The organism is Pseudomonas marincola (assembly GCF_900682675.2).
GTDB classification, from domain to species: Bacteria; Pseudomonadota; Gammaproteobacteria; order Pseudomonadales; family Pseudomonadaceae; genus Aquipseudomonas; species Aquipseudomonas marincola.
The window spans coordinates 3,536,121-3,997,493 of the sequence record NZ_LR215729.2 but is presented as its reverse complement, the minus strand read 5'-3'; the positions used below and the strand labels follow the sequence as shown (position 1 = coordinate 3,997,493).

The following is a 461,373-nucleotide window of genomic DNA, read 5'->3' as shown; positions in this document are numbered from 1 at the left end:
CAAGTCATCAAAATAGTCGGGTCTTTTACGCAGAGATGCTGCAAAGCTATTACCTGCCGCTACGTCCTGTTTCACTTCGTCGACTAGCTTGCGCATATTAGGGTTATCCAAACCCTCGCCGATGATATCGAATGATTGAAGCAGTGGCACACCGGCTTTCATCATGGTCGCCATCTGCCGGGTGAACAGAGCGATATCCATGGGTTTAATTTTTTTGCCAGCGCTAAAAATCGAAACCGACTTCTTGCGTACCTTGGTCGGATTGATGCCTTGCTTGCGCAGTTGCGCTTTGACCAGCGCCGGGTTGGTGCCTTTGAGCTCGCCCTTGACCCTGCTGCCTTTTTTATCTTTACCTTCCCAGGTGAATACACTGGTTTTAAGCGCTTTTTCCGCCATGGTTAATCCTTGGTCACCCGGTTGACTTCCTCGAGGCTGGTGACGCCTTGCATGGCTTTCACCAATGCCGAGGTGCGTAGGTCATTAAAACCGTCTTTGCGCATCTGCGCTGAAATCTCGATGGAGTTGCCTTCCTCCATGATAATCCGCTGCAGGGCCGTCGTGTTTTTAACCACTTCATATATTCCGACACGGCCTTTGTAGCCACCGTTGCAATTTTCGCAGCCAACCGGGCTGTAAATCTTGAAACTGCCGATCTTGTCGGCCGGGAAGCCCTCTTCCAGCAACGCCTCGCGCGGTACGTCTACCGCCTTCTTGCAGGTTTGGCAGAGTTTACGGGCCAGGCGCTGGGCAATAATCAGGTTCACCGAGGTGGCAATGTTGAATGAGGCTACGCCCATGTTGCGCATACGGGTCAGGGTTTCAGCCGCGCTGTTGGTGTGCAGAGTCGACATCACCATGTGGCCGGTTTGCGCAGCCTTGATCGCAATGGACGCCGTGTCCAGGTCGCGAATCTCACCGACCATGATGATATCCGGGTCTTGGCGCAAGAAGGCGCGCAACGCTTGGGTAAAGTCCATGCCCTGTTTCGGGTTGACGTTGACCTGATTGATGCCTTCGAGGTTGATCTCGACCGGGTCTTCCGCCGTGGAAATGTTCACATCCGGGGTGTTGAGGATGTTCAGGCCGGTATACAGCGAAACAGTTTTACCTGAACCGGTAGGGCCTGTAACTAGGATCATCCCTTGCGGCTGTTTGAGGGCTTCGAGGTACAGGGCTTTCTGGTCTTCTTCATAACCCAGCGCATCAATGCCCATCTGTGCACTCGTTGGGTCGAGAATACGCATTACGATCTTCTCGCCCCACAGCGTTGGCAGGGTGTTTACCCGGAAGTCGATGGATTTACTTTTCGATATGCGCATTTTAATGCGCCCGTCTTGCGGCTTGCGGCGCTCGGAAATATCCAATGCAGCCATTACCTTGAGGCGCGCAGAAATGCGTGGCGCCAGCTGAATCGGTGGGCGGGCCACTTCATGCAAAATACCGTCGGTGCGCAAACGCACACGGTAAATTTTCTCGTAGGGTTCAAAGTGCAAGTCGGATGAGCCGCCGCGAATTGCGTCTAGCAGCATCTTATTGACGAAGCGCACCACGGGGGCGTCATCATCCTGAGCGGAACCGTCAACAACCTGGTTTTCATCATCTACAGCGGCCGTATCGACATCATCAAAGTCAATATCAGCCATGTCATCGAGGCCGCCGGTAGCCGACTCGAAAAATTTGTCGAGAGCGTGGCCGAGCTTGTCATCCTCAACCAAGATCGCTTCGGTATTCAGTCCGGTGCTGAATTGAACATCGGTCACGGCTTGGTGGTTGGAAGGATCGGATACGGCGATAAACAGCTTGTTGCCGCGCCGCCATAGAGGCAGGGCGCGGTGCTGGCGCGCCAGTTTTTCGCTGATCAAATCTTTGGGGAGAGCTTCTTTATCGATGCTGTTGAGGTCGACAAAGGCAACGCCGAATTGCTCCATAGCCAGTTCGGCCATGTCCTTGCTTTTTACCAGTTTGCTTTGAACGACATAGGTAACAAGAGAAAGCTTGTTGCGCTGGGCCTGTTGCTGGGCATTGAGGGCGGCTTTTTCATCAAGCAACTCGGCAATGACCATTTGCTTGGCCAGTCCGGTGAGGGATACGCGATCGTTCATTACAGGCTCCATAACTATGTCTGCGTTATAGCGCAGTTCGCATGGCGTGCCAAACCTCAACGAAGTAAGTGACGAAATGCGTCACTAAATGCCTTGAAGTAAAACTTTAAATGCAGGGTTTCTTTGATATTTGCCCGCCTCAAGACTTTTGGTAGGTTGGCATGCTATGTGCTTTTGTGTTTTCAGGTCGTTGGACCTATCTATTATTAGGAGAGATTTTATGAAGGCTCAAAAAGGTTTTACCCTGATCGAGTTGATGATCGTAGTTGCGATCATCGGTATTTTGGCTGCAATCGCCCTGCCTGCTTACCAGGACTACACTGCACGCGCTCAGGTTTCTGAGGCGTTCGTAATGTCTGCAGGTCAGAAAACCACCATTTCTGAGTACGCTCAAACTAATGGCGCTTACCCTGGCGCAGCCACTACCCCTTCAGTTGGTGACTTGGCCGTTTCTGGCGAGTACGCCGATTCTGCTGTAACTGCTGATAGTGGCGTAATCACCATCACCATGAAGGCTGCGGGTATCGCTGCTGCCGGTGTTGCAGGTAAAACTATTACACTGACCCCACCAGTTCTGGCGAACGATCCAACTTCTTTTGAGTTTGCTTGCACCTCTGCAAACATGGATCAGAAGTATCTTCCAAAGACTTGCGCTGGTCAGTAATTGATCGCTGGGGTTTCTGTTAACAGAGGCGCTGCTATTTAAGCTATTCCTGCAGGCCTCACAGATAGTTACTCGCTGCAAATGTCAGAAGCCAACGCCTCGCTATATGCGGGGCGTTGCTTTGTCTGGGCTTTGGCGAGCCTCTGCTCAGTTCAGGTCAGATTGAGTTGCAGGTAACTTCGGTCGTTTTGGGGGAGTTAAAGGTGACGATTTATGTCACATAGCGACTCGTTGCAGGGCTTGAAATCGGTGCTTTGCCGCGTTATTGCCAGCAATTCCGGCCTGATGTGTGGCTGGCATGCAATGTGCTGAATGTTAGGTGGGCATGAGGCTCAACCATTGAACAGAAGGGAATCTATGAACACTCAAAAAGGTTTTACGTTAATCGAGCTGATGATCGTAGTTGCGATCATTGGTATTTTGGCCGCAATTGCATTGCCTGCGTATCAGGACTACACGGCTCGAGCTCAGGTTTCTGAGGCGTTTGTCATGACTGCCGGTCAAAAAACTACTCTCTCGGAATACGCCCAGACAAACGGGGCTTATCCAACTGGTTCGACCACGCCTTCAATAACTGACCTTGGTGTTTCAGGTAAGTATGCAGATGCAACAGTGGCAGCAACGTCGGGCGTCATTTCTATAACAATGAAAGCCGCCGGTGTAGCTGCTGCAGGCGTTGCGGGTAAGACGATCACGTTGACTCCGCCTCTTCTAAGTTCCGATCCTACGTCTTTCGAATTCAAGTGCGCATCTGGTGACATGCCAGCAAAATACTTGCCTAAAACTTGCGAGAGTACTGCTAGCGAGTAAGTCAGGTGTATGCACTTGCTCGGCGTTGGTAATCGCCCCTTCAGTGGGGCGTTTGCTTCTTGAGTTTATGAGGTTGATTTCTTACCCTCACAAACTCAACCTCATCGACAAATCCACCGCTTTCACATCCTTAGTCAGCGTACCAATCGAAACATAATCAACCCCAGTCTCGGCGATAGCGCGCAATGTGCTTTCATTTACACCGCCAGACGCTTCCAGTTTTGCCTTGCCTTGATTGATCTTCACCGCTTCGCGCATGTCATCGAGTGACAGCTCGTCGAGCATGACGATGTCGGCGCCGGCGGCGAGGGCTTCGCGCAATTCGTTCAGGCTTTCTACTTCAACTTCTACTGGTTTGCCCGGGGCGATCTGGTGCGCGGCTTTTACGGCGGCGTCGATGCTGCCGCAGGCGGCGATGTGGTTTTCTTTGATCAAGAAAGCGTCGAACAGGCCGATACGGTGGTTATGGCAGCCGCCACAGGTTACGGCGTATTTTTGCGCAAGGCGCAGGCCGGGCAGGGTTTTGCGGGTGTCGAGAATCTTGATCCCAGTGCCTTGCACGATGTCGGCGTAGTGTTGGCAGTGGGTGGCAACTGCTGACAGGGTTTGCAGGAAGTTCAGCGCGCTGCGCTCGCCGGTAAGCAATGCGCGCGCTGGGCCTTCCAGGTGGAACAGGGCTTGATTGGGGCTGACGCGATCACCGTCTGCGACTTGCCAGTGCACGGCCACGCGGTCGTCAAGTTGACGAAAAACCGCATCGACCCAGGCAGTGCCGCAGATGATGGCGTCGTCACGGCTGATAACGGTGGCGTGGGCCAAGCGTTCTGCTGGGATAAGTTGAGCTGTGATATCGCCGCTGCCGACGTCCTCAGACAGTGCGCGACGTACGTTGGCCTCGATTTCGGTGGTGAGGTCAGCAAGTGTGAGGTTGGGCATGGTCGGCTCCTGAGTCTGAGTGCGGCGATTATAGGGGTTGGTGCTTGTCCATGCAGCAGTTGTGCGTTCGCAAGTGTGTTTGTGTGGCAAAAGGCCACCTAATAAGCAGTTTTTCCCATGTGTGATCTGGGTCATAACTGTGATTAAGCGGCATATGGCTAATCCGTAAATGATCGTTATAGTGTATAAATACTGATCGAATATTGACGTCACGCTTTTGGCTTTTTGCCCGATTAGCGTGTAGATGAGGTTGCAAGGACAGCAGCTTTTAGGACTGTTGGGCTTGCAGGAGACCCGCAATGACGAGCGATGCCAACGTGGTTACGCTGAAAAAACAGCAACCCGAGCCATCCCAAGATGTACCGCAAACACGCCTTCCTAACGCCCTTATTGAGGTGCGGGAGCAAGCTGTGCTGCATGTGCGTCAGGCATTGCAAGAACTGTTCGATAACGCCGACGACTCGCTGTTCGCTATTGCTGACCGCGCCTCAAGCGACACCGAGCAGCAAGCCTTTTTCGAGGCCATGCGCGACTTACGCTTGAAGCGCAAAAACATCGAGCGTGCGCTGCTGCAGTCCATGCACGACTCCTTTGCTGGCCTCAATCAGCTGACGCCGGTAAAGATGCCCGAGATTGATTCGGTCAACTACGACAGCCTGTCACTGGTTCAAAACGACGAGCTTGAGCAGTCAGTTGCGATAGATGTGATGGTCGCCAAAGTGACCAATCGCGGCGGCCCGGCGCTGAGTCACTTAACCACGCGCATTAATGCGATGGTCAGTAAAAAAATTGATAACCGCACCAACCCGATGGGCCCTTACGCGCTGTGTGAAGGCTTTGTTGCGGCTAGCGCGATCCTTGGTGTCGAGATTCGCGTCAAACTGATTATCCTCAAGTTGTTCGAGCGCTATGTACTGGCGGATATCGACCAACTCTATGCAGAGGCCAATCGCCAATTGATCGCCGCTGGCGTGCTGCCCGAACTGAAATCGGTGCAGCCGCAACGCAAGCCGGTGCGCGCCTCATCTGCATCAAGTACTTCTGCATTGTCCGGTGACGGTGAACAAGCCGAGGGCGTCAGTTCCGGCTTTGCGGGCGAGAATGTGCAGGAAGTATTCAGCGTATTGCAGGGGCTTCTGTCGCAGGTCCGGGCTGTGCAGCCGGTCGCCCGAGCGGCGCAAACAGATGCGCAGCCGATCAGCTCCAATGATTTATTGCGCCTGCTCTCTTATATGCAGCAGCGTCAGCCCGACTCGGCTGAGCAGGGTGTCGACCTGCGCGGGCAACTCGATACCTTGCTCAGCCGCGCCAGCCAGAAAAGCGGCAAGAACCGCGTGGTGGGTGAGGTTGATGAGGATGTAATCAACCTGGTGTCGATGCTCTTCGAATTTATTCTCGATGACCGTACCTTGCCGGGGTCGCTCAAGGCGTTGATCGCGCGCCTACAAATTCCGATGCTCAAGGTCGCGGTGCTGGACAAGACGTTCTTCAGCCGTGGGAGTCATCCGGCGCGGCGCTTGCTCAATGAAATTGCATCGGCGGCGCTGGGTTGGGTGGAGCATGACAACGCCCGCCGTGACAGCCTGTACAAGAAAATCGAACAAGTTGTGCAGCGACTGCTGAACGAATTTGTTGATGATCCGCAGATTTTTGCCGAGCTGCTCGAAGACTTCATCGCCTTCAGTGACCATGAACGTCGCCGCAGCGAGCGGCTTGAACAGCGCATGCGTGACGCCGAAGAGGGCGCTGCGCGCGTTGAGGTTGCCCGCGGTCAGGTTGAAGAAGTGCTGAACCAGCGGCTGCTGGGCAAAACGCTGCCGCAGGTTGTCGTGCGTTTATTGCAGGAAGCCTGGAGCAAGCAATTGCAACTGATTTGCCTGCGCAGTGGCACCGAGTCTGCTGAATGGCAAGGCGCGCTGACGCTGATGGATGACTTGATCTGGAGCGTGCAACCGCACACCGAAGCGGGCACGCAAGCGCGGTTGATTAAAATGATTCCGACGCTGGTGAAAGCCATTCGTGAAGGCTTGGCCGACTCCGGAGTCGATCCGTTCTCCAGTGGCGAGTTACTGATTCAGCTTGAAGCCCTGCATATTCAAAGCATTCGCCGGGCAGAGAAAACCGTAGAGCGGGCCGCGCCAGCACAGGTGATTGCTTTTGAGCGGGCCACCACCGATACCGGTATTGCGTTGCTCGAAGTGCCGCCACCTGATGAGCCCGCCCCGGTTGAAGCTGAGGCTGAGCAGACGCAAGCCGAACCCGCGCCAGTGCTTGAAGCCGCGCCGCAAGTGGAGCCTGAGCCTGCGCCGATTCTTGAAGCGGTCGAGATGGTTGAGGTCGTCGAAGAAATCGTCTTGTCGGCGCCCGATGAGCCGATCAGCGAAGTGCCGCCGCCCAGCTTGCCAGACGACGATGAAAGCCTTCTGTGGGTGGATTCCTTGCGTGTAGGCAGTTGGTTTGAGCTGGTTGAAGATGACGAACACAAGGTTCGCTGCAAACTGGCCGCGATGATCAAGCCGACCGGCAAGTACATCTTCGTCAACCGCACCGGCATGAAAGTGCTGGAAAAGACCCGCATGGGGCTGGCGGTTGAATATCGCCGTCAGTCGATTCGCATGCTCGATGACGCCCTGTTATTCGACCGTGCGCTTGAGTCAGTAATCGGCAACCTGCGCCGCCTGAAAGACGTCTCCTAAAGCAAGCAAACCCGGCCAGACAGGCTCACATACGTTCGTATGCGAAAAATGCGAATGACGCGGAGGATGGATAGCGGCGCTCCCGCCGCAATCCGTCATTGCGATCTCCGCGAGGTTACTTATCCGTCGTGACGTTTTCCGCGAAGACTATTTATCCCTCATTGCGATTACGCACAAGATTACTCATCCATCATCGTGATTCCCGCCGACAATCTCTGATCGGTCTTAGCAATGCCCGCCGAGATTAACCAAACCGTCGCGATGTTTACCTCATCCGCCACACAATAACCCCAGCCCCGGCACTGATCACTCACCGTCGCCTGTTTGGCTTTTGCTTTGCGCTGCGCTGCTCTAGAGTAGGCCCATCACGCAGATTGCCCAATGTCAGTAAAACTGGCGCGGGTGCCATGGTCTGCTCAGGAGCCCACTATGCAGCTTGACCCCAGCAGTGGCTGGTGCGCCGGTATCGCGCATTGCCCCTCGGACAACTTCAACGAGCGCCCGCTTGGTGAAGTTTCTTTATTGATTATCCATAACATCAGCCTGCCGCCGGGCCAGTTTGGTACGGGCAAGGTGCAGGAGTTTTTTCAGAATCGACTGCAGGCGGATGAGCATCCGTACTTCGCGGACATCGCCAGCATGACGGTATCTGCGCACTTTTTGATCGAGCGCGATGGCGCCGTCACCCAATTTGTCTCCTGTAACGCGCGCGCCTGGCATGCCGGCGTTTCGTGTTTTATCGATCGCGAAAATTGTAATGATTTCTCGCTGGGCATCGAGCTTGAAGGCACCGATGATCTGCCCTTCACAGATGCGCAGTACCATAGCCTGATCGCGCTGACGCGCCAGTTGCAGCGTGAGTATCCGGCGATTACCCCAGAGCGTATTTGCGGCCACAGTGACATTGCGCCGGGCCGCAAGACTGATCCGGGGCCGGCGTTTGACTGGTCGCGCTTGCGTGCAGCACTGGCGATGAGTGAGGAGGATTCATGAGTTTTTTGGTGTTGTTGTTGGCTGTCTGGGTCGAGAAGTTTTCGGCGTGGCGCAGTGCCGTGCAACAGGACGGTTTGTGGCTCGGCTGGCTGCGCAAGGTGCAACAAAAGCCAGACTCCGCGGCTAACGCATGGCTGGCGATTGCTCTGCTGGTGGTGCTGCCGGTGGCCGTGCTTGGGGTTGCAATGAGCTATTTGCAGGCCGTGTTTTACGGCTGGTTATTGCTGCCGCTGCACCTGTTGGTGCTCATTTACAGCCTGGGGCGTGGGGATTTGCAGGCGGCGCTCGGGCCGTTCCGGGATAACTGGCGGCGTGGGGACAGCGAGGCGGCTTATCTGGTTGCGCAGCGCGATCTGGGGATTGATGCCAGTGCGCAAGACAGCTTGCTTAACAGCGTGCAGAACTATCTGATCTGGCAGGGTTTTCAGAGTTTCTTTGCGGTGATCTTCTGGTATGCGCTGCTCGGGCCGATGGCCGCATTGGCGTATCGCCTGATTGCGCTGTTGGCTGAACATGCCGAACAGCCGCTTTTGCAGGCGCGCGCCGAACAGTTGCGCCAGGCTGTGGACTGGTTGCCAGCGCGGGCCTTGGCCCTGAGTTTAGGGCTGGTTGGCAATTTTGTAGGCGTGAGTCGGGCGCTGCTGCATGAGCTGTTGAGCTGGGATATTCATGCCTCAATATTGCTCGGCCATGTAGCCCGTTCTGCCTGTGCCACGCCTGCGCCAGTGCTGGGCGAAGAGGGCGTTGAAACGCTCTACGAGCTTTGGCAATTACTGGTTCGCGCTGCCGTACTCTGGTACGCGGTGTTTGCGATTTTCACGCTATTTTTCTGATGTGTTCAGCGGCGGCCAGCACTGAAGCCGGTCGCCGCGCTCTACCGCGCTACTTTCAGCACCTGCATGCTGCCCGCCCGAGTACGCGTTGCCTGCCTTAAGTTACCAGCCCTCCTGCCGATATACGTTATACCGAACCCTGCTTCGTCGTCTGTTGGGCAGGCCTGTTCAGGCTAAACACAATAATTAGAAAGTGGAGAGCGCTTGTGAAGACCGTGTTGTATCCGGCCATCGCCCTGATGAACCGCCTGAGCTTCGGTATGAAGTTTGGTTTAATCAGCATTCTGTTTTTTCTGCCCATGCTGGTGACCAATTACTACCTGATGCGGGATGTGTATAACCAGTATCAGGCGACCCGCATTGCCCGTAGCAGTATCGAGGTGCTCAACACTGCGTTGCAGTTGCGGCAAAATCTCGAAAGCTACAGCGATCTGTTGCGGGTGGATGCCGAGCTGCGTTCCCGTGCAACCAACAATGAGCTGGCGCAGCGCATCAGCAGCACGCGCCAGACGATTGATGCGCAGCTTGTCAGCCTGCAACCTTTCGTCACTGAGCCCGAGCAGCAGCAAGAGTTTGTTGCCCAGCGCGATGCTCTGCAGGCCAGCCTGCAAGCGGTGGACGCCGAGCCATCGCTGCGCAGCAAAGTCGATCTGAGCCAGGCTGTGTTGGCCAAGACCGGCGTTCTCATCAAACTGATGACCAGTCAGGCGGGCTTGAGTCAGGATCGTGAACGCGCCGTGCTTCAACTCACCGAACTGCTGACCACCAGCATGCCGGCTGTTACGGCCGAGTTGGCGCAGGGCCGTTCATTGGGTTCTTCTGCGTTGATACTCGGCTTGCTCAACTCGGTCGACACCACTTCGTTCTCGAATTTGCTCGAGTCGATGGAGACGCTGGAAGGCGCTTATTCTGTCGATATCCAGCAAGCGCTGAGTATCAATCCGCAAGTGCGCAGCGCACTTGAGGCGCAAGCCGAATTAAGCCAAAAGTCGATCAGCGAAGGTGTCGCCCTGTTTGAAGACAGCGTGATTATTGCCGAATCGCTGGATACACCGTGGATGAGCTTTTATGACCAGACCAGCGAGCTGATCCAGCGCACTTACGCACTCAATGATGAGGTGCTGAAGTTCCTCGATCAGCGCCTGCAAGAGCGCCTGCAAGCCAGCCTTAACCGCATGCTGTTGATGGCCGTTGCCCTTGGCATAGTGCTGGTGCTGATTGTTTACCTCTACAGCGCGTTTTATGTCTCGATTCGCGGCAGCCTGAAAGCGCTGGGGCGGACGATGGATCAGGTCGCGGCCGGCGACATGACCGTGAGTTTTAAATCCTGGAGCAATGATGAAATTGCCGAGTTGGGCCAGGTATTCAATGGCGCAGTGGCGAAGATTCGCGAGCTGATCAAGCGCGTCGGTGAAACCGTGGTTGAGGTCGAGCGTCAGGCTGATCGGGTCGAAAGCGTGTCGGCGCAGAGCAATCAGGCCGTTGCCGGGCAGCGTAGCCAGATTGAACAGGTCGCCACCGCCATGAACCAGATGTCTGCTACCGCGCAAGAAGTGGCGCGCAGCGCAGCGGCCGCAGTGGGCAGCGCTCAGGGTGTGAATATGGAGACCGAGAGCGGCCGTGAACTGGTTGGCTCGCAGGTCAGCAGCATCCAGCGATTGGCAGCAGAGATTGACCAGTCGGTGAGCGTGATTAACCAGTTGGCCAGCGACAGCGCTTCGATCAGTCAGGTGCTGGATGTGATCAAAGGCATTGCCGAGCAGACCAACTTGCTGGCGCTTAACGCTGCGATTGAAGCGGCGCGGGCGGGCGAGCAGGGTCGTGGCTTTGCTGTGGTTGCCGATGAGGTGCGCAGCCTGGCCAAGCGTACGCAGCAGTCCACGGCTGAAATCGAAAACATGATCGACCGGCTGCAAAGTGGTGTCGCCGCAGCGGTCAAGACCATGGGCGTGAGTCACCAGATGGCCGACGGCACTGTCGGTGAGTCCGGTCAGGTGCAGCAGGCGCTGGAGAATATTCTGGCGGCGGTTGGCATGATCGTCGATCAGAACCAGCAAATTGCTGCCGCCGCCGAGCAGCAAACAGCGGTGGCGCATGATATCGACCAGAACATTGTCGAGATCAACAGCGCCGGGGAAACCACCGCGCAAGGGGCCGCGCACACCGAACAGGCCAGCCGCGAACTCAGCAGCCAGGTCTCGCAACTCAAGCAGCTGATCGGTGCCTTCCGGGTTTAAAGCGCAGTGCAGATGAGGCTATTGGCGAACCTTGAGGGTTCGCGCAATAGCCTCAATGCCAGGCGAATAGTGATTCTGTTCTATCGCCTGCAGCGCCCAATACAGCACTTTTTCGGCAATCTGCTGGTGCTGCTGAGCAATGGTGTTCACCCGCCACGGCAAGAAGTCGAGCAATTGGGTATCCCCAAACGTCGCCAGTTGCAGGTCTTGGCTCTGGCTAGGCGCCACGCTTTGCAACGCATCCAGCACGCCTTCGAGCAGAACATAGGCGGTGGTGACGATAGCGTCTGGCAGTCCTTGCTCGCTGTTTATCAGTCTGAGCATTTGCGCCTCGCCGCATGGGCGGCTGAATTGCTCGCCATTGACCACGCTGACTAACGCATCCGAGCCGGCCGCCGCCTGGCGGAAACCCAACTCCCGCGCCTGACTGATGGCCAGCTCTGCGCGCCCCCCAATCAGGGCGATATGCCGTGGCTTGCGTGCCAGCAAGGTGTGCGTTAGTTGCGCGCCTGCGTGCTGATCATCACTGACCACCGAGCGAATTGTGGCGGCATCCAGTGCGCGGTCAACCGCGATCACTGGCATGCCGGATTCAATCAGCTGCGCGAAAATCGGCTCATCCTGCGCCAGGCAACTGGCAACAATCAGTGCATCGCAGCGCCGCGAGCGAAACAGTTCGATCAACTGGCGTTCGCTTTGCGCGTTGTCGTCGGAGCTGGCAATCAGTAACTGGTAGCCCGCGGCTCTGGCGCCTTGTTCGAGCAGCTTGGCGATGCGCGCGTAACTGGGGTTTTCCAGATCGGGGAGGATAAAACCGAGGCACTTACTTTGGCCGCTGCGCAGCCCGGCGGCTTGCGGGTCGGGGCGGTAATCGTATTGCGCAACGACCGCGAGAACGCGCTCAACGGTCGCCGCGGCAATCCGCCGTTTAGCGGCCTGACCGTTGATAACGTAGCTTGCAGTGGTGACGGAAACCTCGGCCAGGCGAGCGATATCGGCAAGTTTCAAGGGGCTGTTCCTGAACGTTGATGACAGGATTATGACTCAGGTGCTTTCAAGAATTGAGCATTTTCGGGTAATGTTCCACATTTAGCTGAAACGATTCAGCAAAATTTCAGGCTGACTATCCTTGCTACATGCATCGAGCGACGCAGCCTACACGCTGGTGGCGCTCGCGTGCCCGTTCCCCGAGGAGCCCTGTAATGCTTGAATTGAATACCGCACAGATCCAGATGGGCCGCAGCGCCGCGAATAAACTGGAAGCGCTGGCCCTGTTGGCGCAGACGTTGAGCGACGACGGGCTGGTTCGTCCCGGCTATCTGAACGGCATGCAGGCGCGCGAAGCGCAAGGCTCGACTTATCTCGGTCAGGGCATCGCCATTCCACACGGCACACCCGACACCCGTGATCAGGTGCTTGAGACCGGCGTGCGCCTTATGCACTTCCCGCAGGGCGTGGATTGGGGTGATGGCCAACAGGTGTACTTGGCAATTGCCATCGCGGCGCGCTCCGACGAGCATTTACGGTTGCTGCAATTACTCACACGGGCGCTGGGTGATGGCGATCTGAGCCAGGCCCTGCATCAAGCCACCGAAGCTGAAACCATCGTCGCCTTGTTGCAAGGTGCGCCGCAGGAGTTGGCGCTGGACAGCCAGTTGATCCGGCTCAATGTACCCGCCGAAGACTTCGACGAACTGGTTTGGCAGGGCGCCCGGCTGCTGAAAAAGTCCGGCTGCGTCGATTCTGCATTTATTCCTCGCTTGATGGAAACCGAGCCGTTGCCGCTGGGCGATGGCTTGTGGTGGCTGAACAATGAACAGGCTGTGCAATTGCCGGGTTTGTCGTTTGTCACGCCGGATCAACGCCTTGAGCGTGACGGCAAACCGGTTAAGGGATTGTTCTGTCTGGCCAGTTTGGGCGAGGCGCATCGCCAATTGCTGGAGCGCTTGTGTGATCTGCTGATTGAGGGGCGCGGAGATACCCTGAGTGGGGCTGAGTCGAGGCGCACAGTGCTGGAGGCGCTGGGCGGCGAAGTGCCGCCGGACTGGCAGCGTGTGTCCATCACCTTGGCCAACTCGCACGGCTTACATGCGCGGCCGGCCAAGGTGCTGAGCGAGATTGCCCAGCAGTTCGACGGTGACATTCGCGTGCGTTTGGCCGAAGAGCCGGGTCTGGGTGTTTCCGCCAAGAGTTTGAGCAAGTTGCTGGCGTTGGGCGCGCGCCGTGGGCAGGTGTTGGAGTTCAGCGCCGAGCCGGGCATCGCCGCCGATGCGCTGGCAGCGCTGCAAACCGCTGTCGAGCAAGGGCTGGGCGAGACGGTCGAGCCGCTGCCGGTATTCACCGAGCCGGCGGTACAGGCAACCGTTGAGCAGGCGCTGGCATCCGAGCGTGCTTATGTGGTTGAAGCGCCCGCTGCCGGTTCGCGTTTGCGCGCTGTGGCCGCATCGCCGGGCATTGCGATTGGGCCCGCGTTGGTGCGTGTGCCGCAGGCTCTGGATTATCCGGCGCAAGGGCAGGGCGAGGCGCATGAGCGTGAGCGCCTGCAGGCGGCGTTAAAGGCGGTGAGCGCCGACATTCAAACAGTGGTGGATTCCTGTGAGGAAGCCAGCGTGCGAGACATCCTCAGCATGCATCAGGCCATGCTCAGCGACCCGGCGCTGCATGATGATATTCAAGCGCGCCTCGCCGACGGCGCCAGTGCCGAAGCCGCCTGGAGTGCCGAAATCGACGCGGCGGCCAAGCAGCAGGAGGCGCTGCATGACATGCTGCTCGCCGAACGCGCGGCCGACTTGCGCGATATTGGCCGGCGCGTGTTGGCCAGCTTGTGCGGTGTTAAACCGCTGGCCGAGCCGGACGAACCTTATGTGTTGGTGATGGAAGAAGTGGCGCCCTCGGATGTCGCCAATCTCAATCGCCAGCGCGTCGCCGGCATTCTCACCGCGCGGGGCGGCGCTACTGCGCACAGTGCAATTATCGCCCGTGCGCTTGGCATTCCCGCCGTGGTGGGCGCCGGTGAGCAGGTGCTGGCGTTGGCGCAGCGCACTCCGTTACTGCTCGACGGCGACCACGGTTCAGTGCGCGTCTCGCCAGACGAGCAGACTTTGCAGCAGGCGCTGCGCGAGCGCGAAATCAGCCAGCAACGCCAGCAGCAGGCGCACGCCGAACGCTACAAGCCCGCCGTTACCCGTGACGGCCATGCGCTGGAAGTGGCTGCGAATATTGGCGCCAGCAGCGAAACCGATATGGCCGTTGAGTTGGGGGCAGAAGGCATCGGCTTGCTGCGCACCGAACTGGTGTTCATGGATCACGCCAAGGCGCCAGACCAAGCCACGCAGGAACGTGAGTACCGGCGGGTTCTGGACACGCTGAATGGTTTGCCGCTGGTGGTGCGCACGCTGGATGTGGGCGGAGACAAACCGCTGGCTTATTGGCCGATGCCGGCTGAAACCAATCCGTTCCTGGGTGTGCGCGGAATTCGTCTGAGTCTGCAGCGCCCGGACATTCTCGAAACTCAGCTGCGGGCGCTATTTGCCTCGGCAGATGATCGCCCGCTGCGGGTCATGTTTCCGATGGTGGGCAGCGTCGAAGAGTGGCGCGCCGCACGCGATATCGCCTTGCGGGTGCGCGCAGAAATCCCGGTCACGAACTTGCAGCTGGGCATCATGATCGAGGTGCCAAGCGCTGCCTTGCTCGCGCCGATTCTGGCCCGCGAGGTGGACTTTTTCAGCGTCGGCACCAATGACCTGACCCAATACACCTTAGCCATCGACCGTGATCACCCGACATTGTCGGCGCAGGCGGATGGCTTGCATCCGGCGGTGCTGAGCCTGATCAGCCAGACCGTGGTTGCGGCGCACGCGCACGGCAAGTGGGTGGGCGTATGCGGCGAGCTGGCCAGTGACATGCTGGCGGTGCCGCTGCTGGTCGGCCTCGGTGTGGATGAGTTGAGTGTTTCTGCGCGTTCGGTGGCAATGGTCAAGGCGCGGGTGCGTGAGCTCGACTGGCGGCACAGCCAGCAATTGGCGCAACAGGCGCTGGTTCAGGACAGCGCCGCGAGCGTGCGCGCACTGGTCGAGGAGTCGAACTGATGGCGCGAATACTCACCATCACCCTCAATCCTGCGCTCGACGTGACTGTAAGCCTCGAAACCCTGGTGCCGGGCAGCGTTAATCGCAGCAAGGGATTGAACACCCACGCCGCCGGTAAAGGCCTGAATGTGGCTCAGGTGCTGGCTGATCTGGGGCACAGCGTAACGGTGAGTGGCTTTCTCGGGGAGGCCAATGCCCAGCCGTTCGAGGCACTGTTTGCTGCACGCGGTTTCACAGATGCCTTTATCCGCGTGCCCGGCGAGACGCGCAGCAACATCAAGCTGGCCGAGCAAAGTGGACGCGTCACCGATCTCAATGGCCCCGGCATTACCGTCGGGCCTGCGCAACAGCAGCAGTTACTGGCGTCGCTTGAGCAAATCGCTCGTGAGCATGACGCGGTAATCGTGGCCGGCAGTCTAGCCCCCGGCATCAGTGTCGAGTGGTTCGCTCAGTTGCTGCAAAGCCTTATCAATCAGGGACTGCGGGTAGCGCTCGATACCAGTGGCGCAGCCCTGCGTGAAGGCTTGAAGCAGCCGCTGTGGCTGGTAAAGCCCAACGAACACGAGCTGGCTGAGGCGTGCACGGTTGACTCGCAGGCGCTGGCCGATTTGCAAGCGGCGGCCAGGGCTGTGCATGCACGCGGCGTCGAGAATGTGTTGCTGTCGCTCGGTGCGGATGGCGTGTGCTGGTTCGCTGAAAATATTGCGCTGCATGCGCAGCCGCCAGCGGTTGCGGTATTGAGTACCGTGGGCGCGGGTGACTCGCTGCTCGGCGCAACGGTTCACGGGTTGTTGAGCGGTTGGCCGCCAGAGCGTTGCCTGGGCCTGGCCACTGCGGTGGCTGCGCAAGCCGTCACCCAGTTGGGCTTTGGCATTCAGGACCGCGAGCAACTGGCCCGAATCGAGGCGGGTGTGCGTGTCACGCCGCTGCCTAACGAATAACAAGAGGCTCTACCTTTTATGAATTTGCTGATTGTTACAGCCTGCCCGAATGGCATGGTCACCAGCGTTTTATGCTCGCGCCTGCTTGAAGCCGCTGCGCAGAAAATCGGCTGGACCACTCAGGTTGAAGTACACGACCCCAAAGCCATTGGTTCACCGCTGACCGAGCAGGCAATTGCCGAGGCGGATCTGGTGGTTGTGGTTAAAACCGGCGAGTTGCCGCTGCAGCGTTTTGTCGGCAAGCGGGTGGTGCAATCGACGCCGTCTCACGCCCTTGAAGACCCGCAAAAATTCTTGCGTGACGCCGAAGCCAATGCACAAATCCTTGAGGTTGTTGCAGAACCTCAAGCGGTCGTGAAGGTGGCTGACGGAGTGCGGATGGTGGCGGTGACAGCATGCCCGACCGGTGTTGCGCATACCTTTATGGCCGCCGAGGCGCTGCAACAAGCGGCTGAGCAACTGGGCTATCAGCTCAAGGTGGAAACACGGGGTTCGGTCGGGGCGAAGAATCTGCTCAGCGAAGATGACATCGCGCAAGCCGATGCGGTGTTGCTGGCAACCGATATCGAGGTCGATACCGAGCGCTTTGCCGGTAAGAAAATCTTCCGTTGCGGCACTGGAGTTGCACTCAAACAACCACGTCAGACCCTTGAGCGCGCGCTGGCCGAGGCGCTGCCGATGGCGGCAGCTGCCAGTTCTGAACAGGCAGCTGGTAATGCTGCATCAGGCGCTGCAAGCAAAACCGGGCCTTACAAACACTTGCTCACGGGCGTGTCGTACATGCTGCCGATGGTGGTGGCGGGCGGCCTGCTGATCGCGTTGTCATTCGTGTTTGGCATCGAGGCGTTCAAAGAGGAGGGCTCATTTGCCGCTGCGCTTATGCAGATTGGCGGCGAGAGCGCCTTCAAGCTCATGGTGCCGATGCTTGCCGGTTACATCGCCTATTCTATTGCCGACCGGCCGGGCCTTGCGCCGGGCATGATTGGTGGCATGTTGGCCAGCTCATTGGGCGCGGGGTTTCTGGGCGGTATCGCAGCAGGCTTCATTGCCGGTTATGTCGCGCGCGGCTTGAACCGCTGGCTGAAATTGCCGTCGAGCATCGAGTCGCTGAAACCGATTCTGCTGATCCCGCTGCTGGCGAGTTTATTCACCGGGCTGGTGATGATTTATGTCGTCGGCAAGCCGGTGGCAGGCATGCTCGCCGGCTTGACTACCTTCCTCGACAGCATGGGCAGCACCAACGCGATTCTGCTCGGGGTGTTGCTCGGCGGGATGATGTGTGTGGATCTCGGCGGGCCGATCAACAAAGCCGCATACGCATTCTCGGTCGGGCTGCTGGCCTCGCAGAGTTATGCACCGATGGCCGCCACCATGGCCGCCGGTATGGTGCCGCCGATTGGCATGGCTATCGCCAGCATGCTGGCGCGTAAACGCTTTGCCCAAACCGAGCGCGAGGCCGGCAAGGCGGCGGGCGTGTTGGGGCTGTGCTTTATTTCCGAAGGCGCGATTCCCTTCGCCGCGAAAGACCCATTCCGGGTGATTCCCGCCAGTATTGCCGGCGGGGCATTAACCGGCGCGCTGTCGATGTATTTCGGCTGCAAACTGATGGCGCCACATGGCGGCTTGTTCGTGCTGCTGATCCCTAACGCGATCAATCATGCGGGGCTGTATCTGTTCGCCATCGCCGCGGGCAGCGTACTTACCGGAGTCGTTTATGCGCTGCTTAAACGTCCGGAAACTCAGGAACTGGCAGTCGCGCCTACGTCGTAGAAGGCTCGTGGGACCAGCCGAATAATTGCTCGGCATTGGCGCTGCTCGCGGCTGCCAGTTGTTCGGCTGAAATACCCAGTCGACTGGCCAGTGCCTGACAGATATCGGCTAAGTGCTCCGGGCTGTTGCGCTGATTGGGGTACATCGCGGGCGGCATATCGGGCGAGTCGGTTTCGAGCACAATCGACTCCAGCGGCAGTTTCGGCAATACCCGGTGCATGCGCAATGCCTGCGGCCAGGTTGGGGCGCCGCCGAGGCCGAGCTTGAAGCCCAGCTTGATATATTCGCGAGCTTCTTCATAGCTGCCGGCAAACGCATGAATGATCCCGCCACGCTTCGGGGTGATGCGTTTGAGCGTGGCGATAGTCGCCGCGTGTGAGCGGCGCACGTGAATCAATGCGGGCAGATTGAACTCGACGGCAAGTTCCAGTTGCGCCTCGAACCAGTGTTGCTGTGCCTGCCGGTCCAGATCCTCGACGAAGTAGTCGAGGCCAATTTCACCCACCGCGCACAATTGCGCATGCCCGTGCAGGCGTTGCAGCCATGCGCGTAATTCGGCCAAGTGCTGCTCTTGATGCTCAGCCAGATAAATCGGGTGCAGGCCGAAGGCGGCGAATAGCGAGCTGTCACTTTCGACCAACTGCCACACACGCTGCCAGTTGGCCTGATGCACGCCCAGCACGACGATACGCTCGACGCCCAGTTCGCGGCTGCGTGCCAATACAGCGGCGCGATCAGCGTCGAAATCGGGGAAGTCGATGTGCGTGTGGGTGTCGATCAAGCGCATGCGCCGTTCACAATTGGCCAGAGTCGTTTTAGCCTAACAGGCGCGGCGCATGAGTGCTCAAGGTGCAGGTGTTTGCGGCGCAGATTGCTGTTCGGCTTCCTGGGCTTTTTTCAGGCGCTCGCTTTCGCGTTTCTGCCGTTTGCGCGTAGTTGCTTCGCGGTCGACACTGAGCACTTGTTCGGCCAGAGCGCGGTACAGCGGTACCGGCGAAATACGTCCTGATATCGCGCTGGCCAGCAGGCTCGCGGCCAGAATTGGCAAAGCCATGTCCTGGCTGTGCGACAGCTCGATGGTAATGACCGTGGCGGTCAGCGGCGTGCGCGTAACCCCGGCGAGGTAGGCGGCCATGCCGAGCAAACCCGCCGCCTGCAGGCTGATGCCCGGCAACAGATCGGTCAGCCACGGTGCGAAGCTGGCGCCTACGGCCAAGGATGGCGAGAACAAACCACCGGGGATCCCGGCCAGATAAGACACCACGTTGGCGATGAATTTCCACAGCATGAAGCTTGGGTCGGTGACCGGCTGGCCTTCGAGGATGGCCTTGGTTTCGGCATAGCCGGTGCCGAAAATATGCTGCCCTGAAATCAGCCCCAGCAAGGCCATGATCAAGCCGCAAATACCGGCAAAAATAACCGGATGCTTGCTGCGCCAATCGGCCATCAATGCCAGCGGCCCGCGTTTGGCAGGCAATACCAGACGGCAGTAAGCGCCGCCAACCAAACCACCCAGCACGCCGCAGGCCAACACGGCCAGCCAGTCGCGATTTAACGGCAGTTCGGCACTGAGTTCGCCGAAGTAGCTGTAATGGCCCATGAGCCCCAGCGTGACCATGCCGCCGATCAGTACGGCAGTCAGCACCAGGCCGTTGAGACTTTGCTCGAAGCGGTGGCTGAGCTCTTCGATGGCAAATACCACGCCCGCCAGTGGCGTATTGAATGCGGCGGCGATACCCGCTGCGCCCCCGGCGATAATCAAGCCCGAACCAGCACTGCGTGCATGCAAGCCCAGGCGTCTGCCGAAGGTGTACATCAAGGCTGCACCGACGTGCACAGTTGGCCCTTCACGGCCAATCGAGGCGCCAACCAGCAGGCCGAGTACCGATAGCACCATTTTTACCGCAGCAATCGGCAGCGACAGAACCTGATTGCGAAAGCGACTGGACGGGCGCTCCAGCGTCGCGATGACCTGCGGTATACCACTGCCCTTGGCGTTGCTGAACCAGCCCTGTGTTGCCCACGCTAGCGCGGCAAAGCCCAACGGCGTCACCAGCCAAGGCCAGTAACTACTGTGTTCGAGCATCAGCTCAAAGTATTCATGCGCCTCATCGGCGAGCCATGCGAACGCCAGCGCGACCAAGCCGACCAGCAATGCACCGACCCAAAAGGCTGCACGTTGGCGGAATACCCGCAGGAATCGACGGCGTGCGCGAAAGCGCTGTGAAGCGGTGGGTTTTGCTGCGAGTGTTTCTTTACTGCTGGGCATTAGCTGTCCGAACCACTTTTTGCGAAGGGCTGACGGGAGGGCAATATTGATTGGAATATGCTGTAACATCTTGCCATAAATTTCACCAAATTACCTTAAAGCAAATGCCGCAAGCCCGCGCCAGAGCTTGCCAACAGTCATAACAGGCGTGCGACCATCAATCCATGTCATCGCCGAGGGCGTATGCAAACAACCAGTGTTGTTTTGATCGTAGCTACATTATTGCTCGGCGTAGTTCTGTTTAACCCAAGGCTGACCCGATTGCCGATGTGGCGGGCGACGGTCACGCCGCTGGCGTCGATCATTGGTTCGGGCTTTCTGGTGGCCGGGCCGATACTCGCGCATGCGGTCGGTATCTGGGCGTGGTTGGCGATGCTTGCGCTCTGCGGGATGGCCTACTGGTTCGGCGCAGCGATACGCTACAACATCGTCTACCTCGAACCGCGCCTTGCCGATCAGCCAGGCAACTTCCAGCTTGGCCTCGAGCGCTTGTCTGATTTGGCGCTGGCGTTGGCCTACTTCGTTTCGGTCGCCTATTACCTCAACTTGTTTGCCGCCTTCGGTCTGCGTTTGGGCGAGATATTGGATCCGTTTTGGATTCGCACCGTCAGCACCGTGGTAATTGCCCTTATCGGCGTGCTGGGCGCGTTTGGCGGGCTTAGCGGTTTGGAGCGCCTTGAGGTGTGGGTTGTGTCGCTGAAACTCACTCTGATTGGTGGTTTGCTGGTGCTGCTGGCGTACGTCAACTTTGAGGCGTGGCAGTCTTCTGAGTTGGTCTGGGCGGTGAAGCGTCACGATCAGGGTTGGGAATCTTTTAGTGTTTTGCTGGGGCTGGTGATTCTGGTGCAGGGCTTCGAAACCTCGCGCTATCTGGGCTCCAAATACAGCGCCAAGGTTCGCGTGCGCAGCATGCATTGGGCACAGTGGATTGCTACAGCGATCTACCTGTTGTTCCTGCTGCTGATCACCAGCCAGTTCAGCGGTGGCTTGCCCAAGCAGGGCAGTGAAACAGCGATTATCGACACACTCAAACCGATTGGCGTTTTGGTTGCGCCGTTGTTGATATTGACGGCCTTGTCGTCGCAGTTGTCAGCCGCGGTCGCGGACATGAATGGTGCCGGCGGCTTGCTCAGCGAAGCCTCGAAAAAGCACGTGTCGGTGCGCGTCGGTAATGTTGTGACGGCCTTGGTTGCCATTGCCATTACTTGGTTTGCCAATATCTTCGAGATCATCACCTACGCCTCGAAAGTGTTCGTCGCCTATTACGCCCTGCAATCTTTGCAGGCCGCATACACCGCCTGGCAAAACGGCCACAAAGGCCGTGCCGCGTTATTTGCCGTTGCCGTGATGATCGGCGTGATCGTGATCATATTCGCCAAACCGGTCGAAGCGTAACGCATATTTTTATACCGCCAGACGGAGGTTGGAATCCGCATCGCGGCTTCCGACATGACGGTGGTGCGGGTTCACGCGGGTTTGGTGGTGTTTCGGGAATTGTTATGACGGATTGCGGTGCTGCGCACGCTATCCATCCTCCGGTTTTTTGGATTTGGTTGTCGTGGAGGTTGGAATCCGCATCGCGGCTTCCGACATGGCGGTGGTTCGGGTTCACGCAGGTTTGGTGGCGTTTCGGGAATTGTTATGACGGATTGCGATGCTTCGCACGCTATCCATCCTCCGATTTTTGGGATTTGGTTTTTATGGAGGTTGGAATCCGCGTCGCGGCTTCCGACATGACGGTGGTGCGGGTTCACGCGGGGTTGGTGGCGTTTCGGGGATTGTCATGACGGATTGCGGTGCTTCGCACGCTATCCATCCCCGGGTGTTCGGTGTTGGTTTTTTATGGAGGTTGGAATCCGCGTCGCGGCTTCCGACATGACGGTGGTGCGGGTTCACGCGGGTTTTGTGGTGTTGTGGGAATTGTCATGACGGATTGCGTTGCTGCGCACGCTATCCATCCTCCGGGCGTCCGGTGTTCGGTGTCCGGGTTCGGTGTTCGGGTGTGCCGTGGGTGGGTGGGGTGTTTGGTGATGCGTTAATGCGGCGGGTGCGGGTGGCGGCTGGTGCCGCCACCCGGGGTGCATCGGGGATTAATGGTGTTCGCGGGTGGCGCGGAATTTGATGTCCGGCCAGCGTTCTTCCATGAGCGACAAGTTGACCCGTGTCGGCGCCAGGTAGGTCAGGTGGCCGCCGCCGTCGATGGCGAGGTTTTCCATGGCCTTGTTCTTGAAGTCTTCGAGCTTCTTCTTGTCGTCGCATTCGATCCAACGCGCCGACCAGACGGTGATTGGCTCGTATGCGCATTCAACCTTGTATTCGCCCTTGAGGCGGCTGGCGACCACGTCGAACTGCAGCACACCAACGGCGCCGAGAATGATGTCGTTGCTGCGCTCCGGGAAGAACACCTGAGTTGCGCCTTCTTCGGCCAACTCCTGCAAACCCTGGCGCAACTGCTTGGACTTGAGCGGGTCTTTAAGGCGCACACGGCGGAACATTTCCGGCGCGAAGTGCGGGATACCGGTAAAGCCGATGCTCTCGCCTTCGGTGAAGGTATCGCCGATCTGAATTGTGCCGTGGTTGTGCAAACCAATAATGTCGCCGGCGTAGGCTTCTTCAAGCTGCTCACGTTCGGAGGAGAAGAACGTCAGCGCATCCGGCACGCGCACATCTTTACCGAGGCGCGCATGGCGCATCTTCATGCCTTTCTCATACTTGCCCGAGCAAATACGCATGAAAGCGATACGGTCGCGGTGCTTGGGGTCCATGTTCGCCTGAATCTTGAACACGAAGCCGCTGAATTTTTCTTCGGTCGGCTCAATTACCCGCTCATGTGCAGCGCGTGGCAGCGGCCTTGGCGCCCAGTCCACAACTGCGTCGAGTACATGGTCGACACCAAAGTTGCCCAATGCAGTACCGAAGAACACGGGTGTTAACTGGCCAGACAAAAACTCTTGCTGGTCAAACTCGTGGCAAGCGCCTTGCACCAACTCGAGTTGCTCGACAAAACGCTCGTACTCGTCGCCGAGATGGGCACGCGCTTCATCGGAATCCAGATTCTTGATGATCTTGGTTTCGGTGCGCTCGTGGCCGTGACCGGCGGTGTAAACGATGATGTAGTCTTCGCTGAGGTGGTAAACACCCTTGAAGTCACGGTAGCAACCAATCGGCCAGGTAATCGGCGCCGCCTTGATCTTCAGAACCGCTTCAATCTCGTCGAGCAATTCGATCGGGTCACGAATGTCGCGGTCGAGTTTGTTGACGAAGCTGACAATCGGCGTGTCGCGCAAACGGCACACGTCCATCAGGGCAATCGTGCGCGGCTCAACCCCTTTACCGCCGTCGAGCACCATCAGCGCACTGTCCACCGCAGTAAGTGTGCGGTAGGTGTCTTCCGAGAAGTCTTCGTGGCCCGGGGTGTCGAGCAGGTTGATCATGTGTTCGCGATACGGGAACTGCATGACCGACGTGGTAATAGAGATACCACGCTGCTTCTCCATTTCCATCCAGTCGGATGTCGCATGGCGGTCGGATTTGCGCGATTTAACGGTCCCCGCAACGGAGATGGCTTTACCCATCAACAGCAGTTTTTCGGTAATCGTGGTTTTACCGGCGTCGGGGTGAGAAATAATGGCGAACGTGCGACGTTTCGCGACTTCGGCGGCCTGAGTGGTCATGGGTACTTGCCTGACTGAATGCGGTTGCGGGCGGGCGGACTACGGCCGGCCCGTAAAACCGCCAATTATAACGTGAAAAGCAGCCGCTTTTGGGGAATCGCCGATCAGTAGCCTGGCGGGGTAGAAAGCCGAGGTTTCGAGTAACGCGCAAACCGATGAAAACACCGTCATCCAGTTGTCATCGCGCAAGGCGATATTTCGTCGAAAAGCCTGATTCGTGCAGCATAAAACACGTTTTGTTTTGAATCTAAAACGTTCAACCAGCAATGCGTCAAATAGGGTCAAAAAAGGCCTTATTTATGATTGATCTGCGTGGCGCATAGCCCTAAAGTTCCGCCCCGAACGTCCATGCTGGCAACGATCCATCCGGCTCAAGTACAGACGACGAGAGGTCATAGATTTTGCTCTAACCTAAAAACAGGGCGAGCGGTGATTCTCGGCGAAATGCCTTGGGAAGTAGGCGACCAAAGTGGGGAGACTGATCAGACGTTCAAAATTGGTCCATAGGCTACTGCGCTTGGCCATACTGCGTTGGAATCGACTTCGAAGTGCTCATTTACTTAATGTAAATTCCGCGCTCTCAGCCGATTCCGCCTTGTCTGGCCCTCGCTCGCTACGCCCATGAACCAATTTTTTGGTTTGTAGGCTACTGCGCTTGGCCATACTGCGTTGGAATCGACTTCGAAGTGCTCATTTACTTATGTAAATTCCGCGCTCAAAGCCGATTCCGCCTTGTCTGGCCTACGCTCGCTACGCCCATGAACCAATTTGGGTTTGTGTGAGGCAGTGGCCATGAACCAATTTTTGGTTTGTAGGCTACTGCGCTTGACCATACTGCGTTGGAATCGACTTCGAGGTGCTCATTTACTTATGTAAATTCCGCGCTCTCAGCCGATTCCCCCTTGTCTGGCCTGCGCTCGCTACGCCCATGAACCCATTTTGGGTTTGTGTGGTAGTCCGCTCATGAACCAATTTGGCTGCTTGGATAAACAGCGCATCGCTCTCACGTCAGGCGTTTGCGTTTATTGAATAAGCAGCCGGCCCCGCCGATTTATTGAACCCTCAAAGGTTCGGTCAATCGAATTTAATGAGTCCCGGTTTAGCCAAGATGGAGTCCACGCATGTCGATCAACGTTGAAGATTACTACCCACGTGCCACCTTTCAGAAGATGAAAGAGTTTGCTGACCAGCACGAAACTCCGTTTGTGGTGATTGATACTCAAATCATCAGCAAGGCTTACGATGATCTGAAAGCGGGTTTTGATTTCGCCAAGATTTACTACGCGGTCAAGGCCAACCCGGCAGTGGAAATTATCGAGCTGCTGAAAGACAAAGGCTCGAGCTTCGACATCGCCTCGATCTATGAGCTGGACAAGGTCATGGGCTGCGGCGTTAGCCCGGATCGTATCAGTTACGGCAACACCATCAAGAAAGCCAAGGACATCCGCTACTTCTACGAGAAGGGCGTGCGCATGTTTTCCACCGACTCCGAGGCGGATCTGCGCAACATCGCCAAGGCAGCGCCCGGCTCGAAAATTTATGTGCGCATTTTGACCGAGGGCTCGACCTCGGCAGACTGGCCGTTGTCGCGCAAATTCGGTTGCCAGACAGACATGGCGCTCGACCTGTTGATTCTGGCCAAGCAGCTCGGCCTCGATCCGTATGGTGTGTCGTTCCACGTGGGTTCGCAGCAGCGCGACATTGACGTCTGGGATGCGGCAATTGCCAAGGTCAAGGTGATCTTCGAGCGTCTTAAAGAAGAAGACGGCATCGTGCTGCGCATGATCAACATGGGCGGCGGCTTCCCGGCTAACTACATCCAGCGCACCAACAGCCTGGAAACCTACGCTGAAGAAATCATCCGTTTCCTCAAGGATGACTTCGGTGATGACCTGCCGGAAATCATTCTTGAGCCGGGCCGTTCGTTGATCTCCAACGCCGGTATTCTGGTCAGCGAAGTGGTACTGGTTTCGCGTAAGTCGCGTACCGCCGTTGAGCGTTGGGTATTCACCGACGTCGGCAAGTTCTCGGGCCTGATTGAAACCATGGATGAGGCGATCAAATTCCCGATCTGGACCGAGAAGAAGGGCGAGATGGAAGAAGTGGTGATCGCCGGTCCAACCTGCGACAGCGCCGACATCATGTACGAGAACTACAAGTACGGCCTGCCGCTCAATTTGGCCAGCGGCGACCGCCTGTATTGGCTCTCGACCGGTGCTTACACCACCAGCTACAGCGCAGTGGAATTCAACGGCTTCCCGCCGCTGAAATCGTTCTACCTGTAAGCGTTCGCTGAACTGAGAAACCCGCCTGCTGGCGGGTTTTTCGTTTAAGCCGTGCGCAACTCAGCGGTGTCACTGTCTGGCAAAGCGCATTACTCAGATGATGCCGTCGCAGGCCTAGTACCCGGCGCGCGTATTGACCTGATTATGCAATGCCAAGTTGTTGTTCAGGCGGCTCACATTGGCGATTACCTGCTCAGCGATGCACTCATGGGTGGCTGACGATGCAATGTGCGGCGTGATGGTGAGGCCAGGTGTTTGCCATAACGGATCATCGGCGGCCAATGGTTCATGCTCGAATACATCGAGCAGGGCAGCGCTGAGTGTGTCGCTGGCTAATGCTTGCAGCAAATCATCCATCACCACATGACCGCCGCGCCCGCAGTTGATCACCACCGCGCCGGAGTTGAGTTGGGAGAAGGTGCTGGCGTTGAGGATTCCGTGGGTTTCATCGGTCAATGGCATCAGGCAGATGAGGCAATCTACGCCATTCAAAAAATCGCCGAACTGTTCAGGGCCAGCCCAAGTGCTGAGGTTGGCTATGGTCTTTGACGAACGGGCCCAGCCGCGCACATTGAAGCTCAGGCTGGCGAGCAACTCCGCTACATGAGCGCCCAGATCGCCCAACCCCATGACGCCGATTGTCCATGAGGAGGCTGGGCGCTGCACCGGCTCGCGCCAGCGGCCCTGCGCTTGATTCGCGAGCATCTGGTCGAAGTGTCGATGATGATGGAGCACGCCCCACAGCACGTATTCCGCCATGCCGCGTCGCAGGTCGGGGTCAACTACCCGGCATACCGGAACATCAGGGCAACTGTTGTCGGTACGCAAATGGTCGACGCCCGCCGCAAGCGAGTGCACCAGACGCAGATTTTTCAGTGCGCCGAGGCTGCCCTGCGGCGGATTCCAGCACACTGCTACGTCGGCCAGATGGGCATCGGCTTCGCCGGGCAGATGGACGCTGATGTCCGGTGCTTTAAGTTGCATCACCCTGCGCAACTCGCTCAGGTCACTGTCCTGACTGAGTAAAACAATGCGCGTCATGAGCAGTAGTCCTCGCGTTGATCTTCGATCAAACGCAGTGCTGCCTCCCAAGCCATTTGGATCATGCGCATGCCGTCATCGTCATCGGTGAACTGGCTGGCGGTGAGCTTGCACACCTGCTCTGACGGATAGCGCAACTTGCTGCCGCCGGCCAGTGCTTGAATCTGCGCCTGGCATGCTCGCTCCAGAAAGTGAATTTCATAAAAAGCTTGCGCCACATTCTGGCCACCGGCGAGCAGGCCGTGGTTGCGCAGAATCATCGCGCGGTGCGTGCCGAGGTCATTAACCAGCCGCTCACGTTCGTCCAGGCACAGGGCGACGCCTTCGTAATCGTGGTACGCCAACTTGCCGTAAAACTTCAACGCATGCTGTGAGATCGGCAGTAAACCGTGATCCTGCGCAGACACCGCAATACCCGCTGCCGTGTGCGTGTGAATCACGCAGTTCATGTCTTCACGGGCCATGTGAATGGCTGAGTGAATGACAAAACCCGCTTCGTTGACTTCGTGATCTTTATACACAGGATCGACGACTTTACCTGCATGATCGATCTTTACCAGATCGCTGGCGCGCATGTGCTGGAACATTACGCCGTAGCGGTTGATCAGAAAATGATGCTCAGGGCCGGGCACGCGCAAGCTGATGTGCGTGTCGATCAGATCGGTCATGCGAAAGTGCGCAACCATCCGGTACAGCGCTGCCAGCTCACAGCGTACTTGCCACTCTTGAGGGGAAATGTTGTCAGGGATATTCATTAGGACCTCCCGAAATTGAGGTGTGTGTTATGCCTGATCTGAAGACTTGAGCACCAGAGAGGTGGTCGCGAAAAGACGTGTAGATGTCGCTCTGAGCGAGAGCTTATTGGCTCGACAGAAGAGGGCGTTGAGCCGCTGATTTCGCGCAAGACCTTGCCGGTTGCAACCGGCGATGTCAATTTTGCCGGGCTGTGCCGGTCATTACTGTGCGGTCTTGGCGTGGGGTGCGATTGAAGCGTTGGCGGTAGCAGCGGCCAAAATAGGACGGTGAATCGAAACCGCAGGCAATGCTGATTTGCAGGATGCTCAAATCGCTTTGCTGCAACAGATGGCGGGCCTTGTCGAGGCGCAAGCGTTGGCGAAAAGCCGCTGGCGATTCATGCAGGTAAGTGCGAAACAGGCGCTCGAGTTGGCGGCGAGTTATGGCCACCCCTTTGGCCAGTTCATCCACATCGATATTTTTTTCAATGTTCAGTTCGATGCGTTCAATCACCGCTTGCAGCTTTGGGTTGTCCAGGGTGTAACGCTGCACAACATCTTCACGCTGGGTGTCACTGCGCGGGCGAATTCGGGCGTGAATGAATTGCTCGGACACGCGCTGAGCCAGCTCGCGGCCGTGGCCCTGAGCGATCAGCTCGAGTATCAAGTCCATGGAGGCGGTGCCGCCTGCGGAGGTGATCCGGCGCCGGTCTATTTCGAATAACGCATGGCGCACATCGAGATCAGGGTAACTCTCGACCAGTGAGTCAATCGCTTCCCAATGCACCGTCATGCGATAGCCGCGCATCAGTCCGGCTTTTGCCAGCACAAAAGCGCCGGTGTCGATTCCGCCCAAGGTTACGCCTGCGCGGTCCTGACGTTTCAACCATTGCATCAGTGCGGGTTGGATGTGGGCGAGGGGTTCGTAGGTGGCAACCACGAACAGGACTTCGTCTTCATGCAGGTCCAGCAGTGGCGCATCCACGGCAATCGACATGCCGTTGCTGGCAACGACGGGAAGGCCGTCTTGGCTGAGCGTGCGCCAACGGTATAAATCTCCGCCCATTCTGTTGGCCGAGCGCAGCGGTTCTGCGGCCGCCGAAAAATCCATCATGGAAAAGCCGGGCAATAGCAGAAAGTTGAAAAGTTGGCTCATCCGCATACTCCGTTGGTGGTGGCTGACAGCCTGCAAAAGGGTTGCCATGTTGGTGTGGCGATGTCGCATTAGTCAGATTCGATGTCGCGAAGCTGCGGTTTTCGTTTCGTGTACGCCCCTAATCTTGCCTCTGCCACCGACAGAGTGGACTGGCTTGCGCACCTTTTGAGCGCACCAGATATAGCGTGCAGACAGATATACCCCCCTAATGCAGCACCTTTTGCGTTTTGACTGTCTCCGATCAGCCTTGCCGGAGTATTAACTTGATAACTACAAAACCTTTCAAATCCCTGATGGGGTGCGCTGCTTTGATTTTGGCAGCTGGTAACGTTCAAGCGGCTGAGCCCGCGCAGTGCAAAAACATCAGCATCGGGCTGATGAGCTGGACCGACGTCATCGCCACCACGGCCGTAACCCGAACCGTGCTTGAGCGTTTAGGTTACACGAGCAAAGAGACCATCGCCGCTCAGCAGATGATTTATTCGGGCATGCGCAACAAGCAAGTCGATGCGTTTATGGGCCATTGGAGCCCGTCTTCAAACGCAATCGTCGGCCCGTTCGTGGACAAAGGTGATGTGCAGATCATGCCCACGCCGAACATGGCCGACGGCCAGATGACCCTCGCGGTGCCAACGTGGTTGGCCGACAAAGGCTTGAAGACCTTTGCCGACATTGCCCGCTTCGAGGATGAGCTCGATGGTCGCATTTACGGCATTGATCCGGGCACCAATATCAATAAGCGCCTGCAGCAAGCCATTAGCGACAACCGTTTCGGCCTGAAAAATTTCAAGCTGATCGAGTCCGGTGAAGCCGGCATGCTGGCCGCGGTCAAGCGCGCCAATCAGCGTAAAGACGCCATCGTGTTCATTGGCTGGAAACCGCATCCGATGAACATCGACATGGACCTCACCTACCTCACTGGCAGCGACGGCCTTATGGGCCCGGAAGAGGGCAAAGCCACCGTTTGGACGGTGACTCGCTCCGGATATGCCGACGAGTGCCCGAATGCCTACAAACTGCTGAGCAACATTCATTTCACCGCTGAGCAGGAAGCAGAAATGATGGTGAAGCTGCTCAAGCGCGGCCAGCCAATGGATGTCGCAAAGACGTTCATCGATGAACACCCGGAACTGGTTAAAAGCTGGCTCGCCGGTGTGACCTCGTTTGCTGGCGATGAAAGCCTCTCGTTGGTGATGAACGAAGCTCCCTGAGCCGTAAATCACCCGTTTTCAGACAATTTTCGGAGACCCCAAATGAATCGTGATGTGATCGTAACCTGTGCAATTACCGGTGCCGGCGACACTGTTGGCAAGCACCCCGCTATTCCGGTGACGCCCAAGCAGATCGCGGACTCGGCAATTGAGGCAGCCAACGCTGGCGCGACCATCGTCCATTGCCATGTGCGCGACCCTGAAACCGGCAATCCGAGCCGCGATCCGGCGTTGTACCGCGAGCTGATGGAGCACATCCGCAGCAGCAATGTCGATGTCATCGTCAACCTGACCGCCGGCATGGGCGGTGATCTGGAAATCGGGCCGGGTGAAGAGCCTTTCAAGTTCGGTTCAAGCACTGATCTGGTCGGCCCGCTGGAGCGCCTGGTGCATGTTGAAGAGTTGCGCCCAGACATCTGCACGCTGGACTGCGGCACGCTCAACTTTGGCGACGGCGACACTATTTATGTGGCCACGCCGGCCCAGCTGCGCGCGGGTGCCAAGCGCATCACCGAGCTTGGCGTTAAGGTCGAGCTGGAGATTTTCGATACTGGCAACCTGCAATTCGCCAACCAGATGCTCAAAGAAGGCCTGATCAAAGATCCGATGTACCAGCTTTGCCTGGGCATTCCGTGGGGCGCGCCAGCGGACACTTCGACCATGAAAGCCATGGTCGACAACCTGCCGGGCGGCCATCAGTGGTCGGCATTCGGCATTGGTCGCATGCAGATGCCAATGGCGGCGCAGGCGATGCTGCTGGGTGGCCACGTACGTGTGGGTCTGGAAGACAACATCTGGCTCGACAAAGGCGTTTACGCCAGCAATGGCAAGCTGGTTGAGCGCGTGATTGAACTCATGCAGCGCATGGGCGCGAGCCCGCAGACTCCAGCCCAGGCTCGTAAAACCCTGAACCTGGTCTGATCTGACCGACTGATACAGAACGTAATGACCTCAGGACTTCCCGGTTTTCCGGGAAGCGCCTGCGCGCACCCGGAGAATGAGATGCTAAGTGAAATCAAGACCATTGCCCTGGTCGGCGGTGGCGTTATCGGCAGTGGTTGGGCAGCCCGTGCACTGGCTTACGGCCTGGATGTAGTGGCGTGGGACCCGGGCCCTGGCGCTGAGCAGAATATGCGCGAGCGGATTGCCAGTGCATGGCCCGCGCTGGAACGTGCCGGGCTCGCCGAGGGTGCATCCCTTGAGCGTTTTCGCATGGTGGACACGGTGGAAGAGTGCGTTGCCAACGCTGATCTGATTCAAGAAAGTGCGCCGGAAAACCTGCAGCTGAAAATCGATCTGCATGCGCGCATCAGTGCAGCGGCGCGGCCGGATGTAATCATCGGTTCTTCGACCTCGGGCCTGCTGCCAACCGACTTCTATCGTGATGCCGTGAACCCGGAACGTTGCCTGGTCGTGCATCCATTCAACCCGGTTTACCTGTTGCCACTCGTTGAGTTGGTCGGCGGTGAAAAAACCTCCGCGGCGACGTTGGAAAAAGCCCGCTGCATCTTCAGCGAACTGGGCATGCGGGCGTTGCATGTGCGCCATGAAGTGCCCGGTTTCATCGCCGACCGCTTGCAGGAATCGATGTGGCGCGAAGCGTTGCACATGATCAATGACGGCGTGGCCACGCCCGCCGAAATCGATGACGCCGTGCGTTATGGCTGCGGGTTGCGCTGGGCATTCATGGGCTCATTCATGACCTTCTCGCTGGCAGGCGGCAAGTCCGGCATGCGCCACTTCATGCAGCAGTTCGGCCCCGCCCTCAAGCTGCCGTGGACCTATCTTGAGGCGCCAGAGTTGAGCGAGACCCTGCTTGATCGTGTGGTTTCAGGTGCCGAAGAGCAGCTGGCAGGGCGTGATATAGCCGCGCTGGAGCGCTATCGCGATGACTGCCTGCAATCCATTCAAGACACCATTGCCGCTGTTAAAGCGCGCCATGGCATCGAAGACTGAGGAGCCAATATGAGCAATCTACCCACGGTGTTCTGGTCGGGCCCGGTGCAAAGCGAATGGACCGATTACAACGGCCATCTGCGTGATGCGTTCTACCTGCTGATCATCAGCTTTGCCGGTGACGAGCTGATGGTGCAGATCGGTCTCGGGCCAGAAGGGCGCGAACAGCTCGGCCATTCGATGTTCACCCTTGAAAGCCATGTGCAGTACCTGCGTGAGGTCAAGGTTGATCAGGTCGTTGAGGTGCGCGGGCAAATCATCGCGTATGACGCCAAGCGCCTGCACCTGAACTTCTCGCTGCATTTGCAGGGCGAACAGCCGCCGTTGGCGACTGCAGAACAGCTTTGGCTCAACGTCGACATGAGTGGGCCCAAAGCCACGCCACTGGCACCGACGGTAGCGTCTGCCGTGGCTCTTATGGCCAAGGCTGATCAAGCCTTGGAAACGCAAGGAAGCATAGGCCGACGCATCGGCCTGCCGGCACCGAAGCCATCCGCCTAACGCCATACGCCGCCGGTTTGGTAATCGGCATCGATACTAGGGAGTGTCATCATGAGCGCAATCGAACAAGCCGAACTTGAAAATTTCTCCGCCGACTGGCGCGACTTTCCCGTGCTTAACCGGGCACTGACATCACGCTTGCAGAGTGATGGCATTGAGGTTGAGTGGGATGATAAACGCGTCAGCCATTACCACTTTCTGTGGTTGCGCGATAACTGCCCGTGCCCGCAGTGCATTCATCCGGGCACGCGTGAGCAGATATTTGAAATCATTGATGTGCCGGAAGACTTGCGCGCCGAGACGGCCGAGTTGAAAGGCGACGAGCTGCTGGTGCGCTGGCAGGATGGCCACGAAAGTGCCTATGGCACAGGTTGGCTGCGTGCCCACAGTTATGACTCGGAGAGCCGCCAGGAGCGCCAACAAACGCTGCGTACTGCAAACGTGTGGAAGACTGATCTGGCGATTCCGACCTTTGATTACAAAGCGGTGATGAGCGAAGACCAGGCACTGTTGCAATGGCTGTTGGCCGTGCGCGACACGGGCTTGACGCTGATGACGGGCATGCCCACCACCGAAGACATCATGGAGCAGGTCGCGCACCGCATTTCGTTCATCCGCGAAAGTAACTTCGGCACCTTGTTCGAAGTGCGCACCAAGGTTGAGGCTGTTAACAGCAATGCCTACACCTCGCTGCAACTGCCGGCGCATACCGATCTGCCGACTCGTGAGTTACAGCCGGGTTTGCAGTTTTTGCATTGCCTAGTCAACGATGCAACTGGCGGCGAAAGCACCTTTGTCGACGGTTTTGCGATTGCCAAAGCTGTTCGCGAGCAGTCCCCGGAAGACTTCAAACTGCTCACAGAAGTGCCGGTGTCGTTCCGCAACAAGGCGCCGCAAAGTGACTACCGCAGCTATGCGCCGATTATTGGTCTGGATGCGCGTGGTGAGATCAGCGAGATTCGTCTGGCCAACTGGCTGCGGGCACCGTTCGATGTGGCCGGTGCAGACATGCCAGCCTTCTACCGTGCTTACCGGCGCTTCTTCGCGCTGACCCGCGACCCTGCATTTATTGTCAGCCATCGTCTGGCTGCCGGTGAAATGTGGTGCTTCGATAACCGCCGCACCATGCACGCACGTAATGCGTTTGACCAGACCAGCGGCATGCGTCACTTGCGTGGCTGCTACATGGATCGTGATGAGTTGTTGTCACGCATTCTGGTCCTGCAGCGCACTTGCTGAACCTGAACCATGCCATTCGCCACTATCGGCAGGAGCTCACCATGAGCAATGTTTCGTTTTCCCACGATGAAGCAGCTGCAACCGTTACGTTCAGTTCGCAAGTCGGTGTATTTGATATTCCGGTTCTGTGGTTGCGTGAGCGCAGCCGCGAGCCGCAGCAACTCGATGAGATGACCCAGCAGCGGCTGTTTAATTCTCATGGCATTGATCCGCTGATCAATCTTACTCATCTCGAACCTGTCGCCGAAGAGCAGGCGTGGCTCGCGTTCACCGACGGACACCGCGCGCTGTATGATTTTCGTGGTTTGGTCGATGAAATTGTCGGTCACTCGATTTTCCCGCAGGCGCAGGCTTGGGGCAGCGATCTGGATCGCAGCGCGGTGCGCGCCAACTGGCAGACGCTGGACCAGCCGCAAGCTTTCCTTGATGCCCTGACGGTCTACCTGAAATACGGGTTCGTGATTGTTCACGATGTGCCCACCGAGCCTGAAAGCATTCTTGATGTGGCGCGCAAGTTTGGTTACGTCAAAGAAACCAACTTTGGCCGCTATTTCGAGGTGTACTCGCGACCAGACGGCAATGATCTGGCGTATCGCTCGGTGCATTTAGGCCCGCATACCGACAACCCATACCGTAATCCGGTGCCTGGCATTCAGCTTTTACATTGCCTGGTCAACCAGACATCCGGCGGCTTGTCGACGCTGGTCGACAGCGTCAATGTGGTCAGCCAACTCGCTGCAGAGGACCCCCAAGGCTATGCGTTGTTGTGCAATACAGCGGTGAATTTCCGCTTTGTCGACAAAGGCACGGAGCTTTGCAGCAAGCGCCCGATTATCAGTACCGATGAACGCGGTAATACCTTAGGCGTGCATTACAGCCCACGTCTGGATGGTTTGCCGTTGTTACCTGTGGCTGAGTTGCGCGCCTATCACCGGGCACGCCAGCGCCTTGGCGAGTTGTTTGTCGACAGCCGTAACGAAATCCAGTTTCGCCTCGAGCCCGGCGAGTTAATGCTGTTTGATAACAGCCGCGTGCTGCACGGCCGGACCAGCTACGACTCGAGCGAGGGGCATCGCCACTTGCAGGGCTGTTACATCGATTTGGATGGCCCCAAGGAACGCTTCGCCAGCACCTACAAGCTACTCTCCAGCACAGCAGGACAAGAATAATGGAACGCGTTAATTTCATTGAAATGAAGGCGGGTACTGCCGAGGAGTATCACCTCCTTGAGCGGCTCGAAACTGACTACAACAAAGGCCTAGTAGACCGGATTCTGCTGGCGTTGGAGCAAACGGCTGAGACCCTCAGCGGTTATCAGGTCAACCGTCTGGAGCACTCGCTGCAAAGCGCTGCCCGAGCTGAGGCTGATGGCGCGGACGAAGACATGATTGTCGGCGCGCTGCTTCACGACCTTGGCGACAGCCTCGCGCCCTACAATCACTCGCAGTATGCCGCGTCGATTATTCGCCCATACGTGCGCAGTGAGGTCACGTGGATTGTTCACCATCACGGCCTGTTTCAAAACTACTACTACGCGCACCACTACGGCGGTGACCGTTATGAGCGGGATCGCTACAAGAATCATCCGTTCTATCAGAGCTGCGTGGACTTTTGCGAAAAGTGGGATCAGAAGTCGTTTGATCCAAACTACCCAACACCGCCACTGAGCCACTTCGAGCCGATGTTACGGCGGGTGTTTGCCAGAGCGCCGTTTGACCCGGCGGTAATCGGTGACGAGGTCGAGGTCAGCTACGCCGTTCGGTAACGGTTAATCCGTCACGCCGGCCTTCACAGCACCACTGATTGGCGACGCGCTATTGGCTGCAAAGGCCTGGGCTAATAGCGCGTCAGCCAGTCAATAAACAGCGCGAACAACTCCGCCTGCGAGTTGACGGCAAGCTTGGTGTAGAGATTTTTGCGGTGCATGCGCACGGTTTGCGGTGAAATTTCCAGCACCTTGGCGCTGGATTTTACCGAGTGCCCCCGCAGCAACAGGTGGGCGATTTCGCGCTCACGATCGGTCAGGCCATCGCCTCCGAAACTCATGAATGCGGCGCGAATATGCCGGCTCAAATTACTTGGTGCATGCTCGTCAGGCAGGCATTGGGCAAGGCCGCCTGTGCGGTCAAACTGCAAACACAATTCGCGCACGAGCGGTTCTGCAGACCTGAGTAAATTGAGTTGCGACTTACTGAAGCGCGACCCACTGCAGCCCTGATAAACACATAACGACAGTTTGCGCTGATCATCCAGGTCGATGATGTAATGGCTGTCTTCTACTGCCCCGCATTTGAGGTAGTAGTTCTTGTAATACTCACTGCTGAAGAAGTTATCCGGCGCAATCTCGGCAAGTGGATAAAAGCCCTGGGCTAAACCGTTTTCAATCGCCAGACAAAAAGGGTCGAGCAAGTAGCCGCGCGCGTAATAACGGCTGGTGAGGTTTTCAAGGTAAATCTCTGGAATGCCGCGTTGATAGATCGGCTGCGGCGGCTGGCCTTTGCATTCAAGGCCCAGAAGTACGCATTCGATGGGCAATAAACTGCTGAGTGCAGCGTCCAGGTAGGCGGGGAAATTGGCCTGCGCAACGTTGGCCACGGCTTGGGCCACGCTGACGTTCCAGGCCTGAAAACCAAGGCTGGGTGTGAGGGAAGGGTGACGCGAGGCTTTAGTGTTCATGCGGGCAGTCTACTGACTGCCCTGATAACCTGCAAAATACTGCTACAAAACAACCTGCCGTATCGCGGCAACAGGCCTGGCAGTGGTTGCTGGCAGGCCTTTACGTGTGACGGTTTAGTTGCCAGCGTAACTGCCGTCTTTAAGCAACTCTTCGGCCGTTTGCTCAATGGCTTCGCGCAGGGTTTCGACAATCTCGTCAACCTGAGCGTGGGTAATGGTCAGCGGCGGCGACATCACGTTGAGGTGCACGATTGGGCGCACTAACAAGCCGCGAGCCTGGCACTTCAAATGGATTTTTTCGCCAATGTTGAGCGCTTCAGGGAACAGTTCCTTGGTGCGCTTATCCGCCACGAATTCGACGCAGGCCATGAGCTTTTTGCAGCGAACGTCACCCACCAGCGGCAGGCTTGCCAGAGTCTGCAGGCGCTCTTCCAGGTAACTGCCCACGTCCTGTACGTGGTCCAGCAGTTTTTCGCGCTGGATAATCTCAATGTTCTTCAACGCGCTGATGCAACTGACCGGGTGTCCGCTGTAAGTAAAGCCGTGGGCGAAGCAGCGCTCCTGACCCGCCTGGGCGATTTCGTTCCAGATTTTATCTGAGAAGATCAGCGCGCCCAGCGGCAGATAGCCACTGGTCAGGCCTTTGGCGGTGGTGATGATATCTGGCTGCATGCCAAACACTTCATCCGAGGCGAAAAATGCGCCCAGACGGCCGAAGGAGGTGACCACTTCATCGGCGACATACAGCACGTCGTAGCGCTTGCAGACTTCCCACATCCGCTGGTGATAGCCGGTAGGAGGGATGATTACGCCGCCCGAACCCATGATTGGCTCGGCGAAGAAAGCCGCGACGTTATCCGCGCCAATGCTGAGAATTTTCTCTTCGAATTCATTAACCAGAAACTCGAGGAAGTCGGCCTCGGTCATGCCTTCGGGGGCGCGATAAGGATTCGGGCAAGAGATGTGGTGAATCTTGTCCTGTAAAAAGTCGAACTCGGCAGGGTGATCCGCCGCTTTGCCGCCCAGCGACATGGTCAGAAAGGTTGAACCATGGTACGCATTAACACGGCTGATGATGTGCTTCTTGTCATGCTTGCCGCGGCAGTTCTGGTAGAACTGAATCAACCTGTAAGCCGTGTCGACCGCGGTTGAGCCGCCGGTGGTCAGAAACACATGGTTGAGATCGCCGGGTGCCAGCTCTGCAAGTTTTTCGCTCAGCTCAATCGCGGTGACATTGGCCATGTCGCAGAACGGGTTGGAGTACGCCAGCTTGCGCACTTGGTCGGCAATGGCATCGGCCATTTCTTCGCGGCCCAAACCAATGTTGGTGCACCACATTCCGCCCACTGCGTCGAGGTAGCGATTACCTTTGGTGTCGTAAATGTAGGCGCCATCACCGGCGGCGATGTTCAGCGCGCCATTTTCGCGATGGTCGTCAAACACATGGTAGCCGTGCATGTAGTGCGCTTTGTCGGCAGCAACCAGCGCTTCGTCGTCAAATTGCTCAAAGAAGGCAGGTGTTGGAGTTGTCATGTCTTTACCTCAGTTCAGCGTGCGGTTAGCTGGAGCTTCTTGCGCAGAAGCTCCGTGGCGATTAGTAACCGGTTTTGATGGTGTTCCACGTACGGGAAATTCGACGTATTTCTGCGGGCGATTTAGGTCGCTGTGTGAATAGTCTGGCGCGTGTTTCGTCGTCTGGATAAATGGCCGGATTATCCCGGACTTCGGCTTTTAGCATCGGCGTTGCGGCCTTGTTGCTATTGGCGTAATGGATGTGATTGCTGACTTGTGCAATGACTTCGGGCTGCAACAAGAATTCGAGAAATTTATGCGCGTTGCCGGGATTGGGTGCGTCGACCGGGATGTAGAAATCATCAAACCAGATCAGTGAACCTTCTTTGGGAATGAAGTAATCCAACTTCACATCGGAGCCGGCTTCGTCTGCGCGGGCCTGGGCTGTGGCGTAATCGCCGGACCATGTCATCGCCATGCACTGGTTGCCATTGGCTAAACCTGTGAGGAAGCTGACTGAGTCAAATTTACGGATATAAGGGCGTACTGCTGAGATTACTTCTTCGGCGGCTTTGAGGTCTTCTTTGCTGGCACTGTTGGGGTCGCGGTTGAGGTACTTCAACGCCAGCGGTAATACATCGGTCGGGGAGTCGGTGATGGTCACGCCGCAGTCTGCAAATTTCGACACCACTTTGGGGTCGAAGATCATGGCCAGTGAGCCAATGGGGGCGTCGGGCATGCGTTCTTTGATTTCTTTGACGTTGTAGGTAACGCCATTGCTGCCCCAGGTATAAGGCGCTGAGTAGGCGACGCCCGGATCGTAGCTTTGCAGATTTTTGAGGACTAGCGGGTCAAGGTTATCCCAGCTTTTGAGCTGGTTTTTGTCGAGCTTCTGGAAGGCTCCAGCCTCAATCAACGGCGGGGTTAAAGCGGCGTTTAGCAGTACCAGATCGTAGCCGGAGCGTCCGGTTAACAGCTTGCCTTGAACCGACTCGTAGGAATCGAACGTGTCATAAACGACCTTGATTCCCGTTTGTTTCTCGAAGTCGCTGATGGTGTTTTCGCCAATGTAATCTGACCAGTTATACAGGTGCAGGGTGTTTGGCTTGGTCTCACTTGCAGCGTTGGTTAGTGGGCTGAAAGCCAGGCCCATACTGAAAATTGCAACGAAGGTTCTATTCAAACTAAGTCCCACCTTTTTCTTTTTTCGAATTGGTTGGTGGGGTCATATTGACCATGACCCGGCCGCTTGCCCATTCCCCTTAAGGGTAGGTCTGCTGTGGCGGGCTGCTGAGCGGGCCTGAAACGCGCAGCCAGAGCCGTCTGCGCCAGCACGTTGTGGCCTGACGGGGCGATGGCCGGGCTAAATCATTTAAGTAGGCTTGGCTGTTGCTGTAGAGTTACTGCCCCACAAAGCTGCAGTGGCAACAAACTGGCTTCACACTGGCGCTCAGCAATTTCAATATTTGCCCGCCGCTAGCGCACGCCTGCCTTTGCCACTGCAATTCGCAGGCGTGGCGCATTGCAGGCAGGACGGTCGCTTTGCGCGCCACTCGGCAAGCTGATGGAACAGCGATACCTTTTATAATCATCGCACCATGAGGCGACGAGGGCGAGATGATGATGGCGACACCCCGTGTCCTGATTGTTGATGACGATCCGGTCATCCGCGAGATGTTAAAGGCTTATCTGGAGCGTGATGGCTATGAAGTGCTTTGCGCCGAAACCGCTGAAGAAGCAGAGACAATCCTTGAACAGCAGATGATTGATTTACTGATGCTGGATATCCGCTTGCCGGGCAAGGATGGCCTGACCCTGACCCGTGAGCTGCGCGCACGCAGTGAAGTCGGCATCATTCTGATCACCGGCAGCGATGATGCGGTGGACCGCATTGTCGGCCTTGAAATGGGCGCCGATGATTATGTGGTCAAGCCCTTTAACCCCCGTGAACTGGTCCCGCGGGCAAAGAATCTGGTGCGTCGCGTTCGCCATGCGCAATCGCTCGAGTCAGAGGCGGCTGGCAGCGAAGAGGGCCGGCAAATCAAATACTTCGGTGACTGGGCGCTGGACATCGACCGCCGTCGCCTGATCGACGCCGAAGGCCATGAAAACCTGCTCACGCACGGCGAGTTTCAATTGCTCAGCGCGTTGCTGCGCAATGCCGGCCAGACCTTGAGTCGCGATCAGTTGATGGACCAGGTGCGTAATCGCGAATGGGTGCCCAATGACCGTTCCATCGACGTGCTGGTGGGTCGACTGCGGCGCAAGTTGCGTGACGATCCGGCGGACCCTCAGTTAATTATCACCATTCATGGCGCGGGCTATCTGTTTAGCTCAGACGTTAGCAGCCGCCAATGAGCCGGCTTTTTATCAGCCTCTCCATGCTCATCGCTTTGATGCCTGCGCTGGCGGCAAACGCGGCTGAACCGGCTCCGGCCGCCGACTCGCCAATGGCGACCATTCGTTACTGTGATTACCCGGTTTATCCACCTATTTCCTGGCGCGACAACTCAGGTGAAGTCCGTGGCCTGGCCCCGCATGCTGTGCGTGAAGTCTTCGCCCGCCTGGGTATGCCGGTTGAAGTGGTTGTATTGGGCAGCTGGAAGCGCTGCTTGACTGACGTCGCTCAAGGGCGAGTCGATATGGTCATCGCTTACCGCACTGAGGGGCGTTCAAAAGACCTGTTATTCAGTCAGGTCGCTTTACTGCGCGAAGAGGTGGCGCTGTTCTACAACAGTGATAAACCCCTCACAGTGAACAAACTTGAAGATCTCAAGGGTTATCGCGGCGGATTGCTGTTCGGTGAAAGCTATGGGCAGGCCTTCGACAAGTTTGTGGCCGAGAACGGCAACATCGAGTGGGTCACCAGCAACCGGCAGAACTTCGGCAAACTCGTGCGCGGCCGAATCGACTTCATTGCCCAGGAACGCAGAACGGGGCAGTTGTTCGTCGAGCACCTTGCTGGCGCCGAAAACATTCAGGTGTTGCCGGTGCCAGTTGCTGTGGATCACTTGTATTTTGCCGTCTCCAAACGTTCGCCGTTAGCGGCGCACATGGCCGAAATTGACCAAGAATTGCAGCGGATTGTGGATGCCGGGGAGGTCGAGCAATGGCTGCAAGACAGTGAAAAGGATTACCGGGCCATGCAGGCAGCACCATGATTGCGCTTGAAGTTACCCCGTCTGGTGGCGTGTCGCAGCGGTTGCTGCGGTTCATCTTGCTGTTCAGCCTGTGCTTCACCTTGTTGGCCAGTGCCGTGCAAATGTACTTCGAATACCAGCGTGAAATGAGCAATATCGCCTCACGTCTGGAATTGATCCGCAATGGTTATCAAGCCAGCATCGAGCGCAGCGTGTGGGACCTCAATCGCAATCAGCTTGAAGTGCAGTTGCAGGGTTTGGTTGATTTCCCTGATATCACCTGGGTACGTCTTTCCAGCAATGACTTCAACATAACCCACGGCAGCAAGCTGGAGCTTGAGTCGGTTCAGGTCGACCAGTTTCCCCTTAGCTTTCAGGTCGAGAACCAGGCGCCGCGCGCGCTCGGAACACTTGAAGTCGGCATTGATATCGCAGCGGTACACCGGCGACTGGTAGCCAGCGGGCTGACCAATCTGCTGTGGATGGGACTGTTCATTTGTGGGCTGGCAATCACCTTGTCGTGGTTGTTCTACCGATTGGTGACCCGGCACTTGCTGGCGATGGCCGAGTTCTCGCGCAAACTCGCCAAGGGCCAATGGCAGCAGCCGCTGCAACTCGACAAGACGCTGAATTCAGTTGAGGACGAAATCGATGCGGTCGCCCGCGCCCTCGATGAAATGCGTCAGGCGATTGTTGAGGATCGCCGCCGTAGCGAGGCAGACCGAATCACCTTGCAAGGCAAGAAGGACGAACTGCTGCGCATGGTCGAGCGGCGTACTGCCAGTTTGTACCGGGCCAAGGAAGAGGCTGAGGCTGCCAACTTGGCCAAGTCACGGTTTCTCGCGACCATGAGCCATGAGTTGCGCACGCCGCTCAATGGCATTCTGGGCATGGCCGAGTTGCTACACGAGGCCACTGTTGGCGAGTTGCCGCAGCGCAGGCTGGGCGCCTTGCAGAAAGCGGGCGAAGGATTGCTGGCGTTGCTCAACGATTTGCTCGACTTTGCCACGCTCGACAGTGGCGAGGCCCGGGCTTCGTCGGTTGAATTTGGTCTGCGCGAATTGTGCGAGCAAGTCTTCACCTTGCTTGAGCCCAACGCACACGCCAATCACAACCGTCTGCAACTGACTATCGACCCGCGCCTGCACAGCAATTGCGTGGGCCCTGAGCAGTTTATTCGCCAGGTGCTGACGAACTTACTGGCCAATGCCATCAAGTACACCGAGCACGGACGTGTGCATTTGCACGTTGAGTTGCTGGGCTGGGAAGATGGCAATCAGCGGCTGGGCTTTGCTGTGGAAGATAATGGGATCGGCATTCCCGAAGCGATTCAAACCCACATATTCGAGCGTTTCGTTCAGGCTGATGAGCGCGTCGGTGGTGCTGGTCTGGGGTTGGCGATCTGCAAACATCTGGTCGAGTTGATGGGCGGTGAAATCACTCTGCAGAGTCGTGAAGGCGAGGGCAGTCGTTTCTACTTTGAGCTGTGCCTGCCGATTACCCGCCAGGCCTTGAGTGAACCGGCCAATTCGCAGCCTGCACAGTCAATTGCATCACTGCATGTGCTGGTGGTTGAAGATGTCGAAATCAACCGTGAGGTGGCGCAGGGGCTGCTGGAGCGTGAGGGGCATCGGGTGACGATGGTGGATGATGTTGTTCCGGCGCTTGAAGCATGCCAGCGCCATCTCTTCGATATGATTCTGCTCGATGAACATCTTCCCGGCGGCAGTGGCATTGGTGTTTGTCAGCAGATGCGCCAAGACCCGCAAGGGCTCAATCAGAACACGCCCATTTATGCATTTACCGCGAGCCTGCAACCGGCCATGGTCCAGCGTTATCTGGATGCAGGCATGCGCGGAGTTATCGCCAAGCCGGTGCAGCTGCCAGGTTTACGCCAGGCGCTGGCCGACGTCGCGCAATGCAAGCCCGCCGGGCCCGATCAGGCCGCGCTGGATTCCCATGTGCTGGAAACCCATCAGCAGTTGCTCGGCAATAAAAAACTGGAGCACTTGTTGGCACTCCTGCAAACCAGCTTGCAGCAGGCCGATGGCCTTCTGGATGCGTTGGCAGTGCTTGATTATCCCGAGATTGTTGCGCACTCACACCGTCTGGCCAGCTCCAGCCAGTCGCTGGGTGCACGACATTTGGCTGATACGCTGCACACGATTGAAGCGGCCGCAGAGCGCGAGGATGGGCCAGCATGCACAACTGCGCGCGAGCCATTGAGGCTGTTGTTGCAACATACGGCAGCGGCCGTTAGCGCTGCACGCAACAAGCTGATGGACTTGTAACAAAGCCGTTACGACTTCTTACATGTCCTTTCATTGCGGTCAATCGGCGCTTACATCTCCCGTGAATACTTGAAGTGGAGGTCAGGCAACAGACCTGACGAGTATTAGGGATAAAAAAATGAAGCTGCGTAACTTTTCTGCGATCGACGCTGTGTTGGTCGCTGGCGTCTTACTGGCGCTGATCGCGGGCTCTCTTAGCCTTTTCGATGATCCCATGTCGGGTCCATTGCAACTCGCGCTGATTATGGTGGGCTGCTTTGCGGCGCTCATCGGCATGAAAAACGGCATCAGCTGGGAGCAGTTGGAACGCGAGGTGATCGCCACCAACTCGAAAACCATTGCACCCATTTTCATCTTTCTTTCTATCGGTGTCCTGATCGGCTCGTTCATCATTGCCGGTACAGTGCCAACACTGCTCTATGCGGGAGTGAGTCTGCTATCTCCCGGCTTTTTTTATCCATTGGCCTGCATCATCAGCGCGATCGTATCGATCTGCATCGGCTCATCCTGGACCACCGCTGCGACCATCGGTGTCGGCCTGATGGGCACCGCGCACGGCTTCGGTCTGTCGCCTGAAATTACCGCGGGTGCTGTGGTTGCCGGGGCCTATTTTGGTGACAAGATGTCGCCGCTTTCGGAAACCACCAATCTGGCGCCGGCAGTGGCCGGAGCGGATCTGTTCGACCATATCCGCCACATGGCCTGGGTGTCGGTGCCGAGCTTGATTATCGCCTTGGTGTTGTTCTCTATTCTGGCGTTGAAAGCCGATGTACACGGTGATTCGGTTGCCAATGTCGAGGCGCTCAAGGCGCAGCTGGCCAGTTCGTTCAATATCGCCTGGTACAACCTTATTCCGCTGGTGGCACTGCTGACTTTGTCGGTGCGTAAAGTCGCGGCATTCCCGGCAATCATGCTGTGCAGTGTGTTGGCCTGTGTGTTCGCCGTGCTGTTTCAGATGCCGGTCATTGAACGCTTTATGGGTGAAAGTGAGCTGGCGCATCCGCTCATGGTGGTTAAAGCGTTGTGGACCGTAATGGCCACCGGCTTTGTCTCACAAACCGGCAACGAGGTTGTCGACAGCCTGCTCAGCCGTGGCGGTATGGCCGGGATGGTGTTTATGGCGTTTCTGGTGTTTTGCTCGATGATGATGACTGCGGTGCTTGAGCGCATCGGTTTCATCCGCTTCCTGTTGAGCCTGATCGTGCGCAGCGTGCATTCGGTCGGTGCGCTGATCGGCGCCACGCTGGCAACCAGCCTTGGGGTCAATGTGCTGACCGGCGATCAGTACCTGTCGCTGGTGCTGCCCGGTCAAATGTGGAAAGAAGAGTACAAGCGCCGTGGGCTGGCAGCCGTGAACCTGTCGCGCACCATCGAAGATGCCGGCACGGTAACGTCTTCGCTGATTCCGTGGAATGCCTGCGCGGTATACATGGCCGCCACCTTGGGCGTCGCCACACTGTCTTACGCGCCGTTTGCGTTCTTCAACTGGATCAACCCCATCATTGCGCTGATCTACGGCATCTTCTGCATCAAGATCATGCCGTTGCACGCGCCGGAAAATGATCGCTCGGATGCGCAGGCGTTGAACAACCCCGCGCTCAGCCCAGGCTAACCACGCGCACATTGCAATGGCCCGGTCATGTTGAGTGTCGGGCCATTGTTGGTTGTGCAGCTTTAACGTCGGGTGCGCTATTCGGTTTAACAGCGGCGCTCGTTTGGCTACGGCTATGCGTAGCAAAGAGGATTTTTTGATGCAAACTCAAGACACATTAACCGGGGGGCAAGCGCTGGTGCGCCTGCTGGCCAACTATCAGGTCGATACCGTATTTGGTATCCCTGGCGTGCATACACTCGAACTTTACCGAGGCTTGCCCGGCAGCGGTATTCGTCACGTACTCACTCGCCACGAGCAGGGTGCTGGATTCATGGCCGATGGTTACGCCCGTGTTACCGGCAAGCCAGGCGTCTGCTTTGTGATTACCGGCCCCGGTGTTACCAACGCCTCGACGCCAATCGGTCAGGCCTATGCGGACTCGATTCCAATGCTGGTGATTTCCAGCGTCAACCATACGGCCAGCTTGGGCAAGGGCTGGGGTTGCCTGCACGAGACTCAGGATCAGCGTGCGCTGACAGCACCTATCACGGCGTTTTCGGCCGTGGCGCTAACGCCGGAAGACCTGCCCGAGCTGATCGCCCGTGCTTACGCGGTATTCGACAGCGAGCGGCCCCGGCCTGTGCATATTTCGGTGCCGCTGGATGTGCTGGCAGCGCCGATTGCCCGTGACTGGACCGCTGAGGTGGTGCGGCGTCCGACGCGCGGCGTGCCGGCGACTGAGGTGCTGGCAGCCGCAGCGGCCAAATTAGCGGCGGCCAAGCGGCCGATGATTATTGCCGGTGGCGGAGCCTTGAATGCGGGGGCCGAGGTACAGCAACTGAGCCAGCGTTTAGCCGCGCCGGTGTTTACCAGCGTTGCCGGCAAAGGTTTGTTGGCCGTGGATGAGCCGCTTAATGCCGGTTCGACCTTGTGCACTGAAGCAGGCTGGCAGCTGATTGCGCAAGCAGATGTCGTGCTGGCTGTCGGCACTGAAATGGCCGACACCGATTTCTGGCGTGAGCGGTTACCGCTGACTGGCGAGCTTATTCGTGTGGATATCGACCCGCGCAAGTTCAACGATTTCTATCCCTGCGCGCTGGCGTTGCAAGGGGATTCGCAGCACACAGTGCGCGCGCTTGTTGAACAACTGCCTGACGCAAACGCTGCCTCTGGCGAGGCGCAGGATGCCGTGGCCACAGTACAGGCGGCGGTCAAAGCCTCGCATGGCCCCTTGCAGAAAATTCATCAGGCTATTCTCGATCGGGTGCAGGCCGCTTTGCCTGCTAATGCATTTATCAGCACCGACATGACCCAATTGGCCTACACCGGTAACTATGCGTTTGCCAGCTCGCAGCCACGCAGTTGGTTGCATCCAACCGGTTACGGCACGCTCGGCTATGGCTTGCCTGCCGGTATCGGAGCCAAGTTTGGCGCCCCGCAACGGCCCGGTCTGGTCTTGGTCGGCGACGGCGGGTTTCTCTACACCGCACAAGAGTTGGCCACGGCGGTTGAGGAACTCGACAGCCCGCTAGTGGTGCTGCTGTGGAACAACGATGCGCTGGGGCAGATTCGTGACGACATGCTCGGGCTGGATATCGAGCCGATAGGTGTGTTGCCGCGTAATCCGGATTTCGCAGCGCTGGCGCGTGCCTTCGGTTGTGAAGTGCGCGAGCCACAAAGCCTGGCGCAGTTGGAAACTGATTTACACAGTGGTTTTGCCCATGCAGGCGTGACCCTGATTGAACTCAAACACACGTGCGCGCAGTAAGCGCAGGCGGGAGAGCATGATGCGATTTTCTGATGTGACTCGACGTATTGCCGGTGAAGGCGCAGCAGCATGGGACATTCACTACCGCGCGCTGGCGCGCCAGGAACAGGGTGAAGATGTATTGCTGTTGTCTGTGGGTGACCCGGACTTCGACACCCCGCAACCGATTGTTCAGGCCGCCATCGACAGCCTCAACAATGGCCACACGCACTACACCGAAGTGCGCGGCAACCAGTTGCTGCGTGAGCGCATTGCCGCGCGCCATAACCAGCGCAGCGGAGCGGATGTTGAGGCTGAGCAAGTGGTGGTTTTAGCGGGCGGCCAGTGCGCACTTTTCAGTGTGGCGCAGTGTGTGCTCAACCCTGGTGATGAGGTGATTGTCGCCGAGCCGATGTATGTCACCTACGAGGCCGTATTCGGTGCTTGTGGTGCCAAGGTAATACCGGTGCCTGTGCGTGCCGAGAATGGCTTTCGCCTGCAGGCCGAAGATGTTGCGGCGCTGATCACGCCACGCACCCGCGCGATTGCTGTCAACAGCCCGCATAACCCGTCTGGTGCCAGCTTGCCCAAGGCTACGTGGGAAGCACTGGCGCAACTGTGTATTGGCAATGACTTGTGGCTGATCTCTGATGAGGTCTACAGCGAATTACTCTACGAAGGCGAGCATATCAGCCCGGCCAGTTTGCCGGGCATGGCTGAACGCACGGCTACGATCAACAGCCTGTCCAAGTCGCACGCCATGACTGGGTGGCGAGTCGGTTGGGTCGTCGCGCCGCGAGAGTTGGCCGATCACCTGACCAACCTGGCCTTGTGCATGCTTTACGGTTTGCCGGATTTCGTCCAGCACGCTGCGTGCGTTGCCCTTGACGCGCAACTGCCGGAGCTGGTCGCCATGCGCGAGGCTTATCGTCAGCGCCGCGATCTGGTGTGTGAGCGTTTGGCAGATTGCCCGGGCATTCGCGCATTGAAGCCCGATGGCGGGATGTTTGTGATGGTTGATATTCGTGAGACGGGTTTGTCCGCTCAACAATTTTCCAATCAACTGCTTGATGAATGCGGCGTGTCGGTGCTGGCGGGCGAGGCATTCGGGCCGAGCGCCGCCGGCCATATCCGCCTCGGTCTGGTGCTGGGCGAAGCGCCTCTGCGTGACGCATGCCAGCGCATCGCCCGCTTTGCCGCTTCACTGTGTGAGAAAAACCTTGAGGCGCAGGTGTAAGGCTCGGTCATCAGGTGATGGGCAGGCGGCGCGCCGCCTGCCCATTGCGCTTGGTGCGAGCAGAGACAGTCGGCAGATTGAGCGACGTCCGCGCACAGTATTTTGTCGCAGTTGAAATGTTTGATTGCGCTGCATGCAGCCTGATCAGGCTTAGATCTTCGGGCTCTGCACAGGTTTCAGACGCTGGACTCTAATTCCGCTGTCCGCTGTGCATAACGCTGGCTGATGTCGTATAACTCAGGATGGTTGAGCCCCTGCAGCGTGCGGCTGGCGCTGCGTAAAAAATTCAAGTTTCCCGTCGCCAGTGCAGTGTTGAACCAGCTGATTGCGCCTGTCAGGTCGCCTTGTTCCAGCAGCCTTCCGGCGTAGCTGAATTGGCCTCGGAAGTCGCCACCTTCTGCCGAGCGGCGGAACCATTCAAGGGCTGTTTGCGGGTCGGCGAGAACAACCGTGCCTTCCTCATAAAAGCGCCCGAGCAGGTTCATTGATTTGGCATGGCCCAGCTCTGCGGCTTGCTGATAGAGGCAGAATGCTTGTGCTAAATCGACCACGCCGGCGCGACCTGTAGCAAGCAAATTGGCCTGGTTGTACATGGCCCAATCCAGCCCCTTTGCTGCCGCTGACTGATAGCAGTTCAGCGCAGCAGGCAAGTCCGTCGCGCCGCCCCAGCCATGCTCATGGCAACGGCCGAGCATGTTGATGGCCATGGAGTGACCGCGCGCAGCGGCAATCGAAAACCAGCGCCGGGCCAATGCCGGATCGCGCTGAATACCATGCCCATCGAGCAATATCTGGCCGAGCAGCGCTTGTGCTTCCAGCTCGCCTTGAGCGGCGCAGGCGAGCAGCCACTGCGCAGTTTGCCGTGGGTTGTCGGCTACTGCTGCGTCAGAGGTGTTGGATGCTTCTGGCTCGCGGCGGCGCAGCACATAGTCCACAGCGTTTAAACCTCGACCCAGCGGCGCAACAGGTTGTGATAACTGCCGGTGAGTTGGGTCAGTGCCGGATGATCGGGCACATCCTGGGTGAGCTGCTGAATAGCGTTATCCATCTCGAACAGCAAGGCGCGCTGGCTGTCTTCGCGGACCAGGCTCTGGGTCCAGAAGAACGAAGCAAAACGAGCGCCACGGGTAACCGGCGCCACCTTGTGCAGGCTGCTTGCCGGGTACAGCACCAGATCACCAGCGGGCAATTTCACTTGTTGCACGCCGTAGGTGTCTTGAATGGTCAGTTCGCCGCCGTCGTATTCATCCGGGTCGCTGAAGAAAAGCGTTGATGACAGATCCGTACGCACGCGTTCAGCAGAGCCCTTGACCTGCCGCACGGCGTTGTCGATGTGGTAGCCGAAATCGTCACCAGAGCGGTAACAGTTGAACAAGGGCGGGAAGACCTTGTTGGGCAAGGCGGCAGACATGAACAGCGGGTTTTGCCATAGCCGCTCAAGCATGGCCTGGCTGATTTCCTTGGCCAGCGGGCTGCCTTCGGGCAACTGGATGTTGTTCTTGGCTTGCGCCGACTGGTAACCCGCCGTGACTTTGCCATCCACCCACTGCGCCGCCTCAAGTGCCTCGCGAATACGCAGGACTTCGTCGCGGGTGAAGACTGCAGGTATGTGGACAAGCATGGAAAGCTCCAGATGGCTGAATGACAACGTGTGCCAATAGGGGATACGGGTATTTGATAGGACGTGATACTAATTTAAATTTCTGTCAAATGCGAATCATTAGTAATTGTAATTCGTTGTGATTGCGATTTAAGATTGGCGCTGAAATTCACAGGGGAGGTTGATTCATGCGTGGTGGAGTTGAAGGTAATCTGTTCAAAACGCGGCTTTTGGTTTCGGCGGTAGGTGCCGCCACCGCGATGTCTGCCGGTTGGGCACAGGCAGAAGAGCAGAAAACATCCGATGAGGTGTTATCGCTGGGGTCAGACACTGTTACTGGCCAACAACAAGGCGAATACAAAGCTGAGTCGGCTTCGTCTAAATACACCGCGCCACTGCGCGAAACCCCAAAAAGCGTTACGGTCATTTCTGATCAGGTGATTAAGGATACCGGCTCGCTGAGCCTTGCTGATGCATTGCGCACCACGTCCGGCATCACCTTCGGTGCGGGCGAGGGTGGCAACCCTGCCGGTGACCGCCCGATCATTCGTGGCTTCAACGCCGAGAGCGATACCTTTATCGATGGCCTGCGTGATGTTGGCTCGCAGACCCGCGAGATCTTCAACGTCGAGCAGATCGAAGTCAGCAAAGGCCCGGGTTCTGCCTACACGGGTGCAGGTTCTACCGGTGGTAGCCTTAACCTGATCAGCAAGTCGGCGAAAATGGATGACTTCGGTGATGCCAGTTTCACCTACGGCTCCGACCAGACTCACCGCTATACGCTGGATGTGAACCGCAAGTTGGCGGACAACATCGCCGGGCGTTTGAACCTGCTCAAGCATGAAGCCAACGTCGCCGGTCGCGATGGTGTCGATGTCAGCCGCTGGGGCGTTGCGCCGACTATCACCTTTGGTTTTGATACGCCGACGCGCCTCACGCTGTCTTACTATCACCTCGAAACAGACGATATGCCTGACTACGGCATTCCGCTGACTGAGGCGAGCGCGAGCAACCCGATCCGCACGCCGGTGAACACCGATGAAGATAACTTCTACGGTATCGACTCGCGTGATTACCGCGAAAGCACCAGTGATGCCGGCACCATCAAGCTTGAGCATGACCTGAACGACAACCTGACGCTGAGCAACAACTTCCGCGCGGCGCGCACCACCCTCGACTACGTGGTGAGTAACCCGGACGACAGCCGTGGCAACGTCGATGATGGTTTTGTATATCGTTCGGCCAAGAGCCGTAACTCAACCAACGAAAGCTGGATCAACCAGACCGACCTCAAGGCCTTGTTCAACACCGGCAGCATCGAGCACACGCTGGTAACCGGTATCGAAATCAGCCGTCAGGGCGTGCATAACCGTCCTTATGTCGTGACTTCAGCGGTCAGCGGCTCTACCTGTAATGCGGCGTTGATTGCCAATGGCGACTGCACCTCGTTGAGCAACCCGAATCCGGATTCGGGCTGGACTGGCACCATCACCGACAGCCAGGCCTATACCGACACTGACACCGACACGTTGGCGGGTTATGTGTTTGATACGCTGAAATTCAACGAGCAGTGGTCGTTGAACCTCGGCCTGCGCTACGACGACTACGAGACCACCTCCAGCGGTTATAGCACTGGCGGTCGCTCTGGGCCGGCGGGTGATTTCAAGTACGAAAACAAGAGCCATTTCTGGAGCTACCAGACCGGTCTGGTGTTCAACCCGACCGAAAACGGCAGTATCTATGTGGCGTGGTCGACCTCCAGCAACCCGGCCGGTGAAACCGCGGGTGAAGGTGCGGACAGCCTGAGCGCTGCTGTTGAATCGCTTGAACCAGAGCGTAACCGTAACTACGAAATCGGCACCAAGTGGGACCTTTTCGACAACCGTCTGGGCTTGAATGCGGCCATCTTCCGCACTGAGAAAACCAACGCCCGTGTCGCCGATGTCGATGGCACCACACGCAATATCGGTGAAACCAAGGTTGATGGTTTCGAGCTGGGTGCAACTGGCCAGATCACCCGTGACTGGCAGGTATTCGCCAGCTACACCTACCTCGATGGCGAGTTGGTGGACGGCGGCGCGGTCAGCGGCGTTGAAGGTGTATACGACGGCAACGATATCCCGAGCACTCCAGAAAACAGCTTCAGCTTCTGGACCACCTACAACATCACTCAAGACCTGAGTGTGGGTGCGGGCGCCAACTACGTCGATTCGCGTTTCGGCAACACAGCCAACACCATCGAAGTGCCTGACTACTGGCGCTACGATGCAATGGCCAAGTACCGTGTCAGCGAGTCGCTGGACCTGCAACTCAACGTGCAGAACCTGACCGACGAGCGTTACTACGATCAGGTTTACGCCAGCCACTACGCCCACGTTGCTGCTGGCCGTACCGCGCTGCTGAGCACCAACTTCCACTTCTGAGTGTCTACGGTGTAACGCAAACGGCCCCAGCAAAAACTGCTGGGGCCGTTTGCGTTTAGAGGGTTTCTAGACCCTGGCGATTAACCCGCCGCCACTGGCGTCTGATCAATAATATTGTCGAGATCGACAATTATTTGTTCGAGTAATTTACCGCCCTGCGTGGTTTGTGCGAGTACAACGGCGATGTACTGGCGACCATCCTTGCGTTCGATGATCGCGCTGTCTGCGTGGTAATCACGCCATGTCCCTGACTTTCTAAACACCTGCGCATCGGGGTGAATGGTGTTCATGCCTTTAACGAATTTATGGTTGATTGCTGAGTCAGCCAGTATGTCTTTCATCACCGGGCAGTTTTCCGGCGAGGCCAACTCACTGCGCTCCAGCATGTAGTAAAAGCGTGCGACTTGCAGGCCACTCGCACCGTGGCTGACGTGCTCCAGCGGATCACGTTTCCACGCACCCTCTTTGCCATATTCTTTGCCGACCCAAAGTCCGCCACCGGCGTCCTGGTCGTAAAGCTGATAGCGCTCAGACTGCAAAATCTCGGCAATGCGGGCAGGGCCCACAAGGTGGTAAAGCCTTGAGGCTTCCACATTGGATGAGTGTTTAATCATTGCATCCAACGAGGTACGCAGTGACGGCGTTATCTCAAGGTTGCCCTGTGAGATTTCTTCGAACACCGCCAGCATGATCGCCAGCTTAGGCAAGCTCGCCGCGTACAGCGTAGTGTCGCCGTTGATATTGGCCATCTTCGGTTGTTTCACCTGGCTGATATCAACCAGCGTGATGGAGATTTTCTTTTGCTTCACCAATTGAGAAATCCCGCGTTTGTCGACCACAGAATCAAGCAATGTCTGCAAGTGTGGGTCGGCTTGCTTGGGGAAATCCTCATCAGCTACAGCCGATGGCGCGGCGTGTGCGGCGCTAATGCCCAAAGTGAGCAGCATGCAGGTGGCGAAAAATAGTTTTTTAAACTGCATATTCAAGCCCTTTAGTAATGAGTAGTCGGGTCGATGGGTTGCAGTACGAAATGGTTATGTGCGCAGAGCCCCGCGTCGTCACTGGCCGTCAGTTTCAGGCTCAGTGGGCTCAAGGCATGCGGTGCCACGCCCCTGAATAGCGCCTCTTTCTCGTGTAAGTTAAGCCAGCTTGGCAGGGCTGAACCGTCTGCCTGTTTGGCGCTCAGGTGTAAGCAGTCACTCGGGTCTGCTGCGGTGAATGTATTGCTGGGGATGCGAAACAACAGCTCTCTGCCTGGCATTACCGGGATTTCATCAAACGGTGCATTCAACTTCGGTGCTTCACCCGGATGTTCAACAATGCGGCGTTGATACTCAGTGCTGATCAGGCGGCTAAACACAATCCAGATAACGCCTAACACAGCGCAAAACATCATCAGTTGAGCGATCCCCCAGCCCAGCCAGTGGATCGATGCGTAGATCAAACCCGCCTGAAATAAATCACCCAAGCGCCAAAATAAGGTGTCAATTGCGGTTTTGCCTTCAAACTTTTCCTCGTGGGTAACAGGCAAAAACAAGGTTTGACGCACGGTGTTAGTTATAGAGTAATCAAGGCTGTTATCCGTTACTTTGAGCAGGTAAATAAAACTGAAAACGGGTAAAAAACCGCCGAGGAAGTAGCCAATAGTCATCAGCACAGGCATGACTAAAATGGCCACTGGCATGTCGAAGTGAATGAATATCCGGCTGACCACAAATAGCTGTAACGCAAGTGCAATTGCTGTCACCCAAAAACTGAATTGGGCATACACCTGACCGATGTAATTTTGTCGCTGATGCAAATCTACAATGCCCAGACTGCGGCGATTTTCAAGGTAGTTGTCGCGTGAGCGTGTCACGCTGCCTTTGATGTTTGCTGCAGTACCGCTTCCCGCTCCGGGTTCAGGCACACGATTGGTGCCAGCACCCAGTTCCTGATGTTGCCGCTCCAGCGCTCCGGGTGCCGTGCACGCGCCGCCTCGTACAGCTCGATACGCTTGCGCAGCAACTCTTCCGCCTGGCCAGTATGTCGCTGCGCCGGGGTCACGAACTTCAGGGCGCTGTGGCGATGTTCATGGTTGTACCAGGCCACGAAGCTGTTCACCCAGTTCCTGGCCTGCTCCAGCGTGTCGAAGGGCCGCTCCGGCCACAGCGGGCAGTACTTCGCCGTGCGGAACAAGGCCTCGGCATAGGCGTTGTCATTGCTCACCCGCGGGCGGCTGAACGAGGGCATCACACCCAGGTTCTGCATGGCCGCCAGCATGGTCGAGCCCTTCATCGCGCTGCCGTTGTCCGAGTGCAGTACCAGCGGCTGGCCTGCTCGCTGTTCACGTAGGCAGGCCTGGCGTAGCAGCTGGGCGGCCTGCTCGGCGCTTTCACTTTCATGCACCTCGTTGGCCACCAGCTTCCGGCTGTAGACGTCCTTGATCATGTACCAGTAGAAGTAACGGCCCTTGACCGTGGTCGGCAGCCAGGTGATGTCCCAGCACCACAGCTGGTTCGGGCCGTCGGCCACATGGGTCGTCAGCGCTCGTTTCACCGGTGGGCGGCTACGGCCGCGCGGATGCTGCTGTTCGGCGTCCTTCAGCAACCGGTAAAAGGTCGACTCCGAGGCCAGCCAGGTGCCCTGATCGGCCAGCCGCGCCACGATCTGCTGCGGCGGCAGGCTGGCAAACTCGGGCTGGTTGGCGACCTCCAGCACGCGGCGGCGCTCTTGCGGGGTCAGCTTGTTGGCCGGCTCAGCTCGCTGTGCCGAAGGACGCCGATCCTCCGGGCAGTGCTGCCAGCGCTGCAGGCTGCGCAGCGACAGGCCCAGTTCGGCGCAGGCCTGCGCCCGCCGCGCTCCGCCGCCACGGCGTCCTCGATCAACTGCAGCGTTTCACGGCGATCCGGGGCGCTGATCATTCGTCCTCGTCCTTCCCCCAGAGCGCCTCGGCTTTTTTTCGCAACACCAGCAGAGCCGCGGTTTCTGCCAGCGCCGCATCCTTGCGCCGCAGTTCACGCTCCAGCTGCTTGATGCGCTTCTTCGCGGCCTTTTCCTCTTCGCGTTCGCGCCGGGTCTTGATCGGCTGAGCCAGGCTGTTGGCCTGCTCGCAGGCTTCGCGCCAGGCGTTGATCTGCTCGACATACAGGCCTTTGCGCCGGCAGTACTCCGCCAGCTCAGCCGCATTGAGGCTGGCGCTTTCCAGCACCACCCGAAACTTGTCCTGGCTCGACCACTGGTCGGCCTGCTGTCCATCTCCCGGCACCACTGCTCCCGCTGCTCTGGCCTGTTTGCGCCAAGCATACAGGGTGGCATCAGTAATGCCTGTCGCTTCCACCAGCTCCGGCACCGTCCGGTTCAAGGGCGGCATCATCTGCCGCACCACCCACTCCCGATGCTCTATCGAATAACGCGCCACACGGCTCTCACTTCCGCCCACCGACCAAGACTCATCGAATCAACTCACACGACAACTATCCTGACGCGGCGGGACTGTCGACATGGTCGAGCAACGCCTGGGCAAAAATATATTCGCCGCTGCTGTTGATAATGTTCAGTATCAACGCGTAGCCGGCAATCAGTAGCAGCAGCTTGGAGTTAAACACCACGCTGATGCCGCCCAGCAGCCCGCTGGCTTTGGGTTGATATAAATGGCAGTCGATACAGCGTGACTCTTCCGGCACGCTGTTACGGGCAAAGTAGGGCAGTGCAGCGGTTGATGCGATCACCAGCGATGCCACCAGCAAGCCGCTGAACACCCCCGAATAGCTCAGCACCCAACTGGCGATTTGTGCGCCCACCAAGCCACCCACAGATGCGCCCATTAGAATGACCGGAAACAAACGCTTGCCGCTTTTGACATTGAACGAGCCGTTGGCGAACACCCAAAACTGCGCCACCATCACCACGCCATAAATCGATACCCAGACGTAATAGGCGTAGCCGATATTCATGCCAACTTGGTAACACGCGGCAAATACCAGTCCCATCGCAGCAAAGGCCAATGCCAGAATCATCACCAGCTTTTCACGCGAGACCGCACGAAACAGCGAGCTGTAAACCGGCATAAACAGCAACAACACCAAAGCCGCCAGTGCAGTTGAATAGGCTTTGGCGTCTGCAGATGCGGACGCAATAACCAAGGGTTCGCGCAGCGTTTTAAAGATGTAATACGAGATAATAATCAGGCCCGCATACAGCGCGAAAACGGCGACAGTGCGGCCCTCGCCAGCCCGTACCCGAGTGAAGAGGTTGAGCGTGCGCTCAAATAAGCTGAGTGTTTGGGTCATGGTTTATAGCCGAGCTGCCAAATGAAAACCGCCAGTGACACGCAGTCAATCGCGGTTAGGGAGATTTGCCTTGTGGTCAACTACGGGGTTTTATCGGGATGCTGTGCTGCCACCAGCTTGGCCACACGGGCTGCCAGTGTTTGGTGTGCAACTGCCGAATTCACGCGCAGTACGTTGGATTGCACAACCACCAGATAGTGATACTTACGCTGCTTGGCGGGTGACTCGACAATCGCCAGTGAGGCGAGCAAGTTGCGTTTATTGCCTTTGTATTTGCCGCAGCTAAAGCCGGCTTCTTTTACGCAGCTGTAGAGCGAGCCAGATTTGAAGTAAATCGCATCGCCATACATATTGGGGTGCGAGGCATAACGAATCCGCCGTTCTGTGAGATACATCAAACGCTTGAGTTCGATACTGGAAAACTGATCAACCAGTTGCCCGGCTTCCATCAGGTAGAGCAGTTTCATCAACTCGCGACTGGTGCCGTAACTGCTGGTGCCGGGAATACGTTGCTTACCGGTTCGGGTAAAAAAGCTGCCTTGGCGCAGTTTGCTGGTATCAATGCCCAACTCAATCAGCGGCGCGTTCATGGCGTTGAGAAACACCTCGCCCAATTGTTTCTTGGGGGTGTTCTTTAGGTATGCCGCGCTTTCGTTACTCGGGGCGGGATAGCGCTTGCCGAAGTGGCTCATCAATACCAGTTCTCGTTGCACCATAGCCGCGGCTGAGTTGGAACTGGGCGACAGCATCCAGTCGAGGTATTCGTAAAGATTGCCGCTGTCACCGGGGCGCAGTGGTGCGCGACGCAAGGTGCGTTTTTCGACATTCCAGAACCGCACAGTGTGACTGTCGCGCAGGCTGAACGAGTCGGCTACCACGCGGGTGTCTTTCAGAATCGCCTGACGCTTGGCCGTGTCGTCGGGGTAGATGTCGCGCAGCTTGGCGAACAGGGCAACTGCGACCAACATCTTTCCTACGCTGCCGACGTTATCGCGAAAGCCTGGATTATGTTCTGCATACAGCGGTTTATCGGGGTCGGATAAATCCAGCAGACTGATGCTGTAACGGCTGGGTTGAGAAGGGATTAATTTGCCCAGCTTTGCACTCAACTGGCGGTCTGCGTTGGGCAATTTAACGGTTGTTTGCTGAGTGTCGAGCAGGCGCGGCATCACTGCTGGAGTGAGGAGTCTGGCGCCCTCATAGAGTTTTTTACCTTTGATTAACCCTGCATCACCCAGGCGGTAATATTCCAAACGGCGGATGCCTGTTTCGGGGTAGCCATCGACGGGATAGGCGTAACTGAGGTCGGCGCTGAGAGTCAGTAAGCAGGCGCTAATACCACGCAAAAAATACTTCATGTTGGGCCTCATTCCTTGAGCGAATTATTCAGTGGGGCGTTTCAGGTCGACGGTTTTATGGGCGCTTTTGTGTAGCGCTTGATCCAGTCGCGTCAGGCGGGCATCTAGGCTTGAAACCTTTGATTCCACCAGCGGGCGAATCTGAAACAGCACGAATTGCTCATTGAGAAAGCCGAACTCGACATCGGCAATGGCGTGCGGATCATCGCTGAACCATTGGCCGACGTTATTGCTGAAAGTGATCAAATCCTTAACATTGCCTGCGCTCAACTGCTGGGCTTTGCCGCTCGCAGGCACTTGTGTGGCCCCACCGGTTTTCAGCAGTACGGTTTTGTATGGGGCGGTGGCACTGGTGTGCAGGTCGACATGGGCGCTGGCTTTATCAATCAGCACGCTTTGCGCGGACAATCCATCGACCCCGCCCGATACGCCCTCGTTGAGAACCACCGTGAGCTTGTCAGGTTGGTGACTGAACACATCTGTTGTGACCAGCACGCCGGATTTATCCGACGCCACACTCTTGTGCAGCAGGATCGCAGTGTAGACGTGCTCCGGCTGGTTCATGCGGGCCTGCCGCCAGCCGAATGCGAGCTCACTGAATGGCGATGCCCAAACTTCGCGGATCGCGTGCAAGATCACGTCGAAGCCAACCGCATTAGTCACGGTTAAATTCAAACCTGCGCCAGTGAAGCCGGGTAAGTCTTCAACATTGGTGTCGCTGCGCACGAATACGCCGTAGCTGCCATCGGGGCCGAACTCTCGGCGCATTTTGCGTTTCAAGTCGGCGACAAATACAGGGTCAAGTTTGACCGTCATAAACCAACTGCGCAGCTCGCTGAGCATCTTTCGCCGTGCTTGCGTTTTGGCGGTGCCGTGCAAGGTGTTAAGCGTTTTATATTGACTGCGAATCCACTCAAACATGCTCACGCCACTGGCATGTTGATTGTCGTCGAGCAGTTTTCTGAAGGTGCCAAATGGAATGGCCAGGCCAGGTGATACCTGGCCTGGGAACTGCTTACTCAACTGCGCCACCTTCGCCGCTTTAGGGCCAACGCTGACGCCAGAGTCGTTGCTGTCTAACTCATTAGTTGAGCGCGCCAGGGTTTGTGTTAAATCGAGCTTGTCGGCATCGACAGTGATGGTCACAGCACTTTTCTGTTGGCCTGCGCTGGTCTGGTTGATCGCTTCATTGGCTGCCAATTGACGAACCTCAACCACGCCGCCCGCACTGGCGAGTAACTCAATACGTTGACCGTAATGCGGTTTCAGCTTGGCTAATAATTGCGGGCCGACGACCACATTGGGCACGCCCAGATTCCGCGCGAGCAATTGCACATGTGACAGTTGGTTGCCCTCAAAAGCGGTGAGCAAGCCGGTGACAGCGGGTAAATCCGGCAACGTTTCGGGCACAACCAGAATCAGCCCTTCAGGTGGCGTGCGTTTAGCCGCGAGCATTTGCGGTGTCAGTAACAGGCCGCGGGCAACGCCGGGATTGAGTACGCGAAATCCGCGGCTAATTGGCGCTTTAAAGAAGCGATGGCTGATACCACTGAGACGTGACGAGTCTTTATTCAGTTGATTGAGCACCGCGGTGTATATCAGCAGCGGCGAGCCGCGTAAGCGATCCGGAATATAGTCATGCGCTTTGGGTTCGATCTGGCTGAAGCGTTGCACTTGGCCTTGGAAAAAGAACTGCAAGCGCCGCTCAGCCCAGACGGGGACGCGATCAAGGTCTTTTAACAAGCGTTGATAGGCGGCCAGGGTTAATTCTTTATCCGCTGATTTCTGTGCTTGTTGGATACTGCTGTCGGCCTGTTGCAGCTCAGCCTCCGTGAGCAAACCGACGCCGTAAAGCATGTCGTGGCTGGCCGCTAGCAGGTTGAGCAAGTCAGCGCGACTCATGCGGGTTAATGTGTCGGGTGAGGCCAGTAATTGGCGACCTTTGGCAAAGACGATCTGCTCAAGTTGGGCGATTTGGTTGAACCGATCAATACGGTTTTTGGGCGATTGCTCAATTTGCTCGCGTAGTTTCTTGCTGGCGCTTGCCAGCACTTGATACTGCTGACTTGATGTTTTGGCTGCAGACCAATGCTGCGCAAGCGCGGCAAAGATCGCCGGTTGGCTCTGGGCTAAATCAGCCACCACTTTGCTGATGCGCTCAAAGGCAAATATTGAGTCGATATTGGCCGCGAGGGTGAGCATCTGCTTGTGCACGCTGCGCCCTTGGTAATCGCGGGCAAACTCGCGCACGCGCTGTGCATCTCTTGCATCAAGTTTGCCGTGGATCTTATTGCGCAGCGTGCCAAAGCGTGGCACTTGGTTTTGTATCGCCACTGCACTGCTGCGCACGGTGCTTAACAGTTGTTGGTCGCCACGGGTCGAGGGCAGATTTTTGACTGCTTCTAAGATCAGGGCGTAGCGCTCGGCGATTGGTTGGTTCGCAGCCGTCAGGCGGGTCAGAATCTGGTTGCCGACGCGCTCCTCGCTTTCTATCTGGAATGCGCCACGATAGAAGCGTGCTTTGCGCAGAATCCATCCGTCATCGACGTTGAGTAAGAATTGCTCGATCAGAATGGCTTGTAATTCACCGTCTGGCGAATAGTGCTCAGCGATGGATTTGGCGTCAGCATCGGCGAGTACATTGGCGATCAGGAATCCAGACTGACGCATCTTTTTAGTTTTAGCGCTCCACTCACCATGCTGTTCACCGCCGCGCTTGCCGCAAGCGTATGGCTTGGGCGGCAGCACTCGGCCGTCGGCGCAAAACCAGCGCAGCCGCGCAAAGGGGCCGCGTGGCAAGGTTTTCATCTGGGTAATCCACGTGCGGTATTGGCTGGCTTGCAGCGCACTAACCTTGGTATCAGCGCTGACAGGTGCAGCATTGAGGCCGCTACTGACCGCTAGAACCAGCGAAATCAGTGCACTCCGAGTGGCGTGGGCGAGCAAACCTGGGGCGTTTTTCTGCGGACGAGCAGATACGTTCATGAACAATCCCTGTTCTATGCAGCCTGACGGCCTGCGTGCGGTATTGCAGGACCGGGCACGCACATGAGAGCCCGGCCATACAGGTGAATCCGGCGTGGCCTTCCTGGCCGCGCAAGCATCTTGGGGTTGCAGCAATGGGCGAACGGTTTGCGGCAGGATTTATCCTAATATCCTGCGCGCACTGCGTTGCGCCATGGTCGCACAGCGATTGGTTACTGCCTATGCAATGGGCGGAGACCTCGTCGAATGGTCTGGAGTGGGCGCTAGCGAGCCAAACGCCCACCGGCTCTTAGCTGTTAATGACCTCGACGTGGTGGCAGGCCACTTGCCGCGAGTCGATCAGACGCAGCTCGGGCAGCGTCTGTTCGCACAACTCGGTCGCATGCGGGCAGCGCTTGTGAAATGCGCAGCCCGAGGGTGGATTGAGCGGGTTGGGCAGTTCGCCGACGATCTTGATTTTCGGTTTGTTCGGGTCAGCGTGAATGGCCGGCGTCGCCGAGAGCAGGGCTTTGGTGTAAGGGTGCAACGGGCGTTGGTAAATCAGCTCGCTCGGGCCCATTTCCGCCGGACGCCCCAAGTACATGACCAGCACATCATCGGCCACATGGCGCACCACGGAAAGATTGTGCGAGATGAACACATAGCCGGTGTTGAACTCCTCTTGCAGATCCATGAACAGGTTCAGCACCTGCGCCTGAATCGACACGTCCAGCGCCGAGGTGGGCTCATCGGCAACCAGTACCTTGGGCTGCAAAATCATGGCCCGGGCCAGGGCAATACGTTGGCGCTGACCGCCGGAGAACATGTGCGGGTAACGTTGGTAGTGCTCGGGACGCAGGCCTACTTGTTGCATCATCGCCTGGACTTTTTCGCGGCGCTCGCTGCGCGACAGTTGGGTGTTGATCAGCAGCGGCTCGGCCAGCTGATCACCAATCTTCTGCCGTGGATTAAGCGAGGCATAGGGGTTCTGGAAAATCATCTGCACGTCGCGGCGCAAGCTCTTGCGTTGTGCCTTGCTTGCACCGGCGACCTCTTGCCCGGCGATTTTCAGGGAACCTGAACTGGGCTCTTCAATCAACGTGAGTGCGCGGGCCAGTGTGGATTTTCCGCAGCCGGACTCGCCGACCACCGCCAGGGTTTTGCCCGCTTCAAGTTCAAACGATACGCCATTGAGTGCGCGCACTTCGGCGCTCGGCTGGAACAAGCCACGGGACACCGAATAGTGGCGCGTGAGGTCACGGGCTGTAAGTACAGTCTGGGTTGGCGTGGTGCTCATTACGCCACCTCCGAATTCAGGTTAAGCGGATAAAAGCAGCGTACGGCGCCGTGGGCATGAGGAACCAGATCGGGTCGTTGGGCTTTGCAATCGGCCTGCGCATACGGGCAGCGCGGCGACAACAGGCAGCCGTGCGGACGGTCGAAGCGCCCCGGCACAATGCCTGGCAATGTGGCCAGCCGCTTGGCGCCCAATGAGTGCTCCGGAATCGCCTTGAGCAGTGCTTCGGTATACGGATGCTTGGGGCTGTCGAACAGCATCGGCACATGGCCCAGTTCCACCGCTTGCCCGGCGTACATCACGCACACGCGCTGAGCAGTTTCGGCGACTACGGCAAGGTCGTGGGTAATCAATACCAACGCCATATTTTGTTCGCGCTGCAAATCGAGCAGCAACTCCATGATCTGCGCCTGAATCGTCACATCGAGTGCGGTGGTTGGCTCGTCGGCGATAAGCAGTTTCGGCTCGGCGGCAATCGCCATGGCAATGGCTACACGTTGGCTCATGCCGCCAGAGAGTTGGTGCGGATAAGCATCGAGGCGGCTGGCGGCAGCGGGTATTTCTACCCGTTCGAGTAGTTGCAGGGCGCGTGCGCGAGCAGCTTTGCCCTTGAGGCCCAGATGCTGCTGCAGCACTTCCTCTATCTGATAACCCACGGTGAAGCTGGGGTTGAGCGCGGTCATGGGGTCCTGAAACACCATCGACAAATCCTTGCCGACAATCTTGCGCCGTTGCTTGCCTTTGAGGCTGAGCATGTCGTGACCATCGAACTGCAGCTGATCCGCCTTGACGATGCCGGGGGCTTCGATCAGGCCCATCAGCGCCATCATGGTGACCGACTTGCCCGAGCCGGACTCGCCGACAATCGCCAGCACTTCGCCTTCGTTGACCTCGATATCGAGGCCGTCGACTACCGGCACTGCGTTAGCGTCACCGAAGCGCACGCTGAGATTCTTGATGTTAAGCAAACTCATGTCGGGCTCCTCAGACTGCGTTCTTGAGTTTCGGGTCGAGTGCATCGCGCAGCCCGTCGCCCATCAGATTGATCGCCAGCACACTAAGCAGAATCGCCAGCCCCGGCAGCGTTACCACCCACCAGGCCCGCTCGATATAGTCGCGTGCCGAGGCCAGCATGGTGCCCCACTCAGGCGTTGGCGGTTGTACGCCAAGGCCGAGGAAGCCCAGCGCCGCGGCGTCGAGAATTGCCGAGGAAAAGCTCAGGGTTGCCTGCACGATAAGCGGCGCCATGCAATTGGGCAGCACGGTGACGAACATCAGGCGCAGCAGGCCTGAGCCGGCCAGGCGCGAGGCGGTGACATAGTCGCGATTCAATTCGCTCATCACCGCCGCGCGAGTCAGGCGTACGTAAGAGGGCAGCGATACAATCGCGATTGCCACCACAGTGTTGATCAGGCCAGGGCCAAGAATGGCGACGATTGCCACCGCCAGAAGCAAGGATGGCAACGCCAGCATGACGTCCATCAAGCGCATGATTGAGGGGCCTAGCAGGCGCGGGAAGAACCCGGCGACAAGGCCGAGCAATATGCCCGGCAGCATCGACATCAGTACCGAAGCCAGGCCGATCATCAAGGACAGGCGGGCACCGTGAATCAGCCTTGAGAGCATGTCGCGGCCGAGCTCATCAGTGCCGAGCAGAAACTGCATCTGGCCGCCTTCAAGCCAGGATGGTGGCGTGAGCAGAAAGTCACGGAATTGCTCGCTGGGGTTGTAAGGCGCAAGCCATGGTGCGAACAGCGCGCATATGATCATGCCAATCATGAATAGCAGGCCGGCAACAGCGCCCTTGTTGTGGGCAAATGCCTGCCAGAATTCTTTTAACGGTGAAGGGTAAAGCAGGCTCTGATCGACTGCTTCCGGTGTCGTTGAGTGAGTCATGTTCAGGCCTCCTTAGCGCTGATGGCGAATGCGTGGGTTGGCCAGACCGTAGAGAATATCCACGATAAAGTTGACCAGAATGACCAGGCAGGCGATGAGCAAAATGCCGTTCTGGACCACTGGGTAATCACGCGCGCCAATTGACTCGATCAGCCACTTGCCGATGCCCGGCCAGGAGAAAATGGTTTCGGTGAGCACCGCGCCCGCGAGCAGGGCGCCAATTTGCAGGCCGAACACGGTCAGCACCGGAATCAGTGCGTTGCGCAGGCCGTGGATGAATACCACGCGCGCCGGCGATAAACCTTTGGCGCGGGCGGTGCGCACGTAGTCTTCACGCAGCACTTCGAGCATGGCCGAGCGGGTCATGCGGGCGATTACCGCCAGCGGGATTGTGCCAAGCACCACCGCCGGCAGGATCAGGTGGCGCAGGGCGCTGACAAACGCGCCTTCTTCATCGGACAGCAAGGTGTCGATAAGCATGAAACCGGTGCGCGGTTCGATGTCGTAGAGCAGGTCGATACGACCCGAAACCGGCGTCCAGCCGAGCCACACCGAGAAGAACATGATCAGCAGCAGGCCCCACCAGAAAATCGGCATGGAGTAGCCCGCCAGCGATATGCCCATCACCCCGTGATCGAATAGCGAGCCGCGTTTGAGCGCTGCGATAACCCCGGCAATCAGCCCCAGCGTACCGGCGAATAATAACGCTGCTAGCGACAGTTCGAGGGTGGCCGGAAACAGCGTGGTGAACTCGTGCCAGACACTTTCGCGGGTACGCAGTGACTCGCCCAGATCGCCTTGGGCGAGGTTGCCGATATAGTCGAAATACTGCGCGTACAGCGGTTTGTCCAAGCCCAGACGGTGCAGGGCTTCGGCGTGCATGGCGGGGTCTACGCGACGCTCGCCCATCATCACTTCCACCGGGTCTCCGGGGATCATTCTGATGAGGGCAAAGGTGAGTAGAGTCACGCCGAAAAAGGTGGGGATCAGCAGTCCCAGACGTCTGGCTATGAAGGACAACATGGTTAGAGGAAACTCCAGCGGTTTATTCGGGCAGCACTGCGTGGTGCAGCATTGTTGTTGTGCGTGTGCGGTGACAGTCGTGGTTTATCAGGTCGTTGCTTTCACGGTGTGCGGCTGACGCGGGCGAAGTTGTTGGAGCCCATGGGGCTCTGCACGAAACCCTGAACATCGTTGCGCAGGGCAGTGAATTGCTTGGGGAAGGCCAGCGGAATCCACGGCGCCTCGTCGTGAAACACCGACAGCGCCTCGCGGTACAAGGCAATCCGTTGCGGGCGCGAACTGACGCGACGGGCTTCGGTGATCAGTGCATCGAAGTGTTCATCACACCAACCCGACATGTTTTCGCCGGACTTGGCCGCGGCGCAGGACAGATTGGGCGTGAGGAAGTTATCAGGGTCGCCGTTGTCGCCTGCCCAGCCCATGAAAATCAAGTCGTGCTCGCCGCGCTTGGCGCGCTTGATCAGCTCACCCCACTCGTATACCCGGATATCGCTGTCGATGCCGATAGCCGCGAGGTCGGCCTGGAGCATTTGTGCGCCGATTCCGGGATTGGGGTTGGTCGGGCCGCCGCCTGGCCGGGTCCAGATCGACAGCTTGAGGCCGTCGCCATGACCGGAATCAACCAGCAATTGCCGCGCGCGCTTGGGGTCGTGTGGCCAGCCCAGCATTTGCGAGTCATGCCCCCAGAGCGTTGGCGGATAAGGCGCGACTGCCGGGCTGGCGCCGCCTTCACCGTATTGCGCACGCAGGTAGGCGCTTTTGTCGAATGCCATGTTCAATGCCTGACGCACGCGTACATTATCCAGCGGTGTATGGCCGGTATTGATGGCGATATAGGCGGTGAGCAATGAATCCAGCGATTGGATTTTGATGTTGCTGTCGGCTTTCAGCGCAGCAATATCGGTTGGGCGCGGATAGAGCGCAATCTGGCAGGCGCCGGCTTTGAGTTGCTGAATGCGCACGTTCGGGTCTGGCGTAATCGCGAACAGCAGCTTTTGGATTGCAGGCACGCCATCCCAGTAATCGGCGTTGGCGTGGAAGCGCACCTGAGCATCCTTGGCGTAGCGGTCAAACACGAACGGGCCGGTGCCAATCGGCAGCTTGTTGAGCTGGCCGGGCTTACCTGCCGCCAGCAACTGGTCGGCGTATTCGGCGGAATAGATAGAGCTGAAACCCATGGCCAGGTTGGCCAGAAACGGCGCTTCGGCATGCTTCAGAGTGAACCGCACGGTGTAGGCGTCTGGCGCCTCGATGCGCTCGATCAACTCGGCCATGCCCATCGATTCGGCGTACGGGAAGCCTCGCACGGCTTTGTCGTGCCAGGGATGTTGCGGATCAAGCTGGCGTTGAAAACTCCAGAGCACATCGTCGGCATTCAACTCGCGGCTCGGGGTAAACCATTCGGTGTGATGAAACTTGACCCCGTGGCGCAAGTGAAAGGTGTAGGTCAGGCCATCTGCGCCAACCTCCCAGCTTTCGGCCAACGCGGGCTCAAGTTCGGTGGTGCCGGGAATGAAACGCACCAGACGCTCGAACAGTGTTTCGGCAGTCGCGTCTGCGGTTGTCGCGGCGGTGTACTGCACCAGATCGAAGCCTTCGGGGCTGGCTTCGGTACAGACCACCAGTGAATTCTTGTCATCAGCCATTGCCGGCGCGGCCAATGGCAGGGCGGCGAGCAGCAGGCTGGTAAGTAGCAACAGTGAGGGCTTGGGCATTGAGTGATACCTGTGGCGACTCGGTCTGCGCAGCGTCACCACGTCGGTAACGAGCGCCCGATTGGCGGACCGGAGGATAACCGGCCCGCCAACTGCTTCGCGGGTTACTTCTCGACGCTTACGCCGTAAAACGAGTTGAGACCGAATGGACTGATTTTGAAGTCCTTGACGGTTTTGCTCATCGGTTGGAACACGGTTGAGTGAGCGACCGGTGTGATCGGTACGTTCTTCTTGAGGATCTGCTGGGCTTCCATGTAGAGGGCGCTGCGCTGATCCTTGTCATTGAGGGTCTTGGCTTTTTTGACCTTGGCGTCGAAGTCCTTGTCGCACCAGCGGCTGTAGTTGTTGCCGCCAATGGCATCGCAACCGTATAGCACGCCCAGCCAGTTGTCCGGGTCACCATTGTCGCCAGTCCAACCGATCAGCAGGGCATCGTGCTCGCCGGCCTTGGCGCGCTTGTTGTACTCGCCCCATTCGTAGCTGACGATCTTGGCCTTGATGCCAATTTTCGCCCAGTCGGACTGCAGCATTTCCGCCATCAGCTTGGCGTTAGGGTTGTACGGGCGCTGAACCGGCATGGCCCAGAGAGTGATCTCGGTGCCTTCCTTAACGCCGGCTGCCTTGAGCATGGCCTTGGCTTTTTCCGGGTCGTAGGCGGCGTCCTTGATGCTGGTGTCGTAGGACCATTGCGTCGGCGGCATGCTGCCAACTGCCAGCTGACCGGCACCCTGATACACCGCGTTTATGATCGCCTGCTTGTTCACCGACATATCAAGCGCCTGACGCACTTCGAGTTTGTCGAACGGCGCATGCTCCATGTTGTAGGCGATGTAGCCGAGGTTGAAACCGGCCTGTTCAGGCATTTGCAGCTTGGGCTCTTTTTGCAGCGATTCGATGTCTGCAGGGCGGGGGAATACCGAGACCTGACATTCACCGGCTTTAAGCTTTTGCATACGCACCGAGGCGTCGGTGTTGATGGCGAAGATCAGGTTGTCGATCTTCACATCCGCAGGGTTCCAGTACTCTTTGTTACCGGTGAAGCGGATTTGCGAGTCTTTCTGGTAACGCTTGAATACGAACGGGCCGGTGCCGATTGGCTTCTGGTTGATGTCGCTGGCCTTGCCCTCTTTGAGCAACTGCGCGGCGTACTCTGCAGACTGGATAGAGGCGAAGCTCATGGCCAGGTTCTGGATGAATGCAGCGTCAACCGAGTTGAGCGTGAAGCGCACCGTCATGTCGTCGAGCTTGTCGATCTTGGCGATGTTCTGGTCCATGCCCATGTCGGTGAAGTAGGGGAATTCAGTTGGGTAAGCTTTGCGGAACGGATCGTCTTTGTTGAGCATGCGCTTGAATGTAAACAGCACGTCGTCAGCATTGAATTCGCGGCTTGGCTTGAAATAGTCGGTGGTATGAAATTTCACGCCGGGGCGCAGGTGGAAGGTGTAGTTGAGACCGTCATCGGTCACTTCCCACTTCTCTGCAAGCCCGGGGATGACTGCGGTGCCGCCGCGCTCAAACTGGGTCAAACGGTTGAAAACAGTCTCTGCTGCAGCGTCGAAGTCGGTGCCGGTGGTGTACAGCGCAGGGTCGAAACCTGCAGGGCTACCTTCTGAGCAAAACACCAGATTGCTGGCTGCCTGAGCGAGTGGCGCAGTGGCGATCAGCCCGGCTACCAGCATCGCTTGTATGACGGCGTTCTTACGCATAAAAACCTCATAGTTGTTGTGGTTATGTATTGAGGGGTCTCTTGTGAAGACCTTGCAAGAAACTATGCAGGGCACGTGCCTGAGGCAAGCCCCCTGATGAAAATAGCTTAGCAACTGTGAGCGGGGTGTAAGGCGTTGTCGCATATTCGACATTTCGCGTCTAACAGCTGGCAAAACGCCGCTATCTTGCGAGAGCGGCGTTGTTTGCAAACGGTGCGTGTTGCGCACGCGTGGTCAAGGCATCTGCACTTCAATGGCGCCATCAGCATTTACCGTTACCTGGCTGCTGCCGCCCTCTATCTCGGGCGTTGGCGCTGAGTCCATCATCATTGCGCCCTTTGCGCGCATCATCATCGGTGGCTGAAAACCTGAAGTATTGAGGTTCAGGCTGACCAGCTTGTAGCCACTGCCACCGAGTGCTTCGGTGGCCAGCTGTGCGCGTGCCTTGAAGGCGTCAACCGCCTCTTTGATCAGCTTGTCCTCTTCGGCTTTACGGGTTTTGTCGGCGATGCTGAAACTCATGTTGCCCATGCTCAGGTTTTGCAGCATTTCGCCCGAGAGCTTCGACAGGGCAGCGAAGTCGGCACTTTCCAGGCGCACTTCACCGCGCTCACGCCAGCCCGTGATTTTCTGGCGTTTCTCGTCGTAAAGCGGGTAACTGTTGCGACTGCCCAGCGCAACCTTCACGCCTTCTGCCTTGCGCGCCTGCTCCAGCGCCTTGTTCAGGTTACGGGTGATTTGCGCCCCTAGTGCGGCGGGATCGGCGTCTTGCGCTTCGCTGTAGAGCGTTACCTGCATGAGATCGTGGGCAATTTCGTGGCTGACCTCGGCACGTAATGAGACCTGGTTGTAACGCGCCTCATCAGCCTGAGCCGCCGTCGCCAGCGTCAGAACGGCGCTGCTCAGCACCAGGCTTTGGGTCAGGCGGGCAAGACGAGAAGATGTTCGCATGGGTATTCCTTGAACAATGGTAATGAGTTGGCTTGCGACGGATCGCAAGGTTCTGCTCAGAGTAGACGGGCCAGGTTTTCAAAACGGGTTAAGCGCCGTTAAAAATAATTTCTGCTCTGCCAGCTTTGCCGGTCAGAGTCTCCGGTAGTCTGGCTGTAAGTACTTGCATGCGGCGTGTTGCCGCATCAAGCAGCGGCGAGCGTTGGTTATACTCGCATTGCTCGGTTGCCGAGCTTTTTGGAGTGCATATGCTCGCCCCGGTTCCACTACTTTCCGCAAGCCGACAGAATCTCTGGCGGCTGATCCTGATCCGCTTTCTGGTCCTCGCCGCACAAGCCGGTTCGGTAGGTCTCGCCTATAAATCCGAGTTATTGCCGCTGCCCTGGTTTGAACTCAGCGTGACGCTGTGCATCTCGTTGATGCTCTGCGTATTCACCATGATCCGCCTGCGCGGCCCCTGGCCGGTTACCGAGCTTGAGTACGCCGTGCAGTTGGGCCTGGATTTAGTGATTCATAGCGTCCTGTTGTTTTACTCGGGCGGTTCGACCAACCCGTTCGTGTCCTATTACTTGGTGCCGCTGACCATTGCTGCGGCCATCTTGCCCTGGCTGTATACCCTGACGCTGTCTGGGCTGGCGCTCGGCGGCTACACGCTGTTGCTGGTTTGGACGCACCCGCTTGAGGTGCCGTCTGAGCCGCGTCAGAGCTTGCTGATTTATGGCATGTGGCTGAGCTTTGCCCTGGCGGCGGCGTTGATCACCTTCTTTGTGTCACGCATGGCCGGTGAGCTGCGTCGTCAGGAAGAACAGCGCGCGGAACGTCGGGAGGAAGGCCTGCGCGATCAGCAATTACTCGCCGTGGCCACGCAGGCAGCGGGCGCGGCGCACGAACTGGGTACGCCGCTGGCGACCATGAGTGTGCTGATCAAAGAGCTGCGTCGTGAGCATCCCGAGCCCATGCTGCAAGAAGATCTGGCGGTGCTGCAAGAACAGGTCAAGCTGTGTAAGGACACGCTGCAGCAACTGGTTAGAGCCGCAGAGGCTGACCGACGTCAGGCGATTGTCGAGCAGTCCAGTGTAGACTGGCTCGAAACCACGCTTAACCGCTGGCACCTGATGCGTCCCGAGGCGAGCTACCGTTATCAATGTCTGGGCCGCGGAACACCGCCCCGGCTGATGCCTCCGGCAGACCTTACGCAAGCGTTGCTCAATTTGCTCAATAACGCCGCCGATGCCTGTCCTGAGAAGTTGGATATACGCCTCGACTGGGATCACCAGTGGCTGCAACTGAGCATCCGCGACTTTGGCGCGGGCGTGCCGTTGGCCATTGCCGAGCAGCTTGGGCGGCCGTTCTTTACCACCAAGGGTAAAGGTTTCGGTCTGGGCCTGTTTCTTAGTCAGGCCAGCGTGACCCGCGCCGGTGGCACAGTTAAGCTTTATAATCATGAAGAGGGCGGCACCCTCACCGAGTTGAAGTTGCCGCGCTCCTACGGCTCAGCCTGAGGCCGACCAGCAAGGAGTATCAAATGTCTGATGAGGCGCTGTTTGAAGGCGACGAGCAACCGCACCTGTTGCTGGTTGACGATGATCCGACCTTTACCCGCGTCATGGCGCGCGCCATGAGTCGCCGTGGTTTGCGCGTGTCGATTGCCGGGTCTGCCGAAGAAGGCCTGACCCTGGCCAGCCATGACTTGCCCGACTATGCCGTGGTCGACCTGAAGATGGACGGCGACTCCGGTCTGGTGTTGCTGCCAAAATTGCTCGAGCTGGACGCAGAGATGCGAGTGGTGATTCTGACCGGTTACTCCAGCATTGCCACTGCTGTTGAGGCGATCAAGCGCGGCGCGTGCAATTACCTGTGCAAACCTGCCGATGCCGATGACGTGTTGGCCGCGTTGTTGACCCAGCATGCCGATCTCGATTCGCTGGTGCCGGAAAATCCGATGTCAGTGGATCGTCTGCAGTGGGAGCACATTCAGCGGGTTCTCGCCGAACACGAAGGCAATATCTCAGCCACTGCGCGGGCGCTGGGTATGCACCGGCGAACCTTGCAGCGTAAATTGCAGAAGCGTCCGGTTCGTCGTTAAGCGATTAAATATTTCACCTGCAGCCAGCTATCCAGATAGTTGGCTTGCTATCATTGGCCTCATTCAGTTCGGCGCCTTCGCGTCTGTTTTTTGAGGCTTTCATGTTCGCAGTCTTTCAGCAAACCATCAGCATCACGGCGCCGGTGTTCGTCATGCTGTTCCTCGGCCTGGGTCTGCGTCGGCTGGGTTGGATTGACGCTGCGTTCATCAATACGGCCTCGGCACTGGTTTTTCGCGCGACTATGCCGGTGCTGCTGTTTCTCGGCATTGTCCAGGCCGATCTTAAAACCGCGTTGCAGCCGGCCCTCATTGCCTACTTCATCGGCGCAACCACTGTAAGTTTTCTGCTGGCTTGGGCGTGGGCACACTGGCGCTGCCCGCAAGAAGACCGCGGAGTTTTTGTTCAGGGCGCGTTCCGCGGCAACAACGGTATTGTCGGCCTGGCACTGGCCACCAGCATGTACGGTGACTACGGTCTGGCGGTGGGCAGTGTGTTGGCCGGTGTGGTGATCTTTTGCTACAACGTGCTGTCGATAATCGTGCTGGCCATCTATGCGCCAGGGGTGAAATCGGACTTCGCGGCAATCGTGCGCAGCATTGTCACCAACCCGCTGATTATCGGTGTCGCGCTGGCAATTCCGGTGGCCTACTGGCAACTGCAATTGCCCGAATGGCTGCTAACGTCGGCGGGCTATTTTGCGCACATGACCCTGCCGCTCGCCCTCATCTGCATCGGTGGCACGCTGAGCCTGGCCGCGCTGCGCAAGAGCAGCTCGATAGCGCTGAGTTCGAGTTTGATGAAGCTGGTCTGGTTGCCGTTGGTGACAACGCTGGGGGCCTGGCTGTTTGGTTTTCGCGATGCTGATCTGGCCATCCTGTTTCTCTACTTCGCCAGCCCAACCGCGGCGGCCAGTTATGTAATGGCGCGCGAAGTCGGTGCCAATCACGAGCTGGCCGCGGCGATTATAGTGATCAGCACGCTGCTGGCGGTGATCACCGTTAATCTCGGGTTATTGCTGATGCAGGCGATTGGCTGGGTTTAAACCTTGTAGTTGCTCAGGATTGCTTGCGTTCACTGACGTAGCGACTGAACGCATCGAAGTCGGTTGTGCAAAGTAGGTGGGCGATGGAGTGGATCTCTTCAGCAGGCCAATCCCACCAAGCCGACGCTTGCAGCATCTGCCTAACAGGTTCTTCAAAGCGCCAGCGAATCAGACGAGCCGGGTTGCCGCCAACCACGGCATAGGCCGGAACGTCCTTGGTGACAACTGCGCCCGCCGCAACTACTGCACCGTCGCCGATAGTGACGCCGGACAGAATCATCACGTTTGAGCAAATCCAGCAGTCATTGCCAATGACTACATCGCCATTGCTGATGATTGAGTCCTGGATGCCTGCCAGCTCTTTTATCTGCAACGGGAACGGATAGTTGCTGATCCAGTCGGCGCGGTGATGGCCACCCAGATAGATATTCACACCCCCAGCGATAGACGTGTAAGCGCCAATGCGCAAGGTTGTGCCGTTATCCCAGTCATGCACCTCGGGGTTGCCATAAGTGCCATCGCCAAAGGTATATTGCGGATAACGCTCTTTAAGGCGTTGAGTGCCTCTGTAGAGTTTTGGCGTGTTGCGGATTCGCTTTCTGGCGCTGCGATTTAATAGTTTTTTTATGAACCTCATCTTGACCAGTCCTTGAGGTGGAATGCTAGCCCGCGATGTAACAGAAGTATCACAAAAGGCAGAGCAGGCTATCTTAAGTCCTTCTGTTAAAGCTTGTGTTCAAAAAAATTAAATTTCAGCGAAGTACACGGTACAAACGCAATTTGATCAGCGCCGGCAAATAAAAAAGCCGGGCATCGCCCGGCTCCTTCAACCACGCTTGAGCATTTACTGTTTCGAGTACTCGTCAATCACTTCTTGGGCTGCGCGAAACGCGTCGACTGCGGCCGGAACCCCGGCGTAGACGGCGCAATGCAACAGCGCTTCGCGAATTTCTTCGACCGTGCAGCCATTGTTAAGGGCGCCGCGTACGTGGCCTTTCAGCTCTTGCGGGCATTTCAATGCAGTCAGTGCCGCCAGCGTGATCAGGCTGCGGGTTTTGCGCGGTAAGCCTTCACGGTTCCAAACGCCGCCCCAGGCGTGATCGTTGACGAAATCCTGCAGTGGCTGGCTGAACTCGGTTGCGTTGTTGAGCGCGCGGTCAACGAAACTGTCGCCCATGACTTCGCGGCGGACTTGCTGGCCATCCAGAGGTTTGTCGGTCATTTAAAGCTGCCTCTTTATTAGTTTGCCGTACGCTGTTTGTGCCAGCTGCGAGCCGCCACTACCAGCAGTGTCAGTGCCGTTAACGGGATTACATAGCCGATCATGGCGTGGCCGAAGGTTTCCACGGCAGGGCGCCCTGTGGCGAACAGCACCAGATACAGGGTGTAGGCGCCGTAGTACGCGAGGAACAGCAGGCCTTCCCAGCGGTTGATGCGGTAACCGGTGAAGAAGATCGGCAAGCAGGCAACTGCTACGGCGATCATTACCGGGAAATCGAACGCCAGTGCATTGGGTGATACCGAAATCGGGCTCGGCGAAACCAGAGCCGCCAGACCCAGCACGCTGAGCAGGTTGAACAAGTTGCTGCCGACAATGTTGCCTACGGCAATGTCGCGCTCACCTTTGAAGGCCGCCAGTATTGAGGTGGCCAACTCAGGCAGGGAGGTGCCAATAGCGATGACGGTCAGGCCGATTACCAGCTCCGACAGGCCCAGTGCGCGAGCCAGCGTAACGGCGCCTTCAACGAGGAAGTGTGAGCCACCCACCAGCAGGACCAGGCCGACTACAATAAGGATCAGATTGATCAGCCAGGCATAGGGTTTGGCTGGCTCGTTAAGGCCAAACTCGGCCGCGAACTCATCGTCCGGCTCGTCGAGACTGTTGCGATTGCTGCGGATCAGGAAAAAGGTATAAGCCACAATGCCGGTGAACAAGATTGCCCCGTCGATCTTGCTCAGTTGGCCATCCCATGCCAGACCAAACGTCAGCAAGCTCGCGCCGATCATCAGTGGCACGTCCATGCGGATTAACTGACGCGAGACAATCAACGGTGCGATCAGTGCGGTTGCGCCGAGCACCAGCAATACGTTGGCGATATTGCTGCCGACCACGTTACCAATCGCCAGATCGCCGCTGCCATTCATTGCCGCTTGTACGCTCACGGCTGTCTCGGGTGCGCTGGTGCCGAACGCGACAACGGTCAGGCCGATAACCAGAGGCGGAATACCGAATTGCGCGGCCAGCTTGGCAGCGCCGCGAACCAAAACTTCTGCACCACCGACCAGTAAAACCAGGCCGGCAATCAGGTACACAAAGGTCATTAACGTCATATCAGCGAGCTCCGAAAAAGTGCCGCTAGTGTAGTGATCCGTTTAGCCTGCGCCAGTGGGCGCAAATGCTGTTTGGTTACCAGATGTAAAGCTTGCAAGTCATTACTCCAATTGTTCAACACGCACCGTTGCAACCCCTTCGCGAAGCATATCCAACTGCTCGGCGGCGTGCTTTGAAAGGTCGATTATCCGACCTCGCGCATAGGGGCCGCGATCATTGATCCGCACCACTACGCTCTTGTCATTGCGCAGGTTCGTCACCCGCACGCGGCTGCCAAAGGGCAGGGTGCGATGTGCGGCCGTCAGGGCGTTTTGGTTGAACGGCTCGCCACTGGCGGTTTTCTTGCCGTGATGCCGCGCGCCGTAATAAGACGCCTTACCCTCTGCGCTGTAGCCACCGGTCAATGTATGGCTGGCGCACCCGCTGAACAGGGCGACTAGTGTCAGCAGCAATGCAAAACGCAACATGGGTTGGACTCCTGAGAACTCAATAAAACGCCGGGCATGCCCGGCGTTTTAACTGCAACGATGGCTTTATCAGCCTTCGAGCTTCTTCTTCAGCAGTTCGTTCACTTGTTGCGGGTTAGCTTTGCCTTTGGAGGCTTTCATGGCCTGGCCCACAAAGAAGCCGAACATCTTGCCGCGCTTGGCTTCTTCGGCCGCACGGTATTGCTCAACCTGCTCAGCGTTAGCGGCGAGCATCTCGTCCAGCATCGACTCGATGGCGCCACTGTCGGTGACTTGTTTGAGGCCTTTGGCTTCGATGATCTGGTCGGCCGAGCCTTCGCCGGCGGCCATGGCTTCAAAGACCATCTTGGCAATCTTGCCGGAGATGGTGTTGTCTTTGATGCGCAGAATCATCCCGCCCAGTTGCTCGGCGCTAACCGGCGACTGTTCGATCTCCAGGTTGTCTTTGTTGAGCAGGCTCGAAAGCTCGCCCATTACCCAGTTGGCTGCCAGTTTCGGGTCGGCGCAGATCTGTTGCACCGCTTCGAAGTAGTCGGCCATCTCGCGGCTGGCGGCCAGCACGCTGGCGTCGTACGCGGACAAGCCGAACTGCGCCTCGAAACGCTCGCGCTTCTGCACCGGCAATTCCGGCAGCGTGGCGCGCAAAGCTTCCAGATAGCTTGGCTCGATGACGACCGGCAACAGGTCCGGGCAAGGGAAGTAACGGTAGTCGTTGGCTTCTTCCTTGCTGCGCATCGAACGCGTCTGATCCTTGTTCGGATCATACAGACGGGTTTCCTGAACCACTTTGCCGCCGTCTTCGATCAGCTCGATCTGGCGCTGCACTTCGTGGTTGATCGCCTTCTCGATGAAACGGAACGAGTTGACGTTCTTGATCTCGGCGCGGGTGCCAAATTCAGCCTGGCCTTTGGGGCGAACCGACACGTTGCAGTCGCAACGCAGCGAGCCTTCGGCCATGTTGCCATCGCAAATGCCCAGATAACGCACCAGCGCATGGATGGCTTTGACGTAGGCAACCGCTTCCTTGGCGCTGCGAATGTCCGGCTCCGAGACGATTTCCAGCAACGGCGTGCCAGCACGATTGAGGTCAATGCCGCTCATGCCCTGGAAGTCTTCGTGCAGGCTCTTGCCGGCATCTTCTTCAAGGTGCGCGCGGGTAATGCCGATGCGCTTGACGGTGCCGTCTTCAAGGGTGATATCCAGATGACCGATGCCGACGATTGGATCGTCCATCTGGCTGGTCTGATAACCCTTTGGCAGATCCGGGTAGAAGTAGTTTTTACGGGCGAAAATATTACGCTCAGCGATGTGCGCATCAATCGCCAGGCCAAACATGCAGGCCATGCGCACGGCTTCGGCGTTGAGCACCGGCAAGGTGCCTGGCATGCCCAGATCAACCAGGCTGGCCTGGGTGTTCGGTTCGGCACCAAAGGTGGTGGCGCTGGCCGAGAATATCTTCGAATTAGTCGCGAGCTGTGCGTGGATTTCCAGCCCGATCACGGTTTCCCATTGCATCTGAGTGATCCTTAAAATCCAGCTGGCACGCGAGTGTGCCAATCAGTGACTTGTTGATATTGATGCGCAACGTTGAGCAGTCGGCCTTCCTGGAAGTACGGTGCGAGCAGTTGCACGCCCACCGGCAGACCGTCGACAAAGCCTGCTGGCATCGACAAACCGGGGATACCGGCAAGGTTGGCGGTGATGGTGTAGATGTCTTCGAGGTAAGCAGCAACCGGGTCGTTGTTCTTCTCGCCGAGCTTCCACGCCGGGTTTGGCGTGGTTGGGCCGAGAATCACATCAACGTCATTGAAGGCGGCAACGAAGTCGTTCTTGATCAGGCGGCGGATCTGCTGAGCCTTGATGTAGTACGCATCGTAATAACCAGCCGACAGGGCGTAGGCACCGACCATGATCCGGCGCTTGACTTCAGCACCAAAACCTTCGCCGCGTGAGCGCTTGTAGAGGTCTTCAAGGTTTTGCGGATTTTCACAGCGATAGCCGAAGCGTACGCCATCAAAACGCGACAGGTTGGAAGACGCCTCAGCCGGGGCGATCACGTAGTACGCAGCAATTGCGTTCTGGGTGTTTGGCAGGCTGATGTCTTTAACTGTGGCGCCGAGTGCTTTCAGTTGCTCGACAACGGTCATCACGGCATCGGCGATGCGGCTGTCGAGGCCAGCACTGAAATACTCTTTTGGCAAGCCGACGCGCAGGCCTTTGAGCGGTTGGGTCAGGGCTGCCAGATAATCATCAAGCGGCTGGTCGACGCTGGTGGAATCTTTCGGGTCGAAGCCGGCCATGGCTTGCAGCATCAGTGCGCAGTCTTCGGCGGTGCGGGCCAATGGGCCGCCCTGATCGAGGCTGGAGGCATACGCGATCATGCCCCAGCGCGACACGCGACCATAGGTTGGCTTGAGGCCGGTAAGGTTGGTCAACGCAGCAGGCTGGCGGATCGAACCTCCGGTGTCTGTGCCGGTGGCTGCCGGCAGCAAGCGCGCGGCCACAGCAGCAGCGGAGCCGCCCGATGAGCCGCCGGGAACACGTTCAAGGTTCCACGGGTTCTTCACCGCGCCGAAGTGGCTTGATTCGTTGGCCGAGCCCATGGCGAATTCGTCCATGTTCAACTTGCCAAGCGTGACGGTGCCAGCCTCGGCGAGCTTTTCGACTACGGTGGCGTTATAAGGCGCCTTGAAGTTGCCGAGAATCTTCGAGCCGCAACTGGTGAGGATGTCCTGCGTGCAGAACAGGTCCTTGTGTGCAATCGGCGCGCCCAGCAACGGACTGGTGTCACCGTCGGCGCGACGCTGGTCAGCGGCCTTGGCCTGGGTCAGTGCCAGGTCTTCGGTGACTGAAATAAAGCTGTTGAGTTGCGGGTCGAGTTGCTGAATGCGCGCCAGCAGGCTGCGCGTCAGTTCTTCGGCGGAAAATTGTTTAGCGGCGAGTCCGCGGGCGATCTCGGCCAGATTCATTTGATGCATGCTGGGCGTTTTCCCTTACTCGATGACTTTCGGAACGAGGTACAAGCCGTTTTCTACGGCTGGCGCAATCTTCTGATACGCTTCGCGATGATTTTCTTCGGTTACTTCGTCGGCTCGCAGGCGCTGAGTCGTTTCGAGCGGGTGAGCCAGCGGCTCAATGCCCGTGGTATCGACTGCCTGCATCTGGTCGACGAGTCCGAGGATGCTGTTGAGTGTCTCTGTAGTTTGCGGAATTTCGCTGTCATTCAAGCTTAATCGTGCAAGATGAGCGATTTTTTCCACTTCGGAGCGATCAAGCGCCATCGGGTTCTCCATGGAAAGGCGGTCGTCAAGACGGCCAGTTGAAGTGTGAACGGGTTGCCATGCATCGGAAAATGCAGGGAACGGATGCAGTGAACTGGCGGTCAAACGCCGCGATGTTGGGCTCTAGTGCCCAGAAAACAGGCAATCTAACACATTGGTGCCTTGCTCAAAATCCCTACCGTTGTTAGAGTTTGCCGCACTTTTTTACCCACGCGTTTCCTAGGGTCCCATATCCCATGTTCAAAAAACTGCGTGGCATGTTTTCCAGTGATCTTTCGATTGACCTGGGCACTGCCAATACCCTTATTTATGTGCGCGAGCGCGGTATCGTCCTGAATGAACCGTCTGTCGTCGCAATTCGTACCCACGGCAACCAGAAAAGCGTTGTCGCGGTCGGTACTGAAGCCAAACGTATGCTGGGTCGTACTCCAGGCAATATTGCGGCTATTCGCCCGATGAAAGATGGCGTTATTGCCGACTTCAGCGTTTGCGAAAAAATGCTTCAGTACTTCATCAACAAGGTTCACGAGAACAGCTTCCTGCAGCCCAGCCCGCGTGTGCTGATCTGCGTGCCGTGCAAATCCACCCAGGTGGAGCGCCGTGCCATCCGTGAGTCGGCCCTTGGTGCTGGCGCCCGCGAAGTGTTCCTGATTGAAGAGCCAATGGCGGCTGCCATCGGTGCCGGCTTGCCGGTTGAAGAAGCACGCGGTTCGATGGTTGTAGATATCGGAGGTGGTACCACTGAAATCGCTCTGATCTCGCTTAACGGCGTGGTTTACGCAGAGTCGGTTCGTGTCGGTGGTGACCGTTTCGATGAAGCCATCATTACCTATGTTCGCCGTAACTACGGCAGCCTGATTGGTGAGTCGACTGCTGAGCGTATCAAGCAGGAAATCGGCACGGCTTACGCCGGTGGCGAAGTTCGCGAAGTTGATGTGCGTGGTCGCAACCTGGCTGAAGGTGTTCCGCGTAGCTTCACACTGAATTCCAATGAAGTGCTCGAAGCGCTGCAAGAGTCGCTGGCGACTATCGTTCAGGCGGTTAAGAGCGCGCTTGAGCAGTCTCCGCCAGAGTTGGCTTCGGACATCGCCGAGCGCGGCCTGGTGCTGACCGGTGGTGGCGCGTTGCTGCGTGATCTCGACAAACTGCTGGCACAGGAAACTGGCCTGCCTGTTATCGTTGCCGAAGACCCGCTGACTTGTGTGGCCCGTGGCGGTGGTAAGGCACTGGAAATGATGGATCGTCACACCATGGACCTGCTGTCCACGGAATAAGCCATCAGTTGTCAGTCTCAAGCTGCAAGTCGGGCCCGCCCACTTGCAGCTTTTTGTTACTGGCTGATGTGTAGAGGAATTTGTTATCAAACCGCTCTTCACCAAAGGTCCTTCGCTTGGTGTGCGCCTGTTGGTGCTGGCCGTGCTTTCGGTCGCCTTGATGGTGGTCGATGCCCGCTTTGCCTTTCTGAAGCCTTTTCGCAGCCAGCTTGGGGTTATCGTCGAGCCGATCTACTGGCTGGGCAATCTGCCCGTCACGCTTTGGGAAAATACCACCCAGGAGCTGAGCTCGCGCACTGAGCTTGCCGCTGAAAACGAGAAGCTCAAGACCGAGCAGTTGCTGTTGCAGCGTCGCCTGCAAAAACTCGCTGCCCTTACCGAACAGAACGTGCGCTTGCGTGAGTTGCTGAACTCGGCTGCGCTGGTGGATGACGACGTGCTGGCGACCGAGTTGATCGGTATCGACCCGAACCCGTTCACCCATCGCATTCTTATCGACAAGGGCGAGAAAGACGGCGTAGTGATTGGCCAGCCGGTTCTTGATGCGCGCGGGTTGATGGGCCAGGTGGTTGAGGTGATGCCTTATTCCGCTCGCGTGCTGCTGCTGACCGACACCAATCACAGTATTCCGGTGCAGGTGAACCGCAACGGCTTGCGCGCCATTGCCAGTGGCACCGGTAACCCGGAGCGCTTGGAGCTGCGTCATGTTGCCGACACGGCCGACATCAAGGTGGGCGACTTGTTGGTAAGTTCGGGGCTCGGCCAGCGCTTTCCGTCGGGCTATCCGGTGGCGACCGTAAGTGAAGTGATTCATGACTCCGGCCAGCCGTTTGCGATTGTCCGCGCCATTCCGACTGCCAGCCTCAATCGCAGCCGTTACATGCTGTTGGTGTTTACCGACACGCGCACGCCTGAACAGCGGGCAACTGAATCGGCCGAGGCCGAGGTTGCCGCCGATCAGAAGGCGCTCGAAGAGAAGGCTGAAACGGCAGCAGGCTCCAATACGTCAGCGCCGAGTCAGTCCACCGCACCTGCGCCTGCGCAAGCCCCTTCAACCACTGCCCCCGCTCCGGTGAGACCCGCTCAATGAGTGCAACCAGCCCGCGCAATGTTTGGGTTATTTGGGTATCCATGCTGTTTGCTTTGCTGCTCAGCGTCTCGCCGCTGCCAGACTTCATGGAGATGGGCCGCCCGCTGTGGCTGGCGCTGTTCATGACCTATTGGTTGCTGGCTTTGCCGCAAAGGGTCGGCATGCTCACGGCCTGGTGTTTTGGCCTGCTGGCCGATGTGCTCAACGGCGCGCTGCTGGGTCAGAATGCGCTGATTTTGACGCTGGTGACTTTCCTGGTGCTGAGCCTGCATCAACGCCTGCGCATGTTTCCGCTGTCGCAGCAGTGCATTGTTCTGCTGATGGTCTTTGGCCTCGCGCAGCTGGTTCAGTTGTGGCTCAACGCACTCACCGGCAACCGCCCGCCGACTCTGGTTTTTATCCTGCCAGCGGTGGTCAGCGCCTTGCTGTGGCCTTGGGTCTCGATGATCCTGCGCTGGTTGCAGCAGCGTTTCGGCGTTAACTAACCCCTCCATCAAGCTCGGGATATCCAAATGGCTTCGTTGTATCTGGCTTCAAGTTCACCGCGCCGCAGTGAGCTTCTGCAACAGATAGGCGTGCCGTTCACGCTGTGCATCGCGCCTGTCGACGAGACGCCGTTTGCTGGCGAATTGCCCTGCGAGTACGTGCAGCGTCTTGCGCTCGCCAAGGCGCAAGCGGCGCTTGCCAGCTTGCCTGAGGGCGACGCGGTCGTGCTTGGCGCCGATACGGCTGTAGTCCTTGGTCAGCAAATTCTCGGCAAGCCTTTGGATCGGGATGATGCATTGGCGACGTTGCGTAGCCTGTCTGGTCGTGAGCATCAGGTATTAAGTGCCGTGGCAGTGGTCAGTGCGCAACGATCAGACGTTCGTGTTGTCAGTACTGCCGTGACATTTCGCGCGCTCAGTGACGCCGAGATCGAAGCCTACTGGGCCACGGGCGAACCCTGCGATAAAGCGGGAAGCTACGGCATTCAGGGGCTTGCAGGGGTGTTTGTGACGCAGTTGCAAGGCAGCTATTCGGCCGTTGTGGGTTTGCCGTTGTGCGAAACAGCCGAGCTACTGGCCAGTTTCGATGTTGCCTGCTGGCAGGACAGCAAGCGCACACTTTGATCACAGATTCTTCAGTGTATGGCGATGATTGAGGCTGTGTATCGCCGACAGTCGCTTTTCTGATTTGTCGCCTGCGCAGCAGATCGCTTACTCTCGTGACATTACGCTGTAAGCTCTCGTCGCCTGCCTCGCGGCATACGTTGCAAGATGCAGCTAGCACCCTCCCGGATGAGACGGACACATGAGTGAAGAAATTCTGATCAATATCACGCCAATGGAATCGCGCGTGGCGGTGGTTGAAAATGGTGTCCTGCAAGAGGTTCATGTCGAGCGTACGCAGCGCCGCGGGATCGTGGGCAATATCTACAAGGGTAAAGTCGTGCGGGTTCTGCCTGGTATGCAGGCCGCTTTTGTCGATATCGGCCTGGAGCGTGCGGCATTTATCCATGCCTCGGAAATCTCCACGCGCGAAGGCGCGGCCGTCGAGAGCATCAGTGCGCTGGTGCACGATGGGCAAAGCCTGGTGGTGCAAGTTACTAAAGACCCAATCGGCAGCAAGGGCGCACGCCTGACCACGCAGCTGTCGATTCCTTCACGTTATCTGGTTTACATGCCGCGCACTGCGCACGTCGGCATTTCGCTGAAGATCGAAGATGAAGTGGAGCGTGAGCGTCTCAAGCAAGTGGTCACCGACTGCATCGCAGCGGAAGGTATTGAGGAAGTCGGCGGATTCATTCTGCGCACGGCGGCCGAAGGTGCCGGCGCCGATGAGATTCTGATAGATATCCGTTACCTGCGCCGCCAATGGCAGCAGATTCATCAGCAGATGCAAAGCTGCCCTGCGCCCACGCTGATTTATGAAGACCTCAATCTGGCCATGCGCACATTGCGTGATCTGGTCAGCTTGCGCACTGAAAAGCTGCGGGTCGACTCGCGCGAAACCTTCCAGAAAATCACCCAGTTCGTCGATGAGCTGATGCCGGAAATTGCCGATCGCCTGGAACATTATCCGGGTGAACGGCCGATTTTTGATCTGTACGGCGTTGAGGATGAAATCCAGCGCGCTCTGGAACGCAAAGTGCCGTTGAAGTCCGGCGGCTATCTGGTGATCGATCCAACTGAAGCGATGAGCACCATCGACGTCAACACCGGCGCGTTCGTGGGGCATCGCACGCTTGAAGAAACCATTTTCAAAACTAATCTTGAAGCGGCGACAGCGATCGCGCGGCAACTGCGCCTGCGCAATCTGGGTGGCATCATCATTATCGATTTTATCGACATGGAAGACCTGGAACATCAACGTCAGGTTCTGCGCACGCTGGAGAAGCAGCTGGAGCGCGACCATGCCAAAACCAACATCATCGGTATAACCGAGCTGGGTTTAGTGCAGATGACTCGCAAACGCACGCGTGAAAGCCTTGAGCAGGTGCTGTGTGAGCCATGTGAGGGTTGTCAGGGTCGCGGCAAACTCAAAACCCCGGAAACCATCTGCTACGAAATTTTCCGAGAAATTCTGCGCGAGGCGCGGGCGTACCAGGCTGAAGGTTATCGGGTGCTGGCGAATCAGCGGGTCGTCGATCGCCTGCTCGATGAAGAGTCTGGCAATGTTGCCGATCTTGAGGCATTCATCGGCCGCACCATCAAGTTTCAGGTCGAGACCATGTACTCACAGGAGCAATACGATGTGGTCTTGCTCTAGCGTGTCGCGCACGCCAAACGAGCGCCGCTAAGTGCTGGCGCTAAGTCGGGGTATCTCGGCGCTGTTGCGTTGGGGGTTGGCGCTGCTTGCCTTGCTGTTGGTGCTGGCAGCGATTTACGTGAGCGTTGGTCGCGTGCTGTCGCCGATGGTGGCCGACTACCGTGATGAAGTGGCGACCAAAGCCACTGAGCTGCTGCAAATGCCGGTGTCGATTGGCCGACTGGAAGGCGGCTGGCACGGTTTCGCCCCGGAGCTTATCGCCCATGATCTGGTGCTGGGCGAGGCGGACGATGCGTTCAAGCTGAGCCGGGTCAGCCTCATTCCTGATTTACTGCAAAGCCTGCTCAGGCGTCAGCCACGCATTGCCCATTTGGTTGTCGAGGGCTTGCGCCTGAGCGCGCAGCAAGACGCCGAAGGCAAATGGAGTGTTGCAGGCTTGCCGCAGCCCAAAGCCAGTGCGCCCGTAGATATGCAGCAGGTGCTGCAACAGCTGAAGTCGCTGGAGCAGGTCTCCTTGCACGACAGCCAGGTGACTGTCGAGGCGAATGCTCAGCCGCCAGTCACCCTCAAAGCGATCAATCTGACCTTGCGTCGAACGCTTCAGGGCCAGCGCCTGGATATGCGCCTGCACCTGCCCAACGGCAAGCCGCTGGAGTTACAAGTCAACGCGGATCTCAACGCGCAGGACTGGCAAGCCTCGAGCCTCGATGCATACTTGAAGGTGGCGCCTGGCGATTGGGCTGACTGGATTCCGCCGTCCTACATCGGCGCCTGGCATTTGCAGCAGGCGCAACTGGGCGGTGAGGCCTGGCTGAGCTGGCGCGATGGCGGTGTACAGCGGGCAGTGACGCGCATGGTCGTGGCGAATCTGCAGGTGGCCCTGGCTGAGCAGGAACCCGTCGCGCTGCAAGACATCAAGCTCAACAGTTATTTCGCTGCCAACGAACAAGGTTTTACCTTGCGCATGGCTGACCTTGGCCTGCGCATAGGCGAGGAGCTTTGGGGCAAGGTCCAGCTCGGCATTACCCGCAAGGTTGCTGATGACACTTGGCAGCTAAGCGCCGATCAGTTCGATGTCACGCCGTTGGTGCCACTGGTAACTGCGCTCGCGCCGTTGTCCGAGAATGGCCGCAAGATCATCGAGACCCTGCAACCGCATGGCAAGTTGAACAACCTGCAACTGGCTTTCAAACCGCAGGCCGAGTTGGCCCGGCGTTTGAGCTTTTCCGCCAATCTCGACAGGGTTGGGTTCTCGGCGTTTGAAGCATCGCCTTCGGTGCAGAACATCAGCGGCAGCGTCGAGGGCGATATCGGCCACGGCGTGGTGCATGTCGATGCCGAAGAGTTCTCCCTGCATCTGGCAACCCTGTTCCCCAAGCCCTGGGTTTATACCAAGGTCAACGGCCAGTTTGACTGGACCTGGGACGATGCCGGCGTAACGCTGCGCAGCCCTTACCTGCAAGCGATCGGCCCGGAAGGTAAAGCGGGCGCTGATTTCATTATCCGTTTGCTGGCTGATCCAGAAGCGGAAGATTACATGGACCTACGCGTGGGGATTCGCGAAGGCGATGCGAGCTACACCAGCAAGTACCTGCCAACCCGCGTGCCGAGTTTCAGCCCGCAACTGGGCAAATGGCTGACTGACTCGATCAAAGGCGGCGCGGTAAGTCAGGGCTTCTTCCAGTATCAGGGCTCGATCAATCACGGATCGCCGCCAACCGCGCACAACATCAGCCTGTTCTTTGATGTTGACGACGCCGAACTGGATTACCAGCCCGGTTGGCCGGCTCTGAGCAAGGCCAAGGCGCAGGTTCGGGTTGAAGACACTGGCGTGCGCATCGACGTTGCCAAGGGCCAAATACTCAACAGCACGGTTACCGATGCGACAGCCAATATCGCGCTGGGCGTTCCCGGCGGCGATACGCATCTGTTGATCGACGGCAAGCTGGCCAGCAACGTTGGTGATGCCATGCAGATCCTTCAGGATTCGCCGTTGCCCACGGCTGAAACCTTTGCCGGCTGGAAAGGCCAAGGGGCGCTCGAAGGGGCGCTGAAACTCGATTTGCCGCTGCAGGACATGAGCAAGGTTGTGGTGCAGGTGGATTTCAGCAGCAAGGATTCATCGCTGACCATCGCCTCGCCAAAGCTTGAGCTGAGCAAGATCAAGGGTGACTTCAATTTTGATTCCCGCAAGGGCCTCAGCGCCGAAGGTTTGAGTGCGCGGGCACTCGGCCACACGGTGACCGGCAAGGCCGTTGCCGGCACGCCAGAAGGCGCTAGCAATACCCTGTTCGACCTGAAAGGCAAGGTTGCGCTGGAGACGTTAACCCAATGGCTGGCGTTCACCCAACCGATACCAGCCAACGGTGTTATTCCGTATCGGCTGAGGATCAATCTGGGCGCGCAAGACAGCTATCTGCAGGTTAATTCCGATTTGCAGGGCCTGGCCATCGACCTTCCTGAGCCGCTGGGCAAGCCTGCTGCAAGCAGCAGCGATGCAGAGTTCAAGATGAGCCTTGGTACAGTGCCCGCGACCTACACGGTGCAATATGCCGACCGCGCCAGCCTGGCTTATACCGCAGGGGCTGAGAACTTCCTGGATGGCGGTGGCCGCCTGGTGCTTGGAGCCGGGCGGGCGCAGCCCGGTCGTAACAAGGGCCTTAATATCAGTGGGCGCATTGCCGAGCTGGATGTCGAAGCGTGGCAGGTCGCGATCAAGCCGTATCAGAATGCCCCGGTGGGGGATGCCAAGCAGCTGCTCAACGAGGCGCGCCTGCGCATTGATCATTTCAAGGGCATGGGCGTCGAGGCGGATAATCTCAACCTCGATTTGAAGCGCACAGGCGCGGCCTGGTCGGTGGGGCTCGACAGTTCATTGGCCAAGGGCCAGGTTAAATTGCCCGATACTTCCAGCACGCCAATCGTGGTCAATCTGGATTACCTCAAGTTGCCCGCACCCAAGCCTACAGCCGACGACGCGCCTGCCCCGGATGTTCTGGGCTCGATTAACCCGGCCGATGTTCCGCCCATAGACCTCAATATCAAACTTGTCTCGCTGGGCGAGCGTCAGCTCGGCAGTTGGTCATTCAATGCCCGGCCGCTGGCCAACGGTGTGCAATTCAGCAATCTGGCCTTGCAACTCAGCGGCGCCACCATGAGCGGCACTGTCGGCTGGCAGGGCGCGGCGGGCAGCGCCAGCAGCTGGTACAAGGGCCGTCTGGAAGGTGAGAATCTGGTTGATACGCTGGTGGCGTGGGGATTTGCACCATCGGCTACCAGCGAAAGTTATCACCTTGATGTAGACGGTCACTGGCCAGGTTCGCCGGCGGGTTTTGCGCTGGCGCGTTTCAGCGGTTCGATGGACGCCTCGCTGAAGAAAGGCCAGTTTGTCGAGGTCAAGGGCTCGGCGAATGCCTTGCGAATTTTTGGCTTGCTCAACTTCAACTCGATCGGCCGACGCCTGCGCCTGGACTTCTCTGACCTGTTTGGCAAAGGCCTCAGCTACGACCGGGTGAAGGGCTTGCTGGTCGCCACCGATGGGGTTTACGTCACCAAAGAGCCATTGGCGCTCAAGGGACCATCGAGCAACGTCGAAGTTAACGGCACCCTCGATCTGGCGCGCGAGGTCATCGACGCGAAGTTGCTGGTGACGCTGCCGGTCAGTAACAACCTGCCGTTGGCGGTGATCATTGCCGGATTCAACCCGGCCATCGGCGGTGCGCTTTTCGTTGCCGATAAACTGCTCGGTGACAATATCGCCCGCTTGGCGAGTGTGCAGTACGACATCAAGGGGCCGCTCAGTGACCCCGAATTCACCTTTGACAAACCGTTTGAAAAACAGAAGTAGCGGCGCAAACGGGCAATCGCCCAGCGCCCACGCTTGTTGTTCTCAGCGCTTGCAGGAGCCGGTATGACACTCGCGGTTATCCAGATGGTCAGTCTGCCTGATGTCATGGCCAACCTGCAGGCCGCGCGTCATTTGCTCGAGCGCGCGGCAGAAGGCGGAGCCAGGCTTGCGGTTCTGCCTGAAAACTTTGCCGCCATGGGGCGTCGTGATCTGGCCACGCTGAGCCGTGAAGAGGCGCTGGGGACCGGGCCAATTCTGCCTTGGTTGAAAAAAGCCGCCAGTGACTTCAACCTATGGATAGTGGCTGGCACGTTGCCGTTGCCACCAGATGGTCAGCCGGATGCCAGACCCAATGCCTGTTCCCTGCTGATTGATGATCGCGGCGAACGTGTGGCCCGTTACGACAAACTGCATCTGTTTGATGTGGATGTTGCCGACAGCCGGGGGCGATACCGGGAATCTGATGACTACGCCTACGGTGGCCAGGTTGTGGTGGCTGACACGCCCGTGGGTCGCCTCGGTTTGACCGTTTGCTATGACCTGCGGTTTCCTGAGTTGTATGGCGCTCTGCGTGATGCTGGCGCCGAATTGATCAGCGCGCCGTCGGCGTTTACCGCCGTGACGGGCGCTGCCCATTGGCACGTATTGATCCGCGCCCGGGCGATTGAGACCCAGTGCTACGTGCTGGCCGCCGCGCAGGGTGGAACCCACGCAGGTGGCCGCGAGACGTTTGGCCATGCGGCGATTGTCGACCCTTGGGGGCGGGTTGTGGTGGAACAGGCCTCTGGCGAGGCGATGCTGCTGGCCCCGCGTGATGCGGTCGAGCAGGCCAGCATTCGCCAGCAAATGCCGGTCATCCGGCATAAACGATTTTTTGCAGCGGCCGAACCGCGGCTGCCAGGTTTGGAGTAGTTATGAGCGATATGTTGTTATCCGTGTCCGAGCATATGTTGAGTCCTGGCGGCATGAGCCTCGACCTGTTGCCGGGTGTGCTGGGCGAATTGGCCGGCCCCGGTATCGATGCGGCGGACCTGTATTTCCAGAGTCAGGTTTCTGAGACCTGGGTGCTGGAAGACGGCATCGTCAAAGAGGGCAGTTTCAATCTCGATCAGGGCGTGGGCGTGCGTGCGCAGTCCGGTGAGAAAACCGGTTTCGCCTACAGCAACGCAATTACCCCGGATGCGCTGAGCCAGGCCGCTCAGGCTGCCCGATCGATTGCGCGCGCCGGCCAGAATGGCACGGTTCAGGCTTTCAAAACTGCACAGATTTCGCCCCTGTATGCGCCACAGAATCCGCTGGACGTGTTGGACCGTGCGCAAAAGGTCGAACTGCTGAAAGAGATCGATCAAGCCACACGTGCGCTGGACTCGCGTATCAAGCAAGTCACCGTCAGCCTGGCTGGTGTCTGGGACCGCATTCTAGTAGCCGCGACTGACGGCAGCCTGGCGGCGGATATTCGTCCGCTGGTGCGCTTTAACGTCAGCGTTATTGTCGAGCACAACGGTCGTCGCGAGCGCGGCGGGCATGGCGGCGGCGGGCGCACCGACTATCGCTACTTCCTTGAGCGCGAAGCCAATAATGAGACCCGGGCAATGGGTTACGCCCGTGAGGCGTTGCGTCAGGCCTTGGTCAATCTTGAAGCCATTGCCGCGCCGGCTGGCAGTATGCCGGTGGTAATGGGCGCCGGTTGGTCTGGCGTGCTGCTGCACGAAGCGGTGGGCCATGGTCTGGAAGGTGACTTCAATCGCAAGGGCAGTTCGGCCTACAGCGGGCGGATTGGTGAGAAAGTGGCGTCGAGCCTGTGCACTATCGTCGACGACGGTACGCTGGCAGAGCGCCGCGGCTCGTTGAGTGTCGACGACGAAGGCACTCCGACCCAGTGCACCACATTGATCGAGAATGGCATTCTCAAGGGCTACATGCAGGACAAGCTCAATGCGCGGCTGATGGGCGTTGGCGCAACCGGTAACGGCCGCCGTGAATCCTATGCGCACCTGCCAATGCCGCGGATGACCAATACCTACATGTTGGCGGGTGAGAGCGATCCTGAAGAGATCATCCGTTCGGTGAAGAAAGGCATCTACTGCGCCAACCTCGGGGGCGGTCAGGTGGACATCACCAGCGGCAAGTTCGTGTTCTCGACCAGCGAAGCCTATTTGATCGAAGACGGCAAGATTACTGCGCCGGTCAAAGGCGCAACACTGATTGGCAATGGCCCGGAGGCGATGAGCCGGGTGTCTATGGTGGGTAACGATCTGGCGCTGGACAGTGGCGTCGGCACTTGCGGTAAAGACGGCCAGTCGGTGCCGGTTGGCGTGGGTCAGCCGACCTTGAAGATTGATGCGATTACCGTCGGTGGTACCGGCGCGTAACAGGGATAAGGGCTTGGGTGGAGTCTGACTCCACCCTGACGATGGCTTAACGCAAACCGCGTTGAGTTTCGTCCAGCTCGCGGATGTATTTAAAGATTTTGCGTGAAGCGGCTGGTGCTTTGTTCTGCGCCAGTTCGTGCTGGGCCTGACGGATCAGGTTGCGCAGGTGTTGGCGGTCGGTCTCGGGGTATTCGATTACGAATTTCTCGAGAATGGCGTCATCGCCGGCAATTAACCGGTCGCGCCAGCGTTCAAGGCCGTGAAAACGCTCGTTGTATTGGCGGGTAGAGGCGTCCAGTTGGTCGAGGAGGGTAAGAATCGCCTCAATGTCCTGGTCACGCATTAACCGGCCAATGAATTGGACGTGGCGTTTTTTGGCCGAGTTGGCCGTGTGCTTGGGTGCCTCTTCGAGGGCTTTGCGCAGGGCATCGGTCAGCGGTAGCTTGTTCAGCAGGTCCGGCTTTAGGGTGGTCAGGCGTTGTCCAAGATCTTGCAGAGCATGCAGCTCGCGTTTGACTTGGGTTTTGCTCTTCTCATCGGAGAAGTCATCAAGGTATTCAGACATGGGGACAATCCAGTGGATAACGTCGTCATGATAGCAGCAAGTTTCTGACTGCAAACGTCCGGCCATAGGCTGATGACGTATGAAGTTGATAAATCAGGAGTGGTTATGAGTGCAGTAGAAGTGGTCGGCCCACAAGGTTTGCCCGCATTGCAGGCGCAAGTGGAGCAAATTCTCGCCGAAGCCAAGAAGCAGGGCGCCAGTGCCTGCGAGGTTGCCGTGTCGGTCGAACAGGGCCTCTCGACCAGTGTGCGTCAGCGTGAAGTAGAAACGGTTGAATTTAACCGTGACCAGGGATTTGGGATCACCCTGTACGTGGGTCAGCGTAAAGGTTCTGCGAGCACTTCGGCGAGTGGCGACGCGGCCATTCGCGAAACGGTAGCGGCGGCGTTGGCGATTGCCAAGCATGCCTCCGAAGATGAGTGTTCCGGTTTGGCAGATGCCGGCCTGATGGCGCGTGAGCTGCCGGATCTGGACCTTTATCACGCCTGGTCAATAAGCCCGGAGCAGGCTATCGAGCAAGCGTTGCAATGCGAGGCCGCGGCCTTTGCTACCGATGCGCGGATTAAGAATGCCGACGGCACCTCGCTCAGTACGCACCAAGGCTGCCGGATTTATGGCAACAGCCATGGCTTTATCGGTGGTTATGCCAGTACGCGTCATAGTCTCAGCTGCGTGATGATTGCCGAGCAGGACGGCCAGATGCAGCGCGATTACTGGTACGACGTTAATCGTCAGGGCGAGATGTTAGCGAGTGCTGAAAGCATTGGCCGTCGCGCCGCTTTGCGTGCCGTCAGCCGCTTGGGCGCGCGTCCGGTGCCTACTTGCGAAGTGCCGGTGCTGTTTTCGGCTGAGCTGGCGACTGGCTTGTTTGGCAGTTTCCTCGGCGCCATTTCGGGCGGCAGCATCTACCGCAAGTCTTCATTCCTTGAGGGCACTATCGGCGAGCAATTGTTTCCGCAATGGCTGAATATTGATGAACGCCCGCATATTCCGCGTGCAATGGGCAGCGCAGCCTTTGATGGTGACGGCCTTGCAACTTACGCCAAGTCATTCGTCGAGAGCGGTGAGCTGTTGAGCTATGTGTTGGGCACCTACTCAGGCCGTAAGCTGGGAATGCCAAGTACTGCAAACGCCGGCGGCGTGCATAACCTGTTCGTCAGCCATGGCGATGAAGACCAGCAGGCGCTGATCAAGCGCATGGGGCGCGGGCTGTTGGTCACTGAGCTGATGGGCCACGGCCTGAACATGGTGACCGGCGATTACTCGCGCGGCGCTGGCGGTTACTGGGTAGAAAACGGCGAGATCCAGTTCCCGGTGCAGGAAGTGACCATTGCCGGCAACATGCGTGACATGTTCAAGCAAATCGTCGCGGTGGGTAATGACTTGGAACTGCGCAGCAATATTCGCACGGGTTCAGTGCTGATTGAGCGCATGACCGTCGCCGGCTCTTAAGTCGCCGTAGCGTCATTTGCCAAAACCAGCACCCAATAAAAAAGCAGACGTTTAGGGCGTCTGCTTTTTTTGTGCGCGTAAAGGGGCTATTCGCCTTCGTCGAAGAAGTTATTGATCAACTCGATCAGTGCTTCAAGCGCCTCTTGTTCCTGCTCGCCTTCGGTGTGCAGGTGTACAGGGGTGCCTTTACCGGCGGCCAGCATCATTACCGCCATGATGCTTTTACCATCGACCAGGCTTTCTGGGCTGCGGCCAACACGAACTGTGCACGGGAAACGGCCGGCCACGCCCACAAACTTGGCGGCGGCGCGGGCATGCAGGCCCAGCTTGTTGATGATGATGATTTCGCAAGCAGGCATCGCGCCTAATCCTTAGCTGAGGTCGCGGTGGCGAACCTGAACATTCTTCAGTTGAGTTTTAAGCGCTTCACTCAGGCGCTGGGCCAGGTACACGGAGCGATGTCGCCCGCCAGTGCAGCCAATGGCGACGGTCACGTAGGCGCGGTTGCTGGCAGCGATACGCGGCAGCCATTTCTGCAGATAACCGGCGATGTCCTGATACATCTCTTCCACTTCGGGTTCGGCGCTCAGGTAGTCATTGATTGGCTGATCCAGACCGCTGTAGTCGCGCAGCTCAGGTTTCCAGTACGGGTTCGGCAGGCAACGCACGTCGAACACCAGATCGGCATCAACTGGCAGGCCACGTTTGAATCCGAAAGACTCAACCAGATAAGCAGTGCCCGGCGCCGGTTGTTTGAGCAGGCGCAGGGTTAGCGTGTCACGTAGTTGGTAGAGATTGAGATGAGTGGTGTCGATGCGCAGGTCGGCAAGGTCGATAATCGGCTCGAGCAACTTGCTTTCATCGCCGATAGCCTCGGACAGCGAGCGATGCTCGGAGGTCAGCGGGTGACGTCTGCGTGTTTCCGAGAAGCGCTTGAGCAGGGTGTCCTGCGCGGCATCGAGGTAGACAATATCGCAGCGGATGTTGCGGTCACGAACCTGACGCAGTAGCTCGGGGAAGCGCTTGAGCTGGCTGGGCATGTTGCGCGCATCAATCGACACCGCCACAAAAGGTTGCAGCTGCTCGGGATGCAGCAAGGCCCGTTCCGCCAACTCGGGTAACAAGTCGGCAGGCAAGTTGTCGATGCAGTAGTAACCGTTGTCTTCGAGGACATCAAGGGCCGTACTTTTGCCCGAGCCCGAACGACCGCTGACGATGATTAAGCGCATAGGGCTATTTCCTACTGGCCGCTTTGTACGTCCACTACAACGTCATAGAGGGCCTGATTGCTGTCAGCATGGCGCAGGCGTTCACGGACTTCGTTGCGGTCTAGCATGCTGGCAATCTGGCGCAGCAACTCGAGGTGCTCGTCAGTTGCCGCTTCCGGAACCAGCAATACAAACAGCAGGTCGACGGGAGCGCCGTCAATGGCGTCGAAGTCGACTGCTGAGTCAAGTCTGAGTACCGCACTCACCGGCGCACTACAGCCTGGCAGACGACAATGCGGGATCGCAATGCCATTACCAAAACCGGTGGAGCCGAGTTTTTCGCGGGCAATCAGGCTTTCAAAAATGTCTTGGCCGTCAAGGTCGCTCAAGTCACGAGCGACCAGATTGGCGATTTGTTCAAGAACACGTTTTTTACTGCCGCCCGGCACGTTCACAAGGGAACGGCCGGGGGTCAGGATGTCTTCAAGTCGGATCATAGGAGGTGAGCGATGTCAGCGGGCCATAGCGCCTTGCTGACGGTCGAGCTGCTTTTCCTTGTGCTTGATAAGTTGTCGGTCAAGTTTGTCTGTTAGTAAATCGATTGCTGCGTACATGTCATCGTGTTCAGCGTTGGCAACGACTTCGCCGCCCGCTATGTGCAAGGTCGCTTCAATTTTCTGCTTGAGCTTCTCGACCTCCATGATGACTTGTACATTGGTGATCTTATCGAAGTGGCGTTCTAATCGACTGAGTTTCTCCTCGATATAGTCACGCAGGGCGTCGGTCACATCCAGCTGGTGTCCACTGATGTTGACTTGCATACCGCTTTCTCCTTGTTGCCGTGTAGTAGTGACAGGCAATTTGCCTGCCGCCGGAACACTGAAGCTTGCTCACTTACCCTGTAGCGGTTCTGCGGTGCTGTGTAACGCTGTTTGACGCGGGTTGTGTTGCCTCAAACATGTCGGACCTGCATATCACCCAGAGTAAGCAGATTGTCTGCCGGGTCGCTTCGGCTTCTGCCGTGCGCTTTGCTCAGCCCTGATATCAGTATGGCTGTTTTGCAGGAAAGCACAGGGTTTGCTTTGGCGACTCCCTCACATTAATCGTTTGCGCTCGCTGGACGGTGCTATGCCGAGTGACTCACGGTATTTGGCAACGGTGCGGCGAGCGACTTGAATACCTTGTGCCTCCAGTAAACCAGCGATCTTGCTGTCGCTCAATGGCTTTTTTGCATTTTCCGCAGCAACCAGTTTTTTAATGATTGCGCGAATCGCTGTCGACGAGCATTCACCGCCTTCAGAGGTGCTTACGTGGCTTGAGAAGAAATATTTCAACTCGTAAATGCCGCGTGGTGTGTGCATGAATTTTTGCGTGGTGACGCGTGAAATCGTCGATTCGTGCATACCGACTGCCTCGGCAATATCGTGCAGAACCAGCGGTTTCATGGCCTCGTCACCGTAGTCGAGGAAGCCGCGCTGGTGCTCGACAATCTGCGTGGCAACCTTCATCAGGGTTTCATTGCGACTCTGCAAGCTCTTGATGAACCAGCGCGCCTCCTGCAACTGATTACGCATGAAGGTGTTGTCGGCGCTGGAGTCTGCGCGGCGCACGAAACCAGCGTACTGCGGGTTGACCCGTAAGCGCGGCATGGCTTCCTGGTTGAGTTCTACCAGCCAGCGGTCATTGTGTTTGCGCACAATGACGTCGGGGACTACATACTCCGGCTCGCCAGACTCGATTTGCGAGCCGGGGCGCGGGTTGAGGCTCTGAATCAGCTCAATGACCTGACGCAGTTCGTCTTCCTTGAGCTTCATGCGGCGCATCAGTTGGCTGTAGTCGCGGCTGCCCAGCAGGTCGAGATAATCATTTGCCAGACGCTGGGCTTCAGCCAGCCAAGGTGTTTTTGCGGGCAGTTGGCGCAGCTGCAGCAACAGGCACTCGCTGAGGGTGCGTGCGGCAATGCCGGCGGGCTCGAACTGCTGAATGCGGTGCAGAACGGCTTCGACTTCATCAAGCTCGATGTCGAGTTCCGGGTCGAATGCGCTGACCACTTCGTCGAGGGTTTCTTCGAGATAACCCTGCTGATTGATGCAGTCGATCAGGGTCGCCGCGATAAGCCGGTCTTTGTCCGACATTGGCGACAGGTTGAGTTGCCACAACAAATGGCTTTGCAGGCTTTCGCCTGTCGAGGTGCGCGTGGTGAAGTCCCACTCGTCATCGTCGTTGCTAGGCAGGCTGCTGGCGCTTGTCTGATAAACGTCTTCCCAGGCGGTATCAACCGGCAGCTCATTGGGAATGCGCTCATTCCACTCGCCATCTTCCAGGTTGTCTACGGTTTGCGACGGTTCCTGATAAGTCGGTTCCTGGAAATTGGCCTCTTCCTGATTCGGTGAGGCAGCCGTTTCCGCTCCGTCAGCCATAGGGTCGGAATTATCGAAGTCGTCGCCATCTTCTTGGCGCTCGAGCATCGGATTGGACTCCAACGCCTCCTGAATCTCTTGTTGCAGATCCAGGGTTGAGAGTTGAAGTAGGCGGATGGCTTGTTGCAGCTGAGGCGTCATCGTCAGCTGCTGGCCCATCTTCAGGACTAGCGATGGTTTCATTGCAGACCTTATTAACCGGCGTCTATGCGCAATCCACTACAGGGCATTTGAGCCACAAGGAGGCAGAGTATATGCCTTTCCCCGTGGCCTTTGCCTAGCACTGCTTTTGAGTTTGGGCATGATTCGGCTAGAGCCTGAACTCATGTCCCAAATAGACTTCTTTTACAATCTCGTTGGCCAGAATGGCTTCGGAGTCACCTTCGGCAATCAGTTGGCCGTCACTGACAATGTACGCAGTTTCGCAAATATCCAGCGTTTCGCGAACGTTGTGGTCGGTGATCAGAACGCCAATACCTTTGGCTTTCAGGTGGTGAATAATCTGTTTGATGTCCCCGACCGAAATCGGGTCCACCCCGGCAAATGGTTCGTCGAGCAGTATGAATTTAGGCGCCGTGGCCAGTGCGCGGGCAATTTCAACCCGACGACGTTCACCACCCGACAAGCTCATGCCGAGATTATCGCGGATGTGGTGAATATGAAATTCTTCGAGAAGGCTTTCCATCTCCGCGTGACGCGCAGCACGGTCGAGCTCCTTACGGGTCTCGAGAATCGCCATGATGTTGTCCGAGACGCTGAGCTTGCGAAAGATCGACGCTTCCTGCGGCAGGTAACCAATGCCGGCGCGCGCGCGGCCATGCATCGGCAGGTGGCTGACATCCAGGTCGTCGATCAAGACGCGACCCTGATCAGCCTGCACCAAACCTACAATCATGTAGAAGCAGGTGGTTTTACCGGCGCCGTTAGGCCCGAGCAGGCCAACAATCTGTCCGCTTTCGATGTTCAGGCTGACGTCACGCACGACCTGGCGGCTTTTATAGCTTTTGGCCAAATGCTGGGCTTTCAGAATCGCCATCGTTATTCGGCCGCCTGTGGTTCAGCTGGTTTGCTTTTCGGCTGGATAACCATGTCGATGCGCGGGCGCGGTGTGGTGATCTGGTTGCCCGTGGCGCGACCGGCATTAACGATCTGACGCTGCGTGTCGTAGACGATTTTCTCGCCTTCGAAGGTATTACCTTCTTGAATGACCTTGGCCTGATCGATCAGGACAATGCGATTCTTGCTGGCAAAGTACTGGATGGTAAGGCCATAGGCTTTAACCAGTTCTTTGTCTTCTGCGGGCTTCTGCTCGTAATAAGCCGGTGTGCCGACAGAGGTGAACACGTCGATATCACCTTGAGCAGTTTGCGTGATCGTCACGGTATTGCCGGTGATCTTCATGGTGCCCTGAGTGATGATCACATCGCCGCGGTACACGGCTACGCCCTGTTTATCATCCAGTTCGGCGCTGTCTGCTTGCACGCGAATGGGCTGATCTTTGTCAGAAGGCAGCGCCCAGGCATTGAAGCTGCCGAATGTGGCGCCCAAGCTGAGCAGAAGGGGAAGGGTTTTAACGAACCTCATGCTGGCCTCTTACTTTGGACAGAAGGAGCATCCTGCTGTCATCCAAATATGCTTTCATTCCGACCGCGGTCGTTACGCCGTTGGCAGCGTCGATTCTAACGGCTTGCTCAGTCTGCGCATATTGTTTATCGGGGAATACTGTCAGTCTGCTGGTATTGAGTATGGTCGGGCGGCCTTTTGCATCGGTGCGCTCGACCTTCACTTTGTCGATCAGCTCGACTTCCTGGCCGCCAGGGCCAATCTCGCCTTTTTCGCTGCGAACGTGCCACGGGTATTCCGTGCCACGGTAAAGCATCAGGTTAGGCAGCGTCACGTTGGTGATGTCGGTCGCCTTGAAGTGTTCCAGCTTGTCGGCCTTCAAGGTGTAGTGGCGGCTACCGTCCGGCATGTATTGCACGGTAGAGGTATTAACCACATAAAAATCGATTGGGCTGTCGGTAGTCGACGCTGGCTGGCGATCCGAGAAGGTTTCCTGGTTGATGTTCCAGTAACCGACGGCCACGAGCAATGCAGCCCCAATGGCGTACAGCAGCAGTGACAGCAATTTACGTGGGTTAGGCATAATCAATTCTATAAGTAAGCGGCTTGAGCAGCTTCGAGGCTGCCTTGGGCTTGCATGATCAGCTCGCAAAACTCGCGTGCTGCACCTTCTCCGCCTTTGGCCTGAGTCACTGCGAAGGCGTGTTCGCGGACAAACGGGTCGGCGCTGGCAACTGCCATACCCAAGCCAACGCGGCGAATAACCGGCAAGTCGGGCAAGTCATCGCCGAGGTAGGCCACTTCAGCATAGTCGAGACCGAGTTCGCCAAGCAGTTCGTCCAGTACCACCAGTTTATCTTCTCGCCCTTGGTACAGGTGCTGGATGCCGAGATTTTGCGCGCGACGTTCAACCACCGGTGTTTTACGGCCGGTGATAATAGCGGTGCGCACGCCGGATTGGATCAGCAATTTAATGCCGTGGCCGTCGAGGGTGTTGAAGGTTTTGAATTCGCTGCCATCAACCAGAAAGTACAGTTTGCCGTCCGTCAGTACGCCGTCGACGTCGAAAATCGCCAGCTTGATCTTGGCGGCGCGCGCTTGCAGTTCGGGGGTTAGTGCTTGTTTAGTCATTACAGAACACCGGCGCGCAACAGATCGTGCATGTTGAGGGCGCCTGTTGGCCGGTCGTTGTCATCGACAACCACCAGCGAGTTGATTTTGTGGTCTTCCATTATTTTCAGGGCTTCCGCTGCGAGCATTTCGGCGCGAGCGGTCTTGCCATGAGAGGTCATGACCTGATCAATAGTTGCAGTGCGTACATCGATATTGCGATCGAGCGTGCGGCGCAAATCACCGTCGGTGAATATCCCGGCCAGTTTGCCGTCCGCCTCAAGGATTACCGCCATGCCCAGGCCTTTCTGGGTCATTACCAGCAACGCATCGCGCAGGCTGGTGCCGCGGTTGACCACCGGCAGGCTCTCGCCGCTGTGCATCACATTCTCTACTTTAAGCAGCAAACGCCGGCCCAGTGCGCCGCCCGGGTGCGAGAAAGCAAAGTCTTCGGCAGTGAATCCGCGCGCTTCAAGCAGCGCGATGGCCAGTGCGTCACCGAGTACCAACGCGGCAGTGGTCGAGGAGGTGGGCGCCAGATTGAGCGGGCAGGCCTCCTCGGCAACGCGTGCGTCCAGATTGACGTCCGCTGCGCGTGACAGTTCTGAGTCCGGGTTGCCGGTCATGCTGATCAGAGTGATGCCAAGGCGCTTGATCAACGGCAGCAGGGTGATGATTTCGGCAGTCGAGCCGGAATTGGACAGGGCCAGGACCGTGTCGTCGCGGGTGATCATGCCCATGTCGCCATGGCTGGCTTCAGCCGGATGCACAAAGAAAGCCGTGGTGCCGGTGCTGGCCAGTGTGGCCGCAATCTTGTTGCCGATGTGCCCAGATTTGCCCATGCCGACCACCACCACGCGGCCTTTGCTGGCGAGGATTAGTTCGCAGGCACGAACAAAATTGTCATCAATTCGCGGCAACAGTGCTTCCACCGCCTGCAGTTCAAGGCGGATAGTGCGTTCCGCGGATTTGATCAGTTCGCTGGGCTGGCTCATGGTATTCAATCATCACGGTTGAACAAAAAGGGGGCGATTATATCGCGAAAGGGCGAGGGACTCACCGTGCAATTCCTCGGGCTGGACTAAACGCCAGTAAATACAAGCAAACCACCCGTGGTGTTGGGTAGGGCCGCGCAGCAGTGATATAGTTCGCGGCTAATTTTGGGTGTCCGCCTGACGTGGTGCCTTCTTGGTGAAGTGGCGCGTCTACGAGGAAGCTTGTAGGTAATGGAGTCCAGATGAACGCCGATGAAAAGTATGCGGTCGAGCTGAAAGGTCTGAGCTTTAAGCGCGGCACGCGCGATATCTTCAAAGATATCGATATTCGCATACCGTGCGGCAAGGTTACCGGGATCATGGGGCCGTCCGGCAGTGGTAAAACCACGCTGTTGCGGCTTATCGGGGCCGAGCTACGCCCCGATGCAGGTGAAGTTTGGGTTAACGGGGTCAATCTGCCCACGCTTTCGCGTACCGAACTGTTCGATATGCGCAAGAAAATGGGCGTACTGTTCCAGAGCGGCGCACTGTTTACCGATCTTGATGTGTTCGAAAACGTAGCCTTCCCGTTGCGGGTTCACACCAAGCTGCCCGAAGCCATGATCCGTGACATCGTCCTGATGAAACTTCAGGCGGTAGGTCTGCGTGGCGCCGTGCAGCTGATGCCCGATGAACTCTCAGGCGGTATGAAGCGCCGCGTAGCCCTGGCGCGAGCGATCGCGCTGGACCCGCGCATCCTCATTTATGACGAGCCATTTGTAGGGCAGGACCCGATCGCAATGGGGGTTTTGGTGCGCCTGATCCGCCTGCTCACTGATGCTTTGGGTATCACCAGCATTGTGGTCTCGCATGATTTGGCCGAAACCGCGAGCATCGCCGACTATCTCTATGTGGTGGGCGACACCCAGGTTTTGGGGCAGGGGACTCCGGAGGAGTTGATGAATTCGGATAATCCGCGTGTTCGCCAGTTCATGCAGGGCACGCCTGATGGACCCGTGCCGTTCCATTTTCCGGCGGACGATTACCGCTCAGACTTGCTAGGGGGGCGCTGATGCGCAGAAAATCACCGCTCGAACGCGTGCAGTTGCTAGGCCGTGCCGGCATTGATGTCGTCACCAGCCTTGGCCGTTCGACCATTTTTCTGCTGGCGGCGCTGTTCGGGCGTGGCACCTCAGGGAAGTTCACTCAGCTTCTGATCAAGCAGCTGTATTCGGTTGGTGTGATGTCGCTGGCGATTATCGTCGTGTCCGGTGTGTTCATCGGCATGGTGTTGTCGCTGCAGGGCTTCAGCATTCTGGCCGCTTACGGCTCCGAACAAGCGGTTGGGCAGATGATTGCGCTGACCCTGTTGCGTGAACTCGGCCCGGTGGTGACTGCACTGTTGTTCGCCGGCCGCGCCGGTTCGGCACTGACCGCAGAGATCGGCAACATGAAATCGACCGAGCAGCTTTCGAGCCTGGCGATGATCGGTGTCGATCCGCTGAAATATATTGTGGCACCAAGATTGTGGGCCGGGTTTATCTCCATGCCTTTGTTGGCGATGATATTCAGCGTCGTCGGAATCTGGGGCGGTTCGATGGTTGCTATCGACTGGCTGGGTGTCTACGAGGGCTCGTTCTGGTCCAATATGCAGAACAGCGTGTCGTTCACCGATGATGTGGTAAACGGCATTATCAAGAGCATTGTGTTTGCCTTCGTGGTGACATGGATCGCGGTCTTTCAAGGTTATGACTGCGAGCCGACCTCGGAAGGCATCAGCCGCGCAACCACCCGAACAGTTGTTTATGCCTCGCTTGCAGTGCTGGGGCTGGACTTTATTCTGACTGCATTGATGTTTGGAGATTTCTGATGCAAAACCGCACACTGGAAGTAGGTGTCGGCCTGTTCTTGCTGGCTGGTATGTTGGCCCTGATGTTGCTGGCATTGCGCGTAAGCGGTCTGGCTGTTGGCGCGGGCGAGGATACCTACAAGGTCTATGCGCATTTCGACAACATCGCCGGTCTGACCGTCCGCTCAAAAGTCACCATGGCTGGCGTTAGCATCGGTAAAGTCACCGCAATCGACCTGGATCGCGACAGCTACACCGGTCGCGTTACCATGGAGTTGAACAAAGACGTGGATAACCTCCCGATCGACTCAACCGCGTCGATCCTCACGGCTGGCTTGCTGGGAGAAAAATACGTCGGTATCAGTGTAGGTGGTGAGGAAGAGCTGCTGGCCGACGGCGGCACCATCCACGACACCCAGTCCTCACTGGTGCTGGAAGAATTGATTGGTAAGTTTCTGCTGAATTCGGTCAACAAAGATTCGGCCAACTAACGAGGCTCAAAATGATTAAGTTGTTGCGTAATAGCGTATTGGTATTGCTGGCAGCGTTGCCTCTGTTCGCCTCTGCAGCGCAGACGGCCACTGAGGTGGTTGAGACGGCGACCAACACATTGTTGGCTGATCTGAAGGCCAACAAAGAACAGTATCGCGCTAATCCGGACGAGTTCTACGCCGCCCTCAACCGTATTCTGCTGCCGGTTGTAGACGTTGAAGGTATCTCGCGTGGCGTGATGACCGTGCGTTTTTCGCGCAAGGCTACGCCTGAGCAAATGACTCGCTTTGAAGAGAACTTCAAGCGCAGCCTGATGCAGTTCTATGGCAATGCGCTGCTTGAGTACAACAACGAAGACGTCCGCGTGCTGCCTGAATCCGGCAAGCCGGGCGCTGATCGTGCCTCGGTGAATATGGAAATCACCGGTTCCGGTGGTGCGGTTTACCCGCTGACTTACACCATGGTGCGTAAAAACAACACCTGGGTCATGCGTAACCTGATCATTAACGGGATTAACGTTGGCAAGCTGTTCCGCGACCAGTTCGCCGAGCAGATGCAGGTCAAGAACAACGATCTCGATAAAGTGATCGATTCCTGGGCTGACGTCGTCGCCAAGGCGCGCAATGCAAAGGGTGATGCGTGAGTCAGGCCAGTATTGAGTCGTTATCGCCCGGCGTTTTGTGCCTGTGCGGAGACATCGACTTTACCAGCGGGCCGTCACTGCGCGAGCAGGGCGGCAAGTTGATTGCCGCCAGCCAGAGCACACAGGTTGTCGTCAATTGCGCCAAAATTGAACGCTCAAGCAGCGTCGGTTTGTCTCTCTTGCTGGCTTTTATGCGCGATGCACAGGCCGCCGGGAAAAGCATTTTGGTGCGCGGCATGCCAAAGGAATTGCATGAGTTGGCCCGGGTTTCGGGCCTGTTGGACATTTTACCTATCGAAGCCTGAGTAGATGTGGCCGGCTCACCGGCTATCACGTGGGGTTCGCAGGGTATGGGCTTTTTTGTATGATGCACGACCCCGCGGGCCCGGGAGCCGTTAATCGGCCCCAAAACTCTGGCGCGCACATGAATTCGTTGATTGAGGTTGAGCATGCAGGCCTTAGAAGTAAAAACTTTCCTAGAGGCGCAGTTGTCAGACACCCAGGTTGAGGTTGAAGGCGAAGGCTGCAACTTCCAGCTGAATGTTATTAGTGACGAATTGGCCGGTTTGAGTCCGGTTAAGCGTCAGCAGCAAGTCTATGCTCATTTAAATCCGTGGATTGCTGATGGCAGCATTCACGCCGTGAGCATGAAATTCTTCAGCCGTGCCGATTGGGCAGCGCGTTCATAAGCCTGCGGGCGACGAGATAACTATGGATAAACTGATTATTACCGGCGGCGTTCGCCTTGATGGCGAAATTCGCATTTCCGGTGCCAAGAACTCGGCTTTGCCGATTTTGGCTGCAACGTTGCTGGGCGACTCGCCGATTACCATTTGCAACCTCCCGCACCTGCACGACATCACCACGATGATCGAGCTGTTCGGGCGCATGGGTATCGAGCCGATTATTGATGAAAAGCTCAGCGTTGAAGTCGACGCGCGCGCCATCAAGACGCTGGTAGCGCCTTATGAGCTGGTGAAAACCATGCGCGCCTCGATCTTGGTTCTGGGACCAATGGTTGCGCGCTTTGGCGAGGCAGAAGTTGCCCTGCCGGGTGGTTGCGCGATTGGTTCGCGTCCGGTCGACCTGCACATTCGCGGCCTCGAAGCCATGGGTGCGAAGATCGACGTTGAAGCCGGTTACATCAAGGCCAAGGCGCCTGAAGGTGGCCTGGTCGGCGCCAACTTCCACTTTGACATGGTCAGTGTTACGGGCACCGAAAACATCATGATGGCTGCTGCATTGGCCAATGGCCGCAGTGTCCTGACGAACGCCGCACGCGAGCCGGAAGTCGTGGATCTGGCTAACTGCCTGATCGCCATGGGCGCAAAAATTGAAGGTGCCGGTACTGACACCATCACCATCGACGGCGTTAAACGCCTCGGCGGCGCTACCTTCAGCGTGATGCCAGACCGTATCGAAACCGGTACTTACCTGGTGGCCGCCGCTGCTACGGGTGGTCGCGTCAAGGTCAAGGACACCGATCCGAGCACGCTCGGCGCTGTTCTCGAAAAGCTTGAAGAAGCCGGCGCTGTAGTTACTTGTGGTCCGGACTGGATCGAACTCGACATGCAGGGCAAGCGTCCCAAGGCGGTAAGCCTGGTAACTGCTCCGTATCCTGAGTTCCCGACCGATATGCAGGCTCAGTTTATCGCGCTCAATGCGATTGCTGATGGCGTGGGCACCATCGTTGAAACGGTGTTCGAAAACCGCTTCATGCATGTACATGAAATGCTGCGCATGGGTGCGCAAATCCAGGTTGAAGGCAACACGGCCACTGTTACCGGTGCCGAGCGACTGGTGGGTGCGCCGGTTATGGCCACCGACTTGCGTGCATCGGCCAGTCTGGTAATTGCCGCGCTGGTTGCTGAAGGCGACACCCTGATCGACCGCATCTACCACATTGACCGTGGTTACGAGTGCATCGAAGAGAAGCTGCAATTACTCGGCGCGAAAATCCGCCGCGTTCCGGGCTGATCAAACGCTATAGACGTCTGCGAGCAGGGTTTTAGAACTGCTCGCAGGGTTGTCCTGTGTTTGCGGTTGCGCTGATTGCAATCGTGCCTGTGACGATACAACCGCTTTTAAAGGTTTGAATAAAAATGCTCACCATTGCGTTGTCCAAAGGCCGCATTCTCGATGACACCCTGCCATTGTTGGCAGAGGCCGGCATTGTGCCGACAGAGAATCCGGATAAAAGCCGCAAGCTGATTATCCCGACGACACAGGAAGATGTTCGCCTGCTGATCGTGCGTGCGACCGATGTACCGACCTATGTTGAGCATGGCGCGGCTGATCTGGGGATTGCCGGTAAAGACGTGCTGATGGAGTACGGCGGTCAGGGTTTGTATGAACCGCTCGACCTGCGTATCGCCCGTTGCAAGCTGATGACCGCTGGGGCTGTAGGTGCGCCGGAGCCGAAAGGCCGCCTGCGTATCGCCACCAAGTTCGTCAACGTTGCCAAGCGTTATTATGCCGAGCAGGGCCGTCAGGTCGATGTCATCAAGCTGTACGGCTCGATGGAATTGGCGCCGCTGGTGGGCCTTGCCGACAAGATTATCGACGTGGTCGATACCGGTAACACGCTGCGTGCCAATGGCCTTGAGGCGCAAGACCTGATCGCCACGATCAGCTCGCGTCTGGTGGTCAACAAAGCGTCGATGAAAATGCAGCACGCGCGCATCCAGGCGCTGATCGATGCCTTGCGCATTGCGGTCGAGTCGCGTCACCCAAGCTGATTCCCTTCGGCATTACGCCGCACTTTGCGCCACGGACGGCGCAAATGCCGAATTCGCAGGAGCGACTCGGTTCCCCTATCCGTGTAATAGCCAGAATTGTCAGGTGCCCGCACGGTGCGGCTGGTATTGTATGGGCGCCTGAAAATCTTCGTTCTCAGGATTACGTACCCGTTTTGTGACCTTGCCAAACAATGAGGCCCGCTATGACCGCTCCCATCGCTATCCGCCGACTCAATGCTGCTGAGCAGGGTTTTGCCCATCATCTTGATCAGCTGCTGAGCTGGGAAAGCGTGTCTGATGACGGCGTCAATCAGCGGGTGCTGGAAATCATTGCCGCCGTGCGCAGCCGCGGTGACGCAGCTCTGGTCGAGTACACCCAGCGCTTCGACGGACTGGAAGTGGCCAGCATGGCCGACCTGATTCTGCCGCGTGCCCGTTTGGAACAGGCTCTGCAGCGGATCACCGCCGAGCAGCGCACAGCACTCGAAACCGCCGCTGAACGTGTGCGCAGCTATCACGAGAAGCAGAAGCAGGATTCCTGGCGTTACACCGAAGCAGACGGCACCGTGCTCGGCCAGCAAGTAACGCCGCTCGACCGCGCCGGTCTTTACGTGCCAGGCGGTAAGGCGACTTATCCGTCTTCGGTGTTGATGAACGCAATCCCGGCCAAGGTCGCGGGCGTGGCCGAAGTGGTCATGGTTGTGCCGACGCCGCGTGGTGAAATCAACGAGATGGTGCTGGCCGCTGCCGCGATTGCCGGCGTAGACCGGGTCTTCACCATCGGTGGTGCGCAAGCCGTTGCAGCGCTCGCGTACGGCACCGAAAGCGTGCCGCCGGTCGACAAGATTGTTGGCCCGGGCAATATCTATGTGGCCACCGCCAAGCGCCACGTGTTCGGTAAAGTCGGCATCGACATGATCGCCGGTCCTTCGGAGATTCTGGTGGTGTGCGACGGCCAGACCGACCCGGACTGGATCGCCATGGACCTGTTCTCGCAGGCCGAACACGATCAGGATGCGCAGTCGATTCTGCTCAGCACCGACGCGGCGTTCCTCGACAAAGTCGCAGAAAGCATCAACCGTTTGCTGCCGACCATGGAGCGTGCAGACATTATCCGCACCTCGCTGGAAGAGCGTGGCGCGTTGATTCATGTTGCCGACAAGGCACAGGCCGTCGAAGTGGCCAACCGGATTGCACCAGAGCACCTGGAATTGTCGGTTGAATCGCCAGAAGAGTGGCTGCCGCTGATCCGTCACGCTGGCGCGATTTTCATGGGCCGTTACACCGCCGAGGCTTTGGGCGATTACTGCGCTGGCCCGAACCACGTATTGCCAACGTCCGGCACGGCACGGTTCTCATCGCCGCTGGGGGTTTATGACTTCCAGAAGCGTTCGTCGATCATTTACTGCTCGGCAGACGGCGCCTCGGTGTTGGGTAAAACCGCCTCGGTGCTGGCGCGCGGTGAATCGCTGACAGCCCACGCGCGCAGTGCTGAATACCGGATCAAGTCATAATCGGCTTCATGCCCGATTGAATTGCCATATTTTCGAGGAGACAAGGGTGATGAGTAAGTTCTGGAGCCCTTTCGTCAAAGACCTGGTGCCTTATGTGCCAGGTGAGCAACCCAAGTTAACCAAGCTGGTCAAACTCAACACCAACGAAAACCCTTACGGCCCTTCGCCAAAAGCCATCGCGGCGATGCAGGCCGAAGTCACTGATGATCTGCGTCTTTATCCAGACCCTAACGGTGACCGGCTGAAGCAGGCGGTAGCCGATTATTACGGCGTGCAGACCAATCAGGTGTTTGTCGGTAACGGCTCGGATGAAGTGTTGGCACATGCCTTCCACGGCCTGTTCCAGCACGGCAAACCGCTGCTGTTTCCGGACATCAGCTACAGCTTCTATCCGGTTTATTGCGGCCTGTATGGCATTGAAGCCAAGCAGATTGCGCTGGATGAGCAGTTCCAGATTCGCATCGAAGATTACGCGCAGGCCAATGCCGGCATCATCTTCCCGAACCCGAACGCCCCAACCGGTTGCCTGCTGGCGCTGGAGGCCATTGAGCGCCTGCTGCAACTCAACACCGAAACAGTGGTGCTGGTGGATGAGGCCTACGTTGATTTCGGCGGTGAGTCGGCAATTTCGCTGGTCGATAAATACCCGAACTTGCTGGTCACCCAGACGTTGTCTAAGTCGCGTTCGCTGGCCGGTTTGCGCGTGGGGCTGGCCGTTGGTCATCCTGATCTGATCGAGGCGCTGGAGCGTATCAAGAACAGCTTCAACTCCTACCCGCTGGACCGCATGGCCATTGCGGGTGCCGCGGCGGCGTTTGCCGACCGCGAGTACTTCGCGCAAACCTGCAAAGCGGTTATCGACAGCCGTGAAACAGTGGTGGCTGGTTTGCAGGCGCTGGGCTTTGAAGTGTTGCCGTCCAAGGCCAACTTCGTTTTCGCCCGTCATCCGCAACATGACGCTGCCAAGTTGGCGGCCAGGTTGCGTGAGCAAGGGGTTATCGTGCGCCACTTCACGCAGGCGCGCATCGCTCAGTTTCTGCGCATTACCATCGGTACACCTGAGCAGAATCAGGCCTTGCTGGACGTACTTGAAGGCGTTTAACACAGCGCTACTGTTCGGCATAAAAAAGCCGGATCATCTTAGGGTGATCCGGCTTTTTGCTGTCTGCACGTTGTGCTTAGTTGGTTGACGCTGGCGGGCGAATGCCGACTTCTGCGGTGAGCTGCATGGCTTCGCCGTTGCGCATAATATCAATGCGAATCTTGTCGCCGGGTTTTGCCCGGGCCACCTGATTCATTGAGCGGCGGCCGTCGCTGGCAGACTCTCCATCAATCGTCAGAATCAAATCGCCGGGTTGCAGGCCAGCCTTTTGCGCCGGGCCGTCGCGGTAGATGCCGGCAACAATAATGCCTGGGCGACCTTCCATGCCGAACGATTCAGCCAGTTCAGGGGTCAGAGGTTGTACTTCAATTCCCAGCCAGCCACGGATGACTTGGCCATGTTCGATGATTGCCTGCATAACATCCAATGCCAGCTTGACCGGAATCGCGAAGCCGATACCTTGCGAGCCGCCGGACTTGGAGAAAATCGCAGTGTTGATGCCGACCAGATTGCCGTAGGCATCAACCAGCGCGCCGCCCGAGTTGCCGGGGTTGATCGCGGCGTCGGTCTGGATAAAGTCTTCGTAGGTATTGAGGCCCAACTGGTTGCGACCGGTTGCGCTGATAATGCCCATGGTCACGGTCTGACCAACGCCGAACGGGTTGCCGATGGCCAGCGTGACATCGCCAATCTTGATGTTGTCGGAGCGTCCGAGGGTGATGGAAGGCAAGTCATCAAGGTCGATCTTGAGCACTGCCAAGTCGGTTTCCGGGTCACTGCCAATCACGCGTGCCAGCGTTTCGCGACCATCCTTAAGGGCCACGACAATCTGGTCGGCGTCTGCGGTCACGTGATTGTTGGTCAGCAGGTAACCTTCCGGGCTCATGATTACCGCCGAGCCCAGGCTCGACTCCATGCGCCGTTGCTTGGGCAGGTTGTCGCCGAAGAACTTGCGGAACTGCGGGTCTTCAAACAGCGGGTGAGCCGGTTTGTTGACGTACTTGGTGGTGTAAAGGTTGGCCACAGCCGGAGACGCCAGCGTCACTGCATCCGCATAAGAGGCCGGGCCTTGCTTGCTGAGACTGTATTTGGGGGATTGCGTGAGTTGCACATCCTGGCTTGGAAGGCCAACCCACTGGGGATAGCGCTGGATAATCAGCAGCGCCAACAACACACCAGCAAGCAGAGGCCAACCGAGAAAACGCAGAGCCTTGGGCATCAATCAAATCCTGAGGGTTGCTAGGGCAAAAAAGGCCCCTTAATGTGGGCATTATAAAGGGCGGGTCGCTAATAAAGCAGCGTTCTGCCGCGTTTGATAGGGAATCTTAATGGCAATTGCACTGTCCACTCTCGTTGATGAAGCTGAACGCTACCTGAATTCCGCCTCTATAAACGATTACTGTCCAAATGGCCTGCAAATCGAAGGTCGTCCGCAGGTGCGTAAAATCGTCTCAGGTGTCACCGCCAGTCAGGCGTTGATCGACGCCGCAATCGAAGCCGAAGCTGATGTTCTGTTGGTACATCACGGCTACTTCTGGAAGGGTGAAAATCCGTGTGTCACCGGCATGAAGCAGCGCCGCCTGAAAGCCCTGCTGGCCAATGACATCAGCTTGCTCGCCTTCCACTTGCCGCTCGACGTTCACCCCGAGGTCGGCAACAACGTTCAGCTTGCTGCGCAATTGGGTATCACCGTCGAAGGTCCGCTCGAGCCGGGCAATCCGCGCACTGTTGGGCTGGTCGGCTCACTGGCGGAAGCGCAAACCGCTGAAGAGTTCGCCCAGCGGGTAAAACAAGTGTTGGGACGCGAGCCTTTGTTGGTTGCCGGGCCGCAGATGATTCGGCGAGTCGGCTGGTGCACCGGCGGTGGGCAAGGCTATATCGATCAGGCGGTTGCTGCCGGCGTTGACCTGTATTTGACCGGCGAAGCCTCCGAGCAAACCTTCCATAGCGCCCGGGAAAATGCCATCAGCTTTATTGCGGCAGGCCACCACGCGACAGAGCGCTACGGCGTGCAAGCGCTGGGTGATTATCTGGCGCGACGCTTCGCCCTTGAACACCAGTTCATCGACTGCCCGAACCCTATTTGATCCGCCCTCCAACCAGCAGTGCTCGCCTCTGAGTGCTGCTTTCGCCGGCATAATGTTAGACCGTTTTGTTCTAGATAGCGCCCTGAATAGACCGTTGTGCTGTGCTAGAGTGCGGCTCTAATCCACGGCCCGCCGGCCCAATGATATAGCCAATCGTGAGTAGCCATGCTCGATAAACTGACGCACCTGAAACAGCTGGAGGCGGAGAGTATCCACATCATTCGTGAAGTGGCCGCCGAATTCGATAACCCGGTGATGCTCTATTCCATCGGTAAAGATTCCGCCGTGATGCTCCATCTGGCGCGCAAGGCATTCTTCCCGGGCAAGTTGCCTTTCCCGGTATTGCACGTCGATACGCGCTGGAAATTCCAGGAGATGTACCGCTTCCGCGAGCAGATGGTCACGGAAATGGGCCTGGATCTGATTACCCACATCAACCCTGATGGCGTGGCTCAGAACATCAACCCGTTCACCCACGGCAGCGCCAAGCATACCGACATCATGAAAACCGAAGGCCTCAAGCAGGCACTCGACAAGCATGGTTTCGATGCCGCTTTCGGTGGCGCCCGTCGTGACGAAGAGAAGTCGCGTGCCAAAGAGCGCGTGTACTCCTTCCGTGACAGCAAGCATCGTTGGGACCCGAAGAATCAGCGTCCAGAGCTGTGGAATGTTTACAACAGCAAGGTCAAGAAGGGTGAGTCGATTCGGGTGTTCCCGCTCTCCAACTGGACCGAGCTGGATATCTGGCAGTACATCTACCTTGAGCAGATCCCGATCGTGCCGCTTTACTTCGCTGCCGAGCGTGATGTGATCGAGAAGAATGGCACGCTGATCATGATTGATGACGAGCGCATTCTTGAGCACCTCACCGATGAAGAGAAGTCGCGGATCGAGAAGCGCAAAGTGCGTTTCCGTACCCTTGGCTGCTATCCGTTGACGGGTGCTGTCGAGTCCGAGGCCGAAACCCTCACCGATATCATTCAGGAAATGCTCCTGACCCGTACGTCCGAACGCCAGGGGCGCGTCATCGATCACGATGGAGCGGGCTCTATGGAAGAGAAAAAACGTCAGGGCTACTTCTAAGGATCGCGCACGATGAGTCATCAATCCGATTTGATCAGCGAGGACATCCTCGCCTATCTGGCCCAGCACGAACGCAAGGAACTGCTGCGCTTTCTTACTTGCGGTAACGTCGACGACGGCAAGAGCACGCTAATCGGCCGCCTGCTGCACGACTCCAAGATGATCTACGAAGATCACCTTGAGGCGATTACCCGCGACTCGAAAAAGAGCGGCACCACCGGCGAAGAAGTGGATCTGGCGCTGCTGGTTGATGGTCTGCAAGCCGAGCGCGAGCAGGGCATCACCATCGACGTGGCCTACCGTTATTTCTCGACCGCCAAGCGCAAGTTCATCATTGCCGATACACCAGGCCATGAGCAGTACACGCGCAACATGGCCACGGGCGCCTCGACCTGTGACCTGGCGATTATTCTGATCGATGCGCGTTACGGCGTGCAGACTCAGACCAAGCGTCATAGCTTTATTGCCTCGTTGCTGGGCATCAAGCACATCGTTGTGGCCGTCAACAAGATGGACCTCAAGGGCTTCGATGAAGGCGTCTTCGAGCAGATCAAGGCCGATTACCTGAAGTTCGCCGAAGGTATTCAGCTCAAGCCAACATCGCTGCACTTCGTGCCGATGTCTGCGCTCAAAGGCGACAACGTGGTCAACCACAGCGAGCAGTCGCCTTGGTACACCGGCCAGACGCTGATGGAAATTCTTGAGACTGTTGAAGTCGCGGGTGATCGCAACTTCACCGACCTGCGTTTCCCGGTGCAGTACGTTAACCGTCCGAACCTGAACTTCCGTGGTTTTGCCGGCACGCTCGCCAGTGGCATCGTGCACAAGGGCGACGAAGTGATGGTGTTGCCTTCGGGCAAGAGCAGCAAGGTCAAGTCCATCGTCACCTACGAAGGAGAGCTTGAGCAGGCCGGTCCTGGCCAGGCGATTACCCTGACTCTGGAAGACGAGATCGACGTGTCGCGTGGCGACATGCTGGTGCATGCCGACAATCGTCCGCAGGTCACTGACAGCTTCGATGCCATGCTGGTGTGGATGGCCGAAGAGCCCATGCTGCCAGGCAAGAAATACGACATCAAACGCGCCACCAGCTACGTGCCGGGCACTATCGCCAGCATTACTCACCGCGTGGATGTAAACACCCTGGAACAGGGCGCTGCGAGCAGCCTCAACCTGAACGAAATCGGTCAGGTCAAAGTGGCTCTGGATGCATCGATTGCGTTGGATGGCTACGCGCATAACCGCACCACGGGCGCGTTTATCGTGGTCGACCGGCTGACCAATGGCACCGTTGGCGCCGGCATGATCATCGCCGATGCTGTCGGTTCGCAAGGCGGTTCGCATCACGGCAAACAAGCTCACGTTTCGACTGAAGAGCGTTCTGCGCGTCTCGGTCAGCAGCCGGCTACTGTGTTGTTCAGCGGCCTGTCGGGCGCTGGCAAGAGCACCTTGGCTTACGCGGTTGAGCGCAAGCTGTTTGACATGGGCCGTGCGGTATACGTACTTGATGGTCAGAACCTGCGTCACGACCTCAACAAAGGTCTGCCGCAAGACCGTGTTGGTCGTACCGAGAACTGGCGTCGTGCCGCACACGTGGCGCGCCAGTTCAACGAAGCGGGCCTGCTGACACTGGCTGCCTTCGTCGCGCCGTCGGCTGAAGGCCGTGAGCAAGCACGCACATTGATCGGCGCCGAGCGCATGATTACTGTTTACGTGCAGGCTTCACCGCAGGCGTGCCGCGAACGTGACCCGCAGGGCTTGTATGCCGCCAATGGCGACAACATCCCAGGCGAGTCCTTCCCGTATGACGTGCCGCTGGATGCGGATCTGGTTATCGACACGCAAAGCGTATCGGTCGAGGAAGGCGTCAAGCAGGTACTCGCGGTACTGCGCGAACGCGGCGCGATTTAACACCACTGACCCACTGCGGCGGATTCGTTGCAGTGGGCTTCGGTTGTTAACGTACTAATCGCAGACAATAAAAAACCCGCATTCAAATGAGTGCGGGTTTTTTATTGTCTGGTATTTATTGACCAGTGTGCGCTTAACGCTTGCTTTTGAGGCCGTAATTCTCGTCGAGCATGCCCGGTACGTCTGCGCCTTTTGGGGCGTAGTCTTTAGGCATCTCATTGTCGCGTGGCGGCGTCAGGCGTTCACGACGCTCGCTGCCTTCACCTGAGTGCAGTGCCGCCAGCAAACTCTGCCGGGTCACGTCATCCAGCGCCAGACGTTGCGCGCCTTCGGCCAGATGCTGTTCAACATCTTCATAGCTCTGGGTCAGTTTCTTGACCAGGCTGCTGGTGGTTCTGAAGTGGCTGACGACCTCACTCTGGTAGGCGTCAAATTTGTCCTGCATGTCGTCCAGCTGACGCTGTGTGCGGCTTGGGGCTGCATTCGGTGCCAGGCGGGCAATCAGAAAACCGATAGCAATACCTGCTACCAGTGCGAGGGCTGGTAACAGCCAGTCGGTTAGCGTCTGTTCCACGAGTCCTTCCTCTCTATACGGCTTTGCATTACGTTAACGGCTCGAACCTGCGCTGTATACTGCTTTGCATTGCCGATGAGTGCAGTGCAGGTTGTCTTTCTAGACGAGTCTATCGAGTTATTGGTCACGGAGCGTAGCGTTGCTTAGTCGAGAAACCCCTTTGTTTATAAACGGCCCGTGCGGTCAATTGGAAGCTTTATCGCTCACAGTAGCTGATGCGCGAGGCGTTGCGTTGATCTGCCATCCGAATCCGGTGCAGGGCGGCACAATGCTCAACAAGGTTGTTTCGACCTTGCAGCGCACGGCGCGTGATCAGGGCTTACATACCTTGCGCTTCAATTATCGCGGAACCGGCGCAAGTGCCGGCAGCCACGACATGGCGTTCGGTGAGGTTGATGATGCCGAAGCAGCCCTCAACTGGCTGCGCGAACAGCATCCGCAATTACCCATCACGCTTATGGGATTCTCTTTTGGCGGTTTTGTTGCAGCCGCACTGGCAGGCCGACTGGAAGAGCAGGGCGTGGAGCTGGCGAACTTGTTCATGGTTGCGCCCGCCGTCAATCGCCTGAGCGCCGATACGCCGCTGTCCTCGCGCTGCCCGATGACCATCATTCAGCCAGAAACCGATGAAGTGATCCCGCCAGAAGTGGTTTATCAGTGGTCGGCTGCGCTTGAACGTCCCCATGAGTTGCTGAAAGTGGCAGAATGCGGTCACTTTTTCCATGGCAAGCTGACCGATCTCAAGGATCTGTTGCTGCCACGTCTTTGAATCCGTATGCAGTCTGACAAGCGATAAGCCATGACCACACGTATCCTTACTGGCATCACCACCACCGGCACTCCGCACTTGGGCAACTATGCGGGCGCGATTCGTCCGGCCATTGTTGCCAGCCGCAGTGACAACTTTGACTCGTTCTATTTTCTGGCGGACTACCACGCGCTGATCAAATGTGATGATCCGGCGCGTATTCAGCGTTCGCGTCTGGAAATCGCCGCTACCTGGTTGGCCTGTGGTCTGGACGTTAACCGGGCGACCTTTTATCGCCAGTCCGACATCCCGGAGATCCCTGAGCTGTGCTGGTTGCTGACGTGCGTGGCGGGCAAGGGCTTGCTTAATCGCGCTCACGCCTACAAGGCCTCGGTCGATAAGAATGTGGAGAGCGGTGAAGACCCGGATGCCGGTATCACCATGGGCCTGTTCAGCTATCCGGTGCTGATGGCCGCCGATATTCTGATGTTCAACGCGCAGAAGGTTCCGGTCGGTCGCGATCAGATCCAGCACGTTGAAATGGCTCGCGACATTGCTCAGCGCTTCAATCATCTGTTTGGTCAGGGCAAGGAACTGTTCGCCCTGCCAGAAGCGGTGATTGAAGAGGATGTGGCCACATTGCCAGGCCTCGATGGCCGCAAGATGTCGAAGAGCTACGACAACACCATTCCGTTGTTCGGCACCGCCAAGCAACTGAAAGACGCTGTGGCGCGGATCGTTACCGACTCCAAGCTGCCGGGCGAAGCCAAAGACCCTGACAACTCGCATCTGTTTACCTTGTATCAGGCGTTCTCGACGGCTGAACAACAGGCTGCTCTGCGCGCCGAGCTGCTCGACGGTCTGGCGTGGGGCGAAGCCAAGCAGCGTCTGTTCGAATTGCTCGACAATGAGCTGGGCGAAGCTCGTGAGCGCTACAACGCGCTGATCAGCAAACCTGCCGATCTGGAAGACATTCTGCTCGACGGCGCGGCAAAAGCGCGTAAAACCGCAACGCCGTTCCTGGGTGAGCTGCGTGAAGCGGTCGGCCTGCGCTCGTTCCGCAGCGCTGCAGTCGATACTCAGGCCGGTAAAAAGAAAGCGGCGAAAAGCGCGCGCTTTGTCAGCTTCCGTGATGAAGACGGCAGCTTCCGTTTCCGTTTGCTGGATGCGGCAGGCGAGCAGCTGTTGTTGTCAGTCGCTTTTGCCGACGGCAAGTCTGCCGGCATGGTCAACAAGCGTTTGCAGTCGGGTGATGAGTTGGATGTTCGCCAGCACAACAGTGGTTTTGCCGTGTGGCTGGATGATGCTGCTGTTGCGCACAGCCCGGACTTTGCCGATAGCGCTAGCTGTGAGTCGGCTATTGCGCGCCTGCGCGAAGCGCTGCAAGGCGAGTAAAGGCAACCTTTACTGCACCGCACGCTGGCTGACGCGCCAGCGTGCGGGCTGCCCCCGGCGATGTGCCGTATTGCCTGATTTTGCGCGCCTCCACGGCCTTTACGGGATGATTTCAGCGTTCACACCACCACTAGACAGATAGCCGATTGCCATTCCAAGCGTTCGTCGCTAAAGTTACGCCCCTATTTTTGTTACCCAGCTAACGAATATGACTCCGCTAGAACGCTATCAAGCCGATCTTAAACGCCCCGACTTCTTCCATGACGCCGCGCAAGAAACAGCTGTGCGTCATTTGCAGCGCCTGTATGACGATCTGGTCGCTGACTCGAAGAGCAAGCCGGGTATGTTCGGCAAGCTGTTTGGCAAGAAGCAGGCCGCGCCGGTTAAAGGTCTCTACTTCTGGGGTGGCGTTGGCCGGGGTAAGACTTATCTGGTCGATACTTTCTTTGATGCGCTGCCGTTCGAGCGCAAGGTGCGCACCCACTTCCACCGCTTCATGAAGCGCGTGCACGAAGAGATGCGTACCCTCAAAGGCGAGAAGAACCCGCTGACTATCATTGGCAAGCGTTTCGCCGATGAAGCGCAAGTCATCTGCTTTGACGAATTCTTTGTTTCCGACATTACCGACGCAATGATTCTGGCGACCTTGCTCGAAGAGTTATTCAAGAACGGTGTGTGCCTGGTGGCAACGTCAAACATCGTGCCTGACGGCTTGTATAAAGATGGTTTGCAGCGAGCGCGCTTCCTGCCTGCGATTGCGTTGCTCAAGCAGCACACCGATATCGTCAACGTCGACAGTGGCGTCGATTATCGCCTGCGTGCGTTGGAGCAGGCCGAGTTGTTCCATTGGCCGCTGGATGCCGAAGCAGAGGCCAGCTTGCACCGTAGTTTCAGCAGCTTGCTGCCGGATTGCACGCATGCAGTCGAAGGCGAAGCGATCATGATTGAGAATCGCGAAATCAAGGCGGTTCGGGTCTGTGAAGACGTTGCCTGGTTCGAGTTCCGCGAATTGTGCGACGGCCCGCGCAGCCAGAATGACTACATTGAGCTGGGCAAGATCTTCCACGCGGTGTTGCTGGCTAACGTCGAGCAGATGGGCGTGGCCAAAGACGACATGGCGCGGCGTTTTATCAACCTGGTTGATGAATTTTACGACCGCAACGTCAAACTGATCATCTCGGCCGAAGTTGAGCTGAAAGACCTATATACCGGCGGCCGTTTGACCTTTGAGTTCCAGCGCACCCTGAGCCGTTTGCTGGAGATGCAATCGCACGAGTTCCTGGCGCGGGCGCACAAGCCCTAAGCTGTTCGCGATTGCTGAAAAGGCTGCCAATGGCAGCCTTTTTTATTGTTCAGCGGATGGTCTTTGCAGTGGCTGCGATTATGCCGGCCCGTCCTTGTGCTGAAACTGGCGACGGTACTGGTTAGGTGACAACTCGGTGTGCTGGCGGAACAAGCGCGCAAAAAAGCTCGCATCGTCATAGCCGACTTCGTAGCTGATGGTCTTGATGCTCTTGCGCGTGGCGCTGAGCAGGCCCTTGGCCGTTTCAATACGCAGGCGCTGTAGATAGTGCAGTGGTTTGTCGCCAGTGGCGCCCTGAAACCGGCGCATGAAGTTACGAATGCTCATGCCATGCTCGCGGGCAACATCCTCGAAGCGAAACTTCTCGGCAAAGTGCTCCTCAAGCCACTGCTGAATTTGCAGGATGATGACATCGTGATGCTGTTTCTGGCCGCCAAAGCCGATACGGCCAGGGCTGTAACTGCGCTGCAGTTCGAACAGAATATCGCGGGCAACGCCTTGGGCGACGCTGGGGCCGCAGAAGCGCTCAATCAGGTAGATGTAAAGGTCGCTCGCTGAGGTGACGCCGCCTGCGCAAAACAGGTTATCGGCATCGGACAGGTGCTTGTCCTGATTGAGCAGAACTTTCGGGAAGCGCTGCTTGAATTCGCTGAAAAAACGCCAGTAAGTGGTCGCTTCCTTACCGTCCAGCAAGCCGGCTTCCGCCATCCAGAATACGCCGGTGGCTTCACCGCAGATCAGGCTGCCTTTGGCATGTTGCTGGCGCAGCCAGTCGAGAATCTGCGGGTAGCGCTTTTTCAGCGCATCAAAATCATCCCAAAAGGCCGGCAGAATGATGAGTTCGGCATCACCCAAACCTGCCTCACTGGTGATCATCACATTGCTGAAGCTTTTTACCGGTTGAGCGTCCGGTGAGACCAGCGAGATCTCGAACGCGGCGGTGAAACCCAGGCCAAGTTGCTTGCCGTAGCGCAAGCTGGCCATGTGGAAAAAATCCTTGGCTTGCATCAGGGTCGAGGCAAAAACGCCTTCGGTTGCCAGAATGCAGACTCGTTTTAGCGGTGTAGTCTGGATCAAACTCATGGTTTTTATTCTTGGTGTTTGGCGCGGGGCGCGTGAAGCACTTCTCTGGGGTAAAGTGGTCAGAGTGCGGCTGGATCGTCCTATTTTTTGGCGCATGTGTCCAGTGCGTTAGCCTCAGCTCTAGCCTACAGTCGCTGCCTGTTTTGTTTTTTCTTCCATTCAACGGTCAAGGTGATAGCGATGATTCCAAGAACAATTTTTAGCTCAGACCACGAATTATTCCGCGATAGCGTTCGCAAATTCCTTGAGCAGGACGCCGTGCCTTTCCATGCACAGTGGGAGAAAGACGGCTTTATTGACCGCGCCCTGTGGAACAAGGCGGGCGAGGCGGGCATGCTTTGCTCGCATATTCCGGAAGAATACGGCGGCATCGGCGCCGATTTTCTCTACAGCACGGTGGTGATCGAGGAAATCGGTAAGCTAGGACTGACCGGCATCGGCTTTTCCCTGCATTCGGATATCGTTGCGCCGTACATCCTGCATTACGGCTCCGAGGCGCTTAAGCAGAAGTACCTGCCAAAAATGGTAACGGGTGAAATGGTCACGGCAATTGCCATGACCGAGCCAGGCGCGGGTTCGGATTTGCAGGGCGTGAAGACCACCGCGGTGCTGGATGGCGATGACTACATCATCAACGGCTCGAAGACCTTCATCACCAACGGCTACCTGGCAGATCTGGTGATTGTGGTCGCCAAGACCGACCCGAAAGCAGGCGCTAAAGGCACCAGTCTGTTTTTGGTCGAGGCCAGCACGCCCGGGTTCACCAAGGGGCAGCGTCTGGAAAAGGTCGGCATGAAGGCGCAAGACACCTCCGAGCTGTTTTTCCAGGATGTGCGTGTACCGAAAGAGAATTTGCTGGGGCAGGCCGGTATGGGCTTCGCCTACCTGATGCAGGAGTTGCCGCAAGAGCGTCTGACCGTTGGTATTGGCGCAATCGCCTCGGCGCAGGCTGCGCTCGGCTGGACGCTTGAATACACGCGTGACCGCAAGGCATTCGGCAAGGCAATCTCTGACTTCCAGAACACGCGCTTCAAGCTTGCTGAAATGGCAACCGAGATTCAGGTCGGGCAGGTGTTTGTCGATCGCTGTCTGGAATTGCACCTCAACGGCAAGCTCGATGTGCCAACCGCCGCGATGCTGAAATACTGGGGCACCGATTTGCAGTGCAAGGTGCTTGATGAGTGCGTGCAGCTGCACGGCGGCTACGGCTTCATGTGGGAATACCCAGTCGCCCGCGCCTGGGCGGATGCACGTGTGCAGCGCATTTACGCCGGCACCAACGAAATTATGAAAGAGATCATCGCCCGCTCGTTGTAACCCGTTCGCGGTCCGGCTCGAAATCGCCATGACGGAAACCCCGTTGGGGGTTCCATCCTCCGATGGTGCGATAGGCATCAGGCGGAGGTTGGAATCCGCCGGTTGGTGCGACAGGCATGAGTTGGAGGTTGGAATCCGCGAAGCGGCTTCCGACATGACGGCGTAATGATCGTGCGCGGTTTGGTTGTTCAGCCTCAGGCCGCGCAATCGACGGCGCCAATGCTGGCGGAACAGCCGATTCGCGGCCCGGCTTGAAATTGTTATGACGGAAACCCCTTTGGGGGTTCCATCCTCCGATGGTGCGACAGGCATGAGCTGGAGGTTGGAATCCGCCGGTTGGTGCGACAGGTATAAGCTGGAGGTTGGAATCCGTGCAGCGGCTTCCGACATGGCGGCCTAATGATCGTGCGCGGTTCGGTTTTTCAGCGCCAAGCCGCGCAATCGACACCGCCAATGCTGGCGGAACTGCCAGTTCGTGGTCCGGCTTGAAATTGTTATGACGGAAACCCCGTTGGGGGTTCCATCCTCCGTTTGGCGCAGCAGGCATAAGTCGGAGGTTCGCCGGTTGGTGCGACAGGCATGAGTTGGAGGTTGGAATCCGCGCAGCGGCTTCCGACATGACGGCGCAATGATCGTGCGCGGTTTGGTTGTTCAGCCTCAGGCCGCGCAATCGACGGCGCCAATGCTGGCGGAACAGCCGATTCGCGGCCCGGCTTGAAATTGTTATGACGGAAACCCCGTTGGGGGTTCCATCCTCCGGTTGGCGCAGCAGGCATGAGTTGGAGGTTGGAATCCGCGAAGCGGCTTCCGACATTGCGGCCGATCGGTCGTGCGCGGTTTACGCTTGCGCGCTGCTGACCATCTGCCTTGCATGTGCCAGAGACTCTTCGGTGAGGTCGACGCCGCCGAGCATGCGGGCGATTTCTTCTACGCGCTGGGCTTCACTCAGGTTGCTTACGGCGGTGCGTGTGGCGTCGCTGCCGCGTGCCTTGTGCACGAATAAATGGTGATGGCCCTGCGCCGCAACCTGGGGCAAGTGGGTAACTGTTAACACTTGGCCGCGTTCGCCTAGGCGGCGCAGCAGTTGCCCGACCACTTCGGCCGTCGGGCCGCCAATGCCCACGTCTACTTCGTCAAATACCAGCGTTGGCACGCGCGATGTTTGCGCGGTAATCACCTGAATCGCCAGGCTGATACGCGACAGTTCGCCGCCTGAGGCTACTTTGGCTAACGCCTTCATCGGCTGGCCGGGGTTGGCGCTGACCAGAAACTCGACGTGCTCCATACCGTTTGGATGGGGTTCATCCAGCTGGTTGGCTTGCAGGGTGATGCTGAATCGCCCGCCTGGCATACCCAGCGTTTGCATCTCCGCTTCTGCCGCGACTGCCAGCTTATTGGCCGACTCCGCCCGGCGATTGCTCAGCTCCAGCGCCTTTTCCTGATAGTGACGCTCATACGAGGCCAGCTCTTCGGTCAGGCGCTCAACAGCCTGATCATCGGCATTCAGGCTTTCGAGTTCTTCAAACAGTTGCTGTTGCAGGGCTTCAAGTTCCTGCGGCTGAGTGCGGTGCTTACGTGCCAGTGTGTAGATGGCATCGAGGCGTTCTTCGAGTATTTGCAGGCGCTCGGGGTCTGCGTCGAAGTGGTCGAGGAAGCGATTAAGCTCACCGACGGCTTCTTCCACCTGAATCTGCGCGCTGCCAAGCATGTTGGCGGCTTCAGTCAGTGCGCCGGGTTGGCCTTTGAAGCTGCCCAGGCGATTGAGACTGGCGGTGAGTGCAGATAGCACGTTGCCAGAGTCGCTTTCGCTGCAAAAGTCGATTACCTGACGGCAAGCGCTGAGCAGGCTCTCGGCATTGGTCAGGTTCTTGTGTTCCTGCTCGAGCTGTTCCAGTTCGTTTTGGCCAAGCCCCAGGTTATCGAGCTCTTCGAGCTGATAGCTGAGCAGTTGGTGACGCGCGCGTTGTTCGTCGCCGATGTTGGCGATGCGGGTCAGTTCGCTGCGGGTTTGCTTCCAGCGTTGCGCGGCCAGTTGCACTTGGCGCGCCAGATCCTGGCAGCCGGCGAACTCGTCGAGCAGGCGGCGATGGGTTTCGGCCTTGAGCAGGGATTGGTGTTCATGCTGGCTGTGGATATCAATCAGCAATTCGCCAAGGGCTTTTAAATCCCCGAGCGGGCAGGGCGTGCCGTTGATGTAGCCGCGTGAGCGCCCTTCGGCGGTTATCACTCGGCGCAAAATGCACGGGCCGTCCTGTTGCAGGTCACGCTCCGCCAGCCAGGCCTTGGCCTCGCTGATGTCGCTGATGTCGAAGCTGGCGAGAATGTCCGCTTTGTCTGCGCCGGGGCGCACCACGCCGCTGTCTGCACGATCGCCCAGCGTCAGGCCCAGCGCGTCGAGCATGATCGACTTGCCCGCGCCGGTTTCGCCGCTGATGACGCTCATGCCGCCGTCCAGCTCAAGATCAAGATGCTCAACGATTGCGTAGTTATGTACGGACAGGTGCACCAGCATGGCGTGGCCTCCCAGAAATTAGGTCTGGTTATTTATACAGTAGTTTATTTGTGCCTTGCAATTACCTTGGGATGAGATTGTGTGCAGTTGGTCGTTTGCGCGTATTAAGGCCTTGAAGCCACACAAATAGCCCCCATATAGACGGCAGACGCGTGAGTTATCGACACCACGCCAGTTATTGACAGGAGGAACGCATGGCTGACGAACAGACCCTGAATACGCAAGATCTCGAGGAACAAGTAGCGCCGGACGCTGCCTCGGGTGATGACCTGGCTGCTCGCGTAGAAGCGCTGGAAGAGCAGTTGGCCGCTGCGCAGGATCAATCGCTGCGCGTAGCTGCTGATTTACAAAACGTGCGTCGCCGCGCCGATCAGGATGTCGAGAAGGCGCACAAGTTTGCCCTGGAAAAATTCGCCAACGACCTGTTGCCCGTTGTGGACAGCCTGGAGCGTGGCCTTGAGATGACCAGCGCCGAAGATGAATCGATCAAAGCGGTTCGTGAAGGCATGCAACTGACCCTCAAGCTGTTCCAGGACACGTTGGCGCGTTACCAGTTGGTTGCTGTCGACCCGCAAGGCGAGCCATTCAACCCTGAGCATCATCAGGCAATGGCCATGCAGGAAAGCAGCCTGGTCGAGCCGAACAGCGTGTTGCAAGTTTTCCAGAAGGGTTACCTGTTGCACGGTCGTCTGCTGCGCCCGGCCATGGTCGTGGTCAGCAAGGCACCGGCACCGGCTTCACCTTCTATTGATGAGCAGGCTTGAAATATTTCCTCAAGCCCCCATTTAACAGTCAAGCGTATTAGAGCTACCGCTGCTGAGCTAGAACCAGCGGCGGAATAATCAAAGTTTCGGGAGAGCAAACATGGGTAAAATTATCGGTATTGACCTGGGGACTACCAACTCCTGCGTCTCCGTTCTTGAAAACGGTAAAGCCAAAGTTATCGAAAACGCCGAAGGCGCACGTACCACGCCATCGATCATTGCTTATGCAAATGACGGTGAGATCCTGGTAGGTCAGTCGGCCAAGCGTCAAGCTGTGACCAATCCGCACAACACCCTGTACGCGGTTAAGCGTCTGATCGGTCGTCGTTTCGAAGAAGAAGTGGTTCAGAAAGACATCCAGATGGTGCCGTACAAAATTGTCAAAGCTGACAATGCGGACGCCTGGGTTGAAGTAAACGGCCAGAAAATGGCCCCGCCACAGATCTCGGCTGAAATCTTGAAAAAGATGAAGAAAACGGCCGAAGACTATCTGGGCGAAGCGGTCACTGAAGCGGTGATCACTGTTCCTGCGTACTTCAACGACAGCCAGCGTCAGGCGACTAAAGACGCCGGCCGTATTGCGGGCCTGGACGTTAAGCGCATCATCAACGAGCCAACCGCAGCTGCTCTGGCTTACGGTATGGACAAGGCCAAGGGCGACCACACTGTCATCGTTTATGACCTGGGTGGCGGTACGTTCGACGTTTCGGTTATCGAAATTGCTGAAGTTGATGGCGAGCACCAGTTTGAAGTGTTGGCAACCAACGGTGACACCTTCCTCGGCGGTGAAGACTTTGACATTCGTCTGATCGACTACCTCGTCGACGAATTCAAGAAAGAAACCGGCATGAACCTTAAGGGTGACCCGCTGGCAATGCAGCGTCTGAAAGAAGCTGCTGAGAAAGCCAAAATCGAGCTGTCTTCGAGCCAGCAGACTGACGTTAACCTGCCGTACATCACTGCAGATGCGTCCGGTCCTAAGCACTTGAACGTGAAAATTTCGCGCTCCAAGCTTGAAGCGCTGGTTGAAGACCTGGTTCAGCGCACCATCGAACCTTGCCGCATCGCGTTGAAAGACGCCGGTGTTGATGTGAGCTCGATCAACGACGTGATTCTGGTCGGTGGCCAGACTCGTATGCCGCTGGTGCAGAAGCTGGTAACCGATTTCTTCGGCAAAGAAGCCCGTAAAGACGTTAACCCGGACGAAGCTGTTGCCATGGGCGCGGCCATTCAGGGTGCGGTGTTGGCTGGTGACGTTAAAGACGTACTGCTGCTCGACGTATCGCCTCTGACCCTGGGTATCGAAACCATGGGCGGCGTGATGACTGCGCTGATCGAGAAGAACACCACGATTCCGACCAAGAAGTCGCAAGTGTTCTCGACCGCTGATGACAACCAGAATGCCGTGACCATTCACGTGCTGCAGGGCGAGCGTAAGCAAGCTTCGCAGAACAAGTCGCTGGGCAAGTTCGATCTGGCTGAGATTCCGCCAGCTCCGCGTGGTGTTCCGCAGATCGAAGTGACCTTCGATATCGATGCTAACGGCATCCTGCACGTAGGCGCTAAAGACAAGGCCACTGGCAAGACTCAGTCCATCGTGATCAAGGCCAACTCGGGTCTGTCCGATGAAGAGATCGAGCAAATGGTTCGTGATGCCGAGGCTAACGCTGAGGAAGATCGCAAGTTCGAAGAGCTGGCAACTGCTCGCAACCAAGGTGATCAGCTGGTTCACGCCAGCCGCAAAATGGTCACCGAGGCAGGCGATAAGGTGACTGAAGAAGAGAAAACTGCAATCGAAGCCGCGGTCTCTGCACTTGAAGTTGCCGTTAAGGGCGACAGCAAGGAAGAAATCGAAGCGAAGATGGCTGCACTCTCCGAAGTGACTGCACCGCTGGCCCAGAAAATGTACGCCGAGCAGCCGCAGCCGGGTGCTGAGGCTCAGCCAGAAAACAACGACAAAGGCGCTGCCGATGACGTTGTTGATGCTGAGTTCGAAGAGGTTAAAGACAACAAGTAAGCGCACGCTTGCTAAGCACGCCCAGCGAATGCTCGCCGGGCGTGCAAGGCTCCAGCCGGTTGTGGTGCTAGCTAGAATCGGTATGATCCGTCGCGCGGGGGCTTGCTCCCGCGTTGGCGTGTCTGGAGAGGATGATTTGCAAGGCGTTAATCAGTGACGCGGGTGCGATGACTTTTTAACGAATTGTTCGAGGTCTTGAGGATTTATGTCTAAACGTGACTATTACGAGGTGCTGGGTGTCGAGCGCGGCGCTAGCGATGCGGAGCTGAAAAAGGCTTACCGGCGCCTGGCGATGAAGCATCACCCGGACCGTAATCCTGACGATAAAGTTTCGGAAGAGAAGTTCAAAGAGGCCAACGAGGCCTACGAAGTTCTGTCCGATGCCAGCAAGCGCAGCGCCTATGATCAATACGGCCATGCCGGTGTAGATCCAAGCATGGGCGGCGCCGGTGCGGGTGGCGCAGGTTTCGGTGGCGCTAACTTCTCCGATATTTTCGGTGACGTATTCAGCGACTTCTTCGGCGGTGCTGCCGGTGGCGGCGGTCGCGGTCGTGGCGGTGCGCAGCGCGGCAGTGACCTGCGCTACACGCTTGAACTGGATCTGGAAGAGGCCGTTCGCGGCACAACCGTGACCATTCGTGTGCCGACACTGGTCAACTGTAAGCCGTGCGACGGTACGGGCGCCAAGAAAGGCTCCGCGCCGGTTACCTGTACCACTTGTGGCGGTATCGGCCAGGTGCGTATGCAGCAGGGCTTCTTCTCGGTGCAGCAAACCTGCCCGCGTTGCCACGGCAACGGCAAAATGATTACTGATCCGTGCACCAGCTGCCACGGTCAGGGTCGTGTTGAAGAGCACAAAACCTTGTCGGTCAAAGTGCCGGCGGGTGTTGATACCGGTGATCGCATTCGTCTTAGCGGCGAAGGTGAAGCCGGCGCAATGGGCGGCCCGGCAGGTGATCTGTACGTGGTAGTGAATGTGCGTGAGCACGCGATCTTCCAGCGTGACGGCAAGCATCTGTATTGCGAAGTGCCAATCAGCTTTGCTGATGCCGCGCTGGGTGGCGAGCTTGAAGTGCCGACCCTCGATGGTCGGGTCAAGTTGAAGATCCCGGAAGGCACGCAAACCGGTAAATTGTTCCGCTTGCGTGGCAAAGGTGTTGCGCCGGTGCGTGGTGGTGGCGCGGGTGACTTGATGTGCCGTGTGGCTGTCGAGACCCCGGTTAAGCTGGATCGTCGTCAGCGTGAGCTGCTTGAAGAGTTCCGTCAGTCGTTGGCCGGTGACAGTTCTCACTCGCCCAAGGCCAATGGCTGGTTCGAAGGCGTGAAGCGCTTCTTCGGCGACCTGTGAGGAATACGCTGACAAGTTGCGATTGAGCGCTTGCAGTGTTGAATGAGCTGCTTGATGTGCAGGCCCGCTGAGGCGGGTTGCACGTTAAGCGGCTTGTTTTATTTTAGCCCCGGCCATCACGCTGTTTATGGGTTATAAAGTGCGCAGGTTGGGTGGGTTATGCGCGCCGCCTGGGCATAGGTTTTCAGTTTGGAGTTGTTTGATATGCAACGTATTGCTGTGATGGGCGCCGCTGGGCGCATGGGTAAAACCCTGATCGAGGCTGTTCAGCAGGCTCAAGGCGTAACGCTGAGCGCTGCGGTGGATCGTCCGGACAGCAGTCTGGTAGGTGCTGATGTTGGTGAGTTGGCGGCGCTGGGCAAGATTGGCGTGCAGCTGTCGGGCGACTTGAACAGTGTGCTCAATGACTTCGATGTGCTGATTGATTTCACTCACCCGACCGTGACCCTGAAAAACCTCGAAATCTGCCGTCAGGCAGGCAAGGCTATGGTGATCGGCACCACCGGTTTCAGCGTTGAAGAGAAACAGCTGCTCAGCGATGCGGGCAAGCAAATCCCGATCGTGTTCGCGGCCAATTTCAGCGTTGGCGTCAATCTGTGCCTGAAATTGCTCGACACCGCGGCGCGCGTGCTGGGTGATGATGTGGACATTGAAATCATCGAAGCTCACCACCGTCATAAGGTCGATGCGCCGTCCGGCACCGCCGTGCGTATGGGTGAGGTTGTTGCCAATGCCCTGGGTCGTGATCTGCAAAAGGTCGCGGTTTATGGTCGTGAAGGGCAGACCGGAGCGCGTGAGCGCGAAACCATCGGTTTTGCCACTGTGCGCGCCGGTGATGTGGTCGGTGATCACACTGTGCTGTTTGCTGCCGACGGCGAGCGCGTGGAAATTACTCACAAGGCATCGAGCCGCATGACCTTTGCCAAAGGTGCCGTTCGTGCAGCTTCCTGGCTGCAGGGTCAGCCGGCAAAACTGTATGACATGCAGGACGTGCTTGAGTTGAATTGAGCCACTCGATCAGTGGTGTGTAATCGATGAATTTTTAGCTTAAGTTGGGTGGACCAAAAAGCGCTTTTCCTGTAAGCTTTTCGCTTTAGTGTGTCCACTAAAAGTTACGCAGAATGAATTCATATAAAAAGCGGGATGACGGTTCACACGTCATCCCGCTTTTTTACAATCTGCGTTTGCTTCAAGCTTAGATCTTCGGAGGTTTTCTTGAGTAAGCCAGCCTATAAACCTGCCATTTTGGCGTTAGCTGATGGCAGTATTTTTCGCGGCGAGGCAATCGGTGCCGACGGCCATACCATTGGTGAGGTGGTTTTCAACACTGCCATGACCGGCTATCAGGAAATCCTTACCGATCCTTCCTATGCCCAGCAAATCGTAACCCTGACCTATCCGCACATCGGCAATACCGGCACCACGCCGGAAGATGCCGAGTCTGATCGTGTTTGGGCGGCTGGTTTGATCATTCGTGACCTGCCGCTGATCGCCAGCAACTGGCGTAGCAAGCAATCACTGCCAGAGTATCTGGTCGAGAATGGCACTGTTGCCATCGCGGGTATCGATACCCGTCGCCTGACCCGCATTCTGCGTGAGAAAGGCTCGCAGAATGGCTGCATCCTCGCCGGTGAAGATGCCACCGAAGAAAAAGCCCTTGAGCTTGCGCGCAGCTTCCCTGGCCTGAAAGGCATGGATCTGGCCAAAGTCGTCAGCTGCACCGAGCAGTACGAATGGCGCTCGACGGTCTGGGACCTGAAAACCGATAGCCACGCTGAAGTGCCAGCCAGTGAGTTGCCGTACCACGTAGTCGCTTATGATTACGGCGTTAAGTGGAACATCCTGCGCATGCTGGTTGCCCGCGGCTGCCGCCTGACTGTCGTGCCAGCGCAAACGCCTGCGAGCGACGTGCTGGCGCTGAATCCAGATGGCGTGTTCCTGTCCAACGGTCCAGGCGATCCTGAGCCATGCGACTACGCAATCACTGCCATCAAAGACGTGCTGGAAACCGACGTACCGGTGTTCGGTATCTGTCTGGGTCACCAGCTGCTGGCGCTGGCCTCTGGTGCCAAAACCCTGAAAATGGGTCACGGCCACCACGGCGCCAACCACCCGGTTCAAGACCTCGATTCGGGCGTGGTGATGATCACCAGCCAGAACCACGGTTTTGCGGTGGAAGAGAGCAGCCTGCCGGACAATGTCCGCGCCATTCACAAGTCACTGTTTGATGGCACTCTGCAAGGCATCGAGCGTACCGATAAAGTCGCGTTCAGCTTCCAGGGTCACCCTGAAGCGAGCCCGGGCCCGCACGACGTCGCGCCGCTGTTTGACCGCTTCATCGAAGCCATGGCCAAACGCCGCTAAGCCTGCTGACTGTGACCAACGGATTCGAGTGAGTAAAAATGCCAAAACGTACAGATATTAAAAGCATCCTGATCCTCGGCGCCGGCCCGATCGTTATCGGCCAGGCGTGCGAGTTCGATTACTCCGGTGCTCAGGCGTGTAAAGCGCTTAAAGAAGAAGGTTTCCGGGTCATCCTGGTTAACTCCAACCCCGCCACCATCATGACCGACCCGAGCATGGCTGACGCCACGTACATCGAGCCGATCAAGTGGGCGACCGTTGCCAAGATCATTGAGAAAGAGCGTCCAGACGCGTTGCTGCCAACCATGGGCGGCCAGACTGCACTGAACTGCGCACTCGATCTTGAGAAGCACGGTGTGCTTGAGAAGTTCGGCGTTGAGATGATCGGTGCCAACGCCGACACCATCGACAAGGCTGAAGACCGCTCGCGCTTCGACAAGGCGATGAAAGACATCGGCTTGGCGTGCCCGGTATCCGGCATCGCGCACAGCATGGAAGAGTCTTACGCGGTTCTCGAAAAAGTCGGTTTCCCGTGCATCATTCGTCCGTCCTTCACCATGGGCGGCACCGGTGGCGGTATCGCCTACAACCGTGAAGAATTCGAAGAGATCTGCTCGCGTGGTCTGGACCTGTCGCCAACTCGCGAACTGCTGATCGACGAATCGCTGATCGGCTGGAAAGAGTACGAGATGGAGGTTGTCCGCGATAAGAAGGACAACTGCATCATCGTCTGCACCATCGAAAACTTCGACCCGATGGGCGTGCACACCGGTGACTCGATCACCGTTGCGCCGGCACAGACCCTGACCGATAAAGAGTTCCAGATTCTGCGTAACGCATCGCTGGCTGTTCTGCGCGAAATCGGCGTGGAAACCGGCGGCTCCAACGTGCAGTTCGGTATCTGCCCGAACACCGGCCGTATGGTCGTGATCGAGATGAACCCGCGCGTATCGCGTTCCTCGGCACTGGCCTCGAAAGCCACCGGCTTCCCAATTGCCAAGATCGCGGCCAAGCTGGCTGTGGGTTACACCCTGGATGAGCTGTCCAACGACATCACCGGCGGCCGTACACCAGCGTCCTTCGAGCCGGCCATCGACTACGTTGTGACCAAGATCCCGCGTTTTGCTTTCGAGAAATTCCCGAAAGCCGACGCCCGCCTGACCACCCAGATGAAGTCTGTTGGTGAAGTCATGGCCATCGGTCGCACCTTCCAGGAATCCCTGCAGAAAGCCCTGCGCGGTCTGGAAGTGGGCGTTTCGGGCTTCGATCCGAAACTCGACCTGAAAGATCCGGAGCTTGAAGGCACCCTCAAGCGCGAGCTGACCGTGCCAGGCGCAGACCGCATCTGGTACATCGCCGATGCATTCCGCGCGGGCAAGACTGTTGAAGAAGTATTCGCACTGACCAACGTTGATGAGTGGTTCCTGGTGCAGATCGAAGATCTGATCAAGGACGAAGAGCTGATCAAGACTCAGGGCCTGACCAACATCGACCGCGATGTAATGTTCAAGCTCAAGCGCAAAGGCTTCTCCGACTCGCGTCTGGCCAAGCTTTTGGGCGTGACCGAGAAGAACCTGCGCAGCCACCGTCACAAGTTGAAGGTGCTGCCGGTCTACAAGCGTGTTGATACCTGCGCGGCTGAGTTCGCCACCGACACCGCTTACATGTACTCGACCTACGAGGAAGAGTGCGAAGCGAATCCGTCGACTCGCGACAAGATCATGATTCTCGGCGGTGGCCCTAACCGTATTGGTCAGGGCATCGAGTTCGACTACTGCTGCGTACACGCGGCCCTGGCGATGCGTGAAGACGGTTACGAGACCATCATGGTCAACTGCAACCCGGAAACCGTATCGACCGACTACGACACCTCTGATCGCCTGTACTTCGAGCCGGTAACACTGGAAGACGTGCTGGAAATCGTCCGTGTCGAGCAGCCGAAAGGCGTTATCGTCCAGTACGGCGGCCAGACGCCGTTGAAGCTGTGCCGTGCGCTGGAAGAAGCTGGCGTGCCGATTATCGGTACCAGCCCGGATGCAATCGACCGCGCTGAAGACCGTGAGCGCTTCCAGCAGATGGTTGAGCGCCTGAACCTGCGTCAGCCGCCTAACGCCACTGCGCGTAGCGAAGACGAAGCGTTTGCAGCGTCCAAGGCCATCGGTTATCCGCTGGTGGTGCGTCCGTCCTACGTACTGGGCGGCCGTGCGATGGAAATCGTTTATCAGGAAGACGAGCTACGCCGCTACATGCGTGAAGCGGTTCAGGTCTCGAACGATAGCCCTGTGTTGCTCGATCACTTCCTTAACTGTGCAATCGAAGTCGATATCGACGCGGTCTGCGACGGTGAGCAAGTGGTGATCGGCGCAATCATGCAGCACATCGAACAAGCCGGTGTTCACTCCGGTGACTCGGCGTGCTCGCTGCCGCCGTATTCGCTGCCAGCGCACATCCAGGACGAAATCCGTGATCAGGTCAAGAAAATGGCCCTTGAACTCGGCGTTATCGGCTTGATGAACGTGCAGATGGCTGTGCAGGGTGAGGACATCTTCGTCATCGAAGTGAACCCGCGTGCATCGCGTACCGTTCCGTTCGTGTCCAAGTGCATCGGCGAGTCGCTGGCCAAAGTCGCGGCCCGGGTAATGGCCGGCAAGACCCTGGCAGAGATTGGTTTCACCACAGAAATCATCCCGCCGTTCTACAGCGTCAAAGAAGCGGTGTTCCCGTTTGCCAAATTCCCGGGCGTTGACCCAATTCTCGGCCCAGAGATGAAGTCCACCGGTGAAGTGATGGGCGTGGGCGACAGCTTCGGCGAAGCCTTCGGCAAAGCTCAGCTGGGCGCCAGCGAAATCCTGCCGAACTCCGGTTGCGCTTTCATCAGCGTGCGTGATGACGACAAGCCGCAAGCGGCTGACGTGGCACGTGACCTGATCGAGCTGGGCTTCGAAGTTGTGGCAACGGCTGGCACGGCTAAAGTGATCGAAGCGGCTGGCTTGAAAGTTCGTCGCGTCAACAAGGTGACCGAGGGTCGTCCGCACGTTGTCGATATGATCAAGAATGACGAAGTCACGCTGATCATCAATACCACCGAAGGGCGTCAGTCGATTGCTGACTCCTATTCGATCCGTCGTAACGCTCTGCAACACCGGATCTGCTGCACAACCACCCTCGCGGCGGGCGCAGCTATCTGCGAGGCGCTGAAGTTTGGTCCAGAGAAGACCGTGCGCCGCTTGCAGGATCTCCATGCAGGAATCAAGGCATGACCAAATACCCAATGACCGTCCAGGGCGCTCGCGCCCTGGAAGAAGAGCATCTGCACCTGACCAAGGTGGTGCGTCCGAAGCTGAGCCAGGACATCGGCACCGCCCGCGAGCTGGGTGACCTCAAGGAAAACGCTGAATACCATGCAGCGCGTGAGCAGCAGGGTATGGTCGAGGCGCGCATCCGTGACATCGAAGGGCGTTTGCAGAACGCTCAGATCATCGACGTTACAGCGATCCCGCACACCGGCAAGGTTATCTTTGGCACTACGGTGGAAATCGCCAACTGCGAAACGGATGAGTCAGTGACTTACCAGATCGTGGGTGACGACGAAGCCGATATCAAACAGCGTAAAATCTCGGTCAATTCGCCTATCGCCCGCGCCCTGATCGGCAAGGAAGAAGGTGATGTGGTCGCCGTTAAAACGCCAAGCGGCCTGGTTGAGTACGAGATTGTCGAAGTTCGTCACATCTAAGCCCAAGTCGCTGACGGCGGGCTCAATCAGCTGGCTGCTGGCCCAGACGTTCTGGGTTGGCGGCCTCTGGTTGCTGCAGTTTGTGTTGCTGCCGGCCATGAGTCATTCCGGCCTGGCATCCATGCTGGTCAGCGATATGTCGGCTGTGCTGGCGCCATTGCTGGTCGGCCTGGCTGCTTGCTGTGCGTTCTTGCAGCTGCTGGTGCTGGTAAGCGCAGAAGGGTTGCGGAGTATGTGGCAGGACATGCGCGGGCAGTTGCTGCTCGCGGTGTTGGGCTTGGCAGCGAGTTATTTGCTGGCTGATCAATTATGGTCAGACCCGCGTCGCTGGCAGTTATTCAGCTATCTGGTGATGGCGCTGTGCGGTTTGCTGCTGGTTTTGCAGCCCGTGCCGGTGTCGGCCAAACGTAAGCCGATTTGAGATTATTTGTGGGCGGCAATGCACGCCCACAAATATCAACACTCAACCGTTATGACGGCTGATGTTGGAAAGGTTTTTATTAGCTTTAGGGTTTTTGCGGTAGATCAGCGCCATTTTGCCGATGATTTGCACCAGTTCGGCATTGCCGGCTTTGCACAATTCTTCGATCGCGGCGATGCGATCTTCGCGTTCGGTGATGCGCAGCTGAACTTTGATAAGCTCGTGATCGCTCAAAGCGCGTTCAAGTTCGGCCAGAACGCCCTCGGTCAATCCATTGTCTGCCACAATCAATACCGGTTTCAGGTGGTGGCCAATAGATTTGTATTGTTTCTTCTGCTCTTGAGTGAGCGGCATAATCTGACCCCTACGTCTGATCTGGTAAAAAATATGGCGCCCAGTTTACCCGAGCGCTCCGTAACTCGCCCAGATATTCACTGTTCACATTTTTTAATATTGATAGAGGTGCCACGTGGCCCGTTCCAAAACAAGCCTGCGTTGGCTTAAAGAACACTTCGACGATCCTTACGTAAAGATGGCGCAGAAGGACGGTTACCGTTCGCGTGCCAGCTACAAGCTGCTCGAAGTGCAGGAAAAAGACCGGATTTTACGTCCCGGCATGACCGTGGTTGACCTCGGCGCCGCGCCGGGCGGTTGGTCGCAGGTGACCAGCCGGGTGATTGGCGACAAAGGTACGCTGATCGCCTCGGACATTCTGGAGATGGACAGCATTCCCGATGTGAACTTCATTCAGGGCGACTTCACTGAAGATGAAGTGTTCGCGCAGATCCTCGAGGCCATCGGTAATAATCCGGTAGACCTTGTGATTTCCGATATGGCCCCCAATATGAGTGGTGTAAGGACAGCGGATCAGGCGCGTGCGATGTATCTGTGCGAGCTGGCGCTGGATCTGGCCAGTCGGGTGCTTAAGCCCGGCGGTGATTTCCTGATCAAGATTTTCCAGGGCGAAGGCTTCGATGTTTATCACAAGCAAGCCCGGGAAATGTTCGAGAAGGTACAGATGCGCAAGCCATTGTCGTCTCGTGATCGCTCGCGAGAGCAGTATTTGCTGGCGCGGGGCTTCCGTGGAAGCCGCGAGCAGTAGTGCAACCTTGGTCTAAATTGCGGGTCAATATTCATTGTGTGCTTGAATAAAGTTTGCTGATAGTAAATAAAGGGTTACAGACCGCGTCTGCCAGTATTGGGCGTTGTGTAGTAAGTTAGATCGGTTAGAAAACTGGTCGTCATGCGAAGCATGCGTCGACAGGGGCTGCTTCAGAGGGTAGGTAATTGAACGACATGGCAAAGAATCTGATCCTGTGGCTGATCATCGCTGCTGTTCTTGTGACAGTGATGAACAATTTCTCCAGTCCGAGCGAGTCAAACAAGCTCAACTACTCGGAGTTCATTCAGCAGGTTCAAGAGGGTGAAGTTAAGCGGGTCACGGTTGATGGCTACATCATCAGCGGTGTGCGTACTGACGGCTCGTCTTTTGAGACTGTGCGTCCTGCGATTGCTGACAACGGTCTGATCAAAGACCTGATCGACAACAAGGTCGATATTGTTGGTAAGCAGCCGGAGCAACAAAGCATCTGGACCCAACTGTTGGTCGCCAGCTTCCCGATCCTGGTGATTATTGCCGTGTTCATGTTCTTCATGCGGCAGATGCAGGGCGGTGCCGGCGGTAAGGGCGGGCCGATGAGCTTTGGTAAAAGCAAGGCTCGGCTGTTGTCCGAAGACCAGGTTAAAACCACTTTTGCTGACGTCGCCGGTTGCGACGAGGCCAAAGAGGAAGTAAGCGAGCTGGTAGAGTTCCTGCGTGATCCGGGCAAGTTCCAGCGCCTGGGTGGCCGTATTCCCCGCGGCGTGCTGATGGTCGGCTCGCCGGGTACCGGTAAAACCTTGCTGGCCAAGGCGGTAGCGGGCGAAGCCAAAGTACCTTTCTTTACTATTTCCGGTTCGGACTTCGTCGAAATGTTCGTCGGTGTCGGTGCTTCGCGTGTTCGTGACATGTTCGAGCAGGCTAAAAAGCATGCGCCTTGCATCATCTTCATCGACGAGATCGACGCAGTCGGTCGTCATCGTGGTGCGGGCATGGGCGGTGGTCACGATGAGCGTGAGCAGACCCTGAACCAGTTGCTGGTCGAAATGGATGGTTTTGAGGCGAATGACGGCATCATCGTTATTGCGGCGACTAACCGTCCAGACGTACTCGACCCTGCATTGCTGCGTCCGGGCCGTTTCGACCGTCAGGTTGTGGTTGGCTTGCCGGATATCCGCGGTCGCGAGCAGATTCTGAAAGTGCACATGCGCAAAGTGCCAATGGGCGACAACGTTGATGCAGCGGTTATTGCTCGCGGTACGCCTGGCTTCTCCGGTGCTGATTTGGCTAACCTGGTCAACGAAGCGTCGCTGTTTGCCGCTCGTTCGGGTAAGCGCACAGTTGAAATGAAAGAGTTTGAGCTGGCCAAAGACAAGATCATGATGGGCGCTGAGCGCAAAACTATGGTCATGTCCGAGAAAGAAAAGCTCAACACGGCTTATCACGAAGCGGGCCATGCGATTGTCGGTAATCTGGTTCCTGAACATGACCCGGTTTACAAAGTGTCGATCATCCCGCGCGGTCGTGCGCTGGGTGTGACCATGTTCCTGCCGGAAGAAGATCGCTACTCGCTGAGCAAGCGTGCGCTGATCAGCCAGATTTGCTCATTGTTCGGTGGCCGTATTGCCGAAGAGATGACGCTTGGCTTCGATGGTGTAACCACTGGCGCTTCCAACGACATCATGCGTGCGACTCAATTGGCGCGAAACATGGTGACCAAGTGGGGCTTGTCTGAAAAACTCGGCCCGCTGATGTATGCGGAAGAAGACGGCGAAGTGTTCCTCGGTCGCAGCATGGGCAGCCAGAGCAGCAACGTTTCGGGCGATACCGCCAAGATGATCGACCTGGAAATCCGTAGCATCATTGATGAGTGTTACGACACCGCCAAGCGTCTGCTGGTCGAGAATCGCGACAAGCTCGAGGCAATGGCTGAGGCGTTGATGAAGTACGAAACAATCGACGCGGATCAGATCAAGGACATCATGAGCGGTAACGCCGTGCGCGAACCCCGCGATTGGACAGGTGGCGGTGGCGGCAATGCTGCACCTATAACCCCTGAAGACAAACCTGATGCGCCTGAAAAGCCTATTGGTGGCCCGGCTGCTGAAGTTTAAGGTCTGAGATGATCGAGCAACATCCCTTCAACCGGCTGCCCTGTGGCAGCCGGTTTCTTGATTTAAGCCGTCCGCAAGTGATGGGCATTCTCAACGTAACCCCGGACTCCTTCTCTGATGGCGGTCGTTTCACGGCGCGCGATGCAGCGTTGCGTCATGCCGGGCAAATGGTCGCGGCAGGCGCAGGTCTGATCGATATTGGCGGCGAATCAACGCGGCCGGGGGCGCTTGTCGTACCTGTTCAGGAAGAGCTTGATCGGGTTATTCCGGTGGTCGAGGCTATCGCTGCCGAGCTTGATGTGATCATTTCGCTGGACACCTCAACCCCTGAAGTCATGCTGGAAGGCGCCGCCAAGGGAGCAGGGCTGATCAATGATGTGCGTTCGCTAACCCGTGAAGGCGCACTGCAGGCGGCGGCAAAGTCGGGGTTAGCGGTTTGCCTTATGCACATGCGTGGCGAGCCCACGACCATGCAGCAAAATCCGCAGTATCCGGACATCCTGGCTGAGGTGCATGACTTTTTGCTTGAGCGCATGGCTCGCTGTGAGGAAGTCGGGATCGGTGCTGACAAGCTGATTCTTGATCCGGGCTTTGGTTTCGCCAAAACCCTTGAGCACAATTTGAGCTTGTTCAAGCGCATGCCTGCACTGCTCGAGTTGGGCAGGCCTTTGCTGGTGGGTGTTTCGCGTAAAAGTATGATTGGTAAGGTGCTTGGCCACGAAGTGGATGAGCGGCTTTACGGCAGTTTGGGTCTGGCTGCGTTAGCGCTGACCAAGGGTGCGCACATCCTGCGGGTGCATGATGTGGCTGAAACAGTTGATGTGGTTCGAATGATCACTGCGGTAGAAGCCGCTGATCAGGCATAAGGATACGATGCGATGAGCAGAAAATATTTTGGTACTGATGGTATTCGTGGTCATGTTGGCCAGTTTCCGATTACCCCTGATTTTATGCTCAAGCTCGGCTGGGCAGCGGGCATGGCGTTTCGCAAACAAGGCAAATGCCAGGTATTGATTGGTAAGGACACGCGCATCTCGGGCTATATGTTCGAGTCTGCGCTGGAAGCTGGCTTGTCGGCTGCAGGGGCAGATGTGCTTTTGCTCGGGCCGATGCCGACCCCGGCCATTGCTTATCTGACGCGTACCTTTCACGCCGAGGCAGGCATTGTTATCAGTGCTTCGCATAACCCGCATGGCGATAACGGTATCAAGTTTTTCTCGGGGCAGGGCAGCAAGCTGCCGGATGAAATCGAGCAATTGATTGAAGAGTTGCTGGATGCGCCGATGACGGTTGTTGATTCGGCCGAGCTGGGCAAGGTTTCGCGCATCAATGATGCGGCGGGTCGCTATATCGAGTTCTGCAAAAGCAGTGTGCCGTCGAGCACCGACTTTGATGGCCTTAAAATTGTGCTCGATTGCGCGCATGGTGCGGCCTACAAAGTCGCGCCGAGTGTGTTCCGTGAACTCGGAGCTGAAGTCTCGGTGTTGGCGGCAGAGCCTAACGGTCTGAATATCAATGACGGTTGTGGCTCGACGCATATGGATTCGCTGCAGGCGGCTGTGGTTGAGCGCAAAGCGGATTTGGGTATTGCCTTTGATGGTGACGCCGATCGGGTGCTGATGGTCGATCATACGGGCGCTGTGGTTGATGGTGATGAGTTGCTGTACATCATTGCGCGTGATTTGCAGGCGCGCGGCAAGCTGGAAGGTGGCGTTGTCGGCACGCTGATGAGCAACCTCGGCTTGGAACTGGCGTTGGCCGAATTGAATATTCCATTCAAGCGGGCCAAGGTCGGTGACCGTTATGTGTTGGCTGATCTGGCCAGTAACCAATGGCAGCTCGGCGGCGAGAACTCGGGTCACTTGGTGTGCTTGCAGCATACGACTACCGGCGATGCGATTATTGCGGCGCTGCAAGTGTTGATGGCCTTGAGCCGTCGCGGTGAGACGCTGGCACAGGCGCGCAGCACCATGCGCAAGTGTCCTCAGGTGCTGGTCAATGTGCGATTTGCCGGCGGCAGCGATCCGCTGGAGCACGCAGATGTCATCGCCGCGAGTGAGCGTGTGACCAAGCTGATGGCGGGTCGTGGCCGGGTTTTATTGCGCAAATCAGGCACTGAACCACTGGTTCGGGTAATGGTTGAAGGTGAGGAAGAATCTGCTGTTCGCGCCTATGCTGATGAATTAGCTAAAATTGTTACGCAAGTATGTGCGTAATTCGGCTTGCCAGCGGTCCTGCTCTTGGGTAATATCTGCGCCCACTCTGACCGACGAGGTAAAGCATGCGTCGCCCAATGGTAGCTGGTAACTGGAAAATGCACGGTACCCGCGCCAGTGTCGCAGAGCTGATCAAGGGTCTTCGCCAGCTAGCGCTGGCGCCTGGAGTGGATGTAGCAGTATTTCCACCTTGCTTGTATATCAGCCAAGTCATTGAAGGACTTGCTGGCAAGTCGATGGCAGTCGGTGCGCAGAACTGCGCAATCGAGCCATTCCAAGGTGCGCTGACTGGCGAGATTGCTGCCAGTCAGTTGCAGGATGCAGGTTGCTCGCTGGTTCTGGTTGGGCACTCCGAGCGTCGTATGCTGCTAGGTGAGAATGACGGAGCGGTTGCGCGTAAGTTTGCGGCGGCTCAGTCATGTGGCTTGACTCCCGTGTTGTGTGTAGGGGAAACCCAGGCGCAGCGTGAGGCAGGTAAAACCCTCGAGGTGGTTGGTCGTCAGTTGGACGGCGTGATCGAGTCTCTGGGTGTAGGAGTTTTTGCGCGGGCAATTATCGCCTATGAGCCTGTTTGGGCAATTGGGACTGGATTGACCGCCTCGCCGGCAGAAGCACAAACGGTGCATGCGGCAGTACGTGCGCAGCTCGCGGCTGAAAATGCCGATGTAGCGCGCGGTGTGAGAATTTTGTACGGCGGCAGTGTCAAGGCCGCCAGTGCTGCTGAGTTGTTCAGCATGCAGGATATCGATGGGGGGCTTGTTGGTGGAGCCTCTCTGAATGCAGATGAGTTCGGTGCGATCTGTCGCGCCGCAGGAAACTGAATAATGCTGGAAACAGTCGTAGTAGTTCTTCATCTGCTGGGTGCAATCGGTGTTGTAGTGCTGGTTCTATTGCAGCAGGGTAAGGGTGCCGATGCTGGCGCGTCTTTTGGTTCGGGTGCATCTGCTACCGTATTCGGTAGTCAAGGTTCCTCTACCTTTTTGAGTCGCGTTACTGCTATACTCGCCACCGCTTTTTTCGTCACTAGCTTGGGCTTAGGCTACTTTGCTAATGAGAAAGCTCAGGTTATCAGCCAGGCTGGCTTGCCAGACCCAGCGGTACTTGAGCAGCAACAAAAACCGGTTGTCGAAGACGTACCGGTGCTCGAAGAGCAAAAGCCAGCAGTTGATGCTGCAGGCGATGTACCTCAAGCTCCAGAGCAGCAGTAAAGCGTAAAAAATGCCGAGGTGGTGGAATTGGTAGACACGCTACCTTGAGGTGGTAGTGGCCATAGGCTGTAGGGGTTCGAGTCCCCTCCTCGGTACCAATTTTCAAGAAAGCCCGCTACATGCGGGCTTTCTTGTTGCTGGAGTGTAGATTGACCTGCAAGGTGGTTCGGTCGTATACTTCGGCCCCAGCTTTGACGCGGGATGGAGCAGTCTGGTAGCTCGTCGGGCTCATAACCCGAAGGTCGTTGGTTCAAATCCAGCTCCCGCAACCAGTAGTAGCTGAGCCCCTTTTCAAGGGGCTTTTTGCTAGCTGAGAGACAGATTTATCCAGCAGCTGAAGCTGGTTCATGGAGTGGGCGTTTCGCCCATTTTTTATTTGCAAAGCATGCGCGAGGGGTTCAGGTGTCGAGCAAGCTAGAACAGTTGCAGGACTTGTTGGCCCCGGTAGTCGAGGCCCTTGGTTATCAATGCTGGGGTATCGAGTTCCTGTCACAAGGGCGTCATTCGCTGCTTCGAGTCTATATTGATCAAGAAAATGGCGTGCTCGTAGAAGATTGCGAGAAAGTCAGCAGACAGATCAGTGGCGTACTTGATGTAGAGGATCCAATTTCGGCGGAGTACACCCTTGAGGTGTCATCACCCGGCATGGATCGTCCACTTTTTACCTTGGAGCAGTTCGCAGCGTTTGCTGGCGAACAGGTAAAAATCAAGCTGCGCATTCCCTTCGAAGGGCGTCGTAACTTTCAAGGTCTCCTCCGCGGTATTGAGGAGCAGGACGTGGTAGTACAGGTGGATGACCACGAATTCCTGTTGCCGATCGATTCGATCGACAAGGCCAATATTATCCCCCGGTTTGATTGAGACGCGGATCCCGCGGATCCAATGGATTGCGAAAGGCGAGGCGTACGATGAGCAAAGAAGTACTGATGGTTGTCGAGTCGGTATCCAACGAAAAAGGCGTACCGGCTGGTGTTATTTTCGAGGCGCTGGAACTGGCATTAGCCACAGCGACCAAAAAGCGTTTTGAGGACGAGGTTGATTTGCGCGTGGCGATTGATCGCCATACCGGAAATTATGAAACCTTCCGTCGCTGGACGATTGTTGAAGATGCTGAGCTGGACGATCCTGCTCATCAGCTGACGCCTGACATGGAGCAAGCGCTCAAAGCCAATGCACAGGTCGGCGAAGTTCTCGAAGAGAAAATCGAGTCGATCGAGTTTGGCCGCATTGCAGCCCAGACTGCGAAGCAAGTTATTGTCCAAAAAGTTCGCGAAGCCGAGCGCGCACAGGTAGTTGAAGCCTACCGTGAGCGTCTGGGTGAAATCATTGCCGGTACTGTTAAGAAAGTGACCCGTGACAGCGTAATCGTTGATCTGGGTAACAATGCTGAAGCAGTGCTGGCACGTGAAGATATTATTTCTCGTGAGACTTTCCGGGTTGGCGCACGTGTACGTGCATTGCTCAAGGAAATTCGCACCGAGAATCGTGGTCCGCAGCTGGTGTTGTCGCGTACAGCGCCAGAAATGCTGATTGAACTGTTCCGCATCGAAGTGCCGGAGATCGCTGAAGAGCTGATTGAAGTCATGGGCGCCTCCCGGGATCCGGGTTCGCGTGCCAAGATCGCGGTACGTTCAAAGGATAAGCGTATTGATCCGCAGGGTGCCTGTATCGGCATGCGCGGTTCGCGCGTGCAGGCAGTATCCGGTGAGTTGGTTGGCGAGCGTGTTGATATCGTGCTGTGGGATGACAATCCTGCCCAGTTCGTAATCAATGCCATGTCACCCGCTGAAGTCGCTGCGATTATCGTTGACGAAGATGCCCATGCCATGGACATCGCCGTTGGCGAAGACAACCTCGCTCAAGCAATTGGGCGTGGCGGTCAAAACGTCCGTCTGGCAAGTCAGCTGACTGGCTGGACGTTGAACGTAATGACCGAGGCAGATATCCAGGCCAAGCAGCAAGCCGAAACCGGCGACATTCTGCAGAACTTCATCGACGAGTTGGAAGTTGACGAAGAACTGGCGCAGGTGTTGGTCGAAGAAGGCTTCACTACCCTGGAAGAAATTGCCTATGTACCGATGGAAGAGATGCTCAGCATTGATGGCTTCGATGAAGACATCGTCAATGAGCTGCGTTCGCGGGCAAAAGATCGCCTGCTGACTCGCGCCATCGCTACAGAAGAAAAGCTGGCAGACGCCCATCCGGCCGAAGACCTGCTCTCACTTGAGGGTATGGAAAAAGGTCTGGCACAGGAACTGGCAGTGCGCGGTGTGATTACCCGCGAAGACCTGGCCGAGCAGTCGATTGACGACCTGCTCGACATCGACGGCATCGACGAAGAGCGTGCCGGCAAGCTGATCATGGCCGCCCGAGCCCACTGGTTCGAGTAAGTTTTACGGCCTGAGGAGAGAAGTGCATGACGCAAGTCACGGTGAAAGAACTGGCCCAAGTGGTCGACACACCGGTAGAGCGCCTGCTGCAGCAGATGCGTGAGGCGGGTTTGCCGCACAGCAGTGCCGAGCAAGTTGTCACCGATAATGAGAAGCAAGCTTTGCTTGCTCATCTCAAGAGCAGCCACGGCGACAAAAAGGTTGAAGAACCGCGCAAGATTACCTTGCAGCGCAAAACCACCAGCACCCTGCGAGTTGCTGGCAGCAAAACTATCAGCGTTGAAGTACGCAAGAAGAAAACCTTCGTTAAGCGTAGCGCTGAAGAGATCGAAGCAGAGAAGCAGCACGAGCTTGCAGAGCAACGCGCTGTGGCTGAAGCGGCGCGGGTGAAGGCTGAAGAAGAAGCCAAGCGCGAGGCTGAAGAAGAAGCCAAGCGTCAGCCGCAAGAAACGCCAGCTGCTAAGACTGCTGAGCCAGCTGCGCCAGCGCCTGCGACTACCGCTGCAGACGTAATTGGTGATGTGCCGGCTGCTGCTGAACCGGTTGTAGAAACGCGTAAAGATGATCGCAAGAAAGACGAGCCACGCCGCCCTGATAAAACTCGCAATGACGATTCCGATCGTCGCGGCGAGCGCAAGGTAGCGCATCGTCCGACCGTCAAGGAAAAGGCTCCGGCACCACGTGTTGCGCCTCGTACTGTTGACGAAGAGAGCGACGGTTTCCGTCGTGGTCGCGGCAAGTCGAAAATGAAGAAGCGCAACGCGCACGGCTTCCAAAGCCCGCAAGGGCCGGTTGTTCGTGATGTTGCCATCGGCGAAACCATCACTGTTGGCGAACTCGCTCAGCAGATGTCGGTTAAAGCGGCTGAAGTTATCAAGTTCATGTTCAAGATGGGCACTCCGGTGACTATCAATCAGGTGCTGGATCAGGAAACTGCCCAGTTGATCGCCGAAGAGCTGGGCCACAAGGTCACGCTGGTAAGCGATAACGCACTTGAAGAGCAGTTGGCAGCATCGTTGAAGTACGACGGTGAGTCGATTTCCCGTGCGCCAGTTGTGACCGTAATGGGCCACGTTGACCACGGTAAGACTTCGTTGCTCGACTACATTCGTCGTGCAAAAGTTGCTTCCGGCGAAGCGGGCGGCATTACGCAGCATATCGGTGCCTACCACGTAGAAACCGAGCGCGGCATGGTCACCTTCCTCGATACTCCGGGTCACGCTGCGTTTACCCAAATGCGTGCTCGTGGTGCCAAGGCGACTGACATCGTGATTCTGGTTGTTGCTGCAGACGACGGCGTAATGCCGCAGACCGAGGAAGCTGTTCAGCACGCGAAAGCGGCTGGCGTTCCACTGGTTGTCGCAGTCAACAAGATCGACAAGCAGGGCGCGGATCTTGATCGCATCAAGAACGACCTGGCTGGCCGCGAAGTTGTCCCGGAAGAGTGGGGTGGCAACACTCAATTCGTACCGGTTTCGGCCAAAGTTGGTACCGGTGTAGACGAGTTGCTTGAAGCCGTATTGCTGCAAGCTGAACTGCTCGAACTGAAAGCGACTCCTTCGGCTCCAGGCCGCGGTGTTGTGGTTGAATCGCGTCTTGATAAAGGTCGCGGTCCGGTTGCAACCGTGCTGGTTCAAGACGGTACGCTGCGTCAGGGCGACATGGTTCTGGTCGGCTCGAACTACGGCCGCATCCGCGCCATGATCGACGAGAACGGCAAGTCCATCAAAGAAGCTGGTCCTTCGATTCCGGTCGAAATCCTCGGCCTCGATGGCACGCCGGAAGCGGGCGACGACATGACCGTGGTTGCTGACGAGAAGAAAGCCCGTGAAGTGGCTCTGTTCCGTCAAGGCAAGTTCCGTGAAGTCAAGCTGGCACGTGCTCACGCAGGCAAGCTGGAAAACATCTTCGAGAACATGGGCCAGGAAGAGAAGAAGACGCTTAACATCGTCCTCAAATCTGACGTTCGTGGCTCGTTGGAAGCGTTGCAAGGCTCGCTCAGCGGCCTGGGTAACGACGAAGTTCAAGTGCGCGTAGTGGGCGGCGGCGTTGGTGGAATCACCGAAAGCGACGCTAACCTGGCACTGGCTTCCAACGCTGTATTGTTCGGCTTCAACGTTCGTGCCGATGCTGGCGCGCGTAAGATCGTCGAGCAAGAGTCGCTGGATATGCGTTATTACAACGTCATCTACGACATCATCGAAGACGTTAAGAAGGCCCTGACCGGCATGCTCGGCAGCGATGTTCGCGAGAACATTCTGGGTACTGCCGAAGTACGTGACGTGTTCCGTTCGCCTAAGTTCGGCGCCATTGCCGGTTGCATGGTTATTGAAGGTGTTGTGCACCGTAACCGTCCAATCCGTGTACTGCGTGACGACGTGGTTATCTACGAAGGCGAACTCGAGTCGCTGCGTCGCTTCAAAGACGACATGGCTGAAGTGCGTAACGGCATGGAATGCGGTATTGGCGTTAAGAGCTACAACGACGTCAAGGTCGGCGACAAGATCGAAGTGTACGAGAAAGTCCAGGTGGCTCGTAGCCTGTAAGGCACCTGCCGCAACATGCAACGCCCGGCCCTGCTTAAGCACGGCCGGGCGTTTGCCGCTTCTGAGTCCGATGCTTTTTCAGGCATTGAGACCGTAAAAGGTAGTAAAAATGGCCAAAGAATATAGCCGTGCCCAGCGTATCGGCGACCAGATGCAGCGCGAGCTGGCGCAGTTGATTCTCCGCGAAGTCAAAGATCCTCGCGTCAGTGGTCTGGTCACAGTTACCGCTGTTGAAGTCAGCCGTGACGCCAGCCACGCCAAAGTGTTTATCACGATCATGGGTTCAGAGATTGACGATGAGAGCATCCGTCAGAGCGTAAAAGTGCTCAACGATGCCAGCGGCTTTCTGCGCATGCAGCTGGGCAAGGCAATGAAGCTTCGCAGCGTGCCGAACCTGCGCTTCCATTATGACGAGAGCGTTATTCGCGGTGCGCAATTGTCTGCATTGATCGAGCGCGCCGTAACTGAAGATCGTCAGCATGACGACGAAGCAACCGACGCCAAGGAGTAAGCACGTGGCCCAGGTTAAGCGTATTCGTCGCAAAGTAGACGGCATCATTCTGCTGGATAAGCCGAAGGGCTTCAGCTCCAATGCCGCCTTGCAGAAAGTCCGCTGGTTGCTGAATGCTGAAAAAGCCGGTCACACCGGCAGTCTCGACCCTTTGGCGACTGGCGTGTTGCCGCTGTGCTTTGGCGAAGCCACCAAGTTTTCGCAATACCTGCTCGATGCCGATAAAGGCTACGAGACACTGATGCAGTTGGGTGTTACGACAACCACGGCTGACGCTGAAGGTGAAGTGATCGAGCGTAAGCCGGTAACGGTAAACGGCAGCGATATTGAGGCTGTATTGCCGCAGTTTCGTGGCGACATCAGCCAGATCCCACCGATGTATTCGGCGCTCAAGCGTGACGGCCAGCCGCTTTACAAGCTGGCGCGTGCGGGTGAAGTTGTCGAGCGTGAGCCGCGTGCAGTGAATATTGCGCGTTTGGAGTTGCTTGGCTGCGAAGGCGAAGTGGCACGTTTGGCTGTCGAGTGCAGCAAAGGTACTTACATCCGCACACTGGTCGAAGATATCGGTCACTTGCTGGGTTGCGGCGCACACGTTGCAGAACTGCGCAGAACCAAGGCTGGTCCTTTCGACTTGACCCAAACCGTCAGCCTTGAAGAGCTTGAAGCTGTTCACGCTGAAGGTGGTAACGAGGCGGTTGATCGCTTCCTGCACCCGGTTGATAGCGGTCTGGAACATTGGCCTTTGCTGCAGTTCTCCGAGCACAGTTCGTTCTACTGGCTGCAAGGCCAGCCGGTACGCGCACCGGAAGCGCCGAAGTTCGGCATGGTTCGGGTGCAGGATCATAACGGTCGTTTCATCGGTATCGGTGAAGTCGGCGAAGACGGCCGCATTGCGCCCCGTCGCTTGATTCGCTCAGAGTGAATAATTCGTAGTAGAATATCCGGCTGAATGAGTGCTTCGGTGCTCAGGTAGCTTCAAAGCAAGATTTAAGTGCCGCTCAGAGCGTCGCGAGCGAAGGCAGAGCAAGGCAAAAAGCCTCGAAGGAGCGGAGTTCACTCATGTGAATGAGCATCTTGAGAGACTTTTCAACGCAGCTATGCCGAGTGCAGCAGCTATAAGGGGTACTTAACAAGAGGGTGGCTGTTAGTAGGCACGGTCATACCTCATTTTAAAACATGGGAAGCAGTTCCCAGCCTATTGCGACCGTTTACGGTTGCTTAATTGAGAGGAAGCCACCATGGCACTCAGCGCAGTAGAAAAAGCCCAAATCGTAACTGACTACCAACAAGCTGCTGGCGATACTGGTAGCCCAGAAGTGCAAGTTGCACTGCTGTCCGCCAACATCAACAAGCTGCAAGGCCACTTCAAGGCCAACGGTAAAGATCACCACTCGCGTCGTGGTCTGATCCGTATGGTTAACCAGCGTCGTAAGCTGCTGGACTACCTGAAGGGTAAAGATGTTAGCCGTTACAGCGCCCTGATCGGTCGCCTGGGTCTGCGTCGCTAAGCAATGCTTGCACGTAGCTGAAGCTGAAGCTGGAAGTGGGTTTATCCCACTTCCAGCTTTTTGCGTTTAAGCTACCCGTGTTTTGGACAGTGCCGGGCCGAATCCCGCAGCTGCCCACGAAAAGTTTGACGCTGTTGCTGCAGTCGAATCTGCATTCAACAGCCGCTACATGGAACCGCCTCATCACGCCGAAATGCCAAGCGCAGGCGTTTTGCAGAGCGTTCCAAAAGGTTTCCCCAAGGGCAATATAGAAAAGGAAAACACCGTGAACCCGGTAATTAAGAAGTTTCAATTCGGTCAGTCGACCGTAACTCTCGAGACGGGCCGTATCGCTCGTCAAGCGTCTGGCTCTGTGCTGGTTACCGTCGATGACGACGTTGCCGTTCTGGTTGCTGTAACTGGCGCCAAAACTGCTGACCCAAGCAAAGGCTTTTTCCCGCTGTCAGTTCACTATCAGGAAAAAACCTACGCAGCCGGTAAAATCCCAGGCGGTTTCTTCAAGCGTGAAGCACGTCCTTCCGAGAAAGAAACCCTGACTTCGCGTCTGATCGACCGTCCGATCCGTCCGCTGTTCCCAGAAGGCTTCCAGAACGAAGTGCAGGTTATCTGCACCGTGATCTCCACCAGCAAGAAGACAGATCCGGACATCGCTGCGATGATCGGTACTTCGGCTGCTCTGGCTATTTCGGGTATTCCGTTCAATGGCCCAATCGGCGCCGCTCGCGTAGCGTTCCACCCAGAAACAGGCTACCTGCTGAACCCTAACTACGAGCAGCTTCAGGCTTCGAGCCTGGACATGGTTGTAGCCGGTACCAAAGACGCCGTGCTGATGGTTGAATCGGAAGCTAAAGAGCTGACCGAAGACCAGATGCTGGGCGCAGTACTGTTCGCTCACGACGAATTCCAGGCTGTGATCGACGCTGTTGCCGAACTGGCTGCAGAAGCTGCCAAGCCGACTTGGGACTGGCAGCCAAAGGCTGAGAACGTTGAGCTGCTGAACGCTATCCGTAGCGAGTTTGGCGCGGCAATCTCACAGGCTTACACCATTACCGTTAAGCACGAGCGTTATGCGCGCTTGGGCGAGCTGCGCAACGAAGTCGTTGCCAAGTTCTCGGGTGAAGAAGGCCAGCCGACTGCCGGCGAAGTTAAAGAAGTCTTCGGCGAAATCGAATACCGCACCGTGCGCGAGAACATCGTTAACGGCCAGCCGCGTATCGACGGTCGTGACACTCGTACTGTCCGTGGCCTGAACATCGAAGTGGGTGTTCTCGACAAGACTCACGGTTCTGCGCTGTTCACCCGTGGTGAAACTCAGGCGTTGGTTGTTGCCACGCTGGGTACTGCCCGTGACGCACAGCTGCTCGACACCCTTGAAGGCGAGCGTAAAGACCCGTTCATGCTGCACTACAACTTCCCTCCGTACTCGGTAGGTGAGTGTGGTCGTATGGGCGCTACTGGTCGTCGCGAAATCGGTCACGGTCGTTTGGCGCGTCGTTCTATCGCGGCCATGCTGCCAGCGGCTGATGAGTTCCCGTACACCATTCGTGTGGTATCGGAAATCACTGAATCCAACGGTTCAAGCTCGATGGCCTCGGTTTGCGGTGCATCGCTGGCTCTGATGGACGCTGGTGTGCCGATGAAGGCGCCGGTTGCCGGTATCGCCATGGGTCTGGTTAAGGAAGGCGAGAAGTTCGCAGTTCTGACCGACATCCTGGGTGATGAAGATCACCTCGGCGACATGGACTTCAAAGTAGCGGGTACTGCTAAAGGTGTTACCGCGCTGCAGATGGACATCAAGATCCAGGGCATCACCGAAGAAATCATGGAAATCGCGCTGGGCCAGGCCCTTGAAGCGCGCCTGAACATTCTCGGCCAGATGAACCAGGTTATCGCCGAGTCGCGTACAGAGTTGTCGGCTAACGCCCCAACCATGATCGCGATGAAGATCGATCAGGACAAGATCCGTGACGTGATCGGTAAAGGCGGCGCGACAATCCGTGCAATCTGTGAAGAAACCAAAGCTTCGATCGACATCGAAGACGACGGTAGCATCAAGATCTTCGGCGAAACTAAAGATGCAGCAGAAGCCGCTAAGCAGCGCGTTCTGGGCATCACTGCAGAAGCTGAAATCGGCAAGATCTACGTCGGTAAAGTTGAGCGTATTGTTGACTTCGGTGCCTTCGTAAACATCCTGCCGGGCAAAGACGGTCTGGTGCACATCTCTATGCTGAGCGATGCTCGCGTTGAGAAAGTGACCGACATTCTCAAAGAAGGTCAGGAAGTTGAAGTACTGGTACTGGACGTGGACAACCGCGGTCGTATCAAGCTGTCGATCAAAGACGTTGCCGCTGCTAAAGCGTCAGGCGTTTAATCGCAGACTGCTGTATGAGTGCTTGATTGAAAACAGCCTTTACTGAGGCATTTGCACACCTCAGGTAAATAGCTGTAGTCACCAGCACTGGAAATCCGATGCCCTAACAGGCATCGGATTTTTTTTGGCTTTCGAAAAGTGGTCCTGGCGTTTTAGCTGGTAGATCAGATCGCCAAGGCTTGTGTGTTGTGAGGGTGAATTAGTGTGCGCCCGGCGCACGCAGATGCCGACTTTGCCCTGCCTGGTACAGCTCAATGACTGCGGCGAAGGCGATAGGGAATAACCCTGATCTAGGCAATAACGCTTGCGCCGCAGGTCGGGCTCGGCCGGGTTCTGTTTTCAAATATCACCTGCGCCTGATCTTTCGGTCTGTGCGGTAGGCAGCTCTCAGTGTTATCAAATAGTTAGCTTTGAATAAATAGCAATAGATGTGCGCTGCACTGCAGTTTCGCACTCTATATAGCCAGGTTTGAGTCGCATGCGTAAGGAATTACTGCAACCCGAAAATAAAAGGTAGACACGTGAAGATCCAACTGCAGGCAGCATTCAGTTTGATCGAGTTGCTGACAACTATTTTAGTGCTTGCGATTTTGGTAAGTATAGCGGCGCCCAGTATGAGTGAGTGGGTACAGCGCGAACGTAATAACAGCCATATGAACGAATTATTAAGCGGGATTCGATTTGCTCGCGCCAGTGCAATTACCCGTAATGGCACAGTAAGTGTTTGTGCTGGTGTGGTGGTGTGCGCAGATAAGTCAGATTGGAAGTCCAACGTTATGGTATTTGCTGATGGCAATAATAACGGTGAGATGGATGAAGGGGATGAATTGTTGCGCATGTTTAGCATTTCACATCTGTATCACTGGAATTGGAGCAACTTCAGAGGAAAAGCCTATTTAAGTTTCAAGCCTAACGGTATGACGCACAGCATGAATGGAACCTTCACTTTGTGTGATGGAAGTAAAGAGGTTAGCCGAGCTGTGATTAATACCGCGGGTAGGCTCAGGGTCGAAAGCACCGCTGCAGCCAACCCGTGTTGATAACGACAAAGGATAAAGTCGTTATGAATTGATTGCCGACTTTCAATATAAGAATGTGAATGAGTCATGGACGATAAATTGTTAATAAAACGACAACGCATCTTTGCACTTGGGCATGTGCATGCAGCGTCTCATGGCGCTTTGCTCTCTGCGCTGTCGAACATAATTTCATACCTGCTTGGTAGTCTTGGCCTGCTTTTCAAACTGCTCTTCGATTGCTCAATAACCGCCGAATGCAGCCCACCTCAGCGCGCAAAGATGGGCCGCAATGATCGGGTTGCGCTTGCTGATGAGCTTGGTGGGATGAGCGGCCTAAACAGCTGCGCAGTGACGACAGCAGGCGCTATACCGCCGAACAACCCCAGCTTCTCTGTAACGTGCGAAAGTCATCAGCCGTCCGGAAGCCTCGACAGTGATGGGCGCAGATTCGGTAAAAGGCCTCTTCTGGCGAAAAGCAACATGCAGCGGGGTGTGAGTTTGATCGAGGTACTGATCACGCTGCTGGTGTTGTCGGTTGGGTTAATCGGCTTGGCCGGGCTGCAAATGGTCAGCATTCAAGCCAATAAGAGCGCGTATTACCGCTCTCAAGCCACCTTGCTTGCTTACGACATGGCCGACCGCATGCGCGCAAATCAGGTGCAAGCGAACACCGATGTTTACTTCCTCAATTTTCCGGCTTCATCAACAGCGCATGAGGTCTCAGGCAACCAGGCGAATAAAGACCTCAGTGAATGGCTTAATGCCTTGGCGCAGACCTTGCCTGATGGAACTGCAGCGATAAGTCGCGATGAGCGACTACTCAGCATATCAATTCGTTGGAACGACAACCGTGGGCGGGTTAAGGCCAGATCTGACACCCAGCCATACACCGAAACATTCGTTTATCGAACTGAAATATGAGCCATTCAGTGATTTCCCGGCAGTATGGGCTTTCGCTCGTCGAGCTGATGGTAAGCATGGTCATCGCCCTGATTCTTATGCTGGGTGTGATGCAAGTATTTCTAAGTACCAAGCAGACGTATTCGACTAACAGTTCATTGTCCCGGATTCAGGAGAGCGGTCGATTTTCAATCGGCTTTCTTGCTGAGGCTATCAGGGGGCTGGGTTTCACCGGATTGTGTTTTAAGCGTGATTCTAACCACCTAACCGCGAGTCAAGCCACCAGCCTGGAATTGGATCAGCCACTTCAGGGCTGGGATGATGTTGAGCGTAAACCTGACCACCTAAATGGCACGCCTATCAAGGGAACTGACGTTCTTCTGGTCAAATATGCTGAGGGCTCAAGCAGTCTTGAGGCTGCCTTAAGCAACACAGCGGCGAGTGATTCCGTGCGCTTGCTTGAGCCTTCTGCAATCGATTATGGCGCCGTTGCACTGATTACAGATGGCCTGGGTTGTGACTTGTTCTTGAATGCAGCAACAACAAGCGACAAGGCAGTCTCAAAGCATGATGCCTCAAAACCTTGGAGTCGCGCTTACTCCGAAGAGGTGGACGTTCTCGGCGTCCACCATGCCACGTATTACATACGTAAGAATATGAGTGGTAACTCTTCACTTTTCAGACAGCGATTGAGCCCTCAAAAATCGCTGGGTGAGTTGAAGTGGACAACTGAAGAGTTGATCGAAAATATTCAGGATATGCAAATTAGTTACGGCTTATCGGGAGACGATAAGCAAGTGACTCGCTATGTCACTGCTGATCAAGTACCTGATTGGCAGCGTGTAGTTTCTGTGCATGTCGAAATTCTAGTTGTCAGTCCGCAGTTAAATGCTGTCACTGAAAATCAAACAATAAAATTTAACGGTGTGGTGTTGGAAATCCCCAGCCGAAAATTAGCTGAGGTTTTTTCTAATACTGTAAGCATCAGGAATCGCCTGCCATGAAAACCCTGCAACAGGTTGAGTTTAATGTCCGCCAGCGTGGAGCGGTCCTTATTGTTGCGCTCATTATGCTATTGATATTGACCGTAATTGCAGTATCAAGCATGCAGGGCACATCGCTGCAAGAAACCATGGCCGGCAGTGCGCGTGATAAAAACCTGGCTTTTCAAGCATCTGAAGCTGCGTTGCGTGAGGGCGAGCGTGCAGCGATTGGTCAGTTTCTAACTGCTGATATAAACGATCTCAGGGATGAGCCGATTACGGGATTTTATGAGGGCTTTCCAGGTGTTGCTCAGCCTCCGGAGTATAAGGTCATTTTAGTTGATGTTGTCGACTATAACACTAAAGCCGGCGAGCCGAAGGTTGCGGACGGCGCCCTAACGCGGATTGAGTCAACCGGTTTTGGAAAAAGTATAGCGGTTGATAACACGCCTGTTTCTCAAGTTGAATTAGTATCTACTTTTATAGTTGAGTTTAAAGATGGAGAGTGAAATCGAACGGATTCGAAGCTTAGTCATTATCATTGCTGCTGTATCACATAGTCGCCGTTCGGTTTTGGGGGTATTGTGTTGTTCTTTATTTTTAAATCCAGCTATTGCTCAGGTCGCTCAGACGCCGCTCATTCTAGGTAGCAATACAGTACCTGGAAATCTTGCTTTGGTGCCATCGGTTGAATTTCCGACAGCTATCAGTGTCGCCAATATAGCCGATAAATTTGTAGAGAGTAATGACTATGTCGGTTATTTTGACAGCGACAAGTGTTATCAATATATTCGGCAAGATTTCAGGCATATCTACTTTGGGTTGATAACGGGGGCAGAGGGAGGAGGATACTTTACGCCCGTAAATCGGGGCCGCTCATGTGCTGGCAAATGGAGTGGTAATTATCTCAACTGGGCAACCACGCAAACCATTGACCCCTTCAGAAAGGCTTTGACGGGTGGTTATCGATCTGTGGATACAGTTCAACAAACCATTCTGGAGAAAGCTACGCGTGATGGACGTAAGTCTCAGTTTAAAAATCGCACCGTTACAGGAAAACAGGTAATCAGTCGCATTTCACCTTATGGATCTAGCTCGATTCGTAGTTCCGTGTTTTCTGCTAACCCCAAGGCAAGTGCGCGTGCTAAGCACTATCAGCGCAATAAGACTTTGGCAATCAAGAGTGGGGATCAAACACACTACTATTCCGTTCGAGTTGAGGTGTGCAAAAACGCATCGCTGCTGGAAGATAATTGTGTGCGTTATGGTAATCATTGGAAGCCGGAAGGTTTAATGCAACGGTATGCGGCTGATATTCGCTTTAGTGCGTTTAGCTACCTTAATATTGATGGCGATAAGCGCAATGGTGGTGTCCTTCGTTCCCAGCAGGCCTATGTTGGCCCTTTAATGCGTGAACCTGGCACGTCAGGGTTCATTAGTAACCCGGATGTGGAATGGGATTCGAATAGCGGTGTCATTTATGTGAACCCACTCCATGCAAACGTGGGCAATAGTGGTTCCATTAATTATATAAATAAATTTGGTGAGTTGACTAATCAGCATAAGTCTAGTGATCCGGTTAGTGAGCTCTATTACAGTGCTCTCCGCTATTTTAAGAAGCAAGGAAATATAGCTGCCTATTCTCAAACATCTGATGACATCCAGAAAGATAAGTTTCCAGTGCTTACCAATTGGAGTGATCCGATCCAATATACATGCCAGAATAATTTCATTCTAGGAATTGGAGATGTGTACACGCACGAGGATCAAGATCTACCTCATAGTGATGATCGCTTGAATGTTCGTACGTATACGCAAAAAGTGTTTGATTTGGAGGGTATTGGTAAGTCGGCTGGTGCTGAATTCACTAAATATAATAACTCAGCTTTCATTGCCGGAATGGCCTATTACGCAAACACGTCTGATATTCGATCGGATTTACCGGGTAAGCAGACTATTTCAACCTATTGGGTTGATGTGCGTGAGAATCAAAAATTGGAGCTTCGATCAAAAAACCAGTACTGGCTAGCCGCAAAATACGGTGGCTTCGACGTACCGGAGGATTTTGGTAATCCACTGTCGCGCGCTCAGCGACTGGACCCTGCTTGGTGGCGCTCCAATAATGAGCTTTTGAGTCCGAACTATTACAGGCCCGATAATTTTTATGTGGCCAGTGATGCTGCCAATATGGTCGCGGGATTAACCCGTGCTTTTGCGCAAATAGCCAACGAGGTCACGAGTACCACGACTTCACTCGCCACCAACTCGACGCGGATTTCCACCGACAACGCTATTTTTCAGTCGCGCTTCAACAGCAAAGCATGGAGCGGTGATTTACTTGCCAAGCGCATCGGCGCGGATGGCCCAGCTTCTGAAGAGCCGCTGTGGAGCGCTGCGCAAAAGTTGGATGCGATCAAGGATATTACTCAGCGCAATATCCTGACTGTCGTCCCGCCGTCCGGGACGGCTAATGTGGGTGGACGTATCGCCTATCAGGGGATCGAGTTTACCTGGGGCGCTTTAAGCCATGAGCAGCAACAACAGCTAACGCTGGATGATGAGAGCAGCGCAACTGCCAAGTTGCGGCTTGAATATCTTCGGGGCGATCGCTCACAAGAGATCACCGATAAGATTCGCAGCCGTCCTTTCCGTCAGCGCGGCAGTCGCTTAGGTGACATCGTCAACTCCGATCCCCAATACCTGCATAATCAAAACTTTGGCTACGCCAACCTTAAATGGTCGAGCGGAACGGTCGGCCAAGCTTATAAAACATTCCGGTCCAGCAATAAGTACCTGAAACGCTCCCCGCTTGTCGTCGTAGGTGCAAACGACGGAATGCTCCACGGCTTTGATGCAACGAGCGATGATAAAGGCGGTAAAACCCTCGGAGGCCGTGAGCTTTTCGCCTATGTACCTGCCAGTCTGTTTGGCAAGTTGCCAGCGTTAAGTGATCCAAATTATACGCACCGCTATTTTGTCGATGGCACGCCAAGAGTCGGCGATGTGTGGCTAGGCTCCCGTTGGGCTAGCGTTGTAGTTGGTAGTGGTGGCGCCGGCGGCAACAGTATTTTCGCCCTCGATGTTACCGACCCGGAAAATGTGGGCCCCAGCAGCGTTCTGTGGGAATTCAGCCATCCGCGTATGGGTTATAACCTAGGGCAGCCCACGCTGGTTGCCTTACCCAATGAGCGATTTGCAGTGCTGGTCACCAGTGGTTACCACGATACCGAGCCCGATACTGACGGCAAACTGTGGGTATTGGATGTTAAGGATGGGCACGTAATCCGCGAGATAAACCTGCCTACCAGCGCCAACCTGGGCACCCCTTTAGCCTCTGACACTAACCGTGACCTTGTTGCCGATCGTGCTTATGTGGCGGATACGGCTGGCAATCTCTGGCGCATCGACCTTGCGGATAAAGATCCTGCGAAATGGGGCATTGCGTCCAGTCTTGCTGATGGGCCGCTATTTGTCGCCAAAGATAAAAATGGCCAACGCCAAGCCATTACGGCGCCTTTAACGTCTGCCTTCAACCAGAAAAATCAGCACATGGTTTTCTTTGGAACCGGCAGTTTCTACCGCACAACCGACAACGAAACTCCCAGCGAGCCTGCGGTAGAGACGTTTTATGGGCTGATTGATGACGGTGAAGCCATTGAGGGTCGAAGTCGTCTTTTGCAGCAAACAATCTTTGAGGAGCAAACACTAGCGGGTGGATTGAATGTTCGGGCAATCACCGACCATGAGCTAACCACTGAGCCCGGTTGGTATATCGATCTGGTTCTGGAGGGTGGCAGTGGCAAGGGTGAACGCGTACTCGCCGAGGCGACAGTGCGCAGTCAGCAGATCATCATCACCACGATGACTCCTTCGGCAGACCCCTGTGCTTTCGGCGGCAATAGTTGGGTCATGGCTGTAAATCGTGACACTGGCTCACGATTGGACTCGGTCTATTTTGATACCAACCATGATGCGCTCTTTGATCACCAAGACATGTTCGATGTAAATGGTGAGCTCATCCCGTGGTCCGGTATTTCCTATGAAGTCGAGGGTGTAATCAAAGGGGTCACGATCACTTACGAGGATGATCAGCCAGTTTTGTATTACGTGGACTCAGATGGAAACCTGAGCAAAATCCTTGTTGCCACTGTACTGGATACTGCCCGCCAGTCTTGGCGCGAAGTGAGGCCATTATGATGCAGTCTCGATTAGCTGCCGGCCCACCGAAGCGTCTTGCGAGCAGTGGCTTTACCTTGATCGAACTGATGATCGTTGTTGCCATTATTGGAATCATCAGCGCTATCGCCTATCCCTCTTATGTCGATCATGTTCGGCGTGCCAAGCGATCCGAAGCGCACACTGCCTTGATGGAATTAGCCCAGCACATGGAGCGTTTTTACACCGCCAACGGCGGTTATCTGGACAGCAACAGCCAACCGCCAGCGCTGCCGTTTAGTTTTGCGCCCAAGGCAGGCAGCAAAATTTATGCGCTCGGTTTCGGAAAGGGCAGCCCCACCGCTAACGGGTATGTCCTGCAAGCGAGGCCGGAAGGGATGATGCGTGATGATATTTGCGGTGTGCTCACCCTGAGCCACACAGGCGTGAAAGGCCATGATGAAGGGGCGGATCTGGCAACCTGTTGGCGGCGTTGAAGGTACACACCACAGCGCCAGAGAAAGCGCTGATCAGTCGACTTTGTCGATTCACTTTAATCTGCGGCCTGTTTTGCAGCGGCTGGCTCTCAGTGTCTGCGCATTCGTGCAAGTTGCCCGATAAAAAATGATCAACCTTGCGAATCGCAAGACGTGCTCGTATTGGTGTTTTTGTAAGTTATTGTTTTATAACGATTTTATATTTTTTAAAAGCTGGCACAGCGATTGCGATAGTAATGGTGTGTCTGCAACGCGGTATCGCTTGCAGGTCTTCTTAAATAAATGGAGTTGTGAATTATGAAACAGCCAATCAATAAGTTCGTCATTGCCGCCGCTGCTGCAACCACCCTGAGCTTGTCGCTGGCGGGTTCAGCTTTCGCCGCTAGCGAGAGCGCTGTACAGCCAACCATGCTGGCAGCTAATACCAGCATGGATCAGGCTGAAGAAGTGGTTACCGATACTTGGATCACTAGCAAGGTCAAGTCGACTCTGCTGGCTGATGACACCCTGAGTGGTCTGGACATTAAAGTCGAAACCAACAAAGGCGTAGTGTCTTTGACAGGTGTTGTTGCCAACGATTCCGAGCGTGATCTGGCCGTTGCCAAGACCAAAGAGATTAAAGGTGTCACAGACGTATCTGCTGATGGCCTGAAAACAGCTGACTAAACGAATTCGTTTATTCGAGCTTCAGCCATTACTTACCTAGAGGGACTTAAGATGAACAGCGATGTTATTAAAGGCAAGTGGAAACAGTTGAATGGTCGCATCAAGGAACGTTGGGGCAACCTGACAGATGACGACGTAGATGTTGCTGAGGGTCACAGTGAGTACCTCGTAGGTAAGCTCCAAGAGCGTTATGGCTGGAGCAAGGAGAAGGCTCAGGAAGAGCTGCGTGACTTCAGCGGTAAGCTGTAGACACTTGGTAGAGAAAGCCCGGCATTTATGCCGGGCTTTTTTATGCGCGCAATTATGGTGTGAGCATCAACGCCTGCGGGCGCTTTTGACTCGCTTTAGGCGTCCGCCTTCAAAGCGCAAATAATGGTACATGCCGTTGGTTGGGCCATAGCTCCATTCTTCAACCTCCAGCTCTTGGCTATAGCCCCAGGCGTCCCGGACTTCGATGTAGCCAAGAAAATCCCGGCTGATCGGTTCACCGCACTTCTGTAGCACCTCGCTGGTGGGGTCTCCGCTTGTGACCAAGGCGCTTGAGCAGCGCATGCTGGCGGCGTGCGCATATCCGCTGAGTAATATCAGCGAGATGAGCAGGCTTGAGCACTTAATTGGTTTGCACATAGGCCGCTCGTATGGCGATTAGCGAGTTCGACGCCGTTCGATGCGCGTCAGCCGATTGCCTTCAAAGGTCAGGATGCTGTGAACGCCGTTAGTGGGGCCGTACACCCATTCCTCAATGAGCATTTCGCGGCGCTCGGAAGGGCCAAGGGTATAGCCGATTTGATCGCGGTATATTGGCCGGCCGCATTTCTCTTCAACTTCAAATGCGCGGTCACCCTCCGATACCAACTGGCTGCCGCAGCGCATTGTGTCCGCCCGGGCAGCAGTGCACAGCAGCAACAGCCCGAGGGTCACGACAGATGAGGTTTTCACGATTAGTCGCTGTCCAAGTGCAGCAGGGTTGCGACTTGATCGCCTTCAGCTTCGGCCAGGCTCACATCAATCAGGTAAACGCGTTCATCACTTAGCTTACCTTTATCCACAAGGTAGGCTTTGACGCTGGCGGCACGTTCCTGTGCAAGCTTGCGCTGCAACAGGTCGCTTTCGGTCCAGGCTTGCAGCACGCCATCGCGAAGTTTTTCAGCGCGGACATCGGAGTCGAGTTCAGCCCATTCCTTCGGCGGCTGCTTTTTCAGGCGCGCCCGATAAATACCTTCGAGCAGCGGCGCTTTGTCGTCATCCGGGACTTCCAGTTGGCTCGCTTCGGCCGGCACTTTGTCGCCCCGGCGTTGCAGTATGCGGTAGTACGTATCCTGATACTCACGTTCTAACCGCTGTTGCGCGAGGATCGGGCCGTCAATGCTCTTGGCGCTGGTGCCTTCGACTTCCAGGCGCAGATTCGGACGTTCGCCAAGGGCGCTTGCCAGGGTGTCGAGAATTTCCTGGCCGTCACCTTCAAGCTCAGCGCTGCCGGCACTAAAGGGCACGTTGCTGAGGTCGAGGTCACTGCCGCCGCTGACCAGGCCGCTGATGAATTTGAACGGTGCCTGCACGGCGCGAACCACCAGATTGCGCAGGGTTTGCCAGACGATTGGCATCACGCTGAACTGCGGGTTATTCAGGTCTCCCTGAACCGGCAAGCTCAGGGCAATCTTGCCATCGGCATCTTTAAGCAATGCAACGGCCAGGCGAATTGGCAAGTCGACAGCGCTTGGGCTGTCGACCGACTCACCGAGTTGTAATTGCTCGACCACAACGCTGTTTTCAGCATTCAATTTGCCGCGATTGATGCGGTAATGAAGGTCGAGATTGAGCCGGCCTTTGCGGATTCGGTAGCCGGCAAACTTGCCGGAGTAGGGCGTGAGAGTGGTCAGCTCGACACGCTTGAACGAGGTCGCAATGTCCAGGCTTTCAAGGGGATCAAATGGGTTCAGGCTGCCCTTGATGCTAACCGGCGCGTAGCGGTCGACTTTACCGGCAATGTTGATTGAGGCCGGTTTTGGCGCACGGCTGTTGATGGTGCCGATCTTGCCGTTGAGTTGCTGGATCGCGGTGGCGAAGTTGGGCCGCAGGCTGAAGTCGGCAAAGTTGGCCGAGCCATCCATGATATCGATTTGGCCAATGCGAATTCCCAGCGGCTTGCCGGCAGGCTCCGCCTTGGCTTTGGGGTCGGCAGGTTGTTCTATCACCAAGTCGCTGACATTGGTGGTCAGGTCTTCATTGATCACGAAGCGGGCGTAAGGCTTGCTCAGGGTGACTTTGTCGATGCTCAGGCTGTCGCCGTGCTGGTAGTTCAAACCGCTGAGGTCAACCTGCTCCCACCGGACAAAATCGCGCTCCTTGATTGTGTCCAGCGTGTGCAGCTGGGTGATTTTGGCGTTGCCGGTGATGCTCAGTTTCAGCGGGTCGACACTTGGCAGCGCAACGTCGAGATCGCTGCCCAGCATGCCGCTGCGTAGCTCTAAGCGCACAAACGGGCTGAGGTAAGCCTGCGCCACGCGCATGTCGATATTCTGCGTCGCCACCTTGAGCTTGGCGGTGGTCGGACTGATCTGTACCTGGCCTTGAGCTTGAAGCTTGCCTTCTTTGCCCAGTCCGGTGTCGAGCCTGAGATCGAATGGTGTGGTGCCCAGGCTGTTGAAGTTTTGGATGTCGACATTCAGCGGGCCCAGCTCAATCGCGACGTCCTTTTCAGGCACGCGATCCGCCAGATGAACTTGATATTCGCGCAGCTGCACATCCTTGAGCGTGACCTGCCAAGGCTTGCCGGGCTCTGCTGGCTGTGCCGGTTTGGCTGGTGCTGGAGTCGAAGCTGGCGCCTTGTTGTCGGTCTCAAGCGTGGCGGTTTTTTCAACCGTGGCCTCAGCCTTCGCAGCAGGCTTGGGTTCGTTCGTAGCCACTGCAGGTGACTGCTCGGAAGCCGGCTCTGCATCGGCTTTGGCCACATCAGGCTGAGGTGACTTGGCGGCATCTGCTGGCGGCGTCTCTTCAGCTTTACTCGGGGCCTTGCTTGCAGGCGCTTTGGCTGGCGGTGGATTGCTGGCAAACAGCTTCTGCCAGTCGAGTTCGCCATCGGCTTCTCGCGTCGCCCATGTTTCGAGCTTTTGGCTGCGAATCTTGCCAACCACAACGGTTTGCTTGGCCAGATCTACCGTGGTTTCACTGATCTCAAGGTTGGCCAGATTGACCAGCGGCCGGCCATCAGGCGCCTGAATCGCGAAGGGTGAAACCTTAACGTTGATATTGTTCAGGACCAATTCGGTGGTGTCCTGCAGATCAAGCTTGTAGTCGGTGTTGAGGTTGAGAACGCCCTGGGCTAAATCCAAGGGCACGGCATCACGAACATAGGGCCAGAAACCCTGCATTTGCGCGTCGGTGACTTTCAGTGAACCGCTGGAGCTAATCGGCACCAGGCTGGCCTGGCCTTTCCAGTCGATCCTGCCGCCATGCGGGCCAGTCGCCGTGAGGGTCATCTCGGCGTTGTCTTCAGGCAGGGTGCTGAGATTGTTCAGTTCGAAATCGAGCTTGTCGTAGACAAAGTTGATCGGCTCGCTGGGGCGCAGATCCTGAAAGTGCAGCGAGCCAGCTGCCAGTTTGATGCTGTCGATGCGCACCGGAAAAGGATCTGTAGCGGCAGGTTCTTCTGCGGGAGGCGGGCTTTCTGGCAGCTTGAACAACTGCGTCAGGTTGAGCGTGCCCTGTTTGTCGAAAGTGACTTCGGTATGCGATTTGTCCAGCTCGATACCGGCCAGGTGCGCGGCACCCGTCCACAGGCTGTCGAGCTCAAGGTCTACGTACAAGCGCTCAAACGCAACTTGCTCTTTTTCCGCCTCGCCCACATGCAGGCCCCAGAGTGTGAGCTGTAACGAATAGGGGTTGAGTTGCAGGCGATCCAGCCTTGCAGGCACTTGCGCGTAGTTGGCCAGTTGCTGGTTGATCACCCGCAAACCGACACCGGGAAGTATCAAAAAGCCCAGCAGTGTGTAGAGGCCAACCAGCACGAATAATGTTAGCGCGACGTATTTCAGTCCTTTGTACATAGCGATGCGTCATCTATCCCGCCAAAAAGTGCTTTCTAGTATGGCACGGCTACTTGCAGGCGACGCATTCTCTGCAGGATTTCTAGCGCACAGACCGACCCTGACGCCTTGCTAGAAGCGTAGCACCAGGGTTTTCAAAGGCGGCTGGCCGTCACTTGAGGGGAAGTCTGCGGCTGGCTCAATCTGCTGCCATTCGCGCACGGGGCGACCCAGTTTGGTCGCGCAACGCAGCACCTGTTCGCGCCAGTCCGCGAGCGACACCTTGGCCAGGTTGTTGCAGCACACCAGCACGCCATCTTCGGCAGTCGCCAGAATGGCGGGCTTGAGCAGGCTCTGGTAATCACGCAGCAGGTCTACCGTGCCGAACGCGCTTTTGGCCCAGGCGGGAGGGTCGAGAAACACCAGATCAAATTGACGCTGGGCCATGCGAATGTAGCTTGGCAGCTTTTGACCACGGCGCTGGGCAATCGGCAAACCGGCGAGCTGGCGGATGGCTGGAAAGTAATCGGACTGCACAAACTGCATGGGCGGCAGGGTCGGATTAAGCAAACCGTTCTCTTTGCCCACCGCCAGATTTCCTTCGGCGAAATCCAGGTTGACCACTTCGCGGGCGCCACCGGCCGCAGCAGCAAGACCGACGCCGCAGGTGTAGGCGAACAGGTTAAGCACCGACTTACCAGCGCTGTGCTCTTTGATCCAGCCGCGTGCATTGCGCAGATCGAGGAACAGTAGAGGATCTTGTCCGGCGTGACGGCCACGAACCCGGTAGTTCAGGCCCCATTCGCGACCGACCAGATCTTCCAGTGCAGCAGGTTCGGCTGCGTAAATCGGATCGCTACGATCAATCCGCGAGTTACCCTGCGAGCGGTCGTTATAGACCAGTAGAAACTGTTTATCGAGCTGCTCACAGCACTGCTCAGCCAGTTGCAGGAGTTCGTCGCGGCTGAGGGTTTGGTGGAAGCTCTGCACCAGTAGCTGGTCGCCGTAGCGGTCGACAGTCAGGCCGCCAGCGCCTTCCTGGCTGCCATGAAACAGGCGATAGCAATCGGTCTGCTGCTGGTGAAGTTGTTCGATCAAGGGTTGGCGATTAGCCATAGCGGCGCGCAGCGCCAGTGTGAGAGCGGACATGCGCGACGACTCAGAAGGGAAGATAGCGCTAGTTTATCAACAAAAACGCCAGCACTGAGCCCACTAATTGCGGGCGGTGCTGGCGTTGCGAGTTGGCGCTGGTGTTTAGTCGCGCTGCAGCGCCAATGCCACACCCTGGCCGCCGCCGATGCACAAGGTTGCCAGCCCTTTCTTGGCATCGCGTTTGATCATCTCGTGCAGCAGTGTCACTAACACGCGGCAGCCTGATGCGCCTATCGGGTGACCGAGGGCGATTGCGCCGCCGTTAACGTTGATTTTCGCCGTGTCCCAGCCCAGTTCCTGATTAACCGAAAGCGCTTGGGCGGCAAATGCCTCGTTGGCTTCGACCAGGTCGAGGTCTTCGATTTTCCAGTTGGCTTTATCCAGGCAACGGCGAGTTGCAGACACCGGACCGATGCCCATGATTGCCGGGTCTACACCTGCGTTGGCGTAGCTGGCGATGCGCGCCAGAACCGGCAGGCCGAGTGCCTTGGCTTTGTCAGCGCTCATCAGTAACACGGCAGCGGCGCCGTCATTCAGGCTTGAAGCATTGCCGGCGGTTACGCTGCCGTCCTTCTTGAATGCCGGTTTGAGTTTGCTCAGAGACTCGGCTGTTACGCCCGCGCGCGGTCCTTCATCCTTGCTGAATGCAACCGGGTCGCCCTTGCGCTGAGGGATCATGACCGGAGTGATCTCGGCATCGAAACGGCCAGCCTCAATCGCGGCAACGGCTTTTTGCTGTGAGGCCGCCGCGAAAGCGTCTTGCTGTTCGCGGCTGATCGAGTACTTGTCGACCAGATTCTCTGCGGTGATGCCCATGTGGTAATCATTGAATGCATCCCACAGGCCGTCGGTGATCATGCTGTCGATAACCTTGGCGTGACCCATGCGCAAGCCTGTGCGAGCCCCCGGCATCACATACGGGGCCAGGCTCATGTTCTCCATGCCGCCAGCAATGATTACCTCGGCATCGCCGCAGCGAATGGCCTGAGCGCCCAGATGCAAAGCTTTCAGACCGGAACCGCAGACTTTGTTCAGGGTCATGGCGGGCACTGCATTTGGCAGCCCGGCCAGAATGGATGCCTGACGCGCCGGGTTCTGGCCTGAGCCTGCGGTAAGCACCTGGCCGAGTATGACTTCGTCGACGTCGGTCGGCGCAAGATTTGTTTGCTCAAGCAGACGACGAATAACGGCGGCGCCGAGCTCTGGCGCCGGAATGTTTGCCAGAGAACCCTGGAATGTCCCAATGGCGGTGCGCGTAGCGGCAACAATTACGACTTCTTGCATGGTTGGCTCCTGATTGAAAGCAGCGTGTCAGGCCGCGAGTAGATCGATGGTTGCGCAGAGGTTCGGCTGGCAACCGGTAGGGCTAAAATTCTGGGCTATTGCTCTATACCCAAACGCTTGCGCGCCCGGTGAATAGCCCCGCTGCGCACGGCCCAACGCAGCAGCGGGGCAAGCTGATTGATGCTGGTGCGGATCAGTCGGCTGCGCTGCGGGCTGACCGGCTGGCCAAGCATACGCTGCGCCCATTCAGGCAGAAGGTCGATACCGCCTTGCATGAACAGTTTGCCAGCCACTCCAGCTAAAAGGCTGGGCGCGGGTGCGTTGAGCAGAATCTGCAATATCTCCAGGGAGCGCTCATCGCACAGCAGTTGCGGGCGCATGTCCTGTAAATACTCTGCAACTTGCGCCCGCGAGCGCGGCACATTCGTTGCGCCCAGGCGTTCGGCAATAAAGGCTATTTCAGCGTAGTAACGATCCTGATCCGCGCCGGATAAATTCGGGTTACGGTAGCGCAGGTGCGACTGCAGGAAACTATGAACCTCGGCAACATGCACCCAGGTCAGCAGTGCGGGATCACTGGCTGCATAGCTGCGCCCGTCTGGCGCGGTACCGGTGACTTGTAAATGAATGGTTTTGACCTTTTCGATCAGCCAGTCGGCATCGGCTTTGGCGCCAAAGGTGGTACCGGATATGAACTGGCCGGTGCGTCGCAGGCGCCCTAACAGGTCCTGACGAAAATTCGAGTGATCCCATACGCCCGCCAACGCCAGCGGATGGAGGGCCTGCATCAGCAGGGCACTAATACCGCCCACCAGCATGCTGGTGAAATCGCCATGTACTTGCCAGCTAATCGAATCGGGTCCAAACAGGCCGGGATCACCTTTGGGGTTTTCGAAGTCGATCTGGCCGAGCGCAATCCCGCTGAGCCCGAGCACTTGGCTTTCGATTTTTTTGCGAATGTATTCCATGGCGATAGTGTGCTGCTTTGCACCTAGTGCGACAAGCTCAGGCCCGCCATAAGCCAGCCAAGGTTGTGGGAGTGCGTCCCGCACCCTTGGCTGTACGGCTGTTATTGATTCAGGCGTGAGTCGATCAGCCCGTCGACTACGCTTGGATCTGCCAGCGTTGAGGTGTCCCCCAGCGTGTCGAGTTCGTTGCAGGCAATCTTGCGCAGAATACGCCGCATGATCTTGCCTGAGCGGGTTTTCGGCAGCGCCTGAGCCCACTGCACCAGATCCGGTTTGGCAAAGCTGCCGATTTCCTTGCTGACCAGCGCCAGCAGTTCCTGCTGTAGTGCTTCCGTGGGCTCGACGCCGCGCATGGGGGTGACGAAGGCATATATGCCCTGGCCTTTGAGGTCATGTGGATAACCCACGACGGCAGCCTCGGCAACGGCATCATGCAGCACCAGAGCGCTCTCGACTTCTGCCGTGCCGATGCGATGGCCGGAGACGTTGAGCACATCATCGACGCGGCCAGTAATCCAGTAATAGCCGTCTTCGTCGCGTCGCGCCCCGTCGCCGCTGAAGTAATAGCCGGGATAGGCGCTGAAGTAGGTGTCGATCATGCGCTGATGATCACCGTAAACGCTGCGAATCTGGCTTGGCCAACTGGCCTTCATCGCCAGTACGCCGCTGCCGACGCCGTCGATTTCCTTGCCTTGCTCATCCAGCAAAACTGGCTGCACGCCGAAGAATGGACGGGTGGCCGAGCCGGGCTTGAGTTCGGTTGCACCGGGCAGCGGGGTGATCATGATGGCGCCGGTTTCGGTCTGCCACCAGGTGTCGACAATCGGGCAGCGTTTATCGCCGACCACATTGAAATACCATTCCCAGGCTTCCGGGTTGATCGGCTCGCCAACGCTGCCAAGCAGGCGCAAGCTGCTGCGCGAGGTACTTTTTACGGGTCCATCGCCTTCGCGCATGAGGGCGCGCAAGGCCGTCGGCGCGGTATAGAAAATATTCACCTGATGCTTGTCGACCACCTGCCAGAAGCGCGAAGCGTCCGGATAATTCGGCACCCCTTCAAAAATCAGGCTGGTGGCGCCATTGGCCAGCGGGCCGTAGACGATGTAACTGTGGCCCGTGACCCAGCCGACGTCTGCGCTGCACCAATAGACATCGTCGTCGTGATAGTCGAACACGTATTTGTGCGTCATCGCCGCTTGCAGCAGGTAACCACCGGTGGTGTGCAGAACGCCCTTGGGTTTGCCGGTGCTGCCCGAGGTGTAGAGGATGAACAACGGATCTTCGGCGTCCATCGGTTCTGGCGCGCAATCAGCCTCAACTGCGTGTACGGCTTCGTGGTACCAGATGTCACGGCCGCTTTGCCAGTCGATCTTGCCCTCGGTGCGTTGAACCACCACCACGGTGTCGACCTTCGGGCAGCTCTGCAGCGCCTTGTCGACGTTGGCCTTGAGCTGAATGTATTTGCCGCCGCGCACGCCTTCGTCTGCGGTGATTACCATTTTGCAGTCACAATCGAGAATCCGGTCGCGCAGGGCGTCTGGCGAGAAACCGCCAAAGACTACAGAGTGCACGGCGCCGATGCGGGTACATGCGAGCATGGCGTAGGCGGCCTCGGGAATCATGGGCATGTAAATACACACGCGATCACCTTTCTCGACGCCGCGTTCTTTCAGCACGTTGGCCAGTCGGCACACATGGTGATGCAGCTTGTTGTAGGTGATGTGCGCGGATTCGCTGGGATCATCGCCTTCCCAGATAAAGGCAATCTGCTCGCCGCGCTGTTGCAGATGGCGGTCTATGCAGTTGTAACTGACATTGAGCTTGCCGCCCTTGAACCAGGTCGCGTGACCTTTGCGCATATCCACGTGGTGCACGCTCTGCCATGGCGTAAACCAGTCGAGAAACTGCTTGGCCTGTTCGGCCCAGAAGGCTTCGGGCTGCTCGACAGACTGACGATACAAGCGTTGATAGTCACCGTCGTTGAGGTGCGCACGTTGCCGGACGGCTTCGGCAACCGGGTGACGAGTAATCTCAAACATGGCGGGTCCTTTGTAGTTGTTTGTCCGCGATGTTTACAGGGTGGACCCGAGGCGGCTCAGGTTCAAGTATTGGCCGCCCGGCTGTCGGGGCAAGAGGAGGGGAAAACTGGAGCTGGCAACCTGCCCGATTGCCGGGCAGGTGCCACTTGGGCAGGCGATTAGCCGCGGTGACGGGCGCGGAAAAACTCGATCAAACCTTGGGTAGACTGATCTTCCGCGGTGCTTGCTTCAGCGCCGGTAAGACGCGAGTAAACGCCTTTGCCCAGTTCCTTGCCGAGCTCGACGCCCCACTGGTCGAATGCGTTGATACCCCAGATCACGCTCTGGGTAAAAACCTTGTGCTCATAAAGCGCCACCAGCGCACCCAGACGGCGCGGGCTGATGCGTTCAAGTACCAGCGTGTTGCTCGGGCGGTTACCCGGGATCATCTTGTGCGGCGCGAGGTACTGCACTTGGTCTTCGCTGAGGCCTTGCTTGCGCAGTTCAGCTTCGGCTTCATTGCGGCATTTGCCGAGCATCAACGCTTGGCTCTGCGACAGGCAGTTGGCGTACAGCCACTGGTGATGGTCTTCCACCGGATTATAACTGACCACCGGCACAATGAAGTCAGCCGGAATCATTTGCGTGCCCTGATGCAATAACTGGTGGTAAGCATGCTGGCCGTTACAGCCCACGCCGCCCCAGATGACCGGTCCGGTGTCGCAGTTTACCGGTTGGCCGTTCTGCATCACGCGCTTGCCGTTGGACTCCATGTCCAACTGCTGCAAGTGCTTGGTTATATTGCGCAGGTAATGGTCGTACGGCAGGATCGCCTGGCTTTGTGCGTCCCAGAAATTGCCATACCAGATGCCCAGCATTGCCATCAACACCGGCATGTTTTCTTCAAAAAGAGCGGTCTGGAAGTGCTTGTCCATGCTGTAGGCGCCGGACAACAGCTCTTTGAAGTTGGACATGCCAATGGTCATGGCAATCGGCAGACCGATCGCCGACCACAGCGAGTAACGGCCGCCAACCCAGTCCCACATCGGGAAGATGTTGTCTTCACGAATCCCGAAGGCCATGGCCGCCGGCTTGTTGCTGGAAACCGCAATAAAGTGGCGATACAGCTCTGCTTCAGTGCCGCCCTGAGCGAGATACCAGCGGCGGGCCGCCTGCGCGTTTTTCAGGGTTTCCAGGGTGCTGAAGGATTTCGACGAGACGATAAACAGCGTGGTTTCAGCGCGCAGTTTGGCCGAGAGTTCATGGAAGGAGCTGCCGTCAATGTTGGCCAGGTAATGACAACGCACGCCGCGCTGGGCGAACGGCAACAGCGCTTCGGAGACCAGTTGCGGGCCGAGGAATGAGCCACCGATACCAATGTTGACCACATCGGTGATCGGCTTTTCGGTGTAGCCGCGCCACAGGCCGTCATGCACGCTGCCGACCAGTGCGGTCATTTTGTTGAGAACCTGCTGCACCTCAGGCATGACATCTTCGCCATCAACCAGCACCTTGTCGCCAATCGGGCGGCGCAGGGCTGTGTGCAACGCGGGGCGGTTCTCTGAGGCGTTGAGGTGCTCGCCAGCGTACATCGCTTCAATGGCGTCCTGCAGGCCGCACTCACGCGCCAGCTGCATCAGCAGGTCGCGGGTTTCGGCGGTCATCAGGTTTTTCGAGTAGTCGAGAAACAGGCCGCAACTGCTCAGTGAGAATGTGTCGAAACGTTGGCTGTCCGAGCTGAATGCATCGCGCATGCTGAAAGACTGCATGGCTTCTCGGTGCCGGGTTAAAGCCTGCCAGGCGGGAAGGGTGGTGACATCCTGCGGATGCTCGTAATACGCCATGACGTAAGGCTTCCTCTTGCTAATGGGGCTAAAGGCAGTCGCGCTGCCAACATTGTTATCACCGCTACCTTAGTGCATTTGTGCAGGCCAGTGAAACCGGACCTGCACGTGCTGCATGGCGATAGCGATTGTTATAAGAGGCTGTTTGGCGGTCTAACGTTCAACGACGAGGTTATCGATCAAACGAGTTGTGCCGGCAAAGGCCGCCAGCAAAATGACCAGATGGCGGTCTTCAGCGGTTGCTGGTCGCAGGCTGTAAGCTTCGCGGATTTCCAGGTAGTCAGGGCGAAAGCCCGCATCCAGCTGCGCCTGCTGGGCCGTTTGGATCAACGCGGCAAAGTTGTTCTCGCCAGCCTTCAGCGCTTCGGCAATTTGCTGCAGCGAGCGATAAAGCGCCGGGGCTGCGGCGCGTTGCTGGTCGCTGAGAAAACCATTACGCGATGACAGTGCCAGGCCGTCGGCAGCACGGACAGTGGGTGCGCCGATAATTTCAACCTGCATATTGAGATCGCGAACCAGCATGCGGATGACCGCGAGTTGCTGGTAATCCTTCTGGCCAAACACAGCGATATCCGGTTGCACCATGTTCAGCAACTTGCTGACAACGGTAGCTACGCCTTCGAAGTGACCGGGACGGCTGGCGCCACACAGGCCCTCAGTAACGCCCGACACGCTGACGCGAGTCTGGCTGTCCATGCCATGCGGGTACATGTCTTCGACGCCGGGATGAAACAGCAGATGACAACCCGCATCTACCAGCTTTTGCTGGTCGTCACGAAGCGTGCGCGGGTATTTATCGAGATCTTCTGATGGGCCAAATTGCAGCGGGTTGACGAAAATGCTCGCCACTACAAAGTCTGCATTCTGCGCGGCACGCTCGACCAGTGCGATGTGCCCTGCATGCAGATTGCCCATGGTTGGCACAAAGCCAATTGTTTTACCTTGCGCGCGCGCCTGGGCGATGGCCGCACGTAGTTCGTTGACGGTTTTAACCGTGTTCATGCAGAGAATCCGTGTTCGGCTGCTGGGAAGCTTTGATCTTTGACGGCGGCCACATAGGCGCTCATCGCGGCCTGAATGCTGCTCTGACCTTCCATGAAGTTCTTCACAAACTTCGGTGAGCGGCCACTGAGCGACATGCCGAGCATGTCGTGCATGACCAGTACCTGACCGTCTGTTGCGGCGCCTGCCCCAATGCCGATAACCGGAATTTTCACTGCCTGGGTAATTTCTTCAGCCAGCTCGCTTGGCACGCACTCAAGCAGCAACATGGCCGCACCGGCCTGCTCAAGGGCGATGGCATCCGCGCGCATCTGACGCGCCTGTGCTTCATGGCGGCCTTGAACTTTGTAGCCGCCAAGCACATTCACCGCCTGCGGTGTAAGGCCCAGGTGCGCGCATACCGGCACGCCGCGCTCGGCCAAACGGGCAATGGGCTCTGCAAGCCATGCCGAACCTTCAAGTTTGACCATGTGCGCGCCAGCCTGCATTACCGCCGCGCTGTTAACCAGCGCCTGCTCGGTGGTGGCATACGCCATGAAAGGCAGGTCGGCCAGAATCAGTGCGCCCTGATTGCCGCGTTTGACGCAGGCGACGTGATAGGCCATATCGCTGACACTGACAGGCAGGGTGCTGTCATGTCCCTGCAGGACCATGCCCAGTGAGTCACCCACCAGCAGAATTTCAACGCCTGCCTGGCATGCGACGTGCGCAAAGGTGGCGTCATAGGCGGTCAGCATGGCGATCTTCTCGCCACTCTGCTTGAGATTTTGCAGAGTTGTTAGGGTTATATCAGGCATGAAAATGGTCCTCACTCAGGCATTCAGTAGGCTGTTGAACAGCTCCATATTGGCCTGCATTGGCCTCGGTTCTCACCGGTGCTTGGCAACGGGACGCCTATAGTCCAGATGGGCGGGCATGAAGTCAATTGCAGGTGTTACCGTCTTGTTACTAGCGGGTGCACCCATGCGTATCTGGTGGGCGAATTATAGGTTTAATTGTGTCCGGTGTATCGGCTCAGAGCCCACGCCCATCGGGGCTGCAAGGTAACGGATTCAGTGCGGGGCTGACGCCAGCCGCTCAAGACCTGTGAAGGGGCAGGCCGCCAATAAATCATTGAGGCTGCGCCCGTCAGGTAACACAAGGTCGGGGGCTATTTCGGCTAACGGGTAGAGCACGAACGCGCGGGCATGCATGTGGTAATGCGGCACGGTCAGGCGCGGCAGATCAATGCGCTGGCTATCGAACAGCAGAATATCCAGATCGAGGGTGCGCGGGCCCCAGCGCTCGGCTTTGCGTACGCGGCCCTGGTCAAGTTCGATGGCCTGCAGGGCATCAAGTACTTGCAAAGGTTGCAGGCTGGTTTCTATCTCGGCGACGGCGTTGACATAACGCGGCTGGTCTTGCGGGCCGAGTGGGTCGCTTGAGTAAAACGACGAGGTGTTTTGCAGGCGTGTCCCGGGCAGCGCGGCGATGGCATTCAGCGCGCCGCGTAATTGCACAAGGGGCTCGGCCAGGTTACTGCCGAGGCCGATAAATACCCGGGCCATTATTCGTTGCCAGCGCCTTCGCCAGACGGGCTGCGCTTGCGCTTGTTGCCGCCACGCCGGCGTTTACGCGGCGCCGAGTCATCTTTAGACGAGCTCAGGTCGCGAATCATATTGCGCCGCTCGCTGTCACTGGCTTCCTGATAAAGCGTCCACCAGTCGCCAAGGCCGTTGGTTTCCTCACCGGCGCTCTCGCGCAGCAGCAGGAAATCATAACCAGCGCGGAAGCGTGGATTCTCAAGGAGCTGATCGGCACGCTTGCCGCTGCGCCGGGGCAGGCGTTCCTGCATGTCCCAGATCTCGCGAATCGGCATGGTGAAACGCTTGGGAATGGCGATGCGTTGGCATTGCTCGTTGATCAGGTCATGCGCTGCTTCCTGCATGGCCGGAATCGCAGGCATGCCGCGTTCCTGAAGTTTCAGCACGCGGGCCGGTAGAGCAGGCCAGAGCAGTGCGGCAAACAGGAACGCCGGCGTGACCGGTTTGTTCTGCTGGATGCGCAGGTCGGTGTTGCTCAGCGCATTGTGAATCAAGTCGTCGGTGTAGTCCGGGTTGTCACGCAGCGCCTTGGCGGTGGCCGGGAACAGCTGCTCAAGCAGGCCGTAATCAACCAGCAAGTCGTAGGTGAATACCGCGTAACCGGCGAGGAACAACTTGAGAACTTCTTCAAACAGGCGCGCAGAAGGAATTTCACCCAGCATTGGCGCCAAGGTGTAGATCGGCGCCGCGGTGTGCTTCTCGATGTCGAAATCCAGCTTGGCAGCAAAACGCACCGCCCGCAGCATCCGCACCGGGTCTTCCTGGTAACGCTGGGTCGGGTCGCCAATCAGGCGGATCAGGTTGTTGCGAATATCGTGCGCGCCATTGGCGTAGTCGAGAATGCGTTCGCTGACCGGGTCGTAATACAGCGCGTTAATCGTGAAGTCGCGACGCTGGGCATCGTCTTCCAGATTACCGTAGACATTGTCCCGCAGAATTCGGCCGCTCTCGTTGCGCGAAGACTGGTTGCTGTTTTGCGGCTCATCGCCCTGCGGGTGATTGGCGCGGAACGTTGCAACCTCAATGATTTCGCGGCCAAAGTGCACATGCACCAGACGAAAGCGTCGGCCAATGATTCGCGCATTGCGGAACTCGGCTTTGACTTGTTCGGGGGTTGCACTGGTGGCGACATCGAAGTCTTTCGGGTCGATATCGAGCAACAGGTCGCGTACGCAGCCACCCACCAGATAAGCCTGATAACCGGCATTTTGCAGGCGCTCGACAATGCTCACGGCATAGCGACTGATCTGCCCGCGCTTGATCGGGTGCTGGTGGCTCGTCAGCACCTCGGGGGTACTGTGCGAGTGCTTATTGCGACGCAACGGTGTGCGAAATGACTTGAACAGCTTTTTCAGCATGGGGTGCACTGTTTGACGAAATGGCCGGCCAGTTTCAATGATGACCGCAAGGATGGCGCGGATTCTAGCATTGAGTGGGGCAATCGTGTAGGACGGAAAGAAATCAGGCGGGGATTAACCGAGCGGAAACTACAAGGGGAGCCTAAGCTCCCCTTCAAGTAGTTACATTCTTTATTGTTATTATTGCGGGCTTGTTGTTTTTGTAAATTTACCCGTTCCATCAGGTCTGCGACCTGTGGAAAACCTCTCAATGAGAGGATTAATAGCAAACGGATTTGTTTGGACGCTGACATTGCAATGATCATCCAGTGATCCAACCAGTTCGGGCGCTGCTTATAAGCAGTTTTATTGTTCTCAGTCCGGTTGTGGGGTCAATCCCAAAAACATGTCCTCTCCAAAAGAATCAGTTAGCTGCGCCTCCGGCTTGTTGTTTTTGTTGTTATGGAGTCGATACGTCTTATTTTTATTATTTTTTTGCTGCTTGTTATTGTTGTTGTGCCCTAAAGAAAGCAGATGCCGTGCCAACTTTTAAAAGTGCTTTAAAATCAATGGTTTAGAGATTTTGCATTTTCTTCGAACATGAAAAAGCCGGGGTTACGTTACCGTAAGTCCCGGCTTCTGTTACCTGCTCTGGCGTGGGGTAACAACCTCACGCCGCTGGGCGCACACGCGCTACTCCGCGGTTGTGCCCGATTTGCGGCGCGGAATACCCAGGCGCTGGCGGCGTTCCCACAGGCATTTACGGCTGATGCCCAATTTGCGTGCAAGCTCGGTCTCAGTCATGTGTTCCTGATGCTCGAGAACGAAGTGCTGGAAGTAGTCTTCCAGTGACAGGTCCTCGGTCGGTTCCATGCTGGTGCTGCTTGTCGGGTTATGCGCTTCGCTGTAAGGGTCGTCGTCATCAAGGTCGTCGAGTTCGACATCGATGCCCAGCAGCTCGGCTGAAATGGCGGCGCTTTCGCACAGGATCACTGCCCGCTCAATCGCGTTCTCCAGCTCCCGCACGTTGCCGGGCCACGGATACTGGCGAATGGCTTGTTCGGCGTCGTGGGCAAAGTGCAGGTCGTCGCGGTTGATGCGCTTCGACTGGCGGCTTAAGAACGCCAGGGCGATTTCCATTACGTCACTGCCACGCTCGCGCAACGGCGGCAGTTTCAAGGCGATGACGTGCAGGCGGTAGAACAGGTCTTCGCGGAACTGGCCGGTTTTCGCCAGCGTTTTCAGGTCGCGGTGGGTGGCTGCAATCAGGCGTACATCGACCTTCTGTGATTGCACCGAGCCAACGCGGCGAATTTCACCTTCCTGCAGTACCCGCAGCAAGCGGGCTTGCGCTTCAAGCGGCAGTTCGCCGATCTCGTCGAGGAACAGGGTGCCGCCATCGGCGGCCTCAACCAAGCCAGCACGACCGGCGCTGGCTCCGGTGAAGGCGCCTTTCTCGTGGCCGAACAGTTCCGACTCGATGAGGGATTCCGGAATGGCTGCGCAGTTGACTGATATCAGCGGCGCCTTGGCTCGGCGCGACAGATTGTGCAGGGCGCGGGCGACCAGTTCTTTACCGGTGCCGGATTCGCCCTGAATCAGCACGTTGGAATCGGTGGGCGCTACCTTGCGGATTTTGCTGTACATCTCGAGCATCGACGAGCACGAGCCAATAATGCCGATGTCACCATTGAGGTTGTCGGCGGCTTTGTCATCGGCGCGTGCGCCTTCTGCGGAACTGCGCTCGGGTTGCGCTGCGCTGGTTGCCCGGTGGTCGCGCAGAATGCGCGCAACGGCCTGGAGCATTTCATCGTGATCAAAGGGTTTGGCGATGTAATCGACCGCACCCATTTTCATTGAGTCGACGGCAGAGCGCAGGCTGGCGTAGCTGGTCATGATCAGTACAGGCTTGCCTTCACTGAGCTTGATCAGTTCGGTGCCGGGCGCGCCGGGCAGACGCAAATCGCTGACGATGAGGTCAAAGCCTGGAATGCTGAAGCGTTCTTGCGCTTCTTGCACCGATCCGGCTTCGCTGACTTCATACTGGTTACGTTCAAGCAGGCGTCGCAGGGCAGAGCGGATAATAGTTTCGTCTTCGACGATCAAAATATGTGGCATCAATTCAGTCTCTCGACGTTCTAGAGCTTATGCAATTACCGCATGGTCGTGTCTTGTGCTGCTGAAGACGCACCGCGATTGCCCGAATGGCCAGGCAATGGCTGTTGGTGTGTTTAAGTTCAGCAGGCTTGACGCTGGCATGAGGCATTTTGCTTCGAGGCTCGTGTCGCTGGTTCAAGTCGCTATTGACGTCGCTTCGACATGCCGTGGCAGTGTCACCCTGATTCGGGTGCCTCGCTGAGTGGCGGTGTCCACCGGGCTGTCGATTGTTATTTGTCCATAATGCTCTTCCACGATGGAATAGACCAGAGCAAGGCCGAGTCCGGTGCCTTTTCCTGGGTCCTTTGTGGTGAAAAAAGGCTCGAAAAGTCGGTCGATTATAGCCTTGGGAATGCCACTGCCTTCATCTTCGACAATCAGATCAACGGTGTGCTCGCCCGCTTCAGTCTTGACCCGGATTGAAGATCCGCCGGGCGATGCATCGCGTGCGTTAGACAACAGATTGATCAGCACCTGAGCCAGACGTTGCGGGTCGCCATCTGCCCAATGGTCCGGGTCGCAGAGATTGAAGAAGCGAACCTCGATGCTTTCGCGGTTGAGTGACAGCAGGCCGATTGCATCCTGCGCCACCTGCGCAAGGCACACCGGCTCGTCGGCCTGTTGATGGCTGCCGGAGTGGGCGAAACTCATCAGCGAGTGAACGATGCGCGTTACCCGCTTGGTCTGCTCAAGAATCTGCTGACTGATTTCGGTCAGCTCGCCGTCGTCTTCGCGTTCTTCACGTAGATTTTGCGCCAGACAGGCGATGCCGGTGATCGGGTTGCCAATCTCATGGGCCACGCCAGCCGCCAGCCGGCCAATGCTGGCAAGGCGCTCGGAGTGAATCAGCTTGTCTTCGAGGTGCTGGGTTTCGGTGAGGTCTTCAACCAGTAACACCAGGCCGCTGTTACCCGGCGCCAGAGGCTCGTCAATCGCCGCCTTGTGCAGGTTCAGCCAGCGACTCTGGCCGTCGGTGGTGAGGCGTTGTTTGTGTAAGTGCTGATCCGGCATCTCGATAAAGCTGTCGAGCAGGCTGCGCCACGGCTCGCCCAGCGTGGTCAGGCGTGAGCCAACTACACGTTGAGCTGGGATCTCGGTGAGTTCCTCCATGGCTTTGTTCCACATGAGGATTTCCTGATCCTTGGCCAGTGAGCAAACGCCCATTGGCAGCTCCTGCAAGGTTTGCCGGTGATAACGGCGCAGGGCGTCAAGCTCGGCCGCAAGCCCGGTCAGGCGCGAGTGATAATCCTCAAGGCGGCTTTCAATGAAGTGAATGTCTTCGGTGACATAGCCTTCGCTCTCGGACTTGTACGCCAGAAACGTCTCGACAATATCCTGCGCCACGCTTGGGCCCATCAGGCCGGAAAGGTTGGCTTCAATGCGGTCGCGCAGGCGACGCAGTGCATAAGGGCGACCTTCGTCAAACGGTAGGTGCAAGTCGCGCAGCGCTTGTTCAACCTCGCGCTGTGCGGTTTTTGCGCCCAGTGGTTTGGCCAGTTGTGCGGCGAATTCTTGTGGCGACAGGGCAACCAGTTCGCGACGTTGCGGGCGCCGGACGTTATCGACGGCACAGGCTTCTGCGGCGCTTTTTTCCTCTTCACTGGCATCGGTGAACACCGACACCAGAGTGAATACCAGAACGTTTGCCGCCAGCGACGCAATGGCTGCAAGGTGCCAGCTGTCGTCATCGAGAATGTAGATGATGTTCAGAACCGGGACGAATACACCGTCGTAGTTGCCCAGCAACGGCAGCAGCATGCCCAGCGACCAGACCACGATGCCAGCAAGTAAGCCGGCAATGAAGCCGCGTCGGTTGGCCGTTGGCCAATACAGCACAGAGAGCACGCCCGGCAGAAATTGCAGCGTGGCAACAAAGGCAACAATGCCCAGGCTTGCCAGATCCTGCTCGGACTTGAGCAAGGCATAGAAGCCATAAGCCGCGAGAATGATGGCGCAGATCAGGGCGCGGCGTGTCCACTTCAACCAACGGTAGATATTGCCCTCAGCTGGTGGCTGATACATCGGCAGGACCACGTGATTGAGCACCATGCCCGAGAGCGCCAGCGTGGTCACAATGATCAGGCCGCTTGAGGCGGACAGACCGCCGACGAAGGCGATCATCGCCAGTGCTTCGCTGTTTACCGCCAGGCCCAAGCCGAGGGTGAAGTATTCCGGGCTGATGTTTACCCCCGTTTTCAGGCCCGCCCAGAGAATCAGCGGTATCGGCAGGCTCATCAGCAGCAGAAACAGTGGTACGCCCCAACTTGCGCTGATCATTGCGCGTGGGTTGAGGTTTTCGGTGAAGGTCATGTGGTACATGTGCGGCATGACAATCGCCGAGGCAAAGAACACCAGCAACAGGGTTCGCCATGGGCCTTCCTGCAGCGGCGTGTGCAGGCTGTTCAGCGCGACCTGATTTTGCACCAGCCAGTGTTCAAGATCGCCCGGGCCATTGAATACACTGTACAGCGCGTAGAGGCCGATTGCGCCAAGGGCGACCAGCTTCACCACCGACTCGAACGCAATGGCGAAAACCAGGCCTTCGTGTTTCTCACGGGTGGCAATGTGGCGGGCACCAAACAGAATGCTGAACAGTATCATCAAGGCGCAATATCCCACCGCTACCCTGGCTTGCATGGCCTCACGGGTGAGAATGCCGATCGAGTCGGCCACTGCCTGAATCTGTAATGCCAGCAGCGGCAGTACCCCGATCAGCATGAACAGGGTTGTGAGCGCGCCGGCCCAGGTACTGCGAAAACGGAAGGCAAACAGGTCCGCCAGTGACGACAACTGATAGGTGCGGGTTATCTTCAATATCGGATAGAGCAGCACGGGCGCCAGCAAGAATGCGCCGGAGACGCCGAGGTAACTGGCCAGAAAGCCGTAGCCGTATTGATAGGCCAGACCGACCGTGCCATAGAACGCCCACGCGCTGGCATACACGCCGAGCGAGAGGATATAGGTCATCGGGTGGCGAATGATCCAGCGCGGGATAACGCCGCGTTCGCTGACCCACGCGACACCGAACAGGGTCAGGAGATAGGCGGCGCTGATCAGAACCAGCTGGCTAATGCTAAAGCTCATCGGCATCACGCTGACTCTGCAGAATAAAGGTCACAACAATCAGGATCAGCCACAGTAAGTAAGGCCGATACCAGGCGCCATTGGGGTCGATCCACCAGTCCATGATGGCGGGGGAAAACAGGTAGATTCCCACCACCAGAATCAGAACCAAGCGATAAATATACATGCGGCGTCTCTTATTTCGGTCTGCTGATGTTACCGGATGCACGCCACAGTAGGTAAGTTGCTGGCGTAAAGCAGTTGAGGCCGGTTACAACATGCGATGTAGGGCCAGGGAGTTTGGCCTGCGCTGATTGCTATACAGGGGCCGCTTTTGTGCGTGCCCCGAAGTTCCTTCCGGTTTGTGCGCTGTTTTGGTGCCTTTCGCGTTGCTGCCCGCATGCCATCTCGCGCTGCGACGCGGCTGGCATAACTCTTGCGCTGTCCGGTTATCGTCAAGGCTCGCGGGAGGCATGCTGTGTCGATTCATATTGCGCTGCACCACGTTACTCATTACCGCTACGACCGTGCGGTGAATCTTGGCCCGCAGATTATTCGCCTGCGCCCGGCGGCTCACAGCCGTACCCGTGTGCTGTCATATTCTTTGAACGTAGAGCCGGGTGAGCATTTCATCAACTGGCAGCAAGATCCACAGGGCAATTATCTGGCCCGTGTGGTGTTTCCCGAGAAGACCACCGAATTGAAGGTGGAGGTTGATCTGGTCGCCGAGATGGCGGTGTTCAACCCATTCGACTTTTTCCTTGAGCCTTACGCCGAGAAAATCCCGTTCGATTACACCGACAGCGAGCAGCGCGAGCTTGCACCGTATCGGGTCAAACTGCCGGCCACCGAGCGCTTTGCCAAGTACTTGCAAGCGATAGAGCTGACGCCCACCCCCAGCATCGATTTTCTGGTGGCGATCAATCAGCGGGTGGCGGCGGATATTGCCTACCTGATCCGCATGGAGCCGGGCGTGCAGAGCCCGGATGAGACGCTGAGCAACGGCTCGGGCTCGTGTCGCGACTCCGCCTGGCTGCTGGTGCAGCTGCTGCGCCACCTCGGGTTAGCCGCACGGTTTGTTTCGGGTTATCTGATCCAGCTCAGCGCAGACGTCAAAGCGCTTGATGGGCCTTCCGGCACCGAAGTTGATTTCACCGATTTGCACGCCTGGTGCGAGGTTTATCTGCCAGGCGCCGGTTGGGTTGGGCTGGATGCAACCAGCGGTTTGTTTGCCGGTGAGGGGCATATCCCATTGGCCTGCAGCCCGGAACCATCCTCCGCTGCGCCGATTACCGGCGGCGTGGATGAATGCGACAGCGAGCTTGTGCATGAAATGCATGTCGAGCGTATCTGGGAGGCGCCACGCGTTACCAAGCCTTATTCCGAGCAACAATGGAACGCGATCAATGCGCTGGGCAAACAGGTGGACGCAGACCTGTTAAGTGCGGATGTACGCCTGACCATGGGCGGCGAGCCGACCTTTGTGGCGCTGGATTACCCGGATGACGATGAGTGGAACGTCGCCGCATTGGGGCCGAATAAGCGACGCCTGGCCAGCGATCTGTTCACGCTGTTACGTGAGCATTACGCGCCGCAGTCTTTGGTGCATTTTGGTCAGGGCAAATGGTATCCCGGTGAGCAATTGCCGCGCTGGTCACTCAACTGTTACTGGCGTCGCGACCATCAGCCGATCTGGCACAACCCGGCGCTCTATGCCGATGAGCAAACCGATTACGGCGCAGACGCAGCGCAAGCTGCCGCGTTCGTTGCGTCACTTGCCGAGCGTTTGGGCATTACCGGCGAGCACGCCTTTGCAGCCTATGAAGACTGGCTGTATTACCTGTGGAAAGAAGGCTCGTTGCCCGACAACGTCACCCCGCAGGACCCGAAGCTGTCAGATCCGCTGGCTCGCGAGCGGCTGCGCAAAGTATTCGAGCAGGGCCTCGATAAGGTCGTCGGCTACGTACTGCCGTTGGCGCGACTGGATAGTGGCGTGGGTTGGCAGACCGGCAGTTGGTTCCTGCGCGGCGAGCATTGCCGGCTGGTGCCGGGGGATTCGCCTTTGGGCTATCGCCTGCCGCTTGAGTCGCAGCCCTGGGTGCGTAAACAGGATTATCCGTACATAAACCCTGAAGACCCGTCGCAAAAATTTGCGCCTTTGCCAAACGCCTCCACCTTGCGCGCGCAGTTGCGTGGCGTCTGGCAGGGCAATCAGAACTCTACCTGCGAGCGCCCGGTGCGCGGCAAGTCGGCAAGTAACATCGTGCGCACCGCGCTGTGCGTTGAGCCGCGTGATGGCCGCCTGTATGTGTTCATGCCGCCGCTGAGCAAGCTGGAAGATTACCTGCAACTGGTCAGCGCCATTGAAGCGACGGCCGAAGCGCTGGATTGTCCGGTATTGCTGGAAGGCTATGAGCCGCCACACGATCCGCGCTTGCAGTTTTTCCGCATAACGCCTGATCCAGGCGTTATTGAAGTGAATATTCATCCGGCGTCGAGCTGGGATGAATTGGTCGAACGCACCGAGTTTCTTTATGAGGCTGCGCGTCAGTGCCGGCTGAGCAGCGAGAAGTTCATGATCGACGGCCGTCACACTGGCACTGGCGGCGGTAACCATATTGTTCTGGGCGGTGCGACACCGGCCGACTCGCCCTTTCTGCGGCGTCCGGATGTACTGCGCAGCCTGATCAGCTATTGGCACAATCATCCGTCGCTGTCGTACCTGTTTTCGGGCTTGTTTATTGGCCCGACGTCGCAGGCGCCGCGGGTAGACGAGGCGCGAAACGATGCCTTGTACGAGTTGGAAATAGCCTTCGCGCAAATGCCCGACCCCGGGCGTGACTGCCCGCCATGGCTGGTCGATCGTTTGCTGCGCAACTTGCTGGTGGACGTGGCCGGTAATACCCATCGCGCCGAGTTTTGCATCGACAAACTGTACTCGCCGGACTCGGCGACAGGGCGCTTGGGGCTGGTTGAGCTGCGCGGATTCGAGATGCCGCCGCATGCACAAATGAGCCTGGCCCAGCAGCTGTTGATCCGCGCATTGCTGGCGCGCTTCTGGAAAGAACCCTATACCCCGGCCAAGCTGGTGCGCTGGGGCACTGAGCTGCATGACCGATTCCTGCTGGCACATTATGTCGAGCAGGACTTTGCCGATGTTCTGCAGGAGCTGAGCTGCTTTGGCTATCGCATGCGCCCGGAATGGTTCGCCGCGCATCTGGAGTTTCGTTTCCCGCGCGCGGGCGACTTCAACGTCAAGGGCATCGAGTTGGAGCTGCGGCAGGCGCTTGAACCGTGGCATGTGCTGGGCGAGGAGGGCGCAGCCGGTGGTGCGGTGCGCTATGTCGACTCATCGCTGGAGCGCATGCAGGTTAAGGTTTCGGGCATGCTGCCTGATCGCTTTGTGCTGACCTGCAACGGCCGCGCAGTGCCGATGCGGCCAACCGGCAAAGTTGGCGAGTTTGTCGGCGGTGTGCGTTACCGCGCATGGCAGCCGTCGAACTGCTTGCAGCCGACCATTGGCGTTCACGCGCCGTTGGTGTTTGACTTGATCGATACGTGGATGAATCGCTCGCTGGGCGGTTGCCAATACCATGTGGCGCATCCCGGAGGGCGCAATTATGAGACCTTGCCAATCAACGCTTATGAGGCCGAGAGCCGCAGGCTGGCGCGTTTCTTCCGTATCGGCCATAGTCCCGGCAAGCGGTTTGTACAACCTGAAGTCCCTAATAATGAATTGCCAATGACCCTCGACCTGCGCCGAAGTTGAACATTTAACTTTTAGTGTTGGTGAGCGCTGATTGACTTGCTGCCGAGACCTTGATGGCTGACCTGCTAGCTGATTACCCGCGAAGTGCGGGCACATACCACGAACTGCTGGATAGCAAAGGGCGGGTGCGCGAGCATTGGCAGCGGCTGTATCAGCAGTTGCAGCGCAGCACGCCCGCGCAGATTCAGCAGCGTCAGGCGTTGGTCAGCCGGCAGATTCAGGAAAACGGCGTTACTTACAACGTTTACGCCGACCCCGAAGGCGCTGATCGCCCTTGGGAGTTGGACCTGTTGCCCAATCTGATTCCTGCCAATGAGTGGCAGCAGATCGCCGCCGGTGTCGCCCAGCGCGCCACTTTGCTGAATCAGGTCTTGGCCGATATTTATGGCCCGCAAGAGCTGATAGCCGAAGGCTTGTTGCCGGCCGAATTGATCTTCGGTCACAACAATTACTTATGGGCCTGTCAGGGCATCAAGCCGCCGGGCGGCACCTTTCTGCACTTCTACGCGGTCGATTTAGCGCGCGCTCCCGATGGTCGCTGGTGGGTTACCGCAGACCGTACACAAGCTCCATCTGGCGCGGGTTATGCGCTGGAGAACCGGCAAATTATCTCTAAGGCTTGGCCTGATCTTTACCGCGATTTGCATGTGCAGTATCTCGCCAGCTTCTTTCGTAACCTGCAGGACACGCTGGCTCGCGAAGCGCCTGCGCAGGATGAGACGCCGCTGGTGGTGTTACTGACGCCTGGGCGGTTTAACGAAAGCTACTTCGAGCATGTGTATCTGGCCCGCCAACTCGGTTATCCACTGGTTGAGGGCAGTGACCTCACGGTGCGCGAGGCGACGGTTTACCTGAAAACCTTGGCCGGTCTGCGTCGGGTACACGCTGTGTTGCGGCGACTTGATGATGATTTTTGCGACCCGCTGGAGCTGCGTACAGATTCCGAGCTGGGTGTGCCCGGTTTGCTTGAAGCGGTGCGTCAGGGCCGGGTGTTGGTGGCTAATGCGCTGGGCAGTGGCGTGCTGGAGTCGCCCGGGCTGCCCGGATTCTTGCCAGCCATCAGCGAGAAATTGCTAGGTGAGCCGCTGCTGTTACCGTCCATTGCCAGCTGGTGGTGCGGTGAGCCGCCGGTTCTCGAAGAAGCACTGGAGAAGATGCCATCGCTGGTGCTGCGCTCGTGTTTCCCCTCGCAAAAATTTACCCCGGTATTGCCCGGCGAGCTGGACGCAGCCAAGCGCGCTGAACTGATGGCGCGCCTCAAAGCCCGGCCTTACGTGTATGTCGCCCACGAACTGGCGCAGCTCTCGCAGGCTCCGGTGTGGGAAGAGGAAACGGCCAACCTGCAGGCACGCCCGATCGGCATGCGCGTATTTGCGGTCGCCAGCGCCGATGGCTATCGCATAATGCCCGGTGGTTTGACGCGGGTGGCGGCCGATGCCGATGCCGAAGTGGTGTCGATGCAACGTGGCGGCACCAGTAAAGATACTTGGGTGCTGGGTGCCCGCGTTGCCGGTAACGAACCCTGGCAGGGCGTGCGCCCGGTCGGCACGGCTGATCTGGTGCGCAGTGACCCGTTCCTGCCATCGCGTGTGGTCGAGAATTTGTACTGGTTTGGCCGATACAGCGCGCGCTGCGAGGATTCCGCGCGACTGCTGCGCATCATGCTTGGGCGTTATGTCGATGATGACGCTCCGCAGGCGCTGGACGCTGCGCTGTGCTTGGGTGAGCGGCTGGGGCTGCTGCCGGCAGAAGATGATGACCTCGTAAGCCTTGAGCAGCGCTTGTTTGAGGCATTGCTGGGCGCGGATTGGCCAGCGAGCCTGCAGGCCAATCTGCAACGCCTGATCTGGACCGCAGGCAGCGTGCGCGGCAAGTTATCGCAAGCCAATTGGCAGGCGCTGCTTGAGCTGCAACGTGAAGCGCAAGAGCTGCAAAAGCCCAACGGTGATGTCGGTGAATCACTGGATTTTCTTGAAGGTCTGCTGATGTCACTGGCGGCTTTGTCCGGTTTCGCCCTGGACGACATGACCCGCGATGACGGCTGGCGATTCTTGATAATTGGTCGCGCTATTGAGCGGCTGCAGTTCATGGCGGAGAGCATCAGCGGCTTTTTACGTCACGCTGCCGCGCAAGATCAGTCGGCGCTGGAGTGGCTGTTGGAATTGGGCAACAGCAGCATTACTTATCGCACCCGCTATCTGGCATTCGCCCAGTTGATCCCGGTGCTGGATCTGCTGTTGCTTGATGAGCAGAACCCGCATGCCGTGATCTTCCAGCTGCGCAATCTGTTGCGCTCGCTCGACTATCTGGGTGAGCGTTTTGATTACAGCGACGACGGCGCTCTGGTTGCGCTTGAGCGGCAACTGAGCAGCTTCAAGCTGAGCTCGCTGGAAAACGTATTGTTCGGTGCCAGCAGCATTGAGGCTGTGCTGGATGGGCTCGCCGGGTTGCTTGATGACATCGCGCTGGCGGCCGGGCAGGCATCTGATAATCTGGGGTTACGTTTCTTTGTGCATGTCGATGCCAGCAAGCGGACCCTGTCAACATGACGCGCTCAGCCCAGTACGAAATCCTCCACGATACCCATTACCGCTATTCGGCACCCGTTTCGCTGGCCCAGCAGTTGGCCCACTTGTGGCCGCGTGAATGCGCCTGGCAAATTTGTCATGGTCAGGCGTTGCAGGTCAGTCCGCCGCCGTGTCAGCGCATCGAGCGGCAAGATGTGTTTGGTAATCCGTTAACCCGCATGGTATTCGAGCGTCCGCACGACAGCCTGAGTGTTCTGGCGCGCTTGCACATCGAGGTTCTGCCGCGTCCGGTTGTCCATCAACAGGCCTCGCCACCTTGGGAGCAGGCACGCGCTGCGCTGGGGTACTCGGGGCAACCGTTTGCCGGTGAGGCGCTGAATGCGCTGCGCTATCGTTTCGAGTCACCCTATGTGCATCTCAAACAGCGGTTTGCAGATTACGCCGCGGACTGCTTCCCGCCAGACAGGCCGCTGCTGATAGGTGTTCAGGCGTTGATGGAGAAGATTTTCAGCGAGTTCACCTTCGACGCCGTGGCCACTCAAGTGGCGACTCCGCTGATCGAAGTACTAGAGGCGCGGCGCGGTGTTTGTCAGGACTTTGCTCACCTGATGCTCGCCTGCTTACGCTCCATCGGCTTGGCGGCGCGTTATGTCAGCGGTTATCTGTTGACTCAGCCACCGCCCGGCCAGGCCCGTTTGATTGGCGCTGATGCGTCACATGCATGGGTTTCAGTTTTCTGCCCGAAGCATGGCTGGGTCGATTTCGATCCGACCAATAATGTCTGCCCTGGGCTTGAACACATCACCCTGGCGTGGGGGCGTGATTTTGCCGATGTGTCACCGCTACACGGCGTGATATTGGGCGGTGGTAATCACGACCCTGAGGTTCAGGTGACAGTGATGCCCATTTCCGCCACCAGCGAATCCCTCGCCGCGCTATAACGGCCTGCAACGACAGCTCTGCCTGCAATCGCTGGCGTTTTGCTGCGGCTGAGACTTATTTCAGGCGCAATTTCGACGGTATTCAATCTGCGTGCTAACTTTTTGAAGGGACTTTTAAGTCCAGACCTAAAGGTTAGTTATCGTTTGTTTTAGGCTGCGCAGAGCGCGGGCTTGCGGTAGACAGCGAGAACAGGACGGCAATGCTATTCCAGCATTATTCCTCGCATTTCGGAGCAGGCTATGGATGACACAACGATAGTCAATATCGGTACGGAAAAACTCAACGCGCTCTACAACCTGGTCACCCAATACGGCGCTGCGTTTGCGATCAAGATCCTTTCGGCAATTGCGTTCTGGGTCGTCGGTCGCTGGCTCATCGGTGTGGCGATCAGCATGGTGCAAAAAGCCCTTGGCCAGCAGAAGGTTGACCCAACCGTTCTGCGCTATGTGGGTAACTTCATTTCGGTCACCCTCAACATCATTCTGGTCATCGGTATTCTTGGCTACTTCGGTGTGCAGACCACCAGCCTTGCTGCATTGATTGCCGCAGTAGGTTTGGCGATCGGTATGGCCTGGTCGGGTTTGCTGGCTAACCTGGCGGCGGGTGGTTTCATCATCGTGCTGCGGCCATTCAAAGTGGGTGACTTCATTTCGGCAGGCGGCGTAACCGGTACTGTGACCGAGATTGGCCTGTTCGTTACCGGGATCAATACCCCGGATAACGTGTTGACCCTGATCGGCAACAACAAGATTTTCTCCGACAATATCCAAAACTACTCACATAACGCTTATCGCCGCGTCGAGTTGAAAGCGCAGCTGTCTGGCGCCGCGGACTACAAAGCGGCAGTGGCGCTGCTCAAAGAGCGTATCAGCGCCATCGACAATGTGATGGCGAACCCACCGGTGGATGTCGAGATTCTCGAGTTTAATCTGGTTGGCCCGGTGCTGGCTGTGCGTCCTTACTGCCATACTGACCACTACTGGCAGGTGTATTTCGACACCAATGCGGTAATCAAAGACGCGTTGGGCGAGGGCGGTTTCCCTGCACCGATGCCGGCGCAAACCATCATCATGCAGCAGCCCGCCAGTTAAAACGGTGAGACACAAAAACGCCGGAGCATGCTCCGGCGTTTTTGTGTCTGAGGCAGCGATAAAGCCCCAATGCGGCAAGCGCAATTAAGCGCGGTATTTAGCCCCGCTAATCCGCTCAGGCGCTTACAACGTGCTTGATCCGGCCGAACAGTTTCACCGCCGCAAGCACAATGGCGCCGGCAATCACACCGATAACCCCGTGCATGAGGCTCGGCGCTATCGAGCCGAGAAATGCCACGCCGCTAGAGGCTGAAATAACCTCGCCAGCATGCTCAACAAAGTGATGGGCAACCGGTACGCCGTGGGTAAGAATGCCGCCACCCACCAGAAACATGGCGATGGTGCCGACAATCGATAAGCCCTTCATCAGGTACGGAGCTGTTTTCAGAATGCCGTTACCGAAGCTGCGCACAAGGCCCATCCCCGCGCCTTCACCTTCGCGCTGAGACAAATACAGACCCGCGTCATCGAGCTTGACGATGGCCGCTACCAGCCCGTAAACCCCGGCAGTAATCACCACCGCAATGCCGCAAAGTACGGCGAACTGCTCAATCAGAGTGGCTTCTGCAACAGTGCCTAAGGTGATGGCGATAATTTCAGCCGAGAGAATAAAGTCGGTACGTACGGCGCCCTTTACCTTGTCCTTCTCGAAGGTCTTCATGTCTTGTGCAGGATTGGCCAACGCCTCAAGGCGGGCCTGGCGTTTGGCCTGATCCGCATCTTTCTTGTGGCCAAAGGTGTGCACCAACTTCTCGAAGCCTTCGAAACACAAAAAGGCCCCGCCGACCATCAGCAACGGAGTTATGGCCCAGGGGATGAATGCGCTTATCAGCATTGCCCCAGGCACCAGAATCATCTTGTTTTTCAGTGAGCCCTTGGCCACGGCCCAGACCACCGGCAGCTCACGGTCGGCGCGTACGCCGGTCACCTGTTGTGCGTTGAGCGCCAGATCATCGCCCAGAACACCGGCGGTTTTCTTTGCGGCAACCTTGGTCATCAACGACACGTCATCGAGCAGTGTGGCGATGTCATCAATCAGAGCAAGTAGGCTGCTGGCCATGTGCGGGGTTCCTTATCCACAAGCGGGTGAGATGCGCAGTTTATACCTTTGAGCCTGCCAAGACAGTTAATCGGGCTCGCGGTCGTGCCAGCGAGCCTGTTCAATTGGCTGCCATTGGCTAAATGCATCGAGTAAGGCATCGGGAGAATCGCAGAGTTGGAGCATGGCGCGATGTTTGGCCCGGACAAATCCTTCATCCACCAGATGATCAAGGAAGTTACCCAGCTTGGAGTAAAAGTTATTCACATCGAGCAAACCCAGTGGCTTGGCGTGATAGCCCAACTGGCCCCAGGTCCAGACTTCAAACAGCTCTTCCAGAGTTCCCAGACCGCCCGGCAGTGCAATAAAGCCATCGCTGAGCTCTGCCATCCGCGCCTTGCGCGCGTGCATGCCGTCGACTACTTCAAGGCGGGTCAGACCGTTGTGGCCAACCTCTGCGCGTTTCAAGCTCTGCGGAATGATGCCGATCACTTCACCGCCCGCCACCATTGCGGCGTCTGCCACAACGCCCATTAAGCCAACTGCGCCGCCGCCATAGATAAGACGGATACCGCGTTCAGCAAGGGTGCGCCCGAGATTTTCCGCCGCTTCCCGATAGAGCGGGTTAGTGCCAGTGCTGGCGCCGCAAAACACACATACAGACTGCAAAGCCATGGGCTACTCCTGAAGTTTACTGGCTTCAGGTTAGTCGTTTTGGCACGCCGAGACGAATGTTTGGATGCGAATACTGTGCTGTTGTTCGCGGCTCAGTCGCTTCCGCAGGCGCCGCAAGCGTAGGCAGCGAGGAGTTGGTGTAGCCAGTGGGTCGGTTGCATGATCGTTCTCCTGTTCAGTTGCAATAACCTTAAGGCATGCACAGAGCGGCCGCCCTTAGATTGTTTGCATGGGCGTGATAGGGCGTTGCCCACAATTGCTGTGGAGTGGCCTGTGCATAACGTGGTGGTAGAACCCGCAGGCCCCGTATCTGCGTGGTTCTGGCGCAGTTGGTGATTATTTGATCAGTTCTTGGCGGGGCTGATCCAAGCACATATTCACAAGCGTCTGGCGGGTTGAGTAACTTGTCAACGGATATTGTGAGTAGCGCTGTGGACAAGTTCGGTATGCATTGCTGTAAGCGTTGATGTGAGTGGCTTACAGAGGGTTGTTTAAATTTTGACCAGTTGTCTTCAGGCCCGCACAGATTGCCGAGTTCGCTCTAAAGTAAAGACTTTTTTCCGTTAATTCAGGCAGTTATTGCACTCAGCCAGAACGCAGTAGATTCACTTATCCCAGTTATCTGTGGAGTGTGCTGTGGGTAACATCGGTATGCATTGCTGCAGGCCACAGCAGGCGTGGCTTACATGGATGTGGTTGTTTTTTGATCAGTCCAGTATTGAGTGCGGCTGATTGATTTTTTCGCGCTTTCTCGTGGCGCCACGGCGCCCCTGTTGACAGGATCAAACTACTTATCCAGAAAGTCTGTGGGTGAGTTGTGCATAGCTTTTCATTTCTCAGCTGCAGGCACTGTGCTGCCTGGCTTACCGGCAGCTGAGTTCAATACAAGCGCCTGTTCTGCGGCACTGGTAATACGCTACGACATCCTGTCTTTAAGAATTTTCCCGCTAAATCAGCGCGTTACTGACGTGCAAAATCGATATCGAGAGAAATTATCCCGACTATCTGGGGATTTAGCTGTGGGTAACACCGGTATGTATTGCTGTAGGCCTTTAAACATAAGGCTTACAGAAGTTTGATCAAAAAACGAACAGCTCGTGTGCATGGTAGTGAGCCACAGGATCAACCCGCATCGCTCGGCCTTTCCCGAAATTAAACTGCATTAATTCAGTGGCTTACGAGGCACTGCAGAATAGTTATCCCTGCTATCTGGGGATTGAACTGTGGGTAACTTCGGTATGCATTGCTGTAAGCCAATAACCAAGCGGCTTGCAGAGTTCTGTTCAAAATATGATCAGTTGTAATCAGTCCGTAGAAAGCTCGCGCAAGGATCAGCAAGTCAAGAAGTTTTGCCGCTTATTCAAGAGGTTACGGGCAGGCGGAGGTTCAGACTTGTGCAGTTATCCCGACTATCTGTGGAGGGAGTTGTGGGTAACATCGGTATGTATCGCTGAAAGCCTTTAACCACGGGGTCTGAGCGGGATTGATTGAAATTTGATCAAATAATCACGCTGCATCCACAAGCGGGTTCTTTTCTGTGGAGCGCGAGCTTTTTACAACCAATCAAGCACTTACAGTCGCGCTGTCAGTTATCCCGTTTATCTGTGGAGCGAGCTGTGGGTAACATCGGTATGCATTGCTGAAGCCCAATAACCACGTGGCTTTACGCGATGTGGTTGTTTTTTGATCAGTTGTTTTTCAGGGATAAAAAGTTCTGGGCGGGTGTCATAAGTCAAGGTTTATCAAGCACTTGAACGCAATCGGAGAAATTGCTGGCAAGTAGTTATCCCGCTTATCTGTGGAGTGAGTTGTGGGTAACTCTGGTATGTATTGATACAGCCCTAGTGCGGTGGGCTTTTCAAAGATCTGATTAAAAATTGATCAGCTCTTTTGCTGCGATCGCAAACTTTTGCCAACACTCACAAGTCAAGCGAAAAGCCCGCTATTTCAGTGGCTTGCGCGTGGCTGAGGAACGACTTATCCATTTTTACTGTGGACGTAGCTGTGTATAACCTCAGGATGCTTGTCCACAAGCCATAGGGCGTATGGCCTGGCGGGAGCTGGTTGTTTTTTGCTCAGCTCCTGCCAGTTTTATCGGCTAATCACCAAACAGTGTGGCGCGGGCGTTCTTTTCCATCTGCTCGCAGGTCATGAAGCCTTTGCCATCAACCCTGTCGGAGGAGTTAAAGCTGACATAGTAGGGCTGCTTGTGGTTGTCTTCACTGAGCACATAGTTGTTGCAAGTACCCGGCTCGACGCTGCGATAAATTGTGCTTGAAGGCGGCCCTGCAATTTGCATCACCTCTTTGCTGGTCATGTCGTGATCAACTTTATCCACCAGCGGCTGCGCGCTGTAAGTGACATAGTCGATCGGGTTTTCGACCTTGCTTCCGGCGCAGCCGACTAGCGTGCTGAGAGAAACTACGGCGACGAGGACTTTTATGTTCATGAGGGCTCCGTGCAATGAACGCGTATCGTTGATATGCATGTGACCGTCAAAGTGGGCAGAAGTTGAAACTGCAGGTATTGTGTCGCGCTCTATTCTCACCTTCAGCCGCTTTGCAGCTTCATGCAGTGTAGGCAGGGTTCGCGGAGCGGTTCTGAAAATGCTAGCGGTGCTTGCGATTTTGCCGATATTCGGCCTGATAGTTCTGGGGTACGTGCTGGGTCGCCGGCAGTGGCTGAGTCAGGAGTCATCGGCAGGGCTGGCGAGCATTACCTTCAAGCTGTTCATGCCGACCCTGCTGTTTATCGGGATCGCCAAAGCGCCGCTGGCGCAAGGTCTGTCGCCACTGTTATTGCTGGCCTATTACGTGCCGGCCTTAATCGTATTCTGCAGCGTCAACCTGATTGCTCAGCGCATTACCGGCCACGCCACAGCCTCCGGACTGGCGGCTACTTTTTCCAACAACGTGCTGGTGGGTATCCCGTTGGTAACCACATTGCTGGGCCATGACGGGCTGGTTTATGTGTTTGCGATTCTGGTTTTCCACAGCCTTACGCTGTTTACCCTGCAAAGCATTTACTCAGCGTTTGGCAGCGTCGAGCAGGTGAACTTCAAGGCACTGCTGAAGAACCTAGCGAACCCAATGATTATCGGCCTGCTGCTGGGGGCGATGCTTAACCTGTCCGGGCTCACGGTGCCCGCACCTCTGTGGCAAATGGTCGAGTGGCTGGCGCAAGCGGCATTGCCGTGCGCGTTGATCGTCTTGGGCGTGAGTTTGTCCGGCTACCGATTGCGTCCGACCACCGCTGTGGTGATGCTGAGCGGCGTCAAGTTGTTGGTGTTTCCGCTCCTGGTTTATACCTCGACGGCTATGGTTCCGGGGCTCAGCCATGATGCGCGCAGCGTGCTGGTGTTGATGGCTGCGTGTCCGAGCGGGGTGAATATTCTGGCCTTTGCGAAAACCCAGCTGGATACCCGCAATGTCAGTTCGACCATCTCGCTGTCGACTGTGCTTGCGGCACTTACGCTGCCGCTTTGGGTGTTGCTGGTGGCGCACTGAGCCCGGCGCAATGCCTGGCAAATCGGTTGCAAATAACAGCAGCGGATAGCTGCAAATCTATCCACAAGCCGTTTCAGCTCAGTGTCGCCTCAGGCTTGCGGGCTGTTCTGTTGCAGCACAACCGGCTGGCTGTCTTTGAGTTCGCCCAGTAGCGGTTGTGGCTTGAGAACCGGACGCGCATAAACGTCGGCTGCGAACAGCAAAAACAACAGGCTGAAGAACAGAGTGGCTTTCATTTCAGGTCTCCTTACGATCAATTCGTCACAATGTTGATGCAGGATATAGCGCGGCTGAAAAATAGGAATTTGTCTGCTTCGATAGTCATCATTGGTCGCTCTGATACACCTTATCGAGCGCTCTGGCGCACGACTTCTGGCGGATGCGCTAAGGTCATCAAATACTGCTGATAAGGATCAGCAGGCCTGACACACGGATGAACCTAAATGCCCGAGAAGCAATCACTGCGATATCCGCTGATTTTGGTGCCGGGCTTGCTCGGTTTCATAAGCCTGCTGGGCTATCACTACTGGTACGGCATTGTGCGTTTGCTCGCTCGCCACGGTGCCAAGGCCATTCCGGTGCTGGTTTCGCCGGTGCATTCGACCGAGGAACGCGGCGAGCAACTGCTGGCGCGAATCGATGCGGTGTTGGCCAGTACCGGTGCTGCCAAGGTGCATTTGCTCGGGCATAGCCAAGGTGCGCTCACCGCACGCTATGCAGCAGCCAAACGCCCGGATCTGGTGGCGTCGGTAACCTCAGTGGCGGGGCCTAATCATGGCTCCGAACTGGGTGATTTCCTGCAGAGCAATGCCCGGCCAGGCTCTTGGCGCGAGCGAGTCGTGAGTGCTCTGCTGCAAGCATTTGTCTGGCTTACCACGGTGCTTGAGGTCGGCTACCGTGGGCCCAAGTTGCCCTTTGACACCGCAGCCGCGCAGCATTCGCTCACCACAGAAGGGGTGGCGCTGTTCAATCAGCGTTATCCACAGGGCTTGCCACATACTTGGGGTGGTGAGGGCGATGAGGTGGTTAACGGGGTTTATTACTACTCATGGTCCGGCACATTGCAGCCCGGTATTACCAACCGTGGCGGCAATTTGCTCGATGGCCCGAATGTGGCGTGCCGGTTGTTTGCCCGAACCTTCACCCGCGAAGTTGGCCAGTGCGATGGCATGGTCGGGCGTTATAGTTCACATCTGGGCAAGGTGATTGGCGACAACTACCCGCTGGATCATTTTGACATCGTTAACCAGAGTTTCGGCTTGGTTGGCAAAGGCGCTGATCCGCTGCGTCTATTCGCTGAACATGTTGAGCGACTGGCAGCGGCAGAGGCTTAGACCAAAGTCTTAACCGTCGCGGCAGAAGCCAAGCCCCGCGTTTTCGAGCAGGGCTGCAAGCGCCATGCAGCGCTGTAGCGCGGGCGCTGATGCAGGTGGTTGCTCGCGCCTGAAATCCCTCAAATGGCACTCGCCTGACGCAGCTCCATGCGTGAGGACTGTGGGCGGGTGCTTGGCTTGGGTTGGCTTTGCCTGATCTTGAGCTAGGCTCAGCCAATACGCAAAAAAACAACATTGCAGGGAATCGCATGAACAAGGCCATTCGCGGTTTTGTCAGGACGGTAGACCGGGTTAATCGTCTGATCGGGCGATTTGCCATGTACCTGATTTTCGTCATGCTCGGGGTTTTGCTGTACTCCTCCATCAGTAAGACCTTTTTTGATCCGGCCGCCTGGACGCTGGAAACTGCGCAATTTTTGATGGTCGCCTACTTCCTGCTGGGCGGGCCTTATTCGATGCAGCTCGGCGACCATGTACGCATGGACCTGCTCTACAGCCGCTGGAGCCCTAAAACGCGGGCTAGCGTTGATGCCGTCACCATCCTGATGCTGATTTTCTACCTGGCGATGCTGCTCTACGGCGCGATTTCTTCGACCCATTACGCGCTGCAATACAGCGAGACCAGCTATTCCGCGTGGTCGCCGCCGATGGCGCCAATCAAAATAGTCATGACCATCGGCGTTGCACTCATGCTGCTGCAAGCCATCGCCACGTTCTTCAAGGACGTCGCTGCTGCACGCGGGGAGACGTTGTAATGGGCTACGAATTTATCGCCCTGTTGATGTTCTCCTCGATGATGGTGTTGCTGCTGACAGGTAAGCGCGTTTTTGGTGCCATTGGCTTCGTCGCGGTGGTGGCCGCGCTGGCGTTGTGGGGGGATGGCGGCTCAGAGGTGGCGTTCAGCGCCGCCATGAAATTGATGAAGTGGTATCCGCTGCTGACCCTGCCGCTCTTTGTGTACATGGGCTACATGCTGTCGGAGTCGGGTCTTGCCGAAGATCTCTACCGCATGTTTCACGTTTGGATGGGGCCGCTGCCCGGCGGGCTGGCGGTTGGCACGATTGGCCTGATGGTGGCGATCTCGGCAATGAACGGCCTGAGTGTTGCCGGTATGGCGATTGGCGCCAGTATCGCTTTGCCCGAACTGCTGCGGCGCGGCTACGACAAAATCATGGTCACCGGGGTTATTCAGGCCGGCAGTTCCTTGGGTATTCTGATTCCGCCCAGCGTGGTGCTGGTGCTGTACGGCATGATCGCGCGGCAACCGGTTGGCCAGTTGTGGCTTGCCGGGGTGTTTCCCGGCCTGCTTATGGCCGGGTTGTTTATCCTCTATATCGCCATTCGTTGTCGTTTGCAGCCGGAGCTGGGGCCGGCGCTGAGCCGTGAGGAACGCGCGCAAATCACCTGGGCGGAGCGCTTCAGTCTGCTCAAGGCCGGGGTTGTGCCGCTGTTTATCTTCTTCAGCATGACCGGCCTGTTTCTGATGGGCATCACCAGCCTGGTCGAAAGCTCGGCGGTCGGTGCCACTGCTGCGACCCTGGCGGCGTTGTTCAAGGGGCGGATAAATCGGCATGTCATGGAAGAGACCCTGCGCAAAACGCTGGGCATCAGTTGCATGTTCATGTGGATCATTCTGGCGGCGCTGTGCTTCGGCGCGGTATTCGATGGACTGGGCGCGGTGAAGGCGATTGAAGCGTTCTTCGTCGATCGTCTGGAAATGAGCCCGTGGCAGGTGCTTATCCTGATGCAAGTGTCGTTCATCATCATGGGCATGTTCCTTGATGACACCGCCATGCTGGTGATCGTCGCACCGCTTTACGTGCCGTTGGTGGGCGCACTGGGTTTTGATCTGGTGTGGTACGGCGTGCTCTACACCATCACCTGTCAAATCGCCTACATGACGCCGCCGTTTGGCTACAACCTGTTTCTGATGCGGGCGATGGCCCCGCCCGAAATCACCTTGCGCGACATCTACGTCTCGGTCACACCCTTTGTTTTGATCATGGTGCTGGCGTTGGTGTTGGTGATGGTCTTTCCGCAACTGGCGCTTTGGTTGCCGCAGTGGCATTACGCCAGATAGACGGATCAATGAATCCGGCGCGCCTTAAGTAGTGGTGTGCCATCGAACCGGGGCTGTGCAGTAGTCAGGCCCGGATAAGTGCCGCCAGCCATGGGCTGAAGCGGCCTGATGTGCCTTGACACTACGGAGAGCACCGCATGACTACTAGACGCAGTTTTCTTAAAAATGCCGCCGTCACCACTGGCGCGGTGGGCGCGACCGCTTTGGGTTCTGCACACATCTATGCCGCCGAGGCGAAGAAAATCACCTGGCGGCTGCAAACCTACGCCGGCCCGGCATTGGCCGAGCACGTGATTAAACCGTCGATTGACGCTTTCAACAAAGCCGCCGATGGCCAGATGGAAATCCAGTTGTACTTCGCCGACCAACTGGTGCCAACCGGCGAGCTGTTTCGGGCGATGCAGCGCGGCACCATCGACGCGGTGCAGAGTGATGACGACTCGATTGCCGCGCCTGTGGATATCGCCGTGTTTGGCGGCTACTTCCCCTTTGCCACGCGTTACAGCCTCGATGTGCCGGTGCTGTTTGAAAAGTACGGGCTCAATGAAATCTGGGCCGAAGCCTACGGCGAAGTGGAAGGCGTTACCTGGCTCGGGGCGGGTGCCTGGGACCCGTGCAACTTTGCCACGGTCGAGCCGGTAAACAGCCTGGCTGACCTCAAGGGCAAGCGCATTTTCACCTTCCCAACCGCTGGCAAGTTCCTCTCGCGTTTCGGTGTGGTGCCGGTGACGCTGCCTTGGGAAGACGTTGAAGTGGCGATCCAGACCGGCGAATTGGACGGCATTGCCTGGTCCGGTATTACCGAGGATTACACCGTCGGCTGGGCCAACGTCACCAAGTATTTCCTGACCAACAACATCTCTGGCGCGTGGTGCGGCTCCTACTTTGCCAACTCGGACAAATGGGACGAGGTGCCCGAGCACCTGAAAACCCTGTTCAAACTGTGCATGGACAGCTCCAACTACTACCGCCAGCACTGGTATTGGGGTGGAGAGGCGGCACTGCGGGTTGAAGGCAGCAAATTGCAGCTGACTTCCATTCCGGCTGCCGAGTGGAAAACCGTGGAGGATGAGGCGCAAGTGTTCTGGGATGAAATCGCCAAGACCAGCCCACGCTGCGCCAAGGTTGTGGATATCTTCAAGAAGTACAACGCTTTGATGGCCAAGGCTGGCTCGCCTTACCGTTAATCCGTCTTGCCACGACGGCCGATTTCCTGCGCTGCTTTCAGGAAGAAACAGCGCGGGTGTTTTTAAGGAAAGCCTCAACAAAAATAACAGAGGTCGCCATGCTTAATCCGCGGGATGTAAAGACCCTTGAAGATGCCAAACGGATCATCGAAGAGCGGGGTTTGAGCCATGTAAAAGTTGGGTTGTTCGATAACGATGGGGTCATGCGCGGCAAGTACATGAGCCGCTCCAAATTCTTCTCCTCATTGCACAGCGGTTTCGCTTTCTGCGATGTGGTGCTGGGCTGGGATGTTAAAGACCAGCTCTACGACAACGCCCAATACACCGGCTGGCACACCGGCTATCCCGATGCGCCGGTGCGCATTATTCCGTCCAGTTGCCGTGAGCTGCCGTTCGAAAACGGCATGCTGCTGTTTCTCGCCGAATTCGACCAGCAGGCGGAGGCGGTTTGCCCGCGCGGCACATTGCGCCGGGTTATCGAGCGCTGTCAGGCCATGGGTTTTGAGCCCTTTGCTGCGCTTGAGTACGAGTTCTTCATGTTCGATGAAACGCCGGAGTCGGCGCGCGAGAAAGGCTTTCGTAATCTCAAACCGTTCACTCCGGACTGGTTCGGCTATTCGATGATCCGCAACTCGGTACATGCCGAGTTGTATCACCAGATTCTCGAAATGGCCGAGCTGATGGATTTTCCAATCGAAGGCCTGCACACCGAAACCGGCCCCGGCGTACTTGAGGCGGCAATCGCGGTGGATCGCGCCGAAGCGGCGGCGGATAAAGCCGCGCTGTTTAAAACCTTCATGAAAGTACTGGCCCAGCGCAACGGGCTGATGGCGACGTTCATGGCCAAATGGTCGGGCAAATACCCGGGCCAGAGCGGGCATATCCATGTATCGCTGCGCGATAGCAGCAGCGACAAATCGGCTTTTTACGACGCCAACCAAGAACACGGCATGAGCGAGATTCAGCGTCATTTTCTGGCCGGTCAGCAACGGCTGATGCCGGAGTTCCTGTGCATGGTTGCGCCCACGCTGAACAGCTATCGGCGGATGATTCCCGGCTTCTGGGCACCAACTGATGCGACCTGGGGCGTGGAAAATCGCACAGCCGCATTGCGCGTTATTCCCGGCAGCGACAAATCTCAACGTCAGGAATACCGCCTTGGCGCGGCGGACGGCAATCCGTATCTGGCGTTGTCGGTGGCGCTCGCTTCCGGGCTCTACGGGATCATGCACAAGTGGCAACCCACCGATCCGGTAGTCGGCAATGCCTACGATCAGCAGCATCCTGCCGAACTGGCTCTGCCCAGAACCTTGTGGGATGCGGCGCAGCGACTGAAGGCTTCGACGGCGGCGCGGGAGTTGTTTGGCGATGCCTTCGTTGAGCACTTTGCCGCCAGCCGCGAATGGGAGGAGCGCGAGTATCGCCGCCATGTCAGCGACTGGGAGCTGGATCGCTACTTCGAGATTATCTAGCGAGGCCGCTGACCGCTGTTGCGGCCGTTAACCCGTGGCGCCGAGCAAGGTTGTGGCGCCGTATGCGGTATTTATCAGGAGTGATGTATGGCGAAGTTGCAGTGTATTTCCCCGATTGATGGCTCGGTGTACGTTGAGCGCGAACTTGCCAGCGCTGAGCAGATCAGCGCCGCGTTGGAGCGCGCCGAACAGGCGCAGCGCCAATGGAAAAAAACGTCACTGGCAAAGCGCATTGCCATTGCCCGCAAGGCCGTTGAGTTTTTCAGTGCGCAAGAAGCCGAGCTGGCCAATGAGTTGTGTTGGATGATGGGTCGGCCGATCCGCTATGGCGCCGGTGAGGTGCGCGGGTTTGTCGAGCGTGCAAGCTACATGGCCGACATAGCGGAAAGCGCGCTGGCGGATATTCAACTGCCGGAAAAGCCCGGCTTCACCCGGTTTATCCGCCGCGAGCCGCTCGGTGTCGCGCTGGTAATCGCGCCCTGGAATTACCCGTATCTGACGGCGGTGAATGCCGTGTTACCCGCGTTGCTCGCGGGTAACAGCGTGCTGCTTAAACATTCGGCGCAAACGCCGCTCTGTGCCGAACGTATGGTGGCCGCATTCGATGCGGCGGGCTTGCCGAGCGGGGTTTTTCAGTACCTGCATTTGAGCCATGCCGATACCGAACAGTTGATCAAGGCGCCGGCCGTGCAACATGTGTCCTTCACCGGATCGGTGCCGGGCGGAGCGATGGTCGAGCAGGCCGCTGCGGGCCGGTTTATCAGCACGGGGCTGGAGTTGGGTGGTAAAGACCCCGCCTATGTGCGCGCCGATGCAGACCTTGCGCATGCCGTTGAAACGACTATCGACGGCGCGTTCTTCAACTCGGGGCAGTCGTGCTGCGGCATTGAACGGATTTATGTGCACGCCTCGCTTTATGACGCCTTTGTCGAGCAGGCGGTGGCATTGGTTAAGCAATACCGTCTGGGGCGCTCGGATGATCCGGAAACGACACTCGGCCCATTGGTACGTGCTGAGGCGGCTGAGTTTGTCCGTGGGCAAATCAATGAGGCGGTAGCGGCGGGTGCCACGGCGCACATTGATCCGGCTGACTTTGCGCTCGACAAGCCGGGCACCGCGTATTTGGCGCCGCAGGTTTTAACCGGGGTCGATCACAGCATGCGCGTGATGAGCGAGGAGTCATTTGGGCCGGTGGTGGGCATCCAGAAAGTGGCGGACGACGCCGAAGCGCTGCGGTTGATGAACGACAGCGAGTTCGGCCTTACTGCCGCTATTTTTAGTCAGGATGAAGATGCTGCATTGGCGCTGGCCGATCAGGTCGAGGCGGGCACCGTATTTCTAAACCGCTGTGATTATCTCGATCCGGCATTGGCCTGGACGGGCGTGAAAAACTCCGGGCATGGCTGCACCTTGTCGAGTGTCGGTTTCGAGCACCTGACCCGACCTAAATCATTCCACTTCAAGACCCGGTTGTGAGGGCGCCATGAATACTGATCAATACCGTATGAATTGGAATTACCCGACATCGATCCGCGTGGGAGTCGGACGGATCGCCGAGTTGGCCGATGCCTGCAAAGGGCTTGGCATGAGCGCGCCGCTGCTGGTCACCGATCCCGGCTTGGCGGCGTTGCCCATGATCGATCAGGCGCTGGCCCAATGCCGCGATGCAGGGCTCAAGGCCGATGTGTTCTCCGCAATCAAAGGCAACCCGACAGGCGAAAACGTGGAGGCAGGCGTTCGCGCGTTCAAGGCCGGCGGGCACGATGGCGTGATTGCCTTCGGTGGCGGCTCGGCGCTGGATGCCGGCAAGGCGATTGCACTGATGGTCGGGCAGAACCGTCCGCTGTGGGACTTCGAGGACATCGGTGATAACTGCAACCGGGTCAATGTGGCGGGTATGGCGCCAGTGGTTGCCGTGCCGACCACTGCCGGTACGGGCTCGGAAGTCGGCCGCGCCTCGGTGATCACCGACGACAGTGCGCACATCAAGCGCATTATCTTTCATGCGCGCATGTTGCCGGCGTTGGTCATCCTCGACCCGGAGCTGACCGTTGGCCTGCCGCCCAAAATTACCGCTGCAACCGGCATGGATGCGTTGTCGCACAGCCTGGAGGCGTTCTGCTCACCGCTGTTTCACCCGATGGCTGAAGGTATTGCCCTCGAAGGCATGCGGCTGGTGCAGGAATACCTACCGCGCGCGGTGGCGCAAGGCAATGATGTCGAGGCGCGCTTGCAGATGCTCGTGGCCTCGAGTATGGGCGCTACCGCATTCCAACGCGGCCTCGGCGCAATGCACGCACTGGCGCACCCGTTGGGAGCCCTGTACGACGCCCATCATGGCCTGTTGAATGCGGTGTTGATGCCGTATGTGTTGCATGCCAATCGCAGCCGCATCGAAAGCCAGATGGCCAAGATGGGCCGCTATCTGAGCCTGCCGAGCCCGACCTACACTGGTGTTTTGGATTGGGTGCTGCAAATGCGCGAGCAATTGGGCATCGCCCATACATTGGCCGAGATCGGCATTGATGATGTGCGAATGGAGCAGGTCGGAAAAATGGCCGAGGTCGATCCCTCCGCCGGCACCAACCCGATCACCTTCAACAGCAAGCAGTACCGGCAAATATTCGAAAATGCCCTGACCGGAAAGCTGTAAACACAGATCCAAACACACGGAGGGGGGCGTATTCGCACCGGTGCGGTAATCGGTTGCGGCGCGCCTCGCAACGATGCGGTACGTATTGGGTGTATGCCGGAAGATGGAACCCCAACGGGGTTTCCGTCATTGCGATATCGCGACTGGCGCGCTCAGGCTGTGGATCTCACGCAACCCGCAAAACAACCACCTAACCGCGCAATACCGTCAGGCCGCCATGACGGAAGCCGCTGCGCGGATTCCATCCTCCGCCGGTGAGGTGTTTGGTTTGGCGTATTCGCACCGGCCGGTAATCGATTCCGGCGTGCTTCGTATCAATGCGGTACGTATTGGATGCCGGAGGATGGAACCCCCAACGGGGTTTCCGTCATTGCGATGTTGCGACTGGCGCGGTGTGGCTTTGGATTTCGTGCAACCCACAAAATAACAACCTAACCGCGTAATACCGTTACGCCACCATGACGGAAGCCGCTGCGCGGATTCCATCCTCCGTCGGTGGGTGTTTCGGTGGGGATTCGCAGCGGCGTGGTCATCGGTATGGTGTGGCCCGTGACCGGCGGATTTGTGAGTTTGCCTTATTCGGCTTCCAGCTCTGCTTTGAGCGACTCATACGCGGGGGCTGCGTATATGCCGATCTCTACCGCCAATTCCAGCACGCGGGGCAGGTCGGTGGTGTAAACCAGTACTGCTTGCAATGCGTAGTCCAGCGGCTCGCTGAAATTCACCAACACATAACCCTTGGTGTCGGGGCTGAGGCTGCTCAGTTGCACTTGAATGCGGTTCAGCGCTTTCAGCGGTTCGACTTTAACCAGTTGCTTGGGCTTGAGGACGAAGCTGACCTCGGCGCCAAAGGATTCGACAACTTGCTCGAAAAGGGCGTCGTAGCTGTCGGCCATGAACAGTACCGTCTCTGGCAGGCTGCCGGCCACGACCCATTCGCCTAGCGGAATCGGGAATTCGTCATCAAAGTTGATATCAGGATTGGCGGCCAGAAACTTCTCGGGATCGGCATACGCCTGCGCCGCTTCATCGGCGATGCGCTGAACATCTTCAGCAAGCATGCAGCCCGAACTGATTTTGCTGATTAATTCTTCAAGCTGGGCGTTCATCGCATCTGATCCTGTAAGTGTTGAGTCTAAACGCCAAGGATATAGGCAAATCTGCGCGCACCCTAATTCACAAGACAACCTGCGCCTGAATAAACGGGCCAGTCAGTTATTTCATGGCGCACTTTCATACTACGGTATGGCGCCACCCGCCGTTATTTTGCGGGGCGCACTGCACTGATTAAACCAGCGATGCCTCGTCCAGCGTGGCGGTGCGCGGGATTTTGTCTGCATCCCAGTGCGCCGTCGCCCAACTCAGCAATTCTTTGGGCGGTGCATTGTTCAACTCCAGTGGCATCTCCTGGCCAAGCGTGCGCAAGGCCTTGGCCAAAAAAGCGCTGGCTTGTTCAATCTGCAGGGGTGGTGAGCGGTAGGACTTGCCGAGTTTGTTGCCGTCGGGTTGGACGATAAGCGGCACATGCAGGTAGCGCGGCTGGCTGAAACCCAGCAGCTCCTGCAAATACAATTGGCGCGGGGTCGAGTCGAGCAGGTCGGCGCCGCGTACGATATCGGTTATGCCTTGCCAGGCATCATCCAGCACCACGGCCAATTGATAGGCGTATAGCGCGTCGCGGCGCTGAATGACGAAATCACCAACTTCATTGCCCAGATGCTGGTCGAATTCGCCTTGGACCCGATCGGTGAATGCGTACGTCAGTTGCGGTACGCGCAAGCGAATGGCCGCATCAATGCGCGTGTGGCCGGCATTGCGGCAAAGGCCGGGATAGATGCCGTTATAGCCTTCAAGCTGCTTGCGTGAGCACGTGCAGGCGTAGGCCAGGCCCTGGCTGAAGAGTTGTTCTACGCAGGCGGCGTAATGCGCGTGCCGGTCACTCTGGCGAACCAGTTGGCCGTCCCATTCAAAACCGTAGCTTTCGAGGGTGCGCAGGATTGCATCCTGGGCGCCAGGCACTTCACGCGGAGGGTCTATGTCTTCCATGCGCAGCAGCCAGCGGCCGCCTACCGAGCGGGCGTCGACATACGAGGCCAGCGCTGCGACCAGCGAGCCAAAGTGCAAGTTGCCACTTGGGGTCGGGGCGAAGCGGCCCACGTAAGCGCCAGTATTCACGTGCAATACCGCTCAGGCAGAAATAAAACGGGGTGCCTTGGCACCCCGTTTCGGCAGATCAGGAACCGATCTGTTTTTCTTTGATTTCTGCCAGAGTCTTGCAGTCAATGCAAAGCGTGGCAGTAGGACGCGCTTCCAGTCGGCGAATGCCGATTTCTACGCCGCACGAGTCGCACCAGCCATAGTCTTCGTCTTCGATCAACTGCAGGGTTTCGTCAATCTTCTTGATCAGCTTGCGCTCGCGGTCGCGGGCACGCAGTTCCAGGCTGAATTCTTCTTCCTGGCTTGCGCGGTCGGCCGGATCAGGGAAATTGGCTGCTTCGTCCTGCATGTGATGCACAGTCCGGTCAACTTCCTGCATCAACTCCAGCTTCCATTTGTTAAGGATGCTGGTGAAATGCGCACGCATCGGCTCACCCATGTACTCCTCGCCCTTACTTTCTTTGTAGGGTTCAAAGCCACGAATCAGTTGACCGCTCTTTTCTTTTGCTTTGGTGGGCATCGATGTCCGCCTCTCACTCTTACTAATCCACTGCGCAGGTGATTTCCATTGCCGATTTTGAGGTCGGCCCTGCGGCTGCAAGCGGGCGAACTTACCAGAACAACCCGTGGTGCGCTACTCCCAGTTGTCGAGGTTGTGCCGTTTCTTCGAACAGTTGGGTAGAATTCGCCCCTAAATTCAGATCAAGGCGAGTTCCATGGCCCAGCCCTACAGTGCCCGCAGCCGCGCAATAGAACCTTTTCATGTTATGGCGTTGCTGGCGCGTGCCAATCAACTGCAAATTGATGGCCATGATGTAATTCATCTTGAAATCGGCGAACCGGACTTCACAACCGCGCCTCCTATTATAGCGGCTGGGCAGGCGGCGCTGGCAGAGGGCCATACCCGCTACACCTCCGCGCGCGGGATTCCGGCGCTGCGCGAAGCTATTTCGCGGTTCTATGCCCAGCGCTACCAGCTGAATATTGATCCTGAGCGAATTCTGATTACCCCGGGCGGTTCAGGCGCGTTGTTACTGGCCACCAGTTTGTTGGTGGACCCGGGCAAGCACTGGTTGCTGGCAGATCCGGGCTACCCGTGTAACCGGCATTTCTTACGGCTGATCGAGGGTGCCGCGCAATTGGTGCCTGTTGGGCCGGATGTGCGCTATCAGCTCACGCCCGAGTTGGTTGAGCGTTATTGGGACAAAGACAGCGTCGGTGCATTGGTCGCGTCGCCGGCCAACCCGACAGGCACCTTGCTCAGCGCCGATGAATTAGCCGGCTTGTCTCAGGCGCTCAAGCGCCGTGGTGGCCACCTGGTGGTTGATGAGATTTATCACGGGCTGACCTACGGCGTAGATGCGCACAGCGTGCTTGAAGTCGACGATGAAGCCTTTGTGCTGAACAGTTTTTCTAAATACTTCGGCATGACCGGCTGGCGCTTGGGTTGGCTGGTAGCGCCACCAGCGGCTGTACCAGAGTTGGAGAAGCTGGCGCAGAACCTTTATATCAGTGCGCCGAGCATGGCCCAGCAAGCGGCGCTGGCCTGCTTTGAGCCGCAAACCCTGGAAATCCTTGAGCAACGCCGCGAAGAATTTGCCCGTCGCCGCGACTTCTTGCTGCCGGCCTTGCGTGAGCTGGGCTTCAAGATCGCCGTTGAGCCCGAAGGCGCATTCTATTTATATGCAGACATCTCGGCTTTCGGCGGGGACGCATTTGCATTCTGCAAACACTTCATTGAAACCGAGTACGTGGCCTTCACGCCAGGTAATGACTTCGGCCGTTTTCAGGCGCATCAGCACGTGCGCTTCGCCTACACACAGAGCCTTGAACGCCTGCAACAAGCCGTCGAGCGTATCGCACGCGGCCTGAAGACCTGGAACCCGCATGCACTTTGAGCCACCACTGGAGTCAGCGCGCCTGATCAAGCGCTACAAGCGGTTTCTCGCCGATATCGAGACTGATAGCGGCGAGCTGATGACCATTCACTGCGCCAACACCGGCTCGATGCTCAACTGCATGAGTGAGGGCGGGCGCGTGTGGTTCAGTCGCTCCAACGACCCCAAGCGCAAATTGCCTGGCAGTTGGGAAATCGGCGAAACCCCGCACGGGCGACTGGCCTGCATTAATACGGCGCGGGCCAATGCGTTGGTCGAAGAAGCGCTGAATGCTGGCGTTATCGTCGAACTGGCCGGGTTCACTGCGCTCAAGCGTGAAGTGCCTTACGGTGAGGAGCGCAGCCGGATCGACTTTCGTCTGGAGTATCCGGACGGGGCGGCGTATGTCGAAGTTAAAAGCGTGACGCTGGGCTTTGCCGACACCGATGTGGCGGCGTTTCCGGATGCGCGCACCGAACGCGGCGCCAAGCACCTGCGTGAACTCGCCACTCTGGCTCGTCAGGGCGTGCGGGCGGTTCAGTTGTACTGTGTGAATCTCTCGGGGATAACTGCTGTGCGTGCCGCCGAGGAGATTGATCCGGGCTACGCCAGTGCCCTCAAAGAGGCAATGGCGGCTGGCGTGGAAGTGCTGGCGTATGGTGTGGAAATCAGCCCGCAGGGGATTCGCGTCAGCCATCGGCTGGATGTGCAGCTCTAGCACTGATCGGCATCAACGCCGGGCGGCATTTTGCTTATAGGTTGACCCAGATGCCATCCGCGTCTTCGCGGGATTCGAGCTTGTACAACGATTGTCCCGCGCAGGGGCCCGCAACGCACTCACCGCTATCAATCAGGAACAGTGCGCCGTGGGTGGCACACTGGATCAGGCTGGCGCTGGAATCGAGAAACTGGTCGGGTTGCCAGTCCAGCGGCACGCTGCGGTGCGGGCAATAGTTGCGGTAGACGAAAACCTGGCCGTCTTTGCGCACGGCAAAAACCCGTTCATCGTCCAACGTAAAGCCCCGACTCTGGCCTTCAGGCAGATAGCTCGGGGCGCATAAAAACTGCATGAGTCACTCTCCGCTTAAGGCGGCGATTATCGCCAACAGCGGACAGATGCGAAAGGGGCACATCCGTGTGCGAATTGAATCTGTTGTGCAGCGACTGCGCAGAAAGTTGCTCAGCCGCTGCAACTGCTTACATCTCCCAGATCATGTTCACTGCTGCATAACGGCCAGGCTGTGAATAACGGTCCAGTGACGGGCTGTCGGCGGTCAGGCTGCGTACATCGCCCCACTGCCAATATTGCTTGTCGGTGAGGTTGTAGAGCCCGGCGTTAACCGAGAACTGCTCGCTGACTTGCCAGTAACCGTTGAGGTCGAGTGTGCCGTAACCGGCGGGCTCGAACTGGTTAGGGATTGCCGATTTGTCGACGCGCTCTTTGGCGGCCACCAGCGTCCACGCCAGCTCGCCACCAAACTCGCCGTTCGGTGCGTCGTAACCCAGGCCGATAACGCTTTTCAGTGGATCGACGCTGTTGATCGGCTGGCCGGTGTCTTCATCACGACCGCGTGCATAGGCGATAGCGCCGCGCAGGCGGGTGCCTTCAGGCATGCCATAGCTGCCCAGGAACAAGTCGCCTTTGGCTTCTGCGCCACGGATCGTCACTTTGTTGAGGTTCTGGTACTGGAACGTCAGCGGAATGCCGTTGCCGGTCGGGTCGCTGCTCAGCGAGACCTGCTCGATGAAGTCATCGTACTCGTTGTAGAACAGGGCGAGGCCGAAGCTGCCTTGGTCAAACTTGCCGCGCAAGCCCAGCTCATAGCTGTTGCTGGTTTCGGCTTCGAGGTCCGGGTTGGCAATGGTTTGATAACCAAAGGCTGAGTTCACAAACTCGCCGAATACATCCACCGGATTCGGCGCGCGGAAGCCTGCCGCATACTGGCCGTAAACGCTGTAGGCGTCGTCGATCTGATAACTAACGGCAAGTTTGGGTGACAGCGCGTGGTCATCGTAATTGTCCGGGTTGGTGTTCACCGGAACACTGTTGAGGTATTCCTGGGTCACGTCCGGTTTCATTTCGTAGTAGTCGTAGCGCAAGCCCGGCAGCAAGGTCCAGCGGCCAATTTCTATGCTGTCTTGAGCGAACAGTGCGTACTCGTTGGCGGTTGGGTCCGGGAAGTCGCTCAGCGGGAAGTTTTCACCGCCAAACGACGGCGGGGTTGGCAGGCCCGTGGCTGTGTAGACCTCTGAGCCACGGCGCAGGTCGCTGCTTTCAAGGTGCTTGATGTCGAAGCCGTAGATCACTTGATGCTGTGCATCACCGGTGGCGAAGGCTTTGTCGAATTTGCTGTTGAGTGTCCACAGCTCTTCGCGGTACTTGGAGTCGCGGGTGCGCTCACGGAAGGTTCCGGCGCTGAAGCGGTCCTGGAATGTTTGCTGACGAATCAGGCTGTCCTGATAACTCAACTGCCATTCAACGCCATCGGTGATCGCGCTGGATAAATCAAACTGGTGCTGCAAGCTGAAGCGTTCGCGGTCGGTGCTGTCCACCGCGTCCGAAGTCCGGGTTGTGCCGGAGGTGGCGTAGTCGCTGAGGATTTTGGTGTCGGCCTCGGCGTTGAAACGCTCATAGGTGGACTGCAGGCGGTCGGTCTCGTTGTAACTCCAGCCGAGTTTGCCGAGGAAGTTTTCGTTGTTGAAATCCTGCGGATTGGCTTCACCCCGGCCACTGCCGATGCCGCTGGCTCCGCCGTAAGTATCGGTTGCCTGGCCATCGCGGCGACCCAAATGCAGCAAGCCGTCGAACTGGCCCTGGCGCCCGGCAAATGTGGCGCTGCGCTGCCAGCTGTCATCGCTGCCGTCGTAACCGGTTTTGAAGCGCAGATACGTGTCGTCGCCGTCTTCCAGATAATCCCCCGCATCCTTGGTCAGGAAGCTCACTGCGCCGCCGATTGCATCGCTGCCATACAGCGAGGAGGCCGGGCCGCGAATGATCTCGACCTGCTTGACCGTGTCGAGGTCGACGTAATCACGGCGCGCATTAAGGAACGGGCCGAAGGTGAATGCGTCCGCGGTGGGCACGCCGTCTACCTGGGTGAGGATGCGGTTGTCGCCGATGCCGCGGATGTTGAAACCGCTAAGACCAAACCGGCTGCCTGTCCCGCTCACCGTAACGCCCGGCTCATAACGCACCAGGTCACTGATGTTGTTGATGTTTTGCTGATCGATCTGGCGTTCGTCCTGCACCGAAACGGTACTCGGGACTTTATCCAGTGTGCGCTCGCTGCGGGTGGCCGTGACCGACACCGTGTCGAACTGAGTCACTGCAGGTTCCGCAGCGTGAGTCGCTGAGGCGCCGAGCAGCAAAAGTGGCAGCCAGGGACGCAGGGCAAAGGGTGGACGTTGCATAGGTAGCTCCTGATTAGCACGGGTGATTTTGTATTCACCTTGGATGGCAGGCGCAAAATGCTAATGGGATTGACATGCATATGCAAATGATTATCAAATGGATTTGAATTTAATAATTATGGCGTTGTCATGCTGCGTTGGCCGTTGTTTCTCCTGCTTTCACTGGCAGCCCATGTGGCTGCCAGTTGGCTTTTGCGTGAGCCGGTGCAACCGCTCGCCGGCCAGCAGGCTGACGCGCCGCAAGTGCTGCGAATTGCTGCGATTCAGTTGCAGGCCGCCGCCAAACAGGAGCCCGTCGCGCCGCCGTCCGCTCCCGCGTCAGAGCCGCCACCGGCAGTTGCCACCGCCAAGCCTGAGCCTGTTAGCACGCCAGCTGTCAAAACCCCGGTTGCGCCGGTGCCCGTGGCCAAGCCAGTAGTCGCCGCCCCCAAGCCTGCTGTCGCAGAACCCAAACCCAAGCCAGTTGTAGCGCCTGAACCTGCGCCGCGAGTTGCGTCCGCCAGTTCGGCGCAGCCCTCTGCGCCGGAAAAAGCCGCCGGTAAAGCAAAAGCACCGGCAACACCCAAACCCGTTGCGGCGCCCGTGACCCAAAGCCCCGAGCCGGTAGAGGTGGTGAGCCATCAGCCGAGCTTTCTGCAGCCGCCCAAACCGCCGAGCTATCCCGCCACAGCGCGGCGCAGGAATCAGGAGGGCACGGTATTGGTTGAGGTGCGCCTTGATCGCAATGGTGCGCAGCGCGATGTGCAGGTGCTGCGCTCATCGGGGGTCAGCAGCCTTGATCAGGCGGCAGTGAAGGCGGTTTCAGGCTGGCGCTTCAAACCCGAAACAGTTGCAGGTCAGCCCGTGCCCAGCCGGGTGCAAATTCCCATCGCGTTTGCCCTTGCGGCGCGACGTTGAACAACAAGACAGGAGTGCTTATGCAAACGTTAACCAACACCGACGTGACTACAGCGAATTTGTATCAGGCCTGGCAGGCCTTGCGCCAAGCGCAACCACGTCTGCGCGCCCGCGATGCAGCGGCTCATTTGCAGGTGAGTGAGGGTGAGTTGGTCGCCAGTCGTCTGGGCGTCGACGCCATCCGCCTGCGCCCCGAGTGGAAAACCTTGCTCCCGGCATTGGGTGAGCTGGGCTTTATCATGGCCCTGACTCGCAACGAGCATTGCGTACATGAACGTAAGGGCTTTTATCGTGATGTAACGGTGATGGCCAGTGGGCAGATGGGCTTGGTGGTGTCTGCCGATATCGACCTGCGCTTGTTCCTCGGCGGCTGGGGCAGCGTTTTTGCCATCGAAGAGCAAACCGATAAGGGCGTGCAGCGCAGCATTCAGGTGTTTGATCGCCAGGGCATGGCGGTGCATAAAGTGTTCCTGACGCCCACCAGCAACGTTGACGAGTGGGCACCGCTGGTGGCGCAGTTCCGCTGTGAAGAGCAGTCTGCCGATCTGCAATTGCAGGCGTTACCGGCCGCTCCCGAGCCAGTTGCCGATGAGCAGATTGATGTCGCTGCACTGCGTGATGGCTGGGCCAGCCTGCAAGACACTCACCATTTCTTCGCGCTGCTGAAAAACTACGGCGTTGCACGTACCCAAGCCCTGCGCCTGGCCGGACACCAATGGGCAGAACCGTTGGCGACCAGCGCACTGCCGGAATTGTTTGAGCAGGCGGCAAGCGAGGCGGTGCCGATCATGGTGTTTGTCGGCAACCGGCACTGCATTCAAATTCACAGCGGGCCGGTGAACAACCTGCGCTGGATGGACACGTGGTTCAACGTGCTTGATGCCGATTTCAATCTGCACCTGAAAACTCTGTCGGTGCATGAACTATGGCGTGTGCGTAAGCCGAGCAGCGATGGTGTGATCACCAGTTGGGAAGCGTACGACGAAAACGGCGAAATCATCGTGCAGTTGTTTGGTGCGCGTAAACCCGGCGTCCCTGAGTTAACTGCCTGGCGTGATATCGCCGAGCGCTGCCCGCGCCTGGAGGCCTGACATGCTCGCCCTGCTGCAGAACATGGGGCCGCTGGCGTGGCCTTTGGCGCTGTGCTCCGTCATCGCCTTGATGTTGATCCTTGAGCGGTTGAGCGTGTTTCTGCGCTTGCCGCCCTTGAGTGTCTCTGCCGGCAAGGCAGCCGTAAGCGCGTGCCGCGACTGCGATAAACAGGCGTGCCACGGCGCCGTGCGCGGCTGGCGATATGGCCTGGCCTTGCTGCTGGAACACAGCACGGCACCCAGCCAGCAGCGTGAAGAGGTGCTCGGTTGCTGGCTGCTGGAGGAACGCCGCAGGCTTAATCGGCAGTTACGCCTGCTGCAACTGATTGCAGTGCTCGCGCCGATGCTCGGGCTGTTGGGGACCGTGCTGGGCATGCTCGAGATGTTCGCCAATATTGCCGGACAAGATCGCCCCGTGACCCCCGCTTTGCTCGCCGATGGTTTATGGCAAGCCCTCTACACCACGGTGTGGGGCCTGTTGATTGCGATCCCGTCAATGGCTGCTGGCCAAGGCTTCGCGCTCTGGGCGGAGCGATATCTGGAAGCTGTGCAAAACCTGCTCAATCGCTGTCATCTGGCGATTGATGGTTTGAATCTGGACCTCACGCCAAGTGCATCCCGTGTGCAGTGGGCGTTGCCATGATTCGCCTGGCGCAGTCATCACCCAGCGGCGTCAGTTTGCTGCCTGATCTGACGCCGCTGCTAGATGTCATCTTCATTGTCCTGGTGTTTTTCCTGCTTACCGCGCAAACGCCGCTGCTTGAGTTGCCCATGCAAATGGCGCAAAGCCAGGAGACGCTTGAGCCGGCTGTTGCGGGCGGTGAGCGGATGCGCATCCAGCTCGATGAACAGGGCAATTGGCGGTTTAACACGACCGACTACGACAGTTTTGCGGCGCTACGCAGCCAGCTGTTGAGCAATCTCGGCGAAGTCAAAGCAGCAGGGTTGGATATCGCCCTCGATCGCCGAGCGCCACTGACTACATTTCTCGACCTGATGGCCATGCTCCAGCAGCACGGCATTGAGGACAGTCGAATTCTATTGGAGCCTGTCAAAGATGCGCCTTAGTCTTTCTATATTGTTGAGCCTGATCATGCCGGCCGCCGCGTTTGGCGCTGAAACCTTGCCGCAACGCTGGCTCAGCGCCGGTGGCTCGTTAACCGAGTGGGTTGTGGTGTTGGGCGGTGAGAGCAAACTGGTTGGCGTCGACACCACCAGTCAGCACCCTGCAACAGTGACCAAATTACCGAGCGTGGGTTATCAGCGTCAGCTCTCTGCTGAAGGTATCTTGTCGCTCAATGCCGACGTGCTGGTGGGCACGGAAGAGATGGGCCCGCCGCCGGTGCTTGAGCAACTAAGTGCGGCAGGGGTGCGCATCGAAACCTTGTCCGCCAAGTCGGATGTAACCGTACTTGAGCGTAACTTGCAGCGCCTTGGCAGTTTGCTGGGCGATGAAGCCAAGGCGCAGGAAGTGTTTGCGCACTACCAGCAACAGTTGAATCGCCAGGCACAATGGGTGAGCGCCGCGCAAAGCAAGCAGGCGGCGCCACGGGTATTGTTGTTGCTGGGTAATGCCGGCGGTAATCCAATGGCGGCTGGTGCTGATACCGGTGCGAATTGGCTGATCGAGCAGGCCGGTGGTCACAACGTAGCGACTCACGCCAGCTATAAAGGTATATCCAATGAGGCCTTGCTGGCGCTCGACCCTGAAGTCTTGATCGTCGCAGACCGGCGCTTGCGCGGTGATGAGGCCAAGAAAGCGTTGCTGAAAAGTAACCCGGCGCTAGCGGCCACTCGCGCGGCAAAGGCCGGGCGGATTGTGGTGCTGGACCCGACGCTGTTAGTCGGTGGGCTGGGGCCGCGTTTGCCGGAAGGGCTGGCGGCCTTGTCTGCAGCCTTTTATCCTGCCAGCCAACCTTTGCTTGTTGAAGCCCACGCCAACTTATGAATCCAGTTCTCCGACCGCGCTCACTGTTCATCGCACTGGGCGTATTGCTAGCACTCGCATTCTTCTTGTCCCTCGCACTGGGGCCAGTCAGCTTGCACCTGCTAGACAGCTTGCAAGCGCTGTTACGGCTGATTGGCGTTCCGGTAGGCGACGACACGTTAGAGCAGGCGCAATTGATTATTGGCCAGATTCGCATGCCGCGGACCCTGCTCGGATTATCGGTGGGTGCGGTATTGGCGTTGTGTGGCGTGGCCATGCAAGGGCTGTTTCGTAATCCGCTTGCCGACCCCGGTTTGATCGGTGTTTCCAGCGGCGCAGCACTCGGTGCGGCCATAGCGATAGTCGGCGGCAGCTTGTTCGGCGGGATTCCCGAAGCTTTCGCGCCGTATTTGCTTTCAGTATTTGCCTTCGCTGGCGGGCTGGGCGTCACTGCGCTGGTTTACCGGCTCGGCAGACGTGACGGCCAAACCAGTGTGGCGACCATGCTCTTGGCGGGCATCGCGCTTACGGCATTGGCGGGTGCGGTGATCGGTTTGTTCACCTACCTGGCTGATGATGCGACCCTGCGTACGCTGACCTTCTGGAACTTGGGCAGCCTCAATGGCGCCAGTTATGCCCGACTCTGGCCACTGCTGTTGGTCACTTTCGCGGTGGCCTTATGGTTGCCACGCCGGGCTAAAGCGCTGAATGCGCTGTTGCTGGGTGAGTCGGAAGCGCGGCATCTGGGGTTTCCGGTTGAGCGGGTCAAGCGTGAGCTGGTGTTCTGTACTGCTCTCGGCGTGGGCGCGGCGGTAGCTGCAGCGGGGATGATCGGTTTTATCGGCTTGGTGGTTCCGCACCTGGTGCGCTTGCTGGTCGGGCCGGATCATCGCGTGTTGCTGCCAGCCTCGGCGTTGGCGGGCGCCAGTTTGCTGCTGTTTGCCGACCTGATCGCACGCCTGCTGTTGGCCCCGGCTGAATTGCCGATTGGGATTGTCACCGCGCTAATTGGTGCCCCATTCTTTATTTACCTGTTGTTGCGGGGGCGTGCCTGATGCTACGCGCAGACTCAATAAATGTGCAGCGCGGTGATACCCGCGTGCTTGAGCAGGTCAGCCTTGAGCTGGTGCCGGGCCAAGTGCTGGGCGTGCTTGGGCCAAACGGCGCGGGCAAGAGTACATTGCTCGCAGCGCTTTGCGGTGAGCTGGCGGTTTCAGCCGGTTCGGTGAAGCTCGACCAGCGCGAGTTAAGCGACTGGCAAGGCGTGGAGCGAGCGCAGCGTTTGGCCGTATTGCCGCAATCGTCCACGCTCAATTTTGCTTTCAAGGTCGAAGAAGTTGTGGGCATGGGGCGTTTACCGCATGCCACCGGGCGTGAGCGCGATCAGCAAATCATCGGCCAGGCATTGGCTGCGGCAGATGCGCAACATTTACTCGGGCGCAGTTATCTGGCGCTGTCGGGAGGCGAGCGTCAGCGGGTCCATCTGGCGCGGGTGTTGGCGCAACTTTGGCCTGGTGGAATAGGCCAGACGTTATTACTGGATGAGCCGACCTCGATGCTAGATCCCTTGCACCAACACGTTACCTTGCAAGCCACCCGGAGGTTTGCTGAGCAAGGTGCAGCCGTGATGGTGATTCTGCATGACCTGAATCTGGCTGCGCGTTATTGCGATCGCTTGCTGTTGCTTGAACGCGGCGTGCCGCGTGCATTGGGGAAACCTGAAGAGGTGTTGCAGGCCGAATTGCTGCAATCTGTATTCGGGCTCGAAGTGCTGGTGCATAAGCACCCAGAGCGCGGCCATCCGCTGATTATTGCTCGCTAAGGAGTTCGCGTGCGTATAGCTATCACGTTGCTTTTGCTGTTTTTGGCGGGTTGTCAGTCCGTGCGGCCAACAGTCCCTGCGGTTCCTGACTGGCAGAGCCCGCAAGGGCGCGAGCATGCGCAGCTCGGGGTAATTATTGATCTGCGCAGTGGCCAGCAGATCAGCCCTCAACAACTGGTTGATGAGTTGGCTACGGCCGGGCATGTACTGGTTGGCGAGCAGCACGATAATCCTGATCATCACGCCTTGCAGCTATGGTTGCTCAAAGCCCTGGCCCAGTACCGGCCAACTGGCAGCCTGTTGCTGGAAATGCTTACCCCAAGCCAGCAGGGGGCTGTGGACAGCAGCCGCGCTGCGACTCAAGCCAATCAGTCACCGGCAGATTTAGCCAAGGCGTTGAGTTGGAAGGAGGGCTGGGACTGGAACTACTACGGGCCTATCGTGCGCTACGCCTTGGTACAGCCTTATCCGTTATTGGCAGCTAACCTCGACCGTGAGGAAATCATGGCGGTGTATCGCCAGCCTCCGCCGTTGGTTGGCTCAGCTTCTACCGCTGCCAGCGTGCGCACAGCGCTGCAGGATGACATTCGTGAGTCGCATTGCGGGCTGCTGCCCGAATCGCAAATGCCGCCGATGTTAGCCATTCAGCAGCAGCGTGACCGGCGCATGGCCGAGCAGATTAAAGCCGCACCACAGCCCAGCATCCTGTTTGCCGGGGCCTTTCACGTGCGCCGTGATCTGGGCGTGCCGCTGCATCTGCAAGACCTTGGCGACAGCACGCAGACCCGTGTGCTGACGCTGGCAGAAGTAGGGCGCACGGTGACCGCTCAGCAGTCCGACTTTGTCTGGTACACCGCCGCCACGCCAGAGCAGGACCATTGCGCGAAACTGCGTAAGCCATAACCTAGCCCCCACGGCGAGCAATTCGTCGTGGGGTTGCAGCCCTTCAGCGCAACTCTGCGCAATCCGCTACCCATTCCGATCTCATTAGCACGGCTTGCACGCAGAAGCGTCTTGCAGCCAAGACGTGGCTTGTACGCTCGCGGATGCGCCGCACCTTCGGCTCCTCGGATAACTAAACGATTGCAGCGTGGCTAAATCGCAGGCAAAAAAAGACCCGGCAAAGTGCCGGGTCAAAAACCGTGATTAGCCTGATGAGGAGATAATCTGAAGAGTCCGACTGAAGGTCTCTTGAGCTTATCAGCTGATCTCGCGACCAGTTGAGTTAATAATAACAATTATCATTTGCGTGTCAACAGTCTAATGCGATTTATTCTCAATTAAGTTTTTGGGCTGTATCTCAGCAGGTTTCTTACTTGAGCGCGGCGGCGCGCAATTGGGTGATTTCCTTGTTCAGCAAGTCAATGCGCCGGGCCATGCTCTCGACCAGACTGTGGGCGATGCGCGGGTTGTTATGCATCAGGGTGATAAACTGATCCTTGGGGATGACCATTACCGTGCACGGCTCGACGGCGATAATTGTCGCGCTGCGTTTTTCTTGGGTGAACACCGCCATGGCGCCAAAGATTTCATCTTTCTTGACGTCGCCAACTTTGTGCCCGTCGACATAGGCGTCGGCCTGGCCCTCGATAATGATGAACACGTCGTCGGCATCATCGCCCTGATGCAGCAGTTCTTCGCCGGCAGCAAAGTGCTGAAACCCTGTCGCGGTGCGAATTTCTGGTTGTTTGAGGCACGCCAGCGCCTCGCAGAGTAAAACGGTGTGACCGATCAGGTATTGCAGGAATAACTCCTGACGCTGCTCATCGGCGTGAATGTGCTTGAGCACCTCACTGCGCGAGTAGGGGAGCAGTGCCACCGGGTCTTCGCTGCTGTAATGCGTTGGCGGGAATTCGATATTCTGGCGCAAGCCGAGCAGGTCACCTTGCTGCAGGTAGAACAGCGGGTGTTGATCGACGGCGGCGTGCAACAGGCCGTGCTCGATCAGAAACAACTCCGTTCTCGGTAATTCCAGTGTGAGGTCATCACTGCGCTCAAGCTTTATGACCGGGCCACTTGGATCGAGACCGTCAAGTAGCTGGGTGGGAATCTGCTGCAACTTCCTGATGAGTTGTTCGGCGTAGATCGGTTGTTCACCGAGTAGGTACATGAGTGCAATTCCTTGGCTGGCTGGCGGACGAATGCCCTGACTTGAGCAAAACGATAGGCGTCCACAGTCAGCAGGTAAATCTCTCACGCCGGAGGTTGTGAGCTAGCTCTTATTGCGGGTCACAGGGTCGTCCAACTGTCCGCTCAGCTCGGCTTTTAGCGTCGGAGGTAGTTGACTCCAGTGCACATCAAGGAGTGCGCCTTCAATTGCATAGAGCAACACTTTCGAGGCGCGAAAACCGCGTGCACGCACCGCCCGGTAAGCGCTGACGGCGCCAAGCCGGCGTAAATCGTTGGCACTGTGAATTCCCGAGGCATGCAGCCATTGCGCTGAGGTCTTGCCGAGATTTTTCATCTGCTGCAATTCATCGTTCATTGCGCCTCCGTGCGTCGCCAAGCGTACGTGTTGGGGAAGAGGAACGGTGCTTACCTATTAAGTGTAGCGGCCAATCGCGCAGGTGTGGCTTTTTGCTATTGCCGGCTCTCACCGAAAGGCTGGGGGCAGCGTGAAACTGACAAAGAGCTGCTTGAGGCAGGATTTTTAGAGGCGGTCGAGACGTTGCCAAAGTTGGCTTGGAGGGGCTTGATCTGAAGAGGGGAGCGCCGGGGGCAGATTTTCTGCCCCCGGCGCTAAAGTGCGATTGAATCAGAGGCCGGGCAGGCGTTGGCGGATGCGGGCCACCAGCCCATCGAGGCTAGCGCTGCTGTTGGTTTCAACCAGCTTGCTGTGAACGCGCTCTTCTTCGGTCAAGGCTTCTCGGTTGGCTTGCTGCGCCTGCACGACTTCCAGTGTGGCGTCGGACGGGTCCTGTCCTTCAGCTTGGCGCTGTGCGAGCCAGCCGGCAATTACTTGCTCCGGAGCCTGGCAGTCGAGAATCAGGAACGGCACGCCGGTTTCCTCGGCAACACTGCAAGCCGCTTGGCGCTGCGCTTGCTTGAGATAAGTCGCATCGACCACAACCGGGTAGCCGGCATGCAGCGCGGCGCTGGCCAGTTTGTGCAAATGTGCATAAGTAGCTGCAGATGCGTCGGCAGTGTAGATGCCGCTGTCCAATGCGTTGCCGTCAGCCTGCTGCTCACCGAACAGGCGCTTGCGTTCGACATCCGAGCGCAGGCGAATGGCGCCCATTGCTTCAACCAAACGCATGGCGACCTGACTTTTGCCGACCGCAGACACGCCATGAGTGATAGCCATGAAACGCGACGGAATAGCGCTGTAGCTCTCGGCTAAGGCGGCATAACGGCGGTACTGGCGCAGGATCACGGCGCGCTCGACTGCGCTTTGCTCCTGACCCAGACGGAACAAACTGACCTTGCCACGCACCATCGCGCGATAAGCCTTGTAGAAGTTCATCAACTCCAGCGCGGCGTAATCGCCCGTGTGCTCAAGCCAGCCGTTGACGAAACGTCGCGCCAGGCACTTGAGACCACGGTCTTCAAGGTCCATGGCCAAAAAGGCGGCATCGGCGGTGATGTCGGTCAGGCGGAACGGCTCGTTGAACTCAATGCAGTCAAACAACGTGACCTGGCCATTGAATACGGTGGCATTGCCAAGATGCACATCCCCGTGGCATTCACGGATAAAGCCGTCAGCCTTGCGTGAGGCGAGCAGAGGCTTGAGGCGCTCATAGCTGCTTTCGGCCCAGGCCTGCAATGCATCAAGCTGCTCAAGGTCAGCTTTGTCGGTGAGCATCGCGCGGGCTTGCTCGAAGTTCTGCATCACCGGCGCCATCGCCGCTTCTGCTGTACCCAGTTCATGCTCTTGCGGCACGCGCGGGGCGCTGAGATGGAAGTCTGCGATGATTTTCGCCAAGGCGTCGATGTGCTCTGTGCCCAGCTCGCCGCGTGCCTGCAACTCGCCGAGCAGTTGGCTTTGCGGGAATTGGCGCATTTGCAGCACGTATTCGATGGGCTCGCCTTCGCCATTCAACTGCGGGGCCTCGACGCTACCGGTGATCGGCAGCACTTGCAGGTAAAGGTCTTTGGCCAGACGCTGATTAAGGCGCAGCTCTTCGTTGCAGAAGTGTTCGCGGGCGCTGAGTTCGGTGAAGTCGAGGAATCCGAAATTGACCGCTTTCTTGATCTTGTAGGCGTATTCGCCCGTCAGAATTACCCAGGAAATATGAGTCTCGACGACCTCGAAGGCCTCCACCGGATGGGGAAAAATAGCAGGGTTCTGCAGGGCTGCAATCAGGGCTTGGCTCACGGTTGATCCTTGGCGTGAATTCATAAAGTAGTGGCTCATTATGGCCGCTACGGACGGCGCTGCAAACTACTCAGCGGTGCCTGCTTGTGTGCAACAAAGTGCGTATAATGCCGCGCCATGACTCGACCTAAATCCCCCCGTACCCGTTCTAAACGCCGTAAAACCCGTGGCTCGCGCCCCTGGCTTGGCTGGGCTGTAAAGCTTGGTCTGGTTGGGCTGGTAGTCTTTGCCGGTTTTGCGGTTTATCTCGATGCGGTTGTTCAGGAGAAATTCTCCGGCAAGCGCTGGACTGTGCCGGCCAAGGTTTATGCCCGGCCGCTGGAGTTGTTCGTCGGTGAAAAACTGTCGAAAAGCGACTTCCTCAAAGAGCTGGATGCCTTGGGCTACCGGCGCGAGAACAGCGTATCCGGCCCCGGCGCTGTGTCGGTTAATGGCAACAGCATCAATCTGTATTCCCGTGGTTTCCAGTTTTACGAAAGCGCCGAGCCTTCGCAGAAGGTCAATGTGCGTTTCTCGGGTGATTATGTTGCTGGTCTGAGCCAGGTTGGCGGTGGCAAACTCTCGGTTGCACGCTTGGAACCCTTGCTGATTGGCGGCCTGTATCCGGCGCACCAGGAAGATCGGGTGCTGGTCAAGCTCGACCAGGTGCCGCCTACGCTGATCCAGACACTGGTCGCAGTTGAAGACCGCGACTTCTTTGAGCATCACGGTGTGTCGCCCAAGTCGATCGCCCGCGCCGTATGGGTGAACGCCTCGTCAGGTGCATTGCGCCAGGGCGGCAGTACGCTGACTCAGCAGTTGGTGAAAAACTTCTACCTGACCAACGAGCGCAGCCTGACGCGTAAAGCCACCGAAGCGATGATGGCGCTGCTGCTGGAACTGCATTACGACAAGAACGAAATTCTTGAGGCGTACTTCAACGAAGTGTTCCTTGGGCAGGATGGCAACCGCGCGATCCACGGTTTCGGTCTGGCCAGCCAGTACTTTTTCAGCCAGCCAATTGCCGAGCTTAAGCTTGATCAAATGGCGCTGTTGGTGGGCATGGTCAAGGGTCCGACGTATTACAACCCACGCCGCCATCCTGAGCGTGCAACGGTTCGGCGTAACCTGATTCTCGACATGCTGGCCGAGCAGGGCGTGGTTTCTGTCGAGGAAGCAACGGCGGCCAAGGCGCGTCCATTAGGCGTGACCAGCAAAGGCAGCATGGCCAACAGTTCATTCCCGGCATTCCTCGATCTGGTCAAACGCCAATTGCGCGAAGACTACAAAGAGGCTGACTTGACCGAGGAAGGGCTGCGCATATTCACCAGCTTCGACCCGATCATGCAGATCAAGGCCGAGGAGTCGCTCACCGGCACGCTCAAGCGTCTGTCCGGGCGCAAAGGTGTGGATCAGGTTGAGGCCGGTATGGTCGTCACCAATCCGGAAACCGGTGAAGTGCAGGCGCTCATTGGCAGCCGTCAGCCGGGTTATGCAGGCTTCAACCGCGCGTTGGATGCGGTGCGTCCAATCGGCTCGCTGGTTAAACCTGCGGTTTACCTCACGGCGCTGGAGCGTCCGAGCGAATACACCCTGACGACCATGATGGAAGATAAAGCCTTCTCGGTTAAAGGGCAGGACGGCCAGGTATGGAGCCCGCAAAACTACGACCGTAAGTCGCATGGACGGATCTATCTGTACCAGGGGCTGGTCAACTCTTACAACCTGTCGACTGCCAAGCTGGGCTTGCAGGTTGGCGTGCCGAATGTACTGAAAACCTTGCAGCGGCTGGGTATGCAGCGCGAATGGCCGGCGTACCCGTCGATGTTGTTGGGTGCCGGTAGCCTGAGCCCGATGGAAGTGGCGGATATGTATTCAACCTTGGCCAACGGTGGTTTCAATACGCCGTTGCGCGGGATTCGCAGCGTGTTGACCGCAGAAGGCGAGCCGTTGAAGCGCTATCCCTACAAGATTCAGCAGCGCTTCGATCCGGGTGCAATCTACCTGCTGCAAAACGCCATGCAGCGAGTGATGCGCGAAGGTACCGGGCGTTCGGTTTACAACCAGTTGCCGCGCTCGTTGAATCTGGCTGGCAAAACCGGTACCAGTAACGACTCGCGCGACAGCTGGTTTGCAGGTTTTGGGCAGGATCTGCTCGCGGTCGTCTGGTTGGGACGTGACGATAACGGCCCAACGCCGCTGACCGGCGCAACGGGTGCATTGCAGGTGTGGACCAGCTTTATGGCCAAGGCCGACCCGCTGCCGCTGGATATGCCGCAACCGGATAACGTGGTGCAGGCATGGGTTGATCCGAAGACGGGACAGGGTTCCGATTCGAGTTGCCCGGGCGCTGTGCAGATGCCGTATATTCGTGGCAGTGAGCCAGTAGCCGGTTCTGCGTGCGGAATTCAAGCGCCGGTGGACTCTGTTATGGATTGGGTTCGTGGCTGGATAGAATAATTAAAGAGGGTTTGATGTGACTAAGTGGTTGATACCGGCTTTTACAGCGTCCCTGGTTTTGGCGGGTTGCTCCAGCGTACCGCGCGGGTCGATTCCGGTGGTTGATTCCGGTACTTCGGCATCGGCCAACCGGATGGACAACGTCAAGGTCTATGGCTCGTCCAATGGCCAGCAAGGTTCTCAGGCGCAAGCTCAGGCTCAGGCGATCCCTGAAGATTCTGGCGTGGTGGTCATGGTGCCGGGCGGCGTGGGCGGCTCAATGCCGCTGGATACCTCATCCGCGCCGATCAGCAGCCAGCCAATACAATCCGAGCCGATTCAGATGAACTCGACTCAGGGCGATAACACGCCGTCGACCAGCAGTGCGCCAAGCATCAGCAGCTCGACGCAGAGCGCAGGTGGCCTGGCCGCAGATGAACAGTTGGACGGCCCGGTTCTGGCGCTGCTGACCACTGCTCAACAGCAGCAGGCAGGCGGTGACTTGAATGGCGCGGCATCGAGCCTTGAGCGTGCCCAGCGCATTGCTCCGCGTGAGCCGCAGGTTCTATACAATCTGGCTCAGGTGCGTCTGGCTCAGGGTGACGCTGCGCAGGCTGAGCAATTTGCCCGTCGTGGCCTCAGCTATGCCAGTGGACGTCCGGCGTTGCAGGCCAGTTTGTGGGATTTGATCGCGCAGTCGCGGCAGATGCAGGGCGATGCGGCAGGTGCAGCGCAGGCACGTGAGCGGGCCAAGGTTAATCTCTGATGGCCGTGCAAATAGCCGAGGTTGCCGAGTGCTTGTTGCTCATTGAGCGCGAAATGCGGGTTCAGCAGCTCTGGTCGGTCGAGCCGCCCAGCGCTGAGGCCATGGCCAGTGTTACGCCGTTTTGCGTCGACAGCATGCCATTCGAGCAATGGCTGCAGTGGATATTCGTGCCGCGCATGAAGATGATTATCGAGGCGGGCGCCGCTTTGCCTAGCGCGTCAGGAATTCAGCCGATGGCTGAACAGGTTTACGGAGAGAGCAATCCGCAAACCCGTGGTCTTCTCAAGTTGCTCGGCGAGTTTGATCAGCTGATCAGCGACGCCAACTGACCCTGAGCCCGCTTAATTGCAGTTTTCGCTGATGGCCTTCTTGGCCTCGGCGATACGCTGCTGGCGCTCATCTTCGCCCAAACGGCGTACTTCCCCGTCGATCTCAGCCCGCAGACGTGGGTTGTTCTCGAGTTGAGCCAGGCTGGTACGCACTTCGGTGCAGTACTGCTTGCGCTCGGCGGCCTTGGCGGCCACTTCAGCTTTGACCTTCTTGTCGATCTCGGCCTGTTCCGGGTTGGCGATGCTGTCGAACGTCGGCACCTCTGGCTTTTCTGGTGCTTGCACCGGCGCGCTGGTCGGGGTGTCGGTGTCGATTGTCGTCGCTTGTTGCCCGGCTGGCGGTTGCGCCCCGAAATGCGTCATGCCCTGCGCATCGACCCACTTGTAAACCTGGCTGGCCATCGCCGAAGTGCTCATGATGAGCAGCAGGGTGCTGGTTAAAAATACGTGGCGCATGTTGAATCCTTAATTCGAACTGTCGGAGCTTGGAATAACTATAACCGTAATCTGTAGTTGCCCATGCTGCGCTATGTCACAACAGAAGTTTGTATATTCTGTCACGGATTACTTGACTTGCAGCGCTCTAATCCCGAACAATCCCACGCTCGCTGTAGTGGAGTCCGCCGCAAGCAGGCTTTAGCTCAGTAGAGATGAGGTGCACACCCGCGCCGACTTGTTACACCCGCAACGCGTTACCTCGCGCTGGGTGGGAAAACCCCGCAACACTTTGGGGCGTTCCCAATACTTGCTCAGTAGTAGCTGACGTAGTCGGCGACCACCGTCGCTCATGCTCTGCTTGGCAGTAAACCTATTTCAAACCGCCTTCTTCCTTGGCGGTTTCTGGCGTTTTAGAGGTGAACAACGTGGAGCTTTTATCCGGCGCTGAAATGGTCGTCCGCTTTTTGCGTGACGAAGGCGTTAAGAACATCTATGGGTACCCAGGCGGTGCCTTACTGCACATTTATGATGCCCTGTTCAAAGAACCTGAAGTGAACCATATTCTGGTTCGCCATGAGCAGGCGGCTACCCACATGGCTGATGGCTATGCACGTGCGACCGGTAAAGCCGGCGTGGTGCTGGTGACTTCCGGCCCGGGTGCAACCAACGCCATTACCGGTATTGCTACGGCCTACATGGACTCCATTCCGATGGTGGTTCTGTCGGGTCAGGTTCCTAGCAACATGGTCGGCACCGACGCATTCCAGGAAACCGACATGATCGGTATTTCGCGGCCAATCGTGAAGCACAGCTTCATGATCAAGCACGCCTCGGAAATTCCGGAAGTGATGAAAAAAGCCTTCTACCTGGCTGAGTCCGGTCGTCCTGGCCCTGTGGTTGTCGATATCCCGAAAGATATGACCAACCCGGCTGAGAAGTTCGAATACGTTTATCCGAAGAAAGCCAAGCTGCGTTCGTACAGCCCGGCACTGCGCGGTCACTCCGGGCAGATTCGTAAAGCGGCTGAGATGCTCATCGCGGCAAAACGCCCGGTCATCTACAGCGGCGGCGGCGTAATCATGGGCGGCGCATCTGCTCCGCTCACCGAGCTGGCGCAAATGCTCAACACCCCGGTCACCAATACCCTGATGGGTTTGGGCGGCTACCCAGGTACCGATCGCCAGTTCCTTGGCATGCTCGGTATGCACGGCAGCTACACCGCTAACCTGGCCATGCACCACGCGGACGTGATCTTTGCGGTTGGCGCACGCTTTGATGACCGTGTTATCAACGGCGCGTCCAAGTTCTGCCCGAACGCAAAAATCATCCACGTCGACATCGATCCGGCGTCTATCTCCAAGACCATCAAGGCCGACGTGCCAATTGTTGGCCCGGTTGAAAGCGTGCTGACCGAAATGGTCGCGATCCTCAAGGAAATCGGTGAAACCCCGAGCAAAGAGGCGCTGGCCAGCTGGTGGAAGCAGATCGAAGAGTGGCGCGGCAGCCGTGGCATGTTCCCTTACGAGAAGGGCGATGGCAGCATCATCAAGCCACAAACCGTTATCGAGACGCTCAGCGAAGTAACGCACGGCGATGCATTTGTGACCTCCGACGTAGGTCAGCATCAGATGTTCGCGGCTCAGTACTATCGCTTCAACAAGCCTAATCGCTGGATCAACTCTGGCGGCTTGGGCACCATGGGCTTCGGTTTCCCTGCGGCCATGGGCGTTAAGCTGAGCTTCCCGGATGATGACGTCGCCTGTGTAACGGGTGAAGGCAGCATCCAGATGAACATTCAGGAACTGTCGACCTGCTTGCAGTACGGTTTGCCGGTGAAAATCGTCAACCTGAACAACGGCGCGCTGGGCATGGTGCGTCAGTGGCAGGACATGAATTACAACAGCCGTCACTCGCACTCCTACATGGAGTCGTTGCCTGACTTCGTCAAGCTGGCAGAGGCTTATGGCCATGTCGGCATGCGCATCACTGATCTGAAAGATCTGAAGCCGATGATGGAAAAGGCGTTCGCCATGAAAGATCGCCTGGTATTCCTCGACATTCAGGTCGACACCAGTGAGCACGTCTATCCGATGCAAATCAAAGACGGTGCAATGCGCGACATGTGGCTGAGCAAGACGGAGCGGACCTAATCATGCGACACATTATTTCCCTGTTACTGGAAAACGAACCGGGCGCTTTGTCCCGTGTGGTTGGCCTGTTCTCGCAGCGTAACTACAACATCGAAAGCCTGACTGTGGCGCCGACTGAAGACCCGACTCTGTCGCGTCTGACGTTGACCACCGTTGGCCATGATGAGGTGATCGAGCAGATCACCAAAAACCTCAACAAGCTGGTTGAGGTGGTTAAGCTGGTTAATCTTTCAGAGAGCGCTCACATCGAGCGTGAACTGATGCTGGTCAAGGTCAAGGCTACCGGTGCTCAGCGCGCCGAGGTCAAACGCACCACGGATATCTTCCGCGGGCAGATCGTCGACGTAACCAGCAGTGTCTACACCATTCAATTGGCAGGCACGAGCGACAAGCTGGACAGCTTCATTCAGGCCGTAGGCACCGCCTCGATTCTGGAAACCGTGCGCAGCGGTGTTACCGGCATCGCCCGTGGCGACAAGGTTCTGAGCATCTGATTGTGCTGCACTGAAGAAGCCCCGCAAATTTTGCGGGGTTTTTTTTGCCTGGCATTTAATGCTGGCGATTCCAGAACGCGTTGATCAGCGGTTCTTTCAGGTGTTTTTCAAGGGCAAACAGGCCGATGTCGTAAGCGGTGAGGGGCGGTTGAATATCGTAGGTGCGGATGCGTGCGCTAAGCGGGCTGTTGTCGAGCACAATTTGCGGGACCACACCAATGCCAAAGCCCAGGCTGACCATGCTGACGATGGCCTCGTTACCGCTGACCTGAGCGTAAATCCGTGGCTTTATACTGTGATTTTTGAGCCAGCGATCGGTCCGTGTTCGCGCCAGGCCTTCTTCCGAGAGAATCATCGGCACATCACGCCAGCTGGCTGCGCTCGGGTGCTTAACTTGCTCCTCAGTTAAAAGCTGAGGCGATTGCGGGCCAATGAAGCGCAGCGCCGAGCGGGCAATCGGCTGAAAGGCCACGCCGGTTGGCAGGCTGTCGGGGCGCGCGCCGATGGCAATGTCCTCAAGCCCTTCCTGGATACGCTCAACCGCTTTCGCCGCGTCCCCGGTGTGCAGCTTCATTTCGATGCGCGGGTATTCCTGGCGAAAGCTGCTCAAAATATCGTAGAGAAAGCTGTAGCTGGCCGTGACCGAGCAATACAGTGAAAGCTCACCTTGCAGAATCAATTGATCCTGCTTGAACGACTGGCGCATGGTCTGCCAGCCGCTTATCACCTCTGTGGCGTATTCGCGAAACTGCTGGCCCTCGCGAGTGAGGCGAACGGAGCGGTTATCCCGGAGAAATAACTGAGTGCCGAGTTCGTCCTCAAGCTGCTTGATGCTGCGGCTGAGAGCAGACGGACTGACATGATGCTCGCGGCTGGTTTTGCCGAAGTGCAGGTTGTCCGCAAGGGAGAGGAAAAGAATAAGCGAATGGCTGTTCATGTGTATTTCATATATCGGCATGTTGTGTTGCAAATATATCATTTTACGCAATGGGGGAGGTCGCATAGACTGGCCACGTAGCGGTGCTTGCACCCACCCCTTTTTCGATTAGAAGAGCCAAGAACATGAAAGTTTATTACGACAAAGACTGCGACCTCTCCATCATCCAGGGCATGAAAGTAGCCATCATCGGTTACGGTTCTCAGGGCCACGCTCAAGCGTGCAACCTGAAAGACTCGGGTGCGGACGTGACCGTTGGTCTGCGTAAAGGCTCTGCTACCGTTGCCAAGGCTGAAGCCCACGGCCTCAAGGTTGCTGACGTTGCCACTGCTGTTGCCGGCGCTGATCTGGTAATGATCCTGACTCCGGACGAGTTCCAGTCGCAGCTGTACAAGCAAGAAGTTGAGCCGAACATCAAGCAGGGCGCTACCCTGGCTTTCTCCCACGGCTTCGCGATTCACTACAATCAGGTTGTTCCGCGCAGCGACCTCGACGTGATCATGATCGCGCCGAAAGCGCCGGGCCACACCGTGCGTTCCGAGTTCGTCAAAGGCGGCGGTATCCCTGACCTGATCGCTATCTATCAGGATGCTTCGGGCAACGCCAAGAACGTTGCACTGTCTTACGCTTCGGGCGTGGGCGGCGGCCGTACCGGTATCATCGAAACCACCTTCAAAGACGAAACTGAAACCGACCTGTTCGGCGAGCAGGCTGTTCTGTGTGGCGGTTGCGTTGAGCTGGTTAAAGCGGGCTTCGAAACTCTGGTTGAAGCTGGTTACGCGCCAGAAATGGCCTATTTTGAGTGCTTGCACGAACTGAAGCTGATCGTTGACCTGATGTTCGAAGGCGGTATCGCCAACATGAACTACTCGATCTCTAACAACGCTGAGTACGGCGAATACGTTACCGGTCCGGAAGTTATCAACGCCGAATCGCGTCAGGCTATGCGTAACGCTCTGAAGCGCATTCAGGACGGCGAATACGCCAAGATGTTCATCCAGGAAGGCGCTGCCAACTATCCTTCGATGACTGCTTACCGTCGCAACAACGCTGCTCACGGCATCGAAGTTGTTGGCGAGAAGCTGCGTTCGATGATGCCTTGGATTGCAGCGAACAAGATCGTCGACAAAGCCAAGAACTAAGGCTTTTTGCGACAGCGAAAAACGCGGCCAATGGCCGCGTTTTTTCGTTCTGTAGCCTACTTCTGGTATAAAGCCTGATCTTTAAGCGTTGTCTGGCTGTTTCAGACAAGGCCAAATGAATATCTTAATCCGTTGCAAGGTGCAGTTCATGAACGAGCGTCCCGAAGAGCAAGGCCCTACTCCTGAAGAGGAAAGTCTGCTGCCAATCGATGAGCACATTGAAGAAGGGCACGATGCTGAGGGCCGCAAGGTCCGTCACCGCGGCATCTATCTTTTGCCGAATCTCTTCACCACCGCCAACCTGTTTGCCGGTTTCTACGCCATCATCAATGCAATCAACGGCAACTTCTATGTGGCAGCGGCGACTATTTTCGTCGCCATGGTGCTCGACAGTCTGGATGGGCGTGTCGCGCGCCTGACCAATACGCAAAGCGCCTTTGGTGCTGAATACGATTCGCTGTCCGACATGGTCGCGTTCGGCGTGGCGCCGGCAATCATCGCGTTCGAGTGGGCGTTGGGCAGCTTGGGTAAGGTCGGCTGGATGGTTGCATTCATCTATGTCGCCGGTGCTGCATTGCGTCTGGCACGCTTCAACACTCAAATCGGCAGCGTCGATAAGCGCTACTTCATCGGTCTGGCCAGTCCGGCAGCCGCCGGTGTGGTGGCGGGAACGGTGTGGGCTTTCAGTGACTTCGGTATTGAAGGCTCGAACATGGCCTTTGTGCTGGCTGTACTGGTAGCGGCCGCTGGCATGTTGATGGTCAGTAACATCAAATATCACAGCTTCAAAGATCTCGACCTCAAGGGGCGTGTGCCGTTTGTGGCGATCCTTGCTGTGGTGCTGGTGTTCGCGGTAGTTTTCAGCGACCCACCGCGGATCTTGCTGATTATCTTCCTGGCTTATGCGTTCTCTGGTCCGGTGCAATATTTGTTGCAATTGCGTCGCCGTAAAACAGCCAAGTGATGTAATTTCTGTCAGGCTCCGCGGTCTACTCGTCTTACTACTGGTAGCTGCGGAGTCATCATGCTGATCAAACTTCCCCCTGCGTCTGCTTGCAAAGAGTCAGACGTCACCCCCGAGTCAATCTACTTATCGCGGCGCAAGTTTGTTGGCAGCTCAATGCTCGGGCTGGCGGCTACAGCTATGCCTGTGTTGGCGCGTGCCGAAGATGCAGTCCGTTACGCTGGGGTCGAGCCTGCAAAGGCGCCGGCCTGGTTTCAGAGCAAGCTTTCGAGCACTCAATGGCAGGCTGTTGTAGCCAAGGGCGAAACCATCACGCCTTATGTCGATGCGACCCAGTACAACAACTTCTATGAGCTTGGCGCTAATAAAGGCGACCCAAAGGCCAATGCGGCTGCACTAAAGACCGAACCCTGGACCGTTGTGGTCGATGGCGAAGTGGCTAATCCCGGTCGTTATAACCTCGAAGACTTCATACAACCTCATCAACTTGAAGAGCGCATTTACCGGTTGCGCTGCGTAGAGGCGTGGTCGATGGTGGTGCCGTGGCTGGGGATTCCGCTGTCTGCGCTGCTCAAACAAGTCGCGCCAACCAGCAAAGGCAAGTTCGTCCGGTTTGAGACACTGGTCGACCGCGAGAACCTGCCGGGGCAAAAATCCAGCTTCGGGCTTATCGACTGGCCTTATGTGGAAGGGCTGCGTATTGATGAGGCGATGAATCCGTTAGCGATTCTCGCAGTCGGTATGTATGGGCGCACGCTGCCCAATCAGAATGGCGCCCCATTGCGGTTGGTGGTGCCCTGGAAGTATGGCTTTAAAAGTATCAAGTCGATTGTGCGCATCAGCCTGGTTGAAGAGCAGCCGAAAACCACCTGGCAATCACTGGCTGCCGATGAGTATGGCTTTTACGCCAACGTTAATCCGAGCGTCGACCATCCGCGTTGGACGCAAGCGCGTGAACGGCGTTTGCCGAGTGGTCTGTTTAGCCCGAATGTTCGCGATACCCTGATGTTCAATGGTTATGGCGATGAAGTTGCCTCTCTCTACAGTGGCATGGACCTGCGAGTTAATTACTGATGCGTTATCCGCTTTGGCGTTTTCTGGTGTTTGTCGTCATTGCAGCTGTGCCGCTGTATTGGTTCTATCAGGCCTGGCTGTTTGCGCTCGGCCCGGATCCGGGCAAGACCTTGGTTGATCGACTGGGCTTGGGCGTTTTGATTCTGCTGTTTATCACCCTGGCGATGACGCCGCTGCAGAAGCTGACAGGCTGGCCGGGTTGGATTGCAGTGCGCCGACAACTAGGGCTGTGGTGCTTTGCTTATGGGGTGCTGCATCTCACTGCGTATAGCGTGTTCATTCTGGGGCTGGACTGGGCGCAGTTCGGGGTAGAGTTAAGCAAGCGTCCATACATAATAGTGGGGGCGCTGGGCTTTCTCGGCTTGCTGGTGTTGGCGATTACCTCTAACCGTTTCAGCCAGCGCCGTTTAGGCAAGCGTTGGAAGAAGTTGCATCGCGTGGTATATGGCATCCTCGCGCTGGGCTTGCTGCACATGCTGTGGGTTGTGCGCGCAGATCTCAAAGAGTGGAGCCTGTATGCCTTGATCGGTGTGTTCCTGATGGTTCTGCGTATTCCGGCGGTAGCCAGGCGTTTACCGCTCTTTCGCTCTAAATCAGCCGGTACTGCAATAAATCCGCAATAAACCCTTGACGGCAAAACTGAGGTGCCTATAATGCCCACCTCTTCCGGCGTCGACCTCTCGGAAAACTTCTTAGAAAACAAGAAGTTAGATTAAAAAGAGGGGTTGCAAAACAGCGAAAGCTGTGTAGAATGCGCCGGGCTCTGGAGGGTGGTTTTAAAGCCTTTTAGAGTGATCGCCACGGTGATCGAAAGCGGTAGAAAACGAGGTGTTGACAGCGAGTTTGAACGCTGTAGAATGCGCCTCCCGCTGACGAGAAGCTGGTTTGATCGGAAGCGCAAGTGGTTGAGTAGATTGAAGAAATTCTTCGAAAAACAGCTTGACAGTAAATGAGGCTGCTGTAGAATGCGCGCCTCGGTTGAGACGAAAGACTTAACCAACCGCTCTTTAACAACTGAATCAAGCAATTCGTGTGGGTGCTTGTGAGGTAAGACTGATAGTCAACAGATTATCAGCATCACAAAGCAACACTCGTTAATTCGAGAGTTACCTTACATTAATTTGTAAGTTTTGCGATTGCTGAGCCAAGTTTATAAGGTTTTCTCAAAACCTAATTGCAGTATTGAACTGAAGAGTTTGATCATGGCTCAGATTGAACGCTGGCGGCAGGCCTAACACATGCAAGTCGAGCGGTAACAGAGAGTAGCTTGCTACTTTGCTGACGAGCGGCGGACGGGTGAGTAATGCCTAGGAATCTGCCTAGTAGTGGGGGATAACGTTCGGAAACGAACGCTAATACCACATACGTCCTACGGGAGAAAGTGGGGGACCTTCGGGCCTCACGCTATTAGATGAGCCTAGGTCGGATTAGCTAGTTGGTGAGGTAATGGCTCACCAAGGCGACGATCCGTAACTGGTCTGAGAGGATGATCAGTCACACTGGAACTGAGACACGGTCCAGACTCCTACGGGAGGCAGCAGTGGGGAATATTGGACAATGGGCGAAAGCCTGATCCAGCCATGCCGCGTGTGTGAAGAAGGTCTTCGGATTGTAAAGCACTTTAAGTTGGGAGGAAGGGCAGTAAATTAATACTTTGCTGTTTTGACGTTACCGACAGAATAAGCACCGGCTAACTCTGTGCCAGCAGCCGCGGTAATACAGAGGGTGCAAGCGTTAATCGGAATTACTGGGCGTAAAGCGCGCGTAGGCGGTTTGTTAAGTTGGATGTGAAAGCCCCGGGCTCAACCTGGGAACTGCATCCAAAACTGGCAAGCTAGAGTACAGTAGAGGGTGGTGGAATTTCCTGTGTAGCGGTGAAATGCGTAGATATAGGAAGGAACACCAGTGGCGAAGGCGACCACCTGGACTGATACTGACGCTGAGGTGCGAAAGCGTGGGGAGCAAACAGGATTAGATACCCTGGTAGTCCACGCCGTAAACGATGTCAACTAGCCGTTGGATTCCTTGAGAATTTAGTGGCGCAGCTAACGCATTAAGTTGACCGCCTGGGGAGTACGGCCGCAAGGTTAAAACTCAAATGAATTGACGGGGCCCGCACAAGCGGTGGAGCATGTGGTTTAATTCGAAGCAACGCGAAGAACCTTACCTGGCCTTGACATGCTGAGAACTTTCCAGAGATGGATTGGTGCCTTCGGGAACTCAGACACAGGTGCTGCATGGCTGTCGTCAGCTCGTGTCGTGAGATGTTGGGTTAAGTCCCGTAACGAGCGCAACCCTTGTCCTTAGTTACCAGCACGTTATGGTGGGAACTCTAAGGAGACTGCCGGTGACAAACCGGAGGAAGGTGGGGATGACGTCAAGTCATCATGGCCCTTACGGCCAGGGCTACACACGTGCTACAATGGTCGGTACAAAGGGTTGCCAAGCCGCGAGGTGGAGCTAATCCCATAAAACCGATCGTAGTCCGGATCGCAGTCTGCAACTCGACTGCGTGAAGTCGGAATCGCTAGTAATCGTGAATCAGAATGTCACGGTGAATACGTTCCCGGGCCTTGTACACACCGCCCGTCACACCATGGGAGTGGGTTGCACCAGAAGTAGCTAGTCTAACCGCAAGGGGGACGGTTACCACGGTGTGATTCATGACTGGGGTGAAGTCGTAACAAGGTAGCCGTAGGGGAACCTGCGGCTGGATCACCTCCTTAATCGACGACATCAGCTTCCTTATAAGCTCCCACACGAATTGCTTGATTCATTGAAGAAGACGATTGGGTCTGTAGCTCAGTTGGTTAGAGCGCACCCCTGATAAGGGTGAGGTCGGCAGTTCGAATCTGCCCAGACCCACCAATTTTATCCAGCACAGCGTTACTTAGTGACTTGTGTAGTTGTACTACACGGCGCAACTAAGTGCCTTGTTCTGAATAAAATCCGTATCATGGGGCCATAGCTCAGCTGGGAGAGCGCCTGCCTTGCACGCAGGAGGTCAGCGGTTCGATCCCGCTTGGCTCCACCATTATGTAATTGCTTGATCCGCGTCTCGTTAGTGTTCAGAAATGAGCATTCCTACATTAAGTAGCTGAATGTTGATTTCTGGTCTTTGACTAGAAAAAATCGTTCTTTAAAAATTTGGGTATGTGATAGAAGTGACTAATTGATTACTTTCACTGGTAATTAATTTGGTCAAGGTAAAATTTGTAGTTCTCAATTGCAAATTTTCGGCGAATGTCTACTTCACGTTAGAGACAATAACCAGATTGCTTGGGGTTATATGGTCAAGTGAAGAAGCGCATACGGTGGATGCCTTGGCAGTCAGAGGCGATGAAAGACGTGATAGCCTGCGAAAAGCTTCGGGGAGGTGGCAAATAACCTTTGATCCGGAGATGTCTGAATGGGGGAACCCACCTAGCATAAGTTAGGTATCTTGCACTGAATACATAGGTGTAAGAGGCGAACCAGGGGAACTGAAACATCTAAGTACCCTGAGGAATAGAAATCAACCGAGATTCCCTTAGTAGTGGCGAGCGAACGGGGACTAGCCCTTAAGCTTCTTTGATTTTAGCGGAACGCTCTGGAAAGTGCGGCCATAGTGGGTGATAGCCCTGTACGCGAAAGGATCTTAGAAGTGAAATCGAGTAGGACGGAGCACGAGAAACTTTGTCTGAATATGGGGGGACCATCCTCCAAGGCTAAATACTACTGACTGACCGATAGTGAACTAGTACCGTGAGGGAAAGGCGAAAAGAACCCCGGAGAGGGGAGTGAAATAGATCCTGAAACCGTATGCGTACAAGCAGTGGGAGCAGACTTTGTTCTGTGACTGCGTACCTTTTGTATAATGGGTCAGCGACTTATTTTCAGTGGCAAGCTTAACCGAATAGGGGAGGCGTAGCGAAAGCGAGTCTTAATAGGGCGTTTAGTCGCTGGGAATAGACCCGAAACCGGGCGATCTATCCATGGGCAGGTTGAAGGTTAGGTAACACTGACTGGAGGACCGAACCGACTACCGTTGAAAAGTTAGCGGATGACCTGTGGATCGGAGTGAAAGGCTAATCAAGCTCGGAGATAGCTGGTTCTCCTCGAAAGCTATTTAGGTAGCGCCTCGTGTATCACTGCTGGGGGTAGAGCACTGTTTCGGCTAGGGGGTCATCCCGACTTACCAAACCGATGCAAACTCCGAATACCAGCAAGTGTCAGCACGGGAGACACACGGCGGGTGCTAACGTCCGTCGTGAAAAGGGAAACAACCCAGACCGTCAGCTAAGGTCCCAAAGTTATGGTTAAGTGGGAAACGATGTGGGAAGGCTCAGACAGCTAGGAGGTTGGCTTAGAAGCAGCCACCCTTTAAAGAAAGCGTAATAGCTCACTAGTCGAGTCGGCCTGCGCGGAAGATGTAACGGGGCTCAAACCATACACCGAAGCTACGGGTTCATCCTTTGGATGAGCGGTAGAGGAGCGTTCTGTAAGCCTGTGAAGGTGAGTTGAGAAGCTTGCTGGAGGTATCAGAAGTGCGAATGCTGACATGAGTAACGACAATGCGAGTGAAAAACTCGCACGCCGAAAGACCAAGGTTTCCTGCGCAACGTTAATCGACGCAGGGTGAGTCGGCCCTAAGGTGAGGCAGAAATGCGTAATCGATGGGAAACGGGTTAATATTCCCGTACTTCTAATTACTGCGATGGAGGGACGGAGAAGGCTAGGCCAGCACGGCGTTGGTTGTCCGTGTTTAAGGTAGTAGGCTGAGATCTTAGGTAAATCCGGGATCTTAAGGCCGAGAACTGATGACGAGTTGTCTTTTAGACGACGAAGTGGTTGATGCCATGCTTCCAGGAAAAGCTTCTAAGCTTCAGGTAATTAGGAACCGTACCCCAAACCGACACAGGTGGTTAGGTAGAGAATACCAAGGCGCTTGAGAGAACTCGGGTGAAGGAACTAGGCAAAATGGCACCGTAACTTCGGGAGAAGGTGCGCCGGTGAGTGTGAAGGGTTTACCCGTAAGCACATGCCGGTCGAAGATACCAGGCCGCTGCGACTGTTTATTAAAAACACAGCACTCTGCAAACACGAAAGTGGACGTATAGGGTGTGACGCCTGCCCGGTGCCGGAAGGTTAATTGATGGGGTTAGCTAACGCGAAGCTCTTGATCGAAGCCCCGGTAAACGGCGGCCGTAACTATAACGGTCCTAAGGTAGCGAAATTCCTTGTCGGGTAAGTTCCGACCTGCACGAATGGCGTAACGATGGCGGCGCTGTCTCCACCCGAGACTCAGTGAAATTGAAATCGCTGTGAAGATGCAGTGTATCCGCGGCTAGACGGAAAGACCCCGTGAACCTTTACTATAGCTTTGCACTGGACTTTGAGTTTACTTGTGTAGGATAGGTGGGAGGCTTTGAAGCGTGGACGCCAGTTCGCGTGGAGCCATCCTTGAAATACCACCCTGGTAACCTTGAGGTTCTAACTCTGGTCCGTCATCCGGATCGAGGACAGTGTATGGTGGGTAGTTTGACTGGGGCGGTCTCCTCCTAAAGAGTAACGGAGGAGTACGAAGGTGCGCTCAGACCGGTCGGAAATCGGTCGTAGAGTATAAAGGCAAAAGCGCGCTTGACTGCGAGACAGACACGTCGAGCAGGTACGAAAGTAGGTCTTAGTGATCCGGTGGTTCTGTATGGAAGGGCCATCGCTCAACGGATAAAAGGTACTCCGGGGATAACAGGCTGATACCGCCCAAGAGTTCATATCGACGGCGGTGTTTGGCACCTCGATGTCGGCTCATCACATCCTGGGGCTGAAGCCGGTCCCAAGGGTATGGCTGTTCGCCATTTAAAGTGGTACGCGAGCTGGGTTTAGAACGTCGTGAGACAGTTCGGTCCCTATCTGCCGTGGACGTTTGAGATTTGAGAGGGGCTGCTCCTAGTACGAGAGGACCGGAGTGGACGAACCTCTGGTGTTCCGGTTGTCACGCCAGTGGCATTGCCGGGTAGCTATGTTCGGAAAAGATAACCGCTGAAAGCATCTAAGCGGGAAACTTGCCTTAAGATGAGATCTCACTGGAACCTTGAGTTCCCTAAAGGGCCGTCGAAGACTACGACGTTGATAGGTGGGGTGTGTAAGCGCTGTGAGGCGTTGAGCTAACCCATACTAATTGCCCGTGAGGCTTGACCATATAACACCCAAACAATTTGATGTTTGAGTGTCTCTAGAAGTAGAAACACCGAAAGTTTGCGAAACTACAAAACATCACATACCCGATTCGAAGCAGCGTCTCAGACGAGGCTTCAACAAATTGCTTGACGACCATAGAGAATTGGAACCACCTGATCCCATCCCGAACTCAGAAGTGAAACGATTCATCGCCGATGGTAGTGTGGGGTTTCCCCATGTGAGAGTAGGTCATCGTCAAGCGCCTATACCAAAACCCCAGATCGTGTAAACGGTCTGGGGTTTTACTTTGTGCGCTGGAAAATGCCCGGGTGTTCGGAAGCAGCGGGCAGCAGGCAGCAAAGCGGCGCCAGTGTTTAGCCCCGCTGCGCGGCGCTAAACAGCGCAGTTTGCCAACGTCTGCGGTTATATATGTCGGTTGCACAGAACTGCGTTTCTGCCCAACTGTCTGTCAGTAAAGACCTGACTCGCGACAAGAACTTGGTCATTTGTAGCAGGCCTTAGGTTCGGGGCGTTTACAATGCAGACTTAAACTCAGGAGTGTGATCATGCGGGAAGTTGCGGATCGAATGCCTGCGTCCGAATTGGATATCGAGAAGCTGATTGCGTGCCATGAGTGCGATCTGCTCATGCACAAGGCGCCTGTTGTGGGCGATGGTGACCGCGCTCAGTGCCCGCGTTGTGGCTATGAGTTGTATAACCATCGGCACAGTATCATCGGGCGCAGCCTGGCATTGGTCGTGACGGCCTTGTTGCTTTATATCCCGGCGAATTTCCTGCCAATCATGCGGCTCAACCTGCTCGGGCAAAGTACCGAGGATACGGTTTGGAGTGGTGTGCTCGGTTTGTACGACAGCGGCATGCAGTCTGTCGCGCTGATTGTGTTGCTGTGCAGTATGGTTGTGCCCTTGCTCAAGCTGCTCTGCCAGTTGGTTGTATTGCTCACTGTTCAATTCAATATCGGTCGCAGTTATGGCCTGGTGCTTTATCGCATTTATCATCACTTGCGCGAGTGGGGAATGCTCGAGGTTTATCTGATGGGCATTCTGGTCGCCATCGTCAAACTGGTTGATATTGCCGATCTCACAATCGGCCTCGGCTTGGGCTGCTTTATCAGCCTGCTGCTGGTTCAGGTTTGGCTCGATGTGACGATGTCTCCCCACCAAATATGGGAAGCGCTGGCAGGGGAGGAAACGCATGCGGGCGATTGATGCCGGTTTGCTGGTGTGTGATGAGTGCCATCAACTCAATCGCCAGGATGAAGAAATAGAAATGCAGTTCTGCAGCCGTTGTGGAAGCGAGCTCTATGCACGCCGGCCCAACAGTTTGCTGCGCACCTGGGCGCTGCTAATCACGGCGACCATTTTGTATATCCCGGCCAACGTATTGCCGATCATGACTGTCAGCTCTCTGGGCAGCGGTGAGGCAGACACGATCATGTCCGGTGTACTCAAGCTCATCCAATACGACATGCTGCCTATCGCTGCTGTGGTGTTTATCGCCAGTATTCTGGTGCCCACCTTCAAGTTGGTTGGGCTGGCTACTTTGTTGTATTCGGTGCAACGCCATCAACCGATGTCTGCAAGGCAGCGAAGCTTCATGTATCGCTTCATCGAGTGGATTGGGCGATGGTCGATGCTGGATGTTTTTGTGATTGCGATTCTGGTTGCGCTGGTTCGCTTCGGCAAGCTGGCCTCCATTGACCCCGGCTGGGGCGCGTTGGCTTTTGCGAGTGTAGTGATTTTGACGATGATTGCTGCGTTAACTTTTGATCCCCGTTTGATTTGGGATAACACGGATACGGATGACGACCATGAGTGATTTACCTCGGCCTAAAGTGCGCCCAGCATCGAACTGGTCGGCGATATGGATTCTGCCCATTCTGGCCCTGCTCATTGGCGGCTGGCTGGGCTGGCGCGCCTACAGCGAGGCCGGGATTGATATCGAAGTACATTTCGACTCCGGTGAAGGCATCGTCGCCGGTAAGACCGAGGTGATCTACAAAGGCATGCCGGTGGGCAAGGTTAAAAAGCTTGCGCTCAACCATGACGGCGACAAGCGCGACGTCATCGCGTCGATTGAAATGGATAAAGCGGTCGAACCCTCGTTGCTCAGCGGAACACGTTTCTGGCTGGTTAAACCCAGTGTCACCCTGGCGGGTATCTCAGGTTTGGAGACGCTGCTTTCGGGTAACTACATTGCAGTAACGCCGGGCGAAGGTACGCCGCAGCGAACCTTTAAGGCGCTCGCAGAGATACCGCCATTGCCGGATGATCAGCCCGGACTTCATTTGACCCTGAATGCCGAACGCCTGGGCTCTTTGAACAAGGGCAGCCCTGTGTTCTACAAGCAGATCAAAGTGGGCCGGGTTAAGAGTTATCAACTGGCCAAGGACAAGCAGTCGATAGAAGTGAAGGTCTTCATCGAGCCTGCCTACAGTTCACTGGTACGCAAACACACGCGTTTCTGGAATGCCAGCGGCATAAGTGTCGAGGCTGATCTTAGCGGCGTTAAGGTGCGCACCGAGTCACTGGCCAGTCTGGTTGCCGGTGGTATCGCCTTCGCCACTCCTGAGTCGCGCCCCGACAGCCCGCCAACCGATCCGTCGATTCCTTTCCGTCTGTACGAGGACTTCGATGCGGCGCAGGCCGGAATCAAGGTGTTCCTTAAACTGACTGATTTCGAAGGCCTGCAAGCCGGTCGTACCCCCGTTATGTACAAAGGCATTCAGGTCGGTACTGTGAAGAAGCTAAATATCGATTCCGGGCTTAACAGCGCCAACGCTGAACTAACGATTACCCCGCAAGCCGAAGACTATCTGGTGGAGGGCACGCAGTTCTGGATGGTCAAACCGTCGATCTCGCTGGCGGGTGTCAACGGGCTCGAGGCGTTGGTCAAAGGCAACTACATTGCGATTCGCCCCGGCAAGAAGGGCGGGACGCCAACGCGCGAGTTTGAAGCACGGGCGAAAGTCCCGCCGCTGGATCTGGAAGCGCCCGGTTTGCATCTGGTCTTGAGCAGTGAAGCTTTAGGTTCGCTGGATATCGGCAGCCCGGTTCTGTATCGGCAGATCAAGGTGGGCTCGATCCAGAGCTTCCAGCTTTCACGCAAAAGCAAAACCGTACTGCTTGGCGTGCATATCCAGCCGGAATACGCGCATCTGGTAAACACCTCGACGCAGTTCTGGAATGCCAGCGGGATTACCTTGAAAGGCGGCTTGTCCGGTATTGAAGTCAAGAGCGAGTCGCTGCAAACCTTGCTGGTTGGCGGGGTGGCGTTTGATACACCGGACTTCAACGCCAAACCGATTACCCGTCGGGTGTCGCGTTTCAAACTCTACTCATCAGAGGATCTGGCGCAGAAGAAGGGGCAGCTGATTACTATCCGTCTGGACCGCGCCGATGGGCTCAACCCCGGCGCGCCGATTCGTTACAAAGGGCTGGATGTCGGCACGGTTGAGACCATCGACCTGTCTGATGATCTGCGTTCGGTGCTGGTGTCTGCGCGCATCACATCCGCAGCGTCGCGTATTGCCCGCAGTGGCACGCAGTTCTGGGTAATCAAGCCCGAGGTGGGGATTAGCAAGGTCAACAATCTCGAGACCTTACTCAAGGGCCGCTACCTTGAAGTTTCGCCGGCCACCAAGCCTGGCGAGCCGCAGACCGTCTTCACCGCGTTGTCTGAGCCGCCAAATGCCGCTGTTACCAATGCAGGATTACGCCTGGTATTGAGCGCCCCAAGACGTGGTTCGCTGGACACCGGCGCACCAGTCACCTATCGCCAGGTCAAAGTGGGCGAGGTGGTCAACTACGAGTTGGGTGCAACGGCTGACCGGGTGTTGATCCATGTATTGATCGAGCCGCGCTACGCCAAGCTCGTGCACACCGGCAGTCGTTTCTGGACGACCTCTGGGATTGGCGTCGATGCCGGGCTGTTCTCGGGAGTCCAAGTGCAAACCGAGTCACTCGAGAGCATCATCGCTGGTGGTGTTTCGTTTGCAACGCCGGATGTCAGCGAAATGGGCTCAGCCGCCAAACCCGGGCAGACCTTCGCGCTGTTCGATGCAGCCAATGAAGAATGGCTGCAGTGGGCGCCGAAGATCCGCATCGGCAAGTAGCACAACCGAAGCAACAAAAAAGGGCAGGCTGATAATTCAGACCTGCCCTTTTTTGTGATGGTGGCTTGCTTGAACTGCAGCGCGATCAGCCGCGACTGCAGTTCAGCTAGCCGTTGGCATTAAGCCAGTTCGGTATCAGCCTGTGGCGCTGCAACGGCCTGCGCCTTGCTGTCGCGAGGCTTGATGTATTTCCAGTCGGCCTCGTCGATGTAGATACCGTTCGGGCCGCTGCCACCTTCCAGGTCGATCGCTACGTGAGCCGAAACCTGTGGTTTTACCGACGCCAGAATCGGCACAAAACCGAGCTGCAAACTGGTTTCGATCAGTGCCTGCTGATTGCGCTCATCGATGTCGGCAGCCTCGTCCAGATAGTACGGCAAGCGCACGCGTCCGGCTTGATCGCGGTCCATCAGGTGCAGCAACAAGTACATGTTGGTCAGCGCCTTGATGGTCATCGTTGTGCCGTTCGAGGCCGCGCCATCGATGTCGGTGTGGATAACCGGCTGACCGCCCACTTTGGTGATCTCGAAGGCCAGTTCAAACAGCTCCTTCAAGCCCAGCTGGTTGTGGTTGGCCGCAACCAGACGCGCCAGATACTCCTTGGCCTCTTCGTTCTTGCTGTCCTGTTCCGCCGATTGCGACAGGTCGAATACCGAGAGGGTTTCGCCTTCTTCATACTGACCGGCGCTGTGGATAATCTGGTCGATGTGCTTGAGTGCTTCCTTGTTCGGCGCCAAGACGATACGGAAGCTCTCCAGGTTCGATACCTGACGCTTGTTGATTTCGCGGTTGAACAACGCCAACTGATGCTCAAGGTTGTCGTAGTCGCTGCGGATATTGCGCAGGGTCCGCGCAATGTCGGTAACGGCAGCGCGGCGCGCCTTGGCAAGTGTCAGGGCTTCGTCCTGACGGTGCGCGTAGGCGTTCACCAGCAAGTGCAGGCGACGCTCGACATCATCTTCACTGTCGAACTTGGCAACGCCCTTGAGACGAACTTGCGCGTACAACGCATCAATCTGCCCGTCGACACGTTGCAAGCCCTGCCAGGCATCCTGATAGTCATTGAGCAGCGGCAGCAGGTTATCCAGCGAGTCATCGATCGGGTCCATGAACGGTGTTCCGAACGGCAAGTCTGCCGGCAGCAACTGACGACGACGCAAGGCGTCTTCAAGCGTACGTTCCTTGGCTTCCAGATCGGCCAATTGGCGGCCGATCAATTGCAGCTTGGCCGACAACTGTTGCACGCGCTCGGTGAACGAGTCGCTGGCGCGGGTCAGTTCATCCTTCGAGGCTTCAAGTTGCGCCAGTTGTTCGAGCTTTTGCGGCTCTTCTACCGTGAGGGTTTGCTGGCGACGGAAGTCTTCCAAAGCCTTCTGTGCATCGAGCACGCCCTGATACAACTGCTCGGCCTGCGCCTTGCTTGCGGCGCGGTCGGAAGCGACTGATTGCTGAGTTTTCAGTTGCTTGTATTCGCGGTCGAGGCGGTCTTTCTGATCACGCAAAGCGGCGCGGTCAGCCAGTGCCTGCAGGGCGGGCGGCTCGATATTGGACAAGTCGATTGAGAGGCCTGGAACCTCGAACTGGTCGCCGGTAAAGCCATCCAGAATTGCTTCAAGCGACTTCACCCACGCATCGCTGTCGTCCAGCTGAATGCCTTTCGCGCCCAGCGGCAAGCTGAACAACTGGCCGTTGAACAAGCGCATCAGGCGATCAACGTCCTGCTGCGAGAACTCTTCGCGCAAGCGTGAGTAACTGTTGTTATCGGCATGTTCAAGCTGCTGCTTGACCGACTTGAGGCGCTGCTCAAGGTCGCGCAGGCGTTCGCCAATGTCTTCGCTGGAGAACTGACGCGATTGCGCCAACGCACCCGCCAGCTCATCGTGAGCATCTTTGGCCGCGAGCAGTTGTTGCTCCAGCACCTTGGGATCTTCAACCAGTGCGAAGCGGTTCTTGAGCACACTTAATTCGCCCAGCCAGCGTTGAATCTCGCTGATCTCACGCTCCATGCGCATCAGTTCCTGGGTGCCGCCGCGTTGCTCCTGTTGCAGGCCATCCTGCTCGCTGCGGTAGTGTTCGGCTTGAATTACCAACTCTTCACGGCGCGCATTGGCGTAATCCTGCCAGCTGCCCAGCAGGCTATCGAGCAGAGGCGAGATGCGATGCAGCTTACCGCGCAGCATTTCGCGCTGATGAACGCCAGCAGACAAGGCTTCAATCAGTGGGCCAGCGGTGACCAGTGCCTGATAATCCTGCTCCATGCGGCGAACGTCGCGGAAGGCCTCTTCAGTGGCGGCAATGTAATCGACGCTGCCCGAACGCAGGCTGTGCTCGAAGGCATCAAGGAACAGCTGCTTGAGCTTGGCCGCGGTGATTTCGCGCATGTGCAGCAAGTTGATGAACAGGGCGCGGAAGGTTTTCAGGCTCTGCTCGCTGGTCGAGCGCAGCGGAATCAGGGTCAGGTCCAGCGGGATAGACGTATGTCCACCCACCAGCAGACGGCGCAGTTCGTCAGGCTTGAGTTCATAGGCCTTGATGCCTTCGCGCTCAAGGTTGTTGAACAGTTCGCGCTGGCGCAAGCAGGTGCCGTTCTTTTGGTAATGGTCCAGATCTAGCTCGCCGGCATAGGCGAAGAACTGGTGACCGAAGCCGCCACCGGGGCCGCGGCCGGCCACGCCGATAACGTGCGAGCCGTGCGGCAGATTGACTTCGACCAGAATGTAACTGGTATCGGTGGCGAAGTAGAACTTGCGCGACTGCTCAAGGCTGTACTTGCCGAAGCTCATGTCCGACATGCGCGCCAGAATCGGGAATTGCAGCGCGTTGATCGACGCACTCTTGCCGAGGTTGTTGGCACCATAAACGGACAGCGGGTTTTCCAGCGGGAATAATCCCAGGCTGTAACCGGCGGTATTCAGCAGGGCGAAGCGGCGAATTCCGTAGCGTTCCTGGCTCATGCATCATTCTCCTGAAGGGCGCGTTCTTCGGCCAACGCTCGGGCCAGAGCCTGTTCTTCGGTTTCGGTTTCAGTTTCGCTCTGTGGTTCGGATTCGAGGCTGATGATGGCTTCTTCCTCGTCTTCGTCGATCAGCACCGGGCTTGGCAGTGGCAAGTTGCTGTGCAGCGCGGCCGCCAGATCGCGGTCCTGCTGGACGGAAAGGCAGACATCAAGGAAACGGTGCATCGGCGCCAGAAAGCGATAAATGCCGTTGTCTTCGCTGGCAAAGCCCAGCTGACACAGGCGACGCATGATTTTCTCTTCAAGCTCTTCCTGCGTGGTGACTTCGGTTTGCAGGAACAGGTCACGATACTTTTCGAGCAGCGACGGCAATTCATCACGGCCCAGGCTGCCGCCATCCAGCACAGACAGCGGGTCGCGGCCCTGATCCGCCAGATGCTCAACCAGAATGAAGGTGAACAGCGCCAAACGTTGCGCCGTCTTGTTGACCTGTGGCGTTGCCTGCTCCGGGACAAAGTAATAGAAACCGCGCGGGTCACAGCTCAGCTCGAAACCGAGTGCCTTGAACAGGGTGCGGTACTGGTCTTGCTGATTCGAAAGCTGGGCATACAGTTCGGGGTCACGGCGGCTCAGGTGGTAACCCTTGAACAGCTCGCGAAATATCGGCGCCAGTTGCGACAGCTCTGAGAGATCAATATTCATGCGTTGTTCTTCTCGTTGTTAGCGGATGCCGTGTGGCCTTTAATCAGGGTGAATGAGCTCAGGTTCAGCTGATGCTCGGCGGTGAGGTAGTCGCGACGTTCCAGGCGCTCGCGCTGGAAACGGCTATCACGCGACAAACGCGAGAACCAGTAGAGCAACTCATCGGTTGCCCCCTCCGGTTCTTGCTCAAGCAACCAACTCATCAGGTCGGGTAACGGCAGCGCTTGCTCGCAGCGCTCGATCATCTCGCGTGCTGTGCGCGGCGAACGCGGTGCGGGGCCTTTACGGCTGCCACTGGCTTTAGGGAACTGCGCCGGCTTGGGCTCAAAGCGCGCCAGTGCATACACGTATGCCTCAACCTGTGAAGCGCTGCCAAGGAAGGTGCTTTGCGGGCGATTGAACAACGCCAGCGAGGCTTGCGGCACGGCGTCGATCCCTTTACGGCGGATGGCCGCCAGCGCCAGGGCAGCGCCACGGGTGACAGCGTTATGCCGACGCGCTTCTTCACGCAGCGGCAGCAATAATTCGCGCGCACGGCGCAAGGTCAGCTGCGCGGTGGTCTGCATCTCGAGGATGCGCGCGTGGGTGCGCAGCAGCAGGTCGTCATCCACCAATTGGCCAAGACGTTGTTGCTCGGTCAGCAAGCGCAGCAACACATGCTCGACGCGATACACGCCCTGTTCAAAGGCACCATCGGCGCTGACCAACTGAATCATCGGCTCGACATATTCATCCCAGGTGGCCAGGACTTCGGCGTAGCGCTGGCGCAGCGGAATCTGCCGGTCGCTGGTCTTGGCGCGCTCGGCCACCGCGACCAAGGCTTGTTCATCGTTGGCGAGTTTTTTCAGTACATCACGCACGCGCATGTCGAGCAGGCGCAACTGGCGGGCCAGGTCGTGTGCGTCTCGCACCTCGAAAGCATCGCGGATATAACCGGCAAGCCGTTCCAGGTGGCGCAGGTACGCTTCGATTTCCAGGCAAAGGCCAAGCCGGTGTTCGCGACGCAGGTAGGCGAGGAAGTCGTGAATTTGCGCATTGAGCTCGAAACGGTTGGGGCTCTTGGCCACAGGCACAAGAATGTCCAGACGAATCCACTGGTCGAGCAGGGCGGTGGTGTCCACTGGTGTGCTATCGGGCAACTGGGCTGAAAGCTGAGCGCGTAGCTCTATCAGGCTTAGTGTGCCGGTATCGAAACGCTCGCAGAGCGGCTCGAGTAACGTCCAGTGTTCGGCAAGGGCACGCAGTACGCGCTTTGGATCGATCATTGAAGTGCGGGTCGCTCAATCAATAAAAGCGCTGATTGTACTGCATTGAACCGAAACTTATGACGCTTCAACCGATCAGAGGCTATGTGTGATCGGTTTGGCAGTACGTTTTGATGGACCTGACGTATTTCGGCAGTTTGCGACTTTTGCCAGGGATTTACCCGGCTATACAGGCACTATGTTGCCCATATGGCTAGCTCGGCAAGTTGGCATGTTTTGCGCAAGTGTCTGAATCGACTCGTTTGAGATGAATTTTATGTCTGCAGTGGCGGCTATGTATCACGATGATTGCTGGGCGGCGCTTGATGCGCCGCACGACCTATCCTGGGATCAACAGGCGATTACTGATCGCAATGAAGCGCTGGCGTTTATCCAGCGCTTCGAAAGCCGGCTGTGCATCTATTCGCATTTCGAAGAGGCGCTGTACGGCCAGTACACCTTCGTTATGCCGAGTACCGAGCATGGCAGCATCACTATCTTGCCCAACCAAAATGCCTGGCACTCTACGTTTCAGGCTATTCCGGCGGCGGCGATAGAGCCCACCGGTGTGCATATATTGCCAGGTGAAGTGCTCGGGCATTCCGGGGTCTACCTGAAAATCCCGAACAAGTGCCGTTTGCTGGCCTCAAGCGAATTACCTTTTCAAAATGGCCTGCGACTTCTGATCAAGCGCTACCGCGAAGAAAACGATGACTTCCTGCCGGTATTGCTCAAGCGCGACCTGCGCAGCTACGAGTCGCGGATGCCGTCGCTGGAGTTGTATCGGATCAATCCTGCGCATCTGACTCATATGTCCAGCGACAGCATCCGCCTGCTGCGCAAAGCCGTTGTTGGCCGCCTGCTTACCCTGTTTGCAGGGCTTGAGGCTTAATCCGCGCCGCTTTTAGTTGGTTTCTGCTGCAACCTTATCTTTAGCGCCCGCACAGGGCCGATTTCTCACTCAATTGTGCCGTCCGGCATCGTTGGCCTTTCCGCTTGCCGTGTTTCCAGCCACAATTCACCTGTCAGGTTCGAGTTCTTGTTATTCGGGCCGAGGTATTTTGCCGCGCACCCGACCCTTGGAGCGCGGGTGAGCGGCGTGATAGCCACAATCGGCGTTACTGAATCTAGCCTTTACCAGACGCCTTAATCGTCTGGGCAACAGGAGCTGAGCATGAGCAGCAGTGATCGCGTAATAATTTTCGACACCACCCTGCGTGATGGTGAACAAAGCCCGGGCGCCTCGATGACCGGTGAAGAAAAGCTGCGCATTGCCAAAGCTCTTGAACGCCTGCGCGTGGACGTAATTGAAGCGGGCTTCGCGATTGCAAGTCCGGGTGACTTTGCGGCGGTCAAGGCGATTGCTGACCACATCAAGGACAGCACCGTTTGCAGTTTGTCCCGTGCTGTAGACGCCGATATCGACCGCGCGGCTGAAGCGCTGGCCGGCGCCAACTCCGGGCGGATTCACACCTTCATTGCCACCAGCCCGATCCATATGCAGTACAAGCTGCGCATGCAGCCCGAGCAGGTCATCGAGCAGGCGGTGCATGCCGTTAAGCGGGCGCGTAATCAATGCGCCGACGTTGAGTTCTCCTGTGAAGATGCCGGGCGCTCCGAGATTGATTTCCTGTGCCGCATCATCGAAGCCGCCATCGATGCGGGTGCGACCACCATTAATATTCCCGACACGGTCGGCTATGCGATACCGCATCAGTACGCCGCCACCATTGGCGAGTTGCTGCAGCGTGTGCCGAATGCCGACAAAGCGGTGTTCTCGGTGCATTGCCATAACGACCTCGGGCTGGCCGTTGCCAACTCGTTAGCCGCCGTGGTGGCAGGTGCGCGTCAGGTTGAATGCACCATCAACGGTTTGGGCGAACGTGCGGGCAATGCGGCGCTCGAAGAAATCGTCATGGCGATTAAAACCCGTGAAGATCTGCTGGGTGTGCACACCAACATCGACACGCCGCATATCCTCAGCACCTCGCGCATGGTCTCGGGGATTACCGGTTTCCCGGTGCAGCCAAACAAGGCCATCGTGGGCGCCAATGCCTTCGCCCATGAGTCGGGCATCCATCAGGATGGCGTGCTCAAACACCGCGAAACCTACGAGATCATGTCGGCGCAATCCGTCGGCTGGCACACCAATAAAATGGTCATGGGCAAGCACTCGGGGCGTAACGCTTTCCGTACCCGGCTCGATGAGTTGGGGATTGTTCTGGCCGGTGAGGCTGAATTGAATGCAGCCTTTGCCCGCTTCAAGGATCTGGCGGACAAGAAGCACGAAATTTTTGACGAAGACTTGCAAGCGCTGGTCTCCGAGACGCTGGCCGCCGAGGCGCCCGAGCACTTCAAGTTGGTCACGCTGGAAGTAGCCAGCAAAACCGGTGAAGTGCCTGATGCCAAAGTGGTGATCAGCGTTGCCGGCATTGAGCACAGCGCCCGATCGGCAGGTTCGGGGCCGGTGGATGCGACTTTCAAGGCGCTGGAGCAGATTGCCCGGTCAGAGGCCACCTTGCAGCTCTACTCGGTAAACGCGATCACCCAAGGCACAGACTCGCAAGGCGAGGTGACTGTTCGCCTGGAGAAGGGTGGCCGTATTGTTAATGGTAATGGTGCCGACACCGATATTCTGGTGGCCTCGGCCAAAGCCTACATTGATGCCTTGAATCTCATGCAAATGGGACTCAAGGCGCATCCACAGGTAGCTGACGTTTGATTCCAGAATTACGCCGCCGTGCATATCTAAGCGCCATGCAGGTTGCCACTTGGCTGCCGCGTGGCGTGCTGCCATTTGCTGCGCCATCGCGGCCCGAACTGCTTGAGGTTCTCCCGGCTGAACCGGAAATGGCTGCTACACCAACTGCCGAGCCCGTTGCACAACAGCGCGTGCAAGCGGCTGAAACTGCCGAACGGGAACCCGCCCGACCGGTGGCAACCGCACAGGGCGCTGCGGGGCTGCAAAGTGTTCGCGCGCAACTTGAAGGCGCACGTCCGCAAACGCCAGCGCGTAATAATCCACCGGCCAATGATGATGGCGAAACTGAAAAAGCTGAGGCTACGACTGAGGTCAGTGCCAAGCCGGTTGCTGTACAGCCGCCGCGTTTTGCCTTGCAGCTACTGAAGGCCGGGGCGTGCCATGTTCTGGTTGAACTGCCCACAGGCGAGGCGTTGCAAGGGCGCGACCCGGCTTACTTGCTGCTCAAAGACTTGCTGCGTGCCGCTGGCCTGCCGGACAGCCCGCAGATAATCGGGGAGCCGGTGCGCTGGCCATTGTTGTCACGCGGCAACATGGATCAAGGCCCGGCGGCGGCGCTGGAGTTTGTGCAGTCATTTACCGCCGCACGCATCGAAGAGCAGGGCGGTTGCAGCTGCCTGTGGCTGGTTGGATTACCGGCAATTCGATTTGCCGGCGATGCGCACGAAGACGCCTATAACCGCGAGTTGCAGGTCGAAGGTGTCGGCGCGGCTTGGGCACTGCCCGGGTTGGAGTTGTTAATGGATGAGCCAGCCCGCAAGGCTGAGCTTTGGCAAGCGATGCGCCGAGTGCGCCAACGTTGGATGAGTCAGGCTGAATGAGTGACGCAATTAGTTTTCGGCCGATGACAGAGGCAGATATCGAAACAGTTTTGAAAGTGGAATACGCAGCGTTCAGTCACCCCTGGACGCGCGGCACTTTTCTCGACAGCATTAAATCGTATGACTGCTGGGTGATGTTTGAAGGCAATCAGCAGGTGGGTCACGGCGTAATCAATGTGATTCTGGATGAAGCGCACCTGCTCAATATCACTGTAAAGCCCGAAAGTCAGGGGCGTGGGTTGGGCCTGCGCCTACTCGAACACTTGATGCAGCGAGCCCTGCAACTGAAAGCCGGTGAGTGCTTTCTGGAAGTCCGGGCCAGCAACGAAACCGCGTATCGCCTTTATGAGCGTTACGGCTTCAATGAGATTGGCCGTCGTCGTGACTACTATCCGGCCGTTGGCGGGCGTGAAGACGCGCTGGTCATGGCGTGTACCCTGATCGACTGATTGCGCTTACAGATAAAACCCTCAAGTTGTTCACCGGCTTGAGGGTTTTTTTGTTTGGGCCGGGCAATCACCGCTTGCGGCATCAGCGCGCGTGACTGTGACTCACAGGTCAAGTAGCTTGTCATGCTCAGCATGTCTTGCGTATTGTGCGCGCTTGAATACCCGGGAGAAGCACCATGAGTGACTTACAGCAACTGCTCGACAATAACGCTCGCTGGGCGGAGTCGATCACTCAAAGGGACCCTGAGTTCTTCGCCAAACTGGCCAAGCAGCAGACGCCCGAATACTTGTGGATCGGGTGTTCCGATGCTCGCGTTCCGGCCAATGAAATCGTTGGCATGTTGCCAGGCGATCTGTTTGTTCACCGTAATGTTGCCAATGTGGTGCTGCATACCGACATGAACTGCCTGTCGGTTATCCAGTACGCCGTGGACGTGCTCAAGGTCAAACATATTCTGGTCACCGGCCACTATGGTTGCGGCGGCGTGCGTGCGGCCATGCAGAACACCCAGTACGGGCTTATTGACGGCTGGCTGCGCAATATTCGCGATCTCTATTACGAGCACTGCAAGAGCCTCGAAAAACTGCCGACCGAAGAGGCGCGGGTAGACCGCCTTTGCGAGCTGAATGTGATCCATCAGGTGGCCAACGTCAGCCACACCAGCATCGTCCAGAATGCCTGGCATCGCGGCCAGCCGTTGTCGGTGCATGGCTGCATTTACGGCATTAAAGACGGTCGTTGGAAAGACCTCAACGTCACCGTCGAAGGTATTGATCAGCTGCCCAACCAATACCGCCTGCGTCCGCTCGGGCAAAGCTGAAGCCTATGAATAACTCACGCATGTTGGCCATGGTTGGCCTGCTGTTGGCGGTGTTGTGCTGGTCGGGAAATGCCTTGGTCGCACGCGCGTTCAACGGTGAAATACCGCCGTTTACGCTGGCGTTCTGGCGTTGGTTGCTGGCGCTGTCGTTGTTGCTACCGTTTGTCATCCGGCCTTTGCTGCGCCATCGTCAAGCGCTGCGCAATGCCGGCTGGCGCCTCTTGGTGCTCGCGGCAACCGGCGTTGCCGCCTATAACTCGCTGCTCTACACCGCGGCGCACAGCACCGCTGCGATCAATATAACGCTGGTTAATACCTGTCTGCCGCTGATGACTTTTATCGGCGGTGGTTTGTTGTTGGGCGAGTGGCCGCTGCGCCGCGCCTGGTTCGGCATGGCATTGGCGGCACTGGGTTTGCTGGTGCTGATTAGCCGTGGCAGTTTCGCTACATTGCAGACGTTGTCGTTCAATCGTGGCGATTTAATCATGCTGGTCGCGGTGGCAGATTGGGCCCTTTATTCGCTGTTGCTGCGTCGCTGGGCGTCGTACTTGCAGCCAATTCCACCGTTGGCTTTGCTGGGCATGCTGATGCTGTTGGGCGTGCCGATGATCATGCCGTTCTACCTGTATGAACTCAGTCAGGGCGCGACATTTACGCCAACCCCGAGCACGCTGGCGGCAATTGGTTACACCGCGGTATTTGCCTCACTGGTCGCGTATCTGGCATGGAATCACGGCATCCGGGTCATGGGCGCGGCCAAAGCGGCGCTGACCAATTACCTGATGCCAGTATTCACCGCCATTCTCGGCTGGCTGCTGCTGGATGAGGGGCTGCAAGGCTTCCATTGGGTCGGCGGCGCACTGATCTTCTCCGGGCTTTTGTTGGCCACTCAGATCAAAAGCAATGCGCCAGCGCCTGTGCCCGCTCAAGCCCGGGCGATCGATTAACTGGGGATTTGAAACTGCAGCGCGCCCAGCGCCAGTTTCATCCACAGCATCGAGGCCAAAAAGCCCAGTACGCTTAGCGTGGTAAAACCGACCACGATCCCCAGCGCGATTTGCTTCCACAAACCGGCAAAGTTGTTGCCCGATTTCGGCTGATAACGCTCGAAATCGGGTTCAGCGTGCAGGCGTTCTGCGCGTAGGTTATCGAAATTAGTGTCCACAGGTGTTCTCCACAAAATCAGCGAGCTGGACGTGCCGGATGTGTGCAGGCCAGGGCGCGAATCAAGCTGCGGATTATGCGGCTGTTCGGCCATCTCGGTAAGCTGATTTAGCTGCCATCAGGCAGATTTTTTTTGCAGCGCAGAGCGGGCATGAATGCAATTGCAGCCACGGCCTTAAACACGCTCTGCTGGTTTTTCGCGCCGCGCAAAATTTGCCTGCAGGCGAAACTGCGGTATGTTGCCGCGATGCCGTCAGCACATTGCGCAACTATTCAGCAAGCGTTGAGCTGGCTCCCATTCAAGACGTATCGAGGTCGTTCAGCATGCACACCGATTCACTCCAGGACACCGTCGCACCAGAAGGCGTTTGCTATGGTTGCGGCTCCAGCAATCCGCATGGCCTGCATGTTAAGAGCTTCTGGCATGAAGACAGTGTGCATGTAATGGCCGAGCATTTGCCCGACAGCAAATATTGCGGATGGCCAGAACTGGTTTACGGCGGGCTGATCGCGATGCTGGTGGATTGCCATTCCAACTGGACGGCAATGGCCTATCACTACCGCGAGGAAGGCCGCCAACTCGGCAGCTTGCCGCGCATTGACTGTGTGACCGGCAATCTCGGCATCAAATTCATCAAGCCGACACCCATGGGCGTGCCGCTGACTCTGCGCGCCAAAGTCGAGGGCGAAGTCGGGCGCAAGAGCCGTATTATCTGCGAGGTGTACGCCGGTGATGTACTTACCGCGATTGGCGACTCGATATTTGTGCGGGTCGATACCGCACAGTTAAGCGCCGCTGCGCACGGGCGTAACGAGTAACGCTAAGCGTTTGCACGTGGCTTGATCAGGCTGAGCGCTTCACAAAGCGTCAGCCGCTGCAAACAAGGTTCGCTGACTTGGCCGGCGAAGCTGAATTAAAAAGCCCCGCACAGGGCGGGGCAAAGGGAGCGAGTTGAGCGCCGCAAAGCTGCGCCCAGTACACCCCAGCATCCGCAATGCCTTACAACATGGTCAGTAAGCTGGTGTGCGGTATGGCCTGAAAATCAATCGACATCATCAGGCTCAGAGCGCTGATGGTGACGATGGAAAAGGCGAACAGCTTGCGCGCCCAGAGGCGATCATCCACGGCGCGGTAGCCGGAAAGCGCGATTACCAACCACCAGGCACTGACCAGCAGCGCGATTAACAAGTAGCCATAACCGGCGAAACCGGTGAGGGTTAGCAGCAACGATGCGCCAGTAAATGCCAGGATATAGAGAACAATCTGCAGCTTGGTCGCGTCTATCCCACGCTTAACCGGCAACACAGGAATACCCGCTGCCTGGTAATCGCTGAGGCGGAATATGGCAATGGCGAAGGAGTGCGGCATCTGCCATAAGCAGAAGATCAGCAGCAGCACTGCAGCACCGGTGTCGAACTGGCCTGTGACTGCGCAGTAACCCACGACCGGTGGCATCGCTCCGGACAAGCTGCCCACCAGGGTGCCATATTCCGAGGTGCGCTTGAGCCATAAGCTGTAGAGCCCGACATACACCACATAGCCCACCGCCGCCAAGGCAGTGGCAAGTGGCGTCGTCTTGAGCCACAGCAAGCTGAACCCGGCGAGCCCCAGGACGACGCCATGGGCCAGCGCTGCCTTGAGCGAGATTTTGCCGGTGACCAGCACCCGGTCGCGGGTGCGCGCCATGTGCTGGTCGATATCGCGGTCAATGCAGTTGTTCATTACGCATCCACTGGCCACCACCAGCGATAAGCCAATCACGGTAGACAGCAGTAACATCAGGTCGATATGGCCCTGCGCTGCCAGGAAGTATCCACCTGCAACGGCAATCAGATTGCCGAAGATGATTCCGGGCTTGGTGATCAGAAGATAGCGTTTGAACTTCATGGTCACATCCACGGCATCATCAGTTGGTCGGCATTGACCATAATCCAGATCGCCAGCCCTACCAGCATCACGATGATCAACACCGTGAACAGGAAAGCCAGCAGGTTCCAGCGGCCTTCAGACGATGTGTTCATGTGCAGGAAGCAAACCAGGTGCACCAGGACCTGAACCACGCCCAGCACCACCATCGAAGTTAGCGCCACACTGCGCGAGAAATCGCCGCTCATGACTATTGCGAACGGAATCACCGTGAGGATCACCGAGAGGATAAAACCGATGGCGTAGGACCGCACGCTGCCGTGGCTTTCACCGGCATGACTGTGTGCTTGTGCGTGGCTCATTGGGCAACTCCCATCAGGTAAACAACGGTGAAGACGCAGATCCAGACGATGTCGAGGAAGTGCCAGAACAGGCTCAAGCACGACAAGCGAGTGGTGTTCTGAGGAGTCAGGCCGCGGGTGTAAACCTGCGCCATCATGACCACCATCCACACCAGCCCGGCGGTTACGTGCAAACCGTGCATGCCGACCAAGGTGAAGAACGAGGAGAGGAAGGCGCTGCGATTCGGTCCAAAACCTTCTGCGATCAGGTGATGGAACTCATTGATTTCCATGCCAATGAAGCCAAGGCCGCAGAGGAATGTGAGGAACAGCCAGGCAATGGTTTTGCCTTTGTCAGCTTTGTGCGCCGCCAGCATGGCCATGCCGTAGGTGCAGCTGCTCACCAGCAGCAGGGCGGTTTCGACCAGCACATATGGCAGCTCGAAAATGTCCTTGCCGCTTGGGCCGCCTGCGGTGTGATGAACCAGCACTGCATAGGTTGCAAACACGCTGGCGAACAGAATGCAGTCGGTCATCAGGTACAGCCAGAAGCCGAAAACCGTCATGTCACCGCTGTCATGCCCGTGATCATGTTCGTGGGCCGAGTCCGCGTCGTGTTGCGAGTCAAGAATTGCCGTAGACATGCGAATTACACCTCTTGCGCAAGTTGCTGGGCGTGTTTTGCGGATGTCTGCGCCCGGTTGTTGGTATGCGCCGACTCACGCGGGAAGCGCTGGTTTTCGATACGCTCGATTTCATCCGGCTGCACGTAGTAGTCAACGTCCTGGTTGTAGCTGCGCACAACGAAGGTGGCGACCATGGCGATGAAAGTCAGACCTGCGAGCCACCAGATGTGCCAGACCATGGCAAAGCCGAATACCGCCCCGACCAGGCCGATAATCAGACCTGCAGCCGTGTTTTTGGGCATGTGGATCGGGCTGTAACGGGCCGGACGCAGGTAGGCCGTATCGTTTTCTTTCATCTCGTGGAATGCATCGATTGCATGCACAGTGGGTAGCTGCGCAAAGTTGTAAAACGGAGGTGGCGATGAGGTGGACCATTCCAGGGTACGGCCGCCCCATGGATCGCCAGTGTGGTCACGCAGCGCATCGCGGTTTTTGATGCTGACCAGAATCTGGGCGATCTGGAATGCAATGCCGCAAAAAATCAGCACCGCGCCAAAGAAGGCGACAATCAGGTACGGATGCCACAGCGGGTTGTCGTAGTGGTTCAGGCGACGGGTCATGCCCATGAAGCCCAGCACGTAGAGCGGCATGAACGCCACGAAAAAGCCCGTGATCCAGCACCAGAAGGCGCACTTGCCCAGACGCTCGTCGAGCTTGAAGCCAAAGGCTTTAGGGAACCAGAAAGTGAAACCAGCCAGGTAACCGAATACCGCCCCGCCAATAATCGTGTTGTGGAAGTGAGCAATCAGAAACAGGCTGTTGTGCAATACATAGTCGGCCCCGGGAACGGCTAGCAGTACGCCGGTCATGCCGCCCACGGTGAAGGTCACCATAAAGCCCAGAGTCCAGAGCACCGGCGTGGTGAAGTGCAGGCGGCCACGGAAAATGGTGAACAGCCAGTTGAACAGTTTCACCCCGGTGGGTACCGAGATGATCATGGTGGCAACACCGAAGAAGGCGTTTACGTTAGCGCCGGAGCCCATGGTGAAGAAGTGGTGCAGCCAGACCACGAAGCCCAGAATGGTGATGGCTGCAGTCGCCCAGACCATTGAGGTGTAGCCGAACAGACGTTTGCCGGTAAAGGTGGAGATCACTTCCGAGAACACACCAAAGGCCGGCAGGATCAGGATATACACCTCTGGATGGCCCCAGGCCCAGAACAGGTTGATGTACATCATGGCGTTGCCGCCAAGCTCGTTGGTGAAGAAGTGCATGTCCAGATAGCGGTCCAGGCTGAGCAGCGCCAGAGTCGCGGTGAGAATCGGGAACGAGGCAACAATCAGAATGTTGGTGAATGTGCAGGTCCAGGTGAAGATCGGCATTTGCATCAGCTTCATGCCGGGCGTGCGCATCTTCAGCACGGTCACCAGGAAGTTGACCCCCGTTAGCAGCGTGCCCAAACCGGATAACTGCAAGGCCCAGATGTAATAGTCGACTCCCACTCCCGGGCTGTATCCAAGCTCCGACAACGGTGGATAAGCAACCCAGCCGGTGCGCGCGAATTCACCCACGCCCAGCGACACGTTGACCAGAATCGCACCGGCGACAAATAGCCAGAAGCTCAGTGAGTTGAGGAACGGGAAGGCCACGTCGCGAGCACCGATTTGCAGCGGTACGGCGATGTTCATCAAGCCGACCATGAACGGCATGGCCATGAAAATGATCATGATCACACCGTGGGCGGTGAAGATCTGGTCATAGTGTTCTGGCGGCAGGAAACCGTGATTGGCGCCCTCAGCCATCGCAAGCTGGCCGCGCATCATGATGGCGTCCGCGAAGCCGCGCAGCAGCATGATCATGGCGACGAAGATGTACATGACGCCGATTTTTTTGTGGTCAACCGAGGTCAGCCATTCGGTCCACAGGTACGACCACTTGCGGTAATAAGTCAGGGCGGCCACGACGGCCAGGCCAATCAGGGCGACGACTGCCAGAGTGCCCATGACAATGGGGACGTCCAGGGGCACTGCGTCAAGCGTTAACAAGCCAAACATCAGTGATTACTCCTTGATACTTGCGTTCATGGGCATTTGCATGGGCTGCTTGCTGTTCATCCCGGCCTCAGCCTGATTGCCATCAAGCAACGTCGAGGGGCCGTGCATGTACTGCATGAGAATTGAGTGATAGAGCGTTGGGCTCACCGCCGCGAAGTACTGCACCGGCGCTTTTTCGCTGGGCTTCACCAACTGCGGATAATTGTTCTGATCCAGCTGGGTGGGGGCGGCTCTGACCTTGCTTACCCAGGCATCGAAGCCCTTCTGGGAGGTGGCTATGGCCTTGAACTTCATGTCGGAGAAACCGTCGCCACTGAAGTTGGCGGACAGGCCGTCGAAGCTGCCCTCGTGGTTCGCGATCAGATGCAATTTGGTCTGCATGCCAGCCATCGAGTAAATCTGGCTTCCCAGTTGTGGGATGAAGAATGAGTTCATCGCATTCTGCGAGGTGATCTGAAAGCTCACCGGCGTGTCGGTCGGGAAGGCGATCTCGTTAACCGTGGCAATGCCTTGTTCCGGATAGATAAACAGCCATTTCCAGTCCAGCGAAACCGCCTGAATTACGATTGGCTTCACGTCCGAGTCGAGAGGACGGTAAGGGTCCAGTTCGTGGGTGGTGGTCCAGGTGATAGTGCCCAGCACTGCGACGATTGCGCAGGGCACCAACCAGACAACCAACTCGATTGGCGTGGAGTGAGCCCAGTTCGGCTTATAAGTGGCTTTGGTGTTGGACGCGCGGTATTTCCAGGCAAATGCCAGCGTCATCACGATTACCGGGATCACTACGATTAGCATCAGCAAAGTCGCGGTAATAATCAGTGACTTCTCATCGACGCCGACCTGACCCTTGGGGTCGAGCAAGGTCATTTTGCAACCACCCAGCATGAGCAAGGGCAGCCACGTCAGTCGTTTCAGGTATCCAAGATACTGCTCAGTTTTCATCTTGCGGCCTTAATGGATGAATTGACCCCGGCGCCTGCCCTCTCTGTTCAGGGCGCCGATGCCGACACGGTCCTGACGGCGCTTGCTGTCGGACGTTTTTTTGCGCAAAACTCAGCTGCCGCAAGAACGCCAGACGAAGTTGTCCCGTCCAGTTCTCGCGTGGCGAAACTGAGTTGTGCGCTGTTTGGAATATTGTTAGTCAGCGTATGCGTGACCCCGTGAGGGGTTTGCTGCGGACAATCCTTTGAGGTGAATCCCACTGAACGGTGTGAGCCGACGGGTTATTCAGCCACCACGAGCAATGCCTGCGCGTGGAGTTACCCTTCGCTGGATGGTGTGGAGTTTCACAGATCCGTATGAAGGGTGGCGCAATTATTACAAGTTATTACGGCGGTAACTTCAAGTTACAAATAGCCAGCTGTGCCTCGATGAAGGCCCAAGATACGGCTCTTTTTTGGGGATTGAAGTTTGTTAGGTCCCTATCAAATCTGGCCTGTAGCGACTTTTAAGCAGGCAAAATCGCACGCCGGAGGTGCGACGCCAGGTCGCAGCTTTGCTGTGGAAAACTGCTGCCAAATTGATCTGTGTCCATAGTTTTGTACGGATTTTCTGCTAGGGATGTCGCGCTGCCTTGTCCGTTCAATGCCAGAGCGATGTGTTGCGGGTGACTTAATAGTGCCCGCGCAAGGCTCATTCGCTCGCTCAAAATGCTGGCTCAAAGGCAATCTGTGCCCTGCAATATTGTGCGCTTGGCGCTTCCGATTGGTATTTCGCAAACAGCAGTTAGCCACACTTATGCTCAATCTGGGTCTCAAGCTGCTAGAGGTCGCTCTCGGGGTTGCACGCATAGCCTACGAGAATCTATTACATAATTAATATGCATTTGATAAATGCCTGATGCCGGCTGATTCTTACTTGCTGTTCTCCACCCACGCCTTATTCACCCAGACAAGTAAGTATTTATGAGCCAAGTTGTTGCGCTACACCCATGGAAGAGAGCCGAGCACCTGACCAGTGAGAACAATAAATTACTGATTGATGGGGTTCAGGCCGAGTCGTTGATTGCTCAATACGGCTCGCCGCTTTACGTATATTCGGAAACCCGCCTGCGCGAAAACGCGCTGGATATCCTCTGCAATTTCCGCCGCGAGCACGCCAACACCCGTGTGTGTTTTGCCAGTAAGGCGTGCGCCAATCTGGCCGTGCTCAAAGTCTTCAAGGATTGCGGGTTGGCGGTCGAGGTCAACTCCGGCGGTGAGTTCTACAAAGCCTGCGTTGCCGGATACAAACCTGCCGACATGGTGTTCAACGGGGTGGCCAAGCAGCGCGGTGAACTACGCGAGGTGATCGCGGCCGGCATTGGCGCTATCAATGTCGACTCGCTGAGCGAGGTCCAGCGCATTCTTGAGGTGGCCACCGAGTTGAAGCAGCAGGCTCGCCTGACCTTGCGCATTATTCCCGAGATTCAGGGCGGCGCAGCCGCGGGCTGGCAAACCGGTACATCAAGCTCCAAATTCGGCATGACCAGCCTTGAGCAAGCTGCTGCGATCGAGCTGATTGTGCAGCACCCGGATGCCTTGAAAATGGTCGGAGTGCACGCGCACATTGGTACTCAGGTAAACGACATAGCGATTTACGAGGCTGAGGCACAGTTCTTAATCGACTACGTCCGCCACGTTTGCGAGATGCTGCCGTACCCGCTGGAGCATGTGAACCTCGGCGGTGGCTTTCCGAAAAACTACAGCAGTGCGCAAGAGAACTTTAGCCGGGTGGCCGCGCACTACGGCGAGAACTATCGCACCAGTATCGACTTCGCCCAACTCTCCAGGCATCTGATCAAACCGATTGCTGCAGCGCTGGGCGAGCAAATAGAAATCATCGTCGAGCCCGGGCGCAGCATGGTCAGCGATACGGCCATTTTGCTCAGTCGCATCGAAGCCAGAAAGCAACGCCAGAACAATCCGGTGTATTACCTCGATGCCGGTTACAGCGTGCTGTTCGATATCTATCACGGCTGGTATTTCCACATGGTCAACGCCTCGCGCGCGGACGATGTGCAAACCAAGAACTGCCGCATGGCCGGCCCGCTGTGTGACAGCAGTGACACTTACTACGACATCGAAGGCGAGGGCGCAGTCAGTTCCTTGCTGGCGGCTGAGCCTGCATTGAATGCGCATCGCAGCGTGCTGGAAAAGGTTCTGGTCAATCAGCCCAACTTGCGCGAGTTACCGGCAGATACCGGCATGGGCGACATAATCGCCTTGCTGGATGTGGGCGCTTATGCGCTGGAAAACATGACCGAGTACTGTGGCCGCCAGGCTGCCGCAGCGGTGATGGTCGACTTGCAACAAGGCAGCCGGCTAATCCGCCGCCGTGCGCAATATGAAGACCTGCTCAACTACGACGTTGACTGACCTGGCCACCTGCTGGTGCCATACCGAGAACGCCCGGCTCGCAAGACTCGGGCGTTTTTGATTCACAGGGTAAGGATGATGCATGACGGTTAAAGCGCGTCGAGTTTCTGCCAGTACGCTGTTGCATGCGGTTTCGCCTACTATGACCGCTGGTTGGGTGGAGAATCGTATGCTGTCGCCGCGTGAGCGCTTGTTGCGCAATTTGGACTGGAACCTGCTGTACACATTTCTGGTGATTGTCGAGGAAAGCAGCATCACCGGCGCTGCGCGCAAACTCGCTCTCAGTCAGCCCAGCGTGAGCAACGCGCTGAAGCGTTTGGAAGCGCATTTGGGCATGCGCCTGATCCACCGCAAAAAGGGCATGTTCTCGCTGACGGAGCAGGGCTTGCGGGTGTACGAGTATGTGTCTTCGGCTGGCAGCATTATCGACTCAATGGCTGAGCAGTTCGCAGGTGAAGCCGATGCCGTACTTGGCGAGTTGCATATTCAGGTCGCCAGTCATGTCAGCTGCCAGTCTTTCGATGACACGCTGGTCAAGTTTCATCAGCGCTACCCCAAAGTGCTGCTCACGCTCAGCTCGCAACCTAGCGCCGATATCGTCAATGCTGTTGCGCATGGGCAGTTGCACATCGGTATCAGCAACAAGAAAACCGCCCAGACCGGCCTGCATTTCGACCTGCTTGGTTACGAGCAGATGGCATTTTACTGCGGTGCTCGCCATCCGTTGTACGGCAAACCGGATCTCACTGCAGCGGATATGCGCGGCCAGGCCTATGTCTCGTTCGAGAGTGATCAGCCAGGCGATGGCCTCAGTGCGGTTAGCGCAGTGCGCGCCGAGTTGCAGTTCTGGGGCAAGTTGGTTGCCGTATCGCCCAACGAGGAAGAAGTGCGCCGCCTGATCCTCGCCGGCCTTGGCTTCGGGGCATTGACCGTCGAAGGCGCCAAGCCCTTCGTCGAACAAAAGATTCTTTTCCAGCTGCCACCCTACGACGACCTGCCGGTCAACGAGGTGTATCTGGTAACCCCGGAAAATCAGTTGTTAACTGACGTTGAGCAACTTTTTATCGCCATGCTCAGGGAGGCGTCAGTGGCGGCGGTGCGAGAGCGGTTTTTTAAATCTTAGGCGGCGGGTTGCTGTAAGTGGTGAGTGCTGTTTAGTTCAGCGAGGCGATTTAATGCTGATAACAAACAGTACTCTTTGAAACGCAATGCTCATTACTGTTGCAGTTTGCTAATGCTGCATTTTAATTACAATCAGGCCGGATTTGCTTGGTCGTTTATATGTTTATCTCATTCTGAATATAGGCTTCAGCAGTTCTGCGTTTAATCACTAATTGCAGAGGAAAGTCACTGCGCGCCAGTTCATTCGCCGCAATTAAATATGCCCGCGAGCTCCATGTAGCTGCGACTTTGGCAGGAAGTTGGCTGCGGACGGAACTAACGAATGTTGTCTACTTTGACAGGATTTGGCGGCTAATTTCTTCAAAAATGCAGTGATCTCAATAGGCCATATTGTTGCCAATGATGGCACTTTCGAAACTGACGCCGATTCAATCCAAAAGGACTGGCCTGTTTCTGACTTAACTAAGACTGAGCGTTGCAAGCGTGTTTATACTTTGAATTCGACTTGTTCCATCAGTAACTATGCTCTGGTGTAACGCTGAGCTAACTCAGCTGTCGAGCGAAAAGCTATAAAAGTCTATGGTAATTATTTATCAATGGAAGGATCCAAATATGACTATGCAAGGGAAGTGGCTATCGGGGATCGCATTTGCTGTTGCAACCGCTATCGGTTCATCTACGGTGTTGGCGGCAGACAAGCCTAATATATTGGTTATCTTCGGTGATGATGTGGGTGTTACCAATATCAGCAGCTACGGTGAAGGGGTTGTGGGTTATGAAACGCCGAACATCGATAGCATCGCCAAGGAAGGTATGAAATTTACCGACTACTACGCGGAGAACAGCTGCACAGCAGGGCGTTCTACCTTTATCACCGGGCAAACCATTTTCCGAACAGGGCTGTCGAAAGTAGGCTTGCCAGGTGCCAAAGTGGGCCTTCAGGCGCGTGATGTCACTATTGCCCAGGCACTCAAGTCGCACGGCTATGCGACAGGTCAATTTGGTAAGAATCACCTGGGTGACCGGGACGAGTTCCTCCCCACCAATCATGGTTTTGATCAATTCTACGGCAACCTCTATCACCTCAATGCCGAAGAAGAGCCTGAGCGCGCAATGTGGCCGAAGGATGATCAGGAGTTCCTCAAGACTGCTTCCCCACGCGGTGTAATCAAGTCTTCCGCTGACGGCAAAATCGAAGACACTGGTGCGCTGACTTCCAAGCGCATGGAAACCATTGACGACGATACAACCCAAGCCGCCATCAACTTCATGGAGAAACAGGTTAAGGCGGATAAACCTTTCTTCGTGTGGATGAACACCACCCGCATGCACTTGTTTACCCATGTGCGTGATTCAATGAAAGGCCAGAGCGGCATGCCCGGCAATAAGTACGCCGACGGCATGATCGAGCACGACGGTGACGTGGGTAAGCTGCTCAAGTCGCTGGATGATTTGAAAATCGCCGATGACACCATCGTGGTTTACACCACCGATAACGGCCCTAACCAGTTCTCCTGGCCAGATGCTGCCACCACGCCTTATCGCAACGAGAAAAACTCAAACTGGGAAGGGGCTTATCGCGTACCTGCGATGGTCCGCTGGCCCGGCCACATCAAGCCAGGAACTGTTTCTCGCGAAATGTTCTCGGGTCTTGACTGGTTCCCAACCCTGTTGGCAGCCGCAGGCGATACAGACATCAAAGAACGCCTGCTTAAAGGGGCCGATCTTGATGGTAAGAACTTCAAGGTTCACCTTGATGGCTTTAACCAGCTTGATTACATCACCGGTAAGACCGACGAGGGTGCACGCAAAGAGTTCTACTACTTCAACGATGATACCGAGCTGGTGGGTATGCGTTTTGGTAACTGGAAGGTTGTCTTCTGCGAGCAGCGCGCGCCCGGCGGCATGAAGGTCTGGAGCGAACCTTTCGTTTGCCTCCGTCTGCCTAAGATCTTCAATCTGCGCATGGATCCATATGAGCGTGCAGACGTTGTTTCTGACCAATACTACGACTTCCTGACCAAGAACCTGTTCATCACTGAGCAAGCGACTCAACGTTCTGCGAAGTTCCTGCAGACATTTGTCGATTATCCGCCAAGCCAGCTTCCTGCCAGCTTCAGCATCGACAAGGTCCGTGCTCGTTTAGACCAAGAGATCAAAGTCAAAATGAAAGAGGCCAAAGAGTCCCAGACTAACTGATCTATGCCAATGCCCGAGATATTTGGGCATCTTCACAACCTGCAGCAGCTAGCGCTGTTGCAGGTTTTTCTCTGCCTGATAAGGCCATTCAGATGTCGTCAGCCGCACGTTCATCCCACGATTCCTCCGCCGGTTCCATCCGTAAGCCTAACCCTACCTCGATGCCTCTTGCTGCTGCTCTGCTCTTTATTTCGGGCGCATCAGCGCTTGTCTATCAGGTGCTTTGGGTTAAACAACTTTCATTGATCGTCGGTGTGGAGGTTTACGCCGTTACCACCGCAATCAGTGCTTTCTTTGCCGGGCTTGCATTGGGCGGGCTGGTTTTCGGTCGTTTTGCAGATCGCCTGAAACGGCCATTAAAACTCTACGCGGCCCTTGAGTTGTCGGTAGCTGTGTTTGGCTTAGGTGCGACGATTTTATTGGCGCAATCGGCAGGGCTGTTTGCCCGCCTCGAAAGCAGCGTAGGGCTGTTCGCCTGGCTGCTGCCATTTGCGCTGGTGGGTATTCCTGCATTCTTGATGGGAGGAACCTTACCGGTATTGATGCGCGCCTTATCACCGCAAGATGGCCGATTTGGCGAGGCAGGCGGGCGGCTCTATGCGGCCAATACCGCCGGCGCCATCATCGGTACGTTGTTAGCTGCATTCGTGTTGATTGCGCAGTTTGGTGTGATTGGCAGCGCCGTCGCCGCTGCCATATTCAATGCGATAGCGGGCATTGTGGCCATGCTGGTGAGTCAGGCCGACAAGTCTCTGTCAGAACCGGGCGCTTTCAAGCGAGTACCGGCCACTGCACAGGCACGCCTGGCAATTGGGCTCTATTGCATCGCAGGCGGTGTTGCGCTCGGTTATGAAATTGTTTGGACACAGTCGATAGTGCCATTCATGAGCACGCGCGCCTTTGCATTCGCGATAGTGCTCGCCACTTACTTATTAGGGCTGGCAATCGGCAGCGCGATCTATGCGCGCCGTGCGGACCGTATCCGTGATCCTTGGGGCTTGTTTGGCGTTTTGATTTCTCTGGCAGGGCTGCTTGCGCTGCTGCAAATCGCAGGCCTCGGCCGCTGGCTGATATTCGCTCAAAGCCAGGTCGAAGTCTATGTGCTGTATATAACCGGCAGCGAACTCGCAGGCATGTGCGCACGCTTCGCCATGGCCGCTCTGTGCGTCGTATTTTTACCGACCACCATTCTGGGCGCAGCATTTCCGTTGGCGTTGCGTCTTTCGGTGAATAAGGCGCATGTGGGGCGTGATGTTGGCGCAGTGGTCGCGCTCAATACCTTGGGCGCAATATTCGGCGTGGCCTTGACCGGACTGGTGTTGATCCCCGCAATCGGGTTGGTGCACACACTCGGCGTGCTCGCGCTAACCGCCTGCGCCGTGGGTTGTATTGCCGCCTGGTTTGGCTCCGGTGTAAGCGTCGTCATGCGCCGCACAATCCAGTGCATTGGCTTGTTCACCGTTGTTTGCGCTGTTGTAACACCGCCGCAAAAGCTGGCCGAACTGCTGCCCGGTGCACGCAATGGCGAAATACTGTTTTATCAGGAAGGCCGCGGCAATACCGTGGCAGTAGTCAGCCAAGGGCGCGATGAGCGCAAATTCAATCGTCTGTATGTTCAAGGCGTATCGAACACTGGTGATGCAATGCCGTCGCTGCGTTACATGCGCATGCAAGCACTGCTGCCCTTACTGATTCACAACAAGCAACCCACTTCGGCGTTGGTCATTGGTTTCGGAACTGGTATCACTGCCGGGGCGATGCTGCGTTACGACGGGCTGACAAAACCGGTAGTGGCTGAGCTTTTACCTGGTGTGCTGGAAGCCGCGCCCTTGTTCAAAGGCAACTACGACGCTGCCCTCGGCACACGGCTCGATATTCGTCTTCGCGATGGTCGCCGCGAGTTACTCAGAAATACCGATCCATACGATCTGATCACCCTCGAGCCGCCACCCCCTTCTGCCGCGGGCGTGGTTAACTTATATTCTCGTGACTTCTATGAACTGGCTGCCAGCCGTCTGCAGCCGGGTGGCTTGGTCGCGCAGTGGTTGCCACTGCCAACCCAGAACAACGAAGACAGTCAGTCGCTGGTGCGCAGCTTCATCGACGTGTTCCCTCATGCGTCGCTGTGGACGACAGAGTTTCACGAGATGCTGATGATCGGCTCGCTCGACGAAATGCACCTCAATGTGCCGATGATTCAGCAGCGCTTCAAACAACCCAAGGTGATTAAGACATTGCGCGAAATCGGTATCGATTCCCCGGCAGCGCTGCTGGCGACGTGGGTAACCGATCGCGATGGCCTCGCACGCTACGCCGCTGATGCAAAACCGGTAACGGATAACCATCCGCGTATTGAATACACCGGCTGGGTGCGCCCCAAGGAAATCACCCGCGTGCTTCCGACCATACTCGCGCTGCGCAGCCCGCCTCCGCTGGAGGGCAGTACAGCGGCCTACTCAGCTGAGGTCGATAACGAGTGGGAACGCTTGCAACTGTTCTACTCCGCCGGCCTTAAAGCCTATAACAACGATCGCCCCGGCTGGGCACGCGATGTAAAAGACCTCATTTACACCGATGGCGAAAATCCGTACTACCGCTGGTTTCTCGGATTGCCCTAGCGCCGGGTATCGGTATGCGCGAGTCACGTAGGTCACTAATGGTAAAGCATTGGTGATCTAGGTGATTTAGTTGTAACTATCCCGCGGCTATGCCTCAGCAACCCAGGCCTTGGCGCGGGATTCTTGGTTTTTTTGTATGTGCTTGGGTAGAGTTCGAGGGTGTAGTTCCCACTCTCTCTGTGGTCTGCGGGCGCTTGGGTTTTCTGAAGTCATTAAGAAGCAGGCGTGATGACTGCGCTCAATGAATTCAAAGTTGTAGATTCATATGGGATATTTTTTCATATGCTTTTTGTTCCATCATCCGGCATCTATTCTGCGTGGCATCGGCTGTCTTCTGGACTCATGGACAGATGAGCAGGGTGACTGATATCTCATCAAGAGGTAACTCCGTTAGATAACGAGGATTCGGTTATGGCAACTTTTATCAAAATTGATGACGAGCTGAAAAACCGCATTCAGCACTTGGCTGCTCTTCGTCAACGTTCATCCCACTGGATTATGCGCGAAGCGAAAGCGCAGTATGTCGATCGGGAAGAAGCTCGCGAGGGCTTCAAGCGGGAAGCCTTGGCGTCGTGGGCAGCCTACCAGAAAACGGGACTTCATCTGACTGGCCAAGAGGCTCGGGCCTGGCTCAATACCTGGGGTACTGAGGCTGAGTCGGAGCTTCCTGAGTGCCACGATTGATCATCACTGAAGGTGCTGCCCAAGGGCTAACGCGCTATCGTTAGTTTCTTGTCGACAAAGGCCCATAGATAGCACAGCGAGCGGCCCAAGCGATTGAGCGGCAATTTGCTCGTTTGGAAGGTGGCCCGGAAGTAGGTCGCCCACTTTCAGAACTGCCGGAGTTACGTGAGCTCATTATCGAGTTCGGTGATTCGGGTTATGTGGCGCTCTATCGGCATGAGCGCGAGGATGATGCTGTTTATGTATTGGCCTTTCGGCATCAGAAAGAGGTCGGTTACTGAGCAAGCACCGAACATTGGACGCAATGTCTAATGCGCCGATCCAGTTGCTGGCTGACTCGAAAGATATCAAATAGCCGATCACGGCCGACTTTGCCCATCAGACAATGCTGCGCTTCCAGCTTCTGTCCCCACACTTTTATGCTGGATGGGGCCAGTTTTGGATAGTTGTTGATGGACAGGTATTAGGCTGAAAGCCTTGCTATGTATAGGTTCGGTGGATTTTGTAGAAATCTGTAGGCATTAAAAAAGCCGGCTTGTGGCCGGCTTTTAGGGGGCGGTATCGAATCATTTTTGATGAATCGCTACCGCCGTATGCTGTGGCGCAAACCCTTGGGTTTGGCAGGGCGGTGACTTTAGCAAACTGGGCCTGTTCTGAACACCCTTGATCGGGGGTTGCTGATCAAACGGCTGGGGTGAGCGCACTTTGTTTTGAGGTCCGCCGAATTGCAGGCACAAAAAAACCGGCTCTGGAGCCGGTTTTTTCAGTTGTTGCTTAGTGCTTGTAAGCGGCAACAGCTTTGGTGATTTCAGCGCGGGCTGCTTCTGCGTCGCCCCAGCCTTCAACCTTGACCCACTTGCCTTTTTCGAGGTCTTTGTAGTTCTCGAAGAAGTGCTTGATTTGCTCCAGCAGCAGGGCTGGCAGGTCGGTGTATTCCTTGACGTCGACGTACAGCTGGCTCAGCTTGTCGTGCGGTACGGCGATCAGTTTGGCGTCGCCACCGGCTTCGTCGGTCATGTGCAGTACGCCAACCGGGCGCGCGCGGATTACAGCGCCTGGCGCTACTGGGTACGGTGTCACGACCAGCACGTCCAACGGGTCACCGTCGTCGGCCAGGGTGTTCGGGATGTAGCCGTAGTTGGCTGGGTAGAACATTGGGGTGGCCATGAAACGGTCAACGAACAGGCAGTCGCTGTCGTGGTCGATTTCGTATTTGATCGGCGCGTGGTTGGCCGGGATCTCAATGGCGACGTAGATGTCGTTTGGCAGGTCTTTACCAGCCGGAATCTTGCTATAGCTCATGTTGCGACTCCCAGGAATCGGCGAAAAAAGTGGCGCGATTATAGGCATATTCGCGGCGCGTTGCTATGGCGTCCGGATTAGCCGTTGGTCGTGTGACCGCTGCGGTTTACCTGCGTGTGGTAAAGCGGATCGGCTGCATGCAGCGATTTCAAGCGTGCCAGCGGGTCTTGGCGATAAAACAGGCTGAACTGCTCATAGACCTTTGGATAGGCCGAGTGAAGCAGATCCGGGCCGCTAAAGAAGTATTCGCTGCACACGGCAAAAAACTCGGCAGGGTTTTCTGCCGCGTAAGCATCGATGGGCGGCGGTGAGTGCGGATGGTTATCCAAAAGCTGATTCAGGTGATTGAACGCGGTTTGCATAACCTCTGCCCACGTTTCGATATGCATGTTGTCATGCAATGGCGGATGGCCGTTGGCAGAGCCATTGAGCATGTCGAGCTTATGCGCCAGCTCATGGATGATCAGGTTGTAAGCCTGCCAGCCGCCGCTGCTGCGCACGCCCGGGTACGACAGGATAATCGGGCCTTGCAGCCACGCCTCGCCGCTGTGTGTGCCTTGCCACTCATGAACCACTCCGCTTGCATCGCGGTTGCGCTGTGGGCTGAGGAAGTCATCCGGGTAGAGCAGGATTTCATGGAAGCCCTGATACCAGTTCAAATCTTCGCTGAGCGCCAGCAAAGGCAACTCTGCCTGCGCGGCAAGCGTTAGCCGGTCGACTTTGCTTAGCTCAACTCCGGGCAGGTAATTGAGGTGTTTTTGATCCAGAAACACCACCGCGCGGTCGCGCAGGCACTGCAGTTGCTCGGCATCCAGACCGTCCAGAATCGGCAGGCGCTTGAGTACCTCGGCCCATGTCTGCGGCTCAACCGGGTTGTTCTTGAGGATGTGTCGGCGGCGCAAGTCACTGAACAACCACATGGCAATTAATCCGGATTGGGGAGTTTCACCATATAGCGCGGTGCCATTTGCGGCAAGGCGGCACAAAGGCTGCAATGTCGCAGGCAGGCAATATTCAGGGAGGTGCACCGATGTCGATAGAACGCATGGATCACCCTGCTGTTACGCTCCTGCATGGCCACGGTATCGACCTGCCTGCGCAGGCTGCGCGCGTGCGCATGGAGTGGATGGCCGGCAGGCAAGGGCGACCACCTGTGCTGATTGTGGTGCTGTTATGGGCGCGCGAATGCACTGATGTGGTGCGTAACGTCGAGCATTATCTCGATGCTCTGTTTGCTGACTATCGCTGCACACCAGAAACCTGGAGCGAGGCCCAGGCGGCGCGGCAGGTGCTGGCTGCTCTGAATTTGCAGTTGTTTCATCTGCGCCAATCTGGGCGCATGACCGCGCAAATCAATGTCGGCATGCTTTTGTTGCAAGCCGGTCACGCGCAATTTCTGCAAGCGGGTGCAGTCGGGCTGCTGCGTTACCGTGACAGCCAATTGCACAGCTTACCCGGGCATGATGGATTGCAGTTGGGCATGCAGGCCGAGTTGGCGCTGGTGCAGCACAGTTTGCCGCTCAACTGCGGCGAGATGATATTGCTGGCGCCACAGCCGCTGTTCGGTGTCGCCGACCTGGAAACGCTGTGCAATCGCTTCAAGGCCATGCAAGACGCTGAGCAACAAACGCCTGAAAGCGAGTTGCAAGATTTACTGCAGCCTTTGCTCAATGCGCCAGGCGCTGCTGCGTTGATGCTGCCGCAGGCTGGGCAAAGCCGTGCTGAAGACGTCGCGGTCGCTCACTGGCCAGCTGTAGCAGGCGCTACGGGACAGATGCTGGATGGATGGACGCTTCTGGATGAATGCGCTTTTGGCCCCGCTGGCCGGGTATTCAATGCCGATGATTGTAATGGCCGCCGGGCGATTGTGTGGTTGGCTGAGGGGTCAGCGGATGAGGCGTTTTGGCAGCGTGAATGGGTATTACGCCGCTGCTTGGCGCCGAGTCTGCCCCGCGTTTTATCGGCGCGTGAGCCGCGCCTGCATGCGTTTAATGTTTATGAGGCGCCGGCCAAAGGCGCTGTCAGCCTGTTTGATTGGGTCAACTCGCGCAGGCCGCTGACGCACAGTCAGGTCATGAGCATTTTCGGGCAACTGCTGGATGCGGTGCGCGCGCTGCAACGTCGTGGTATGCAAGGGCTTTGGCTGGCTCCGCGCAATATTCTGATTGATGCGCATATGCATGTGGTGTTGCTGCCTGAGTGGGCGGCGATTTTACCGGGTGTGGCGCGTCAGGCCTTTCCGGCTGAGGCAATGCCGCTGGCACCGGAGGTACGCGCGGGTCGCACGCTAGATGGCCGTGCCGATCAGTTCGCGCTGGCTTCACTGGTTTACTGGATGGTTGCCGGGCAGTGGCCGGAGATTGCCCGGCCGGACGGTGCGGGCGCGAGTAGTTACGTGCCGCTTAGCCAATTCGCCGCGCATTTGCCGCAAGGCTGGGATGGCGTCTTGGCGCGGGCGCTGGCCCCGCTTCCGGCTGCGCGATTCGATGCGCTGTCGGAGTTTCAGCAAGGTTTGCTGCAACCACTCAAGCACGAGCCAATAGCCGATACCGCGCGCTACAAAGCCCTGCCAGTCTGGCGCTACGCCTTGCTGGGAGTATTGTTTGTACAGTTGGCGGTAGGTTTGTGGGTGAGTGTCAGCGGCCATTAAAAACGGCTGCGCTGCATCAGTGCCCGGGCTGGCCGAGTAAGCCGCCGGGCAGTGTTGTTCAATCCTTGCTGATGGGCAGCGTGTAGTTCTTGAACTGCTCATCGACAGTGAAACCAATCGACTCGTAAACCTTGTGCGCCACCTCGTTATCAAGGCTGGTGGATACGCGCATGCGCACGGCGTTGGTTTCTTTAGCCATGTTCTTGGCGGTTTGCAGCAAGCGATCTGCAACCAACTGGCGGCGGGCGTCTTCGGCCACGTAGATATCGTTGAGAATCCAAACACGCTTGAGCGCTAGCGAAGAATAGCTGGGGTAAAGCTGGCAAAAGCCCAGCAGTTTGTCTTCTTCATCGGCAAGGGCCAGATAGATAACAGACTCTTTGCGGCGCAGACGTTTTTCGAGAAACGCCTTCGAGGAATCGGGAAAGGGCAGTTCGCCGTAAAACTCACGGTATTTAACGAACAGCGGGGTGAGCAGGTCCAGATGTTCCAGCGTGGCTTGGACTATGCGCATGATGATCCTCGGCTTTCTGTTGGACGATTGAGTTAGCACTTTTGCAGGACGTAACCCGGCAAATGAAGCAAATGCTATGCCCGTGCATAAAGCTGATGCTGCCTAATGCTTTTTGAAAGCGCAATCCAAGCAAGCGTTTGATTTTATCTTCAGGTTGCAGCCGGGCCAGAGTGACCCGGCTGCAAGGAGAGCGCGGTTAGAAGAAACCGAGCGGATTGATGTCATAGCTGATCAGCAGGTTTTTGGTTTGCTGGTAATGGTCGAGCATCATCTTGTGGGTTTCACGGCCAACGCCAGACTTCTTGTAGCCGCCAAACGCAGCATGCGCCGGATACAAGTGATAGCAGTTGGTCCAAACCCGGCCCGCCTTGATCGCACGGCCCATGCGGTAGGCGCGGTTGATGTCGCGCGTCCAGACGCCGGCGCCAAGGCCGAACTCGGTATCGTTGGCGATTGCCAGCGCTTCTGCTTCATCCTTGAACGTGGTGATGCTGACCACTGGCCCGAAGATCTCCTCCTGGAAGACGCGCATATCATTACGCCCCTTGAGCAAGGTCGGCTGGATGTAATAACCGGTTGCCAGATCACCTTCGAGTTTCTCGACGGCACCGCCCGTGAGCAGTTGCGCGCCTTCCTTCTGGGCGATGTCGAGGTAACTGAGGATTTTATCGAACTGTTGCTCGGACGCCTGCGCGCCGACCATGGTGTCGGTATCCAGCGGGTTGCCGCGCTTGATCTGCTTGATCTTCTTCATCACCTCAAGCATGAACGGCTCGTAGATAGACTCCTGAACCAGTGCGCGAGACGGGCAGGTGCACACTTCACCCTGATTGAAGAAGGCCAGTACCAAACCTTCGGCGGCCTTTTCGATGAAGGTCTGTTCGGCCTGCATGATGTCTTCGAAGAAGATATTGGGCGACTTGCCGCCCAACTCCACGGTGCTCGGAATGATGTTCTCGGCTGCGCATTTCATGATGTGCGAGCCAACCGGCGTCGAGCCGGTAAAGGCGATTTTGGCAATGCGCTTGCTGGTGGCCAACGCCTCGCCAGCTTCCCGGCCAAAACCCTGAACAACGTTGAGTACGCCCGCTGGCAGCAAGTCGGCGACCAGTTCAACGAACACGCAAATCGACAGCGGCGTCTGCTCGGCGGGCTTGAGAATCACGCAGTTACCGGCCGCCAGCGCCGGGGCCAGTTTCCAGGCGGCCATCAGCAGCGGGAAGTTCCACGGAATGATTTGCCCAACAACGCCCAAGGGTTCGTGGAAGTGATAGGCGGCGGTGTGTTCGTCAATCTCGGCGGCTGTGCCTTCTTGCGCGCGAATACAGCCGGCAAAGTAGCGGAAGTGGTCAGCGGCCAGTGGCACGTCGGCATTCAGCGTTTCGCGCACGGCTTTGCCATTGTCCCAGGTTTCCGCGATGGCGAGCTTTTCCAGATTGGCTTCGATACGATCGGCAATCTGCAGCAAAATCAGTGAGCGCGCCTGGGCGCTGGTTTTACCCCAGCCGTCAGCAGCCTCGTGGGCCGCATCCAGTGCGCGCTCAATGTCGTCTTTGTCTGAACGGGGGAACTCGGCAATCACCTCACCGGTGACAGGAGATGTGTTGGTGAAGTATTGGCCGTTTACAGGCTCAACAAATTCACCCCCAATAAAGTTGCCATAGCGGGTCTTGAATGAAACGACAGCGCCTGGCGTACCGGGTTTGGCGTAAATCATGATGCGGACCTCTCTGGTTGTTCCGTTATGTTCAGGTTTGCAGCGGTGCTGAGCTCCCCTGCAATTAAAAAGCCGATGCAGCCGGCGGTTGACTGGGCAGTAAAGGCCGCGCTGCATCGTTCAAGGTTAGACGCTTTGCGGCGTTTCCCCACGCTTGAGACGTGCATTAATTTTATCGAGTACTTGAGGCAACTCATTGAGGGTGTCGATCAGATAATGCCGGCGTGAGCCCTCAAACATCTGGACGATACGGGCACGCGCTTGGTTCAGTTTTTCTGCGCGGCGTCAGCTTGATTGCGTGCATCGAATAACTTGGCGCGATGCAGTCTTTTTGCAGCGCGCTGGCAACCTTTGCCAAGGCGCACGTTCTGAGCAGTTGAGACGCTTCGCACAGGCTGGCGCTGTGCTAACCTGCGGCGAGATTTTGTCGGGCTTATGCGGTCCGTTTTTTGAGGTTTGGGTTATTCATGCATATTCATATTCTGGGCATTTGCGGCACATTCATGGGTTCGTTGGCCGTTCTGGCCAAGGAGCTGGGGCATCATGTCACCGGCTCCGATGCCAACGTCTATCCACCGATGAGCACCCAGCTTGAGGCTCAGGGCATTCAGCTGACTCAGGGCTACGAACCGCAGCCGCTTGAGCCGGCGCCTGATCTGGTGGTGATTGGCAACGCCATGTCGCGCGGTAATCCTGCAGTTGAATATGTGCTCAACAAGGGCCTGCCCTACGTGAGCGGCCCGCAATGGCTTGCCGATCATGTGCTGCAAGGCCGCTGGGTGATGGCTGTGGCCGGTACCCACGGTAAAACCAGCAGTAGCAGTATGCTCGCCTGGGTGCTGGAGCATGCGGGCATGAGCCCAGGTTTCTTGATTGGCGGTGTGCCGCAGAATTTCGGTATTTCGGCGCGACTCGGCGATACCCCGTTCTTCGTCATTGAGGCGGATGAATACGACAGTGCGTTTTTTGATAAGCGTTCGAAGTTCGTGCATTACCACCCGCGCACCGCGATTCTGAATAATCTTGAGTTTGATCACGCGGATATCTTCCCTGATCTGGCGGCCATCGAGCGCCAGTTCCATCATCTGGTGCGCACTATTCCGAGTGAAGGACTGGTTATTCATCCGGCCAGCGAAACCGCGTTGCAGCGCGTTATTGGCATGGGCTGCTGGACGCCGGTGCAAACCACGGGAGCGGGCGGTGAATGGCAAGCCAATTTGCTCAGTGAAGACGGCTCGCGCTTTGAGGTGATATTCGCCGGCAAGGTGCAAGGTGTTGTCGACTGGCAACTCACCGGCCAGCACAACGTGGCCAATGCTTTGGCTGTCTTGGCGGCGGCGCGCCATGTTGGCGTGGTGCCGGAGTTGGGTATTGCGGCGCTGGGCCTGTTCAAGAATGCCAAGCGGCGCATGGAGAAGGTCGCTGAAGTGAACGGCGTGACCATCTACGATGATTTCGCGCATCACCCGACGGCAATTGCCACCACCCTGGATGGCCTGCGCAAGCAAATCGGCGGGCAAAAGTTGATTGCGATTATCGAGCCGCGCTCGAACTCGATGAAGCTCGGCGCTCACCGTGAAGGCTTGCCAACTTCGGTGGTTCAGGCCGATCAGGTGTATTGGTATGCGCCGGCGAATCTGGGCTGGGATTTGGCAGCCGCGGTAGCCAGCTCGACAGTGCCGACCGAGGTCTGTGATTCACTTGAGGCGATTATCGCCAGCGTCAAGGCACAGGTTGCGCCTGGCACTCAAGTGGTGGTGATGAGTAACGGCGGGTTTGGCGGCTTGCACGGCAAACTGGCTAAAGCGTTGGAGGGCTAAATGCTCGGACCTGAACGAATTACCCTGGCCATGACTGGCGCCTCTGGCGCGCAATATGGCCTGCGTCTGCTCGATTGCCTGGTGCAGGAAGACCGTGAGGTGCATTTTCTGATCTCCAAGGCCGCACAGTTGGTTCTGGCGACTGAAACAGATGTGTGCCTGCCTGCCAAACCGCAGGCCATTCAGCAGTTTTTGAGCGAATACACCGGGGCCGCGCCGGGGCAAATCCGGGTGTATGGCAAAGAGGACTGGATGGCGCCCGTCGCGTCCGGTTCTGGTTCGCCGAGCGCGATGGTGGTGGTGCCTTGTTCGACCGGCACCTTGTCGGCCATTGCAACGGGCGCCTGCAATAACCTGATTGAACGCGCCGCAGACGTGACCCTGAAAGAGCGTCGGCAGTTGATTCTGGTGCCGCGCGAGGCGCCGTTCTCGAGTATTCATCTGGAGAATATGCTCAAACTGTCGAATATGGGCGCAACCATTTTGCCTGCTGCGCCCGGCTTTTATCATCAGCCGCAAACCATTGATGATCTGATCGACTTTGTCGTCGCGCGCATTCTCAATTGTCTCGGCGTACCGCAAGACATGCTGCCACGCTGGGGCGAGCATCATCAGGTATCCGATGAGGGCTAGAGCTGGCCGCTCAGCTATGGGTAAAGTTGTTCTGGCGCTGCTGGTGCTGCAATTGAGCGGGTGCGCCACGGTGCGCACGCTCGATGCTGCCAAGCTCAACGCGCCCGTGGTCTATGCCGGTACCCGGCTGGATTGGTATGCCATCAATGGCGGCTGCTGCCCGGTAGACCGCTACGGCGCAGAAGCGCCTGAGTATGCAGCGCTGGACCTGCCTGCCAGCGCGTTGCTCGATACCTTGTTGCTGCCGCTGTCCATCGCCACCGCGTTGGGTGTTGGCCTGAGTGTTACCGGCGGGCTGTAACGCTCACACGGCCATGCAGGGTTCGGTCAGGCTCAGTTCATTGAGAAACTGCTCGACCTTAGCCTCCGGCATTTCGCAGGGCTTGAGGGTGGCGTTTGAGCCGACCTGATAGTAATTGAAGCTGATGAAATCTTTGCCGCCGAGTTCTTCGGCATACACTTTGAAACTCAGCCCGTCGTTGTAAACAATCTTGCTGACGCTGTAAGTGCGCCCGCGAAAGCGTGCTCTGCTGAAACCGGTCGGCAAGCTAAGAATCTTTGCCAGTAGGTTACGGTGCATGGTGTGGCCTCACTGCGAAAAACTTTGAGGCCTGTAGAGCAACATGCCGGCAAAAAATTACACGGCGGGTGTTTCAGCAAGTGACTGACACACATCCACCCAGCGGGCATTTACCAGCTTGGCCATGCGTTCTGGGCAAATGCGCACTGCGCTGTTCACCGAACCTGCAGCCGGCAGCACCTCGCTGAATGCACGCAGCGACTCGTCGCAATAAACCACCAATTCATCACTTGCCAAACCGAACGGGCAGACGCCGCCAACCGGATGACTGGTCATCTCGACCACGGTATCGGCGTCGAGCATTTTGGCTTTGTTGCCGAAGGCGTGTTTCATTTTGCGATTATCGATGCGGGCGTCGCCGCGAGCGACCACCAGAATATTTTGCTCGCCGATTCGAAATGCCAGGGTCTTGGCTATTTGTCCGGGCTCAACGCCATGCGCCTCTGCTGCGAGGGCGACCGTCGCGGTGCTGGTGTCGAGTTCGATAATGGTGATGTCGGGGGCATTCTCGGCGAGAAAGCTGCGCACGGATTCGAGGCTCATTACGGGGCTCCATCTAGTTCGCCCGCCATGCTCGAAGATTGGCGCGTTAGCGTCAACCCTGTGGTTTAGTCAGCCCAGCCGGAATACACGTAGGTCATGGCTTTAGGGCCTTGGAGGTAGCGCATGTCGATCTGGCCGATGGTGAAGCCGCCATCGGCGATCAGTTGGGGAATATCGCGGTTGAGGTGACAGCCACCGGCGAGTGGTTTCCAGATGGGCGTGAGGCGATTCTGCCAGCGTACAACCTCGGGTTCCGGCGCCAGGCCATGCTCGCAAAACAGCAAACGACCGCCTGGCTTGAGCACCCGACGCATCTCTTTGAGCGCGGCGACTGAATCTGCAATTGTGCACAGGGTGAAGGTGCAGACGATGCTGTCGAAGCTGGCATCCGGCGCCTGGATCTGGCCCAGTTCGAGGGCAATCATTTCAACCGGAATTGTCAGCTTTGCAGCGCGTTCTTTTGCCAGCTTCTGCATGTCGGCAGACGGGTCGACGCCGACCACCGCGGTGACGGTGTCGGGGTTGTAGAAACTCAGGTTGAGGCCGCTACCAATGCCAATTTCCAGCACCCGGCCATGCGCTTGCGGCACGATCAGAAGGCGCATCTTCATGACTTCGCCCATGCCGCAGGCGAAGTCGATCAGGTGCGGCAGAATATAGCGGTCGTAGAGTTTCATTCGTCTACAGCGTCATCGTCGTCGTCATTGTTGCCGCTGATGGCCGCAAAGCATTTGAGGTGGTGCTCGCCCTCGCCATTGCTGATGATCCAGCTGTCGGTTTGCCCATCGAACTTCGCCGCCGAAATCTGGCTCAACGAGAAGCTCCAGTGGCGACGATCACGGCCGTCAATGCATTCAAGTGTCAGCAGCGGTTGGTTTTGGCTGTCGCCGGAGGCCGAGCCCGCGCTGACTTGCGCCAGCAGCTCGTTGTCCAGATTGAATTGCCATGCATACAGGCCGTCGATTTCCAGCATGTCTGCCGAGGCGAGTGCTTCAATCAGGCTGTTATGGGTAACGCTCATGAGATTCTCCGGCTCAGCGGCCAAGCTTGCGTAGTTGGTCGGACTCGATAATGCGCACACCGGCGTCTTCTTCCAGCGCCAGACGCCACATCGCACGTGCCAGCACGGTCGCTTCGATCCCGCGATACTTGCCGGGCACCCAGCGCATAACGGGCGCCGCCAGTTGCTCGCCAAGCCGTGCTTCATCACGCGAGCCGAGCAGCAGCGATGGCCGCGCAATTGTCAGCTGCGGCCAGTTTTGTGCTTTCAGCGACTCTTCTGTTTCACCCTTGACCTTGTTGTAGAACACCGAAGAGTCGGCATCGGCGCCCAACGCGCTGATTACCAGCAAATGCCTTGCGCCCATCTCGCGTGCCCGTGCGGCGAAAGCAACAATCAGGTCGTGGTCGATGGCGCGGAACGCTTGTTGCGAGCCGGCTTGTTTGATGGTGCTGCCAAGGCAGCAGAAGGCGGTGCAAACTTTACCGTCCAGCTGTGGCAGTAAATCGAGCAATTCACCTACCGGGTTTTCCAGATGCGGGTGTTCAGCCAGTGGCCTGCGCGTTGGGGCAAGGACGCGCTCAACAGTGGGTTCGTTTAGTAATCGGTCCAGCAGGTGTTCACCAGTCAAGCCGGTGGCACCGGCAAGTAAAATATTCTGGGGCGTCAAATACATGGTCTCGAACTCTCCGTAGATACCATTGAGCTTATCAGGCTGGAGGAAAACTTCGTCGTTTTAAGTCGCAATGTTCAGTGCTTCACAGATTTTGCTGCTGCTTCAGTCGGGGAGTTAAGGGCTCGTTCTGCCTGGATAGCGCGCATTTTTTGCCACTGCCGGGTAACCGCTTTTGCCGGCGCAATCTGCGGTTCGGAGGGGTCGAAGTTATCCTCCTTTTCGCGCTGGCTCACTTCGCTCTTGGCCAGTTCGAACGCACGCTCCAGGTCATCGGTCTGGTTCAGCGCGTTAGCAAACAGGGCGCGGCCAAAGTAGGTGAAGTCGTTATCATCCGAGCAACCGAATGACACGCGATCCTTGCGTGCGGCGGTCATGATCAGGGTCGATTGATCTTGCAAGGGGGCAATGAAACCACCGGAGTAGCAAGCTGAAATAACCACGACCTTGTTCCGCTGCTTGAGTGGTTTAAGTATTGTCGCCAACTCGTTCGCCGACAAATCACGCAACTCAATGCGCGGCTGTTCAAGGCTCAGGCGATGGCTGCGCGAGCCATGGCTGGTCATGTAGATAAACAGCAGATCTTCAGGGCCGCTGCGTTTGGCCAGTGTCTCAACAGCCAGGCGCAGGTTCTCCAGAGTGGCCAGCGGGCGGTCGGCCAGGTGATCGCGATGATTAACCAGTTCGATCTGACCGCGCGCGGCGAAACGTTGCTTGAGCAGGTCGGTTACATAGTCGGCCTCGCGCATGAACACGCTCTGGCTGCCATCTCCCGCCAGTACCAAGGTATACAGTTCGATCGCCGGGGTCGAAGGTGGCACGTTTGCCAGTGCGTTATCGAGCAGTTTGCCCTGTTTCAGCAAGCCGGTTTCCAGTGGATCGGGCAGGGGCTTGCCGGCTGCATCGCGGACTCGCTGACCATTTTGCCAGTAGCCTTTCTGCTGGCTGCCGTCCTTTTCGGTCAATGTGCCATTGCCGGCATATTCGCCGTAGCGGAAGCTGCCCTTGTATTGGCGACCGTCGGCCAGATGCAATTCGCCCTGACCGTGAAATTGCCAGTCCTTGAACTCGCCCGAGTATTCAGCGCCATCTGTGCCTTTGTATCGGCCCAGGCCATTGAGGCTGTTGTCGGTGAATTGCCCGCTCCAGGTATCGCCCAGCGAATTGCTGAAACGGCCTTGTCCGGCGAACATGCCGTCTTCGAACTGGCCGCTGTAAAGGTCGCCTTCGTTGGTTTTAAGGGTGCCCAAGCCCGTTAACTTGCCGGCCTTGAACGTGCCGGTCAGTTGCGTGCCGTCGACTTCGCTGCGCACGCCCTGACCTTCGGCCAAACCATTGCTGAAGTTGCCAAGGTAGCTGCTGCCGTCAGCCTCTTCGAGTTTGCCCAGCCCGGAATACAGGCCATTGCGGAAACCGCCGGTGTAGATGCTGCCGTCGCGGCGCTCGATGTGGCCGTTGCCGGAGAATTCGCCTTTCCTGAAAGTGCCGGTGTAATGCTCACCATCAGCGCTTTGCCATTCGCCCTGGCCGTCAAACAAACCGTCTTTGAAGTTTCCCTCGAACCAGTCGCCGTTGCGGTATTCAAGGCGCCCCGAACCTTGCAGCAAGCCATCGACAATTTTGCCGTGGTAGTGGCTGCCGTCAGGTAAGGTCGCGTCTGGCGGCAACCACGGCGTACCGTTGTCGCAGGCCGCGAGCAGCATCACGAGGCTTAGGGAGGTGCAGCTAACAAGGGCGCGCATGAATCAGGTCCGCGAATTGGCAGTTGCCTGAGTATGCCGCATTCGTCGCGGTGTGGCAGAGGGTGGCACTGAAAAAAGCTCAGCGTGCTTTTGCCGCATGTCATTTCAGCATTAGGCGCGGGTTGGCGCCTAATGCTTGAGTCAGTGGCTCAGACGAAGCAGAGCGACAGAGGCTCAGCGATATAGGCCGGTTTTTCCTGACCTTCGATTTCCAGCACAGCATTAGCCTTGACCAGCCATTGGCCAGGTTTTTTCTCGGTCACTTCGGTCATGGTCACGACCAGACGCACGTTGGAGTTAACCGGAACAGGTTGAATGAAGCGCACGCTGTCCAGGCCGTAATTGACCACCATCTTCAGGCCCTGCGGCAGCACCAGAATGCTTTCCATCAGCACCGGGATCAGTGAGAGGGTCAGAAAGCCGTGAGCGATGGTGCCGCCAAACGGCGTTTGCTTGGCTTTTTCCGGGTCGACATGGATGAACTGGTGGTCGCCCGTGCAATCCGCAAATTTATTAATTCGCTCCTGATCGATATTCAACCATTCAGAACGCCCTAATTCTTTACCAACATAGTTGGCCAACTCAGCGACAGGTACTAACGGCATAGTCCCTCCATGGGAGACGAGTCTTTTATGGGTGCGGGGCTTAAATCCCTCAGCCCAAGATCATCACGCCCGACCGTGACGGTCAAGCAAGCAATGAGTTGTTGAATGATCAGGTATAGAGCTTGGCAGCATCGGCCTATAATGATCAGCATTATGAGCTGCCGATTGCGCATTCAGTGCTGCAATATGCAGCCTGCGCGTCGGCACTGCAGTGATGCATGTCATCACTTATCTGGAGATGTTTGATGTTGCTACGTGGTTTGTCTTGGCTGGTACTGTGCCAATTGCTCGGCACGGCGCTGAATGTTCTGGTGCTGCACATGTTGCCCGGGCCGATCATCGGCATGATGCTGTTGTTCGTGTACCTGCTGCTGCGCGGCGAAGTGGCCGAGCCGCTCAGCGTGGCCGCCAGCAGTTTGCTCAAGTACTTGCCACTGCTGCTGGTGCCGCCGGCAGTTGGGGTGATGGTTTATGCCGATGCCATTGCTGCGGATTTCTGGGCGGTGGTCGGTGCGCTGGTGTTATCGCTGGTGCTGTCGATGGTGTTTGCCGGCTGGTTCATGCAGCGGTTGATTGAGCGTCAGCAGCGCCAGCGGGGTGACGCATGACTCTGGACTGGATCGGCGCCTGGAACGCCGTGACCCACCATCCGTTGTTTGGCGCGGGTATAACCCTGGGCGCTTATCAGATTGCCGTGGCCGCTTATGAGAAAACCCGCTGGGTATTTTTGCAGCCGGTATTGGTGTCGATGCTGTTATTGATCGCTGTGCTGTTGCTCTGCGGCCTGAGTTACTACGACTACAAAGCCAGTGCCGATGCGCTGACTATCTTCCTTGGCCCGGCGACTGTGGCGCTGGCCATTCCGCTGTACCTGAATCTGCGCCGGATACGCCAGTTGTTCTGGCCTACAGTTTTGACACTGCTGGTTGGCGGTACGGTTGCGACCGTTTTGGGTATTGGCCTGGCATGGTTGTTCGGCGCTGAAAAAATCATGCTGATGAGTATGGCGCCCAAATCGGTCACCTCACCGATTGCCATGTTGGTGGCGCATCAGATCGGCGGTACGGCGGCGTTGGCGGCGGTATTTGTAATGCTCACCGGGGTGGCGGGCGCGATTCTCGGGCCGACGCTGTTGAAGCTATGCCGAGTTAAGCATCAGGCCGCCATGGGCTTGGCGCTGGGGATAACCGCTCACGCTGTAGGCACTTCGCGCGCCATGCAGGAAAGCGAGGAATGCGGAGCCTTTGCCGCGTTGGCCATGAGCCTGATGGGCATGTTGACGGCGGTATTGCTGCCGCTGGCCGTGGTTTTCTGGAGTTGAGCCAGCATGCCGAGAATCGATTTGCCGTGGAGTCCCACGGGGCTTCTGTTTTTGCTTAAGGACAGCTAAATGAATTTGCCACTATTTCCGTTGAACACCGTGCTGTTTCCCGGCTGTAAGCTGGACTTGCAGATTTTCGAGGCGCGCTATCTCGACATGATCGGGCGCTGCATGAAGCAATCGGCAGGCTTTGGCGTGGTGTGCATCGTCGAAGGCGAAGAGGTGGGCGACGCCGCGCCGCGTTTCTCGGCAATTGGCTGTGAAGCGCTGGTGCGGGACTTTCAACAGCAGCCCAACGGCTTGCTGGGTATTCGCGTGGAAGGCGGTCGGCGTTTTCGCGTGCAGCATGCCTCGGTATTGCCGGACCAGCTAACTGTGGCCGATGCCCAATGGCTCGAAGATGAGCCCGATTTGGCGCTTGGTGAGGAGCATGCGGATTTGGCGGCATTGCTCAGCGCCCTGGCTCAACATCCGCTGGTTGACTCGCTCGGCATGGGCGACGAGGCCAGTGGGCAGTCGGACCTGGCCAATCAACTGGGCTATCTGCTGCCTTTACTGCCCGAGCAGAAACTGCAACTGCTTGCGCTCGACTCGCCTTCTGAGCGCCTGCTGGTGCTGCAGGAAATGATTGATCAGTTACAGGGCGACCTCAACGCTTGAGTCGCCCTTGCTCAGGTTGATTAGAGATAGCGATACGTCAGCAGGCTGTCGCTCAGATTGAATACGGCGTACGTGCCGAGAATCCCCAAACAGACCACCAAAACAGGCCACCACACGCGCGGCGGCAGTGCTGGCACCGGGCCGATGAACCGGTAAATGCTTAGGCTCAGTGCGCACCAGGTGGTTGCGAGCATTGCCCCAGCGAGAATGTCGCTCGGCCAATGAACGCCCAGATAGATCCGCGACAGCGCGATAGACAATGCAGCCAAACCGGCCACCAGCATCCAGCTGAGCCTTGAGCGCGCCGGTTGGCCGCGACCGGCCAAAACCCCAAGCGTCAGGAAAAAGGCAAACGCCGCCGAGCTGTGGCCGCTGGGAAAACTGAAGGTTTGCAACGGCTCCAGCAATATTTCCGGGCGGGTACGGGCGAACCATTCTTTGAGCGCGCCATTGGAGGCGGCGGTACCGAGCAGGGTGGTGCCGGCAAACAGCGCGGCGCGCCATTGCTTGGTGACCAACAGCAGGACGACCAACGCGCCACCGGCAACCAGTTGCGGGACGAAGTTACCCAGTAGGGTTACGAATACGGCAATGGAGTCGAAGCCGGTTGTACGCACTTCTTGCGTCAGGGTCATGAGGCCGTTATCGAAGGCCGATAAATGCGGCCAGCCGATCATCAGGGCAATCAACAGCAGCAGGCTGAGCGCGGCGTTGATCATGCTGCTGCGCGATGAAGCGCGCACGGCGAGCTGGATGCTGGCGCCCAAAAACAAGGCCAGGCTGGCGCCGACAATTGCGGCCTGGGTCCAGAACCCTTCTTGTAGCGGCAAGCGCAAGGCCGCGCCGGTTGCCCATCCCGGCATCAGATAGGCGATAGACCAGCCTGCGCCCGCTACCAGACTGACTCCGAAAAAACGCAGCGCCGGCATGTTGAACATCCCGGCAACCATTGGCAGCATCGGCCGAAGCGGGCCAATGAATCGGCCCACAAGCAAGCTGGCGATACCGTAACGGCGGAAGTAGTTCTCGGCGGCGCTCAACCACTGCGGATGAGTGCGCAAGCCAGGCAGGCGGCGGATGTCCTGATGGAAGTAGCGGCCCAACGTATAAGACAGCACATCGCCGAGCAAACCGCCGGCAAAGCCGAGCAGTAGGGTTTCACCAAGGCTGAGCGCACCGCTACCGGCCATGACCGCAACGGCAAACAGCAAAATGGTGCCTGGCACAATAATGCCGGCGATGGCCAGGCACTCGGTACAGGCGACGATGAAAACCGCCGCGCCAAGCCAGTGGGGGTTGGCTGCCAGCCAAGTGGTGATGCTATCAAGCCATTGACTCATTGATGAAGCTCCGTTGATGGCAGGCAGATATAGTCACGGCCTTCCATTTGGCCGCGGCGCAAAGGGTTGCGCGTACAATATCGAGCATAACCGTGGTCGACAAAACGGTAGGGTAGTTGCTCGTCGCGACCGTGTGGAATGCCCAAACGGGTGGTTTGCACAATTAGTTGCGGGCACTGGCCGACATCTTCGACCCACAAACGCTGTGGATCAAAGCGCCTGGCGTCCCAGTCGGGCACCTTGAGACCGAGCGTTTTGCACAGCAGGGTTTGTCCGGCGCAGAGTTTCTCTAGTGGGCGCGCACCGCCGCGCGCATCCGGATTATTGCTGTGCATGCGGGCTAGTTGCGCGTCGGCATCGGGGCCATCCAGCCACGGGAAAGCGGATTTAATCAGTACAGCATTGCCAGGCCCCTGAGCGCTGAAATTCAGCGAGTCGCCTCCGCGGGCGTAATACATATAGATGTGGCCGCCGTCGAGAAACAGCGCCCGGCGTTTTTCGGTGTAGCCCAGCGATGCGTGGCTGCCTTTCTCTGCGCAGTAATAGGCCTCGGTTTCAATGATGCGGGCGCTCAGCCAGAGGTCGCCGTGACGATGGCGGATGACTTTGCCGAGTAAATCCCGGGCGAGGGTGCAGGCATCGCGGTCGAAAAAGCTATCGGGTAAAGCCCTTGTTTCGGCATCTGCAAAGGGCTGAGCTGGGGTTGGCTGCATACGTTTGGGTTTCGGCTGGCGGTGAATGGACCTGGATAACAGGCGTGATCATAACAATTGCGCGTTGGTTCATCTGAGTCGGGGGCGTATCGGGAGTTCGACTATAAAGTGTGGCGAGATCTGACAGCACGGCGGCATTTCTTACTCTACCCTTGGCAATGTCGTTAATACGTGTGCGCAATTGGCGGGCGACAAGGCTGGATAAAACTTCATGAAGGCCCCAGTTCCGCTGATTTAACCGCTTGAACAGAGCTTTCAGCGACTATTTCGACAAAATAATGCTCCAGTGGTTGACCATCCGCCCAGCACTGCTGTGCGTGGGGCTTCGGCCCCGCTATAATCAGCCGCTTTATTTCCCGCCAGGCCTATCGAGACCATGACTGAGTCCGTGCTTGACTACATGACCCGCCTTGGCCGTGAAGCCCGCAGTGCTTCGCGCGTCGTGGCGCGCGCCTCGACCGCGCAGAAAAACCGTGCGCTGCTGGCTGCTGCCGCCGCACTGGATGCTGCCCGGCAAACACTCACCGAAGCCAATGAACAGGATTTGGCCAAAGGCCGTGCGAACGGGCTTGAGCCTGCATTGCTCGACCGTCTGGCCCTGACGCCGGCGCGTATCGACGGCATGATTGAAGGCTTGCGCCAGGTCGCAGGTTTGCCCGATCCGGTCGGTGCGATTCGCGATATGAGCTACCGTCCGTCCGGGATTCAAGTTGGCAAGATGCGCGTGCCACTGGGTGTTATCGGGATTATTTACGAGTCACGCCCGAATGTGACCATCGACGCGGCCAGCCTGTGCCTCAAGTCCGGTAACGCGACTATATTGCGCGGCGGCTCAGAAGCTATTCACTCCAACCGCGCGATTGCCACCTGCATCCAGGCCGGTTTGGCCGAAGCCGGATTGCCGGCAGCAGCTGTTCAGGTGGTTGAAACCACTGATCGTGCAGCGGTGGGCGCCTTGATCAGCATGCCCGAGTTTGTTGATGTGATCGTGCCGCGTGGCGGCAAAGGCCTGATTGAGCGCATCAGTCGTGATGCGCGGGTGCCGGTCATCAAGCATCTCGACGGCATTTGCCATGTTTACGTGGCTGCCGGTGCTGATTTGGCCAAGGCGCAACAGATTGCCTTCAATGCCAAGACTTACCGTTATGGCATTTGCGGGGCGATGGAAACGCTGCTGGTCGACAAAACTGTTGCCGCCGAGTTTCTGCCGGCCATGGCCGAACAGTTCCGTGCCAAGGGCGTCGAGTTGCGCGGCTGTCCGCGTACGCTTGAGGTGATTGAGGCGGTTGCGGCTACCGAGCAGGACTGGAATAGCGAATACCTCGATGCGATCCTGTCGATTCGTGTGGTTGATGGCCTGGAGCAGGCGATTGAACACATTAATCATTACGGCTCGCACCACACTGATTCAATCGTTACTGAGCATCAGGGACAGGCCCGGCAGTTTCTTGCCGAAGTCGATTCCAGTTCGGTAATGCTGAATACCCCGACCTGCTTTGCCGACGGCTTTGAGTATGGTTTGGGCGCGGAAATCGGCATATCTACCGATAAACTGCATGCTCGCGGTCCGGTCGGGCTTGAAGGCCTGACCTGCGAAAAATACGTAGTGATCGGTGACGGTCAGTTGCGCGGGCAGAATGCCTAAACGTATCGGCCTGTTTGGCGGCACCTTCGATCCGGTGCACATTGGCCACTTGCGCAGTGCGCTGGAAGTTGCCGAATTTATGGGGCTGGATGAGCTGCGGATGATCCCCAGCGCTCGTCCACCGCATCGCGATACACCGCAGGTTAGCCCCCAGGATCGTTTGGCGATGGTGGCCGAAGCGGTTGCAGGGCTGGCGCCGCTTATGGTCGATGACCGTGAGCTAAAGCGTGAGCAGTATTCCTACAGCATCGACACGCTGGAGTCGTTTCGCGCGGAGTTGGCGCCAGACGATCAGCTGTTTTTGTTACTGGGCTGGGATGCTTTTTGTGGGTTGCCAGGCTGGCACCGTTGGCAAGAGTTGTTGCAGCACTGCCATATTCTGGTGCTGCAGCGCCCGGATGCCGATATTGATGCACCCGAGGCGCTGCGCGATCTGTTGGCTGCACGCAGTACCAGTGACCCGCAGTCATTAAGCGGGCCCGGCGGGCAGATTTCGTTTATCTGGCAGACGCCTCTGGCAGTTTCTGCCACGCTGATTCGCTCGCTGCTTGGCAGCGGCAAATCAGTCCGTTTTTTAGTACCCGACGCGGTACTCAGCTACATCAATACGCACGGACTTTACCGTGCGTCGAACTGAACATGAGGCAAAAGAGTTACCTATGAAGAAGCAAAATATCAGCAGCGAAGAACTGGTCAAACTGGCCATTGCCGCGCTGGAAGACATCAAGGCGCAAGACATCACCACAATCGATGTGCGCGAAAAGACCAGCATCACCGATTTCATGGTCATCGCCAGCGGTACGTCGAGCCGTCACGTTAAGTCGCTGGTCGACAACGTGCTGGAAAAGGTCAAGGAACAAGGCGTTCGTCCAATCGGTAGCGAAGGTCTGGACACCGGTGAGTGGGCGCTGCTCGACCTCGGCGACATCGTGGTGCACGTAATGCTGCCGACTGCCCGTCAGTTCTATGACCTTGAGCGTCTGTGGCAAGGTGCAGAGCAGAGCCGTGCACAGCACGCGCCAGAGCACGACGCTGACCAAGAGTAAGGGCTGACTGCTGTGCGCATCAAATTGATCGCTGTTGGCTCGAAGATGCCGCGTTGGGTCGAAGACGGCTGGCAGGAGTACGCCAAGCGTATGCCGGCCGAGCTGTCGCTGGACCTGATCGAGATCCCGCTTACCACCCGCAGCAAGAATGCTGATGTGGCCCGCATGATTCGCCAGGAAGGTGAAGCCATGCTGGCCAAGGTTCAGCCGGGTGAACGCATCGTTACGCTTGAGGTCGAAGGTCGGCCATGGAGCACCGAGCAGTTGGCGGTTGAGCTGGACAAATGGCGACTCGATTCGCGCACAGTCAACCTGATGGTCGGTGGGCCGGAAGGGCTCGCGCCTGAAGTTCAGGCGCGCAGTGAGCAGCGTTGGTCGTTGTCGCCACTGACTTTGCCGCACCCGTTGGTGCGTATCCTGATTGGCGAACAGGTTTACCGGGCTTGGACAGTGTTGTCCGGCCACCCTTATCACAAGTAGTCAGCAGTCGCCGATGCCTCAACCGATTCGCCTAAAGGACCATGAAAAAGACGCACGCCTGATTCGTCGGCGCGCGATGGTCGGTGGAGCAGTGATTGTGGCGCTGATCATGGTGCTCATCAGCCGCCTCTATTACTTGCAAGTGGTGCAGTACGAGTACCACTCGACGCTGTCTGAAAACAACCGTGTGCATGTTCAGCCGATCCCGCCTAACCGCGGCCTGATCTATGACCGCAACGGCGTTCTGATCGCCGATAACCGTCCCAGTTTCAGCCTGACCCTGACACGTGAGCGTGCCGGGGATTGGGAGCATGTGCTCGACGTAATCGTCGACGTGCTGGGGCTGACGGCCGATGACCGCGAGCTGTTCGAGAAGCGCGTGCGTCAGGGGCGGCGTCCGTTTGAGCCGGTGCCGGTGTTGTTTGAGCTGAACGAAGAGCAGATCGCACGGCTTGCGATTAACCAGTTCCAGTTACCGGGCGTGGATGTATCGGCTCAGTTGGTGCGCCATTATCCGCAAGGCGAGCACTTCGCTCACTCGGTGGGGTATGTCGGCCGGATTAACGAAACAGAACTGAAAAAGCTCGATCCGGTGCAGTACAGCGGTACTCACCACATCGGTAAAACCGGTATCGAACGTTACTATGAAGATCAGTTGCACGGTGAGGTCGGCTACGAAGAAGTCGAAACCAACGCGCGGGGCCGCGTTTTGCGGGTGCTCAACCATACCGACCCAAAACCGGGCGAAGACATTGTTCTGACCCTCGATATCAAGCTCCAGGCCGCGGCGGAAAAGGCCCTCGGAGGGCGTCGTGGCGCGATTGTGGCGATTCAGCCGAAGACCGGCGAGGTGCTGGCGATGGTCAGTCAGCCGAGTTTCGATCCGAATCCGTTCGTGACCGGGATCAGCTTCAAGGCTTACGCAGAACTGCGCGACTCGATTGACCGGCCGCTGTTCAACCGGGTGCTGCGCGGGCTGTATCCGCCAGGCTCGACAATCAAGCCGATGATGGCCATTGCCGGTCTCGATGCAGGCGTGGTGACGCCGAACTCACGGGTTTTCGATCCGGGTTTCTATCAGTTGCCGAATAACACCCACAAATACCGTAACTGGAACCGTTACGGCGACGGCTGGGTGGACATGGATACTGCGCTGATGCGCTCCAATGACACGTATTTTTACGATTTGGCGCACAAGCTGGGCATCGATCGCATGCATGATTACATGACCAAATTTGGTCTGGGTCAGCGTGTCTCACTGGATATGTTCGAAGAAACGGCAGGCTTGATGCCTTCGCGAGACTGGAAGCGCTCGCGCTATCGCCAAGCCTGGTATCCGGGCGAAACCCTGATTCTGGGTATCGGTCAGGGCTACATGCAAACAACGCCTTTGCAGTTGGCGCAGGCCGTGTCGCTGGTGGCGAGCAAGGGCAAGTGGATTCGTCCACACCTGGCAAAAACTGTCGGCGACGTACCGCCTGTGGATGAAAATCCAGTCGAAGACATTGTGCTGCGCGACCCCAAATATTGGGATTACGCGCGTCATGGCATGGAAGAAGTCGTCAACGGCGCACGCGGCACGGCACGTAAAATCGGTGCTGCCTCGGTGTACCGGATCGCCGGTAAGAGCGGTACGGCGCAGGTTGTAGCGATCAAACAGGGTGAGAAATACGACCGCAGCAAGGTGCGAGAGCGTCACCGTGACCACGCCTTGTTCGTCGGTTTTGCGCCGGCAAGTGACCCGGAAATCGCCGTGGCTGTAATGGTTGAGAACGGTGAATCTGGCTCGGGTGTTGCCGCGCCGGTCATGAAAGAGGTGATGGACGCCTGGCTGCTGGATGAAAACGGCCAGCTCAAGGCGGAATATGCGCCGCAAGTTGCAGCTCCCGCGGTAGAGGCGCAGACCAAAAATGAGTAATGGTTTCGATCGTACCCTGTCCGATGAAGACGTTCTGCGCCGCCGCGCGAGCCTGCTGCAGCGCATGCACCTGGACGGGATCCTGCTATTGCTGTTGCTGATCCTGGCCACGGGTAGCTTGTTCATTCTGTATTCCGCCAGCGGCAAGAACATTGATCTGCTGATGAAACAAGCGTCGTCATTCGGTATCGGTCTGGTGGCGATGGTGATCATTGCCCAGATCGAGCCGCGCTTCATGGCGCGCTGGGTGCCACTGGCCTACGTCGGCGGCGTGGCGTTGCTGTTCGTGGTGGATGTCATGGGTCATAACGCCATGGGCGCCACGCGCTGGATCAATATTCCCGGGGTTATTCGCTTCCAGCCGTCCGAGTTCATGAAAATCATCATGCCGGCGACCATGGCTTGGTATTTGTCTAAACGCAGCCTGCCGCCGAGTCTCAAACATATTTTTGTGTGTTTGATGTTAATCGGTGTCCCGGTGGTGTTGATTCTGGTTCAGCCGGATCTCGGCACCTCGCTGCTGGTGGTCACTTCCGGCGCCTTCGTGATGTTTATGGCGGGCCTGCAATGGCGCTGGATTCTCGGCGCAGCCGCGGCGCTGGTACCGGTGGCGGTGGCCATGTGGTTCTTTGTGCTGCATCAGTATCAGAAGCAGCGTGTACTGACCTTCCTCAATCCCGAGAGCGATCCGCTGGGCAGCGGCTGGAACATCATTCAGTCAAAAGCGGCGATTGGTTCCGGCGGAGTGCTGGGCAAAGGCTGGTTGATGGGTACGCAGTCGCATCTGGATTTTTTGCCGGAAAGCCATACCGACTTTATTATTGCGGTGCTTGCCGAAGAGTTCGGTTTGGTCGGCGTTTGCTTGTTGTTACTGGTTTATCTCTTATTAATCTGCCGCGGGCTGGTGATTACCGTGCAAGCGCAGACGCTGTTCGGTAAGCTCATGGCCGGCGCTTGGACAATGACGTTCTTCGTCTACGTATTCGTCAACATCGGGATGGTGAGCGGGTTGTTACCTGTGGTGGGGGTGCCATTGCCATTTATCAGCTATGGCGGGACTTCGCTGATCACGTTGTTGTCAGGTTTTGGGGTTTTGATGTCGATCCACACCCACCGTAAGTGGATTGCACAGGTTTAATTGGGGTTAATAATTTAATGCAAATACTGCGTCGCTGGGCTGTTAAGCATGCGCATTGGCTAGGTTTGGTTGGTGCGTTTGGTATGGCTCAGCAAGTTGCTGCTGCGGACTACCAGGGAACCCCCGAAGTGGATGGGTTCATCACGGAGATGGCGCGCGATTACGGATTTTCCAACAAGCAACTGACGGCGCTGTTTGCCCAGGTCAATCGCAAGCAATCAATCATTGATGCGATCTCGCGGCCTGCCGAGCGGGTAAAGCCGTGGAAAGAGTACCGGCCGATCTTCATCACCGACTCGCGGATCGCCCGTGGTGTGGATTTCTGGCGTCAGCACGAAGCAGCGCTGACCCGTGCCGAGCAGACTTACGGCGTGCCTGCGCAGTTTATTGTCGCGATTATTGGCGTCGAGACCTTCTACGGCGGCAACACCGGCAACTACCGCGTGATGGACGCCTTGTCGACGCTGGCATTCGATTACCCGGCGCGTGCGCCGTTCTTCCGCAAGGAATTGCGCGAGTTCCTCATGCTGGCGCGTGAAGAGCAGGTCGATCCGCTGACCCTGAAAGGCTCGTACGCCGGCGCAATGGGCTTGCCGCAGTTTATGCCGAGCAGCTTTCGCGCCTACGCGGTCGACTTTGACGGTGACGGCCATATCAATATCTGGACCGATCCGGACGATGCCATCGGCAGCGTTGCCAGTTACTTCAAGCAGCACGGCTGGTTGGCGGGCGAGGCAGTTGCCAGCAAAGCCAGTGTCAGCGGTGATAAAGTCGACCAGGGCCTGACCCCGGCACTCGACCCGGTGATGAATGTTGCAGAACTGCGTAGCCTTGGATGGACCAGCGCTGATAAGCTGGACGACGAATTGCCGGTAACGGCTTTCCGCCTTGAAGGTGCTGCAGGGGATGAGTACTGGATGGGTTTGCCGAATTTCTATGTTATTACGCGCTATAACCGCAGCGTGATGTATGCAATGGCCGTCAACCAGTTGGCAGAGCTGCTGGTGGAAGCCAAGGGGGGCAACTGATGTCTCAACGTCGGTACAAGCTTGCGGCGTTCGCGGTGACCACATTGCTGGTCGCGAGTTGTACTTCCAGCCGTGCACCGCAGCCCACTGCGCCAAGTGTATCGAGTGGCGGCGGGTTGTCCGGGCCGAGCGACTACAATCGCCCGCATCGTGACGGCGCGCCTTGGTGGGATGTCGACATCTCGCGTATTCAGGATGCTGTCCCCACCGTTCATAACGGTGCCTACAAAGCCAGCCCCTACACGGTATTCGGCAAGAAGTACTTCCCGTTAAGCGACTCGACGTCATACAAGGCAGTCGGCCCCGCTTCCTGGTACGGCACCAAGTTCCACGGCCAGGCGACCGCCAACGGCGAAACCTACGACTTGTACGCCATGAGTGCGGCGCATAAAACTTTGCCGCTGCCGAGTTACGTGCGCGTCACCAATCTTGAAAACGGCAAGAGTGTGATCGTGCGGGTCAACGACCGCGGCCCGTTCTACTCAGACCGGATTATCGACTTGTCGTTTGCCGCCGCGAAAAAGCTCGGCTATGCCGAAAAAGGCACTGCGCAGGTCAAGGTTGAAGGCATCGACCCGGAAAAATGGTGGGCTCAGCAGGGTAAACGTGCGCCGTCGATGATGGCGCTGCCGACTCAGCCCTCGACGCCGAAGACCATTGCTCAGGTGTCTGTCGAGCCGATCGAGCAATACTCGCCGCCGGTAACCCAGCATGCTGCCGCCACGCTCCCGGTCGAGATTGACTCAAAAAAAAACGCTTCAGTCGCAGCCTCTGGCCTGTATCTCCAAGTGGGAGCCTTCGCCAATCCGGACGCTGCGGAGCTACTCAAGGACAAGCTGAGCACAACAGTGGCTGCGCCCGTGTTTATCAGCTCAGTGGTGCAAAACCAGAAGATACTGCACCGCGTACGCCTGGGGCCGATCAGCAGCCCGGGCGAGGCTGAACAAATGCAGGACAGTATTCGTTTAGCAAACCTGGGCCAGCCCCGGTTGGTTAAGCCGGAGTAGCGGCGGGGCACTAATTGCCTGCTCGCCTGACTAAGCAAGACCTGTGCAGCGCAGACTCTGCGCTGCAGCGTTACTCAAATCAGCCCATTCGGGCCAGTTCGACCATCAGCAACCTTGAGAGACAGATGAATATCACCCGTTTTACCCACCGCGCCCTGTTGTCACTCCTGCTGCTTACCACGCCAGCTGTCTGGGCTGCCCAGATGGCCATTCCGGCGTCTCCGCAATTGGCCGCCAAGTCTTATGTCCTGATGGACGCCGAGAGCGGTCAGGTTCTGGTCGAGAACCAGGGTGATCAGCGCCTGCCGCCTGCCAGCCTGACCAAGCTGATGACCGCGTACATTGCGACGCTGGAAATCAACAAGGGTCAGATCAGCGAAGAAGACCCGGTCACCATCAGTGAGCACGCCTGGCGCACTGGCGGCTCGCGGATGTTCGTCAAGGTCAACACTCAGGTTGCCCTGAAAGACCTGCTGCACGGCATCATCATCCAGTCGGGTAACGACGCCAGCGTTGCCGTGGCCGAGCACATTGCCGGCAGCGAAGACGCATTCGCCGACATGATGAACAACACCGCGAAAACCCTGGGCATGACCGAAAGTCACTTCATGAACGCGACAGGTCTGCCTAACCCGGACCACTACTCGTCGGCGCACGACATGGCCCGTCTGGCTCGCGCGATCATTTACGAAGACCCGGCGCACTACGAGATTTACTCGCAGAAAGAGTTTCTCTGGAACAACATCAAGCAGCCGAACCGCAACCTGCTGCTGTGGCGCGACAAAACCGTTGATGGCCTGAAAACCGGCCACACCGAAGAAGCCGGCTACTGCCTGGTTGCCTCTGCTGTACGTGATGGCATGCGCCTGATCGCCGTGGTATTCGGTACCAACAGCGAACAAGCTCGCGCTGCCGAAACACAGAAGCTGCTGACTTACGGTTTCCGCTTCTTCGAAACCCGCACGTTCTACAAGAAGGGTGCTGAGCTGACCGCAGCTGACGTCTGGAAAGGCAATGCGCGTCAAATCAAAGCCGGCCTGGCCAAAGACCTGACCCTGACCCTGCCAAAAGGTCAGCTTGACCAACTGCAGGCCAGCATGACGGTCAACCCGCAGCTCATGGCGCCTATCGCTCAAGGTGACGTGATCGGTAAAGTTGAAGTCAAACAAGGTGACAAGGTTGTCCACAGCGCAGATCTGGTCGCGCTGGAAGCTGTCGACGAAGGTGGCTTCTTCCGCCGTGTGTGGGATAGCATTCGTCTATTCTTCTACGGATTGTTCAACTGATATTAGCGTGCGCGCGCCTACACGGTGCGCGCATCTCTGGACGGGCCACAAGCCTCTGGATGCCATGACTGATACTGAAACTGCTGCGCCTAAAATCGAATTTCCCTGCGAGCGTTATCCGATCAAAGTGATCGGTGATGCTGGCGACGGATTCCTGGATCTGATTATTGAGGTGGTTCAGCGCCACGCGCCTGACTTTGATACCAGCACTGCCGTGATGCGCGACAGCCGCAACGGTCGCTTTATTTCTGTGCAGGTACTGATCACCGCGACCGGCGTTGAGCAACTGCAGGCGATTCATGTCGACCTGCGTGCGACGGGCCGCGTACACATGGTGTTGTGATGAGCCAGGTCGGATTTCGCGAGCTGGGGCTTCTCGACTATGAACCTGTGTGGCACGCCATGCAGCACTTCACGGACACCCGCAGCGCGGATACGACAGACGAAATCTGGTTGTTGCAACACAATGCCGTGTTCACCCAAGGCCAGGCGGGTAAAGCCGAACATGTCCTGTTTCCGGGTGACATTCCGGTGGTTCAGGTCGACCGGGGTGGCCAGGTAACCTATCATGGCCCCGGCCAGCTGGTGGCTTACCTGATGCTGGATGTGCGCCGCTCGACCATGGGCGTACGCCAGTTAGTTAGCCGTATCGAGCAAAGCCTGATAGAGACGCTGGCCAGTTACAATGTCACGGCTTATGCAAAGCCAGATGCGCCTGGCGTTTATGTCGACGGCGCGAAGATCGCATCCCTCGGCTTGCGTATCCGTAACGGTCGCTCGTTTCATGGCCTGGCCCTGAATGTCGACATGGATCTGCAGCCTTTCCAGCGCATAAACCCCTGCGGTTATGCCGGGCTTGCGATGACCCAGTTGAAAGACTGTGTCGACACACCAATAGAATTCTCCGAGGTTAGTGCCCGGCTGCGTGACCAGCTCGTCAAACACCTCGACTACGCAGAACAGAAGACCCTCGCGGGCGGAATTGACTGATGAGCACTGTGGAAACAGCCGGCAAACCGGCCAAGGTTGAGGTAGGTGTAAAGCTGCGCGGCGCAGAGAAAATGGCGCGCATTCCGGTAAAGATCATCCCGACTGATGAACTGCCGAAAAAACCTGACTGGATTCGTGTACGCATTCCGGTTTCGCCGGAAGTCGACCGTATCAAGCAACTGCTGCGCAAGCACAAGCTGCACAGCGTCTGCGAGGAAGCTTCCTGCCCGAACCTCGGCGAATGCTTCTCGGGCGGTACCGCGACATTCATGATCATGGGTGACATCTGCACCCGTCGCTGCCCGTTCTGCGACGTCGGCCATGGCCGTCCGAAGCCATTGGATGTTGATGAGCCGAAGAACCTCGCGGTGGCGATTGCCGACCTCAAGCTCAAATACGTGGTTATCACTTCGGTAGACCGTGACGACCTGCGTGACGGCGGTGCTCAGCACTTCGTGGATTGCCTGCGTGAAATCCGCAAGCTGTCGCCAAACGTGCAGCTTGAAACACTGGTTCCCGACTACCGTGGCCGTATGGACGTCGCGCTGGCGATTACCGCCAACGAGCCGCCAGATGTGTTCAACCACAACCTTGAAACCGTACCGCGCCTGTACAAAGCTGCGCGTCCGGGTTCGGACTTCGAGTGGTCGCTGGACCTGCTGCAGAAGTTCAAGGAACTGGTTCCTGGCGTACCAACCAAATCGGGCCTGATGCTCGGCCTGGGCGAGACCGATGAAGAAGTTATTGAAGTCATGAAGCGCATGCGCGAACACGACGTCGATATGCTGACCCTCGGCCAGTACCTGCAACCTTCGCGCAACCACTTGCCGGTGCAGCGCTTTGTGCACCCGGACGTATTTGCCTGGTTTGCCGAAGAAGGCCTGAAGATGGGCTTCAAGAACGTCGCCTCGGGCCCGCTGGTGCGTTCTTCGTATCATGCGGATCAGCAAGCGCACGAAGCTAAAGAGGCCAAGAAAACGTCTTTGATTTGATCAGAGCGTTCTTAGCCCCACAAAAAAGGCGACCTGCGGGTCGCCTTTTTTGTGGCAGTGATTCAGCGCAGGACAGGGTTAAAGTGCGCTGCGCAATGACGGATAAACCAGAGGCTTATCCGTCAGGCTGTTGGTTACTTGCGCAATTGTTGCAGCAGCTCGAAGCTCGGATAGCCATCGGCGGGCTCGCCTTGCTGTTGTTGGAACTCACGCACGGCCTTGCGGGTGTTGGCACCGATAATGCCATCGGCCTTGCCCGGCTCGAAGCCCTTGCGCGCCAGCAGCTCTTGCAGCTCTATACGCTCGTGGCGGCCGAGTTGGCGGTCATCCTTTGGCCAAGTGGCGCGAATGCCCGGTGCGCCGCGCAGGGCGTCGCTGAGCAGGCCAATCGCCAAGGCGTATGAGGTCGAGTTGTTGTAACGCAAAATACTGCGGAAGTTGCTGAACACCAGAAATGCCGGGCCGCGATGGCCAGCCGGTAACAGCAAGGAGGCTTTGGCATCAGCGTTTACGCTCGGCATGCTGCCGAACGCCGGGCGTACGCCAAGGGTTTGCCACTGGCTCAGGGTTCGGCTGACTTCTGGCGCTGCATGCGAATAGTCGAACTCGCTCGGCAGGCGAACTTCAAAGCCCCAGGGTTGATTGAATTTCCAGCCGGACTGTTGCAGGTAATGGGCAGCGGAACCCAGAGCATCTGCCGAGGAATACCAGACGTCGCGTTTGCCGTCGCCATCAAAGTCGACGGCATGTTCGTTGTAGGTTGTTGGCATGAACTGGGTCTGGCCCATCGCGCCGGCCCATGAGCCGACGAGTTTCTCCGGGCTGACATCGCCATGTTGGAGAATCTGCAACACGGCCAGCAACTGGCTACGCCAGAACACCTGGCGGCGGCCTTCATAGGCGAGGGTCGCCAATGAGCGCACCACATTGAAGTTGCCAATATTGCCGCCGAAGTTGCTCTCCATGCCCCAGATTGCAACCAGCGTTTCACGGTTAACCTGATAACGCTGCTCGATCTTGTCGAGGGTCAGGCGTTCTTTGGCCAGCAAGCTACGGCCCTGATCGACGCGCTGTGATGACACCGCACCTTCGATGTATTCCCACACAGGACGGGAGAATTCCGGTTGGCTGCTGTCGGCTCTGATAACCGATGGGTTCGGGGTAATGCCGGCAAAGGCGCGGTCGAATACCTGCGGGGAAACACCAGCGGCCATCGCATCACTGCGCAGCAGATCGCGCCACTCGCTGAAGCTCAATTGCGGTGTGGGTTCTTCAGCACGAGTGATAGTCGGGCTGGCAGTCGTTTTCTCCTGCTGCACGCCAGTCGATGCCGCCAGCGGTTGAGCCGGGGCCTCGGAGCATGCGCCCAAGAGCAGCATTGTGCTCACTATTGCAGTGTGGCTCAGGCCACGGAAAAACAGATTTGGCATAGCGATCTCAGCACGTTTTGCGAGCAGCTACGATATCACGAATGCGTCTGCATGCGGTCTGTAGCGGGTATTTCAAGCAGCCATAACGAATGAAGCCTCCCAGTTTTGCTGGGAGGCTTCGCGTTGGTAACTGCCTTTGCCTTTTTTCGGTTTCTGCTGCTGGCTGCGAAACAGTGGCTGGGCGATGATTGATTTGGCGCGGTGACGGCCATTACTGGTTTTCTTAGCCATGATTGTCCTCATACGGCTGGATCGAACAGCTGCGAATAATGCGCGACTGTTCAATTATTGTCCAGAGATAAGGGAGTGGCGCTGGTGTTGGGCCAATTTCAGAAGGCTGTGGCGCCACTGATGCTCAGGCGTTTGCCGCACAGGCTGAGTGTCAGCAGGCTGAGCCCGCTCCACGCATCGCCAGCAGCCTGGCCTTTGATTTGCGCATCAATGCGCTGAGCATCTTGCAGCATGCCAGCCAGACGCTCGGCGCTGTGGCGCTGCAAGGCCTTGCTAACCAGTGGGCGACGTTTGTCCCAAACGGGTGGGCGTGCCGAGCTGAACGCTTTGTCGAGCGGGATATTCTGATGGCTGTGCTGATGCGCAATGGTCGCCAGCACACGTAATTCGCGGGCCAGTGCCCAGAGGATCACCGGCGGCTCGACACCTTCTCCGCGCAGGCCTTCGAGCATGCGCAGCGCATGTGCGGCTTCGCCGTTGAGCACCGCGTCGATAAGGCCGAATACGTCGAAACGCGCACTGTCGGCAACCGCCGCGTGCACGGTGCTGGCATCGACCTGATCGCCTTCAGCCAGCAGTTTTAGCTTTTCGATTTCCTGAGCGGCGGCGAGCAGATTGCCCTCGACGCGCACGGCAATCATCTCTACCGCTTCCTGAGTCGCGCTAAGCCCGGCTTGGGCCATGCGCTGGCGAATCCATGAAGCCAGTTGGTTGCTGTCTACCGGCCAGATCTGCATGAACTGCACATCCTTGCCGTCGATCAGCGCCTTGGCCCATTTGCTTTTCTGGGTATTGCCATCGAGCTTGGGCAGGCTGATCAGCAGCACGGTGTCTTCAGCGGGGCGGGCCAGATACTCAAGCAGCGCTGCACCTTTATCGCTGGGTTTACCGTTGGGGATTCGCAGTTCGAGCAGACGTTTCTCTGCAAACAGCGACAGGCTGGCGCCCGCCTGCAACAAGTTGCCCCAATCGTAATTGGCCTCGGCATTGAATACCTGGCGCTCACTGAAGTCTTGCTCGCGCGTTGCCGCGCGAATAGCGTCGCAGGCTTCCTGGCAGAGCAGCGGCTCATCGCCGCTGACTACGTAAACAGGTGCAAGGTTGCCCTGTAGGTGTTTGCCGAGTTGTGCCGGGGCCAGTTTCATCTGCGATCAGGGCTCACGCCTCAAGGTGCGGTTGCAGGCACATTGAGTTCGATTGGCGACTGTTGCGGCTGTGCGGCGCGCTTCTGCTTGGAGGCTTCGAGTGCTTGTGCTTCGGCCTCAGCGTTGGCTTGTGCGGTTTGCTGCAACTGATCCAGTTCGGCTGGGGTGATTTGCTGCAGGCGTTGTGACAACTGGCGGACCAGATCACGGCGCATTTCTTCGCGCTGCTGGCTGGATTCCTGATCGGAGCCGGCCAGGTTGTTGCCGTCCTGCACGAAGTAGCTTTGGACTTCGAGCTGGTTGTTCATCAGCAGCAGATCATTGCTGCCGCGGATCTCGTAATCGAGCGCACTGGTCAGCTGGATTTCGGCGCTGCGCGCAGAGCTTGTGTAGCTGGCAGTGCGCTGTGATTCGCGCTCATTGGCCAACACCAGCGTGTAGGGCGCACTCGCGTGAACCTTGACGCCGTTATTCTCGAGCATTTCCTCAACATCTTTGGCCAGCGGGCCGTAGGCATTGCGCGCGGTGACATTAAGTTCGTCAAGCGCATAGTGCTCCACACCCGTGCCGCGCAGTTGAAAGCCGCAGGCGCCGAGGAGGGTGCTCAAGCCAATGACCAACAGGTTCCGTTTCAGCATCTTTGTATCCCCTAAACAAGCTGCTTGGCGCGCGTGTTGAAATGCGCGCCAAGCTTTATCAGTTGGCGACAATATTGACCAGTTTACCTGGCACCACAATCACTTTGCGGATGCTCAGGCCTTCGGTAAAGCGCAGCACGCCTTCATTGGCACGTGCTTGTGCTTCGATCTCTTCGCGGCTGGCCGAGGCCGGCATTTCAATTTGCCCGCGCAGCTTGCCGTTCACCTGAATCACCAGCGTCAGGGTGTCTTGCACCAGCGCTGATTCATCAAGCAGCGGCCATTGTGCGTCGATGGCGGCGCCTTCGTGGCCCAGTTGCTGCCACAGCTCATGGCTGATGTGCGGGGTGATCGGTGCCAGCAGCAGGGCTACTGTTTCAATACCTTCCTGCATCAGCGCACGGTCCTGATCGGCGCTGTTAGGCGCTTTCTCCAGCACGTTCATCAGCGTCATAACAGCAGCAATCGCCGTGTTGAATTTGTGATGCTGGCCAATGTCCTGAGTCGCTTGTTTGATGGCCAGGTGAATGGCGCGGCGCACTTCTTTCTGTGCATCGCTCAGCTCACCTTGCAACTTGGCGCCCGGCAGACCGGCACTGACGTGGGCCTGAGCCAGACGCCAGACACGGCGCAGGAAGCGGTTCGCACCTTCAACGCCCGAGTCGGACCATTCGAGGCTCATGTCGGGTGGCGATGCAAACATCATGAACAGACGGCAGGTATCCGCGCCGTACTGGTCAATCATGGCTTGCGGGTCGACGCCGTTGTTCTTCGACTTGGACATCTTCTCGGTGCCGCCGATTTCAACCGGCAGGCCGTCCGACTTGAGCTTGGCCGCAGTGACCTTGCCCTTGCCGTCACGCTCGATTTCGACGTCGGCCGGGTTGAACCAGTCTTTGCCGCCGTTATCGGTGGTGCGGTAGTAGGTGTCCGCGACAACCATGCCCTGAGTCAGCAGGTTCTTGAACGGCTCGTTGGAGTTGAGCAGGCCTTCGTCACGCATCAGCTTGTGGAAGAAGCGCGCATACAGCAGGTGCAAAATGGCGTGTTCGATGCCGCCGATGTACTGGTCAACCGGCAACCAGTGATTGGCTGCAGCCGGATCAACCATGCCGCCGGTGTAGTTTGGCGAGGCGTAGCGGGCGAAGTACCAGGACGACTCGACGAAAGTGTCCATGGTGTCGGTTTCGCGCTTGGCCGGTGCGCCGCATTTCGGGCAGCTGCACTCGTAGAATTCAGGCATGCGCGCCAATGGCGAACCTGCACCGTCCGGCACTACATCTTCAGGCAGTACGACAGGCAACTGGTCTTCCGGCACCGGTACGTCACCGCAAGCATCGCAGTGTACGATCGGGATCGGGCAACCCCAGTAACGCTGACGGCTGATGCCCCAGTCACGCAGGCGGAACTGGGTGCGGGATTTGCCCAGGTTCTTTTTCAACAGAGCCACTTCGATGGCGTCGAAAGCGCCAGCGAAGTCGAGGCCGTTGAAATCACCGGAATTGATCAGCTCGCCGTGCTCGCCATAGGCTTCTTGCCACGGGGCTACGGTTTCGTCACCGGCGCTGGTACGAACCACTGCCTTGATCGGCAGGTTGTACTTGGTGGCGAACTCGAAATCGCGCTCGTCGTGAGCCGGTACCGCCATCACCGCGCCGTCGCCGTAATGCATGAGCACGTAGTTGGCGACCCACACCGGCAGCTTCTCGCCAGTCAGCGGATGCTCGACCAGCAAGGCAGTCGGCATGCCTTTCTTTTCCTGAGTGGCGATGTCAGCTTCAGCTACGCCGCCACGCTTGCATTCATCAATGAACGCCTGCAGTTCCGGGTTGCCCTGCGCCGCCTGAGTGGCGAGCGGGTGCTCGGCCGCAACGGCAACATAGGTTGCGCCCATCAAGGTGTCCGGGCGGGTGGTGAAGACTTTCAGCTCGCCGCTGCTGCCGATGCTGGCAGTATCGTACGGGAAGCAGACTTCCATGCCGCGCGATTTGCCGATCCAGTTGCGCTGCATGGTCTTGACCTGCTCAGGCCAGCCATCCAGTTCATCAAGACTGGTCAAGAGTTCATCCGCATAAGCGGTGATCTTGAAGTAGTACATCGGGATTTCGCGCTTCTCGATCAGCGCGCCACTGCGCCAGCCGCGACCGTCGATAACCTGCTCGTTCGCCAGAACGGTCTGGTCGACCGGGTCCCAGTTCACGCTGCCGTTCTTACGGTAGATCACGCCTTTTTCGAACAGGCGGGTGAACAGCCACTGCTCCCAACGGTAGTAGTCAGGCTTGCAGGTGGTGACTTCACGCGACCAGTCGATGGCCAGGCCCAGGCTCTTGAGCTGGGTCTTCATGTAATCGATGTTTTCGTAGGTCCACTTGGCTGGCGCGACCTTGTTCTTCATGGCGGCGTTTTCCGCCGGCATGCCAAAGGCGTCCCAGCCCATCGGCTGCAGTACGTTCTTGCCCTGCATACGCTGGTAGCGGGCAATCACGTCACCGATGGTGTAGTTGCGCACGTGGCCCATGTGCAACTTGCCGCTCGGGTAGGGGAACATCGACAGGCAATAGAATGTTTCCTTGCCTGGCTGTTCACTCACTACAAAGGATTTCTGCGCGTCCCACTGGGATTGCGCGGCGGCTTCGATTTCGCGTGGCTGATACTGTTCGTGCATGGCTACTTGCGCTATGGAATGAGGGCTTTAACGGGCGACATAAAGGCAGTTGTGGCGGATCGGCCCCCGCGAGATTGTGACAAGCTGGCTATTTGGCAGAGCGGATCTGCGGTTTGCCGGTTGCACCCTCACACGGCCGTTGCGCACGGCGCTATTACATCACTCGTTCAGGAAACGACGTAGCATACATGACCCCTCGCAATAGTGGGAAACCTGATTGCTCAAAGGGCCGCTGTCACATCCGGAAATCCGCCGTTGGTCGCAGCATCTACCTGCCAGCAGGGTGAGCGCTAAGCTTGGATTAGGACTTAGACGTTTAGCTCATGATGAGGTGACCCAATGGCAGGACTGCGACAGACCGAGGCGCGCGGCGGGCTCTATGAGCGGCTATTGCAGCGCCTTGAACTGGCGTTGGACGAGGCGCATTCATTGCGTGGTCATCGGGCCGAGCCGCCCGATGAACTGGAATTGCGTGGCCTGTCGCCCTCCGAGGTGGAGCTGATCAAGGCGTACATGGATCACGACCTCAATTGGTTGCGCGGCTGGCATGCGGCGGCCGAAGAGTTGGCGATGCTTGAGCATTTGCCGCTGCGCAAATCGCGGCTCAACGGGCTGGCTGGCAAACCTCTGGGTAAAGTCGAGCTGCGCAGCAAAACCTTCACCCGGCGCCGGCAGCCGCTGTGTTGTGCAATGTGCGGGGTTCCTGCGGATTTTCAGCCCGGCGGCGTGCGTGCGTGCTGCGAGTGTGGTTCGCAACTGTTTCGGGCTAATCAGACCGGCTGAAGCACGCGTTAATCAGGATTAATCGTCACGCCTTTATTGGCGCAATCGCTGAGCAATTTTCCTTCGAGTTGATGCACTGCGCCTGATAGCCTTTGCGCATCTCGGAGGTGTGCATGGCGTTTCGTTATATTCTCAAGCATCTGTTATTACCGCCCGGCATCTTCTTGCTGCTGATCTTGCTTGCCTGGTGGTTGCGTCGGCGCGCCCCGCGTTTGGCGTCTGCCTGCTTTGTCGGTGGCTTTGCCGGAATCTGGCTGATGAGTTTGCCGGTGGTGGTCGAGTGGTCGGCGCGCGGGATTGAGCGCCATCCGGCGATTCAGCTCGATGAATGGGCCAGTCTGGGCGAAAGGGCGGATGCGATTGTGGTGCTGGGCGGCGGTCGGCAGCGCGGAGATCCGGCGTGGGGCGCGGATCAGTCAAGCTGGTTCGCGCAGGAACGCGTTCGCTACGCGGCGCGGTTGTCTCGGGCCAGCGCGCTGCCAATTGCCACCAGTGGCGGCCTGCATTACGGCACGCCGCCAAGCGAGGCGCAGATCATGGCTGAGCAGTTGGCGGTCGATTACGGTTTGCAGGCGCGCTGGCAAGAAGGCCAGAGTCGCACGACTTGGGAAAATGCCCAGCGCAGTGCTGAGCTATTGCAGCCGCAAGGGGTTAAACGCATCGTTCTGGTCACTCAGGCCTGGCACATGCAGCGTGCGGTCTGGTGTTTCGAGCAGGCCGGTTTCGATGTGGTGCCGGCGCCTTTCGGCTTTTTCAGTGTGGCCAACGGCGAGCCCTTGGGCGGCTGGTTGCCGGATGGCAGGGCGCTCTGGCGCAACACTCTGCTGTTTAACGAGGCTGTCGGGCTGCTGGCGTACCCATTGGTCTACGCCAGCGAGCCGGATGAATAGCGCTTAAACCGTTTTAGCCATGCGAGCTGCCAGCAGCGCCCAGCCGAAGATCAGCCCGCAGAGAATGATCAGCGGCCACGAGCGCCATTGCAGATAAGGCGTAAGCCCTTCAACAGGCTGCACATGGCCGTACATGACGGCGCGTTTGAATTGCGGCAGTTGCAGGGTGATTTCGCCGAACGGGTTGATCAAACCGGTCATGCCGTTATTGGTGGCGCGGATCATCCAGCGGCCCGCTTCGAGTGCGCGCATCTGCGCCATCTGCAGGTGTTGCAGCGGGCCAATCGAGTCACCGAACCAGGCGTCGTTACTCACGGTCAGCAGCAGCTGGCTCTGCGCCGCCAGCCCTGCAGCGAACTCGGGATATACCACTTCGTAGCAAATATAGGTGGCAATGCTGTAGCCCTTGGCTTGCAGCAGATGCTGGTCTGCGCTGCCGCGCGCGAAGTCGGACATGGGCAGGTTGAAGAATGCGATCAGGCCGCGCAGAACATCCTGCAGCGGCACGTATTCGCCAAACGGCACCAGCTTCTGCTTGAGATAGTCGCCGCTGCCCTGGCCAACCACAGTTACCGCATTGTAATAACGCTGATCGCCTTGCGCATTGGCCTGGCGCAGCGGTACGCCGGTAATCAGCGCGGCATTGCGGTCATTGGCAAACTTGTCCATCACGCTCAAATAACCACTGGCGCGCTCTTTCAGATTAGGCACCGCGGTTTCCGGCCAGACAATCAGGTCGGCGGGTTTGGACTGGAACGTCAGGTCACGGTACAGCGAAAGTTGCGCATCCAGTTGCTCCGGATCCCACTTCATGTTCTGCGGCACGTTGCCTTGAATGGTCATCACCTTCAGTGGCTCGCCAACCGCTGTCGTCCATTGGTGATGCTTGAGGCTGAAGCCCGCGACCCAAGGCGCGGCCAGCAGCACAATCGCCGCCGCCAAAAAGCTCAGGCGTGTGCGCAGTGAATACAGATTGACCAGCAAGGTTGCAGTTAGCGCCAGGGCAAACGAAATCAGCCAGACCCCACCCAGAGGCGCCAGCCCCGACAGCGGGCCGGTGAGTTGGCTGTAACCTGAATAAAGCCAGGGGAAACCGGTCAGGAACCAGCCGCGAAAGGCTTCTTGCGCAACCCAGAGCGCAGCAAAGGCCAGTGCGTCCGCCAGTGGCGCTTCGTCGCGACGCAACCAGCGAGCCCACAGCCAGGCGGGCAGGGCGAAGAATGCGCCGAGTGCGGCGACGAACGCCAGCGTAAGTGCGCCGGCCAGTGCCGGGCTGGCATCGCCGAACTGGTGGATGCTGACATACACCCAACTGGTACCTGCGCCGTATAAGCCGAAGCCAAACCACCAGCCACGCCACAACGCCTGACGCGGATTCAGCGTGCGCAGGCCAAGGTAGAACAGTGCAATAACCACAATCGCCAGCGGCCAGATATTGAATGGCGCCAGTGCCAGCGTTGTCGCGGCACCTGCGGCCAGTGCAATCAGGTTGCCCGGCCAGCCAGCAGAGGTGATCCAGCGCATGTTTAATCCTTGGCAGTAATAAGACCGCAGGAGGCTAGCGCCATCGGGCAGTCGAGAGCAAGCATGAGGGTGTAAAGATGTGTATTCAGCGTGGCGGCTGCAGGACGCAGCGCCAGTCTCTGCGCAGGTGAACCTGCGCAGAGAGCAAACTGCTTAATGGCTGAGCGGTGTCAGCCGGAGCAGGTGCAACCGACGGCTGTCGGCGTTGAGGACGCGGAAGCGGAAACCGCCGATTTCGGTGACTTCATTGCGCTTGGGCAAGTGCCCGAACGCACTCATGACCAGGCCGCCTACGGTGTCGAACTCGTCATCCGAGAACGCAGTGTCGAACGCTTCGTTGAAGTTGTCGATCGGCGTCAGTGCCTTGACCAAGAAATCACCGCTGGGCAGTGGTTTGACGTAGCTGTCTTCCTCGACATCGTGCTCATCTTCGATGTCGCCGACGATCTGCTCAAGCACGTCCTCGATGGTCACCAGCCCGGCAACACCGCCGTATTCGTCGATCACCACGGCCATGTGATTGTGGTTGGCGCGGAACTCGCGCAGCAGCACATTCAGGCGTTTCGATTCGGGGACGAAGGTGGCAGGACGCAGCAGATCCTTGATGTTGAAGCTCTGCTGGTCTTCAACCAGGATCAGCGGAAGCAGATCCTTGGCCAGCAGGATGCCGATGACATCATCCAGGCTTTCGCCGATTACCGGGTAGCGCGAGTGCGCGGCATCAATGATCGAGGGCAGAAACTCTTTAGGCGTCTGGGTCGATTTGATGCTGATCATCTGTGAGCGGGGGACCATGATGTCGCGAACTTGCAAGTCCGCGACCTGGATGGCGCCTTCGACGATTGCCAGTGCCTCACTGTCGAGCAGTTTGTTTTGATGCGCTTCTCGAAGGACTTCGAGGAGCTCCTGGCGGTTTTTCGGCTCATGAGCAAAAGCCTGAGTCAGCTTGTCCAGCCAGGTCTTTTGCTCGTTGCTCGATCGGTCTTCGCTCATGGCGTTTTACTCAGGATCCTTTCTAGGTGGGAGATCATGCAATGGGTGTATCAATCATGGTCGGCGTACGGGTCCGGGTGACCCAGTTCGGCCATTAAAACTTGTTCGAGACTTTCCATCTCGAGCGCTTCATCGTCTTCAATATGGTCATAACCGAGCAGATGCAAGCAGCCATGAATCACCAGGTGCGCCCAGTGCGACTCAAGGCTCTTGTTCTGCTCGACCGCTTCGCGCGCCACTACCGGCACGCAAATGACCAGATCGCCCAGCAGCGGGATGTCGAGCATCTCATCTGGAACATCTGCAGGGAATGAAAGCACATTTGTGGCGTAATCGCGCTGGCGATAGGTGTGATTGAGTTCACGCCCTTCAGGTTCATCGACCAAACGGATGGTTAGCTCCGAATCTGCCGTACGCTGCTTGAGGGCAGCGCTGCACCAACTGCGGAACTGCTCTTCGCTGGGCAGGTCGGGCGCGTCACTGGCAATTTGCAGGTCGAGTTCAAGCATTGCCATTATTGCGCTCATCGCTCGATTTCTTTTCGGCCTGGCTGTCGAAGCGCTCGTAGGCTTCAACAATGCGTTGAACCAGCGGGTGGCGCACTACGTCCTTGGGCTTGAAGTGAGTGAAGCTGATGCCAGGCACATCGCGCAGCACTTCGATCACGTGGGTCAGACCGGACTTCGTTCCGCGCGGCAAGTCGACCTGGGTGATGTCACCGGTGATGACTGCGGTTGAGCCGAAGCCGATACGCGTGAGGAACATCTTCATCTGTTCCAGCGTGGTGTTCTGGCTTTCGTCGAGAATGATGAAGCTGTTATTCAGCGTACGGCCACGCATGTAAGCCAGTGGCGCTACTTCAATCACCTGCTTTTCGATCAGTCGGGCCACTTGCTCGAAACCAAGCATCTCGTATAGCGCGTCATACAGCGGGCGCAGATACGGGTCGATTTTCTGCGACAGGTCGCCTGGCAGGAAGCCGAGTTTTTCACCGGCTTCAACCGCGGGGCGAACCAATAGAATGCGACGGATCTGTTCACGTTCGAGCGCATCGACTGCGCAGGCCACTGCCAGATAGGTTTTACCCGTACCGGCCGGGCCAATGCCGAAGTTGATGTCGTGCTCAAGAATCGATTTGACGTAAGCCTGCTGATTAATACCGCGCGGGCGAATCATGCCCTTGCGGGTGCGCAAGGCTACGCTGGCTGTTGCCACCGGGTTCGCCATCTCTTCCAGACCGGATTCCTGCAGAAACAGGTGCACGGTGTCTGGTGACAGTTCGCTGGATTTGGCTTCGCGGTACAAGCGCCGCAGCAACTGCTCGGCAATTTTGGTCTGCTCGGGCTCGCCGACCAGCTCGAATTGATTGCCGCGATTGCGGATCTCGATGGCCATGCGCTCTTCGATCAGGCGCAGGTTTTCGTCAAATTGGCCACAAAGGTTGGCGAACCGCTCTGATTCAAAGGGTTCGAGGACAAAACGATTAGGTTCTATAGGTGTATTCAAGGTCGTCTTTTGGCCGCCAGTCGGCTGGGTGATGAGTCAAGAATAACCCTACCAGCTGGCGCGCGAAAGCGGCAGATGGCAGGCGCCTTTTCGCGATCTGGGCAGATTCAGACTACGCGACATGCAGCGGGCGGAAAAGTACCGCTGGCCTGCTTGCCGCGTAGGGTGAAATCCGTTGTTGCAGCCGGATCGTAAAAGGTTCTGTCGGGCACTCTTGTCAGTTGAGCAGAGATCCACGAAGTGAGTAGGGCTGAGCACTATCAATCATGACGTCGACGAATTGGCCGATCAGGCCCGGATTATCGCAGCGGAAGTTGACCACCCGATTGCTCTCGGTGCGGCCCTGCAACATGCCCGGGTCTTTGCGCGAATAGTCGCTGACCAGAATGCGTTGCACGCTGCCAACCATGCGCCGGCTGTTTTCCGAGCCAATCTGACTGATGCGGTCCTGCAGAATTTTCAGGCGCTGCTTTTTCAGTTCTTCGGGCGTGTCGTCGGCCAGATCCGCAGCCGGTGTGCCGGGGCGGGCGCTGTAGACGAACGAGAAGGAGAAGTCGAAGCGCACGTCTTCAATCAGCTTCATGGTCTGCTCGAAGTCTTTCTCGGTTTCGCCGGGGAAACCGATAATGAAGTCGGAGCTGATCAGAATATCCGGCACCACGGCCTTCAATTTACGGATGCGCGACTTGTACTCAAGCGCGGTGTGGTTGCGCTTCATCGCCGCCAGAATCCGGTCGGAACCGGACTGAACCGGCAAATGCAGGTACTTCACCAACTCTGGAATATCCGCATGCGCTTGAATCAGCGCATCGGAGAACTCCAGTGGGTGCGAGGTCATGTAGCGAATCCGGTCGATCCCGTCGATTGCCGCGACGGCATACAGCAGTTCGGCAAAGTCGGCGATCTGGCCATTGCTGGTCTCGCCGCGATAACCGTTAACGTTCTGGCCGAGCAGGGTGACTTCGCGCACGCCGTTTTCAGCCAGATGAACGATTTCCGATAGCACGTCGCGTAGCGGGCGGCTGACTTCTTCACCACGGGTATAAGGTACAACGCAGAATGTGCAGTACTTGCTGCATCCTTCCATGACCGAGACATAAGCGGTCGGGCCGTCGATGCGCGGCTCTGGCAAACGGTCGAATTTCTCGATTTCCGGGAATGAGATATCCACTTGCGGCAATTTGGTGGTGCGCGCAGCGTTAATCATTTCGGGCAAACGGTGCAGGGTTTGCGGGCCGAACACTACGTCTACATAAGGCGCGCGGTCACGAATGGCCTCGCCTTCCTGACTGGCCACGCAGCCGCCAACACCGATTACCAGATCGGGGTTTTCCAGTTTCAGTTCACGCCAGCGGCCGAGCTGGGAGTAAACCTTGTCCTGGGCCCGCTCGCGGATGGAGCAGGTGTTGAGCAGGATCACGTCCGCATCTTCAGGGCGTTTCGTGACTTCCAGGGCTTGATGTTCGCCCAGCAGGTCGATCATGCGCGAGCTGTCGTACTCGTTCATCTGGCAACCGTGGGTTTCGATATAAAGCTTCTTGGTCATGCGGGCTCAAAGAGTGATTCGACGAACCGCACATTATAAGGCCCATGGGGTTGTGTTCCTAGCATTGACTGCTCGATGGCTGTGCTATGATTTGCGCCCTCCAATTTTCACAGTCCAGACTGCCACTCATGAGCAAGCGCGAGCCTATTTATAAGGTCATTTTCCTCAATCAGGGACAGGTCTTCGAGATGTACGCTAAGCAGATCTTTCAGAGTGATCTGTGGGGCTTTCTTGAAGTTGAAGAGTTCATCTTCGGTGAACGCACCCAGGTAGTGGTTGATCCGAGTGAAGAGAAGCTCAAGGCGCAGTTTGATGGCGTAGTGCGCAGCTTTGTGCCCATGCACTCGATTATCCGCATTGATGAAGTCGAGCGGTTGGGCACGCCGAAGATCAGCGAAGCCAAGGCGAGCGGTAATGTCATGCCGTTCCCGATGCCGATGCCCGAGAAGTAACACAGCTTGCTGGTTGGCGTGTAGACAGAAAAAACCTGAACGGTCGGTTTCAGGGTTTCAGGGCAGAGGCGCGAAGGGTGAACTTCCGGCCTGATTTTGCAACTCCTGCAGATAATTGCGGAATATCTGCCCCAGCACCTGGCTGGCGGTTTCGAGTTCTTTGCGCTGCATTTGCTCAGAGAGCAGGTCGGCGCTGTCCATGGCGTCGTCCGAGCCATTGATCTCGGCCATTTTCAGAACGATATACGCCTGCACGTTATTCGCCGGCACACCTTCACCGCGATAAAACATCATGCCCAGACGATATTGCGCCTGCGCGTGGCCTTGTAGCGAAGCCTGCTGGAACCAGTTGAGTGCTTGCGAAAGGTCACGCGGGGTGCGTTTGCCGTCATAGAAATACTCGCCCAGTTCGAATTGAGCTTGGCGGTCGCCGTTCTGCGCAGCCTGACGGCACGCCGTCAGGGCATTTGACAGGTCTTCAGGCGCCGTATTAAGCGAGCAGCTGCCCGTTGCCGGAATCAGTAAAGAGTTTCCGTCTGCAGATGCGTATAAAGGCAAAAGCAGCAAGCATCCCAGTACCAGGGTGCGGCCGGAGCATTTCATGAAAATCCAATTACCTCGAGGGTAGGCGGTAGGCGCAATGCCTGAAAATTGAGCTGTGCAGCACATTATGAAATAAGCGGGGCGGTTGATACAAAGCCTTTGCCATATTTCTGCTCAGCCTACGTGTCCTTGCCTAGTTTTACTCTGGTTTGCGCTGTCCCGGAAGGATTACTAACAATCTCGCCAGCAGCGCAGAGGCCGGTGTCAGCAGTAGCAAGGTCAGATTGTTAGCGCCGATCAGGCCCGGGTTCAGCCGGTTAGCGGCGCTCAAACCGGCCAATAACAGCAATCCTGCTGAGGCAACACCTAACAATGCCGGCATTCGGCGCGGCCACTGTACAGCTCCAGCATAGACAATCAGCAGCAGGCTGATCACGCTGATCAGCAGGCGGTAGTTCTCCAGCTGGTGCATTTGCCTGAATAACTCGAAGAATGCGCACAGGCCAAGCAGGATTCGGCCCCAGTTCGGCCGGCTCCACGTCCAGCTCCGGCTCAGTGCCAGCGCGGCAGCGGCGATCAGCGGCAGCGCCAGAAACTGCGCCGCCTGGCTGAGCCAGAGCAACGCCGACTGCGCGCCGGGCAGCGCAATGCTGGCACCGGCCGCCGCTGTAATGGCAAAGCCGAGCAGGGCGCAGAACAGTCCCGCCTGATCGCCTTCGGTGTGCAGCTTGCGCGTCAGGCCAATTGCCACCGCGCTGCTGGCACACACCAGCGCCAGTGCAGCGCCGAGCAGTAGCGAGGTTTCGCCCATTAGTCGTTCTGCATCTGCGCGAAGGCTTTTTCAGCCGCGTCCAGTGTCAGCTTCAACTCGGCGTCGCCATGGGCGATGGAAGTGAAGCCGGCTTCGAAGGCGCTCGGTGCCAGGTACACGCCGCCCTCAAGCATCAGGTGGAAGAAGCGCTTGAAGCGATTGATGTCGCTGCTCATAACGTCTTCAAAGCTGATGATGTCTGGCTTGTCGCAGAAATACAGGCCGAACATACCGCCTGCCTGAGTCGTGACAAAGTCGATACCGGCAGCTTGTGCGCGCTCTTTGAGGCCCGCCAGCAGGCGACTGGTGTAGTCGGTCAGCTCGTCATGGAAGCCAGGACGCTTGATCAGGCGCAGAGTTGTCAGACCCGCCGCCATTGCCAGCGGGTTACCCGACAGCGTACCGGCCTGATAAACTGGGCCCAGCGGGGCGATGTGGCTCATGATCTCGCGCTTGCCGCCGAAGCAGCCAACCGGCATGCCGCCGCCGATGATCTTGCCGAACGTGGTCAGGTCCGGCGTCACGCCGTAATACGCTTGCGCGCCGCCGAGGGATACGCGGAAGCCGCTCATGACTTCGTCAAAAATCAGCACCACGCCGTGCTTGTCGCACTGCTCGCGCAGGCCTTCCAGAAAGCCCGGGGCTGGCGGTACGCAGTTCATGTTGCCGGCAACCGGCTCAACGATGATGCAGGCGATGTTCTGACCCGATTTTTCCAGGCACTCTTTGACCGCTTCAATATTGTTGAAAGGCAGCGTCAGGGTGTGTTTGGCGAAGTCGGCAGGAACGCCGGCAGAGCTTGGCACGCCCTGAGTCAGTGCGCCGGAACCGGCTTTTACCAGCAGGCTGTCGGAGTGGCCGTGGTAGCAGCCCTCAAATTTGACGATTGAGTCGCGGCCGGTAAAGCCACGCGCCAGACGGATAGCGCTCATGGTGGCTTCGGTGCCGGAGTTGACCATGCGCACCATTTCCATGGATGGCACCAGTTCGCAGACCAGATCCGCCATTTCGGTTTCCATGGCGGTCGGCGCGCCAAACGACAAGCCGTGTTCAAGTTGGCTGCGCACCGAGTCAAGCACTTCCGGGTGGCTGTGGCCAAGGATCATCGGGCCCCAGGAACCGACGTAATCGACATACTGCTTGTCGTCTTCATCGGTAATGTAGGCGCCCAGTGCGCTTTTGAAGAACAGCGGTGTGCCGCCGACGCTTTTGAATGCGCGGACCGGTGAGTTTACGCCGCCAGGAATGTGCTTCTGGGCATTGGCAAACAAAGTTTCCGAACGGGACATAATGGCCTCTCAAAAAGTGTGAACAGGGCGCGGTTGGCGCCCGTAATTAATCAGACAGTGGCAAACAGATCGCTGAAGGCGCGGGCACGTGATTCGACCTCATCGCTGCTCTCGGCTGCGAACAGGGCGTGAACCACGGCAATCATGCTGGCGCCGGCGCTAATCAATTGCCCGGCGTTGTCCTGCGTCACGCCGCCAATGGCGACAATGGGCAGGTGGCAGCGCGATTTGGCTTCAGTCAGGATCTGGATGCTGGCGGCAGGTGCGCCGGGCTTGGTGTTGGAATTGAAGAACCGGCCAAATGCTACGTAGCTGGCGCCTTCGGTGGCGGCGATTTCCGCCAGTTCGACCTGCGCGTGGCAGGTCACACCGATGATTGCCTTGCGGCCGAGCAGTGCGCGGGCGGCGGCGAGTGAGCCATCGCCCTGACCCAAATGCAGGCCGACGTCGAGGCGCGCTGCCAGTTCGGCGTCGTCGTTGATGATCAGGTTGGCGCCGTAGCGCTCACACAGATCACGCAGCTCCTGGGCTTCACGCAGACGCTTGGCGTCATCGCTGGATTTATCGCGGTACTGCAGCAGTGTCACGCCGCCGCGCAGCGCAGCCTCTACATAAGGCAGCATTTTGCCGTCAGCCAGCAGTTGGCTGTCGGTGATTGCGTAGAGTCCCTGCAGTTTCATCAGATACCCTCCTTCAGCTTGCATCCAATGGCAGGCGCCGCGGAATGTATTGGCCGTGGCCCGGTTGCTCGGCATCACGCAGCGTACGCCAGGTGTAGTCGAGGGCCGACTTCACGGCGCTGACTAATTCCTCGCCCAGCGCGATGCGTCCGGCCAGTGTGCTGGCCAGCGTGCAGCCCGAACCATGGTAGCTGCCGGGCAGGCGCTGGCAGGTAAATGTGTGCTGGCTGCCGTCGCGTGAGTACAGGCGATTGTGCACTTCCTTCTCATCACCATGACCGCCGGTGATCAGCAGGTGCTTGATGAAGGGCAAAAGTTTTTCAGCGCACTCATCGGCCGTGCCTTCTGGCAGTTCGGCGAGAATTCGCGCCTCGGGCAGATTCGGTGTGGCGATCAGCGATGCCGGGAACAGACGTTCGCGCATGGCGTAGCCGACTTCATCCTTGCCCAGCGCACCGCCGCCGCCCGCACGCAGTACCGGGTCGCAGACCATGGGCACATTGGGCAGGCTGTTTTTGATTTCGAGGACGGTTTCGACCATCTCCACCGAACCCAGCATGCCCAGCTTGATCGCCTCTACAGGCAGGTCGGCAATCACAGCGTTTGCTTGCGCCAGAACCCACTCGCGGTCGAGCACGCGGAAGTCAGATACGTTGACGGTATCCTGCACGGTCAGAGCGGTCACGGTAGGCGCGGCGTGACAGCCTTGGGCGAGCAGGGCTTCAATATCGGCTTGCAGTCCGGCGCCGCCACTGGGGTCATGGCCAGACACGCAAAGCACTACGGGGCGTGAGGTCGGTGTTTTCATGGAGCGCGAGCTTATCATTAATCAAACGATTTGCGCCCTATTAGGCAGCAGCTAATTGTGCGGCAGCGGCTGCACAAGGCCGTGGTTTGGCCCTGAAATCAAAGCGCAGGCGCAGCAGGCAGCAATGCGCATTTAACTCTCTAAAGGCTGTGCTAGAGTGTCGGGCTTTTGCCGACCTTGGCCAGTTACCGTGCCCCTGCGCACGGCGATATCACTTTCATTTAGGCTGTGACGGGCTGTATGCGTTTTATCGTGATGCTGTTATTGGCGGTTCTGCCAACATTTGCCAGTGCGGTGGTCTTTGACGAGACAACCGAATCGTTGACCCTTGGCCCGCAAATTTCGGTATTCGAAGATGTGCGCGGCGAGTTGAAGATCGACGATATCGATTCGCCTGCCATGGCCGGAAGTTTTCGAGCGCATGATAAAAACGTACTGAATGCGGGGTATTCGCGTTCGGTGTTTTGGCTGCGTATCGATCTGGATTACCAGCCGCAGAAGGTGGTCAGAGATCGTACCTGGCTGTTGGAGCTGGCGTATCCGCCGCTCGACCATGTCGACTTGTATGGCCGTGACGAGCAGGGCGGCTACAGCTTGCTGCAGCGCAGTGGCGATGCCTTGCCGTTCAGCAGTCGGCAGATCAAACAACACAATTACCTCTACGCACTGCACTTGCCAGCCGGCGAGTCGACTCGTTACTACTTGCGGGTCGAGAGTCAGGGCTCGATTCAGGTGCCGTTGACCCTGTGGTCGACCACTGCTTTTATTGAGTCTCAACCTGAGCACATTTATGTGCTGGGCATCATCTACGGCGTGCTGCTGGTGATGATGATCTACAACCTGTTCATCTTCTTCAGCGTTCGCGACGTCAGCTACCTCTATTACATTCTCTACATCGCCTCGTTCGGCATGTATCAGGTGTCGGTAAATGGCGCTGGCGTGCAATACCTGTGGCCCGATAATCCGTGGTGGGCCAATATTTCCACGCCCTTGTTGATCGGCTCGGCGGTCTTGTTCGGCAGCCAGTTCGCCCGCAGCTTTCTGCAAACCCGGCTGCACAGTCGCTGGGTGGATCGTTGTCTGATGACCATGATGCTGGCCGGCGCCGGTGTGATGTTCATTGCCCTCACCAACAGCTATGCCTTGTCGTTGCGGTTGGCTACCGGGCTGTCGCTGGTGTTTATCGTGGTGATTTTCGCCGCCGGTATCATTGCCGGTCTGCGTGGCATGCGCGTTGCGCGTTACTTCATCGTGGCCTGGTCGACATTCTTAATCGGCGGCATGGTCAACACCCTGATGGTGCTGGGCTTCCTGCCCAACGTATTCCTGACCATGTACGCGAGCCAGATTGGCTCGGCACTGGAGGTCGCGCTGCTGTCACTGGCGCTGGCTGACCGCATCAATACCTTAAAGGAAGAGCGCGCGCGCATTCTTCAACAGTCGACCTCACAGCTGGCTGCGCTGAACAGTCAACTGGCGACCAGCAACCGGCTCAAGGATGAGTTTCTGGCGACGGTCACGCATGAATTGCGTACGCCAATGAATGGCGTTATCGGTTCTCTGGAACTGCTGAAAACCCTGGAGCTCGACAGCGAGGCTCAGCAGTATCAGCAAACCGCCGCCGCCTCGGCGCGTGACATGATGCACATGGTCAACGATATTCTGGTGCACACCGAACTCCAGGCCGGCAAGCTGCACTTGAAAAAACGCGTGTTCAGTCTGCGCGGCCTGCTCAATGAGCTGTACCAGCTCCATGCCGGCAGGGCCAGTGAGAAGAATCTGCAGTTCAAGCTCCACGTGGATGAAACGCTGCTCGACACCCTCGAAGGGGACGCCGACAAACTCAAGCGTGCGCTCACCTACCTGCTCGACAATGCCATCAAGTTCACTGCCACAGGCTCGGTCTGCTTATCAGTCGCGCGCGGCGTTGCACCGGTCAACAACGAGTCGGTGCAGGCGTTGAGTTTTCGGGTGATCGACACCGGCGCCGGCATTGAAGTGGACACGCCGGGGCAGGTGTTTCAGTCGTTCTGGCAGCAGGACGGCTCGCTCACCCGGCAATACGGCGGACTGGGCATCGGCTTGTCGATTTGCCAGCAACTGGCCGATTTGCTCAAGGGCCATCTCAGTTATCAACCGCAGGCCGAGCGCGGCAGCTGCTTCACGCTGGACGTGCTGATGGATTTGCCGGCGGCAGAAAATGCTTCGCCGCATGCACGGCAAACGTTACCGTCGATTCGCGAGCCGCAGCACTGCAAAGTCTTAGTGGTTGAGGATGATCCGATCAACCAGTTGGTCATTCGCGGCATGCTGCTCAAGCTGGGCTATCAGGTGCTTACTGCCGGCAGCGGCGCCGAAGCGCTGGAGGTTCTGCGTCGCGAGCGCATCGATGGCGTATTACTCGACTGTCAGATGCCGGGTATGGATGGCTTTGCCGTTTGCCGGGCGTTGCGTCAAATGCCCGCGTGCCAAGAGCTGCCCGTGCTGGCCGTGACGGCGCACAGTCAGGCGGGCGACCGTGATCGCTGTCTGGCGGCCGGCATGAGTGATTATTTGGCCAAGCCGCTTAACTTCGAGCAATTGCGCCAGCTTTTGCAGGCCTGGTTGTTGACCCGCCCCTACTAGCGCAGCGTCACATTGCGCATTATTGAGCGCAGTTTGCGGCGCAGATAATGGGTCTTTTGGCGCAAATGCCGCTATCTCATTACTCTGAATCCTGATTCACTGGCATTAAGTGAATCAGGATTCAGATTATGGGCTATCGCACCACGGCGCACCGTATCAGCCGCGATCAAGCATTGCGTGAGCGCATTATGTTGTGCGCACACACCCGCGTCACCGAGGGTGGCTTTGCCGCGCTGACCATGCAGGCTCTGGCCGAAGATGCCGGCGTTGCTACCGGTAGCTTGTACCGCCACTTTCGCAGCAAGGGCGAGCTGGCGGCTCAGCTGTTTGCCCGCGCCAGTCAGCATGAAATCAACGCGCTCAACCGGACACTCGCCCTCGGCGGCACACCGGTCGAGCGTCTGGTTAATGGCTTGGAGCAGTTCGCTGCCCGGGCCTGGAGCAGCCGACAGTTGGCGTACGCACTGATCGCCGAGCCGGTCGAGCCAGAGGTCGATGAACAGCGTCTGATCTTCCGCGAAGCCTATGCCCAATTATTCACTGATCTGTTGCGCGAAGGCACGGAGCAGGGCGTTTTTGACGTCAGCCATTACGCTCTGGCAGCCGCCTGCCTGGTCGGTGCAATTGCCGAATCACTGGTAGGCCCGCTGTCACCGAATGCCCGCTCGGCCCGCGAAGCCGGGCAGCAGAGTCTGCAACTGGCCGAAGTGAGCCACAGTTTAGTCACCTTTTGTTTGCGTGCCGTTGGCGCCAAGGAGCCCTATCATGAGCGTTGAATTACAGGCCGAAACCCACGAAGTGTTCAATCAGGTGCTACCGTTGGATGGCGCCAATCTGTACCGCGTGGACCTGCCGTTACAAGAGTGGACCCGGCGCTTTGGTGCGGGTTGGGCGCACGACCGGCTGGATGCTTATGGCGCGCTGGCCGGTGGCGAACTGATGGCTGCCGGCTTTCTCGCCAACGAAAACAAGCCCGTGTTCAAAAGTCATGACCGTTATGGTCACCGCATCGATCTTGTTGAATTTCATCCTTCGTACCATCAACTGATGAGTGCGGCGATTGAGCATGGTCTGCCATCTGCGCCGTGGACCGAACCGCGTGACGGAGCACAGGTTGCCCGCGCGGGCCTGAGTTATCTGCACAGCCAGGCAGAGGCCGGCAGCGGCTGCCCGCTGACCATGACCTACGCAAGCGTTCCGGCGCTGCAGTTGCAGCCTGACGTTGCGCGCATTTGGCTGTCGAAAATCCTGTCTACACAGTACGACCCGCGTAACCTGCCGATTGAGCAGAAAACCGGCGCCACCATTGGCATGGCCATGACCGAGAAACAGGGCGGAACGGATGTGCGCGCCAACACCACGCGCGCCTATCCTGTCGGCACGCCGGGGCCGGGTCAGGCGTATGAACTGGTTGGACACAAGTGGTTCTGTTCGGCGCCGATGTGCGATGCGTTCCTGACACTGGCGCAAACCGACAAGGGCCTGACCTGCTTCCTGCTACCGCGTCATCGCCCGGATGGCACGCGTAACGAGTTCTATATCCAGCGCCTGAAAAACAAGCTGGGCAACTGGTCCAACGCCTCCAGCGAAGTGGAATACCGGGGCGCCTTTGCCTGGATGGTCGGGGAAGAAGGCCGTGGCGTTCCGACCATTATCGAGATGGTTTCGCTGACCCGTTTCGATTGCATGATCGGCTCCAGCGCGCTGATGCGTCAGGCGCTGACACAGGCTGCGCATCACTGCGCGCACCGCAAAGTAGGCGGCAAGCTGCTGGCTGATCAACCGCTGATGCAGAACGTGCTGGCCGATCTGGCGCTGGAAAGCGAAGCCGCGCTGGCGCTGACGCTGCGCATGGGCAAGGCGCTGGATAATCCGAACGATGCGCAGGAGCAGAAGTTTGCCCGGCTGGTAACGGCCATCGGCAAGTATTGGATCTGTAAACGTGCGCCGGCGATGATCAACGAGGCGCAAGAATGCCTCGGGGGCGCCGGGTATGTGGAAGACACCATTTTACCGCGCCTGTACCGCGAAGCTCCGGTCAACTCGATTTGGGAAGGCTCGGGCAATGTTCAGTGTCTGGATGTGCTGCGCGCGCTGTCCAAGGAGCAGGGCGTGCTTGATGCGCTGTTCCACGAATTGGGCGATGGTCACGGCGATGCACGCCTCAAAGCGCACATTGCCAAGGTGCACAGCGCCTTCAAGGACACCGACCATATTCAGTATCGCGCGCGCCAGCTCACCGAAGACGTGGCGGTAGGCTTGCAGGCCAAATTGTTGCTGGAGGCGGGCAATGCGACAGTCTCCGACGGCTTTATCGCCAGCCGGTTGGGTGACGGTGGTCGCGTTTACGGCACCTTGCCGCGTGGCGTGGATGCAGAGGCTCTGGTCGCACGCAGCTCGCCGCATTTCGCCTGAGCCTTGCCGCAGACAAAGAAGCTGACAGGTGTCAGCTTCTTTGCTTTTCAGGCGATTAATCTTTCGAGTCGTCAGGCCGAGCGTGCAACTCGCAGAGTCTTTTTACTGCCAATGGCCGTGACCACAAACAAGGCCGCCGCCAGGCTCAGGGCCAATGGCAAACCCTGCGGGCCAAGGCCCATCAGGCTGCCGCTGAGCAGTGGCCCGATCAGGCTGCCGACGCCCCAGAGCATGCCGACACTTGCGTTGGCGGTGACCAGTTCGGCCCCGCTGAAGCGCTCGCCGATGCGCACCAAGGCCAGCGTATAAACCCCGCCAGCCACCGCGCCGAGTATTACCAGTGCCGGCCACAATACGTTCGGGTGGCCAATCAGCCAGGGCAATGCGCAGCCGATCAGTAACGCCATGACACCGCAGGCAAGATGCAGATGGCTGCGCTCGCAGCGATCCGACAGCCAGCCAAGTGGCACCTGAAACGTCATGTCGCCGAGTAGAATTATGGTCACCATGAACGCGGCAATGCCGACGGCATAGCCGTGACTGCTGGCATAAACCGGAAACAGCGAGAGCACCACACTGTCGAAAAAGGCGAAGAACAACACGCCTGTACACAGCGCCGGCGCGACTCTGATGAAGCCCGCCAATGAGAACGTCTTGGTTTGTTCGTGTTCGGCCTCACTCCAGTCGGCGGGCAGGTACAGCCACACCGCCAACAGAGCCAGCAGGTTGCACCCGGTAACCACGGCGATCGGCCACAGGCTTTGTGTGCCCAGCACGCCGATTAGGGTTGGGCCAAACAACTGGCAGCCGGTGAAACAGGCGGCGTACAGGGCGACAATCTGGCCGCGCTTGTTTTCATCGCACAGCTCATTGACCCAGGACTCGCCCAGAATCACCGCAACGCCCATGCCCACGCCCAGCATCAAACGGGCGGCTGCGAGCCAGCCCAGCGAGTCCGGCAGCCATTCGATGGCGCTGCAACTGGCTGCGCAGAGGGCGAAGCACATCAGGTACAGGTGGCGGCCACTGAAGCGTCGGCACAGCGGTGCGACCATGAATGCAGAAAGAATCATCCCCGCCGCCGGCATTGCCGAAAGAATACCGATTTGCAGGGGCGATGCGCCGGCCTCAAGCAGGCGCAACGACACCAGTGGCAATGTCAGGCCCATGCTCAGGCCTACCACGGAAACGGCAAAAATAAGTACAACCAGTAACCAGCGATTCATCACGTTCTCCGCCCCGGTTCAATGGCCGGGGCCAGCCAAGATCAAAAAATCTGCGCAGCGCGGCGCAAAGTAAAAATGTGAGCAAATTGCAGCCGCTACGCCTTGGGTGTGGCGTATACGCAGGTGTGCGTCGGGCTCAGGCGCTGAGCGTGTGAGGCGAGAAGGTGAAGGCGAAGAGTACGCTGCGACGACGTTTGAGCTTGGCATCCGCCGGCCAGGCACGCGGACACGCCAACAGCGCGGTCGGTGCTAATGGGGGGAAGCGCAGTGAAATGCTCATGGTGCGTACTGGGATGAAAAGTGTGCGGGCCGCGATTCTAAGAGGCGCTTGCCGGCGGGTCAAATAATTAGAGGCACTGGCTTAGCTGCCACACTCGGGTGCAATATTAGCCTGCACGTTCAGTCAGGAAGAATCGCCATGCGTCCATGTTCAGATGATTTCATCATTGTCAGCAGTCCCGAAGAGGCGGTGGATCGCCTTGCTGAGTTGCATCAGCAGGCAACCCATGGTTTGAGCCGGGCGCTAAAAGCGTATCTCAAGGATCGGGTTAAACCGGATGCTGAAAACCACTGTCAGTATCGCTACCCCGAGTTGCGCCTGACGTATTTGTGTCAGGGCGAGGTGCCCGCGTCCGTGCGCGCCTTCGCCAAGGTGCAAGTGCCTGGCACTTATAGCGTGACAGTTACGCACCCGGCAGCGTTTCGTAAATACCTGTTGGAGCAACTGCGCCCGCTGATGCACGACTACACCTTGCGGGTTGAGGTGGGCATCAGCGAGCAGAATATTCCTTATCCGTATGTGGTCGAGCAGGGCGATGAACTGGCAGGCTCGGGCGTCACTGCCGCCGAGCTGGCGCGGGTCTTTCCGAGTACTGACCTGTCGGCGGCTACCGACAACAATGCCGACGGCCTGACCGACTGGGAAAGCATGGAAAGCATGCCGCTGGCGCTGTTCGACGCCGCCCGTGTGGACTTCTCGCTGCGCCGTCTGGTGCATTACACCGGCAGTGACTGGCGCCACGTGCAGCCGTGGATTTTGCTGACCAACTACCACCGCTATGTTGATCAGTTCATCCGTCATGGCCTCGACATGCTGGTCGGCGATTCGCGTTTCACTCACATGATACTGCCGGGCAATGTGAAGATTGAGCGGGGTATGTCCGAAGGCGAGATGCAGGCGATTATCGGCGGCGTTGTCTGGCATCGTTATCAGATGCCGGCTTATCACTTGCTGGCTGGCGACGGCGATGGCATTACCCTGGTGAATATAGGAGTTGGGCCATCCAACGCCAAGAACATTACCGATCACCTGGCAGTATTGCGCCCGCATTGCTGGCTGATGATTGGTCACTGCGGCGGCTTGCGCCAGTCGCAGAACATCGGTGATTACGTGCTCGCCCACGCCTACATGCGTCGCGACGGGATTCTGGATCGGGTGCTGCCGCCGAACATCCCGCTGCCGGCCTTGGCTGAAGTGCAGTTGGCATTGCAGGAAGCGGCTGCGGTGGTGACAGGCGAGCGCGGCGATGAGCTGAAAAAACGCCTGCGTACCGGCACTGTTCTGACGTACGACGATCGCAACTGGGAGCTGCGCTGGGCGCAGGAACGGCCGTTAATCAACCTGGCGCGGGCCATTGCCGTAGACATGGAAAGCGGCACCATTGCCGCCCAAGGCTATCGACTGCGTGTGCCTTACGGCACGTTGTTGTGCGTATCGGACAAGCCGCTGCACAGTGAAATCAAACTGCCCGGCGCGGCGGGTGCGTTCTACGAGCGCGCCGTGACCCAGCATTTGCACATCGGCATTACGGCTCTGGACATGCTGCGCAGCCAGCTCAACTCGTTGCACTCACGCAAACTGCGCAGCTTTGATGAGCCGCCGTTCCGCTGAGTTAGCGCGGCACGCCGCTGCCGGGCATGGTTTTTAGATAATCGCTGCTGGTCTTCGGGTCATACAAGCTCGATTCCAGGTCGACCAGACTCTTATGGTCGACCTGGATCAGGCCGCGCCGAGGCCGGTCGAGGTCGATGATCAGGAACACCAGCAGCACGATCAAACCGACCATGATGTAGGTCGCAAATGAGGCGCGGTGCCCAGACATTCCCGCCGTGTAACCGACAATAACCCCCGCCATCAGAAACGTGATGTACAGCAGCCCCAGCACGATCTCCGGAACATGGCGATTGAGCGCGGCATCACGTGTGCCGTACGAATCGATCATTTCGTTGAGCGCCTGAATATACAGCCCGGTAGTCACCGGATTCGGCTGCTCTTGCGCGGCTTTGAGGGCATACGACCACAGCTGGCTTTGCAAGTCTGCTGCTTGTGTCAGCATCGCCCGGCGCTGATAAGGCTTAGCCAAATCGAGATTGCCGGTGCGAATGCGCAGGCTCAGGTAGCTTTGCAGTTTATTGATTGAGTCGGTGCGCGCAGGCTCGGGCAACAAGTGGGCACGCAGGTAAGCCGTGCCAATCGCATTGGCCTCATCGACCACCGCTTCGCTGCGATTATCGAAGCGCTGCAATGCCAGGGAAAAGGTGAAGCCGAGGAGCAGCGCCAGTATCCCGATCAACGAGCCCTGTATGGCATTGACGTGGGCCTTGGAGGGCTCGTCTGACATCGACTGGATCTTGCGGCCGAGTCGGTACCCCAGCTCAATAACCAGCGCCATTGAAACAAACAATATGCCGGCAATCAGCCCGCTGTTGAGTTCGTACATAAACTCTCGCATCTCGCCCCACCCCGAATAAAATCCATCTACTCGTCAGGGCGAAACTCCCGGCTCTGGCGCATTTGCAGTCTAGTCGGCGCGGGCGACTCTTGCCTGTTGCTCAGTCGGGGAGGCGAATCTATGGGCGTGATGCCGGGATGTACAAGGCGCCAGAGCGGCGCCTTGTTGTGGGTCTTTGAACCTTACTTGCTGGCGTCGAGCACCACACGGTAGCGGGCTTTGCCGTCGCGCAGGTGTTGGATGGCGGCGTTGGTTTCACTCATGGGGAAGTGCTCGACCTGCGGCAGAATCTGATGGCGGGCGCAGAACTCAAGCATCTGCGCCATGATCGCAGGCGAGCCGACCGGTGAACCGGAAATACTGCGTTGGCGCGGAATCAGGTTGAACACATGCACCGGGATTGCGCTTGGCACGATTCCCACAAAGTGCAGACGACCCTTGCCGCGCAGCGTTGCCATCAGTGCGTTCCAGTCGAGATCGGCACTGGCGGTGATCATCAGAAAATCGAGGCTGGCTGTGATTGCTTTCATGGCCGCACTGTCGGTCGAGGCAACAACCTTGTGTGCGCCGAGCCGCTTGGCTTCATCCTGCTTGTTCAGTGACGAGGTAAACGCCGTGACCTCGCAGCCCCAGGCATTGAGAAATTGCAGAGCCAGATGGCCAAGGCCGCCGATGCCAACCACACCCACTTTGTCGGTGGGTTTAACGCCCAGCTCCAGCAGCGGTGCAAATACCGTGGAGCCGCCGCAGAACAGCGGGCCTGCAAGGCTTGGATCGAGGTTGTCCGGCAGGGCAATTGCCCAGGCCCAATGTGCGCGCATGCGGTTGGCGAAGCCGCCATTGCCGCCGATGATGGTGGGTTTAACGGTCGGGCAGAGCTGGTGCGCGCCGTCCATGCAGGACGCGCAGTGCATGCAGCTGGATTTATGCCAGCCAATCCCAACCCGCTGGCCTAGCTTCAGGCCGCGCGCCTGCTCACCAAGACGAACCACAGTGCCAACGGCTTCATGGCCCGGGACGAATGGATATTTTGCATTGCCCCATTCGTTGTCGATCATCGATTGATCGGAGTGACAAATACCGCAGTACTCAACAGCAATCTCAACCTCTTCTGCGCCGAGCGGACCCGGGTCGTACTCGTATTGCTCCAATGGCGCGCCAGGCGCTTTGGCGGCCCAGCCGGTGAATGTGTCGAGTGTGCTCATGGGGTAAAAGTCCTCAGGCTAATCAAATCGGTTTCAGCATAGTCGTTTGCAGCTACAGGTGAAGGTTGATCATTTGCCATGATGATGTGGCTGCTGCCTCGGTTACACTGGCTTGTATGTCGTACTGTTGATGAGTTTTTTGCATGCCTCGTATCTCGCGTCCACAAGCGCCGCGCCGTCCAGCCAACAAGTCTGCACCGCGTCGAGTGGCCAAGGCGCCGCCGGCAGAGCCGCGCCTGTTGTTGCTCAACAAGCCGTTTGATGTGCTGACCCAGTTCAATGATGATCAGGGCCGCGCTACCCTCAAGGACTTTGTCGATGTGCCCGGCGTGTATCCCGCAGGGAGGTTGGACCGTGACAGTGAAGGTTTGTTGCTGCTGACGAATGACGGGCAGTTGCAGGCTCGTATCGCCGACCCTAAACACAAGTTGGCGAAAACCTATTGGGTGCAGGTTGAGGGCGAGCCAACTGCCGAGCAGATCCAGCGACTGGCCGATGGCGTTGAGCTGAACGATGGCCCTACGCTGCCTGCGCAAGTACGCGAGTTGGAGGAGCCTGAGTTGTGGCCGCGTAATCCGCCGGTGCGTTTTCGCAAGAGCGTGCCAACGGCGTGGCTGGAGTTGATTATTCGCGAGGGGCGTAATCGTCAGGTACGACGAATGACGGCGGCAGTGGGATTGCCGACGCTGCGTTTGGTCAGGGTGCAAATTGGCCCATGGCGGTTGGCAGAACTGCAACCGGGGCAATGGCGCGAAGTTGATCCGAAGCTGTAATGCGTTTTCAGGGAATTCACCCGCCAATGGCTGGCGGGTGAATGCAGGCAGGCTTACATGCCGCCTTCGATTTCCATACCGGCGATCACGAACGTCTTGATCACAAAGCCAAGCACGCCCAAACCCAACGCCAGAAACAGAATCATGCTGCCAAAGCGGCCAGCCTTGGATTTCTTCGCCAGATCCCAGACGATAAAGGCCATGAACAAAATCAGGCCGCTGACCAGAATGGTGGTCATCCAACTTTCAAAAACTTCGGGTTCCATACGGACCTCTATGTCGTGTGGCGCAATGCCGAGCTGCAAATCGCCGGCGATTATACGTCAGCATCGTGCGTCGGTCAGTCCCCGCTGGTAAGTCGGATTTGCTCAGCTGCGCAGGTGTTGCAGCGGCAATTGGGTGCTGGAAAGCACCTGTTGCAGGACAAAGCTTGAGCGCACGCTGGAAACGCCATCAATACGGGTCAGCGTGCCGAGTAGTAGTTTCTGATAGTGGTCCATGTCTGGGACCACAACTTTGAGTTGATAGTCGGCATCCATGCCCGTTACCAGGCTGCATTCCAGCACTTCCGGACAGTTACGGATCACTTCCTGAAAGTGCTCGAAGCGTTCCGGTGTGTGCCGGTCCATGCCGATCAGCACATATGCGGTGAGGCTCAGGCCGAGTTTCTGCCGGTCGAGCAGGGCAACCTGACCGACGATATAGCCGTCATCCTCCAGTTGCTTAACCCGCCGTGAGCAAGGTGATGGGGATAAGCCGATGCGTTCGGCCAGATCCTGATTGGATAACGTTGCATCGCGCTGCAATTCGGCAAGGATATTCAGGTCGTAACGATCAAGTTTGTTCATGATTGGCTCGTTTTCATTAACTTCGTGCAGATAATAATGCGCTATTAGTTAAAAATTGCGCAAGCAGGCTTTATTTGAGCAATATTCGCAATCATCTGCCGCACGCCTGCACGTATTATTTACCTCAGTTTCAAGGCCCGGACAGCATGTCCACCCCGGCTCACCCAATCAGGTGAGCGGTAGCCGCCGATCCCACCGGGTCGTTACGGCAGCCGGGTCCGCACTGCCCAACCAGGCGGGCGAGGAAAAGGCACCAAAACTGCCAATACAGGACAACATTTCCCGAGGGGAGGCCGTAAGGTCTCCCTTTTTTCTTGTGGGCGCTTTGCCGGCCCAGCGCCAAGCTAGGCAGATGTATCAATCCCCTAAGCGTTACTGACCCAAAACTTTGTGTAGGTTATGGAGCAAAAAGGGTGCGCTTTATCGGCGCCAATATCTTAGTTCCGAAATGCCCTACATATAGCCACGAGGCATCGCTGATATTTTCGCCAGAACTGAAATATTGAGTCTGCTCCAGCGCAGCTTCAGAGGTTCTACTCCGATGAACATCAGCAGTTCCTTAAACGTGATTTCCTGCGCCTGCACAGTGCGCATCTCAGTTGTCTTCCCCCTCTCATCCCGCTCAGCAAAACAACTGCCTAGTTGCGCTATGGGTGCAATTGCACACAGCACGAAAGGGCATGGCAATGAGTGAGTTTCCTGCTCTTCCGCAGGCGTTGCCTTGGCAGGGCGGAGCCTACCTGTTTTTGGACGGAGTCAGTGTCCCGGACATTCTGGGCAAGCTCTATACCTGGTACCCAGACCCAGATATCGAGATTCTCTATTTAAAAACGCGCCTTGCCGGGCTGCATGACATTTCCCCGTGCCTGATTCGCCTGAACAGCCCTTATGAGGCGGCCATGCAAGCCTATTTCGAGAACCTCGAGGATGAATGGGGCTATCTGATATTCAGCCATGCGGATAAAACCACGTTGATACAACATTTACGTTGGCTGTTAACGGTTAAGCATCCACTAGGGAGCACTGTTTTTTTACGTCATGCTGACCCCGCAGTAGCGAATACGCTGTTTGCCGATGCCGTCAGCCGCTGTGATCTGCGTTTTTTTGGGGTGATTGAACTGGTGGTAATGTTTGATCCGGTCACCCGCCTGTGGAATCAGCATCAACGGCCCAGTGAGGCCTTGGCGCCCGTCTACGACAAACCCTATGCGTTGAGTGAAGCGCAAATGGAGTTGCTCAGCGAGGTGAGCTTTCGCAATGTGCTGATCAATCTCGATAAGCATTTGCATGCACATTTCCCCGCGTACTGCACCGCTCTAACAAGGATTGAGCGTTGGCAGCATCTGCGCGGCCTTGCTGATGAGGCCTATGAGCGCGGCTTCAACAGCGAGCGCGATATTTTTCGTTACGCCAATATTTTCGCGCTGCTGGGCGATGACGCCTTGCAACATCACCCAGACATCGCAGAACTGATCACGTCGTCCTCTGCTGCAACGCCATCACAGCGCGTTGAACAAGCGGCTCGTATCGCCTACGAGCGCACCCAGCAGCGAGGAGATCAGGCATGAGTAACACGAACCCCAATGATGTGGATGCGCGCACCAACGATGCCAAGTCTGCGATGGCTGAATGCCCGCTAATGAAAGAAAAAGTGCAGCTATTGCCCCTGCGCTACGGCTTGGTTGAGCGGCTTGATCCGAGCAGTGCAATCAAACCACCGTATACCTTGAAGTCCCGCCCGTTGGGCGTGCGCCTTATCCGCGATGGCTGGCTGTATATCATCGATAACAGCACCGGCTACCTGCATGAATACAGCGTAATGGGCGGCGCGATTACCAAACGGTTATGGCAAGGCACCGAAGCCAGCCAAGACCAACGTGAGGGCGGTGAGGGCGACAGTATTCTGCTGTTCCCGCGGCTAAGTCGTCTGCATGTGGCGTATAGCGAAGTGCAGTGGACGGCTAAAAAATGCTCGCAAATGATCGGCAGCGTTGAAGAGCGTGACCACTTTATGCAGGTGGTTGATCTGTCCCGCGCCGACCCCGAGACTGGTGCGACGCACCTGCTAACCGAGAGCCAAGCCAAGCAGTGGATCGCTGAAGTTGCCGAGCCCGCGAGTACCGAGCCTTTACCTGAAGGTGCAAACGTAGGAGAAGGCCAAGACTACGTTTGGGAGAATCAAACACTGTTTCAGAAGACCCAGATGGGCACAGTAAAAAACCAGCTGCAAGGTGCGTATCAGACCGACCATTTGTACTTAGTGTTCGAAGACAACATCGGCGTATTGCGCGACCTCGCGCAAGAGCAAGACACAGTAGTGGGTTGGATTGATGATTGGCGAGGGACCGATGACACTGAGCTCAAATATATGGTCGGCCGGTACATCGAAACGCTGGCTGTGCTCAGTGATCAGAATGTTCAAAGCTCTGGGGCCAGTGACAACTTCCAGAAGAAAACTACGCCCCAGCAGCGCCAGTCAATTTACGACTACGTCAATGCAAATAATGCTCGGAAATCCCAGAGCGGCGAAATATCAGAGGCGCGATATGCTCCCCGGTTTTCGGGCGGTGGAACCGGTGGGAGCCCGAAAATGCAGGCCCTGCAGGCAGACGTCGATAACAAAAAACAGGCCATGCAGGCGGCTCTCGGTGACTCCCTCTACGATGATTTGGAGGATGATATTGAAGCCATGCAAGACAGCACCCATGCGACCTTAGAGGGAGATGGCTTGGGCGCGCGTGGCATTAATGATTTGGTGCGTTACGAGGAAATGATCGAATACGTTGAGGCCGGTCGGCTTAAGCTCAGCCGCTGGACGGAGCGACTTGATCGCATCACTGCCGATCGCACGATGCTCTTCACCAAAGGTGAGTTTCACCGCAGTTCTTGGTATTTCGACCCGGATCATTCGGATCAATTGTTAGCTGCACTGAGTACCGAACTTAATTGCGTGCGAGATATGTGTCGCACAGAAGAAAGCCTGCAGCGTGTGGGTGATTATTTTAGTGAGAACCCACAGTTTATTCTTCCTACGTTTCATAACGGCATAACACTGTCTGACCTGACGTATAAGGCTGTTCGGCTGAAGAAAATATTGGACGGCTTCAATGGCATGTGGACCGGTATTGACTGCGCCACTGAGCGGCTTAGAAACGTCGAAACCGTATTGGCCAATCACTGGACCCGAACGCTCAATCTAAGTGGTCAAGCACAGAACATTAGCCAACTGATTAACGCGAGCTATGTACCCAGTATTGCTCTTGGGCTAACTAACTGGCTGGCTGATGCGCAAGCCAAAATCAATACCCCACAACTGCATGAACACCTTAAAAAGCGTGAGAGTTATACCAATCGTGCCCAACGCTTGGGGACTCTGGCGGCCATTTGGCAAGACAACCTCACGGTAAAGGTCGCGAGCGAGTCAGATGTACTGCTGTTTAATAGCAATATAAGCCGGCTAGTGGCATTGCTGGCCGAGGAAGACGCATTGATGCGTCAAAGCAGCCAGGCAATAGCCCGTAGCCGTCGTCGTCAATACAGCGACAGTCAACGCTTGACCGCCCAGTATGAACTGCAAGAACACGAGCAGGCGTTAATCAAAAATCGTGCTGAACGCGACGTATTGACTCAGAAGATTAATAGCAGTGTCGATCTGGAACATACGGTGGGAGCTGGTGCCGCCGCGCTTAAATTAAACCTGACAGCCGCCCAGCAAGGTTATCTGAGCAGTGAGAGGGATAAACTCAAACTAGGCGCTAAAGGAGGCTACGGTGAAGGAGGGGCCGCAAAAACAATCTTTAAAAGCAGTTGGATTTCGCTGGCCGCGTTGACTTTCCAGTGCGCGAATATCGGGGCTGCTTGGGATGCTTGGTGGGGGCAATTTCAAAAAGGAGCTCCGACCCTGAAGCAGGATATTATCTTTTTTGGCGCAATTGGAAGCCCTGCAGCTTCACTCCTATCTGTTATTCAGGCAGGCCACTTAGGGCTGCTGGATAAGGCGTTCAAATCAATCTTGGCTACATCTAGCGGACAGGCAGGTCAGTTATTTTCTGTAAAAATCGGTAAGGTCGGCTTGGGCTATGGAGTTTTTATTGCCCCATTAGCCTTTATAGGGGCTACCGCCATCCTTTGGGGAAACTGGAGCAAGTGGACCGATGCCTTGCTAACTGGCTCAGCAGGTGAGCAAGCAGGGGCGGTACTGGGCCTGCTAGGCGATGTGGGGAATACCGCTGTGCAAGGCAGTAACTTCGGCAAAGCAGCATTTGAAGGCATCGGTCTCATTATGGATGTAAGATCCAGGGATGCGCTAGTCCCACGAGCAGCAGCGCTGAGCCGTGCATGGGCGACACGTGGAGCAAGTTTTTTACGTTACTCAGCTAGGACCAACCCTGCTGGTTTGATTTCGCTGGCACTGCAGTTAGGCGGGGAGGTTATTTACAACTACTACCACCTAGATGAGCAGCAGCAGTGGTTTCTGCATAGCTGCTGGGGGCTTGAAAACCAGAAATGGGATTGGCCAACTCATGCGCAAAAACTAGCAGAAGTTAAATTGCGGCCCGTGATCACCGATAAGGGCTTCAGCAGTGATTTAGCTGACGACTCTAAGCGAACGCTCAGTTTGACCCTGCCGGGGATCAGTGAAAGCAGCTTGCAAGACACACCTATTTATTTAACAGCAGGCTGGCAGCAAGATCTGGGCAGCCACATCGATGATATAGGCCTTGATGTCAGTAATAGTCTGCGCATGGTCAGTGATAATCCTCTCGTTCTAAACTTAGATGTCCCCTTCCACATGTGCTTGCAACATTCATCACTCAAACTTCGTTTATCGGTACAGCCTCATTTAGCGTCAAAACCTCTGAATGGCGATGATTTATACCTTTACTACAACGTGCCACTGGATACCCAGTTGGGCCCTCCGGTGACAGGTCTTCCAGCGGTAGAAGAAGTCTCTCCATTGAAAACCTTCAAACTTCAGAGGGATAAAATCCGTGGCTGATCGTAAATATGAGCGACTGCCACAAGCAGGCGATTTTGAGAAAAAGAATGGCGTGGAAGTGGTCTACTTTTCACCTAAACCTTTGCCGACGGGAGGGCCAGCATTCAGTGATAAAAAGCTGCAAGGTGATGCTAATAATACCTATATGGATTTTTCAATTTCGAAGGATATATTTGAGTTCGGCGTGCGATGTTATGTTGGCTCGGTAGTTTTTATCTCTAGTTTATTCTTTCTGTTTTCTTTATTTACAGGATTTGCTGGGACTTATTTGGGTAGGCCGTTCTGGAGTACTTGGCTTTATCATTTTTTGAACCCATATGCTTGGGGATTCGTTGCCTTTATGGTAGGCCTATATTGTTTCGTGATTTTTAGGGCCATTCGGTTAATAGGCACTCGCCCACCCATACGCTTTAATAGAGAGCGTCGGGAAGTAGCATTTGTATTAAAGAAGTGGGATGCTCCTCGATTTGTCCCGTGGGAAAATGTGATTGTCTGTGCTTCCGCCAGTCAAAATATTACTCAGTATGGCGCGACCAATAGCTTTGCTCTGATGTTGGGATTGCGTGATGCAGAAAGTGGTGATGTGCTTTGGGTTACTGCGCCGCACGGTAGTTTGAGTTTAGCCGTTGCGGAGTGGGAGGCTATCAGGGTTTATATGGAAGAAGGGCTTTCTGCCTTACCCGTACTGACTGAATCCGATGAAATGTTTGAAGAAGGCACAGTGCCGTTCTTCTATTTTTGCCGCAAAACTTATCGTGAAAACCATTCCTGGCTGGCCTACTTTTTCGGCTTTGTACTGTTGCAGTTTTTCAGTGGCTGGACGCTGCCGTGCTACATCTCCAACTGGATCAGTAACCGCCCCAAAGCGGCTTACCCAAAGTCTGTCATCGAATGGTCGAAACCATTGCCCCCCGAGCAGCATGCTAAACCCAGTGCTGAACTATTAGAGCAAAGCGCTCAAGCCCGTAAAGCCTATGCCAAAGGTAAAACCTTCTTGCAACACTTCGGTATTGACGAGGTTGATGAAGATTTTGTTTGAGGTTTAATAAGTTATTTATTTATCAATACTCGTAAACGTGCCTCATACCATCTTTCGATGGTTCAGATTAGCTGTTGATGCGCGTAGCTTCAGCGCCTATTAATCGGCTGACTTTTGCTAACCATTTTAAATAGCAGGATGACAATTTTTTATTCTATGCAATCCCGCTCGATTACATGCCGGCAGGTAGCAGCAAAACAACGCTAGGTATGGCAGGCTCCGTGGGTAAAGGCATACGTGCAATGAGTTTTGGCGTGGAGAACCTGCATGTCAGCGAGTAAATACCAGCGTTTACCGCATGCCGGAGATACAGAAAAAACACTCACTGAGGAAGTGGTGTATCTGGCTCCTAAGCCTATTCCCACAGGAATGGCCGCATTCAGTAGCCGAGAGTTATATCGCACTGCGAACGAGACTTATGCTGACTTTGTCATGGGTCGCGGCAACTTTGAGTTCATGATCCGATGGGCGATTGGTTCTGTGGTGTTCATGAAGATTTTCTTTTTCCTTGTGAATGGCATACTCGCTTGGGGGCGCAGAGATAAAGAGCCATTCATCCCGAGCTGGATGCACTTCGAAACTAATCCTTATATGTGGGGGTTTCTAGGTTTTTTAGCATTTCTCTATAGCGGCACCATCTTAGTATCCATCCGCAAGCTAGGCTCAGTCCTCCCTGTAAGATTTAATCGAGAACGGCGCGCCGTAGCCTACGTTGCTAAACGAGGTCAGCGCGCTCGATTCGTGCCGTGGGAAGAAGTCATTGCTTGCGTGTCGGTCGGTGAAACAATCACCGAATATGCAGTCATTCCCCGGTTCTTGCTCAAGATAGGTTTGCGCGATGCAACTCGCGGTGATGTGCTGTGGGTCAGCGTTGCGGCCTCAAGTGTTGCGCAGGCCATGAGTGAGTGGGAGGCTATTCGTACCTACATGGAGCAAGGCCCTGCGGCACTGTTATGGCCCTTGCCCGAAGATCAACAGATCGAACTGGGTAGCGTGGAATACTTCTATTCCTGTCGCGACGACTACCGCAAGTATCACAGTTGGTTGAAGTACTACTTCGGTTTTGTCGTCATCCAGTTTTGCAGCGGTTGGACAATACCCTGCTATCTCTCCAGCTTGATCAACAAGCTGTCTAGAACAGGCTTTCCAAAAGATGTAATTGAGTGGTCAAAATCTCTGCCTTATGAGCAGCACGCCAAGCCAAGTGCTGAGCTATTAGCGCAAAGCGCTTCAGCCAACAAAGCCTATGCAGAAGGCAAAACATTGTTGCAGTACTTCGGTATTAGTGAGGTTGAAGAAGATTTTGTCTGAGGTAACCGGCACCATTTAGCGCCGCGATCGAGTCATCTGGGGTTGATGTGCCGGGTTGGGATTTACCTCTGCTTTACATTGGCCTGACCGCACCTATACGCACGTTGATAGACACTCTAATCGTCCCTACAGATTGGAGTGAGTGCGATGAACAAGCGGATTGCATGGATTGAGATTGCAGCGTTGCTGGTGCTGGGCATGTCGCCACTGGTGCAGGCCCACGATAAGCCTGAGCCGGCACGCTATGAAGCCAGTCATCACGTTAGCGATAAGCATCAGGGCATCGCCAAATTACCGCGTGGCTATCAAAAGGTGCGTTATGGCGGTCAGGACTATTACACCTTTGGCACGCAGTGGTATCGGCCGCAAGCCGGTCGCTATGTGCTGATCAGCCCGCCGCCGGGCTTGCGCGTGAATGCGCTGCCAGGCAAGGCGAAGATCGTGCGAGTGGGGCATGAGCGTTACTATCAGGTGGCGGGCGTGTTTTATCAGCCGGTCGGCAAGGGCCATCAATATCAGGTGGTGCGTGCCCCGCGAGCGCCGGCTGTGGCGTGGGTCGAGGCAGGCAATCAGCGCCGTTGACGTGCAGCAGACTGGAGCCGTAATCAGTGGATTACGGCTTAACCACTTCCAGCGGGTCGGCGTGAACCAGCACTTCGGCGCGTGGATATTCCTTGCAAATAGCCGCTTCAACCTGATCGCAAATAGCGTGCGCCTGCGACAAGCTGAGGCTGCCCGGAAGCTCTGCGTGGAGCTGCACGAACCAGTGCGTGCCGGAGATGCGTGTGCGCAAGTCGTGTGCACCAACCACGCCCGGTACGGCGCACGCCAGTTCATGCATGTGTTCGCTGATTTCCGGTGACAGTTCTTTGTCCATCAGCACGGCTGCCGCTTCGCGGGCAATCGAGATGGCGCTCCAGAGAATGTAGAAGGCGATGCCGATCGCGAAGATTGCATCCACCTGCACAAAGCCGAAGCTGGCAATAAACAGGGCCAGCAGAATGCTGCTGTTGAGCAGTAAGTCCGAGCGGTAATGCAGCGAGTCTGCGTGGATCGCCGTCGAGCCGGTCAGTTTCACCACATAACGCTGATACACCAGCAGCACCATAGTCATTACCAGTGACAACACCATCACGGCAATGCCCAGTGCTTCCGCTTGCAGAGGTTGCGGATGGAGCAGGCGGTCGACGCCTTGCACGCCAACCAATACAGCACTCGCGCCAATGAACAATGCCTGCCCCAAGCCGGCGAGGGCTTCGGCTTTACCGTGGCCGTAGCGGTGGTCGTCATCGGCGGGGCGCAACGCGTAATGCACGGCAATCAGATTGAGCAGCGATGCGGCGCCGTCCAGTAACGAATCAGTCAGGCCGGCCAGCAAGCTGACCGAGCCGCTCAACCACCAGGCAATGGCTTTGGCCAAGGCCAATGAGAGCGCGAGGGCGAGGGCGGCGAAGCTGGCGAGGCGCATCAGGCGTGCATGTTGCGGTGAAGGGGCCATCTGTTTTCCGTTTGGTGAATCAGTGGAACAAATACGCAGGCTAGCCATTCGATACGCCGCACGTTAAGCGTTGCATGGTGCGCTTCGGTCGGCAGTCAGGCAAGTGCGTGCGGCTGAGCGCGGCAAGCAAGTCGTGCTGGAGTGTTGGTGATGTTATCGGGGATGCGATGTTGCGCTGCCCGCCGGGATCGGACGGACAGCGCAATAGCCGTGCTCTGATCAGGCAGCAGGAACGAGGCCGTAAGCGGCCAGTTGCTGGATCGAGCCGCTTTTCTGGACCAGACGCGGATCATCCAAAGGCAGGCTGGTGCCGGTTTGCGTCTCGATCAGCGCCTTGAGGGCCGCGCGATCCACTTCGCCGTTAGCGTCTAGCACGCCACGCAGTTGCTCCGGATCGACCTGAGCGGTCTTGCCGTTGGGCAGGTAAATCGCGCCGGTCGCAAAGTCGATACCAAACGCGATCAGCCCCGGTATCACGTAGAACAGAATGCCGATGGCATCCAGCGCCACAATAACCGGGTCCACTTTGCCCGAAATCTGGCCACGGCGATCCGGATAGAACAACGTGCCGCAGGCAGCAAGCTGGGTCATTAAGGAGAGAGCCAGAGCACCGCCAATAAAACGGGTAGACGTACGCATTCAAAATCTCCTGATAAAAGTTGCGAAACTATACCAAGGGTAGGCCCGCTACGCTTCTGGATTGTAGGTGTGGCGTAGAAATACGGCAAAAACTGTGGGCCGATTAACCGTTATAATCGCCGCCCCAGATTGGAGTTGCCATGCCCCTGCCGCTGCCTATTGATGACCTGCTGCCGAGCCTTTGTCAGGCATTGCGTGAGCGCCACGAAGTGGTGCTTGAGGCGCCGCCCGGCGCGGGTAAAACCACACGGGTGCCTTTGGCTGTTCTGGTTGAGCCCTGGCTGCAGGGGCAAACCATCATCATGCTTGAACCCAGGCGTTTGGCCGCGCGGGCAGCGGCGGAGCGTTTAGCCAGCGAGTTGGGCGAGGCGGTGGGCGAAACGGTCGGTTACCGCATCCGCCTCGACAGCAAAGTGGGCCCGCGCACGCGCATCGAAGTGGTCACCGAAGGCATTCTGGCGCGGCGTCTGCAAGATGATCCGGCGCTGGAAGGCGTCGGCTTGGTGATATTCGACGAATTTCATGAGCGCAGTCTCGATGCTGATCTGGCACTGGCGTTAACGCTCAACGGGCGTTCGATGTTTCGCGGTGCAGACAGCGGCGAGCCCGCGCTAAAAGTGCTGCTAATGTCCGCCACGCTCGAAGGTGAGCGACTGGCCAGTGTGCTCGACGATGCGCCGGTGCTGCGCAGCGAGGGGCGCATGTTCCCTGTGGATATCCGTTGGGGGCAAGCCACGCAGCCAGGTGAATGGCTGGAACCAAAGGTGGTGCAGACCGTGTTGCAGGCGCTCACTGACGAGACCGGCAGCGTGTTGGTTTTTCTGCCGGGACAGGCCGAGATACGCCGGGTTTACGAGCAACTGGAACAAGCACTGGCCGGGCAGGCAGACATTCGTGTGTGCCCGCTGCACGGAGAGTTGGACCTGAGTGCCCAGCGGGCCGCCATCGAGCCCGCCCCGAACGGGCAGCGTAAGGTCGTGCTGGCAACCAATATTGCAGAGACCAGCCTGACCATTGAAGGTGTTCGCGTGGTTGTTGATGCAGGGCTTGCACGGGTTCCGGTGTTCGATCCGGGCAGCGGCATGACGCGCCTGCAAACGCAGCGTATTTCGCGAGCCTCGGCCACTCAGCGTGCTGGACGCGCTGGCCGTCTTGAACCGGGCGCGTGTTATCGGTTGTGGTCGCAGGCGCAACACGAGCAGTTGGCGGCGTATTCAGCGGCAGAAATCGTTCAAGCGGATCTCGCAGGCGTAGCCCTGCAACTGGTGCGTTGGGGCGTAACGCCGGATGAGCTGGTATGGCTGGACCCGCCGCCAGCGGCAGCGTATGCGCAAGCACTCGACCTGCTCCAGCGCCTTGATGCGTTGGATGCGAGCGGCGTGCTGACGGCGCAGGGCCAAGCCATGGCCGAGCTGCCGGCGCACCCGCGAATTGCCCATTTACTGCTGCGTGGGCATGCGCTGGGATTGGCCAAGCTGGCGTGTGATGTGGCGGCGCTGCTCGGTGAACGCGATATTTTGCGTGGCGCGGGGGCCGATTTGCACAGTCGGCTGGCTCTGCTCACTGGCGAGATGCGTGCAGCGCGAGGCGCGCAAGGCGGCGTTAGTCGTGCGCGGCAACTGGCGCGACAGTTTCATGGCTATTTGCAGCGGCGCGCTGCGGTCAATCCCCCGGCTGAACCCGAGCACCCGCGCTGGCTGGGCGCGTTGTTGGCATTTGCCTATCCCGACCGAATAGCCCGCCAGCGCCGTGAGGCGGGGGCCGAGTATCGTCTGGCCAATGGGCGTGCTGCGCTGTTCAGTGAGCCCGATGCGCTGATGAAGCATAGCTGGCTGGTCATCGCCGATCTTGGCAGCCGCCAGGGCCAGCGCGAAGAGCGCATCTATCTGGCAGCCGAGTTGGATGAACAATTGTTCGAGCGCGAACTCAGTGAGTTAGTGAGCCAGCACGATGTGCTGGACTGGGATGAACGCGAAGGGCTGCTGCGCGCCGAGCGGCAGGCGCGGATTGGCGAACTGGTGGTGTCGCGTGAGCCGCTGACGGCGCTCGACCCGCAAGCCCGAACCGATGCGCTGATCAATCTGGTTCGCCGCAAAGGTCTGGAACTCTTGCCGTGGACGCCTGAGCTTCGCCAATGGCAGGCACGAATTGCGCTGCTACGCTCACTTGAGCTTGAAGCCCACGGGCAGAGCGAGTGGTCGGATGTCAGCGATGCCGCATTGCTTGAGCGCATGCCCGAATGGCTTGGGCCGTATTTGGGTAAGGTTAACCGGCTCAGCCACTTCGCCAATCTGGAGCTGCACAACATGCTCCAGACCTTACTGCCCTGGCCGTTGCCACAACGCCTTGAGGAACTTGCACCGAAAACCCTCGCGGTGCCTTCCGGCTCAAATATCCGCATTGATTACAGCGAGCAGCCGCCCGTACTGGCGGTGCGTTTGCAGGAGTTGTTCGGCCTGAGCGATACCCCGCGAATTGCCGGTGGCAGGCAGGTGGTTAAATTGCATTTGCTGTCGCCAGCGCGCAGGCCAGTGCAGGTCACTCAGGACCTTGCCAACTTCTGGGCCAGCACCTATGCCGAGGTTAAAAAAGACCTCAAGGGTCGCTACCCGAAACATTACTGGCCAGATGATCCACTGGTTGCCGAACCCACGGCGCGAGCCAAACCGCGCAAGTGACCGGGCGATGACTGATTACCTGCAGGCAAGTCGACTTAACGACTGCAGTTGATCTGCTGCGCTGTGGCTAATGCGCTAACTTGACCATGAGGCATGCAGCTCAAGTCGCAGACGCGGCCAGCTGCGCGCTGCGTTTTTGGCGCTGAAACGCGCTTTCGTCACAGATTCCCCGCCATCGATGCAGCTATTGGTTGCGCGACTTGCGCGATTGGTTTTAGTGTCAGCCAAACAACAGTCGTAACCGCCGAGGGGCAGCTATGCACCGCAAAGTCTTCGCCAGCAAAGTCTTTGACCGCAAGGTTGTGATGATCAGTGGTGGTTGCGCCGGTATTGGCCGCGCTCTGGCCGTGCGACTGGCGCAGGCTGGTGCCCGGCTGGTGATTCTTGATCTGCAGCGCGAGGCGCTCGACAGCCTGGTGCAGCACCTGGCGGATCATCACAATGCCGAAGCGCTGGGGCTGTGTTGCGATGTGGCGGATGCTGAAGCCGTTACCGCCGCAGTGGCGCTGGCCGTCGAGCGCTTTGGCGGAATTGATGTATTGGTCAATAACGCCGGGGTTACGCATCGCAGCAGTTTCACCGACACCGATTTAGGCGTTTTCCAGCGGGTTATGGCGGTTAACTACTTCGGCGCAGTGCATTGCACGCAAGCGGCGCTGCCCAGCATCATCGCCAGACGCGGGCAGATTATCGTGCTCAGCTCCTTGTCGGGCTTCGCCCCGTTGCTTTATCGCAGTGCCTACAACGCCAGTAAGCATGCTCTGCACGGCCTGTTCGAAACCCTGCGCTATGAACTCAAGGGCTCCGGGGTCAATGTGATGCTGGTGTGTCCCGGATTTACCGCAACTGATTTGCGCAAGAATGCTCTGGTCGGCGATGGCTCTGTGGCCGCGCAGCCGCCATTGGCGATGGGCAAGGTGGCATCGCCGCAAGACGTTGCCGAGGCGATTTACAGCGGTGCGCTGAAACGGCGGCGATTGCTGGTGTTGTCTAATGTCGATTGGCGTGCGCGGGTGCTGGCGAGATTCTTCCCGCGCGTGTTCGAGCGGGTGCTGCTTCCGCGTTTGTCCGGCATGAAGCCCTCTGAAGGCGAGGCCGGTTGATGCGCTGGGCGCTGCTCGCCAGCCTGTTTTTGTCTACTGTTGCACTTGGCGCAGAACCACTGAAATTGCGGGTCATGACCGATGTCTGGCCGCCGTTTCGTATCGCTGTCGGCCCCGACAAGCTGCAAGGCCTGGATATCGACCTGCTGGAAAAGCTGACCGAGCGCACTGGCATCCGCTTTGAGATTATTCGCGCACCTTGGGCGCGAGGGCTGGCCGCACTGGAAAGCGGCTCGGCAGACATGATGACCGGATTAGCAAAAACTGCAGCCCGCGAAGCCTATGTCCAGTACAGCGACAAACCGTATTACGCCTGCTCAGCGCGCTTTTACACCAAGCCCTCAAGGGCGATGGATATCAATACATACGGCCAGCTTAAGGGGCTGAAAATCGGCTATGTACAGGGGTCGGCTTATTTCGAGCCCTTCGACTCGGACACCAGCCTTAACAAGGTCGCGGTCAACAGCGAGAAGCAGTTGCTGGAAATGCTCAAGCGCGGACGGATTCAGCTATTGATCGGCACAGATTGTCAGGTCGACTATGAACTGCGTGATACCGCTTGGCGTCAGGTCGCCGCCAAGGCTGCGTATCGGCCTGAGTCGCCGACGCATTTGTACCTGGGTTTCTCGCGCAAGCGGTTGAATCGGCAAACCTTCGATGCGCTCAGTGCGGCGTTGCAGCAATTGCGCGAAGAGGGCTGGGTCACTCAAGCGGCCGAGCGCTATCACGCTCAGGTGGAGTAACCCGCCAGATTAGTCCTCGGCCGGTTGCGGCGTGTTGAGCATAAACAGGCGAAACAGCACCACGCTGGCAAACAACTGCAAAAAGCCGTTGCCACTGTCCATCGCCACATTGAGCAGCATATTGCTGCCCGGCTCATTGCCCTGTATCAGCAAGTCCAGCGACCACAACGGCACCATCACGCACAGCACACAGGTGAGAATCTGCCAGAACGCGCCACGCGTCTGCTCAAAACTCTCATGCAGGGCTTTGAGCGGGGTAAGGCCGCGCAACACCAGCAGGTATTCGGCAAAGGCCAGCTTGATCATGATCCACAAGCCCGGCAGCACGAACAGCGAGGCGCCGAGCAAAATGGCAAGGGTGCTCAGCCCGGTCAGTAAAGCCAGTTGCGGCCAGAACCTCAAACTAGTGGCGATCAGGTCGCGGGCCGCAGGCGCATGACCATTGCTGCGCGCATCCAGAAAGAGGATCAGCGCCCCGGTATAAATCGGGTAAAAAATCAGCCCGATCAGCAAGCTGTAAGGCGCTTGCGTGTCGGGTCCCACTGCCTGACTGAGCAGTTGTTGGGCCAGTGACTCGAGCACAATCAGCGGCAGGCACAGGCGTGCAATCGCCGACAGGTTGTTGCGGAAAAAGTACCAAGCGTCACGCAGGACCTGGATGCTATTCATGGACAATTATCGTCTGGGAAAACAGGCCGTCACTCTAGCCGATTGAGATGGGCTAACCCAAGCGCGACATCTGCTTGAACAGATTGTCTGGGCGCTTGAGTCAGTCGCCACTCAGCAGTTCGGCGGTGCAGTGCAGCTGTGCATATTCGTCACGCAGGTTGGCCATCGCCATGTTGTGTACGTCGTCGGCGCTGCGCAAAACACCGGCGAAGTCTGTCTTGCCAAAGGTATAGCAGGCATCTGTCACCACCACCGTGGCAAAACCCAGGTTGCTGGCTGTACGTGCAGTGGCTTCCACCGAGTTCTCGCTGGCAACGCCGACAATAACTACCTTGGCAATGCCGCGCACATGCAGCCAGCGTTCAAGTGCGCTGTGACAAAACGCATCGGTCACGTTCTTCTCGAACACTGCCTCGCTCGCCTGTGGCGCCAGCTCGGGTTGAAAGGCCGCGCCCGACTGGCCGGGCGCGAATACCGAATCCGCATCCACGGAGATATGGCGGATATGCACCAGTGGCCAACCGCGGGCCCGCCAGTGCTGCTGCAATTGGGCGATATGGCGCTCGGCCTGCGGATTGTTGCGCGGGGTTGGCAGGCGCTGAATGCCCTGTTGCATGTCGATGGTCAGCAGCGCCGCTGCAAGCTCTATGGTGTGCATTGAACACCTCCCTGTGAGCGAAATAGGTGTGTAGGGTTGCTCTTTTGCGGTGTTCGAAATTCGTTAAACCCGCTATTCACCAGCCTTATGCAATGCCAGAGTTGTGCGCTTTTTACTTCCTCATCACGGCGAGGCTGGCATACTGGCCAATGACTTTATCCTGCACGCCGCTGCCCGTCAGCCGCTAACCGAGGAATTCCGGTGAAAAAAATAGCCGTATTCGCCGATGTACAGAACCTCTATTACACCGTGCGGCAGGCCTATGGTTGCCATTTCAATTACGCGGCCTTGTGGGCGCAGGTCAGCCAGCGCGGTGAAATCGTCGAGGCCTATGCCTATGCGATTGATCGCGGCGACCCCAAACAGCAGCAGTTTCAGCAGATTCTGCGCAATCTGGGTTTCACCGTGAAACTCAAACCGTTCATCCAGCGCAGCGATGGCTCAGCCAAAGGTGATTGGGATGTTGGTATCACTATCGATATCATGGACGCCGCGCCGCGCGTCGACGAGATTGTGCTGGCTTCCGGCGATGGCGACTTCGACATGCTCCTGGATAAAGTCCGCAGCCGTGATGGCGTCGAAGCTGTGGCCTATGGTGTGCCGGGGCTGACGGCGCAATCACTGGTACGCGCCGCCAGTTTCTACGTGCCGGTTGAAGGCCAGTTGTTACTTCGTAATTGAGAGTGTTTGTGGACCCTATAGCCGTTATCGACTTTGAAACGACTGGCCTGTCGCCAGCTCAGAATGCCCGCGCCACCGAGATTGGCGTGGTAATCGTGGAAGACGGCGTGATCGTTTCGCGTTATCAGAGCCTGATGAACAGCGGTGCACACGTGCCCGCGTTTATCGAGCAACTGACCGGTATCAGCAATGCCATGCTGCGTGATGCGCCACCCGCCGCGCAGGTGATGCACGAAGTCGCAGACTTTGTGGGCGATATTCCGCTGGTGGCGCACAACGCAGCCTTTGACCAAAAATTCTGGGACGCCGAGCTTGGCCTGATCCGCCGCACCCGACGCCAGTCTTTCGCCTGCTCGTTATTGCTGGCGCGCCGGTTGTTGCCGCAAGCGCCTAGCCATAAGCTCGGCAACCTCAACCGTTGGGCAGGCTTGCCAAGCACTGGCACGGCGCACAGGGCAATGGCTGATGCCGAGATGGCGGCTAACCTGATGGGCTTCATGGGCGCGGTATTGCGCGAGTATTACGGTATCGGGCAGGTTTCCCACGAGTTGCTCTGCGGTTTGCAAAAAGTCCCGGCGGCGAAAATTGCGCAAGCATTAGCGCGGATAAGACAGGCCGCAGCCTGCTAAACTAGGCCTCTTTGATTCGCCCGGTTATTCACCATGACATTTGCCTCTCTCGGCCTTATCGAGCCGCTGCTGCGTACCCTCGAAACGCTGGACTACAAAACCCCGACGCCCGTGCAGGCGCAGGCCATTCCTGCCGTCCTGAAGGGCCGCGACCTGATGGCGGCGGCGCAGACCGGCACCGGTAAAACCGCTGGTTTCGCCTTGCCCGTGCTCCAGCGCTTGATGATGGAAGGGCCGACTGTTGCCAGCAACTCCGTGCGGGCGCTGGTGCTGGTGCCGACGCGTGAGCTGGCTGAGCAAGTGCATCAGAGCTTCATGACTTACGCGCAGAATCTGCCGCTGAGCACCTATGCGGTGTATGGCGGCGTCAGCATCAACCCGCAAATGATGAAACTGCGCAAAGGCCTTGATGTGCTGGTTGCGACGCCGGGCCGCTTGCTCGATCTTTATCGCCAGAACGCGGTGAAATTCAATCAGGTACAAACCCTGGTGCTGGATGAAGCCGACCGTATGCTCGACTTGGGTTTTGCCAACGAACTGGACGCCGTATTCAGTGCATTGCCGAAGAAGCGCCAGACCTTGCTGTTCTCGGCCACGTTCTCCGAGGCAATCCGGCAAATGGCCGGCGAGATGCTCAAAGACCCGTTGAGTATCGAAGTAAGCCCGCGCAACGCCGCGGCCAAGTCGGTCAAGCAATGGCTGATTCCGGTCGACAAGAAGCGCAAGCCTGAACTGTTTTTACACCTGTATCAGAGCCGCCGCTGGCAGCAGGCGCTGGTGTTCGTGAAAACCCGCAAAGGCGTGGATGAACTGGAAGCCGAGTTGCAGCGCAACGGCATCAGTGCCGATTCGATTCACGGCGACAAGCCGCAAGCGACGCGTCTGCGTGCATTGCAGCGTTTCAAAGCCGGCGAGGTGCTGGTGCTGGTGGCAACCGATGTGGCGGCGCGCGGGCTGGATATCGACGACATGCCGCTGGTGGTCAACTTCGACTTGCCGATTGTCGCTGAAGATTATGTTCACCGGATTGGCCGTACCGGCCGCGCGGGAATGACCGGTGAGGCGGTGTCGCTGGTGTGCGCCGACGAGGTGCAGTTGCTGTCGGCAATCGAGAGCCTGACCGGACAATTGCTTAAGCGTGTAGACGAGCCGGACTTCATCCCCGATCACCGCGTGCCGGTTACTGTCGCCGGTGGTGTGGTGATTAAAAAGCCGAAGAAGCCAAAAGTTAAGACTGTGCCTGGCAGCGGTAAAGGCAAGATCCATCTCGGTAACTGGTTTGAAGAGTCAGAAGCGCCCAAGGCCAAGGCCGTGCGCAAGGTTCCGAGTTTTGGCGGCAAAGGCCCGAAAAAGAAGGGCTAGGTATTGCTGCCGGCGGCTTTCAGTGCCGCTCATTGTGTGTCGAGAGGCAGCGCCAATATTGGCGGCTGCCGCTAATCCCCATTCCCGTTTGCTTGCGTTCAAGGCCTGCCTGTTATGACTGCTACCGCTTCTGCTCCTTCCAGTGTTGCCATTATCGGCGGCGGTCCTGCCGGGTTGATGGCGGCCGAGGTGTTGGCGCTGGCCGGGATCAAGGTCGACCTGTTCGATGCCATGCCCTCGGTTGGGCGCAAGTTTCTGCTGGCCGGCGTGGGCGGCATGAACATCACCCATTCCGAAGCCAAGCCGGCCTTTTTGTCGCGCTATGCCGAGCGTGAAGCCGAGATGGCTGAACTGCTGGGCGAGTTCGATGCCGACGCGCTGCGCAACTGGATTCACGAGTTGGGCATCGAGACATTTGTCGGCACCTCGGGGCGGGTATTTCCCAAGGATATGAAAGCCGCGCCTCTGCTACGCGCCTGGCTGCGGCGTCTGCGTGAAAACGGGGTGCATATCCATAACCGTCATCGCTGGCTGGGTTGGGACGCCAAAGGCCGACTGCGCATTGCCAATGCCGACGGTGAACTGCTTTTAAAGCCCCGCGCAACGCTGCTGGCGTTGGGTGGCGGGAGTTGGGCGCGCCTCGGTTCCGACGGCGCCTGGGCGCCGCTGCTTGAAGCGCAGGGGGTCAATGTACAGCCACTGTTGCCGAGTAATTGTGGCTTCGAAGTCGCGGCGTGGAGCGAGTTTCTCCGTAATAAATTTGCCGGCGCACCGCTGAAGAACGTCAGCCTCAACCTATCCGGTCAAGGGCCGCGTGCGGGCGAGTTCGTGCTGACTGAGAAAGGCATCGAAGGCAGCCTTGTGTATGCATTGTCGGCGCAGATCCGCCAACTTATCCACAGCAAGGGCGAGGCAACGGTGTACCTCGATTTGCTGCCGCAGCGCAGCCTCGAAGTCGTCAAGAAAGCACTGCTGAAACCGCGCGGTTCAAACTCGATGGCCAAGCACCTGCATCGCACGTTGGGGCTCGATGGCGTCAAGGCGGCACTGATGCGCGAGTTGCTTGCGCCCGAGCAGTTCGATGATCACACGCGTCTGGCGCGTTCGATCAAAGCGTTGCCGATTACGCTGGTGGGGATTCGTCCGCTGGATGAGGCTATCAGCAGCGCTGGTGGCGTGCCGTTCGAGCAGTTGGACGCTAATCTCATGCTCAATGCCTTGCCGGGGGTATTCTGCGCCGGCGAGATGCTCGACTGGGAAGCGCCAACCGGCGGCTATCTGCTCACCGGTTGTTTTGCCAGCGGTCGGCGCGCCGGGCAGGGCATTATCAACTGGTTGAATAAGGCCAGGGCTTAACTCAGCCCTGGCCTTTGTCCGCTCAGTTAGCCAGCAACCACACACCGGTGATTGCCGAGCCAACACCGGCCAAGCGCACCAGCGGCGCAGCGGCTTGCGGCAGGTAACGAACCAGCGCGTAACCCGTGGCATGCAGCGCGGCGGTGGCGGCGACGAAGCCCAGTGCGTAAGTCCAGGCGCTGGCCATGGCAGGCAGTTCCAGGCCGTGGGCAACGCCATGAGTCAGGGCGAACAGCGCGGTAATGCCCAGCGCCAGTGCCATTGGCAGGCGCATCGCCACTGCAACCAGCAGGCCGAAAGCCAGCACCGAGGCGGCAATGCCGGTTTCCAGCATCGGCACTTGCAGGCCATAGAAACCCATCACGCCGCCCAACAACATGCTCGCCACGAATGTCAGCGGCAGTGCCCAGCGCGCAGCGCCTTGTTGCTGAGCGGCCCACAGGCCAACGGCGAGCATGGCCAGCAAGTGATCGAGACCGAACAGCGGGTGAGCCATACCGGCCATCAGGCCTGCGTGGTCGTGGCCGGGATGGGCGAACGCCAACGCTGGGCTGCACAGCAGGGCGAGGGCGATAACGGGTTTGCGTAGGTTCATGTGAAGCTCCTTGGGCTCAGCGAATCAGGCGACGGTGAGCATGCCGTGACGTTCAATAAAGGCGATGATCTGGTCCAGACCCTGGCCGACTTTCTGGTTACTGAAAACGAATGGCTTGTCGCCGCGCATCTTGCGTGTGTCACGGTCCATTACTTCCAGCGAAGCACCGACCATAGGCGCCAGATCGACCTTGTTGATGACCAGCAAATCGGATTTGCAGATGCCGGGGCCGCCTTTGCGCGGCAGCTTGTCGCCGGCGGAAACGTCGATCACGTAAATGGTCAGGTCGGACAATTCCGGGCTGAAGGTCGCAGACAGGTTATCGCCGCCAGACTCAACGATAATCAGGTCGAGGCCGGGGAAACGCTGATTCAGCTGCTCAACCGCTTCCAGATTGATTGAGGCATCTTCGCGAATCGCGGTGTGCGGGCAGCCGCCGGTTTCCACGCCAATGATGCGCTCGGGGGCGAGGGCTTCATTGCGTACCAGAAACTGGGCGTCTTCCTGGGTGTAGATGTCGTTGGTGACGACGGCCAGGTTGTAGCGGTCTCGCAGAGCCAGGCACAGGGCGAGGGTCAGTGCGGTTTTACCGGAACCTACCGGGCCGCCGATACCGACGCGCAAAGGTTGGCTGTTCATGTGCTGTTTCCTTATCAAGAACGGAAGAGTCGGCTGTATTGGCGCTCGTGCGCCATGCTCGAAAGATTCAGGCCAAAAGCGGCGCTGCCCCAGTCGGCGGGATCGAGTTGGCAGCAGGTGCTGTGCGCTTGCTGCAGTGCAGGTTGTAATTCGGACGTCAGGCGTTGCGCGGCCTGCTGGCCAAGCGGCAGGGTTTTCATCAGCACCGCCAGTTGGTTTTCCAGCCAGCCCCAGAGCCAAGCTGTGAGGGCGTCTTGCGGGCTGATTTGCCAGGCGCGCGCCGCCAGTGCCCAGCCCAGCGCAAGGCCCGGCTCGGTGAAGGCGGCGAACATGTCGCGCGCGGCGTCATCGGTCTCGGGCAGGTCGTGCAGCAACTGGCGCAACGAGTAACCCATCTGCCGGCTTTCCAGTCTGAACTCGCGGGTTTCACGGCTGGCGCGGTGTTGATCGGCCAACTGCTTGAGCGTTTGCCATTGCCCATCGGCAGCAGCGCGGCAATGGGCGAGCAACAGCGGCGCCTCGAAGCGCGCCAGATTGAGCAGCAATTGATCGGTTATCCACTGTTTGGCGGTCTGCGGATCATTGACCCGACCATTTTCGACGGCCATCTCCAAGCCTTGTGAATAACTGTATCCGCCAATCGGCAGCTGCGGACTGGCGAGCCTGAGCAAGGCCCAGCTGTTATTCACTTGCGCACACCAAACTGATGCAGGCGCGGTGCGTAGCTGAACTCGGCATCGCCCGCGTGCGAATGATGATGGCCGCCACCGTAGGCGCCATGTTCCGGTTGATAGGCCGCTTCGATCAGTTCGACCTTGGCACCGAGTTGTTCGAGCATGGCCTTGAGCACGTAGTCGTCCGGCAGGCGCAGCCAACCGTCACCGAGCTGCAGCGCGACATGCCGATTGCCCAGATGATAGGCCGCGCGCATCAGCTCGAACGGTGTGGCGCAAGTGACGTGCAGCAGTTGTTCCGGGCGGGCGCAAACGCGCACTATGCGGCCATCTTCGGCGCGCAGGCATTCCCCGTCGTAGAGGGGCGGCTGGCCACGCTCTAGGAACAATCCGACATCTTCGCCGGTGGTCGAGAAGGTGCGCAGGCGGCTTTTGCTGCGCGCCTCGAAGGTCAGGAGTAATTCGGCGTCCCAGTCAGGCTGAGCAGCAATTCTTTGGTGGATCACCAGCATGGGTAAGTTCCGGCAGATAAGTGCGCTACAAATAGATGCAGCGACAGGAGCAAGGTGCTTGCCAACTTGGCGTATGCCCCGTGAACAGGCGCACGCACGCCACTGCGCCAAAACTTGGGGCGTCAGTCAGGTTTTATTTGGTGCGTTAAAAACGCTGATGCACTGAGTTGGTGCGCTGTTCAGCTTTCATCGTGCGCATGGGCGCTGCCGAGGCCTTGCCAATGCTTCGCGCCAATGAATATGAAGCGCAATTGTTCGATCAGTTTGGCTTGCGGCGTCAGGTGCGCCGGTAGCTCGTACTCGGGTGGATCGACCAGTTCCGGAAGTGTGGCGAATACCACTTTGATAATGCTGTCGGCGAGAATATCCAGCGCCGGATCATCAAGATGGCGCAGTTTGGGCATGGTGCGCAGGTCGGCGGCAAGGTCGGCGGTGATGCGCTCGCGCAAAGTCCCGAGCGCCTGACGCACAGGCAGCGAGCCACCGAACTGCTCACGGGCGAGAAACAGGAACTGCGAGCGATGCTGGGCGACTCCATCAAGGAACAGCCGAACTGACGCATCGATCAAGCCGCCGAGTTCAAGTTCATGGTGGCGGATGATGCGGATGGTGCTGCTGAACGTATGGCCCACTTCCTCAACCAGCGCCAGACCCAGAGCGTCCATATCGTTGAAGTGACGATAAAACCCGGTCGGCACAATCCCCACGCAGCGCGTGACTTCGCGCAGGCTGAGGCTGGAAAAACCGCGACCACTGTCCATCAGGTTGCGGGCGGCAGCCATGAGTGCGAGGCGGGTTTGCTGTTTCTGTTCGGAGCGAGGGAGCATTCAGGCAGGTCCAGTTACAGTTAGCGGTGTAGGCAGCACAGCCAGGTCGCGCATTTTAGAGCTTATTTGCGCTGGCGGATAACCGTGCGTCTAACCCATTTGGCGTTGTTGCCAGACTTTAGCGGCGCTGTGGTGCAGGATTCCATGGCGTTTGGCCAACGCCCGGCGGTCTTTGTCGTAGCCGCCACCAATGACCCCGACCAATGGAATATCGCGTCCGAGGCAGTGATTAAGTACGGCCTCATCACGCTGCGCAACGCCAGCATCAGTAAGCTGAAGATACCCCAGTGCGTCATCTTTGTGCACATCGACACCTGCGTCATATAGCACCAGGTCGGGTTGATAAAGCGGCAACAGATAATTCAGCGCCTCATCAACCACCTGCAGGTATTGCGCATCACCCATGCCCATCGGCAGGCCAATGTCCCAGTCGCTTTCGGCCTTGCGCGCCGGAAAGTTCTTTTCGCAGTGCAGGGATACCGTGATCGCATCCGGGGTATCTGCCAGCAAGCGCGCAGTGCCGTCGCCCTGATGCACATCGCAGTCAAAGATCAGCACGCGCTGCACCCGCCCGGCTGCCAGCAATGAGTGGCTGATGATGGCCAGATCATTGAAGATGCAAAAGCCCGCCGGATGATCGTAGTGCGCATGGTGCGTGCCACCGGCCAGATGACACGCCAGCCCATGCTTGAGCGCCAGATCGGCGGCCAACAACGAACCGCCCACCGCCCGAACAGTACGTCGCGCCAAAGCTTCACTCCAAGGCAAGCCAAGGCGGCGCTGATCGGCGTAGGGCAACTCGCCGCTCATGTAGCGTTCGATATACGCCGGGCAATGGCTCAGGGCGAGAATCTCGGCCGGGCAAAGCTCCGGGCGTTGCAGTTGCGCATCAGTGACCAGACCGGACTCCAGCAGATGATCGCGCAGCAGGCGAAACTTCTCCATTGGGAAGCGATGGCCCTCGGGGAAGGGCGGGCTGTAGTCTTCGTGGTAGACGAGGGGCAGGTGCATGCAAATAAGCCTTGAGCGAGGTGCAGATGTACAGAGTTCAGTGCCGTTATCCGCGCTAGTAAACAGCGTGGCGGCTGGCATGCGAGTATGAGCCTGCCTACCTTTATCACTCAAGGCCAAGGCGCCTCGGAGGATTGATGATTGAGCTTGAAACGCCGCGATTGATCATGCGCCAGTGGACGCCGGAAGACCTGCCGGCGCTGGCATCGCTCAATGCCGACAGCGAGGTGATGCGCTTTTTCCCCGCCGTGTTGAGCAGCGAGCAAAGTGCGCAGATGCTTGAGCGCCTGCGTGGCCAATTTGCCGCGCAAGGCTATGGTTTTTGGGCGCTGCAGCAAAAAGGCAGCGGCCAGTTAATAGGTTTTACCGGTTTGAACCGCGTTGGCTTCGAGGCTTCATTCAGTTCTGCTACCAACCCCGCTGCCGAGATTGGCTGGCGGCTGGCGCGTGAATACTGGCATCAGGGCTATGCCAGCGAAGCGGCGCGTACCGCGCTTGATTGTGCGTTCAGCCAGCTTCAATTGCCCGAGGTCGTGGCCTTTACTGCCGAGGTCAATGGGCCGTCGATTCAGCTCATGCAGGCTCTCGGCATGCAGCACTCCAGCCGTGAGGATTTTGAGCATCCAGCCTTGCCTGTCGGGCACTGGCTGAGTCGTCATGTGCTCTATCGTATAACCCATGAGGATTGGTTGGCGGCGCCTCGAAAGACATAAACGCCGGGGTTATTCAGCCACTGTTTTATCCGGCTATTGCGATGATGCCGTGCACCAACGGTAGGATATGACCGATAATCACTGACCAAGCACTAATTGTTTTACAACAGGCAGCGTCGATTACCCATAGCCGCTGCTCCCTGTTGTATTGATTACCGCCTGCGCAGCGCGGGTAATGGAGAAATACATGAGTCAGGTACTCGAAGAGCTGGTTGCTCTGCTCAGCCTCGAAAATATTGAAGAAAACCTCTTTCGTGGTGTCAGCCAGGATCTCGGTTTTCGCCAGTTGTTTGGTGGGCAAGTACTTGGCCAATGTATTTCTGCCGCCAGCCAGACAGTCGAAGATGCCCGCCATGTGCACTCCTTGCACGGCTACTTTCTGCGCCCCGGCGACTCGACACTGCCGGTGGTTTATCAGGTCGACCGCGTGCGCGATGGCGGCAGTTTCAGCACGCGACGGGTCATGGCGATTCAAAAGGGTCAGCCGATTTTCACCTGCAGTGCCTCGTTCCAGTACGACGAAGAAGGCTTTAACCATCAGACCCAGATGCCTGATGTGGTCGGCCCTGAAAGCCTCAAGTCTGAAACCGAGCTGGTCGCTGAAATCGCTCACCTGCTGCCGGAAAGAATGCGCGAGCGTGCGCTGAGCCAGAAACCGATCGAGATCCGCCCGGTTACCCAGTGCAACCCGTTCGCGCCCGAGGTGATGGAACCGGTCAAGTACGTCTGGTTCCGTGCCGATGGCACCTTGCCGGACATTCCGGCGATCCATAAATACATTCTTGGTTATGCCTCGGACTTCAACCTGCTGACCACCTCGATGCAGCCGCACGGCGTCTCGGTCTGGCAGAAACACATGCAGGTCGCCAGCCTCGATCACTCCTTGTGGTTCCACGCAAACCTGCGCATGGACGACTGGCTGCTCTACGCCATGGACAGCCCGTGGGCCGGTAATGCGCGCGGTTTTTCGCGGGGCAGCGTGTTCAACCGCCAAGGCCAGTTGGTGGCCTCGGTGGCTCAGGAAGGCTTGATTCGTCTGCGTGAAGACTGGAAATGAAACTGAGACAGTCGCGTCATTGGGTGTTCGACATGGATGGCACGCTGACGCTTGCCGTGCATGACTTCGAAGCGATCAAACGCTATCTCGACATCCCGCTGGAACACGACATCCTGCACCATCTGGCTGGGCTGCCGGCTGCCGATGCCGCAGCCAAACATGCCTGGCTGCTTGAGCATGAGCGCGAATTGGCGCTCAGCGCCAAACCAGCACCGGGGGCGGTCGAACTGGTGCAGGCGCTGCATCAGCGCGGCTACCAACTGGGTATCCTGACCCGCAACGCTCACGAATTGGCCTGGCTCACGCTTGAGGCCATTGGCGTTGCTAACTGCTTCGCTGCCAATGCCGTATTGGGCCGTGATGAAGCCCATCCGAAACCGGACCCCGCCGGTTTGCTGCATCTGGCCGAACAATGGCAGGTGCAGCCCGATGAGCTGGTGATGGTCGGTGATTATCTCTACGACTTGCAATGCGCCCGCGCCGCCGGTGCATACAGCGTGTTGGTAAACCTGGCGGAGAATCCGTGGCCGAGTCTGGTCGATCATTTTGCCGTCGATTGCTCCGCGCTGCTTGAGGCGGTTGCCGACTGTTCGAAGGTTTGATGGCGCTGACTATTGCCGGATAACGCCATGCCGACGCCTATCGCGCGTCGGTAGAAGGCTCCAGCGCCTTGATGATTGGGCAGTCCGGGCGATCATCACCGTGGCAGTGATCCATCAGGTCTTGCAGCGTGTCGCGCAGTTCACTCATTGCGATGATCTTGCGGTTCAACTCGTCGATATGCTCCGCCGCCAACGCCTTAACATCGGCGCTGGCACGCTGACGGTCCTGCCACAGCGTCAGCAGTCGCGCCACTTCATCCAGCGAAAAACCCAAATCCCGCGCCCGCTTGATAAACCCCAAGCGATGCAAATCACCGGCGCTGTACTGCCGGTAACCACTCTCGCTGCGCCCCGCCGCCGGCAGCAACTCGATGGATTCGTAGTAACGAATCATCTTCGCGCTCAAGCCAGTTTTCTTCGCCGCCTGCCCAATATTCACACTCGCCTCCATCGCGTTTTCCATAGTTGAAGCCAATTCGCTTCTAACTAGAGTTTTGCCCTTGCTCTTCTACCCCAAAAAGCCTTTGCTCTTCCCACATTCACTGCAATTCTGTGATCGTTCTGAGGCGTAGCGAGCGACGGGAGTGCAAGGCATAAACAGGCGAGGAAGCGGAGTTTACTGGTGTAAATGAGTATTCCGAGCCTGTTTATAACGCGGCAACCCCTAGACGCATTAGTTTTCAGCGATTTACTGACGCTGTACTGCCGTTAACCCCACCCGCTTGCACCACGTGTAACGCAGTTTCAGTCTTGCTCTTCTACCCCAAAAAGCCCTTGCTCTTCCCACATTCACTGCAATACTGTGATCGTTCTGAGGCGTAGCGAGCGACGGGAGTGCAAGGCATAAACAGGCGAGGAAGCGGAGTTTACTGGTGTAAATGAGCATTCCGAGCCTGTTTATAACGCAGCAATCCCTAAGCGCAGTAGCCTCAGAATGATCGCACTCAAGGGTGCCAGCGCTTGAGAAGCAGGGCATTGGCCACTACGCTGACGCTCGAAAACGCCATCGCCGCGCCCGCCAACATCGGATTCAGCAACCCCATCGCCGCCAGCGGTATGCCGATCAGGTTGTACACAAACGCCCAGAACAGGTTCTGCCGAATCTTGTTGTACGTCAGATGGCTGATCTCGAGCGCTGCTGGCACCAGTCGCGGGTCGCCGCGCATCAGGGTGATCCCGGCTGCATGCATGGCCACATCGGTGCCGCCGCCCATGGCGATGCCAACGTCGGCGGCGGCGAGCGCAGGGGCGTCGTTGATGCCATCGCCCACCATCGCCACGCGGCCGGTCTGGCGCAACTCGCTGACCAACTCGGCCTTCTCGCCGGGCAACACCTGCGCATGAGCATGTTCGATGCCCAGTTCGGCGGCCACGGCATTGACGCTGCCCCAGTTATCGCCGCTGATCACGTGGCTCTGAACGCCCAATTCTCTGAGTTTGCTGACGGCCTCCTGCGCGCCTTCCTTGAGCGTGTCGCCAAAGGCAAACAGGCCCAGCACCTGCGGATGCGGCGCAAGCTCCAGCAACCATGAAAGCGTTCGGCCTTGGGCTTCCCAGTCTTTGGCCTCGTTGCTGAGGTCTCCTGCTTGCAGGTGGTTGTCTTCAAGCAGGCGTTGATTGCCCAGCGCCAGTTTGCGTTCGCCGATCTGGCCGCTGATGCCGCGTCCCGGCAGGGCTTGGCTGTCACTGGCAGTTGGCAGTTCTAGCTTTCGTTCGGTGCAGGCATCGAGCACTGCCTTGGCCAGCGAATGCTCACTGCCGCGCTGCAGGGCACCAGCCATTTGCAGCAGTTGCTGTTCAGTGCCAGACGCGGCTTTGAGATCGGTGATGCGCGGGCTGCCGGAGGTCAATGTGCCGGTTTTGTCGAATGCGACCACTTTGATCTGGTGCGCTACTTCAAGCGCCTCAGCGTCCTTGATCAGAATTCCGTGGCGCGCCGCCACGCCCGTTCCGACCATGATTGCAGTCGGCGTTGCCAGCCCCAAGGCGCAGGGGCAGGCGATCACCAATACCGCGACGCAGTTGAGCAGGGCGGTGCTGAGCGTGGCGCCAAGCATCAGCCAGATGACCAACGTGGCCAGTGCAATCAACAGGACGGCGGGGACGAAAATCTGGCTGACTTTATCCACCAGTTTCTGGATCGGGGCCTTGGCGGCCTGCGCGTCTTCGACCAGTCGTATGATCTGCGCCAATACGGTTTCCGCGCCCAGCGCACGTGTCGCCACGAGCAAGCGGCCTTCGCCATTGATGGCTCCGGCTGTGACCTTATCGCCCGGCTGCTTGGCTTGAGGCAGACTTTCGCCGCTGATCAGGGCCTCGTCGGCATGGCTCTGGCCTTCAAGTACTTCACCGTCCACCGGAAAGCGCTCGCCAGGCTTTACCACAATGCTGTCGCCGAGTTGCAGTTCGCTCAGGGCCACGACTTGCTCCTGACCATCCTGCAATCTCACCGCTTGATCCGGCCGGAGTGCTTGCAGCGCCCGAATCGCAGTGGTGGTTTGGCGTTTGGCGCGGCTCTCGAAATATTTGCCGAGCAGGATCAAGCTGATCACCACCGCTGAAGATTCAAAATACAGGTGCGGGGCGGCGCCGGCGGGTGCGTTCAGCCATTGGTAAATGCTCAGGCCAAAGGCGGCGCTGGTGCCGATCGCCACCAGTTGATCCATATTCCCGGCGCCTGCACGCAGGGCACGCCAGCCGGCGCGGTAGAAGCGCGCGCCAATGATGAACTGCACAGGCGTGGCCAGGGCGAATTGCAGCCACGCCGGGAGCATCCAGTGCAAGCCGAACGGGGCAACCAGCATCGGCACCACCAGTGGCAGCGTGAGCAGCGCGGCCGCAATCAGGTGCCAGCGCTCGGTTTTCAGGCGGCGTTCGGCGTCGGATACCTGATGGTCTTCGGCGTCGATTACGCGCGCCTCATAACCACCAGCCTTGACGGCCGCAACCAGGCTCTCGGTGGTTATGCCCTGAGTGACCTGCACCGTCGCCTGCTCGTTGGCCAGATTGACACTGGCGTGCACAACGCCCGGCACTTTATTCAAGGCGCGTTCGACGCGGCCCACACAACTGGCGCACGTCATGCCGCTGATAGCCAGTTCAATTCGCTCGCTGGGTACGCTGTAGCCTGCCGCTTCGATGCTGGAAAGCAGTTTCTCCAGGCTGTCAGCGGGTGCTTCGATGCGGGCATGCTCTGTCGCAAGATTAACCGTGGCACTGTGCACTTCGGGCAATTGGCGCAGGGCGCGCTCAACCCGGCCAGCGCAACTGGCGCAGGTCATGCCGCTAATGGGGAGATCAAACGTGTTGGGGGCGGCCATTTCTCAGTCTCCTTGAAGAGTTGCCCCTAGGATCAACCTTGCCACATTGGTAAGGTCAAGGCCTTTCTGTGTCCCAGTCCCTCAACACCATGGATGCTCAGCGATTGGCGTGCAGCAAATGCAGGCCACCGTTGCTGACGGCAATGTTGTAGCGTTGGATATCGCCGGCGCGTAATTGCAGGCGCTGGCTGTCGCGCAGGTCGACTCCGGATTTGCATTCGCCACTGCCGACAGGCTGCAGGCGCACGGCGATTTCGCCTGGCGGCAAGTTGAACGAGATCGACTGGCCCTGAAACAGTCGGCCGGCGAGTTGGTCATGCAGGTACACGCCGATTTCGCATTGGGTATTCACTTGCAGGCGTTCACGCGAGACCACCAGTATGGCAAAGCCTCCGGCCTGAGCTTGCGATGAGTGCAGGGTTTGCGCCTGCGTCATGGTGGCTGCAAACGCAGTGGTCAATGCCAATAGCCAAGCGAGGCGCATCGGCGGTCTCCTTTAAAAGGCGAGATGAATCCCTAGCATAGCGGCTGGCACTGCGCTTGTGTTGTGCACTTTCGGTGCGCAGGTGTGTGTAAGGGTGCATGATGAGGTGCTTGACCTTAACCCCGTGGCAAGGTCGAAAGTAGCGTTTCGGTCTGCGTTGCAGGCATTACACACCAGTGGAGAACCAATCATGCAGATATTCATTGTGGCGGGTATGACGTGCGCGCATTGTGTTCAGGGCATCACTCGGGCGCTTGAAAAGCTCGATCCGGCCGCTCAGGTTACCGTCGATTTGCAGGCCGGCAAGGTTCTGGTCGAAAGCGAGTTGCCGGCAGAGAAGCTGGGGGAGGCCATAGAGGGCGAGGGTTACACGCTGGTTGCGAGCGAAGCGCTATAGGTTCGGTTGCTGCACCAGCCCTGCAATAAACGAGTCAATGATTATTCGGCCATGCTTGAGCGGGTCGAATAATTCAGGGTCGCGCAGCCAGTCAGAAAACAATCCAACGATCATCGCGTGCAATGCGCGTGCAGCCAGTGCCGGGGTCATTTCCGGGCGCAGTCGCTGGCGGATGTCGGGTTGGCAGAATTGTTGCTCAACCAGATTGATGAAATCGTTGATAAAGCTTTCGTGGCGTATTTCTGCGTCGCGTAGCTCGTCGGTGAACTCACAGCGATGCAGCAGAATAGTGAAAATCCGGCGTTTTTGTGGTTCGAGTACCAAGCCCTCAAGCGCTTCGATGCACAGGTTTGCCAAGGTTTGCAGGGCGTCTTCCCCGGGATTGCCGTTGAAGCGTTCTGTCATTTGTTCGAGGGGCAGGCGAACCTGGCTGAGTAACGCGTGAAACAATTGGGCTTTATTTTCGAAATGCCAATACACCGCGCCACGAGTTACTCCGGCTTCTCGCGCAATTTGTTCTAGGCTTGTGTGAGCAACGCCGCGCTCCAGAAATAGTTCTTCTGCAGCCGCTAAAATGGCCAGGCGGGTTTTCTCAGCGTCTTCTTTGGTTCTACGCATGGCGGTATCGGCTTGATTTAACGGCTCTGTTTTGGAACAGAGTGTAATAAAAATTGCCTGGTTATTCTATTTACAAACATACCTGTATGTAACTAGGATCGTCGGCCTGTTTTTTTGTGCTGTACGATGTCTCGGAGACACCTATGTCCTTTGCTCGCCATTTCCCTGCATTTCTGGGATTTTTTGCTCTAAGCACACTGTTTAATGCCGCTCACGCCGAAGATGCGCCGCCAGCGCCAGAAGTAACGGTCGAAACAGTGCAGCCGGCAGCGTTCCCGTTACTGCTCGAATATCCGGCACGTACTGCAGGTTTTCGCGAAATCCAGTTGCGCGCTCAGGTAAGTGGCATTCTGCAGGAGCGCACCTATCTGGAAGGTAGCCAGGTGACTAAGGGCCAGGTGATGTTCCGCATCGACCCGCGCACTTATGAGGCCGCATTAGCGCGTGCCAAAGGTGCTCTGGCGCAGGAACAGGCGCGTTATCGTCAGACCGAGCGCGACCTTAAGCGTATTCGCGAATTGCAGAAAAAGGGCTATGCCAGCGAGAGCGAGCTGGACAATGCCGTCTCCAACTTCGAGCAAAGCAAGGCGAACATTCAGGCCGCCAGAGCAGAAGTGCAGTCCAAGCAGATTGATCTGGAATACACCACGGTCAAGGCGCCTATCTCCGGGATTACCAGCAAAGAAACCGTTTCTGAAGGCAGCCTGATGGTAGCCGGTGACCCGAACGCCAGCTTGCTGACCAAGATTACTCAGCTTGATCCGATCTACGTCAACTTCGCCGCGCCCGACAGCGATGTGAAAAAGGTCCGCAGTGGCCTGGCCAATGGTTCGTTGGTGCTTGAAGACAAAGAGCTGCGCGTTGGTATCGCCTACGGCGACGGTTCAACGTATCCGCTGGAAGGCAAGGTCAACTTCACCGACAGCCTGATCGACCGCGGCACTGGCAGCGTAAGTACCCGTGCTGTTGTGCCTAACCCGGATCAAAGCTTGCTGCCGGGCCAGTTCGTACGCGTTCAGCTCAAGGGCATTTCCCTGCCAGACGCGCTGACTGTTCCGGAGCGCGCCGTTTCCCAGGGCCCTAAAGGCACCTTCCTGTATGTGGTTGATGACAAGGGCGTTGCCCGTACTCGTCAGATCAAAACGGGCCGCACCGCGAATGGTCGCTGGGTGATTGAGTCCGGCATCAGTGCCGGCGATAAAGTGATTGTTGAGGGCCTGTCAAAGGTTCGTCCTGATGCTCCCGTAAAAGTCGGTTCGGCGCCTGCCACCGATAAAAAAGCTGAGGAGTAATTAGGTGATCTCTCGCTTCTTTATTGAAAGGCCGGTGTTCTCATCGGTCATCTCGGTGGTAATCGTGCTCGCCGGCCTTATGGCAATGCGCGCGTTGCCAGTTGCGCAGTATCCACAGATTCTTCCGCCTCAGGTATCGGTGACCGCTACCTACTCGGGGGCGAGTGCCCAGGTGATTGCTGAAACCGTTGCGGCGCCGTTGGAACAAGAGATCAACGGCGTTGAAGGGATGATTTATCAGCAGTCGAACTCGGGTGGTAACACCATGCGTTTGGCGGTGTACTTCGATGTCGGGCGTGATCCGGATCAGGCCACCATCGACGTTAACAACCGGGTGCAGGCCGCACTGGCCAAGCTGCCGGAAGAGGTGCGTCGTCAGGGGGTAAACGTTGAGAAGAAGTCTTCGGACATTCTCCAGGTTGTCACCCTGTTCTCGCCGGATGACTCACGCGATCCGGTGTTTATCAGTAACTACGCGCTGATCAACGTTATCGACGAATTGAAGCGTCTGCCGGGCGTGGGTGACGTCACCCAGTTTGGCTCGCAAGACTACTCGATGCGTATCTGGCTGAGCCCCGACAAACTGGCGCAGTACAACCTGACGCCAACGGATGTGGTCAACGCCATTCGTGAGCAGAACTCGCAGTTTGCCGCCGGTAGTTTTGGTCAGCAGCCGCTCAAGCAGAAGCTCGACTTCACCTACACCGTGACCACTCAGGGCCGTTTTACTGACCCTGAAGAGTTCGAAAATATCATCCTGCGTTCTGATGAGACTGGCGCCAGCCTGCGCCTGAAGGACGTTGCCCGGATTGAGCTGGGCGCACAGGATTACTCGCTGGTGACCTCGCTCAATGGCCAGCAGAACGCCGCCTTCGGTGTGTATCTGCAACCAGGCGCGAACGCACTGGACACCGCTGAGGCGGTCAACAAGACCATGGAACGTCTGGCGACCAAGTTCCCGGACGGTATGGAATACAAGATTCCATACGACACCACCACGTTTGTAAAAGTATCGATTGAAGAAGTTATCCACACCTTCGTTGAAGCGCTGGTGCTGGTGGTTCTGGTGGTGTTCATCTTCCTGCAGAACTGGCGCGCCACACTGATTCCGGTGCTGGCGATTCCTGTGTCGCTGATCGGTACCTTTGCCGGCATGTATGCGCTGGGCTTCTCGATCAACCTGCTGACGCTGTTCGGTCTGGTACTGGCAATCGGTATCGTGGTGGACGATGCGATTGTGGTGATCGAGAACGTCGAGCGGGTCATGGCGACGGACAAGATCGGGCCGAAAGAGGCCACCATCAAGGCGATGGAAGAGGTGACGGGCCCTATCGTCGCCATCGTGCTGGTGCTCTGTGCGGTATTTATTCCGGTTGGCTTCCTCGGGGGGCTAGCAGGACAAATGTATAAACAGTTTGCGATTACCATTGCCGTTTCGGTGGTGATCTCGGGCATCGTCGCACTCACACTGAGCCCGGCACTTTGCGCCTTGCTGCTCAAGCCCGGCCATCACGAACCGGCGGCACCGTTCCGTTGGTTCAACCGGGCTTTCGACAAGCTCACCAATGGCTATACCGCCGGTGTTCGCTTCTTCCTCAAGCGCTCGCTGATGGGCCTGGTGCTGTTTGGCGGCATGATTGCGCTGATGGTGGTGTTGTTTGGCCGGGTGCCAAGCTCGCTGGTGCCAGATGAAGACCAAGGCTATGTACTCAACGCCTACTTCCTGCCGGCCGCCGCCTCGCTGACGCGCACCGAGAAACTGACCGGCGATGTGACGCAGCAGTTAATGGACCGCCCAGAAGTTAAAGACGTGGTGACCTTTGCCGGTTTCGACGTACTGACCATGGGTACGCGCAGTAACGCCGGCGTGTCGTTCATCACCCTCAATGACTGGAAGGAGCGTGATACGCCAGAGCTGGACGCACGTAACCTGATCTATGACTACATGGGCATGGGCGCGAGCCAGAAGGATGGCGTGGTTGCCACGTTCAACCCGCCGCCGATTACCGGCATGAGCACCACCGGTGGTTTCGAGGGTTACATTCAGGATCGCTCCGGCGGGACCACTGAACAGTTGGCTGCCAAGGCGAACGAGCTGATCGCCGAGGCGAAGAAGCGTCCAGAACTTGCAGGTATTCAGACCACCTTCAACGCCAACGTACCGCAGTACTACATCGACCTGGATCGCACCAAGGCCCGTTCTCTGGGCGTGTCGATCAGTGATGTGTTCACCGCGATGCAGTCAACGTTCGGCAGCTACTACGTCAACGACTTCAGCCTGTATGGCCGTACCTGGCAGGTGAGCCTGCAAGCTGAGTCCGAGTTCCGCCGCAAGCCGGAAGACTTGTCGCAGGTGTACGTGCGTTCATCGACCACCGGTGAGCTGGTGTCGTTGGCGACTCTGGTAAGTGTCGAGCGTATTCTCGGGCCGGATACCTATGCACGTTTCAACGTGTATCCGTCGGCGAAGATTCTCGGCGGGCCAGCGCCGGGCTACAGTTCGGGCCAAGCCCTGCAAGCTGTGCAGGAAGTGGCAGACAAGGTGCTGGGCGCGGAATACACCATCGGTTGGACCGGTTCGGCGTATCAGGAACTGGCGACTCAGGGTTCGGGTAGCCTGGCGTTCATCTTCGGCATCATCATGGTGTTCCTGATTCTGGCCGCCCAGTACGAGCGCTGGACATTGCCGTTGGCGGTGGTCACGGCCGTACCGTTCGCGGTATTCGGGGCCATTCTGGCAGTGTGGCTGCGTGGCATCGAGAACGATGTCTACTTCCAGGTCGGCTTGGTGACATTGATCGGTCTGGCGGCGAAGAACGCGATTCTGATTGTCGAGTTTGCGGTGATGCTGCGCCGTGAAGGCAAGAGCATTTTCGAGTCGGCACTGGAGGCTGCACGTCTGCGTTTCCGGCCGATTGTGATGACCTCGCTGGCGTTCATCCTGGGTGTTGTGCCGCTGGCTATCAGCAGTGGTGCAGGTTCAGCCAGTCGTCACTCGATTGGTACCGGGGTCATCGGCGGGATGCTCGCAGCCACTTTGCTGGCGACTTTCCTGATTCCCATGTTCTTTATGTTGGTTGAGTCGTGGGGCGATAAAATCGGCAAGCGAAAAGCAGACAAACCAGCAGTCGATCACATAGAGTGATTGCCCGGTAAACCAACGCCGCCTTAATTCAAGGCGGCGTTGTCGTTTTTAAGAAACCCTTTTACGAGCCACCCCATGAACCTGCGAACACTGCTGATCCTTGGCGCTTTAAGTGCATTCGGGCCATTGGCAATCGACTTCTACCTGCCAAGTTTTCCGGCGATAGCAGCGGCTTTCTCAACCGATATCGAGCACGTGCAAGTGTCGCTGGCGGTGTACTTCATCGGCCTGGCTATCGGCCAATTGCTCTATGGACCATTGGCCGACCGCTTTGGCCGGCGCAAGCCACTGCTGGTCGGGATAACCCTGTTCACGTTGGGCTCGCTGGCCTGCGCGATGGCGCCAAGCCTTGAATGGTTGATTGCTGCGCGCTTTATTCAGGCCTTGGGTGGCTGCGCTGGCATGGTGATTTCGCGGGCCGTGGTGCGCGACCTGTGCGACCCGATTGCCTCGGCCAAGGTGTTTTCGCAGTTGATGCTGGTCATGGGGCTGGCGCCGATTCTGGCACCGATACTGGGCGGCGCGATGCTGGCGACACTTGGCTGGCAGTCGATCTTTTTCTGCCTGTGCGCATTCAGCGTGCTCAGTGGTCTGGCGGTGGCGCGCTGGCTGCCGGAAACCTTGGCAGCCGACGCCAAGCCCGCTCCGCTGAGCGGCGCTATAGGCAATTACCTGCACTTGTTAAAAGACCTGCCGTTTATGGGCTATGCGCTGACGGGCGGCTTGTCCATTGCGGGCATGTTCGCCTACATCGCCGGCTCGCCGTTCGTGTTCATCGATCTGTACGACATTCCGCCCGAGCATTACGGCTGGGTTTTCGGGATTAACGCGGGCGGCTTTATTCTGGTCGCGCAACTTAACTCCTGGCTGTTGGCCAAGCGTAATCCGAGTTACTGGGTGCGCAGAGTCGTGCTGTTCTATCTGGCGTGTGGCGCTGCCTTGCTTGCTGTTGCCAGTTCGGCGCCCGCCGCGTTGTGGCCGATTCTGTTGCCGCTGTTTGGCTGCATATCCTGCCTGGGGATTCTTCTACCCAACTCCACGGCCAGCGCCATGGCCGGGCAGGGCAGCCATGCGGGGAGTGCTTCGGCGTTGTTGGGGAGTCTGCAATTTGGCATTGCCGCCAGTGCGGCGGCAATGGTGGGTGTGCTGCATGATGGCACAGCGATGCCGATGGCAACGGTGATCTGCGGGTGCGGGCTTTTGGCTGCGCTGTGTTCGCGCTTTACCCGCTGGGCAGAACTGCGTGCGGGGCACCCGGTTTGAGCGGGATTTACCCCGCGATTTTCTGCTCCGGCAGCCAGTGAGGAGCGCGCACGCGTGCTTCAAGCGTGGTTACGAACTGGCGGGCCTCGGCTTCGCTGCGAAAGGGAATCGCTTGCTGGTCTACAAAGACTTGCCAGCAGGAGCTTTCAGGTTTCTTCTCGGTACGGATAGCGATATTCATGTTGAGCACCTCCTGAGTTCGGTTGAGCCAGTGTAGTCAGGCACTGTGAACTTTCACTGACATTCATCAGGCAATCGTCGGTTGGTTAGCGCCATTGGCAACAAGCGCGAACTTGGCGAGAACTCACGGTTATATCGCAGGCCCCAGCGGCAAAGCGCATGGCTCTGGAGCAATCTACAAACTTTTCGCATGTGGCAATCTTGAAAATGCCGAGCTAGCATTGCTCTGTGAGTGCGACAAACTGCCTCAAGACCTTTGCTTGCTCTCCAACCTCTGAGTGTTAAAGTCCCGCGTCATGAAAATTGCCCGCTCTGATCGAGTTCTACTGGCCTGGATGCTGTACATCAGCGTGCTGTTCAGTGCGCTCGCCTGCAGTATCGGGCACGGTCAGATGACCGGCCTGCAGCTCAGTGGAATAGACGGAGCGTACTGCTCAACCAGCGGCAATTCTGGCTCTGGTTTCGATCTGCAAGGCTCAGGCACTCCGCTGATCAATCCCGCTGGCGGCTTTGGTTGCTCCATGTGTTCAACCTTTGTCGGCTTGGCGCTCGCCGCCTTCTTCGGTGTACTTGGGCTGTTTGCCAGCAGTCGCCAGCCCGTGCTGAAACCACCTCTGCTATTTGGCAAAGCTGTCCGCTATTTATGGCCCTCGGCCAATCCCCGCGCCTCCCCGCTATTCGCATGATCCATCGCTGCAATGGATGCCGGCAACGCTGCGCCATTGCGAATAGACCATAAAAATTATCCAGATTGACTGCGTTCAGAGCTTCGCGCTCTGGCGTGCAGTGTCTGAGCTTTTCGCAACATTGTCCGGCTGACTGGCCGGCTCTTTGCGGGATGGGGAGTTACACATGCAAAGAATTAAAAAGAGTCTCTGGGGCGCCTGTGCCTTGGGCGTATGCCAGGTGGTGAGCGCCGTTGATGAACCTGTCGAGTTGGCGGATGAGACGGTCAAAGGGCAATGGCAGTCTGATCCAACGGCCGCAACACTCACTGAAAAGCGCGAAGAGTTTTCCAAGGTGCCGGGCGGCGCCTCGGTGATTGATGCACAAACCTATAAGACGGGTCGCAGCAGCACCTTCCAGGATGCACTCGGCTTGGCCACCGGGGTCTTTGTGCAGCCGCGCTTCGGCTCGGATGAGGCGCGTTTATCGATTCGCGGTTCTGGTCTGCAGCGCACCTTTCATGGCCGTGGATTGCTGTTGATGCAGGATGGCGCGCCGGTCAATCTCGCGGACGGCAGCTTTGATTTTCAGACCATTGAGCCACTTGCAGTCAGCCGGGTCGAGGTCTTGCGTGGGGCCAATGCGTGGCGCTACGGCGCGGCTAATCTCGGCGGCGCGGTGAATTTTGTGACCCCCACGGGTAAAACAGCAGCCCCGGTAGACCTGCGCTATGAGGGCGGTAGTTTTGGCTATCACCGGTTGTACGGTGCATTTGCGCAAGACTTTGGTGATTGGGATGGCGTTGTCAGCTTGTCGGACTCGGCGCAGGACGGCTACCGCGATCACTCCGATCAGGACAACCAGCGGGTATTTGCCAATATCGGCGGGCGTATCAATGACCGTATTGCCACGCGTTTCTACCTGACTCATGTCGAGTCCGACTCCGAACTACCGGGAAGTTTGACTCAGGCCCAACTCAGAGACGACCCCGAACAGGCTTCAGCCAGCAGTTTATCAGGCGATCAAAAACGCGATCTGAACCTGGACCGGATTGGCAACATCTCAACCCTGCAACTCGATGATGGCCATGCGTTGCAGCTGTCGACCTTCTACAGCGAGAAATCGCTGTGGCACCCGATTTTTCAGGTGCTGGATGTCGACAGTGAAGACTATGGCATACGTCTTACGCACACCTGGAGCAATCAGGACGGTTGGCGCTGGCTGGGCGGTGTGGAGGCCAGTGAAGGCAGGAGCGATGATACGCGCTCAATCAATATGTCCGGCCATGCCGGGCGCAAAGTTAATGAGTTGCAACAGAGCGCAAACAACTTCAATGCCTTTGCCGAGCTGGAAATGCCTGTGGCCAAGGACTGGGCTGTTATTGGCGGCCTCGCGTGGTTGCATCAGGAACGCGACGTAGACGACCGCTTGCAGTGCAATGCCTTTGTCAGCGGCTTCTGTTTGGCTCAGGACGAGTCATTCAACAAAACCTACATCGGCCGTACCGCGCGCCTTGGCGTTCGTCATGACTATGCGGAAGGCGTGCAGTTCTTTGCCAACTTCAGCCAGAGTTTCGAGCCGCCAACGTTCAGCGAATTGACGGGCGGGCAGGTGGTTACCGATAACGATGCACAGCGCGCCAATACCTTCGAGCTGGGGATGCGCTGGCAGCGTGACAATCTGGATCTTGATCTGGTGGCGTACCGCAGTGAAATTCGTGACGAACTGCTATCGTTGAACGATGCCAATGGCGATCCGCTGGGCACCGTCAATGCTGACCGGACCATCCATCAGGGGCTCGAGTTCGGCGCGGCGATCAGCTTGGCTCAGGTGACATTTCGCGGGCAGTACCTGCTTAATGATTTCCACTTCGATGACGATGATGTCTACGGCGACAATCAGCTCGCGGGCATGCCCAAGCAGTACCTCAAAGGGGAAGCGCTGTGGCAGCAGTCCGGTTGGTACGCCGGGCCTACATTCGAGTGGGCACCTACCCATTACAACGTCGACCAGGCAGAAACTCTCTATGCCGATGGTTATTTCATCTGGGGTTTGAAAGCCGGATACCAAATGCCCGAAGGCATTGGCTTTTTTGTTGAGGGACGCAATCTGTCCGACAAAACCTACGTGGCGACTACTGGCGTGATTGCGGATGCCCAGGGCCAGGACAGTGCTCAGTTTTTACCAGGCGATGGCCGCAGTGTCTTCGCCGGTCTGGAGTGGCGGTTATGAGCCATGATCAACGCAATCTTGCAGTTGCTAACAACACACACCACCCGCTAGCCGGAGCCAAAAAATGAAAACCAGCACTCCCTCATTTTATAACCTGGCCTGGCGTTGGCATTTCTACGCCGGGCTGTTCGTCATTCCATTTCTGATCATGCTGTCGTTAACCGGGATCATCTACCTGTTCAAACCGCAGCTTGATGACTTGATGTATGCCGACCTCATGCAGGTGCCGCAGGCCGGCACAATGGTTTCGGCCGATCAACAGATGGCGACTGTGCAGCAAGCTTATCCACAGGCGCAAATCAGTAAATACATGCCACCTGTGGCGGCTGATCGCAGTGCCATGTTCGAGCTGGCTAACGGTGAGCAAACGCTCAATGTGTTTGTTGATCCGTACAGCAACACAGTGCTGGGAACTCAGGACGCGCATGACAACCTGCAAGCCATCGCCCGCAAGATTCACGGCGAGTTGATGATCGGCACGCTCGGCGATCGTCTGGTGGAACTGGCGGCGGGCTGGGGCATTTTGCTGGTGATTTCCGGCTTGTATTTATGGTGGCCACGCGGGGCCAATAAAGCGGCGCTGTTGTGGCCGCGCATGGCCAACAGCGGCCGGGCATTCTGGCGCGATGTGCACTCGGTGCTGGGTTTCTGGGGCTCGATCTTTTTGCTGTTCATGCTGCTTACCGGCATGACCTGGACCGGTTTTTGGGGCGCCAAGTTTGCCGGTACCTGGAATCACTTTCCGCCGGCAATGTGGGAAGAGGTGCCCACCTCGGATGTTGAGGCGCGTACGCTCAACAACGGCGCCGTGCAAACCGTGGCATGGGCGGTTGAGAACACGCCAATGCCAGAGTCTGATCCGCATGCGGCGCACAACGGCCATGCACAGGCACCTGCCACCAACGCATCGCCGAAGGTCAGCTTGCAAGCTGTGGTGGAGACTACCACGGCGCACAAAGTCACCCCCGGCTACAGCGTGACCCTGCCCAAGGGTGAGAAGGGTGTGTACACCGTGGCGGTGTTCGCTGACGATCCGCGTAACGATGCAACCCTGCACATCGACCAATACAGCGGTAAAGTGTTGGCAGACATTCGCTGGGCCGACTACGGGCTGGTTGCCCGCACGGTAGAAACCGGGGTGGTGCTGCATGAAGGCAAGATGTTCGGGCTGGCCAATCAGTTGCTGATGCTGGCCGTGTGTTTGATGATTTTGCTCAGTGCGATCAGCGGTCTGGTGATCTGGTGGATGCGCCGGCCGCAAGGTCGTCTGGGCGTGCCGCCATTGCGCCACGATCTGCCGCGCTGGAAAACCGGGTTAGTGATCATGGGGCTGGTCGGCATTGCTTTCCCGCTGGTGGGCGGCTCATTGCTGCTGATCGCATTGATTGACTGGCTGATACTTTCACGGATGAACTCATCCACCCGCTTGCAGGCCCAGTAGCCTGCTGGTTAACGGCGCAGATTGCCGGCGCCAACCGCCCGTGTTGCGGGCGGTTCGTTTTACTTTTGGAGTGTTTATGTTGAAGAAAACGTTGTTACTGGTGACATTGATGGTTCCCTGCATGTTTGCCTCAGCGCATGAATACGATGCGGGCCAGTTGCACATCGAACATCCGTGGTCACGCGAAATGCCGCCAGTTGCGCCGGCTGCTGCGGCCTATTTCGTGGTGGAAAACCATGGCAAGGAAGCGGATGCGCTGATCTCGGTCAGCAGCCCACAAGCGGGTCTGGCCCAGATGCACGAGAACCTCATGGAAGATGGCGTGATGAAAATGCAGGAGGTTAAACGCGTCGACATTCCTGCAGGCGGGGAGGTGCGTTTCGAGCCCAAGGGCTACCACGTCATGCTGATGCAACTGAAAGGGCAAATGAAGGACGGTGAACGTTTTCCGTTAACCCTTAACTTCGAGAAATCGGGCGCTGTAACAGTTGAAGTTGCTGTGCAAAAAACCGCGCCGGCTGAACACAGCGAGCACCAGCACTGAGTTAGACCCGAGTCGCGCTAGCCGGGCACGCTTGGTTAATCACCCGGTCAGCAGTGACCAGCAAGTGTTCAGGGGGCCGTTGAGCCCCCTGATTGCGCTTTAGGCCAGACGAGCGTCGAGGCTGTTCTGCGCCAGTTTGCGCGCTTGCACTTCGGTCATGCCGAGGCTGTCGTACAACGCGGCGAAATTCTCGCCAACGTAGCCGCCGAAGTAGGCTGGGTCATCCGAGTTGACGGTGACTTTAACGCCGCGCTCAAGCATTTCGAGAATGTTGTGTTGGCGCATGTCATCGAACACACACAGTTTGGTGTTCGACAGCGGGCAGACTGTCAGTGGAATTTGCTCGTCGATAATGCGCTGCATCAGGCGCTCGTCTTCGATAGCGCGCACACCATGATCAATCCGTTCAATCTTGAGCAGGTCCAATGCCTGCCAAATGTATTCGGGCGGACCTTCTTCGCCGGCGTGAGCAACGGTCAGATAACCCTCGCTGCGCGCTTTGTCGAATACCCGCTGAAACTTGCTCGGCGGATGACCCATCTCGGAACTGTCGAGGCCGACGGCAATAAACGCGTCGCGAAATGGTCGTGCCTGATCAAGCGTGACAAACGCTTGCTCTTCGCTCAAATGCCGTAGAAAGCTGAGGATCAAGCCGTAGCTGATACCGAGCTTTTCCTGGCCATCCTTGAGCGCCTGCTGGATACCGTTAACCACCACTTCGAACGGAATGCCGCGATCGGTGTGGGTTTGCGGGTCGAAGAACGGTTCGGTATGAATCACGTTCTGCGCCTTACAGCGCAACAGATACGCCCAGGTCAGGTCGTAGAAATCCTGCTCGGTGCGCAGCACGTTCGCGCCCTGATAATAAAGGTCGAGAAACTCCTGCAGGTTGTTAAATGCATACGCGCTGCGCAATGCCTCTACATCGGTCCAGGGCAGGGCGATCTTGTTGCGCTCGGCGAGTGCAAACAGCAACTCGGGCTCAAGCGAGCCTTCAAGGTGCAGGTGCAGTTCGGCTTTGGGCAGGGCATTTAACCATTCGTACATATTGAAATCTCATCGCAGGGCTTATCGGGCAACAGTTTAACCGCTGGGTCAGGATTGGTGCGAATCGGCGAGTGTAATTGTCGGGGATCTGGGTGATATTCGCAGCCTGGGTATCGTGAGAATTATCCAGGCTGCGGTCACTTAGATTTACGCTTCTTCGCGGCGATAGGCGTAGGTATCGGCAAAGCGTGACAGCAGGTAGGCGGCGCTGGTGGTGCTCGGGTATTTCGGCGGGTTGTTGGCGTCCGAGCAGCCGGGCAAGCAGCTGATTTCGGTGTCCGGGTGCGGTTCTGCGAAGAACGGCATCGAATAGCGATCAACTCCCAGCGGGCTGATGACCCGGTGCGGCGTCGACTTGTAACGGTCGTTGCTCCAGCGCGCCATCATGTCGCCCAGATTCACCACGAAGCTATCGGCGATTGGCGGTGCATCAATCCATTCGCCGTTGATGTTCTGCACCTGCAAGCCACCGGCTTGATCCTGATACAGCAGGGTGATGCAGCCGTAATCGGTATGTGCGCCGGCGCCTTGCTGATCGGCGCTGGTCGCGGTGTGGCGCGGCGGATAGTGGATCATGCGGAACACGCTGATGGGCTCTTCGAAGCGTGTATCGAAGAAGTCACGCTCAATGCCCAGGGCGATGGTCATGCTGCGCAGCAGGGTTTTTGCCAGCTCGTGCATATCGACGTAATGGGTCTCCATCAGGTCTTTCCAGCCGGCAATATCCGGGTGGCGATTAGGGCCGCGCAAGGGCTTGCCGGCCAGCACTTCGGGGTGCTCGGCGGGCATGTGGAAACCCATGTCGAAGGTTTCCTTGAGGTCGCTGGGTTTGCTCGGGTCGAGTTGCTCGGTGGCAATCGCGCCATAGCCCCGGTGATGCGCGCTCTGAGTAATATCGATGGCGAGCTTTTCGGTGTCGGGACGGGCGAAGAAATCTTTGGCGGTATCCAGCAGCGAGCTCATGCGCTCACGGCTGATTGGATGACCGGTGATGTAGAAAAATCCCCATTCACGACACGCCGCATCAATGGCGTTGGCGACAGCCAGGGAAGCATCCGGGTCGTTGCCGTACAACGGGGCGATATCAATAACGGGCAGTTTATCAATGCTCATGCAATTCTCACGTTCAGTTGCAGATACACCTTGGCCCGGCACCCGGAGTTAACCGGATGCCGGGCCAGTGCATCTTTTACTTAGGCTGCTATTTAGGCAGCTCAGCTTTAACATTTTCTACGTAGTAGTTCATCGACGCCAGTTCGGCGTTGGTCGCCACTACACCGTCAGCCAGTTTGACTGCACCGCTCTGATCCTTGATCGGGCCGGTGAACGGATGAAATTCACCCGACTTGATGCTGGCGATTATCTTCTCGGCTTCAGCTTTTACGTCAGCCGGCACGATGTCGCTGATCGGCAGTTGAATGGTGTCGTCATCCAGGCCGCCCCAGTAATCCTGAGACTTCCAGGTGCCGGCCATAACCGCTTCGCTGGCCTTGATGTAATGCGGGCCCCAGTTGTTGACGATCGAGGTGAGTACCGCTTTCAGGCCGAAGTGGGCCATGTCCGAGGCGTAACCAACTGCGTAAACACCTCGACGTTCTGCGGTCTGGATCGGCGCCGGGCTGTCAGTGTGCTGGAAGATAACATCCGCACCCTGATCGATCAGCGCGTTGGCCGCGTCAGACTCTTTGCCCGGATCGAACCAGGAGTTGACCCAGACCACTTTGATCTCGGTGCCCGGGTTGTACTTGTCGAGCGCCAGCTGGATCGAGTTGATGTCGCGGATCACTTCTGGAATCGGGAAAGAGGCCACATAACCGACAACCTTGGATTTGGTCATCTTGGCTGCCAGATAACCACCGACATAACGGCCTTCATACGAGCGCGACAGGTAAGTGCCGAGGTTTTTCGCTTGCTTGTAACCGGTGGCGTGCTCGAAGGTTACCTTCGGGAACTGTTTGGCCACTTTCACGGTTGGGTTCATGTAGCCAAAAGAGGTCGAGAAAATCAGGTCATAACCGCCTTTTGCCATGTTACGGATAACACGTTCGGCATCAGCACCTTCCGGTACGTTTTCAACGAAGCTGGTTTCGACTTTATCGCCCAGTTTCTCCGCGAGTGCCTTGCGGCCTTGCTCGTGTTGATAAGTCCAGCCGTGGTCGCCGATAGGCCCGATATAGACGAAGCCGACTTTGAGCGGGTCAGCGGCGGAGGCGCTCATGGCGGCGCTGAAACCAAGGGCGGCGACGAGGGTGCGCAGCAAGGGTCCTTTGCTCTTCTTGTGCATAGCGGGTGTTGCTCCGTAAATGTTGGGTGATGGCGTGATTATGCTTGTTATACGTTGACCGTAAGTCAACTGCAAAAAACTGACCAACTAGACAATTACCCCGTGTAATTACTTCGCAAACCTGTAACCGCGCGTAAAGGCAGGCTGTGAGTGAGCCTTGCGACTTTAAAAATACCCTGCACAGCGTTGCTGCTTCGCTTAAACAACAAACCCCGCGCAGGCGGGGTTCGTTGATGGTGCGGCTGATCAGCTGGCTGCTGATGCAGTGCCTCTTTATGGTGCGGCGGCTCTTTAGCCGGCGATCAGTTCCTTGGCGGCCTGACGGTGATCGGCGATCAACTGGGCGACATCGAGGCCTTCGATCTGGCCGTCGATTACGCGCCACTGGCCGCCGATCATCATGCGGTCGGCACGGTCCGAGCCACACAGAAGCATGGCGCTGATCGGGTCGTGACTGCCGGAGAAACGCAGCTCGTCGAGCTTGAAGAAGGCCAGATCCGCCTGCTTGCCGACGGCGATCTCGCCAATGTCGCTGCGTCCTATGAGTTTGGCTGAACCCTTGGTTGCCCAACCCAATGCGCGTTCCGGGGTGATGGCTTCGGCACCGAAGCGCAGGCGCTGAATGTAAAGGGCCTGACGCGCTTCCAGAATCATGTTCGAGGCATCGTTGGACGCCGAGCCGTCAACGCCCAGACCAATCGGTGCGCCAGCCGCTTCCAGGTCGACAGTCGGGCAGATCCCCGAAGCCAGGCGCATGTTCGAACTTGGGCAATGGCAAATGCCGGTGCCAGCCTGACCGAGACGGGCGATTTCATCAGGGTTGAAGTGAATGCCATGTGCCAGCCAGGTACGCGAACTGAGCCAGCCGACACTGTCGAGGTAGTCGACCGTGCGCAGGCCGAAGCGCTGCAGGCAGAACTCTTCTTCATCCAGCGTTTCAGCCAAATGGGTGTGCAGGCGCACGTCCATTTGCTCGGCCAGTTGCGCGCTCTCGCGCATGATTTCCTGCGTTACCGAGAACGGCGAACAAGGGGCTAGAGCGATCTGCACCTGCGCGCCATCACCCCGCTCGTGGTACTCCTTGATCAAGCGCTGGCTGTCTTCAAGAATCACCTGGCCTTGCTGCACGGTCTGTTGCGGCGGCAGGCCACCGTCGGCTTCGCCAAGGCTCATCGAGCCTCGGGTAAGCATTGCCCGCATACCCAGCTCGCGAACCACATCGACCTGAATGTCGATGGCATTTTCCAGGCCGCCGGGGAACAGATAGTGATGGTCGGCTGCGGTGCTGCAACCTGAAAGAAGCAACTCGGCCAAGGCCACTTTACTGGCCAGTGCCAGCTTTTCCGGGGTCAGGCGTGCCCAGACCGGATAGAGGGTTTTCAACCATGGAAACAACGGCTGATTGACCACCGGGCCCCAGGCGCGGGTCAGGGTCTGATAGAAGTGATGGTGGGTGTTGATAAGCCCCGGCAGCACAACGTGCTCGCGGGCATCAAAGACCTGAGTGCAAGGGCGCGAAGGCTCCTGACCGGCTTTGAGAATTTCCGTGATGATGCCGTGCTCGACAACGATACCGCCCGATGCATCAACATCGTTGGCAGTGAAAATATCGAGAGGGTTTTTGATCCAGATATGAGTGGTCGGCATGTGCAGGCCTCTGAGTGGGATTTCAGGTAAGCCAGCTCAGTGTTAACCCTGTCTGCTGATCCAGGTGCGTCAGACAAAATCTGACCGGCGCTAAAGATACCCGCCGTCGCGCGTCAGTTCAACCGGACCTGACGCGCGACGGCGGTATTCAGAAGCTTTTTGCAGGCTGCGTCTGCTGCAATTTACCAGGTCAGAGTCTGGCCTTTGTAATTAACGAAGTGATGGCCGCCCTTGCCGCTGAACTGCTCTATCTGGGTAACCAGACCGGCACAACTGGTGGCTACATCAATATCGGCATTCGGCCCGCCCATCGCGGTTCTGACCCAGCCCGGATGCAACGACAATACCGTTGGTCGATTGCCTTCAAGGCTGCAGACAAAGGTGTTGGTCAGTGAGTTGAGTGCGGCCTTGCTGGCTTTGTACAGCGCCATCTCGTTGCCTTCGGGCATGGTCACACTGCCGAGAATCGAGCTCATGAACGCCAGCACGCCGGTGTCAGGGCGCAATTGTGAGACGAGTTTTTCGGCGAGGCGAATCGGCGCAACTACGTTGGTCATGAACAGCTGGCCCAGTTCAGCCTGAGTCGCCTGGCTTGCGCTCTGGTGTTCAGGCCCGAGAATTCCGGCGTTGACGAAAATCAGGTCAAACACCTGGCCGTCGAGCTGGTTGACCAGTGCCTGAACTGAGGCGCTGTCGTCGATGTCGAGGGTTTCAATCTTGACCCCGTCGATAGCGCGCAGCTCGTCGCAGCGTTGCGGGTTGCGAACCGTGGCGCTGATGTTCCAGCCGAGGCTATGCAGTCGCTCGACCAGACCAAGCCCAAGCCCGCGGGAGGCGCCGATGATAAGGGCGGTTTTGACAGTTTGCATAGGTCGCTCCAAGTTGATCCGGAGCGACTATGTTGCGCGGTTACAGGCCGAATATGCAAACGGCTTGTAACGCGCCAAACAAACTTGCGTATGGCTGTTTATCTGCATGGCTTGGGCGGGTGACTGACACCACGCCCAACCGCTCAACTCAGTGATTCAGATGTGCCAAACGTGGCGGTCTGAAATCGCCACGGCTGCAAATCAATGCCCCGACTGCCAGGGCTTGCCGAGTGAAACCGGAGCAAACAGGCGAGTCTTGATCGCGTCACGCGAGAGCAGCACCAACACCACGATGGTCGCCACATACGGCAGCATCGCCAGCAGGTTGCTCGATACTGAAATACCGATGCCCTGAGCAACCAGATGAACAATGCTGGCCAGGCCAAACAGGTAGGCACCGAGCAGCACACGGAACACCCGCCAGCTGGCAAACACCACCAACGCCAGAGCAATCCAGCCACGCCCGGCGGTCATGTTTTCTGCCCACATCGGCGTGTATGCCAGCGACAGGTAACCGCCGGCCAAACCGGCCATCGCGCCACCGAACATGACTGCCAGCGTGCGCACACGCAATACCGGCAAGCCCATGGCGCTGGCGGCGTCGGGGTTTTCTCCGACAGCCTGAATGATCAGGCCGATACGGGTTTTCAGCATCACCCACGCCACCAGCGCAAACAGCGCAAACGACAGATACACCAGCAGATCCTGCGCAAACAGCATGCGCCCGATGAGCGGGATATCGCTGAGATACGGTAGCGCAATCGGCTCAAAACCAGTGAGTGGTTTGCCCACCCAGGCCGCCCCGGCGAATGTTGAGAGGCCTACGCCGAAGATGGTTAATGCAAGGCCTGTGGCGACCTGATTGGCGTTGAAGCCCAGCGCCACAATTGCGAACAGCAGTGAGAGCAACATGCCCGCCGCAATCGCCAGCAACACGCCGAGCCACAGGCTGCCGGTGCTAAAGGCAACGATAAAGCCGATCACCGCGCCGAACAGCATCATGCCTTCCTGGCCCAGATTGAGCACGCCGCTCTTCTCGCACACCAGTTCACCGAGTGCGACCAGAAGCAGAGGCGTGCCCGTGCGCACCATGGCGTAGAAAATGTTAGTCAGCAGATCAATATCCATGCGCTTGAACCTTGCAAATACGGGCCAGAGAGAGAAGAAGATTCATACCGCCGCCTCGTTGCTAACCGGCGCTGATGAGCGTTTGAACAGACCGGCCTTGAGCCGTGGGCGATACATGATCAGCACGTCGCAGGCGAGCAGGAAGAACAGCATCATGCCTTGAAACAGCTGAGTGATTGCCTGCGGCAGGTTCATGTTCATCTGTGCGTTTTCCCCGCCCAGATACAGCAGCGCCATGAGCAAGCTGGAGAACACAATGCCAATTGGATTCAGGCGGCCGAGGAAGGCCACGGTGATTGCTGCGTAGCCATAACCGGGGGAAACCTGCGGCACCAACTGGCCGATTGGGCCAGCCACTTCACCCACCCCGGCAAGCCCGGCCAGGCCGCCACTGACCAGCAGTGCGAACCAGACCAGACGCTTCTCGCGAAAGCCAACAAAACCCGCCGCGCGGCGGTCCAGCCCGAGCACTTTTACCTGAAAGCCGAGAAAGCTCTTGTGCAGCAATACCCACACCGCCACCAACGCCAGCAAGGCGAAGTACAAACCGGCATGCACCCGGCCATCTTCGCTGAGTACCGGCAGGCGGCTGGCATCGCCGAACATGGCGGACTCGGGGAAGTTGTAACCCGCCGGGTCTTTCAGCGCACCGTGGACGAAGAACAGCAACAGGTTCAGCGCGATGTAGTTGAGCATGATGCTGGTGAGGATTTCATTGGCGTTGAATTGTGTACGCAGCCAGGCGGTTAAACCGCCCCACGCCGCGCCCGCAACAATCCCGCTGATGATGACCAGCGCCAGTGCCCATTGGCTTTCCCAGTCGATGATATTGATCGCCACCGCGCTGCCGGCAAGTGCGCCGATCAGCAGTTGGCCTTCTGCGCCGATGTTCCAGATGCGCGCTTGGTACGCCACCGCCAGGCCCAGTGCACAGAGCAGAATCGGCAGGGCTTTGACCAGCAGTTCGGAAACGCCGTACCAGTCGCTGAGCGGTGCGATTAACAAGGTGTGCAGGGTTTCCAGCGGGTCGTGGCCGAGTGCCAGAAACAGCAGCGAACCGCTGATGAGCGTGAGTACGGCTGCCAGCACCGGTGATAACCAGAGCATCGCGCGCGATTGCTGGCCGCGGGGTTCGAGGGATAACAACATAAAAACTCCGTCAGCTCAGCGGGGCAGGGTTAGCTGCGGCCTGATCAATAGGGGAAGGATTGGCGCCGAATTCACCGGCCATCCAGCGGCCCACTTCAACTTGGCAGGTGCTTGGGGTATCGGTCAGTGCGCTGAGTTTGCCGCTGCTCAATGCGCCGATGCGGTCGCAGATCTGGAACAGTTCGTCGAGGTCTTCGGAGATCACCAGAATCGCCGCGCCAGCATCGCGCAGGGCGATCAGGGCGCGGTGAATCGCGGCGGCTGCGCCCACATCAACACCCCAGGTCGGGTGTGCGGCGACCAGCAATTTGGGCTTTTGCATGATCTCGCGGCCGAGAATGAATTTTTGCAGGTTGCCGCCGGACAAACTCCCGGCTGGGGTTTCTGCGTCCGGCGTCTTGACCGCGAAGCGGCGGATGATTTCTTCGGCGAAGGCGACAACCTTGTCGCGCTTGATCAGGCCATTGCTCACCAGCCCTTGCTGAAAAGCAGTGAGCAGAGCGTTGTCGCTCAGGCTCATGTCGGGCACCGCGCCATGCCCCAAACGCTCGGCCGGTACAAAGGCCAGCCCGAGTTTGCGCCGGGCATCGGGGCGCAGGTTGGCAACTGGCGCACCGGCAAAGCGAATGCTCGCGGCATCGCGCTTGTGCAGCAACTGTTCGCCGCTGAGCATGGCCAGCAGTTCGTCCTGACCATTGCCGGCCACCCCGGCGATCCCCACAATTTCACCGCTGCGCACTTCAAGGCTGATGGTGCGCAGCGAGGTACCAAACGGGTCGGCGTTTTCCCAGCTAAGATCGTTCACCTGCAGAAAATGTTCGCCGCCCTGAACCTTGGCGTAGGTACTTTCAAGGCCTTCTGCATCGCCCACCATCAGCCGCGCCAGTTCCAGATCGCTGCAGTCACGGGGCACGCAGTGGCCAGACACCTTGCCGCCGCGTAATACCGTGGCGCCGTGGCAAAGCGCGCGCACTTCACCGAGCTTGTGGCTGATAAACAAGATGCTGCAACCCTCGGCAGCGAGCCGGCGCAGGGTAGCGAACAACTCGTCGGCCTCTTGCGGAGTGAGCACCGAAGTCGGCTCATCAAGAATCAGTAGTTCGATGTCCTGCATCAGACATCGTACGATCTCGACGCGCTGGCGTTCGCCAATCGACAAGCTGTGAACCAGACGCTCCGGTTCAAGCGCCATGCCGTAGCGCTGCGAAACCTCGCGAATACGACCTTCAAGCTGCTTTGGCGTACCCGCGGCGCGGCCCATGGCCAGCGCAATGTTCTCGGCCACTGTCAGGGTTTCAAACAGCGAGAAGTGTTGGAACACCATGCCGATCCCGAGGCTGCGCGCCATTGCCGGGTCGCGCATCTTCACCGGCTTGCCGCGCCAGACAATTTCACCGCTGTCGGGCTGGGTAACGCCGTAGATGATTTTCATCAGGGTGCTTTTACCAGCGCCGTTTTCACCCAGCAGGGCGTGGATTTCGCCCGGCTGAATGTTCAGATCAATGCGATCGTTGGCCAGACAGCCGGGGTAGCGCTTGCTGATGCCGCGCATCTGCAGGCGCAAAGATTCGGGGGAAACGGACATGGGCAGTGACTCTAAATGACAACGTGCGCTTTATAAGCAAAAACTTGGCCAGTAAGTCAGAAACCTGCACCGGCGCGGTTAAATTTTCGACTGCCTGCCTGGTGATGTCAATTTGGCACCGATTTGGTGCGCTCATAGGCCAGTGTGGTGCGCTTGCATGACGGGTTGGTCTTTGGACAATGTTTCACGCGTTAGTCAGGCAGTACCGCGCCCTGCGATATGCCATGGCCGGTTTGCAGGTCGTAGTCGAATTCTTGTTGTCTGTAGTGCTCAAGAATGCCTTGCGCCTGTTCATTGGCCACCCGCTGCAAAGTGCTGCAATCGACTTGTTCGGGCAGCGTTTGCAGGCGCTCGTCGATGGCGTTGGCGGCGGCCTGAGCGATGGCGTAATGGCCCATTTCATGCCGTTTCAGCGCGCGCAGATACTGGTCAAATTGAGCATGTATCTGGCTGTTGCCGCCTCGCAGGTCGGGCAGGGTCATTTGTGCGTTCAGGCGGGTCAAGGGATGGCGTATCTGGCAGCGGCCGTTGCCTCGCTGATACCAAAAGAAACGCCAGTTGATGTCCCAGCGGGTATATCCGATGAAGCGCTGCCCGCCATACGTAATCGGCGTAGCGCTACGCAGCACGGCGCCCAGCGTTGGCTGGCTCGTGCCCCAGGCAATGTAGGGTGTTTGCTCAAGTTGCTGCTGTACCTCTGCGCGCAGGGGCAGGGTGAAAGCGAGCAACAGCAGCAGGCAGGGTTTCATTGGCGTTGCAGAACCGCGCGACCTTGGCTCATATCCGCCAGCAGTATAGCCAGTTCATCGACGCGGGCATCGGCCACGGCCAGTTGCAGGGTGGCGCCTTCGGCATCGAATGTTTCGCTTTCCAGTACGAAGTCCGGGTCATCCTGCAAGCGGGATTTGAACAGCGCCAGTTCGCTGAAGTGACAATGGCAACTGCACTGCGTGCGCTTGACCAGCTCCTTGCGCTCGGCGGCCTGCAGGCATTTGTTCGCGCTGCCGCCGTAGGCGCGGGCGAGGCCGCCAGTACCCAGCTGGATGCCGCCGTACCAGCGAATCACCAGCACTGCGACCTGATCGCAATCCTGGCCTTCAATTGCGCTGAGAATGGGCCGGCCTGCGGTTCCGCCGGGCTCGCCGTCGTCACTGAAACGATATTGCTGGCCGACCTTCCAGGCCCAGCAGTTGTGCGAGGCGTTGGCATCGCTGTGCTGGCTGATAAACGCTTGCGCCTGTTCGGCGCTGGTGACGGGGGCGGCGTAGGCAACGAAGCGGCTTTTACGGATTTCCTCGCTGTACTCGCAAGGCTGGAGCAGGGTGAAAGGCATTGGCGTTGAGTGTCACTCGGCAGTTGGCTTGAGGCCGCAGCCCTTGAGAATAATGGTGATCAGGTTTTGCGTGGCGCTGTCGAAGTCCTGCTTGGTGAGCTTGCTGCGACCGGTTACGCGGCACACCTGCGAGGCGAAGTCCGCGTAGTGTTGCGTGCTGCTCCAGAGCAAAAATATCAGGTGAACCGGATCCACCGGGTCCATTTTGCCAGCGGCTATCCACGCCTCGAATACCTGCGCACGGCCTTTGAACCAGACCAGATAGTCCTGATCGAAGTATTGCGAGAGGTACTCGCCGCCGCTGATCACTTCCATCGCAAAAATCCGCGAGGCCTTCGGATATCGCCTTGAGAATTCCATTTTGGCGCGAATGTAGCGGCTCAGAGCCAGTGCCGGATCATCATCAACCGTGAGGCTGTTGAAGGTGCTGTCCCAGAGTTCGAGGATATTACTGAGCACGGCCAGATACAGGCCGAGCTTGTTGTTGAAGTAGTAATGCAGGTTGGCTTTTGGCAGGCCGACATTCTGCGCGATGGTATTCATGCTGGTGCCTTTGAAACCATGGCGCGCGAATTCTTCTTCGGCCGCAAGAATAATGGCTTCCTCATTTTTCTGACGAATACGGCCTGCGGGTTTGCCCGGGGTATTCGTTCTGTGCGCTGGAACTTCAAAGGTCATGACGGCTTCGCTTTTGTCTGGCAACGAGTGCAGAGATACCCCAGTGCCGCGGGCGTGACAAGCTCTGCAGTCAGAAAAAAATGACCAGCCGAACTTGCCGGTTAAAAACGCACTTTACTGGTGCGTGTTGCGATGGCGACGCACGCTTTTGTCGCTTGGTGCGCAGCGCAAAGGCTTGGTTTTGAGCGCCTGGGACAGATTGTGCCCAGCTTGGACTAGCAGCAAGCGACGCTGGCGGATTGCCAACCGAGCGCTGCCCGATCGGCTGGAGCTGTCGCCAACTCGTCTGCCGGTGCCCGATCCTTAAACGCTGTTTTCATCACTGCGCGGTTTGATTTGCTCGCGCTGGCCGCCCAAGTACCAACCGAGTGCGGCCCAAATGGCAGCGCAGACTGCACCTGCTATTGCTGCAACCCACACGCCGTTACTCAGGCTGTCGATCAGGGTCTTGGCCCAGGCGCTGGCCGCATCGCCGGCGCGGTAAACCACTGTGTCGATGAAGTTTTTGGCCTTGTACTTGGTTTGCGCATCGAGCGGTGCAAAGAGCATTTCACGGCCCGGCCGCACGCAGGCGTATTCACCGACTCTGCGCACAATCATCAGGGCGGCAAGCATGGCGAAAGTAGGCGCCAGAGCCAGACCGATAAAGCCCAGACACACCAGCAAAGGTACGCCGGCGAGCAGCGCGCGAATGCCGAAGCGCTGTGCGATGCGCCCGGTGATGAACAGCTGCGCGATCAGTGATAACGCCTGCACGGTGAAGTCGATCAAGCCAAACACCCGCACTTGCTGCTCGCGGGTGGGGAATGTTTCGGCGACCAGTCGCGCCTGCTCGATGTACAAAAACGTACTGGCTGTCGCCAAAAGAATCACAAATACGCTGATCGCCAACAGATACGGCGAGCGGGCGACCAGGCTGAAACCGCTGAAAGGATTGCCGAGAACCGGGCGTTTCGGGCTTTCATCGCTCACAGCGCCGGGGCGACCGGCGCCGCCCTGGCTGCGCCAGCTCATCAGGTAGCGCTTGGCCAATAGTGCGGTGGCCAGCAAGGTTGCGGCGCAGAGCATCAAGCCACTCTCGCCGAGCCAGCCGATCAGCAACGCGCCTAATGCCGGGCCGAGTAAACCGCCGCAACTGGCACCGGCGGCGATAAAGGCAAACAGCCGCTTGGCTTGCTGGCTGTCGAACACATCGCTCATCAGGCTCCACGCCACGGAGACCACGAACAGGTTGTAGACCGACAGCCACACATAAAAGCTGCGGGCCAGCCACACATCGTGTTGCAGCTGGCTGAACAAGCTGGCGAAGATCAGCAGATTGCTGATGAAAAATGCGTAGACCCAGTCGATGTAACGCTCACGCGGCACGTTCGAGTTGAGCCAGGCGAATAGTGGCACGGCGATCAGCATCAGCACGAATGTGGCGCTGAACAGCCACTGCAAGTTATCCACACCGCCGACGATGCCCATGGTTTCGCGGATTGGGCGGAGCATGAAATAGCCGCAGAACAGGCAGAGAAACAGGCTGAACCCGCACAAGGCCGCCACCAGCTCATTGGCCTCGGCGTTAATTGCCTTGGCCAGTCGCGGCGCCGCGTTAATCATCTATGCGGCCTGCAAATCAGGAAAACGCCTGAATAATTCGCTGGCGGTTGCGCTCATCTGGCAGTCGGCCCATACCGGCCTTGATGTTGTCGGCCATGTAACGCGGCGTTGATGTGGCTGGTATCACCACGGTTGCGGCAGGGTTGGAAAGAATGAACTTGAGCAACAGTTGCGCCCATGAAGTGGCATCGACTTCAATCGCCCATTCCGGTAACGGCTGGCCTTTGATCCGCCCTAGCAATTCACCGCGCATGAACGGCCGGTTGATCAGTGTGGCGATGCCGTTATCGGCGCAATACGGCAGCAGGCGCTCCTCGGCATTGCGCTCACCCAGTGAGTAGTTGAACTGAACGAAGTCGAGCTTCTCGCGCGCCAGCACCGCAAGCAAATCGTCGTGAGCCGAGTCCAGATAATGGGTTACGCCGATATAGCGCACCAGCCCTTGCTCCTTGAGTTCGCGCATCAGCTTGAATTGGGTGTTGGTGTCGCGCAAGTTATGCACTTGAAGCAAGTCGATGGTTTGGCGGTGGAGCACCTTCTGGCTGTGCTGGAACTGGGCAAGCCCTTGGTCACGGCCAGTGGCGGAAATCTTGGTCGCCAGAAACGCCTTGCCGTGCGTGCCGGTTCGCTTGAGCAAAGAACCCGTGGCCGCCTCGGAATTGCCGTAACTGGGGGCGGTATCAATCAGCTTGGCGCCGCCGTTGATGAATGTACGCATCACGCCGTCGAGCTCTTTGAGGCTGGCATCGTCCAGGCCGACATCGAATGTGCGCGAAGTACCAAGGCCAATGACCGGCAGCTTTTCACCGGAGGAGGGGATTTCACGTTTCAGCAGTTGGCTCAGGTCGTCGGCAAATACGGCGTTGCTCAACAGCGGGTTGCAGACCGCGAGCCCGAGCAGGGTAGCGCTGTTCTGGATAAATCGACGACGACTGGACATGGCGCCTCCTTGGCGATGAAAACGTGCGAGGGTCAGGGTTAAACAATAACCCCTCGAGCATAGACCCGCGCATCCCGCTGCGCCGATCTAACGGCTTGGTTGTTACGGGTTGTTACCAAGCACTGTTCTGCGCTTTTTATCGGCTTGATACGGAGTGGCTCAGCTCAGGTTGCTGGTTTCGTCGAGCACTTCAAGAAAGCTTTCGAGTACCAGGTGCGGACGCCGGCCTTTGCGGGTTACCGCCGCCAGATTGAGTTCATAGAAGCGCGAGTCGGCCTTGAGCGCGCGCAACCGGCCTTGTTGCACCCATGGCGCTGCGTAATGGTCGGGCAGGTAGCCGATATAGCGTCCGGTCAGAATCAGGAAGGCCATGCCCTCGCGATCCGAGGCGCTGGCGGTGCAATTGAGTTGTTGGTAATGGCCCTGAATGTCCGGCGGCAAACGGAAGGTCGGGGCAATGGCGTCTTGCGCATTCAGGCGCTCGTCGTCGAGTTTGGTGTCGTCCACGTAAAACAGCGGATGGCCGACCGCGCAATACAGCAGGGAACGTTCGTCATACAGCGGCTGATATTCAAGGCCGGACAACGAACTGGCCTGCGGCACCACGCCAATATGCAGGCGACCGTCGAGTACACCCTGTTCGACCTCGCTGGGCGGCGTCATACGAATGTGTATGCGCACATCCGGGCCGCGCTCCTTGAGGCGGGCGAGGGCGTGGGTAATGCGCATGTGCGGTACCGTTACCAGGTTATCGGTGAGGCCGATATTCAATTCGCCGCGCAGGTTTTGGTGCAGGCCGTTGACCTCGGTACGAAAACTCTCGAGTGCGGCCAATAGTTGCTCGGTCGAGCGGAAAACTTCGCGGCCCTCTTCGGTCAGTGCAAACCCGGCGCGCCCGCGTTGGCACAGGCGAAATCCGAGGCGTTGTTCGAGGTCACTCATCTGTTGGCTGATCGCCGAACGACCGATGCCCAGCACACTTTCTGCGGCAGAAAAGCCGCCGCAATCAACCACGCTGCGGAACAGTTTCAGCAGGCGGATATCAAAATCACTGACTTGGGCCAACGGTTCGGGGCGGCGTGTGCTCATTGTTTAGTATGCGCTTAACTAAAGATAAGAAGAGTTTGGTTTTACTGACTTTATCCGCGTGGCACCTTTACTGGCAAGAGTCCTTCAACAAGAACATTGTCTTCCTCGCGAGGCTGCACCATGAATATGCCCCAGACTGCTACGCCATCAATCGCCAGCCAGCTCAAGCTGGACGCTCACTGGATGCCGTTCTCTGCTAACCGCAACTTCCACCGTGACCCGCGTTTTATCGTGTCTGCCGAAGGCAGCTGGTTGAAGGATGATCAGGGTCGCAAGATCTACGACAGCCTTTCGGGTTTGTGGACTTGTGGTGCGGGTCACTCGCGCAAGGAAATTCAGGAAGCGGTGGCCAAGCAGTTGGGCACCCTCGATTACTCGCCGGGCTTTCAGTATGGCCATCCGCTGTCGTTCCAGCTTGCCGAACAACTGGCTGAGCTGACGCCGGAAGGTCTGGACCATGTGTTTTTCACCAGCTCGGGTTCCGAGTGCGCCGATACGGCCGTGAAAATGGCCAAGGCTTACTGGCGCCTGAAAGGCCAGCCAGCCAAGACCAAATTCATCGGCCGCGCACGTGGCTATCACGGTGTGAACATTGCCGGTACCAGCCTCGGCGGGATCAACGGCAACCGTAAAATGTACGGCCAGTTCATGGACGTCGATCATCTGCCGCACACCCTGCAAGCCGGCATGGCTTACACCAAGGGCATGGCTGAGACGGGTGGCGTTGAGCTGGCCAACGAATTGCTCAAGCTGATTGAACTGCACGATGCGTCGAACATCGCGGCGGTCATCGTTGAGCCGATGTCCGGCTCGGCCGGTGTCATCGTGCCGCCGGTTGGCTACCTGCAGCGCCTGCGCGAAATCTGCACCCAGCACAACATTCTGCTGATTTTCGACGAAGTCATTACCGCTTTCGGCCGCATGGGCAAGTGGACTGGTGCTGAGTACTTCGGTGTCACGCCGGACATCATGAACACCGCCAAGCAGATCACCAACGGCGCGGTGCCTTTGGGCGCGGTGATTGCCTCGAAAGAGATTTACCAGACCTTCATGAACCAGCCATCGCCAGAGCACATGGTCGAGTTCAGCCACGGTTACACCTACTCGGCGCACCCGGTTGCCTGTGCCGCGGGTCTGGCTTCGCTGGAACTGCTCAAGCGTGAAAACCTGGTGCAGCAAGCTGCCGAGATCGAGCCGCACTTCGCCAATGCGTTGCATGGCCTGAAAGGTAGCAAGCACATCATCGACATCCGTAACTGCGGTCTGGCCGGTGCAATCCAGCTGGCCCCGCGTGATGGCGATGCAGTGATTCGTCCGTTCGAGGCGGGCATGGCGCTGTGGAAAGCCGGTTTCTATGTACGCTTTGGTGGCGATACCCTGCAGTTTGGGCCAACCTTCAATGCCAAGGCCGAAGACCTTGATCGCGTATTCGACGCGGTCGGCCAAGCCCTGCAGAGCATCGACTAATGGCTGGCCGGGCTCAGGCCGTGGCCACGGTGCAGGTCGATAACGAGCAGGTTATCGTTACTGAATGGCGTTTTGCTCCGGGCACTGAGACCGGGCTGCACTGCCACGGTTACGACTATGTCGTGGTGCCCATGACCGCGGGCACCTTGTTGCTGGAAACACCCGAGGGCGACAAGTACGCGACCCTGGTTGCCGGGCAGGCTTATTTTCGCAGCGCGGGCGTTAAGCACAATGTGGTCAACGCCAGTGAGCATGAAGTGGTGTTTGTCGAAACCGAGATCAAAACCGCTCGCTGAATCAGAAGGTGACAGGCCAGAGGCTTGTCGCCGTTTAGCAGAAAATTCGGATGGCCTGGCACCACTGCCGCCATCGCACAGACAATTAAATGGAGAGTCTCATGGGCACTATCAATCACTTGATCCATGGCGAGTCAGTCGCTGGAACCGGTCGCAGCGCCGACGTGTTCAACCCGTCGACTGGCGACGCTATCCACAAGGTTGCATTGGCGGACACCGCCACCGTGCAGCAGGCTATCGACTCGGCCAAAACTGCATTCCCGGCCTGGCGCAATACCCCGGCGGCCAAGCGCGCGCAAATCATGTTCCGCTTCAAGCAACTGCTCGAGCAGCACGAAGCTGAAATCTCCAAGCTGATCAGCGAAGAGCACGGCAAAACCCTCGAAGACGCCGCCGGTGAGCTGAAGCGCGGTATCGAGAACGTCGAGTTTGCTTGTGCAGCACCTGAAATTCTCAAGGGTGAATACAGCCGCAACGTCGGCCCGAACATCGACGCCTGGAGCGACTTCCAGCCGGTGGGCGTGGTTGCCGGTATTACCCCGTTCAACTTCCCGGCGATGGTGCCGCTGTGGATGTATCCGCTGGCCATCGTCTGCGGTAACTGCTTCATCCTCAAGCCTTCAGAGCGTGACCCAAGCTCGACGCTGTACATCGCGCAACTGCTTCAGGAAGCCGGTTTGCCGAAAGGCGTACTCAACGTTGTGCACGGCGACAAGGAAGCCGTGGATGCGTTGATCGAAGCGCCGGAAGTCAAAGCCCTGAGCTTTGTCGGCTCAACCCCGATTGCCGAGTACATCTACGCCGAAGGCACCAAGCGCGGCAAGCGCGTACAAGCATTGGGCGGCGCTAAAAACCACGCGGTGCTGATGCCAGATGCCGACCTTGATAACGCGGTCAGCGCGTTGATGGGCGCCGCTTATGGTTCGTGCGGCGAGCGCTGCATGGCCATCTCGGTTGCTGTGTGCGTGGGTGATCAGATTGCCGATGCGATGATCGAAAAGCTCAAGCCGCAGATCAAAGCACTGAAAATCGGCGCAGGCACTTCCTGCGGTCTGGACATGGGTCCACTGGTGACGGGCGCGCACCGTGACAAGGTTCAAGGCTATGTGGATGCTGGCGTTGCTGCTGGCGCAGAACTGGTTGTCGATGGCCGTGGCCTGAGCGTTGCCGGTAACGAAAAAGGCTTCTTCCTCGGTGGCTGCCTGTTCGACCGCGTAACCCCGGAAATGAGCATTTACAAAGAAGAAATCTTTGGCCCGGTACTCTGTGTCGTGCGCGTCAACAGCCTCGAAGAGGCCATGCAACTGATCAACGATCACGAGTACGGCAACGGCACCTGCATCTTCACCCGCGATGGTGAATCTGCACGCCTGTTCTGCGACGAGATCGAAGTCGGCATGGTCGGCGTCAACGTACCGCTGCCAGTACCAGTTGCCTACCACAGCTTCGGCGGCTGGAAGCGCTCGCTGTTCGGCGACCTGCATGCATACGGCCCGGACGGTGTGCGTTTCTACACCCGTCGCAAAGCCATCACTCAGCGCTGGCCACAGCGCGCGACTCACGAGGCGGCATCGTTTGCTTTCCCAAGCAACGGCTAACGCTTAACTCGCTTCGCGAAAACCAAAAAGCCCAGTCCGATGACTGGGCTTTTTGCATTGGGGAATTGCATCGAATTGACCGCTCGATTGCATTTGGACTGAGCAATCATGTGCTTAGGACTTGAGCAGAATGGGTCGTGTCTATGGCTGGCAGCAGCCGGCTAAAACTGCCTGTCGTGATCGGCTGAAATCGACACTTTGCAGTAGTTGGCGGGCATATTTGAACTAGCAAAAAAGAGATTTGAAGGCGGTCACCGTAATAGAGCTGATTCAGATGGCCTAACTCATGTCGAATCAAGTGCTCCCACCTTGGTCGTGTGGTGGTGCCTCGAAGTCTAATAAACCGGACGAAGACTCTGCCAACTGCGCCAGCTTGAAACGCAGCGTGTCGGTAAAATCAAGGGTCATTTGCGATTTCGCTCTTTGTCCTGGATACAGAACGTTGAAAACGAAACTAATCCTCGGCTCGAACCGTTTTACCACCAAGCCTTGCGGCGCAAAGTGTAGGGCTGTCAGTGGGTCAACGAGGGTGACGCCGCTGCCTGCCAGTACGAGTGAGCACGCCACGTAGCATAGTTGCGTGTCCACAATTAGCTGACGGTTTACCTCTGCGCGATTGAACACCTCATCGATCTTGTAGCGCACGCTTTGTTCAGTGCCTAGTGAAATGAAGGGCTCGTCTCGCAAGTCCTCGGGTGTGATCACCGACTTATCAGCAAGCCGGTGACCGACAGGCAGTGCGCAGACCATGCGGCAGTCGGCCAGCAGTTGTACCTCAAGGGCGGGGTCGGAGACGTTAGTAGCGACTATGCCGACATCGTAATGCTGGGTAGCGATCCAGTCGGCGACCTGCTGCGAACTGCGGACCTGCAGGGTCACTGAAACGCCGCGGTGATCGCTGATGAAGTTCTGGACCACATTAGGCAGGAAGCCTATGGACACAGCTGGCATGGCTGCGATCCTCAAGGAGCCGCGATGATAGCCGCGCAGCTCATCGGCGGTTCTGGCCAACTTCTCGATACCTACGAAGGATTTTTCCACTTCTTCGAACAGAATCAAAGCCTCTGGCGTTGGCGTTAGACGTTTCTTGTGACGTTCGAACAGCCTGAGTTGAACGGCATCCTCGAAGTCCGCCAGCAGTCGGCTCACGGCCGGTTGAGATACGCAAAGAATCTCTGCTGCGCCGGTAATAGTGCCGGCGATCATCACCGCACGGAAGGCCTCGGCCTGCCGATGACTTAATTTCGCCACATACCCTCCAAACGACTTTGGGGCCTTAAAGCACGATTGATGTGAAGCAAGATCATAATATTTTGTTATCTAGTACAAATAATAAACGATTTGATGTTATCAAGTTGGCCAAGCAAAATCTGCATCACAAACGTCCAACAAGAGAGAAAAAATGGAGACGTTCTTCCGGTATGCGCTGGCATTGCTAATCAGCACTGTTGCAGGCTTCCAATTCGTGCAGGTAATCACCCGATACGTCTTTGAAACTCCAATCATGGGGCTAGAAGAGGTATCGATCATCCCAATCATGTGGCTGTACATCCTCGGCAGTGTTAACGCGTCGCGGGAAGACACACAGATACGTGCCAACGTGCTGGAGATTTTTCTCGACACCGAAAAGGCGCGACGCCTTCTGATGGTCATCTCTGAATCCCTCAGTATCATTATTTCCGCTTGGCTGACCTGGTGGGCTTGGGATTACTTCCGCTACGCATTTAGGGTATGGAAGGAAACCCCCACCCTCTACTTACCAACGTTCATTTATGAATGTTCGCTGTTTCTCGGCCTGCTGCTGATGACGTTATACGTCTGCATGCACCTCTATAAAAACCTTCGCGTGCTGTTCAACGGCGGCGCCGCACTGAACGCGCCAATAAGCCATGACTACCCAGAAACGACCGAAGTTGCTGAGTTCCAGGTGCTGACCGAAAAACAAGAAGGAAAGCGCCATGATTGAAGTCGCGCTGCTCGGTTTTGCCCTGCTGATTATTCTGCTCAGCCTTGGGGTGCCGCTACCTTACTGCTTCGGCGCTGGGCTGATGATCATGGTGCTCGTCGGTGATGCCACCATGAAAGGTATGATGCTTTGGGGCTTTAACCAACTGACCAATCCGGTGCTACTGGCTATCCCTCTGTTTGTGTTTGCCGGGACCATCATGAGTGTCAGTGGCATTGCGGCCAGTCTGCTGAAGTTCGTCAATATATTTGTTGGCCGGATCCGCGGTGGTCTCGGTGTGGTGGCGACTGTCAGTTGCGCAATTATCGGTGCGATCTCCGGCAGTGGCCTCACTGGCATTGCAGCCATTGGACCGCTGTTGATCCCCGAAATGGAGCGTAAAGGCTACCCACGGGCCTATGCCACAGCCTTGATCGCCAACTCCTCGATTCTCGGTTTATTGATCCCGCCGAGCGTAACCATGATCGTCTACGGCTGGGTCACAGAAACCTCAATCCTGGCTAGCTTCCTCGCCACCTTGGGCCCTGGCCTGCTGATTATGTTCAACATTGCCGTGGTCAACCTAGTGATGTCGCGTAAGTTCAAGCTGGTGCTCGATGAATCCATGTCCATGCCCGACTTTTTCAAGGAAGGCATGTCGCGCACAGTGAATGCCCTGCCAGCATTGATCATGCCGGTGATCATCCTAGGCGGGATATATGGTGGGATTATGACCCCTACGGAGGCGGCCGCCGTCGCGGTTATCTACGCCTTACCTGTCGGTTTCATGATCTACAAGGGACTGACCTGGCGCGCGTTTATTGAGTCAGGCAAGGAGTCGGCCACTGCCGTTGGCTCCATCATGATCATGATCCTGTTCAGCTTAATGCTCAGCCAGATCTACGTCATGGAAGAGATTCCGCAAGCGTTGGTGGCCGCTATTTTCGAAATCACGTCTGACAAAACTACGCTGCTGATTTTGGTGACGTTGTTCCTGTTCTTGATCGGCATGGTAGTGAATGACATCACCGCCATTATCCTGACCGCGCCATTGCTTTTGCCACTGATGATCGCTCTGGACGTCAGTCCGATCCAATTCGCCGCGATTGTTGGGGTGAACACTGCGATGGGAGGCGTTACGCCCCCTTACGCCAGCATCCTCTATTTGGGCGCTCGTATTGGCAAAGTGAAATTCACTGATGTCGTTAAACCCGCCATGTTGATTTTACTATTCGGTTACTTACCGGTTGTAGTTCTAGTCGCTGCATGGCCCGACCTTTCCGAATATATCCCTAGGCTGTTTGGTTACTGATTTCCCTATTCAGGCCTTCGAACAACAACAAGGAAACTTAAAGTGAACCTAGCACTCGTAAAAAAATCCGCCCTCGCGCTGGCTCTTACGCTCGCGACTACCGGCTTGATTCAGGCCGAAACTTTGAAGCTTTCTCATGTCCGCCCTCAGGGCACTGTCATTGATAATGAAGTCAAATGGTTCGCCGAAAATGTCCAGAAAGCGACCGACAACAAGATTAAAGTCAAGATATACGCCGCCAATGCTCTAGGTGATTACACCGTGGTGCAAGAGCGTGTGGGCCTCGGCGCTATCGACATGGCGGTTCAACCGCCAGCCTCCGGCGCAGACAAACGCTTCCAGATTATTTACATGCCCTACATGGTAAAAAACTGGCAAGAGGCACGGGAGGTGTTCGGTCCGGGCACGCCACTGCGTGAAACTGTTGCCGAGCTGTATAAAGAACAAGGCATCAAGGTGATGGGCGCTTGGCCGGTATATTTCGGCGGAATCGCGCTGAACCGCGAAGTGCAGGGTGCTGGCGATCCGAATGCCATTAAGGGCATCAAGCTGCGCGTGCCACCCATCAAAACCTTCCAACTGTTGGCGAATCAGGTGGGCTACATTGCTTCGCCACTGCCGTTCTCTGAGGCTTTTACCGCCGTGCAAACGGGTGTGGTTGATGGGGTGATGGGCTCGGGTGCCGAGGGTTATTACTCCTCCTTCCGTGATGTGACTAAGTACTACGTACCATCAAATACCCATTTCGAAGTGTGGTATTTGCTGCTCAATCAGGAGCGTTATGACGACCTCGATCCAGCGCAACAAGCGGCGCTAGATAAGGTTGCTCTGGAGTTTGAAAACCGTCGTTGGCTGACCGCCCAAGCTGACCAGGCCGCCAACGAGCAACTGCTAGCTGAAGCAGGTGCCACCATTGTCGACGTGTCCGAGGCGGAGCTCGAAGCTACGGTGAGGAAAGTCCGTACCAATGTATGGCCTGAAATCATCGATGACATCGGCAAAGAGTGGGCCGAGAAGGTGCTCAAGGCAGCATTGAAGGACTGAGCCTGGCTGAGCAAGGCCCCCGAAATATAAACGTCCGGGACGGCCTTGCCGCTTTCATCCAGCAGGTCCTATGCCTGCAACCTCAATATTTTAAAAGGAGTAGGCCATGTCGGTTCGCTTACGGGCAGACTGTCGCGAAACGGATGTCACCGTGATCGGCGGCGGACTCGTTGGCCTGGCCATTGCGCTAGGCCTTATCCGCAATGGCTTGAAGGTCACCGTGCTGGATGAGGGCGACATCGCCCTGCGCGCTTCTCGGGGAAACTTCGGCCTGGTATGGGTGCAGGGCAAGGGCGATACCTGTCCCGAATACGCCCAGTTGTCACGTTTGTCGGCGCGTTTGTGGGGAGACTTTGCCCAAGAGCTTGAGTCCTTCACCGGCATCGATGTTCAACTTTCCCAGCAAGGCGGGCTGCTGATTTGCCTGGACGACGCCGAACTGGAACAACGCCAGCGCATGCTTTGTGCTATGCGCGAGCAGGCTGGCGGCGATTACCCGTTCAAGGTGCTTGACCATGCACAACTCAAAGCTCTTGTGCCCGCGATCGGCCCCCATGTTGCCGGCGCTACATTGGGGCTGGAGGACGGTCATTTGAATCCGTTACTGCTATTGCGGGCCTTGGCCGAGGCTTTTATCGCCCGGGGCGGTAAGTTGCTCAGCAATGCCTCCATCGGCGAGATCCGTCAGCAGGACGGTGGCTTTAGCGTAGTGGCCGGGCATGACCGCTGGAACTCTGCAAAGGTGGTGCTGGCTGCCGGTCTCGGCAATAAGGTACTGGCCCCCCAACTGGGGCTGTCGGCCCCGGTCCAGCCCAACCGCGGACAGATTTTGATCACCGAACGCATACAGCCGTTTCTCCATTATCCCACCGGTCATGTGCGCCAGACAGGGGACGGCACCATGCAGCTGGGCGACTCCAAGGAAGACGTCGGCTTCAACAGCGGCACCACTACCGAGGTGATGGCACAGATTGCTCATCGGGCAACGCGGATGTTTCCGCTGCTGGAAAACGTACGCATGGTTCGCGCCTGGGGCGCATTGCGGGTGATGACCCCGGATGGGTATCCAATATATGAAGAGTCGCGTGTCTGCCCCGGGGCATTTCTAGTGACCTGCCATAGCGGTGTCACCCTTGGTGCCGCTCATTCAGGACCGATCGCCGACTGGATAGCAGGCAAACCTGAAGCCTTTTCTTTGGAGGTGTTCCGTGCAGCACGATTTGATGTTTAAACGCTTGGCAAATGAAGACGGTGGCACGGTGCTGGTAGAGATCGATGGCGCGACATTCAATGCCCGAGCGGGAGATACAGTGGCCGCAGCAGTGCTGGCCGCGGGCATGATTCCTTCACGCACAACTCCGCTGTCCGGCAGCTCGCGCGCCCCATACTGCATGATGGGTGTGTGCTTCGAGTGCCTAGTGGAGGTCGATGGCGTCCCCAATGTGCAGGGCTGCATGACGCTGGTGGCTGAGGGTATGAAAATCCTTCCGCAGACCGGCGCCAGATACCTCTCGATGGCAGAGCAGGAGATGTACTCGTGAGCGAGCGAATATATGACTTGGTCGTAGTCGGCGCCGGACCCGCCGGGATGGCCGCCGCGACTACGGCCTGTCAGCATGGCCTAGATGTCGCCTTGCTTGACGAACAAGCCGCCCCGGGTGGGCAGATCTACCGCAGCGTAGGCAAGCCTGCTCCGGCCGACACCCGAGTGCTGGGCCCCGATTACTATTACGGGCGCAAACTGGTGGATGCGCTGCAGCATACACAGATCGATTACTTTAGTTCGACCACGGTCTGGGACATCAGCTCGGAGCGCGTACTCAGTGTGTCCATCGGCGGACATAGTCGCACCTTACGTGCGGCGAAAATCTTGCTGGCCACCGGCGCACAGGAACGGCCGGTTCCCTTCCCTGGCTGGACACTGCCCGGTGTGATGAGCTGTGGCGCCGCGCAGATTCTGTTGAAGAGCAGCGCCCTGACCCCGCCAGGCCCGCTTGTATTGGCAGGCAGTGGTCCGTTGTTGTTGTTGATTGCCTGGCAGCTGCATAAGGCCGGAGTGTCGATCAGCGCAGTGCTCGATACCACGCCGTCATCCAACTACTTCAAAGCATTGCGCCATGGGCTCGGCGCGCTACGGGGGTGGCGTATGCTGTTCAAGGGCCTCGGCTATCTGGTTTCGCTGCGCAAGGCTGGTATCAACATGCTCAGTGGGGTGACGAAGCTGAGCGCCGACGCTGACAGCAGCGGCCGCGTGGCGCAAGTGCACTTTCAGCAGCGAGGCCATAGCCGCGTTATCAACTGCAAGTCACTTCTGGTGCATCAGGGCGTGGTACCAAATGTGCAATTGACCCGTGCCATGGATGCTCGGCATTTATGGCACGAACAACAGCAATGCTGGCATCCGCAGACCGATTCCTGGGGCGAAACCTCGATCGGCGGTGTCTTCGTCGCTGGCGACTCCGCCGGGATAGGAGGCGCACTGGCTGCAGAGCACTTCGGGCGTCTGACGGCCTGGCAAGTTGCCTGCCAGCAGGGGCGCCTTGGCAGCGCTGAACGGGACATGCTGGCACGGCCGGTGCATCAGACCCTGAATAGGTTGATGGTTATCCGGCCGTTTCTAGATGTGCTTTACCAACCGGCTGTCGAGTTCCTGCTGCCGGTCGATGAAACCATCGTATGTCGTTGCGAGGAGGTCAGTGCCGGCGATATCCGCCGTTTTGTGGGGCTTGGCTGTAGCGGTCCAAATCAGACCAAGGCGTTTAGTCGTGCCGGAATGGGCCCCTGTCAGGGCCGCATGTGCGGTCTCACCGTGGCGCAGATCATCGCCGCCGAGCGCAATGTCGCCATCGACCAAGTAGGTTATTACACGATCCGCGCGCCGATAAAACCTCTTTGCCTGGGTGAACTGGCTTCTCTGGTGAGCCACGGGGACAAGCAGTAGCGTGTCATTTCAACATGAAAAACCAATAGGACAAGTGATGAGCATTAGCCGATACGAAACAGCCGCGCGGATGAGCCGAGTCGTGGTGCATAACCAGACCGCTTATTTATGCGGCCAGGTCGCTGAAGATCGTAGCAGCGGCATTCAGGAGCAAACCCGCACCATGCTGGCCAAGGTCGATGCGCTGCTGGCGTCGGTCGGCAGCAATCGTGAGCAGCTGCTGTCAGCCACCATCTACCTGAAAGATATGAGCCTGTTCGCCGAGATGAACAGTGTATGGGACAGCTGGGTTCCAGCAGGCTTCGCCCCTGCGCGTGCCTGCGTAGAGGCTAAAATGGCCAGCCCGGAGTTGCTGGTAGAAATCTCGGTGATTGCAGCCGTACCGCAGTAGTTAAATTCTCTGCGCGCAGGGTCATATTCACTTTCTGGCCTGCTCAACTTTCAGAGTACGACAGTGGCGGACACAGTATGATGCATGGCTTACCTGTGTAAGGAGAGGCTGAGTTACTAGTCCGGCTCTGCTTTCGTGACCAATTTCGAGTGACCGGTTTTTGCCGGTTACTGCCTGTCTCGACCGGTCAAAACCGACCATTCTCTGCCGGTCAGGATTACGAAGTGTGCCGGTCAAGTCCGATGTAACCGGTGGTCAAGCCGACTGAAAATAACGGGTCAGGCCGAACACAATCGGGTGTTCAAATTGAGTGCAGTTTCGCATGCCTGTTGCAGTACCGTTTTGACCACTCACACCTGCTGTATACCCACTATCTCGCTGCTTTTCTGTTGCGTACATAAAGTGCTTCGCCGCCGGTGGAGCTGACGGCCTTTGTTTGCAACTCGAAGCGCTGCGGGTTGGCTCTGATCAGGTCGCTGAGCTTTTTGAAACCATAGAGGCGAGCATCAAACGCCGGGCGTAGTTTGGTGATGTTTGAGCCGAGTGCGCCCAGTTGCACCCAGCCGTCTTCGTCATCAATGTCATCGATAACCTTGCCAATAAACTCGACTGGGGCTTTCTGATTTTTGCGTTGCGACGGCTGTTTGGCGGGTTCCGGGTGGGCGTCATCAGCCGAGTCCGGGGTTTGTTTGTCATGCTCTTTTGCGTCGGCGCGCAGTATCTCGGTGTAGATGAACTTGTCGCAGGCGGACACAAAAGGTGAGGGCGTTTTCTCTTCACCGAAGCCATAAACAGTCAGGCCTTCTTCGCGCAGGCGTGCTGCCAGCCGGGTGAAATCACTGTCGCTGGAGACCAGGCAAAAGCCGTCAAAACGGCGGGTGTAGAGCAGGTCCATCGCATCGATGATCAGCGAGCTGTCCGTCGCGTTTTTGCCTTTGGTGTAGGCGAATTGCTGGATGGGCTGGATCGAGTGATCAAGCAGGACTTTCTTCCAACTGCCGAGATTGGGCAGCGTCCAGTCGCCGTAGATGCGCTTGACGCTGGCAATGCCGTATTTTGCAATCTCTTCAAACAGACCCTCAACAATCGCAGCCGGCGCATTATCGGCGTCGATGAGTACGGCAAGATGAGTTTGCTGGGCGGACTGTGGGGTTTTGTTGGCCATCGTTCTTCCCTGATTGGTTTGTATTCAAGGTAATTTGAAATTCGCTGTTTGGCTATGAACGATTTTGATCTGCGGGTTGCGCGCAGACGTTCAGGTAAATCCAGCGGGCCCCACAGCGCCGAGCTGCAATGTTAGAGTGCAGTCCGGATGCGCCCACGGATGGTAGCGCCGGTTTTCTCAATGCTCACTAAGGATGGTTAGCTTATGTCTCGTACCCACACGCTTTTACGGACCGCTCAGGTCCTGCTGGTTGGCGCGTTCCTGTTTTGTAGCCAGGTGCAGGCTGCAACGCCCGCCATTGGCGGCTACAGCCCTGTTTCATATTTCACTAAGAACAAGGCGGAGCTTGGTAGTGAAAAGTTTCAGGCCGAGTACAAAGACCAAACCTATTACCTGACATCCCCTGAGCAGGTTGCGTTGTTCAATGGCAATCCGGCGCACTATGTTCCGCACTACGGCGCCTTTTGTGCATTCAGCCTGACTGAGGGCAAAAAGATGGCTATCGACCCGACCAACTTCAAGGTGGTCGGCAGCATGCTGCTGTTGTTTCACAAGAGTGCAGAGCTGGATGGTCGCAGCAAGTGGAACCAGTCTGGCGACCAACAAGCGCTGCTGAAAAAGGCCGATGCCGGATTCAAATTGCTTGAGTTCTAGAGCTCGCGCGTGAGTGTCACTGGCTTTGTTTCATGGCATCGTTGAGGCGCAGGTTGCTGGCCTGATTGGCTTGCTCAACCTGCTCTTTAAGTTGTTTCATCTGCTGCTGCGCCTGCTCGGCCTGTTTGGCCTGCAGGCTGGCGGTGGCTGCAGTTTCGCCGAGACCACAAGCGCTGAGGCCGAGCAGGCAAGTAATTGCAAATAAGAATGTGGCAATGCGCATGATCAACTCTGATGTTCAAGGTCAGGTTCTGGCTCAACTTCAATCGAGTTGGGTTGAGGCAATCTTATTTGCTGTCTCCAGCGCTCAACTATAGCGTCCAGTTCGCCAGTGTCTCTCAGCTTTTCCAGCGCGGCATTGAACTGCTTGGCACGGTGCAAATCATTTTTGCCAAAGGCAACATAACGCGGCATTTTCACCAGAGGAGTGGGCAGCATCCGTACGTGTTCGCTGCCATGTTGCTGGCGTGCCAGGTACTGTAACTGCAAGCTATCGCCAACAATCAGTTCGATCCGTTTAGCTAACAGCATTGAGACCAACTGGCCGGGTTGCTGGGCCGTTTCGTCACGCTTGAGCGCGGCGTTGTCGAATGCAGTTTCGTAGGCGTAGCCCAGCACCTGGCCAATCACGTAGGGCGCCAAATCCGCGAGGCTCTGCCAGTCTTCAAGGGCGAAATCACGGCGGCTCATGAAGCGTGTCGAGCCCTCACGAATAGGCCCAATCAGCTGGTATTGACGCTGGCGCTCGGCCGTTCCGGCAAACACGAATGCCATCTCTGCCTCGCCGGTCTCCAGCATCTTTTTAGCCCGCTGCCACGGGTACAATCGCAGATGGTATTCAATACCGGCCTCATCCAGCACGGCACGGACTAAATCGACATCCAGACCTTGCGGTTCACTGTCAGTCGCGGTGGTGTAGCTGTAGGGCGCGAACTGTTCGCTACCAACCACCCGCCAAGTCTCGGCGAGAGTCGAGGTGCTTAAACCCACAAGCAAACTGAACAACATCACGCGCATTGGCTCTGTCTCGGATCATTGGCTGATTCAACAACCATAGCATGCACTGAAAACGGCTGGCCGACAGGGCGCGAACTGAGCTTAAAGATACTCTTGCGCTGAAGCCGCTCGCCCGATTGCAGGGCGAGCGTGGCGGGGGAGGATTAAACTTTGCGGACAAACTCGGACTTGAGTTTCATGGCGCCAATGCCATCGATCTTGCAGTCGATATCATGGTCGCCATCACACAGGCGGATGCCTTTGACCTTGGTGCCAACCTTCACCACCAGCGATGAGCCTTTGACCTTGAGGTCCTTGATGACCGTGACGGTATCGCCGTCCTCAAGGGTGTTGCCGACCGAGTCTTTGATTACCTTGGCGTCGACTGCGGCCGCTTCATCACTGCCGTCCGCTGCCCACTCATGGGCACATTCCGGGCACATCAGCATCAAGCCATCCTGATAGGTGTATTCGGAATTACATTTTGGGCAGGCTGGCAAAGTGCTCACGGTGAGTCCTCAAAGGCGGGCTAAAGACCTGCATTATATAGGGATTTAGCTGTCGCCGGGGCACATGCAAAAAGCCCCGCATTGAGCGGGGCTTGGTTGGCTTAACGATGGTGGCCGCCATGGCCGTGACCATGACCGCCGCCGTGGTGGTAGCCGCCTCCGTAATAGCGATAGCGCGGCGCTACGATTACGCGCGTCTGGCGGTAGTACACCGGTGCTGGCTGATAGTAAACCGGTGGCGGCGGTGCGTAGTAAACCGGTTGAGGCGGGTAATACACCGGCTGCGGTGCGGGCTGCACATACACCGGCGCCGGCTGATAACGGCTGTTAGCAACAATTGCTCCACCAATTACTGCACCAACCACCGCACCGGCAATCACGCCATCATTATGGCCGTGGGCTGAGGCCTGGCCTGCAACGGCCAAGCTGAGTATGCCGGCCAAGAGTAAGGGAAGTCGGCCAATCATAAGGAGTACTCCTGCAAAAATTGCGGCTAATACCGCACAACAATATTGAACGCCTAAACTCGGTAATTATCCGTAAGTTCGTGTAAAGCTTGTGTAAAGCTATTAGGCCGATTTGCTCTGTAAAACATCCTTACTATGTATATTGAGCAATTTGACAACCCTGTACTCTCTCTTAAAGTGAGCTGTGTTAGGTTGCTGATTGAAGCTCAAACAGCCGTTCTGAAGCGCTTTCAGCTACTCTGTGAATAGTCATGCCGAGCGCTTTATAGCGTTGCGACAGCGTGGCTGATCCATCGGCTTGCCAGCCGCGACCGATGGCCTTGCAAGAAGCCGGATGTGCCACTGCGCAGCAGGAAGCTGGGCGGTGTGGCCTATTGTTGTAGGCTTTGTAGTTATTGGGTTGTTTCGTACAGGGATGTACCGCATATGCAGTCAAACCCAGAATCCAGGCAAGATGATCCGTACGACACCGTGTTCATCCGCCGCTCGTTTCGTTCGCTGGTGCGCTGGGGAATTGTAATTCTCAGTGTGATCAATCTGCTTCACCTTTCCCTGTTCCTGTCTTACGGCAGCCGTTGGTGGGCCTTCAGCGCGCTGCTCATTCTGGTTCAGGCACCGCTTTATCTGCTGGTCATCAATCGTCGCTCTTTCCCGGTATTTATCGGCGGTTTGGCGTTGCTGATATTGGCCTTCGGCATACAGTTGAGCGTGTATTGCACTCAATTTGGCGCCCGTGCGGGCTTTCACTATCTGCTTTTTGCGATGACCCCTCTGGTCGCCTTCAGTGGCCGAATTCGCATCTGGCACAAGGTTGTGCTGTGCGTGTTACTGATGCTGCAAATGTTGGCGCTGGAGCAGCGTACGGCTCCAGACCCGGATATTTCAGCGCAGGCTCTCGAGTGTCTGCGGCTGCTGAATCTTGCCACTGCGTTTAGTGTGATTTCGCTGTTTGTGATGCGCCACTTTATGGTTGTGGCGGGTATGAACTCCAAGCTGGAACACATGGCCGCTTATGATCCGTTAACCGGCATGATCAACCGCAGGCGCATGGCTGAAGTGGCCGCGGATGAGTTGGATCACAGTTTTGAGAAGCATTCGGCGCTGTCGATGATTCTGGCGGATATCGATCATTTCAAATTGATCAATGACCGTTACGGTCACCAGTTCGGCGATCAGGCCTTATTGCATGTCAGCCAGACGATTATGCAGATCGCTCGCGACGGCGACAGTTGCTGTCGGTGGGGTGGCGAAGAGTTTCTGATCATGCTGCCGGTTACCGACCTTCAGGGAGCCCGGCAGTTGGCCGAGCGAATACGCGTTGAAGTGTCGCGCAATGCCCTGTGCCTGAATGGCCATGATGTTGGCCTGACGCTGACCCTTGGTGTGGTCGAACTTCAGCCTCATGAAGGCTTGGACAGCGCAATCGCCCGCGCTGACGAGGCGCTTTATGCCGGCAAGAATAATGGTCGAAATCAGGTGATGCTCGGCCAGCCTGCGGCTCAGTAAGCAGTTGTGGGCGCCGGCAGATCGAGTGTGCCTGTGTCGCTGAAACGCACTGTGCCGAACAGCCCGCCCGCGAGCTTGCCGCTTAATTTGTACGGCAATCCCTGCTCGGGCTTGAAGCCGGTAGCGCCCATGGCCTGGCGCATTGCCGAGAATGCAGAAATGGTCACTGGAACGCTGATCACCGCTTCGCCAAAACCTGGCACTTGCCCACTTTGGTTGCTTACACCGCTGGCCAGCGGCTGATTGTTCACTTCAAGATCAATGGCTATACCGTTGTAGTCGATCACCGAATCGTTGGGGTTCTGGACGCGCAATTTGACCGCGAAACGTACCTCAAGGCCTTGGCCTTGCAGAGGTTCGACGCCCACCAGATTAATCTTCAGCGGGTCGCGCATGCCCAGCGTGCTGCACGCCGCAAGGCTGAGTAGCAGAGCGGTGAACAGGGCGCGTTGCAGCAATGTAATGGCGCGTACCATGGGCAGAATTCCTTGCAGTAATGAGCCTTGAGTCTAGCGGGCGCGGCTGTTGTATGCGCGTTAATCAGGCAAGCCGGCCCTACGCTGCGCGTTGTTTGGCCGAGAGTACCAGCGCAATGCCGCCGAGCACGGCCACCGAGCTTATTAACAGGCGAAGGCTCAGTGCTTCTCCCAGTACCAGGCTGCCTGCCAGCGCCGCCAAGATCGGCACGCTGAGTTGTACGGTGGCAGCCTGAATGGATTTGAGCCCGTTCAGGGCGGTGTACCAGATGGCGTAACCCACGCCTGAGGTCAGCGCGCCGGAAAGCGCCGCATAGAACAGACCGCTGGCGTCCCATTGGGTTCGGCTGATGAGGATCAGGCTGAGCAGCAGGGCCAGCGGCACGGCGCGAATAAAATTACCGGCTGTTGCGGCCAGCGGGTCGGCAACTTTGCGCCCCAACAAGGAATACGCGCCCCAGGCAACACCGGCCAATAACATCAGCAGCGCACCACCGAGTGCGGGTGCCTTGGCGCCTGGCAAGAGCAGTATGAGCAAGCCGGCCAGCGCCAGAATCAGGCCGCAGCTGGTGAGCTTGTTGAAACGTTCACCGCTGTAAAAACCGTAAACAATCATGCTGACCTGCACTGCACCAAACAGCAGCAGCGCCCCGACGCCGGTGTCGAGACTGATATAGGCAAACGAGAACGCGGCCGCATAGATGAACAGCGAAACAGCGCCTGCCCAGCTTCCGGCAGCGGTTTTGCCACTGCTGCGCCATTGCAGCAACAGCCATAAAGTCAGCGCACCGCAGAGCAGGCGCACACTGGTGAAGGTGGCAGCGTCGATGGTTGTGGCTTTTAACGCCAGGCGACAGAGCAGCGAGTTACCGGCAAATGCAAGCATCGCCAGTGCGGTCAGCAGGAAGGTACGCGCAGTCATGGGCAGCTCTCGATATAAACGGTGCACAGATGAGGGCACCATCTAAACACAAACGAGGGGCTGCAAGGATGCCTCGAAAGTCGGGTGAGGCTAGATCGTTTGGGTGGTCTTTGAAAGCCACGGGCCAACCTGCACTCAAGGCAGCGTTGGCCTGTGGCCGGACTTACTTAGAAGTGCGCTTTTACGATGAAGTTGGTCGCGCTTTGGTTGGTGCCGTCAAGGATTTCACTGCCTACGAAACCGTCGTTGTCGATACCGTACTTGTCTTTCCAGTAGTCGTACTCGATACCCACGTACAGCTGCTTCTCGCCCCAGCTGAGCGCTTTACCCATGTCGTATTTGATCTGTGGGTTGAAGTGCAGGTTGGCGTGGTAGGAGTCGTCGTTGTCCACAACCCAGTCCATGAAACCGTCGAACAGGATGTCGGAGTTGCCAACCGGAATGGTGTAGCTCCAGACCGGCGTAATCTGCCAGACGTTATCACCATCGCGCTTGCCGTCAGTGGTGCGCAAATAAGTGTTCAACTGGAAGTAATCGAAACCCGGGATCGCCAGATCAACGGCTGGACCGATCAGGTAAGACTCAGTGTCGTCTTCGCCGAACTCGTACGTCATCGCAAGTAGGACGTCTGTTACCGGACCAAACTGGATCTTGCTGTTGAACAGTTTGCCCATCGACAGGCGAGGAGAAAGTTCGCCGTAGAAAGTCTTCGAGTCGCCCGCACCGTTTTCACCGTCATTGTAAGTAATGCCGTCTACGAAGAAGAACAGGTCGCCCACGCTCCAACCACTGGCATGCTCAAACGTCAGCGTTTGCTGAGTGTCCGGGTCTACTTTGAAGTTTTCGCCGTACAGATAGGTGAGGCTGTTGTTTTGCCATTGCAGTAAGTCGCCCGCAACTGCTGCCTGGCCGCCCGCCAGAAGCCCGCCGGCCAACATCATGGTGGAGAGTGTACGCATCATTCGGTGTTGCTCCTGGTGTGCAGAATTATCGTTGTTAAACCTGTCTATTGGGTCAGGCTGCTGGGTCTAAAGCAAAATTAGCGCCAGATAAGCTAATTTTATATCGCCAGCCAAACAAACTGTTGTTGTTAAAAGGAAAAATAATTGCGCAGGGTTTTATATACGTCCAGATTTGGCGGGTGGAGGGCGTTGATTCTGACTGAAAGGACAGCTTTGCCTCGAATTGGGGCATATAGGTAGCGAACTGGGGCACAAAATGCGGCATTTCGAAGCACTGCCGCTCAATGCGTTGGCCAAGGCCTTGCGCGAACCGGTATGGATCACGCAAGGCCAGGCTTGATACACAACCGTTTAAGGTTGCTCAGGGTTGAAGGTTTTCGCCATGTGGGCCCAGCAGTCGTCGTAATTGCCTTGCAGTTGCGGCGCTTCCAGCGCGAAGCGGGTGGGCCGCAAAACACTGCAGGTTTCGAACATGAAAGCCATGGTGTTATCCAGCTTGTGCGGCTTCAAGTCTGCCGCAATGGCTTGCGTTGTGGTGGTGTTGTCCGGGCCGTGGGCACTCATGCAATTGTGCAGCGATACACCACCGGCGCTGAAACCCTCGGCTTTGGCGTCGTAGCTGCCCTGGATCAACCCCATCATCTCGTTCATCAGATTGCGGTGGAACCACGGTGGCCGGAACGTATTTTCGGCGACCATCCAGCGTGGCGGGAAAATCACAAAGTCCATATTGGCCTGCCCGGTTGTTACGCCGGGAGAGGTGAGTACGGTGAAAATTGACGGGTCCGGGTGATCGAAACTCACAGTGCCGATGGTGTTGAAGCGGCGCAGGTCATATTTGTACGGCACGTTATTACCGTGCCAGGCCACTACGTCGAGTGGCGAGTGATCCAGTTCGGTTGCCCACAGTTCGCCGAGAAACTTTTGCACCAACTGCGTGGGTTGGTCGATGTTTTCAAAGTGCGCGACCGGCGTCAGGAAGTCCCGTGGATTGGCCAGGCCGTTACTGCCAATCGGGCCTAAATCAGGCAGGCGCAGGGCGCACCCGTGGTTTTCACACAGGTAGCCGCGAGCAGTGGCGTCGAGCAGTTCGACACGGAACTTCATCCCGCGTGGGATTACCGCGATCTCCAGCGGCTCCACCTGCACAACGCCCAGCTCCGTGACCAAGCGCAAACGGCCTTGCTGCGGCACGAATAACCACTCGCCGTCTGCGTTCATCAACACTCGTTGCATCGAGCAGTTGGCGCCGTACAGGTAAACGCTGACGCCGCTGGCTTTATCGGCCGCCTCGGTTGCGGCCATAAGCTGCAAACCTGCGATGAAGTCAGTGGGTTCGTCCGGCAGCTCAAACGGATTCCAGCGCAGCCGATTCGGCGTGACAGGCCCTAGCTGGCTGTTTGGCAGCTGTTGTTCAAGCCGCTTGAATGCCGGGTGATTGGCCGACGGCTTGATGCGATACATCCAAGTGCGCCGCGCTTCTGTCCGGGGCACCGTGAATGCGGTGCCAGAAAGCAGTTCGCTGTACAGACCGTATGGCACTTTTTGCGGCGAATTCTGGCCAACAGGCAGTGCGCCGGGAAGTGCTTCACTGCTGAACTCGTTGGCAAAGCCTGAGAGATATTGAAGAGTGGTCATTTTGAGTATTTTTTTGTAATTGAATTACGAATATCGTAATGGCATGCCAAAAAGTGGTCAACCGGCAAATTAAATGGCCTGTTTTTGGGGGCTTTTTAAGTCAGGCGTTGGACGTTATGTTCGCTTGATGTGCCACTTTTGAGTTTGTTTTCGGCGAATATAGCCGAGCTTTTATAACCAATTAATTAGTGCCTAATTGTGCTTGCCAATTTGCCAATGAATTGTTCCTGTTCTGTTCTGACGTAATACATGTGACGACTTTCAATCATCTGAAATGCAGTTGGCAGCCAGTTCACTTGGCAGCATTTCACCCCGTCGCTAACACTTTCGAACAAGTGGCTTAGATGTAGATTCGCCTGTAGCAACGCTTGGTGGCCGTCTCGAACTGCTGATGCAGGAGGGGCAGGCGATTTCGCTGGGGAAAATCTGCTGTGTGCTTTGCGTAAGTGTTCATACGGTCTGTTGCGGCGGCAACGGGCGGCGCTTTAGGAGCAGATGTATCAATGGATAGTGCGCACATGCTTTCACTCAGGCATCGCAGAACTGCTTTAGCCGTCTTATTGCTCAGCACTGCTATTGGTGGCTGCAGCGTCAAACCCGAATCATTGAGTGAGCAAGAGCACCAACAGCGCGCTGATGACCTGTTGAAGCGTGTCGCCGCCCAGCAAGAGCCTGTAACCGCCCCCATCGACCTTTATTCGGCTATGGCCCGTGCCATCAAGTACAACCTCGATTACCGGGTGGAAATGATGGAGCACGCGGTGCGTGTGCGGGAACTGGATCTGAGCCGCTACGACATGTTGCCCCGGCTGGTCGGCACCCTCGATTACAACGGCCGCAGCAACGACTCCGGTGGCAGTAGCCGGTCCTTGTTAACGGGCCAGCAGTCCCTCGAACCGTCTACCTCCAGTGACCGTGAAGTGCTGGCCAGTGACTTGGCGCTGAGCTGGGATGTGCTTGATTTTGGCTTGTCGTACGTCCGCGCACAGCAAGCCGGTGACGCAGTCATGCTTGCCGAAGAGCGCAAGCGCAAAGTCATCCAGCGGATTGTCGAAGATGTGCGCACAGCTTTTTGGCGTGCAGCCTGTGCCGAGCGCATGTTGGGCAAGACCCTGGAACTTGAACGCACCACCGAAGCGGCCTTGAAGCAAGCAGAGGAGCAGGAGTCCAGCGGGCTGACCCGACCGTTGGTGGCTTTGAGTTATGAGCGCGAACTGCTGACGATCAGTCGCGATGTGCAGTCGCTGGCGCGCGAGCTGGGTGTGGCCAAGCAGCAATTGGCAGGCCTGATGAATCTCGAGCCGGGTCAGGATTACAGCATTAAATTCCCGGCTGAGCCAAAAGAGTGGAAGAGCATTGATCAGCCGTACAGCCAAATGCTGCGGCTGGCGGTTGAGAACCGTCCTGAGCTGCGTGAAGTGGCCTATCAGATGCGCAGCAATGAGCGTGAAACCACCGCCACTTTGCTGCGTGCATTGCCTAATCTGAAGTTGTTCGTTGGCGCTAACGTCAATGACAACAGTTATCTGTACAACAGCAGTTGGACCGGCTGGGGCGCTCAGGCCAGTTGGAACCTGCTCAACGTATTCCGTTACGGTGCAGACCGGGATCGTATCGATGCCCAGGCGCAGTTGCTTGATGAGCGTGCGCTGGCCTTGACCATGGCCGTGGCCACGCAGTTATCCGTCAGCCAGGCGCGGTATGAATTACGCAAGCGTGAGCTCAATACCGCAGAGCGCTATTTGCGCGTGCAACGCAAAATCGAGGCGCAGATTGATGCCGGTTATCGCGCTGAAAGTGTCAGCCAGCAAACCTTGATCCGCGAGCAAATGAACTCGGTCGTGGCTGAGGTGCGCATGGATATGGCGTTGGCCGACCTGCAAAATGCGTACGCCAATGTCTATGCCTCCATCGGCATCGACCCGATAGACCCGACCATGAGCAGTGCCGATTCGGTGGATGTGCTCGCAGGCAAGTTACGCAGACTATGGGCCGGGCGGGGCGATGCCCTGGCCCAAGTGGAGGCCTTGTGAAACGTCGGCTGTGGCCGCTGGTGCTGCTCACTACAGTGGCCAGCTTTGTGTTGCCTCGCGTGTGGGCAGAGGGCGACTTGAATGTGGCGCGCGGCGTGCTCAAAGCAGAGCAGGAAGCTGTGCTCTCGAGCCCCATTTCGGCGCGCATTACTGACATGCCATTGCGCGAGGGTGACCGCTTTGCCAAAGGCGCATTGCTGGTCAGTTTCGATTGCGGACGGCTAACGGCTGAGCTGTCAGCCGCGCGGGCGGGCGCAGCAGCCGAAGCGCGTAATTCGGATGTACAGGATGAGTTGCTGCGCATGGGCGCCACCGGCCGCGCCGATGCCGACATCGCCAAATTCAAGGGGCAAGAGCGTTCAGCGCAGGCGCGGGCCATTGAGCAGAGCATGCTCGGCTGTAAAGTGCTGGCGCCATTCTCCGGGCGCGTGGTTGAGACGTTGGCGCGCACCAGTGAAACCCCGCCAGCCAATGAGCCGTTGATTCACATTGTCAGCGATGGCCCGCTGGAGTTGCACATGGTGGTGCCTTCGCGCTGGTTGCGCTGGCTCAAGAATGGCTCAACGGTGGCCTTCACCGTTGATGAAACCGGCGACACCCTTAATGCCAAGGTCAGCCGCGTGTCGGCGGCAGTCGACCCGGTCAGCCAAACCATCAAAGTCATCAGCACCGTGGCTGATGTTCCCGCGCAAGTGCTGCCTGGCATGAGCGGCCAGTCCAGCATGAATGCATTGACGGCCGTGACCCCAGAATCAGAATCAAGCCCATGAATCCCTCGGACGAGCAACGTGCCACCGGCACCGACGCCACCACAGGTGGTGCGGCGTCGCGCAAGCTCGTCGATGCCAACGAGTTCCTGGCCTCACGGGCGCGCGCAGCCGAGGCGCAAAGTGCCAGCCCGACAGCCACCTCGGTCAATGCGGCGCACCTGATCCGCATAGAAGGTGAATTGCGCAGCTGTTTGCAACGCGACGCACTCTGGCAGCACTTGGTTAATGAAAGCGCGGTGCTCATTCCCTTCGGCGAATCGCTGGTGCTCGAATCCAGAGCTTCGTTGCGCGGCAAGTCGACGTCGGCGTGGCGGGTGCTGGCGATCAGTGGTCTGGCCGAGGTGCAGCGTGATGCGCCGATGGTGCTTTGGTATCAGCGTTTGGTTGAGAAACTCACGCAGAGCAGCGACGGTGGCTTGCAGCCAGAATCATTTGAGTTGCCGCAGTACGCGGATGAGCATGATCCCTGCACTGAGCAGGCTGCTTTGCGTCATTTGTTGTGGCTGCCGTTGCACGACGGCGGTACAGCGCTGGGTGTGGGCTGGTTGTTGGCTGCCGATCACACGTGGGAGGAGCAGCACATTACCCTGGCCAGCCGCTTGGCGCAGGCCTATGCCCATGGCGCGCTGGCCATTGCCGGGCGCGCGCAGCCGTTACCGGCATGGCGACGGCACAAATCGCGCACGGCAGCTTTTGCCGGATTGGCGTTTCTGCTAGCTCTGGTGTTGGCGCTGGTCAAAGTCCCGCTGATGACTCTGGCGCCAGTAGAGGTTGTAGCACGCGCGCCGTTTGTAGTGGCTGCGCCCGTGGCTGGGGTGGTCGAGCGAATTGTGGTTCAGCCCGGCACTGCGGTGAATATCGGCAACCCGCTGGTGCAGTTGGTCGACACGGCGCTGCGCAGCGACTTTGAAGTGGCCGAGCAAAAGCTGCAGGTGGCGCGGGCCAAGATGCTTCGCTATCAGCAGGCGTCAATTGGCGACTCCAGTGCCAAGCGTGAGTTGGCGGTGGCGCAAACCGAGGCGCAGGTGGCGCGGGCCGAGCGCGATTTTGCCAAGGCCATGCTGGATAAATCGGTGATTACCGCGCAGCAGGCTGGCGTGGCTTTGTACGGTGATCCGCGCGATTGGGTGGGGCGGCCGGTGGCTGTTGGCGAGGCGATCATGCAGGTCGCCAACCCGCAGCAAGTGGAGTTCAAACTTCAGGTTGCAGTCGCCGATGCGGTCAATTTGCGCGACGCAGCGCGGGTTAAAGTGTTCCTCGACGCCGCGCCCCTGCAACCGATTGAAGCGCAAGTGGTGCGGGCCGCATACAAAGCCGAAACCGATCCCGCCGGTGTTGCCAGCTTTGCCGTAAGCGCTCGCGCAGCTGATGCGGCAGACAATATTTCGCGGCTGGGTTTGCGCGGCACGGCGCGAGTCTATGGCGAGCAGGTTTCGCTGTTTTATTACCTGTTCCGTCGGCCGATCGTCGCCCTGCGCCAATGGTCGGGGATCTAGCGATGAGCGAGCGCCCTGATCCGGACGAGCAGCAACTGCCGCCGCTGCGTCAGGACTTGCGGCTGATCCAAGGCAGCGCCAGTGGCGCCGCACAAGCTGGCTACTGGAAGATCCACGACCCGCTGGCGCAGCGTTTTTATGAGGTCGAGCAGCTTTACGTAGACATTCTGGCGCACTGGTCTGCTGGCACCGTAGGCCGATTGCGGCAGCGTCTTAAACAGCAACTGGGGCGCGAAGTCAGTGCCAGGCTGATTGGCGACGTTATCGGTTTTCTGCAAAAACATGAATTGGTTCAGGCGGTGCCGGGTGCCACCTACGCCCGTGTGCGTCAGGCCAAGGCGGCGCGGGAACGCTCGCTGCTGAGCAAAGCCTTGCACGGCTATCTGTTTCTCAAGGTGCCGCTGGTGCAGCCAGACCGCTTCCTGCGGCGCACGCTGCCGTGTGTTGAGTTCATGTTCAGCCGCCGTTTCTGGTGGTGCGTCGCGGCGTTGGCGCTGCTGAGTCTGTATCTGGTGTCGCAACAATGGGAGCGGTTTTTAAGCACCTTGCCAGATTTGTTCAGTGTGGCCGGAGTGGCGACGTTTGGCATTAGTCTGGCGCTGGTCAAAGCCTTGCACGAGCTTGGGCATGGCTATACCGCCGCGCGAATGGGCGCGTATGTATCGAGCATGGGCGTCGCGCTGATTGTGATGTTTCCGGTGCTGTACACCGACACCACCGATGCCTGGCGTTTGGCCTCACGGCGTCAGCGGGTGCTGATTGACGCGGCAGGCATGGCCGTCGAATTACTGATTGCGGTTATCGCCACCTTGTTTTGGGTGTTCCTGCCTGACGGCGCACTGCGCCATGTGGCGTTTGTGCTGGCAACAACCGGTTGGGTATTGAGCCTGGCGATTAACCTCAATCCGCTGATGCGCTTCGACGGTTATTACCTGTTCAGCGACTTGATCGGCGTGCCCAACCTGCAAGAGCGCTCGTTTGCCATGGGCCGTTGGTGGTTGCGTGAAGTGTTGTTTGGCTATGGCGATGAGCAACCTGAATTTGCCAGCCCGAGAAAGCGCTACGGGCTCATCGTGTTTGCGTTTGCAACCTGGCTGTATCGCTTCTTCCTGTTCCTCGGCATTGCCTTGCTGGTGTACCACTTCTTCTTCAAGGTGCTGGGCATTTTCATGTTCGCGGTTGAACTCGGCTGGTTCATCGTTCTACCTATCTGGCGGGAGTTGAAAGTCTGGTTTTCACGGCGTCAGGAAGCCACAGCGCGCGGGCGCACCAGTGTGTTGCTCGGGGCGTTGTTGCTGCTCGCTTTTCTGTTGCCCTGGCCGTATATGGTGCGCATTCCGGCCGTACTCACCGCGGCGCAGCAAGTGCCTGCATTTGCCCCGCGCCCCGCGCGCATCGAGCAGGTGCTGGTTGCTGCCGGGCAAACGGTGAGGGCGCAGCAAGTGATCTTGCAGTTGTCGGCGCCGGAGCTTGAACAGCAACTGGAGAACGCTCGCAAACGCGAACAACTACTGGTCTCGCGCCTCGACCGCGGGGTGTCGGATTCGCGGGATTTGTCGGAGAGTTTGGTGCTTGGCCGCGAGTTGCGTCTGGAGCGTGACCGGATTCTGGGTTTTGAGCGCGAACGGGCGCGATTAGTGGTGCGTGCGCCAATTGATGGCGTGGTGATGGAGCTGACGCCCGAGCTTCATGCCGGGCGCTGGGTCGATGCCACCACACAGTTGGTGCTTATTGCCCAGCCGCAGCAGTTGGAAGTGCGCGGCTATCTCGACAGCGAAGATCTGGCCCGTGTGCAGGTGGGTGAGCAGGGCCAGTTCATTGATGAGCAATTTCGCGATCCGCCGTTGGCTGTTCAGGTCAAGCGCATTGCCGCTGCTGCGTCCGACACGCTGGACAACTGGCTGCTGGCCTCAACCCATGGCGGCACCGTGGCGGCGCGCGCGGACCGCAATGCACCGCGTTCCGAATACGCGGTGTTCGAAGTGGCGGCGCAGGTCAGCCAGTTGCCGGCCACGGCACCGCTGACTGAAGTGCGTGGCGAGATTCAGTTGCGTGGCGATTGGCAGAGCCTGGCGCTGCGCATGTTCAGCCGTGTCATGCGGGTATTGATACGCGAGAGCGCGGCGTAATGCCGACACCGCCGTGCAATGGCGGGACACCGAACATTCAGGGATAACAGCATGTTCAAAGGCACTCGTAACTCAGCATCAGACAGCGCCGCGCCGAGCCGTAAATCGGCAATCGCGGCATCCTTGCAAATGCGTGCGCTGGAGCCGCGTGTGTTGCTCGATGCTGCCGCCGTAACGGTCGCCACCACTGTCAGTGAGCAGTCTGCACCTGCCGCCGCCGAGCCTGCCCAAGATGCCAATCATGAGTTGATGGCCGCGCTGGAGGCCAATCCTGCTGTCAGTATTCCGGGCCCGACCGAACAGCGCAGTACCACGCACCCGGCTGATCCCGCGGCGCACGCCAGCAGTGAGCCGCAGCCCGTTACCGATACGCAGGCCGAGGTCGCATCGGCTCAGTCGGGCGCCGACTCGGGCATTCAGGTTTATTTTGTCGACAGCGCTGTTGCCGACTCACAGGCACTGATTGAGTCGTTTGGCCCGGACGCCGAAGTGCACGTGTTGCAGGCTGGCCAAGACGGTGTTGAACAGATCGCTCAAACGCTGGCCGGGCGCAGCGATATAAGTGCGATCCATGTGTTCAGCCACAGTACGGCGGGGCAGTTGCAATTGGGCAGTGCCAGCTTGAATGCCGCGAGCATGCAGGCTGAATACAGCGATGAGCTGGCCAGCATCGGCCTGAGTCTGAGCGCAGAGGGCGATATTTTACTCTATGGCTGCGACTTTGCCGCCGGCCCGGCTGGCGAGCAGTCTGTCGCGCTGCTGGCGGCACTGACTGGCGCGGATGTCGCCGCTTCGATTGATGACACCGGGGCCGCGCGGTGGGGTGGTGACTGGCAGCTTGAATACGCCACCGGCAGCATCGAAGCCCTCGCGATCAGCGCGGTCGACTGGGACCATTTGCTGGCGCCGCCTGAGCTTGATCTGAATGGCGCCGGCGCTGGGGTCGATGTTACCGCCAGCAACACCGAGGGCAGTTTTGTGCTGATTGCCCCGGTCGCTACCTTGACCGATGTCGACGGCGGGTTGATGTCCAGTGCCACGTTCAGCATCACCAATGGCCAGGCCGGCGATGTGCTGTTTTTCAGCGGCGCGATCAACGATGGCCTGAGTTTTCACTACGATGCCGCCAGCTTCACCATGACCCTGACCGGGGACCAAAGCGTTGCGGCGTATCAGACTGCAATTCAGTCCCTGGCGTTTATTTCCAACTCGCAAACGCCCGCAACCCTTGACCGGCTGATCAGCGTTGCCGTTACCGATGACACGGGTGCGACCTCAGCGGCGCGTACCGCCACCGTCACCGTAACGGCGGTAAACGATGTGCCGGTGATCGACTTAAACTCGGACACGGTGAGCACCGAGCTGATCACCAACGGCACGCTTGATAGCAATATTGCCGGCTGGAATCGGGGTGGCAATGCCGGCGCCTACGATGCCACGCGTCAGCGCTATAACTTCCGCGAAAATAACGTCACCGGTTTCCTGGAGCAGACCGGGATCAGTGGCTGGAGTGTCGGTGACAGCCCCTCGGGGGCGGCGACGCTGACGCTGGATTTAAGCTGGAACAACTCGGGCGGTGTACCGGGCGATACATCGGTACCGGCAACGCTGGAAATCTCCATTGGTGGCGTGGTCTATGCGCGCGCGATTACGGCAGTTAACAATGGCTCGGTCGCCACCATCGAATACCTTAACGGCGCCACCGGTTCACCGGCGACCCTCGACGCACTGGTTAACAATGCCGTGCGTATCCAGTTGCCCGGCACGGTTGCCGACACCGGCACGCTGCGGTTCTTTTTCTCGGCAACGGGTGGCAGCGCCGATGATTTTCAGGTCGATAACATCAGCGTGCTGTCGCGGGCCAACTCCTATTCCGCGACCTTTACCGAGAATGGCAGCCCGGTCGCGGTAACGGCTCCCACGGCCAGCATCGTCGACGCCGACAGCGCCGATCTCAGCGCGGCGACCATTGTGTTGACCAATGCTCAAGCTGGTGATGCGCTGAATCTTGGCACGTTGCCGGCGGGCATCACTGCAACCGTCGATACCTCCATTGCCGGGCAAATTGTCATCAATCTCAGCGGCATTGCCAGCACGGCCGACTATGCAACAGCGCTGCGCGGTATCACCTTTGCCAACAGCAGCGATGCACCCAGCACGGTCAGTCGCACCATCGAGTTCAGCGTAAACGATGGCAGCGTCAACTCGGCAGTCGTCACCAGCACCATCGCGGTGGTGGCTGTAAACGATGCGCCGGTCAATACCTTGCCTGCCAGTTATTCAGTGACCGATGGCAGCAGTTTGCTGCTGACCGGTTTGTCGGTTGCAGATCTCGATGCAGGTGATGCCAACAGCTTTAACGTTCGCCTGACTGTTACCGGTGGCACGCTCAGCGTGACCAGCGGGGGTGGCGTCAGTCTGGCGGGGAATAACAGTGCTTCGGTGCTGCTTACCGGCACATTGGCCAGTATCAATGCCAAGCTGGCTGGCGGGGTGACCTTCAATGCGCCGACCGTTTTCGAAGGCCCGGTGCAGCTGACCATGCTCAGCAATGATGCAGCAAATACCGGCACTGACGGTGAGTTAACAGACAGCGACACGTTGCTGATCCTGATCAATGACCCGCCGGAAGTTGACCTTAACTCGGGCAACACGCCGACCGAGCAGATCAGCAATGGTAATTTGCAGTCGGGCCGGAACAATAACTTCAACGGCTGGCAAACTCAGGGCGCGATTTCAGAAACCAGCGGTGGCGGTCAGAGTCGCGGCATACGCTTCGACGGTGATGCAACGCTTACCCAAGGCGCGATCAATGGTTGGAGTTCGGGCGACGCGCCCAGCGGTGCAGCGGTGTTGTCTCTCGACTTGGCGTGGGCAGATAACGGGGGCGAGGCGGTCATCTTTGATGTGTCCGTGGGCGGTGTGGTTTACGCACGGCTGACCACCGTTCCGGGTGGCGTGGGTACGTTGCAATATCTCAATGGTGCTACGGGTTCGCCGGACACTCTGGCGCCGGGCGTGTCTGGCACGTGGGGCGTGGCAACCATACAGATCAATCTCCCGGGCGATGTGGCAGCCAAGGGCGATCTGGTCCTGAGCATGACGCCCACAGGAGCCAGCGTAACGACTGTAAGGGTGGATAACATCAGCCTGCTGTCGACCAGTTCGGCAGTGGCCAACGACGCTACCGCCGGCGTCGATTTCAGCACCGTTTACACCGAGAATGGTCCTGCCGTTTCGATTGCCGATACGGACAGCACGGTGCGCGATCTCAGTGATCAGAACATCGAGTCGGCGCGTATTGTGCTGACCAACGCGCAAGCGGGTGATGCGCTCAATGTCGGCGCATTGCCAGCGGGTATCAGCGCGGTGGTTGATACGTCGGTGTCCGGCGTCATCACGATTACCCTCAGCGGCACAGCCAGCAAGGCGGATTACAACGCGGCGATTCAGGGTATTACCTTCTCTGCGGCCGGGGATGATCCCCTCACGGTCAACCGGACCGTGCAAGTGAGCATCAACGACGGAGATCTGGACTCCGCCATCGCCACGACCACCATCAGTGTGGCGCCCACCAACGATGCGCCGGTGCTGGCCGATACGCCATTGGTCATCACTCAGGTGGAAGATGCCGGGCCACCTTCCGGTGCTGCGGGCACGCTGGTATCCAGCCTGGTTGGCGGCATCACAGATGTCGACAGCGGCGCGGTCCAAGGCATTGCGATCACCGGGGCGGATACCAGCAATGGCACGTGGTGGTATTCCAACAACAGTTCCAACTGGTTTGCCTTGGGCTCGGTGTCGGATGCCAGCGCGCGCTTGTTGCTGAGCAACACCACGGCGCGGGTGTACTTCCGGCCGAACACGGACTTTAACGGCGACATTACCGCCGGTTTAACCTTCCGCGCCTGGGACACCACCAGTGGCTCTGCAGGCGGCGTTGCCGACACCAGCATCAATGGCGGCAGCAGCGCCTTTTCAACCGCGACCGATGTTGTGCAGGTCACGGTTACGCCGGTTAATGATGCGCCGCTGCTTGATACCGCGCCGGTGCTTACGCTCACGGTCAATGAAGATTCACTTGCACCCGTTGGACCGGTGGGCGCGTTGCTGTCGAGTTTCACCGGCGGCATCAGTGACATCGACACCGGTGCGGTAAAAGGCATCGCGGTCACCGCCAGCGTCGAGACCAATGGCACCTGGTATTACAGCACCAACAACGGCTCGACCTGGGCGCAGATAGGGACTGTGGGTAATAACAGCGCATTGCTGTTGGCCGACAACGGCCAGACGCGACTGTTCTTTGTACCCAAGACCGACTTCACCGGTAATGCCGGCAACTCCGCCCTGAGTTTCCGCGCCTGGGATCAGACCAGCGGCGTCGCGGGCAGTAAGGTGTCGATCTCGCCTAACGGTGGCACCACCGCGTTTTCTACCACCGTGGAAACCATCGCGGTGACGGTCAATCCAGTCAACGATGCGCCGGTGCTTAATCCGGCTGCCAACCTGACGATGCCGACCCTCAATGAGGACCTTAATCAGAATCAGCCAACGCCTGCGCCAAGTGGAGCAATGGGGCAGACCATCGCCGGGTTGATGAGCGGTGTGTCGGACATCGACAACAACAACTCAAATGGGCTGGCCATTATTGGCACTAACTCAAGTAACGGCACCTGGTATTACAGCCTCAATAACGGCGCCAGTTGGCAGGTAGTCGGTGCGGTTTCCGAGGCCAGTGCGCTGTTGATACAAGCGGGGGCTGGCGCCTCATCTGGGCGGGTGTTTTTCCGGCCTAATGCCGACTTCAACGGCAGCGTGTTGGATGGCCTCACCGTGCGGGCCTGGGATCTGAGCAGCGGCGTGGCGGGCGATAAAGCAGACACGCGCAACAACGGCGGAACCACGGCCTTCTCCATTGCCACCGACACGGTGGCGATCACCGTTAATCCGATTGCCGATATTGTTGCCAACACCGCGACCACCGCTGAAGACACGCCGGTGGTGATTGCGGTGCTGGCGAACGACACATTCGAAGACCCGACGCGTTTTATCAGTGCGGTAGACGGTCAGGCCATCAGCGCGGGCGGTGCGGCGGTGGCCGTGACCAACGGCAGTGTCGTGCTCAACGCTGACCAGACTCTCACATTTACCCCCGCAGCCGATTTCAACGGCACGGTGGACTTCAGTTACACCGTCACCTCAGGTGGTGGTGTAACTGAAACCGCTAACGTGCGGGTGACCATTTCGCCCGTGGCAGATGCGCCGAGTATCGACTTGGATACTGGTGCGGCGGGCACCGGATCGCTGGTCAATCACCGTGAATTACCGGTGCAGCTCGGCGAAGCCATATCGGTGACGGACCCGGAAGGAAACAATCTGGTTTCGATGACCGTGACGTTATCCAATCCCACCACGGCAGACACGCTGGCGCTTTATGGGTTGGTGCCGTCTGGTATTTCCGTCACCTATAACCCGACCACCGGCGTGCTGTCGCTCACCGGCAACAGTTCGTTGGCCAATTATCAACAGGCACTCAGGCAGATCTGGTTCTCAACCACCTCCAGCGATACAGCAGACCGCACCATCACGGTGTCTGCGGTATCGGCGACAGCGCCGACGGCATCCAACGTGGCCACCGCGGTGATTCGCATGGTCGACACCGATGGCGATGGCGTCGCCGATGTTGCCGATATTGATGACGACAACGACGGCATTCTCGACATCGTCGAGTCGCCGCAACTGAGCGCATTTGGCCCCGGCATGAACTACATCGGCCCCTCATTCTGGGACAGCAATACCGCCGTAATTGTGGGTGGTTCAGTTGGTACTGGCACGCTTGGTGAGGTGTTTGACGGCGTCAATGACACCCCGGTGTTCCGCGCTGATCCGGCCAATGGCATCAATTTTCCCGGTTACACCGTACTCACCACGCCAGTTGAGTTGGGCGTGGCGGCCCCGGCAGGGGCGGGCGGCATTACCGTAGACGGGTTTTACCTGGCCAACGACATTGGCGTTGTGGGCGACGGTTTAAAAACCATCGATGTGAAAATCTTCGATATCGATGGTGCGTTGCTGGCGACTGAAACGCTGGTGGATCTGGATAACAGCGACTCCATCGGTTACCGCGTGTACACCTTCACCTCGGGGTTGACGTACAGCAACGTGGGCGGCTTCAGCGTTGTGGTGCGCGAGGTTTATACCAGTGGCCCGCAGGCCAATCCGAACTTCCAGATTCGTGAACTCGGCCTGACCAACAGCAAGCCCTCAGTCAATTACGTTCCCGACGCCAACGGCAATACCAATGGCGACTACGATGATGACGGTTACCTCAACAGCCTGAATCTGGACAGCGACAAGGATGGCATCACCGACAACGTCGAGGCGCAAACTACCGCCGGTTATATCGCCCCTTCCGGACAGGGCACAGCGATGGTCGATATCGACCGTGACGGCCTCGATGACAACTACGATGCCGACACCACTAATCCAAACGCTGCTGCCAGTGTGGGGCTGACGCCGGTTAATACCGACGCGGGCACCGCCGTGCCGGATGACATTCCCGATTATCTGGATGACGACAGCGATAACGATGGCATCGCGGACATTGTTGAGCGCGGTGATGGCGCGCCTACGTCGCTCACCGACCTGACTGATACCGACGGCGATGGCCTGCTGGATATCTTTGAGGGCTCAGACGTTAACGATGGCTACAACGTTAACGACTTCAACCTCAATGGCACTAGTTTCAACTTCGCGGACAGCGACAGGGACACCGCCGCCAATGGCGCAGGTGCCGTGCCGTTGGTGGCGGATTTTGATTATCGCGACAACCAGAGCACGCCGATTATCGACCTTAACTCGGCCGCCTCGGTTGATGATCCGTCCCGGGATAATGCGGTGGGTTATCTCGCCGCTTCGCCCTCCATTGCCGTCGCCAGCAGCAGCGCCGATGCCAGCGATCTGGGTGACAACGACCTGACTCAATTGACTATCAGCCTGGCCGGCGTGGTGGATGGCAATAACGAGATCATCAGCGTGGCAGGTGTCGACTTCGCGCTGGGCACCGACAGCAGCCAGCAGGTCACGATTGGCGGCAGTACCTTTGATGTCAGCTACAGCCTGGCGCTGGGATTTGTGATCAGCGGCAACGGCGGGGCTATCATGCCGCAGGCCAGTGTCGATGCGCTGGTGCGCAGCATTCGCTATCGCAATACCCTGACCGCTGCCACCGATGGCGTGCGCGCACTGAGCTTTATCCTCACTGATAACACTGGCGCCAGTTCGGCAGTCGCCGTTGCACGCGTTACCGTGACCCCGAGCAATACCCCGCCGGTGGCGGTTGACGACAGTGCGACGGTGGTTGAAGACACGCCGCTGAGCGGCAATGTTCTCGGCAACGACACCGACGCGGATGGTGATACGCTCAGCGTGGTCAGTTTCGTTATCGCCGGAGATTCCACGGTTTATAACGCCGGTGACAGCGCGGTGATTGCCAATGTCGGCAGCCTGACCCTGAACGCCAATGGCGCGTATACCTTTACCCCGGCCGCGGACTACAACGGGCCGGTGCCGGTGGCGACTTACACCATCACCGACGGCAATGCCAGGGCCAGCGCAGACCTGATTCTCGGCCCGGTTTCCCCGGTCAATGATGCGCCACTGGCGGTCGATGACAACTACAGCATGAGTGAAGACGCCAGCGCTCTGGTGCTGGATTTGTTGGCGAACGACACCGATGTCGATGGCGACAGCCTGAGTCTGGTGTCGATAAATGGTGTCGCGCTGACCGGCGCGGACCAGATCATCGCGGTGCCCAATGGCACGGTTAACATTGTGGCGGGAGTGATCAGCTTTACCCCGGATGCCAACTTCAATGGCTCGCTGAGTTTTGCCTACGAAATGACCGATGGCAGCGGCCTAATCGCCACGGCCAACGTCAACATTGTGGTGACTCCGGTGAATGATGCGCCGTTGGCCACGAATGATGTCTACAGCATGGCTGAAGATGGCGCGCCGCTGGCGCTCGATTTGTTGGCCAACGACACCGATATTGACGGCGACAGTTTGAGTATCGTCTCGATCAATGGCGTGTCGCTCAGCGGTGGCGCACAAAGCATTGCCGTGCCCAACGGCACGGTTAACGTGGCCGCCGATGGCAGCCTGAGTTTTGTGCCGAGCGCAGATTACAACGGCCCCGTGAATTTCGATTACGTGATGCAAGACCCCAGCGGGGCGACAGCCAGCGGTACGGTCAGCATCACGGTTACGCCGGTGGCGGATATCGTCGCCGATAGTTTGTCTACCAACGAAGACACACCGCTCAATTTCAACGTGCTCACCGGAGCGGGCGGGGCCAGCGCCGACACCTTCGAAAACACCGGCGCGCAGGTCACCTCCATCACCCAGCCGGCCAATGGCGTGGTTACGTTCAGCGCTAACGGCGACATGACATTCACCCCGGCTGCCAACTTCAACGGCAGCACCACGTTCACCTACACCGTCACCTCGGGCGGCGTGACGGAAACCACCACGGTCACCATCATTGTTACCCCGGTCAACGATGCGCCAACCGTCACCCAGCCTGCCGCCTACGCAACGGTTGAAGATGTGCCGGTTATCCTTAACGCTATTGTGCTCAGCGACGTTGATGCCGGCAGTAGCACTATAACGCTGACCCTCAGCGTGCCGGCCACTGGCGGCACGTTACTGGCGGTGGCGGGCGGTGGCGTTAGCGTTAGCGGTTCCGGTACTCGCACGCTGGTGCTGAGCGGCTCTCTGGCGGACCTTAACGCGTATCTGGCAAGCGCTGCGGCACCGAGTTTTGTGCCGGTGGCCGACTACAACGGCAGCACCACGCTGACCCTCAATGTTTCAGATGGCACGCTGAATACGACCAGCAGCGCGAGCATCGCCATCAGTGCTGTCGCCGACATTGTGGCGGATACGCTGAGCACCAATGAAGACACGCCGATCACCTTCAACGTGCTCACGGGCGTGGGCGGCGGCAATGCCGATAGCTTTGAAAACGCGGCTGCACAGGTGGTTGCGATCACTCAGCCGCCGGCCGGACAGGGCTCGGTCACATTCAATGCCAATGGCCAGATGACCTACACCCCGGCGGCGAACTTCAATGGCGTCACCAGTTTCAGTTACACCGTCAGGTCGGGCGGCGTAACTGAAACCACCACGGTGACCGTTAACGTGATCGCACAGCCGGACGAAGTGGTCATCAGTGGCTTGGGCGATGGCGCCGTAAACGGTACCGATGGCAGCGTATTTGAGCGTGCAATACCGGGCGGCACGGCGCCGGATGGAGCGGCCAGTTCACTCAGTGGCGCCTTCAATATGGGGCCTGCGGATAATCTGGTGAGCTTCACGCTGGGCGCTTCGGGGCCGTTCACGCTTGCCCAATTGCAAGCCTCAAACAGCACGCCAATCAACGTTAACGGCGCTTACGGCTCATTGCAGATTAACGGTTATGACAGCACCACAGGCGAGGTCAGCTACACCTACACCTTGCTGGTGGCGGCGGACCACAGTGGCGGTGCGGTGACAGACAGCTTTGTGCTTGGCATCACCGATCTGGACGGAGACACCCAGGCCAATGCGGGCTCGCTGGCAGTGGCGATCATTGACGATGCACCGATCGCCCGTGCCGACACCGACGACGTTCTGAATATTGCCGGCCAGCCCAGCAGTATCGCCGATGGCAACGTGTTCACTGGTGTTGGCGGTATTGATCCGGATATAAGCGACGGTGTGGCCGACCTGACTGGTGCTGACGGCCCCGGCTCGACGCAACTCAGTGGCGTGGTGGCGGGTACCGGTACGCCGGTTCCCGGCAATCTCGGTACAGCCGTAGCGGGAACATACGGCAGCCTGACCCTCAACGCCGACGGCAGTTACACCTACACGCCCGATTACGCCAATGCCACAGTGGCCGCCCTGGTCGCCGGGCAATCGGTCAGTGATGTATTCAGCTATTCAATCACCGATGGTGACGGCAATACGGCGACCACCACGTTAACCCTCAATATCGTTGGCACGCCGACTTTGCTGGGTACGGATGGCGGCAGCGTACTGGAGTCCGACCTGTCGTTTGGCAGCAATCCCGCAGGTGTCGGCGAGGTGTTCAGCGGCAGCTTTATCATCGCCAGTGGGCAATTCGCACTGGAAACTCTGGTTGTTGATGGCAACGCATTCAGCGTCAGTGATCTCAACGGTTTCAACACCAGCGAGTCCAGCCCGATTGCGACCACCCACGGCCAGTTAGTGATCACCGGCTACGACGCCGCCACGGGCACCGTCAGTTATCGTTTTACCTTGCTCGCAGCCGCCAATCACAGCGCCGGCCCTGTCAGTGACAGTCTGGTATTGAGCGTGGTCGACATCGTTGGTAACAGTTCGGCCAGCAATCCGAAACTGTTGAGCATTGAGATCGTCGACGATGTGCCGGTGCTGAGCAATGATGCCGCGAGCATCACTGAAAATGCGGCGAATGCCAGTGTCAGCGGTTCGGTGGTCACTAATGATGCGCTTGGCGCCGATCTTCCGGCCCCGGTGACTGGCGTGGTGGTGGGCGGCAGCGCGGCGCCGAGTGTTGTGGGCGAGGCGCTGACCGGCAGTTATGGCCAGCTGACGCTGAACAGCGACGGCAGTTACAGCTATGTACTGGATAACGCCAATGCCAGCGTCAATGCCCTGCAAGCGGGGCAAAGTCTGGTGGACCTGTTCACTTATCAGATTACCGATCACGATGGCGACGTCAGCTCGGCGCAGCTGCGCATCACCATCAACGGCGCCAACGATACGCCCGTTGCCGTCGATGACAACTACATCATGGCCGAGGATGGCCAGGCATTGGCACTTGATCTGACGGGCAATGACAGCGATGTCGACGGCGATGTGCTGCGCGTCCAGTCCATTAACGGTGTGATGTTGCTCGGGGGCGCGCAGGCGATCAGCGTGCCCAATGGCGTGGTTAACGTGGCCGCCGATGGCAGCCTGAGCTTCACCCCGACAGCCGACTTCAACGGCGCCGTCAGCTTTGCCTACGTGATGCAAGACCCGAGCGGCGCGACCTCCAGCGCCACGGTGAACATTACAGTGACGCCGGTGGTGGATGTCGTCGCCGATACACTGACCACCAATGAAGACACCGCGATCAGTTTCAATGTGCTCAACGGAACTGGTGGCGCTGATGCGGACAACTTTGAAAATACCGGCGCGCAGGTCACGGCGATTACCCAGCCACCGTTGGGCGAAGGCACGGTGACGTTCACCGCCAACGGCGACATGGTTTATACACCGGCAGCCAACTTTAACGGCGTCACCAGTTTCACCTACACCGTCACCTCGGGCGGCGTGACGGAAACCACCACGGTCACGATCAACGTCACTGCGGTGCCTGACGAAATTACCGTCAGCGGCCTGGGCGATGGCGCAGTCGCTGGCACCGATGGCACGGTGCTCGAAAGTGGTTTGGCTGACGGCACCGCGCCGGGCATCGGAAGCAACCTGAGCGGCAGTTTCAACCTCGGCCCGGCGTCTAACCTGCAGAGCTTTACTCTGGGCAACTCAGACCCGCTGACGCTGGCGCAATTGCAGGCCAGCGCCACGACGCCAATCAGCATTGCCGGCAGCAACGGCACGCTGGTAATAATGGGTTACGACAACACAGCGGGCGTTGTCACTTATACCTACACCCTCACCCGCGCCGCCGATCACAGTGCGGGAGCGGTGAACGACAGCTTTGTTCTCAGCGTCACCAACATCGATGGCGATGTGACCAGCAATGCGGGCACGCTGGCGTTGGCAATTGTGGATGATGCGCCAATCGCCCGGCCCGATACGGATGATGTACTGAATATTCCAAACCAGCCGAGCAGCGTGGCTGACGGTAATGTGTTCAGCGGCGTTGGCGGCACAGACCCCGACACCAGCGACGGCGTTGCCGACATGACCGGCGCCGACAGCGTGGCGGCCGGTGCCGTGGTCAGTGGTGTGATTGCCGGAACCGGAACGCCGGACGCGGCCAATCTCGACAGTGCGCTTGCCGGTGCTTACGGCAGCCTCACCCTCAATGCAGACGGCAGCTACACCTACACCCCCGATTACAATGATCCGGTTGTCGCAGCGCTTACCGGCGGGCAGTCGCTGACAGACACCTTCACTTATCAGATCATCGACAGCGACGGCAGCAGTGCCGTCACCACGCTGACCCTGAACATTTATGGCACACCAACACTGGTCGGCACCGACGGCGGTACTGTGCTGGAGTCCGATCTGGCCAGCGGCAGTAACGCTGCGGGCAGTGCTGAAATCTACAATGGCAGCTTCGAGGTGGTGCCTTCGCCGGGCTTTTTCGTGGCATCGCTGACTGTCGGCGGCACCACCTTCAGCCGTGCTCAACTCTTGGCTTTCAGCGACACCAATCCGTCAGCTGCCATTACCACCGCACATGGCCAACTGCTACTGACCGGCGCTGACAGCGTCACTGGTATTGTGAACTATCGCTTCACTCTGCTGACGGCCGCCGATCACAGCGGTGGCCGCGTATTTGACCAACTGGCCTTGAGCCTGACCGACAGCGCCGGTAACGACACCTCGGCGTATCCAAATCAACTCATTATCGAGATCGTCGACGACGCGCCCATCGCCGCCAATGATGCGATCAGCATCAGTGAAGATGCTGCGCCCAATACCATTAATGGCAGCGTGACCGGCAACGACCAACTCGGTGCCGACACCAGCGCCAATCCGGTCACCGGCGTCAGGGCGGGCGGTACCGCGGGCACCGGCAATGTCGCCAGCGCAGCCACTGGCAGTTACGGCGCACTCACCCTCAACGCCGATGGCAGCTACAGCTACGTGTTGGATAACAGCAATGCCAGCGTTGATGCATTGCAGGCCGGCGAATCGCTGGTTGATCTGTTTACCTATCAAGTTACCGATGCCGACGGTGATATCAGCAGCGCGCAATTGCGCATCACCATCAACGGCAGTAACGATGCCCCGGTGGCGGTTGATGATGCATACATCACCGCCGAAGATACGCCGCTGGCATTGGACCTGCTGGCCAACGACAGCGACGTTGAAGGCGATAGCCTGAGCGTGCAGTCGATTAATGGCGTGACGCTGACCGGCGCTGCGCAGAGCATTACGGTCACAAACGGCACCGTGAATGTGGCGGCAGATGGCAGCCTGAGCTTTACCCCCGCCGCCAACTTCAATGGCGTGGTGAACTTCGACTACAGCGTCAGCGATGGCAACGGCGGTGTGGCGACGGCCACGGTCACCATTAACGTGACGCCGTTGAACGACGCACCGGTGGCTGTTGATGATGTTTACACCACCGCCGAAGACACGGCGCTGGCACTCGACCTGCTGCTTAACGACAGCGATGTTGACGGCGACGCCCTGAGCATCAAGTCGATCAATGGCATCGAGTTGACCGGCGTCGCACAGAGCATTGCGGTCACAGGTGGCACCGTTAGCGTGGCGGCCGATGGCAGCCTGAGCTTTATCCCGACGCCGAACTTCAATGGCGCTGTGAGTTTTGCCTATGAGGTGCAAGACAGCCAGGGCGGAGTTGCCAGCGCCAATGTCAGCATCACCGTCACCCCGGTCAATGATCCGCCAGTGGCGGTGAATGATGTTTACAGCACGGCAGAAGACAGCCCGATTGCGCTCAATCTGACCGCCAATGACAGCGATCTGGATGGCGATGCGCTGAGTGTCAGGTCAATCAATGGCGTGTTGCTCAGCGGCGGTGTGCAGCGTATTGCCGTGACTAACGGCAGCGTTGATGTAGCCGCCGATGGCAGTCTGAGTTTCACCCCGACGGGCGACTACAACGGCGCGGTCAGTTTCACCTATGTGCTGCAGGACGCAAGCGGTGCCACGGCCAACGCCAGCGTCAGCATCAGCGTCTCGCCGGTGGTGGACATTGTCGCCGACACGCTGACCACCAATGAAGACACGCCGATTAGCTTCAATGTGCTCACCGGCGCGGGCGGGGCCAGCGCCGACAGCTTTGAAAATCCTGCGGCGCAGGTAACCGCGATCACCCAGCCGCCAGCGGGGCAGGGCAGTGTCAGTTTCACTGCCAATGGCGACATGACCTACACGCCGCCCGCCAACTTCAACGGCGTCACCAGTTTTACCTACACCGTGACCTCGGGCGGCGTGACTGAAACCACCACCGTCACCCTCAATGTCACCTCGGTGCCTGATGATATTACCGTCAGCGGGCTGGGCGACGGCGCGGCCAACGGCACCGATGGCGCCGTGCTGGAAAGCGCTCTGGCCAATGGCACGGCGCCGAGTGCGGCGGGTGTGGTGCTCAATGGCAGTTTCAACATGGGCCCGGCGGCGAACCTGCTCAGCTTCAGTCTGGGCGGTTCCGGGCCAATAACCCTGGTCCAGTTGCAGGCCTCGACAGCAACGCCAATCACCGTGCTCGGCAGTTACGGCGAGCTGGTAATCAATGGCTATAACAGCAGCACTGGCGAGGTGAGTTATGCCTACACCCTGACCGCCGTGGCTGATCACAGTGCGGGCTCGGTGAATGACAGTTTCATCATCGGCGTGACCGACCGCGATGGCGATGTGACAGCCAACGCGGGCACGCTGGCGGTGGAGGTGGTCGATGATGCGCCAATAGCCCGGCCAGATATTGATGACGTGCTCAATACTGCCGGGCAACCGAGTAGTGTGGCCAATGGCAACGTGGTTACCGGCATTGGCGGTGCAGACCCCGACATTACCGACGGTGTCGCTGACAGCATTGGCGCAGACGGCGAGTCGGCGGGCGGTGCGGTAACCGCGCTGGCCAGGACCGGCGATGCGCTGGCAGCGGGCAACGTCGGCCTGGCGTTGGCGGGTAATTACGGCAGCCTGACGTTGAACAGCGACGGCAGTTACAGCTACACGCCGGATTTCGCCAATCTCGATGTGGTGGCGCTGCGAGTGGGTGAATCACTGAGCGACAGTTTCACTTATCAAATCACCGATGCCGATGGCGACAGCGTAACCACCACCCTGACTTTGAATATTTACGGCACGCCAACCCTGGTCGGCACCGACGGCGGCTCTGTGCTTGAATCGGGGCTGGCAACGGGCAGCAATCCGGCAGCGGGTGGTGCTGAATTTGCCGGCAGTTTCATTATCGCCAGCGGCCAATTCCCGGTAGAAAGTCTCACGGTCGACGGCACCACCTTTACCGTGACGCAACTCGCGGGATTCAGCGACGCGGCTCCATCACCTGCAATTGCCACCACGCATGGCGAACTGGTGATCAGCGGTTACGACAGTGCCACCGGCACGGTAAGTTATCGCTTCACCCTGACCTCGGCGGCCGATCACAGTGCGGCGGCCGTGACCGACAGTTTAGTTCTGAGCGTGACGGATTCGGCGGGTAACAGCTCGGCAGCGAACCCTAAATTGCTGTCGATCAATATTGTCGACGACCAGCCGCTGGCGACAGCAGACGCGGCGGCCATCAGCGAAGATGCGGCGCCGGATACGGTTTCAGGTTCGGTGCTCGATAACGACACCGTTGGCGCCGACACCACGCAAACGCCAGTGACGGCCGTCGGGGTTGGCGGCACGCTGGCAGCGCTCAATGTCGGCACCGCAGTGACAGGCAGTTATGGTCAACTGACGTTGAATGCCGATGGCAGCTACGCCTATGTGCTGGACAACGCCAGCCCCAGTGTCGACAGCCTCAAGGCCGGTGAAGTACGGGTGGATTTGTTCACGTATCAAATAACTGACAGCGACGGTGATGTCAGTACCGCACAACTGCGCATCACCATTACCGGCACCAACGATGCACCGGTCGCGGTCGATGACAGCTACACCACCGCTGAAGACACCGCAGTGGCGCTCGACCTGCTGGCCAACGACAGCGACGCCGATGGCGAAACCCTGAGCATCAAGTCGATCAATAACGTTGCGCTGACGCCGGGTGTGGCGCAGAGCATTGTGCTGCCCGGCAATACCGGCACGGTACAGATTGCCGCCGATGGCACGATGAGCTTTATTCCGGCTGCGAACTACAACGGGCCGGTGAGTTTTGTCTACGAGGCGCAGGACCCCAACGGCGCAATCGCCAGTGCCACGGTCACCATCAATGTGACGCCGGTGAATGATCCTCCGGTGGCGGTGAACGACACTTACAGCACGGCCGAAGACACCAGCGTCGTCCTGACTCCATTGCTCAATGACAGTGATGTCGATGGCGATGTGCTCAGCGTGCAATCAATCAATGGCGTGACGCTCACGCCCGGCACGGCGCAAACCATTGTGGTCGATAACGGCACGGTCACGGTGGCCGCCGACGGCAGCCTGAGTTTCACCCCGAATGCGAATTATCACGGGCCGGTGAGTTTCGGCTATGTACTGCAGGATGCGGCCGGGTTAACTGCAAACGCGACGATTTACATCGATGTGACGCCGGTGAATGATTTGCCGGTGGCAGTCAACGACACCTACACCACGGTCGAGGACACCCCGGTTGCGCTGACGCCGCTGCTCAATGACAGCGATGTCGACGGCGATGCGCTGAGCCTGCAGTCGATCAACGGCGTAGCCCTGACGCCCGGAACAGCGCAGAGCATTGCGGTATCCGGCGGCACAGTGAATGTCGCCGCTGATGGCAGGCTGAGCTTCACTCCGGACCCCGATCGCACCGCCGCGGTGAGCTTTGCCTACACGGCAACCGACGGGCAAGGCGGCGTGGCAAACGCGACCATTACCATCAATATTACCCCGGTCAATGATCCGCCGGTGGCAGTGAACGACAGTTACACCACCGCTGAAGACACAGCAGTGGCGCTCGATTTACTGGCCAATGATTCGGATGTCGACAACCTCGCCAGCGAACTGAGCATCAAGTCGATTAACGGCGTCGCCCTCACGCCAGGTGTCGCGCAAAGCATTGTTCTGCCCGGCAACACCGGCACCGTCAATGTGGCCGCCGATGGCTCGCTGAGCTTCGTGCCGGTGGCCAACTACAACGGCAGCGTCAGTTTTGCCTACGTCGTGCAAGACCCGGCTGGGGCAACTGCAACAGCGACGGTGACAATCATCGTGACGCCGGTGAATGATCTGCCGGTGGCGGTCAACGATACCTACAGCATGGCTGAGGATGGCCCGGCGCTGGCGCTGGATCTTTTGGCCAACGACAGCGACGTTGACCCGGATACGCTGCAAGTGCAGTCGATTAATGGCGTAGCCCTTACGCCAGGTGTGGCGCAGAGCATCGCCGTCAGCAATGGCACGGTGAATGTCGCGGCAGATGGTGCGTTGAGCTTTGTGCCCACGGCCGATTACAACGGGCCGGTGAGTTTTGCCTATGAGCTTAGCGACGGCAATGGCGGCACTGCCAGCGCCACCGTGAGCATTACGGTTACGCCAGTGGCAGACAGCGTTGCCGACGTGATCACCACCAATGAAGACACGCCAATCAGCTTCAATGTACTCACGGGCGCGGGCGGTGCCAGCGCCGACAGTTTCGAGAATCCTGGCGCGCAGGTGACTGCGATCACCCAGCCGCCAGCCGGGCAGGGCAGCGTCAGCTTTAGCGCCAACGGCGACATGATCTATACGCCGCCCGCCAACTTCAACGGCGTCACCAATTTCAGTTACACGGTCACGTCCGGCGGCGTAACCGAAACCACCACGGTGACCATTAACGTGACTGCCGTGCCGGACGATGTCACGGTGAGCGGTCTGGGTGATGGTGCGGCGGCCGGCACCGATGGCGCAGTCAAGGAAAGTGCGCTGGCCACGGGCACCGCACCCGATGCCAGCGGGCGCATTCTTGACGGTACTTTCAGTATGGGGCCAGGTGCGAACCTGAGCAGTTTCAGCCTGGGCGGATCCGGCGATATCACGCTGGCGCAATTGCAGGCCTCGGCCACCACGCCGATTACCATTACCGGCAGCAACGGCACCCTGCAAATCAATGGCTACGACAGCGCCAGTGGCGAAGTGCAGTACCGCTACACCTTGCTCAGCACTGCCGCCCACACGGTTGCGCTGGTAACGGACAGCTTCATCCTGAGCCTGACCGACATTGACGGTGATTTCATCTTCAATGCGGGCACGCTGGCTGTACAGATTATTGATGATGCGCCGTTGGCCAGGGCGGATGTTGATGACGTTATCAATATCGACTCCCAGCCCAGCAGCATCGCCTCGGGTAACGTCTTCACCGGTGTTGGCGGAGTCGATCCCGACGCCACCGACGGGGTGGCCGATGTGATTGGCGCCGATGGCTTGGGCGCTGGCAATGCGATTGCCGGCGTTGGTCTGGCGGCCAACAGCCTCAGCGCCGGCAATCTTGGTGCGCCGCTGGCCGGCAGCTATGGCGAGTTGGTCCTCAATGCCGACGGCAGTTACACCTACACGCCTTTCTACACCAACCCGGCAGTGGCGACGCTTACCGCCGGGCAGTCTTTGAGCGACACGTTCACCTATCAGATTGTTGATGCGGACGGCAGTTCGGCGGTAACCACACTGACCGTGTCAATTTACGGCACGCCAACGCTGATCGGCACCGACGGCGGCAGCGTTCTTGAATCTGATCTGGCGACGGGTAGCAATGCGTCGGGAGTGGGCGAGGTGTATGCCGGCAGTTTCTTTGTCGCCAGCCCGCAATCGCCGCTGGCCAGCCTGACGCTGACAGGCAGTAACGGCACAGTGACCTACAGCGCTGCCGAACTGGACGGCTTCAACACCACTGCCTCCGCGCCAATCGACACGGCGCATGGCCAGTTGATCCTGACCGGCTACGATGCGGTGAGCGGTGAAGTGAGTTACAGCTTCACCCTGCTTAGCGCTGCCGATCACAGCGCGGGTGAGGTGTTCGACAGCATTGCGCTGAGCATGATCGACAGCGTCAATAACGACACCTCGGCATTTCCCAAGTTTCTCAGGATCGAGATCGTCGACGATGCGCCGCAGGCGCAGGACGATCAGCAAAGCATCACCGAAGACGCCGCGCCGGGCAGTGTCAGCGGCTCGCTGATCAGCAACGACATCCTTGGTGCAGACACCACTGCAACACCGGTCACGCTGGTAACGGTGGGCGGTAATGCCAGTTTTGTTCCGGTAACGGCGTTGGCGGGCACTTATGGCAACCTGACCCTGAGCGCGGATGGCAGTTACACCTACGTGCTGGATAACAGCAATCCGGTGGTTGATGCATTGCAGGCAGGCGAGAGCCGGGTCGATGTATTCACCTATCAAATCACCGACAGCGACGGCAACGTCAGCAGCGCGCAACTGCGCATTATCATCAGCGGTGCCAATGACGGGCCGGTGGCGGTGGATGACAACTACACCACGCCTGAAGACACCACGATTGCGCTGGATCTGCTGGCCAACGACACCGATGTGGACAACCCGCAAACCAGCCTGACGCTGCAATCAATCAACGGCGTTGTGCTGACGCCGGGCGTGGCGCAAAGCATCGCCATCAGCGACGGCACGACGACTATCGGCAGCGTTAATGTTGCGGCCGACGGCAGCCTGAGTTTCACCCCGGTGGCCAATTACAACGGGCCGGTGAGTTTCGGTTATGTCGTTACCGACGGCGTCGCCACCGCGAGTGCAACGGTGGCCATTATTGTCACGCCGGTTAACGACCCGCCCGTGGCCGTCAACGATGCCTACATCACCAACGAAGATGTGCCCATCGCGCTCACGCCACTGGATAACGACAGTGATCCCGATGGCCAGGTCCTGACGATTCAGTCAATCAACGGCGTAACGCTTACCCCCGGTGTGGCGCAAAGCATTGCCGTGAGTAACGCCGGGCTGAGTGGCGTGATTAACGTGAGCGCCAGCGGCGCGCTAAGTTTTGTGCCCGCCGCCAACGCACACGGCACACTCAACGTGGCTTACGTGATCAGTGATGGCGCGGCCACCGCAACCGCCACGATCAATATTATTGTTAATCCTGTTGTCGACTTGCCCGTCGCCAACAACGATGGCTACAGCACCGCAGAAAATACCCCAGTGACTCTCACGCCGTTGCTCAATGATGTGGATATAGACGGCGGCGTGCTGAGCATTCAGTCAATCAACGGCGTGGTGCTAACGCCAGGCAGTGCGCAAGTTATTCAGCTGACCAGCGCGGCGGGCGTAGTGACCGGCGCGATTAACATCGCCGCCGACGGCAGTCTGAGTTTTATGCCCGCGCCGCAGTTCAACGGCCCGCTGAGTTTCAGCTATGTGATCAGCAATGGCGTGGACACGGCCACCGCGACGATAAGCATTAATGTCACGCCGGTGAATGATCTGCCGGTTGCGCAGGACGATCCGTACACCACGCAGGAAGACACGCCGCTGGTGATTACGCCGCTGCTCAATGACATGGACATTGACGGCGATACGCTGCGGGTGCAGTCGATTAACGGTGTGGCGCTCACGCCCGGTGTGGCGCAGAGCATTGCGGTGCCCAACGGCAGCGTGAGCGTGGCTGCCAACGGCGCTCTGACGTTCATCCCCGCGCCTGATTTCAATGGCGTGACTCGATTCGCTTACGTGGTCAGTGATGACCAAGGCGGCATGGCCGCGGCGGTTATTTCGATTACGGTTGTGGCGGTTAACGATCCGCCGGTTGCCGTGGCCGATGGCCCGATTACAGCCACTGCCAACACGCCGACAACCGGCAATGTGCTGAGCAACGACCGCGACCCGGATGGCGACCCGCTGCGGGTCAGCAGTTTTGCCGTCGATACCAACGGCGATGGCATCGCCGAGCGTTTTAACGTGCCGGATAATGGCGCGACCAGCACGCAACTGACCAGCGCCGATGGCACGTTGATTGGCACCCTGACTCTGGGCGCCGATGGCAGCTTTGTGTTGATTCCGGGGCCAGACTACAACGGCCCTGTGCCTGTGGTCAGTTATACGATTACCGATGGACAGGCCTTCAGCACGAGCACGCTGAGTTTCACTGATCTGCTCAATCAGGACATCGTCCACCTTGAACCGCAAGCGCCGGGATCCAGCTATACTCCCGGGCGGCAGTCACCGGATCGTTCGGATTCACCGGCGTGGTTGAACCCGCCCGCAATTGAGGAGCTGGGGATCGATCAGCTCAATGATCTCAATGGCATTACTACGTTGTCGGGCGATGGTGCTGTGCTGGCAGCGGCCAATGGCGTGTCGTCATTGTTTGGCATCGACGAGCGCAGTCGTGGCAACAACGGTGATCTGGGCCTGTTCGGACACTTGCAGCAGAGCAGCGTGATCCACGGCCGTGATGGCTATGATGCGGCGGCAGAGTCGGCCGCATCCGTGACCTCGCACGACGGCAAAGCCACGGTGCAGATGCACACCCACGGGCCTCGCGCATGGTTGGATGTGATCAACAAACTGGACGCTGAGCAGCAGCGAATTGTGCGCGCCCGTTTCAGTGCTGCCGATGGCGGGGCCTTGCCGGTGTGGGCGCGGGGCGATGGGCTAGGCCATTTGTCGATGGACCGGCCTGCAAACGTGGATGGGATAGCGCTGCAATTGCGCATTGAACGGGAAAGAGGTGTTGTTGATCGTTACATCCTGGACATCAACTTCAATGCGTTCGAGGTGCAAATGCGCCCCATCAGCGGTGCATCCGGGCGCAATGGCGCGGCAGTGGAGGGCGTAGAGGCGCGGCCGTTGGCCTCACTGCCTTTCGCCGAACAACTGACGCAAGCCAGTCGCGGCGAGTCGGCGGCCGATGCGGCTCTTATGCGAGCCCTGCGTTAGCAAGGCGGTTCAGGCGTTGGCGATATTCAGCGCGACGCCGCCGAGCCCGTCGAAGCTGGCGCAGATGCGGTCGCCCGGTTGCGCCTCATACAATCCGGTCCAGGTGCCGGTGGTGATGACGTCGCCTGCGCGCAGCCCAGCCGGATATTGCTCGGCGACGTGATTGCACAACCACGGCAACAGACACAGCGGATCACCCAGCGGGTGACGCGAGTCCTTCAGTGCAAATGGCGCACCATTCACCTGTAATTGCACGCCACGCTGCGCGTAGTCGTCTTGCCAGCCTCCCGCAGTCGCATTGCCAAGAATCAGCCAGCGATTCATCTGCTGGTCTGCCAGCCGAAACGTGGCTGGCAATTTTTGCCAGGCTTGCGCGCGCACATCGCAGACTTCAATGGCGACAATGACCTCGGCAACCGCCGCCTTTATTTGCGCGGCATCGGCGCTTGCCGGCAAGTCGCGGGCCAAACGAATGGCCAGCTCCACTTCGATGCCAAACAACGTGTGGCGTGTGCTCAGTGGCAACTGTGCAGGGCTTTCGGGCAAGCCGTGAACAACCACCGCATCGGCAATCGGCGCGGCGGTAGGCAGTGATTCCTTACTGGCCGCGCCAATTTTCCAGGCGCGCGGGCGGCCTTGCGCAAACCATTGCAACGCCTCGCCCACCTGATGCTGAACACGATACGCGGCCTGATTATCGGCCGGCGCCAGACGGGTAGCCGCTTCCTCGCTGAGCGGCGTGCCCGAACGCCACGCCTCGATCAATGCGTCGTGCAATTGTGATGTGTCGGTCATGAGTTGTCCTTGCGGGTTTTCGGGTGCGCGGGTGTGGGTAAGTCGCACGGCAGGAACTGGCCCTTGCCAGCCTGTCCTGTGAACTCGCCGTCACGCCAGACGATCTCGCCGCGCAGCAGGGTAATCGCAGGCCAGGCGCTCACGGCTATGCCTTCATAAGGTGTGTAGTCGACGGCGTGGTGCAGATCGGTATTTTTGATCGTGCGCTCGAGGCCGGTGTCCCAGATCACCAGATCGGCGTCGGCGCCCACGGCGATAGAACCTTTGCGTGGATAAAGCCCGTAGGTTTTCGCCGGGTTGGTGGCCGTTAACGCGACAAACTGGCTCATCTCCAGCGGGCCATTGAGAACGCCGTGCGAGAACAGCAACGGCAGGCGCGTTTCGACGCCGGGAATGCCGTTGGGAATCTTGTCGAAACTGGCGTCTGCGCCGGCCGCTTTCTTGCCGTCCGGGCCATCAAAACAGAAGGGCGCATGGTCCGATGAGAACACCTGAAACAGCCCTGACTCAAGGCCATCCCAAATGACTTGCTGGTTGGCTTTATCGCGCGGCGGCGGGCTGCAAATGCATTTCGCGCCGTGGTTGTGTTCATCGTCTTCAAGGCCGAGATCTTCGGCGGTGAGGAACAGGTATTGCGGGCAGGTTTCGGCATAAATGCGCAGGCCCTGACCTTGCGCCCAGCGGATCTGCTCGACCGCTTCACGCCCCGAGACGTGAACAATCAAAATCGGCACATCGACCAGCTCAGACAGGGCGATAGCGCGGTGCGTCGCTTCCCGTTCAACCAGCATCGGCCGCGATTGCGCGTGGTAGCGGGGTGCGGTTTTACCCTGCTTGAGCAGGCGCTCGGTGAGCCACGAAATACAGTCGGTGTTCTCGGCGTGGATCATCACCATCGCCCCTTCGGCGCGGGCAACGGCGAGCACATCGATGATCTGCCGGTCGTTGAGCTTGAGATCATCGTAGGTCATGTAAATCTTGAACGAACTGTAGCCTTCGCGGATCAGCGCGGGCAGTTCAACGTCCAGCACATTGTCGGTCGGGTCCGCGACAATCAGGTGGAATGCATAGTCAACGCTGGCCTTACCCTCGGCGCGCAGGTGATAGTCCTCAACCGCTGCACGCAAACTTTGGCCTTTCTGCTGGCAGGCGAATGGGATCACCGTGGTGGTGCCGCCGCACGCTGCCGAGCGGGTGCCAGTGAGAAAGTCATCGGCCATGCGCGAGCCGTCATTGGTCGGCTGGTCGAAATGGACATGCGCGTCGATACCGCCGGGCAACACCCAGCGTCCGGCCGCATCAATTTCTTCTGCGCCGCCAGCAAGGTCGAGCCCAAGCGCGGCAATGCGCCCCTGAATAATGCCGATGTCGGCATTGAAGGTGTCGGCCGCCGTAGCGCAACGGGCGTTGCGGATGACCAGATCAAATGCAGCCATGTTATTTGGCCTCCGCAAAGAAACGGCCCCAGCCGTTGATGGTTGTGGTGTCGACACCGCACATGCGCAGCATTTTCCAGACGACAGTGGCGGTGGTATCGATTACTGCGATGCCCAATTCGGTTTCCCATTCCTTAACCAGTGGTGTGGCTTGCAGATTGGTGCAGTAGGTGAGAATTGCAGCAGGGTTGGTCTTGGCCATATCCATGACCTGGCGGGTCAGGGTTTGTGCATCCACTTCGGCAAAGTCGAAATTCACACTGATATTCAGGTGCGACTCGCCCTTGCAGACAAAGCCTGCGCTTGTGTAGTTGCTGATGATGCGTTGCTGCACATCGGCGGTGTAGGGCGAGACCAGCGCGAAGTCTTCGCGGCCCGTGCACTGGAGGATCTCATTCAGCGCCAGCACCGAGGTGGTGGCAGGAATACCGGTGGCTTCGGTGATGCGGCGGCACAGATTACGGTCGTGCTCAAACCCAAGCCAACCTGCGGCAGTGCCGCTCCAGCCGATCACATCGACGTGCGCATCGGCGAGTAACTTGGCTGCGGCGAGAATCTTGCTGTCATCGAACTGGCCGAGTGCCTGCTCGGCCAGCGATATTTCAGTCACCGTGAACCGTGAGAAGTGCGCCGTAACGCCTGGCACTTGGGCAACCATTGCGGAGGTGATGGGTTCCAGTGCGGTGTTGGAGGAGGGCGTCAGCACGCCGAGCCGAATACGTTTAGTCATTAATGAAGATCCGTTTATCTGCAGCCCAGCGCATGAGCCTGTTGGTTTGAATATATGTGCATCCATAATAAAAAACAAAATTGGATGCAATCTTGTAGTTTATCTAAGCAATATGCCTGCCAATAACTGCTCGGCAAGGTCAAGGCTGGAGGCGCGCTGGGGATTGAACGGTATGTCTTTCCTGTAGAAGTTGCCTCCGGGCCGGGCAACTTCTACAGGGCAGGTGTACGGGCTGGGCAGCTGGTGAATGGCTTAGCCGAACATCTGGTCCCAGTCGATATCGGGCTTGCTGTGGCCACCCAGATTGAGTTCCTTCTCGACATGGTTGAGATGATGGAGCATCAGCTCAATGGCTTTATCGCTGTCTTTGGCGGTAATTGCTTCGACGATCTTGCTGTGCTCGTCTTCGGGGCAGGCCGGGGTTTGCGGCGAGTCGTACAGGGCAATGATCAAGCAGGTAAGCGGACACAGTTCAGCCATCATCTTGCTGATGAAACTGTTGCCGGATACCTCGGCGAGAAGCATGTGAAACTCACCGGAAAGCTTGATGATTGCTCGCCGGTCCTGACGTGCGCGGGCCTCGGCTTCGAGCTTCAAATGCTGGTTGAGGCGGTCAATTTCAGCCTTGCCAGCTCGTTCAACGGTGTTGCGAATAACCTCGGGCTCGAGCAGGCGGCGCACGGCAAACAGGTCGAGCGCTTCCTGTACGGTTGGGCTTGCCACAAAGGCGCCGCGGTTGGGCGTCAGGCGTACCAGGCCATCTTTGGCAAGCCGGGTTAACGCCTGGCGAATCTTGGTGCGGCTGACCCCGAACGCGCTGGCCAGTTTCTCCTCCGCAAGCTTGATGCCGGGAGGTAGCCGGTGCTCCATGATCGCGTTGACGATGCGGTCGGCAATTTCATTAATGCCCGGCTTGTTGGTTGATTCCACGATTCAGCCTCAATCAATTGTACAAAAATATTGTACCCAATAATTCTGAACAATGAGCAGTACCCCTGTCGCTGTCAAGTGACACAACAAACTGCACTCATGCGGTGCCTCCTTCAGCGTCGCGCACCCTCGCGGTGCCAGTCTCATGCCCGGTAAGTGATCACTTCAGGCGAGCAGCGAGCAGCCTTTCCCGCTACGCAGGGGTATACAGCTGATTGGCACAGTACCTGCAAAAGTGATTTCAAGAATGTACGCAATACATTTGAAAGTTATGTACTCACTTGCAGTTCGCTGACCCACAAAACAGCCAATCGTCCAGGAGTTTGCCCTTTATGAGAATCACCCCCCTCGTTGCCAGCTTGATCGCGACCCTTGCAATCGGCTCCGCTCAGGCGGATGAAGCGATCAAATGGAAGGCAATCGGCCAGCCGTTGGCAACCGGCCTGATCCAGAAGAACATCGAGCAGCCGTTCTTTGAGAACTTTGCTGAAAATACCGGGTTGCCGGTCACGGTGGACTACAAACCAATCGACACCACCGGGATCAAGGACACCGAGCAATTGCGTGTACTTAAGTCCGGCCTGTTCGATCTGGTTTCGATCCGCGCCTCGCAAAACTCGCGCGATGAACCGGCCTTGCTGGGCCTTGATCTGGTTGGCCTGAACCCAGACTACGAGACTGGTCGCAAGGTTGCGGATGCCTATTTCGATACCCTCGATCAGCGCCTGCAGAAGCAGTTTCGCGTCAAGCTGCTGGGTGTCTGGCCTTTCGGTCCGCAAATTCTCTTTTGCAAGTCGCCGGTTGCAAGCTTTGCCGACGTTAAGGGTTTGAAGGTGCGCGTATCGGATCAGAACCTTGCGCAGTTCGTTGAGTCCATCGGCGGGATTCCGGTGCCAATGAGCTTTGCTGAAACGCATCAGTCCCTTTCGCTCGGCGTGGTTGATTGCGCGATCACCGGCCCAAGCTCGGCCAACTCGGCAGGCTGGACAGAAATTGCCACTAGGCAGATTCCCCTCGGCGTGCAGATGGGCCTGAACGGCTACGGCATTTCCCTCAAGTCCTGGAACAAACTCGACGCCGGGCAGCAAGCCAAGTTGCAGACAGCCTTCGACACCCTCAACAGCAAAATCTGGGCGTACTCCGAAGAGCTTTATAAGGATGCTCTGAATTGCAACGTTGGCGCGGAACCGTGCACCACTGGCAAGAAATACAAGCTGATCAGCGTTGAACCCAGTGATGCCGATCGCCAGTTGCTCAAGGGCGCATTGCAGTCTATTTCGCTGCCGAACTGGGCCGCCGTATGCGACAAGGTCAACCCACAGTGTTCGGCTGACTGGAAAGCCAAGGTCGGTCCGGTTGTTGGCCTGAAGTAACCCAAACCATTCAGCGGAGGGCGATCATCATGTCGCGTATCGAAAACACGCTTGCAGCGATATTTGGCGGCATCTTTATCGCCCTGTCCGGCTGGATCAGCATCGAAGTGCTGGCGCGAAAGCTCCTTGGCGTCTCGTTGCAAGGCGCCAATGAGTTGGGCGGATATGCCTTGGCAGTTGGGGCTACGCTGGCCTTCACGCTGGCTTTGTTCGGGCGTAATCACATTCGTGTGGATGTGTTCTATGAGCGCTTGTCGGCGGGTTGGCAGGCGGCGCTGAACTGGTTTTCCAGTGTGCTGATGGCCAGTTTTGCAGGCCTGTTGGGTTTCCTAAGTTGGGGCGTGGTGCGCGACACGCTGGACTATCAAAGCACCGCACAAACGCCATGGGCAACGCCGCTGATTTATCCACAGAGCTTGTGGTTTGCCGGACAGGTGATTTTCATGCTGGTAGCGTTCGGCATGGCGGTTCGGGCGACGTACTTGCTGGTAAACCGCCGCATTCATGCGCTGAACCATGGCTTCAATCCACGCGGGGCCAAAGATGAACTGGCCGAAGAACTGGGCAACATCGAACAACGCAGCCAGGTGAAGCCGGTATGAGTGTCGTATTTGTACTGATCGCCTTTGTGGCGATGATTCTGCTGATGCTGGCAGGTCTGCCGATTGCTGTGGTGATGGCGGTTGTTGGCATTATTGGAGGTGTGCTGGCGTATGGCATACCGTTTCTCGATTCGATTTCTCCGGTGGTGTGGGGCGTGCAGAACGATAATCTGCTGACCTCGATTCCGCTGTTCGTTCTGCTCGGTGAAATTCTGCTGCGCGCCGGTATTGCCGACCGCATGTATTTGGCGTTGTCGGCGTGGATGGGGCGTTTGCCCGGAGGCTTGCTGCATTCCAATATCGCCACTTGCGCGTTGTTCGCCGCCACTTCGGGATCGTCAGTGGCCACTGCTGCAACAGTCGGTACTGTGGCGTTACCATCTTTGCAGGCGCGCGGTTATGCGGTGGCGCCGTCGCTGGGCACATTGGCGGCGGGCGGCACGCTGGGCATCCTGATACCGCCGAGCGTCAACCTGATCATTTATGGCTCGCTGACCAATACCTCGATTGGCCAGTTGTTCATGGGCGGTATCGTTCCAGGTTTGCTGTTAAGCGGTTTGTTCATGTTGTTTATTGCGCTTACCCATTGCGGCGCTGAAAAAGCGGCGATGCGTGAAGCAAACGTGCCATTGGCGCTCAAGTTGCGTGCCTCGGTGCACCTGATTGCGCCTGTGGTGATTTTCGGCGTGGTCATGGGCAGCATCTATACCGGCCTTGCGACCACGACTGAATCGGCGGCGCTAGGTGTGATGGTAGCGCTGGGATTTGCAGCATCTGCGCGGGCGCTGAACTGGCCGACCCTGCGCACCTGCTTTATTCAGACGGCACGGGTGTCCGGAATGATTCTGCTGATCATCACGTCGGCCTTCATCCTTAACCTGACCATCAGCTTGACGGGCGTTGCTGAGGACATGTCGGCGTGGGTCAATTCGCTGGGCCTCAGCGCCACGGCGTTCCTGTTGGTGCTGGTGGTGTTCTATCTGGTGCTGGGCATGTTCATGGACGTTTTGTCGATGCAGGTGGCGACGATTCCGATCACCTTCCCGATGGCCATCGCGCTGGGCATTGATCCGGTCTGGTTCGGAATCTTCGTGGTGCTGATGTGTGAACTCGGTCTGATCACGCCGCCGGTGGGCATGAACCTGTTTGTGGTGCACGGTATTCGCCCGGACAAAGGCAACATGACGGATGTGATCCGTGGAGCGCTGCCGTACGCCGCGATCATGATGGTGTTCTCGCTGCTGCTTATAGCCATGCCGGATATCGTCACCTGGCTGCCGGGGAAGGCTGCATGAGCAAGCTATGGCAACTGGGCGCAGTCGAGTTGGGGCAAGGTTTTCGACAGGGCTTGTGGTCGCCGGTTGCGGCGCTCGAGTCGGTGCTTGAGCGTGTCGCCGAGGTCAACTCGCAAATCAATGCGCTTATCGCACTGGCCCCTGATGCACATGCCGCCGCGCTGGCCAGTCAGGCGCGCTATGCCGCAGGTTGCCCGTTGAGCGAACTTGATGGCATCCCGATGACTATCAAGGACAATCTGTTGATGGCAGGTGTGCCCGCTACATGGGGATGCCCGGCGTTGGCAGATAATTTTGCAGCTGATGAATTGCCTGTGGCGCGCTTGCGGGCCATGGGCGCGGTGCTGGTGGGAAAAACCAATGTGCCGGAGTTTACCCTTGAGGGTTACACCGGCAACGCCTTGTTTGGCACCACGCGCAATCCTTGGGATATCCAGCTTACGCCCGGCGGTTCCAGTGGCGGTGCGGTGGCGGCTGTGGCGGCGGGTATTGCGCCGTTGGCGTTGTGTACCGATGGCGGCGGCTCAATCCGTCGGCCTTGCGCGCACACCGGGCTGGTCGGTTTAAAGCCTTCAATCGGCGCGATTGCCCGGGGCGCAGGATTTCCCGGCTTGCTCTTGGACTTTGAAGTAGTCGGGCCGGTGGGGCGCAGCGTTGCCGACGTGCAGTTGATGTTCAGCTTGCTGTCTGGCGCTGATACCCGCGATCGCCGTTCATTGGCGCGGGTGCAAGCCAGGCGTCAATTGCAGCGTGTGCTCTATGTACAAACTCTCGATGGCGCGCCGGTAGATCCGCAGGTCCGCTGCGCTACGGCCGAAGCTGCCGGCTTGCTTGAGCAGTTGGGCTGTACGGTTGTAACAGCCGAGCTGCCGATTGATCTGAGTGCATTGAATCGGGCTTGGCCTGAGATTGGTCAGATCGGTCTGGCTCATCTGTTTGCCAGTTATCCACAATGGTGCACTGGTGCGTCTGCCAAATATCAACAACTCGCCGACGCCGGGGAGCGCCTGCCGGCGAGCCGTTTATGGGCCATTATCGAGCAAGTCGAGGCGCTACGAGTCGCAGTTGACCGAATGTTTGCAAACTATGACGTACTGTTGATGCCTACGGCAGCCGCCTTGCCGTGGCCCGCCGAACAGGCTTATCCCGAGACCATTGATGGCCAGCCAGTCGGTCCGCGTGGCCATGCGATCTTCACTGGCTGGGTGAATGCTGCAGGTGTCCCGGCGATCAGCCTGCCGATTGCAGAGTCCCGCGAAGGGCTGCCGATAGGCATTCAATTAGTCGCGCCCATGGGCACCGATAGCGATTTACTAGCGCTGGCTGCGCGCATCGAACGGGCGATGCCTTGGCACTCTCGGTTTAATAAGTTGTGGCAGGCAAGTAGCTGAATGTTTGGCTGCTGTCGGTTACCAACAGGTATTAAGCTCCCCTTACAGGCGCAGGCCAATCACACCAATTAAACCTCGGGCTGCTCAGCTTACAAACGGCGCAATGAAAGCCTTTGACCTGGGGCGCGACTAAACCGTCAGCCATAAAAAAGACGCCCGCGGGCGTCTTTTTCAATCTGCGATTACAGCGAATAGCGGCTCTAGCTGGCCTCGGCGCGCTGCATCAAGGTGCGTTGGCGCCATTCCATGAAGGTTTTCAGCAGCAGTGTCAGCAATGCCATCATCGCCAGTAATGCGGCGGCGGTAAACGCCGCGGCCGGTTTGTAGTCGTTGTTGAGTTGGTCAACCAGCAGCGGCAGGGTCAGCGTCTGGTTGATGATGGTGCCGGACACGACTGACACCGCGCCGAACTCGCCCACCGCCCGTGCGTTGGTTACCACTACGCCATAGAGCAATGCCCACTTGATTTTCGGCAGGGTGATATTGCGGAAAATCTGCCAGCCGTTTGCGCCAAGGCACATGGCGGCGGTCTCTTCATCCTGGCCCTGAGCCTGCATCACCGGTATCAGAATACGCGCGACATAGGGCGCGGTAACGAATACCGTGACCATGACAATGCCCGGCCAGGCAAACATCAACTGGATGTCTTGATCGTAGAGCCAGCGGCCCAGCGAGGATTCGATACCGTACACCACCAGATAGCAAAGGCCGGCCACCACGGGCGACACCGCGTAGGGAATGTCGATCACAGTGGTCAGCAGCTTGCGGCCGCGGAAGTCGTAATGGGTTACGCACCAAGCGAGCAAGATGCCGAACACCAGATTGATTGGCACCGTCATGGCCGCGACCAGCAGCGTCAGGCCAATGGCGTGGATCATGTAATCTTCGTTGAGGTTGCCCCACAACAGGGCCAGACCGCCGGAAAACGCCTTGCTGAAAATCAGCGCCAGCGGGATTAGCAGAATAAGCGTGACGAGGCTCAAGCCAAGGCCGATCAAGAGCCACTGGTGCCAGTGTTGAGGTTTTTTCATTTGCCTTGCCGTTGCCATTTGAAGATTCGACCCTGCAGCACTTGCAGGCTGAACAGCAGTACCAGAGAGGCCAGCAGAATCACCGAGGCAATTGCTGCTGCCGCCGGATAGTTGAATTCCTGCAAGCGCACGAAAATCATCAGCGAGGACACTTCCGTCTTGAACGGAATGTTGCCAGCCAGCATGATCACCGCGCCAAATTCACCCAGGCTGCGAATGAATGACTGCGATGCGCCGGTCATCAACGCCGGTAATAGCGTTGGCAATACGACGTGGAAAAAAGTCTGCACGCGATTAGCGCCCAAGGTCCGGGCGGCCTCTTCGTATTCGTGTCCCATGTCTTGCAGCACTGGCTGCACGGTGCGCACCACGAAGGGCAGGCTGGTGAAAACCATTGCGATCAGAATGCCGGGATAGGCGTAGGCCAGTTTGATGCCCATCGGTTCAAGCCACATGCCCAGCCAGCCACTGGGGGCGAGCAGGGTGGCCAGGGTTAAACCTGCAACCGAGGTGGGCAGCGCGAATGGCAGGTCGATGAAAGCATCGACCAGGCGGCGGCCAGGGAAGTCATAGCGGGTGATGATCCAGGCCAGCAACATGCCGATCAATACGGTGGCTATCGTGGCGTAGAACGCGCCGCTTACCGTCACCTTGTAGCTCTGCACCACGCGCGGATCACTGATGGCCTGCCAGTATTGCGCCCAGCTCATGTCGCTGACATAAAGCAGCAGTGCCGACAGAGGGAACAGGATCACCAGAGAAATATAAAACGTGCTGAAACCAAAGCTCAGGCCAAAGCCTGGCAGTACGGGTTTCTGCACAAAAAAGCGGGGAGTTGTAAGCACGCAAATGTCCCTGAATGCACAAGCCGCCATCATGGACGGCGGCCTGCTGTATTGCTCAAATCAAAGCGGTCTTAGCGACCTTCAGCCAGCAATTGGTCGAGGACACCGTTGGCATCGAAGTGCTTGGCGGTGATGTCGTCCCAGCTGCCGAGTACTTCTGTCGGGTTGATCAGGCGCACTTGCGGGAACTGGTCGGCGGTGGCCTTCACGACTTCCGGGTTGTGTACACGGTAGTTGTAGGTGGTCAGCAGTTGCTGGATGTCTTTGCTGTACTGGAAGTCCAGGTACGCTTTGGCAACATCACGGGTGCCTTTCGAGTCGACAACCTTATCGACGATTGCAACCGGGAACTCGGCGAGAACGCTGACTGGCGGTACAACGATTTCGTATTCACCGGACTTGAATTCTTCACCGTTGGCAATGTTCACCACTTCCGATTCGAAAGTCAGCAGTACATCACCCTGGCCGTTCTGGGCAAAAGCGATGGTTGCGGCGCGACCGCCAGTTGGGAAGTTTTGTACGTTGTGCAGGATCTTGCCGACGAAGCTTTTGATTTTGGCTTCATCACCGGCGAACTTCTCGTTTGCATACAACCATGCGCCCAGGTAGCTATAGCGCGCGTTGCCCGAAGTTTTCGGGTTTGGGAACACCAGCTTCACATCGCTACGGGCCAGGTCGTCCCAGTTCTTGATGTTCTTTGGGTTGCCCTTGCGCACCAAAAATGCGGTGGTGCTGTAGTAAGGCGAGCTGTTGTTCGGGAATTGCTGTGCCCAGTCTTTACGTACCAGACCGCGTTTGGCGAGGATGTCGACGTCGGTTACTTGGTTGAAAGTAACGGTATCAACCTTTTTGCCCTGAATGATGTCTTGTGCCTGGCGCGAAGAACCGGCGAAAGACTGGTCGATCTTCAGCTCTTTACCAGTTTCGGCTTTCCACTTGGCGAGGAACTTAGGATTGATCTCGGCAAACAGTTCACGTGCGATGTCGTATGAAGCGTTGAGGATCGGCTTGTCGTCAGCCAGTGCAGATACGCTGCTCAACAGGCTGGTAGAGATAAGGCTGGCCAGAAGCAATTTCTTTAGCATGATGAAGACGTTCCTCGTCACTGAGCCCTGTATTTAAGGCTCCATTTAATTTTTCTGGCACATCGGCCAACTTATGGGCGGTGATACTGCCTAAGTTTTTTATTCTTAAAAAGTAATTTTTTGAGCTATGTATATAACGATATTGAATTTTTAGGTGCGTTAACTTCGGTGTAGCGCCAAGGCAGCTTAATTGCTGCTCTACGGGCTCTGATCAGTCAGCTAGCTCGGCAACTGTTGGCCCGGTGTTTCGCTTGAGCCAGCATTATCCAAAGCCAAGAGTAAGGTCGCCGGCAGAGCGTAGATGGCGCGGCATCTTGATTTATATGCTTAAAACGAATATCAATGTTACTAAATGATATTTTTATGAATATAGGGCCGGCCCTATGATTCGCTCAACTTTTTAAAAGGTTGCGTGTGTGCTGGATTTGTCAGGGTCTGAAGACCTCTGTGCAGTCGTTATACGTCACCTGACCCGATACACTTACACCGCCTTATCAGCCTCCTTCCTTGGGCGCTGTTTCCCTGCTGTCATTATCGCTGCGGGATATGTACGAATTAACCGCCCGCGCCAGAAGGCTGAGGACGCAAGAACATGTCGATTGAAATCACCAACGTCAGTAAGAATTTTAATGCGTTCAAGGCGCTGAACGAGATCAACCTGAATATCAAAAGTGGCGAGCTAGTTGCGCTGCTGGGGCCATCCGGTTGCGGTAAAACGACGCTGCTGCGCATTATCGCCGGTCTGGAAACACCCGATAGCGGCTCTATTCAGTTCCACGGTGAAGATGTTTCCGAGCACGACGTGCGCGACCGTAATGTCGGGTTTGTATTCCAGCATTACGCCTTGTTCCGCCACATGACTGTATTCGACAACGTCGCATTCGGCTTGCGCATGAAGCCTAAGCGCGAGCGCCCGAGCGAGACTGTCATCAAGCAAAAAGTGCATGAGCTGCTGGGTTTGGTGCAACTGGATTGGCTGTCGGATCGCTACCCGGAGCAGCTTTCTGGTGGGCAACGCCAACGGATCGCTTTGGCCCGTGCGCTCGCTGTTGAGCCCAAGGTGTTGCTGCTGGACGAACCCTTTGGCGCGCTGGATGCCAAGGTGCGTAAAGAGTTGCGCCGCTGGCTGGCGCGCTTGCATGAAGAGGTTCATCTGACATCGGTGTTCGTTACACACGATCAGGAAGAGGCGATGGAAGTTGCCGATCGGATCGTGGTTATGAATAAAGGTGTGATCGAGCAGATCGGCACACCGGCCGAGGTTTATGAAAAGCCTGCCAGCGACTTCGTTTACCACTTCCTCGGGGATGCGAACCGCCTGTATGTGGGTGAAGATCACCACGTGCTGTTCCGCCCGCATGAAGTGCATCTTTCGCGTAATGCCGAAACGGATCATCAGGCCGCTGAAGTGCGTGATATTCGCCCGCTCGGTGCAATCACCCGGGTGACCCTGAAGGTGGCCGGGCAAAGCGAATTGATTGAGGCCGAGGTTGCTAAAGATCACCTGAGCCTGGCCAATCTTAATCGTGGCGAGACCCTGTACTTCAAACCCAAGGCCGGGCAGCCGCAGGCTAATCAGTGATTACTTAGCAGCACCCATGCCCAGTGGTTGCTGCAACTTGGGTGGTTAAGCGTAAGCTTTTCCACCCACGGCAAACACGCTGGGTGCCGAGACTTGATCGGCATACCCCCAGCGGCACTATCCGCTACATCGTCAATATGCCCGTCTCCAAACCGTAGGCCGCGAAGCCTGCGCCTACCACCACCAGCACAAATACAGCCGTTTCTATCGGTGTGAACAATGCAGCGCGTTGTTCGCGCTTGGCTATCGCAAATAGCACCACTCCTGGTGCGTAGAGAAGTGCCGACAACAGCAAGTATTTGACGCCGCCTGCATAGAGCAGCCAGACCGCGTAGATCAATGCGATCGAGCTGATGCACAGGTCTTTGATCCGCTCCTTTGATTTGGCTTTGTAGGTTTCGCCGCGCCAGCTCAACAGAAACGCATAAGCGGCTGACCACAGGTAAGGGACCAGAATCATTGATGAGGCGAGGTAAATCAGGCTGGTGTAAGTGCCCGCCGAAAACAGGGTGATCAGCAGGAACAGCTGGATCATTACATTGGTCATCCACAATGCATTGATCGGGACTTGATTGGCGTTTTGCTTTTTCAGAAACGCCGGCATGGTGTTGTCCTGCGCGGTAGCAAACAGGATCTCGGCGCACAGCAGCGCCCAGGAGAGCAGGGCGCCGAGCAAGGAAACGATCAGCCCGAGACTGATCAGAAGCGCGCCCCAGGGCCCAACGATATGTTCAAGTACCGAGGCCAGAGATGGGTTCTGTAATCCGGCCAGTTCTGGCTGAGTCATCACGCCCAGCGACAGCACGTTGACCAATACCAGCAGCGCCAACACGCCGAGGAAGCCGATTACCGTAGCGCGGCCCACGTCCGAGCGTTTTTGTGCGCGTGCCGAATAAACACTGGCACCTTCGATGCCGATAAATACGAACACGGTCACCAGCATCATGTTGCGCACCTGGTTCATCACGCTGCCGAAGTCCGGGTTTTCATAGCCCCAGATATCACGCGTGAAGATATCCATACTGAAGGCTATGGCGGCAATAACGATGAAGATCAGCAAAGGCACTACTTTGGCGATTGTCGTGACCAGATTGATGAATGCTGCTTCCTTGATCCCGCGCGACACCAGAAAGTGCACGGCCCAAAGCAGAGCAGATGAGGCTGCAATGGCGATGGGTGTATTGCCTTCACCAAACACTGGAAAGAAGTAACCCAGCGTGCTGAATAGCAGTACAAAGTAGCCGACGTTACCCAGCCAGGCGCTTATCCAGTAGCCCCAGGCCGATGAAAAGCCCATGTAGTCACCGAAGCCCGCCTTGGCATAGGCATACACCCCGGAGTTGAGTTCAGGTTTGCGATTAGCCAGCACCTGAAACACAAATGCCAGGTTGAGCATGCCGACAGCTGTGATGGTCCAGCCGATCATGATGGCGCCGGCATCTGCCCGTTCGGCCATGTTCTGCGGTAAAGAGAAAATACCCCCACCAATCATCGACCCCACAACCAAAGCGATCAAGGCGCCAATCCGTAGTCTCTGTGCAGGCTCAGGCATGCTGCTTCCTTTCTCCGTAGTTGATGCTCAAACATCCAGCGAAACACCTTGGCGATGCGGTTAAGCCATTGTGAAAAGCTCAAACCGAGACCGCATACGTCGCTGCAAATTTTTCTCAAGCATAGCTTAAGCGGCGGTGGATCAAGGTTGCTTTAGTCCCCCTCGGTCATCGCTCAGATCGTTCAGTGCAAACGGAAACAGGCTGTGCGTGGGACTAAAGAGGCGCTGGCCAGACACGTAGCGTTAATGAGATCGATTGAATCCGAAATTGTCCGATGCGAACAGCGAAGTACAGCGGTAATCGGGTCTTGCCGGGTGCCTCCCCGGAAAAACAGGGCAGCGTGCATTCAAGGGTGAACCAATTGTTGTGCCCTGCGCGGTTTCAAGTTTACAGGGAATGATTGATACATACCTGCAGTTGACCAGTAAGTGACTGTAAAGCAACGGCTTGTTTGTTATTCAGAGTTGTCGCCCTGCTTGATTGATTTGTATTCATCAAGGTGAGCAACTTTTTGCTCACTGTTGTTAATTGTATTGGGCTAAGTACTGCGGTGTTTTTGCTGGGGATGTGGATGTTGTTGGCTGAATATGCGCGTTCATTGAGCAAGAACTTGCATAAGCGCTGCCAAGCTTGGAGAGGGTTTAGAATTAGTGGCGGGTTGCTTTGTTGGGCGTATACGTGGTTATAGTGGTTGCGCTTATTTACTTGATAGGTTTGCCGGGGTGTAAGTTGTTGTAGGGATTTTCTTTAGGTGCTTGTCACAAAACAAAACTGGTGTAAGTTTATATAGATTTTTAAGTTTCGTTCGTATGGATACGTCTGGCGCGAACTCTGAATGATTGTGGATGCAATTAAGCCGGAAGAACTGAGTGATGAGTAATACCCGCAAGCTTTCCAGTTATTATATTCGCCTCGCGAAAACGCCAATCTCTGAATATGAATTCAGCGGTGAAGACGTACGCTTTACCAGCGAATATGAGGCCCTGGAGCGCGAACTTGGTAAAGCCAATAGTATCCATGGCAATGGTCATGTTGACTGGCTCAAGGTGTTGGATGGAAGCGAGTTGTTGTTACGTGAACAGTCCAAGGATTTGCGTGCAGCTGTCTGGCTGACATGGGCGTTGCACCAACGTGAGGCTTTACCCGGATTGTTGGCTGGGTTGGGCATGTTGCGGCATCTCTGTGAGCACCATTGGCAAACCTTGTATCCGCTGAAAATGCGCACTCGCTCTGCGACTTTCAACTGGTTGGTGCCACGCATGGAAGGCGTCTTGAGTGAGACCGTGCCGGTTAAGGAGCAGCTGCCTCTGTTCCGTCAGTTCGTGCTGCACCTCGAAGCGCTTGATCTGCTACTGACCAACCATCTGCAGGATGAAGCGCCGCTGCTGCTGCCGATTTGCCGGCGTCTTTCGGGCATGGTTGAGCGCGCCGCCAACGATCAATTGGAGCCGACTTCGATTAGTGGTGTAGTCACTCAAGTGAAGCAGGCCGCCAGTCAGTTTTTGAGCCCTAACGCTGAGATCGATAACGAGAAAGATGCACATAAGTCGCTGCGTAATCTGCAGGAAGGCGCACGGCCACTGTGCGCGTGGTGGCTGCGCCAGAAAGCCACGGATGTCCGGGCGCTGAAACTCAATAGAACCCTGCTTTGGCTGAATATTGATAGCTTGCCGGAATGCAACGCCGAGCAGATTACTGCGCTGCGTGGGTTGCCTGCTGATAAACAAAAAAACTATCAGGAACGTCTTGAGCAAAAGCAGTATGCCGATCTGCTTGTTGAACTTGAAGCGAGTATCGCGCGTTCACCGTTCTGGTTTGATGGTCAGCGCATGGTGTGGGAATGCCTTGAAGGCCTGAATGCTCAGCTGGCAATGCGTGAAATTGAAATCCACTTTGCGCTGCTGCAACAGCGCCTGCCGAGTCTCATTGAGCTGCGCTTCCATGATGGCGAGCCGTTTGCTGATGAGCAAACTCGTGCCTGGATAAGTGCGCAGGTCAATCATCATCTGCAAGCCCCCAAGACCCAGGATCCGCAGCACACTGCTTATGTTGAAGAGCCTTGGGACATTGCGCTCGCCGATGCCTTGCCGGTATTGCGTGATGAAGGCTTGAAAGCCGCCGTGAGGCTGCTCAATCAAGGCCTGCAAAGTGCGCAGGGTGGCCGCGCAATTTTTTTCTGGCAGCTGAGTCTGGCTCGGCTGTGTTTCTCGGCGAAAAAGTATGACTTGGTAAAAGTTCAGCTGGAAACTTTGGATCAGCAATTGTTGGCGTCAGGTTTAAATGCCTGGGAGCCAAACTTGGCGCTGGAAATTCTCCATTTGTTATACCGCTGCTGTGAACTGATGCCGCAGAGCAATGTTGTTCGTGAATGTAAAGATGATGTTTATCGCAGACTTTGCCACCTCGATTTAGACGTGATACTCGAATAGACCCAAGGGTTAAACTCAGGAGATTTACCATGGCCAAAGAAGGCTCAATAGCACCCAAAGAACGGATTAATGTCACGTTTAAACCGGCGACTGGAAATGCTCAGGAAGATGTAGAACTGCCTTTGAAATTGTTGGTGCTGGGTGACTTTATCCAGCGCGAAGATGAGCGCAAGGTAGAAGATCGCAAGCCAGTTGGTATTGATAAAGACTCATTTGATGAAGTGCTGGCCAAGCAGGAGTTGAGCTTGACTCTTGGTGTACCCAATCAGTTGGATGAGAACGCCGAAGAGTTGGCGGTGAGTATCGATATCAACTCAATGAAAGATTTCAACCCGGCAAATCTGGTTGAGCAAATTCCCGAGCTGAAAAAGTTGATGGAGTTACGCGACGCACTTGTGGCTTTGAAAGGGCCGTTGGGCAATACACCGGCTTTTCGCAAGTCGATTGAAGGGGTGTTGAGTGACGATGAGTCGCGCGGGCGGGTTTTGGGTGAGCTGGGCATTAATCCGGCAGTCACTAAGGACGCTTAAATCAATTTCAGCAGGGATCGGAATTATGAGCAATCACGCGGCAAAGACGTCGACTGACGCAAAAACTGAATACAGCATACTCGACACTATAATCGCCGAAACCCGGCTCAATCCTGATGATGAAGCCTATGCAATCGCCAAGCGCGGTGTTTCAGCTTTCATCGAGGAATTGTTGAAGCCGCAGAACAGCGGTGAGCCGGTCAAGAAAGCCATGGTTGATCGGATGATCGCCGAGATTGATGAAAAGCTCAGTCGGCAGATGGATGAAATCATCCACCACAGCGACTTCCAGGCGCTGGAGTCGGCGTGGCGTGGCTTGCAGTTGCTCGTGGACCGCACCAATTTCCGCGAGAACATCAAAATCGAAATGCTCAACGTCTCCAAGGACGATTTGCTGGATGACTTTGAGGACTCCCCGGAAGTCGTCCAGTCGGGCCTTTACAAGCACGTATACACCGCTGAATACGGCCAGTTTGGTGGTAATCCGGTGGGCGCAATCATCGCCAACTATTTCATGTCGCCGAGCGCACCCGACGTCAAGCTGATGCAGTACGTGTCCAATGTCTCGTGCATGGCTCATGCGCCTTTCGTTGCCGCAGCAGGGCCGAAGTTTTTTGGCCTGGAAAGCTTTACCGGTCTGCCGGATTTGAAAGATCTTAAGGATCACTTCGAAGGCCCTCAGTTTGCCAAGTGGCAGAGCTTTCGTGATCAGGAAGATTCACGCTATGTGGGTTTGACCGTGCCGCGCTTTCTTCTGCGCAACCCGTACGACCCTGAAGAGAATCCGGTCAAAACCTTCGTCTATCAAGAGAACGTCGCCAATAGTCATGAGCATTACCTGTGGGGTAATACCGCTTATGCATTTGCGACCAAGCTCACTGACAGTTTTGCCAAGTTTCGCTGGTGCCCGAACATTATCGGCCCGCAAAGCGGTGGCGCGGTTGAAGATTTGCCGCTGCATCATTTTGAGAGTATGGGCGAAATCGAAACCAAGATTCCAACCGAGGTATTGGTTTCGGACCGGCGCGAATATGAAATGGCTGACGAAGGCTTCATTTCACTGACCATGCGTAAAGGCAGCGATAACGCGGCTTTCTTCTCGGCCAACTCGGTTCAGCGGCCGAAGTTCTTTGGCAATAGCAGCGAAGATAAAGCTGCCGAGTTGAATTACAAGCTGGGTACGCAACTGCCCTACATGATGATCGTCAATCGACTCGCGCATTACCTGAAAGTGCTGCAGCGCGAGCAACTGGGCGCCTGGAAGGAACGAACGGATCTTGAGCTTGAATTGAACAAGTGGATTCGCCAGTACGTTGCCGATCAAGAAAATCCGAGTGCGGAAGTCCGTGGCCGTCGCCCTTTGCGCGCCGCGCAAATTGTTGTGAGCGATGTTGAAGGCGAGCCTGGCTGGTATCGGGTCAATCTGAACGTGCGGCCGCACTTCAAATACATGGGCGCAGACTTCACCCTGTCGCTGGTTGGCAAGCTGGATAAAGAGTAGGTCGGAGGCTGAGCATGCCTGCTTACGGGAGCCTATTCGAACGCCTTAGCGGTGAGCTGGATAAGCGCAATGGCTCAAGCCTTGAGTCCTGCGCGATGGCCTCGGTTGCAGCGCATCTGGGCAAAATGCTCAGCACCCGTGCGGGGAGCGTGCAGACACTTCCCGACTACGGCTTACCCGATCTCAATGATATGCGCCTCAGCCTGCACGACTCACTCAAACAGGCGCGGCGCGAAATCGAACGTTTCATCGAGGCTTACGAGCCGCGCTTGAGCAATGTGCATGTAGTTGCTTTACCCGGCGGTAATGACCGACTCAAGTTGGCGTTCAATATCGAGGGCAATCTGGCTGTCGAGGGCTTCAAACGACACGTCAGTTTTTCTGCGACGCTCGATGGTAGCGGGCAGGTCAATGTTAATAAATGAGGGTACTCACATGGCTGGTCAACCTGCAGCACGCGTTGGTGACGCAACCGATTGTCCGCATAGCGGGCATGGCAATAATCCAATCGCAACCGGCTCGCCGGATGTGCTCATCGAGGGCGCTAGCGCCGCGCGTGAGGGCGACACCAGTGCTTGCGGTGGCGCCCTGGCGGAACAGCTCTCGGGCACGGTTTTCATCAATGGCAAAGCAGCCGCTACCGTGGGTTCGGTCGGCAGCCACGGCAATGTTGTCATCAGTGGCGCAGGAACCGTGATTATCGGTTAGTCCCGGAACACTGCCCGTTTATTTGCAGCTTTTTGGGATGCCGTTTGAGCTGCCGAAACAAGGACGTTTTGGCGGCTGAACCTCGCGGATACCCGCGAGATTCAGCGCCGCCATTTCTCTATCAAGGATTGATTAGTGCTTTTTACCCATGCCGCCACAGCACCCTACGCAGCAAGCAGTTCAGTGCCGATTCGGGTGAGTACAGAGCACTGCGCACCTGCTCAGACAGGTTGGCGCTGAGATGTCGTTCAATAATTACTACCAGAGTGAGCTAACGGCATTACGTCAGTTGGGGCGCCGCTTTGCCGAGCGCAGCCCGGCGTTGGCGCCGTTTCTGCTGCAGGCAGGGCGCGACCCCGATGTCGAGCGTTTGCTGGAAGGATTTGCTTTTCTAACCGGGCGCTTGCGGCAAAAGCTTGATGACGAACTCCCTGAGCTCAGTCATTCGCTGATGCACTTGCTGTGGCCCAATTACATGCGTCCGCTGCCGGCATTCAGCATCTTGCAGTTTGAGCCATTAACTGAATCTGGCCCTGCACATAAAGTACAACGTGACACGCCCGTTGAAAGTGTTCCGGTTGATGGGGTCACGTGTCATTTTCGCACCTGTTATCCCACAGAAATCTTGCCGCTCGAGTTACAGGCATTGAGCTACTCGATGCAGGGCGATGGCGCGCTACTCAACCTGCGTTTGGCAATGACCAGCGAGGGGCATCTGGGCAATCTGGATCTGAGTCGCTTGCGCCTGCATTTTACCGGTGAGCGGTATATCAGCCAGACCTTGTATCTAGGCTTGCTGCGCCACCTCAACGCGATTGAATTGGTGCCGCTCGACAGCGAGAACAAGCCGTTTGTAAGCAATGGCGACAAGAGCATTTCCTTTGGATTATCGCCAGACCGCGTGCAGCCTGTCGGCTTCGCGGAGGAAGAGGCACTTATCCCATATCCGTTAAACAGCTTTCGCGGATACCGCTACTTGCAGGAGTACTTTGCCTTTCAGGACAAATTTCTGTTTGTCGATTTGACCGGGCTGGATCGGCTGAATGCCTTGCCTGAGGAAATTCTCAAGCAGACGCGCGGCTTCGAGATTCGCTTCAATCTGGCCAAGGGTAATCTTCAGCGAGCCCGCCCAACGCTGGACAACATAGCGCTGAACTGCACGCCCATAGTCAATCTATTCAAGCACGATGCGTCGCCCATTCGTTTTGATGGCAAGCAGGATGAGTACCTGGTGGTGCCGGCCAAGTACAACCTTGAGCACTGCGGGGTGTTCTCGATAGACGCCGTGCTGGGTTGGCGGCCTGGTGGCTTGGGGTATCGCGATTATGTGCCATTCGAGTCATTCGAGCATGACCCAAGCTTTGATGTGCCGCAGGCGCTGGCGCATTACAGCATTCGCCAGCGCGCTTCGCTGCACCATGACGGGCTCGATACGCACTTGAGCTTCAGCATGAGTGAAGAGGAAATCAATGAAACCCTGTCTATCGAGTTGACTTGCACCAATCAGAACCTGCCCCGAAAGCTGAAGCTGGGTGATATATGCATACCCAGCGATGGCACGCCCGAGTTTCTCAAGTTCAAGAATATAACGGCCGCAACCTCCAGCTTTGCACCGCCGCTGAATCAGGACTTTCTGTGGAAGCTGATCAGCAATATGTCGCTCAACTATTTGTCGTTGGCGAATGTCGATGCGCTCAAGGTCATTCTCGAAACCTACGACTTGCCGAGTTTTTATGATCAGCATGCGCAACGGGTCAGCAAACGATTACTCGGCGGCTTGAAGTCGATCAAGCATACCCACGTCGACCGACTGCATCAGGGATTGCCCATACGTGGCTTGTGCAGCGTGTTGTCGATGGACTCGCAAGGATACATCTGCGAAGGCGACCTGTTCGTCTTCGCCTCGGTACTCAATGAGTTTTTTGCGCTGTACGCCAGCCTCAACTCATATCACGAATTGCGCGTAGAGAGCACACAGGGAGAAGTGTACACATGGATGCCACGCATGGGGTTACAGCCCCTGCTTTAAGCGGGCTTAGCCAGGTAATACGCGAATACTCACTGTTTCAGGCTGTGCAGCGTGTGCTGTATCGCCTGCGTGAAGCTCACCCATTCATGAGTGAGGAGGAGCTCTACGATCAGTTGGAGTTTCAGGCCAATCCTAGCCTCGGGTTTCCGGGAAGCGATGTGGATCGGGTGGAATTCTTTCAGGAGGAAGGGCTGCTGCGGTGTCGTTTGCGCTTCAACTTGATTGGCTTGTTTGGCGCCAGCTCGCCGATTCCGGCTTTCTATGGCGAACAAGCGCTTGGCGACAGCCCGGAAGGTAACCCGACACGCGAGTTTCTCGACCTGTTCAATCACCGGCTTCAGCGTTTGCTCCTGCCTATCTGGCGCAAGTATCGCTATCGCTCGAGTTTTCGCACGGGGGCGAATGATCCGTTCTCCGAGCAGTTGTTCGCCTTGGTTGGTCTGGCCGGACAAGACATACGCAACGCGCAAGAACTCAACTGGAAGCGCTTGCTGCCGTATTTGGGCCTGCTGAGTTTACGGGCTCATTCCGCCGCGTTGATCGAGGCAGTGCTGCGTTACTACTTCAAACATGCCGACATGAATATCGAGCAATGCGTGGTGCGGATTGTCGATATCCAACCCAGGCAACAGAACAGCCTGGGCACCGCCAATTACACCCTGGCCCATGATTTGGTACTGGGCGAACGCGTACGCGATTGCAGTGGCAAGTTTCGCATTCACATTCGGCGCTTGAGCTGGGTGCAGTTTCACCATTTTTTACCCATTGGCACCGGCTACCAACCGCTTTGCGCGCTGGTGCGTTTTACCTTGCGTGATCCACTCGATTACGACATTCGCTTAGTACTTATCCCCGAAGAAATTCGCGAACTGCGTATTGGTCAGGAAAGTGCCTGCCTGCTGGGTTGGACCAGTTGGCTAGGCTGCGAGCGCGCTGATGGTGTTGTCACCCTCGGCAGCAAAACTCATTAAGGACTGATGAAGATGATTAACGTCGACCTGCAACAGCTCATTCAGGCACTCGAAATAGAGGCCCGACGTGATCTTGAAAGTGCCGCTGAGCGTTGTATTTCGCGTGGCGGCAACAAGGTGTTGATTGAGGATTTGTTGCTCGCGTTGCTTGAGCATCGTGATGGTTTGCTGGTGCGCTCGCTGCAGGACGCAGAGATTACGCCGGATGCTTTGCAGGCGGTTTTGCAGCTTAAAACCGAACAATGCGCCTCGAATAATCCGGTCTTTGCGCCGGAGTTGGTGCAGTGGATGCAGGATGCGTTGCTGGTTGCGTCTCTGGAATTGGGACAGAGCCAGATTGATCAGCGCGCCTTGATTCTAGCCCTGATAGGCAACCCGTTACGGTATGCCGGTAGCCGTTATCAGCCGATCATCGCCAAGTTGAACGCACAACGTATCCGCGATTTTTCTTTGCAAAACGAGGCCGGCAAAGCACCGCCAGCAGCTGCTCACGGCGGCGAGTCACAACTGCAGCGCTTTACCCACAATCTCACCCAGCAAGCCCGCGACGGCAAGCTTGATCCGGTGTTGTGCCGCGACGCTGCGATTCGCCAGATGATCGATATTCTTGCCCGTCGGCGCAAGAATAACCCGATTGTGGTGGGCGAGGCCGGTGTCGGCAAAACCGCAATTGTTGAAGGGCTTGCTTCACGCATAGCTGCCGGTGAAGTTCCGGAGGTTCTCAAGGGCGTTGAGCTGCTGGCGTTGGACATGGGCCTGTTGCAGGCCGGTGCGAGTGTTAAGGGTGAGTTCGAGCGCCGCCTGAAAGGCCTGATCGACGAAGTTAAATCTTCACCCAAGCCAATCGTTCTGTTCATTGACGAGGCGCATACCATCATCGGGGCTGGGGGCGATGCTGGAGGCTCGGACGCTGCCAATCTGCTTAAGCCAGCATTGGCACGCGGTGAGTTGCGCACCATTGCCGCGACAACCTGGGCTGAGTACAAGAAATACTTTGAGAAAGACCCTGCCTTGTCGCGCCGCTTCCAGCCAGTCCAGCTGCATGAGCCAACGGTGGAAGAGGCCGTAACGATTCTGCGCGGATTGGCGCAGGTCTATGAACAAAGCCATGGCATCTATCTTCGTGACGATGCGGTCGTCGCCGCCGCTGAGTTGTCGGCGCGCTATCTGGCGGGTCGCCTGCTTCCGGACAAAGCTGTAGATGTACTGGATACGGCGTGCGCAAGGGTGCGCATCAGCCTCGCCGCCGCGCCCGATGCATTGGAGCGTGTGCGCGCAGAGCTGGCTCAGGGCAACCGACAGCTTCAGGCGTTGCAGCGCGATGCTGAGTCCGGTTTGCCGGTTGATCAAGAGTGCCTGGCGCTGCTGCAAGCGCGGCTTGTTGAAGCTGAACTTGAGCAGCAGAGCCTGCATGAGCGCTGGTGCAAGCAGCGTGATATGGCGGAACGTTTGCTTGAGCTTCGCCAGTTACTCGCGGCTGCACGTGTCGAAGCTGAAAACGCAGGTGAGGCGTTTGAAGACAGCAATACCGATGCCGATATTTTAGCGTACGAAGCCGAATTGAGCTGGGTGCATCAGAGCTTGTGCGAAGCGCAGCAGGCCGAGCGGTTGGTCAGTTTTGAGGTATGCCCACGGCTGGTTGCCGAAGTTATCAGCGCATGGACCGGTGTGCCCCTCGCCCAACTGGCGCGTGAACATAACGCCCGAATCGCCAGCTTTGCGACTGATCTTCGCTTGCGCATTCTCGGTCAGGAGCAGGCCATTGAGGCGCTCGATCGCTCAATGCGGGCTAACGCGGCTGGCTTGAGTAAGCAGGATGCGCCAGTGGGCGTGTTCCTGCTGGTTGGCCCCAGTGGGGTTGGCAAAACCGAAACCGCGTTGGCCTTGGCTGAATTGCTGTACGGCGGCGACCGCTTTATCACCACGATCAACATGTCCGAGTTTCAGGAAAAACATACCGTTTCGCGGCTGATCGGCGCGCCACCTGGCTATGTGGGTTACGGCGAAGGCGGCATGCTGACCGAGGCCGTTCGGCAAAAACCTTATTCGGTGATATTGCTCGACGAAGTCGAGAAGGCCGATCCCGATGTACTCAATCTGTTCTATCAGATTTTTGATAAAGGCGTCGCCAACGACGGGGAAGGTCGCGAGATCAATTTTTGCAATTGCCTGATCCTGATGACATCCAATCTTGCCAGCGAGCAAATAAGCGCCTTGTGCAAATTGGATGCAAAACCCAGCGTTGAGCAGCTGCAAGAGGCCATACAGCCGACCCTTAGCCAGCACTTCAAACCTGCGCTGTTGGCGCGCATGAAAGTGGTGCCTTATTTCCCGGTGGATGAGCAGATTTTGCGTGAGTTGGTTGAACTCAAGTTGCAACGCTTGCAAGTACGACTGGCTAAGCGACAGTTGCAGCTCAGTTACTGCCCGCAACTGGTCGCGCTTTTGTCTGAGCGCTGCAAGCAGAGCGACAGCGGCGCACGCTTTATCGATCATTTGCTCGACCTGCATCTGCTGCCGCTGATCGCAGACCGGTTGCTCGACGCCATGGCAACGGGGGAGTCGATTAGTCGGGTTCATGCAACGCTCGCCAATGGACAAATTGCGTGTGAATTCGCATGAGGCGCGTCTGATGTTTTCCCCAGTAGCGCAACCGGTGCAGTTTGCCGAGAGCTTTGTCAGGCAAATTGCAGGCTTGCACGTCGCCGCAGATGTCGGCGAACTGCAACTGAAGCTGGCGCGGGCCATGACTGCGCTTACAGAGTGTGAGTTGAGCCAGGTTTATCAGCTGGATGCGGCTCACACCCGGTTGAATCTGAGCGTGCAATGCCTCGCAGGTGACGTTCAGAGAACTCTCGATGCGGCGGTTCCGAGTGATTACCGGGATGAGCAGTTGCTGCAGTTTTCGCTGAGCCAGAACCGTCCGGTGTGTCTGCAGCAAGTGGATTCGGGCCTGCACTCAATCGAGTTTTTGCCGGCGTTCAAGCAACGCTGGTCATCGCTGTTGTGTGTGCCCTTGGCTAAACGCACTGGCACGGTGAATGGTTTGCTGTTGTTGGCCAGTACGCGGATTCGGGACTTGAGCGGCTATACCTCAGCGCTTTTTGAGTTGGGCCAGTTTTTTGCTGAACAGGCCTGGCTGTTGCAGCGCTCCCGCCCGTTGAATGATGGCCTGACGGGCACAACTGATACCCGATCAACTGGCAACCTGTTCGGGCTGATCGGCGAAAGCCCTGCTATCGGTGAAACACGCCGTCTTATCGCCAAGGTGATTTCCAGCCCTTACACGGTTTTGTTAACGGGCGAGACGGGTACGGGTAAAGACGTCGTTGCCAGAGCGATTCATGAGCAGGGGCCGCGCAAGACACATGCGTTTGTCGTGCAGAACTGTGCAGCGGTGCCCGAGAACTTGCTTGAAAGTGAATTGTTCGGTTATCGCAAGGGCGCGTTTACCGGCGCCGACCGTGATCGTCGCGGGCTGTTCGATGCCGCAGAGGGCGGCACCTTGCTGCTTGATGAGATTGGGGACATGCCAATGTCCTTGCAGGCCAAGTTGTTGCGCGTGTTGCAGGAAGGTGAGATTCGCCCGTTAGGCGCGAACAGTACCCATAAGATCAATGTGCGGATCATCGCGGCCACGCATCGCAACCTTCCAGAATCCGTAGCGGCAGGCAGTTTCAGAGAGGATCTGTATTACCGGTTGATGCAATTTCCCATCGAGTTACCACCGCTCAGGCAACGACAGGGCGATGTTCGGATTCTGGCTCAGCACTTTGCAGAAAAGGCCTGCATATTTCTGCAGCGTGATTCCCTCAAATGGGCACCCGAAACCTTTGAGTATCTGGCTGGGTGCAGGTTTCCGGGCAATGTTCGAGAACTTAAAGGCGCTGTCGAACGTGCCGTGCTGATGTGCGATCAGGGGGTGTTGCTGCCCGCGCATTTCAGTCTTTTACAGGCGCATTCAGTCGAGCAAACCCATTGCGGGTTACGCCAGAAACTCGATCAGGTTGAGCGAGATTTGCTGATCGAATGCTTGCGCAAAAACCGCGGCAATCAAACCCAGGCTGCCCGCGAACTGGCGCTGCCTCGGCGAACCCTGATTTATCGGCTGTCGCGCCTCAACATCCATTACAACGCGAGTCATGGCTAACCCACGCTTATCGGGGGCTGACATGTACGGGCACTACAACGCCATTGCTGGGCATTTTGGGAGGGAACAGATGTTGGACCGGAACTGGCTAATTGCCGCGTTTTTAGTAAGTGCACTGCTGACCGTTGGAGGCTGTAGTGGCAACTTCAAATACAACGATGATGAATATCGACCCTTAGGTGAGCCTGCGACCCTAAATCGCGAACAATAATCGCAAGGAGCGCGAGCTTATGCAGTTGGTGTTAGAAATAGTAGAGGCGCATGAATGCGCACCAGACCAGTTGCTTCACAAGACGTTCGAGTACGCGGGGGGCTTGATCGGGCGTGGTGATGATTGCGAGTGGGTGATTACCGACCCGACCCGGCACTTGTCCAATCAGCATGCGCTGATCAGCTATCGCAACGATGGTTATTACATCACCGATATCAGCAGTAACGGCACACAATTGATTGAGAGTGGTGCGCTGTTGCCTAAAGGGGTGGCACAACGCATAGAGAGCGGCAGTTCTTATCGGCTCGGCCGGTTGATTATCCGGGCGAGTTTGATTGAGCGTCTGGCGCCCTATACCCGCGAGATTGGCCAGCCTTTGCCCGCTGGCAGCATCATTCCTGATGATGTCAATTTTGACCTTGATCCGCTGGTGGCGCTGGATCAGCAAGAAGACGCCTACGCGCCATTCGATGAACTGCTGGCGCTCAAGGCCGCTGCAACAGATGACCATCAGCGCGCCGATTATGCGCGGGTCGATAAAGAACATCTGGTTTTGCCTGAGCTGATTGCTCCCAAGGTATTTAAGCCGCTACCCGACGAGCCTGTGGTTGCGCCTCTTAATCAAGCGTTCTGGCAGCGTTTTAGCGAGGCACTGGGCGTTGATATGTCCGGAATGGAAAACGCGGATCGGGAGGCGATGGCGGTCAACAGTGCGCGCCTGTTCAGGCAGAGCATGCTTAATCTGCAGCAGTCCTTGTACACGCGCCGGGAATTGAAAAACCAGCTGCGTTTGAGCCACAGCGTGGTACACAAAGCGGCCAAGAATCCACTCAAGTATGCCACTGATACCGATGAGGCTGTCGGCGTGTTACTGAGCCCGCCCAAGGCCGGTGCCGTCACCGCAGACCAGGCGATATACCAGGCATTTCGCGATCTGCAAGCGCATCAGGTGGCCATGCTGAGCGCCAGTCGTGCAGCCCTGCAGAGCGCGCTTGAACACTTTTCTCCGCAGCAACTCACCTTGCGTTTTGAGCGCGACGGCAACAAGCCGTTGTTCGCCAAGGCGGGCCGTCGCTGGCGCGCATACGAACGTTATCACCAGGCACTGCAACAAGATGATGAGTGGACTGAGCGGCTGCTGGCCCGCGATTTTGCGCAGGCCTACGAAGAACAATGCCAATTGATAGCAACGCTCAACAAAGAAGATCAAGGATGATTGATATGCAGCGGATATACATTGTCAGTGGTTTGCTCATCAGTTTGTTGGTATCGGGCTGCTCGGTGCTCTCGCCCTACTCAAAGCTAACCAAGCTGGACCTGAAACTGACTGCCAGCGAACGGCTTAATCCTGACCTCAATGGCCGGCCCTCGCCAATTGTCGTGCGTTTGTTTGAGTTGAAGAACCCGGTCTCATTCGAGAACGCAGACTTTTTCAGCCTGTATGAGTCCGCCAAGAAAACCCTGGCGCCTGATCTGGTCGCAAACGAAGAAATGGAGCTGCGCCCAGGTCAGGTTGTTAACTTGAAACTGAGCGTCCACACAGAGAGCCGTTACGTCGGCGTGTTGGCTGCATACCGGGATTTATCCGATGCGCAGTGGCGCTATGTGATCAAGGTTACCCCTGACGGGCAAACGCAGACTGCCCTGACGCTTGACCAACAAGGAATCACTAACGCTAACGAAAGTGCCAACAATATGGATGCCCAGCCATGAATGATCACAAAGTAATCTGGCGTGAAGGCATGCTTTTGAGGCCTCAGCACTTTCAGCACAACGATCGTTACTACGATAACCAGATGAAGATGCGCACCCAACTGCTGGGTAGCTATTCATGGGGTTTTCTGAGCATCGAGATAGATGTGCAATTTCTCAATATGGGCAAAATTGTCATCAGTAAGGCCGCTGGCGTATTACCAGACGGCAGCCTGTTTGATTTGGGTGGAAATAGCGAACCACTAACGCTTGAAGTCCCACCGAACACCGGGGTTTGCGATGTTTATCTGGCGCTGCCTTTGGTGACTGGCAATCATGTCGAGTCACGAACCGCGGCGCAGACTGATGTATTTGCGCGTTATATTGCCTATGAGCTGGATGTGGTTGATTCCAACGCTGGGGATGACGTCAGTTCCCAGGTGAGTTGCGCCCGTCCTGATTTTCGTTTGCTGCTCGGCGAGGCGCAGAGCGAGCAAAGCAGCGTAAAACTTAAAATCTGTGAAATCCTCAATTCCGGACCTGATGGCATCGTCAGCCTGAATGCGGATTTTATTCCGACCTTCATCCATGCCCACGGGTCGAGCTATCTGCTGTCTTGCCTGAAAGAAGTGATCAGCATGCTGGCGCATCGGGGTGATACCATTGCCGAGCGAATTCGCTCCAACGGCAAGGTGGGTGGCGCAGAGGTCGGCGACTTCATGATGCTGCAACTGATCAACCGTACCGAGTTGCTTCTGCGCCACTACCTCAGCATCAAGCAAATTACCCCGGAAGAGCTTTATCGCGTATTGCTGGTAATGCTCGGTGATCTCTCGACGTTTTCCAGCGAAAGCAAGCGGCCCAGGCTGGACAACAGCTACCTGCATACCGATCAGGGCGCCTGTTTCCGCAAACTGATGGAAACCATACGCCAAGTGCTGTCGATGGTACTTGAGCAGCATGCGCTGGAGCTGGTGCTGCAAGCGCGTCAGTACGGGGTATTGGTCTCGCAACTGAATGATCGCTCACTGCTCGAGACCGGCTCATTTGTGCTGGCGGCGAGTGCCAACTGCGACTCTGAAGAGTTGCGCCATCGGTTACCGGCGCACCTCAAGGTGGGCTCGGTCGAGAGCATTCGGCAGCTGGTAAACCTGCACCTCCCAGGCATCAAAGTGACGCCGCTTCCCGTCGCGCCACGACAGATTCCGTTCCACTCAAAAAAGACCTACTTCATTCTTGATCTGACCCCGGAAGACCTGGACCAGTTAGAGCGCTCAGGCGGCTTTGCTTTCCATGTCAGTGGTGAGTTTGACGAGTTGGAAATGAAGTTTTGGGCCATAAGGAATTAATCAAAATGACCAGGGATATGGGCAATCCGCAAGACGATAAAACGGTGCTCCTGGACCGCCCAGGCTACGAGCGTGGGCAAGACCCACTCACCGATTTTGATACGGTTCCAAAGTTTGAGCAGCTGGAAGAACGAATGATCTATGCCGCAAGGCTGGGGCCGGCAGACTCGTTCAATGTCAGTCTTAATCCATTGGTCGCAGCGGCTTCTACTGTGCTTTCAGATGTGGTGCGGCTAAAGCGCGACAGTACCCCGCAAGACATGCTTGAACTCAATCAACGGCTGTCTTCAAACCTCAAACTATTCGAAGCACGGGCTTTGCGCGATGGCAGTGAGAGCAGCCAGGTAATGGCGGCTCGCTACATACTTTGCACGGTCGTGGATGAGGCTGTGGTGACCACATCCTGGGGGGTTGAAAGTGAGTGGGCGCGTATGAGTTTGCTGAGTACTTTTCACCACGAAACCTTCGGCGGTGAAAAGTTCTTTCAACTGCTTGAGCGTCTTTCGGCAAACCCAGTCAAGCATTTGCCAATGCTGGAGTTGATGTACCTCTGCCTGGCTCTTGGGTTCGAGGGCAAATACCGGGTTATTCCGCGCGGCATGCTCGACCTTGAGGCAATCCGCGACAGCCTTTATCGCCAGATAGGCCAGTTGCGCGGCGATGTACCTCGCCAGCTTTCTCCGCAATGGCAGGGCCTTAACGATAAGGGGCGCGGCTTGGTTCGAATCGTTCCGTGGTGGCTCGTAGTGGCATTCACCGGGGCGTGCTTGTTAGTGATGTATTCCGGCTTCGCCTGGGTCTTGAGCGAACACCGTGAGTCGGTACTGCAACCGTATCAGCCGCCCGACGCGGTCAACGTCGAGTAAAAGCCGAATTACAGGGATGTGTAATGAAAAACTACTTTAAAAAAATAGCCGCCTTCCTGTGTAAGTCATGGGTTTGGACACTGATTTTGGTGGTGTTGGCGGCGATCTTCATTTGGTTCGTGGGGCCTTTATTTTCCTTCGCCGATTACAGCATCTGGGAAAGTACAGATGCACGATTACTGACCATCTGCGGACTGTTTCTGCTGTGGGGGCTGTTGGTCGTATTTCTCAGCTGGCGCAGCAGTGTGCGCATAAAGAAAGTCGAGGACAGTGAGGAAGGGCAGGAGCGTTTACGCCGTGAGGAGGAGACTGAGAGCCAACAGAAAGAAATCAGTCGCCGCTTTAAAGACGCGCTCTATACGCTCAAAAGTACCAGCCTCTACAGGAAGCGCAGCGAGCGCTGGCGCTCCGAGTTGCCTTGGTATGTGTTGATTGGTCCGCAGGGCAGCGGCAAAACCAGTTTGCTGGACTTCTCCGGGCTGGATTTTCCACTGAACAAGATCGAGCGCAAGTTAACCCGTGACACCAAAGGCACACTCAATTGCGACTGGTTCTTTGCTGAACATGGTGTACTGATTGATACCGCTGGCCGATTTCTGACCCAGCCGGATAAACCGACGGATAGCAGCGCCTGGGACACCTTGCTGATGCTGCTGCGTAAGCACAGGCGGAGCAGGCCGCTCAATGGTGTGCTGGTCAATATTCCGATTGATCTGCTGGCCAAGGGCGGCGAGCAGGCGTTGGAGCGGCTGGGTATACAAGTTCGTGCGCGTCTGCAGGAGATCCATCAGCGCCTGCACATTGATGTGCCGGTGTATCTGGTGCTGAGCAAGGCCGACCAACTGCTTGGGTTCAATGAGTTCTTCGATCAGCTGTCTCGCGAAGAGAGCGAACAGGTGTTGGGCGCGACCTTTCGCAAGGATCAGAATGGCACTGACGTAACCATCTTGCGTCAGGAACTCGAAAAGCTCTTACAGCGCCTCAACAGCCAGGTAATTTTGCGCATGCATCAGGAGCGCGACACCGCTCGACGGGGTCGCGTGCTTGATTTTCCGCATCAGCTTGCCGAAATCAGTGAGCGTTTGTGCCTGTTTGTTGACATGGCGTTTACCGGTAATCGCTACCAGCGCAAAACCTTATTGCGCGGTTTCTATCTGACCAGCGCGCCGTACCTGACCGAAACCCTTGATTCTAATGTGGCGGGAATTGGCTCCAATCTCGGGATTGCCAGCAGTGTGCTGCCGACCCTGCATCAGGGCCGCTCTCGCTTCATTCATAATTTGCTCAGCCAGGTAATATTCCCAGAGGCCGTGCTTGCTGGCCTCGACAAGAATGAAAAGCGCCGGATCAATTGGGGGCAGCGCGCAATCTATCTGGGCGCGGCAGCTGCGCTATCGGTGTTCGGCATTGCCTGGGCGACGAGCTTTTCGGCCAACTTTGAGCGTCTGGATGAGGTCAAGAGCATCGCTCAGACCCTCGAAAAGCAGGACCAAATATTATCGCCTGCAGATGGTGTGCGTGCGGCGTTAAAACCGCTCAACAGCAGCTATAACGCCACACAAGTGTTCCCGCCGGATGGTGATGTTGCGCTGCATGAGCGCACGGGGCTGTATCAGGGCGACGCGAGTAATCCGGTGCTGGAGACCGCGTACGAAAACGAGTTGCAACGCGTTCTGTTGCCGCGCATCGCCCGCCTGTTTGAAACGCAAATACACACGCACATGAATGATCGCCAGCAACTGCTGGAAAACCTGCGTGGCTATTTGATGCTCAGTGATACCAAGCGTCGTGACCCGGAGCTGTTGAAACAACAGATCACCAGTCGCTGGTCTGCACTCTATCGCGGCGATGCACAAACCCAGCAGCAACTGAGCGCGCACCTTGATCGTCTGCTTGAGCTGCCGTATAGCTATGCAACGGATAAACCCCTTATTGCGCAGGCAAGGCAAGTGTTGCTCAGCGAGTCGTTTGCCAGTGTGGTTTACAGCATATTGCGCGATGAAGCGGGGAGCTTGCCTGAGTATCGGCTGGGCCAGCATATGGGATCGCAAAGCGGCGTGTTCTCGGGTACGGATTACCTTATCCCCGGCTTCTACACCCAGCAGGGATATAAGCAGTACTTCATCTCCCGGGGCGTCAGCATGGTCAGTGAGATCCTGCGCGATAACTGGGTGCTGGGTAAAAATACCGACATCAGCGGCATGGATTTACGCCAGTTGATGGTTGAG

At 57.4% G+C, this 461,373-nt stretch carries 386 protein-coding genes, 4 tRNA genes, 3 rRNA genes and 2 pseudogenes (2 of these 395 running past the window's edge); 224 read left to right on the top strand and 171 right to left on the bottom strand.

Annotated elements, in window-relative coordinates; translation table 11 throughout:
* Both PMYSY11_RS18415 and pilB read right to left on the bottom strand, forming a co-directional pair.
* Nucleotides 1-396: the 5' portion of a type II secretion system F family protein gene (locus PMYSY11_RS18415; RefSeq protein WP_150547672.1), read on the bottom strand. 822 nt of this gene lie to the left of the window's left edge; only the first 396 of its 1,218 coding nucleotides appear in the window; the start codon lies at nt 394-396; its stop codon lies off the left edge, out of view.
* Between the two features lie 2 nt (nt 397-398).
* The gene (pilB, locus tag PMYSY11_RS18410; RefSeq protein WP_150547671.1) at nt 399-2,102 is read right to left on the bottom strand and encodes a type IV-A pilus assembly ATPase PilB; all 1,704 of its coding nucleotides are present in this window, start codon (nt 2,100-2,102) and stop codon (nt 399-401) included.
* A 220-nt stretch (nt 2,103-2,322) separates the two neighbouring features.
* Here pilB and PMYSY11_RS18405 point away from each other — a divergent pair, with 220 nt between their 5' ends.
* Both PMYSY11_RS18405 and PMYSY11_RS18400 read left to right on the top strand, forming a co-directional pair.
* Nucleotides 2,323-2,766: a pilin gene (locus PMYSY11_RS18405; RefSeq protein ID WP_150547670.1), complete on the top strand. Its 444-nt coding sequence runs from the start codon at nt 2,323-2,325 to the stop codon at nt 2,764-2,766.
* A 357-nt stretch (nt 2,767-3,123) separates the two neighbouring features.
* Nucleotides 3,124-3,576, top strand: coding sequence for a pilin (locus tag PMYSY11_RS18400; protein ID WP_150547669.1), 453 nt, complete (start codon nt 3,124-3,126; stop codon nt 3,574-3,576).
* Between the two features lie 87 nt (nt 3,577-3,663).
* Here PMYSY11_RS18400 and nadC read toward each other — a convergent pair whose 3' ends face one another.
* The gene (nadC, locus tag PMYSY11_RS18395) at nt 3,664-4,512 is read right to left on the bottom strand and encodes a carboxylating nicotinate-nucleotide diphosphorylase (RefSeq protein WP_150547668.1); all 849 of its coding nucleotides are present in this window, start codon (nt 4,510-4,512) and stop codon (nt 3,664-3,666) included.
* 299 nt (nt 4,513-4,811) lie between these two features.
* Between nadC and PMYSY11_RS18390 the strand changes: the two genes are divergently transcribed.
* The 4 genes from PMYSY11_RS18390 to PMYSY11_RS22190 all read left to right on the top strand — a co-directional run bounded on the left by PMYSY11_RS18390 (nt 4,812) and on the right by PMYSY11_RS22190 (nt 11,271).
* The gene (locus tag PMYSY11_RS18390) at nt 4,812-7,208 is read left to right on the top strand and encodes a DUF1631 domain-containing protein (protein WP_150547667.1); all 2,397 of its coding nucleotides are present in this window, start codon (nt 4,812-4,814) and stop codon (nt 7,206-7,208) included.
* A gap of 429 nt (nt 7,209-7,637) precedes the next feature.
* The gene (ampD, locus tag PMYSY11_RS18385) at nt 7,638-8,201 is read left to right on the top strand and encodes a 1,6-anhydro-N-acetylmuramyl-L-alanine amidase AmpD (protein WP_150547666.1); all 564 of its coding nucleotides are present in this window, start codon (nt 7,638-7,640) and stop codon (nt 8,199-8,201) included.
* On the top strand, nt 8,198-9,034 hold the full coding sequence (gene ampE / locus PMYSY11_RS18380; RefSeq protein ID WP_150547665.1) for a regulatory signaling modulator protein AmpE: 837 nt from the start codon (nt 8,198-8,200) through the stop codon (nt 9,032-9,034). Before ampD ends, ampE begins: the two co-directional genes overlap by 4 nt.
* A 206-nt stretch (nt 9,035-9,240) precedes the next feature.
* On the top strand, nt 9,241-11,271 hold the full coding sequence (locus PMYSY11_RS22190) for a methyl-accepting chemotaxis protein (RefSeq protein WP_150547664.1): 2,031 nt from the start codon (nt 9,241-9,243) through the stop codon (nt 11,269-11,271).
* A gap of 18 nt (nt 11,272-11,289) precedes the next feature.
* Here PMYSY11_RS22190 and cra read toward each other — a convergent pair whose 3' ends face one another.
* Nucleotides 11,290-12,279 (bottom strand): catabolite repressor/activator, encoded by a 990-nt coding sequence (gene cra / locus PMYSY11_RS18370; RefSeq protein ID WP_150547663.1) that lies wholly within the window; start codon nt 12,277-12,279, stop codon nt 11,290-11,292.
* A 194-nt stretch (nt 12,280-12,473) separates the two neighbouring features.
* On the opposite strand from cra, the gene ptsP reads away from it, so the two are divergent.
* The 3 genes from ptsP to PMYSY11_RS18355 are packed head-to-tail and all read left to right on the top strand — an operon-like array spanning nt 12,474 to nt 18,070.
* Entirely contained in the window at nt 12,474-15,359 is a 2,886-nt protein-coding gene (gene ptsP / locus PMYSY11_RS18365) for a phosphoenolpyruvate--protein phosphotransferase (protein ID WP_150547662.1), read from the top strand.
* Nucleotides 15,359-16,300 carry a 1-phosphofructokinase gene (gene pfkB / locus PMYSY11_RS18360; protein WP_150547661.1) on the top strand — a complete coding sequence of 314 codons (942 nt, stop codon included), beginning with the start codon at nt 15,359-15,361 and terminating at the stop codon, nt 16,298-16,300. Before ptsP ends, pfkB begins: the two co-directional genes overlap by 1 nt.
* Nucleotides 16,301-16,318: 18 nt before the next feature.
* Nucleotides 16,319-18,070 carry a PTS fructose-like transporter subunit IIB gene (locus PMYSY11_RS18355; protein WP_150547660.1) on the top strand — a complete coding sequence of 584 codons (1,752 nt, stop codon included), beginning with the start codon at nt 16,319-16,321 and terminating at the stop codon, nt 18,068-18,070.
* Here PMYSY11_RS18355 and PMYSY11_RS18350 read toward each other — a convergent pair.
* Together PMYSY11_RS18350 and PMYSY11_RS18345 are read right to left on the bottom strand one after the other, a co-directional pair.
* A complete protein-coding gene (locus PMYSY11_RS18350; protein WP_150547659.1) occupies nt 18,060-18,857 on the bottom strand; it encodes a TatD family hydrolase in 798 nt (265 codons plus the stop codon). The genes PMYSY11_RS18355 and PMYSY11_RS18350 overlap by 11 nt on opposite strands.
* 57 nt (nt 18,858-18,914) lie before the next feature.
* Nucleotides 18,915-20,339 (bottom strand): chloride channel protein, encoded by a 1,425-nt coding sequence (locus PMYSY11_RS18345; protein ID WP_069898077.1) that lies wholly within the window; start codon nt 20,337-20,339, stop codon nt 18,915-18,917.
* Between the two features lie 183 nt (nt 20,340-20,522).
* Between PMYSY11_RS18345 and PMYSY11_RS18340 the strand changes: the two genes are divergently transcribed.
* A complete protein-coding gene (locus PMYSY11_RS18340; protein WP_150547658.1) occupies nt 20,523-21,734 on the top strand; it encodes a hypothetical protein in 1,212 nt (403 codons plus the stop codon).
* 695 nt (nt 21,735-22,429) lie between these two features.
* Here PMYSY11_RS18340 and PMYSY11_RS18335 read toward each other — a convergent pair.
* Nucleotides 22,430-24,013 carry a peptide chain release factor 3 gene (locus PMYSY11_RS18335; RefSeq protein WP_069898075.1) on the bottom strand — a complete coding sequence of 528 codons (1,584 nt, stop codon included), beginning with the start codon at nt 24,011-24,013 and terminating at the stop codon, nt 22,430-22,432.
* A gap of 1,121 nt (nt 24,014-25,134) precedes the next feature.
* On the opposite strand from PMYSY11_RS18335, the gene PMYSY11_RS18330 reads away from it, so the two are divergent.
* Nucleotides 25,135-26,298 carry a type III PLP-dependent enzyme gene (locus tag PMYSY11_RS18330; protein ID WP_069898074.1) on the top strand — a complete coding sequence of 388 codons (1,164 nt, stop codon included), beginning with the start codon at nt 25,135-25,137 and terminating at the stop codon, nt 26,296-26,298.
* Nucleotides 26,299-26,412: 114 nt separating this feature from the next.
* Here the strand turns inward: PMYSY11_RS18330 and PMYSY11_RS18325 are convergent, their stop codons facing one another.
* From PMYSY11_RS18325 to PMYSY11_RS18315, 3 genes are all read right to left on the bottom strand, one after another.
* Nucleotides 26,413-27,339, bottom strand: a complete 927-nt coding sequence (locus tag PMYSY11_RS18325) for a 2-hydroxyacid dehydrogenase (RefSeq protein ID WP_150547657.1) — start codon at nt 27,337-27,339, stop codon at nt 26,413-26,415.
* A complete protein-coding gene (locus PMYSY11_RS18320; protein ID WP_150547656.1) occupies nt 27,336-28,094 on the bottom strand; it encodes a class II aldolase/adducin family protein in 759 nt (252 codons plus the stop codon). The genes PMYSY11_RS18325 and PMYSY11_RS18320 overlap by 4 nt, the downstream gene beginning before the upstream one ends.
* A 175-nt stretch (nt 28,095-28,269) precedes the next feature.
* Nucleotides 28,270-29,229, bottom strand: coding sequence for a GlxA family transcriptional regulator (locus PMYSY11_RS18315; RefSeq protein ID WP_069898071.1), 960 nt, complete (start codon nt 29,227-29,229; stop codon nt 28,270-28,272).
* Nucleotides 29,230-29,522: 293 nt separating this feature from the next.
* Between PMYSY11_RS18315 and PMYSY11_RS18310 the strand changes: the two genes are divergently transcribed.
* The 7 genes from PMYSY11_RS18310 (at nt 29,523) to PMYSY11_RS18280 (ending at nt 35,901) form a co-directional block, all read left to right on the top strand.
* The gene (locus tag PMYSY11_RS18310) at nt 29,523-30,440 is read left to right on the top strand and encodes a glycine betaine ABC transporter substrate-binding protein (protein ID WP_150549609.1); all 918 of its coding nucleotides are present in this window, start codon (nt 29,523-29,525) and stop codon (nt 30,438-30,440) included.
* A gap of 42 nt (nt 30,441-30,482) precedes the next feature.
* The gene (gene cdhC / locus PMYSY11_RS18305) at nt 30,483-31,361 is read left to right on the top strand and encodes a 3-dehydrocarnitine:acetyl-CoA trimethylamine transferase CdhC (protein ID WP_069898069.1); all 879 of its coding nucleotides are present in this window, start codon (nt 30,483-30,485) and stop codon (nt 31,359-31,361) included.
* A gap of 81 nt (nt 31,362-31,442) precedes the next feature.
* Nucleotides 31,443-32,396, top strand: coding sequence for an L-carnitine dehydrogenase (locus PMYSY11_RS18300; RefSeq protein WP_150547655.1), 954 nt, complete (start codon nt 31,443-31,445; stop codon nt 32,394-32,396).
* 9 nt (nt 32,397-32,405) lie between these two features.
* Nucleotides 32,406-32,897, top strand: coding sequence for a thioesterase family protein (locus tag PMYSY11_RS18295; protein WP_150547654.1), 492 nt, complete (start codon nt 32,406-32,408; stop codon nt 32,895-32,897).
* Nucleotides 32,898-32,948: 51 nt separating this feature from the next.
* A complete protein-coding gene (locus tag PMYSY11_RS18290; RefSeq protein ID WP_150547653.1) occupies nt 32,949-34,136 on the top strand; it encodes a gamma-butyrobetaine dioxygenase in 1,188 nt (395 codons plus the stop codon).
* Nucleotides 34,137-34,177: 41 nt separating this feature from the next.
* The gene (locus PMYSY11_RS18285) at nt 34,178-35,305 is read left to right on the top strand and encodes a TauD/TfdA family dioxygenase (RefSeq protein WP_069898065.1); all 1,128 of its coding nucleotides are present in this window, start codon (nt 34,178-34,180) and stop codon (nt 35,303-35,305) included.
* Nucleotides 35,305-35,901: an HD domain-containing protein gene (locus PMYSY11_RS18280; protein ID WP_172970633.1), complete on the top strand. Its 597-nt coding sequence runs from the start codon at nt 35,305-35,307 to the stop codon at nt 35,899-35,901. Before PMYSY11_RS18285 ends, PMYSY11_RS18280 begins: the two co-directional genes overlap by 1 nt.
* Before the next feature lie 71 nt (nt 35,902-35,972).
* Here the strand turns inward: PMYSY11_RS18280 and PMYSY11_RS18275 are convergent, their stop codons facing one another.
* The 3 genes from PMYSY11_RS18275 to PMYSY11_RS18265 form a co-directional block, all read right to left on the bottom strand.
* Nucleotides 35,973-36,812: a helix-turn-helix transcriptional regulator gene (locus PMYSY11_RS18275; RefSeq protein ID WP_150547651.1), complete on the bottom strand. Its 840-nt coding sequence runs from the start codon at nt 36,810-36,812 to the stop codon at nt 35,973-35,975.
* Nucleotides 36,813-36,926: 114 nt separating this feature from the next.
* Entirely contained in the window at nt 36,927-38,345 is a 1,419-nt protein-coding gene (locus PMYSY11_RS18270; RefSeq protein WP_090509638.1) for an aminotransferase, read from the bottom strand.
* Nucleotides 38,346-38,406: 61 nt separating this feature from the next.
* Nucleotides 38,407-39,477: a polyamine ABC transporter substrate-binding protein gene (locus PMYSY11_RS18265; RefSeq protein ID WP_150549608.1), complete on the bottom strand. Its 1,071-nt coding sequence runs from the start codon at nt 39,475-39,477 to the stop codon at nt 38,407-38,409.
* 467 nt (nt 39,478-39,944) lie between these two features.
* Here PMYSY11_RS18265 and PMYSY11_RS18260 point away from each other — a divergent pair, with 467 nt between their 5' ends.
* From PMYSY11_RS18260 to PMYSY11_RS18235, 6 genes are all read left to right on the top strand, one after another.
* The gene (locus tag PMYSY11_RS18260) at nt 39,945-40,682 is read left to right on the top strand and encodes a response regulator (RefSeq protein WP_150547650.1); all 738 of its coding nucleotides are present in this window, start codon (nt 39,945-39,947) and stop codon (nt 40,680-40,682) included.
* Entirely contained in the window at nt 40,679-41,485 is an 807-nt protein-coding gene (locus PMYSY11_RS18255; RefSeq protein ID WP_150547649.1) for a substrate-binding periplasmic protein, read from the top strand. The genes PMYSY11_RS18260 and PMYSY11_RS18255 overlap by 4 nt, the downstream gene beginning before the upstream one ends.
* Nucleotides 41,482-43,755, top strand: a complete 2,274-nt coding sequence (locus PMYSY11_RS18250) for an ATP-binding protein (protein WP_150547648.1) — start codon at nt 41,482-41,484, stop codon at nt 43,753-43,755. The genes PMYSY11_RS18255 and PMYSY11_RS18250 overlap by 4 nt, the downstream gene beginning before the upstream one ends.
* Nucleotides 43,756-43,873: 118 nt before the next feature.
* Nucleotides 43,874-45,367, top strand: coding sequence for a Na+/H+ antiporter NhaC (nhaC, locus tag PMYSY11_RS18245; RefSeq protein ID WP_150547647.1), 1,494 nt, complete (start codon nt 43,874-43,876; stop codon nt 45,365-45,367).
* A 139-nt stretch (nt 45,368-45,506) separates the two neighbouring features.
* Nucleotides 45,507-47,117, top strand: a complete 1,611-nt coding sequence (locus PMYSY11_RS18240) for a 5-guanidino-2-oxopentanoate decarboxylase (RefSeq protein ID WP_150547646.1) — start codon at nt 45,507-45,509, stop codon at nt 47,115-47,117.
* Between the two features lie 19 nt (nt 47,118-47,136).
* On the top strand, nt 47,137-48,333 hold the full coding sequence (locus PMYSY11_RS18235; RefSeq protein WP_150549607.1) for a pyridoxal phosphate-dependent aminotransferase: 1,197 nt from the start codon (nt 47,137-47,139) through the stop codon (nt 48,331-48,333).
* Nucleotides 48,334-48,509: 176 nt separating this feature from the next.
* Here PMYSY11_RS18235 and PMYSY11_RS18230 read toward each other — a convergent pair whose 3' ends face one another.
* Both PMYSY11_RS18230 and PMYSY11_RS18225 read right to left on the bottom strand, forming a co-directional pair.
* Complete coding sequence (locus tag PMYSY11_RS18230; RefSeq protein ID WP_150547645.1) at nt 48,510-49,268, bottom strand: tetratricopeptide repeat protein; 759 nt, start codon at nt 49,266-49,268, stop codon at nt 48,510-48,512.
* Nucleotides 49,269-49,273: 5 nt separating this feature from the next.
* A complete protein-coding gene (locus PMYSY11_RS18225; RefSeq protein ID WP_090509652.1) occupies nt 49,274-49,954 on the bottom strand; it encodes a Fe2+-dependent dioxygenase in 681 nt (226 codons plus the stop codon).
* Nucleotides 49,955-50,121: 167 nt separating this feature from the next.
* On the opposite strand from PMYSY11_RS18225, the gene PMYSY11_RS18220 reads away from it, so the two are divergent.
* Nucleotides 50,122-52,356 (top strand): TonB-dependent receptor, encoded by a 2,235-nt coding sequence (locus PMYSY11_RS18220; protein WP_150547644.1) that lies wholly within the window; start codon nt 50,122-50,124, stop codon nt 52,354-52,356.
* A gap of 80 nt (nt 52,357-52,436) precedes the next feature.
* Here PMYSY11_RS18220 and PMYSY11_RS18215 read toward each other — a convergent pair whose 3' ends face one another.
* From PMYSY11_RS18215 to PMYSY11_RS18155, 13 genes and pseudogenes are all read right to left on the bottom strand, one after another.
* Nucleotides 52,437-53,336, bottom strand: coding sequence for a serine hydrolase (locus tag PMYSY11_RS18215; protein WP_150547643.1), 900 nt, complete (start codon nt 53,334-53,336; stop codon nt 52,437-52,439).
* Between the two features lie 11 nt (nt 53,337-53,347).
* Entirely contained in the window at nt 53,348-54,214 is an 867-nt protein-coding gene (locus tag PMYSY11_RS18210) for an ATP translocase (RefSeq protein ID WP_150547642.1), read from the bottom strand.
* A pseudogene (locus tag PMYSY11_RS18205) lies at nt 54,211-55,756 on the bottom strand (IS3 family transposase). The gene PMYSY11_RS18210 and the pseudogene PMYSY11_RS18205 overlap by 4 nt, the downstream one beginning before the upstream one ends.
* A 55-nt stretch (nt 55,757-55,811) precedes the next feature.
* Nucleotides 55,812-56,627, bottom strand: coding sequence for a hypothetical protein (locus PMYSY11_RS18200; RefSeq protein WP_150547641.1), 816 nt, complete (start codon nt 56,625-56,627; stop codon nt 55,812-55,814).
* 80 nt (nt 56,628-56,707) lie between these two features.
* Entirely contained in the window at nt 56,708-57,985 is a 1,278-nt protein-coding gene (locus PMYSY11_RS18195) for a serine hydrolase (RefSeq protein ID WP_150547640.1), read from the bottom strand.
* Nucleotides 57,986-58,009: 24 nt separating this feature from the next.
* Nucleotides 58,010-60,970, bottom strand: a complete 2,961-nt coding sequence (locus PMYSY11_RS18190; protein ID WP_150547639.1) for a PEP/pyruvate-binding domain-containing protein — start codon at nt 60,968-60,970, stop codon at nt 58,010-58,012.
* 289 nt (nt 60,971-61,259) lie between these two features.
* Nucleotides 61,260-62,246: a peptide ABC transporter ATP-binding protein gene (locus tag PMYSY11_RS18185; RefSeq protein ID WP_150547638.1), complete on the bottom strand. Its 987-nt coding sequence runs from the start codon at nt 62,244-62,246 to the stop codon at nt 61,260-61,262.
* Nucleotides 62,246-63,220 (bottom strand): ABC transporter ATP-binding protein, encoded by a 975-nt coding sequence (locus tag PMYSY11_RS18180; protein ID WP_069898047.1) that lies wholly within the window; start codon nt 63,218-63,220, stop codon nt 62,246-62,248. The genes PMYSY11_RS18185 and PMYSY11_RS18180 overlap by 1 nt, the downstream gene beginning before the upstream one ends.
* A 10-nt stretch (nt 63,221-63,230) precedes the next feature.
* Nucleotides 63,231-64,142, bottom strand: a complete 912-nt coding sequence (locus tag PMYSY11_RS18175; RefSeq protein ID WP_069898046.1) for an ABC transporter permease subunit — start codon at nt 64,140-64,142, stop codon at nt 63,231-63,233.
* A 12-nt stretch (nt 64,143-64,154) separates the two neighbouring features.
* A complete protein-coding gene (locus PMYSY11_RS18170; RefSeq protein WP_069898045.1) occupies nt 64,155-65,165 on the bottom strand; it encodes an ABC transporter permease subunit in 1,011 nt (336 codons plus the stop codon).
* Between the two features lie 101 nt (nt 65,166-65,266).
* Nucleotides 65,267-66,880 carry an ABC transporter substrate-binding protein gene (locus PMYSY11_RS18165; RefSeq protein ID WP_150547637.1) on the bottom strand — a complete coding sequence of 538 codons (1,614 nt, stop codon included), beginning with the start codon at nt 66,878-66,880 and terminating at the stop codon, nt 65,267-65,269.
* A gap of 104 nt (nt 66,881-66,984) precedes the next feature.
* Nucleotides 66,985-68,586 (bottom strand): ABC transporter substrate-binding protein, encoded by a 1,602-nt coding sequence (locus PMYSY11_RS18160; protein WP_150547636.1) that lies wholly within the window; start codon nt 68,584-68,586, stop codon nt 66,985-66,987.
* 234 nt (nt 68,587-68,820) lie between these two features.
* Nucleotides 68,821-69,537: an SIMPL domain-containing protein gene (locus PMYSY11_RS18155; RefSeq protein WP_150547635.1), complete on the bottom strand. Its 717-nt coding sequence runs from the start codon at nt 69,535-69,537 to the stop codon at nt 68,821-68,823.
* A 248-nt stretch (nt 69,538-69,785) separates the two neighbouring features.
* Here PMYSY11_RS18155 and PMYSY11_RS18150 point away from each other — a divergent pair, with 248 nt between their 5' ends.
* The 3 genes from PMYSY11_RS18150 (at nt 69,786) to PMYSY11_RS18140 (ending at nt 72,666) form a co-directional block, all read left to right on the top strand.
* Nucleotides 69,786-71,039: an ATP-binding protein gene (locus tag PMYSY11_RS18150; RefSeq protein ID WP_150547634.1), complete on the top strand. Its 1,254-nt coding sequence runs from the start codon at nt 69,786-69,788 to the stop codon at nt 71,037-71,039.
* Between the two features lie 23 nt (nt 71,040-71,062).
* Nucleotides 71,063-71,623: a response regulator transcription factor gene (locus PMYSY11_RS18145; protein ID WP_069898041.1), complete on the top strand. Its 561-nt coding sequence runs from the start codon at nt 71,063-71,065 to the stop codon at nt 71,621-71,623.
* Between the two features lie 101 nt (nt 71,624-71,724).
* Complete coding sequence (locus PMYSY11_RS18140; RefSeq protein WP_150547633.1) at nt 71,725-72,666, top strand: AEC family transporter; 942 nt, start codon at nt 71,725-71,727, stop codon at nt 72,664-72,666.
* Nucleotides 72,667-72,679: 13 nt separating this feature from the next.
* Here PMYSY11_RS18140 and PMYSY11_RS18135 read toward each other — a convergent pair whose 3' ends face one another.
* From PMYSY11_RS18135 to gatC, 7 genes are all read right to left on the bottom strand, one after another.
* A complete protein-coding gene (locus PMYSY11_RS18135; protein ID WP_090509689.1) occupies nt 72,680-73,303 on the bottom strand; it encodes a CatB-related O-acetyltransferase in 624 nt (207 codons plus the stop codon).
* Between the two features lie 207 nt (nt 73,304-73,510).
* Nucleotides 73,511-73,888 carry a carboxymuconolactone decarboxylase family protein gene (locus PMYSY11_RS18130; RefSeq protein ID WP_069898038.1) on the bottom strand — a complete coding sequence of 126 codons (378 nt, stop codon included), beginning with the start codon at nt 73,886-73,888 and terminating at the stop codon, nt 73,511-73,513.
* Between the two features lie 17 nt (nt 73,889-73,905).
* Complete coding sequence (locus PMYSY11_RS18125) at nt 73,906-74,997, bottom strand: calcium/sodium antiporter (RefSeq protein WP_150547632.1); 1,092 nt, start codon at nt 74,995-74,997, stop codon at nt 73,906-73,908.
* A gap of 102 nt (nt 74,998-75,099) precedes the next feature.
* Nucleotides 75,100-75,465 (bottom strand): septal ring lytic transglycosylase RlpA family protein, encoded by a 366-nt coding sequence (locus PMYSY11_RS18120; protein ID WP_069898036.1) that lies wholly within the window; start codon nt 75,463-75,465, stop codon nt 75,100-75,102.
* 69 nt (nt 75,466-75,534) lie between these two features.
* Nucleotides 75,535-76,980, bottom strand: coding sequence for an Asp-tRNA(Asn)/Glu-tRNA(Gln) amidotransferase subunit GatB (gene gatB / locus PMYSY11_RS18115; RefSeq protein WP_069898035.1), 1,446 nt, complete (start codon nt 76,978-76,980; stop codon nt 75,535-75,537).
* An 11-nt stretch (nt 76,981-76,991) separates the two neighbouring features.
* Nucleotides 76,992-78,443 (bottom strand): Asp-tRNA(Asn)/Glu-tRNA(Gln) amidotransferase subunit GatA, encoded by a 1,452-nt coding sequence (gene gatA / locus PMYSY11_RS18110; protein ID WP_150547631.1) that lies wholly within the window; start codon nt 78,441-78,443, stop codon nt 76,992-76,994.
* Between the two features lie 15 nt (nt 78,444-78,458).
* Nucleotides 78,459-78,746 carry an Asp-tRNA(Asn)/Glu-tRNA(Gln) amidotransferase subunit GatC gene (gatC, locus tag PMYSY11_RS18105; protein ID WP_069898033.1) on the bottom strand — a complete coding sequence of 96 codons (288 nt, stop codon included), beginning with the start codon at nt 78,744-78,746 and terminating at the stop codon, nt 78,459-78,461.
* Between the two features lie 236 nt (nt 78,747-78,982).
* Here gatC and mreB point away from each other — a divergent pair, with 236 nt between their 5' ends.
* The 8 genes from mreB to tldD all read left to right on the top strand — a co-directional run bounded on the left by mreB (nt 78,983) and on the right by tldD (nt 90,077).
* Nucleotides 78,983-80,020 (top strand): rod shape-determining protein MreB, encoded by a 1,038-nt coding sequence (mreB, locus tag PMYSY11_RS18100; RefSeq protein WP_069898032.1) that lies wholly within the window; start codon nt 78,983-78,985, stop codon nt 80,018-80,020.
* Between the two features lie 121 nt (nt 80,021-80,141).
* On the top strand, nt 80,142-81,110 hold the full coding sequence (mreC, locus tag PMYSY11_RS18095) for a rod shape-determining protein MreC (protein WP_239655502.1): 969 nt from the start codon (nt 80,142-80,144) through the stop codon (nt 81,108-81,110).
* Nucleotides 81,107-81,595 carry a rod shape-determining protein MreD gene (gene mreD, locus PMYSY11_RS18090; protein WP_069898030.1) on the top strand — a complete coding sequence of 163 codons (489 nt, stop codon included), beginning with the start codon at nt 81,107-81,109 and terminating at the stop codon, nt 81,593-81,595. The genes mreC and mreD overlap by 4 nt, the downstream gene beginning before the upstream one ends.
* 27 nt (nt 81,596-81,622) lie before the next feature.
* Nucleotides 81,623-82,219: a Maf family protein gene (locus tag PMYSY11_RS18085; protein ID WP_150547629.1), complete on the top strand. Its 597-nt coding sequence runs from the start codon at nt 81,623-81,625 to the stop codon at nt 82,217-82,219.
* Between the two features lie 181 nt (nt 82,220-82,400).
* Nucleotides 82,401-83,858, top strand: a complete 1,458-nt coding sequence (rng, locus tag PMYSY11_RS18080) for a ribonuclease G (RefSeq protein ID WP_069898028.1) — start codon at nt 82,401-82,403, stop codon at nt 83,856-83,858.
* A 31-nt stretch (nt 83,859-83,889) separates the two neighbouring features.
* Nucleotides 83,890-87,705: a YhdP family protein gene (locus PMYSY11_RS18075; RefSeq protein ID WP_150547628.1), complete on the top strand. Its 3,816-nt coding sequence runs from the start codon at nt 83,890-83,892 to the stop codon at nt 87,703-87,705.
* A gap of 63 nt (nt 87,706-87,768) precedes the next feature.
* Nucleotides 87,769-88,617: a carbon-nitrogen hydrolase family protein gene (locus PMYSY11_RS18070; RefSeq protein ID WP_150547627.1), complete on the top strand. Its 849-nt coding sequence runs from the start codon at nt 87,769-87,771 to the stop codon at nt 88,615-88,617.
* Nucleotides 88,618-88,619: 2 nt separating this feature from the next.
* On the top strand, nt 88,620-90,077 hold the full coding sequence (gene tldD, locus PMYSY11_RS18065; protein WP_069898025.1) for a metalloprotease TldD: 1,458 nt from the start codon (nt 88,620-88,622) through the stop codon (nt 90,075-90,077).
* A gap of 46 nt (nt 90,078-90,123) precedes the next feature.
* On the opposite strand, the gene yjgA is transcribed toward tldD, so the two are convergent.
* Entirely contained in the window at nt 90,124-90,642 is a 519-nt protein-coding gene (gene yjgA, locus PMYSY11_RS18060; RefSeq protein WP_069898024.1) for a ribosome biogenesis factor YjgA, read from the bottom strand.
* Nucleotides 90,643-90,747: 105 nt separating this feature from the next.
* Between yjgA and pmbA the strand changes: the two genes are divergently transcribed.
* Nucleotides 90,748-92,094 carry a metalloprotease PmbA gene (gene pmbA, locus PMYSY11_RS18055; RefSeq protein ID WP_150547626.1) on the top strand — a complete coding sequence of 449 codons (1,347 nt, stop codon included), beginning with the start codon at nt 90,748-90,750 and terminating at the stop codon, nt 92,092-92,094.
* Nucleotides 92,095-92,180: 86 nt separating this feature from the next.
* Here pmbA and PMYSY11_RS18050 read toward each other — a convergent pair whose 3' ends face one another.
* The 10 genes from PMYSY11_RS18050 to PMYSY11_RS18005 form a co-directional block, all read right to left on the bottom strand.
* Complete coding sequence (locus tag PMYSY11_RS18050) at nt 92,181-92,453, bottom strand: HPr family phosphocarrier protein (protein ID WP_090509714.1); 273 nt, start codon at nt 92,451-92,453, stop codon at nt 92,181-92,183.
* A gap of 12 nt (nt 92,454-92,465) precedes the next feature.
* On the bottom strand, nt 92,466-93,323 hold the full coding sequence (rapZ, locus tag PMYSY11_RS18045) for an RNase adapter RapZ (protein WP_069898022.1): 858 nt from the start codon (nt 93,321-93,323) through the stop codon (nt 92,466-92,468).
* 11 nt (nt 93,324-93,334) lie between these two features.
* Complete coding sequence (gene ptsN, locus PMYSY11_RS18040; protein WP_090509716.1) at nt 93,335-93,799, bottom strand: PTS IIA-like nitrogen regulatory protein PtsN; 465 nt, start codon at nt 93,797-93,799, stop codon at nt 93,335-93,337.
* 15 nt (nt 93,800-93,814) lie between these two features.
* Entirely contained in the window at nt 93,815-94,123 is a 309-nt protein-coding gene (hpf, locus tag PMYSY11_RS18035; RefSeq protein WP_069898020.1) for a ribosome hibernation-promoting factor, HPF/YfiA family, read from the bottom strand.
* Nucleotides 94,124-94,396: 273 nt separating this feature from the next.
* Entirely contained in the window at nt 94,397-95,905 is a 1,509-nt protein-coding gene (locus PMYSY11_RS18030) for an RNA polymerase factor sigma-54 (protein ID WP_069898019.1), read from the bottom strand.
* Between the two features lie 127 nt (nt 95,906-96,032).
* Nucleotides 96,033-96,758, bottom strand: a complete 726-nt coding sequence (gene lptB, locus PMYSY11_RS18025) for an LPS export ABC transporter ATP-binding protein (RefSeq protein WP_090509718.1) — start codon at nt 96,756-96,758, stop codon at nt 96,033-96,035.
* A 2-nt stretch (nt 96,759-96,760) separates the two neighbouring features.
* Nucleotides 96,761-97,306, bottom strand: a complete 546-nt coding sequence (lptA, locus tag PMYSY11_RS18020; protein ID WP_069898017.1) for a lipopolysaccharide transport periplasmic protein LptA — start codon at nt 97,304-97,306, stop codon at nt 96,761-96,763.
* On the bottom strand, nt 97,293-97,868 hold the full coding sequence (gene lptC / locus PMYSY11_RS18015) for an LPS export ABC transporter periplasmic protein LptC (protein ID WP_150547625.1): 576 nt from the start codon (nt 97,866-97,868) through the stop codon (nt 97,293-97,295). Before lptC ends, lptA begins: the two co-directional genes overlap by 14 nt.
* Nucleotides 97,869-97,876: 8 nt before the next feature.
* Nucleotides 97,877-98,416, bottom strand: a complete 540-nt coding sequence (locus tag PMYSY11_RS18010; protein WP_150547624.1) for a KdsC family phosphatase — start codon at nt 98,414-98,416, stop codon at nt 97,877-97,879.
* Nucleotides 98,416-99,390 carry a KpsF/GutQ family sugar-phosphate isomerase gene (locus PMYSY11_RS18005; RefSeq protein ID WP_069898014.1) on the bottom strand — a complete coding sequence of 325 codons (975 nt, stop codon included), beginning with the start codon at nt 99,388-99,390 and terminating at the stop codon, nt 98,416-98,418. Before PMYSY11_RS18005 ends, PMYSY11_RS18010 begins: the two co-directional genes overlap by 1 nt.
* 242 nt (nt 99,391-99,632) lie before the next feature.
* On the opposite strand from PMYSY11_RS18005, the gene PMYSY11_RS18000 reads away from it, so the two are divergent.
* The 10 genes from PMYSY11_RS18000 to hisC all read left to right on the top strand — a co-directional run bounded on the left by PMYSY11_RS18000 (nt 99,633) and on the right by hisC (nt 107,707).
* Nucleotides 99,633-100,442, top strand: coding sequence for an ATP-binding cassette domain-containing protein (locus PMYSY11_RS18000; RefSeq protein WP_150547623.1), 810 nt, complete (start codon nt 99,633-99,635; stop codon nt 100,440-100,442).
* Nucleotides 100,442-101,239 carry a lipid asymmetry maintenance ABC transporter permease subunit MlaE gene (gene mlaE, locus PMYSY11_RS17995; RefSeq protein WP_069898012.1) on the top strand — a complete coding sequence of 266 codons (798 nt, stop codon included), beginning with the start codon at nt 100,442-100,444 and terminating at the stop codon, nt 101,237-101,239. Before PMYSY11_RS18000 ends, mlaE begins: the two co-directional genes overlap by 1 nt.
* On the top strand, nt 101,239-101,709 hold the full coding sequence (gene mlaD / locus PMYSY11_RS17990; protein ID WP_069898011.1) for an outer membrane lipid asymmetry maintenance protein MlaD: 471 nt from the start codon (nt 101,239-101,241) through the stop codon (nt 101,707-101,709). Before mlaE ends, mlaD begins: the two co-directional genes overlap by 1 nt.
* Nucleotides 101,710-101,720: 11 nt before the next feature.
* Nucleotides 101,721-102,353, top strand: coding sequence for an MlaC/ttg2D family ABC transporter substrate-binding protein (locus PMYSY11_RS17985; RefSeq protein ID WP_069898010.1), 633 nt, complete (start codon nt 101,721-101,723; stop codon nt 102,351-102,353).
* Complete coding sequence (locus PMYSY11_RS17980) at nt 102,350-102,658, top strand: STAS domain-containing protein (RefSeq protein WP_150547622.1); 309 nt, start codon at nt 102,350-102,352, stop codon at nt 102,656-102,658. Before PMYSY11_RS17985 ends, PMYSY11_RS17980 begins: the two co-directional genes overlap by 4 nt.
* A gap of 144 nt (nt 102,659-102,802) precedes the next feature.
* A complete protein-coding gene (locus PMYSY11_RS17975) occupies nt 102,803-103,042 on the top strand; it encodes a BolA family protein (RefSeq protein ID WP_069898008.1) in 240 nt (79 codons plus the stop codon).
* Nucleotides 103,043-103,064: 22 nt separating this feature from the next.
* Nucleotides 103,065-104,330, top strand: a complete 1,266-nt coding sequence (gene murA / locus PMYSY11_RS17970) for a UDP-N-acetylglucosamine 1-carboxyvinyltransferase (RefSeq protein WP_069898007.1) — start codon at nt 103,065-103,067, stop codon at nt 104,328-104,330.
* A 125-nt stretch (nt 104,331-104,455) separates the two neighbouring features.
* A complete protein-coding gene (hisG, locus tag PMYSY11_RS17965) occupies nt 104,456-105,091 on the top strand; it encodes an ATP phosphoribosyltransferase (RefSeq protein WP_069898006.1) in 636 nt (211 codons plus the stop codon).
* A 203-nt stretch (nt 105,092-105,294) separates the two neighbouring features.
* Nucleotides 105,295-106,605 (top strand): histidinol dehydrogenase, encoded by a 1,311-nt coding sequence (gene hisD, locus PMYSY11_RS17960; RefSeq protein ID WP_090509726.1) that lies wholly within the window; start codon nt 105,295-105,297, stop codon nt 106,603-106,605.
* Nucleotides 106,606-106,654: 49 nt separating this feature from the next.
* On the top strand, nt 106,655-107,707 hold the full coding sequence (gene hisC / locus PMYSY11_RS17955; protein ID WP_150547621.1) for a histidinol-phosphate transaminase: 1,053 nt from the start codon (nt 106,655-106,657) through the stop codon (nt 107,705-107,707).
* A gap of 76 nt (nt 107,708-107,783) precedes the next feature.
* On the opposite strand, the gene algW is transcribed toward hisC, so the two are convergent.
* Complete coding sequence (gene algW / locus PMYSY11_RS17950) at nt 107,784-108,926, bottom strand: Do family serine endopeptidase AlgW (protein WP_069898003.1); 1,143 nt, start codon at nt 108,924-108,926, stop codon at nt 107,784-107,786.
* A 109-nt stretch (nt 108,927-109,035) separates the two neighbouring features.
* Between algW and PMYSY11_RS17945 the strand changes: the two genes are divergently transcribed.
* The 3 genes from PMYSY11_RS17945 (at nt 109,036) to cysN (ending at nt 112,788) form a co-directional block, all read left to right on the top strand.
* Nucleotides 109,036-109,794, top strand: a complete 759-nt coding sequence (locus PMYSY11_RS17945; RefSeq protein WP_150547620.1) for a Nif3-like dinuclear metal center hexameric protein — start codon at nt 109,036-109,038, stop codon at nt 109,792-109,794.
* Nucleotides 109,795-109,959: 165 nt separating this feature from the next.
* Entirely contained in the window at nt 109,960-110,877 is a 918-nt protein-coding gene (gene cysD / locus PMYSY11_RS17940) for a sulfate adenylyltransferase subunit CysD (RefSeq protein ID WP_069898001.1), read from the top strand.
* A gap of 12 nt (nt 110,878-110,889) precedes the next feature.
* Complete coding sequence (cysN, locus tag PMYSY11_RS17935) at nt 110,890-112,788, top strand: sulfate adenylyltransferase subunit CysN (RefSeq protein WP_069898000.1); 1,899 nt, start codon at nt 110,890-110,892, stop codon at nt 112,786-112,788.
* A gap of 133 nt (nt 112,789-112,921) precedes the next feature.
* On the opposite strand, the gene PMYSY11_RS17930 is transcribed toward cysN, so the two are convergent.
* Nucleotides 112,922-113,362: a Z-ring associated ZapG family protein gene (locus PMYSY11_RS17930; protein ID WP_069897999.1), complete on the bottom strand. Its 441-nt coding sequence runs from the start codon at nt 113,360-113,362 to the stop codon at nt 112,922-112,924.
* Between the two features lie 139 nt (nt 113,363-113,501).
* Between PMYSY11_RS17930 and PMYSY11_RS17925 the strand changes: the two genes are divergently transcribed.
* The 3 genes from PMYSY11_RS17925 (at nt 113,502) to zapE (ending at nt 116,808) form a co-directional block, all read left to right on the top strand.
* Entirely contained in the window at nt 113,502-114,131 is a 630-nt protein-coding gene (locus PMYSY11_RS17925) for an alpha/beta hydrolase (protein ID WP_150547619.1), read from the top strand.
* A gap of 30 nt (nt 114,132-114,161) precedes the next feature.
* Complete coding sequence (locus PMYSY11_RS17920; RefSeq protein WP_150547618.1) at nt 114,162-115,505, top strand: tryptophan--tRNA ligase; 1,344 nt, start codon at nt 114,162-114,164, stop codon at nt 115,503-115,505.
* Between the two features lie 208 nt (nt 115,506-115,713).
* Nucleotides 115,714-116,808: a cell division protein ZapE gene (gene zapE, locus PMYSY11_RS17915; RefSeq protein WP_150547617.1), complete on the top strand. Its 1,095-nt coding sequence runs from the start codon at nt 115,714-115,716 to the stop codon at nt 116,806-116,808.
* Between the two features lie 78 nt (nt 116,809-116,886).
* On the opposite strand, the gene PMYSY11_RS17910 is transcribed toward zapE, so the two are convergent.
* A complete protein-coding gene (locus tag PMYSY11_RS17910; protein ID WP_069897995.1) occupies nt 116,887-117,891 on the bottom strand; it encodes a GlxA family transcriptional regulator in 1,005 nt (334 codons plus the stop codon).
* Nucleotides 117,892-118,062: 171 nt separating this feature from the next.
* On the opposite strand from PMYSY11_RS17910, the gene PMYSY11_RS17905 reads away from it, so the two are divergent.
* Nucleotides 118,063-119,208, top strand: a complete 1,146-nt coding sequence (locus tag PMYSY11_RS17905; RefSeq protein WP_170860556.1) for an acyl-CoA dehydrogenase family protein — start codon at nt 118,063-118,065, stop codon at nt 119,206-119,208.
* A gap of 838 nt (nt 119,209-120,046) precedes the next feature.
* Here PMYSY11_RS17905 and recN read toward each other — a convergent pair.
* Nucleotides 120,047-121,720, bottom strand: coding sequence for a DNA repair protein RecN (gene recN / locus PMYSY11_RS17900; RefSeq protein WP_069897993.1), 1,674 nt, complete (start codon nt 121,718-121,720; stop codon nt 120,047-120,049).
* Nucleotides 121,721-121,914: 194 nt separating this feature from the next.
* Here recN and grpE point away from each other — a divergent pair, with 194 nt between their 5' ends.
* The 8 genes from grpE (at nt 121,915) to PMYSY11_RS17860 (ending at nt 132,367) form a co-directional block, all read left to right on the top strand.
* On the top strand, nt 121,915-122,484 hold the full coding sequence (grpE, locus tag PMYSY11_RS17895) for a nucleotide exchange factor GrpE (protein ID WP_069897992.1): 570 nt from the start codon (nt 121,915-121,917) through the stop codon (nt 122,482-122,484).
* A 100-nt stretch (nt 122,485-122,584) separates the two neighbouring features.
* Nucleotides 122,585-124,501 carry a molecular chaperone DnaK gene (gene dnaK / locus PMYSY11_RS17890; protein ID WP_069897991.1) on the top strand — a complete coding sequence of 639 codons (1,917 nt, stop codon included), beginning with the start codon at nt 122,585-122,587 and terminating at the stop codon, nt 124,499-124,501.
* A 205-nt stretch (nt 124,502-124,706) separates the two neighbouring features.
* Complete coding sequence (dnaJ, locus tag PMYSY11_RS17885) at nt 124,707-125,849, top strand: molecular chaperone DnaJ (RefSeq protein ID WP_069897990.1); 1,143 nt, start codon at nt 124,707-124,709, stop codon at nt 125,847-125,849.
* A 204-nt stretch (nt 125,850-126,053) separates the two neighbouring features.
* Nucleotides 126,054-126,857, top strand: coding sequence for a 4-hydroxy-tetrahydrodipicolinate reductase (gene dapB, locus PMYSY11_RS17880; protein ID WP_150547616.1), 804 nt, complete (start codon nt 126,054-126,056; stop codon nt 126,855-126,857).
* Between the two features lie 207 nt (nt 126,858-127,064).
* A complete protein-coding gene (gene carA, locus PMYSY11_RS17875) occupies nt 127,065-128,213 on the top strand; it encodes a glutamine-hydrolyzing carbamoyl-phosphate synthase small subunit (RefSeq protein WP_069897988.1) in 1,149 nt (382 codons plus the stop codon).
* Between the two features lie 38 nt (nt 128,214-128,251).
* The gene (gene carB, locus PMYSY11_RS17870) at nt 128,252-131,473 is read left to right on the top strand and encodes a carbamoyl-phosphate synthase large subunit (RefSeq protein WP_069897987.1); all 3,222 of its coding nucleotides are present in this window, start codon (nt 128,252-128,254) and stop codon (nt 131,471-131,473) included.
* Nucleotides 131,470-131,946, top strand: coding sequence for a transcription elongation factor GreA (gene greA / locus PMYSY11_RS17865; protein WP_069897986.1), 477 nt, complete (start codon nt 131,470-131,472; stop codon nt 131,944-131,946). Before carB ends, greA begins: the two co-directional genes overlap by 4 nt.
* A gap of 10 nt (nt 131,947-131,956) precedes the next feature.
* A complete protein-coding gene (locus PMYSY11_RS17860) occupies nt 131,957-132,367 on the top strand; it encodes a DUF4149 domain-containing protein (RefSeq protein WP_079235523.1) in 411 nt (136 codons plus the stop codon).
* Nucleotides 132,368-132,409: 42 nt separating this feature from the next.
* Here the strand turns inward: PMYSY11_RS17860 and yhbY are convergent, their stop codons facing one another.
* The gene (gene yhbY, locus PMYSY11_RS17855) at nt 132,410-132,721 is read right to left on the bottom strand and encodes a ribosome assembly RNA-binding protein YhbY (protein WP_090509752.1); all 312 of its coding nucleotides are present in this window, start codon (nt 132,719-132,721) and stop codon (nt 132,410-132,412) included.
* 115 nt (nt 132,722-132,836) lie between these two features.
* Here yhbY and rlmE point away from each other — a divergent pair, with 115 nt between their 5' ends.
* The 23 genes from rlmE (at nt 132,837) to PMYSY11_RS17740 (ending at nt 156,799) form a co-directional block, all read left to right on the top strand.
* Nucleotides 132,837-133,469 carry a 23S rRNA (uridine(2552)-2'-O)-methyltransferase RlmE gene (rlmE, locus tag PMYSY11_RS17850; RefSeq protein WP_150547615.1) on the top strand — a complete coding sequence of 211 codons (633 nt, stop codon included), beginning with the start codon at nt 132,837-132,839 and terminating at the stop codon, nt 133,467-133,469.
* Nucleotides 133,470-133,663: 194 nt separating this feature from the next.
* On the top strand, nt 133,664-135,580 hold the full coding sequence (gene ftsH, locus PMYSY11_RS17845; protein ID WP_069897982.1) for an ATP-dependent zinc metalloprotease FtsH: 1,917 nt from the start codon (nt 133,664-133,666) through the stop codon (nt 135,578-135,580).
* Nucleotides 135,581-135,588: 8 nt separating this feature from the next.
* Complete coding sequence (folP, locus tag PMYSY11_RS17840) at nt 135,589-136,446, top strand: dihydropteroate synthase (protein ID WP_172927224.1); 858 nt, start codon at nt 135,589-135,591, stop codon at nt 136,444-136,446.
* Nucleotides 136,447-136,458: 12 nt separating this feature from the next.
* Nucleotides 136,459-137,796, top strand: a complete 1,338-nt coding sequence (gene glmM / locus PMYSY11_RS17835) for a phosphoglucosamine mutase (RefSeq protein WP_150547614.1) — start codon at nt 136,459-136,461, stop codon at nt 137,794-137,796.
* A gap of 65 nt (nt 137,797-137,861) precedes the next feature.
* Entirely contained in the window at nt 137,862-138,617 is a 756-nt protein-coding gene (gene tpiA / locus PMYSY11_RS17830) for a triose-phosphate isomerase (RefSeq protein WP_150547613.1), read from the top strand.
* A 3-nt stretch (nt 138,618-138,620) separates the two neighbouring features.
* Entirely contained in the window at nt 138,621-139,004 is a 384-nt protein-coding gene (secG, locus tag PMYSY11_RS17825; RefSeq protein ID WP_069897978.1) for a preprotein translocase subunit SecG, read from the top strand.
* A gap of 12 nt (nt 139,005-139,016) precedes the next feature.
* Nucleotides 139,017-139,102 (top strand) — tRNA-Leu (locus tag PMYSY11_RS17820).
* 97 nt (nt 139,103-139,199) lie between these two features.
* Nucleotides 139,200-139,276 (top strand) — tRNA-Met (locus PMYSY11_RS17815).
* Nucleotides 139,277-139,406: 130 nt separating this feature from the next.
* Entirely contained in the window at nt 139,407-139,865 is a 459-nt protein-coding gene (rimP, locus tag PMYSY11_RS17810) for a ribosome maturation factor RimP (RefSeq protein WP_069897977.1), read from the top strand.
* Between the two features lie 47 nt (nt 139,866-139,912).
* Nucleotides 139,913-141,394, top strand: a complete 1,482-nt coding sequence (gene nusA, locus PMYSY11_RS17805; RefSeq protein WP_069897976.1) for a transcription termination factor NusA — start codon at nt 139,913-139,915, stop codon at nt 141,392-141,394.
* 26 nt (nt 141,395-141,420) lie between these two features.
* Nucleotides 141,421-143,940, top strand: a complete 2,520-nt coding sequence (gene infB / locus PMYSY11_RS17800; protein ID WP_150547612.1) for a translation initiation factor IF-2 — start codon at nt 141,421-141,423, stop codon at nt 143,938-143,940.
* A gap of 109 nt (nt 143,941-144,049) precedes the next feature.
* Nucleotides 144,050-144,451, top strand: coding sequence for a 30S ribosome-binding factor RbfA (gene rbfA, locus PMYSY11_RS17795; RefSeq protein ID WP_069897974.1), 402 nt, complete (start codon nt 144,050-144,052; stop codon nt 144,449-144,451).
* 4 nt (nt 144,452-144,455) lie between these two features.
* Nucleotides 144,456-145,373: a tRNA pseudouridine(55) synthase TruB gene (truB, locus tag PMYSY11_RS17790; RefSeq protein ID WP_150547611.1), complete on the top strand. Its 918-nt coding sequence runs from the start codon at nt 144,456-144,458 to the stop codon at nt 145,371-145,373.
* Between the two features lie 316 nt (nt 145,374-145,689).
* Entirely contained in the window at nt 145,690-145,959 is a 270-nt protein-coding gene (gene rpsO / locus PMYSY11_RS17785; RefSeq protein ID WP_069897972.1) for a 30S ribosomal protein S15, read from the top strand.
* Between the two features lie 265 nt (nt 145,960-146,224).
* On the top strand, nt 146,225-148,330 hold the full coding sequence (gene pnp / locus PMYSY11_RS17780) for a polyribonucleotide nucleotidyltransferase (RefSeq protein ID WP_150547610.1): 2,106 nt from the start codon (nt 146,225-146,227) through the stop codon (nt 148,328-148,330).
* 521 nt (nt 148,331-148,851) lie between these two features.
* Nucleotides 148,852-149,370, top strand: coding sequence for a GspH/FimT family pseudopilin (locus tag PMYSY11_RS17775; RefSeq protein ID WP_150547609.1), 519 nt, complete (start codon nt 148,852-148,854; stop codon nt 149,368-149,370).
* Nucleotides 149,371-149,436: 66 nt separating this feature from the next.
* Nucleotides 149,437-150,270, top strand: a complete 834-nt coding sequence (gene pilV / locus PMYSY11_RS21935) for a type IV pilus modification protein PilV (protein WP_239655501.1) — start codon at nt 149,437-149,439, stop codon at nt 150,268-150,270.
* Entirely contained in the window at nt 150,267-151,253 is a 987-nt protein-coding gene (locus tag PMYSY11_RS17765; RefSeq protein ID WP_150547608.1) for a PilW family protein, read from the top strand. The genes pilV and PMYSY11_RS17765 overlap by 4 nt, the downstream gene beginning before the upstream one ends.
* The gene (locus tag PMYSY11_RS17760) at nt 151,250-151,741 is read left to right on the top strand and encodes a pilus assembly PilX family protein (protein WP_150547607.1); all 492 of its coding nucleotides are present in this window, start codon (nt 151,250-151,252) and stop codon (nt 151,739-151,741) included. Before PMYSY11_RS17765 ends, PMYSY11_RS17760 begins: the two co-directional genes overlap by 4 nt.
* Nucleotides 151,731-155,429 (top strand): pilus assembly protein, encoded by a 3,699-nt coding sequence (locus PMYSY11_RS21930; RefSeq protein WP_239655500.1) that lies wholly within the window; start codon nt 151,731-151,733, stop codon nt 155,427-155,429. Before PMYSY11_RS17760 ends, PMYSY11_RS21930 begins: the two co-directional genes overlap by 11 nt.
* Nucleotides 155,426-155,884, top strand: a complete 459-nt coding sequence (locus tag PMYSY11_RS17750) for a type IV pilin protein (RefSeq protein WP_338051124.1) — start codon at nt 155,426-155,428, stop codon at nt 155,882-155,884. Before PMYSY11_RS21930 ends, PMYSY11_RS17750 begins: the two co-directional genes overlap by 4 nt.
* A gap of 297 nt (nt 155,885-156,181) precedes the next feature.
* Entirely contained in the window at nt 156,182-156,550 is a 369-nt protein-coding gene (locus tag PMYSY11_RS17745; RefSeq protein WP_069897968.1) for a BON domain-containing protein, read from the top strand.
* A 51-nt stretch (nt 156,551-156,601) separates the two neighbouring features.
* On the top strand, nt 156,602-156,799 hold the full coding sequence (locus tag PMYSY11_RS17740) for a CsbD family protein (protein WP_069897967.1): 198 nt from the start codon (nt 156,602-156,604) through the stop codon (nt 156,797-156,799).
* 66 nt (nt 156,800-156,865) lie between these two features.
* Here the strand turns inward: PMYSY11_RS17740 and PMYSY11_RS17735 are convergent, their stop codons facing one another.
* The 15 genes from PMYSY11_RS17735 to PMYSY11_RS17665 form a co-directional block, all read right to left on the bottom strand.
* Complete coding sequence (locus PMYSY11_RS17735; RefSeq protein WP_069897966.1) at nt 156,866-157,177, bottom strand: DUF2845 domain-containing protein; 312 nt, start codon at nt 157,175-157,177, stop codon at nt 156,866-156,868.
* 18 nt (nt 157,178-157,195) lie between these two features.
* Nucleotides 157,196-157,489: a DUF2845 domain-containing protein gene (locus tag PMYSY11_RS17730; RefSeq protein ID WP_476705410.1), complete on the bottom strand. Its 294-nt coding sequence runs from the start codon at nt 157,487-157,489 to the stop codon at nt 157,196-157,198.
* A gap of 2 nt (nt 157,490-157,491) precedes the next feature.
* Nucleotides 157,492-160,596, bottom strand: a complete 3,105-nt coding sequence (locus PMYSY11_RS17725) for a DUF748 domain-containing protein (protein WP_150547606.1) — start codon at nt 160,594-160,596, stop codon at nt 157,492-157,494.
* Between the two features lie 111 nt (nt 160,597-160,707).
* The gene (locus PMYSY11_RS17720; protein ID WP_150547605.1) at nt 160,708-161,724 is read right to left on the bottom strand and encodes a class I SAM-dependent rRNA methyltransferase; all 1,017 of its coding nucleotides are present in this window, start codon (nt 161,722-161,724) and stop codon (nt 160,708-160,710) included.
* Between the two features lie 105 nt (nt 161,725-161,829).
* On the bottom strand, nt 161,830-163,011 hold the full coding sequence (locus PMYSY11_RS17715; RefSeq protein ID WP_150547604.1) for an acetyl-CoA C-acetyltransferase: 1,182 nt from the start codon (nt 163,009-163,011) through the stop codon (nt 161,830-161,832).
* A 95-nt stretch (nt 163,012-163,106) separates the two neighbouring features.
* Nucleotides 163,107-163,979: an oxygenase MpaB family protein gene (locus tag PMYSY11_RS17710; RefSeq protein ID WP_150547603.1), complete on the bottom strand. Its 873-nt coding sequence runs from the start codon at nt 163,977-163,979 to the stop codon at nt 163,107-163,109.
* Nucleotides 163,980-164,080: 101 nt separating this feature from the next.
* A complete protein-coding gene (gene acs / locus PMYSY11_RS17705; RefSeq protein ID WP_150547602.1) occupies nt 164,081-166,018 on the bottom strand; it encodes an acetate--CoA ligase in 1,938 nt (645 codons plus the stop codon).
* 158 nt (nt 166,019-166,176) lie between these two features.
* Nucleotides 166,177-167,841, bottom strand: coding sequence for a glucose-6-phosphate isomerase (gene pgi / locus PMYSY11_RS17700; protein ID WP_150547601.1), 1,665 nt, complete (start codon nt 167,839-167,841; stop codon nt 166,177-166,179).
* 153 nt (nt 167,842-167,994) lie between these two features.
* The gene (panC, locus tag PMYSY11_RS17695; RefSeq protein ID WP_150547600.1) at nt 167,995-168,843 is read right to left on the bottom strand and encodes a pantoate--beta-alanine ligase; all 849 of its coding nucleotides are present in this window, start codon (nt 168,841-168,843) and stop codon (nt 167,995-167,997) included.
* Entirely contained in the window at nt 168,840-169,640 is an 801-nt protein-coding gene (panB, locus tag PMYSY11_RS17690) for a 3-methyl-2-oxobutanoate hydroxymethyltransferase (protein ID WP_069897957.1), read from the bottom strand. The genes panC and panB overlap by 4 nt, the downstream gene beginning before the upstream one ends.
* Nucleotides 169,641-169,895: 255 nt before the next feature.
* On the bottom strand, nt 169,896-170,390 hold the full coding sequence (gene folK, locus PMYSY11_RS17685) for a 2-amino-4-hydroxy-6-hydroxymethyldihydropteridine diphosphokinase (RefSeq protein ID WP_150547599.1): 495 nt from the start codon (nt 170,388-170,390) through the stop codon (nt 169,896-169,898).
* Nucleotides 170,390-171,784, bottom strand: coding sequence for a polynucleotide adenylyltransferase PcnB (locus PMYSY11_RS17680; protein ID WP_069897955.1), 1,395 nt, complete (start codon nt 171,782-171,784; stop codon nt 170,390-170,392). Before PMYSY11_RS17680 ends, folK begins: the two co-directional genes overlap by 1 nt.
* A gap of 672 nt (nt 171,785-172,456) precedes the next feature.
* Nucleotides 172,457-173,881, bottom strand: coding sequence for a sigma-54-dependent transcriptional regulator (locus PMYSY11_RS17675; protein ID WP_069897954.1), 1,425 nt, complete (start codon nt 173,879-173,881; stop codon nt 172,457-172,459).
* A gap of 174 nt (nt 173,882-174,055) precedes the next feature.
* Entirely contained in the window at nt 174,056-177,010 is a 2,955-nt protein-coding gene (locus tag PMYSY11_RS17670) for a sensor histidine kinase (RefSeq protein ID WP_170860635.1), read from the bottom strand.
* Nucleotides 176,994-177,170, bottom strand: coding sequence for a hypothetical protein (locus PMYSY11_RS17665; RefSeq protein WP_003244646.1), 177 nt, complete (start codon nt 177,168-177,170; stop codon nt 176,994-176,996). The genes PMYSY11_RS17670 and PMYSY11_RS17665 overlap by 17 nt, the downstream gene beginning before the upstream one ends.
* Before the next feature lie 291 nt (nt 177,171-177,461).
* Here PMYSY11_RS17665 and PMYSY11_RS17660 point away from each other — a divergent pair, with 291 nt between their 5' ends.
* The 4 genes from PMYSY11_RS17660 to PMYSY11_RS17645 all read left to right on the top strand — a co-directional run bounded on the left by PMYSY11_RS17660 (nt 177,462) and on the right by PMYSY11_RS17645 (nt 185,313).
* Nucleotides 177,462-180,752 (top strand): transglutaminase family protein, encoded by a 3,291-nt coding sequence (locus tag PMYSY11_RS17660; protein ID WP_150547598.1) that lies wholly within the window; start codon nt 177,462-177,464, stop codon nt 180,750-180,752.
* Nucleotides 180,753-180,805: 53 nt separating this feature from the next.
* A complete protein-coding gene (locus tag PMYSY11_RS17655; RefSeq protein ID WP_150547597.1) occupies nt 180,806-183,301 on the top strand; it encodes a circularly permuted type 2 ATP-grasp protein in 2,496 nt (831 codons plus the stop codon).
* Nucleotides 183,298-184,221: a transglutaminase family protein gene (locus tag PMYSY11_RS17650; RefSeq protein ID WP_150547596.1), complete on the top strand. Its 924-nt coding sequence runs from the start codon at nt 183,298-183,300 to the stop codon at nt 184,219-184,221. The genes PMYSY11_RS17655 and PMYSY11_RS17650 overlap by 4 nt, the downstream gene beginning before the upstream one ends.
* A 240-nt stretch (nt 184,222-184,461) precedes the next feature.
* A complete protein-coding gene (locus tag PMYSY11_RS17645; protein WP_150547595.1) occupies nt 184,462-185,313 on the top strand; it encodes a mechanosensitive ion channel family protein in 852 nt (283 codons plus the stop codon).
* 115 nt (nt 185,314-185,428) lie between these two features.
* Here the strand turns inward: PMYSY11_RS17645 and PMYSY11_RS17640 are convergent, their stop codons facing one another.
* The 3 genes from PMYSY11_RS17640 to osmE all read right to left on the bottom strand — a co-directional run bounded on the left by PMYSY11_RS17640 (nt 185,429) and on the right by osmE (nt 189,476).
* Nucleotides 185,429-186,373 carry a DUF808 domain-containing protein gene (locus PMYSY11_RS17640; protein WP_150547594.1) on the bottom strand — a complete coding sequence of 315 codons (945 nt, stop codon included), beginning with the start codon at nt 186,371-186,373 and terminating at the stop codon, nt 185,429-185,431.
* Nucleotides 186,374-186,439: 66 nt separating this feature from the next.
* Nucleotides 186,440-187,027 carry an LOG family protein gene (locus tag PMYSY11_RS17635; RefSeq protein WP_090515548.1) on the bottom strand — a complete coding sequence of 196 codons (588 nt, stop codon included), beginning with the start codon at nt 187,025-187,027 and terminating at the stop codon, nt 186,440-186,442.
* Between the two features lie 2,098 nt (nt 187,028-189,125).
* The gene (gene osmE / locus PMYSY11_RS17630; protein ID WP_069898534.1) at nt 189,126-189,476 is read right to left on the bottom strand and encodes an osmotically-inducible lipoprotein OsmE; all 351 of its coding nucleotides are present in this window, start codon (nt 189,474-189,476) and stop codon (nt 189,126-189,128) included.
* 157 nt (nt 189,477-189,633) lie between these two features.
* Here osmE and PMYSY11_RS17625 point away from each other — a divergent pair, with 157 nt between their 5' ends.
* Nucleotides 189,634-190,533, top strand: a complete 900-nt coding sequence (locus PMYSY11_RS17625; protein ID WP_069897947.1) for an AEC family transporter — start codon at nt 189,634-189,636, stop codon at nt 190,531-190,533.
* An 89-nt stretch (nt 190,534-190,622) separates the two neighbouring features.
* On the opposite strand, the gene PMYSY11_RS17620 is transcribed toward PMYSY11_RS17625, so the two are convergent.
* Nucleotides 190,623-190,769 carry a hypothetical protein gene (locus PMYSY11_RS17620; RefSeq protein WP_170827707.1) on the bottom strand — a complete coding sequence of 49 codons (147 nt, stop codon included), beginning with the start codon at nt 190,767-190,769 and terminating at the stop codon, nt 190,623-190,625.
* Nucleotides 190,770-190,976: 207 nt separating this feature from the next.
* Between PMYSY11_RS17620 and PMYSY11_RS17615 the strand changes: the two genes are divergently transcribed.
* The 7 genes from PMYSY11_RS17615 to PMYSY11_RS17585 all read left to right on the top strand — a co-directional run bounded on the left by PMYSY11_RS17615 (nt 190,977) and on the right by PMYSY11_RS17585 (nt 199,259).
* The gene (locus tag PMYSY11_RS17615; protein ID WP_150547593.1) at nt 190,977-191,867 is read left to right on the top strand and encodes a lipase family alpha/beta hydrolase; all 891 of its coding nucleotides are present in this window, start codon (nt 190,977-190,979) and stop codon (nt 191,865-191,867) included.
* 248 nt (nt 191,868-192,115) lie between these two features.
* The gene (locus tag PMYSY11_RS17610; protein WP_150547592.1) at nt 192,116-192,622 is read left to right on the top strand and encodes a TRAP transporter small permease subunit; all 507 of its coding nucleotides are present in this window, start codon (nt 192,116-192,118) and stop codon (nt 192,620-192,622) included.
* Nucleotides 192,622-193,947 (top strand): TRAP transporter large permease, encoded by a 1,326-nt coding sequence (locus PMYSY11_RS17605; RefSeq protein ID WP_069897944.1) that lies wholly within the window; start codon nt 192,622-192,624, stop codon nt 193,945-193,947. Before PMYSY11_RS17610 ends, PMYSY11_RS17605 begins: the two co-directional genes overlap by 1 nt.
* Nucleotides 193,948-194,084: 137 nt before the next feature.
* Nucleotides 194,085-195,134, top strand: a complete 1,050-nt coding sequence (locus PMYSY11_RS17600; protein WP_069897943.1) for a TRAP transporter substrate-binding protein — start codon at nt 194,085-194,087, stop codon at nt 195,132-195,134.
* Nucleotides 195,135-195,232: 98 nt separating this feature from the next.
* Nucleotides 195,233-196,606, top strand: a complete 1,374-nt coding sequence (locus tag PMYSY11_RS17595; RefSeq protein WP_090515540.1) for a glutamine synthetase family protein — start codon at nt 195,233-195,235, stop codon at nt 196,604-196,606.
* 87 nt (nt 196,607-196,693) lie between these two features.
* Nucleotides 196,694-198,082, top strand: coding sequence for an aldehyde dehydrogenase family protein (locus tag PMYSY11_RS17590; RefSeq protein WP_150547591.1), 1,389 nt, complete (start codon nt 196,694-196,696; stop codon nt 198,080-198,082).
* 7 nt (nt 198,083-198,089) lie between these two features.
* Nucleotides 198,090-199,259 (top strand): iron-containing alcohol dehydrogenase, encoded by a 1,170-nt coding sequence (locus tag PMYSY11_RS17585; RefSeq protein ID WP_150547590.1) that lies wholly within the window; start codon nt 198,090-198,092, stop codon nt 199,257-199,259.
* A gap of 575 nt (nt 199,260-199,834) precedes the next feature.
* Here PMYSY11_RS17585 and PMYSY11_RS17580 read toward each other — a convergent pair.
* The 3 genes from PMYSY11_RS17580 to dksA form a co-directional block, all read right to left on the bottom strand.
* Nucleotides 199,835-200,368, bottom strand: a complete 534-nt coding sequence (locus PMYSY11_RS17580; protein WP_150547589.1) for a hypothetical protein — start codon at nt 200,366-200,368, stop codon at nt 199,835-199,837.
* 178 nt (nt 200,369-200,546) lie between these two features.
* Nucleotides 200,547-201,434, bottom strand: a complete 888-nt coding sequence (gene gluQRS, locus PMYSY11_RS17575) for a tRNA glutamyl-Q(34) synthetase GluQRS (RefSeq protein ID WP_150549602.1) — start codon at nt 201,432-201,434, stop codon at nt 200,547-200,549.
* A 58-nt stretch (nt 201,435-201,492) separates the two neighbouring features.
* Nucleotides 201,493-201,936 (bottom strand): RNA polymerase-binding protein DksA, encoded by a 444-nt coding sequence (dksA, locus tag PMYSY11_RS17570; protein WP_069897937.1) that lies wholly within the window; start codon nt 201,934-201,936, stop codon nt 201,493-201,495.
* Nucleotides 201,937-202,132: 196 nt separating this feature from the next.
* On the opposite strand from dksA, the gene PMYSY11_RS17565 reads away from it, so the two are divergent.
* Nucleotides 202,133-203,314 carry a pyridoxal phosphate-dependent aminotransferase gene (locus PMYSY11_RS17565; RefSeq protein WP_150547588.1) on the top strand — a complete coding sequence of 394 codons (1,182 nt, stop codon included), beginning with the start codon at nt 202,133-202,135 and terminating at the stop codon, nt 203,312-203,314.
* The gene (sfsA, locus tag PMYSY11_RS17560) at nt 203,304-204,011 is read left to right on the top strand and encodes a DNA/RNA nuclease SfsA (protein WP_150547587.1); all 708 of its coding nucleotides are present in this window, start codon (nt 203,304-203,306) and stop codon (nt 204,009-204,011) included. The genes PMYSY11_RS17565 and sfsA overlap by 11 nt, the downstream gene beginning before the upstream one ends.
* A gap of 34 nt (nt 204,012-204,045) precedes the next feature.
* Here the strand turns inward: sfsA and PMYSY11_RS17555 are convergent, their stop codons facing one another.
* Both PMYSY11_RS17555 and PMYSY11_RS17550 read right to left on the bottom strand, forming a co-directional pair.
* A complete protein-coding gene (locus tag PMYSY11_RS17555) occupies nt 204,046-204,363 on the bottom strand; it encodes a Rieske (2Fe-2S) protein (RefSeq protein ID WP_150547586.1) in 318 nt (105 codons plus the stop codon).
* A 127-nt stretch (nt 204,364-204,490) separates the two neighbouring features.
* Nucleotides 204,491-206,704 (bottom strand): TonB-dependent hemoglobin/transferrin/lactoferrin family receptor, encoded by a 2,214-nt coding sequence (locus PMYSY11_RS17550; RefSeq protein ID WP_150547585.1) that lies wholly within the window; start codon nt 206,702-206,704, stop codon nt 204,491-204,493.
* Nucleotides 206,705-206,833: 129 nt separating this feature from the next.
* Here PMYSY11_RS17550 and PMYSY11_RS17545 point away from each other — a divergent pair, with 129 nt between their 5' ends.
* From PMYSY11_RS17545 to PMYSY11_RS17510, 8 genes are read left to right on the top strand one after another with little or no spacing between them, the layout of a single operon-like run.
* Nucleotides 206,834-207,601 (top strand): energy transducer TonB, encoded by a 768-nt coding sequence (locus PMYSY11_RS17545; protein ID WP_150547584.1) that lies wholly within the window; start codon nt 206,834-206,836, stop codon nt 207,599-207,601.
* Nucleotides 207,602-207,621: 20 nt separating this feature from the next.
* The gene (locus PMYSY11_RS17540; protein WP_150547583.1) at nt 207,622-208,692 is read left to right on the top strand and encodes a hemin-degrading factor; all 1,071 of its coding nucleotides are present in this window, start codon (nt 207,622-207,624) and stop codon (nt 208,690-208,692) included.
* 1 nt (nt 208,693) lies between these two features.
* The gene (locus PMYSY11_RS17535; protein WP_150547582.1) at nt 208,694-209,335 is read left to right on the top strand and encodes a MotA/TolQ/ExbB proton channel family protein; all 642 of its coding nucleotides are present in this window, start codon (nt 208,694-208,696) and stop codon (nt 209,333-209,335) included.
* Nucleotides 209,332-209,760 (top strand): ExbD/TolR family protein, encoded by a 429-nt coding sequence (locus tag PMYSY11_RS17530; RefSeq protein WP_150547581.1) that lies wholly within the window; start codon nt 209,332-209,334, stop codon nt 209,758-209,760. Before PMYSY11_RS17535 ends, PMYSY11_RS17530 begins: the two co-directional genes overlap by 4 nt.
* Complete coding sequence (locus PMYSY11_RS17525; RefSeq protein ID WP_150547580.1) at nt 209,750-210,640, top strand: heme/hemin ABC transporter substrate-binding protein; 891 nt, start codon at nt 209,750-209,752, stop codon at nt 210,638-210,640. The genes PMYSY11_RS17530 and PMYSY11_RS17525 overlap by 11 nt, the downstream gene beginning before the upstream one ends.
* Nucleotides 210,637-211,674, top strand: coding sequence for a FecCD family ABC transporter permease (locus PMYSY11_RS17520; protein WP_069897927.1), 1,038 nt, complete (start codon nt 210,637-210,639; stop codon nt 211,672-211,674). The genes PMYSY11_RS17525 and PMYSY11_RS17520 overlap by 4 nt, the downstream gene beginning before the upstream one ends.
* Nucleotides 211,674-212,441 (top strand): heme ABC transporter ATP-binding protein, encoded by a 768-nt coding sequence (locus PMYSY11_RS17515; RefSeq protein ID WP_150547579.1) that lies wholly within the window; start codon nt 211,674-211,676, stop codon nt 212,439-212,441. The genes PMYSY11_RS17520 and PMYSY11_RS17515 overlap by 1 nt, the downstream gene beginning before the upstream one ends.
* Before the next feature lie 9 nt (nt 212,442-212,450).
* Nucleotides 212,451-213,344 carry a ChaN family lipoprotein gene (locus PMYSY11_RS17510; RefSeq protein ID WP_150547578.1) on the top strand — a complete coding sequence of 298 codons (894 nt, stop codon included), beginning with the start codon at nt 212,451-212,453 and terminating at the stop codon, nt 213,342-213,344.
* Between the two features lie 409 nt (nt 213,345-213,753).
* Here PMYSY11_RS17510 and PMYSY11_RS17505 read toward each other — a convergent pair whose 3' ends face one another.
* The 3 genes from PMYSY11_RS17505 to PMYSY11_RS17495 all read right to left on the bottom strand — a co-directional run bounded on the left by PMYSY11_RS17505 (nt 213,754) and on the right by PMYSY11_RS17495 (nt 216,756).
* On the bottom strand, nt 213,754-214,551 hold the full coding sequence (locus tag PMYSY11_RS17505; RefSeq protein ID WP_069897925.1) for a Crp/Fnr family transcriptional regulator: 798 nt from the start codon (nt 214,549-214,551) through the stop codon (nt 213,754-213,756).
* A 102-nt stretch (nt 214,552-214,653) separates the two neighbouring features.
* Nucleotides 214,654-214,926, bottom strand: a complete 273-nt coding sequence (locus tag PMYSY11_RS17500) for a TfoX/Sxy family protein (RefSeq protein WP_069897924.1) — start codon at nt 214,924-214,926, stop codon at nt 214,654-214,656.
* 270 nt (nt 214,927-215,196) lie between these two features.
* Complete coding sequence (locus tag PMYSY11_RS17495) at nt 215,197-216,756, bottom strand: bifunctional aminoglycoside phosphotransferase/ATP-binding protein (RefSeq protein ID WP_150547577.1); 1,560 nt, start codon at nt 216,754-216,756, stop codon at nt 215,197-215,199.
* Nucleotides 216,757-216,873: 117 nt separating this feature from the next.
* Here PMYSY11_RS17495 and mrcB point away from each other — a divergent pair, with 117 nt between their 5' ends.
* Genes mrcB through PMYSY11_RS17480 form a run of 3 tightly spaced genes read left to right on the top strand, consistent with a single transcriptional unit; the run spans nt 216,874 to nt 220,269 of the window.
* Nucleotides 216,874-219,195 (top strand): penicillin-binding protein 1B, encoded by a 2,322-nt coding sequence (gene mrcB, locus PMYSY11_RS17490; protein ID WP_150547576.1) that lies wholly within the window; start codon nt 216,874-216,876, stop codon nt 219,193-219,195.
* Between the two features lie 16 nt (nt 219,196-219,211).
* A complete protein-coding gene (locus tag PMYSY11_RS17485) occupies nt 219,212-219,940 on the top strand; it encodes a tetratricopeptide repeat protein (protein ID WP_090515496.1) in 729 nt (242 codons plus the stop codon).
* The gene (locus PMYSY11_RS17480) at nt 219,940-220,269 is read left to right on the top strand and encodes a YqcC family protein (RefSeq protein WP_150547575.1); all 330 of its coding nucleotides are present in this window, start codon (nt 219,940-219,942) and stop codon (nt 220,267-220,269) included. Before PMYSY11_RS17485 ends, PMYSY11_RS17480 begins: the two co-directional genes overlap by 1 nt.
* Nucleotides 220,270-220,281: 12 nt before the next feature.
* On the opposite strand, the gene PMYSY11_RS17475 is transcribed toward PMYSY11_RS17480, so the two are convergent.
* Nucleotides 220,282-220,725 (bottom strand): DUF4124 domain-containing protein, encoded by a 444-nt coding sequence (locus tag PMYSY11_RS17475; RefSeq protein ID WP_150547574.1) that lies wholly within the window; start codon nt 220,723-220,725, stop codon nt 220,282-220,284.
* A gap of 407 nt (nt 220,726-221,132) precedes the next feature.
* Here PMYSY11_RS17475 and PMYSY11_RS17470 point away from each other — a divergent pair, with 407 nt between their 5' ends.
* Entirely contained in the window at nt 221,133-222,857 is a 1,725-nt protein-coding gene (locus PMYSY11_RS17470) for an acetolactate synthase 3 large subunit (protein WP_150547573.1), read from the top strand.
* Between the two features lie 2 nt (nt 222,858-222,859).
* On the top strand, nt 222,860-223,351 hold the full coding sequence (gene ilvN / locus PMYSY11_RS17465; RefSeq protein WP_069897919.1) for an acetolactate synthase small subunit: 492 nt from the start codon (nt 222,860-222,862) through the stop codon (nt 223,349-223,351).
* Nucleotides 223,352-223,406: 55 nt separating this feature from the next.
* On the opposite strand, the gene ilvY is transcribed toward ilvN, so the two are convergent.
* Nucleotides 223,407-224,288, bottom strand: a complete 882-nt coding sequence (ilvY, locus tag PMYSY11_RS17460; protein WP_090515490.1) for an HTH-type transcriptional activator IlvY — start codon at nt 224,286-224,288, stop codon at nt 223,407-223,409.
* Nucleotides 224,289-224,413: 125 nt separating this feature from the next.
* Here ilvY and ilvC point away from each other — a divergent pair, with 125 nt between their 5' ends.
* From ilvC to PMYSY11_RS17400, 12 genes are all read left to right on the top strand, one after another.
* Nucleotides 224,414-225,430 carry a ketol-acid reductoisomerase gene (gene ilvC, locus PMYSY11_RS17455; protein WP_069897917.1) on the top strand — a complete coding sequence of 339 codons (1,017 nt, stop codon included), beginning with the start codon at nt 224,414-224,416 and terminating at the stop codon, nt 225,428-225,430.
* 148 nt (nt 225,431-225,578) lie between these two features.
* A complete protein-coding gene (gene pssA / locus PMYSY11_RS17450) occupies nt 225,579-226,394 on the top strand; it encodes a CDP-diacylglycerol--serine O-phosphatidyltransferase (protein WP_069897916.1) in 816 nt (271 codons plus the stop codon).
* A gap of 60 nt (nt 226,395-226,454) precedes the next feature.
* The gene (gene msrP, locus PMYSY11_RS17445; RefSeq protein WP_150547572.1) at nt 226,455-227,468 is read left to right on the top strand and encodes a protein-methionine-sulfoxide reductase catalytic subunit MsrP; all 1,014 of its coding nucleotides are present in this window, start codon (nt 226,455-226,457) and stop codon (nt 227,466-227,468) included.
* Complete coding sequence (gene msrQ / locus PMYSY11_RS17440) at nt 227,468-228,091, top strand: protein-methionine-sulfoxide reductase heme-binding subunit MsrQ (RefSeq protein ID WP_150547571.1); 624 nt, start codon at nt 227,468-227,470, stop codon at nt 228,089-228,091. The genes msrP and msrQ overlap by 1 nt, the downstream gene beginning before the upstream one ends.
* A 561-nt stretch (nt 228,092-228,652) precedes the next feature.
* Nucleotides 228,653-230,194 (top strand): 16S ribosomal RNA (locus tag PMYSY11_RS17435).
* Nucleotides 230,195-230,259: 65 nt separating this feature from the next.
* Nucleotides 230,260-230,336, top strand: a tRNA-Ile gene (locus PMYSY11_RS17430).
* A 90-nt stretch (nt 230,337-230,426) separates the two neighbouring features.
* Nucleotides 230,427-230,502, top strand: a tRNA-Ala gene (locus PMYSY11_RS17425).
* 257 nt (nt 230,503-230,759) lie between these two features.
* A 23S ribosomal RNA gene (locus PMYSY11_RS17420) occupies nt 230,760-233,649 on the top strand.
* A gap of 123 nt (nt 233,650-233,772) precedes the next feature.
* Nucleotides 233,773-233,888 (top strand): 5S ribosomal RNA (gene rrf, locus PMYSY11_RS17415).
* The 16S, 23S and 5S rRNA genes sit together here with 2 tRNA genes alongside, the layout of an rRNA operon.
* 305 nt (nt 233,889-234,193) lie before the next feature.
* Complete coding sequence (locus PMYSY11_RS17410) at nt 234,194-234,856, top strand: paraquat-inducible protein A (protein ID WP_069900700.1); 663 nt, start codon at nt 234,194-234,196, stop codon at nt 234,854-234,856.
* Nucleotides 234,843-235,466 carry a paraquat-inducible protein A gene (locus PMYSY11_RS17405; RefSeq protein WP_069900701.1) on the top strand — a complete coding sequence of 208 codons (624 nt, stop codon included), beginning with the start codon at nt 234,843-234,845 and terminating at the stop codon, nt 235,464-235,466. Before PMYSY11_RS17410 ends, PMYSY11_RS17405 begins: the two co-directional genes overlap by 14 nt.
* A complete protein-coding gene (locus PMYSY11_RS17400; RefSeq protein ID WP_069900702.1) occupies nt 235,459-237,762 on the top strand; it encodes a PqiB family protein in 2,304 nt (767 codons plus the stop codon). Before PMYSY11_RS17405 ends, PMYSY11_RS17400 begins: the two co-directional genes overlap by 8 nt.
* 119 nt (nt 237,763-237,881) lie before the next feature.
* On the opposite strand, the gene mksF is transcribed toward PMYSY11_RS17400, so the two are convergent.
* From mksF to mksB, 3 genes are read right to left on the bottom strand one after another with little or no spacing between them, the layout of a single operon-like run.
* The gene (gene mksF, locus PMYSY11_RS17395; protein ID WP_069900703.1) at nt 237,882-240,716 is read right to left on the bottom strand and encodes an Mks condensin complex protein MksF; all 2,835 of its coding nucleotides are present in this window, start codon (nt 240,714-240,716) and stop codon (nt 237,882-237,884) included.
* Complete coding sequence (gene mksE / locus PMYSY11_RS17390) at nt 240,713-241,420, bottom strand: Mks condensin complex protein MksE (protein WP_150547570.1); 708 nt, start codon at nt 241,418-241,420, stop codon at nt 240,713-240,715. Before mksE ends, mksF begins: the two co-directional genes overlap by 4 nt.
* Nucleotides 241,417-242,685 carry an Mks condensin complex protein MksB gene (gene mksB, locus PMYSY11_RS17385; protein ID WP_069900705.1) on the bottom strand — a complete coding sequence of 423 codons (1,269 nt, stop codon included), beginning with the start codon at nt 242,683-242,685 and terminating at the stop codon, nt 241,417-241,419. The genes mksE and mksB overlap by 4 nt, the downstream gene beginning before the upstream one ends.
* Before the next feature lie 274 nt (nt 242,686-242,959).
* Between mksB and PMYSY11_RS17380 the strand changes: the two genes are divergently transcribed.
* The 6 genes from PMYSY11_RS17380 (at nt 242,960) to PMYSY11_RS17355 (ending at nt 248,463) form a co-directional block, all read left to right on the top strand.
* A complete protein-coding gene (locus PMYSY11_RS17380; RefSeq protein WP_239655499.1) occupies nt 242,960-243,556 on the top strand; it encodes a hypothetical protein in 597 nt (198 codons plus the stop codon).
* 282 nt (nt 243,557-243,838) lie between these two features.
* The gene (locus PMYSY11_RS17375) at nt 243,839-245,386 is read left to right on the top strand and encodes a 2-isopropylmalate synthase (RefSeq protein WP_069900707.1); all 1,548 of its coding nucleotides are present in this window, start codon (nt 243,839-243,841) and stop codon (nt 245,384-245,386) included.
* Entirely contained in the window at nt 245,383-246,246 is an 864-nt protein-coding gene (locus PMYSY11_RS17370) for a YML083C domain-containing protein (RefSeq protein ID WP_150547569.1), read from the top strand. Before PMYSY11_RS17375 ends, PMYSY11_RS17370 begins: the two co-directional genes overlap by 4 nt.
* The gene (rimI, locus tag PMYSY11_RS17365; protein WP_150547568.1) at nt 246,243-246,695 is read left to right on the top strand and encodes a ribosomal protein S18-alanine N-acetyltransferase; all 453 of its coding nucleotides are present in this window, start codon (nt 246,243-246,245) and stop codon (nt 246,693-246,695) included. Before PMYSY11_RS17370 ends, rimI begins: the two co-directional genes overlap by 4 nt.
* A gap of 176 nt (nt 246,696-246,871) precedes the next feature.
* Nucleotides 246,872-247,516: a carbonate dehydratase gene (gene can, locus PMYSY11_RS17360; RefSeq protein WP_150547567.1), complete on the top strand. Its 645-nt coding sequence runs from the start codon at nt 246,872-246,874 to the stop codon at nt 247,514-247,516.
* Between the two features lie 5 nt (nt 247,517-247,521).
* Nucleotides 247,522-248,463, top strand: coding sequence for a DMT family transporter (locus PMYSY11_RS17355; protein ID WP_150547566.1), 942 nt, complete (start codon nt 247,522-247,524; stop codon nt 248,461-248,463).
* On the opposite strand, the gene PMYSY11_RS17350 is transcribed toward PMYSY11_RS17355, so the two are convergent.
* Complete coding sequence (locus PMYSY11_RS17350) at nt 248,460-248,681, bottom strand: hypothetical protein (protein WP_069900786.1); 222 nt, start codon at nt 248,679-248,681, stop codon at nt 248,460-248,462. The two genes, PMYSY11_RS17355 and PMYSY11_RS17350, sit on opposite strands and share 4 nt — an antisense overlap.
* Nucleotides 248,682-249,004: 323 nt before the next feature.
* Here PMYSY11_RS17350 and PMYSY11_RS17345 point away from each other — a divergent pair, with 323 nt between their 5' ends.
* The gene (locus tag PMYSY11_RS17345) at nt 249,005-249,499 is read left to right on the top strand and encodes a PaaI family thioesterase (protein ID WP_150547565.1); all 495 of its coding nucleotides are present in this window, start codon (nt 249,005-249,007) and stop codon (nt 249,497-249,499) included.
* Between the two features lie 181 nt (nt 249,500-249,680).
* Here PMYSY11_RS17345 and cyoE read toward each other — a convergent pair whose 3' ends face one another.
* From cyoE to cyoA, 5 genes are read right to left on the bottom strand one after another with little or no spacing between them, the layout of a single operon-like run.
* Nucleotides 249,681-250,568 (bottom strand): heme o synthase, encoded by an 888-nt coding sequence (gene cyoE / locus PMYSY11_RS17340; RefSeq protein ID WP_150547564.1) that lies wholly within the window; start codon nt 250,566-250,568, stop codon nt 249,681-249,683.
* A gap of 2 nt (nt 250,569-250,570) precedes the next feature.
* Nucleotides 250,571-250,909 carry a cytochrome o ubiquinol oxidase subunit IV gene (locus PMYSY11_RS17335; protein WP_150547563.1) on the bottom strand — a complete coding sequence of 113 codons (339 nt, stop codon included), beginning with the start codon at nt 250,907-250,909 and terminating at the stop codon, nt 250,571-250,573.
* On the bottom strand, nt 250,906-251,532 hold the full coding sequence (gene cyoC / locus PMYSY11_RS17330; RefSeq protein ID WP_150547562.1) for a cytochrome o ubiquinol oxidase subunit III: 627 nt from the start codon (nt 251,530-251,532) through the stop codon (nt 250,906-250,908). The genes PMYSY11_RS17335 and cyoC overlap by 4 nt, the downstream gene beginning before the upstream one ends.
* Before the next feature lie 5 nt (nt 251,533-251,537).
* Nucleotides 251,538-253,568 (bottom strand): cytochrome o ubiquinol oxidase subunit I, encoded by a 2,031-nt coding sequence (gene cyoB / locus PMYSY11_RS17325; RefSeq protein WP_069900715.1) that lies wholly within the window; start codon nt 253,566-253,568, stop codon nt 251,538-251,540.
* A 6-nt stretch (nt 253,569-253,574) separates the two neighbouring features.
* On the bottom strand, nt 253,575-254,510 hold the full coding sequence (cyoA, locus tag PMYSY11_RS17320; RefSeq protein ID WP_150547561.1) for a ubiquinol oxidase subunit II: 936 nt from the start codon (nt 254,508-254,510) through the stop codon (nt 253,575-253,577).
* Nucleotides 254,511-255,472: 962 nt separating this feature from the next.
* On the opposite strand from cyoA, the gene PMYSY11_RS17315 reads away from it, so the two are divergent.
* The 6 genes from PMYSY11_RS17315 to PMYSY11_RS21925 all read left to right on the top strand — a co-directional run bounded on the left by PMYSY11_RS17315 (nt 255,473) and on the right by PMYSY11_RS21925 (nt 263,828).
* Nucleotides 255,473-256,924: a diaminopimelate decarboxylase family protein gene (locus tag PMYSY11_RS17315; protein WP_150547560.1), complete on the top strand. Its 1,452-nt coding sequence runs from the start codon at nt 255,473-255,475 to the stop codon at nt 256,922-256,924.
* A 169-nt stretch (nt 256,925-257,093) separates the two neighbouring features.
* Entirely contained in the window at nt 257,094-258,047 is a 954-nt protein-coding gene (locus PMYSY11_RS17310) for a LysR family transcriptional regulator (protein WP_150547559.1), read from the top strand.
* 611 nt (nt 258,048-258,658) lie between these two features.
* Complete coding sequence (locus tag PMYSY11_RS17305) at nt 258,659-260,245, top strand: arylsulfatase (RefSeq protein ID WP_150547558.1); 1,587 nt, start codon at nt 258,659-258,661, stop codon at nt 260,243-260,245.
* Nucleotides 260,246-260,337: 92 nt separating this feature from the next.
* Nucleotides 260,338-262,863, top strand: a complete 2,526-nt coding sequence (locus tag PMYSY11_RS17300; protein WP_420830063.1) for a fused MFS/spermidine synthase — start codon at nt 260,338-260,340, stop codon at nt 262,861-262,863.
* A 411-nt stretch (nt 262,864-263,274) separates the two neighbouring features.
* Entirely contained in the window at nt 263,275-263,547 is a 273-nt protein-coding gene (locus tag PMYSY11_RS17295; protein ID WP_150547557.1) for a CopG family ribbon-helix-helix protein, read from the top strand.
* Nucleotides 263,548-263,615: 68 nt separating this feature from the next.
* Nucleotides 263,616-263,828 carry a type II toxin-antitoxin system RelE/ParE family toxin gene (locus PMYSY11_RS21925; RefSeq protein ID WP_090514559.1) on the top strand — a complete coding sequence of 71 codons (213 nt, stop codon included), beginning with the start codon at nt 263,616-263,618 and terminating at the stop codon, nt 263,826-263,828.
* 493 nt (nt 263,829-264,321) lie between these two features.
* Here PMYSY11_RS21925 and ppa read toward each other — a convergent pair whose 3' ends face one another.
* Together ppa and PMYSY11_RS17280 are read right to left on the bottom strand one after the other, a co-directional pair.
* Nucleotides 264,322-264,849, bottom strand: coding sequence for an inorganic diphosphatase (gene ppa / locus PMYSY11_RS17285; protein WP_069900723.1), 528 nt, complete (start codon nt 264,847-264,849; stop codon nt 264,322-264,324).
* 77 nt (nt 264,850-264,926) lie between these two features.
* Entirely contained in the window at nt 264,927-265,769 is an 843-nt protein-coding gene (locus PMYSY11_RS17280) for a M90 family metallopeptidase (protein WP_150547556.1), read from the bottom strand.
* A gap of 110 nt (nt 265,770-265,879) precedes the next feature.
* On the opposite strand from PMYSY11_RS17280, the gene PMYSY11_RS17275 reads away from it, so the two are divergent.
* Nucleotides 265,880-267,499: a serine/threonine-protein kinase gene (locus tag PMYSY11_RS17275; RefSeq protein WP_150547555.1), complete on the top strand. Its 1,620-nt coding sequence runs from the start codon at nt 265,880-265,882 to the stop codon at nt 267,497-267,499.
* Between the two features lie 58 nt (nt 267,500-267,557).
* On the opposite strand, the gene PMYSY11_RS17270 is transcribed toward PMYSY11_RS17275, so the two are convergent.
* From PMYSY11_RS17270 to PMYSY11_RS21920, 3 genes and pseudogenes are all read right to left on the bottom strand, one after another.
* The gene (locus PMYSY11_RS17270) at nt 267,558-268,013 is read right to left on the bottom strand and encodes a GNAT family N-acetyltransferase (RefSeq protein WP_069900726.1); all 456 of its coding nucleotides are present in this window, start codon (nt 268,011-268,013) and stop codon (nt 267,558-267,560) included.
* 196 nt (nt 268,014-268,209) lie between these two features.
* The gene (gene exaC, locus PMYSY11_RS17265) at nt 268,210-269,730 is read right to left on the bottom strand and encodes an acetaldehyde dehydrogenase ExaC (RefSeq protein ID WP_150547554.1); all 1,521 of its coding nucleotides are present in this window, start codon (nt 269,728-269,730) and stop codon (nt 268,210-268,212) included.
* A 126-nt stretch (nt 269,731-269,856) separates the two neighbouring features.
* Nucleotides 269,857-270,003 (bottom strand): annotated as a pseudogene (locus PMYSY11_RS21920) (phosphonoacetaldehyde hydrolase); the annotation flags it as partial.
* 194 nt (nt 270,004-270,197) lie between these two features.
* Here PMYSY11_RS21920 and mpl point away from each other — a divergent pair.
* Genes mpl through PMYSY11_RS17250 form a run of 3 tightly spaced genes read left to right on the top strand, consistent with a single transcriptional unit; the run spans nt 270,198 to nt 272,484 of the window.
* Entirely contained in the window at nt 270,198-271,550 is a 1,353-nt protein-coding gene (mpl, locus tag PMYSY11_RS17260) for a UDP-N-acetylmuramate:L-alanyl-gamma-D-glutamyl-meso-diaminopimelate ligase (protein ID WP_150547553.1), read from the top strand.
* Entirely contained in the window at nt 271,551-272,183 is a 633-nt protein-coding gene (gene ubiX / locus PMYSY11_RS17255; RefSeq protein ID WP_069900729.1) for a flavin prenyltransferase UbiX, read from the top strand. It abuts the gene before it with no gap.
* 16 nt (nt 272,184-272,199) lie between these two features.
* Complete coding sequence (locus tag PMYSY11_RS17250) at nt 272,200-272,484, top strand: YceK/YidQ family lipoprotein (protein ID WP_150547552.1); 285 nt, start codon at nt 272,200-272,202, stop codon at nt 272,482-272,484.
* 3 nt (nt 272,485-272,487) lie between these two features.
* Here PMYSY11_RS17250 and PMYSY11_RS17245 read toward each other — a convergent pair whose 3' ends face one another.
* From PMYSY11_RS17245 to PMYSY11_RS17215, 7 genes are all read right to left on the bottom strand, one after another.
* Nucleotides 272,488-272,763: a peptide methionine sulfoxide reductase gene (locus PMYSY11_RS17245; protein ID WP_150547551.1), complete on the bottom strand. Its 276-nt coding sequence runs from the start codon at nt 272,761-272,763 to the stop codon at nt 272,488-272,490.
* Nucleotides 272,764-272,820: 57 nt separating this feature from the next.
* Nucleotides 272,821-273,306: a YbaK/EbsC family protein gene (locus tag PMYSY11_RS17240; protein WP_090514660.1), complete on the bottom strand. Its 486-nt coding sequence runs from the start codon at nt 273,304-273,306 to the stop codon at nt 272,821-272,823.
* Between the two features lie 65 nt (nt 273,307-273,371).
* A complete protein-coding gene (locus tag PMYSY11_RS17235) occupies nt 273,372-273,983 on the bottom strand; it encodes a class I SAM-dependent methyltransferase (RefSeq protein ID WP_150547550.1) in 612 nt (203 codons plus the stop codon).
* A complete protein-coding gene (locus PMYSY11_RS17230; RefSeq protein ID WP_150547549.1) occupies nt 273,980-274,327 on the bottom strand; it encodes a DUF5629 family protein in 348 nt (115 codons plus the stop codon). The genes PMYSY11_RS17235 and PMYSY11_RS17230 overlap by 4 nt, the downstream gene beginning before the upstream one ends.
* Nucleotides 274,328-274,340: 13 nt before the next feature.
* On the bottom strand, nt 274,341-274,982 hold the full coding sequence (locus PMYSY11_RS17225) for an oxidoreductase (RefSeq protein WP_069900735.1): 642 nt from the start codon (nt 274,980-274,982) through the stop codon (nt 274,341-274,343).
* A 74-nt stretch (nt 274,983-275,056) separates the two neighbouring features.
* Entirely contained in the window at nt 275,057-276,721 is a 1,665-nt protein-coding gene (locus tag PMYSY11_RS17220) for a C13 family peptidase (RefSeq protein ID WP_150547548.1), read from the bottom strand.
* A gap of 149 nt (nt 276,722-276,870) precedes the next feature.
* On the bottom strand, nt 276,871-277,326 hold the full coding sequence (locus tag PMYSY11_RS17215; protein WP_069900737.1) for a MaoC family dehydratase: 456 nt from the start codon (nt 277,324-277,326) through the stop codon (nt 276,871-276,873).
* Nucleotides 277,327-277,571: 245 nt separating this feature from the next.
* Here PMYSY11_RS17215 and PMYSY11_RS17210 point away from each other — a divergent pair, with 245 nt between their 5' ends.
* The 3 genes from PMYSY11_RS17210 (at nt 277,572) to PMYSY11_RS17200 (ending at nt 279,307) form a co-directional block, all read left to right on the top strand.
* A complete protein-coding gene (locus PMYSY11_RS17210; RefSeq protein ID WP_090514676.1) occupies nt 277,572-277,934 on the top strand; it encodes a CidA/LrgA family protein in 363 nt (120 codons plus the stop codon).
* Complete coding sequence (locus PMYSY11_RS17205) at nt 277,931-278,647, top strand: LrgB family protein (RefSeq protein ID WP_069900739.1); 717 nt, start codon at nt 277,931-277,933, stop codon at nt 278,645-278,647. Before PMYSY11_RS17210 ends, PMYSY11_RS17205 begins: the two co-directional genes overlap by 4 nt.
* Before the next feature lie 69 nt (nt 278,648-278,716).
* Nucleotides 278,717-279,307, top strand: coding sequence for an LON peptidase substrate-binding domain-containing protein (locus tag PMYSY11_RS17200; protein WP_069900740.1), 591 nt, complete (start codon nt 278,717-278,719; stop codon nt 279,305-279,307).
* 20 nt (nt 279,308-279,327) lie between these two features.
* Here the strand turns inward: PMYSY11_RS17200 and PMYSY11_RS17195 are convergent, their stop codons facing one another.
* Together PMYSY11_RS17195 and PMYSY11_RS17190 are read right to left on the bottom strand one after the other, a co-directional pair.
* Nucleotides 279,328-280,647, bottom strand: coding sequence for a bifunctional DedA family/phosphatase PAP2 family protein (locus tag PMYSY11_RS17195; RefSeq protein ID WP_150547547.1), 1,320 nt, complete (start codon nt 280,645-280,647; stop codon nt 279,328-279,330).
* Entirely contained in the window at nt 280,644-281,360 is a 717-nt protein-coding gene (locus tag PMYSY11_RS17190) for a DNA-3-methyladenine glycosylase (protein ID WP_150547546.1), read from the bottom strand. Before PMYSY11_RS17190 ends, PMYSY11_RS17195 begins: the two co-directional genes overlap by 4 nt.
* Before the next feature lie 376 nt (nt 281,361-281,736).
* Between PMYSY11_RS17190 and PMYSY11_RS17185 the strand changes: the two genes are divergently transcribed.
* From PMYSY11_RS17185 to lipA, 12 genes are all read left to right on the top strand, one after another.
* Nucleotides 281,737-283,005 (top strand): glutamate-5-semialdehyde dehydrogenase, encoded by a 1,269-nt coding sequence (locus tag PMYSY11_RS17185; protein ID WP_069900743.1) that lies wholly within the window; start codon nt 281,737-281,739, stop codon nt 283,003-283,005.
* Complete coding sequence (nadD, locus tag PMYSY11_RS17180; protein WP_069900744.1) at nt 282,998-283,642, top strand: nicotinate-nucleotide adenylyltransferase; 645 nt, start codon at nt 282,998-283,000, stop codon at nt 283,640-283,642. Before PMYSY11_RS17185 ends, nadD begins: the two co-directional genes overlap by 8 nt.
* Before the next feature lie 37 nt (nt 283,643-283,679).
* Nucleotides 283,680-284,051 (top strand): ribosome silencing factor, encoded by a 372-nt coding sequence (gene rsfS, locus PMYSY11_RS17175; RefSeq protein WP_069900789.1) that lies wholly within the window; start codon nt 283,680-283,682, stop codon nt 284,049-284,051.
* Between the two features lie 12 nt (nt 284,052-284,063).
* Entirely contained in the window at nt 284,064-284,531 is a 468-nt protein-coding gene (gene rlmH, locus PMYSY11_RS17170) for a 23S rRNA (pseudouridine(1915)-N(3))-methyltransferase RlmH (RefSeq protein WP_069900745.1), read from the top strand.
* 13 nt (nt 284,532-284,544) lie between these two features.
* Entirely contained in the window at nt 284,545-286,449 is a 1,905-nt protein-coding gene (gene mrdA, locus PMYSY11_RS17165; RefSeq protein ID WP_150547545.1) for a penicillin-binding protein 2, read from the top strand.
* A gap of 34 nt (nt 286,450-286,483) precedes the next feature.
* Nucleotides 286,484-287,587 (top strand): rod shape-determining protein RodA, encoded by a 1,104-nt coding sequence (gene rodA, locus PMYSY11_RS17160; protein WP_170827776.1) that lies wholly within the window; start codon nt 286,484-286,486, stop codon nt 287,585-287,587.
* A gap of 17 nt (nt 287,588-287,604) precedes the next feature.
* Nucleotides 287,605-288,615 (top strand): lytic murein transglycosylase B, encoded by a 1,011-nt coding sequence (mltB, locus tag PMYSY11_RS17155; protein ID WP_069900748.1) that lies wholly within the window; start codon nt 287,605-287,607, stop codon nt 288,613-288,615.
* Entirely contained in the window at nt 288,615-289,622 is a 1,008-nt protein-coding gene (locus tag PMYSY11_RS17150; RefSeq protein WP_150547544.1) for a septal ring lytic transglycosylase RlpA family protein, read from the top strand. The genes mltB and PMYSY11_RS17150 overlap by 1 nt, the downstream gene beginning before the upstream one ends.
* 125 nt (nt 289,623-289,747) lie before the next feature.
* The gene (locus PMYSY11_RS17145; RefSeq protein ID WP_069900750.1) at nt 289,748-290,908 is read left to right on the top strand and encodes a D-alanyl-D-alanine carboxypeptidase family protein; all 1,161 of its coding nucleotides are present in this window, start codon (nt 289,748-289,750) and stop codon (nt 290,906-290,908) included.
* Between the two features lie 64 nt (nt 290,909-290,972).
* On the top strand, nt 290,973-291,251 hold the full coding sequence (locus PMYSY11_RS17140) for a DUF493 domain-containing protein (protein ID WP_069900751.1): 279 nt from the start codon (nt 290,973-290,975) through the stop codon (nt 291,249-291,251).
* Nucleotides 291,251-291,898: a lipoyl(octanoyl) transferase LipB gene (gene lipB, locus PMYSY11_RS17135; RefSeq protein WP_069900752.1), complete on the top strand. Its 648-nt coding sequence runs from the start codon at nt 291,251-291,253 to the stop codon at nt 291,896-291,898. The genes PMYSY11_RS17140 and lipB overlap by 1 nt, the downstream gene beginning before the upstream one ends.
* Nucleotides 291,898-292,890, top strand: a complete 993-nt coding sequence (gene lipA, locus PMYSY11_RS17130) for a lipoyl synthase (RefSeq protein ID WP_069900753.1) — start codon at nt 291,898-291,900, stop codon at nt 292,888-292,890. The genes lipB and lipA overlap by 1 nt, the downstream gene beginning before the upstream one ends.
* 134 nt (nt 292,891-293,024) lie before the next feature.
* Here lipA and PMYSY11_RS17125 read toward each other — a convergent pair whose 3' ends face one another.
* The 5 genes from PMYSY11_RS17125 to leuS form a co-directional block, all read right to left on the bottom strand.
* A complete protein-coding gene (locus PMYSY11_RS17125) occupies nt 293,025-294,320 on the bottom strand; it encodes a lytic murein transglycosylase (RefSeq protein ID WP_150547543.1) in 1,296 nt (431 codons plus the stop codon).
* A gap of 72 nt (nt 294,321-294,392) precedes the next feature.
* Nucleotides 294,393-294,551 (bottom strand): alternative ribosome rescue factor ArfA, encoded by a 159-nt coding sequence (gene arfA / locus PMYSY11_RS17120; RefSeq protein WP_069900755.1) that lies wholly within the window; start codon nt 294,549-294,551, stop codon nt 294,393-294,395.
* 98 nt (nt 294,552-294,649) lie between these two features.
* Complete coding sequence (gene holA, locus PMYSY11_RS17115; RefSeq protein ID WP_150547542.1) at nt 294,650-295,696, bottom strand: DNA polymerase III subunit delta; 1,047 nt, start codon at nt 295,694-295,696, stop codon at nt 294,650-294,652.
* Between the two features lie 20 nt (nt 295,697-295,716).
* Nucleotides 295,717-296,334, bottom strand: coding sequence for an LPS-assembly lipoprotein LptE (locus PMYSY11_RS17110; protein WP_069900757.1), 618 nt, complete (start codon nt 296,332-296,334; stop codon nt 295,717-295,719).
* Between the two features lie 58 nt (nt 296,335-296,392).
* The gene (gene leuS, locus PMYSY11_RS17105; RefSeq protein WP_150547541.1) at nt 296,393-298,999 is read right to left on the bottom strand and encodes a leucine--tRNA ligase; all 2,607 of its coding nucleotides are present in this window, start codon (nt 298,997-298,999) and stop codon (nt 296,393-296,395) included.
* 339 nt (nt 299,000-299,338) lie between these two features.
* Here leuS and PMYSY11_RS17100 point away from each other — a divergent pair, with 339 nt between their 5' ends.
* Complete coding sequence (locus PMYSY11_RS17100) at nt 299,339-299,782, top strand: hypothetical protein (RefSeq protein ID WP_150547540.1); 444 nt, start codon at nt 299,339-299,341, stop codon at nt 299,780-299,782.
* Between the two features lie 113 nt (nt 299,783-299,895).
* Entirely contained in the window at nt 299,896-300,672 is a 777-nt protein-coding gene (locus PMYSY11_RS17095; RefSeq protein WP_150547539.1) for a YdcF family protein, read from the top strand.
* A gap of 3 nt (nt 300,673-300,675) precedes the next feature.
* On the opposite strand, the gene lnt is transcribed toward PMYSY11_RS17095, so the two are convergent.
* From lnt to miaB, 5 genes are all read right to left on the bottom strand, one after another.
* A complete protein-coding gene (lnt, locus tag PMYSY11_RS17090; RefSeq protein WP_150547538.1) occupies nt 300,676-302,196 on the bottom strand; it encodes an apolipoprotein N-acyltransferase in 1,521 nt (506 codons plus the stop codon).
* Nucleotides 302,197-302,349: 153 nt separating this feature from the next.
* Nucleotides 302,350-303,189 carry an HlyC/CorC family transporter gene (locus tag PMYSY11_RS17085; RefSeq protein WP_069900762.1) on the bottom strand — a complete coding sequence of 280 codons (840 nt, stop codon included), beginning with the start codon at nt 303,187-303,189 and terminating at the stop codon, nt 302,350-302,352.
* Nucleotides 303,190-303,239: 50 nt separating this feature from the next.
* Entirely contained in the window at nt 303,240-303,698 is a 459-nt protein-coding gene (gene ybeY, locus PMYSY11_RS17080) for an rRNA maturation RNase YbeY (protein WP_090514765.1), read from the bottom strand.
* Nucleotides 303,691-304,695: a PhoH family protein gene (locus tag PMYSY11_RS17075; protein WP_069900763.1), complete on the bottom strand. Its 1,005-nt coding sequence runs from the start codon at nt 304,693-304,695 to the stop codon at nt 303,691-303,693. The genes ybeY and PMYSY11_RS17075 overlap by 8 nt, the downstream gene beginning before the upstream one ends.
* A gap of 217 nt (nt 304,696-304,912) precedes the next feature.
* On the bottom strand, nt 304,913-306,241 hold the full coding sequence (miaB, locus tag PMYSY11_RS17070; protein ID WP_069900764.1) for a tRNA (N6-isopentenyl adenosine(37)-C2)-methylthiotransferase MiaB: 1,329 nt from the start codon (nt 306,239-306,241) through the stop codon (nt 304,913-304,915).
* A 128-nt stretch (nt 306,242-306,369) separates the two neighbouring features.
* Here miaB and PMYSY11_RS17065 point away from each other — a divergent pair, with 128 nt between their 5' ends.
* Nucleotides 306,370-306,693 (top strand): DUF1820 family protein, encoded by a 324-nt coding sequence (locus tag PMYSY11_RS17065; protein ID WP_069900765.1) that lies wholly within the window; start codon nt 306,370-306,372, stop codon nt 306,691-306,693.
* 57 nt (nt 306,694-306,750) lie between these two features.
* On the opposite strand, the gene PMYSY11_RS17060 is transcribed toward PMYSY11_RS17065, so the two are convergent.
* The 5 genes from PMYSY11_RS17060 to PMYSY11_RS17040 all read right to left on the bottom strand — a co-directional run bounded on the left by PMYSY11_RS17060 (nt 306,751) and on the right by PMYSY11_RS17040 (nt 310,824).
* Entirely contained in the window at nt 306,751-307,296 is a 546-nt protein-coding gene (locus tag PMYSY11_RS17060; RefSeq protein WP_150547537.1) for a tetratricopeptide repeat protein, read from the bottom strand.
* 139 nt (nt 307,297-307,435) lie between these two features.
* On the bottom strand, nt 307,436-308,047 hold the full coding sequence (locus PMYSY11_RS17055; RefSeq protein ID WP_150547536.1) for a hypothetical protein: 612 nt from the start codon (nt 308,045-308,047) through the stop codon (nt 307,436-307,438).
* Nucleotides 308,047-309,336, bottom strand: a complete 1,290-nt coding sequence (gene hemL, locus PMYSY11_RS17050; protein ID WP_069900768.1) for a glutamate-1-semialdehyde 2,1-aminomutase — start codon at nt 309,334-309,336, stop codon at nt 308,047-308,049. The genes PMYSY11_RS17055 and hemL overlap by 1 nt, the downstream gene beginning before the upstream one ends.
* Nucleotides 309,337-309,386: 50 nt before the next feature.
* Nucleotides 309,387-310,016 (bottom strand): thiamine phosphate synthase, encoded by a 630-nt coding sequence (gene thiE, locus PMYSY11_RS17045; protein WP_150547535.1) that lies wholly within the window; start codon nt 310,014-310,016, stop codon nt 309,387-309,389.
* A 13-nt stretch (nt 310,017-310,029) separates the two neighbouring features.
* Complete coding sequence (locus PMYSY11_RS17040) at nt 310,030-310,824, bottom strand: hydroxymethylpyrimidine/phosphomethylpyrimidine kinase (protein WP_069900770.1); 795 nt, start codon at nt 310,822-310,824, stop codon at nt 310,030-310,032.
* Between the two features lie 240 nt (nt 310,825-311,064).
* On the opposite strand from PMYSY11_RS17040, the gene PMYSY11_RS17035 reads away from it, so the two are divergent.
* The 3 genes from PMYSY11_RS17035 to PMYSY11_RS17025 all read left to right on the top strand — a co-directional run bounded on the left by PMYSY11_RS17035 (nt 311,065) and on the right by PMYSY11_RS17025 (nt 315,864).
* A complete protein-coding gene (locus PMYSY11_RS17035; RefSeq protein ID WP_150547534.1) occupies nt 311,065-313,449 on the top strand; it encodes a hybrid sensor histidine kinase/response regulator in 2,385 nt (794 codons plus the stop codon).
* A 128-nt stretch (nt 313,450-313,577) separates the two neighbouring features.
* The gene (locus PMYSY11_RS17030) at nt 313,578-314,225 is read left to right on the top strand and encodes a TetR/AcrR family transcriptional regulator (RefSeq protein ID WP_150547533.1); all 648 of its coding nucleotides are present in this window, start codon (nt 313,578-313,580) and stop codon (nt 314,223-314,225) included.
* Entirely contained in the window at nt 314,215-315,864 is a 1,650-nt protein-coding gene (locus tag PMYSY11_RS17025; protein ID WP_150547532.1) for an acyl-CoA dehydrogenase family protein, read from the top strand. The genes PMYSY11_RS17030 and PMYSY11_RS17025 overlap by 11 nt, the downstream gene beginning before the upstream one ends.
* Before the next feature lie 71 nt (nt 315,865-315,935).
* On the opposite strand, the gene PMYSY11_RS17020 is transcribed toward PMYSY11_RS17025, so the two are convergent.
* Together PMYSY11_RS17020 and PMYSY11_RS17015 are read right to left on the bottom strand one after the other, a co-directional pair.
* Nucleotides 315,936-317,090 carry an MFS transporter gene (locus tag PMYSY11_RS17020; protein ID WP_150547531.1) on the bottom strand — a complete coding sequence of 385 codons (1,155 nt, stop codon included), beginning with the start codon at nt 317,088-317,090 and terminating at the stop codon, nt 315,936-315,938.
* Nucleotides 317,091-317,226: 136 nt separating this feature from the next.
* Entirely contained in the window at nt 317,227-317,370 is a 144-nt protein-coding gene (locus PMYSY11_RS17015; protein ID WP_170827774.1) for a hypothetical protein, read from the bottom strand.
* A 138-nt stretch (nt 317,371-317,508) separates the two neighbouring features.
* On the opposite strand from PMYSY11_RS17015, the gene amn reads away from it, so the two are divergent.
* The gene (gene amn, locus PMYSY11_RS17010) at nt 317,509-318,981 is read left to right on the top strand and encodes an AMP nucleosidase (RefSeq protein WP_150547530.1); all 1,473 of its coding nucleotides are present in this window, start codon (nt 317,509-317,511) and stop codon (nt 318,979-318,981) included.
* Between the two features lies 1 nt (nt 318,982).
* Here the strand turns inward: amn and PMYSY11_RS17005 are convergent, their stop codons facing one another.
* Both PMYSY11_RS17005 and ahr read right to left on the bottom strand, forming a co-directional pair.
* Nucleotides 318,983-319,810 carry a bestrophin-like domain gene (locus tag PMYSY11_RS17005; protein WP_150547529.1) on the bottom strand — a complete coding sequence of 276 codons (828 nt, stop codon included), beginning with the start codon at nt 319,808-319,810 and terminating at the stop codon, nt 318,983-318,985.
* A gap of 194 nt (nt 319,811-320,004) precedes the next feature.
* Nucleotides 320,005-321,027, bottom strand: coding sequence for an NADPH-dependent aldehyde reductase Ahr (ahr, locus tag PMYSY11_RS17000; protein WP_150547528.1), 1,023 nt, complete (start codon nt 321,025-321,027; stop codon nt 320,005-320,007).
* A 206-nt stretch (nt 321,028-321,233) separates the two neighbouring features.
* Between ahr and PMYSY11_RS16995 the strand changes: the two genes are divergently transcribed.
* Nucleotides 321,234-321,800 carry a pseudouridine synthase gene (locus PMYSY11_RS16995; RefSeq protein ID WP_172970697.1) on the top strand — a complete coding sequence of 189 codons (567 nt, stop codon included), beginning with the start codon at nt 321,234-321,236 and terminating at the stop codon, nt 321,798-321,800.
* A gap of 53 nt (nt 321,801-321,853) precedes the next feature.
* Here PMYSY11_RS16995 and PMYSY11_RS16990 read toward each other — a convergent pair whose 3' ends face one another.
* The gene (locus PMYSY11_RS16990; RefSeq protein ID WP_069900779.1) at nt 321,854-322,066 is read right to left on the bottom strand and encodes a DUF2788 domain-containing protein; all 213 of its coding nucleotides are present in this window, start codon (nt 322,064-322,066) and stop codon (nt 321,854-321,856) included.
* 102 nt (nt 322,067-322,168) lie between these two features.
* Nucleotides 322,169-322,648, bottom strand: a complete 480-nt coding sequence (locus PMYSY11_RS16985) for an Lrp/AsnC family transcriptional regulator (RefSeq protein WP_069900780.1) — start codon at nt 322,646-322,648, stop codon at nt 322,169-322,171.
* 686 nt (nt 322,649-323,334) lie between these two features.
* On the opposite strand from PMYSY11_RS16985, the gene PMYSY11_RS16980 reads away from it, so the two are divergent.
* From PMYSY11_RS16980 to PMYSY11_RS16960, 5 genes are all read left to right on the top strand, one after another.
* The gene (locus PMYSY11_RS16980) at nt 323,335-324,216 is read left to right on the top strand and encodes a DUF4123 domain-containing protein (RefSeq protein ID WP_172970632.1); all 882 of its coding nucleotides are present in this window, start codon (nt 323,335-323,337) and stop codon (nt 324,214-324,216) included.
* Nucleotides 324,213-327,647: a toxin VasX gene (locus tag PMYSY11_RS16975; RefSeq protein ID WP_150547525.1), complete on the top strand. Its 3,435-nt coding sequence runs from the start codon at nt 324,213-324,215 to the stop codon at nt 327,645-327,647. Before PMYSY11_RS16980 ends, PMYSY11_RS16975 begins: the two co-directional genes overlap by 4 nt.
* Complete coding sequence (locus PMYSY11_RS21915; protein WP_239655497.1) at nt 327,640-328,686, top strand: hypothetical protein; 1,047 nt, start codon at nt 327,640-327,642, stop codon at nt 328,684-328,686. Before PMYSY11_RS16975 ends, PMYSY11_RS21915 begins: the two co-directional genes overlap by 8 nt.
* A 267-nt stretch (nt 328,687-328,953) precedes the next feature.
* The gene (locus PMYSY11_RS16965; RefSeq protein WP_239655496.1) at nt 328,954-329,997 is read left to right on the top strand and encodes a hypothetical protein; all 1,044 of its coding nucleotides are present in this window, start codon (nt 328,954-328,956) and stop codon (nt 329,995-329,997) included.
* Nucleotides 329,998-330,144: 147 nt separating this feature from the next.
* Complete coding sequence (locus PMYSY11_RS16960; protein ID WP_150547524.1) at nt 330,145-330,579, top strand: DUF6515 family protein; 435 nt, start codon at nt 330,145-330,147, stop codon at nt 330,577-330,579.
* Between the two features lie 31 nt (nt 330,580-330,610).
* On the opposite strand, the gene PMYSY11_RS16955 is transcribed toward PMYSY11_RS16960, so the two are convergent.
* The gene (locus tag PMYSY11_RS16955; protein WP_069900783.1) at nt 330,611-331,495 is read right to left on the bottom strand and encodes a cation diffusion facilitator family transporter; all 885 of its coding nucleotides are present in this window, start codon (nt 331,493-331,495) and stop codon (nt 330,611-330,613) included.
* Between the two features lie 219 nt (nt 331,496-331,714).
* On the bottom strand, nt 331,715-332,134 hold the full coding sequence (locus PMYSY11_RS16950) for a polyribonucleotide nucleotidyltransferase (protein ID WP_150547523.1): 420 nt from the start codon (nt 332,132-332,134) through the stop codon (nt 331,715-331,717).
* Between the two features lie 140 nt (nt 332,135-332,274).
* On the opposite strand from PMYSY11_RS16950, the gene hrpB reads away from it, so the two are divergent.
* From hrpB to PMYSY11_RS16935, 3 genes are all read left to right on the top strand, one after another.
* A complete protein-coding gene (hrpB, locus tag PMYSY11_RS16945; protein WP_150547522.1) occupies nt 332,275-334,812 on the top strand; it encodes an ATP-dependent helicase HrpB in 2,538 nt (845 codons plus the stop codon).
* Nucleotides 334,813-335,069: 257 nt separating this feature from the next.
* Nucleotides 335,070-335,915 carry an SDR family oxidoreductase gene (locus PMYSY11_RS16940; protein WP_150547521.1) on the top strand — a complete coding sequence of 282 codons (846 nt, stop codon included), beginning with the start codon at nt 335,070-335,072 and terminating at the stop codon, nt 335,913-335,915.
* Nucleotides 335,915-336,658, top strand: a complete 744-nt coding sequence (locus tag PMYSY11_RS16935; protein WP_150547520.1) for a substrate-binding periplasmic protein — start codon at nt 335,915-335,917, stop codon at nt 336,656-336,658. The genes PMYSY11_RS16940 and PMYSY11_RS16935 overlap by 1 nt, the downstream gene beginning before the upstream one ends.
* 9 nt (nt 336,659-336,667) lie before the next feature.
* Here the strand turns inward: PMYSY11_RS16935 and PMYSY11_RS16930 are convergent, their stop codons facing one another.
* Nucleotides 336,668-337,327 (bottom strand): YciC family protein, encoded by a 660-nt coding sequence (locus tag PMYSY11_RS16930; protein WP_150547519.1) that lies wholly within the window; start codon nt 337,325-337,327, stop codon nt 336,668-336,670.
* Between the two features lie 100 nt (nt 337,328-337,427).
* Nucleotides 337,428-337,985, bottom strand: coding sequence for a cysteine hydrolase family protein (locus tag PMYSY11_RS16925; RefSeq protein ID WP_150547518.1), 558 nt, complete (start codon nt 337,983-337,985; stop codon nt 337,428-337,430).
* 201 nt (nt 337,986-338,186) lie between these two features.
* On the opposite strand from PMYSY11_RS16925, the gene PMYSY11_RS16920 reads away from it, so the two are divergent.
* From PMYSY11_RS16920 to PMYSY11_RS16905, 4 genes are all read left to right on the top strand, one after another.
* Nucleotides 338,187-338,666 carry an NYN domain-containing protein gene (locus tag PMYSY11_RS16920; protein WP_150547517.1) on the top strand — a complete coding sequence of 160 codons (480 nt, stop codon included), beginning with the start codon at nt 338,187-338,189 and terminating at the stop codon, nt 338,664-338,666.
* Between the two features lie 8 nt (nt 338,667-338,674).
* On the top strand, nt 338,675-339,295 hold the full coding sequence (locus PMYSY11_RS16915; protein ID WP_150547516.1) for a 3'-5' exonuclease: 621 nt from the start codon (nt 338,675-338,677) through the stop codon (nt 339,293-339,295).
* Nucleotides 339,296-339,328: 33 nt separating this feature from the next.
* Nucleotides 339,329-340,657, top strand: coding sequence for an RNA helicase RhlE1 (locus PMYSY11_RS16910; RefSeq protein ID WP_150547515.1), 1,329 nt, complete (start codon nt 339,329-339,331; stop codon nt 340,655-340,657).
* 114 nt (nt 340,658-340,771) lie between these two features.
* Nucleotides 340,772-342,013, top strand: a complete 1,242-nt coding sequence (locus tag PMYSY11_RS16905) for a TIGR03862 family flavoprotein (RefSeq protein WP_150547514.1) — start codon at nt 340,772-340,774, stop codon at nt 342,011-342,013.
* Nucleotides 342,014-342,035: 22 nt separating this feature from the next.
* Here the strand turns inward: PMYSY11_RS16905 and PMYSY11_RS16900 are convergent, their stop codons facing one another.
* From PMYSY11_RS16900 to PMYSY11_RS16875, 6 genes are all read right to left on the bottom strand, one after another.
* Complete coding sequence (locus PMYSY11_RS16900) at nt 342,036-342,608, bottom strand: HupE/UreJ family protein (RefSeq protein WP_150547513.1); 573 nt, start codon at nt 342,606-342,608, stop codon at nt 342,036-342,038.
* A gap of 24 nt (nt 342,609-342,632) precedes the next feature.
* Nucleotides 342,633-343,247 carry an urease accessory protein UreG gene (gene ureG, locus PMYSY11_RS16895; RefSeq protein ID WP_150547512.1) on the bottom strand — a complete coding sequence of 205 codons (615 nt, stop codon included), beginning with the start codon at nt 343,245-343,247 and terminating at the stop codon, nt 342,633-342,635.
* Between the two features lie 14 nt (nt 343,248-343,261).
* A complete protein-coding gene (locus PMYSY11_RS16890; RefSeq protein WP_150547511.1) occupies nt 343,262-343,936 on the bottom strand; it encodes an urease accessory protein UreF in 675 nt (224 codons plus the stop codon).
* Nucleotides 343,933-344,433 (bottom strand): urease accessory protein UreE, encoded by a 501-nt coding sequence (gene ureE / locus PMYSY11_RS16885; protein ID WP_150547510.1) that lies wholly within the window; start codon nt 344,431-344,433, stop codon nt 343,933-343,935. Before ureE ends, PMYSY11_RS16890 begins: the two co-directional genes overlap by 4 nt.
* 179 nt (nt 344,434-344,612) lie before the next feature.
* A complete protein-coding gene (locus PMYSY11_RS16880; RefSeq protein ID WP_090509110.1) occupies nt 344,613-345,260 on the bottom strand; it encodes a TetR family transcriptional regulator in 648 nt (215 codons plus the stop codon).
* A 90-nt stretch (nt 345,261-345,350) separates the two neighbouring features.
* A complete protein-coding gene (locus PMYSY11_RS16875; RefSeq protein ID WP_150547509.1) occupies nt 345,351-346,271 on the bottom strand; it encodes a histone deacetylase family protein in 921 nt (306 codons plus the stop codon).
* 137 nt (nt 346,272-346,408) lie between these two features.
* On the opposite strand from PMYSY11_RS16875, the gene PMYSY11_RS16870 reads away from it, so the two are divergent.
* The 3 genes from PMYSY11_RS16870 to PMYSY11_RS16860 all read left to right on the top strand — a co-directional run bounded on the left by PMYSY11_RS16870 (nt 346,409) and on the right by PMYSY11_RS16860 (nt 348,643).
* Complete coding sequence (locus PMYSY11_RS16870) at nt 346,409-346,984, top strand: GNAT family N-acetyltransferase (RefSeq protein WP_150547508.1); 576 nt, start codon at nt 346,409-346,411, stop codon at nt 346,982-346,984.
* Between the two features lie 187 nt (nt 346,985-347,171).
* The gene (gene tesB, locus PMYSY11_RS16865) at nt 347,172-348,041 is read left to right on the top strand and encodes an acyl-CoA thioesterase II (protein ID WP_150547507.1); all 870 of its coding nucleotides are present in this window, start codon (nt 347,172-347,174) and stop codon (nt 348,039-348,041) included.
* Nucleotides 348,038-348,643 (top strand): HAD family hydrolase, encoded by a 606-nt coding sequence (locus PMYSY11_RS16860; RefSeq protein WP_150547506.1) that lies wholly within the window; start codon nt 348,038-348,040, stop codon nt 348,641-348,643. Before tesB ends, PMYSY11_RS16860 begins: the two co-directional genes overlap by 4 nt.
* A 37-nt stretch (nt 348,644-348,680) precedes the next feature.
* On the opposite strand, the gene cueR is transcribed toward PMYSY11_RS16860, so the two are convergent.
* The 3 genes from cueR to PMYSY11_RS16845 all read right to left on the bottom strand — a co-directional run bounded on the left by cueR (nt 348,681) and on the right by PMYSY11_RS16845 (nt 352,447).
* A complete protein-coding gene (gene cueR / locus PMYSY11_RS16855; RefSeq protein ID WP_150547505.1) occupies nt 348,681-349,082 on the bottom strand; it encodes a Cu(I)-responsive transcriptional regulator in 402 nt (133 codons plus the stop codon).
* 505 nt (nt 349,083-349,587) lie between these two features.
* Nucleotides 349,588-351,963, bottom strand: coding sequence for a heavy metal translocating P-type ATPase (locus tag PMYSY11_RS16850; protein WP_150547504.1), 2,376 nt, complete (start codon nt 351,961-351,963; stop codon nt 349,588-349,590).
* Nucleotides 351,964-352,060: 97 nt separating this feature from the next.
* Nucleotides 352,061-352,447: a hypothetical protein gene (locus PMYSY11_RS16845; protein ID WP_069899656.1), complete on the bottom strand. Its 387-nt coding sequence runs from the start codon at nt 352,445-352,447 to the stop codon at nt 352,061-352,063.
* Nucleotides 352,448-352,637: 190 nt separating this feature from the next.
* On the opposite strand from PMYSY11_RS16845, the gene PMYSY11_RS16840 reads away from it, so the two are divergent.
* Nucleotides 352,638-352,844 (top strand): heavy-metal-associated domain-containing protein, encoded by a 207-nt coding sequence (locus PMYSY11_RS16840; RefSeq protein ID WP_069899655.1) that lies wholly within the window; start codon nt 352,638-352,640, stop codon nt 352,842-352,844.
* Here PMYSY11_RS16840 and PMYSY11_RS16835 read toward each other — a convergent pair.
* Nucleotides 352,839-353,462 (bottom strand): TetR family transcriptional regulator, encoded by a 624-nt coding sequence (locus PMYSY11_RS16835; protein WP_069899654.1) that lies wholly within the window; start codon nt 353,460-353,462, stop codon nt 352,839-352,841. The two genes, PMYSY11_RS16840 and PMYSY11_RS16835, sit on opposite strands and share 6 nt — an antisense overlap.
* A 143-nt stretch (nt 353,463-353,605) precedes the next feature.
* On the opposite strand from PMYSY11_RS16835, the gene PMYSY11_RS16830 reads away from it, so the two are divergent.
* The 3 genes from PMYSY11_RS16830 (at nt 353,606) to PMYSY11_RS16820 (ending at nt 359,162) form a co-directional block, all read left to right on the top strand.
* Nucleotides 353,606-354,754 carry an efflux RND transporter periplasmic adaptor subunit gene (locus PMYSY11_RS16830; RefSeq protein ID WP_069899653.1) on the top strand — a complete coding sequence of 383 codons (1,149 nt, stop codon included), beginning with the start codon at nt 353,606-353,608 and terminating at the stop codon, nt 354,752-354,754.
* 4 nt (nt 354,755-354,758) lie between these two features.
* On the top strand, nt 354,759-357,899 hold the full coding sequence (locus tag PMYSY11_RS16825) for an efflux RND transporter permease subunit (protein WP_069899652.1): 3,141 nt from the start codon (nt 354,759-354,761) through the stop codon (nt 357,897-357,899).
* A gap of 75 nt (nt 357,900-357,974) precedes the next feature.
* Nucleotides 357,975-359,162, top strand: a complete 1,188-nt coding sequence (locus tag PMYSY11_RS16820) for a multidrug effflux MFS transporter (protein ID WP_150547503.1) — start codon at nt 357,975-357,977, stop codon at nt 359,160-359,162.
* A gap of 7 nt (nt 359,163-359,169) precedes the next feature.
* Here the strand turns inward: PMYSY11_RS16820 and PMYSY11_RS16815 are convergent, their stop codons facing one another.
* Nucleotides 359,170-359,343, bottom strand: a complete 174-nt coding sequence (locus PMYSY11_RS16815; RefSeq protein WP_090509100.1) for a hypothetical protein — start codon at nt 359,341-359,343, stop codon at nt 359,170-359,172.
* A 295-nt stretch (nt 359,344-359,638) separates the two neighbouring features.
* Between PMYSY11_RS16815 and PMYSY11_RS16810 the strand changes: the two genes are divergently transcribed.
* The 4 genes from PMYSY11_RS16810 (at nt 359,639) to PMYSY11_RS16795 (ending at nt 364,225) form a co-directional block, all read left to right on the top strand.
* Nucleotides 359,639-360,028 carry a DUF2946 domain-containing protein gene (locus tag PMYSY11_RS16810; RefSeq protein ID WP_150547502.1) on the top strand — a complete coding sequence of 130 codons (390 nt, stop codon included), beginning with the start codon at nt 359,639-359,641 and terminating at the stop codon, nt 360,026-360,028.
* A 166-nt stretch (nt 360,029-360,194) separates the two neighbouring features.
* Complete coding sequence (locus tag PMYSY11_RS16805; RefSeq protein WP_150547501.1) at nt 360,195-362,240, top strand: TonB-dependent receptor family protein; 2,046 nt, start codon at nt 360,195-360,197, stop codon at nt 362,238-362,240.
* A 64-nt stretch (nt 362,241-362,304) separates the two neighbouring features.
* Nucleotides 362,305-363,681 carry a PepSY-associated TM helix domain-containing protein gene (locus PMYSY11_RS16800; protein ID WP_150547500.1) on the top strand — a complete coding sequence of 459 codons (1,377 nt, stop codon included), beginning with the start codon at nt 362,305-362,307 and terminating at the stop codon, nt 363,679-363,681.
* A 76-nt stretch (nt 363,682-363,757) separates the two neighbouring features.
* Nucleotides 363,758-364,225, top strand: coding sequence for a copper chaperone PCu(A)C (locus PMYSY11_RS16795; protein WP_150547499.1), 468 nt, complete (start codon nt 363,758-363,760; stop codon nt 364,223-364,225).
* A 99-nt stretch (nt 364,226-364,324) separates the two neighbouring features.
* Here the strand turns inward: PMYSY11_RS16795 and PMYSY11_RS16790 are convergent, their stop codons facing one another.
* The 14 genes from PMYSY11_RS16790 to PMYSY11_RS16725 all read right to left on the bottom strand — a co-directional run bounded on the left by PMYSY11_RS16790 (nt 364,325) and on the right by PMYSY11_RS16725 (nt 379,579).
* Nucleotides 364,325-365,272: an adenosine deaminase gene (locus PMYSY11_RS16790; protein WP_150547498.1), complete on the bottom strand. Its 948-nt coding sequence runs from the start codon at nt 365,270-365,272 to the stop codon at nt 364,325-364,327.
* A gap of 147 nt (nt 365,273-365,419) precedes the next feature.
* The gene (locus PMYSY11_RS16785) at nt 365,420-366,379 is read right to left on the bottom strand and encodes a 2-oxoglutarate and iron-dependent oxygenase domain-containing protein (RefSeq protein WP_069899724.1); all 960 of its coding nucleotides are present in this window, start codon (nt 366,377-366,379) and stop codon (nt 365,420-365,422) included.
* Nucleotides 366,380-366,473: 94 nt separating this feature from the next.
* Nucleotides 366,474-367,556, bottom strand: coding sequence for a BMP family ABC transporter substrate-binding protein (locus PMYSY11_RS16780; RefSeq protein WP_150547497.1), 1,083 nt, complete (start codon nt 367,554-367,556; stop codon nt 366,474-366,476).
* 291 nt (nt 367,557-367,847) lie between these two features.
* Nucleotides 367,848-369,203 (bottom strand): 8-oxoguanine deaminase, encoded by a 1,356-nt coding sequence (locus tag PMYSY11_RS16775; RefSeq protein ID WP_069899644.1) that lies wholly within the window; start codon nt 369,201-369,203, stop codon nt 367,848-367,850.
* Nucleotides 369,204-369,385: 182 nt separating this feature from the next.
* Nucleotides 369,386-370,072: an SDR family oxidoreductase gene (locus PMYSY11_RS16770; RefSeq protein WP_150547496.1), complete on the bottom strand. Its 687-nt coding sequence runs from the start codon at nt 370,070-370,072 to the stop codon at nt 369,386-369,388.
* 201 nt (nt 370,073-370,273) lie between these two features.
* Nucleotides 370,274-371,200 (bottom strand): ABC transporter permease, encoded by a 927-nt coding sequence (locus tag PMYSY11_RS16765; RefSeq protein WP_150547495.1) that lies wholly within the window; start codon nt 371,198-371,200, stop codon nt 370,274-370,276.
* Between the two features lie 42 nt (nt 371,201-371,242).
* Nucleotides 371,243-372,349: an ABC transporter permease gene (locus PMYSY11_RS16760; protein ID WP_150547494.1), complete on the bottom strand. Its 1,107-nt coding sequence runs from the start codon at nt 372,347-372,349 to the stop codon at nt 371,243-371,245.
* 10 nt (nt 372,350-372,359) lie between these two features.
* Entirely contained in the window at nt 372,360-373,934 is a 1,575-nt protein-coding gene (locus PMYSY11_RS16755) for an ABC transporter ATP-binding protein (protein ID WP_150547493.1), read from the bottom strand.
* A 191-nt stretch (nt 373,935-374,125) separates the two neighbouring features.
* Nucleotides 374,126-374,683 carry a DUF922 domain-containing protein gene (locus PMYSY11_RS16750; RefSeq protein WP_150547492.1) on the bottom strand — a complete coding sequence of 186 codons (558 nt, stop codon included), beginning with the start codon at nt 374,681-374,683 and terminating at the stop codon, nt 374,126-374,128.
* Nucleotides 374,680-375,267 carry an IMPACT family protein gene (locus PMYSY11_RS16745; RefSeq protein WP_150547491.1) on the bottom strand — a complete coding sequence of 196 codons (588 nt, stop codon included), beginning with the start codon at nt 375,265-375,267 and terminating at the stop codon, nt 374,680-374,682. Before PMYSY11_RS16745 ends, PMYSY11_RS16750 begins: the two co-directional genes overlap by 4 nt.
* 12 nt (nt 375,268-375,279) lie before the next feature.
* Nucleotides 375,280-375,945 carry a TetR/AcrR family transcriptional regulator gene (locus tag PMYSY11_RS16740; RefSeq protein ID WP_069899637.1) on the bottom strand — a complete coding sequence of 222 codons (666 nt, stop codon included), beginning with the start codon at nt 375,943-375,945 and terminating at the stop codon, nt 375,280-375,282.
* 303 nt (nt 375,946-376,248) lie between these two features.
* Nucleotides 376,249-377,550 carry an NTP/NDP exchange transporter gene (locus PMYSY11_RS16735; RefSeq protein WP_150547490.1) on the bottom strand — a complete coding sequence of 434 codons (1,302 nt, stop codon included), beginning with the start codon at nt 377,548-377,550 and terminating at the stop codon, nt 376,249-376,251.
* Between the two features lie 16 nt (nt 377,551-377,566).
* Entirely contained in the window at nt 377,567-378,490 is a 924-nt protein-coding gene (locus PMYSY11_RS16730) for an aldo/keto reductase (protein WP_150547489.1), read from the bottom strand.
* Between the two features lie 159 nt (nt 378,491-378,649).
* A complete protein-coding gene (locus tag PMYSY11_RS16725) occupies nt 378,650-379,579 on the bottom strand; it encodes a LysR family transcriptional regulator (RefSeq protein ID WP_150547488.1) in 930 nt (309 codons plus the stop codon).
* A 120-nt stretch (nt 379,580-379,699) separates the two neighbouring features.
* On the opposite strand from PMYSY11_RS16725, the gene aptA reads away from it, so the two are divergent.
* From aptA to PMYSY11_RS16710, 3 genes are all read left to right on the top strand, one after another.
* A complete protein-coding gene (gene aptA / locus PMYSY11_RS16720) occupies nt 379,700-381,046 on the top strand; it encodes an omega-aminotransferase AptA (RefSeq protein WP_150547487.1) in 1,347 nt (448 codons plus the stop codon).
* Nucleotides 381,046-381,342, top strand: a complete 297-nt coding sequence (locus PMYSY11_RS16715) for a cupin domain-containing protein (protein WP_150547486.1) — start codon at nt 381,046-381,048, stop codon at nt 381,340-381,342. The genes aptA and PMYSY11_RS16715 overlap by 1 nt, the downstream gene beginning before the upstream one ends.
* A gap of 101 nt (nt 381,343-381,443) precedes the next feature.
* On the top strand, nt 381,444-382,940 hold the full coding sequence (locus tag PMYSY11_RS16710) for a CoA-acylating methylmalonate-semialdehyde dehydrogenase (protein ID WP_069899631.1): 1,497 nt from the start codon (nt 381,444-381,446) through the stop codon (nt 382,938-382,940).
* Nucleotides 382,941-383,234: 294 nt separating this feature from the next.
* Here the strand turns inward: PMYSY11_RS16710 and PMYSY11_RS16705 are convergent, their stop codons facing one another.
* A complete protein-coding gene (locus PMYSY11_RS16705; protein WP_150547485.1) occupies nt 383,235-384,191 on the bottom strand; it encodes a LysR family transcriptional regulator in 957 nt (318 codons plus the stop codon).
* Nucleotides 384,192-384,342: 151 nt separating this feature from the next.
* Between PMYSY11_RS16705 and PMYSY11_RS16700 the strand changes: the two genes are divergently transcribed.
* The 7 genes from PMYSY11_RS16700 to PMYSY11_RS16670 all read left to right on the top strand — a co-directional run bounded on the left by PMYSY11_RS16700 (nt 384,343) and on the right by PMYSY11_RS16670 (nt 390,573).
* On the top strand, nt 384,343-384,906 hold the full coding sequence (locus PMYSY11_RS16700; RefSeq protein ID WP_150547484.1) for a TRAP transporter small permease: 564 nt from the start codon (nt 384,343-384,345) through the stop codon (nt 384,904-384,906).
* The gene (locus PMYSY11_RS16695) at nt 384,899-386,197 is read left to right on the top strand and encodes a TRAP transporter large permease (protein ID WP_150547483.1); all 1,299 of its coding nucleotides are present in this window, start codon (nt 384,899-384,901) and stop codon (nt 386,195-386,197) included. The genes PMYSY11_RS16700 and PMYSY11_RS16695 overlap by 8 nt, the downstream gene beginning before the upstream one ends.
* A 42-nt stretch (nt 386,198-386,239) precedes the next feature.
* Nucleotides 386,240-387,241 (top strand): TRAP transporter substrate-binding protein DctP, encoded by a 1,002-nt coding sequence (gene dctP, locus PMYSY11_RS16690; protein WP_150547482.1) that lies wholly within the window; start codon nt 386,240-386,242, stop codon nt 387,239-387,241.
* Nucleotides 387,242-387,347: 106 nt separating this feature from the next.
* Entirely contained in the window at nt 387,348-388,472 is a 1,125-nt protein-coding gene (locus tag PMYSY11_RS16685) for an NAD(P)/FAD-dependent oxidoreductase (protein WP_090509063.1), read from the top strand.
* Nucleotides 388,465-388,782, top strand: coding sequence for a (2Fe-2S)-binding protein (locus tag PMYSY11_RS16680; protein WP_090509226.1), 318 nt, complete (start codon nt 388,465-388,467; stop codon nt 388,780-388,782). Before PMYSY11_RS16685 ends, PMYSY11_RS16680 begins: the two co-directional genes overlap by 8 nt.
* On the top strand, nt 388,779-390,182 hold the full coding sequence (locus PMYSY11_RS16675; RefSeq protein ID WP_150547481.1) for an FAD/NAD(P)-dependent oxidoreductase: 1,404 nt from the start codon (nt 388,779-388,781) through the stop codon (nt 390,180-390,182). The genes PMYSY11_RS16680 and PMYSY11_RS16675 overlap by 4 nt, the downstream gene beginning before the upstream one ends.
* Nucleotides 390,183-390,219: 37 nt before the next feature.
* Nucleotides 390,220-390,573, top strand: a complete 354-nt coding sequence (locus PMYSY11_RS16670; protein WP_090509059.1) for a RidA family protein — start codon at nt 390,220-390,222, stop codon at nt 390,571-390,573.
* A 370-nt stretch (nt 390,574-390,943) separates the two neighbouring features.
* On the opposite strand, the gene PMYSY11_RS16665 is transcribed toward PMYSY11_RS16670, so the two are convergent.
* Entirely contained in the window at nt 390,944-391,738 is a 795-nt protein-coding gene (locus tag PMYSY11_RS16665; protein WP_150547480.1) for an NYN domain-containing protein, read from the bottom strand.
* Between the two features lie 204 nt (nt 391,739-391,942).
* Here PMYSY11_RS16665 and PMYSY11_RS16660 point away from each other — a divergent pair, with 204 nt between their 5' ends.
* Complete coding sequence (locus tag PMYSY11_RS16660) at nt 391,943-392,392, top strand: YHS domain-containing (seleno)protein (protein WP_150547479.1); 450 nt, start codon at nt 391,943-391,945, stop codon at nt 392,390-392,392.
* A gap of 16 nt (nt 392,393-392,408) precedes the next feature.
* On the opposite strand, the gene PMYSY11_RS16655 is transcribed toward PMYSY11_RS16660, so the two are convergent.
* From PMYSY11_RS16655 to PMYSY11_RS16640, 4 genes are all read right to left on the bottom strand, one after another.
* Entirely contained in the window at nt 392,409-392,615 is a 207-nt protein-coding gene (locus PMYSY11_RS16655) for a hypothetical protein (protein ID WP_150547478.1), read from the bottom strand.
* Nucleotides 392,616-392,617: 2 nt separating this feature from the next.
* Nucleotides 392,618-393,409: a substrate-binding periplasmic protein gene (locus PMYSY11_RS16650; RefSeq protein ID WP_150547477.1), complete on the bottom strand. Its 792-nt coding sequence runs from the start codon at nt 393,407-393,409 to the stop codon at nt 392,618-392,620.
* A 143-nt stretch (nt 393,410-393,552) separates the two neighbouring features.
* A complete protein-coding gene (locus PMYSY11_RS16645) occupies nt 393,553-393,897 on the bottom strand; it encodes a zinc ribbon domain-containing protein YjdM (protein ID WP_150547476.1) in 345 nt (114 codons plus the stop codon).
* A 101-nt stretch (nt 393,898-393,998) separates the two neighbouring features.
* Nucleotides 393,999-394,364 carry a hypothetical protein gene (locus PMYSY11_RS16640; RefSeq protein WP_069899621.1) on the bottom strand — a complete coding sequence of 122 codons (366 nt, stop codon included), beginning with the start codon at nt 394,362-394,364 and terminating at the stop codon, nt 393,999-394,001.
* 336 nt (nt 394,365-394,700) lie between these two features.
* Here PMYSY11_RS16640 and PMYSY11_RS16635 point away from each other — a divergent pair, with 336 nt between their 5' ends.
* On the top strand, nt 394,701-395,870 hold the full coding sequence (locus PMYSY11_RS16635) for a GGDEF domain-containing protein (RefSeq protein WP_204881717.1): 1,170 nt from the start codon (nt 394,701-394,703) through the stop codon (nt 395,868-395,870).
* Here PMYSY11_RS16635 and PMYSY11_RS16630 read toward each other — a convergent pair.
* The 4 genes from PMYSY11_RS16630 to hmgA all read right to left on the bottom strand — a co-directional run bounded on the left by PMYSY11_RS16630 (nt 395,864) and on the right by hmgA (nt 399,868).
* Nucleotides 395,864-396,346, bottom strand: a complete 483-nt coding sequence (locus tag PMYSY11_RS16630) for an LEA/WHy family protein (protein WP_150547474.1) — start codon at nt 396,344-396,346, stop codon at nt 395,864-395,866. The genes PMYSY11_RS16635 and PMYSY11_RS16630 overlap by 7 nt on opposite strands.
* Nucleotides 396,347-396,425: 79 nt before the next feature.
* A complete protein-coding gene (locus PMYSY11_RS16625) occupies nt 396,426-397,268 on the bottom strand; it encodes a DMT family transporter (RefSeq protein ID WP_150547473.1) in 843 nt (280 codons plus the stop codon).
* 167 nt (nt 397,269-397,435) lie between these two features.
* A complete protein-coding gene (locus tag PMYSY11_RS16620; RefSeq protein ID WP_197737980.1) occupies nt 397,436-398,227 on the bottom strand; it encodes an outer membrane protein OmpK in 792 nt (263 codons plus the stop codon).
* 354 nt (nt 398,228-398,581) lie between these two features.
* Nucleotides 398,582-399,868 carry a homogentisate 1,2-dioxygenase gene (hmgA, locus tag PMYSY11_RS16615; protein WP_172970631.1) on the bottom strand — a complete coding sequence of 429 codons (1,287 nt, stop codon included), beginning with the start codon at nt 399,866-399,868 and terminating at the stop codon, nt 398,582-398,584.
* A 560-nt stretch (nt 399,869-400,428) separates the two neighbouring features.
* Between hmgA and PMYSY11_RS16610 the strand changes: the two genes are divergently transcribed.
* Genes PMYSY11_RS16610 through PMYSY11_RS16590 form a run of 5 tightly spaced genes read left to right on the top strand, consistent with a single transcriptional unit; the run spans nt 400,429 to nt 428,061 of the window.
* Nucleotides 400,429-401,901 carry a TolC family protein gene (locus PMYSY11_RS16610; protein ID WP_204881716.1) on the top strand — a complete coding sequence of 491 codons (1,473 nt, stop codon included), beginning with the start codon at nt 400,429-400,431 and terminating at the stop codon, nt 401,899-401,901.
* On the top strand, nt 401,898-402,671 hold the full coding sequence (locus tag PMYSY11_RS16605; RefSeq protein WP_172970630.1) for an efflux RND transporter periplasmic adaptor subunit: 774 nt from the start codon (nt 401,898-401,900) through the stop codon (nt 402,669-402,671). Before PMYSY11_RS16610 ends, PMYSY11_RS16605 begins: the two co-directional genes overlap by 4 nt.
* Nucleotides 402,668-404,167 carry an efflux RND transporter periplasmic adaptor subunit gene (locus tag PMYSY11_RS16600; RefSeq protein ID WP_150547470.1) on the top strand — a complete coding sequence of 500 codons (1,500 nt, stop codon included), beginning with the start codon at nt 402,668-402,670 and terminating at the stop codon, nt 404,165-404,167. Before PMYSY11_RS16605 ends, PMYSY11_RS16600 begins: the two co-directional genes overlap by 4 nt.
* Nucleotides 404,168-404,169: 2 nt before the next feature.
* On the top strand, nt 404,170-406,296 hold the full coding sequence (locus PMYSY11_RS16595; RefSeq protein ID WP_172970629.1) for a site-2 protease family protein: 2,127 nt from the start codon (nt 404,170-404,172) through the stop codon (nt 406,294-406,296).
* A 51-nt stretch (nt 406,297-406,347) separates the two neighbouring features.
* Nucleotides 406,348-428,061, top strand: coding sequence for an Ig-like domain-containing protein (locus PMYSY11_RS16590; protein WP_172970628.1), 21,714 nt, complete (start codon nt 406,348-406,350; stop codon nt 428,059-428,061).
* A 9-nt stretch (nt 428,062-428,070) separates the two neighbouring features.
* Here PMYSY11_RS16590 and PMYSY11_RS16585 read toward each other — a convergent pair whose 3' ends face one another.
* The 4 genes from PMYSY11_RS16585 to PMYSY11_RS16570 all read right to left on the bottom strand — a co-directional run bounded on the left by PMYSY11_RS16585 (nt 428,071) and on the right by PMYSY11_RS16570 (nt 431,952).
* Complete coding sequence (locus PMYSY11_RS16585) at nt 428,071-428,856, bottom strand: 2-keto-4-pentenoate hydratase (protein WP_069899612.1); 786 nt, start codon at nt 428,854-428,856, stop codon at nt 428,071-428,073.
* The gene (gene hydA / locus PMYSY11_RS16580) at nt 428,853-430,292 is read right to left on the bottom strand and encodes a dihydropyrimidinase (protein WP_069899611.1); all 1,440 of its coding nucleotides are present in this window, start codon (nt 430,290-430,292) and stop codon (nt 428,853-428,855) included. Before hydA ends, PMYSY11_RS16585 begins: the two co-directional genes overlap by 4 nt.
* 1 nt (nt 430,293) lies before the next feature.
* Complete coding sequence (locus PMYSY11_RS16575) at nt 430,294-431,022, bottom strand: maleate cis-trans isomerase family protein (RefSeq protein ID WP_069899610.1); 729 nt, start codon at nt 431,020-431,022, stop codon at nt 430,294-430,296.
* 252 nt (nt 431,023-431,274) lie between these two features.
* A complete protein-coding gene (locus tag PMYSY11_RS16570; RefSeq protein WP_197737959.1) occupies nt 431,275-431,952 on the bottom strand; it encodes a GntR family transcriptional regulator in 678 nt (225 codons plus the stop codon).
* Nucleotides 431,953-432,284: 332 nt separating this feature from the next.
* Here PMYSY11_RS16570 and PMYSY11_RS16565 point away from each other — a divergent pair, with 332 nt between their 5' ends.
* From PMYSY11_RS16565 to PMYSY11_RS16550, 4 genes are read left to right on the top strand one after another with little or no spacing between them, the layout of a single operon-like run.
* Nucleotides 432,285-433,325, top strand: a complete 1,041-nt coding sequence (locus tag PMYSY11_RS16565; RefSeq protein WP_069899608.1) for a TRAP transporter substrate-binding protein — start codon at nt 432,285-432,287, stop codon at nt 433,323-433,325.
* Between the two features lie 29 nt (nt 433,326-433,354).
* Nucleotides 433,355-433,927 (top strand): TRAP transporter small permease subunit, encoded by a 573-nt coding sequence (locus PMYSY11_RS16560; RefSeq protein ID WP_069899607.1) that lies wholly within the window; start codon nt 433,355-433,357, stop codon nt 433,925-433,927.
* The gene (locus PMYSY11_RS16555; protein WP_069899606.1) at nt 433,924-435,222 is read left to right on the top strand and encodes a TRAP transporter large permease; all 1,299 of its coding nucleotides are present in this window, start codon (nt 433,924-433,926) and stop codon (nt 435,220-435,222) included. The genes PMYSY11_RS16560 and PMYSY11_RS16555 overlap by 4 nt, the downstream gene beginning before the upstream one ends.
* Complete coding sequence (locus tag PMYSY11_RS16550; RefSeq protein ID WP_069899605.1) at nt 435,219-436,613, top strand: amidase; 1,395 nt, start codon at nt 435,219-435,221, stop codon at nt 436,611-436,613. Before PMYSY11_RS16555 ends, PMYSY11_RS16550 begins: the two co-directional genes overlap by 4 nt.
* 200 nt (nt 436,614-436,813) lie before the next feature.
* On the opposite strand, the gene cysW is transcribed toward PMYSY11_RS16550, so the two are convergent.
* Genes cysW through cysP form a run of 3 tightly spaced genes read right to left on the bottom strand, consistent with a single transcriptional unit; the run spans nt 436,814 to nt 439,574 of the window.
* Nucleotides 436,814-437,644 (bottom strand): sulfate ABC transporter permease subunit CysW, encoded by an 831-nt coding sequence (gene cysW, locus PMYSY11_RS16545; protein WP_069899604.1) that lies wholly within the window; start codon nt 437,642-437,644, stop codon nt 436,814-436,816.
* Entirely contained in the window at nt 437,641-438,519 is an 879-nt protein-coding gene (gene cysT, locus PMYSY11_RS16540) for a sulfate ABC transporter permease subunit CysT (protein ID WP_069899721.1), read from the bottom strand. The genes cysW and cysT overlap by 4 nt, the downstream gene beginning before the upstream one ends.
* A gap of 41 nt (nt 438,520-438,560) precedes the next feature.
* Nucleotides 438,561-439,574, bottom strand: a complete 1,014-nt coding sequence (cysP, locus tag PMYSY11_RS16535; protein ID WP_069899603.1) for a thiosulfate ABC transporter substrate-binding protein CysP — start codon at nt 439,572-439,574, stop codon at nt 438,561-438,563.
* A gap of 592 nt (nt 439,575-440,166) precedes the next feature.
* On the opposite strand from cysP, the gene PMYSY11_RS16530 reads away from it, so the two are divergent.
* On the top strand, nt 440,167-441,156 hold the full coding sequence (locus PMYSY11_RS16530) for a sulfate/molybdate ABC transporter ATP-binding protein (RefSeq protein WP_090509012.1): 990 nt from the start codon (nt 440,167-440,169) through the stop codon (nt 441,154-441,156).
* 124 nt (nt 441,157-441,280) lie between these two features.
* Here PMYSY11_RS16530 and arcD read toward each other — a convergent pair whose 3' ends face one another.
* Nucleotides 441,281-442,708: an arginine-ornithine antiporter gene (arcD, locus tag PMYSY11_RS16525; protein ID WP_069899601.1), complete on the bottom strand. Its 1,428-nt coding sequence runs from the start codon at nt 442,706-442,708 to the stop codon at nt 441,281-441,283.
* Between the two features lie 873 nt (nt 442,709-443,581).
* Between arcD and tssA the strand changes: the two genes are divergently transcribed.
* The 15 genes from tssA to tssM form a co-directional block, all read left to right on the top strand.
* Entirely contained in the window at nt 443,582-445,138 is a 1,557-nt protein-coding gene (gene tssA / locus PMYSY11_RS16520; protein WP_150547467.1) for a type VI secretion system protein TssA, read from the top strand.
* 29 nt (nt 445,139-445,167) lie between these two features.
* The gene (gene tssB / locus PMYSY11_RS16515) at nt 445,168-445,668 is read left to right on the top strand and encodes a type VI secretion system contractile sheath small subunit (RefSeq protein ID WP_150547466.1); all 501 of its coding nucleotides are present in this window, start codon (nt 445,168-445,170) and stop codon (nt 445,666-445,668) included.
* 25 nt (nt 445,669-445,693) lie between these two features.
* Nucleotides 445,694-447,169, top strand: a complete 1,476-nt coding sequence (gene tssC / locus PMYSY11_RS16510) for a type VI secretion system contractile sheath large subunit (RefSeq protein WP_069899598.1) — start codon at nt 445,694-445,696, stop codon at nt 447,167-447,169.
* Between the two features lie 14 nt (nt 447,170-447,183).
* Nucleotides 447,184-447,594 (top strand): type VI secretion system baseplate subunit TssE, encoded by a 411-nt coding sequence (gene tssE, locus PMYSY11_RS16505; protein WP_150547465.1) that lies wholly within the window; start codon nt 447,184-447,186, stop codon nt 447,592-447,594.
* Between the two features lie 10 nt (nt 447,595-447,604).
* Nucleotides 447,605-447,877 carry a PAAR domain-containing protein gene (locus PMYSY11_RS16500; protein ID WP_150547464.1) on the top strand — a complete coding sequence of 91 codons (273 nt, stop codon included), beginning with the start codon at nt 447,605-447,607 and terminating at the stop codon, nt 447,875-447,877.
* Between the two features lie 241 nt (nt 447,878-448,118).
* On the top strand, nt 448,119-449,906 hold the full coding sequence (gene tssF, locus PMYSY11_RS16495) for a type VI secretion system baseplate subunit TssF (RefSeq protein WP_150547463.1): 1,788 nt from the start codon (nt 448,119-448,121) through the stop codon (nt 449,904-449,906).
* Nucleotides 449,870-450,877 carry a type VI secretion system baseplate subunit TssG gene (tssG, locus tag PMYSY11_RS16490; protein ID WP_069899594.1) on the top strand — a complete coding sequence of 336 codons (1,008 nt, stop codon included), beginning with the start codon at nt 449,870-449,872 and terminating at the stop codon, nt 450,875-450,877. Before tssF ends, tssG begins: the two co-directional genes overlap by 37 nt.
* Before the next feature lie 6 nt (nt 450,878-450,883).
* Nucleotides 450,884-453,499 carry a type VI secretion system ATPase TssH gene (tssH, locus tag PMYSY11_RS16485; protein WP_172970627.1) on the top strand — a complete coding sequence of 872 codons (2,616 nt, stop codon included), beginning with the start codon at nt 450,884-450,886 and terminating at the stop codon, nt 453,497-453,499.
* Nucleotides 453,500-453,509: 10 nt separating this feature from the next.
* A complete protein-coding gene (locus tag PMYSY11_RS16480) occupies nt 453,510-455,027 on the top strand; it encodes a sigma-54 interaction domain-containing protein (protein WP_150547461.1) in 1,518 nt (505 codons plus the stop codon).
* 70 nt (nt 455,028-455,097) lie between these two features.
* Entirely contained in the window at nt 455,098-455,238 is a 141-nt protein-coding gene (locus PMYSY11_RS21910) for a type VI secretion protein (RefSeq protein WP_150549598.1), read from the top strand.
* A 19-nt stretch (nt 455,239-455,257) separates the two neighbouring features.
* Entirely contained in the window at nt 455,258-456,454 is a 1,197-nt protein-coding gene (gene tagH, locus PMYSY11_RS16475; RefSeq protein WP_150547460.1) for a type VI secretion system-associated FHA domain protein TagH, read from the top strand.
* A gap of 5 nt (nt 456,455-456,459) precedes the next feature.
* Nucleotides 456,460-456,951, top strand: a complete 492-nt coding sequence (tssJ, locus tag PMYSY11_RS16470) for a type VI secretion system lipoprotein TssJ (protein WP_170860543.1) — start codon at nt 456,460-456,462, stop codon at nt 456,949-456,951.
* A complete protein-coding gene (gene tssK / locus PMYSY11_RS16465) occupies nt 456,948-458,279 on the top strand; it encodes a type VI secretion system baseplate subunit TssK (RefSeq protein ID WP_069899591.1) in 1,332 nt (443 codons plus the stop codon). Before tssJ ends, tssK begins: the two co-directional genes overlap by 4 nt.
* Before the next feature lie 5 nt (nt 458,280-458,284).
* Nucleotides 458,285-459,145 carry a type IVB secretion system protein IcmH/DotU gene (gene icmH, locus PMYSY11_RS16460; RefSeq protein WP_090508996.1) on the top strand — a complete coding sequence of 287 codons (861 nt, stop codon included), beginning with the start codon at nt 458,285-458,287 and terminating at the stop codon, nt 459,143-459,145.
* 23 nt (nt 459,146-459,168) lie between these two features.
* Nucleotides 459,169-461,373, top strand: the 5' portion of a protein-coding gene (gene tssM, locus PMYSY11_RS16455) for a type VI secretion system membrane subunit TssM (RefSeq protein ID WP_150547459.1). Its footprint extends 1,311 nt past the window's final position; 2,205 of the gene's 3,516 nt are visible here — the first part of the coding sequence; the start codon lies at nt 459,169-459,171; its stop codon lies off the right edge, out of view.

Coding starts and splice junctions, on each gene's coding strand:
- PMYSY11_RS18130 (WP_069898038.1), bottom strand. CDS start 73,888: ATGACCGACAAACCTCTGGATGGCCAGCAAGTCCGCCGCGAAGTCATG.
- PMYSY11_RS16930 (WP_150547519.1), bottom strand. CDS start 337,327: ATGAATAGCATCCAGGTCCTGCGTGACGCTTGGTACTTTTTCCGCAAC.
- exaC (WP_150547554.1), bottom strand. CDS start 269,730: ATGATTTACGCCAAACCCGGTACGCCAGGCGCTGTCGTTTCATTCAAG.
- PMYSY11_RS18260 (WP_150547650.1), top strand. CDS start 39,945: ATGATGGCGACACCCCGTGTCCTGATTGTTGATGACGATCCGGTCATC.
- PMYSY11_RS16990 (WP_069900779.1), bottom strand. CDS start 322,066: ATGGAACCCGAAGTTTTTGAAAGTTGGATGACCACCATTCTGGTCAGC.
- PMYSY11_RS16770 (WP_150547496.1), bottom strand. CDS start 370,072: ATGCAAACTGTCAAAACCGCCCTTATCATCGGCGCCTCCCGCGGGCTT.
- mrdA (WP_150547545.1), top strand. CDS start 284,545: ATGCCTCAACCGATTCGCCTAAAGGACCATGAAAAAGACGCACGCCTG.
- PMYSY11_RS16560 (WP_069899607.1), top strand. CDS start 433,355: ATGTCGCGTATCGAAAACACGCTTGCAGCGATATTTGGCGGCATCTTT.
- PMYSY11_RS16980 (WP_172970632.1), top strand. CDS start 323,335: ATGAGTGAGTTTCCTGCTCTTCCGCAGGCGTTGCCTTGGCAGGGCGGA.
- PMYSY11_RS17410 (WP_069900700.1), top strand. CDS start 234,194: ATGCGGGAAGTTGCGGATCGAATGCCTGCGTCCGAATTGGATATCGAG.
- PMYSY11_RS17230 (WP_150547549.1), bottom strand. CDS start 274,327: ATGAGCGTTACCCATAACAGCCTGATTGAAGCACTCGCCTCGGCAGAC.
- cysN (WP_069898000.1), top strand. CDS start 110,890: ATGAGTCATCAATCCGATTTGATCAGCGAGGACATCCTCGCCTATCTG.
- dnaJ (WP_069897990.1), top strand. CDS start 124,707: ATGTCTAAACGTGACTATTACGAGGTGCTGGGTGTCGAGCGCGGCGCT.
- PMYSY11_RS16975 (WP_150547525.1), top strand. CDS start 324,213: ATGAGTAACACGAACCCCAATGATGTGGATGCGCGCACCAACGATGCC.
- PMYSY11_RS17520 (WP_069897927.1), top strand. CDS start 210,637: ATGAATCCAGTTCTCCGACCGCGCTCACTGTTCATCGCACTGGGCGTA.
- PMYSY11_RS17505 (WP_069897925.1), bottom strand. CDS start 214,551: ATGTACCTACTCGGTGAACAACCGATCTACGCCGAACAACTCATCAGG.
- PMYSY11_RS18275 (WP_150547651.1), bottom strand. CDS start 36,812: ATGAACACTAAAGCCTCGCGTCACCCTTCCCTCACACCCAGCCTTGGT.
- PMYSY11_RS16900 (WP_150547513.1), bottom strand. CDS start 342,608: ATGAACCTACGCAAACCCGTTATCGCCCTCGCCCTGCTGTGCAGCCCA.
- PMYSY11_RS17400 (WP_069900702.1), top strand. CDS start 235,459: ATGAGTGATTTACCTCGGCCTAAAGTGCGCCCAGCATCGAACTGGTCG.
- ampE (WP_150547665.1), top strand. CDS start 8,198: ATGAGTTTTTTGGTGTTGTTGTTGGCTGTCTGGGTCGAGAAGTTTTCG.
- PMYSY11_RS17005 (WP_150547529.1), bottom strand. CDS start 319,810: ATGTACGAACTCAACAGCGGGCTGATTGCCGGCATATTGTTTGTTTCA.
- PMYSY11_RS16620 (WP_197737980.1), bottom strand. CDS start 398,227: ATGCGTACACTCTCCACCATGATGTTGGCCGGCGGGCTTCTGGCGGGC.
- PMYSY11_RS18265 (WP_150549608.1), bottom strand. CDS start 39,477: ATGGGCCTGGCTTTCAGCCCACTAACCAACGCTGCAAGTGAGACCAAG.
- mltB (WP_069900748.1), top strand. CDS start 287,605: ATGCAAATACTGCGTCGCTGGGCTGTTAAGCATGCGCATTGGCTAGGT.
- PMYSY11_RS18160 (WP_150547636.1), bottom strand. CDS start 68,586: ATGCGTAAGAACGCCGTCATACAAGCGATGCTGGTAGCCGGGCTGATC.
- msrP (WP_150547572.1), top strand. CDS start 226,455: ATGCTGATCAAACTTCCCCCTGCGTCTGCTTGCAAAGAGTCAGACGTC.
- PMYSY11_RS17380 (WP_239655499.1), top strand. CDS start 242,960: ATGTATCACGATGATTGCTGGGCGGCGCTTGATGCGCCGCACGACCTA.
- PMYSY11_RS16805 (WP_150547501.1), top strand. CDS start 360,195: ATGCAAAGAATTAAAAAGAGTCTCTGGGGCGCCTGTGCCTTGGGCGTA.
- PMYSY11_RS18165 (WP_150547637.1), bottom strand. CDS start 66,880: ATGCCCAAGCCCTCACTGTTGCTACTTACCAGCCTGCTGCTCGCCGCC.
- PMYSY11_RS16600 (WP_150547470.1), top strand. CDS start 402,668: ATGAATCCCTCGGACGAGCAACGTGCCACCGGCACCGACGCCACCACA.
- PMYSY11_RS17375 (WP_069900707.1), top strand. CDS start 243,839: ATGAGCAGCAGTGATCGCGTAATAATTTTCGACACCACCCTGCGTGAT.
- PMYSY11_RS18190 (WP_150547639.1), bottom strand. CDS start 60,970: ATGAACGTATCTGCTCGTCCGCAGAAAAACGCCCCAGGTTTGCTCGCC.
- ubiX (WP_069900729.1), top strand. CDS start 271,551: ATGCTCGGACCTGAACGAATTACCCTGGCCATGACTGGCGCCTCTGGC.
- ftsH (WP_069897982.1), top strand. CDS start 133,664: ATGGCAAAGAATCTGATCCTGTGGCTGATCATCGCTGCTGTTCTTGTG.
- ilvN (WP_069897919.1), top strand. CDS start 222,860: ATGCGACACATTATTTCCCTGTTACTGGAAAACGAACCGGGCGCTTTG.
- PMYSY11_RS17720 (WP_150547605.1), bottom strand. CDS start 161,724: ATGTCCGCTCTCACACTGGCGCTGCGCGCCGCTATGGCTAATCGCCAA.
- hrpB (WP_150547522.1), top strand. CDS start 332,275: ATGCCCCTGCCGCTGCCTATTGATGACCTGCTGCCGAGCCTTTGTCAG.
- PMYSY11_RS17270 (WP_069900726.1), bottom strand. CDS start 268,013: ATGCGCATAGTCCAAGCCACGCTGGAACATCTGGACCTGCTCACCCCG.
- PMYSY11_RS21910 (WP_150549598.1), top strand. CDS start 455,098: ATGTTGGACCGGAACTGGCTAATTGCCGCGTTTTTAGTAAGTGCACTG.
- tssE (WP_150547465.1), top strand. CDS start 447,184: ATGCCTGCTTACGGGAGCCTATTCGAACGCCTTAGCGGTGAGCTGGAT.
- grpE (WP_069897992.1), top strand. CDS start 121,915: ATGGCTGACGAACAGACCCTGAATACGCAAGATCTCGAGGAACAAGTA.
- PMYSY11_RS18250 (WP_150547648.1), top strand. CDS start 41,482: ATGATTGCGCTTGAAGTTACCCCGTCTGGTGGCGTGTCGCAGCGGTTG.
- PMYSY11_RS17580 (WP_150547589.1), bottom strand. CDS start 200,368: ATGAACGCCCAGCTTGAAGAATTAATCAGCAAAATCAGTTCGGGCTGC.
- PMYSY11_RS18240 (WP_150547646.1), top strand. CDS start 45,507: ATGCAAACTCAAGACACATTAACCGGGGGGCAAGCGCTGGTGCGCCTG.
- tssC (WP_069899598.1), top strand. CDS start 445,694: ATGAGCAATCACGCGGCAAAGACGTCGACTGACGCAAAAACTGAATAC.
- PMYSY11_RS16680 (WP_090509226.1), top strand. CDS start 388,465: ATGTTTAAACGCTTGGCAAATGAAGACGGTGGCACGGTGCTGGTAGAG.
- tpiA (WP_150547613.1), top strand. CDS start 137,862: ATGCGTCGCCCAATGGTAGCTGGTAACTGGAAAATGCACGGTACCCGC.
- PMYSY11_RS16650 (WP_150547477.1), bottom strand. CDS start 393,409: ATGCGCGTGATGTTGTTCAGTTTGCTTGTGGGTTTAAGCACCTCGACT.
- nusA (WP_069897976.1), top strand. CDS start 139,913: ATGAGCAAAGAAGTACTGATGGTTGTCGAGTCGGTATCCAACGAAAAA.
- PMYSY11_RS17740 (WP_069897967.1), top strand. CDS start 156,602: ATGAACAGCGATGTTATTAAAGGCAAGTGGAAACAGTTGAATGGTCGC.
- PMYSY11_RS17615 (WP_150547593.1), top strand. CDS start 190,977: ATGCCCGAGAAGCAATCACTGCGATATCCGCTGATTTTGGTGCCGGGC.
- PMYSY11_RS17525 (WP_150547580.1), top strand. CDS start 209,750: ATGCGCCTTAGTCTTTCTATATTGTTGAGCCTGATCATGCCGGCCGCC.
- PMYSY11_RS17650 (WP_150547596.1), top strand. CDS start 183,298: ATGACGCGCTCAGCCCAGTACGAAATCCTCCACGATACCCATTACCGC.
- PMYSY11_RS18200 (WP_150547641.1), bottom strand. CDS start 56,627: ATGACCCAAACACTCAGCTTATTTGAGCGCACGCTCAACCTCTTCACT.
- PMYSY11_RS17635 (WP_090515548.1), bottom strand. CDS start 187,027: ATGGCTTTGCAGTCTGTATGTGTGTTTTGCGGCGCCAGCACTGGCACT.
- PMYSY11_RS17065 (WP_069900765.1), top strand. CDS start 306,370: ATGAGCAAGCGCGAGCCTATTTATAAGGTCATTTTCCTCAATCAGGGA.
- PMYSY11_RS16740 (WP_069899637.1), bottom strand. CDS start 375,945: ATGACCTTTGAAGTTCCAGCGCACAGAACGAATACCCCGGGCAAACCC.
- miaB (WP_069900764.1), bottom strand. CDS start 306,241: ATGACCAAGAAGCTTTATATCGAAACCCACGGTTGCCAGATGAACGAG.
- PMYSY11_RS17480 (WP_150547575.1), top strand. CDS start 219,940: ATGGCCGTGCAAATAGCCGAGGTTGCCGAGTGCTTGTTGCTCATTGAG.
- PMYSY11_RS17345 (WP_150547565.1), top strand. CDS start 249,005: ATGCACACCGATTCACTCCAGGACACCGTCGCACCAGAAGGCGTTTGC.
- PMYSY11_RS16480 (WP_150547461.1), top strand. CDS start 453,510: ATGTTTTCCCCAGTAGCGCAACCGGTGCAGTTTGCCGAGAGCTTTGTC.
- lipB (WP_069900752.1), top strand. CDS start 291,251: ATGAGCCAGGTCGGATTTCGCGAGCTGGGGCTTCTCGACTATGAACCT.
- tssG (WP_069899594.1), top strand. CDS start 449,870: ATGGATGCCACGCATGGGGTTACAGCCCCTGCTTTAAGCGGGCTTAGC.
- thiE (WP_150547535.1), bottom strand. CDS start 310,016: ATGAAACTGCAGGGACTCTACGCAATCACCGACAGCCAACTGCTGGCT.
- PMYSY11_RS17140 (WP_069900751.1), top strand. CDS start 290,973: ATGACTGATACTGAAACTGCTGCGCCTAAAATCGAATTTCCCTGCGAG.
- PMYSY11_RS18170 (WP_069898045.1), bottom strand. CDS start 65,165: ATGTTGTCCTTCATAGCCAGACGTCTGGGACTGCTGATCCCCACCTTT.
- hisC (WP_150547621.1), top strand. CDS start 106,655: ATGAGTAAGTTCTGGAGCCCTTTCGTCAAAGACCTGGTGCCTTATGTG.
- PMYSY11_RS17315 (WP_150547560.1), top strand. CDS start 255,473: ATGAGCCAAGTTGTTGCGCTACACCCATGGAAGAGAGCCGAGCACCTG.
- PMYSY11_RS16820 (WP_150547503.1), top strand. CDS start 357,975: ATGAACCTGCGAACACTGCTGATCCTTGGCGCTTTAAGTGCATTCGGG.
- PMYSY11_RS18310 (WP_150549609.1), top strand. CDS start 29,523: ATGGGGTGCGCTGCTTTGATTTTGGCAGCTGGTAACGTTCAAGCGGCT.
- PMYSY11_RS17550 (WP_150547585.1), bottom strand. CDS start 206,704: ATGCAACGTCCACCCTTTGCCCTGCGTCCCTGGCTGCCACTTTTGCTG.
- PMYSY11_RS17715 (WP_150547604.1), bottom strand. CDS start 163,011: ATGCAAGAAGTCGTAATTGTTGCCGCTACGCGCACCGCCATTGGGACA.
- PMYSY11_RS16755 (WP_150547493.1), bottom strand. CDS start 373,934: ATGTCCGTTTCCCCCGAATCTTTGCGCCTGCAGATGCGCGGCATCAGC.
- PMYSY11_RS16905 (WP_150547514.1), top strand. CDS start 340,772: ATGACTGCTACCGCTTCTGCTCCTTCCAGTGTTGCCATTATCGGCGGC.
- sfsA (WP_150547587.1), top strand. CDS start 203,304: ATGCACTTTGAGCCACCACTGGAGTCAGCGCGCCTGATCAAGCGCTAC.
- PMYSY11_RS16950 (WP_150547523.1), bottom strand. CDS start 332,134: ATGCGTACGTCTACCCGTTTTATTGGCGGTGCTCTGGCTCTCTCCTTA.
- PMYSY11_RS17735 (WP_069897966.1), bottom strand. CDS start 157,177: ATGTGCAAACCAATTAAGTGCTCAAGCCTGCTCATCTCGCTGATATTA.
- PMYSY11_RS18175 (WP_069898046.1), bottom strand. CDS start 64,142: ATGACTCACTCAACGACACCGGAAGCAGTCGATCAGAGCCTGCTTTAC.
- msrQ (WP_150547571.1), top strand. CDS start 227,468: ATGCGTTATCCGCTTTGGCGTTTTCTGGTGTTTGTCGTCATTGCAGCT.
- PMYSY11_RS18030 (WP_069898019.1), bottom strand. CDS start 95,905: ATGAAACCATCGCTAGTCCTGAAGATGGGCCAGCAGCTGACGATGACG.
- PMYSY11_RS17335 (WP_150547563.1), bottom strand. CDS start 250,909: ATGAGCCACGCACAAGCACACAGTCATGCCGGTGAAAGCCACGGCAGC.
- PMYSY11_RS17600 (WP_069897943.1), top strand. CDS start 194,085: ATGACTACTAGACGCAGTTTTCTTAAAAATGCCGCCGTCACCACTGGC.
- PMYSY11_RS16955 (WP_069900783.1), bottom strand. CDS start 331,495: ATGGCCCCTTCACCGCAACATGCACGCCTGATGCGCCTCGCCAGCTTC.
- dksA (WP_069897937.1), bottom strand. CDS start 201,936: ATGCCCACCAAAGCAAAAGAAAAGAGCGGTCAACTGATTCGTGGCTTT.
- algW (WP_069898003.1), bottom strand. CDS start 108,926: ATGCCCAAGGCTCTGCGTTTTCTCGGTTGGCCTCTGCTTGCTGGTGTG.
- PMYSY11_RS17185 (WP_069900743.1), top strand. CDS start 281,737: ATGACTGAGTCCGTGCTTGACTACATGACCCGCCTTGGCCGTGAAGCC.
- PMYSY11_RS16830 (WP_069899653.1), top strand. CDS start 353,606: ATGTCCTTTGCTCGCCATTTCCCTGCATTTCTGGGATTTTTTGCTCTA.
- pfkB (WP_150547661.1), top strand. CDS start 15,359: ATGGCGCGAATACTCACCATCACCCTCAATCCTGCGCTCGACGTGACT.
- PMYSY11_RS18350 (WP_150547659.1), bottom strand. CDS start 18,857: ATGCGCTTGATCGACACCCACACGCACATCGACTTCCCCGATTTCGAC.
- cyoC (WP_150547562.1), bottom strand. CDS start 251,532: ATGTCTACGGCAATTCTTGACTCGCAACACGACGCGGACTCGGCCCAC.
- gatC (WP_069898033.1), bottom strand. CDS start 78,746: ATGGCGCTTGATCGCTCCGAAGTGGAAAAAATCGCTCATCTTGCACGA.
- PMYSY11_RS17055 (WP_150547536.1), bottom strand. CDS start 308,047: ATGGGCGAAACCTCGCTACTGCTCGGCGCTGCACTGGCGCTGGTGTGT.
- PMYSY11_RS17145 (WP_069900750.1), top strand. CDS start 289,748: ATGAATATCACCCGTTTTACCCACCGCGCCCTGTTGTCACTCCTGCTG.
- PMYSY11_RS16960 (WP_150547524.1), top strand. CDS start 330,145: ATGAACAAGCGGATTGCATGGATTGAGATTGCAGCGTTGCTGGTGCTG.
- PMYSY11_RS17020 (WP_150547531.1), bottom strand. CDS start 317,090: ATGAATCGCTGGTTACTGGTTGTACTTATTTTTGCCGTTTCCGTGGTA.
- PMYSY11_RS17745 (WP_069897968.1), top strand. CDS start 156,182: ATGAAACAGCCAATCAATAAGTTCGTCATTGCCGCCGCTGCTGCAACC.
- tssJ (WP_170860543.1), top strand. CDS start 456,460: ATGCAGCGGATATACATTGTCAGTGGTTTGCTCATCAGTTTGTTGGTA.
- yhbY (WP_090509752.1), bottom strand. CDS start 132,721: ATGCCGCTCACTCAAGAGCAGAAGAAACAATACAAATCTATTGGCCAC.
- PMYSY11_RS18315 (WP_069898071.1), bottom strand. CDS start 29,229: ATGAGCCAACTTTTCAACTTTCTGCTATTGCCCGGCTTTTCCATGATG.
- PMYSY11_RS18345 (WP_069898077.1), bottom strand. CDS start 20,339: ATGCCCAGCAGTAAAGAAACACTCGCAGCAAAACCCACCGCTTCACAG.
- PMYSY11_RS16910 (WP_150547515.1), top strand. CDS start 339,329: ATGACATTTGCCTCTCTCGGCCTTATCGAGCCGCTGCTGCGTACCCTC.
- PMYSY11_RS17590 (WP_150547591.1), top strand. CDS start 196,694: ATGGCGAAGTTGCAGTGTATTTCCCCGATTGATGGCTCGGTGTACGTT.
- PMYSY11_RS18085 (WP_150547629.1), top strand. CDS start 81,623: ATGGCTTCGTTGTATCTGGCTTCAAGTTCACCGCGCCGCAGTGAGCTT.
- PMYSY11_RS18285 (WP_069898065.1), top strand. CDS start 34,178: ATGAGCAATGTTTCGTTTTCCCACGATGAAGCAGCTGCAACCGTTACG.
- lptC (WP_150547625.1), bottom strand. CDS start 97,868: ATGCCTAACCCACGTAAATTGCTGTCACTGCTGCTGTACGCCATTGGG.
- mlaD (WP_069898011.1), top strand. CDS start 101,239: ATGCAAAACCGCACACTGGAAGTAGGTGTCGGCCTGTTCTTGCTGGCT.
- PMYSY11_RS17565 (WP_150547588.1), top strand. CDS start 202,133: ATGGCCCAGCCCTACAGTGCCCGCAGCCGCGCAATAGAACCTTTTCAT.
- pilB (WP_150547671.1), bottom strand. CDS start 2,102: ATGAACGATCGCGTATCCCTCACCGGACTGGCCAAGCAAATGGTCATT.
- PMYSY11_RS17760 (WP_150547607.1), top strand. CDS start 151,250: ATGAAAACCCTGCAACAGGTTGAGTTTAATGTCCGCCAGCGTGGAGCG.
- PMYSY11_RS17300 (WP_420830063.1), top strand. CDS start 260,338: ATGTCGTCAGCCGCACGTTCATCCCACGATTCCTCCGCCGGTTCCATC.
- PMYSY11_RS18325 (WP_150547657.1), bottom strand. CDS start 27,339: ATGACGCGCATTGTTTTACTCAGTCAGGACAGTGACCTGAGCGAGTTG.
- cysT (WP_069899721.1), bottom strand. CDS start 438,519: ATGGCGGCTTGTGCATTCAGGGACATTTGCGTGCTTACAACTCCCCGC.
- PMYSY11_RS17680 (WP_069897955.1), bottom strand. CDS start 171,784: ATGCTGAAAAAGCTGTTCAAGTCATTTCGCACACCGTTGCGTCGCAAT.
- ureG (WP_150547512.1), bottom strand. CDS start 343,247: ATGAACAGCCAACCTTTGCGCGTCGGTATCGGCGGCCCGGTAGGTTCC.
- PMYSY11_RS17030 (WP_150547533.1), top strand. CDS start 313,578: ATGGGCTATCGCACCACGGCGCACCGTATCAGCCGCGATCAAGCATTG.
- rpsO (WP_069897972.1), top strand. CDS start 145,690: ATGGCACTCAGCGCAGTAGAAAAAGCCCAAATCGTAACTGACTACCAA.
- cyoA (WP_150547561.1), bottom strand. CDS start 254,510: ATGAAAACTGAGCAGTATCTTGGATACCTGAAACGACTGACGTGGCTG.
- PMYSY11_RS17100 (WP_150547540.1), top strand. CDS start 299,339: ATGGCAGGACTGCGACAGACCGAGGCGCGCGGCGGGCTCTATGAGCGG.
- osmE (WP_069898534.1), bottom strand. CDS start 189,476: ATGAACATAAAAGTCCTCGTCGCCGTAGTTTCTCTCAGCACGCTAGTC.
- PMYSY11_RS18010 (WP_150547624.1), bottom strand. CDS start 98,416: ATGACTAAACAAGCACTAACCCCCGAACTGCAAGCGCGCGCCGCCAAG.
- greA (WP_069897986.1), top strand. CDS start 131,470: ATGACCAAATACCCAATGACCGTCCAGGGCGCTCGCGCCCTGGAAGAA.
- PMYSY11_RS16935 (WP_150547520.1), top strand. CDS start 335,915: ATGCGCTGGGCGCTGCTCGCCAGCCTGTTTTTGTCTACTGTTGCACTT.
- tssH (WP_172970627.1), top strand. CDS start 450,884: ATGAAGATGATTAACGTCGACCTGCAACAGCTCATTCAGGCACTCGAA.
- PMYSY11_RS16725 (WP_150547488.1), bottom strand. CDS start 379,579: ATGAGCACACGCCGCCCCGAACCGTTGGCCCAAGTCAGTGATTTTGAT.
- PMYSY11_RS17515 (WP_150547579.1), top strand. CDS start 211,674: ATGCTACGCGCAGACTCAATAAATGTGCAGCGCGGTGATACCCGCGTG.
- PMYSY11_RS17910 (WP_069897995.1), bottom strand. CDS start 117,891: ATGAGTTTGATCCAGACTACACCGCTAAAACGAGTCTGCATTCTGGCA.
- ptsN (WP_090509716.1), bottom strand. CDS start 93,799: ATGATCCGACTTGAAGACATCCTGACCCCCGGCCGTTCCCTTGTGAAC.
- mksB (WP_069900705.1), bottom strand. CDS start 242,685: ATGATCGATCCAAAGCGCGTACTGCGTGCCCTTGCCGAACACTGGACG.
- PMYSY11_RS17225 (WP_069900735.1), bottom strand. CDS start 274,982: ATGTATTTGACGCCCCAGAATATTTTACTTGCCGGTGCCACCGGCTTG.
- PMYSY11_RS17095 (WP_150547539.1), top strand. CDS start 299,896: ATGGCGTTTCGTTATATTCTCAAGCATCTGTTATTACCGCCCGGCATC.
- PMYSY11_RS21930 (WP_239655500.1), top strand. CDS start 151,731: ATGGAGAGTGAAATCGAACGGATTCGAAGCTTAGTCATTATCATTGCT.
- ureE (WP_150547510.1), bottom strand. CDS start 344,433: ATGCTGGTGATCCACCAAAGAATTGCTGCTCAGCCTGACTGGGACGCC.
- tssF (WP_150547463.1), top strand. CDS start 448,119: ATGTCGTTCAATAATTACTACCAGAGTGAGCTAACGGCATTACGTCAG.
- PMYSY11_RS17085 (WP_069900762.1), bottom strand. CDS start 303,189: ATGAGCGAAGACCGATCGAGCAACGAGCAAAAGACCTGGCTGGACAAG.
- PMYSY11_RS17750 (WP_338051124.1), top strand. CDS start 155,426: ATGATGCAGTCTCGATTAGCTGCCGGCCCACCGAAGCGTCTTGCGAGC.
- PMYSY11_RS17665 (WP_003244646.1), bottom strand. CDS start 177,170: ATGTATATTTATCGCTTGGTTCTGATTCTGGTGGTGGGAATCTACCTG.
- PMYSY11_RS16765 (WP_150547495.1), bottom strand. CDS start 371,200: ATGGATATTGATCTGCTGACTAACATTTTCTACGCCATGGTGCGCACG.
- mreB (WP_069898032.1), top strand. CDS start 78,983: ATGTTCAAAAAACTGCGTGGCATGTTTTCCAGTGATCTTTCGATTGAC.
- lptA (WP_069898017.1), bottom strand. CDS start 97,306: ATGAGGTTCGTTAAAACCCTTCCCCTTCTGCTCAGCTTGGGCGCCACA.
- folP (WP_172927224.1), top strand. CDS start 135,589: ATGATCGAGCAACATCCCTTCAACCGGCTGCCCTGTGGCAGCCGGTTT.
- leuS (WP_150547541.1), bottom strand. CDS start 298,999: ATGCACGAACAGTATCAGCCACGCGAAATCGAAGCCGCCGCGCAATCC.
- PMYSY11_RS17235 (WP_150547550.1), bottom strand. CDS start 273,983: ATGAAACTCTACGACCGCTATATTCTGCCGCACCTGATCGACTTCGCC.
- PMYSY11_RS16815 (WP_090509100.1), bottom strand. CDS start 359,343: ATGAATATCGCTATCCGTACCGAGAAGAAACCTGAAAGCTCCTGCTGG.
- carB (WP_069897987.1), top strand. CDS start 128,252: ATGCCAAAACGTACAGATATTAAAAGCATCCTGATCCTCGGCGCCGGC.
- PMYSY11_RS16870 (WP_150547508.1), top strand. CDS start 346,409: ATGATTGAGCTTGAAACGCCGCGATTGATCATGCGCCAGTGGACGCCG.
- PMYSY11_RS16590 (WP_172970628.1), top strand. CDS start 406,348: ATGTTCAAAGGCACTCGTAACTCAGCATCAGACAGCGCCGCGCCGAGC.
- PMYSY11_RS16550 (WP_069899605.1), top strand. CDS start 435,219: ATGAGCAAGCTATGGCAACTGGGCGCAGTCGAGTTGGGGCAAGGTTTT.
- ybeY (WP_090514765.1), bottom strand. CDS start 303,698: ATGCTTGAACTCGACCTGCAAATTGCCAGTGACGCGCCCGACCTGCCC.
- PMYSY11_RS16845 (WP_069899656.1), bottom strand. CDS start 352,447: ATGCGCCTCGCTTGGCTATTGGCATTGACCACTGCGTTTGCAGCCACC.
- murA (WP_069898007.1), top strand. CDS start 103,065: ATGGATAAACTGATTATTACCGGCGGCGTTCGCCTTGATGGCGAAATT.
- PMYSY11_RS18070 (WP_150547627.1), top strand. CDS start 87,769: ATGACACTCGCGGTTATCCAGATGGTCAGTCTGCCTGATGTCATGGCC.
- PMYSY11_RS16565 (WP_069899608.1), top strand. CDS start 432,285: ATGAGAATCACCCCCCTCGTTGCCAGCTTGATCGCGACCCTTGCAATC.
- zapE (WP_150547617.1), top strand. CDS start 115,714: ATGACTCCGCTAGAACGCTATCAAGCCGATCTTAAACGCCCCGACTTC.
- ahr (WP_150547528.1), bottom strand. CDS start 321,027: ATGAGCACACTCGACACATTCACCGGCTGGGCCGCCAAAGCGCCTGGC.
- PMYSY11_RS16760 (WP_150547494.1), bottom strand. CDS start 372,349: ATGTTGTTATCCCTCGAACCCCGCGGCCAGCAATCGCGCGCGATGCTC.
- PMYSY11_RS17205 (WP_069900739.1), top strand. CDS start 277,931: ATGACTCTGGACTGGATCGGCGCCTGGAACGCCGTGACCCACCATCCG.
- PMYSY11_RS16670 (WP_090509059.1), top strand. CDS start 390,220: ATGAGCATTAGCCGATACGAAACAGCCGCGCGGATGAGCCGAGTCGTG.
- rng (WP_069898028.1), top strand. CDS start 82,401: ATGAGTGAAGAAATTCTGATCAATATCACGCCAATGGAATCGCGCGTG.
- lnt (WP_150547538.1), bottom strand. CDS start 302,196: ATGCGCTGGATCACCTCTGCTGGCTGGCCGGGCAACCTGATTGCACTG.
- glmM (WP_150547614.1), top strand. CDS start 136,459: ATGAGCAGAAAATATTTTGGTACTGATGGTATTCGTGGTCATGTTGGC.
- PMYSY11_RS17610 (WP_150547592.1), top strand. CDS start 192,116: ATGAACAAGGCCATTCGCGGTTTTGTCAGGACGGTAGACCGGGTTAAT.
- PMYSY11_RS18405 (WP_150547670.1), top strand. CDS start 2,323: ATGAAGGCTCAAAAAGGTTTTACCCTGATCGAGTTGATGATCGTAGTT.
- PMYSY11_RS18355 (WP_150547660.1), top strand. CDS start 16,319: ATGAATTTGCTGATTGTTACAGCCTGCCCGAATGGCATGGTCACCAGC.
- tssB (WP_150547466.1), top strand. CDS start 445,168: ATGGCCAAAGAAGGCTCAATAGCACCCAAAGAACGGATTAATGTCACG.
- aptA (WP_150547487.1), top strand. CDS start 379,700: ATGAATATGCCCCAGACTGCTACGCCATCAATCGCCAGCCAGCTCAAG.
- PMYSY11_RS16630 (WP_150547474.1), bottom strand. CDS start 396,346: ATGGTACGCGCCATTACATTGCTGCAACGCGCCCTGTTCACCGCTCTG.
- PMYSY11_RS16655 (WP_150547478.1), bottom strand. CDS start 392,615: ATGCGCATTGCCACATTCTTATTTGCAATTACTTGCCTGCTCGGCCTC.
- PMYSY11_RS17530 (WP_150547581.1), top strand. CDS start 209,332: ATGATTCGCCTGGCGCAGTCATCACCCAGCGGCGTCAGTTTGCTGCCT.
- PMYSY11_RS18335 (WP_069898075.1), bottom strand. CDS start 24,013: ATGACCACTCAGGCCGCCGAAGTCGCGAAACGTCGCACGTTCGCCATT.
- PMYSY11_RS17540 (WP_150547583.1), top strand. CDS start 207,622: ATGCAAACGTTAACCAACACCGACGTGACTACAGCGAATTTGTATCAG.
- PMYSY11_RS17640 (WP_150547594.1), bottom strand. CDS start 186,373: ATGGCCAGCAGCCTACTTGCTCTGATTGATGACATCGCCACACTGCTC.
- PMYSY11_RS18225 (WP_090509652.1), bottom strand. CDS start 49,954: ATGCTTGTCCACATACCTGCAGTCTTCACCCGCGACGAAGTCCTGCGT.
- hpf (WP_069898020.1), bottom strand. CDS start 94,123: ATGCAAGTCAACATCAGTGGACACCAGCTGGATGTGACCGACGCCCTG.
- pssA (WP_069897916.1), top strand. CDS start 225,579: ATGAACGAGCGTCCCGAAGAGCAAGGCCCTACTCCTGAAGAGGAAAGT.
- PMYSY11_RS18340 (WP_150547658.1), top strand. CDS start 20,523: ATGCAAACAACCAGTGTTGTTTTGATCGTAGCTACATTATTGCTCGGC.
- ampD (WP_150547666.1), top strand. CDS start 7,638: ATGCAGCTTGACCCCAGCAGTGGCTGGTGCGCCGGTATCGCGCATTGC.
- PMYSY11_RS16640 (WP_069899621.1), bottom strand. CDS start 394,364: ATGATTGGCCGACTTCCCTTACTCTTGGCCGGCATACTCAGCTTGGCC.
- PMYSY11_RS18255 (WP_150547649.1), top strand. CDS start 40,679: ATGAGCCGGCTTTTTATCAGCCTCTCCATGCTCATCGCTTTGATGCCT.
- hemL (WP_069900768.1), bottom strand. CDS start 309,336: ATGTCCCGTTCGGAAACTTTGTTTGCCAATGCCCAGAAGCACATTCCT.
- lipA (WP_069900753.1), top strand. CDS start 291,898: ATGAGCACTGTGGAAACAGCCGGCAAACCGGCCAAGGTTGAGGTAGGT.
- PMYSY11_RS17355 (WP_150547566.1), top strand. CDS start 247,522: ATGAATAACTCACGCATGTTGGCCATGGTTGGCCTGCTGTTGGCGGTG.
- PMYSY11_RS17625 (WP_069897947.1), top strand. CDS start 189,634: ATGCTAGCGGTGCTTGCGATTTTGCCGATATTCGGCCTGATAGTTCTG.
- PMYSY11_RS18235 (WP_150549607.1), top strand. CDS start 47,137: ATGCGATTTTCTGATGTGACTCGACGTATTGCCGGTGAAGGCGCAGCA.
- PMYSY11_RS17110 (WP_069900757.1), bottom strand. CDS start 296,334: ATGCTGAAACGGAACCTGTTGGTCATTGGCTTGAGCACCCTCCTCGGC.
- PMYSY11_RS18390 (WP_150547667.1), top strand. CDS start 4,812: ATGACGAGCGATGCCAACGTGGTTACGCTGAAAAAACAGCAACCCGAG.
- secG (WP_069897978.1), top strand. CDS start 138,621: ATGCTGGAAACAGTCGTAGTAGTTCTTCATCTGCTGGGTGCAATCGGT.
- ppa (WP_069900723.1), bottom strand. CDS start 264,849: ATGAGCTATAGCAAGATTCCGGCTGGTAAAGACCTGCCAAACGACATC.
- PMYSY11_RS16835 (WP_069899654.1), bottom strand. CDS start 353,462: ATGCGTAGAACCAAAGAAGACGCTGAGAAAACCCGCCTGGCCATTTTA.
- PMYSY11_RS16735 (WP_150547490.1), bottom strand. CDS start 377,550: ATGATTAACGCGGCGCCGCGACTGGCCAAGGCAATTAACGCCGAGGCC.
- pilV (WP_239655501.1), top strand. CDS start 149,437: ATGGACGATAAATTGTTAATAAAACGACAACGCATCTTTGCACTTGGG.
- PMYSY11_RS17025 (WP_150547532.1), top strand. CDS start 314,215: ATGAGCGTTGAATTACAGGCCGAAACCCACGAAGTGTTCAATCAGGTG.
- PMYSY11_RS17210 (WP_090514676.1), top strand. CDS start 277,572: ATGTTGCTACGTGGTTTGTCTTGGCTGGTACTGTGCCAATTGCTCGGC.
- icmH (WP_090508996.1), top strand. CDS start 458,285: ATGACCAGGGATATGGGCAATCCGCAAGACGATAAAACGGTGCTCCTG.
- PMYSY11_RS16880 (WP_090509110.1), bottom strand. CDS start 345,260: ATGCTCCCTCGCTCCGAACAGAAACAGCAAACCCGCCTCGCACTCATG.
- PMYSY11_RS17280 (WP_150547556.1), bottom strand. CDS start 265,769: ATGTGGTTGTTCAGTGACTTGCGCCGCCGACACATCCTCAAGAACAAC.
- cyoB (WP_069900715.1), bottom strand. CDS start 253,568: ATGTTTGGCTTGTTAACGCTTGACGCAGTGCCCCTGGACGTCCCCATT.
- PMYSY11_RS17295 (WP_150547557.1), top strand. CDS start 263,275: ATGGCAACTTTTATCAAAATTGATGACGAGCTGAAAAACCGCATTCAG.
- cdhC (WP_069898069.1), top strand. CDS start 30,483: ATGAATCGTGATGTGATCGTAACCTGTGCAATTACCGGTGCCGGCGAC.
- folK (WP_150547599.1), bottom strand. CDS start 170,390: ATGGCCCGGGTATTTATCGGCCTCGGCAGTAACCTGGCCGAGCCCCTT.
- yjgA (WP_069898024.1), bottom strand. CDS start 90,642: ATGTCTGAATACCTTGATGACTTCTCCGATGAGAAGAGCAAAACCCAA.
- PMYSY11_RS16555 (WP_069899606.1), top strand. CDS start 433,924: ATGAGTGTCGTATTTGTACTGATCGCCTTTGTGGCGATGATTCTGCTG.
- PMYSY11_RS17500 (WP_069897924.1), bottom strand. CDS start 214,926: ATGAACGATGAATTGCAGCAGATGAAAAATCTCGGCAAGACCTCAGCG.
- PMYSY11_RS17190 (WP_150547546.1), bottom strand. CDS start 281,360: ATGCAGCCAACCCCAGCTCAGCCCTTTGCAGATGCCGAAACAAGGGCT.
- PMYSY11_RS16790 (WP_150547498.1), bottom strand. CDS start 365,272: ATGTACGAATGGTTAAATGCCCTGCCCAAAGCCGAACTGCACCTGCAC.
- mksE (WP_150547570.1), bottom strand. CDS start 241,420: ATGAATATTGATCTCTCAGAGCTGTCGCAACTGGCGCCGATATTTCGC.
- PMYSY11_RS16840 (WP_069899655.1), top strand. CDS start 352,638: ATGCAGATATTCATTGTGGCGGGTATGACGTGCGCGCATTGTGTTCAG.
- PMYSY11_RS16530 (WP_090509012.1), top strand. CDS start 440,167: ATGTCGATTGAAATCACCAACGTCAGTAAGAATTTTAATGCGTTCAAG.
- PMYSY11_RS17195 (WP_150547547.1), bottom strand. CDS start 280,647: ATGAGTCAATGGCTTGATAGCATCACCACTTGGCTGGCAGCCAACCCC.
- hmgA (WP_172970631.1), bottom strand. CDS start 399,868: ATGACCACTCTTCAATATCTCTCAGGCTTTGCCAACGAGTTCAGCAGT.
- PMYSY11_RS17125 (WP_150547543.1), bottom strand. CDS start 294,320: ATGCCAAATCTGTTTTTCCGTGGCCTGAGCCACACTGCAATAGTGAGC.
- PMYSY11_RS17245 (WP_150547551.1), bottom strand. CDS start 272,763: ATGCACCGTAACCTACTGGCAAAGATTCTTAGCTTGCCGACCGGTTTC.
- PMYSY11_RS18180 (WP_069898047.1), bottom strand. CDS start 63,220: ATGAGTTTGCTTAACATCAAGAATCTCAGCGTGCGCTTCGGTGACGCT.
- PMYSY11_RS18140 (WP_150547633.1), top strand. CDS start 71,725: ATGTTCGCAGTCTTTCAGCAAACCATCAGCATCACGGCGCCGGTGTTC.
- PMYSY11_RS17015 (WP_170827774.1), bottom strand. CDS start 317,370: ATGAGCATTTCACTGCGCTTCCCCCCATTAGCACCGACCGCGCTGTTG.
- PMYSY11_RS17920 (WP_150547618.1), top strand. CDS start 114,162: ATGACCACACGTATCCTTACTGGCATCACCACCACCGGCACTCCGCAC.
- PMYSY11_RS16810 (WP_150547502.1), top strand. CDS start 359,639: ATGAAAATTGCCCGCTCTGATCGAGTTCTACTGGCCTGGATGCTGTAC.
- dapB (WP_150547616.1), top strand. CDS start 126,054: ATGCAACGTATTGCTGTGATGGGCGCCGCTGGGCGCATGGGTAAAACC.
- mrcB (WP_150547576.1), top strand. CDS start 216,874: ATGACTCGACCTAAATCCCCCCGTACCCGTTCTAAACGCCGTAAAACC.
- PMYSY11_RS17710 (WP_150547603.1), bottom strand. CDS start 163,979: ATGGAATACATTCGCAAAAAAATCGAAAGCCAAGTGCTCGGGCTCAGC.
- mpl (WP_150547553.1), top strand. CDS start 270,198: ATGCATATTCATATTCTGGGCATTTGCGGCACATTCATGGGTTCGTTG.
- PMYSY11_RS17535 (WP_150547582.1), top strand. CDS start 208,694: ATGCTCGCCCTGCTGCAGAACATGGGGCCGCTGGCGTGGCCTTTGGCG.
- PMYSY11_RS16595 (WP_172970629.1), top strand. CDS start 404,170: ATGAGCGAGCGCCCTGATCCGGACGAGCAGCAACTGCCGCCGCTGCGT.
- PMYSY11_RS16685 (WP_090509063.1), top strand. CDS start 387,348: ATGTCGGTTCGCTTACGGGCAGACTGTCGCGAAACGGATGTCACCGTG.
- PMYSY11_RS16795 (WP_150547499.1), top strand. CDS start 363,758: ATGTTGAAGAAAACGTTGTTACTGGTGACATTGATGGTTCCCTGCATG.
- PMYSY11_RS18400 (WP_150547669.1), top strand. CDS start 3,124: ATGAACACTCAAAAAGGTTTTACGTTAATCGAGCTGATGATCGTAGTT.
- tesB (WP_150547507.1), top strand. CDS start 347,172: ATGAGTCAGGTACTCGAAGAGCTGGTTGCTCTGCTCAGCCTCGAAAAT.
- PMYSY11_RS16745 (WP_150547491.1), bottom strand. CDS start 375,267: ATGCCTTTCACCCTGCTCCAGCCTTGCGAGTACAGCGAGGAAATCCGT.
- PMYSY11_RS18120 (WP_069898036.1), bottom strand. CDS start 75,465: ATGTTGCGTTTTGCATTGCTGCTGACACTAGTCGCCCTGTTCAGCGGG.
- PMYSY11_RS18320 (WP_150547656.1), bottom strand. CDS start 28,094: ATGAATATCCCTGACAACATTTCCCCTCAAGAGTGGCAAGTACGCTGT.
- tldD (WP_069898025.1), top strand. CDS start 88,620: ATGAGCGATATGTTGTTATCCGTGTCCGAGCATATGTTGAGTCCTGGC.
- PMYSY11_RS18005 (WP_069898014.1), bottom strand. CDS start 99,390: ATGAGCCAGCCCAGCGAACTGATCAAATCCGCGGAACGCACTATCCGC.
- PMYSY11_RS17275 (WP_150547555.1), top strand. CDS start 265,880: ATGTCGATAGAACGCATGGATCACCCTGCTGTTACGCTCCTGCATGGC.
- ptsP (WP_150547662.1), top strand. CDS start 12,474: ATGCTTGAATTGAATACCGCACAGATCCAGATGGGCCGCAGCGCCGCG.
- PMYSY11_RS17305 (WP_150547558.1), top strand. CDS start 258,659: ATGACTATGCAAGGGAAGTGGCTATCGGGGATCGCATTTGCTGTTGCA.
- PMYSY11_RS16585 (WP_069899612.1), bottom strand. CDS start 428,856: ATGACCGACACATCACAATTGCACGACGCATTGATCGAGGCGTGGCGT.
- PMYSY11_RS16800 (WP_150547500.1), top strand. CDS start 362,305: ATGAAAACCAGCACTCCCTCATTTTATAACCTGGCCTGGCGTTGGCAT.
- PMYSY11_RS18050 (WP_090509714.1), bottom strand. CDS start 92,453: ATGCCTGCTTGCGAAATCATCATCATCAACAAGCTGGGCCTGCATGCC.
- PMYSY11_RS16575 (WP_069899610.1), bottom strand. CDS start 431,022: ATGACTAAACGTATTCGGCTCGGCGTGCTGACGCCCTCCTCCAACACC.
- PMYSY11_RS18135 (WP_090509689.1), bottom strand. CDS start 73,303: ATGAGGTTCATAAAAAAACTATTAAATCGCAGCGCCAGAAAGCGAATC.
- can (WP_150547567.1), top strand. CDS start 246,872: ATGAGTGACTTACAGCAACTGCTCGACAATAACGCTCGCTGGGCGGAG.
- hisG (WP_069898006.1), top strand. CDS start 104,456: ATGCTCACCATTGCGTTGTCCAAAGGCCGCATTCTCGATGACACCCTG.
- holA (WP_150547542.1), bottom strand. CDS start 295,696: ATGAAACTGGCCCCGGCACAACTCGGCAAACACCTACAGGGCAACCTT.
- PMYSY11_RS17215 (WP_069900737.1), bottom strand. CDS start 277,326: ATGCCGTTAGTACCTGTCGCTGAGTTGGCCAACTATGTTGGTAAAGAA.
- lptB (WP_090509718.1), bottom strand. CDS start 96,758: ATGGCGATTCTGAAAGCCCAGCATTTGGCCAAAAGCTATAAAAGCCGC.
- PMYSY11_RS18215 (WP_150547643.1), bottom strand. CDS start 53,336: ATGCAGTTTAAAAAACTATTTTTCGCCACCTGCATGCTGCTCACTTTG.
- PMYSY11_RS18195 (WP_150547640.1), bottom strand. CDS start 57,985: ATGAAGTATTTTTTGCGTGGTATTAGCGCCTGCTTACTGACTCTCAGC.
- panB (WP_069897957.1), bottom strand. CDS start 169,640: ATGCCTGATATAACCCTAACAACTCTGCAAAATCTCAAGCAGAGTGGC.
- PMYSY11_RS16660 (WP_150547479.1), top strand. CDS start 391,943: ATGTCTCGTACCCACACGCTTTTACGGACCGCTCAGGTCCTGCTGGTT.
- rimI (WP_150547568.1), top strand. CDS start 246,243: ATGAGTGACGCAATTAGTTTTCGGCCGATGACAGAGGCAGATATCGAA.
- pmbA (WP_150547626.1), top strand. CDS start 90,748: ATGAGTGCAGTAGAAGTGGTCGGCCCACAAGGTTTGCCCGCATTGCAG.
- PMYSY11_RS17605 (WP_069897944.1), top strand. CDS start 192,622: ATGGGCTACGAATTTATCGCCCTGTTGATGTTCTCCTCGATGATGGTG.
- PMYSY11_RS17040 (WP_069900770.1), bottom strand. CDS start 310,824: ATGAAAACACCGACCTCACGCCCCGTAGTGCTTTGCGTGTCTGGCCAT.
- arcD (WP_069899601.1), bottom strand. CDS start 442,708: ATGCCTGAGCCTGCACAGAGACTACGGATTGGCGCCTTGATCGCTTTG.
- PMYSY11_RS17725 (WP_150547606.1), bottom strand. CDS start 160,596: ATGTACAAAGGACTGAAATACGTCGCGCTAACATTATTCGTGCTGGTT.
- PMYSY11_RS17985 (WP_069898010.1), top strand. CDS start 101,721: ATGATTAAGTTGTTGCGTAATAGCGTATTGGTATTGCTGGCAGCGTTG.
- PMYSY11_RS18295 (WP_150547654.1), top strand. CDS start 32,406: ATGAGCAATCTACCCACGGTGTTCTGGTCGGGCCCGGTGCAAAGCGAA.
- gatB (WP_069898035.1), bottom strand. CDS start 76,980: ATGCAATGGGAAACCGTGATCGGGCTGGAAATCCACGCACAGCTCGCG.
- mreD (WP_069898030.1), top strand. CDS start 81,107: ATGAGTGCAACCAGCCCGCGCAATGTTTGGGTTATTTGGGTATCCATG.
- PMYSY11_RS18220 (WP_150547644.1), top strand. CDS start 50,122: ATGCGTGGTGGAGTTGAAGGTAATCTGTTCAAAACGCGGCTTTTGGTT.
- PMYSY11_RS18280 (WP_172970633.1), top strand. CDS start 35,305: ATGGAACGCGTTAATTTCATTGAAATGAAGGCGGGTACTGCCGAGGAG.
- PMYSY11_RS17545 (WP_150547584.1), top strand. CDS start 206,834: ATGCTGCGTTGGCCGTTGTTTCTCCTGCTTTCACTGGCAGCCCATGTG.
- ilvY (WP_090515490.1), bottom strand. CDS start 224,288: ATGAACAGCCATTCGCTTATTCTTTTCCTCTCCCTTGCGGACAACCTG.
- mlaE (WP_069898012.1), top strand. CDS start 100,442: ATGCGCAGAAAATCACCGCTCGAACGCGTGCAGTTGCTAGGCCGTGCC.
- PMYSY11_RS18185 (WP_150547638.1), bottom strand. CDS start 62,246: ATGAGCACCACGCCAACCCAGACTGTACTTACAGCCCGTGACCTCACG.
- PMYSY11_RS18330 (WP_069898074.1), top strand. CDS start 25,135: ATGTCGATCAACGTTGAAGATTACTACCCACGTGCCACCTTTCAGAAG.
- pgi (WP_150547601.1), bottom strand. CDS start 167,841: ATGGCGTATTACGAGCATCCGCAGGATGTCACCACCCTTCCCGCCTGG.
- PMYSY11_RS17555 (WP_150547586.1), bottom strand. CDS start 204,363: ATGCAGTTTTTATGCGCCCCGAGCTATCTGCCTGAAGGCCAGAGTCGG.
- panC (WP_150547600.1), bottom strand. CDS start 168,843: ATGAACACGGTTAAAACCGTCAACGAACTACGTGCGGCCATCGCCCAG.
- acs (WP_150547602.1), bottom strand. CDS start 166,018: ATGTTTGAGATTACTCGTCACCCGGTTGCCGAAGCCGTCCGGCAACGT.
- PMYSY11_RS17240 (WP_090514660.1), bottom strand. CDS start 273,306: ATGAGCCTCGAATCCGTGCGCAGCTTTCTCGCCGAGAATGCCCCCGAC.
- PMYSY11_RS16730 (WP_150547489.1), bottom strand. CDS start 378,490: ATGTCCAGTCGTCGTCGATTTATCCAGAACAGCGCTACCCTGCTCGGG.
- PMYSY11_RS18145 (WP_069898041.1), top strand. CDS start 71,063: ATGTCTGATGAGGCGCTGTTTGAAGGCGACGAGCAACCGCACCTGTTG.
- PMYSY11_RS16875 (WP_150547509.1), bottom strand. CDS start 346,271: ATGCACCTGCCCCTCGTCTACCACGAAGACTACAGCCCGCCCTTCCCC.
- tssK (WP_069899591.1), top strand. CDS start 456,948: ATGAATGATCACAAAGTAATCTGGCGTGAAGGCATGCTTTTGAGGCCT.
- PMYSY11_RS17655 (WP_150547597.1), top strand. CDS start 180,806: ATGGCTGACCTGCTAGCTGATTACCCGCGAAGTGCGGGCACATACCAC.
- ilvC (WP_069897917.1), top strand. CDS start 224,414: ATGAAAGTTTATTACGACAAAGACTGCGACCTCTCCATCATCCAGGGC.
- PMYSY11_RS16665 (WP_150547480.1), bottom strand. CDS start 391,738: ATGGCCAACAAAACCCCACAGTCCGCCCAGCAAACTCATCTTGCCGTA.
- PMYSY11_RS17645 (WP_150547595.1), top strand. CDS start 184,462: ATGGATGACACAACGATAGTCAATATCGGTACGGAAAAACTCAACGCG.
- dnaK (WP_069897991.1), top strand. CDS start 122,585: ATGGGTAAAATTATCGGTATTGACCTGGGGACTACCAACTCCTGCGTC.
- nhaC (WP_150547647.1), top strand. CDS start 43,874: ATGAAGCTGCGTAACTTTTCTGCGATCGACGCTGTGTTGGTCGCTGGC.
- PMYSY11_RS17035 (WP_150547534.1), top strand. CDS start 311,065: ATGCGTTTTATCGTGATGCTGTTATTGGCGGTTCTGCCAACATTTGCC.
- PMYSY11_RS17310 (WP_150547559.1), top strand. CDS start 257,094: ATGCTGTCGCCGCGTGAGCGCTTGTTGCGCAATTTGGACTGGAACCTG.
- PMYSY11_RS16695 (WP_150547483.1), top strand. CDS start 384,899: ATGATTGAAGTCGCGCTGCTCGGTTTTGCCCTGCTGATTATTCTGCTC.
- PMYSY11_RS18125 (WP_150547632.1), bottom strand. CDS start 74,997: ATGACGTTAATGACCTTTGTGTACCTGATTGCCGGCCTGGTTTTACTG.
- PMYSY11_RS17200 (WP_069900740.1), top strand. CDS start 278,717: ATGAATTTGCCACTATTTCCGTTGAACACCGTGCTGTTTCCCGGCTGT.
- PMYSY11_RS17150 (WP_150547544.1), top strand. CDS start 288,615: ATGTCTCAACGTCGGTACAAGCTTGCGGCGTTCGCGGTGACCACATTG.
- infB (WP_150547612.1), top strand. CDS start 141,421: ATGACGCAAGTCACGGTGAAAGAACTGGCCCAAGTGGTCGACACACCG.
- PMYSY11_RS17620 (WP_170827707.1), bottom strand. CDS start 190,769: ATGAAAGCCACTCTGTTCTTCAGCCTGTTGTTTTTGCTGTTCGCAGCC.
- rapZ (WP_069898022.1), bottom strand. CDS start 93,323: ATGCGCTTAATCATCGTCAGCGGTCGTTCGGGCTCGGGCAAAAGTACG.
- PMYSY11_RS17975 (WP_069898008.1), top strand. CDS start 102,803: ATGCAGGCCTTAGAAGTAAAAACTTTCCTAGAGGCGCAGTTGTCAGAC.
- nadD (WP_069900744.1), top strand. CDS start 282,998: ATGCCTAAACGTATCGGCCTGTTTGGCGGCACCTTCGATCCGGTGCAC.
- amn (WP_150547530.1), top strand. CDS start 317,509: ATGCGTCCATGTTCAGATGATTTCATCATTGTCAGCAGTCCCGAAGAG.
- PMYSY11_RS17405 (WP_069900701.1), top strand. CDS start 234,843: ATGCGGGCGATTGATGCCGGTTTGCTGGTGTGTGATGAGTGCCATCAA.
- PMYSY11_RS16700 (WP_150547484.1), top strand. CDS start 384,343: ATGGAGACGTTCTTCCGGTATGCGCTGGCATTGCTAATCAGCACTGTT.
- cysW (WP_069899604.1), bottom strand. CDS start 437,644: ATGAAAAAACCTCAACACTGGCACCAGTGGCTCTTGATCGGCCTTGGC.
- PMYSY11_RS16985 (WP_069900780.1), bottom strand. CDS start 322,648: ATGAACAAACTTGATCGTTACGACCTGAATATCCTTGCCGAATTGCAG.
- tssA (WP_150547467.1), top strand. CDS start 443,582: ATGAGTAATACCCGCAAGCTTTCCAGTTATTATATTCGCCTCGCGAAA.
- PMYSY11_RS16965 (WP_239655496.1), top strand. CDS start 328,954: ATGTCAGCGAGTAAATACCAGCGTTTACCGCATGCCGGAGATACAGAA.
- arfA (WP_069900755.1), bottom strand. CDS start 294,551: ATGGCTAAGAAAACCAGTAATGGCCGTCACCGCGCCAAATCAATCATC.
- PMYSY11_RS17765 (WP_150547608.1), top strand. CDS start 150,267: ATGAGCCATTCAGTGATTTCCCGGCAGTATGGGCTTTCGCTCGTCGAG.
- PMYSY11_RS17060 (WP_150547537.1), bottom strand. CDS start 307,296: ATGAAATGCTCCGGCCGCACCCTGGTACTGGGATGCTTGCTGCTTTTG.
- PMYSY11_RS18290 (WP_150547653.1), top strand. CDS start 32,949: ATGAGCGCAATCGAACAAGCCGAACTTGAAAATTTCTCCGCCGACTGG.
- PMYSY11_RS17675 (WP_069897954.1), bottom strand. CDS start 173,881: ATGCCACATATTTTGATCGTCGAAGACGAAACTATTATCCGCTCTGCC.
- PMYSY11_RS17945 (WP_150547620.1), top strand. CDS start 109,036: ATGGCAATTGCACTGTCCACTCTCGTTGATGAAGCTGAACGCTACCTG.
- PMYSY11_RS16775 (WP_069899644.1), bottom strand. CDS start 369,203: ATGCCGACCACTCATATCTGGATCAAAAACCCTCTCGATATTTTCACT.
- PMYSY11_RS16710 (WP_069899631.1), top strand. CDS start 381,444: ATGGGCACTATCAATCACTTGATCCATGGCGAGTCAGTCGCTGGAACC.
- nadC (WP_150547668.1), bottom strand. CDS start 4,512: ATGCCCAACCTCACACTTGCTGACCTCACCACCGAAATCGAGGCCAAC.
- gatA (WP_150547631.1), bottom strand. CDS start 78,443: ATGCATCAAATGAATCTGGCCGAGATCGCCCGCGGACTCGCCGCTAAA.
- PMYSY11_RS17670 (WP_170860635.1), bottom strand. CDS start 177,010: ATGCCGATGAGCTTTAGCATTAGCCAGCTGGTTCTGATCAGCGCCGCC.
- PMYSY11_RS17475 (WP_150547574.1), bottom strand. CDS start 220,725: ATGCGCCACGTATTTTTAACCAGCACCCTGCTGCTCATCATGAGCACT.
- PMYSY11_RS16780 (WP_150547497.1), bottom strand. CDS start 367,556: ATGCACAAGAAGAGCAAAGGACCCTTGCTGCGCACCCTCGTCGCCGCC.
- recN (WP_069897993.1), bottom strand. CDS start 121,720: ATGCTGGTGCACCTGTCCGTACATAACTACGCAATCGTTGAGCATCTT.
- PMYSY11_RS16625 (WP_150547473.1), bottom strand. CDS start 397,268: ATGACTGCGCGTACCTTCCTGCTGACCGCACTGGCGATGCTTGCATTT.
- PMYSY11_RS17250 (WP_150547552.1), top strand. CDS start 272,200: ATGGGTAAAGTTGTTCTGGCGCTGCTGGTGCTGCAATTGAGCGGGTGC.
- hisD (WP_090509726.1), top strand. CDS start 105,295: ATGACCGCTCCCATCGCTATCCGCCGACTCAATGCTGCTGAGCAGGGT.
- rbfA (WP_069897974.1), top strand. CDS start 144,050: ATGGCCAAAGAATATAGCCGTGCCCAGCGTATCGGCGACCAGATGCAG.
- PMYSY11_RS16750 (WP_150547492.1), bottom strand. CDS start 374,683: ATGAAACCCTGCCTGCTGCTGTTGCTCGCTTTCACCCTGCCCCTGCGC.
- PMYSY11_RS18155 (WP_150547635.1), bottom strand. CDS start 69,537: ATGCGAACATCTTCTCGTCTTGCCCGCCTGACCCAAAGCCTGGTGCTG.
- PMYSY11_RS18300 (WP_150547655.1), top strand. CDS start 31,443: ATGCTAAGTGAAATCAAGACCATTGCCCTGGTCGGCGGTGGCGTTATC.
- cysP (WP_069899603.1), bottom strand. CDS start 439,574: ATGCTAAAGAAATTGCTTCTGGCCAGCCTTATCTCTACCAGCCTGTTG.
- tagH (WP_150547460.1), top strand. CDS start 455,258: ATGCAGTTGGTGTTAGAAATAGTAGAGGCGCATGAATGCGCACCAGAC.
- mksF (WP_069900703.1), bottom strand. CDS start 240,716: ATGAGCCAGGAACGCTACGGAATTCGCCGCTTCGCCCTGCTGAATACC.
- PMYSY11_RS16850 (WP_150547504.1), bottom strand. CDS start 351,963: ATGGCCGCCCCCAACACGTTTGATCTCCCCATTAGCGGCATGACCTGC.
- hydA (WP_069899611.1), bottom strand. CDS start 430,292: ATGGCTGCATTTGATCTGGTCATCCGCAACGCCCGTTGCGCTACGGCG.
- PMYSY11_RS16860 (WP_150547506.1), top strand. CDS start 348,038: ATGAAACTGAGACAGTCGCGTCATTGGGTGTTCGACATGGATGGCACG.
- PMYSY11_RS17220 (WP_150547548.1), bottom strand. CDS start 276,721: ATGCGCGCCCTTGTTAGCTGCACCTCCCTAAGCCTCGTGATGCTGCTC.
- PMYSY11_RS18000 (WP_150547623.1), top strand. CDS start 99,633: ATGAACGCCGATGAAAAGTATGCGGTCGAGCTGAAAGGTCTGAGCTTT.
- PMYSY11_RS16500 (WP_150547464.1), top strand. CDS start 447,605: ATGGCTGGTCAACCTGCAGCACGCGTTGGTGACGCAACCGATTGTCCG.
- PMYSY11_RS18150 (WP_150547634.1), top strand. CDS start 69,786: ATGCTCGCCCCGGTTCCACTACTTTCCGCAAGCCGACAGAATCTCTGG.
- PMYSY11_RS17595 (WP_090515540.1), top strand. CDS start 195,233: ATGCTTAATCCGCGGGATGTAAAGACCCTTGAAGATGCCAAACGGATC.
- cyoE (WP_150547564.1), bottom strand. CDS start 250,568: ATGAAGTTCAAACGCTATCTTCTGATCACCAAGCCCGGAATCATCTTC.
- cysD (WP_069898001.1), top strand. CDS start 109,960: ATGCTCGATAAACTGACGCACCTGAAACAGCTGGAGGCGGAGAGTATC.
- PMYSY11_RS17585 (WP_150547590.1), top strand. CDS start 198,090: ATGAATACTGATCAATACCGTATGAATTGGAATTACCCGACATCGATC.
- PMYSY11_RS16925 (WP_150547518.1), bottom strand. CDS start 337,985: ATGCACACCATAGAGCTTGCAGCGGCGCTGCTGACCATCGACATGCAA.
- PMYSY11_RS16940 (WP_150547521.1), top strand. CDS start 335,070: ATGCACCGCAAAGTCTTCGCCAGCAAAGTCTTTGACCGCAAGGTTGTG.
- PMYSY11_RS16715 (WP_150547486.1), top strand. CDS start 381,046: ATGGCTGGCCGGGCTCAGGCCGTGGCCACGGTGCAGGTCGATAACGAG.
- PMYSY11_RS18270 (WP_090509638.1), bottom strand. CDS start 38,345: ATGACAACTCCAACACCTGCCTTCTTTGAGCAATTTGACGACGAAGCG.